At 67.1% G+C, this 461,373-nt stretch carries 428 protein-coding genes, 4 tRNA genes, 3 pseudogenes and 8 riboswitches (2 of these 443 running past the window's edge); of the genes and pseudogenes, 167 read left to right on the forward strand and 268 right to left on the reverse strand.

Features of this window, described 5'->3' with window-relative positions:
* The 7 genes in view from HF886_RS00255 to HF886_RS00285 are tightly spaced (at most 8 nt apart) and all read right to left on the reverse strand, a layout consistent with a single transcriptional unit that may run on beyond the window.
* Positions 1-442, reverse strand: the 5' portion of a protein-coding gene (locus tag HF886_RS00255; protein ID WP_169651245.1) for an enoyl-CoA hydratase family protein. The gene continues 359 nt to the left of window position 1, outside the view; 442 of the gene's 801 nt are visible here — the first part of the coding sequence; its start codon is at positions 440-442; its stop codon lies beyond the left edge, outside the window.
* A gap of 8 nt (positions 443-450) precedes the next feature.
* Positions 451-1,611: an acyl-CoA dehydrogenase family protein gene (locus tag HF886_RS00260; RefSeq protein ID WP_169619520.1), complete on the reverse strand. Its 1,161-nt coding sequence runs from the start codon at positions 1,609-1,611 to the stop codon at positions 451-453.
* Complete coding sequence (locus HF886_RS00265) at positions 1,608-3,698, reverse strand: biotin carboxylase N-terminal domain-containing protein (protein WP_169651246.1); 2,091 nt, start codon at positions 3,696-3,698, stop codon at positions 1,608-1,610. Before HF886_RS00265 ends, HF886_RS00260 begins: the two co-directional genes overlap by 4 nt.
* Before the next feature lie 7 nt (positions 3,699-3,705).
* Positions 3,706-5,304, reverse strand: a complete 1,599-nt coding sequence (locus HF886_RS00270) for a carboxyl transferase domain-containing protein (RefSeq protein ID WP_169619518.1) — start codon at positions 5,302-5,304, stop codon at positions 3,706-3,708.
* Positions 5,301-6,449 carry an acyl-CoA dehydrogenase family protein gene (locus HF886_RS00275; protein WP_169619517.1) on the reverse strand — a complete coding sequence of 383 codons (1,149 nt, stop codon included), beginning with the start codon at positions 6,447-6,449 and terminating at the stop codon, positions 5,301-5,303. The genes HF886_RS00270 and HF886_RS00275 overlap by 4 nt, the downstream gene beginning before the upstream one ends.
* A complete protein-coding gene (locus HF886_RS00280) occupies positions 6,446-8,176 on the reverse strand; it encodes an acyclic terpene utilization AtuA family protein (protein WP_296549345.1) in 1,731 nt (576 codons plus the stop codon). The genes HF886_RS00275 and HF886_RS00280 overlap by 4 nt, the downstream gene beginning before the upstream one ends.
* 5 nt (positions 8,177-8,181) lie before the next feature.
* A complete protein-coding gene (locus tag HF886_RS00285) occupies positions 8,182-8,997 on the reverse strand; it encodes a TIGR03084 family metal-binding protein (RefSeq protein WP_169651247.1) in 816 nt (271 codons plus the stop codon).
* A gap of 119 nt (positions 8,998-9,116) precedes the next feature.
* On the opposite strand from HF886_RS00285, the gene HF886_RS00290 reads away from it, so the two are divergent.
* Positions 9,117-10,010, forward strand: a complete 894-nt coding sequence (locus HF886_RS00290) for an EamA family transporter (protein WP_169651248.1) — start codon at positions 9,117-9,119, stop codon at positions 10,008-10,010.
* Between the two features lie 7 nt (positions 10,011-10,017).
* On the opposite strand, the gene HF886_RS00295 is transcribed toward HF886_RS00290, so the two are convergent.
* Positions 10,018-10,911: a LysR family transcriptional regulator gene (locus tag HF886_RS00295; protein WP_169651249.1), complete on the reverse strand. Its 894-nt coding sequence runs from the start codon at positions 10,909-10,911 to the stop codon at positions 10,018-10,020.
* A 101-nt stretch (positions 10,912-11,012) separates the two neighbouring features.
* On the opposite strand from HF886_RS00295, the gene HF886_RS00300 reads away from it, so the two are divergent.
* Positions 11,013-12,062 (forward strand): putative sulfate exporter family transporter, encoded by a 1,050-nt coding sequence (locus HF886_RS00300; RefSeq protein WP_169651250.1) that lies wholly within the window; start codon positions 11,013-11,015, stop codon positions 12,060-12,062.
* A gap of 46 nt (positions 12,063-12,108) precedes the next feature.
* On the opposite strand, the gene HF886_RS00305 is transcribed toward HF886_RS00300, so the two are convergent.
* The 5 genes from HF886_RS00305 to HF886_RS00325 all read right to left on the reverse strand — a co-directional run bounded on the left by HF886_RS00305 (position 12,109) and on the right by HF886_RS00325 (position 16,795).
* A complete protein-coding gene (locus tag HF886_RS00305) occupies positions 12,109-12,432 on the reverse strand; it encodes a DUF202 domain-containing protein (RefSeq protein ID WP_169619512.1) in 324 nt (107 codons plus the stop codon).
* A gap of 7 nt (positions 12,433-12,439) precedes the next feature.
* Positions 12,440-12,811, reverse strand: a complete 372-nt coding sequence (locus tag HF886_RS00310; RefSeq protein WP_169619511.1) for a DUF202 domain-containing protein — start codon at positions 12,809-12,811, stop codon at positions 12,440-12,442.
* Positions 12,812-12,851: 40 nt separating this feature from the next.
* Complete coding sequence (locus HF886_RS00315) at positions 12,852-13,307, reverse strand: Rieske (2Fe-2S) protein (protein ID WP_169619510.1); 456 nt, start codon at positions 13,305-13,307, stop codon at positions 12,852-12,854.
* A gap of 130 nt (positions 13,308-13,437) precedes the next feature.
* The gene (locus HF886_RS00320; RefSeq protein ID WP_169651251.1) at positions 13,438-14,964 is read right to left on the reverse strand and encodes a DHA2 family efflux MFS transporter permease subunit; all 1,527 of its coding nucleotides are present in this window, start codon (positions 14,962-14,964) and stop codon (positions 13,438-13,440) included.
* 151 nt (positions 14,965-15,115) lie between these two features.
* Positions 15,116-16,795 carry a 4Fe-4S binding protein gene (locus tag HF886_RS00325; RefSeq protein ID WP_169619622.1) on the reverse strand — a complete coding sequence of 560 codons (1,680 nt, stop codon included), beginning with the start codon at positions 16,793-16,795 and terminating at the stop codon, positions 15,116-15,118.
* Between the two features lie 172 nt (positions 16,796-16,967).
* Between HF886_RS00325 and HF886_RS00330 the strand changes: the two genes are divergently transcribed.
* Both HF886_RS00330 and HF886_RS00335 read left to right on the forward strand, forming a co-directional pair.
* Positions 16,968-17,756: an acyl-ACP thioesterase domain-containing protein gene (locus tag HF886_RS00330; RefSeq protein ID WP_169619508.1), complete on the forward strand. Its 789-nt coding sequence runs from the start codon at positions 16,968-16,970 to the stop codon at positions 17,754-17,756.
* Between the two features lie 19 nt (positions 17,757-17,775).
* Positions 17,776-18,267 (forward strand): histidine phosphatase family protein, encoded by a 492-nt coding sequence (locus HF886_RS00335; RefSeq protein WP_169619507.1) that lies wholly within the window; start codon positions 17,776-17,778, stop codon positions 18,265-18,267.
* Between the two features lie 94 nt (positions 18,268-18,361).
* On the opposite strand, the gene HF886_RS00340 is transcribed toward HF886_RS00335, so the two are convergent.
* From HF886_RS00340 to HF886_RS00465, 26 genes are all read right to left on the reverse strand, one after another.
* Positions 18,362-22,333 (reverse strand): DNA-directed RNA polymerase subunit beta', encoded by a 3,972-nt coding sequence (locus HF886_RS00340; protein WP_169619506.1) that lies wholly within the window; start codon positions 22,331-22,333, stop codon positions 18,362-18,364.
* 113 nt (positions 22,334-22,446) lie between these two features.
* Entirely contained in the window at positions 22,447-25,953 is a 3,507-nt protein-coding gene (locus tag HF886_RS00345) for a DNA-directed RNA polymerase subunit beta (RefSeq protein ID WP_346765036.1), read from the reverse strand.
* Between the two features lie 352 nt (positions 25,954-26,305).
* Complete coding sequence (locus tag HF886_RS20940) at positions 26,306-27,304, reverse strand: hypothetical protein (RefSeq protein ID WP_169651252.1); 999 nt, start codon at positions 27,302-27,304, stop codon at positions 26,306-26,308.
* 58 nt (positions 27,305-27,362) lie between these two features.
* The gene (locus HF886_RS00355; RefSeq protein ID WP_169619621.1) at positions 27,363-27,962 is read right to left on the reverse strand and encodes a hypothetical protein; all 600 of its coding nucleotides are present in this window, start codon (positions 27,960-27,962) and stop codon (positions 27,363-27,365) included.
* A 125-nt stretch (positions 27,963-28,087) separates the two neighbouring features.
* Positions 28,088-29,335, reverse strand: a complete 1,248-nt coding sequence (locus HF886_RS00360; RefSeq protein WP_169651253.1) for an MlaD family protein — start codon at positions 29,333-29,335, stop codon at positions 28,088-28,090.
* Entirely contained in the window at positions 29,332-30,672 is a 1,341-nt protein-coding gene (locus tag HF886_RS00365; RefSeq protein WP_169651254.1) for an MCE family protein, read from the reverse strand. The genes HF886_RS00360 and HF886_RS00365 overlap by 4 nt, the downstream gene beginning before the upstream one ends.
* Positions 30,669-31,925, reverse strand: coding sequence for an MCE family protein (locus tag HF886_RS00370; protein ID WP_169619501.1), 1,257 nt, complete (start codon positions 31,923-31,925; stop codon positions 30,669-30,671). The genes HF886_RS00365 and HF886_RS00370 overlap by 4 nt, the downstream gene beginning before the upstream one ends.
* Positions 31,925-32,923: an MCE family protein gene (locus tag HF886_RS00375; protein ID WP_169651255.1), complete on the reverse strand. Its 999-nt coding sequence runs from the start codon at positions 32,921-32,923 to the stop codon at positions 31,925-31,927. The genes HF886_RS00370 and HF886_RS00375 overlap by 1 nt, the downstream gene beginning before the upstream one ends.
* Entirely contained in the window at positions 32,920-33,999 is a 1,080-nt protein-coding gene (locus HF886_RS00380; protein ID WP_169651256.1) for an MCE family protein, read from the reverse strand. Before HF886_RS00380 ends, HF886_RS00375 begins: the two co-directional genes overlap by 4 nt.
* Complete coding sequence (locus HF886_RS00385; protein ID WP_169619498.1) at positions 33,996-35,366, reverse strand: MCE family protein; 1,371 nt, start codon at positions 35,364-35,366, stop codon at positions 33,996-33,998. Before HF886_RS00385 ends, HF886_RS00380 begins: the two co-directional genes overlap by 4 nt.
* Positions 35,363-36,223 carry an ABC transporter permease gene (locus HF886_RS00390; RefSeq protein WP_169619497.1) on the reverse strand — a complete coding sequence of 287 codons (861 nt, stop codon included), beginning with the start codon at positions 36,221-36,223 and terminating at the stop codon, positions 35,363-35,365. Before HF886_RS00390 ends, HF886_RS00385 begins: the two co-directional genes overlap by 4 nt.
* A 4-nt stretch (positions 36,224-36,227) precedes the next feature.
* Positions 36,228-37,019: an ABC transporter permease gene (locus tag HF886_RS00395; protein WP_169619496.1), complete on the reverse strand. Its 792-nt coding sequence runs from the start codon at positions 37,017-37,019 to the stop codon at positions 36,228-36,230.
* A gap of 8 nt (positions 37,020-37,027) precedes the next feature.
* The gene (locus HF886_RS00400) at positions 37,028-38,137 is read right to left on the reverse strand and encodes an ABC transporter ATP-binding protein (protein ID WP_169651567.1); all 1,110 of its coding nucleotides are present in this window, start codon (positions 38,135-38,137) and stop codon (positions 37,028-37,030) included.
* A 327-nt stretch (positions 38,138-38,464) separates the two neighbouring features.
* Positions 38,465-38,851, reverse strand: a complete 387-nt coding sequence (gene rplL / locus HF886_RS00405; protein ID WP_169619495.1) for a 50S ribosomal protein L7/L12 — start codon at positions 38,849-38,851, stop codon at positions 38,465-38,467.
* 111 nt (positions 38,852-38,962) lie between these two features.
* A complete protein-coding gene (gene rplJ, locus HF886_RS00410; RefSeq protein WP_169619494.1) occupies positions 38,963-39,490 on the reverse strand; it encodes a 50S ribosomal protein L10 in 528 nt (175 codons plus the stop codon).
* A 385-nt stretch (positions 39,491-39,875) separates the two neighbouring features.
* Positions 39,876-40,589 (reverse strand): 50S ribosomal protein L1, encoded by a 714-nt coding sequence (gene rplA / locus HF886_RS00415; protein ID WP_169619493.1) that lies wholly within the window; start codon positions 40,587-40,589, stop codon positions 39,876-39,878.
* A 124-nt stretch (positions 40,590-40,713) separates the two neighbouring features.
* The gene (gene rplK, locus HF886_RS00420; RefSeq protein ID WP_169619492.1) at positions 40,714-41,148 is read right to left on the reverse strand and encodes a 50S ribosomal protein L11; all 435 of its coding nucleotides are present in this window, start codon (positions 41,146-41,148) and stop codon (positions 40,714-40,716) included.
* A 63-nt stretch (positions 41,149-41,211) separates the two neighbouring features.
* Positions 41,212-42,027: a transcription termination/antitermination protein NusG gene (nusG, locus tag HF886_RS00425; RefSeq protein ID WP_169619491.1), complete on the reverse strand. Its 816-nt coding sequence runs from the start codon at positions 42,025-42,027 to the stop codon at positions 41,212-41,214.
* A 44-nt stretch (positions 42,028-42,071) separates the two neighbouring features.
* Positions 42,072-42,503: a preprotein translocase subunit SecE gene (secE, locus tag HF886_RS21315; protein ID WP_169619490.1), complete on the reverse strand. Its 432-nt coding sequence runs from the start codon at positions 42,501-42,503 to the stop codon at positions 42,072-42,074.
* A gap of 32 nt (positions 42,504-42,535) precedes the next feature.
* Positions 42,536-42,608: transfer RNA gene (locus tag HF886_RS00435), tRNA-Trp, on the reverse strand.
* Positions 42,609-42,787: 179 nt separating this feature from the next.
* The gene (gene hadB, locus HF886_RS20950; protein ID WP_169619489.1) at positions 42,788-43,213 is read right to left on the reverse strand and encodes a (3R)-hydroxyacyl-ACP dehydratase subunit HadB; all 426 of its coding nucleotides are present in this window, start codon (positions 43,211-43,213) and stop codon (positions 42,788-42,790) included.
* Positions 43,200-43,772, reverse strand: a complete 573-nt coding sequence (gene hadA, locus HF886_RS20955; RefSeq protein WP_169619488.1) for a (3R)-hydroxyacyl-ACP dehydratase subunit HadA — start codon at positions 43,770-43,772, stop codon at positions 43,200-43,202. The genes hadB and hadA overlap by 14 nt, the downstream gene beginning before the upstream one ends.
* 88 nt (positions 43,773-43,860) lie before the next feature.
* The gene (gene rpmG / locus HF886_RS00450; RefSeq protein WP_003941903.1) at positions 43,861-44,028 is read right to left on the reverse strand and encodes a 50S ribosomal protein L33; all 168 of its coding nucleotides are present in this window, start codon (positions 44,026-44,028) and stop codon (positions 43,861-43,863) included.
* Between the two features lie 57 nt (positions 44,029-44,085).
* Positions 44,086-44,161: transfer RNA gene (locus HF886_RS00455), tRNA-Met, on the reverse strand.
* Positions 44,162-44,204: 43 nt separating this feature from the next.
* Positions 44,205-44,277: transfer RNA gene (locus tag HF886_RS00460), tRNA-Thr, on the reverse strand.
* 247 nt (positions 44,278-44,524) lie between these two features.
* Positions 44,525-44,610, reverse strand: a tRNA-Tyr gene (locus HF886_RS00465).
* 146 nt (positions 44,611-44,756) lie between these two features.
* On the opposite strand from HF886_RS00465, the gene HF886_RS00470 reads away from it, so the two are divergent.
* Entirely contained in the window at positions 44,757-45,248 is a 492-nt protein-coding gene (locus tag HF886_RS00470; protein ID WP_169619487.1) for a YajQ family cyclic di-GMP-binding protein, read from the forward strand.
* A gap of 116 nt (positions 45,249-45,364) precedes the next feature.
* Here HF886_RS00470 and htpX read toward each other — a convergent pair whose 3' ends face one another.
* Entirely contained in the window at positions 45,365-46,228 is an 864-nt protein-coding gene (htpX, locus tag HF886_RS00475) for a zinc metalloprotease HtpX (protein ID WP_296551253.1), read from the reverse strand.
* Between the two features lie 108 nt (positions 46,229-46,336).
* On the reverse strand, positions 46,337-47,383 hold the full coding sequence (locus HF886_RS00480; RefSeq protein ID WP_169619485.1) for a polyprenyl synthetase family protein: 1,047 nt from the start codon (positions 47,381-47,383) through the stop codon (positions 46,337-46,339).
* A gap of 112 nt (positions 47,384-47,495) precedes the next feature.
* On the opposite strand from HF886_RS00480, the gene HF886_RS00485 reads away from it, so the two are divergent.
* Positions 47,496-48,767 carry a geranylgeranyl reductase family protein gene (locus HF886_RS00485; protein WP_169651257.1) on the forward strand — a complete coding sequence of 424 codons (1,272 nt, stop codon included), beginning with the start codon at positions 47,496-47,498 and terminating at the stop codon, positions 48,765-48,767.
* 42 nt (positions 48,768-48,809) lie between these two features.
* Here HF886_RS00485 and HF886_RS00490 read toward each other — a convergent pair whose 3' ends face one another.
* The 3 genes from HF886_RS00490 to menD are packed head-to-tail and all read right to left on the reverse strand — an operon-like array spanning position 48,810 to position 51,630.
* Positions 48,810-49,508 (reverse strand): demethylmenaquinone methyltransferase, encoded by a 699-nt coding sequence (locus HF886_RS00490; protein WP_169619483.1) that lies wholly within the window; start codon positions 49,506-49,508, stop codon positions 48,810-48,812.
* A gap of 53 nt (positions 49,509-49,561) precedes the next feature.
* Positions 49,562-50,014 (reverse strand): DUF3592 domain-containing protein, encoded by a 453-nt coding sequence (locus HF886_RS00495; protein WP_169651258.1) that lies wholly within the window; start codon positions 50,012-50,014, stop codon positions 49,562-49,564.
* A complete protein-coding gene (menD, locus tag HF886_RS00500) occupies positions 50,011-51,630 on the reverse strand; it encodes a 2-succinyl-5-enolpyruvyl-6-hydroxy-3-cyclohexene-1-carboxylic-acid synthase (protein WP_169651259.1) in 1,620 nt (539 codons plus the stop codon). The genes HF886_RS00495 and menD overlap by 4 nt, the downstream gene beginning before the upstream one ends.
* A 106-nt stretch (positions 51,631-51,736) precedes the next feature.
* Between menD and HF886_RS00505 the strand changes: the two genes are divergently transcribed.
* Together HF886_RS00505 and HF886_RS00510 are read left to right on the forward strand one after the other, a co-directional pair.
* Positions 51,737-52,327, forward strand: coding sequence for a flavin reductase family protein (locus tag HF886_RS00505; protein WP_169651260.1), 591 nt, complete (start codon positions 51,737-51,739; stop codon positions 52,325-52,327).
* A 72-nt stretch (positions 52,328-52,399) separates the two neighbouring features.
* Positions 52,400-53,263 carry a siderophore-interacting protein gene (locus HF886_RS00510; RefSeq protein ID WP_169651261.1) on the forward strand — a complete coding sequence of 288 codons (864 nt, stop codon included), beginning with the start codon at positions 52,400-52,402 and terminating at the stop codon, positions 53,261-53,263.
* Positions 53,264-53,368: 105 nt separating this feature from the next.
* Here HF886_RS00510 and HF886_RS00515 read toward each other — a convergent pair whose 3' ends face one another.
* The 3 genes from HF886_RS00515 to HF886_RS00525 form a co-directional block, all read right to left on the reverse strand.
* On the reverse strand, positions 53,369-53,809 hold the full coding sequence (locus tag HF886_RS00515; protein WP_169619619.1) for a hypothetical protein: 441 nt from the start codon (positions 53,807-53,809) through the stop codon (positions 53,369-53,371).
* 86 nt (positions 53,810-53,895) lie between these two features.
* A complete protein-coding gene (locus HF886_RS00520) occupies positions 53,896-54,879 on the reverse strand; it encodes an o-succinylbenzoate synthase (protein WP_169618854.1) in 984 nt (327 codons plus the stop codon).
* The gene (locus HF886_RS00525) at positions 54,876-55,538 is read right to left on the reverse strand and encodes a PaaI family thioesterase (protein WP_169619475.1); all 663 of its coding nucleotides are present in this window, start codon (positions 55,536-55,538) and stop codon (positions 54,876-54,878) included. The genes HF886_RS00520 and HF886_RS00525 overlap by 4 nt, the downstream gene beginning before the upstream one ends.
* A 63-nt stretch (positions 55,539-55,601) precedes the next feature.
* Here HF886_RS00525 and HF886_RS00530 point away from each other — a divergent pair, with 63 nt between their 5' ends.
* Positions 55,602-56,495: a 1,4-dihydroxy-2-naphthoyl-CoA synthase gene (locus HF886_RS00530; protein WP_169619472.1), complete on the forward strand. Its 894-nt coding sequence runs from the start codon at positions 55,602-55,604 to the stop codon at positions 56,493-56,495.
* A 59-nt stretch (positions 56,496-56,554) separates the two neighbouring features.
* Positions 56,555-57,016 (forward strand): nuclear transport factor 2 family protein, encoded by a 462-nt coding sequence (locus tag HF886_RS00535; protein WP_169619470.1) that lies wholly within the window; start codon positions 56,555-56,557, stop codon positions 57,014-57,016.
* A 72-nt stretch (positions 57,017-57,088) separates the two neighbouring features.
* Here HF886_RS00535 and HF886_RS00540 read toward each other — a convergent pair whose 3' ends face one another.
* The gene (locus HF886_RS00540) at positions 57,089-57,367 is read right to left on the reverse strand and encodes a DUF4193 domain-containing protein (RefSeq protein ID WP_169619468.1); all 279 of its coding nucleotides are present in this window, start codon (positions 57,365-57,367) and stop codon (positions 57,089-57,091) included.
* A 273-nt stretch (positions 57,368-57,640) separates the two neighbouring features.
* Between HF886_RS00540 and HF886_RS00545 the strand changes: the two genes are divergently transcribed.
* From HF886_RS00545 to HF886_RS00570, 6 genes are all read left to right on the forward strand, one after another.
* Entirely contained in the window at positions 57,641-58,057 is a 417-nt protein-coding gene (locus HF886_RS00545) for a VOC family protein (protein WP_169651262.1), read from the forward strand.
* 119 nt (positions 58,058-58,176) lie between these two features.
* Entirely contained in the window at positions 58,177-59,358 is a 1,182-nt protein-coding gene (locus tag HF886_RS00550) for an inorganic phosphate transporter (protein WP_169619464.1), read from the forward strand.
* The gene (locus tag HF886_RS00555) at positions 59,355-59,618 is read left to right on the forward strand and encodes a hypothetical protein (RefSeq protein ID WP_169619462.1); all 264 of its coding nucleotides are present in this window, start codon (positions 59,355-59,357) and stop codon (positions 59,616-59,618) included. Before HF886_RS00550 ends, HF886_RS00555 begins: the two co-directional genes overlap by 4 nt.
* A gap of 161 nt (positions 59,619-59,779) precedes the next feature.
* A complete protein-coding gene (locus HF886_RS00560) occupies positions 59,780-60,079 on the forward strand; it encodes a DUF3349 domain-containing protein (RefSeq protein ID WP_169619460.1) in 300 nt (99 codons plus the stop codon).
* 13 nt (positions 60,080-60,092) lie between these two features.
* A complete protein-coding gene (gene menE / locus HF886_RS00565) occupies positions 60,093-61,241 on the forward strand; it encodes an o-succinylbenzoate--CoA ligase (protein WP_169651263.1) in 1,149 nt (382 codons plus the stop codon).
* A 63-nt stretch (positions 61,242-61,304) separates the two neighbouring features.
* Positions 61,305-62,174, forward strand: a complete 870-nt coding sequence (locus HF886_RS00570) for a 1,4-dihydroxy-2-naphthoate polyprenyltransferase (protein ID WP_169619456.1) — start codon at positions 61,305-61,307, stop codon at positions 62,172-62,174.
* Between the two features lie 44 nt (positions 62,175-62,218).
* Here HF886_RS00570 and HF886_RS00575 read toward each other — a convergent pair whose 3' ends face one another.
* From HF886_RS00575 to HF886_RS00595, 5 genes are all read right to left on the reverse strand, one after another.
* The gene (locus HF886_RS00575) at positions 62,219-62,611 is read right to left on the reverse strand and encodes a phage holin family protein (protein WP_169619454.1); all 393 of its coding nucleotides are present in this window, start codon (positions 62,609-62,611) and stop codon (positions 62,219-62,221) included.
* 43 nt (positions 62,612-62,654) lie between these two features.
* A complete protein-coding gene (locus HF886_RS00580; RefSeq protein WP_346765265.1) occupies positions 62,655-63,233 on the reverse strand; it encodes a Clp protease N-terminal domain-containing protein in 579 nt (192 codons plus the stop codon).
* A gap of 5 nt (positions 63,234-63,238) precedes the next feature.
* Positions 63,239-63,454 carry an HTH domain-containing protein gene (locus HF886_RS00585; protein ID WP_169651265.1) on the reverse strand — a complete coding sequence of 72 codons (216 nt, stop codon included), beginning with the start codon at positions 63,452-63,454 and terminating at the stop codon, positions 63,239-63,241.
* A gap of 70 nt (positions 63,455-63,524) precedes the next feature.
* A complete protein-coding gene (locus HF886_RS00590; protein WP_169651266.1) occupies positions 63,525-64,637 on the reverse strand; it encodes a PLP-dependent cysteine synthase family protein in 1,113 nt (370 codons plus the stop codon).
* Positions 64,634-64,963 (reverse strand): DUF4229 domain-containing protein, encoded by a 330-nt coding sequence (locus tag HF886_RS00595; protein WP_169619618.1) that lies wholly within the window; start codon positions 64,961-64,963, stop codon positions 64,634-64,636. The genes HF886_RS00590 and HF886_RS00595 overlap by 4 nt, the downstream gene beginning before the upstream one ends.
* Before the next feature lie 263 nt (positions 64,964-65,226).
* Between HF886_RS00595 and HF886_RS00600 the strand changes: the two genes are divergently transcribed.
* Entirely contained in the window at positions 65,227-65,436 is a 210-nt protein-coding gene (locus HF886_RS00600; RefSeq protein ID WP_072704338.1) for a BldC family transcriptional regulator, read from the forward strand.
* A 209-nt stretch (positions 65,437-65,645) separates the two neighbouring features.
* Positions 65,646-65,855 (forward strand): hypothetical protein, encoded by a 210-nt coding sequence (locus HF886_RS00605; protein WP_169651267.1) that lies wholly within the window; start codon positions 65,646-65,648, stop codon positions 65,853-65,855.
* Positions 65,856-65,943: 88 nt separating this feature from the next.
* Here the strand turns inward: HF886_RS00605 and HF886_RS00610 are convergent, their stop codons facing one another.
* The 7 genes from HF886_RS00610 to hemL form a co-directional block, all read right to left on the reverse strand.
* Positions 65,944-66,960 (reverse strand): MinD/ParA family protein, encoded by a 1,017-nt coding sequence (locus tag HF886_RS00610; RefSeq protein WP_169651268.1) that lies wholly within the window; start codon positions 66,958-66,960, stop codon positions 65,944-65,946.
* A gap of 49 nt (positions 66,961-67,009) precedes the next feature.
* Positions 67,010-67,981 (reverse strand): c-type cytochrome biogenesis protein CcsB, encoded by a 972-nt coding sequence (gene ccsB, locus HF886_RS00615; protein WP_169651269.1) that lies wholly within the window; start codon positions 67,979-67,981, stop codon positions 67,010-67,012.
* The gene (locus HF886_RS00620) at positions 67,978-69,669 is read right to left on the reverse strand and encodes a cytochrome c biogenesis protein ResB (RefSeq protein WP_169619439.1); all 1,692 of its coding nucleotides are present in this window, start codon (positions 69,667-69,669) and stop codon (positions 67,978-67,980) included. The genes ccsB and HF886_RS00620 overlap by 4 nt, the downstream gene beginning before the upstream one ends.
* Positions 69,666-70,508, reverse strand: a complete 843-nt coding sequence (locus tag HF886_RS00625; RefSeq protein WP_169619617.1) for a cytochrome c biogenesis CcdA family protein — start codon at positions 70,506-70,508, stop codon at positions 69,666-69,668. The genes HF886_RS00620 and HF886_RS00625 overlap by 4 nt, the downstream gene beginning before the upstream one ends.
* A 27-nt stretch (positions 70,509-70,535) precedes the next feature.
* Complete coding sequence (locus HF886_RS00630; RefSeq protein ID WP_169651270.1) at positions 70,536-71,138, reverse strand: TlpA disulfide reductase family protein; 603 nt, start codon at positions 71,136-71,138, stop codon at positions 70,536-70,538.
* The gene (locus tag HF886_RS00635; RefSeq protein ID WP_169619435.1) at positions 71,135-71,785 is read right to left on the reverse strand and encodes a histidine phosphatase family protein; all 651 of its coding nucleotides are present in this window, start codon (positions 71,783-71,785) and stop codon (positions 71,135-71,137) included. The genes HF886_RS00630 and HF886_RS00635 overlap by 4 nt, the downstream gene beginning before the upstream one ends.
* A gap of 67 nt (positions 71,786-71,852) precedes the next feature.
* Entirely contained in the window at positions 71,853-73,178 is a 1,326-nt protein-coding gene (gene hemL, locus HF886_RS00640) for a glutamate-1-semialdehyde 2,1-aminomutase (RefSeq protein ID WP_169619433.1), read from the reverse strand.
* Between the two features lie 125 nt (positions 73,179-73,303).
* Between hemL and HF886_RS00645 the strand changes: the two genes are divergently transcribed.
* The gene (locus HF886_RS00645) at positions 73,304-75,250 is read left to right on the forward strand and encodes an acyl-CoA dehydrogenase (RefSeq protein ID WP_169651271.1); all 1,947 of its coding nucleotides are present in this window, start codon (positions 73,304-73,306) and stop codon (positions 75,248-75,250) included.
* Here the strand turns inward: HF886_RS00645 and HF886_RS00650 are convergent.
* The 9 genes from HF886_RS00650 to HF886_RS00690 all read right to left on the reverse strand — a co-directional run bounded on the left by HF886_RS00650 (position 75,232) and on the right by HF886_RS00690 (position 83,088).
* Positions 75,232-75,435, reverse strand: a complete 204-nt coding sequence (locus tag HF886_RS00650) for a cation transporter (RefSeq protein ID WP_169619430.1) — start codon at positions 75,433-75,435, stop codon at positions 75,232-75,234. The genes HF886_RS00645 and HF886_RS00650 overlap by 19 nt on opposite strands.
* A gap of 43 nt (positions 75,436-75,478) precedes the next feature.
* Positions 75,479-75,943, reverse strand: a complete 465-nt coding sequence (locus HF886_RS00655) for a hypothetical protein (RefSeq protein WP_169619616.1) — start codon at positions 75,941-75,943, stop codon at positions 75,479-75,481.
* 240 nt (positions 75,944-76,183) lie between these two features.
* Complete coding sequence (locus tag HF886_RS00660; RefSeq protein WP_346765035.1) at positions 76,184-76,717, reverse strand: hypothetical protein; 534 nt, start codon at positions 76,715-76,717, stop codon at positions 76,184-76,186.
* Positions 76,714-77,691: a porphobilinogen synthase gene (gene hemB / locus HF886_RS00665; protein ID WP_169651272.1), complete on the reverse strand. Its 978-nt coding sequence runs from the start codon at positions 77,689-77,691 to the stop codon at positions 76,714-76,716. Before hemB ends, HF886_RS00660 begins: the two co-directional genes overlap by 4 nt.
* Before the next feature lie 45 nt (positions 77,692-77,736).
* Positions 77,737-79,302, reverse strand: a complete 1,566-nt coding sequence (locus HF886_RS00670; RefSeq protein ID WP_169619426.1) for a bifunctional uroporphyrinogen-III C-methyltransferase/uroporphyrinogen-III synthase — start codon at positions 79,300-79,302, stop codon at positions 77,737-77,739.
* Positions 79,303-79,365: 63 nt separating this feature from the next.
* Entirely contained in the window at positions 79,366-80,376 is a 1,011-nt protein-coding gene (hemC, locus tag HF886_RS00675; RefSeq protein WP_169619424.1) for a hydroxymethylbilane synthase, read from the reverse strand.
* Entirely contained in the window at positions 80,373-81,797 is a 1,425-nt protein-coding gene (locus HF886_RS00680) for a glutamyl-tRNA reductase (protein WP_169619422.1), read from the reverse strand. Before HF886_RS00680 ends, hemC begins: the two co-directional genes overlap by 4 nt.
* Entirely contained in the window at positions 81,794-82,639 is an 846-nt protein-coding gene (locus HF886_RS00685) for a redox-sensing transcriptional repressor Rex (protein WP_169651273.1), read from the reverse strand. Before HF886_RS00685 ends, HF886_RS00680 begins: the two co-directional genes overlap by 4 nt.
* Before the next feature lie 158 nt (positions 82,640-82,797).
* The gene (locus HF886_RS00690) at positions 82,798-83,088 is read right to left on the reverse strand and encodes a glutaredoxin family protein (protein WP_169619418.1); all 291 of its coding nucleotides are present in this window, start codon (positions 83,086-83,088) and stop codon (positions 82,798-82,800) included.
* A 207-nt stretch (positions 83,089-83,295) separates the two neighbouring features.
* Between HF886_RS00690 and HF886_RS00695 the strand changes: the two genes are divergently transcribed.
* A complete protein-coding gene (locus tag HF886_RS00695) occupies positions 83,296-84,249 on the forward strand; it encodes an HAD-IB family hydrolase (protein WP_169619614.1) in 954 nt (317 codons plus the stop codon).
* 33 nt (positions 84,250-84,282) lie between these two features.
* Here HF886_RS00695 and HF886_RS00700 read toward each other — a convergent pair whose 3' ends face one another.
* From HF886_RS00700 to HF886_RS00745, 10 genes are all read right to left on the reverse strand, one after another.
* Complete coding sequence (locus HF886_RS00700; RefSeq protein ID WP_169619416.1) at positions 84,283-85,275, reverse strand: lysophospholipid acyltransferase family protein; 993 nt, start codon at positions 85,273-85,275, stop codon at positions 84,283-84,285.
* On the reverse strand, positions 85,272-86,306 hold the full coding sequence (locus HF886_RS00705) for an NAD-dependent epimerase/dehydratase family protein (protein ID WP_169619613.1): 1,035 nt from the start codon (positions 86,304-86,306) through the stop codon (positions 85,272-85,274). The genes HF886_RS00700 and HF886_RS00705 overlap by 4 nt, the downstream gene beginning before the upstream one ends.
* A 232-nt stretch (positions 86,307-86,538) precedes the next feature.
* Entirely contained in the window at positions 86,539-86,640 is a 102-nt protein-coding gene (locus HF886_RS00710; RefSeq protein WP_003402602.1) for an AURKAIP1/COX24 domain-containing protein, read from the reverse strand.
* Positions 86,641-86,838: 198 nt separating this feature from the next.
* Positions 86,839-87,078: a helix-turn-helix domain-containing protein gene (locus HF886_RS00715; protein WP_169619414.1), complete on the reverse strand. Its 240-nt coding sequence runs from the start codon at positions 87,076-87,078 to the stop codon at positions 86,839-86,841.
* A gap of 155 nt (positions 87,079-87,233) precedes the next feature.
* The gene (gene proC, locus HF886_RS00720; RefSeq protein ID WP_169651274.1) at positions 87,234-88,070 is read right to left on the reverse strand and encodes a pyrroline-5-carboxylate reductase; all 837 of its coding nucleotides are present in this window, start codon (positions 88,068-88,070) and stop codon (positions 87,234-87,236) included.
* A gap of 79 nt (positions 88,071-88,149) precedes the next feature.
* Positions 88,150-88,992, reverse strand: a complete 843-nt coding sequence (locus HF886_RS00725) for a thioesterase family protein (RefSeq protein WP_169619410.1) — start codon at positions 88,990-88,992, stop codon at positions 88,150-88,152.
* A complete protein-coding gene (locus HF886_RS00730; RefSeq protein WP_169619408.1) occupies positions 88,989-89,681 on the reverse strand; it encodes a MerR family transcriptional regulator in 693 nt (230 codons plus the stop codon). Before HF886_RS00730 ends, HF886_RS00725 begins: the two co-directional genes overlap by 4 nt.
* Positions 89,682-89,772: 91 nt before the next feature.
* A complete protein-coding gene (locus tag HF886_RS00735; protein WP_169651275.1) occupies positions 89,773-90,729 on the reverse strand; it encodes a sugar phosphate isomerase/epimerase in 957 nt (318 codons plus the stop codon).
* Between the two features lie 7 nt (positions 90,730-90,736).
* The gene (locus HF886_RS00740; RefSeq protein ID WP_169651276.1) at positions 90,737-91,987 is read right to left on the reverse strand and encodes a hypothetical protein; all 1,251 of its coding nucleotides are present in this window, start codon (positions 91,985-91,987) and stop codon (positions 90,737-90,739) included.
* Positions 91,984-92,937, reverse strand: coding sequence for a Ppx/GppA phosphatase family protein (locus tag HF886_RS00745; RefSeq protein ID WP_169619402.1), 954 nt, complete (start codon positions 92,935-92,937; stop codon positions 91,984-91,986). Before HF886_RS00745 ends, HF886_RS00740 begins: the two co-directional genes overlap by 4 nt.
* Before the next feature lie 45 nt (positions 92,938-92,982).
* On the opposite strand from HF886_RS00745, the gene HF886_RS00750 reads away from it, so the two are divergent.
* Positions 92,983-93,783 carry a hypothetical protein gene (locus tag HF886_RS00750; protein ID WP_169651568.1) on the forward strand — a complete coding sequence of 267 codons (801 nt, stop codon included), beginning with the start codon at positions 92,983-92,985 and terminating at the stop codon, positions 93,781-93,783.
* Between the two features lie 18 nt (positions 93,784-93,801).
* Here the strand turns inward: HF886_RS00750 and HF886_RS00755 are convergent, their stop codons facing one another.
* The 3 genes from HF886_RS00755 to HF886_RS00765 form a co-directional block, all read right to left on the reverse strand.
* On the reverse strand, positions 93,802-94,491 hold the full coding sequence (locus tag HF886_RS00755) for a response regulator transcription factor (RefSeq protein WP_169619400.1): 690 nt from the start codon (positions 94,489-94,491) through the stop codon (positions 93,802-93,804).
* Positions 94,492-94,549: 58 nt separating this feature from the next.
* Positions 94,550-95,728, reverse strand: coding sequence for an ATP-binding protein (locus HF886_RS00760; RefSeq protein ID WP_169651277.1), 1,179 nt, complete (start codon positions 95,726-95,728; stop codon positions 94,550-94,552).
* A gap of 153 nt (positions 95,729-95,881) precedes the next feature.
* Positions 95,882-96,631: a phosphoglyceromutase gene (locus tag HF886_RS00765; RefSeq protein WP_169619396.1), complete on the reverse strand. Its 750-nt coding sequence runs from the start codon at positions 96,629-96,631 to the stop codon at positions 95,882-95,884.
* 141 nt (positions 96,632-96,772) lie between these two features.
* Between HF886_RS00765 and HF886_RS00770 the strand changes: the two genes are divergently transcribed.
* Positions 96,773-98,578 carry an FAD-dependent oxidoreductase gene (locus HF886_RS00770; RefSeq protein WP_169651278.1) on the forward strand — a complete coding sequence of 602 codons (1,806 nt, stop codon included), beginning with the start codon at positions 96,773-96,775 and terminating at the stop codon, positions 98,576-98,578.
* Positions 98,579-98,654: 76 nt separating this feature from the next.
* Here the strand turns inward: HF886_RS00770 and HF886_RS00775 are convergent, their stop codons facing one another.
* The 6 genes and pseudogenes from HF886_RS00775 to HF886_RS00800 all read right to left on the reverse strand — a co-directional run bounded on the left by HF886_RS00775 (position 98,655) and on the right by HF886_RS00800 (position 105,136).
* Positions 98,655-100,241, reverse strand: coding sequence for a 4-coumarate--CoA ligase family protein (locus HF886_RS00775; RefSeq protein ID WP_169619392.1), 1,587 nt, complete (start codon positions 100,239-100,241; stop codon positions 98,655-98,657).
* Between the two features lie 211 nt (positions 100,242-100,452).
* Positions 100,453-100,779: pseudogene (locus HF886_RS00780) on the reverse strand (transglycosylase family protein); the annotation flags it as partial.
* Positions 100,780-101,174: 395 nt separating this feature from the next.
* A complete protein-coding gene (locus HF886_RS00785; RefSeq protein WP_169619388.1) occupies positions 101,175-101,705 on the reverse strand; it encodes a YbjN domain-containing protein in 531 nt (176 codons plus the stop codon).
* Positions 101,702-103,036 carry a D-inositol-3-phosphate glycosyltransferase gene (gene mshA, locus HF886_RS00790; protein WP_169651279.1) on the reverse strand — a complete coding sequence of 445 codons (1,335 nt, stop codon included), beginning with the start codon at positions 103,034-103,036 and terminating at the stop codon, positions 101,702-101,704. The genes HF886_RS00785 and mshA overlap by 4 nt, the downstream gene beginning before the upstream one ends.
* A gap of 82 nt (positions 103,037-103,118) precedes the next feature.
* Positions 103,119-103,949, reverse strand: coding sequence for an alpha/beta hydrolase (locus tag HF886_RS00795; RefSeq protein ID WP_169651280.1), 831 nt, complete (start codon positions 103,947-103,949; stop codon positions 103,119-103,121).
* Positions 103,950-103,954: 5 nt separating this feature from the next.
* On the reverse strand, positions 103,955-105,136 hold the full coding sequence (locus HF886_RS00800) for an MFS transporter (RefSeq protein ID WP_240954848.1): 1,182 nt from the start codon (positions 105,134-105,136) through the stop codon (positions 103,955-103,957).
* 127 nt (positions 105,137-105,263) lie between these two features.
* Here HF886_RS00800 and HF886_RS00805 point away from each other — a divergent pair, with 127 nt between their 5' ends.
* Entirely contained in the window at positions 105,264-106,037 is a 774-nt protein-coding gene (locus HF886_RS00805; RefSeq protein ID WP_169651282.1) for a PIG-L family deacetylase, read from the forward strand.
* 36 nt (positions 106,038-106,073) lie between these two features.
* Positions 106,074-107,144, forward strand: a complete 1,071-nt coding sequence (locus tag HF886_RS00810) for a tocopherol cyclase family protein (RefSeq protein ID WP_169651283.1) — start codon at positions 106,074-106,076, stop codon at positions 107,142-107,144.
* A 26-nt stretch (positions 107,145-107,170) separates the two neighbouring features.
* Here the strand turns inward: HF886_RS00810 and HF886_RS00815 are convergent, their stop codons facing one another.
* Positions 107,171-108,481: an ROK family protein gene (locus HF886_RS00815; protein ID WP_169651284.1), complete on the reverse strand. Its 1,311-nt coding sequence runs from the start codon at positions 108,479-108,481 to the stop codon at positions 107,171-107,173.
* A 345-nt stretch (positions 108,482-108,826) separates the two neighbouring features.
* Here HF886_RS00815 and HF886_RS00820 point away from each other — a divergent pair, with 345 nt between their 5' ends.
* Together HF886_RS00820 and HF886_RS00825 are read left to right on the forward strand one after the other, a co-directional pair.
* Entirely contained in the window at positions 108,827-109,564 is a 738-nt protein-coding gene (locus HF886_RS00820; RefSeq protein ID WP_169619375.1) for an N-acetyltransferase, read from the forward strand.
* 78 nt (positions 109,565-109,642) lie between these two features.
* A complete protein-coding gene (locus tag HF886_RS00825; RefSeq protein ID WP_169619372.1) occupies positions 109,643-110,392 on the forward strand; it encodes an SDR family NAD(P)-dependent oxidoreductase in 750 nt (249 codons plus the stop codon).
* A 20-nt stretch (positions 110,393-110,412) separates the two neighbouring features.
* Here HF886_RS00825 and HF886_RS00830 read toward each other — a convergent pair whose 3' ends face one another.
* Positions 110,413-111,459 (reverse strand): UDP-N-acetylmuramate dehydrogenase, encoded by a 1,047-nt coding sequence (locus HF886_RS00830; RefSeq protein ID WP_169651569.1) that lies wholly within the window; start codon positions 111,457-111,459, stop codon positions 110,413-110,415.
* A gap of 71 nt (positions 111,460-111,530) precedes the next feature.
* Between HF886_RS00830 and HF886_RS00835 the strand changes: the two genes are divergently transcribed.
* From HF886_RS00835 to HF886_RS00845, 3 genes are read left to right on the forward strand one after another with little or no spacing between them, the layout of a single operon-like run.
* Positions 111,531-112,040: a DUF2505 domain-containing protein gene (locus HF886_RS00835; RefSeq protein WP_169619370.1), complete on the forward strand. Its 510-nt coding sequence runs from the start codon at positions 111,531-111,533 to the stop codon at positions 112,038-112,040.
* Positions 112,041-112,093: 53 nt separating this feature from the next.
* Positions 112,094-112,594 (forward strand): DUF2505 domain-containing protein, encoded by a 501-nt coding sequence (locus tag HF886_RS00840; protein WP_169619368.1) that lies wholly within the window; start codon positions 112,094-112,096, stop codon positions 112,592-112,594.
* A gap of 7 nt (positions 112,595-112,601) precedes the next feature.
* The gene (locus tag HF886_RS00845) at positions 112,602-113,390 is read left to right on the forward strand and encodes a class I SAM-dependent methyltransferase (protein WP_169651285.1); all 789 of its coding nucleotides are present in this window, start codon (positions 112,602-112,604) and stop codon (positions 113,388-113,390) included.
* A gap of 16 nt (positions 113,391-113,406) precedes the next feature.
* On the opposite strand, the gene HF886_RS00850 is transcribed toward HF886_RS00845, so the two are convergent.
* Positions 113,407-114,024, reverse strand: a complete 618-nt coding sequence (locus HF886_RS00850) for a type IV toxin-antitoxin system AbiEi family antitoxin (protein ID WP_169619364.1) — start codon at positions 114,022-114,024, stop codon at positions 113,407-113,409.
* A 103-nt stretch (positions 114,025-114,127) separates the two neighbouring features.
* Between HF886_RS00850 and HF886_RS00855 the strand changes: the two genes are divergently transcribed.
* Positions 114,128-114,880, forward strand: a complete 753-nt coding sequence (locus tag HF886_RS00855; RefSeq protein WP_169651286.1) for a DUF2993 domain-containing protein — start codon at positions 114,128-114,130, stop codon at positions 114,878-114,880.
* 7 nt (positions 114,881-114,887) lie between these two features.
* Here the strand turns inward: HF886_RS00855 and deoC are convergent, their stop codons facing one another.
* A complete protein-coding gene (gene deoC / locus HF886_RS00860; RefSeq protein ID WP_169651287.1) occupies positions 114,888-115,553 on the reverse strand; it encodes a deoxyribose-phosphate aldolase in 666 nt (221 codons plus the stop codon).
* Between the two features lie 64 nt (positions 115,554-115,617).
* Here deoC and HF886_RS00865 point away from each other — a divergent pair, with 64 nt between their 5' ends.
* The 3 genes from HF886_RS00865 to purU all read left to right on the forward strand — a co-directional run bounded on the left by HF886_RS00865 (position 115,618) and on the right by purU (position 117,995).
* Positions 115,618-116,154 carry an N-acetyltransferase gene (locus HF886_RS00865; protein ID WP_169651570.1) on the forward strand — a complete coding sequence of 179 codons (537 nt, stop codon included), beginning with the start codon at positions 115,618-115,620 and terminating at the stop codon, positions 116,152-116,154.
* Positions 116,155-116,258: 104 nt separating this feature from the next.
* Complete coding sequence (locus HF886_RS00870) at positions 116,259-117,050, forward strand: class I SAM-dependent methyltransferase (protein ID WP_346765289.1); 792 nt, start codon at positions 116,259-116,261, stop codon at positions 117,048-117,050.
* A 57-nt stretch (positions 117,051-117,107) separates the two neighbouring features.
* Positions 117,108-117,995, forward strand: coding sequence for a formyltetrahydrofolate deformylase (purU, locus tag HF886_RS00875; RefSeq protein WP_169619356.1), 888 nt, complete (start codon positions 117,108-117,110; stop codon positions 117,993-117,995).
* A gap of 45 nt (positions 117,996-118,040) precedes the next feature.
* Here the strand turns inward: purU and HF886_RS00880 are convergent, their stop codons facing one another.
* The 6 genes from HF886_RS00880 to HF886_RS00905 all read right to left on the reverse strand — a co-directional run bounded on the left by HF886_RS00880 (position 118,041) and on the right by HF886_RS00905 (position 123,430).
* Positions 118,041-119,081, reverse strand: coding sequence for an alpha/beta hydrolase (locus HF886_RS00880; protein WP_169619354.1), 1,041 nt, complete (start codon positions 119,079-119,081; stop codon positions 118,041-118,043).
* 95 nt (positions 119,082-119,176) lie between these two features.
* Complete coding sequence (locus HF886_RS00885) at positions 119,177-120,124, reverse strand: diiron oxygenase (protein WP_169619352.1); 948 nt, start codon at positions 120,122-120,124, stop codon at positions 119,177-119,179.
* Positions 120,125-120,235: 111 nt separating this feature from the next.
* Positions 120,236-120,526, reverse strand: coding sequence for a DUF2516 family protein (locus tag HF886_RS00890; protein ID WP_169619351.1), 291 nt, complete (start codon positions 120,524-120,526; stop codon positions 120,236-120,238).
* A 67-nt stretch (positions 120,527-120,593) separates the two neighbouring features.
* Positions 120,594-121,523 carry a heparin-binding hemagglutinin gene (locus HF886_RS00895; RefSeq protein WP_169619349.1) on the reverse strand — a complete coding sequence of 310 codons (930 nt, stop codon included), beginning with the start codon at positions 121,521-121,523 and terminating at the stop codon, positions 120,594-120,596.
* Position 121,524: 1 nt separating this feature from the next.
* Complete coding sequence (locus HF886_RS00900; RefSeq protein WP_346765044.1) at positions 121,525-121,947, reverse strand: helix-turn-helix transcriptional regulator; 423 nt, start codon at positions 121,945-121,947, stop codon at positions 121,525-121,527.
* 229 nt (positions 121,948-122,176) lie between these two features.
* On the reverse strand, positions 122,177-123,430 hold the full coding sequence (locus tag HF886_RS00905; protein WP_206036429.1) for a DUF445 family protein: 1,254 nt from the start codon (positions 123,428-123,430) through the stop codon (positions 122,177-122,179).
* 114 nt (positions 123,431-123,544) lie between these two features.
* On the opposite strand from HF886_RS00905, the gene HF886_RS00910 reads away from it, so the two are divergent.
* From HF886_RS00910 to HF886_RS00920, 3 genes are read left to right on the forward strand one after another with little or no spacing between them, the layout of a single operon-like run.
* On the forward strand, positions 123,545-124,285 hold the full coding sequence (locus HF886_RS00910) for a TetR/AcrR family transcriptional regulator (RefSeq protein ID WP_169619345.1): 741 nt from the start codon (positions 123,545-123,547) through the stop codon (positions 124,283-124,285).
* A 57-nt stretch (positions 124,286-124,342) separates the two neighbouring features.
* Entirely contained in the window at positions 124,343-124,669 is a 327-nt protein-coding gene (locus HF886_RS00915; RefSeq protein ID WP_169619343.1) for a DUF4873 domain-containing protein, read from the forward strand.
* A 27-nt stretch (positions 124,670-124,696) separates the two neighbouring features.
* A complete protein-coding gene (locus HF886_RS00920; RefSeq protein WP_169619341.1) occupies positions 124,697-125,557 on the forward strand; it encodes a polyphosphate kinase 2 family protein in 861 nt (286 codons plus the stop codon).
* A gap of 27 nt (positions 125,558-125,584) precedes the next feature.
* Here the strand turns inward: HF886_RS00920 and HF886_RS00925 are convergent, their stop codons facing one another.
* Positions 125,585-125,806, reverse strand: coding sequence for a hypothetical protein (locus tag HF886_RS00925; RefSeq protein WP_169619340.1), 222 nt, complete (start codon positions 125,804-125,806; stop codon positions 125,585-125,587).
* Between the two features lie 213 nt (positions 125,807-126,019).
* Between HF886_RS00925 and HF886_RS00930 the strand changes: the two genes are divergently transcribed.
* The gene (locus tag HF886_RS00930) at positions 126,020-126,481 is read left to right on the forward strand and encodes a DUF6328 family protein (protein WP_169619608.1); all 462 of its coding nucleotides are present in this window, start codon (positions 126,020-126,022) and stop codon (positions 126,479-126,481) included.
* A gap of 38 nt (positions 126,482-126,519) precedes the next feature.
* On the opposite strand, the gene HF886_RS00935 is transcribed toward HF886_RS00930, so the two are convergent.
* The 3 genes from HF886_RS00935 to HF886_RS00945 all read right to left on the reverse strand — a co-directional run bounded on the left by HF886_RS00935 (position 126,520) and on the right by HF886_RS00945 (position 128,972).
* Positions 126,520-127,074 (reverse strand): dihydrofolate reductase family protein, encoded by a 555-nt coding sequence (locus tag HF886_RS00935; RefSeq protein WP_169619339.1) that lies wholly within the window; start codon positions 127,072-127,074, stop codon positions 126,520-126,522.
* Complete coding sequence (locus HF886_RS00940; RefSeq protein WP_206038456.1) at positions 127,071-128,051, reverse strand: helix-turn-helix domain-containing protein; 981 nt, start codon at positions 128,049-128,051, stop codon at positions 127,071-127,073. Before HF886_RS00940 ends, HF886_RS00935 begins: the two co-directional genes overlap by 4 nt.
* Before the next feature lie 63 nt (positions 128,052-128,114).
* Positions 128,115-128,972 (reverse strand): SDR family oxidoreductase, encoded by an 858-nt coding sequence (locus HF886_RS00945; protein WP_169651289.1) that lies wholly within the window; start codon positions 128,970-128,972, stop codon positions 128,115-128,117.
* A 75-nt stretch (positions 128,973-129,047) separates the two neighbouring features.
* Between HF886_RS00945 and HF886_RS00950 the strand changes: the two genes are divergently transcribed.
* Positions 129,048-130,088: an iron-containing redox enzyme family protein gene (locus tag HF886_RS00950; protein WP_169651290.1), complete on the forward strand. Its 1,041-nt coding sequence runs from the start codon at positions 129,048-129,050 to the stop codon at positions 130,086-130,088.
* Between the two features lie 31 nt (positions 130,089-130,119).
* Here HF886_RS00950 and HF886_RS00955 read toward each other — a convergent pair whose 3' ends face one another.
* The 5 genes from HF886_RS00955 to HF886_RS00975 all read right to left on the reverse strand — a co-directional run bounded on the left by HF886_RS00955 (position 130,120) and on the right by HF886_RS00975 (position 133,501).
* Entirely contained in the window at positions 130,120-130,389 is a 270-nt protein-coding gene (locus HF886_RS00955) for a hypothetical protein (RefSeq protein WP_169619336.1), read from the reverse strand.
* A gap of 76 nt (positions 130,390-130,465) precedes the next feature.
* Positions 130,466-131,554, reverse strand: a complete 1,089-nt coding sequence (locus tag HF886_RS00960) for an NAD-dependent epimerase/dehydratase family protein (RefSeq protein ID WP_296549639.1) — start codon at positions 131,552-131,554, stop codon at positions 130,466-130,468.
* Positions 131,555-131,573: 19 nt separating this feature from the next.
* Complete coding sequence (locus tag HF886_RS00965) at positions 131,574-132,113, reverse strand: DNA starvation/stationary phase protection protein (RefSeq protein WP_169619335.1); 540 nt, start codon at positions 132,111-132,113, stop codon at positions 131,574-131,576.
* A gap of 93 nt (positions 132,114-132,206) precedes the next feature.
* Positions 132,207-133,010 carry a cytochrome c oxidase assembly protein gene (locus tag HF886_RS00970; protein ID WP_169619334.1) on the reverse strand — a complete coding sequence of 268 codons (804 nt, stop codon included), beginning with the start codon at positions 133,008-133,010 and terminating at the stop codon, positions 132,207-132,209.
* Positions 133,007-133,501: a DUF2243 domain-containing protein gene (locus HF886_RS00975; protein ID WP_169651291.1), complete on the reverse strand. Its 495-nt coding sequence runs from the start codon at positions 133,499-133,501 to the stop codon at positions 133,007-133,009. The genes HF886_RS00970 and HF886_RS00975 overlap by 4 nt, the downstream gene beginning before the upstream one ends.
* A 190-nt stretch (positions 133,502-133,691) precedes the next feature.
* Here HF886_RS00975 and HF886_RS00980 point away from each other — a divergent pair, with 190 nt between their 5' ends.
* Entirely contained in the window at positions 133,692-133,847 is a 156-nt protein-coding gene (locus tag HF886_RS00980) for a DUF6131 family protein (RefSeq protein ID WP_169619332.1), read from the forward strand.
* A 138-nt stretch (positions 133,848-133,985) separates the two neighbouring features.
* Here the strand turns inward: HF886_RS00980 and HF886_RS00985 are convergent, their stop codons facing one another.
* From HF886_RS00985 to HF886_RS01000, 4 genes are all read right to left on the reverse strand, one after another.
* Entirely contained in the window at positions 133,986-134,141 is a 156-nt protein-coding gene (locus tag HF886_RS00985) for a CDGSH iron-sulfur domain-containing protein (RefSeq protein WP_169619605.1), read from the reverse strand.
* A gap of 85 nt (positions 134,142-134,226) precedes the next feature.
* Positions 134,227-134,904, reverse strand: a complete 678-nt coding sequence (locus tag HF886_RS00990) for a HemK2/MTQ2 family protein methyltransferase (RefSeq protein WP_346765266.1) — start codon at positions 134,902-134,904, stop codon at positions 134,227-134,229.
* Between the two features lie 194 nt (positions 134,905-135,098).
* Entirely contained in the window at positions 135,099-136,688 is a 1,590-nt protein-coding gene (locus HF886_RS00995) for an NAD(P)/FAD-dependent oxidoreductase (protein WP_169651292.1), read from the reverse strand.
* A complete protein-coding gene (locus HF886_RS01000) occupies positions 136,685-137,143 on the reverse strand; it encodes an SRPBCC family protein (RefSeq protein WP_169651293.1) in 459 nt (152 codons plus the stop codon). Before HF886_RS01000 ends, HF886_RS00995 begins: the two co-directional genes overlap by 4 nt.
* A 180-nt stretch (positions 137,144-137,323) precedes the next feature.
* On the opposite strand from HF886_RS01000, the gene HF886_RS01005 reads away from it, so the two are divergent.
* The gene (locus HF886_RS01005; RefSeq protein WP_346765267.1) at positions 137,324-138,241 is read left to right on the forward strand and encodes a PfkB family carbohydrate kinase; all 918 of its coding nucleotides are present in this window, start codon (positions 137,324-137,326) and stop codon (positions 138,239-138,241) included.
* On the forward strand, positions 138,238-139,047 hold the full coding sequence (locus tag HF886_RS01010; RefSeq protein WP_169619328.1) for a 5'/3'-nucleotidase SurE: 810 nt from the start codon (positions 138,238-138,240) through the stop codon (positions 139,045-139,047). Before HF886_RS01005 ends, HF886_RS01010 begins: the two co-directional genes overlap by 4 nt.
* Positions 139,048-139,140: 93 nt before the next feature.
* Here HF886_RS01010 and HF886_RS01015 read toward each other — a convergent pair whose 3' ends face one another.
* Complete coding sequence (locus HF886_RS01015) at positions 139,141-140,322, reverse strand: zinc-dependent alcohol dehydrogenase (protein WP_169619327.1); 1,182 nt, start codon at positions 140,320-140,322, stop codon at positions 139,141-139,143.
* A 147-nt stretch (positions 140,323-140,469) separates the two neighbouring features.
* Between HF886_RS01015 and HF886_RS01020 the strand changes: the two genes are divergently transcribed.
* The 5 genes from HF886_RS01020 (at position 140,470) to HF886_RS01040 (ending at position 145,171) form a co-directional block, all read left to right on the forward strand.
* On the forward strand, positions 140,470-142,011 hold the full coding sequence (locus HF886_RS01020; protein WP_169651295.1) for an FAD-dependent oxidoreductase: 1,542 nt from the start codon (positions 140,470-140,472) through the stop codon (positions 142,009-142,011).
* A 64-nt stretch (positions 142,012-142,075) separates the two neighbouring features.
* Positions 142,076-142,648 (forward strand): type 1 glutamine amidotransferase domain-containing protein, encoded by a 573-nt coding sequence (locus tag HF886_RS01025; RefSeq protein ID WP_169651296.1) that lies wholly within the window; start codon positions 142,076-142,078, stop codon positions 142,646-142,648.
* An 88-nt stretch (positions 142,649-142,736) separates the two neighbouring features.
* On the forward strand, positions 142,737-142,889 hold the full coding sequence (locus tag HF886_RS01030) for a hypothetical protein (protein ID WP_169619324.1): 153 nt from the start codon (positions 142,737-142,739) through the stop codon (positions 142,887-142,889).
* A gap of 54 nt (positions 142,890-142,943) precedes the next feature.
* Positions 142,944-144,362 carry a trehalose-6-phosphate synthase gene (locus HF886_RS01035; protein ID WP_169651297.1) on the forward strand — a complete coding sequence of 473 codons (1,419 nt, stop codon included), beginning with the start codon at positions 142,944-142,946 and terminating at the stop codon, positions 144,360-144,362.
* A 134-nt stretch (positions 144,363-144,496) separates the two neighbouring features.
* Positions 144,497-145,171: a PAS and ANTAR domain-containing protein gene (locus HF886_RS01040; protein ID WP_169619322.1), complete on the forward strand. Its 675-nt coding sequence runs from the start codon at positions 144,497-144,499 to the stop codon at positions 145,169-145,171.
* An 81-nt stretch (positions 145,172-145,252) separates the two neighbouring features.
* Here HF886_RS01040 and HF886_RS01045 read toward each other — a convergent pair whose 3' ends face one another.
* Entirely contained in the window at positions 145,253-145,498 is a 246-nt protein-coding gene (locus HF886_RS01045; protein WP_169619321.1) for a DUF6480 family protein, read from the reverse strand.
* 285 nt (positions 145,499-145,783) lie between these two features.
* Between HF886_RS01045 and HF886_RS01050 the strand changes: the two genes are divergently transcribed.
* On the forward strand, positions 145,784-146,143 hold the full coding sequence (locus HF886_RS01050; protein WP_169619320.1) for a hypothetical protein: 360 nt from the start codon (positions 145,784-145,786) through the stop codon (positions 146,141-146,143).
* A gap of 32 nt (positions 146,144-146,175) precedes the next feature.
* Here the strand turns inward: HF886_RS01050 and HF886_RS01055 are convergent, their stop codons facing one another.
* Complete coding sequence (locus HF886_RS01055; protein ID WP_346765032.1) at positions 146,176-146,541, reverse strand: anti-sigma factor antagonist; 366 nt, start codon at positions 146,539-146,541, stop codon at positions 146,176-146,178.
* Positions 146,542-147,016: 475 nt separating this feature from the next.
* Between HF886_RS01055 and HF886_RS01060 the strand changes: the two genes are divergently transcribed.
* The 3 genes from HF886_RS01060 to HF886_RS01070 all read left to right on the forward strand — a co-directional run bounded on the left by HF886_RS01060 (position 147,017) and on the right by HF886_RS01070 (position 148,924).
* Entirely contained in the window at positions 147,017-147,562 is a 546-nt protein-coding gene (locus tag HF886_RS01060) for a GNAT family protein (RefSeq protein WP_169619318.1), read from the forward strand.
* A gap of 151 nt (positions 147,563-147,713) precedes the next feature.
* Positions 147,714-148,145: an ATP-binding protein gene (locus tag HF886_RS01065; RefSeq protein WP_169619317.1), complete on the forward strand. Its 432-nt coding sequence runs from the start codon at positions 147,714-147,716 to the stop codon at positions 148,143-148,145.
* Positions 148,142-148,924, forward strand: a complete 783-nt coding sequence (locus tag HF886_RS01070) for a SigB/SigF/SigG family RNA polymerase sigma factor (protein ID WP_169619316.1) — start codon at positions 148,142-148,144, stop codon at positions 148,922-148,924. Before HF886_RS01065 ends, HF886_RS01070 begins: the two co-directional genes overlap by 4 nt.
* A 79-nt stretch (positions 148,925-149,003) precedes the next feature.
* Here the strand turns inward: HF886_RS01070 and metE are convergent, their stop codons facing one another.
* The 3 genes from metE to aceA form a co-directional block, all read right to left on the reverse strand.
* Positions 149,004-151,295 (reverse strand): 5-methyltetrahydropteroyltriglutamate--homocysteine S-methyltransferase, encoded by a 2,292-nt coding sequence (gene metE, locus HF886_RS01075; protein WP_169651298.1) that lies wholly within the window; start codon positions 151,293-151,295, stop codon positions 149,004-149,006.
* A 107-nt stretch (positions 151,296-151,402) separates the two neighbouring features.
* Positions 151,403-152,299: a 3-hydroxybutyryl-CoA dehydrogenase gene (locus tag HF886_RS01080; protein WP_169619314.1), complete on the reverse strand. Its 897-nt coding sequence runs from the start codon at positions 152,297-152,299 to the stop codon at positions 151,403-151,405.
* Between the two features lie 120 nt (positions 152,300-152,419).
* Complete coding sequence (aceA, locus tag HF886_RS01085) at positions 152,420-153,709, reverse strand: isocitrate lyase (protein WP_169619312.1); 1,290 nt, start codon at positions 153,707-153,709, stop codon at positions 152,420-152,422.
* A gap of 460 nt (positions 153,710-154,169) precedes the next feature.
* Here aceA and ramB point away from each other — a divergent pair, with 460 nt between their 5' ends.
* The 11 genes from ramB to atzF all read left to right on the forward strand — a co-directional run bounded on the left by ramB (position 154,170) and on the right by atzF (position 168,033).
* Positions 154,170-155,582 carry an acetate metabolism transcriptional regulator RamB gene (gene ramB / locus HF886_RS01090; protein ID WP_169619310.1) on the forward strand — a complete coding sequence of 471 codons (1,413 nt, stop codon included), beginning with the start codon at positions 154,170-154,172 and terminating at the stop codon, positions 155,580-155,582.
* Positions 155,583-155,777: 195 nt separating this feature from the next.
* Positions 155,778-157,058, forward strand: coding sequence for an urea ABC transporter substrate-binding protein (gene urtA, locus HF886_RS01095; protein ID WP_169619308.1), 1,281 nt, complete (start codon positions 155,778-155,780; stop codon positions 157,056-157,058).
* 34 nt (positions 157,059-157,092) lie between these two features.
* Complete coding sequence (gene urtB, locus HF886_RS01100) at positions 157,093-157,977, forward strand: urea ABC transporter permease subunit UrtB (RefSeq protein ID WP_169651299.1); 885 nt, start codon at positions 157,093-157,095, stop codon at positions 157,975-157,977.
* Positions 157,977-159,104, forward strand: a complete 1,128-nt coding sequence (gene urtC, locus HF886_RS01105; protein WP_169651300.1) for an urea ABC transporter permease subunit UrtC — start codon at positions 157,977-157,979, stop codon at positions 159,102-159,104. The genes urtB and urtC overlap by 1 nt, the downstream gene beginning before the upstream one ends.
* Positions 159,101-159,907, forward strand: coding sequence for an urea ABC transporter ATP-binding protein UrtD (gene urtD / locus HF886_RS01110; RefSeq protein WP_169619302.1), 807 nt, complete (start codon positions 159,101-159,103; stop codon positions 159,905-159,907). The genes urtC and urtD overlap by 4 nt, the downstream gene beginning before the upstream one ends.
* Positions 159,907-160,599 (forward strand): urea ABC transporter ATP-binding subunit UrtE, encoded by a 693-nt coding sequence (gene urtE / locus HF886_RS01115; RefSeq protein WP_169619603.1) that lies wholly within the window; start codon positions 159,907-159,909, stop codon positions 160,597-160,599. Before urtD ends, urtE begins: the two co-directional genes overlap by 1 nt.
* Entirely contained in the window at positions 160,599-161,288 is a 690-nt protein-coding gene (locus HF886_RS01120; protein ID WP_169651301.1) for a GntR family transcriptional regulator, read from the forward strand. Before urtE ends, HF886_RS01120 begins: the two co-directional genes overlap by 1 nt.
* Positions 161,289-161,307: 19 nt before the next feature.
* Positions 161,308-161,841 carry a carboxymuconolactone decarboxylase family protein gene (locus HF886_RS01125; RefSeq protein ID WP_169651302.1) on the forward strand — a complete coding sequence of 178 codons (534 nt, stop codon included), beginning with the start codon at positions 161,308-161,310 and terminating at the stop codon, positions 161,839-161,841.
* Positions 161,842-161,940: 99 nt separating this feature from the next.
* A complete protein-coding gene (locus HF886_RS01130; protein WP_169619297.1) occupies positions 161,941-162,636 on the forward strand; it encodes a GntR family transcriptional regulator in 696 nt (231 codons plus the stop codon).
* Between the two features lie 37 nt (positions 162,637-162,673).
* Complete coding sequence (uca, locus tag HF886_RS01135; RefSeq protein ID WP_169651303.1) at positions 162,674-166,282, forward strand: urea carboxylase; 3,609 nt, start codon at positions 162,674-162,676, stop codon at positions 166,280-166,282.
* Positions 166,279-168,033 (forward strand): allophanate hydrolase, encoded by a 1,755-nt coding sequence (atzF, locus tag HF886_RS01140; protein WP_169651304.1) that lies wholly within the window; start codon positions 166,279-166,281, stop codon positions 168,031-168,033. The genes uca and atzF overlap by 4 nt, the downstream gene beginning before the upstream one ends.
* A 12-nt stretch (positions 168,034-168,045) precedes the next feature.
* On the opposite strand, the gene HF886_RS01145 is transcribed toward atzF, so the two are convergent.
* From HF886_RS01145 to HF886_RS01195, 10 genes are all read right to left on the reverse strand, one after another.
* Positions 168,046-169,452, reverse strand: a complete 1,407-nt coding sequence (locus HF886_RS01145) for an acyl-CoA desaturase (protein ID WP_169651305.1) — start codon at positions 169,450-169,452, stop codon at positions 168,046-168,048.
* 40 nt (positions 169,453-169,492) lie between these two features.
* A complete protein-coding gene (locus HF886_RS01150; RefSeq protein WP_169651306.1) occupies positions 169,493-170,590 on the reverse strand; it encodes a ferredoxin reductase in 1,098 nt (365 codons plus the stop codon).
* 102 nt (positions 170,591-170,692) lie between these two features.
* Positions 170,693-171,028 (reverse strand): cupin, encoded by a 336-nt coding sequence (locus HF886_RS01155; RefSeq protein WP_169619281.1) that lies wholly within the window; start codon positions 171,026-171,028, stop codon positions 170,693-170,695.
* Between the two features lie 190 nt (positions 171,029-171,218).
* A complete protein-coding gene (gene lpdA / locus HF886_RS01165) occupies positions 171,219-172,622 on the reverse strand; it encodes a dihydrolipoyl dehydrogenase (protein ID WP_169619279.1) in 1,404 nt (467 codons plus the stop codon).
* A 79-nt stretch (positions 172,623-172,701) separates the two neighbouring features.
* A complete protein-coding gene (locus HF886_RS01170) occupies positions 172,702-173,337 on the reverse strand; it encodes a response regulator transcription factor (RefSeq protein WP_169619277.1) in 636 nt (211 codons plus the stop codon).
* Positions 173,334-174,569, reverse strand: coding sequence for a sensor histidine kinase (locus HF886_RS01175; RefSeq protein WP_346765268.1), 1,236 nt, complete (start codon positions 174,567-174,569; stop codon positions 173,334-173,336). The genes HF886_RS01170 and HF886_RS01175 overlap by 4 nt, the downstream gene beginning before the upstream one ends.
* 99 nt (positions 174,570-174,668) lie before the next feature.
* Positions 174,669-175,424: an ABC transporter permease gene (locus HF886_RS01180; protein ID WP_169619273.1), complete on the reverse strand. Its 756-nt coding sequence runs from the start codon at positions 175,422-175,424 to the stop codon at positions 174,669-174,671.
* The gene (locus HF886_RS01185; RefSeq protein WP_169619271.1) at positions 175,421-176,329 is read right to left on the reverse strand and encodes an ABC transporter ATP-binding protein; all 909 of its coding nucleotides are present in this window, start codon (positions 176,327-176,329) and stop codon (positions 175,421-175,423) included. Before HF886_RS01185 ends, HF886_RS01180 begins: the two co-directional genes overlap by 4 nt.
* 80 nt (positions 176,330-176,409) lie before the next feature.
* Positions 176,410-177,270, reverse strand: a complete 861-nt coding sequence (locus HF886_RS01190) for an SDR family oxidoreductase (protein WP_169651308.1) — start codon at positions 177,268-177,270, stop codon at positions 176,410-176,412.
* Between the two features lie 88 nt (positions 177,271-177,358).
* A complete protein-coding gene (locus tag HF886_RS01195; protein ID WP_169651309.1) occupies positions 177,359-178,696 on the reverse strand; it encodes a wax ester/triacylglycerol synthase domain-containing protein in 1,338 nt (445 codons plus the stop codon).
* A gap of 33 nt (positions 178,697-178,729) precedes the next feature.
* On the opposite strand from HF886_RS01195, the gene HF886_RS01200 reads away from it, so the two are divergent.
* Positions 178,730-180,742 carry an alpha/beta fold hydrolase gene (locus HF886_RS01200; protein ID WP_169651310.1) on the forward strand — a complete coding sequence of 671 codons (2,013 nt, stop codon included), beginning with the start codon at positions 178,730-178,732 and terminating at the stop codon, positions 180,740-180,742.
* Between the two features lies 1 nt (position 180,743).
* On the opposite strand, the gene HF886_RS01205 is transcribed toward HF886_RS01200, so the two are convergent.
* On the reverse strand, positions 180,744-181,601 hold the full coding sequence (locus HF886_RS01205) for an alpha/beta fold hydrolase (protein WP_169651311.1): 858 nt from the start codon (positions 181,599-181,601) through the stop codon (positions 180,744-180,746).
* A gap of 9 nt (positions 181,602-181,610) precedes the next feature.
* Positions 181,611-182,651 (reverse strand): patatin-like phospholipase family protein, encoded by a 1,041-nt coding sequence (locus HF886_RS01210; protein ID WP_169619261.1) that lies wholly within the window; start codon positions 182,649-182,651, stop codon positions 181,611-181,613.
* A gap of 166 nt (positions 182,652-182,817) precedes the next feature.
* Between HF886_RS01210 and HF886_RS01215 the strand changes: the two genes are divergently transcribed.
* A complete protein-coding gene (locus HF886_RS01215) occupies positions 182,818-183,138 on the forward strand; it encodes a hypothetical protein (RefSeq protein WP_169651312.1) in 321 nt (106 codons plus the stop codon).
* Positions 183,139-183,159: 21 nt separating this feature from the next.
* Here HF886_RS01215 and HF886_RS01220 read toward each other — a convergent pair whose 3' ends face one another.
* The gene (locus HF886_RS01220) at positions 183,160-184,014 is read right to left on the reverse strand and encodes a nitroreductase family protein (RefSeq protein WP_169619257.1); all 855 of its coding nucleotides are present in this window, start codon (positions 184,012-184,014) and stop codon (positions 183,160-183,162) included.
* Positions 184,015-184,195: 181 nt separating this feature from the next.
* Between HF886_RS01220 and HF886_RS01225 the strand changes: the two genes are divergently transcribed.
* Entirely contained in the window at positions 184,196-184,396 is a 201-nt protein-coding gene (locus HF886_RS01225) for a PspC domain-containing protein (protein WP_169619255.1), read from the forward strand.
* On the opposite strand, the gene HF886_RS01230 is transcribed toward HF886_RS01225, so the two are convergent.
* Positions 184,363-185,271 carry a LysR family transcriptional regulator gene (locus HF886_RS01230; RefSeq protein WP_169619253.1) on the reverse strand — a complete coding sequence of 303 codons (909 nt, stop codon included), beginning with the start codon at positions 185,269-185,271 and terminating at the stop codon, positions 184,363-184,365. The genes HF886_RS01225 and HF886_RS01230 overlap by 34 nt on opposite strands.
* Before the next feature lie 84 nt (positions 185,272-185,355).
* Between HF886_RS01230 and HF886_RS01235 the strand changes: the two genes are divergently transcribed.
* Positions 185,356-186,345, forward strand: coding sequence for a bile acid:sodium symporter family protein (locus HF886_RS01235; RefSeq protein WP_169651313.1), 990 nt, complete (start codon positions 185,356-185,358; stop codon positions 186,343-186,345).
* Between the two features lie 612 nt (positions 186,346-186,957).
* On the opposite strand, the gene HF886_RS01240 is transcribed toward HF886_RS01235, so the two are convergent.
* The 8 genes from HF886_RS01240 to HF886_RS01275 form a co-directional block, all read right to left on the reverse strand.
* Positions 186,958-187,959 carry an alpha/beta hydrolase family protein gene (locus HF886_RS01240; protein WP_169651314.1) on the reverse strand — a complete coding sequence of 334 codons (1,002 nt, stop codon included), beginning with the start codon at positions 187,957-187,959 and terminating at the stop codon, positions 186,958-186,960.
* 313 nt (positions 187,960-188,272) lie between these two features.
* Positions 188,273-189,307 (reverse strand): alpha/beta hydrolase family protein, encoded by a 1,035-nt coding sequence (locus tag HF886_RS01245; protein ID WP_240951855.1) that lies wholly within the window; start codon positions 189,305-189,307, stop codon positions 188,273-188,275.
* A gap of 338 nt (positions 189,308-189,645) precedes the next feature.
* On the reverse strand, positions 189,646-191,271 hold the full coding sequence (groL, locus tag HF886_RS01250; RefSeq protein ID WP_169619250.1) for a chaperonin GroEL: 1,626 nt from the start codon (positions 191,269-191,271) through the stop codon (positions 189,646-189,648).
* Between the two features lie 222 nt (positions 191,272-191,493).
* Positions 191,494-192,021: a DUF6764 family protein gene (locus tag HF886_RS01255; protein WP_169651315.1), complete on the reverse strand. Its 528-nt coding sequence runs from the start codon at positions 192,019-192,021 to the stop codon at positions 191,494-191,496.
* Between the two features lie 120 nt (positions 192,022-192,141).
* Positions 192,142-192,918: an HAD-IIA family hydrolase gene (locus tag HF886_RS01260; RefSeq protein WP_169651316.1), complete on the reverse strand. Its 777-nt coding sequence runs from the start codon at positions 192,916-192,918 to the stop codon at positions 192,142-192,144.
* Between the two features lie 127 nt (positions 192,919-193,045).
* Positions 193,046-194,971, reverse strand: a complete 1,926-nt coding sequence (htpG, locus tag HF886_RS01265) for a molecular chaperone HtpG (protein WP_169651317.1) — start codon at positions 194,969-194,971, stop codon at positions 193,046-193,048.
* 49 nt (positions 194,972-195,020) lie between these two features.
* Complete coding sequence (gene fmdA / locus HF886_RS01270; RefSeq protein ID WP_169651318.1) at positions 195,021-196,274, reverse strand: formamidase; 1,254 nt, start codon at positions 196,272-196,274, stop codon at positions 195,021-195,023.
* A 65-nt stretch (positions 196,275-196,339) separates the two neighbouring features.
* Entirely contained in the window at positions 196,340-196,651 is a 312-nt protein-coding gene (locus tag HF886_RS01275) for a zinc ribbon domain-containing protein (RefSeq protein WP_240954828.1), read from the reverse strand.
* Between the two features lie 157 nt (positions 196,652-196,808).
* On the opposite strand from HF886_RS01275, the gene HF886_RS01280 reads away from it, so the two are divergent.
* Entirely contained in the window at positions 196,809-198,047 is a 1,239-nt protein-coding gene (locus tag HF886_RS01280; protein ID WP_169651319.1) for an FAD-dependent oxidoreductase, read from the forward strand.
* Here HF886_RS01280 and HF886_RS01285 read toward each other — a convergent pair.
* Entirely contained in the window at positions 197,998-198,567 is a 570-nt protein-coding gene (locus tag HF886_RS01285; protein WP_169651320.1) for a PadR family transcriptional regulator, read from the reverse strand. The genes HF886_RS01280 and HF886_RS01285 overlap by 50 nt on opposite strands.
* Before the next feature lie 107 nt (positions 198,568-198,674).
* On the opposite strand from HF886_RS01285, the gene HF886_RS01290 reads away from it, so the two are divergent.
* Positions 198,675-199,169 (forward strand): DUF1707 domain-containing protein, encoded by a 495-nt coding sequence (locus HF886_RS01290; RefSeq protein WP_169619234.1) that lies wholly within the window; start codon positions 198,675-198,677, stop codon positions 199,167-199,169.
* On the opposite strand, the gene HF886_RS01295 is transcribed toward HF886_RS01290, so the two are convergent.
* Positions 199,114-199,548 carry a pyridoxamine 5'-phosphate oxidase family protein gene (locus tag HF886_RS01295; RefSeq protein ID WP_169619599.1) on the reverse strand — a complete coding sequence of 145 codons (435 nt, stop codon included), beginning with the start codon at positions 199,546-199,548 and terminating at the stop codon, positions 199,114-199,116. The two genes, HF886_RS01290 and HF886_RS01295, sit on opposite strands and share 56 nt — an antisense overlap.
* A 179-nt stretch (positions 199,549-199,727) precedes the next feature.
* Here HF886_RS01295 and HF886_RS01300 point away from each other — a divergent pair, with 179 nt between their 5' ends.
* The 12 genes from HF886_RS01300 to mnhG all read left to right on the forward strand — a co-directional run bounded on the left by HF886_RS01300 (position 199,728) and on the right by mnhG (position 215,418).
* Positions 199,728-203,207, forward strand: coding sequence for a bifunctional RecB family nuclease/DEAD/DEAH box helicase (locus tag HF886_RS01300; protein ID WP_169651575.1), 3,480 nt, complete (start codon positions 199,728-199,730; stop codon positions 203,205-203,207).
* Between the two features lie 104 nt (positions 203,208-203,311).
* Positions 203,312-203,776 carry an SRPBCC family protein gene (locus HF886_RS01305; RefSeq protein WP_169619230.1) on the forward strand — a complete coding sequence of 155 codons (465 nt, stop codon included), beginning with the start codon at positions 203,312-203,314 and terminating at the stop codon, positions 203,774-203,776.
* 123 nt (positions 203,777-203,899) lie between these two features.
* Positions 203,900-204,628 (forward strand): phosphatidylserine decarboxylase, encoded by a 729-nt coding sequence (locus HF886_RS01310; RefSeq protein WP_169619229.1) that lies wholly within the window; start codon positions 203,900-203,902, stop codon positions 204,626-204,628.
* A gap of 59 nt (positions 204,629-204,687) precedes the next feature.
* Positions 204,688-205,542 (forward strand): phosphatidylcholine/phosphatidylserine synthase, encoded by an 855-nt coding sequence (locus HF886_RS01315; protein ID WP_296550311.1) that lies wholly within the window; start codon positions 204,688-204,690, stop codon positions 205,540-205,542.
* Positions 205,543-205,562: 20 nt separating this feature from the next.
* Complete coding sequence (locus HF886_RS01320) at positions 205,563-207,752, forward strand: AAA family ATPase (RefSeq protein WP_169651321.1); 2,190 nt, start codon at positions 205,563-205,565, stop codon at positions 207,750-207,752.
* Between the two features lies 1 nt (position 207,753).
* Positions 207,754-208,935 carry a hypothetical protein gene (locus tag HF886_RS01325; RefSeq protein ID WP_169619224.1) on the forward strand — a complete coding sequence of 394 codons (1,182 nt, stop codon included), beginning with the start codon at positions 207,754-207,756 and terminating at the stop codon, positions 208,933-208,935.
* A 281-nt stretch (positions 208,936-209,216) separates the two neighbouring features.
* Positions 209,217-212,054 carry a Na+/H+ antiporter subunit A gene (locus HF886_RS01330; RefSeq protein ID WP_169651322.1) on the forward strand — a complete coding sequence of 946 codons (2,838 nt, stop codon included), beginning with the start codon at positions 209,217-209,219 and terminating at the stop codon, positions 212,052-212,054.
* Entirely contained in the window at positions 212,054-212,698 is a 645-nt protein-coding gene (locus tag HF886_RS01335) for a Na(+)/H(+) antiporter subunit C (protein ID WP_169651576.1), read from the forward strand. Before HF886_RS01330 ends, HF886_RS01335 begins: the two co-directional genes overlap by 1 nt.
* Entirely contained in the window at positions 212,695-214,284 is a 1,590-nt protein-coding gene (locus HF886_RS01340; RefSeq protein WP_169619220.1) for a Na+/H+ antiporter subunit D, read from the forward strand. Before HF886_RS01335 ends, HF886_RS01340 begins: the two co-directional genes overlap by 4 nt.
* Positions 214,284-214,829, forward strand: coding sequence for a Na+/H+ antiporter subunit E (locus HF886_RS01345; protein ID WP_169619597.1), 546 nt, complete (start codon positions 214,284-214,286; stop codon positions 214,827-214,829). The genes HF886_RS01340 and HF886_RS01345 overlap by 1 nt, the downstream gene beginning before the upstream one ends.
* The gene (locus HF886_RS01350) at positions 214,829-215,089 is read left to right on the forward strand and encodes a monovalent cation/H+ antiporter complex subunit F (protein ID WP_169619218.1); all 261 of its coding nucleotides are present in this window, start codon (positions 214,829-214,831) and stop codon (positions 215,087-215,089) included. Before HF886_RS01345 ends, HF886_RS01350 begins: the two co-directional genes overlap by 1 nt.
* The gene (gene mnhG, locus HF886_RS01355; protein WP_169651323.1) at positions 215,086-215,418 is read left to right on the forward strand and encodes a monovalent cation/H(+) antiporter subunit G; all 333 of its coding nucleotides are present in this window, start codon (positions 215,086-215,088) and stop codon (positions 215,416-215,418) included. Before HF886_RS01350 ends, mnhG begins: the two co-directional genes overlap by 4 nt.
* A gap of 13 nt (positions 215,419-215,431) precedes the next feature.
* On the opposite strand, the gene HF886_RS01360 is transcribed toward mnhG, so the two are convergent.
* The 4 genes from HF886_RS01360 to HF886_RS01375 all read right to left on the reverse strand — a co-directional run bounded on the left by HF886_RS01360 (position 215,432) and on the right by HF886_RS01375 (position 218,408).
* A complete protein-coding gene (locus HF886_RS01360) occupies positions 215,432-216,553 on the reverse strand; it encodes a glutamate--cysteine ligase (RefSeq protein WP_169619208.1) in 1,122 nt (373 codons plus the stop codon).
* Between the two features lie 91 nt (positions 216,554-216,644).
* Positions 216,645-217,301, reverse strand: a complete 657-nt coding sequence (locus tag HF886_RS01365) for a superoxide dismutase family protein (protein ID WP_169619207.1) — start codon at positions 217,299-217,301, stop codon at positions 216,645-216,647.
* Positions 217,302-217,416: 115 nt separating this feature from the next.
* Positions 217,417-218,016, reverse strand: a complete 600-nt coding sequence (locus HF886_RS01370; RefSeq protein ID WP_169651324.1) for a LytR C-terminal domain-containing protein — start codon at positions 218,014-218,016, stop codon at positions 217,417-217,419.
* A gap of 32 nt (positions 218,017-218,048) precedes the next feature.
* The gene (locus HF886_RS01375) at positions 218,049-218,408 is read right to left on the reverse strand and encodes a DUF3263 domain-containing protein (protein ID WP_169619203.1); all 360 of its coding nucleotides are present in this window, start codon (positions 218,406-218,408) and stop codon (positions 218,049-218,051) included.
* Between the two features lie 129 nt (positions 218,409-218,537).
* On the opposite strand from HF886_RS01375, the gene HF886_RS01380 reads away from it, so the two are divergent.
* The 3 genes from HF886_RS01380 to HF886_RS01390 are packed head-to-tail and all read left to right on the forward strand — an operon-like array spanning position 218,538 to position 220,960.
* Entirely contained in the window at positions 218,538-219,134 is a 597-nt protein-coding gene (locus HF886_RS01380) for a peptide deformylase (RefSeq protein ID WP_169619201.1), read from the forward strand.
* Positions 219,124-220,113, forward strand: a complete 990-nt coding sequence (locus HF886_RS01385; protein WP_169651325.1) for a GNAT family N-acetyltransferase — start codon at positions 219,124-219,126, stop codon at positions 220,111-220,113. The genes HF886_RS01380 and HF886_RS01385 overlap by 11 nt, the downstream gene beginning before the upstream one ends.
* Positions 220,114-220,147: 34 nt before the next feature.
* A complete protein-coding gene (locus tag HF886_RS01390) occupies positions 220,148-220,960 on the forward strand; it encodes an exodeoxyribonuclease III (protein WP_169651326.1) in 813 nt (270 codons plus the stop codon).
* A 78-nt stretch (positions 220,961-221,038) separates the two neighbouring features.
* Here the strand turns inward: HF886_RS01390 and HF886_RS01395 are convergent, their stop codons facing one another.
* Positions 221,039-221,401, reverse strand: coding sequence for a GNAT family N-acetyltransferase (locus tag HF886_RS01395; RefSeq protein WP_206036473.1), 363 nt, complete (start codon positions 221,399-221,401; stop codon positions 221,039-221,041).
* Between the two features lie 151 nt (positions 221,402-221,552).
* On the opposite strand from HF886_RS01395, the gene thiD reads away from it, so the two are divergent.
* Entirely contained in the window at positions 221,553-222,398 is an 846-nt protein-coding gene (gene thiD / locus HF886_RS01400; protein WP_169619195.1) for a bifunctional hydroxymethylpyrimidine kinase/phosphomethylpyrimidine kinase, read from the forward strand.
* 16 nt (positions 222,399-222,414) lie between these two features.
* Here the strand turns inward: thiD and HF886_RS01405 are convergent, their stop codons facing one another.
* From HF886_RS01405 to thiO, 6 genes are all read right to left on the reverse strand, one after another.
* Positions 222,415-223,938, reverse strand: a complete 1,524-nt coding sequence (locus HF886_RS01405) for a M20/M25/M40 family metallo-hydrolase (RefSeq protein ID WP_169651327.1) — start codon at positions 223,936-223,938, stop codon at positions 222,415-222,417.
* Between the two features lie 40 nt (positions 223,939-223,978).
* Positions 223,979-224,761, reverse strand: coding sequence for an ABC transporter permease (locus HF886_RS01410; protein WP_169619191.1), 783 nt, complete (start codon positions 224,759-224,761; stop codon positions 223,979-223,981).
* The gene (locus HF886_RS01415; RefSeq protein WP_169619189.1) at positions 224,761-225,690 is read right to left on the reverse strand and encodes an ABC transporter ATP-binding protein; all 930 of its coding nucleotides are present in this window, start codon (positions 225,688-225,690) and stop codon (positions 224,761-224,763) included. The genes HF886_RS01410 and HF886_RS01415 overlap by 1 nt, the downstream gene beginning before the upstream one ends.
* Before the next feature lie 50 nt (positions 225,691-225,740).
* Positions 225,741-226,541, reverse strand: coding sequence for a thiazole synthase (locus tag HF886_RS01420; protein WP_346765269.1), 801 nt, complete (start codon positions 226,539-226,541; stop codon positions 225,741-225,743).
* Positions 226,534-226,764 (reverse strand): sulfur carrier protein ThiS, encoded by a 231-nt coding sequence (gene thiS, locus HF886_RS01425; protein ID WP_169619187.1) that lies wholly within the window; start codon positions 226,762-226,764, stop codon positions 226,534-226,536. The genes HF886_RS01420 and thiS overlap by 8 nt, the downstream gene beginning before the upstream one ends.
* On the reverse strand, positions 226,761-227,825 hold the full coding sequence (gene thiO / locus HF886_RS01430; RefSeq protein WP_169619185.1) for a glycine oxidase ThiO: 1,065 nt from the start codon (positions 227,823-227,825) through the stop codon (positions 226,761-226,763). The genes thiS and thiO overlap by 4 nt, the downstream gene beginning before the upstream one ends.
* Positions 227,820-227,934: riboswitch (TPP riboswitch) on the reverse strand. It overlaps the preceding gene by 6 nt.
* A 28-nt stretch (positions 227,935-227,962) precedes the next feature.
* Between thiO and thiE the strand changes: the two genes are divergently transcribed.
* Positions 227,963-228,655 (forward strand): thiamine phosphate synthase, encoded by a 693-nt coding sequence (thiE, locus tag HF886_RS01435; RefSeq protein WP_169619183.1) that lies wholly within the window; start codon positions 227,963-227,965, stop codon positions 228,653-228,655.
* Positions 228,656-228,665: 10 nt separating this feature from the next.
* Here the strand turns inward: thiE and HF886_RS01440 are convergent, their stop codons facing one another.
* Entirely contained in the window at positions 228,666-229,520 is an 855-nt protein-coding gene (locus tag HF886_RS01440; RefSeq protein WP_169619181.1) for an NUDIX hydrolase, read from the reverse strand.
* A 133-nt stretch (positions 229,521-229,653) separates the two neighbouring features.
* Here HF886_RS01440 and HF886_RS01445 point away from each other — a divergent pair, with 133 nt between their 5' ends.
* The 3 genes from HF886_RS01445 to HF886_RS01455 are packed head-to-tail and all read left to right on the forward strand — an operon-like array spanning position 229,654 to position 234,267.
* The gene (locus HF886_RS01445) at positions 229,654-231,009 is read left to right on the forward strand and encodes a hypothetical protein (RefSeq protein WP_169651328.1); all 1,356 of its coding nucleotides are present in this window, start codon (positions 229,654-229,656) and stop codon (positions 231,007-231,009) included.
* On the forward strand, positions 231,006-231,977 hold the full coding sequence (locus tag HF886_RS01450; RefSeq protein WP_169651329.1) for a glutamate ABC transporter substrate-binding protein: 972 nt from the start codon (positions 231,006-231,008) through the stop codon (positions 231,975-231,977). The genes HF886_RS01445 and HF886_RS01450 overlap by 4 nt, the downstream gene beginning before the upstream one ends.
* A gap of 7 nt (positions 231,978-231,984) precedes the next feature.
* Entirely contained in the window at positions 231,985-234,267 is a 2,283-nt protein-coding gene (locus HF886_RS01455) for a serine/threonine-protein kinase (protein WP_169651330.1), read from the forward strand.
* 19 nt (positions 234,268-234,286) lie between these two features.
* Here the strand turns inward: HF886_RS01455 and HF886_RS01460 are convergent, their stop codons facing one another.
* The 10 genes from HF886_RS01460 to HF886_RS01505 all read right to left on the reverse strand — a co-directional run bounded on the left by HF886_RS01460 (position 234,287) and on the right by HF886_RS01505 (position 245,153).
* Positions 234,287-234,955: an SRPBCC family protein gene (locus tag HF886_RS01460; RefSeq protein ID WP_169651331.1), complete on the reverse strand. Its 669-nt coding sequence runs from the start codon at positions 234,953-234,955 to the stop codon at positions 234,287-234,289.
* 25 nt (positions 234,956-234,980) lie between these two features.
* Entirely contained in the window at positions 234,981-235,475 is a 495-nt protein-coding gene (locus HF886_RS01465) for a (2Fe-2S)-binding protein (RefSeq protein ID WP_169651332.1), read from the reverse strand.
* A complete protein-coding gene (locus HF886_RS01470) occupies positions 235,472-237,793 on the reverse strand; it encodes a xanthine dehydrogenase family protein molybdopterin-binding subunit (protein WP_346765270.1) in 2,322 nt (773 codons plus the stop codon). Before HF886_RS01470 ends, HF886_RS01465 begins: the two co-directional genes overlap by 4 nt.
* Positions 237,794-237,849: 56 nt before the next feature.
* Complete coding sequence (locus HF886_RS01475; RefSeq protein ID WP_169651334.1) at positions 237,850-238,701, reverse strand: FAD binding domain-containing protein; 852 nt, start codon at positions 238,699-238,701, stop codon at positions 237,850-237,852.
* Positions 238,701-240,062 carry an MFS transporter gene (locus HF886_RS01480; protein WP_346765271.1) on the reverse strand — a complete coding sequence of 454 codons (1,362 nt, stop codon included), beginning with the start codon at positions 240,060-240,062 and terminating at the stop codon, positions 238,701-238,703. The genes HF886_RS01475 and HF886_RS01480 overlap by 1 nt, the downstream gene beginning before the upstream one ends.
* A gap of 92 nt (positions 240,063-240,154) precedes the next feature.
* Positions 240,155-241,414, reverse strand: coding sequence for an FAD-dependent monooxygenase (locus HF886_RS01485; RefSeq protein WP_169651336.1), 1,260 nt, complete (start codon positions 241,412-241,414; stop codon positions 240,155-240,157).
* Between the two features lies 1 nt (position 241,415).
* Positions 241,416-242,447 carry a hypothetical protein gene (locus HF886_RS01490; RefSeq protein WP_169651337.1) on the reverse strand — a complete coding sequence of 344 codons (1,032 nt, stop codon included), beginning with the start codon at positions 242,445-242,447 and terminating at the stop codon, positions 241,416-241,418.
* Between the two features lies 1 nt (position 242,448).
* Positions 242,449-243,324 (reverse strand): carbon-nitrogen hydrolase family protein, encoded by an 876-nt coding sequence (locus HF886_RS01495; protein WP_169651338.1) that lies wholly within the window; start codon positions 243,322-243,324, stop codon positions 242,449-242,451.
* Complete coding sequence (locus HF886_RS01500; RefSeq protein WP_169651339.1) at positions 243,321-243,953, reverse strand: flavin reductase family protein; 633 nt, start codon at positions 243,951-243,953, stop codon at positions 243,321-243,323. The genes HF886_RS01495 and HF886_RS01500 overlap by 4 nt, the downstream gene beginning before the upstream one ends.
* 165 nt (positions 243,954-244,118) lie before the next feature.
* Positions 244,119-245,153: a formamidase gene (locus HF886_RS01505; RefSeq protein WP_169651340.1), complete on the reverse strand. Its 1,035-nt coding sequence runs from the start codon at positions 245,151-245,153 to the stop codon at positions 244,119-244,121.
* 132 nt (positions 245,154-245,285) lie between these two features.
* Here HF886_RS01505 and HF886_RS01510 point away from each other — a divergent pair, with 132 nt between their 5' ends.
* On the forward strand, positions 245,286-246,278 hold the full coding sequence (locus HF886_RS01510; RefSeq protein WP_169651341.1) for a substrate-binding domain-containing protein: 993 nt from the start codon (positions 245,286-245,288) through the stop codon (positions 246,276-246,278).
* A gap of 15 nt (positions 246,279-246,293) precedes the next feature.
* On the opposite strand, the gene HF886_RS01515 is transcribed toward HF886_RS01510, so the two are convergent.
* The 13 genes and pseudogenes from HF886_RS01515 to HF886_RS01575 form a co-directional block, all read right to left on the reverse strand.
* Positions 246,294-247,484, reverse strand: coding sequence for an acetate kinase (locus HF886_RS01515; RefSeq protein ID WP_169651578.1), 1,191 nt, complete (start codon positions 247,482-247,484; stop codon positions 246,294-246,296).
* Positions 247,485-247,498: 14 nt separating this feature from the next.
* A complete protein-coding gene (gene pta, locus HF886_RS01520) occupies positions 247,499-249,583 on the reverse strand; it encodes a phosphate acetyltransferase (RefSeq protein ID WP_169651342.1) in 2,085 nt (694 codons plus the stop codon).
* Between the two features lie 68 nt (positions 249,584-249,651).
* Positions 249,652-250,665 (reverse strand): glucose-6-phosphate dehydrogenase (coenzyme-F420), encoded by a 1,014-nt coding sequence (gene fgd / locus HF886_RS01525; RefSeq protein WP_169651343.1) that lies wholly within the window; start codon positions 250,663-250,665, stop codon positions 249,652-249,654.
* Positions 250,666-250,765: 100 nt separating this feature from the next.
* Complete coding sequence (locus HF886_RS01530; RefSeq protein ID WP_169651344.1) at positions 250,766-251,914, reverse strand: LLM class flavin-dependent oxidoreductase; 1,149 nt, start codon at positions 251,912-251,914, stop codon at positions 250,766-250,768.
* A complete protein-coding gene (locus HF886_RS01535; RefSeq protein ID WP_169651345.1) occupies positions 251,911-252,681 on the reverse strand; it encodes a DUF1684 domain-containing protein in 771 nt (256 codons plus the stop codon). The genes HF886_RS01530 and HF886_RS01535 overlap by 4 nt, the downstream gene beginning before the upstream one ends.
* On the reverse strand, positions 252,678-254,048 hold the full coding sequence (locus tag HF886_RS01540) for an NtaA/DmoA family FMN-dependent monooxygenase (RefSeq protein WP_169651346.1): 1,371 nt from the start codon (positions 254,046-254,048) through the stop codon (positions 252,678-252,680). The genes HF886_RS01535 and HF886_RS01540 overlap by 4 nt, the downstream gene beginning before the upstream one ends.
* A gap of 13 nt (positions 254,049-254,061) precedes the next feature.
* Entirely contained in the window at positions 254,062-255,168 is a 1,107-nt protein-coding gene (locus tag HF886_RS01545; protein ID WP_169651347.1) for an LLM class flavin-dependent oxidoreductase, read from the reverse strand.
* A pseudogene (locus HF886_RS21320) lies at positions 255,158-255,298 on the reverse strand (hypothetical protein); the annotation flags it as partial. The gene HF886_RS01545 and the pseudogene HF886_RS21320, both read right to left, overlap by 11 nt.
* A 113-nt stretch (positions 255,299-255,411) precedes the next feature.
* Positions 255,412-255,918, reverse strand: a complete 507-nt coding sequence (locus HF886_RS01555; protein WP_169651348.1) for a GNAT family N-acetyltransferase — start codon at positions 255,916-255,918, stop codon at positions 255,412-255,414.
* Positions 255,915-257,048, reverse strand: coding sequence for an FAD-dependent oxidoreductase (locus tag HF886_RS01560; RefSeq protein WP_169651349.1), 1,134 nt, complete (start codon positions 257,046-257,048; stop codon positions 255,915-255,917). Before HF886_RS01560 ends, HF886_RS01555 begins: the two co-directional genes overlap by 4 nt.
* A gap of 22 nt (positions 257,049-257,070) precedes the next feature.
* Entirely contained in the window at positions 257,071-258,039 is a 969-nt protein-coding gene (locus HF886_RS01565; RefSeq protein WP_169651350.1) for an ABC transporter substrate-binding protein, read from the reverse strand.
* Positions 258,040-258,096: 57 nt separating this feature from the next.
* On the reverse strand, positions 258,097-258,879 hold the full coding sequence (locus tag HF886_RS01570) for an amino acid ABC transporter ATP-binding protein (protein ID WP_169651351.1): 783 nt from the start codon (positions 258,877-258,879) through the stop codon (positions 258,097-258,099).
* Complete coding sequence (locus tag HF886_RS01575; protein WP_169651352.1) at positions 258,876-259,847, reverse strand: amino acid ABC transporter permease; 972 nt, start codon at positions 259,845-259,847, stop codon at positions 258,876-258,878. The genes HF886_RS01570 and HF886_RS01575 overlap by 4 nt, the downstream gene beginning before the upstream one ends.
* Before the next feature lie 40 nt (positions 259,848-259,887).
* Positions 259,888-259,981, reverse strand: a riboswitch (SAM riboswitch).
* Between the two features lie 231 nt (positions 259,982-260,212).
* Between HF886_RS01575 and HF886_RS01580 the strand changes: the two genes are divergently transcribed.
* Both HF886_RS01580 and HF886_RS01585 read left to right on the forward strand, forming a co-directional pair.
* Positions 260,213-260,785: a DUF998 domain-containing protein gene (locus HF886_RS01580; protein WP_169651353.1), complete on the forward strand. Its 573-nt coding sequence runs from the start codon at positions 260,213-260,215 to the stop codon at positions 260,783-260,785.
* 53 nt (positions 260,786-260,838) lie between these two features.
* Positions 260,839-261,612: a sulfite exporter TauE/SafE family protein gene (locus HF886_RS01585; RefSeq protein WP_169619168.1), complete on the forward strand. Its 774-nt coding sequence runs from the start codon at positions 260,839-260,841 to the stop codon at positions 261,610-261,612.
* A 22-nt stretch (positions 261,613-261,634) separates the two neighbouring features.
* Here the strand turns inward: HF886_RS01585 and cobU are convergent, their stop codons facing one another.
* The 7 genes from cobU to HF886_RS01620 all read right to left on the reverse strand — a co-directional run bounded on the left by cobU (position 261,635) and on the right by HF886_RS01620 (position 268,079).
* A complete protein-coding gene (cobU, locus tag HF886_RS01590) occupies positions 261,635-262,972 on the reverse strand; it encodes a bifunctional adenosylcobinamide kinase/adenosylcobinamide-phosphate guanylyltransferase (RefSeq protein ID WP_169619593.1) in 1,338 nt (445 codons plus the stop codon).
* Positions 262,972-263,784 (reverse strand): ABC transporter ATP-binding protein, encoded by an 813-nt coding sequence (locus HF886_RS01595; protein WP_169651354.1) that lies wholly within the window; start codon positions 263,782-263,784, stop codon positions 262,972-262,974. The genes cobU and HF886_RS01595 overlap by 1 nt, the downstream gene beginning before the upstream one ends.
* Positions 263,784-264,743 carry an iron ABC transporter permease gene (locus HF886_RS01600; RefSeq protein WP_240951912.1) on the reverse strand — a complete coding sequence of 320 codons (960 nt, stop codon included), beginning with the start codon at positions 264,741-264,743 and terminating at the stop codon, positions 263,784-263,786. Before HF886_RS01600 ends, HF886_RS01595 begins: the two co-directional genes overlap by 1 nt.
* A gap of 62 nt (positions 264,744-264,805) precedes the next feature.
* Positions 264,806-265,699: an ABC transporter substrate-binding protein gene (locus tag HF886_RS01605; RefSeq protein ID WP_169619164.1), complete on the reverse strand. Its 894-nt coding sequence runs from the start codon at positions 265,697-265,699 to the stop codon at positions 264,806-264,808.
* Between the two features lie 87 nt (positions 265,700-265,786).
* A riboswitch (cobalamin riboswitch) is annotated at positions 265,787-265,937 on the reverse strand.
* 28 nt (positions 265,938-265,965) lie between these two features.
* Positions 265,966-267,189 (reverse strand): O-succinylhomoserine sulfhydrylase, encoded by a 1,224-nt coding sequence (locus HF886_RS01610; protein ID WP_169651355.1) that lies wholly within the window; start codon positions 267,187-267,189, stop codon positions 265,966-265,968.
* Positions 267,186-267,596 (reverse strand): rhodanese-like domain-containing protein, encoded by a 411-nt coding sequence (locus tag HF886_RS01615; protein ID WP_169619159.1) that lies wholly within the window; start codon positions 267,594-267,596, stop codon positions 267,186-267,188. The genes HF886_RS01610 and HF886_RS01615 overlap by 4 nt, the downstream gene beginning before the upstream one ends.
* A 48-nt stretch (positions 267,597-267,644) precedes the next feature.
* Positions 267,645-268,079 carry a hypothetical protein gene (locus tag HF886_RS01620; protein ID WP_169651356.1) on the reverse strand — a complete coding sequence of 145 codons (435 nt, stop codon included), beginning with the start codon at positions 268,077-268,079 and terminating at the stop codon, positions 267,645-267,647.
* Between the two features lie 290 nt (positions 268,080-268,369).
* Between HF886_RS01620 and HF886_RS01625 the strand changes: the two genes are divergently transcribed.
* Both HF886_RS01625 and HF886_RS01630 read left to right on the forward strand, forming a co-directional pair.
* Entirely contained in the window at positions 268,370-269,767 is a 1,398-nt protein-coding gene (locus tag HF886_RS01625; protein WP_169651357.1) for an FAD-dependent oxidoreductase, read from the forward strand.
* A 188-nt stretch (positions 269,768-269,955) separates the two neighbouring features.
* Complete coding sequence (locus tag HF886_RS01630; protein ID WP_169619154.1) at positions 269,956-271,032, forward strand: alkene reductase; 1,077 nt, start codon at positions 269,956-269,958, stop codon at positions 271,030-271,032.
* A gap of 42 nt (positions 271,033-271,074) precedes the next feature.
* Here HF886_RS01630 and HF886_RS01635 read toward each other — a convergent pair whose 3' ends face one another.
* The 7 genes from HF886_RS01635 to purT form a co-directional block, all read right to left on the reverse strand.
* Positions 271,075-272,130, reverse strand: coding sequence for an ABC transporter substrate-binding protein (locus tag HF886_RS01635; protein ID WP_169651358.1), 1,056 nt, complete (start codon positions 272,128-272,130; stop codon positions 271,075-271,077).
* Between the two features lie 40 nt (positions 272,131-272,170).
* Entirely contained in the window at positions 272,171-272,917 is a 747-nt protein-coding gene (locus tag HF886_RS01640) for an ABC transporter permease subunit (RefSeq protein WP_169651359.1), read from the reverse strand.
* Positions 272,914-273,684, reverse strand: coding sequence for an ABC transporter permease subunit (locus HF886_RS01645; RefSeq protein ID WP_346765272.1), 771 nt, complete (start codon positions 273,682-273,684; stop codon positions 272,914-272,916). The genes HF886_RS01640 and HF886_RS01645 overlap by 4 nt, the downstream gene beginning before the upstream one ends.
* A complete protein-coding gene (locus tag HF886_RS01650; RefSeq protein ID WP_169651360.1) occupies positions 273,681-274,517 on the reverse strand; it encodes an ABC transporter ATP-binding protein in 837 nt (278 codons plus the stop codon). Before HF886_RS01650 ends, HF886_RS01645 begins: the two co-directional genes overlap by 4 nt.
* 8 nt (positions 274,518-274,525) lie before the next feature.
* Positions 274,526-275,356, reverse strand: coding sequence for a TauD/TfdA family dioxygenase (locus HF886_RS01655; protein ID WP_240954830.1), 831 nt, complete (start codon positions 275,354-275,356; stop codon positions 274,526-274,528).
* Between the two features lie 164 nt (positions 275,357-275,520).
* The gene (locus HF886_RS01660) at positions 275,521-276,003 is read right to left on the reverse strand and encodes a DUF456 domain-containing protein (RefSeq protein WP_169619144.1); all 483 of its coding nucleotides are present in this window, start codon (positions 276,001-276,003) and stop codon (positions 275,521-275,523) included.
* Positions 276,000-277,205 carry a formate-dependent phosphoribosylglycinamide formyltransferase gene (gene purT, locus HF886_RS01665; RefSeq protein WP_169619142.1) on the reverse strand — a complete coding sequence of 402 codons (1,206 nt, stop codon included), beginning with the start codon at positions 277,203-277,205 and terminating at the stop codon, positions 276,000-276,002. The genes HF886_RS01660 and purT overlap by 4 nt, the downstream gene beginning before the upstream one ends.
* 45 nt (positions 277,206-277,250) lie before the next feature.
* On the opposite strand from purT, the gene HF886_RS01670 reads away from it, so the two are divergent.
* The 3 genes from HF886_RS01670 to HF886_RS01680 all read left to right on the forward strand — a co-directional run bounded on the left by HF886_RS01670 (position 277,251) and on the right by HF886_RS01680 (position 281,861).
* Positions 277,251-280,019 carry a vitamin B12-dependent ribonucleotide reductase gene (locus HF886_RS01670; RefSeq protein ID WP_169651362.1) on the forward strand — a complete coding sequence of 923 codons (2,769 nt, stop codon included), beginning with the start codon at positions 277,251-277,253 and terminating at the stop codon, positions 280,017-280,019.
* A gap of 125 nt (positions 280,020-280,144) precedes the next feature.
* Complete coding sequence (locus HF886_RS01675) at positions 280,145-280,480, forward strand: hypothetical protein (protein ID WP_169651363.1); 336 nt, start codon at positions 280,145-280,147, stop codon at positions 280,478-280,480.
* A gap of 115 nt (positions 280,481-280,595) precedes the next feature.
* On the forward strand, positions 280,596-281,861 hold the full coding sequence (locus HF886_RS01680; protein WP_169651364.1) for an MFS transporter: 1,266 nt from the start codon (positions 280,596-280,598) through the stop codon (positions 281,859-281,861).
* A 224-nt stretch (positions 281,862-282,085) separates the two neighbouring features.
* Here the strand turns inward: HF886_RS01680 and HF886_RS01685 are convergent, their stop codons facing one another.
* Positions 282,086-282,460 (reverse strand): VOC family protein, encoded by a 375-nt coding sequence (locus HF886_RS01685; RefSeq protein ID WP_169651365.1) that lies wholly within the window; start codon positions 282,458-282,460, stop codon positions 282,086-282,088.
* 113 nt (positions 282,461-282,573) lie between these two features.
* Between HF886_RS01685 and HF886_RS01690 the strand changes: the two genes are divergently transcribed.
* A complete protein-coding gene (locus HF886_RS01690) occupies positions 282,574-282,957 on the forward strand; it encodes a nuclear transport factor 2 family protein (RefSeq protein ID WP_169619134.1) in 384 nt (127 codons plus the stop codon).
* Positions 282,958-283,051: 94 nt separating this feature from the next.
* Positions 283,052-284,149: a CaiB/BaiF CoA-transferase family protein gene (locus HF886_RS01695; RefSeq protein ID WP_169619132.1), complete on the forward strand. Its 1,098-nt coding sequence runs from the start codon at positions 283,052-283,054 to the stop codon at positions 284,147-284,149.
* Between the two features lie 64 nt (positions 284,150-284,213).
* On the opposite strand, the gene HF886_RS01700 is transcribed toward HF886_RS01695, so the two are convergent.
* A complete protein-coding gene (locus HF886_RS01700) occupies positions 284,214-285,662 on the reverse strand; it encodes a PLP-dependent aminotransferase family protein (RefSeq protein ID WP_169619130.1) in 1,449 nt (482 codons plus the stop codon).
* A 177-nt stretch (positions 285,663-285,839) separates the two neighbouring features.
* On the opposite strand from HF886_RS01700, the gene HF886_RS01705 reads away from it, so the two are divergent.
* A complete protein-coding gene (locus HF886_RS01705) occupies positions 285,840-286,358 on the forward strand; it encodes a hypothetical protein (protein ID WP_169619129.1) in 519 nt (172 codons plus the stop codon).
* Positions 286,355-286,921, forward strand: a complete 567-nt coding sequence (locus HF886_RS01710; protein WP_346765273.1) for an RES domain-containing protein — start codon at positions 286,355-286,357, stop codon at positions 286,919-286,921. Before HF886_RS01705 ends, HF886_RS01710 begins: the two co-directional genes overlap by 4 nt.
* A 172-nt stretch (positions 286,922-287,093) precedes the next feature.
* On the opposite strand, the gene HF886_RS01715 is transcribed toward HF886_RS01710, so the two are convergent.
* On the reverse strand, positions 287,094-288,383 hold the full coding sequence (locus HF886_RS01715; protein WP_169619125.1) for an adenylosuccinate synthase: 1,290 nt from the start codon (positions 288,381-288,383) through the stop codon (positions 287,094-287,096).
* A gap of 272 nt (positions 288,384-288,655) precedes the next feature.
* Between HF886_RS01715 and HF886_RS01720 the strand changes: the two genes are divergently transcribed.
* The gene (locus HF886_RS01720) at positions 288,656-289,309 is read left to right on the forward strand and encodes a hypothetical protein (protein ID WP_169619590.1); all 654 of its coding nucleotides are present in this window, start codon (positions 288,656-288,658) and stop codon (positions 289,307-289,309) included.
* A 10-nt stretch (positions 289,310-289,319) separates the two neighbouring features.
* On the opposite strand, the gene HF886_RS01725 is transcribed toward HF886_RS01720, so the two are convergent.
* The 4 genes from HF886_RS01725 to HF886_RS01740 form a co-directional block, all read right to left on the reverse strand.
* Positions 289,320-290,702 carry a DUF2252 domain-containing protein gene (locus HF886_RS01725; protein WP_346765290.1) on the reverse strand — a complete coding sequence of 461 codons (1,383 nt, stop codon included), beginning with the start codon at positions 290,700-290,702 and terminating at the stop codon, positions 289,320-289,322.
* A gap of 60 nt (positions 290,703-290,762) precedes the next feature.
* Positions 290,763-291,317, reverse strand: coding sequence for a potassium channel family protein (locus HF886_RS01730; RefSeq protein WP_296550608.1), 555 nt, complete (start codon positions 291,315-291,317; stop codon positions 290,763-290,765).
* 62 nt (positions 291,318-291,379) lie between these two features.
* Positions 291,380-292,201, reverse strand: a complete 822-nt coding sequence (locus HF886_RS01735) for a class II glutamine amidotransferase (protein ID WP_169619588.1) — start codon at positions 292,199-292,201, stop codon at positions 291,380-291,382.
* A gap of 115 nt (positions 292,202-292,316) precedes the next feature.
* Positions 292,317-292,895 carry a TerD family protein gene (locus tag HF886_RS01740; RefSeq protein WP_169651367.1) on the reverse strand — a complete coding sequence of 193 codons (579 nt, stop codon included), beginning with the start codon at positions 292,893-292,895 and terminating at the stop codon, positions 292,317-292,319.
* A 153-nt stretch (positions 292,896-293,048) separates the two neighbouring features.
* On the opposite strand from HF886_RS01740, the gene HF886_RS21325 reads away from it, so the two are divergent.
* Positions 293,049-293,705: a (2Fe-2S)-binding protein gene (locus tag HF886_RS21325; protein ID WP_346765274.1), complete on the forward strand. Its 657-nt coding sequence runs from the start codon at positions 293,049-293,051 to the stop codon at positions 293,703-293,705.
* A gap of 74 nt (positions 293,706-293,779) precedes the next feature.
* Here HF886_RS21325 and HF886_RS01750 read toward each other — a convergent pair whose 3' ends face one another.
* Positions 293,780-294,529: an IclR family transcriptional regulator C-terminal domain-containing protein gene (locus tag HF886_RS01750; protein ID WP_169619117.1), complete on the reverse strand. Its 750-nt coding sequence runs from the start codon at positions 294,527-294,529 to the stop codon at positions 293,780-293,782.
* Positions 294,526-296,043: an APC family permease gene (locus HF886_RS01755; protein WP_169651369.1), complete on the reverse strand. Its 1,518-nt coding sequence runs from the start codon at positions 296,041-296,043 to the stop codon at positions 294,526-294,528. Before HF886_RS01755 ends, HF886_RS01750 begins: the two co-directional genes overlap by 4 nt.
* A gap of 289 nt (positions 296,044-296,332) precedes the next feature.
* On the opposite strand from HF886_RS01755, the gene HF886_RS01760 reads away from it, so the two are divergent.
* The 3 genes from HF886_RS01760 to tatA are packed head-to-tail and all read left to right on the forward strand — an operon-like array spanning position 296,333 to position 298,801.
* Positions 296,333-297,910, forward strand: a complete 1,578-nt coding sequence (locus tag HF886_RS01760) for a flavin monoamine oxidase family protein (RefSeq protein ID WP_169619587.1) — start codon at positions 296,333-296,335, stop codon at positions 297,908-297,910.
* 25 nt (positions 297,911-297,935) lie between these two features.
* Positions 297,936-298,610: a Rid family hydrolase gene (locus HF886_RS01765; RefSeq protein WP_169651370.1), complete on the forward strand. Its 675-nt coding sequence runs from the start codon at positions 297,936-297,938 to the stop codon at positions 298,608-298,610.
* Positions 298,610-298,801, forward strand: a complete 192-nt coding sequence (gene tatA, locus HF886_RS01770; RefSeq protein ID WP_169651371.1) for a Sec-independent protein translocase subunit TatA — start codon at positions 298,610-298,612, stop codon at positions 298,799-298,801. The genes HF886_RS01765 and tatA overlap by 1 nt, the downstream gene beginning before the upstream one ends.
* A 39-nt stretch (positions 298,802-298,840) precedes the next feature.
* Here the strand turns inward: tatA and HF886_RS01775 are convergent, their stop codons facing one another.
* Positions 298,841-299,719 (reverse strand): SDR family oxidoreductase, encoded by an 879-nt coding sequence (locus HF886_RS01775; protein ID WP_169651582.1) that lies wholly within the window; start codon positions 299,717-299,719, stop codon positions 298,841-298,843.
* 142 nt (positions 299,720-299,861) lie between these two features.
* Here HF886_RS01775 and HF886_RS01780 point away from each other — a divergent pair, with 142 nt between their 5' ends.
* Entirely contained in the window at positions 299,862-300,053 is a 192-nt protein-coding gene (locus tag HF886_RS01780) for a hypothetical protein (RefSeq protein WP_169651372.1), read from the forward strand.
* Positions 300,054-300,106: 53 nt separating this feature from the next.
* On the opposite strand, the gene HF886_RS01785 is transcribed toward HF886_RS01780, so the two are convergent.
* The gene (locus HF886_RS01785; protein WP_169651373.1) at positions 300,107-300,910 is read right to left on the reverse strand and encodes an SDR family oxidoreductase; all 804 of its coding nucleotides are present in this window, start codon (positions 300,908-300,910) and stop codon (positions 300,107-300,109) included.
* A gap of 182 nt (positions 300,911-301,092) precedes the next feature.
* On the opposite strand from HF886_RS01785, the gene HF886_RS01790 reads away from it, so the two are divergent.
* Positions 301,093-301,968 carry a class II glutamine amidotransferase gene (locus tag HF886_RS01790; RefSeq protein ID WP_169651374.1) on the forward strand — a complete coding sequence of 292 codons (876 nt, stop codon included), beginning with the start codon at positions 301,093-301,095 and terminating at the stop codon, positions 301,966-301,968.
* Between the two features lie 38 nt (positions 301,969-302,006).
* On the opposite strand, the gene HF886_RS01795 is transcribed toward HF886_RS01790, so the two are convergent.
* Complete coding sequence (locus tag HF886_RS01795) at positions 302,007-302,465, reverse strand: MarR family transcriptional regulator (RefSeq protein WP_169619103.1); 459 nt, start codon at positions 302,463-302,465, stop codon at positions 302,007-302,009.
* Positions 302,466-302,534: 69 nt separating this feature from the next.
* On the opposite strand from HF886_RS01795, the gene HF886_RS01800 reads away from it, so the two are divergent.
* Positions 302,535-303,119 (forward strand): maleylpyruvate isomerase family mycothiol-dependent enzyme, encoded by a 585-nt coding sequence (locus HF886_RS01800; protein WP_169651375.1) that lies wholly within the window; start codon positions 302,535-302,537, stop codon positions 303,117-303,119.
* Here HF886_RS01800 and HF886_RS01805 read toward each other — a convergent pair.
* Together HF886_RS01805 and HF886_RS01810 are read right to left on the reverse strand one after the other, a co-directional pair.
* On the reverse strand, positions 303,100-303,675 hold the full coding sequence (locus tag HF886_RS01805; RefSeq protein ID WP_169619100.1) for a TetR/AcrR family transcriptional regulator: 576 nt from the start codon (positions 303,673-303,675) through the stop codon (positions 303,100-303,102). The two genes, HF886_RS01800 and HF886_RS01805, sit on opposite strands and share 20 nt — an antisense overlap.
* A 9-nt stretch (positions 303,676-303,684) precedes the next feature.
* Complete coding sequence (locus HF886_RS01810; RefSeq protein WP_169651376.1) at positions 303,685-305,151, reverse strand: MFS transporter; 1,467 nt, start codon at positions 305,149-305,151, stop codon at positions 303,685-303,687.
* Positions 305,152-305,340: 189 nt separating this feature from the next.
* Here HF886_RS01810 and HF886_RS01815 point away from each other — a divergent pair, with 189 nt between their 5' ends.
* The 7 genes from HF886_RS01815 to HF886_RS01845 all read left to right on the forward strand — a co-directional run bounded on the left by HF886_RS01815 (position 305,341) and on the right by HF886_RS01845 (position 311,520).
* Positions 305,341-305,895, forward strand: a complete 555-nt coding sequence (locus HF886_RS01815; RefSeq protein WP_169651377.1) for a hypothetical protein — start codon at positions 305,341-305,343, stop codon at positions 305,893-305,895.
* 190 nt (positions 305,896-306,085) lie between these two features.
* Positions 306,086-306,790, forward strand: coding sequence for a DUF899 family protein (locus HF886_RS01820; protein WP_169651378.1), 705 nt, complete (start codon positions 306,086-306,088; stop codon positions 306,788-306,790).
* 174 nt (positions 306,791-306,964) lie between these two features.
* Positions 306,965-307,146, forward strand: a riboswitch (cobalamin riboswitch).
* 95 nt (positions 307,147-307,241) lie between these two features.
* Positions 307,242-308,387, forward strand: coding sequence for an ABC transporter substrate-binding protein (locus tag HF886_RS01825; RefSeq protein ID WP_240954832.1), 1,146 nt, complete (start codon positions 307,242-307,244; stop codon positions 308,385-308,387).
* Positions 308,388-308,461: 74 nt separating this feature from the next.
* Positions 308,462-309,487 (forward strand): iron ABC transporter permease, encoded by a 1,026-nt coding sequence (locus tag HF886_RS01830; RefSeq protein ID WP_169619585.1) that lies wholly within the window; start codon positions 308,462-308,464, stop codon positions 309,485-309,487.
* A complete protein-coding gene (locus HF886_RS01835; RefSeq protein WP_169619090.1) occupies positions 309,484-310,323 on the forward strand; it encodes an ABC transporter ATP-binding protein in 840 nt (279 codons plus the stop codon). Before HF886_RS01830 ends, HF886_RS01835 begins: the two co-directional genes overlap by 4 nt.
* The gene (locus HF886_RS21330; protein ID WP_346765275.1) at positions 310,316-310,963 is read left to right on the forward strand and encodes a (2Fe-2S)-binding protein; all 648 of its coding nucleotides are present in this window, start codon (positions 310,316-310,318) and stop codon (positions 310,961-310,963) included. Before HF886_RS01835 ends, HF886_RS21330 begins: the two co-directional genes overlap by 8 nt.
* Positions 310,960-311,520, forward strand: coding sequence for a hypothetical protein (locus HF886_RS01845; RefSeq protein WP_169619086.1), 561 nt, complete (start codon positions 310,960-310,962; stop codon positions 311,518-311,520). The genes HF886_RS21330 and HF886_RS01845 overlap by 4 nt, the downstream gene beginning before the upstream one ends.
* Positions 311,521-311,527: 7 nt before the next feature.
* Here the strand turns inward: HF886_RS01845 and HF886_RS01850 are convergent, their stop codons facing one another.
* From HF886_RS01850 to cobN, 5 genes are all read right to left on the reverse strand, one after another.
* The gene (locus HF886_RS01850) at positions 311,528-312,325 is read right to left on the reverse strand and encodes an ABC transporter ATP-binding protein (protein WP_169651381.1); all 798 of its coding nucleotides are present in this window, start codon (positions 312,323-312,325) and stop codon (positions 311,528-311,530) included.
* On the reverse strand, positions 312,322-313,362 hold the full coding sequence (locus HF886_RS01855) for an iron chelate uptake ABC transporter family permease subunit (protein WP_169651583.1): 1,041 nt from the start codon (positions 313,360-313,362) through the stop codon (positions 312,322-312,324). The genes HF886_RS01850 and HF886_RS01855 overlap by 4 nt, the downstream gene beginning before the upstream one ends.
* Before the next feature lie 8 nt (positions 313,363-313,370).
* Positions 313,371-314,414 (reverse strand): ABC transporter substrate-binding protein, encoded by a 1,044-nt coding sequence (locus tag HF886_RS01860; RefSeq protein WP_169651584.1) that lies wholly within the window; start codon positions 314,412-314,414, stop codon positions 313,371-313,373.
* A gap of 53 nt (positions 314,415-314,467) precedes the next feature.
* A riboswitch (cobalamin riboswitch) is annotated at positions 314,468-314,655 on the reverse strand.
* A 52-nt stretch (positions 314,656-314,707) separates the two neighbouring features.
* Positions 314,708-315,511 carry a precorrin-6A synthase (deacetylating) gene (gene cobF, locus HF886_RS01865; protein ID WP_169619082.1) on the reverse strand — a complete coding sequence of 268 codons (804 nt, stop codon included), beginning with the start codon at positions 315,509-315,511 and terminating at the stop codon, positions 314,708-314,710.
* Entirely contained in the window at positions 315,508-319,128 is a 3,621-nt protein-coding gene (gene cobN, locus HF886_RS01870; protein WP_169651382.1) for a cobaltochelatase subunit CobN, read from the reverse strand. Before cobN ends, cobF begins: the two co-directional genes overlap by 4 nt.
* 52 nt (positions 319,129-319,180) lie before the next feature.
* Positions 319,181-319,385, reverse strand: a riboswitch (cobalamin riboswitch).
* Between the two features lie 27 nt (positions 319,386-319,412).
* On the opposite strand from cobN, the gene HF886_RS01875 reads away from it, so the two are divergent.
* Genes HF886_RS01875 through HF886_RS01885 form a run of 3 tightly spaced genes read left to right on the forward strand, consistent with a single transcriptional unit; the run spans position 319,413 to position 322,678 of the window.
* Positions 319,413-320,486: a cobalamin biosynthesis protein CobG gene (locus HF886_RS01875; protein WP_169619078.1), complete on the forward strand. Its 1,074-nt coding sequence runs from the start codon at positions 319,413-319,415 to the stop codon at positions 320,484-320,486.
* Between the two features lie 12 nt (positions 320,487-320,498).
* Positions 320,499-321,149: a precorrin-8X methylmutase gene (locus HF886_RS01880; protein ID WP_169651383.1), complete on the forward strand. Its 651-nt coding sequence runs from the start codon at positions 320,499-320,501 to the stop codon at positions 321,147-321,149.
* The gene (locus tag HF886_RS01885; RefSeq protein ID WP_169619074.1) at positions 321,146-322,678 is read left to right on the forward strand and encodes a precorrin-2 C(20)-methyltransferase; all 1,533 of its coding nucleotides are present in this window, start codon (positions 321,146-321,148) and stop codon (positions 322,676-322,678) included. The genes HF886_RS01880 and HF886_RS01885 overlap by 4 nt, the downstream gene beginning before the upstream one ends.
* Before the next feature lie 6 nt (positions 322,679-322,684).
* Here HF886_RS01885 and HF886_RS01890 read toward each other — a convergent pair whose 3' ends face one another.
* On the reverse strand, positions 322,685-323,440 hold the full coding sequence (locus tag HF886_RS01890) for an SAM-dependent methyltransferase (RefSeq protein WP_169651384.1): 756 nt from the start codon (positions 323,438-323,440) through the stop codon (positions 322,685-322,687).
* The gene (cbiE, locus tag HF886_RS01895; RefSeq protein ID WP_169619070.1) at positions 323,437-324,648 is read right to left on the reverse strand and encodes a precorrin-6y C5,15-methyltransferase (decarboxylating) subunit CbiE; all 1,212 of its coding nucleotides are present in this window, start codon (positions 324,646-324,648) and stop codon (positions 323,437-323,439) included. The genes HF886_RS01890 and cbiE overlap by 4 nt, the downstream gene beginning before the upstream one ends.
* A 41-nt stretch (positions 324,649-324,689) precedes the next feature.
* Positions 324,690-324,885, forward strand: a riboswitch (cobalamin riboswitch).
* A gap of 37 nt (positions 324,886-324,922) precedes the next feature.
* Between cbiE and HF886_RS01900 the strand changes: the two genes are divergently transcribed.
* Genes HF886_RS01900 through HF886_RS01915 form a run of 4 tightly spaced genes read left to right on the forward strand, consistent with a single transcriptional unit; the run spans position 324,923 to position 330,876 of the window.
* The gene (locus tag HF886_RS01900) at positions 324,923-326,926 is read left to right on the forward strand and encodes a magnesium chelatase subunit D family protein (protein ID WP_169651385.1); all 2,004 of its coding nucleotides are present in this window, start codon (positions 324,923-324,925) and stop codon (positions 326,924-326,926) included.
* Complete coding sequence (gene cobO / locus HF886_RS01905) at positions 326,926-327,540, forward strand: cob(I)yrinic acid a,c-diamide adenosyltransferase (protein WP_169619066.1); 615 nt, start codon at positions 326,926-326,928, stop codon at positions 327,538-327,540. Before HF886_RS01900 ends, cobO begins: the two co-directional genes overlap by 1 nt.
* A 10-nt stretch (positions 327,541-327,550) precedes the next feature.
* Positions 327,551-329,947, forward strand: coding sequence for a cobyrinate a,c-diamide synthase (locus tag HF886_RS21335; RefSeq protein WP_169651386.1), 2,397 nt, complete (start codon positions 327,551-327,553; stop codon positions 329,945-329,947).
* Positions 329,944-330,876 (forward strand): cobalamin biosynthesis protein, encoded by a 933-nt coding sequence (locus tag HF886_RS01915; RefSeq protein ID WP_169651387.1) that lies wholly within the window; start codon positions 329,944-329,946, stop codon positions 330,874-330,876. Before HF886_RS21335 ends, HF886_RS01915 begins: the two co-directional genes overlap by 4 nt.
* Positions 330,877-331,004: 128 nt before the next feature.
* On the opposite strand, the gene HF886_RS01920 is transcribed toward HF886_RS01915, so the two are convergent.
* From HF886_RS01920 to HF886_RS21210, 3 genes are read right to left on the reverse strand one after another with little or no spacing between them, the layout of a single operon-like run.
* Positions 331,005-331,748 (reverse strand): cobalt-precorrin-6A reductase, encoded by a 744-nt coding sequence (locus HF886_RS01920; RefSeq protein WP_169619060.1) that lies wholly within the window; start codon positions 331,746-331,748, stop codon positions 331,005-331,007.
* Positions 331,745-333,244, reverse strand: coding sequence for a cobyric acid synthase (locus HF886_RS01925; RefSeq protein ID WP_169651585.1), 1,500 nt, complete (start codon positions 333,242-333,244; stop codon positions 331,745-331,747). The genes HF886_RS01920 and HF886_RS01925 overlap by 4 nt, the downstream gene beginning before the upstream one ends.
* Positions 333,241-333,363, reverse strand: a complete 123-nt coding sequence (locus tag HF886_RS21210) for a hypothetical protein (protein WP_277351015.1) — start codon at positions 333,361-333,363, stop codon at positions 333,241-333,243. The genes HF886_RS01925 and HF886_RS21210 overlap by 4 nt, the downstream gene beginning before the upstream one ends.
* A gap of 59 nt (positions 333,364-333,422) precedes the next feature.
* Positions 333,423-333,568: riboswitch (cobalamin riboswitch) on the reverse strand.
* Positions 333,569-333,587: 19 nt separating this feature from the next.
* On the opposite strand from HF886_RS21210, the gene HF886_RS01930 reads away from it, so the two are divergent.
* Positions 333,588-334,133, forward strand: a complete 546-nt coding sequence (locus tag HF886_RS01930) for a histidine phosphatase family protein (protein ID WP_169619058.1) — start codon at positions 333,588-333,590, stop codon at positions 334,131-334,133.
* A gap of 4 nt (positions 334,134-334,137) precedes the next feature.
* On the opposite strand, the gene HF886_RS01935 is transcribed toward HF886_RS01930, so the two are convergent.
* The 3 genes from HF886_RS01935 to HF886_RS01945 all read right to left on the reverse strand — a co-directional run bounded on the left by HF886_RS01935 (position 334,138) and on the right by HF886_RS01945 (position 336,688).
* Positions 334,138-335,067 (reverse strand): cation diffusion facilitator family transporter, encoded by a 930-nt coding sequence (locus tag HF886_RS01935; RefSeq protein ID WP_169619056.1) that lies wholly within the window; start codon positions 335,065-335,067, stop codon positions 334,138-334,140.
* 75 nt (positions 335,068-335,142) lie between these two features.
* Entirely contained in the window at positions 335,143-336,285 is a 1,143-nt protein-coding gene (locus HF886_RS01940; RefSeq protein WP_169651388.1) for an FUSC family protein, read from the reverse strand.
* The gene (locus HF886_RS01945) at positions 336,272-336,688 is read right to left on the reverse strand and encodes a DUF3151 domain-containing protein (RefSeq protein ID WP_169651389.1); all 417 of its coding nucleotides are present in this window, start codon (positions 336,686-336,688) and stop codon (positions 336,272-336,274) included. Before HF886_RS01945 ends, HF886_RS01940 begins: the two co-directional genes overlap by 14 nt.
* A 77-nt stretch (positions 336,689-336,765) precedes the next feature.
* Here HF886_RS01945 and HF886_RS01950 point away from each other — a divergent pair, with 77 nt between their 5' ends.
* Positions 336,766-337,929, forward strand: coding sequence for a hypothetical protein (locus HF886_RS01950; RefSeq protein WP_169651390.1), 1,164 nt, complete (start codon positions 336,766-336,768; stop codon positions 337,927-337,929).
* 85 nt (positions 337,930-338,014) lie between these two features.
* Here HF886_RS01950 and fbaA read toward each other — a convergent pair whose 3' ends face one another.
* Positions 338,015-339,052, reverse strand: a complete 1,038-nt coding sequence (gene fbaA / locus HF886_RS01955; RefSeq protein ID WP_169619049.1) for a class II fructose-bisphosphate aldolase — start codon at positions 339,050-339,052, stop codon at positions 338,015-338,017.
* 178 nt (positions 339,053-339,230) lie between these two features.
* On the opposite strand from fbaA, the gene HF886_RS01960 reads away from it, so the two are divergent.
* Positions 339,231-339,977 carry a VTT domain-containing protein gene (locus HF886_RS01960; protein WP_169619047.1) on the forward strand — a complete coding sequence of 249 codons (747 nt, stop codon included), beginning with the start codon at positions 339,231-339,233 and terminating at the stop codon, positions 339,975-339,977.
* A 3-nt stretch (positions 339,978-339,980) separates the two neighbouring features.
* Here HF886_RS01960 and HF886_RS01965 read toward each other — a convergent pair.
* The 3 genes and pseudogenes from HF886_RS01965 to HF886_RS01975 form a co-directional block, all read right to left on the reverse strand.
* Positions 339,981-341,182: pseudogene (locus tag HF886_RS01965) on the reverse strand (glycoside hydrolase family 76 protein).
* A 115-nt stretch (positions 341,183-341,297) separates the two neighbouring features.
* A complete protein-coding gene (locus tag HF886_RS01970) occupies positions 341,298-341,981 on the reverse strand; it encodes an RNA methyltransferase (RefSeq protein ID WP_169651391.1) in 684 nt (227 codons plus the stop codon).
* A 2-nt stretch (positions 341,982-341,983) separates the two neighbouring features.
* Positions 341,984-342,595 (reverse strand): hypothetical protein, encoded by a 612-nt coding sequence (locus HF886_RS01975; RefSeq protein ID WP_296549383.1) that lies wholly within the window; start codon positions 342,593-342,595, stop codon positions 341,984-341,986.
* A 154-nt stretch (positions 342,596-342,749) separates the two neighbouring features.
* On the opposite strand from HF886_RS01975, the gene HF886_RS01980 reads away from it, so the two are divergent.
* Positions 342,750-343,196 carry a hypothetical protein gene (locus HF886_RS01980; protein ID WP_169651392.1) on the forward strand — a complete coding sequence of 149 codons (447 nt, stop codon included), beginning with the start codon at positions 342,750-342,752 and terminating at the stop codon, positions 343,194-343,196.
* A gap of 15 nt (positions 343,197-343,211) precedes the next feature.
* Here HF886_RS01980 and HF886_RS01985 read toward each other — a convergent pair whose 3' ends face one another.
* The 10 genes from HF886_RS01985 to clpB form a co-directional block, all read right to left on the reverse strand.
* Positions 343,212-343,937 carry a lysoplasmalogenase family protein gene (locus HF886_RS01985; protein ID WP_169651393.1) on the reverse strand — a complete coding sequence of 242 codons (726 nt, stop codon included), beginning with the start codon at positions 343,935-343,937 and terminating at the stop codon, positions 343,212-343,214.
* Positions 343,938-343,990: 53 nt separating this feature from the next.
* Positions 343,991-345,124 carry a galactokinase gene (gene galK, locus HF886_RS01990; RefSeq protein WP_169651394.1) on the reverse strand — a complete coding sequence of 378 codons (1,134 nt, stop codon included), beginning with the start codon at positions 345,122-345,124 and terminating at the stop codon, positions 343,991-343,993.
* The gene (gene galT, locus HF886_RS01995; RefSeq protein WP_169651395.1) at positions 345,121-346,272 is read right to left on the reverse strand and encodes a galactose-1-phosphate uridylyltransferase; all 1,152 of its coding nucleotides are present in this window, start codon (positions 346,270-346,272) and stop codon (positions 345,121-345,123) included. The genes galK and galT overlap by 4 nt, the downstream gene beginning before the upstream one ends.
* 4 nt (positions 346,273-346,276) lie before the next feature.
* Positions 346,277-346,816 carry an orotate phosphoribosyltransferase gene (pyrE, locus tag HF886_RS02000; protein ID WP_169651396.1) on the reverse strand — a complete coding sequence of 180 codons (540 nt, stop codon included), beginning with the start codon at positions 346,814-346,816 and terminating at the stop codon, positions 346,277-346,279.
* Positions 346,817-346,924: 108 nt separating this feature from the next.
* Positions 346,925-347,539 (reverse strand): LemA family protein, encoded by a 615-nt coding sequence (locus HF886_RS02005; protein ID WP_346765276.1) that lies wholly within the window; start codon positions 347,537-347,539, stop codon positions 346,925-346,927.
* A 117-nt stretch (positions 347,540-347,656) separates the two neighbouring features.
* Positions 347,657-348,442 carry an SDR family oxidoreductase gene (locus HF886_RS02010; RefSeq protein WP_169651397.1) on the reverse strand — a complete coding sequence of 262 codons (786 nt, stop codon included), beginning with the start codon at positions 348,440-348,442 and terminating at the stop codon, positions 347,657-347,659.
* Positions 348,443-348,500: 58 nt separating this feature from the next.
* Positions 348,501-349,964 carry an NAD(P)/FAD-dependent oxidoreductase gene (locus HF886_RS02015; RefSeq protein WP_346765291.1) on the reverse strand — a complete coding sequence of 488 codons (1,464 nt, stop codon included), beginning with the start codon at positions 349,962-349,964 and terminating at the stop codon, positions 348,501-348,503.
* 332 nt (positions 349,965-350,296) lie between these two features.
* Complete coding sequence (locus HF886_RS02020; protein ID WP_169619576.1) at positions 350,297-350,965, reverse strand: hypothetical protein; 669 nt, start codon at positions 350,963-350,965, stop codon at positions 350,297-350,299.
* A gap of 29 nt (positions 350,966-350,994) precedes the next feature.
* Positions 350,995-351,939: a hypothetical protein gene (locus HF886_RS02025; RefSeq protein WP_169651399.1), complete on the reverse strand. Its 945-nt coding sequence runs from the start codon at positions 351,937-351,939 to the stop codon at positions 350,995-350,997.
* A gap of 68 nt (positions 351,940-352,007) precedes the next feature.
* On the reverse strand, positions 352,008-354,563 hold the full coding sequence (gene clpB, locus HF886_RS02030) for an ATP-dependent chaperone ClpB (RefSeq protein WP_169619020.1): 2,556 nt from the start codon (positions 354,561-354,563) through the stop codon (positions 352,008-352,010).
* 224 nt (positions 354,564-354,787) lie between these two features.
* Here clpB and HF886_RS02035 point away from each other — a divergent pair, with 224 nt between their 5' ends.
* A complete protein-coding gene (locus HF886_RS02035) occupies positions 354,788-355,948 on the forward strand; it encodes an FAD-binding oxidoreductase (RefSeq protein ID WP_169651588.1) in 1,161 nt (386 codons plus the stop codon).
* A gap of 53 nt (positions 355,949-356,001) precedes the next feature.
* Here HF886_RS02035 and HF886_RS02040 read toward each other — a convergent pair whose 3' ends face one another.
* Positions 356,002-356,568 carry a hypothetical protein gene (locus HF886_RS02040; protein WP_169651400.1) on the reverse strand — a complete coding sequence of 189 codons (567 nt, stop codon included), beginning with the start codon at positions 356,566-356,568 and terminating at the stop codon, positions 356,002-356,004.
* Between the two features lie 61 nt (positions 356,569-356,629).
* The gene (locus HF886_RS02045) at positions 356,630-358,183 is read right to left on the reverse strand and encodes an AMP-binding protein (RefSeq protein WP_169651401.1); all 1,554 of its coding nucleotides are present in this window, start codon (positions 358,181-358,183) and stop codon (positions 356,630-356,632) included.
* Between the two features lie 196 nt (positions 358,184-358,379).
* Between HF886_RS02045 and HF886_RS02050 the strand changes: the two genes are divergently transcribed.
* The gene (locus tag HF886_RS02050) at positions 358,380-359,171 is read left to right on the forward strand and encodes an FAD-binding oxidoreductase (RefSeq protein WP_169651402.1); all 792 of its coding nucleotides are present in this window, start codon (positions 358,380-358,382) and stop codon (positions 359,169-359,171) included.
* 45 nt (positions 359,172-359,216) lie between these two features.
* Here the strand turns inward: HF886_RS02050 and HF886_RS02055 are convergent, their stop codons facing one another.
* The gene (locus HF886_RS02055; protein ID WP_169619013.1) at positions 359,217-360,926 is read right to left on the reverse strand and encodes a 3-ketosteroid-delta-1-dehydrogenase; all 1,710 of its coding nucleotides are present in this window, start codon (positions 360,924-360,926) and stop codon (positions 359,217-359,219) included.
* 273 nt (positions 360,927-361,199) lie between these two features.
* Between HF886_RS02055 and HF886_RS02060 the strand changes: the two genes are divergently transcribed.
* The 3 genes from HF886_RS02060 to HF886_RS02070 all read left to right on the forward strand — a co-directional run bounded on the left by HF886_RS02060 (position 361,200) and on the right by HF886_RS02070 (position 363,335).
* Positions 361,200-361,694 carry a flavin reductase family protein gene (locus tag HF886_RS02060; RefSeq protein WP_169619011.1) on the forward strand — a complete coding sequence of 165 codons (495 nt, stop codon included), beginning with the start codon at positions 361,200-361,202 and terminating at the stop codon, positions 361,692-361,694.
* Between the two features lie 91 nt (positions 361,695-361,785).
* On the forward strand, positions 361,786-362,775 hold the full coding sequence (locus HF886_RS02065; RefSeq protein WP_169651403.1) for an LLM class flavin-dependent oxidoreductase: 990 nt from the start codon (positions 361,786-361,788) through the stop codon (positions 362,773-362,775).
* A 101-nt stretch (positions 362,776-362,876) separates the two neighbouring features.
* On the forward strand, positions 362,877-363,335 hold the full coding sequence (locus HF886_RS02070; protein ID WP_169619008.1) for a hypothetical protein: 459 nt from the start codon (positions 362,877-362,879) through the stop codon (positions 363,333-363,335).
* A gap of 111 nt (positions 363,336-363,446) precedes the next feature.
* Here HF886_RS02070 and HF886_RS02075 read toward each other — a convergent pair whose 3' ends face one another.
* Genes HF886_RS02075 through dnaK form a run of 4 tightly spaced genes read right to left on the reverse strand, consistent with a single transcriptional unit; the run spans position 363,447 to position 367,570 of the window.
* Positions 363,447-363,854 carry a helix-turn-helix domain-containing protein gene (locus HF886_RS02075; RefSeq protein ID WP_169651404.1) on the reverse strand — a complete coding sequence of 136 codons (408 nt, stop codon included), beginning with the start codon at positions 363,852-363,854 and terminating at the stop codon, positions 363,447-363,449.
* Entirely contained in the window at positions 363,854-365,026 is a 1,173-nt protein-coding gene (gene dnaJ / locus HF886_RS02080; RefSeq protein WP_169619004.1) for a molecular chaperone DnaJ, read from the reverse strand. The genes HF886_RS02075 and dnaJ overlap by 1 nt, the downstream gene beginning before the upstream one ends.
* A 31-nt stretch (positions 365,027-365,057) precedes the next feature.
* Positions 365,058-365,729 carry a nucleotide exchange factor GrpE gene (grpE, locus tag HF886_RS02085; RefSeq protein WP_169619002.1) on the reverse strand — a complete coding sequence of 224 codons (672 nt, stop codon included), beginning with the start codon at positions 365,727-365,729 and terminating at the stop codon, positions 365,058-365,060.
* Positions 365,726-367,570: a molecular chaperone DnaK gene (gene dnaK, locus HF886_RS02090; RefSeq protein ID WP_169619001.1), complete on the reverse strand. Its 1,845-nt coding sequence runs from the start codon at positions 367,568-367,570 to the stop codon at positions 365,726-365,728. Before dnaK ends, grpE begins: the two co-directional genes overlap by 4 nt.
* A gap of 443 nt (positions 367,571-368,013) precedes the next feature.
* Between dnaK and HF886_RS02095 the strand changes: the two genes are divergently transcribed.
* From HF886_RS02095 to HF886_RS02105, 3 genes are all read left to right on the forward strand, one after another.
* On the forward strand, positions 368,014-369,567 hold the full coding sequence (locus tag HF886_RS02095) for a hypothetical protein (RefSeq protein WP_206038461.1): 1,554 nt from the start codon (positions 368,014-368,016) through the stop codon (positions 369,565-369,567).
* A 137-nt stretch (positions 369,568-369,704) separates the two neighbouring features.
* Positions 369,705-371,030, forward strand: a complete 1,326-nt coding sequence (locus HF886_RS02100) for a S1 family peptidase (protein ID WP_169651405.1) — start codon at positions 369,705-369,707, stop codon at positions 371,028-371,030.
* Positions 371,031-371,190: 160 nt separating this feature from the next.
* A complete protein-coding gene (locus tag HF886_RS02105) occupies positions 371,191-372,489 on the forward strand; it encodes a S1 family peptidase (RefSeq protein WP_169651406.1) in 1,299 nt (432 codons plus the stop codon).
* Positions 372,490-372,565: 76 nt separating this feature from the next.
* On the opposite strand, the gene HF886_RS02110 is transcribed toward HF886_RS02105, so the two are convergent.
* Together HF886_RS02110 and HF886_RS02115 are read right to left on the reverse strand one after the other, a co-directional pair.
* Complete coding sequence (locus HF886_RS02110) at positions 372,566-373,204, reverse strand: response regulator transcription factor (RefSeq protein ID WP_169651407.1); 639 nt, start codon at positions 373,202-373,204, stop codon at positions 372,566-372,568.
* Positions 373,201-374,391 (reverse strand): sensor histidine kinase, encoded by a 1,191-nt coding sequence (locus HF886_RS02115; protein WP_240954833.1) that lies wholly within the window; start codon positions 374,389-374,391, stop codon positions 373,201-373,203. The genes HF886_RS02110 and HF886_RS02115 overlap by 4 nt, the downstream gene beginning before the upstream one ends.
* A 225-nt stretch (positions 374,392-374,616) precedes the next feature.
* Between HF886_RS02115 and HF886_RS02120 the strand changes: the two genes are divergently transcribed.
* Both HF886_RS02120 and HF886_RS02125 read left to right on the forward strand, forming a co-directional pair.
* The gene (locus HF886_RS02120; protein WP_206038462.1) at positions 374,617-375,651 is read left to right on the forward strand and encodes an ABC transporter permease; all 1,035 of its coding nucleotides are present in this window, start codon (positions 374,617-374,619) and stop codon (positions 375,649-375,651) included.
* On the forward strand, positions 375,648-376,355 hold the full coding sequence (locus HF886_RS02125) for an ABC transporter ATP-binding protein (protein ID WP_169651410.1): 708 nt from the start codon (positions 375,648-375,650) through the stop codon (positions 376,353-376,355). The genes HF886_RS02120 and HF886_RS02125 overlap by 4 nt, the downstream gene beginning before the upstream one ends.
* Before the next feature lie 57 nt (positions 376,356-376,412).
* On the opposite strand, the gene HF886_RS02130 is transcribed toward HF886_RS02125, so the two are convergent.
* Complete coding sequence (locus tag HF886_RS02130; RefSeq protein WP_169651411.1) at positions 376,413-377,108, reverse strand: ammonium transporter; 696 nt, start codon at positions 377,106-377,108, stop codon at positions 376,413-376,415.
* A gap of 425 nt (positions 377,109-377,533) precedes the next feature.
* Here HF886_RS02130 and HF886_RS02135 point away from each other — a divergent pair, with 425 nt between their 5' ends.
* Positions 377,534-380,875, forward strand: a complete 3,342-nt coding sequence (locus HF886_RS02135) for a heterodisulfide reductase-related iron-sulfur binding cluster (protein ID WP_169651412.1) — start codon at positions 377,534-377,536, stop codon at positions 380,873-380,875.
* A gap of 103 nt (positions 380,876-380,978) precedes the next feature.
* On the opposite strand, the gene HF886_RS02140 is transcribed toward HF886_RS02135, so the two are convergent.
* The 4 genes from HF886_RS02140 to HF886_RS02155 form a co-directional block, all read right to left on the reverse strand.
* Positions 380,979-381,971: an alpha/beta hydrolase family protein gene (locus tag HF886_RS02140; protein WP_169618990.1), complete on the reverse strand. Its 993-nt coding sequence runs from the start codon at positions 381,969-381,971 to the stop codon at positions 380,979-380,981.
* A 2-nt stretch (positions 381,972-381,973) separates the two neighbouring features.
* Complete coding sequence (locus HF886_RS02145) at positions 381,974-399,691, reverse strand: non-ribosomal peptide synthetase (RefSeq protein ID WP_169651413.1); 17,718 nt, start codon at positions 399,689-399,691, stop codon at positions 381,974-381,976.
* A gap of 73 nt (positions 399,692-399,764) precedes the next feature.
* Complete coding sequence (locus HF886_RS02150) at positions 399,765-400,937, reverse strand: alkane 1-monooxygenase (RefSeq protein ID WP_169618987.1); 1,173 nt, start codon at positions 400,935-400,937, stop codon at positions 399,765-399,767.
* Between the two features lie 197 nt (positions 400,938-401,134).
* A complete protein-coding gene (locus HF886_RS02155) occupies positions 401,135-401,338 on the reverse strand; it encodes a cold-shock protein (RefSeq protein ID WP_169618985.1) in 204 nt (67 codons plus the stop codon).
* 201 nt (positions 401,339-401,539) lie between these two features.
* Here HF886_RS02155 and HF886_RS02160 point away from each other — a divergent pair, with 201 nt between their 5' ends.
* Both HF886_RS02160 and HF886_RS02165 read left to right on the forward strand, forming a co-directional pair.
* On the forward strand, positions 401,540-402,760 hold the full coding sequence (locus HF886_RS02160) for a pyridoxal phosphate-dependent aminotransferase (protein ID WP_169651590.1): 1,221 nt from the start codon (positions 401,540-401,542) through the stop codon (positions 402,758-402,760).
* Positions 402,761-403,106: 346 nt separating this feature from the next.
* Positions 403,107-404,390, forward strand: a complete 1,284-nt coding sequence (locus tag HF886_RS02165; RefSeq protein ID WP_169651414.1) for a YibE/F family protein — start codon at positions 403,107-403,109, stop codon at positions 404,388-404,390.
* A gap of 1 nt (position 404,391) precedes the next feature.
* Here the strand turns inward: HF886_RS02165 and HF886_RS02170 are convergent, their stop codons facing one another.
* Complete coding sequence (locus HF886_RS02170) at positions 404,392-405,819, reverse strand: Hsp70 family protein (protein ID WP_169651415.1); 1,428 nt, start codon at positions 405,817-405,819, stop codon at positions 404,392-404,394.
* 146 nt (positions 405,820-405,965) lie between these two features.
* Between HF886_RS02170 and HF886_RS02175 the strand changes: the two genes are divergently transcribed.
* Positions 405,966-406,481, forward strand: a complete 516-nt coding sequence (locus HF886_RS02175) for a protein tyrosine phosphatase (protein ID WP_169651416.1) — start codon at positions 405,966-405,968, stop codon at positions 406,479-406,481.
* On the opposite strand, the gene HF886_RS02180 is transcribed toward HF886_RS02175, so the two are convergent.
* Positions 406,452-408,053 (reverse strand): polysaccharide biosynthesis tyrosine autokinase, encoded by a 1,602-nt coding sequence (locus tag HF886_RS02180; RefSeq protein WP_169651417.1) that lies wholly within the window; start codon positions 408,051-408,053, stop codon positions 406,452-406,454. The two genes, HF886_RS02175 and HF886_RS02180, sit on opposite strands and share 30 nt — an antisense overlap.
* A gap of 711 nt (positions 408,054-408,764) precedes the next feature.
* Here HF886_RS02180 and HF886_RS02185 point away from each other — a divergent pair.
* Both HF886_RS02185 and HF886_RS02190 read left to right on the forward strand, forming a co-directional pair.
* Entirely contained in the window at positions 408,765-410,597 is a 1,833-nt protein-coding gene (locus HF886_RS02185; RefSeq protein WP_169651418.1) for a DUF4012 domain-containing protein, read from the forward strand.
* A 44-nt stretch (positions 410,598-410,641) separates the two neighbouring features.
* Positions 410,642-411,748, forward strand: coding sequence for a glycosyltransferase (locus tag HF886_RS02190; RefSeq protein WP_169651419.1), 1,107 nt, complete (start codon positions 410,642-410,644; stop codon positions 411,746-411,748).
* Between the two features lie 224 nt (positions 411,749-411,972).
* Here the strand turns inward: HF886_RS02190 and HF886_RS21340 are convergent, their stop codons facing one another.
* From HF886_RS21340 to nhaA, 9 genes are all read right to left on the reverse strand, one after another.
* The gene (locus HF886_RS21340) at positions 411,973-412,887 is read right to left on the reverse strand and encodes a glycosyltransferase (RefSeq protein WP_169651420.1); all 915 of its coding nucleotides are present in this window, start codon (positions 412,885-412,887) and stop codon (positions 411,973-411,975) included.
* Between the two features lie 214 nt (positions 412,888-413,101).
* Positions 413,102-414,286 carry an oligosaccharide flippase family protein gene (locus HF886_RS02200; protein WP_072703145.1) on the reverse strand — a complete coding sequence of 395 codons (1,185 nt, stop codon included), beginning with the start codon at positions 414,284-414,286 and terminating at the stop codon, positions 413,102-413,104.
* Positions 414,283-415,587, reverse strand: a complete 1,305-nt coding sequence (locus HF886_RS02205; RefSeq protein WP_072703148.1) for an O-antigen ligase family protein — start codon at positions 415,585-415,587, stop codon at positions 414,283-414,285. Before HF886_RS02205 ends, HF886_RS02200 begins: the two co-directional genes overlap by 4 nt.
* 192 nt (positions 415,588-415,779) lie before the next feature.
* Positions 415,780-416,886, reverse strand: coding sequence for a glycosyltransferase family 4 protein (locus tag HF886_RS02210; protein WP_169651421.1), 1,107 nt, complete (start codon positions 416,884-416,886; stop codon positions 415,780-415,782).
* Positions 416,883-417,944 (reverse strand): glycosyltransferase, encoded by a 1,062-nt coding sequence (locus tag HF886_RS02215; protein WP_169651422.1) that lies wholly within the window; start codon positions 417,942-417,944, stop codon positions 416,883-416,885. The genes HF886_RS02210 and HF886_RS02215 overlap by 4 nt, the downstream gene beginning before the upstream one ends.
* A 2-nt stretch (positions 417,945-417,946) precedes the next feature.
* Entirely contained in the window at positions 417,947-418,996 is a 1,050-nt protein-coding gene (locus HF886_RS21345; protein ID WP_169651423.1) for a glycosyltransferase, read from the reverse strand.
* Between the two features lie 108 nt (positions 418,997-419,104).
* The gene (locus tag HF886_RS02225; RefSeq protein ID WP_169651424.1) at positions 419,105-420,643 is read right to left on the reverse strand and encodes a sugar transferase; all 1,539 of its coding nucleotides are present in this window, start codon (positions 420,641-420,643) and stop codon (positions 419,105-419,107) included.
* 932 nt (positions 420,644-421,575) lie between these two features.
* Complete coding sequence (locus HF886_RS02230; RefSeq protein ID WP_169651425.1) at positions 421,576-422,496, reverse strand: SDR family oxidoreductase; 921 nt, start codon at positions 422,494-422,496, stop codon at positions 421,576-421,578.
* Positions 422,497-422,584: 88 nt separating this feature from the next.
* The gene (gene nhaA, locus HF886_RS02235) at positions 422,585-424,438 is read right to left on the reverse strand and encodes a Na+/H+ antiporter NhaA (protein ID WP_169651426.1); all 1,854 of its coding nucleotides are present in this window, start codon (positions 424,436-424,438) and stop codon (positions 422,585-422,587) included.
* A gap of 129 nt (positions 424,439-424,567) precedes the next feature.
* On the opposite strand from nhaA, the gene HF886_RS02240 reads away from it, so the two are divergent.
* The gene (locus HF886_RS02240) at positions 424,568-425,473 is read left to right on the forward strand and encodes an alpha/beta fold hydrolase (protein ID WP_169651427.1); all 906 of its coding nucleotides are present in this window, start codon (positions 424,568-424,570) and stop codon (positions 425,471-425,473) included.
* A gap of 30 nt (positions 425,474-425,503) precedes the next feature.
* Here HF886_RS02240 and HF886_RS02245 read toward each other — a convergent pair whose 3' ends face one another.
* Positions 425,504-426,052 carry a nuclear transport factor 2 family protein gene (locus HF886_RS02245; RefSeq protein WP_169651428.1) on the reverse strand — a complete coding sequence of 183 codons (549 nt, stop codon included), beginning with the start codon at positions 426,050-426,052 and terminating at the stop codon, positions 425,504-425,506.
* A 21-nt stretch (positions 426,053-426,073) separates the two neighbouring features.
* Complete coding sequence (locus HF886_RS02250; protein WP_169618948.1) at positions 426,074-426,559, reverse strand: nuclear transport factor 2 family protein; 486 nt, start codon at positions 426,557-426,559, stop codon at positions 426,074-426,076.
* A 237-nt stretch (positions 426,560-426,796) separates the two neighbouring features.
* Here HF886_RS02250 and HF886_RS02255 point away from each other — a divergent pair, with 237 nt between their 5' ends.
* The 4 genes from HF886_RS02255 (at position 426,797) to HF886_RS02270 (ending at position 430,596) form a co-directional block, all read left to right on the forward strand.
* Positions 426,797-427,969, forward strand: coding sequence for an acyl-CoA dehydrogenase family protein (locus HF886_RS02255; RefSeq protein WP_169618946.1), 1,173 nt, complete (start codon positions 426,797-426,799; stop codon positions 427,967-427,969).
* A gap of 30 nt (positions 427,970-427,999) precedes the next feature.
* Entirely contained in the window at positions 428,000-428,911 is a 912-nt protein-coding gene (gene bphC / locus HF886_RS02260) for a biphenyl-2,3-diol 1,2-dioxygenase (protein WP_169618944.1), read from the forward strand.
* Positions 428,912-429,065: 154 nt separating this feature from the next.
* Positions 429,066-429,731, forward strand: coding sequence for an IclR family transcriptional regulator (locus HF886_RS02265; protein WP_169651429.1), 666 nt, complete (start codon positions 429,066-429,068; stop codon positions 429,729-429,731).
* Between the two features lie 106 nt (positions 429,732-429,837).
* Positions 429,838-430,596, forward strand: coding sequence for an IclR family transcriptional regulator (locus tag HF886_RS02270; RefSeq protein WP_169618940.1), 759 nt, complete (start codon positions 429,838-429,840; stop codon positions 430,594-430,596).
* 20 nt (positions 430,597-430,616) lie between these two features.
* Here HF886_RS02270 and HF886_RS02275 read toward each other — a convergent pair whose 3' ends face one another.
* Positions 430,617-431,405, reverse strand: coding sequence for an SDR family oxidoreductase (locus tag HF886_RS02275; RefSeq protein WP_169618938.1), 789 nt, complete (start codon positions 431,403-431,405; stop codon positions 430,617-430,619).
* Between the two features lie 110 nt (positions 431,406-431,515).
* On the opposite strand from HF886_RS02275, the gene HF886_RS02280 reads away from it, so the two are divergent.
* Positions 431,516-432,103, forward strand: coding sequence for a TetR/AcrR family transcriptional regulator (locus HF886_RS02280; protein WP_169618936.1), 588 nt, complete (start codon positions 431,516-431,518; stop codon positions 432,101-432,103).
* A 35-nt stretch (positions 432,104-432,138) separates the two neighbouring features.
* Here HF886_RS02280 and HF886_RS02285 read toward each other — a convergent pair whose 3' ends face one another.
* Entirely contained in the window at positions 432,139-433,275 is a 1,137-nt protein-coding gene (locus HF886_RS02285; protein WP_169618934.1) for a Rieske 2Fe-2S domain-containing protein, read from the reverse strand.
* Positions 433,276-433,330: 55 nt separating this feature from the next.
* On the reverse strand, positions 433,331-433,609 hold the full coding sequence (locus tag HF886_RS02290; RefSeq protein ID WP_169651430.1) for a hypothetical protein: 279 nt from the start codon (positions 433,607-433,609) through the stop codon (positions 433,331-433,333).
* 174 nt (positions 433,610-433,783) lie between these two features.
* Here HF886_RS02290 and HF886_RS02295 point away from each other — a divergent pair, with 174 nt between their 5' ends.
* The gene (locus HF886_RS02295) at positions 433,784-434,566 is read left to right on the forward strand and encodes an enoyl-CoA hydratase (protein WP_169618930.1); all 783 of its coding nucleotides are present in this window, start codon (positions 433,784-433,786) and stop codon (positions 434,564-434,566) included.
* On the opposite strand, the gene HF886_RS02300 is transcribed toward HF886_RS02295, so the two are convergent.
* A complete protein-coding gene (locus HF886_RS02300; RefSeq protein ID WP_169651431.1) occupies positions 434,563-435,288 on the reverse strand; it encodes a WYL domain-containing protein in 726 nt (241 codons plus the stop codon). The genes HF886_RS02295 and HF886_RS02300 overlap by 4 nt on opposite strands.
* Positions 435,289-435,361: 73 nt before the next feature.
* Here HF886_RS02300 and HF886_RS02305 point away from each other — a divergent pair, with 73 nt between their 5' ends.
* Together HF886_RS02305 and HF886_RS02310 are read left to right on the forward strand one after the other, a co-directional pair.
* Positions 435,362-436,138 carry an alpha/beta hydrolase gene (locus HF886_RS02305; protein WP_169651432.1) on the forward strand — a complete coding sequence of 259 codons (777 nt, stop codon included), beginning with the start codon at positions 435,362-435,364 and terminating at the stop codon, positions 436,136-436,138.
* A gap of 54 nt (positions 436,139-436,192) precedes the next feature.
* The gene (locus tag HF886_RS02310) at positions 436,193-437,071 is read left to right on the forward strand and encodes an alpha/beta hydrolase (protein WP_169651433.1); all 879 of its coding nucleotides are present in this window, start codon (positions 436,193-436,195) and stop codon (positions 437,069-437,071) included.
* Positions 437,072-437,081: 10 nt separating this feature from the next.
* Here the strand turns inward: HF886_RS02310 and HF886_RS02315 are convergent, their stop codons facing one another.
* The gene (locus HF886_RS02315) at positions 437,082-439,067 is read right to left on the reverse strand and encodes an APC family permease (RefSeq protein ID WP_169651434.1); all 1,986 of its coding nucleotides are present in this window, start codon (positions 439,065-439,067) and stop codon (positions 437,082-437,084) included.
* A complete protein-coding gene (locus HF886_RS02320; RefSeq protein WP_169651435.1) occupies positions 439,054-440,121 on the reverse strand; it encodes a potassium channel protein in 1,068 nt (355 codons plus the stop codon). Before HF886_RS02320 ends, HF886_RS02315 begins: the two co-directional genes overlap by 14 nt.
* A 107-nt stretch (positions 440,122-440,228) precedes the next feature.
* On the opposite strand from HF886_RS02320, the gene HF886_RS02325 reads away from it, so the two are divergent.
* Positions 440,229-441,155, forward strand: coding sequence for a PaaI family thioesterase (locus HF886_RS02325; RefSeq protein WP_240954834.1), 927 nt, complete (start codon positions 440,229-440,231; stop codon positions 441,153-441,155).
* Here the strand turns inward: HF886_RS02325 and HF886_RS02330 are convergent.
* Entirely contained in the window at positions 441,140-441,424 is a 285-nt protein-coding gene (locus HF886_RS02330; RefSeq protein ID WP_169618918.1) for a hypothetical protein, read from the reverse strand. The two genes, HF886_RS02325 and HF886_RS02330, sit on opposite strands and share 16 nt — an antisense overlap.
* A 447-nt stretch (positions 441,425-441,871) precedes the next feature.
* Here HF886_RS02330 and HF886_RS02335 point away from each other — a divergent pair, with 447 nt between their 5' ends.
* From HF886_RS02335 to HF886_RS02370, 8 genes are all read left to right on the forward strand, one after another.
* Positions 441,872-442,546 carry a hotdog domain-containing protein gene (locus tag HF886_RS02335; RefSeq protein ID WP_169651436.1) on the forward strand — a complete coding sequence of 225 codons (675 nt, stop codon included), beginning with the start codon at positions 441,872-441,874 and terminating at the stop codon, positions 442,544-442,546.
* 338 nt (positions 442,547-442,884) lie between these two features.
* On the forward strand, positions 442,885-444,270 hold the full coding sequence (locus tag HF886_RS02340; RefSeq protein ID WP_346765278.1) for an ABC transporter substrate-binding protein: 1,386 nt from the start codon (positions 442,885-442,887) through the stop codon (positions 444,268-444,270).
* Positions 444,270-446,393 carry an ABC transporter permease gene (locus HF886_RS02345; RefSeq protein ID WP_169651438.1) on the forward strand — a complete coding sequence of 708 codons (2,124 nt, stop codon included), beginning with the start codon at positions 444,270-444,272 and terminating at the stop codon, positions 446,391-446,393. Before HF886_RS02340 ends, HF886_RS02345 begins: the two co-directional genes overlap by 1 nt.
* The gene (locus HF886_RS02350; protein ID WP_169651439.1) at positions 446,371-447,084 is read left to right on the forward strand and encodes an ABC transporter ATP-binding protein; all 714 of its coding nucleotides are present in this window, start codon (positions 446,371-446,373) and stop codon (positions 447,082-447,084) included. The genes HF886_RS02345 and HF886_RS02350 overlap by 23 nt, the downstream gene beginning before the upstream one ends.
* Complete coding sequence (locus tag HF886_RS02355) at positions 447,081-447,785, forward strand: ABC transporter ATP-binding protein (protein ID WP_169651440.1); 705 nt, start codon at positions 447,081-447,083, stop codon at positions 447,783-447,785. Before HF886_RS02350 ends, HF886_RS02355 begins: the two co-directional genes overlap by 4 nt.
* Positions 447,782-448,135 (forward strand): hypothetical protein, encoded by a 354-nt coding sequence (locus HF886_RS02360; protein WP_169651441.1) that lies wholly within the window; start codon positions 447,782-447,784, stop codon positions 448,133-448,135. Before HF886_RS02355 ends, HF886_RS02360 begins: the two co-directional genes overlap by 4 nt.
* A gap of 135 nt (positions 448,136-448,270) precedes the next feature.
* Positions 448,271-448,795, forward strand: a complete 525-nt coding sequence (locus HF886_RS02365) for a hypothetical protein (RefSeq protein ID WP_169651442.1) — start codon at positions 448,271-448,273, stop codon at positions 448,793-448,795.
* A 96-nt stretch (positions 448,796-448,891) separates the two neighbouring features.
* A complete protein-coding gene (locus HF886_RS02370) occupies positions 448,892-449,338 on the forward strand; it encodes a hypothetical protein (protein ID WP_240954835.1) in 447 nt (148 codons plus the stop codon).
* 417 nt (positions 449,339-449,755) lie between these two features.
* Here HF886_RS02370 and HF886_RS02375 read toward each other — a convergent pair whose 3' ends face one another.
* Positions 449,756-449,971, reverse strand: coding sequence for a hypothetical protein (locus HF886_RS02375; protein WP_169618904.1), 216 nt, complete (start codon positions 449,969-449,971; stop codon positions 449,756-449,758).
* A 127-nt stretch (positions 449,972-450,098) separates the two neighbouring features.
* Between HF886_RS02375 and HF886_RS02380 the strand changes: the two genes are divergently transcribed.
* From HF886_RS02380 to HF886_RS02395, 4 genes are all read left to right on the forward strand, one after another.
* Complete coding sequence (locus HF886_RS02380) at positions 450,099-450,770, forward strand: pentapeptide repeat-containing protein (RefSeq protein ID WP_169651443.1); 672 nt, start codon at positions 450,099-450,101, stop codon at positions 450,768-450,770.
* Between the two features lie 40 nt (positions 450,771-450,810).
* On the forward strand, positions 450,811-452,136 hold the full coding sequence (locus tag HF886_RS02385; RefSeq protein ID WP_346765279.1) for a glycosyltransferase 87 family protein: 1,326 nt from the start codon (positions 450,811-450,813) through the stop codon (positions 452,134-452,136).
* 98 nt (positions 452,137-452,234) lie between these two features.
* On the forward strand, positions 452,235-452,489 hold the full coding sequence (locus HF886_RS02390) for a hypothetical protein (RefSeq protein ID WP_346765280.1): 255 nt from the start codon (positions 452,235-452,237) through the stop codon (positions 452,487-452,489).
* Between the two features lie 63 nt (positions 452,490-452,552).
* Positions 452,553-453,149: a phosphoribosylanthranilate isomerase gene (locus HF886_RS02395; protein WP_169651444.1), complete on the forward strand. Its 597-nt coding sequence runs from the start codon at positions 452,553-452,555 to the stop codon at positions 453,147-453,149.
* Positions 453,150-453,170: 21 nt separating this feature from the next.
* On the opposite strand, the gene HF886_RS02400 is transcribed toward HF886_RS02395, so the two are convergent.
* Both HF886_RS02400 and HF886_RS02405 read right to left on the reverse strand, forming a co-directional pair.
* Positions 453,171-454,703 (reverse strand): sugar transferase, encoded by a 1,533-nt coding sequence (locus tag HF886_RS02400; RefSeq protein ID WP_169618898.1) that lies wholly within the window; start codon positions 454,701-454,703, stop codon positions 453,171-453,173.
* 518 nt (positions 454,704-455,221) lie between these two features.
* Positions 455,222-456,316 (reverse strand): glycosyltransferase, encoded by a 1,095-nt coding sequence (locus HF886_RS02405; RefSeq protein ID WP_240951833.1) that lies wholly within the window; start codon positions 456,314-456,316, stop codon positions 455,222-455,224.
* A gap of 181 nt (positions 456,317-456,497) precedes the next feature.
* Between HF886_RS02405 and HF886_RS02410 the strand changes: the two genes are divergently transcribed.
* The 4 genes in view from HF886_RS02410 to HF886_RS02425 are tightly spaced (at most 12 nt apart) and all read left to right on the forward strand, a layout consistent with a single transcriptional unit that may run on beyond the window.
* Positions 456,498-458,234 carry an alpha/beta hydrolase gene (locus HF886_RS02410; RefSeq protein ID WP_169651445.1) on the forward strand — a complete coding sequence of 579 codons (1,737 nt, stop codon included), beginning with the start codon at positions 456,498-456,500 and terminating at the stop codon, positions 458,232-458,234.
* Positions 458,231-459,628: an O-antigen ligase family protein gene (locus tag HF886_RS02415; RefSeq protein ID WP_169651446.1), complete on the forward strand. Its 1,398-nt coding sequence runs from the start codon at positions 458,231-458,233 to the stop codon at positions 459,626-459,628. Before HF886_RS02410 ends, HF886_RS02415 begins: the two co-directional genes overlap by 4 nt.
* The gene (locus HF886_RS02420; RefSeq protein ID WP_240954836.1) at positions 459,574-460,593 is read left to right on the forward strand and encodes a glycosyltransferase family 1 protein; all 1,020 of its coding nucleotides are present in this window, start codon (positions 459,574-459,576) and stop codon (positions 460,591-460,593) included. The genes HF886_RS02415 and HF886_RS02420 overlap by 55 nt, the downstream gene beginning before the upstream one ends.
* 12 nt (positions 460,594-460,605) lie before the next feature.
* Positions 460,606-461,373 carry the 5' portion of an oligosaccharide flippase family protein gene (locus HF886_RS02425; RefSeq protein WP_346765281.1) on the forward strand. The gene runs 924 nt beyond the window's last position, so only the first 768 of its 1,692 coding nucleotides appear in the window; it begins with the start codon at positions 460,606-460,608; its stop codon lies beyond the right edge, outside the window.

Below are 461,373 nucleotides of genomic sequence, written 5' to 3' on the forward strand. Positions count from 1 at the left end.
CCAGGCCGAGCCGGGCCTCGGTGAGTGCGAACGTCGCGCGGGACCCCGCGACGACGATGTCGCATGCTGCAACAAGACCCATTCCGCCGGCACGGACATGGCCGTCGATCACACCGACCACCGGCTTGGGCAGTTCGAGGATGCCGCGCAGCAGACCCACCATGTCGTGGGTCCGCTGCGCGGCCGCCTCGTCCGGACTCCCCGAGGACTCGCCGAGATCGGCGCCGGCACAGAAGGTTCCACCCGTATGGGTGAGAACCACCGCCCGCACGGCGGTGTCACTCGCGGCCGCATCGAGGCCGGCGCGTAGCTGGTGCACCATCGCGGACGAGATCGCGTTGCGGTTGTGCGGCGAATCGAGCGTGAGCGTCGCTGCGCCCTCCGCCACCGAGTACCGCACGACCGGGGCCGACGCGTGCCCGGCGATATCGGGGTCCGGCATCTCGCCTCCTAGTACGACCGCGGCAGCCCGAGCGAATGCTGGGACACGAAGTTGAGGATCATCTCCCGGCTCACCGGCGCGATCCGCGCGATGCGTGCCGCCCCGAGCATGGCGGACAGTCCGTACTCGCGGGTCAGGCCGGCACCACCGTGCGTCTGGATCGCCTGGTCGAGCGAGCCGATCGCCGCTTCCGCCGCGGCGTACTTGGCCATGTTCGCGGCTTCGGCAGCACCGAAATCGTCACCGTTGTCGTAGAGCACGGCGGCCTTCTGCATCATCAGTTTGGCGAGTTCGATCTCGATCTTGCGCTGCGCCAGCGGATGCGCGATGCCCTGGTGCGCACCGATCGGAGCCTTCCAGACGGTGCGTTCCTTCGCGTACCGCACCGCCGAGTCGATCGCGAAGCGGCCCATTCCCACAGCCATCGCCGCACCCATGATGCGTTCGGGGTTCAGGCCCGCGAACAACTGCATCAGTGCCGCTTCCGGCTCGCCGACCAGTGCCGTCGACGGCAGCCGCACCTGGTCGAAGAACAGGCTGAACTGGTAGTCCGGCTCGATGATGTCCATCTCCATCGGGGTCTTGACGAACCCCGGAGTATCGGTCGGCACGATGAACAGTGCGGGCCGCAGTTTGCCGGTCTTGGCGTCCTCGGTGCGGGCGACCACCAGCACCGCGTCGGCCTGGTCGACGCCCGAGATGTAGACCTTGCTGCCCGAGAGAATCCAGTCGTCCCCGTCGCGCGCCGCGACGGTGGTGATCTTGTGCGAGTTCGATCCGGCGTCGGCTTCGGTGATACCGAATGCCATGATCCTCGAGCCGTCGGCGAGACCCGGTAGCCACTCCTGCTTCTGGTCGTCGGTGCCGTACTTGGAGATGATCGTGCCGCAGATGGCGGGCGAAACCACGACCAGCAACAGACCGGCGCCCTTCGCCGACAGTTCTTCCTGCACGAGCGCCAACTCGTAGATCCCGGCACCGCCGCCGCCGTATTCCTCGGGAAGGTTGACGCCGAGGAACCCGAGCTTGGCCGCTTCGTTCCACAGTTCGGTGAGCGGCTCGTGCCGGCGCGACTTGGGCAGCACGTAGTCGACGTAGTTGTAACGCTCGGCGAGTGCGGCGACGGAGGCGCGCAGTTCCTTCTGTTCTTCGGTTTCGATGACGCTCATGAGATCTCTCCGGGGGTACGAGGGTGTTCGGACGGGGCTGGAATTGTGGATATTTCGGACGGGTCTGTGGCGGGTCGCGCGGGTGCGTCGCCGGTCGTGACGACGGCGAGGACCGATCCCATCGCCACCTGGGTGCCGATGTCGACCTCCAGGACGGTGAGGGTTCCCGCGACGGGGGCAGTGACGGTGTGTTCCATCTTCATGGCTTCGAGCCACAGCACCGGCTGTCCGGCGGTGACGGTGTCGCCCACGGCAGCGCCGAGCCGTATCACCGAGCCGGGCATCGGTGCCAGCAACGATCCGGTCGGCACCACGGCCGCAGCGTCGGTGAATCGCGGAATCGCGCGCAGGCAGACCGGGCCCAGCGACGAGTCGACGTGCACGACGTCGCCGTACCGCGCGACCTCGAACTCGCGACGGAGTCCGTCGATGTCGAGGACCACGCGGTGCGGGTCGTATGCGAGAACCCGGACGTCGTCGACGGCATCGGTCACGAGTCCGTCGCGACCGAACCGGTAGCGGATCTCGTGCTCGTCCCGGTCGCCCGCGTACGTCTTCACCTGGAACGACGACGCGAGATTACGCCACCCTCCGGGCAACGTCCTTGCGACGGTAGCAGATTCGCGATTGGCCGCTGCGTCGGCGAGGGCGGCGACGAGGGCCCCGACCCGTTCGGACCCGGCATCGGCCAGCGGCGCGGCGAGCACCGCCAGATCATGGGTATCGAAGAATGCGGTGTCGGTGTCTCCGGCGAGGAATGCGGGGTGCCTGAGCACGCGTACCAGGAGATCACGGTTCGTCCTCGGTCCGTGCAGCCGCGCATCGGCCACGGCGCGCGCGAGCATGCGTGCCGCGGCAGCCCGCGTCGGCGCCCAGGAGATCACTTTCGCGAGCATCGGGTCGTAGTGCACTCCGATATCGGAGCCGTCGACCACGCCCGCATCGACCCGAATCCCCGGTGTACGCAGCGGTGCGAACTCCTCGGTCGCGGCCGGCACGGCGAACCGGTGCAACACGCCGGACTGGGGTTGCCAGTCGTGGGCGGGGTCCTCCGCGTAGAGACGGACCTCGATCGAATGACCCGAGGGCAGAGGCGGTTCGGATGCGAGTTCCCCACCGGATGCGACATCGATCTGCAGCCCCACCAGATCCACACCGGTCGTGCATTCGGTGACCGGATGTTCGACTTGCAGGCGGGTGTTCATCTCGAGGAAGTAGAACTCTCCCGTGTCGGATCCCTGTGCGGGACCGGACGCAAGGAATTCGACGGTTCCGGCACCTTCGTACCCGATCGCCGTGGCCGCGCGCCGGGCTGCGTCGAACACTGCGTCGCGCATGCCCTCGGTCGCCTCGACCAGTGGCGACGGTGCCTCTTCGACGACCTTCTGATGGCGTCGCTGTACCGAGCATTCGCGTTCGCCGAGCGTCCATACGGTGCCGTGCCGGTCGGCGAGAATTTGCACTTCGATGTGGCGGCCGTGTTCCAGATACCGTTCGCAGAACACTGTGGGATCACCGAAGGCCGCACCCGCCTCGCGACTCGCCGCGGCGAGTTGGGCGGGCAGTTCGTCGAGCGTACGCACGACACGCATGCCCCGTCCGCCGCCTCCCGACGAGGCTTTCACGAGCACCGGCAGGTCGTCGGTGGTGACCGCGCCGGGCTCGAGTTCGGGAAGGACCGGCACGCCGGCCGCGGCCATGATCTTCTTCGCCTCGATCTTCGAACCCATCCGGGCGATCGAGTCGGGCGACGGACCGACCCAGATGAGACCCGCCTCGATCACCTGCCTCGCGAACTCGGCGTTCTCGGAGAGGAATCCGTACCCGGGATGCACAGCATCCGCACCTGCGGCGAGCGCGGCGGCGACGATCGCGTCACCGCGCAGATAGGTGTCGGACGGGCTCGTGCCGGGCAACCGGACCGCGACGTCGGCTTCGCGGACGTGGGGGCTGTGTGCGTCCGCGTCGGAATAGACCGCCACCGTGCCGAGTCCGGCACGACGGCACGTCGCGAACACTCTTCGGGCGATCTCTCCGCGGTTGGCGACCAATACGGTCGTCACGGTGGCGCCGGGGTTGTCGGTCACGGTGTCCTCACATCCGGAAGACGCCGAAGTCACCGGCGCCCTCGATCGGTCCCGATGCGGCTGCGGACAGGCAGAATCCGACCACGTCGCGAGTGTCACGCGGGTCGATGACACCGTCGTCGTAGAGCCTGCCGGACAGGAACATCGGCAGGGACTCGGCCTCGATCTGGTTCTCCACGGCGGCACGCATCGCCTCGTCCGCGGCCTCGTCGACCCCTTGGCCGCGCGCCTGCGCCGCAGCGCGCCCGACAATCGAGATGACCCCCGCGAGCTGGGCACCGCCCATCACCGCGGATTTCGCACTGGGCCAGGCGAACAGGAAACGCGGATCGAATGCGCGGCCGCACATCCCGTAGTGCCCGGCACCGTACGAGGCACCGAGGAGAACAGAGATGTGGGGGACACGAGAATTCGATACGGCGTTGATCATCATCGAGCCGTGCTTGATCATGCCGCGTTCCTCGTACTCGCGCCCCACCATGTATCCGGTCGTGTTGTGCAGGAACAACAACGGCGTGTTCGATCGATTTGCGAGCTGGATGAACTGCGCGGCCTTCTGGGATTCCTCGTTGAACAGCACGCCCCGCGCGTTGGCGAGTATGCCCACGGGATACCCGTGTATCTGTGCCCACCCCGTCACGAGTGACGATCCGTAGAGCGGCTTGAACTCGTCGAAGTCGGAATCGTCGACCACGCGTGCGATCACCTCACGGGGATCGAACGGGATCCGCAGATCGCCGGGAACGATGCCGATCAGGTCCTCCGGCCCGTAGCGGGGATCTCTCACATCAGGTTTCGGGTCCGGTCCGAGCCGCGCCCACTCGAGCCGCCGGACGATGTCGCGGCCCAGTCGGATGGCGTCTTCCTCGTCGACCGCCAGGTAGTCGGCCAGGCCGCTGACGCGGGCATGCATCTCGGCGCCACCGAGCGTCTCGTCGTCGGATTCCTCGCCGGTGGCCATCTTCACCAGTGGGGGTCCGGCGAGGAAGACCTTGGATCGTTCCTTGATCATCACGACGTGGTCGGACATGCCCGGCACGTACGCACCCCCGGCGGTGGAGTTGCCGAATACCAGCGCGATCGTGGGGATGCCCGCCGCGGACAGGCGCGTGAGGTCGCGGAACAACCGCCCGCCGGGAATGAAAACCTCCTTCTGCGTCGGCAGGTCCGCACCCCCCGACTCGACGAGGTTGATCATGGGAAGTCGATTCTGGAGCGCGATATCGTTGGCGCGCAGAGTTTTCCGCAGCGTCCAGGGGTTGCTCGTACCGCCGCGGACGGTGGGGTCGTTCGCCACGATCACGCACTGCACGCCGTGGACGACACCGATGCCGGTCACCGTACTGGCGCCGACGGGGAACTCGGTGCCCCAGGCAGCGAGCGGTGAGAGCTCGAGGAAGGGCGAGTCGGGGTCGATCAGCAGTTCGATGCGCTCACGCGGCAGCAGTTTGCCGCGCTCGTGGTGGCGGCGCACGTACTTCTCCCCGCCCCCGCCGAGTGCTTTTGTGTGCTCGGCGTCGAGTTCGGCGAGCTTGGTGCGCATCGCCTCCGCTGCCGCGCCGTACTGCGACGACGCCACGTCGAGAGTCGACTTCAGGATGCTCACGCGCCGTACCCCAGACGCTTCGCGGCGAGTTCGGTGAGGATTTCGGTGGTGCCTCCCCCGATGCCCAGAATGCGCATGTCGCGGTACTGGCGCTCGACCTCCGATTCGGCCATGTATCCGAGGCCGCCGAACAGTTGCACGGCCTGGTGTGCGACCCACTCCCCCGCCTCGACCGCGGTGTTCTTGGCGAAACACACCTCGGCGATGAGATCGGTGTCGCCCGCCACGGACCGTTCGACGACGTGCCGCGAGTACACCCGCGCGACGTCGATCCGGCGGGCCATCTCGGCAAGGGTGCGCTGCACGGCTTGACGCGTGATGAGCGCACGGCCGAAGGTCTCCCGGTCACGGCACCACGCGACGGTCAGGTCGAGGCAGCGCTGCGCGCTCGCGTACGCCTGCACTGCCAAGCCGATGCGCTCGGACACGAAAGCCTGTGCGATCTGCATGAACCCGGAGTTCTCGGCGCCGACGAGGTTGGCCACCGGAACCCGGGCGTCGACGAAGGACAACTCGGCGGTGTCGGAGGCGCGCCAGCCCATCTTGTCGAGTTTGCGGGAGACGGTGAACCCGGGGGTGTCCTTCTCGATCACCAGGAGCGACACGCCGCCGGCACCGGGACCTCCTGTGCGGACGGCGGTGACGACGAAGTCTGCGCGGCACCCGGACGTGATGTAGGTCTTCGCGCCGTTGACTACGAAATCGTCGCCGTCGCGCACTGCGGTGGTGGTGAGGTGCCCGACGTCGGACCCGCCTCCCGGTTCGGTGATCGCGAGCGAACCGATCATCTCGCCCGCGAGGGTGGGACGCACCCACCGGTCGATCTGCTCCGGGTCTCCGGCAGCGATCAGGTGCGGCAGTGCGATTCCGCACGTGAACAAGGAGGAGAACGCGCCACCGGACGCACCGGCCTCGTGGAACGCTTCGCACACGGTCACCACGTCGGCACCGTCACCACCGGACCCGCCGACGGATTCCGGGAAACCGATACCGAGCAGCCCGACGTCGGCCGCCTTCTTGTGAAGGTCGCGCGGGAGTTCGCCGTCGCGTTCCCAGTCGTCGAGATTCGGCAGGATCTCGCGGCGCACGAAACCGGCCACGGTGGCGCGCAGCGACGTGCGCTCGTCGGTTGTCCAGATGCTCACGCCGAGTCCTCCAGGAGAGTGAGTGGGATGTCCAGGTGTCGGGAGCGCAGCCATTCGGCGAGTCCTTTGGCCTGGGGATCGAATCGGGCCTGGGAGGCGACGCCGCGCCCGAGGATTCCCTCGACCACGAAGTTCACCGCCCGGAGATTCGGCAGCACGTGCCGGGTGACATCGTGCGCTGCCGTCTCGGGAAGCAGGGAGGTGAGCGCGTCGACCGTGAGGGTGTGGACGAGCCAGCGATAGGCGTCGTCGCTCCGTGCCCAGACCCCGATGTTGGCGTCACCGCCCTTGTCTCCGCTGCGCGCGCCCAGAACGGTGCCGAGCGCGGCGCGGCGCGTCGGGCCGGGCGGAAGGGGCTCGGGCAGTGGCGGTTCGGGAACGGGTTCGAGCGTCCGGGTGGTGGCGCTCGGGGAGATGTCGACGCCGCTGCCGTCCGGCAGTACCGCGATGTGCGGCACCTGCTCGGCGGCGACCAGACCTGCCGTGTAGACGCCGAAGGCGCTGCCCGTTCCCGGCGGTGCGGTGACATGGAATCCGGGGTAACTCGCAAGACCGAATTCTACTGCTGTGGACGTGAATCCGCGGCCGACAACGTCGGGGTCCGGATCGCGGACGACGCACCGGAGCACCGCGCTCGCGGTTTCCTCGGTGGTTGCGTCGGGGTGGTCGGTGCGGGCGAGGGTCCATTCGAGTTCGGCCGGGCGTGCCGGAAGGTTCGCCTCGATCTGGCGGCGCACGAGCGCGGCCTTCGCCTCGATGTCGAGTCCGGTGAGCACGAACTCCACGGTGTTGCGGAACCCCGCGAGCGCGTTGAGACAGACCTTGAGCGTGGGCGGCGGCGCCTCTCCGCGTACGCCGGAGATACGCACCCGGTCGGGCCCGCCGTCTTCGAGAACCGCGGTGTCGAGGCGGGTGGTCACGTCGGGACCGGCGTACCGGGCGCCGCCGACCTCGTAGAGCAGTTGCGCCGTCACGGTGCCCACGGTGACCGCGCCACCGGTTCCCGGATGCTTCGTGATGGTCGACGAACCGTCGGCTTCGATCTCGGCGATCGGGAAACCGGGCCGGTCGAGGTTGCCGAGTTCGGTGAAGAATGCGTAGTTGCCGCCGGTCGCCTGGGTGCCGCATTCGAGGACGTGGCCCGCGGCAACCGCACCCGCGAGCGCGTCGAAATCGCCCGGTCCCCAGCCGAAGTGGGCTGCGGCGGGGCCGACGGTGACGGACGCGTCGGTCACCCGTCCGGTGACGACGATGTCGGCGCCCGAACGAAGGCACTCCACGATGCCCCACGCGCCGAGATATGCGTTGGCGGTCAACGGCGCGGGCGTGCCGCCGAGGCCCAGTTCGTCGATCCGCGGGAGCAGATCGTCGCCCTCGACGTGAGCCACCGTGACGTCCAGGCCGAGCCGTTCGGCGATGTCACGCAACCGGGTCGCGAGTCCGGCCGGATTGAGACCGCCGGCGTTCGCGACGATGCGGACGCCGTGGTCGAGAGCAAGGCCCATGCATTCCTCGAGCTGTCGTACGAAGGTCTTCGCGTAGCCGAGATCAGGATTCTTCATCCGGTCGCGGCCGAGGATGAGCATGGTGAGCTCGGCGAGATAGTCGCCGGTGAGGTAGTCGAGTTCGCCGCCGTCGAGCATCTCGCGCATCGCGGAGACACGGTCACCGTAGAAACCCGAGCAGTTGCCGATGCGCACGGCGCGGTGACCGTCGCGCACCGGCACGGAGATCACGGAACCGCCTCGCCGGGAGCGCGACCCGGCCCGGGCGGGCCGGCGAACGCCTGCGCGAAGCCGAGCCACTCGTCGGCGTCGGAACCGGTCGCGACGAGCGCGGTGTCGTCGCGGTGGACTCGTTGCGTGACCAGCGAGCAGAAGTCGAGGGCGGGTCCGGTGACGGACTGCTGCGCATCCTCGGGGCCCCAGGTCCATTCGCTCCCGTCGGGCGCTGTGAGTGCGACGCGGAACGGTTCGGCCGGTGGCGTGGCGTCCCGAATGATGTACGCGAAGTCGCGAGTACGCACGCCGAGGTGCGCGATGTGGCGCAGCCGGGCCGTGGGTGCCCGCACGACTCCGAGAGCGTCGGCGACGTCGCCGCCGTGTGCCCAGGTCTCCATCAGTCGCGCCGTTGCCATGGACGCTGCGGACATGGGCGGTCCGTACCAGATGATCTTCGTACCCTGCGGAACCTCGGCGAGGGCGAGCGCGAGTTCGTGCCGTGCCGCTCGCCAGTCCGCGAGCAGGTCCGCGGCCGGCAACTGCGCCAGTTCCGCGGCTCCGGCGTCGACGAAGCCGAGCGGGTCGGTGAACGCTTCGAGGACCCCGGCGCGAAACGCCTCGGGATCACGGATGGCCGTGAGCGCAGCACGATCGGTCCACAGCAGATGGCCGATCTGATGCGCGATCGTCCAGCCCTTCGCGGGCGTCGCGACGGTCCACCGGTCTGCGGGCAGGTCCGCGACGAGATCGTCGAGGGCGTCCCCTTCGGCCCGAAGGTCGTCGAGCAAGGTCTGCAGATCCGCAGCGCGATTGTGCAACTCCACCATGCGACAAGGGTCACACGTACGCGCGCAGGAATCAAGCAGGCGTGATTGTTTTCTGTCGCGCGGCTGGCAGTACGGTCGGCGAGACTGAGCGCATCGACAACGACGACAGCGGAGGACGGATGGCCGACAAGGATCACGGGGGCACTGCGCTGCCCGTCGCGGCGGTGCTGGGGGCCGTGCTGTCGATGCAGTTCGGAGCCGCTTTTGCGACGACCCTGTTCGATCAGGCGGGCGCGGCGGGCACGGTGACCGTACGACTGCTCTTCGCCGCCCTGGTGTTGTGTGCGATCGCGCGCCCACCGGTCCATCGGTGGTCGCGTATCGAGTGGCAGGCAGTCCTCGCACTCGGCGCGAGTCTCGCGCTGATGAACTCGTTCTTCTACGCCGCCCTCACACGACTCCCCCTCGCCACCACCGTCACGATCGAGTTCCTCGGTCCCCTCACCGTGGCGGCCGTGCTGTCGCGGCGGGCCCGGGACGGCGTGTGGGTTCTTCTCGCGCTGGGCGGGATCGTGTGCCTCGGCGCGGGCCACGGCGACGGCCTCACCGAGGGCCTCGACCCGCTGGGCGTCGCACTGGCGCTCGTCGCGGCGGCGGGGTGGGCGGGATACATCGTGGCGGGATCACATGTCGCGACCAGGCTTGCGGGCTCGGCGCTCTCCGGCACCGCCGGGCTGGCCGGCGCCACCGCGATCGCCGCCGTGGCCGTGTTGCCGTTCGGCGTCGTCTCCGCCGGGACAGAGATGCTCTCACCCACGTTTCTCGCAGCGGGCTTCGCCGTGGCGCTGCTGTCGTCGGTGATCCCGTACAGCCTCGAGATCCGCGCCCTTCGTGACCTGTCCAAGAACGTCTTCGCCATCCTGATCGCTCTCGAACCTGCGGCGGCGGCCCTTGCCGGCGTGCTCGTGCTCGGCCAGTTCGTCGACGCTCTGTCCGCCATCGGTATCGCACTCGTCGTCGCAGCCGGGATCGGGGCTCTGCGCAACTCTCGCCCGCGCGCGCCTGTCACCTAGTTCCGCGTCAACGTGGCCGGGTGATCATCCGGACGAGTTCACCGGCCGGTCCGGCGAGCGCGCGCGGCGGGCGCCATACCGCCCGCAGAACCCGGGAAAGGTCGAGTCCCTCCACGTCCACTGCGCGCAACTTGCCGGATTCGAGGTCCTCGGCCACCGCGAGCGTACTGAGAACCGCAGGACCTGCCCCGCCGAGCACGCTCGTCCGGACCGCTGCACTGCTCCCGAGTTCGAGCAGCGGCGCGGGACGGGCGTACTCCTCCAGCGCGAGGTCGAGGGTTCGGCGGGTACCCGACCCCACCTCGCGGACGACCAGCGGAGTGGACGCCAGTTCCGCCACGGTCAGCGGTCGGCGTCTGCGCGCCCACGGGTGGTCCGGCGGCACGACCACCACGAGCCGGTCCCGCGCTACCGGCACGCTGTAGAGCCCGCGCGGCACCGACGGACCCTCGACGAAGCCCACGTCGCACTCCCCGGCGGCAGCGGCGTCGCACACCTGCACCGAGTTGTGTACGTGCAACTGGATCTGCACGTCGCTGCGGATCGCCCGGAACTCTCCGAGCCACCGTGGGATGAGGTGTTCGGCCACCGTCATGGATGCCGCGACCACGAGTTCGGGAGGATGGTCGACACGCAGCGACGCCGCCGCGTCGAGCATGCGAGCGGTGTCGGCAAGGACCTCACGGGCCCAGTGCGCGACGACGGTGCCTTCCGGAGTGAGCACCGATCCCGTGCGGCCCCGGCGGACGAGCACCGCGCCGAGTTGCTTCTCGAGCCGTCTCAGCATGCGGGTCGCGTTGGGCTGGGCGATCCCTGCCTTCCGCGCTGCTGCCCCCAGACCGCCGTGGTCGTCGATGCCGACGAGCAGGTCGAGCGCCGCCAGATCGGGCCAGTCCGTCATGCCGATACGATATGCCTACCGGACCGGGCATATCTATTCGATATGAGCACATACCGAATCGACGGCTAGTCGCGCGGAGGCGGGCGCGACACGCTGGAGACATGGTCGCCGTCCTCTCTCCGCTCCGCCCCGAGCCGCTGCTCCGGCGCATGCGTCCCGCCGTTCCCGGCCTGCTCGTGGGAGCAGCGGGCGCAGCAGTCGCGCTCGCCGCAGCCGGACTGTTCCCCGGCGCCAGCCCACTGCTGATCGCGATCGTGCTCGGAGTCGTCGTCGCCAACGTGGGGCCACACCTGGCAGTGCTCGAACCGGGACTGACGCTGGCGTCGAAACACCTCCTCCGAATCGGTGTCGCGCTACTCGGACTGCAACTGGCGATATCGGATGTCGTCGGACTCGGCTGGGGCGCAATGGGAGTCGCGGCCGCGGTGGTCGCGGCAGGCATCGGCGGCGCGCTGCTGTTCGGAAAGTGGCTCGGCGTCGGATGGACGGAGCGAATGCTCATCGCGTGCGGATTCTCGATCTGCGGTGCCGCCGCAGCCGCCGCGGTCGACGGTGTGATCGACGCTCGGAAACGCGAACTCGTCACGACCGTCGCACTCGTCGTGGTGTTCGGTACCGCCATGATCCCGCTCCTTCCCGCCCTGTCCGGCGCCCTGGGACTCGACTCGACCGAAGCGGGCATGTGGGCGGGCGCAGCGGTGCACGAGGTTGCCCAGGTGGTGGCGGCGGGAACCGCCCTCGACGCCACGGCGGCCGGCGCGGCCGCCGCCGGCGGTGCGCTCGCCGTCGCGGTCACCGTCAAACTCGCGCGCGTCGCGTTGCTGGCCCCGGTGGTCGCTGTCGTCGCCGCCGTGGCGCGGCGCAGTGGGAACGCACGGCGCGACGGGCACACTCCTCCGCTCGTACCCGCGTTTCTCGTCGCATTTCTGGTGCTCGTCGCCGTACGCGCGACCGGCCTGATCGGGCCGCAGGCACTCGATGTGGCTCACTGGGTTCAGGTCGCGCTGCTCACCATCGCGATGTTCGCACTGGGAACGGGCGTGCGGCGCGACATCATTCGCGGACTGGGATGGCGCCCGCTGGTGCTGGCCGCCGCAGCGACGGTGTGGGTTGCAGCGATCGCACTGGCCGGCGTCCTGGTGATCGCCTGAGCGCGGAAACTCCTACGTCCGCACTACGGGTTCGAATCCGCGCGCATCACCCGAGTCCGTCGACAGCGATGAGCACGGTCGTCGCTGTCGCGAGCACCACGACGGCCGCTGCGACGGCGATGTTGCGCCACCAGAGACGGCCCACGTCCCCCGCGACGAATCCGCGCACGCGGGCACGGTGACCGATCCGGGCGGAGAGCAACACGACCACCGACGGCACGAGGCACAGCAGTCCCACGGCCGCGACGACCGGACCCGGCCCAGGAACGAACCGCATGAAGAGCAGGACGACGGCACCGAGGGCGGCCCCGGTGCGCATCCAGGCGAGGCTCGTACGTTCGGGCTGGAGTCCGGGATCGTCGTGCCTCATCCGCAGGTCACACCGCGATCGCGACGGCGAGCCCGACGCCCGCCGTCGCGAGCAGACCCGCGAGCAGGAAGGACGCCCACGGCAGCGGGAGCGGACGTTGCGTGCGCATGGCGCGCTCGACGCTCAGCCAGCGGGCCACCGCCACGACCACGAGAATTGCGGAACAGACCAGCAGCGCACACGAGAACGCGGTGCGAAGGGCGGAGCCGATGACGTCACCGGCAAAAGCCTCGAGCCCCACCGCGGCGGCGATCAGGCCCAGCGCCGTCCGGATCCACGCGAGGAAGGTGCGCTCGTTGGCGAGGGTGAATCGCGGGTCGGGGTCGGTACCGACCCGCAGTGCCTTCGGGCGCCAACGCTGCTCTCCGGACGGATCCACGAGTGGGACACTATCCCGCCGGCCGGTCCGGCGGGCCGGGTCAGCCGACGACGAGATCGGTGCCGCGTGCCTCGACGGGTTGCGACTTGAGGGGACGCTTGGCCGGGCCCTGCACAACCGAGCCGTCGAGAGCGAACTTGCTGCCGTGGCATGCGCACACGATGGTGTCGCCTTCGACGGAGGTGATGTTGCAGCCCTGATGCGTGCACAAGGCGAGGAATGCGCAGAAGTCGCCTTCGGTGGGCTGGGTGAGAACCAGGCGCTTGCCTTCGATGAGCACTCCGCCTCCGACCGGTACATCCGCCACGGCCGCGACCACCTGTGCGTCGGGCCCGGGCGGCGCCGTCGTCGTCGGGGGCTGTGCCTGTGGAGGATCCCCCGCCGTATCGGTCGACGCGCCGCACGCTGCGAGCGCAGCGACGGCCGCTGCCGCTCCGGCTCCGCCGAGCAATGCGCGCCGGGGTACGGAGGTCCGGTCGGAAGAATCGAAGCTCATGCACGTGTCCGTTCGGGTCGCGGTTTCTGCTCCGACCGAGCCTATCGGGGAACGCGAACGGGGGCCGCGACCTGCGTCACGGCCCCCGCGCACGGGATTGTTCCTTACGCCACGGCGTCCGGCTGCCCGGCTAGTGCATCACGACCGGGGCCGCTGCGCCCTCTGTCTTCTCGGCACGTTTCCGGGGAAGGAAGGCTGCCGGGATCAGCGCGAAGATCATGATGATCGTCGCGATGAGGAAGGTGAACGCGAACGCCTCGGCGAGTGAACTCAGCACCGACTGCTGCATCTCGGCCGGCAGCTGGGCGAGCATCTCGGCATCCGGCTGACCGGACGACCCCTCGGGCGCACCCTGCGGTGCGATCACGCGGCTGGTGAGGATCACCGACATCGCCGCGGTGCCGATGGATCCGGCGGCCTGCTGGACGATGTTCATCAACGTCGAACCCCGCGCGATGCTGTTGTCGGTGAGAGTCTGCAGCGCGGCGGTCATGGTGGGCATCATCGTGCAGCCCATACCCATACCCATCACGAACAGGGCACCGAGGAGCAGCGGGTAGCCGGTATCCACGCCGACCTGGGTGAACACGCTCATCCCGGCGGCGATGAGAGCCAGGCCGGTCAGCACGATCTTTCCCGGCCCGATACGGTCGACCAGTTGTCCGGCGATCGGCATCGTGAGCATCGCACCGATTCCCTGTGGTGCGAGCAGGAGTCCGGCCGCCAAGGTGCTCTCGCCTCGCACCTGGAGGAAGTAGCTCGGGAACAGCAGACCGGCACCGAAGAACCCGATCGCGAACACCGACATCGTCAGGACGGCGAAGGTGAGCTGACGGTTGCGGAACAGGGTCAGGTCGATCAGCGGATGGTCGGTGCGCAACGCGTGCACGACGAACGCCGCGATGAGCGCGAGACCGGCGAGGCCGCTGACCACGACCCGGGCGGACGCGACGGTGCCGGTCTCCGGCAGCGACGAGACGCCGAACAGGAACAACGCGAGCCCGGGCGAAAGCAGCAGCATCCCCTTGAAGTCGAACGCCTCCGACGCTTTCGGTGCGTCCTTGGGCAGCACGACGACAGCGACGATCAGCGCGACGATCCCGATCGGCAGGTTGATCAGGAAGATCCAGTGCCAGGTCGCGACGTCGATGAGCCAGCCACCGAGGATCGGACCGCCGATGGGGCCGAGCAGCATCGGGATACCGAGCACCGCCATGACGCGACCCACGCGGTGCGGGCCGGCCGCACGGGTCATGATCGTCATGCCGAGCGGCATCAGCATGCCGCCGCCGAAGCCCTGGACGACGCGGAACGCGATCAGCGACGTGACATCCCACGCGACACTGCACAGCACGGAACCGGCGACGAACAAGACGAGTGCCGTCAGATACAGCCGCTTGGTGCCGAAACGGTCCGCAGCCCAGCCGGTGAGCGGGATCACGCTGGCGAGCGCGAGGGTGTAGGCCGTCATGGTCCACGCGACGGTCGCGTAGGACGCCTGGAAGTCCGACATGAATGTCGGCAGTGCCACCGACACCACCGTGACGTCGAGAATCGACATGATGGCGCCGAGCACGACGACCGAGGCGATCTTCAGTACCGCGGCATCGAGCTTGTCACTGGGTTGAGCTGGGGATTTGTCGGGCGGCGCAGTCATGCGGTTACTCCAGGGTCGGCGCAGGCGAGTACCCGCGCGGTAGGAAACGAGCGTCGCGCGAAGATCCGGTCACCAGATCGGAAGTCGGCATCGATGGCGACTGCGAAACGCCGGATGATCTTAACGACCACGTCCGCCCGGCCCAACCGATTTACCGGCGCACGGCTCCGATCAGCGGCAGCAGTCGGCGGCGCCGGCGCCCGAGTTCCGCGAGCGCCTCGCGATCGGTGATCTTCACCCGCGGACGGCCCTGGGCGATGCCCGCCTTGCGTTCGGCGGCGTCGATCGCGCGCCACCCCTCGAGGTCGACGCGCTCCGGCCGCCGCCGCGCGAGCAACTTGTGCAGCGCGCGCCGGTCACCCCGCGGCTCCCGCAGGACGCCCGCGTCGAAGTCGGCGAGCAACGCGTTCACGGTCTCGCGTGCACAGGCCTTGTTGGTGCCGATGACTCCGCTCGGACCCCGCTTGATCCACCCGGTCACGTACACGCCGTTGTCGACGCGTCCCTCCGAATGGGGCACGACGCCGCGCACCTCGTCGAACGGGATGCCCGGTACCGCGACACCCCGGTATCCGATCGACCGGAGCACCAGAGGTGCGGCTACGTCGTCGAAGTCGTCCGTCGGGCGAACAGCAACCGCACCGTCGGTGCCGGTGAGTTCGGTGCGGGCGACCCGCACACCCGTGACACGCTCGTCGCCGAGCAGTTCGTGCGGAGCGGCGAAGAAGCGGAACACGATGCGCCGGTGGCCGGGGCGGAGCGGTCGCTGCGCGTATTCGCGCGCGAGGCGAACCTTCAGGGCCGTCGCCGGATCCTCTTCGACCGCACGGGCACTGACCGGATCGAGGTCGAGGTCTGCGTCGTCGATGACGACGTCGACGCCGCGGAGATCACCGAGGGCGACGAACTCCGGGTTGCTGTACGCCGCCTGGGCGGGCCCACGCCGGCCCAGCAGCACGACCTCACGGATGTTGCTGTTCCGCAACGCCGTCAGCGCGTGGTCGGCGATATCGGTGCGGGCGAGTTCGTCGACGTCCATCGTGAGGATGCGGGCGACATCGAGCGCGACGTTTCCGTTCCCGACGATCACGGCGCGGTCACCGGAGAGGTCGAACGTGCGGTCGGCGTAGTCGGGGTGCCCGTTGTACCAGGCGACGAACTCGGTGGCGGCGTGACTTCCCGGAAGGTCCTCGCCCGGGATACCGAGCCGCCGGTCGGCGGAAGCGCCCACCGCGTAGACGACGGCGTGATGGTGGTCGAGGAGTTCGGCATGCGTCAGGTCGCGGCCGATCTCCGTGTTCAGGTGGAGCGCGAATGCGTCACGCCGGAACGACCATTCGAAGGAGTCGGTCACGCTCTTCGTTCCCGGGTGATCCGGCGCGACACCGGCACGCACCAGTCCGAAAGGCGTGGGAAGACGATCGAACATCTCCACTTCGACGTCGGAGCGCTCGAGCAGTGCCTGCGTGGCGTAACACGCCGCGGGACCGGCGCCGACGACGGCGACCCGGAGGGTCCCCTGCCCGCGGGGCGGGGCATGGGTGGGAGTGAGGGGAAGCCAGCCGTCGGGCGTCCGGTGATCTACGTAGTACTCGGCATTGATCTCGGCGAAACGCGACTGTGAGGGGTCGAGTTTGTCGTCCGGAAGGATCGCCTCGACGGGGCAGGCGTCGGCGCACGCACCGCAGTCGATGCAGACCTGCGGGTCGATGTGGAGCATCTCCGCGGTCGCGAACCCCGGCTCGTCGGGCGAGGGGTGGATGCAGTTCACGGGGCACACCGCGACACAACTCGCGTCGTTGCAGCACGTCTGAGTGATCACATAGGCCATGGCGGGGTCCTCGGAAGGGCGGGGCGGCACGACCGCCGAGTTCATGTAACAGTGCGTAACAGTTAATACGACTGTAGTCCCCGCCACACCCGGTTCGCAAGACGCGCTGCGCACGAGCCGGGTAGCTGCGAGAATCGGCCGATCGGGCATCCGACACAGGGGGACACACGCAGTGGCCATAGCGACATCCACCGACGACCCGCCCTGGGCGCGACCTCTCGCGGCACTCCCCGCCGAGGCGACGCCCTTCCGCACCGAACGCTCCGTGCGTACCGGCGATGTCGACACCTCGCAGCGTCTCCGACTCGACGGCGTCGCCCGGTACCTCCAGGACATCGGCATCGACAACCTCGAGGCCGTCGACGCCGCGCACACCGATCCCCTGTGGATCGTCCGGCGCACCGTGATCGACGTCCACCGGCCGGCGCGGTTCCCGCAGCATCTCCGGCTGCGCCGCTGGTGCGATGCTCTCTCCACCCGGTGGGCCAACGTACGAGTCCGTCTGGACGACCCGCACGACGACGAGGGCGGACCCCTCATCGACACGGCAGGATTCTGGATCGACATCGGTCCCACGACGGGTGCCCCGACCCGCATCAGTGACGGGCTCTTCGAGCACATGTCGCGATATGCGCTCGACACCCGGCTCCGGTGGCGCGCGTGGCTGCCTGCCTCACCGGAGGGCGAGATCACCGACAGTCGCGAATTCCCGCTCCGCGTCACCGATTTCGACCCGTTCGGGCACGTCAACAACGCCGTGTACTGGCACGGGGTGGAGGAACTGCTCGCGTCCCGTCCCGATCTGCAGAGCTCACCGTATCGAGCGGTGATCGAACATCTGCGACCCATCGGAACCGACGAGACCCTGGTCCTCCGCGCCGGCGACGACCGGCACGGCCTGACGCTGTGGTTCACAGTGGACGATCGCGCCCGCGCGGTCGCCCGGGTCGTTCGCCTCTGAACGCTCTACGGTGGAGCCCATGACCCGCACTCTGATCTTGCTGCGCCACGGCAAGTCCGCGTACCCGGACGACGTGGACGATCACGACCGTCCGCTGTCCCCGCGCGGTCGCCGCGAGGCGGGGCTCGCCGGGCGGTGGATCAGGGCCACAGTGCCTCCGATCGACAAGGTGCTGTGCTCGACCGCGGTCCGAACCCGCAAGACCCTCACCGAAGCGGGTATCGAAGCACCCGTCGACTACCGCGACAGCCTCTACCTCGCAGATCCCGCCACGCTGCTCGAGGAGATCCACTCGGTGCCGAAGGATGTCCGGACCCTCCTTGTCGTGGGCCACGAGCCGACACTGTCCACGACGGTCCTGAATCTCGTCACCGACCACAGCACCGACGAGGCGCAGCAGGTCACGGAGAAGTTCCCCACGTCGTCGGTCGCCGTCCTGGCGGTCCGGGGGCGCTGGGACGAACTCGAACCCGGCCGGGCCGAACTCACCGATTTCCACATCCCGCGATAAACGTCCGGACAGCGAAGAGGTCCCGCCCCCGAAGAGAAAGGGGCGGGACCTCTGTCGTTCTACTGCAGCATCACTGTCCTAGGACAGTCGGCTGCTAGCGGTAGTCGTTGGAGTAACCGTAATCGTCCAGCGGAACCGCAGCGCCGGTGTTCTGGCCGAAGCCGTCCGGCGAGTAGTACTGGTCGTCGTACGCCGGGATGGCGTAGGCGGCAGCACGTGCTTCCTCGGTGGGCTGCACCTGGATGTTCCGGTACTTGTTGATGCCTGTACCGGCCGGGATCAGCTTGCCGATGATCACGTTCTCCTTGAGACCGATGAGCTTGTCCGAGCGGCAGTTGATCGCCGCGTCGGTGAGCACACGAGTGGTCTCCTGGAACGACGCTGCCGACAGCCACGAATCGGTGGCCAGCGAGGCCTTCGTGATGCCCATGAGGACCGGACGTCCGGCAGCCGGCTCGCCGCCTTCCTGGACCACACGACGGTTCGCAGCCTCGAACTCGCTGCGCTCGACGAGCGAACCGGGCAGGAACTCCGTCGCACCCGAGTCGATGATCGTCACGCGACGCAGCATCTGGCGCACGATGACCTCGATGTGCTTGTCGTGGATCGACACACCCTGGCTCCGGTACACCTCCTGGACCTCGTGGACCAGGTGGACCTGGACCTGACGGGGACCCATCACGCGCAGCACCTCGTGCGGATCGGCAGCACCTTCGAGCAGCTGCTGGCCGACTTCCACGTGGTCGCCGTCCGCGAGGACACCCTCGGTGCCGTTGGCCTTACGGATGACGTGCAGACGCTGACGCTTGGACAGCTTGTCGTACACGACCTCCTCGCCACCGTCGTCGGGGATGATCGTGATCTTGTAGAAACGATCGTCGTCCTCGAGGCGGACACGGCCGGACACGTCGGCGATCGGAGCCTTGCCCTTGGGGACACGGGCCTCGAACAGTTCCTGGACGCGGGGCAGACCGCCGGTGATGTCCTCACCGACGCCACCCTGGTGGAACGTACGCATGGTCAGCTGCGTACCGGGCTCACCGATCGACTGTGCGGCGACGATACCGACGGCCTCGCCGATGTCGACGAGCTTGCCGGTGGCCATCGAACGGCCGTAGCACGTGGCACACACGCCGGTGCCGGTGTCGCAGGTCAGGACCGAGCGGACCTTCACCTTGCGGATACCGGCCTCGAGCAGTGCCTCGATGGCGGGGTCGCCGAGATCGGAACCACGCTCGACGACGACGTTGCCGTCCTTGTCGACCGCATCGGTGGCGAGCGTACGGGCGTACGTGCTCGTCTCGATGTGGGCATCGCGGACCAGCTTGCCGGTCTCGTTGCCCTCGGCGTCGCGCTCGGGCTCGGCGATGACCATCTCGATGCCACGCGGCGTGCCACAGTCGACCTCGCGGACGATGACGTCCTGCGACACGTCCACCAGACGACGGGTCAGGTAACCCGAGTCGGCGGTACGCAGAGCGGTATCGGCCAGACCCTTACGCGCACCGTGCGTGTTGATGAAGTACTCGGCGACGGTCAGGCCCTCACGGAAGGAGGACTTGATCGGGCGAGGAATGAACTCGCCCTTCGGGTTCGTCACCAGGCCCTTCATACCCGCCAGCGAGCGGATCTGGGTCATGTTGCCCGCAGCACCGGACTTGACGATCGTGGGGATCGGGTTGTCGTCCGGGTAGTGCGCCTCCATGGCCTGACCGACCTCTTCGGTCGCTTCCTGCCACAGCTTGACGAGCGAATCGCGACGCTCGTCCTCGGAGAGCTTTCCTCGGTCGTACTGCCGCTGGATCGCGTCGGCCTGACCCTCGTAACGCTCGAGGATGTCCTTCTTCTCCGGCGGAACGAGCACGTCCGCCATCGAGATGGTGACACCCGAACGAGTGGCCCAGTAGAAGCCCGCGTCCTTGAGCTTGTCGACGGTCTGTGCGACGACGATCATCGGGTAGCGCTCGGCGAGATCGTTGATGATCGCGGCCTGACGCTTCTTCGGCATGATGTCGTTGACGAAGCCGTAGTTGACCGGCAGGAGTTCGTTGAACAGCACACGACCGAGGGTCGTGTCCGCCGTCCATGCCTGCCCGTACTTCCAGCCCTCGGGGAACAGCTCGGACTCGAGTTCACGCGGCGGACGCTGATGCGTGAGCCGCACCTTGATCGGAGCCTGAACCGAGAGCACGCCACGGTCGACAGCCATCTGAGCCTCGGCCGGGGACGAGTACACGCCCTGCTCCGGCTGATCTTCGGCGGCCGGCTGGTACGCACCGGGAGCGTCTTCACGCAGACGGGTCAGGTGGTACAGACCGGTCACCATGTCCAGACGCGGCATGGCGAGCGGACGACCCGACGCCGGCGACAGGATGTTGTTCGAGGACAGCATCAGGATGCGGGCCTCGGCCTGCGCCTCCGCGGAGAGCGGGAGGTGCACGGCCATCTGGTCACCGTCGAAGTCGGCGTTGAAGGCCTCACACACCAGCGGGTGGAGCTGAATGGCCTTGCCCTCGACGAGCTGCGGCTCGAACGCCTGGATGCCCAGACGGTGCAGCGTGGGAGCACGGTTCAGCAGAACCGGATGCTCGCTGATGACCTCTTCGAGGACATCCCACACCTGAGCGCGCTGACGCTCGACCATGCGCTTGGCGGACTTGATGTTCTGCGCGTGGTTGAGGTCGACGAGACGCTTCATGACGAACGGCTTGAACAGCTCGAGCGCCATCAGCTTCGGCAGACCACACTGGTGCAGCTTGAGCTGAGGACCGACGACGATGACCGAACGGCCCGAGTAGTCGACGCGCTTACCGAGCAGGTTCTGACGGAAACGACCCTGCTTGCCCTTGAGCAGATCGGACAGCGACTTGAGCGGACGGTTGCCCGGGCCCGTGACAGGCCGGCCACGACGACCGTTGTCGAACAGCGCGTCCACGGACTCCTGCAGCATCCGCTTCTCGTTGTTGACGATGATCTCGGGAGCACCGAGGTCGATCAGTCGCTTGAGGCGGTTGTTGCGGTTGATCACGCGGCGGTACAGATCGTTGAGGTCGGACGTCGCGAAACGGCCACCGTCGAGCTGAACCATCGGGCGGAGCTCCGGCGGGATCACCGGAACAGCGTCGAGCACCATGCCCATGGGCGAGTTGCCGGACTGCTGGAACGCCGCGACGACCTTGAGCCGCTTGAGCGCACGCAGCTTCTTCTGGCCCTTGCCGCTGCGGATGGTCTCGCGCAGCGACTCTGCCTCGGCGTTGATGTCGAAGTTCTCGATGAGCTTCTGGATCGCCTCGGCGCCCATGGCACCGGTGAAGTACTCCCCGTAGCGATCCTGCAGCTCGCGGTAGAGCATCTCGTCGACGATGAGATCCTTCGGCTTCAGCTTCGTGAAGGTGCTCCAGATCTCGTCCAGGCGATCGAGTTCGCGCTGCGAGCGATCGCGCAGCTGACGCATCTCGCGCTCGCCGCCGTCCTTCACCTTGCGGCGGACGTCGGACTTGGCACCCTCGGCTTCGAGCTCGGCCAGGTCTGCTTCGAGCTTCTGCGCACGGGCCTCGAGGTCGGCGTCGCGCTGATCGGCGACAGCCTTCTTCTCGACCTCCATCTCGGCCTCGAGGGTCGAGAGTTCGTTGTGACGCAGGTCGTCGTCGACCGCGGTGATGACGTACGCAGCGAAGTAGATGATCTTTTCGAGATCCTTCGGAGCGAGGTCGAGCAGGTAACCGAGACGGCTCGGCACACCCTTGAAGTACCAGATGTGGGTGACGGGTGCGGCCAGTTCGATGTGGCCCATCCGCTCACGACGCACCTTGGCGCGAGTCACCTCGACGCCGCAGCGCTCACAGATGATGCCCTTGAAGCGGACGCGCTTGTACTTACCGCAGTAGCACTCCCAGTCCCGGGTGGGGCCGAAGATCTTCTCGCAGAAGAGGCCGTCCTTCTCGGGCTTGAGCGTGCGGTAGTTGATGGTCTCCGGCTTTTTGACCTCGCCGTACGACCAGTTACGGATGTCCTCGGCGGTGGCCAGGCCGATCCGGAGTTCATCGAAGAAGTTGACGTCGAGCACGTAACTTCCTTTCCCCTGTGCGGGCTTTGTTGCTGCTAGTTGTCGCTATCGCTGCCGGGGCCCGATGCGGTACGTGTCCGGTTGTCCGGTTGCGTACCGCATCGGCTCGGCTCCTAGTTCGCGAGGTCGTCGACGGTGGCCGACTCGTTGCGGGAAAGGTTGATGCCCAGGTTGGCGGCAGCCCGTTCGAGATCCTCGTCGTCGCCGTCGGCCATCGTGATGGCCGCGCCGTCGCTGGAGAGCACCTCGACGTTCAGGCACAGCGACTGGAGTTCCTTGAGGAGCACCTTGAAGGACTCCGGGATACCCGGCTCCGGGATGTTCTCGCCCTTGACGATCGCCTCGTAGACCTTCACGCGGCCCACGACGTCGTCGGACTTGATGGTGAGAAGTTCCTGGAGCGTGTACGCGGCACCGTAGGCCTGCATGGCCCAGCACTCCATCTCACCGAAGCGCTGGCCACCGAACTGGGCCTTACCGCCGAGCGGCTGCTGGGTGATCATCGAGTACGGACCGGTCGAACGAGCGTGGATCTTGTCGTCGACCAAGTGGTGCAGCTTGATGATGTACATGTAGCCGACCGACACGGGGTACGGGAACGGCTCGCCGGAACGACCGTCGAACAAGGTTGCCTTGCCGTCCGGTCCGACCATGACTTCACCGTCACGGTTCGGCAGCGTCGACGCGAGCAGACCGGTCAGTTCCTCTTCACGGGCACCGTCGAACACCGGGGTGGCGATATTGGTGTCGGGCTCCGCCGACACCATCTCCTCGGCGAGGTTCTGTGCCCACTCGGGACGGCTGCCGTCATCGGCGATCTGGATGTTCCAGCCCGCCTTGCCGATCCAGCCGAGATGCGTCTCGAGGATCTGGCCGATGTTCATACGACGCGGAACACCGTGCGTGTTGAGGATGATGTCGACCGGCGTGCCGTCGGACAGGAACGGCATGTCTTCCTGCGGAAGGATCTTGCCGATGACGCCCTTGTTGCCGTGGCGGCCGGCGAGCTTGTCGCCGTCCTGGATCTTGCGCTTCTGTGCCACGTACACGCGGACGAGCTCGTTGACGCCGGGAGGAAGATCGTCGTCGTCCTCGCGCGAGAACACGCGGACGCCGATGACCTTGCCGGTCTCGCCGTGCGGAACCTTCAGCGACGTGTCGCGAACCTCGCGCGCCTTCTCACCGAAGATCGCGCGGAGCAGGCGCTCCTCGGGGGTCAGCTCGGTCTCGCCCTTCGGCGTGACCTTGCCGACGAGGATGTCGCCGTCGCGAACTTCGGCACCGATGCGGACGATGCCGCGCTCGTCGAGGTCCGCGAGGACCTCGTCGGAGACGTTCGGGATGTCCCGGGTGATCTCTTCGGCACCGAGCTTGGTGTCGCGGGCGTCGATCTCGTGCTCCTCGATGTGGATCGAGGTGAGCACGTCCTCCTCCACGAGGCGCTGCGACAGGATGATCGCGTCCTCGTAGTTGTGGCCTTCCCACGGCATGATCGCCACGAGCAGGTTCTTGCCGAGCGCCATCTCACCGTTCTGGGTGCAGGGGCCGTCGGCGAGGACCTGGCCGGACTCCACGCGCTGACCCTCGTCCACGATCGGACGCTGGTTGGAGCAGGTGCCCTGGTTGGAGCGATCGAACTTGCGCAGACGGTACGTCTTGCGCGTTCCGTCGTCGGCCATGACGGTGATGAAGTCGGCGGAAACCTCCTCGACGACACCACCCTTCTCGGTGACGATGACGTCGCCGGCGTCGACGGCGGCACGGAGTTCCATGCCGGTACCGACGATCGGCGATTCGCTGCGCACGAGCGGGACAGCCTGACGCTGCATGTTCGCGCCCATGAGGGCACGGTTGGCATCGTCGTGCTCGAGGAACGGAATCATCGCGGTGGCGACCGAGACCATCTGCCGGGGCGACACGTCCATGTACTCGACGGTGTCGGCGGCGACGTACTCGATCTCCGCGCCCTTCTTACGGACGAGCACGCGCTCTTCGGCGAATGTTCCGTCTGCTGCGATCGGCGAGTTCGCCTGCGCGATGAGGTAACGGTCCTCTTCGTCCGCGGTCAGGTAGGCAACCTCATCGGTGACGACGCCACCCTCGACCTTGCGGTACGGGGTCTCGATGAAACCGAACGGGTTGACCCGTGCGTACACCGACAGCGAACCGATCAGGCCGATGTTCGGGCCCTCAGGGGTCTCGATGGGGCACATGCGGCCGTAGTGCGACGGGTGGACGTCGCGGACCTCGAGGCCGGCGCGCTCACGCGAAAGACCACCGGGGCCCAGAGCGGACAGACGACGCTTGTGCGTCAGGCCCGACAGCGGGTTGTTCTGGTCCATGAACTGCGACAGCTGGGAGGTTCCGAAGAACTCCTTGATCGCGGCCACGACGGGACGGATGTTGATCAGGGACTGCGGGGTGATGGCCTCGACGTCCTGAGTGGTCATCCGCTCGCGAACCACACGCTCCATGCGGGACAGGCCCACGCGGATCTGGTTCTGGATGAGCTCACCGACGGTGCGCAGGCGACGGTTACCGAAGTGGTCGATGTCGTCGACCTCGACGGGAACCTCGACGCCGCCGGGGACGGTCATCTTGTTCTCACCCGCGTGCAGACGCACGAGGTACTCGATCGTGGCGACGATGTCTTCCTCGGTGAGGGTGGACGCCTCGATCGGCTGGCCGGTGTTCAGGCCCAGCTTCTTGTTGATCTTGTAGCGACCCACGCGAGCGAGGTCGTAGCGCTTGTCCTTGAAGAAGAGGTTTTCCAGCAGGGTCTGCGCGCTCTCCTTGGTCGGCGGCTCACCCGGGCGGAGCTTGCGGTAGATATCGAGCAGCGCCTCATCGGTGCCGGCCGTGTTGTCCTTCTCGAGCGTCGACATCATGATCTCGGAGAACCCGAAACGCTCGACGATCTGCTCGGTGGACCAGCCGAGCGCCTTGAGCAGCACCGTGACGGGCTGACGGCGCTTGCGGTCGATGCGGACACCGACGGTGTCGCGCTTGTCGACGTCGAACTCGAGCCACGCACCGCGACCCGGGATGACCTTGACGCTGTGCAGGTCCTTCTCGGTGCTCTTGTCGACGGACTTGTCGAAGTACACGCCCGGAGAACGTACGAGCTGCGACACGACGACGCGCTCAGTGCCGTTGATGACGAACGTGCCCTTGTCGGTCATCATCGGGAAATCACCCATGAAGACCGTCTGGCTCTTGATTTCGCCGGTGTTGTTGTTGATGAACTCCGCCGTGACGAACAGCGGAGCGGCGTACGTCATGTCCTTGTCCTTGCACTCCTCGACAGAGGCCTTGACCTCGTCGAAGCGCGGATCGGAGAAGGAGAGAGACATCGAGCCCGAGAAGTCCTCGATGGGCGAGAGCTCGTGGAGGATCTCTTCGAGACCGCCGACGGCACTGCCGTTGAGGCGTTCGGCAGCCTTTGCGCGCCAGCGCTCGGATCCGATCAACCATTCGAAGGAATCTGTTTGTATATCGAGGAGTCCTGGGACTTCGAGAGGCTCGCGAATTTTCGCGAACGACACCCTCTTCGGGGCTCCGGGGATTCCGGCTACTGCCTTGGTCTGGCTAGAGACTGCCAAGATGCGTCCTTCCAGCACCTCACGCGGGACGCTCCAACCGGTGCGACCGCCGCTGTACCTGCTTCTTCATGTGGGGCGTTTTCGCTGGTTACAACCCGAACGAGAACTCCACCGAAGAACCGGGACGATCTCACCCTCGGGGTGAAATCCAACTCGGCAAACGAGGAGTGGACAGGAGGCAGCCAGCGCAAAGAACGAGCCTACACCAAGAAAATGCAGATGTCCACAGGGGTGCCTCAAAGAAACCTGGCAAGCGGCTGGAAGGAACGAACCGCACAGGCGTACCGATAGAGTGACCGTTCACGCGCTCCGCGTCAAGCCTTGCGCGGGACCGAGATCGTGCGAATCCTTGCCGTCACCCCGCGGGTCGTCACCGGTCCCGAATCTCCGACACCAGCCACTGCCCGTCGGTCTTCTCCATCCGCACCAGCACGGGTGCCTGCGCACTCCCCTGCGCGATACCGTCGCCGGTCGCGCTGACGTTGATGTAGGCGGCGACCTCGGCCTGTGTCTCGTCGAGCACAGATGTACCGATGTGCAGAACGTTCACCTCCGTCACAGTGCGCGTCTGGATCGCAGCCTGCTTGGTCACCTCTGCCGTCGCATCGAACTCCTCGAGGCGCTCCTGGGTCAGCAACCCACGGATCTCCGCGAAGTCCTCGTCGATGGTCTCGTAGTTGTACCCGTGCATGGCCTCGATCGCGTGCTTGGCGGCGTCGGTGACCTCGCGGGTGGCCGCGGCATCGACCCACGCCTCGTTCGACACGCTCGTCCCCGGACGGAAGGCGGCAACGACGGCCACCGCGGCGAGTACGAGCGCGACCACGCCGATCGCCAGCACAGAACGCATGCTCCGGTTTCTGTGTGCCGGCTTCGCTGCTGACGCGGTGCCGGACACGCGGGCGAGCGGCGTCACGCCGTCCGTCTTCGCGTCGTCGGTCTTCGCGTCGTCCGTCTTCCCATCGTCGGGTGTCGCGTCGTCTGATGCGGCGTCGCCAGATGTCGCGTCGGCGCGCGCGCCGGGTTCGACCGTCGACACCGCGCCGGTGTCGAAGGGCTCGGCCACAGGCGACTCCGACGCGGACTTCTCGACGACGGGCGCCTCACGGGCCGGCCCGTCTCCCGCAGACGAGTCGTGGGCAGGTGTCTCGGCAGCAGGTGTCTCCACCCCCGGTGTCTCGACCGCAGGTGTTTCGGCCGCAGGGTTCTCGGTGGCAGGGTTCTCGGTGGCAGGGTTCTCCGCGGCAGCACCCTCGTCGATGGGGCGGTCGTTCGAGGCGTCGGACGACCGCGCACGAGTGGACCCCGCGATCTTCGGGCGCCGACGCGGCGGTCCGAACTGTCCGGGATTCCGTCGCTGCGGTGGCACTACACACACTCCTTCATCGGTTCGAGCAGACTCGTGCGCGGGAAACGCTCGCCGGCTCTCACGGTCCCTCGGTCCCCTCCGGGGCGGGCTCGACCGGGGCAGGTTCGGCCGGAGCGGGTTCGGCCGGAGCGCCGTCGCCGGCTTCCGGCGGTGCCGCACCCGGGGCGGGTCCGGCCTCCATCTGCACCGAGCCGAGAGGCTCGATCGTCTCGGCCTTCCACACGCCGCCGTCCTCCCGGAGAGAGACGTTGACCGACACCTTGTTGGTCACGAAGTTCTGCGGCGTCGTGGTGCGTACCGCGAGCACCACCAGCGCCTTCGCGACATCGTCGTCGGTGTTCAGCTCGGTGAGCGTTCCGAACAGCACTTCGCCGGACATGCTCGTCCCGGTCTGGGCTACCTGATCGCGGATCTGCTGCTCGGTGGCGGCCAGATCGTTTTCGAGCGCCTCACCCGTGATGGACGACCGCATGTTCTCGATCGACGCATCGACGTTCTCCGCATCGACGCTGTTGAGGTTGATCGCCGCCTGGTACGCACCCGAGAGGGCGGCGTCCCGCGCATCGGCGACCGGCCTATCGACGAAAAGCGCCCTGCCCCAGCCGTACCCGAACCACACTGCGGCGCCGAGTGCGACCACGGCCAGCACGCTCACGATTGCCAGTGCCCACGTGCGCGACGAACTGCGGCCGGTCCGGTGCGGCTCCTTCTCCGAAGACGTCCGCTCGTCGGGGCCGACGACGGATGTTCCTGATGCACTCACTCCAACAACCTACTCACTGCTCACTTGGGGGTGACTCCGAGCAACGGCGCCAGCTGCGTCGCCACGGGGTTCAGATTCAGACGGTCCGGGTCCTTCTTCGGCGTGAAGTCCCAGGGCTGGATCGTCGCCGGATCGGCGAACACGATCCGGTTGGCGCTGCGCACACCGGTGACGCTCCCCTGCGGCACCTCGCACGACGCTTCGGTGTTGAACGGGAAGTCCTGCTGGGTGTCGTCGAAGTTCGGATCCTCGGCTCTCATCCGGGCAAGGATCTCCTGCGTTCCTTCGTACCCGATGGTGCACGACGGCGGGTTGTTCGTCTCCAGGATGATCCCCTGCTTGACCGTGCCGTCGCCGGGCGCGACGGTACCCGCACTGCCCGCGACCGCGGGCAGGAACGCAAGCAGCGGCTGCAGAGCGATCGCCTGCGGGGCGAGGGCTTCCCCGAGCGAGGCGAGATTGGTGAGATTCGCGGTGAGGCCCGGTCCGGAACCGGCGATGAGCTGCGACAGCTGGTCGCTCGCGTCGGTTCCGGTCTCGATCAACCGCCGGATATCCGGGTCGCTGTCGCGCAACTGCGCCGTGACGAGTTCCAGGTCGGAACTGAACTGCCGGATCGACGACGACTGCTCGGACTGGGTGTCGAGCACCGTCTGGCTGTCACGAATCAATGCGAGCGTCTGCGGGAGGTACTGCACCCCGGACTCACTGAGTCCCGCGAGCGAATCGACCAGCAACTGCAGGTCGCCTCCTCGCCCGTCGAGAGCGGCACCGAGTTCGGTCACGACGGTGCGCAACGGCTCGACAGGCACCGAGTTCACGAGTTCGCTCGTGCTGACGAGCAGATCTTCGACCGGTGTCGGCAGATCCTCGGCGGTGGACTCCACCACCGAGCCTTCGACGAGATACGGGCCGTCGGCGCTCGTGGGCCGGAGGTCCACGTACTGCTCGCCGATCGCCGAACGGTTCGCCACCACGGCACGCGTTGCCGCGGGAATCGAAGGGCCACCGTTGTCGAGGCGCAACTCGACGTCGATGCCGTCGGCGGTGAGGGTCATCGGTCCGACCCGGCCGACAGGCACACCCAGGTAGGTGACCTCGGCGTTCTCGAAGACACCGCCAGAGTCGGGGAACCGTGCGCTCACGGTGTACTGCCCGAAACCCAACAGGTTGTCGAGCCGCACATACCGGGCACCGACGTACAGGAGGCCGAGGACGGCGATCACCACGAACGCCACCAACTGGAACCGCACGAGACGTGATCTCACTGTCCACCCCCGAATCCGAGACCGTTCAACAATCCCTCCAGCGGGTTCGAGGGTGCGGGTGCTGCCCCTTCGTTACCGGGCGGAGCTCCCCCGGTCCCTGCCGCGGCCTCACCGAGGCCCGGGATGTCGATACCTTCCGGCAGCGACACCCCTTCCGGCAGTTCCAGCCCGAGCAGCGTCGGCAGGGGAAGTTCGGGGACCAGCGAGACGGTCGGCCAGCCGACTGCAGGACCGTTTCCGTTGTAGTACGGGTTCGAAGGATCGACGACCGGCTTCGGGTTGCCGAATTTGGGCTGCCGGTATTCCGGCTCGCCCTGACCCACGCCGAGCGCGGCCAGCGCATCACCGATCTGCAGATCCACGGCGAGGAACAGGTTCACCGAACCACCGAGCGCGATCCGTTCCACGCCGTCCGGGAAGGGCACCGTGGGAATGAACGGCAGAGCCTCGACGAGGTCGTCTCCCGACGCGGCGAGTTGCTGCAAGGTCGGGCGCAGTGCCAGCAGATCCGCGATGAGGTCTTCCTTCGACTGTTCGAGCACGCCGACACCGGCGACGCCCAGCCTGTCCAGTTGGGCGAGCAGTTCGGTCAGCTCGGGACGCTGTTGTTCGAGCACTTCCGTGGCCACGGGCAGCTCGTCGAGTACCGCGGCGATCTTGTCGTTCTGCTCGGCGACCCGCACGGTGAGCGCATCGAGTCCGTCCAGCGCACGCGTGATGTCGTTGCGTTGCTCGTCGAGTCCGGTGATGAGGGTTTCGGCCTGTTCGAGCAGGCTCCTCGTCGTGCCTTCCCTGCCGTCGAACGCGCTGGAGAGTTCCTTCACCACCGGTGCGATCTGACCGACGCCACCACCGTTGAGCAACAGCGACAGAGCACCCAGAACAGGTTCGATCTCGGTGGCGTGGCGGGTGCGATCGAGCGGAATGACGTCTCCGTCGGAGAGCCTGCCGACCGGGGGCTCGTCCTCGGGCCTGGTGAGCTGGACGAACTTCTCACCGAGCAAACTGGTCTGCTCGACGGAGGCGAACGAGTTCTGCGGCAGATCCACCGCGGAATCGAGCACGATCGCCACGTCCGCGGTCCAGCCGTCGTTCGGTGCCACCCCGATCGACTCCACGCGGCCCACGGGGACGCCGTCGACCTTCACCGTCGATTGGGGGACGAGGTCGAGGACGTCCTCGAACTGGATCGCAACCCGGATCGGCGAACTACCGACATCCGCGCCGCCGGGGAGCGGAACGCCGGAGAGTCCGCCACAGCCCGACACCGCGAGCGCGACCACACATGCGCCTGCGCCGAGAACGGTGGCCCGCGCCGACCTGACCGTGCCGCTCACCGGGTACCCCCTTGACCTTCGAGATCGAGCCGGGGTGATTCGACACCCGGCACCGTGCCCGGAACGACCTGACGCTGAATGTTCTCGCCGCTGAGAATTCCGAACGGGAGGATCAGGTCCGGGGTTTTCTGGGCCGCGGTGACCTGCCCCGCGATGACGTCGCACCGGTCGATGAGCGGTTGCATCTGCCTGCCGAGTTGCTCGAAGCGCGGGTCGCCCGGAACGAGCCGGCCCACGTCGATGAGATTGCACACCGCACCGGCAGGGTCCTGCAGGTCGGTCAGGACGAGACGCGACGCCAGAACGCCGGCTTCCGCGTCGTACGAATTGACGAGGTTGCTCACGGCGAGCGGCAGCAGGGTGAGCGAGTTCACCAGCGACTCCCGGCGCTCCGCGAGCGTGGTGGTGATCGGCACGAGGGCGTCGACGTTGTCCTTGAGTGCGGTCTGGTTGTCGCGCACGAAGGTCGCGACCTCCCCGAGCGTCACCGAGAGCTGGTTCACCGCCTGTCCGAGATTCTCGCGTTCGCCGGCGAGGAACCCCGACAGGTCCGCGAGCTGGGTGTTGAATTGGCGGACCTGCTGGTCGTTGGCGGCCAGTGCGCTGACGAAGACCTGCAGGTTCTCGATCGTGCCGAACAGATCGCCGCGCGATTCGTTGAGGGTCCGTGCGGCCGAGGACAGCTGATCGATGCTCTGTCCGAGTGCGGCACCGTTGCCCGCCAGGTTTTCTGCACCCACCTCGACGAACTCGGTCAGAGCCCCGTCGCGGTTGGCGCCTTCGGGCCCGAGAGCGCGCGACAGGTCGTCGATGCTCGCATAGAGCTGATCGACTTCCACCGGAGTGGCGGTGCGCTCCCGTTCGATCACCGCGCCGTTCTCCATCTTGTCGCCGCCGGAGTAGGCGGGAGTGAGCTGGACGTAGCGGTCGGCCACCACGGAGGGGCTGATCTGCACGGCCTGCGCGTCGGCGGGGATGTCCACACCCCGGTCGACACGGATACCGACTTTCACCACGTCGCCCTGCGGTTCGACGGAGGTCACCGTGCCGACCTCGACGCCCAGGACACGCACACCGGAACCTTGGTAGATACCGACACTGTTGTCGAAATAGGCCGTGATGTTCGTCGTTCCGGCCCGAGTCCACAGCCACCAGCCGCCTGCACCGGCCGCGACCACCACCGCCACCACGAGGGCGATGATCGCGATGCGGTTGCGACCCGAGCGGGTGTCACGGTCTTCGGAGTGCGCCATCAGTTCACTCCTTCCAGCTGGCGGACGGAATCGCGGTAGCCCGGAATCTCGGGCAGCCCCGGCGGCGTGAGGTTGACGATGACCTGGTCGAACCAGCGACCGTTACCGACGACGTTGGAGTAGACGCGAACGAACGGTTCGTACAACTCCACCGCTCGGGCGAGGTTGTCGTTGTTCTCCTGCAGGGTCTGCACGACTCCGCGTAGCTGCTGCAATGCCGGGCCGATGGATTCCTCGTTCTCCTGCACCAGACCGGACAGCTCGGTGGAGAGCCGTTTGGTTCCGTCGAGGAGCTGGGATATCGCCTGCTGACGGTTGTTCAGTTCGGCGACGAGCAAGGCGCCGTCGCTCAGAAGCCGGTTGAATTCGACGTTCCGGTCCGCGAGCACCTTCGAGACGTTGCTCGTCGCGCCGAGCAGTTTCTTCAGCTCCTGGTCGCGGCTGGCGACGGTCTCCGAAAGCCGGCTCACCCCGTCGAGCGACGCCCGGAAGTCGTCGGGAGTTTCGGAGAACGCCTCGGAAAGTGCCTCGAAACCGGTAGCGAGCTGGTCGGTATCGATCTCGCCGATAGTCGTGGCTGCCGACGAGAACGCCTCGATCACGTCGTACGGCGCGACCGTGCGTTCCATCGGGATGCGTGTGTCGGCGTTGAGGACCTCGGTGCCACGCGGGTCCAGGGCGAGATATTTCTGGCCCAGGATCGTCTTGATCTGGATCGAGGCGGACGTGTCGTTGCCGACCCACGCGTCCTGCACCTTGAAGGAGACGACGACGCGGTCGCCCTCGAGTTCGACACCGGTGACCTGGCCGACCTTGACCCCGGCAATGCGTACTTCGTTGCTGGGCTTGAGACCGGCGGCTTCGCTGAATTCGGCTTCGTAGGTGACGCCCGCTCCGATGATCGGCAGCGAACCGAGAAAGAAGGCGGACACTGTGGCCAGCAGAATTACGACGATGCCCAGGGCACCGGCTGCGGCCGGACTGCGGCGTTTACTCATCGTCCCTGCAACTCCTGCATCCCGTCCTGCGTGCATCGCTGCGCCGCATTCGTGTAGATGGGTTGGTTCACGGTGGGGAGACCCGTCGGCAGGTTCAGGTAGGGAATCGATCCGGGGCCGGCCACGATGTCGATACCGCACAGATAGAACTGGAACCACGAACCGTAGCTCGCGACCCTGCCGAGCTTTTCCAACTTGACCGGAAGGGTCTCGAGCACCTTGTCGAGATCGTCACGGTTCGCGTTGAGCGTGGCGGAGACCTGTTCGAGGGCAGTGATCGACTGCGAGATCGACGGGCGTGTCGGTTCGAGTACGTCCGAGACCGCGTCGGTCAGACCTGCGAGCGACTGGACCGCCGAACCGACCGTGTCGCGGTCGGCGGCGAGACCGCTGACCAGTGCCTGCGTGTTGACGAGCAGCGAGTCGAGTTGCCGATCGCGCTCGTCGACCGTCGCCAGGACGGTGTTGAGATTGTCGATCACGGCACCGATCACCCTGTCCTTGTCCGCGATGGTGTTGGTGAGGCTCGCGGTGCTGCGCACGAGGTCGCTGACGGTACCGGCCTCCCCTTGGAAGACCTGGATGATCTGGTACGACAACTTGTTCACGTCATCGGCGCTGAGTGTCTGGAACAGCGGCCTGAAGCCGTCGAACAGCGTGGTGAGGTTGACGGCCGGCCGGGTCCGTTCGAGCGGGATGGTCTCGCCCGCCGTCATTTTCATTCCCTGTTTGCTCTCGCCCTCGGCGAGCGCGATGTAGCGCTGACCCACCAGGTTGCGGAACCTGATCGTCGCTGTCGCACCGGCGGGGATCCAGTCGCGCTGTTCGAGCGAGAAGGTGACGCGGGCTTCGCGGTCGTTGACGATCGCGATCTTGTCCACCTGCCCGACCCGCACGCCTGCGATGCGCACGTCGTCGCCCTCGTTGAGCGACGTGACGTCGGAGAAGATCGCGTGGAACTTCGTGCCGCCGCCACCGCCGACACTGGCGATCGTGGCCGCGAGGATTCCTGTCGCGACGATCGTGACGAGGGCGAAGACGATGAGCTTGGTCAAAGGAGCGACAAGGCTTTTCATCCGATGCTCACCTCCGTCCCTCGCATCGCCGGCGCACCCAGCCGGGTGGTCCAGGTGGGTACGTCTTCCGGTGCCATACCGGCGGCCTGGCCGTAGATCACGTCGAGTGTGTCCTGCTCCGCGTTCGAACCGGTGTAGGACACCGTCGACGCCGTGTCGGGCGAGGTACCGATGATCTCGCTCACCGCGTCCGGCACACCCGAGCCCTCGGGTGCCGGGAACATCGGAATGTTCGCGGGCCCGGGATTACGCGAGGGGACCTGGTAGGACCCGTCGTTGACCGAGCCGCCCGGGTACTGCGGGAACTTCCGTCCGGGCGCGGTGACGTCGAGATAGCAGGCCGGACCACGGTCGTCGAGCAGCCGGGGTTCGTCCTGATTGGGAAGGTACCGCCCCTTGGGATTGGTGAACTGGATATTGGCGCGCACACCGGGGAACGGGTCGTCCGCCGCGAGCACTCCGGCCGCCGCGGGCAGCGCATCGGCGAAGCCTTTGAACGTGCACGGGAACGACGGGGAGTATCGGGCGAGCAGTTGCAGCGCCTCCTTCGAATCGGCCGACAGGCTGATGATCGAGTTCGCGTTCGTGTCGACGAAATCCGCGGTGACCGACGACGCGCCGGTGGCGCTCGCGAGCAGCGTCCGGATCTGGTTCTGCTGCTCGACCACCGTGCCGCCCGTGGTCCGCAGGTTGTCCAGTGCGTCGACGAGGTCCGGGGCCGCGTCCGCGTAGGTCTGGGAGAAGTCGGCGAGTCCTCGCAGGTCCTCCTGCAGCGTCGGCAGTTCGACGTTGACTTCACGGAACACCTGCTCGAGCTGGTCGACCGTACGGCCGAGTGTTTCGCCGCGTCCGCTCAGGCCCTGCGCGAGGGCGCCGAGAGTGTTCGCGAGATCCTGCGGGGGAATCGCCTGGAGCAGCGGAAGAAGCCCGTCGAGCACTTCGCTCAGTTCCGCGGTGCGCCGGCCGGTGTCCTGCATCAGCACGTCACCGGGCTGCACGGGGTCGGCCGGCTCGTCCGGGATGATCAGCGAGATGTACCGCTCGCCGAAAAGCGTCTTGGGAAGCAACTGGGCCGTGGCGTTGGACGGGATCTTGTCCACCATGTCCGGATTCAGTGCCAGATGCGCCGTGACCCGGCCTTCTTCCGCACTCGTGCCGCGGACCTCGCCCACGTTCACGCCTCGAACCTTGACGTCGGCGTTCTGGGGAAGCGCGTTTCCGATGCTGTCGGTGAGCACGTCGACTTCCACGATCTTGGTGAACGTCTTGTTGTAGACCGCCACGGCGAAATACAGGAACAAGCCCACGACGAGGAAGAACACCAGGCCGAGCACGCGCCGTCGCAGCACCGAAGTGGGTTCGCTCATCCGGCAATCCTCACCGTCGTCGTCGTGCCCCAGATCGCGAGGCTCAGGAAGAAGTCGAGCACGGCGATCGTGACGATGGCGGTGCGGACCGCCCGCCCTACCGCTACGCCGACGCCTGCCGGGCCACCGCTGGCGTGGAAGCCGTAGTAGCAGTGGATCAGAATGAGCACGAACGCGAAGACCAGCACTTTTCCGAACGAATAGAGTACGTCCGCGGGTGGCAGGAACAAGTAGAAATAGTGGTCGTACGACCCGCTGGACTGGCCGTTGAACAGAGTGCTGATCACGCGCGTCGCAAGGTATGCCGCGAGCAGGCCGATGATGTAGAGCGGGATGACCGCCACGAAACCGGCGATCATGCGCGACGTCACGAGGAACGGGACGGACGGCACGGCCATCACTTCGAGTGCATCGATCTCTTCGCTGATGCGCATCGCGCCCAGTTGGGCGGTGAAACCGCAGCCGACGGTGGCAGACAACGCGAGCGCCGCGACCACCGGTGCGAGTTCGCGGGTGTTGACGTACGCCGACAAGAAGCCTGTGAGCACCGAGGAGCCGAGCTGCTCGAGCGCCGCGAAGCCCTGGAGCCCCACCACGACGCCGGTGAATCCCGACATCATGGCGATGACGCCGATCGTGCCGCCGATGACTGCGAGCGCGCCGCTTCCGAAGGTGACCTCGGCGAGCAGCCGGAGCACTTCCTTGCGGTAGTGGGTGATGGTTCGCGGTGTCCATGCGACGGCACGCGCGTAGAAGGACATCTGTTCGCCGGCGCGATCGAGCACGTTCAGCGGAGCGCGCAGCACTTTGCGACCCCGGAGAAGGACGAGATCTCCGCGGCCTTTCGAGATTGTCATGGCGTCAAGATCCCTTCGCAGGTACAACCTGCAGATACACCATCGTCAAGATCAGGTTGGCGAAGAAGAGCAACAGGAACGTGATGACCACGGTCTGGTTCACTGCCTCCCCCACGCCCTTCGGCCCGGGGCCTGGGTGCAAGCCCTTGTAGCACGCGACCACGCCGGCGATGAGACCGAAGATCGCTGCCTTGAGTTCGGCGACGTACAGATCGGGTAGCTGGGCGAGCGCCGAGAAGGACGCGAGATACGCACCGGGTGTACCGCCCTGCAGGACGACGTTGAAGAAGTAACCACCTGCGATGCCCACGACGGAGACGAGACCGTTGAGCAGCAGCGCCACGAGCACCATGGCCAGTACGCGAGGCACGACGAGACGTTGCACCGGGTTGATACCCAGCACTTCCATCGCGTCGATCTCCTCCCGGATGGTCCGTGATCCGAGGTCGGCGGTGACCGCCGAGCCCGCTGCCCCGGCGATCAGCAGAGCTGTCACGATCGGACTGCCCTGCTGGATCACCGCGAGCACACTGGCCGCGCCGGTGAACGACTCGGCACCGAGCTGCTTGATCAGCGAACCGGTCTGGAGCGAGACGACCGCGCCGAACGGGATCGCCACGAGCGCGGTGGGCAGGATCGTCACACTGGCGATGAACCACGCCTGCTCGATGAATTCGCGGAACTGGAACGGTCGGCGGAACGTGTTCCTCACGACGTCGACGAAAAGCTCGACGATATTTCCGGCTTGGGTGAGTGCGCCGTGCGCGGGACGCAACAGCGAGCTACCAGCCCCCATCTAATCTCCTACTTCTGGCCCTCCGGCTGACCGTGCTGCTCTGGGGAGTACACGGGAATTACCTGCGTGTCCGCATCGAGATCATCGTGGTATCCCGATGCCTGACCGTGCTGTCCCGGTGCGGCCATCGGCGTGTCGTCTTCGTCGAGCGATTCGAGGATCGCGCTCTGGGCGACGGACGGAAGCGTGTGCAGGATCTGCCGCACACGGTCCTTCCGGCGCGCGACGGCCTGACGGAACGGCATACCGGGAGTGGCTTTCATCTGCGGCACGATGCCTTCGACATCCTCGACACCGCCGGCGTGGTGACCTGCGTCGACGAGCGCCTGCTCGTGAGCCATCTGCGCCTCGTCCTTCTCCTCCGACATGCCGATCGGGCCGATCATCGTGCCGTTGAGGAACTGCTTGACCACCGGCTCGTCCGAGGTCAGCAGCACCTCACGCGGACCGAACATCACCAACTGGCGGCGGAACAGCATGCCGATGTTGTCGGGCACCGTGCGAGCGAGGTTGATGTTGTGCGACACGATGAGGATAGTCGCGTCGATCTCGGCATTGATGTCGATCAGAGTCTGCGAGATGTATGTGGTCCGGACCGGGTCGAGGCCGGAGTCCGGCTCGTCGACCAGGATGATCTCGGGGTCGAGCACCAGCGCACGGGCCAGGCCCGCGCGCTTGCGCATACCGCCGGAGATCTCACCGGGCAGTTTGTCTTCCGCGCCGAGCAGACCGACCAGTTCGAGCTTGCTCATCACGATCTTGCGAACGTCGGACTCGGACTTCTTGGTGTGCTCCCGCAGGGGGAAGGCAACGTTGTCGTACAGGTTCATCGAGCCGAACAGCGCGCCGTCCTGGAACAGCACGCCGAACAGTTTGCGGATCTCGTAGAGTTCCTTGCTCGAGCACTGCAGGATGTCGGTGCCATCGATGATGATCGAGCCCTGCTCCGGGCGCAGCAGGCCGATCAGCGACTTCAGGAATACCGATTTACCCGTACCGGAAGGTCCGAGCAGCACGCTCACCTCACCGGGAGGGAGGGTCAGAGTCACGTCCTGCCAGATTCGCTGCGAGCCGAAGGACTTGGTCAGTCCCTCGACGGACACCTCGACGCCCACGATTACCTCCGCGCTCTTCGATCCCGTTCCCGATGTGGGTTGCGCCACTCTATCGCATCGACGTGGTGCCCGTGACAAGTGACCCTACTCCAAAGTAAGTAAAGGAATCACCAAGGGCCAACATAGGTGAACTTATGCCCTGACCTGCGCCGATGCCGTCCCGCACCCGAAGTGTCCGGACGCAGGGGGCCGTTCGGGGTCGGCGACGGCCCCGCAAGCCCCGAAATACCGAAAAGACCGCCCCCACGGAACACATCCGTGGGGGCGGCCTTCGGAGTAACGCCGCACGAGAGGGACGGAGACCGTCCCGCCCGCGCAAGGGAAACCGTCTTACTTGACGGAAACCTTGGCGCCGGCATCCTCGAGCTTCGCCTTGGCAGCCTCTGCAGCGTCCTTGGCAACCTTCTCCAGGATCGGCTTCGGAGCACCCTCGACGAGGTCCTTGGCTTCCTTCAGGCCCAGGCCGGAGACGATCTCGCGAACGACCTTGATGACCTGGATCTTCTTCTCGCCGGCACCTTCGAGGATGACGTCGAACTCGTCCTGCTCTTCAGCAGCCTCGGCAGCAGCGGCCGGAGCGCCGGCAGCGGCAACGGCGACCGGAGCAGCAGCGGTGACCTCGAAGGTCTCCTCGAATGCCTTCACGAACTCCGAGAGCTCGAGCAGGGTCAGTTCCTTGAACGCGTCGAGCAGCTCTTCGGTGGTGAGCTTCGCCATGATGGCGGTCCTTCCTGTAAGTCCCATGTCGCTGATCCGCGACCGGATGGGATGGTGCACGCCGGAGCGTGCGTGGATTTGTTCAGCGATACGCGGTGATGCGGATCAGCGTCAGGCTGCCTCTTCGGCTTCCTTCTTCTCCTGCAGGGCGGCCGCAAGGCGAGCCACCTGCGAAGCGGGAGCATTGAACAGACTCGCGGCCTTTGCCAAGTTGCCCTTCATCGCGCCGGCGAGCTTGGCCAACAGCACCTCGCGGGACTCGAGGTCCGCGATCTGGTTGACCTGGTCCACGGACAGCATGCCGCCGTCCATGTACCCGCCCTTGATGACGAGTGCCTTGTTGTCCTTAGCGAAGGCCTTGAGAGCCTTCGCTGCGTCCACCGGCTCGCCCTTGACGAACGCGATGGCGGTCGGACCGACGAACAGATCGTCGAGACCCTCGACGCCCGCCTCTGCGGCGGCACGCTTGACCAGGGTGTTCTTGGCGACGGAGTAGGTAGCACCCTCTCCGAGAGCGCGACGCAGCTCAGTCAGACTTCCCACCGAAAGACCACGGTATTCCGTGATCACGGCGGCCGTCGAGCTCTTGAACTGCTCGGTGATCTCCGCAACTGCGGAAACCTTCTCGGGCTTTGCCATACTTCGCCTCCTCTCAGTAACAGTCGTTTTCCCGGTGTCCCGAATGGGACGTCCCACCGGGAACCGTCGGGCCGGGAACGACAAACGCCCCGGCGCAGGGCACACGGGGCGTGAGAGAGGGATCAGAACCGCACGGAGGCGATCGTTTCGCAACTCCCCTAACCTCGTCCTCCTGCGTGGGCCGCCGGATGAATCCGGACCTTCAACCGATGCTGCAAGCAACCTCGGTGACCAACGGTCTTTGGTAGAACATGATCGGGGTGGAGATCGGCACAATGCCGAACTACCCAGCTACTGTAGCGGAACACGCCGGTAGAACGCAAAACGGCCGGCACAGGGATCCTGTGCCGGCCGTTCGGAGTGCGTACTCGCGTGAACGAGCGATCTACTCTGCAGTCTCGAGAAGGTTACGCGTGCGCTGCGGATCCACCGGGATGCCCGGTCCGGTGGTCGTAGCGATCGTGATCTTCTTGATGTAGCGGCCCTTCGCGCTCGAGGGCTTCACACGGAGCACCTCGTCGAGGGCAGCCGCGTAGTTCTCGACCAGCTTGGTGTCGCCGAAGGATGCCTTACCGATCACGAAGTGAAGGTTGGCGTTCTTGTCGACGCGGAAGTTGATCTTGCCGCCCTTGATGTCCGTGACAGCCTTCGCGACGTCCGGCGTGACCGTGCCGGTCTTCGGGTTCGGCATGAGGCCACGCGGGCCGAGGACACGCGCGATACGACCGACCTTGGCCATCTGGTCCGGCGTCGCGATCGCGGCGTCGAAGTCCAGCCAGCCACCCTGAATCCGCTCGATCAGGTCCTCTGCACCGACGACGTCGGCGCCTGCGGCCTCTGCCTCGGCAGCCTTCTCGCCGACGGCGAAGACGATGACGCGAGCGGTCTTACCCGTGCCGTGGGGCAGGTTGACCGTGCCGCGGACCATCTGATCGGCCTTGCGGGGGTCGACGCCGAGGCGCATTGCGACCTCGACCGTGCTGTCGCTGTTCTTCGAGCCTGTCTCCTGCGCGAGCTTTGCGGCTGCGAGGGGGCTGTAGAGCTTGTCGGAATCGATCTTCTCGGCGGCGGCGAGGTATGCCTTGCTGCGCTTTGCCATGTTCTTTCCTAACTTCTCACCCTGCGGTGAATGGTTCGGGAGTGGTTGCGGACCTGGCCGGCCCTCCCACGTGGTGGTGCTGCAGCCGGACGGGAACGTGTCCCTTCCGACCGGTGAGGGATTCTCAGCCCTCGACCGTGATGCCCATCGAACGCGCGGTGCCGGCGATGATCTTCGCGGCGGCCTCGACGTCGTTGGCGTTCAGGTCTTCCTGCTTGGTCTTGGCGATCTCGCGCACCTGATCCATGGTCACCGTGGCGACCTTGGTCTTGTGCGGCTCGCCGGAGCCCTTCTGCACGCCCGCTGCCTTGAGCAGCAGCTTGGCAGCCGGAGGCGTCTTCAGCTTGAAGTCGAACGAGCGGTCTTCGTAGACCGTGATCTCGACCGGCACGACGTTGCCGCGCTGCGACTCGGTCGCTGCGTTGTACGCCTTGCAGAACTCCATGATGTTGACGCCGTGCTGACCCAGCGCGGGGCCGACCGGAGGCGCCGGATTGGCCGCGCCGGCCTGGATCTGGAGCTTGATGAGCCCGGCGATCTTCTTCTTCTTGGGGGGCATCTCTATTCCTAAGTTTCTTGCTCGGTGTGGTTCTTGCGTATTGCTACTGCAAGCTTTCGTGCGTCAGATCTTCGAAACCTGCGTGAAGGACAACTCCACGGGAGTCTCACGACCGAAGATCGACACCAGGACCTTGAGCTTCTGCTGCTCGGCATTTACTTCGCTGATGGACGCGGGCAGCGTAGCGAACGGACCGTCCATCACGGTCACGGACTCCCCGACCTCGAAGTCCACCTCGATGGTGGGCTTCGACGACGCGGCGGCCGACTGCTCGCCGGCGGCCGACGTTCCGGCCGCAGGCTTCTTCTTCGCCTGCTGCGGGAGGAGGAACTTCACGACCTCCTTGATCGTCAGCGGCGACGGACGGGAGGTCGCACCGACGAAGCCGGTCACGCCGGGCGTGTTGCGCACGGCGCCCCACGACTCGTCGTTCAGCTCCATGCGAACCAGGATGTAACCGGGCAGCACCTTGCGGTTGACCAGCTTGCGCTGCCCGTTCTTGATCTCGGTGACCTCTTCCGTGGGCACCTCGACCTGGAAGATGTACTCGCCCAGATCCAGGTTCTGCACGCGGGTCTCGAGGTTGGCCTTCACCTTGTTCTCGTAACCGGCGTACGAGTGGATCACATACCAGTCACCGGCTTCGAGGCGAAGCTGCTTCTCCAGAGCCTCGGCGGGATCGATCTCGACCTCGGCTTCGGGCTCGCCACCTTCTGCAGATGCGTCGGCATCCTCACCGGCAGGGGCAAGGTCATCGACGTTCTCGGGCGTCGCGTCGGCATCGACGGCCTCGGCGGTCGCCGCGTCGTCAACGAAAACCTCGTCCGAAACGTGCTCTTCGGCCGAAGCCTCGTAGGAGTCGTTCTCGGGGGTGCTCACCGGCACTTTTCCTCTCGTCGATCAAATTTGCAGGCGCGCGAGCGCTAGCCGAACAACCAGCTGACGCCCTGCACGAACGCCAGATCCAAGCCGAAGATGAACGCCGTCATCACAGCCACGAACACCACCACGACGATCGTGTAGGTGGTCAGCTGCTTGCGATTCGGCCAGATCACCTTGCGGAGCTCGGCGATGACCTCACGGAAGTAGCGACGCAGGCGCTTGAAGATGTTCTCGGGCTTCTTGTCCCCGGAGACGTCACCGGTCGCGACGGCAGACCTGGCACGGCGCGAACCTGCCGGATCGGAATCCTTGGCGACGGAAACTCGTCCACCATCGGACGAGCGGGCGACACGCTTGCCGCTCGGCCTCGCTACCGCAGAGGAATCGTCGGGGGTTGCGCCGGTTGCCGGTCCAGCGTCGCGGGGGGTGAACCCTCCGGTGTCGCTGAGGCGCTTACCGCGCTCCTCGCTCACATCGTTCCTCTCGGTCGCTGGCAGTCCGGGGGCAGGGGCGACAGGACTTGAACCTGCAACCTGCGGTTTTGGAGACCGCTGCTCTGCCAATTGAGCTACGCCCCTTTGGTCGATCATCGGTGTCTCGAACGAGCACCTTGTCGATCGACCCGTCTGCGATCACATGACACGCGCGCTACCCCATCGGCTTTGAACGAGCACCGAAGAGCAGCGCGCTGCGCTATACGATCCCAGAAGCTTTAGTGTACTGCATTGCCCCGGGACAAACCCAATCCGCCCGGCCGTCAGGCCAAGCGAACCGTTGCCGTGGCCCGGCCGAAGATCTTACGACCTTCCGACTTCGCCACGATCGCGACCACTGCTGTCTTGCTTTCCGGGTCCAACGACTTGATCTTGCCGTTGAACTCGATTGCGGCGGCCTCATCGGCCTCCACGTATACCGGGCTGGTGAAACGAACGTTGTATTCCTTCACCGCACCGGGGTCTCCCAGCCACTCCGTGACATAGCCGGCCCCGATGCCCATGGAGAGCATGCCGTGACCGACGACGCCGCGCAAGCCGGCAAGTTCGGCGACCTTGTCGCTCCAGTGAATCGGGTTGGGATCACCCGACACACCGGCATAGTTGACGAGATTTCCGCGCGTGAGCGTCACCGTCTTGGTGGGAAGCTCGTCCCCGACCACGACGTCTTCGAAGCTACGAAGGCTCATGCATCATCACATCCTTGACCGCGTGCGCGATGTTGGCGTCGACCTCGCCGCCGGTACGGCCCACCAATGTGGTCCACGAGGTCAGCACGAGATTGTCGAACTGATCCGTGATGAGGTTCTTCGTGGTGATGATGTCGCTGCCGGCTGCCTGACGGAATTCCTCCAGGTACACGTCACAGAACAGACGATCGCCTGCCTGGATCGGCCGGTGGAACACGAGACGTTGATCGGTCTGCATGATCTGACTCAGGTCGTAACCCGTGACGACTTCCTCGAACAGCTTGCGCTGCGCGATCATGCCGACGATCGAGATGAACGTGAGCGGAGCGATCAGGCCGTCGTATCCGAGGCCTTTGGCTGCGTCCTCGTCGTGGTGCGCGGGATGTCCGTCGAGCACCGCACGGGCGTACTCACGAATCTTCTCGCGGCCGACTTCGTAGAAGTCGTCCACACGGTAATGGTGTCCGACCATGGACTTCGCATGCGCGGCGACATCGAACTGGATCCCGGCCTGTTCGGTCACGTCCACAGAGTCTTCGGATACGAGTGCGTCTGTCATACGCAAAAACCTCCGCAATTCCGCCCAGGACGCCAACAGGCGCGGTCGGTATTGCGGAGACCTTACGCGTCGACGTCGATCAGATAGGCTACTTCGACTCGCGGTGCGACTGGTGCGTACCGCAGTTCGGGCAGAACTTCTTCAGTTCGAGCCGATCGGGGTCGTTGCGACGGTTCTTCTTGGTGATGTAGTTGCGGTGCTTGCACACCTCGCAGGCCAAGGTGATCTTCGGCCGGACGTCTGTAGAGGAGGCCACGGGATGCCTTCTTTCGGTTAAATCTGATCATGATCGATCAGGTGGTTCATTCAACTCTGGTAGCGATGGCCGGACTTGAACCGGCGACACAACGATTATGAGTCGTTTGCTCTACCAACTGAGCTACACCGCCTCGGTGTCATGTGCCGCGCGGAATCAAGGCACACAATCCAGCGAGCCCCCTGACGGAATCGAACCGTCGACCTTTTCCTTACCATGGAAACGCTCTGCCGACTGAGCTAAGGGGGCGCGGCCACGTGGAGCATCTCTGCTCGCTGCGGCCTCCAAAAGATTACACACACTCGCCGTCAGCACAAAATCAGCAGGTAGTGGCACCAAAAGCGACGCTCGAGCGTCGCGCAGGACCTGCCGGCCACCGCACGCTCCGGTCGGCCCGACAGGGTTGCCGACAGCTGCCGGACCGTGTGCCGCGGCACCCCCCGGGAAACTACCCCGGAGAACACGACAGCCCCGGTTCCGAAGAACCGGGGCTGTGTGGTGGCAGGTGTAGGATTCGAACCTACGTAGGCATAAGCCGACGGATTTACAGTCCGCTCCCATTGGCCGCTCGGGCAACCTGCCGGGTGCTCTCGGGACCGTGTCCCTGATGCGTTGGAAGAATACAACGCATACCCCCCCGAAATGCAAACCGGGTGGTTACGGGCGCCGATCGACCGGATAGCGTCGGCATGACAACCCCGTACAGACCGACCGAAGTGGAGACAGACGTGGCTGATTCGTCGTTCGATGTGGTGAGCAAGGTCGACCGTCAGGAAGTGGACAACGCCCTGAACCAGGCGGCGAAGGAGATCGCGAACCGCTTCGACTTCCGCAATACCGGCGCGAGCATCGAATGGTCCGGCGAAGAAAGCATCGTGATCACCGCCGACACCGAGGACCGCGTCAAGGCGGCGCTCGACGTGTTCAAGGAGAAGCTGATCCGGCGGGACCTGTCCCTCAAGTCGCTCGAGACCGGAGAACCGACCCAGTCGGGCAAGGTCTACAAGCTCACCGGCACTCTCGTCCAAGGCATCAGCCAGGAGAATGCGAAGAAGATCACGAAGCTCATCCGTGACGAAGGCCCCAAGGGCGTGAAGGCACAGATCCAGGGCGAAGAGCTGCGTGTGAGCAGCAAGAAGCGTGACGACCTTCAGGCCATCATCGCGCTGCTCAAGAACGCCGACCTCGACGTGGCGCTGCAGTTCGTCAACTACCGCTAGAGCGACGCGGCCACACCGACACCCGTCCCGCGCTTCCCTGCGCGGGCGGTGTCGCTCCCGCGGTTTCCGGGCCCTGAGGCCTCTGCGGGCACTTCCCCGGAACTACGCGGGGTCGCCTACCGCAGGCCGGCCATGCGCTCCAGCCGCGCGATGCGCTCCTCCATCGGCGGATGGGTGGAGAACAGCCTGCTCATCTTGTCGCCGGCCCGGAACGGATTGGCGATCATCAGGTGCGACTGAGCCGCGAGTTGCGGCTCCGGCGGCAACGGTGCGGCCTGGGTGCCGCGCTCGAGCTTGCGTAGCGCCGACGCCAGCGCCAGAGGATCGCCCGTCAGCTCGGCGCCGGACTGGTCTGCCTGGTACTCACGTGAGCGCGAGACCGCCAGCCTGACCACCGACGCGGCAATGGGGCCGAGCAACGAGACGAGCAACAGCGCGATCGGATTGGCGCCGCCCTCCCGGCCGCCACCGAACGCGCCCGCGAAGAACGCGAAGTTGGCAAGGCCGGAGATGACTGCGGCCATGGCGCCGGCGACGGACGAGATCAGGATGTCGCGGTTGTAGACGTGCGACAACTCGTGACCGAGGACCGCGCGTAGTTCGCGCTCGTCGAGAATGTCGAGGATCCCGCTGGTGCAGCACACCGCGGCATTACGTGGATTCCTGCCGGTGGCGAACGCGTTGGGCGCGTTGGTGGGACTGACATACAACCGCGGCATCGGTTGATGCGCCGCCGTCGCCAGCTCACGCACGATGCGGTAGATCACCGGTGCCTGGACCTCGGTGATCGGCTGCGCGTGCATCGACCGCAACGCGAGCTTGTCGCTGTTGAAGTACGCGTACCCGTTCACACCGACCGCCAGCACCACCGAGATCACCAGGATCGTCGAGTTCTGGAACAAGGCGCCGACGAAGACGATCAGCGCCGACATTCCCACCAGTAACCCGGCCGTCTTGAGACGGTTCGCATACCCGTGCACGTCACGCTCCTCCCCCACCCCGCGTCTGTGGTTCGCACGGTGGTGGTCCATTCGCCCGATCAACGAACGGCAGAGCTTCCCGGTTCCCCCGGGACAGGTCGGAGGAGGTCAGCCCACCCGGGCGATCGTGAAGTCGACGAGGTGCCGCAGCGCCTCGTTGGCGGGACCCTGAGGCAGCGCCTCGAGCTCGGCGTGCGCCCGCCGCGCATACGTGTCGAGGGTGTGCTTGGCCGCCTCCATGCCGGGCGACCGGACGAGAAGTTCGAGGGCCTCCTCGACGTGTGCCTCGTCGTCGATCGGGCCGACGAGCAGCTCCCGCAACCGGTCCGCGTCGGGTCCGGTCTCGCGCAGCGCGTAGAGCACCGGCAACGTGTGTACGCCCTCACGAAGATCGGTTCCGGGTGTCTTGCCCGATTCGGACGTGACCGACGCGATGTCGATGATGTCGTCGACGATCTGGAAGGCGGTACCGACGGCGTCGCCGAGCCTCTCGAGCCGTGCGACGTGTTCTTCGTCGCCCCCGGAGAAGGTGCCGCCGAATCGGCCGCTCGCCGCGATCAGCGAACCGGTCTTCTCCCACACCACCCGCAGGTAGTGCTCGACCGGGTCCTGCTGCTCACGGGCACCGATGGTTTCGCGCATCTGCCCGGTGACGAGTTCGGCGAACGTCTCGGCGATGATCTGCACCGCGGACGGGCCGAGTGTGGACACCAGCCGGGACGCGTGGGCGAACAGGTAGTCGCCGGCGAGGATGGCGACGCTGTTGTTCCAGCGCACGTTCGCGCTCGGAGCGCCCCGCCGCATCGTCGCCTCGTCCATCACGTCGTCGTGGTAGAGGGTCGCGAGGTGGACGAGTTCGACCACCGTCGCTGCCGTCACGACCGACGGATCGGCGGGGTTGGGGCCGAGTTGCGCGGTCAGGATCGTGAACAGCGGCCGGAATCGCTTGCCGCCCGCCTTCGCGAGGTGCAGTGCCGCCTCCGTCAGGAAGTCTTCACCGTCCGACAACTCCTGGACGAGCAGTGCCTCGACGCTCGCGAGTCCGTCGCGCACGCTGGTCGCGAGACCCGGGTCGCCGAGTTCCACACCAGCAACGACGGTGCTCGATACCGCGTCGGCCGGACCGGCGGTCCGAGCCGCCCCCTCAGTGCTCACGATGACGTACCCATCCTCTTCTGTCGCCTCGGCCTCACGGTAGTGAACCTAGCCGCTCCACCACCACACCACCTCGTCGAGGCGAGAAAGTCGTGCCTGAGAGGATGGACACGTGGTGGGCGAAAACTCCGCGACAGAGCCGCGGCAATCCCGGTCCTGCGTTCCCGACAGTACCGATGTTCTCGTCGTCGGTGCCGGTCCCGCCGGTTCGTCGGCTGCGGCATGGGCAGCCCGCGCCGGGCACGACGTGCTGTTGGTCGACGCCGCGAGGTTCCCGCGAGACAAGACCTGCGGCGACGGGCTCACCCCGCGCGCGGTCGCGGAACTGGACCGTCTCGGCCTGGGCGACTGGTTGCGCACCCACACCGTCAACCGCGGCTTGCGCCTGGAAGGGTTCGGCGGCCGGTTCGAGTTGCCGTGGCCGGACTCCTCGTTCCCCTCGATGGGTAGCGCCGTGCCCCGCACCGAGTTGGACGACCGGATCCGCCGGGTCGCCCTCGACTCCGGTGCCCGGATGGTCGAAGGTGCCAAGGCCGTCGACGTCGAGCGTGACGGCGACCGGGTGACCTCCGTTCTCCTCCGCACCGAGGACGGTCCGCGCACCGTGTCGTGCCGGCGGCTCGTCGTCGCCGACGGCGTGCGCTCGCCGCTCGGCAAGGTCCTCGGGCGCCGCTGGCACCGCGACACCGCGTACGGCGTGGCCGCGCGCGCCTATGCGACATCGACCCGGAGCGACGATCCGTGGATCACCTCGCACCTCGAGTTGCGTGACGATGCGGGAACCCTGCAACCGGGTTACGGCTGGGTGTTCCCACTCGGAACCGGCGAGGTCAACATCGGCGTGGGCACGCTCGCCACGGCCGCGCGCCCCGCACAGGGATCGTTGCGGCCGTTGATCGACCTGTACGCGGACAAGCGTCGTGCGGAGTGGGGACTGGGCCCCGTGACCAGGGTCGCGTCGGCCCTACTTCCCATGGGTGGTGCGGTGTCCGGAGTGGCCGGCGTCAACTGGGCGCTCGTCGGCGACGCAGCCGCCTGCGTCAATCCCCTCAACGGAGAAGGCATCGACTACGGACTCGAGGGCGGGCGCCTGCTCGCAGAGATCCTCGACCGGGACGATCTGACAGGCGAGTGGCCCGCATTGCTGCGCGCGCACTACGGAGCCGCGTTCTCGACCGCACGAAGGCTCGCCGGGCTGCTCACCGTGCCGAAGTTCCTGCCGACGACCGGACCGGTCGCGATGCGATCACGGGCGATGATGAATGTCGCGGTGCGTGTGATGGGAAATCTGGTGACCGACGAGGACACCGATGTCGTGGCACGGGCGTGGCGGGCGAGCGGACGTGCGTCCATGCGCTGGGACCGCCGGCCGTTGTTCGCCTGACACACCGCGCTGTACCGATCCAGCGCACCGCGCTGTGCCGACCTAGCGCACCGCGCTGTGCAGCGCCGCGATCCCGCCCGTCAGATTCCGCCACTTCACGTCGCGCCAGCCTGCCTCTCCGATACGCACGGCGAGTTGTTCCTGCGTCGGCCATGCCCGGATCGACTCGGCCAGGTACACGTACGCGTCGGGGTTGCTGCTCACGGCGCGCGCGACCCGCGGAAGCGCACGCATCAGGTATTCCATGTAGACCGTGCGCAGCGGTTCCCGCACGGGAGTGGAGAATTCGCACACCACCAACCGCCCGCCGGGCTTGACGACCCGCGCGATCTCGCGGAGGCCGGCATCGGGATCGGCGACGTTGCGCAGGCCGAAGGAAATCGTCGCGGCGTCGAAGACGGCGTCGGCGAACGGCAACCGCATCGCGTCGCCCGCGACCATGGGTACCTGGCGGAACGCACCGGCGTTCAGCATGCCGGTGGAGAAGTCGGTGGCCACCACCCACGCTCCGGAGCGGCCGAGTTCGACCGTCGAGACGCCGGTGCCGGCCGCGAGATCGAGAACCCGCTCGCCGGGCTTCAGGTCCAGCGCGGCACGCGTCGCACGGCGCCATCCGCGGTCCTGGCCGAACGACAGAACGGTATTGGTCAGGTCGTAGCGCGCCGCGACACCGTCGAACATGGACGCGACCTCGCGCGGATCCTTGTCGAGGGACGCGCGCGATCCGTGAGTTTTTGCCACGGCCGAAACGTTACCCGGCGACGGGCCCGCGAACCCTGAGGAGGACCTCGTCGTCAGGACATCGCGCGTGCCGCGCCCTCGGCCACGGAGGGATCGGTGTCCGCGGCCTCACGGCGCCGCAGGTAGACGAGGACCGGCACCGCGATCAGCCACGTGACCACAATCACCGAACCGGTGGGGATCAGTGCCACCCGGGCATCGCGTCCGGTGACCCTCACCAGGTCGGGATCACTGCGCGCGTACTCGACGGCGATGCGCTGGCCGGTGGCAAGACCCGTCGGGTACAGCACGCCGAGTTCGGGGTTGTGTGTGACGCCGTCGGGCGTGACGAAAGCGACCGCGGACCGGAGCGACCCGGCCGACAACACCTCGGCGGTTGCGGTGCCCATGTCGCTCTCGATGGTCCGGTCGTTGCGCAGAGCACCGAGAAACAGGGCGACCGCCAATGCGGACAGCGCGATGGCGACGATGAGGACGATGCGTCGCGCGCGTTCGGTTCCGGTCACAGCTGAGCCCGCACCGCCGCATGGAGTTCACGCAGTCCCGCCCGGTCGGTGGTCACCTCGACGACCCGGATCCCCCCGGACGGCGGAGCGGTGTCGGCGAGGGCGGCCGCCAGGCCCTGCAGGTCCACACTCTCGTGCGGAACGCGGTACGCGGCGCACAACGCCCCGAGGTCCATTCCGTGCGGCGTGCCGAAGACTCGCTCGAAGACGCCTGCATACTGCGGGTCGCCCTGTTCGAGCAGTTCGAAGATGCCGCCGCCGTCGTCGTTCGCGACGACGATCGTGAGGTTGCGCGGGCGCGGCTCCGAAGGTCCGATGAGCAGTCCGGCCGCGTCGTGCAGGAACGTGAGGTCGCCGAGCAGCGCGACGGTGCGGCCGGCGGTATAGGCGAGCGCGGCGCCGACCGCCGTCGAGACCGTCCCGTCGATACCGGCGACGCCCCGGTTGGACAACACACTCACGCCGGGTTTCGGGTAACTGACCAGCGCCGCGTCGCGCACGGGGTTGGAAGCCCCGAGCAGCAACTGGTCTCCGTCGCGCATCGCGTCGGTGACGACTGCGGCGACGTGCAGTCCGGTGGCTTTCGGGTGGGAATCCAACTGCGCACGCACGGCTTTGTCGGTGTGCGCGGAAAGCTGCCGGCCCCGCTCGAGCCATGCCTCGTCCGGCTGTCCGGAGATCACCGCGCGGGTGCCGGTCGCGAGAACGTTGCCGGACACATCGGGCCAGCGCGGACCGGTGGTGAGGGCGTAGACCGCCACCGCCGGGTCTGCCAGCAGGTTCGACACGGGACGGTGCAGGGTCGGCCGGCCCGTGATGATTGCCTGCCGCGGCTTCAGATGTGGCAGCGCCATCGGGTGCAGCGGTACGCCGTGCAGCGGCGCGGTCGGTTCGGCGACGGTGGGCAGGCCCGCGAGTTCGGGCCGCAGCGCGGAGCCGTGCCCGGAGATGACGACCGTGTCCGGCGTGAGGTCGATCTCGACCGGTACGTCCAGTGTCGCGTTGGCGGTGGTGGTCCACGCTGCCCCGTCCGGACGACCTTCGGGGGCGGATCCCTTCTGGTCCGCCGCGGGAACGAGGGGTTCACGCAGCGGAATGTCGAAGTGCACGGGACCGGCGTTCCCCGACCGGGTGCCGCGCGCTGCCGCCAGCACACGGCTGACCGCCGATCGCCACGCGCTGTTCTGGTCGGCGCTCTCCGCCAATCCCAGGCTGATGGTCGCGCGGACCTGCGTACCGAACAGGCCGAGTTGCTCGACGGTCTGGTTCGCACCCGATCCGAGCAGTTCGTAGGGGCGATTGGCGCTCAGAACGACGAGCGGCACGCGCGCATAGTTCGCCTCGAGGACCGCCGGGGCAAGGTTCGCCACCGCTGTCCCGGATGTCATCACCACGGGCACGGGCCGCTTCGACGACAGGGCCAGGCCGATCGCGAGAAAGCCGGCGGTCCGTTCGTCGATGCGCATGTGCAGACGAAGCCGCCCGGCAGCATCTGCCGCCTGCAACGCGAACGCGAGCGGGGCATTGCGCGAGCCCGGGCACAGCACGACATCCCGCACCCCACCTCGAGCGAGTTCGTCGACGACTGCGGTGGCCTGGGCTGTGGACGGGTTCACGACGTCCAGGGTAGTGCGGGGCGGCAGGTGCCCGGGTTCTCCCCCGCGCCGCGCCGGGTTGCGGCAGGGCAGCGATCCGCCGCCCGGCAACCACCACAATGGGGGGATGCGCACCGTCTTCGATCCCGCCGATCTGAGTCCCGGACGTTTCTACGGGCTGCTCACCGCCACGATCGTGCCCCGTCCCATCGCGTGGGTCTCGACCGTGTCGGGCGACGGGGTCGCCAACGTGGCTCCCTACAGCTTCTTCACGGTCGCGAGCACGGCGCCACCGGTCGTGCAGTTCACGTCGGTGGGCCGCAAGGACAGTCTTCGCAACATCGAGGAGACGGGCGAATTCGTGGTGAACGTCGCGACGGTTCCGCTGATGGAGCAGGTCAACGCCTCCTCTGCGAATTTTCCGCACGAGGTCGACGAGTTCACGGAAGTCGGGCTGCAGGCGGAGCCGAGCGAGCGGGTGCGCCCTCCCCGCGTCGCGCAATCGCCCGCGTCGATCGAGTGCACGTTGCGCCGGGTGATCGAGGTGGGCGATTCGTTCGTGGTCATGGGCGATGTGGTCGCGGTGACGGTTCGGCGCGACGTGCTGGCCGAAGACGGAGCGCCGGACTTCGCGGCGCTCGCGCCCGCGAGCAGGCTGGGACGCACCGAGTGGGGATTGACGCCGCAGGTTCGGTCCCTCGAGCGCCCTACCTGCTGAGCCCTGCGTCACCGGACACCGCCCCCGCAGGTTAGGGTCGGCTCAGTAGGGGGCGGCTCCGGAAGGGTGGTCATGGCCGAACGCACCAGGGCAGCGCGCAAGGCGCCGAAGTTCGTCAAACCCGCGACACGCGAGATCGTGCGCGCTCGCGTGCTCGCCACCGCACGGATCAGTCCGACGTTCGTCCGCGTCACCATCGGCGGCGATGCGGTGTCGACCATCGGTCCGATGGGCTTCGACCACTGGTTCCGGATGTTCTTTCCCGTCCCCGGCCGGCGCGGATTCACGCTGCCCTCGGCGACGGACGACCGGTGGTGGCCCGAATACCAGGTGATCCCGGACGACGAGCGGCCCGTGCTGCGGAACTACACCTTCCGCCGGTTCCGCGCGGCCGGCGCCGGATCGTACGGCGACACGGCGGAAATCGACATCGACTTCGCGTCGCACGGAGACCTCGGACCGGCGTCGGCGTGGGCGAACACCGTCTCGGCCGGTGAAGAAATCGGTGTGCTCGACGAAGGAATCGGCTACGTCCCCGACGCGAGCGCGCACTGGCAGTTGCTCGTGGCCGACGAGAGCGCTCTGCCGGCGGTCGCGGGCATCCTCGAGTCCGTCCTCTCGGCTGATCCGGCGGCGGTCGCGGAAGTGTTCGTGGAGGTTCCACATCCGGAGGATCTCGCGGCGCAGCACCTGGCGACCGGCCCGAACGTGAGGGTCCATCCCCTCATCCGCACCGACAGAGCGGCGCGTCCGGGGGTTCTCGCCGTCGAAGCGGTGCGAGCCGCGACCCTCCCGTCGGCACGCGGTTGTGCGTTCGTCGCCGGTGAATCCGATCTCGCGACCGGGGTGCGACGTCACCTCGTGCGCGAGCGCGGCTGGGACAGGTCGGCAGTGACGTTCACGGGTTATTGGAAGTACGGCGAGCCCGTCTACTGAGGTCTCCCTCGGGAGAACCCTGCGACGAAAGCAGAACGTCGCGGTGCCGACCGGCCGGAGCCGGTGGTCACCGCGACGTTCGTCGGATCGATCCGCAGTATCGGATCAGCCCGCGTGCTTCTGGACGAGGTCGCCCAGACGGGGCAGAGCCTCGATGACGTGCTTCTTGGCCGACGGACGCAGCGAGTCGTAGACCCTCTTCACAGCGGTCTTGTCCGAGCCGGCAATCTTGTCGTCGGTCACTCCGAGCAGCGCGTCCGCGACCGCGTCACCGCGAGCAACGAGGAAGTCGGCGAACGAACCGGCACCGGCGTACTCGATCCAGAACGGCTGGAGCCGCTCGACGAAGTCGGGGAGCAGGCTCTCGATCGCGCCGGGCACGACCGACGGTCCGACCTTCTTCACTGCGGCGTAGCCGCCCTTGAGGGCGAGGCCCGATGCACCCTTCTTGTCCGACACCTCGGCATCGATCAGAGCTTCGACGTCGGCCTTGACCGCCGGGAACTTGTCGGGTCCGAGCAGAGCATCGTGCAGAGCTGCAACCACTTTCACTGCCTCCGTAAATGTGACACTTGTGACTGTTGGGACTGGGGGAACGATATACGACTCTGTAGCAGGTACATACTCGGCGTTCAGCCCAACAGGGCGCGGCACCGTCGCAGCCGGTCGAACCACCACTGGGCACGGTCCGGTGCGGCCCGAACCGCGTCGAGCATCCCGGCTTCCGGGACCACCGCTCCGACCGGAAGCACGCCGCCGGACATGCGTCGCGCGGTCGCGACGTCAGCGGTGAAGAAGCCACCGGTACCGAGTCCGCACGCGAACGGCAGCTGCGGCAACGCGCCCGCCGCGGCGAGTCCGGCGCTCATTCCGACAGCGGAATCGAGCGCGCTCGAGACGACCACCTCGACGCCGTGAGCTGCGAGTTCGTCGGCCAGGGCCAGCAGCCTGCGCACCCCGCCGAGCGGAGCAACCTTGACGACCGCGACATCGGCGCCACCGGCACGCACGACGCGCATCGGGTCCTCGGCTCTGCGGATGCTCTCGTCCGCCGCGACACGCACGTCGGGCAACCGCTTCCGGACGGCGACCAGTTCGGGCACGGTCGCGCAGGGCTGTTCCGCGTATTCGAGCGGCGCATCGACGGTGAGCGCGGTCAGCGCGGTGACGGCCTCGTCGACCGTCCAGCCGCCGTTGGCGTCCACGCGAACGCGCGGCACCAGTTCACGGACCGCCCGGACCCGAGCAAGATCCTGCGCGAGATCCTGGCCCGGTTCGGCGACTTTCACCTTCGCCGTGTCGGCGCCGGGGAACCGCGCGAGCACCTCGGGAACGCGGTCCGGATCGACGGCCGGCACTGTCGCGTTGACCGGGACCACGGACCGGACCGCCGGAGGATGACCGACCCATGCGGATTCGATCGCCGAACGGAGCCAGTGCGCGGCCTCGTCGTCTTCGTATTCCGGGAACGCCCCGAACTCACCCCAGCCGACGGGTCCGCGCACCAGCAGCACCTCACGCCGGGTGATGCCCCGGAAGCGGACCCGCATGGGCAGCGACACGACGACGGCGCTCGCGAGGAGCTCGTCGGCGGACGGCAGGGCCGGATCGATCACTGCTGGCCGGGCAGAAGCTGGATCATCAGGGCCTCGGAATCGGCGAGGAGATTGCCGTCGAGGTCGCGCAGCTCGGCCTTGCAGAATGCCTTTCGGCCCTCTACCCGGTCGACCCATCCGTCGACCACGAGTTCCGTCTCGATCGGCGTGATCTTGCGGTAGTTGACGTGGAGATATCCGGTGCGTGCGATGGGCCGTCCGTTGGCGTGGATGACCATGCCGAACAGGTCGTCGAACAGCAGCGGCAGCGTCCCGCCGTGGGCGGCACCGTTTCCTCCGAGGTGAAAACGGCGGAACATGCCGCGCTCGCGGACGCCGTCCTCGCCGAACTTCTCGATCTTCCACGGCAGCAGCAGGGCACTGCCGCGGCCGGGAAGCTCGACGTTGAAGCCGGCCGGTGACCGCCCCTCGGGAACCTCGTAGGGCTCGAGGAGGTCGATGAGCGCTTCGGTCTGTGCGATCGCCCGGTCGATCACGTCGTCCGGGGCGTGGGTCGAGACCATGAGGTCCTGCAGGCGCCGGAACGTGTCGATGAAGGTGCCGTAGTTCGGGCCCGCCTTCACCGGCTCGTAGACGGGGAAACCTCCGTGGTGCTCGTAGTCGTCGGCTACGTCGTTGCCGTCGACCTCTTCGGTACCTGCGCCGGTCTGCTCGCTCATGTGATGCACGTTATCCGGCCCACGGTCGCGTCGTACGACGGCCCGGGGCTCTAAGGTGACGACGTGACCTTCGATTCCCAGTTGTGGCGCCCGGTTCCCGGGTTCGAGAACCTCACCGACATCACCTACCACCGTCATGTCACGCAGGGCACGGTCCGTGTCGCGTTCGACAGGCCGGAGGTGCGCAACGCCTTCCGGCCGCACACCGTCGACGAGCTCTACCGCGCACTCGATCACGCGCGGATGACGTCGGATGTGGGCGTCGTGCTGCTGACCGGCAACGGCCCGAGCCCCAAGGACGGTGGATGGGCGTTCTGCTCCGGCGGGGACCAGCGCATCCGTGGGCGCAGCGGATACCAGTACGCGAGCGGCGACACCGCGGACACGGTGGACAAGGCCCGCGCGGGCCGGCTCCACATCCTCGAGGTGCAGCGCCTGATCCGGTTCATGCCCAAGGTCGTGATCGCGCTCGTCAACGGCTGGGCCGCGGGCGGTGGCCACAGCCTGCACGTGACGTGCGACCTGACCCTGGCATCGCGCGAGCACGCCCGCTTCAAGCAGACGGACGCCGACGTCGGCAGCTTCGACGGCGGCTACGGCAGCGCGTATCTCGCGAAGATGGTGGGACAGAAGTTCGCCCGCGAGATCTTCTTCCTCGGCGACACCTACTCCGCCGACGACATGCATCACATGGGCGCGGTGAACCGGGTCGTCGCGCACGACGAACTCGAAAACGTCGCGCTGGAATGGGCCGAGAAGATCAACGGCAAGTCGCCGCAGGCACAGCGCATGCTCAAGTACGCGTTCAACCTCTCCGACGACGGCCTGGTCGGCCAGCAACTGTTCGCGGGGGAGGCCACCCGCCTGGCGTACATGACGGACGAGGCCGTCGAAGGCCGGGACAGCTTCCTCGAGAAGCGGGACCCGGACTGGTCCCCGTACCCCTGGTACTACTAGATCACTCGGGCGCGGCGCAGTGCTTGCCGGGCATCCAGCGGAACGGCGATACTGTCCGAGTGGAGTCCAGGGAGCACACGGAGCTCATCGAGATGGTCCGCGCCTGGGACGAATCGATGGTCGACAACGACAGCCAGGCGATCGGCAGCTTCATGACCGACGACTGGATCATCGTCGGGCCTGACGGCAGCATCGACGGCCGCGAGCGGTTCCTGGAGCTCATAGCCTCGGGCGATCTGACGCACGACACAATGACCACTGAGGATCCCATCATCCGTGTCCTCGGGGACAGCGCGATCGTCGTGGCTCGGGGCGTCTCTGCCGGGGCGTACCGAGGCCGGCCGTTCCGCGAGCACGAGCGCTCCTCCAGCGTCTTCGTCCGCCGCGATGGGCGATGGGCGTGCGCCCTGACTCACCTGTCGAGCATCGCGCCGGAACCCTCGAGAACGACGCCGACTGAGCTCGCCCTTCGGCGAAAGCGGTTCCGAGCGGGAAGCCGCAAGGACGGCCGGACCAGGTAGCAAGACGCGAGGCGGGCACTCCCTGTTCGGGAAGTGCCCGCCTCGCGTTCGTTGCCGGGGAGCGTTACGCGGTCAAGCGCAATCGCGGCAGTACTCGCCGGAGCCGGAAGCCTTCCGGCTGTAGTGCTGGACGAGGAAGCAGCTCATGCAGGTGAACTCGTCGGACTGCTTGGGCAGGACGCGGACGGTCAGTTCCTCGCCCGACAGGTCGGCTCCGGGCAGATCCAGCGACTCGAGGATCTCGGCCTCGTCCGCGTCGGCCTTCTGGGTCGGCGTCAGCGCAAGTTCGTCCAGAGCAGTTTCGGCACCGAGGACGTCGGTGGTGCGGGGGGCGTCGTAATCGGTCTTCATGGCTGTTCTCCTGGGGTCGTCCCGGTAACGGTCGTGGCGTGCGGCTTGCTCTGCCGAGCCGTGTAGGCACTGCGCTGCACCTGCCGGACATGATGTCCCGTTTGTCGGTTCGCCAAACACGCCCCCCGCGTTACCGCCGAAAGGTGTGCCGTCGGGCACACTCCGGGCCGCGGCCGACAGTTGGTCCCGGCGGGCCGGCCGTACGATCGGCGGAGGCGGTCGCGCACGATCCCGATCGGCGAAGACGAAGCACCATCACCGGAAGGCCTCGACGTGGAGATACTGAGCAGTCGCACGATCCTGCGGCCTCGCGACTACGAGGCGGCGCTGGAGTTCTACGGCGGGAAACTCCGTCTCGCGATCGCGCGGGAGTACCCCGCCGGCACTGTCTACTTCGCCGGTCAGTCGCTGATCGAGATCGCCGCCCACGGACGCGGAGATGCGGACCAGACGTTCCAGGGTGCGCTGTGGCTCCAGGTCCGCGACGTGTACGAGTGCGAGGCCGAACTCGCCCTCGCCGGGGTGCCGATCGTGCGTGAAGCGCGGCAGGAGCCGTGGGGCCTGCACGAGTTGTGGGTCGCGGATCCGGACGGAGTCCCCATCGTGCTCGTGCAGATCCCTGACGATCATCCGCTCCGGCGCGACAGCCGGACCCCCTCAACCGGCCGGTCAAACCCCTCCGGCAAGTGATCTTCACCACACCGGGGAACCGGCGGCGCCGCTCCCTGCACGTGGAGGCTTGCAGGGTGTCCGCGTTCACCTGAGCGTCGCTGTACTTTCCCCTGTCCGCTACCCCAGAATGGGAAGACGTGACCGCAGAGTTCGTTGTCCTACTGGTAGTGGTCGTCACTGCCCTCGCATTCGATTTCACGAACGGCTTCCACGACACCGGCAACGCAATGGCCACGTCCATCGCCACCGGAGCGTTGAAGCCGAAGGCGGCCGTCGCACTGTCGGCGGTCCTCAATCTGATCGGTGCGTTCCTCTCCGTCGAAGTCGCGGCCACCGTCGCCAAAGGCGTCGTCGACCTCGGTACCGTCGGCGGTGAGGACCTTCTGCTGATCGTCTTCGCCGGCCTTGTCGGCGGCATCCTGTGGAACATCGCGACGTGGCTGTTCGGCCTTCCGTCCAGTTCCTCGCACGCCCTGTTCGGCGGCCTGGTGGGTGCGGCGCTCGCCTCCATCGGCGTCAACGGCGTGGTGTGGGACGGCGTTCTCGGCAAGGTGCTCCTGCCCGCTCTGCTCGCTCCCGTCATCGCAGCCCTCGTCGCCACCGTCGGCACGTGGTCGATGCGCCGCCTGACCCGCGACATCTCCGAAGAGCGTCGCGACCGCGGATTCCGGCTGGGTCAGATCGGCACCGCGTCGCTCCTCTCGCTGGCGCACGGCACCAACGACGCCCAGAAGACGATGGGCGTGATCTTCCTGGCCCTCGTCGCTCACGGCAGCATCACCGCGGACACCGAGATGCCGTTCTGGGTGAAGTTCGCCTGCGCGGTCGCCATCGCACTGGGCACCTACCTCGGCGGCTGGCGCATCATCCGGACCCTCGGCAAGGGCCTCGTCGAGATCGCGCCGACCCAGGGACTTGCCGCGGAGTCGTCGTCTGCGGCAATCATTCTGACCTCGAGCCACTTCGGGCTTCCACTGTCCACCACGCACGTCGCGACCGGCTCGATCCTCGGCACCGGACTCGGCACCAAGGGCGCCGAAGTGCGCTGGGGTGTCGCCGGCCGCATGGTCGTCGCATGGCTGATCACGCTTCCGAGCGCCGCGCTCGTCGGTGCACTGTGCTGGGCGCTCGCACACATGATCGGGGGCCTGGGAGGCGTCCTGTTCGTCTTCACCCTCCTGTGCGGACTGTCGCTCTTCATGTGGCTGCGGTCGCGCAAGGAGCCGGTCGATGCCTCCAACGTGACGGCAGAATGGGACGGGTCGCTGGTCCCCGCCGCAACCACCCCTGAACCCGTCGTCCAGGAAGGCCGCCCGTGAATCTGCTGACCCACACCTTGGATTCCCTGTGGCAGGTCGTGCTCGTCGGCTTGTTCCTCGGAGCCGGTCTGCCCTCGCTCTTCGCACTCGGCGTCCGCTCCCTGCACGCGGGTCGTTCGTCGAGCGAGAGCGCACTGCAGCCCCTCGGCGTCGCCGGAGCGGTCGTGTGTTTCGCTGTCGTCGCCATCGCGGTACTCTGCGGAATCCTGCTCCTGACCGCAGACTTCTTGTCGGGCACCTTCGGTATCCACGTTTTCTGACATCGCGTTTTCCCGACATCGCGTTTTCCGACACCGAGTTTCCGACATCGCGTTCCCGCATCGCAGGTTTCGGCTGGAAGGAGTGCAGTGACCTCGAACCCGGTCCTCACACATCGTGTCCGGTCCCGTGTGCTGTGCGGCCGCGTGCCGAGCAGGTCCAGATGATTCTTCCGCCGATCCTCACCTCCATCGTGGAGTGGCTCCGTGCGGGCTACCCGGACGGGGTTCCCGAGCAGGACTACGTGCCGCTTTTCGCGCTGCTGTCCCGCCGGCTGTCCGAGGAAGAGGTCGATCAGGTGGCCGGCAGGCTCGTCGACGACGGGGATCTCCCGATCGACAAGACGGACATCGCCGTTCTCATCACCAAGATCACGAACGAGATGCCGTCCGACCGCGACATCGATCGGGTGCACCGGCACCTGGGCACCGGCAACTGGGACCGGACGGACCACGACCTGTGACCGCCTCCCGCGCATGACCGCCCTGCTGACCACGCTCGCCGTCCCCTCGGGGGATGCCGTCCGCGCTCTTGTCCCGACTCTGCAACGGCTTCTCGACGGAAGCGCTCCCCCGCTGCTGCCGGTTCCCGCCGGAGACGCACGCGAGACCCGGCGGCTCACCGACGCGCTCCGGCCCGGCGATCCGATCGACGAGCGGATCGGTCTCGTGGTGGCCACGTCGGGCACGACGGGAGTGCCGAAGGGCGCTCAACTCACCGCGGCCGCATTGCGTGCGAGCGGCGAGGCGACCTACGACCGCCTCGGTGGTCCCGGCTCGTGGTTGCTGGCCCTACCCGCGCATCACATCGCGGGCATGCAGGTACTGCTCCGCAGCGTGCTGTCGGAAACCGAGCCGTCCGTCGTCGACGTCTCGCACGGGTTCGATCCGGGGCGGCTTCCCGAGGCGGTCGCGGCGATGTCCGGTCCGCGGCGCTACACCTCACTCGTTCCGACCCAGCTGATCAAGGCTCTCGACCATCCCGGTGCGCGGGCAGCCCTCGCGGAACTCGACTCGATCCTGCTCGGCGGCGCCGCCGCCCCCGCCTCGGTGCTGCGGCGTGCAGCCGACGCCGGACTGAAGGTCGTGCGGACGTACGGGATGAGTGAGACGTGCGGCGGCTGCGTGTACGACGGTGTCGCTCTCCCCGGCGTGCGGGTGCGTGTCGGTGAGGATTCGCGGGTCTGGCTCGGCGGCGCGACCCTCGCGTCCGGCTATCGCGGGCTGCCCGACCATCCCGCCTTCGCGGAGGCGGGATGGTTCCGGACGGACGACGCGGGAGTGCTCGACGGCGGAGTGCTCCGGGTGCTCGGCCGGCTCGACGAGGCCATCTCGACCGGTGGGCTCACCGTCGTGCCGCAGGTCGTCGAAGCCGTGCTGACCGAACATCCTTCGGTGCGGGAGGTTGCGGTCATCGGTCTCCCCGACGAGCGGCTCGGACAGCGGGTGACCGCGATCGTCGTCGCCGCGGACGGTGCGGTTCCCACCCTGGACGCACTGCGCGCACACACCGCGGCGTCACTCGACATCACCGCGGCGCCGCGGGAACTGCACGTCGTCGAGTCGCTGCCCGTGCGGGGTCCGGGCAAGGTCGATCGTCGCGCGCTCGTCGCCCGGTTTTCGTAGCGCCCTTCGCAGCCGCGCGACGGGGCGTGAGAACCGGCGTCGCGAAGGTGCGAAGATCGAAGCATGGCAACCGCTGGTCACTGGATCGAAGGCGCACGTCCGCGCACACTCCCCAACGCGATCGCTCCCGTCCTTGCAGGCACGGGGGCGGCCGCAGCGCTCGGTGAGGCGGTGTGGTGGAAGGCCCTCCTCGCGCTCGTCGTGGCACTCGCATTCGTGATCGGCGTCAACTTCGCGAACGACTACTCCGACGGTGTGCGCGGGACGGACGACGACCGTGTCGGCCCGGTGCGACTCGTCGGGTCGGGGCTCGTCGCCCCCGCGCTGGTCAAACGTGCGGCGTTCGTCTGCTTCGGAATCGGCGCGGTAGCCGGCATCGCACTGGCGCTGACGAGTGCATGGTGGCTGATCGTCGTCGGGGCGCTGTGCATCGCGGGCGCGTGGTTCTACACCGGCGGCCGCACCCCGTACGGCTACAACGGTCTCGGCGAAGTTGCCGTGTTCGTGTTCTTCGGTCTCGTTGCGGTGCTGGGTACGCAATTCGTGCAGGCGGGCCGCGTCGACTGGGCAGGACTCGCGTGCGCGGTGGCCGTCGGATCGTTCTCGAGCGCCGTCCTGGTGTCGAACAATCTCCGCGACATCCCGACCGATACCGTCACCGGAAAACGCACCCTCGCGGTCCGTCTGGGCGACCGCCGGACCCGAATCCTGCACCTCGTTCTCGTCACGGTGCCGTTCGTGTTGTCGGTGGCGCTCGTCGCGGCGACGCCGTGGGCGGCGGCCGGGTTGCTCGCGGCCCCGTTCGCCGTGCGCGCGAACGCGCCGGTCCGGTCCGGAGCCTCGGGGCTCGCTCTCGTTCCGGCACTGCGCGACTCGGGGCTGGCGATGCTGGTGTGGGCGGCCGCGACAGGTCTGGCACTGGCCTTCGGCTGAGTCGTCGTTCCGGGCGGCAGAACTGCCGCCCGGAACGGGCACCGTCAGTCGCGGTCGGGTACGGCCAGGCCGAGAACGAAGTTGACGAGCGAGATGATGATCGCGCCCCAGAAGGCGGACCAGAATCCGGCGATGGTCAGTCCGTAGTCGGTGAATCCGCTGAGCCATGCGGTCAGCCAGAGCATCAGCGCGTTGACGACGAGGGTGAACAGCCCGAGGGTCAGGATGACCAAGGGCAGCGACAGCATCTTCACGATCGGCTTGACCAGTGCGTTCACCGCGGTGAAGATCACCGCGAGCACGACCAGCGTGATGATCGTCCCGAGGTCGGTCTGGGACGCGCCTCCGGGTTCCGTGACACTGATGCCGGACACCAATTGAGCGGCAAGCCACAGGCCGATGGCGTTGATGATCAACCGCAGTACAAGTGAAATCATGCAGTCACTGTGGCACATCGCCTGCCACGGAGTCGCAGAGGTTTCAGGCGGCCTCGTCGAGGTGCTCGACGAGGCGTCGTCGCAGTTCGTCGCGGTGTACGTGCGCCTCGACCAGCGCGGTGGCCGACGGGTCGCCGCACCGGAGCACACCGAGCAGGAGGTGTTCGGCACGAATGACCCGTTCGTGCCGGGCGATCGCCTCTCGGAGAGACAGTTCGAGCACCTTCTTGGCCCCCCTGTCGAATGGGATGTGGCCGAACCGCCCCCACAGATTCCCGCGTCCTGCATCGCCCGTTCCAGAAGGATCGCGGTCGAGAACACCTTCGCCGAACGTCTCCTCGAGCCGCGATTTCACCGCGTCCAGGTCGATGCCGATCGCGTCGAGTGCGGCAGCGTCGTCGGCACCGAGCGCATCGCCGGGTGCCTGTGCGGCGCAGTCGTCGCGGAGACCGTCGACCGTGAGATCCGCGTCGGCGAGCAGGTCGCGCAGAGGCTCGTCCGCGCTGACGAGGACTCCGAGCAGCAGGTGCGACGGGTGAATCCGTTGAGCCTCGAGTCGTTTCGCCTCGGATTGCGCGGCGACCACCGCGGACCGGGCACTGTCTGCGAACTTTTCGAACACGACGATCACCTGCGCTTCCGGTTGTGCTTCTGGTGGACGGCCTGTCTGCTCACTTCGAGTTCGTCGGCGATGGCCTGCCAGGACCAGCCCTGATTCCTCGCGTTCTCCACCTGGACCGTCTCGAGTCGCTCGAGCAGTCGCCGGAGCGCGCGGACCGCGCGAAGGCCCACTGCCGGGTCGGGGCTCGCGGCAGATGCCGCCAGGTCGGTGGTGTCGGTCATACTGTCAATGTAGGTTGACAACTGTGGCGACGTCAATAGATGTTGACAAACTGAGACCCTCGACAGTGGGTCAGTCGGGTATGCCGGGACTCCACAGTCCGGTGGCTGCGAACTTCTCGAGCACAGCCGTCGACTCCGCCAGGTCGATCGACTCGGCCACGAGCCAGTCGTCGGAGAAGTACGTGTCGCTGTACCGCTCGCCGCCGTCGCACAGCAGCGTCACCACGCTCCCCCGGCGGCCGTCGGCGAGCATGTCCGCGACCAGCCCGAAGGCACCCCACAGATTGGTCCCCGTCGACCCGCCGACGCGCCGGCCGAGCGCCTCGCCCGCATGCCGCATCGCGGCGATCGACGCCGCGTCCGGAACCCGGATCATGCGGTCCACGACCTCCGGGACGAACGACGGTTCCACCCGCGGCCGGCCGATCCCCTCGATACGGGACGGCATTCCGGTGGTGTAGTCGGCCGAACCGCTCTCGTAGCCGCCGAAGAACGCCGAGTTCTCCGGGTCGACCACCGCGAGACGGGTCCGGTGACGGCGATACCGGATGAAGCGACCCAGCGTCGCGCTCGTTCCTCCGGTGCCGGCGCCGACCACGATCCAGTCCGGCACCGGGTGCTGCTCGAGCCGCATCTGGGAGTAGATGCTCTCGGCGATGTTGTTGTTCCCGCGCCAGTCGGTCACCCGCTCGGCGTTCGTGAACTGGTCCATGAAGCACCCACCGAGTTCGTCGGCGAGACGTCGTGCCTCGCTGTACATCTCGGACGGCCGGTCGGTGTAGTGGCAGCGGCCACCGTGCGCCTCGATCAGCGCGACCTTGGCCGGGGACGTCGTGCGCGGCACGACCGCGACGAAAGTGAGACCGAGAAGCTTCGCGAAATACGCCTCGCTGACCGCGGTGGACCCGGACGACGCCTCGACGATCGGGGTGTCCCGGGTGATCCACCCGTTGCACAGGCCGTACAGGAACAGCGACCGTGCGAGACGGTGCTTGAGACTGCCGGTGATGTGCGTCGACTCGTCCTTGAGATACAGCTGCACGCCCCATTCGGGGGGAAGAGGGTAGCGGAGCAGATGGGTGTCGGCACTCCGCTGCGCGTCCGCTTCGATCAGCCGGACGGCATTGTCGACCCAGTCACGCGGCTCGCTGCGGTCGACGACCGCGGCACCCACGTCGGTCACCGGCGGCCTTCACCGCGCAGCCGGTTCTCCAGATCTGCGCGATCGGTCCGGCGGCGCTCGTCGACGGCAGCGATGCCCTCGTTGACGCGACGGCGGAGCGTTTTGAACAGCACCAGCGAGACCGGGAGCGCGATGAGCACTGCGAACAGCGCGGCCACCAGCAGCGGGATCTCCACACCGAAGACACGCGGCACGTAGATGATCAGCAGCGCGAGCACGACGACGAGTCCGAGCCGCGCGAGGGAGTACAGCGCCACATCGCGAACGAGGGTGCCCGTGCTGCCGGAAGCACGCACGGCGCCCTTCGCGGGCGTTGTGTGTGAAATGCCCTCGGAGCGGCTATCCGAGGAGGAGTCTTGTTCCGGGGAGTCGTTCCGGCGTTCGTCGTTCACCCTTCCAGGGTAACTGTCGGCGCGGTACGGGCACGGGACACCGACCCCTGAGGCTTGGCCGCTCGTCCGTTTTGTCTATTACTTCCGCTTTACCAACGGCTGACCGTTCGAGCAACCAGGGGTTCCGGTGCAACCATGTCACTGGACAACACGATCGAATACCTCGATCAAGGCAATCCAACCGGGAGGATTTCAAGATGAGTGCACCCACTTTCAACGGCGCCAAAGAATCCCTGCTCACTCCGGGCCAGGTGGCAGCCCTGTTCCATGTGGACCCGAAGACGGTCACCCGGTGGGCTCACGCAGGTCGACTGGGGTCACTCCGGACACCAGGCGGCCACCGTCGATTCCGCGAGTCCGAAGTGCTCACGCTCCTTCGGTCCCTGACGACCGAAGCCACACGCTGATCACGCGCCGCTGAAACTCCGCAGGGCTTGCTCCGCAGCGGACCCGACCGCTGCCCGCGCCTGCGGTGAACGCACCACCACCCGGACCCGACCCGTTACCGGTCACACCCGTCCCAACGGGCACAACTCCGGGGCGCATAGACTGTGGGAACGTAGGACGCCGGCACCGGATCCCCCCGACGGTGCCGTCCACGGCTAGGAGGTGCGTAGTGCTCTACCTGTTGGCCCTCATCGGCGCGGTGACACTGGCCGTTTTGCTGTGGAAGGCATACGGGCCCAATTCCGGAAAGCCGCCCGCCCGGGTCGTCGGTCCCGACGACGACCCCGAGTTCCTCTGGAAGGTCGACCGCGAAGTACGACGCCGTCCGCCTGACGACACGGCGCGACCCGACCCGGACAGTGGCGATACCGGGAAGTGAGGTTCCCGGTCGCCGGAACACCGGACGCACCGACGATCCTGCGAGATAGACCCCACGTCACGAACAACGACGTCACGAAGACACGCATTCACGGCTTTCGGCTGCGGCCGGAACCCGTGCCCGACTCGGCGAAACCGGCCGCGACGTCCGCGGCCAGGCCCAGCAATGCCCGCCGCGTGCCTTCCTGCAACCGGCCGAGATCGATCTCCGCGCCCTCTTCCAGATGCGGATCGAACGGCAGGACGTGCACCGCGCGGCAACGCTGCGCGAAATGTCCCACGAGCCGGTCGAGATCGACCTTTCCCGAGCGCGGCCGTACCGCATTGACCACCGCGAGGGATTGCGAGACGAGATCCCGGTATCCGTGCGCCTCGAGCCAGTCGAGCGTCGCCGATGCGCTCTGCGCGCCGTCCACCGACCCCGAACTGATGACGATCAGCGTGTCCGCGTTTCCCAGGATCGAGCGCATCGCCGAATGCATGAGTCCGGTTCCGCAATCCGTGAGAACGATGCTGTAGAAACGCTCGAGCACGGCGAGAGTGCGCTCGTAATCCTCCCCGCTGAACGCTTCCGAGACCGCCGGGTCGGTGTCCGACGCGAGCACTTCGAGGCGATGCGAGTTCTGCGACATGTACTCCCGGACGTCCGCGTAGGTATCGAGCCGCTGCTCGTCACGCAGGAGAGTCCGGACCGTTGCGGTGGTCTCGGCGGCGATCTTCTGGCTGAGGGTTCCCCGGTCCGGGTTCGCGTCGACAGCGACGACCCGGTCACCGCGAAGCGCCGCGAAGGTCGACCCGAGAGTGACCGTCGTGGTCGTTTTGCCGACCCCGCCCTTGAGACTCAGCAGCGCGATCCGGGAGCACCCGTGCGACGGCGTGCGCACTCTGTCGACGAGGTCGCGACGGCGTTGCTCCCGTGCGCTGTCACCGATGGTCAGCAGGCCACCGCTCGCGTGGAACACCGCACGACGCCATCCCCGGCGCGGCGGCGAGGCCACCGGGCGAACCAGGAGCGACGCGTCGAGGTCTCGCGCGGTCGGCTGTCCGGCCCCCGGTAGCTGCGTTCCGTCCCCCTGCGTTCCGTCCCCCTGCGTTCCGTCCCCCATCGCCTACTCCCCCCGCTGTTCGCCTGCGACGGCGCGACGATAGCAGGGGTCAGTTCAGTCCGGCGTACGAGTGCAGGCCCGAGACGACCATGTTGATGATGAACAGGTTGAACAGCATCGCGACGAAGCCCGCGACGTTGATCCAGGCCGCGCGGGTGTTGCGCCAGCCCGACGTGGCGCGTGCGTGGAGGTACGCGGCGTAGATGACCCAGGTGATGAACGAGACGGTTTCCTTCGGGTCCCAGCCCCAGAACCGGCCCCACGCCGCTTCGGCCCAGATCGCGCCGAGAATGATGCCGGCGCCGAACAACGGGAAACCGATGATCGTGGTGCGGTACGCGAGCCGGTCGAGGATCTGGGCATCGGGAAGACGCTGTGCCATCGCAGCGAAGAACCCGCTCGACGCTTCGCCCTTGGGGTAACGGATGCGCAGCAGGAACAGCAGGCTCGCGACACCCGAGACGAGGAAGATGCCGCTGCCGACACTGATGATCGTGACGTGGATGGGGAGCCAGAACGACCGCAGCGCGGGCACGACGGGCGCGGCGTCTGCGTAGAGCACGGTGGCCGCGAGGAACATGAGGATGAGCACCGGAACCAGCACGTACACCCACATGATGCGGTAGGACGGCTTGCGGAGCATCACCAGGCCGAAGACGATCGCCGCGGCGCACGCCATCGCCACGAACTCGTACATGTTGCCGAGTGGGAACCGTTCCGTGGCGAATCCGCGCAACACGATGGACGCGATCTGGAGAGCGGCGACGACCACGACCAGCGCGCGCCCCATGTTGCCCAGGCGCTGCGACAGCGTCCGGCCGTTCGTCTCGGTGACCCGGCCCGGTCCGTCGGCCGGAACGCTGCTGCCCGACGCGACGAGCACCCGCTCGCGCTCGGCGACAGCGTCGGCGCGGTGCGTCGCATATTCGGCGACCAGCAGGATCAGTGCCAGTACCAGCACCGCGAACGCCGACTCGAAGGCCCAGTCGCTGTACTGCGCGAGGGTGTCGTTGAGTGTCATGCCTTTTTCTCCTGTGCCGCCGGGGCGGAGGCGATGTCGTCGTGTGAAGTGCCGACGTGCGTGGGGGACTGTCCGAGAAGTCGCTCGACCAGATGGTCGAACTCGTCGCCCCACCCGGCCTGATCGGTGCGCGCGAGCCCACCGACCTCTACTACGGTTCGTCGTTTACCGTCTGTCACTGTACCGGCCGGATACACCCGAACCCATACCCTGCGTCGTTTCACGACGAGGGAGACCAGCAGACCCGCCATCATCGTGATCGCCGCGACCAGCACCCACTGCTGTGCCGGGTCGTGCGAGACCTGCAGGTTCACGAAGTCGACGGCACCGTCGAAACGCACCTGCGTGCCGTCCGCCAGCGTCACGCTCTCCCCCGGCATGAGGTTCACGCGGTCCTGCTTGACGAGGCGGCCCTGGTTGATCAGTTCCTTGTTGAGCGAGAACAACGACTGGGGACTGCCCGTGTCGAGGCCGGCTTCACCCTTGTAGACGTCGATCGCGACCGCGGGGTCGAGCATCGCGGGAAACACCGACGACAACAGCGTCCCGTGGAAGGAGGCCGTCGGGGCGAACAGACCCTCGATCGCGATCTGGTTCTTCCGGCGCTCGTCCTGCTCGGTGAACATGTCGCCGGGCGGGTCGAATCGCATCGCGCCACTGCTGAGGAAGGTCGTCGCGTCCTCGGGCGCCCACTGCAGCGTCTCGGTGCGGGTCTCGCCGTTCGGCCAGGTGACGGTGAACGTGGGCGCGTAACCGTGTCCCTGCAGGTACACGCGGTCGCTGCCGACGCGCAGTGGGTGGTTGACCTTCAGTTGGGCGTCGCGCCAGGTGTCGGTCGCGAGGTCGTCGCCGTACTGGTACTCGATGTTCGACGTGAACATCTCGGCCTGGCCGGTGTCGAGGTAGTCGGCCGAGAAATCGTTGACGCGCAGGCACATCGGGTTCAGGCCCGTGCCGTCGAGGTTCACGCCGGCGATGAACGAGTCGAACGCCGCGGGTGACGTCGTGCAGAATTCTTCGCCGTTCGCGACCACGATGCGCTGCCCCTCGTAACCGAGCAACTTGCCGATCGCGACGGCAGCGAGCAACGCGACGAGCGAGATGTGGAAGACCAGGTTTCCCACTTCCCGCAGGTAGCCCTTCTCCGCCGAGAGGGTCAGCTCGCCGTCGTGAGCGCGAGGTCCGCCCTCCCGACGCTCGACCTTCCACCCACGCAACTGCCCGCGTACCCGGTCGAGCACCGCGTCGGGCGCGTCGTCCACGGTGGTCTCGACGTGGTGCGGCAGGCGCGCGAAGTTTCGGGGCGCGGGTACCGGCGGGGTGCGCAGCGCGCGGTAGTGCGCGACGCAGCGCGGCAGAATGCAGCCGACGAGAGAGACGAACAGCAGGACGTAGATCGCGGTGAACCAGAAGCTGCCGAACACGTCGAAGAGTTCGAGCCTGTCCATGAGCGGACCGAGGGTCGGACGGGCGCTGATGTACTCGTCGACCTTGCCCGCATTGAGACTGCGCTGCGGCAGCAGGGCGCCCGGGATCGCGGCGAGCGCGAGCAGGAACAACAGCACCAGCGCCGTGCGCATGGAGGTCAGGCCACGCCAGGTGTTGCGTACGAGAGCGAACGCCCTCCCGGCGGGGGTCTGCCGCGGCGGTCGCTGCGGGGCAGGAGCGGGCGTGTCTGTGGCGGTCATACTGGCAAGATCACTTCCGAGATGAAGGCGTCCCGAACCCAGGACACGAACAGGTCCCATGCCCCGGTGACGAGAGCGATTCCGACGACCATGAGCAGGACGCCGCCGACGATTTGCACGGTACGCGCGTGCGTACGCAACCAGCCCACGCCGCGCAGCGCTTTGGCGGAGCCGAGCGCGAGCACGATGAACGGCAGGCCGAGTCCGAGGCAGTAGGCCACGATGAGGGTCACTCCGCGCGCAGCGGTGGTGCCTTCGGTGCCGGCCGCGAGCGAGATGACGCCGGCCAGCGTGGGGCCGAGGCACGGGGTCCAGCCGAGTGCGAAGACCGCGCCCAGCAGCGGAGCACCGGCCAGGCTCGAGATGCGCCGGGGCTCGGGACGCGTATCGCGTTGCAGGGCCGGAATGAGCCCGATGAACACCAGTCCCATGACGATCGTGACGACGCCGCCGATGCGCATGAGCAGTTCTCTGTTGACGGCGAGCGCCGAGATCGCCCCGAAGACCGACGCTGTCGCGAGCACGAAGACGACGGTGAATCCCGCGACGAACAGCGCGGCCGCACCGGCGACGCGCAGACGGCCGTCGTCACGGACCTTGGTGGTGCGCGCTCCGGCCTGATCCGCGGTGACGGCCGGTGCCTCGGCGCCGACGACGCCCGCGAGATACGACAGGTATCCGGGGACGAGGGGAACAACGCACGGGGAGGCGAACGAGACGAGGCCCGCAAGCATGCACGCGCCGACGGCGAGCAGCAGCGGACCGGAGAGCGCCGTGTTCTGGAAGGTGTCGCCGACTCCGGAGGCAAGCACCGCCTCCGCAGTCCCCGACATCAGCATTCCCGCGCCTGCTGCCCCGCTCACGATCTACCCCTCGTCCGCTTCGGCTGCGACGCGTTCCACGACCGGTTGCAGGTCGCTTGCGAGCAGTTCGGTGAGGAAGACGGCGGCGACCCGGTGGTCGCGGTCGAGGACCACGGTGGTGGGCACGACCGACGTCGGATAGTTGCGTCCGAGCGCCAGGAGCGACCGCATCGACGGGTCGTAGATCGACGGGTAGCCGACCTGCTGCGACACGACGAAGTCCTGCGCCTTGTCGCGCTGGTTGTCGCGGACGTTGATGCCCAGGAACTCGACTCCCAGATCCTTGGTCTGCTCGTAGACCTCTTCGAGATCGTCGGCCTCGCTACGGCAGGGTGCACACCACTGGCCCCAGACGTTGAGCACGACGACCTGTCCCGCGAAGTCCTCGAGGGAAATCGTGGCGCCCTCGTTCATGAGGTCGTCACCGGTCAGCTCACCGAGGGTGCCGCGCTCGGAAGGCGGATCGTAGAAGATGCGGGTCTGCCCACCGGGCGACACGAAGTCGAACGTACCGCCGGTCGCGACGGCATCGTCTCCGGTCGCACACGAGGTGAGCAGCCCGGCACTCAGCAGTACCGCGCACACCACCCCGAACACTTTTCTCATGCGCCGTGCACGTTCGGGTCGGAGGCACCGGCCGGCTCGGAGTAGACGAGGTCGACCAGGGTGTCGCCTTCGTAGACGAGCGAGGTGAGCGATGCGAGGCTGCATTGACGGTGGCGCGGGTCGTGCCACAGCCGCTCGCCCTCGAGGAAGCGGCGCAGCGTCCACACCGGGAGCTGGTGGCTCACGCAGACGGCCTCGTGACCGGCTGCGGCGACGCGCGCGGCGTTGACCGCGGCGAGCATGCGGTGCGCGATCTGCAGGTACGGCTCGCCCCACGACGGGGTGAACGGGTCGCGGAGTTTCCACCAGTGCCGGGGCCGGCCCAGCGCACCGTCGCCCACCGACACCTTGAGGCCCTCGAAGTCGTTGGCGGCTTCGATCAGGTTCTCGTCTGTGCGGATGGTGAGGCCGTGCTTCTCCGCGATGGGCGCGGCGGTCTGCTGTGCACGCTCGAGCGGCGAGGCGACGACGTGCGCGATGTCGTGGTCGGCGAGGGAAGCCGCAACGGCCCGGGCTTGCGCTTCACCGGTCGCCGACAGCTGGAATCCGGGGAGGCGGCCGTACAGGATGCCGTCGGGATTGTGCACCTCACCGTGCCGGAGCACGTGCACGATGGTGCGGGTCTCGGACGGGGCGGCTTCGGTCACGTGAGTATTCCTCGGGGTGATGGGCGGAGCGAACGGATCAGGACGGGCAGGTCGTCTACGGGGCAGGTCAGGGCGCGGTCGCGGCGGCGGCTGCGCGGGCCGCGTGCGGAAGGGCATCGGCGATCCGCGAGAACGCGGCGTCGTCGAGGGCGGCGGACACGAACCAGGTCTCGAATGCACTCGGCGGCGCGTACACGCCATGGTCGAGCAACGCGTGGAAGAAGGCGGGGAAACGCCAGGTCTGGGCAGCCTTGGCCTGGTCGTAATTCGTGACCGGGTCCTCGGTGAAGAAGACGCTGAGCATGGTGCCGGCGTTCTGGATCCGGTGCGGCACGCCCTCGGCGCTCAGGGACTCGCCGAGAAGGCGGCCGAGCGTCGCGGCATTGCGGTCGAGCGCGGCGTAGACCTCGGCGTCGGCGGCGCGCAGGCTCGCGAGCCCGGCGGCGACTGCCACGGGGTTACCGGACAGGGTGCCGGCCTGGTACACCGCACCCGCGGGGGCGAGGTGCGCCATCACGTCGGCGCGACCGCCGAACGCGGCGGCGGGCAACCCGCCGCTCATCACCTTGCCGAACGTCATCAGGTCACCGGCGACCCCGTCGATGCCGTACCAGCCCGTGGCACTCGCACGGAATCCGGTCATGACCTCGTCCATGATCAGCAGCGCGCCGTGCTCACGGGTGAGCGCCTTCAGTCCCTCGTTGAATCCGGGCACCGGCGGCACCGTGCCCATGTTTCCGGCGGCAGCCTCGGTGATGACCGCGGCGATCTCGCCGGGATTCGCCTCGAACGCCGCGCGTACGGCGTCGAGGTCGTTGTAGGGCACCACCAGCGTGTCGCCCGCCTGCGCCCCGGTCACACCCGGGGAGGTGGGCAGCCCGAACGTGGCGAGCCCCGATCCGGCATCCGCGAGCAACGCGTCCACGTGACCGTGATAACAGCCGGAGAACTTCACAATCTTGGACCGTCCGGTGAATCCACGCGCAAGACGTACCGCGCTCATGGTCGCTTCGGTGCCGGAGTTGACGAGCCGTACCTGCTCGACGGGAGCAATTCGAGCGACGATTTCTTCGGCGAGTTCGACCTCGCCGTCCGTGGGCGCGCCGAACGACAGGCCCGACGTAGCGGCCGTGCGGACCGCGTCGACGACGGCGGGATGCGCGTGCCCCAGAATCATCGGACCCCAGGAACACACCAGGTCGACGTAGGTATTTCCGTCCACATCGGTGAGCGTGCATCCCGAGCCTGAAGCGATGAAGCGGGGCGTGCCGCCGACCGATCCGAACGCCCGGACCGGAGAGTTCACACCCCCGGGAGTGACCTTCGATGCCCGTCGGAAGAGTGCGGCGGATCGGGTGTCGCGGTCGGGCGCAGCATCGGGAGTCGCAGTCACGACTTCCAGTGTCCCAGTTTCGCCGGATTTGCCAAAAAAGCAGTGCGCCAAACCTGGTGTGTTTCTTCTCCCGGACGGTAGGGAAAGGCTGCCTTTTCCGGGGCGGATCACCTTATGGTCGAGCCATGCCGACCACAGCCGAACACCTCCGCACCGCACTCGACGGCGCGTGGCACGACGCCCGCCACCGCGCCCGCACCGATCTGGCCGACCCCGCGTTCGCGCCGCATTACACGCCGGACCTCGAGGAGGCCCGCGCGATCACCCTGAAGCAGATGAAGATCCTCGCGGAGCGCGGCTACGCGGCGTCCGGTTTCTCCGTCGAGTCGGGCGGGACCGGCGACCCCGGCGGGGCGGTGGCGTCGATCGAGATGCTCGCGATGTCTGATCTGTCGCTGATGGTCAAAGCCGGGGTGCAGTGGGGACTGTTCGGCGGCGCGATCGAGAACCTCGGGACCGAGCGTCACCACAAGGAGTACATCCGGCCGCTCATCGACCTCGATCTGCTCGGATGCTTCGCGATGACGGAAACCGGGCACGGCAGCGATGTCCAGGCGCTGGAGACCACCGCCACGTACGACCCGGCAACCCAGGAATTCGTCGTCCACTCGCCCACTCCGTCGTCCCGGAAGGACTACATCGGCGGTGCGGCGCAGCACGCAAAGGTCGCGGCGGTGTTCGCACAGTTGGTCACCGGCGGCGAGTCGCACGGCGTGCACTGCTTCGTCGTTCCCATCCGCGACGAGGACGGCAACGACCTGCCCGGGGTGACCACCTCGGACTGCGGTCACAAGGGCGGACTGCCCGGCGTCGACAACGGCCGGATCATGTTCGACTCGGTGCGGATCCCCCGCGAGAACCTGCTCAACAAGTACTCGGATGTCGAACCGGACGGCACGTACGTGTCCGACATCGACAATCCGAGCCGCCGGTTCTTCACGATGGTCGGCACGCTGGTGCGCGGCCGCATCACGGTCGGTGGGTCCGCGGGCGCCGCGGCGCGGGTCGCACTGACCATCGCCACGCAGTACGCGGAGAAGCGCCGGCAGTTCGACGCGCCGGGCCGCGAGGCGGAGGTGCCGATCATGGACTACCTCGTCCACCAGCGCCGTCTGCTCCCGCTCATCGCGCGGTCATATGCACTGGGATTCGCGCAGAACGAGTTGCTCAGCACCATGAACCGTCTCCAGTCCATGTCGCTGGAGGACCTCGATCCCCAGGAGCAGCGCGAACTCGAGGGTCGTGCCGCAGGCCTGAAGGTGGCCCACACCTGGCACGCGTCACGAGCCATCCAGGAGTGCCGGGAAGCGTGCGGCGGCGCGGGCTACATGGCGGAGAACCGGCTCACCGCTCTGCGCGCCGACGTGGACGTGTTCACGACGTTCGAGGGTGACAACCATGTGCTCACCCAGCTCGTGGCGAAGGAACTGCTCACCTCCTACGCCGACGAGGTGCAGGGCATGAGCCCGGTGGATTGGATGCGCTTCGCCGCGACGACGATCTCCGATGTCGTGAAGAAGCGGACCGCTGCGCAGCAGATCATCCAGACCTTCCTCGACACCCGGCAGGACAACGAGGAGGACGGCAGCCTCTTCAACCGCGGTACGCAGCTGACGATGTTCGAGGACCGCGAGCAGTATCTGATCTCGACGGCGGCGCGACGCCTCCAAGCGGCCATGAACCGCGAGGAGAACGCGTTCGACGCGTTCAACTTCGTGCAGGACCATGTGCTGCACGCCGCCGAAGCGCATATCGACCGCGTGGTGCTGGAAGCGTTCGTCGCGGCGATCGACGACTGCAAGGACGAAACGGCGTGCGGCCTGCTCTCGGAGCTGTGCGACCTCTACGCGCTCACCGTGATCGACGGCGACAAGGCCTGGTTCATGGAGCATCGGCAGCTGTCGGTGGAGCGCGCCAAGGCCGTGGGGCGCGGCATCAACGAGCGTTGCCGCACCCTGCGTCCGTATGCCCTGACGCTCGCCGAAGGTCTCGGCGTGCCGGAGTACCTGCTCGGCTCGGCGATGCTCGACCGGGAAGGCGCGGTCGCTCCGCTTCAGGGCGCGAGCGCGTAACCCGCTTCGTCGACGGCGGCGGCGACCGCAGCTCTATCCGGTTCGCTGCCGCTGTCGACGACGAGCTGTCCGGTCTCGAGGTCGGCCTTCGCGGCGGTCACTCCGTCGAGCGCGCCGACTTCTTCTTCCACGGCGGCGACGCAGTGCCCGCAGGTCATGCCCTCGACGCGGTACGTGGTCTGCATGGTGGTGTGTTCCTTTCTCGGGGGGACGCCCGCAAATATACCCCTAGGGGGTACCTGCGGCACGAACGAGTTCCTCGAGTCGCGCCCGCAGTCCGTCCGCGTCCTTCGCCCAGGCCCGGACAAGTGCGCCGCCGCGCAGGCGCAGCCCGACCGCGGTGCGGCCCCGGGGCACGCCCGAGAGTTCGCCGAGGGTGCGGGCCGATTCCCACCGATCCGGCTTCCACGGGTCGGCCGACGGCGGCAGCACCGCCTCGATGTCGTCCACCGGCAGTTCTTCGGTGCCCTGGCGCAGCACGCTCGGAGTGAGCTCGACACTCACGTGCCGCCGGGCAGCGACGACCATCGGATAGACGAATCCGGCAAGCAGGAGCGCGATCACCGGCAGCGCGATCCAGTGGACGACCGGCCCGGTCGCGATCTCGACGACGAGCCCCACCGCGCACAGCACCGGACCGTAGGCCACCGTGCGCCGGCGGCCACCCGGTTCGTGGAACAGCGGCACGGTGATATCGCCGGTGGGAGATGTGCCGCTCAAGCGGTGAGTGCTCCGGGTATCACGATCAGCAGCGTGGTCACCAGGCCGAGCACGGCGATAAGGGCGATCAGGACCAGTTCGCGACGACGCCCATAGGGCCTCGGTTCCACCTGCATGACGTCCTCGAGGTCGACGGGAACGGCCGTCTCCGGCCGTGGATGCCAGCGCTCACCGTACTATCCCCGCACGCGGATCTGAACCCGGTGACGCGCTCTAATCCTGTGGAAGCCGGAGGAAGTACCGGTTCGAGTCCTTCCGGTGCATCAGAACGATGGCACCCACCGTGAGCACCGCTTGCACGATGCCCACGAAACCGAGTATCCAGCCGAGGGTGCCGCCGCCGACCCCCACACCGAACACTGTCGGCAGGGTCGACAGGGACATGAACACCCCGAGCAGGGTCAGCAGCATTCGGGCCCAGTTCTTGCCACGCCGCAACTGCCTGACCACGAGGTACAGGACACCGATGAGTGCCAGACCGAGCGCGGCGGTGAGCCCGACCACCACCGGCACCGCGGACTCCAACTGCTCGCTCGTGACGCCCTCGAACGCCGGATCCTGGGCCATCTCGGTCATGAGATCGACCAGTTCGGTACGCCTGGCCACCATGTCGACCAGGCTCGCGACGAGTGTCACGACAGCGAGGCCGAGTACCCCACACCACAGTTGGTACGCCGTTGTGACATCCGCGGGTACGGGCCGCTCGGACGGCGCGGCGGACACCGGCGGGGGTACGGGAAAGCTCACGACAGCCGGCCCGCGACCTCTGCGGCCCAGTAGGTGAGCACGATGTCCGCACCCGCCCGCCGGATGCCGATCAACGATTCGAGGATCGCGGCGTCGCGGTCGATCCAGCCGTTCGCGGCCGCCGCGGAGATCATCGAATACTCACCCGAGATCTGGTAGGCGGCCACCGGCACCGGCGACCGGTCCGCGACTTCCCGGAGCACGTCGAGGTACGACATCGCCGGCTTGACCATGACCATGTCGGCGCCTTCGGCGAGGTCGAGATCCACCTCGTGCAGCGACTCGCGACGATTCGCCGGGTCCTGCTGGTAGGTCCGGCGATCGCCGTCGAGGGACGAGCCGACGGCCTCGCGGAACGGGCCGTAGAACGCGGACGCGTACTTCGCGGCGTAGGCGAGCTGGCCCACGTCCGTGTAGCCCGCGTCGTCGAGCGCCGCGCGGATCGCCGCGACCTGGCCGTCCATCATCCCGCTCGGCCCGAGCAGATGAGCGCCCGACTCCGCCTGGATCACGGCCATGTCGGCGTACCGCTCGAGCGTCGCGTCGTTGTCGACGACACCCGAGTCGGTGAGCACTCCGCAATGCCCGTGGTCGGTGAACTCGTCGAGGCACGTGTCGGCCATCAGCACCGTCGAGTCGCCGAGTTCGCTGCGCAGCGACCTGAGAGCGCGATTGAGGACGCCGTTCTCGTCGGTCGCACCCGAACCTCGGGCGTCCTTGTCTTCGGCGCGAGGCACGCCGAAGATCATCAGCCCGCCGACACCCGCCTCGACCGCGGCGGACGCCGCGGCGATCAGCGACTCGCCGGTGTGCTGGTACACACCCGGCATCGACGTGATCTCGCGTGGCTCCGATATTCCGTCGGCAACGAACATCGGCAACACGAGATGCCGCGGTTCGAGGGCGGTTTCGGCAACCAGCCGACGCATCGCCGGCGTACTGCGCAACCGGCGCGGACGAATCTCGGGAAACATTCGGACTACATCACCTTCCAGGAGAGACACCACGCCGTACGGGGATCAGCGGCGGGCGCGGGACTTCTTCCGCGGCGGAGGCAGCGCACCTTCGGCGCGCAAGCGGGCCGCGTGCTCGGCCAGGGCCTCGACGAGCGGTCCCACCTGAGCGGTCTCGGGCTGCACGTCCACGCGCAGGCCGAACTCGATCGCGGTCTCGGCCGTCTTCGGTCCGATGCACGCGACGATGGTGCGCGCGTGCGGCTTTCCGGCAATACCCACGAGGTTGCGGACCGTGGACGACGAGGTGAAGCACACCGCGTCGAACCCGCCGGTCTTGATCATCTCGCGGGTCGACGCCGGCGGCGGCGCCGCCCGGACGGTCCGGTAGGCCGTGACGTCGTCGATCTCCCAGCCGCGTTCACGCAGACCCTCGGCGAGTGTCTCGGTCGCGATGTCGGCCCGGGGCAACAGAACCCGGTTGACGGGATCGAACACGTCGTCGTACGGCGCGAACTCCGCGAGCAGGCCTTCGCTGGACTGCTCTCCGCTCGGAACCAGTTCGGGGATGATGCCGAACGAGCGCACCTTGTCGGCGGTGGCCTGACCGACACATGCGATCTTCACGCCCGAGAACGCACGAGCGTCGAGACCGAACGCCTCGAACTTCTCCCACACGGCGCGCACCGCGTTGGTGGAGGTGAACACCACCCACTGGTAGCGGCCGTCGACGAGACCCTTGACCGCGCGTTCCATCTGCGCCGGGCTGCGCGGCGGCTCGACCGCGATCGTCGGCACCTCCATCGGAATGGCGCCGTGGGTGACGAGACGATCGCTCATCTCCCCGGCCTGTTCCTTGGTGCGGGGCACCAGCACGGTCCAGCCGTACAGGGCGCGCGACTCCCACCACGACATCTTGTTGCGCTGAGCGACCACCTTGCCGACCGTCACGACGAGCGAGCCGACGAGTTCGGAACCCGCGTCGTTGAGCGTCGCGAGGGTCGCTTCGACGGTGCGCTGCTGACGCGTGGTGCCGCGCACCGTGATCGCAGCGGGAGTCTGGGGCGCGAGTCCGTGCTCGACGAGTGCGCTCGCGGTCTCGGCCAGATGCCCCGACGTGGCGTGCAGGACGAGCGGGCCCGGAGCCGCGGCCAGCGCGGCCCAGTCGACCTCGCCGCGCACGTCGACCTCGGTGTGACACGAGCCGAGGGCCATGCCCGCGTAGCTCGGCACCGACGATCCGGCGGGCAGGCCCGGCAGAACCTCGAAGACGACCTGCGTGCGGGCGACGGCATTGACCTCGGCGATTACCGAGTCGGTCGTGAGCGGATCGCCTGCGACCAGGCGCACGACGTCGCGTCCGGCCTTGGCTTCCGCGACGAGCGTCTTCGCCACCTCGGCGGGCTCGCCCAGGGCGGGCCGGACCTCGGCGACGGGCTCCCCCGTCTCGGGGTCGGTGCCGTGATCGGTCCCGACGAGCGCAACGACGCCCTTGTCGACATCGGGGTCGGTGAAAGCGATGGTGGCACCCGTGAGCACGTCGTGCGCGCGCACGGTGAGCAGTGCCGGATCGCCCGGTCCAGATCCCACGAACAGGATCCGTCCGGGAGTGTTCTTACGGACTCGGCTCATCGGTCATTCTCCAGTGCGGTCAAATCTGCGGTAAGGGAAAAAAGGGGGAACAACTCGGCCACGTCAATCATCCGCCGTGGCCTGTTCGGGCAGTATGCCGTCGGCGGTCATCAGGCCCCGGGCACCGAGTTCGAGCAGTTCGCGGGCCACCGCACGGCCGAGTTCCTCGGCACGCTCGGGGGCGCCGACCGCGCTCGCGCGCAGCACGTCCGAACCGTCGAGCGCGGCGGCACAGCCTCGCACCGACAGCTCCTCGAAGACGCGCCCGTCCTCGTCGATCGACTCGACGACCTCGGCGAGCGCCCCGACGGGAGCCGTGCAGCCGGCTTCCAGTTCGGCGAGCAACGACCGCTCCGCGACCACAGCGGCGCGACTGGCGGCGTCGTCGAGAGGCGCGACCAGCGCGATCGTCTCGGCATCGTCGGAGCGGCACTCCACCGCGAGAGCCCCCTGCGACGGTGCAGGCAGCATCTGTACCGGTTCGAGCGCCTCGGTGACCCGGTCGAGCCGGCCGATGCGCGACAGTCCGGCGCGCGCGATCACGATCGCGTCGAGTTCGCCGGAGTCGACCTTGCCGATGCGGGTGTCGATGTTGCCGCGCAGCGGCTCGAGCTCGAGGCCCAGTCCCAGCGCGGCGAGCTGGGCGCGACGGCGGGGCGCGGAGGTCCCGACCTTCGAGCCCCACGGCAGCTCACCGAGCACGAGACCGTCGCGGGCGACGAGCGCGTCGCGCGGATCTTCCCGCGGCGGCACTGCCGCGACGACGAGTTTCGGGTCCTGGAAGGTGGGCAGGTCCTTGTACGAGTGGACTGCGATGTCGACCTCGCCGTTGAGCAGCGCCTCACGGAGTTCGGCGGTGAACACGCCGACGCCGATCCGCTGGACGGGGCCCGGCGTGACGTCACCCTTCGTCGTGATGATGACGAGTTCCGCGGGATGCCCGGCGGCTACCAGCGCGTCGCGCACCGTTCCGGCTTGGGTGGTGGCGAGCACACTGCCGCGGGTGCCGATCCGCAAGGTGCGGCGCTGCCCGGGTGCGTCGATCCGGGTTGCCGAAGCGGCTTCGGTGCTCATGCCTTGCCGTCCTTTCGTGGGGCCTGCAGCTCAGTGGTGACCGCAGGGTCGAGTGCGGCGGACAGGTCCGTCGCCATGGTCGGGTCGGTCAGCGACCCAAGTTCTTTGGTCGGGGTGGCGACCGCGTCGACCGCGCCCGGACGCAGCTCGAACAGCTCGCGCAGAGCTTCCGCGTACTGGTCGCCGCCGGGGGTCGAGGCGAGTTGCTTCACCCGCACGGTCGGCGCGTGCAGCAGTTTGTCCACCACTCGCCGGACGGTGCGTGCGACCTCGTCACGCTGCGTGTCCTCGAGATCGGGCAGGCGTGACTCCAGACGCATCAGTTCGCCTTCGACGACCTCGGCCGCGCGCTGACGCAGTGCCGTGACCGTGGGGGTGACCTCGGCGAGCCGCTGCGCGGTGAGGTACTGCGACAGTTCCGACGCGACGATCGCGCGCGCGGCCTCCGCGTCGGAGGACGCGGCACCGGCGGCAGGATCGCGTTGCAGCGACTCCATGTCGAACACCGTCACGCCGGGCAGGCCGGCCACAGCCGGTTCCACGTCGCGCGGCAGACCGAGATCGCAGATCGCCAGGGGACGCTCGCCGCGTCCTGGCTGTGCGAGCGCACGGTGCGCGTCGGCGAGGGTGACCACCGTTCCGACTGCGCCGGTGCAGGTCACGGCGACATCGACGCGCGACAGTGCGGAGGCGAGATCGTCGAACGCAACGACGTCGGCCTCGACGCCGTTGGCACGGGCGGTCTCGGCAAGTCGCTCGGCGCGCTCACGCGTGCGGTTGGCCAGCACGATCGTGCCGACGCCGGAACGGGTGAGGTGCGCGACGGCGAGGCCGCCCATCGCACCGGCACCGATCACCGCGGCGGTGCGGCCGCGCAGCCCGTCACCTCCGAGGAATGCCGAGGCCTTGTCGAGAGCCACCGACACCACCGAGGCGCCGGCGGAATCGATCCCGGTCTCGGAGTGCACCCGCTTGCCGACACGCAGCGCCTGCTGCGCGAGTTCGTGCAGGGTCCGGCCGGCGGCCTGCTGGGCATCGGCCGACGCGTATGCCGTGCGGATCTGCCCGAGGATCTGCTGTTCGCCGACCACCATCGAGTCGAGTCCGCTGGCCACGGAGAACAGGTGCTCGGCTGCGGCTTCGCTGTACCGGACGTAGGCGTGCTTCTGGAGTTCGGCCAGGTCGAGCCCCGAATGTTCGGCAAGCAACTCACCGACCGTCGACAGGGCGCCGTGGAACGCATCGACGACCGTGTACACCTCGACCCTGTTGCAGGTCGAGACGATCATGGCCTCGGAGATGCGGCCGGACGCCATCATCTTGTCGGTGAGCTTGGGGCGGTCGGTATCTGCGACCGCCACCTTCTCGAGAATCGAGACCGGAGCACTCCGGTGCGAAATCCCGACGAGGAGAACACTCACGGCGCGATCACCGATCCGTTTCTGGTCACGGCCGGACCCAGTGGGCCCGCCTTACCTGTTTGGGTTCGCCGAGCGGAACTCTGCGTGGACACTCGCGCGAGACCGGACGCCCGGGCGCCGTCTGCGGTTCTGACGAGTTCGTCGTGGCGGGTGCTGTTGAACGACAGCACCTGCATCTCCACGGCGAGGTCGACCCGGCGCACCTCGACGTGGTCGGGCACATCCAGTTCGATCGGGGCGAAGCTCAGCACGCTCCGGACGCCCGACCGCACCAGCAGGTCGCACACGTGCTGGGCGACGTCTTCGGGAGTCGCGACGACTGCGATGGTGGCACCGAGTTCGCGGGCGTCCTCTTCGAGCGCGTCGACATGCCGGACGATCAGATCGCCGACGCGGGTTCCGACGACCGCGGGATCGGCGTCGAACAGGCCCGCCATGGTGAACCCGCGGCGATCGAACCCCGGGTACCGGGCGAGCGCACGGCCCAGGTTGCCCACTCCGACCAGCACGACGCGGTGTCCGCGGTCGAGGCCGAGAGCGTTTTCGATACGCGATTGCAGGCGCAGGACGTCGTATCCGACTCCCCGCACGCCGTTCGGTCCGAGGAACGACAGATCCTTGCGCAGTTTGGCCGAACCGACCCCGGCGGCGGACGCGAGTTCCTCGCTCGACACGATCAGAGTGCCCGCTTCGACGAGCGCTCCGAGGACCCGCAGATAGGTCGCGAGACGCGTCACAGTAGCCTGGGGGATATCCCTCACCGGGACAACGGGAGCGGCACCCCCGCCGGAGTCGGCGGTACCGCGGGCGTCCTCGCCCTGCGGTGGGTGCAACTGCGTCACGTTGTGGCTCCTCGTCCGGCCTGTGGACACACGTCTGGCCTCACGGTGATCCGGGGATTTCGTTCACCCCACGGTAACCGCTTGTGAAGCCATGCACAAAGTTGCTCGAAGGCCCCCGAATGTGCTTCTCACCTGCGTCACGGCCGACGAGGGTCCGCTCAGCGGGCCAGATCGGCACGCAGTCGCGCCTCGTCCACCTCCCAATAACTGTGCTCCCGCCCGTCCAGCAGGACGACGGGCAGACGGTCGCCGAATTCGGCACGCAATTCGGGATCCCTTGCGGCAGCTTCGTCCACATCGATGCAGGTGACCTGCAGCCCGAACTCTTCACAGAGCTGCTCGAGCTGCCGGTGCGCCGGCTCGCACGCGGCGCACCCGGCACGGACCAGAAGCGTGACGTCGTGACGGAGTGCGGACGCGTCGGGGGCGCGGAAACGATCATCGGTCATGCATCCACTCTGCGCCATCGCCCGTCGAGATGAAGGTCACACCCTCACGACCGCGTTGTTCCTCCTCGGGTGCGCATCCTCGGGTGCGCGTCGCGTACGGGCTACGCTGGGCGCGGGTCACCCGTGATCAGGGACGGGTGGGAGGGCCCGGCCGTCGCGACACCGGAGGTGCGAGTGCCAGCAGGTTCGTTTCCCTACGTGTGGGGCATGGGCGAAACATGGGCGCGGATCATCAGGCCCGGCCGGCGGCTGCTGTCCCGAAAGTTCGGCCCGAGCGAAGAAGAGGTGCGCGCCAACCTCGCGGGCGCGGCGAGTGCCGATGCCGCTCTCGCGATGCAGGAGTCACGGACCGAGCCCGAACCCGATCTCGACGCCGCACCACCGGCTCGCGATCTCACCGCGGCCGCGTTCTTCGACGTCGACAACACCATGGTGCAGGGCGCGTCGATCATCCACTTCGCGCGCGGACTGGTCGCGCGCGACTACTTCCGGAAGTCGGACCTGTTCGAGTTCGCGTGGCAGCAGGTGAAGTTCCGCGTCACCGGCAAGGAGAATGCCCACGACGTCGCCATCGGCCGCGACAAGGCGTTGTCGTTCGTGCAGGGCCGCTCCACCGAGGAACTTCGGCAACTCGGCGAAGAGATCTACGACGAGATCATCGCCGACAAGATCTGGGCCGGCACCCGCGCGCTCGCGCAGATGCACCTCGACGCAGGTCAGCAGGTCTGGCTGGTCACCGCGACACCGGTCCAGCTCGCGGATGTCATCGCGAAACGGCTCGGTCTGACCGGTGCGCTCGGCACCGTCGCGGAAGCCGAGGACGGCAGGTTCACCGGCCGGCTCGTCGGCGACATCCTGCACGGTCTCGGCAAGGCGCACGCCGTGCGTGCGCTCGCCATCGGTGAAGGCCTCAACCTCAAACGGTGCACCGCGTACTCCGACAGCCACAACGACCTGCCGATGCTGTCGGTGGTGGGTACCGCTGTGGCGATCAACCCCGACCCCGATCTCCGGCAGGTCGCGCGGACGCGGGGATGGGAGATCCGGGATTTCCGGACGGGCCGCAAAGCCGCGAAGGTCGGGGTGCCCACCGCGCTGGGCCTCGGAGCGGCCGGCGGTGCGGTCGCCGTGATGGTCGGGCGTCGCCGCGACCGCAACTGACAGTCGCACGACCGCGACGGGCCGGAGGAAGCTCTAACCGAGGAAGACGTTGCGGCGGCGCGTGAGCAGTTTGTAGAGCGTCTGCTGGATGGTTTCCCGAACGTGGTCGGTGACCTCGAACAGCACCATCGGGTCGTCGGCTGCCACTTCGTCGTACACATCGGTGTTGATCGGTGTGCCGAATTCGATGTACCACTTGGACGGCAGCGGAATGATCCCGAGCGGGCCGAGCGCCGGGAACAGCGGCGTGACGGGAAAATACGGCAGGCCCAGCAACCGCGCGAGGGACGACAGGTCTGCCAGGTTCGGGTAGATCTCCTCCGAACCCACGATCGAGCACGGCACGATCGGGGCGTGGGTCTTGAGCGCCGCCGACACGAATCCGCCGCGGCCGAACCGTTGCAGCTTGTAGCGCTCCTTGAACGGTTTCCCGAGACCCTTGTAGCCCTCCGGGAACACCGCGACCACCTGGTCCTCGCGCAGCAGCCGTTCGGCGTCGGGGTGGCACGCGAGGGTGTGGCCGGCTTTGCGTGCGACCGTCCCGACCAACGGCATGTCGAACGCGAGATCGGCGGCGAGCATCCGCAGCGGCCGTCCCGCGCGTTCCCGCACCGCGACCGAGGTCATGAGCGCGTCGAGAGGCAACGTCCCGGCGTGGTTGGCGACGACGAGCGCGCGCCCGTCGGTGGGGATGTTCTCGGCACCGCGCACCTCGACCCGGAACCACTTCTCGAACAGCGGACGCAGGACGGGCTGGACCACGTTGTCGGCGAAATGCGGGTCGAAGCCGAAATCGTCGACCTCGTAATCGCCGGTCATGCGCCGCCGCACGAATTCGGCCGTGCCGATGACCTGGGCGATGAGGGCATCGCGGAAGTCGTCGAGCAGTCCACCGGTATCGACGGACTGCTTCGCCTCGCTCTCCTTCCGCTCGGGAGGACCCGGCGTCACGGTGCGGTGCGTGCCTCCGCCCGCCGGACGACGCGAACCGGCGTGCAGCGGGATCACCTTGGCAACCTGTGTCATCGAACCTCCGTTCGCTCTCCCAGGGCGGACAGCACCATCGACTCGGCTTTGTCCACCCATTCGGTCTTCATCACCCGGGTGAGGCCGATGCCCCGCGCGAAGTCGTCGAGCGCGTCCCGCGTCGTCCATCGCGGCTCGAAGCCCAGTTCGGTACGCATGCGCGTGGTGTCGAGGCCACAACCGAAGTGGAAATAGTCGAGTTCTTCCTTCGTGAACGACTTCATCACCGAACCCATGAGCGCGTGCCCCGCGGTGCGGAACAGCGCGTAGGGCATCGGCACCGTCACGCCACCCGCCCGGCGGACGGCCTGCGACATCATGACGATGCCGTCGCCGGCGATGTTGTAGGTTCCGGACGGCCCCCTGCCGACGACGGCATGTTCGAGGGCGCCGAGGGCGTCTTCCTCGTGGAGAAGTTGCAGCCGCGCGTCGCGGCCGAGCACGCTGGGGACCAGCGGCGAGGTCAGATAGGTCGACACGGAACCGGGCAACCGGCTCCCGACGGTCGGGGCAAGTCGCAGGATCGTCGTCGCGATGTCGCTGCGGCGGCGGGCCAAGCCGCGCAGGTAGCCCTCGATTTCGATCATGTCCCGGGCGAAGGGCCCGGTGGGCCGGCGGCGGGCGCTCATCTCTTCCGTGAACTTCGCCGGGTCCTTGGCGCTCGAGCCGTAGACGACCGAGGACGACCGCAGCACGACCTTGCGCACCGACGGCGCTTTCTGGCACACGGCGAAGAGTTGCATGGCGCCGAGGATGTTCATGTCCTTCATCGCTGCGCGACTGCCGGACTTGGGAGCTTTGGCGACGGCCGACGCATGCACGACCGTGTCGACGTCCATGTTGCGGATAACTTTGCCGAGGAGCGGGTTCCGGATGTCGGCGAGGACGAATTCGGCGCGGCCCATCCGCCGGTGCATGTCTTTGGTGGGGGATTGCGTATCGACGGCGATCACGCGCTCGATTTCGGGATTCTGCGCCAGTCGTGTGACGAGGTAGCCGCCCAGGAACCTGCTCGCACCGGTGACGAGCACCACACGAGATTGTTCTGCTTCCCGCCCCTGCGAACTCACATCCACCCCTGCCTGTGACACCAGCGAGCTCTTACGCTGTCGCGGTCCTCACGGTATGCGGCCACAATACGGCGCGTTCGGCATGCGCGCATTACACCCGGGGCGATGCCGCCATCCGCGGCCCGGCGACCGGACGCGGATACAAGCGATGCCCGCCACCGTGAAGGGGGCGGGCATCGGCAAGCTCAGAGACTTACTTGCCGAGTTTGCGACGCTGCACGCGAGTGCGACGGAGCAACTTGCGGTGCTTCTTCTTGGACATGCGCTTGCGGCGCTTCTTGATCACAGAACCCATGTGGGCATCCCTCACGTTTCTTATAGCGTTCCTACGCACGCCGGTGACGTACGCCTGATGTATGTCGACGCTGGCCCTCGTTGAGTTCAGCGCCTCACGACACCGGCCGCCGGTACGACGAAAAGCAATCGTACCGGGGCGGGTACGCCTTGGTGAAACCGAGGTCCGCTCCGTGACGCGACTGCCTTCGACGATCCGTCACCCGACGTCGAAATACGATGTCTCCAGGTAGTCGTGAACCGCCTTCGCATGCACTCGGAACGAGCGTCCGACGCGCACCGCGGGTAGTTCACCACTGTGGACCAGCCTGTAGACGGTCATCTTCGACACCCGCATCAACGCCGCCACTTCGGCGACCGTCAGGAATTGGGTACCGGCGAGAACCGATTGTCCGTCTTGGGGTTGTTGCCCCTTCGACGGCGTGTTTCCTGTAGCCATTACACACCTCCGGCACGTCCGCGCCGCCGGCTTCCCCTCCGGCGGAACAGACACGCACGTGCTGTTTCGAGCTTAGCGTGACGAATGGTTCCTGTGCGACGATGACGACCGGTATTTTCCGGACTCCCGATCCGGTACACCCCATAATGAGGGGTTTACGCGGTGCCCGGCCCCGGTTCGGGCGCACTGCCGATCTGCTGCGAGCGGGCACGCGCGGCGTCGATCGCCTCGTAGAAGGCGTTGCGGACGCCCCCGCGTTCGAGTTCCCGGACAGCGGCCGCGGTGGTCCCGCCCGGTGAAGTGACCGCGGCACGCAGGTCCGCGGCGTTCTCCCCCGACTGCGCGAGCATGGCCGCCGAGCCCGTCATCGTCTGGACGACGAGTTCGGTGGCGACCGCGCGGGTGAGCCCGACCGCGACGCCCGCGTCGATCATGGCTTCGGCCACCAGGAAGAAGTAGGCGGGGCCCGAACCCGAGACAGCGGTGACGGCGTCGATCTGCGCTTCCGGCACCACCGACACGGTGCCCACCGTGGAGAGGAGTTCCCGGACGGTGTCGAGGTGCTGTGACCGAGCGTGCCGGCCCGCGGCCAGAACGCTCGCGCCCTGCCCGACGAGCATCGGCGTATTCGGCATCACCCGGACGACGGGGAAGCCCGCCGGAAGCTTCTTCTCGTAGCGCGCCGTGGTGACACCGGCAGCGAGGGAGACCAGAATCTGTTCGTTCTCGCTGTCGAGGTCGGCCGACGACAACGCCGTGACCACCGCGTCGACGTCGTTGGGTTTGACGGCCACCACCACGACGTCCGCACCCTCGGCTGCGTCGGATGTGCTGTCGGTGACGCGGATCGAGTACTCCGCGGCCAGTTCCTGTGCACGTTCCGGGTACTTCTCGGCCACGACGAGATCCTTCGTCGCGAAGCCGTTGTGCAGCAGTCCGGAGATCAGGGCCTCGCCGATCTTTCCGCCACCGATCACAGCAATTCTCGTCATAGGTGACAGCCTGCCACGACGCGCTGCCCGTCCGGTATCGCAGGTCGTGTGTCGGCAACCACCGCCTTGCGGCGCTGCCTCAGCGCGGGATCATCGCCAGCTGACGCGACTGCACGACGACTGCGCCCGTGGAGTCGACCACGGTGTGGTCTTCCTCGAACCACTTGTTGCCCAGCACGCTGCTCTCCGCCGTCACCCGCAGCCATCCGGGGGCGGGCACGCGGCGCAGGTATGCGGTGAGCTGCACGGTGGGTGCCCAGCCGAACATGCCGCGGTTCATCGTGACGGGTGCGGAGATGTCGCCCGCCATGAGTGCGAACAGCACGGCGGTGTCGATATCGGTCTCGTCGTCCGGGCGGGGGCGCGTCCACATCGACACCGACGGCTCCCCCTCCGTCCCGGACAGAAAATGTGCGGTCGAGCCGTCGATATGCAGATTCGCGAGCCCGGCGAACTTGACGATCCGACCCATCGGATGGTCGGGGGTCACGGCCACCGCGTCCGCGACCGGCTCCACGGGCAGCGAACTCGTGCGGTGCGGCACGGTGTGGAGCGGCTCGCCGCCGTCCGGGACACCGAGGGTCACGCTCGCACGGACCGCCACCCGGCCTCCCTGCGCGAGTTCGACGTCGACGACCCCGACCTGCCGGCCGTTCTTGCGCAGGGTCGTGGTGAGGTCCACCTCGCCCGGATCGGGCGCGGAGACGAACGAGGCGCTGACGGCGAGCGGTTGCACGGCCGCATCCGCACCGGCAGCGAGAATTTCCCGGCGTGCAGCGGCGGCACACACCGCGAGCATGCAGCCACCGTGCACCTTCGGCCCGATGGTCCACAGGGGGTCGATATGCGCCTGCCAGGCGTTCTGGCCCGTCGCGGTGACGGTGACGAGGTCGCGGAAAGGATGGGAATGGGCCGTGCTCACGGGTTCTCCTCGGTGTTCGACTTGCCGGTGGTTCTACTCGGGGTCTCGTGCGGGGGCACGAAGAGTCCCGCCGCAAGGTGCTGATGGGCGAGACGGCGCATCGCCGTGAGGACCGGCTCGTACAGTGCGGTGCCGAGCACCGCGGCCTCGACGGTCTCGTGCGGGGAGCCCGTGGGCAGGGCTCCGACCTCGAAACGCGCGATCTCCCGGATGTGCTCGCCGTACGCGTCGATGCGGCGCCCGGACATCGGGAGCCCGGCGGCGTCGAGCGCCGCGAGCGCGTGTTCGAGCTGCGCGACGGCCGCGAACCGGGGGTCGTAGAGCTGACCGAGATGCTCGAGCACGCGCCTGGCGCGCGGATATTCGGGATCCTCGCCACGGGTAGGGCCGCCGGTGTTTCCGGGTTCTTCGTGGACGTACGGCGGGAGCGTGGCGATCGCCTTGCCGAGCGCCTCGAACAGGTCGTCTCCCGGATGGTCCGCGAGCGCGACGATCATCTTGATCCTGTCGAGCGGAAGACCCTGGGCGGCGAGGGCGCGGACGAGACCGAGTCGCCGGACGTGCCGGTCGTCGTACTGCGCCTGCGTCGCGCTGGTCACCCGGCCGGGCATGAGCAGCCCTTCGCGCAGGTAGTACTTCACCGTGGGGAGCGGCACGCGAGCGCGCGAGGCGAGTTCGGAGATGCGCACGGATGACCCCTTTCACCCTCGGTCGATAATGGATACTACAGCTATCCAATCTCGGCAGACAGCAGTACCCGACAGCGGGTGGGATGTCGTGTCAGGCGTCGCCCTGCTGGTCGCCGGCGTCGGCGTCGTCCGACTGCGCGGGTATCCGGGCAACCTCCGTGGGGCGCGGATGCTCCGGACCCGAGGTCAGTGCGCGACGTGCCGGCCGGGCAAGGTGCCGGCGCGCGAACTCGAGGGACCGCGCGAGCATGGCCGAGCGTTCCGCCCGGGTGCGCGCACTCTGTGTGCTCACCTCGAGCACGACCTGTCCGGCGAAGTCGCTGTCCGCGAGTCGACGGCACATGTCCGCGCACGGCTGGGTGCCGTCCCCCGGGACGAGATGCTCGTCCACCGGCGATCCGCGGCCGTCCGCGAGGTGCAGGTGGGTCAGCCCGTCCCCCATCCGGTCGGCCAATGCCATCGGATCCATTCCGGCCGTCGCGGTGTGCGACAGATCGAGCGTGTAGTGCGGGAATCCGGTGTCCGTCGGATCGAGCGAAGGCCGGAAAGTGGACACCGCCCGGCCCGGTCCGCGGCGCCGGAGGCGTTCGGCTCCACGCTCACGACCGCCGAGCAGGACGTCGGCACGCATCGGGAACATGTTCTCTACCGCGACGGATACGTCACTGGTGTCCTCGAGCGCCGCGACCTGGTCCGGGAAACCGTCCGCGTATCGACGCTGCCAGCGGAACGGCGGATGGATCACCACCGTGGCCGCGCCGAGGATCTCCGCGGCCCGCACCGATCGCTCGAGCTTCGCAACCGGGTCGGCGCCCCAGACTCGCTGGGAGATGAGCAGGCACGGCGCATGCACCGCCAGGACCGGCACTCCGTACTTGCGCACCAGTCGCTCGACCGCACCGAGGTCCTGGCTGACGGGGTCGGCCCACACCATGAGTTCGACACCGTCGTATCCGAGGTCCGCCGCGAATCGGAAGGCCGCTTCCGTGTTCTCGGGGTACACGGAAGCGGTCGACAGCCCTACCCGTATGCCGTTCGCCGTCATCATCGGATCATCACCCGTTGGGCATCAAGAACAGGAGGGGTCCGAACGCAACGAACACGCCGACCGCCAGAGCGATGAGCTGGCTGGCGATGTCGTCGGTGCGGCGCAGAATCCGCACCAGCGCGACGAGACCCACGATCACCAGCAACGCCAGGCCGAATGCCACCCACGGCATCATGTCCCAGAGCTTCTCGAAACCCTTGAACAACAGTGCCCCTGCGGCGACCGCGGCAACGCTTTCGGTGATCAGCAGGGCCCATTGCTTGAGGCTGCTGCCGCCGGGCTCGTCGTCTGCACCGTCCTGTGGGGCGTCGTCCGTCCGGTCTTCCCGGGAGGTGCGGCCGCTCGTCTGCTCGTCCACGTCGGACGGGTTCGCCGGGGCGACCTTCCGGGGGGAGGCCTTTTCGGGGACGTCCTCGGTGTTCTTCCGGCGACGCTTGCCCCGTGCGGGAGTGTCGGCACCGTCGCCGGCCGCGGAGCCAGGCGCGCCCTTCCGCGCATCCCCGACCGGCTCGGCGAAGCCGTAGGTGTCGGTCGGGTCGTTCTCGTCCTCGGTGCCGGTGCCTTGCAGGTCGCTGGCGGGACCGGAGAGCAGTCGCGGCTCGGCGACGTCCCCGCCCCGCGGGGTAGGCACGGGCGCACTCTGGGTGTCCGGTGCCGAAATGCCCAGGTGTGCGCGGGCACGTCGAGGAAGTGCGGCAGGCCGGATCACTTCGGTGGGCGACTCGACCTTCGGTGCTTCCCGCACCGCGGCTGCCGACGGCGCCGAGCCGCGGGAGCCGGACGTCGCGCCTCGCGGAGCGGAGGTCGAACGGGAAGCGATGGTGGGCTTGGCTCCGAGGCCACTTTTGGGTGTTGCTGTCGGCGAGCCGAATTCGGGGCGCGCGGTCACGGTGGTCAGCTCCGTCGCCGACGGCGGTGCCGGGGTGACGAGTTCGGGGACCTCGACCTGGGGAGTGACCGGCACGACGGGCTCGACGCGCGGAGTTTCGGGAACGACGAATTCCACCCGGGGGACGGACGGCGCCACCGGCTCGACCTTCGGCACCTGTGGTGCCGCGTCGGCCGATCGTGTCCCGGCGGACGCGGAGTCGTCGGCCCGCGTGATGGGGATTTCGCCGGTCAGCTCGGCGACGGAGATTCCGCCGCTCGTGCCACGCCGACGGCGTCCACCACTGCGCGAGTTCACCTTCTGGCCGTTACGGGCCAGCAGTTCGGCAACGGAGACCTGCCCCGTGTCGTTTCTCCGATTCTCGGTCATCCGGCAGTCACCACCAGTTCGCCCCCCATGTCGGTATCGAGCTTCCGCAGAATCAGGCCTTCGCGCAATGCCCACGGGCAGATCTGCAATGTTTCCACGCCGAGTGCGCGCATGCTCGCCTCGGCGACCAGCGCTCCCGCGACGAGTTGCTGGGACCGGTCCGAGCTCACACCCTCGAGTTCGGCGCGGTCGGCCGTGGTCATCCGGGAGATGAATGCGATGAGCTGCCGGAGGCCGCTCGCGGTCAGTGTGCGCTGCACCCGCATACCCGCCGACGACGGCGCGGCCCCGGTGAGCCGCGCGAGCGTCCGGAAGGTCTTCGAGGTGCCGACGCACAGGTCGGGATCGCCGGCGTGGCGCAGGTGCTTGGTGGGCTGGACGAGTTCGGCGTCGAGCCAGTCACGGAGCGCGGCGATCCGCCGCTTGCCGGGCGGATCCTCGGGGAACCAGTCACGGGTGAGACGCCCGGCGCCCATCTGGAGCGAATACGCGACGTCCGGGTCCTCGTCCCCACCGAACGACAACTCGAGCGAACCGCCGCCGATGTCGAGGTTCAGGATGCGGCCGGCACTCCACCCGTACCAGCGCCGCACCGCGAGAAACGTCAGCCGCGCTTCTTGTTCGCCCGACAGCACGTCGAGAGAAACCCCGGCTTCGCGGCGCACGCGGTCCAGCACGTCGTCGGAGTTTCCGGCGTCGCGCACCGCCGAGGTGGCGAACGCCATGAGCTCGCCGCACCCCGAGGTCCGGGCGATGCTTGCGAATTCGGCGACCGTCTCCACCAGCCGATCGGCGCCCCGAGTGGTGATGTCGCCTGCGTCGTCCATGTTCTCCGACAACTGCAGTGTCGCCTTGGTAGAACTCATAGGTGTGGGATGGCCGCCACGATGGGCGTCCACCACAAGTAGGTGAACGGTATTGCTTCCGACGTCGAGTACCCCTAAGCGCACATCAACACGTTACTGGGTCTACCGTCGAGACCTGTGACAGCAGGTATGCCCGGCGCCCCACGCAATCTCGATCCGGCCCCGGAGGTTCCCCTCGATTTCCCGCGGGAGTGGGTCGAGTTCTACGACCCCGACAACGACGAGCACCTCATCGCAGCAGACATGACCTGGCTGCTGTCCCGGTGGACGTGCGTCTTCGGCACACCTGCCTGCCAGGGCATCATCGCCGAGCGCCCGGACGACGGGTGCTGCTCGCACGGCGCGTTCATGTCCGACGAGGACGACCGCGTCAAGCTGGAGAAGGCAGTGAAACATCTCACGCCCGACGACTGGCAGTTCATGGACAAAGGGCTCGGCAAGAAGGGCTTCCTCGAAGAGGACGAACTCGAGGACGAACCCGCGCTCCGGACTCGCCGGTACAAGGGCGCGTGCATCTTCCTCAACCGGCCCGGGTTCGAGGGCGGGGTCGGCTGCGCGTTGCACAAGATGGCCCTGCGGCGCGGTATCGAACCGCTCGAGATGAAGCCGGACGTGTGCTGGCAGCTCCCGATCCGGCGCACCCAGGACTGGATCGAGCGTCCCGACGGAACCGACGTCCTGCGGACGGTCATCACCGAGTACGACCGGCGAGGCTGGGGCGAGGGTGGGCACGACCTCGACTGGTACTGCTCCGGCTCCCCCGACGCCCACGTCGGCGAACGTCCGGTGTGGCAGTCCTATGCGCCCGAGCTCACCGAACTCCTCGGTGCGGCCGTCTACGACGAGCTGGCACGTCTGTGCCGGCGACGTCAGGGTCTGGGACTCGTCGCGGTCCACCCCGCGACGACAGCCGCGCACAACCACTCCTGACGGTGTGCGGGGTGCTCGTCACTCCTCGAGCTTGTAGCCGAGTCCGCGAACCGTGAGCAGATGCTGGGGTCGCGCAGGGTCGGCTTCGATCTTCGACCGCAGACGTTTGACGTGGACGTCGAGTGTCTTGGTGTCGCCCACGTAGTCGGCGCCCCACACGCGGTCGATGAGCTGCCCTCGGGTGAGCACTCTGCCCGAGTTCCGCAACAGGTATTCGAGGAGGTCGAATTCCTTGAGCGGCAACGATATCGGCTCGCCGTTGACCTGCACGACGTGGCGGTCGACGTCCATGCGCACCGGTCCCGCCTCGAGCACCCCGTCGGGTTGTCCACTCTCGACCTCGGCCTCGGCGCCCCGCCGCAGGACCGCTCTGATCCGGGCGATCAACTCGCGGGCCGAGTACGGCTTGGTGACGTAGTCGTCGGCTCCGAGTTCGAGACCGACGACCTTGTCGATTTCGCTGTCGCGAGCGGTCACCATGATCACCGGGACACCGGAGCGACTGCGCAATTGCTTGCACACGTCCGTGCCGCTCATGCCGGGCAGCATCAGATCCAGCAGGACGATGTCCGCCCCCGCGCGATCGAACTCCGCGAGCGCGGAGGGCCCGTCGCCCACGATCGTCGCCTCGAATCCTTCCTTGCGCAGCAGGAAGGCGAGTGGATCCGCCAGCGATTCCTCGTCCTCGACGATCAGCACACGCGTCACTGCCTGGTCCTCCGTACGTTCCGTGGGAGCCACCCGGGTCTCCGGGTCGCGTTGTCCGTCACCGGCCGACTCCGCTTTCACGGTCCGCCATCGAATTGTCGTCGACGTCCCCCTCCACGTGGGCGGGGATGAGCAGGGTGAAGGTCGATCCCGTTCCGGGCTTGCTCCACAGGGTGATCTCGCCGTTGTGGTTCGCGGCGACGTGCTTGACGATCGCGAGACCCAGACCGGTGCCGCCTGTCGCGCGCGACCGGGCCTTGTCGACGCGGAAGAATCGTTCGAACACGCGCTCCTGGTAGTCCTTCTCGATGCCGATTCCGCGGTCGGTGACCGCGATGGCGACCTTCCCGTCGCGCAGTGAACGGCTCACCGACACGGGTGAGCCCGGCGGCGAGTAGGCGATCGCGTTCGCGATGAGATTGGTCAGCGCGGTGACGAGGAGCGTCCGGTCGCCGAGCACCTCGAATCCGGAGGGCTTGTCGGTGGTGATCTCGATGTCGGCGTTCTCCGCGGTCAGACGGGTGCGCGCGAGGGACTCCTCGATGACCGTGTCGACGTCGACGACTTCGAGATCCGGGAGTTTCTCGGCGCCCTGGAGCTTGGAGAGGGCGATCAATTCGGTGACCAGGTTGCCGAGGCGGACAGCCTCGCTCTGCACCCGCCGACCGAAATGCCGGACGCTGTCCGGGTCGTCGGCAGATTCGAGCAGAGCCTCGGCCAGCAGTCCCATCGCCCCGACCGGCGTCTTCAACTCGTGGCTCACGTTGGCGACGAAGTCTCGGCGGGTTGCTTCCATACGCACGTGCTCGGAGTCGTCGTATGCGTAGAGGACGACGAACCTGGGGTCGTCGTCGAGGAGTATTCGTGCCACGCAGCGCACTGCGATGTGGTCGCGGCCGTGGGGCGTCTTGGGACCGAGGTCGAGTTCGAGAGGCTCACCCGTCTGGAGGACCCGGGTGGCGACCACCCATGCGCGATCTTCGACGAGACGGTTGCGCACGAGCCCGAGCTCTTCTGCGCGGGGGTTGAACAGGATCACGTCATGGAATTTGTCCACGACGGCGATACCGGTCGCGGACCCGTAGACCACGCGATCGAGAACATCCGCCATGGTGGGACCCGCGTCGTCGCGCTCGGCGGCGCGGCGTCGCCGGGTCGATTGCGACACCGCCAGCGCGAGAACGGCGCCGAGGACCGCGGCAACGATTGCCAGCAGGACCGCCTGCGTAACACTCACGATGAGAATCGTAGTAACACCGGCACGGCGGACGACACCGGGTCGATGACGTTCACTGCACGTCACGCCCTTTTTTGCGGGCATTGTCCGGTTGTTCATCCACCGTTTGCCGTGCCCGCACGAGACGTGTCGCGCGCGGGCACGGCGGCGGCACTACTTCTTCGCGCCCTGGTTGGCGACTGCCGCGGCGCCGGCAGCGGCAGCCTCGGGGTCGAGGTAGGTTCCGCCCGGGTTGAGGGGGCGGAGGTTCTCGTCCAGGTCGTAACGGAGCGGGATGCCGGTGGGGATGTTCAGGCCCGCGATGTCCTGATCGGAAATACCGTCGAGGTGCTTGACGAGCGCACGCAGCGAGTTGCCGTGCGCGGTGACCAGCACCGTCTTTCCGGCGAGCAGGTCCTGCGAGATCGTCGACTCCCAGTACGGGATGAACCGCTCGACGACGTCCTTCAGGCACTCGGTCAGCGGAACCTCGTCGAGATTCGCGTACCGGACATCGGTGTCCTGGCTGTACTTCGAGCCCGGCTCGATCGGCGGCGGCGGCGTGTCGTAGCTGCGGCGCCACAGCATGAACTGCTCTTCACCGAACTCGTCCTTGATCTCGGACTTGTTCTTGCCCTGCAGCGCGCCGTAGTGACGCTCGTTGAGTCGCCAGTCCCGGACGACGGGGATCCAGTGCCGGTCGGCGGCGTCGAGGGCGAAGTTCGCGGTGCTGATCGCACGGCGCAGCAGCGACGTGTAGACGATGTCGGGCAGGACACCCTGTTCCGCGAGCAGCGCGCCGGCGCGCTTGCCCTCGGCGACGCCCTTGTCGGTGAGGTGCACGTCCACCCAGCCGGTGAAGAGGTTCATCGCGTTCCATTCGCTCTCGCCGTGGCGGAGCAGAACCAGTGTTCCGATACTCATGGTCCAATCCTGACACGGTGCGACGTCGATTTCGCCCACGGGAGGGCCAATCATCGGCCATATTTGACAACGTGCGTTGCCAATGTTGTCACGGGAACGCACCGCACGGCTGTCGCCGTCGTCGCCGAACTGGGGGGTTCCATGTCCGACGCACGCCTGTCCCGTCGCTCCGTCCTCACCGCCTTGGGTGCGCTCGGCGCCGCCGCCGCGCTGCCACCCGCTGCCGGGGCCGGTCCGCCGGGGGCGGGGGCGCCCCACCCGGTGCGGAGGGCGCCCGCGGTCCATTCGACCGGCCGTCGCGTCGCGATCCTCGGCGGCGGAATGGCCGGACTCACGGCCGCCCACGAACTCGTCGAGCGCGGATTCGACGTCACCGTCTACGAGCCGACGGCACTCGGCGGCAAGGCACGCAGCATCCCGTCCCCCGGCACCGGCAGTGGCGGCCGCCTCGACTTACCGGGAGAGCACGGGTTCCGGTTCTTCCCCGGCTTCTATCAGCACATCCCGGAGACGATGCGGCGAATCCCGTTTCCCGGCAACCCGAACGGAGTGTTCGACAACCTGGTGTCGGGCCCGGCCTTCCGGATGTCGATGCCCGGAGGCCCGGACCTCACCGCACCGGCTTCGATCAGCCCGCTGCGACTCGACGTCTACGATCTCGACTCACTGCAGCAGTCGCTCGGTGCCGCGTTCTCCCTCGGCGGTGCCATCCCCCCACACGAACTCGCGGTGTTCGCACGCAAACTGGTGATGTTCCTGACCAGTTGCCTCGAACGCCGCAACGACGAGTGGGAACACCAGACGTGGTCGCAGACCCTGGAAGCAGACGGCAAGTCGCAGGGCTACCGCGACATCCTCGTCTCCGCGCTGACGCGGCAACTCGTCGCGGCCCGTCCGCAGACGGTGTCGACCCGCACGATCGGCATCATGGGCCAGGCGTTCGTCTGGAACGCGCTGGGGACCGTACCGTCTTACGGGCACCTCGACCGCCTGCTCTCTGCACCGACGAACGAAGCCTGGATCGACCCGTGGGCAGCGCTCCTGCGCGAGCGCGGGGTGAAATTCGAAATGGGCTGGCGTGCAGAGCAGTTCGACCTCGCGGGCGGCAGGGTCACCGCGGCCCGGGTTGCGCACTCCTCGGGGAATCGTGCCGTTGCCGACGCCGACTGGTTCGTCGCGGCGATGCCCGTCGAGCGCGCGGTGCCGCTGTGGTCTCCGGCCGTCCTCGACGCCGATCCCCGGCTCGAACTCATGCGCCACCTCACGACGGACTGGATGGTCGGTATCCAGTACTTCCTGCGTGCACCCACCCGGATCGCGCAGGGACACGTGGCCTATCTCGGCACCCCGTGGGCACTCACCTCGATCAGCCAGGCACAGTTCTGGCGAGGGGATTTCGCCGCGCGGTACGGCGACGGGAGCGCCCACGACTGCCTGTCCGTCGACATCTCCGACTGGGACACTCCCGGAATCCTCTACGGGAAAACCGCCAAGGAGTGCACCCCCGACGAGATCGCCCGCGAGACGTGGGTGCAGATGCAGCGCTGCCTCAACGATGTCGGCGAACCCGTGCTGCGCGACGACGACCTCGTCTCGTGGTTCCTCGATCCGGGGGTCCGCTGGAACGCCGCGAGCGGACACAACACCAACGACACGCCGTTGCTCATCAACACCGCCGGCTCGTGGAAGAACAGGCCGGACGCCCACACGGCGATTCCCAACCTGTTCCTCGCCGGCGACTACGTGCGGACGGACATCGACCTGGCCACCATGGAATCAGCGAACGAGTCCGCGCGTGCCGCCGTCTCGGCCCTGCTCGTCGCCTCGGGATCCACGGCGCAACCGCCCGCCATGCACCGCCTGCACGAACCTCCGGAACTCGAGCCGTTCCGTCGCGTCGATGCGGACCGCTTTCACGCCGGGTTGCCGCACATCCTCGCAGGGTGACGAACGTCCCCGGACAGGGCCCGGACGCAGCGACGAGGGGTCGCACGCGCGTCCGGACCCTGTCCCGTTCCGGTTCCTACGCGGACGGGACGCGCAGATCCTTACGGAGAATCTTGCCCGCGGCAGATTTCGGCACCACGTCGATGAACTGCACCTGCCGGACCTTCTTGTGCGGAGACACGCGCTCGGCGACGAACTCGATCACGTCCTGCTCCGTGAGAGACGAATCGGGCTGCCGCACAACGAACGCCTTCGGAATCTCTTCGCCCTCGTCGTCGGTGACACCGATCACGGCAGCATCCGCGATCTGCGGATGGGTCAGCAGCAACGCCTCGAGTTCGGCGGGCGGCACCTGATAGCCCTTGTACTTGATGAGTTCTTTCAGCCGATCGACGATCCTGACGGCCCCCTGCGCATCCACGGTCGCGATGTCCCCGGTGTGCAGGTACCCGTCCGCATCGAGAGTCTCGGCGGTCGCCTCGTCGTTCTTCAGGTATCCGGCCATGATGTTGGGGCCCTTGCACCACAGTTCGCCAGGCTCGGAGACTCCTTCGCCGGTGGGGTACTCGACTTCCTCACCGGTCACGGGATCGACGATCTTGCATTCCATGTTGGCGACCGCCGGCCCGACAGAATCCAGTTCGGTCTCGTTGTCCGAGAACGGGATTGCGTGCGACACCGGACTCATCTCGGACATTCCGTAACCCTGCCGGACGTTGCAGCCGAGCCGCGCCGCGACCGCACCGCCCAGCGCCTTGTCGAGCGGCGCCGCGCCGGAGAACACGGTGTGGATACTCGAGAGGTCGTACTGGTCCACCAGCGGATGCTTCGCGAGCGCCACCGCGACCGGCGGGGCGATGAACACGTAGGTGCATTTGCGGTCGGCGATGAGACCGAGGAACTCGACCAGGTCGAATTTCGGCATCGTCACCAGCGCTGCCCGATTCGACAAGGCCGCATTGAGGAGCACAGTCATGCCGTAGATATGGAAGAACGGCAGCACCGCCAGCACCCTGTCCTGCGGTCCGATCCCCATGCGCGGATTGATCTGGCACACATTGGCGACCAGGTTGCGGTGTGTCAGCATGACGCCCTTGGGGCGGCCGGTGGTGCCGGAGGAATACGGCAGCACAGCAAGATGCGTCGCCGGATCGAAGCTCACGTCGGGAGCCGCAGCGCGCTCGGCGAGCAGGTCCCTGAGCGACGGATGACCCTCTGCGCCATCGAGAACGATGAGCATGTCGTCGGGGATTCCCACAGCCTTCGCCGCTTCCGCTGCCTGCGGCAGGAGCGGCGAGACCGTCACGAGAGCCTTGGCCTCGGAGTCTTCGAGTTGCTTGACGATGTCCGCGGCGGTGTACAGCGCGTTGATCGTAGTGGCGGTGGCACCGGCACGCAGGATGCCGTGGAATACGGAGGCAAACGCCGGAACGTTGGGTGAGAGCAGGCCCACGACGTCTCCGACCGCGATACCCCGGGCGGCGAGCGCACCGGCGATCCCGTCGACCTGACCGATGAGGGTGCGATAGTCGGTCACGTCCCCGGACGGGCCGTCGATCAGCGCGGGCCGATCGAGATCGGCCTCGTCGATGGACCCGAAGAGGAAGTCGTAGACGCTGAGGTCGGGTATCTCGACGTCGGGAAAAGGGCTGCGGAAACTCATGTGTTCTCCTCCGAGCGGATCTCGAGGGCACGCAGGTGCCGTACCGTCGGGGCAACGATACCGCACGACTGTGAGAGACCTCACAGCAGAATCGTGCCCCTGATCACCGGAAGAGACCGAGCCTGAAAAAGGACGAAAAGCCCTGCACGCGAACTATTTCGCGTGCAGGGCTCGTCACAAGCTGGGTTGTGCGCTCTCGATCCGAGGATCAGAGGTACTGGCCGCAGACCGGCCATGCGCCCGGACCCTGGCCCGCGAGCACGTTCTCCGCGATCCGGATCTGCTCCTCACGAGACGCGTTGTGCGCGTAGCCCGTACCGCCGTAGGCCTCCCAGGTGCTCTGCGAGAACTGCAGACCGCCGTAGTAGCCGTTTCCGGTGTTGATCGCCCAGTTTCCGCCGCTCTCGCACTGCGCGACGGCATCCCAGTTACCGGAGGCTGCGTTCGCCGTTCCGGTACCCAAGGCGAAGGGGGTGGCGACGAGTGCTGCGGTGGCGGCAACGGTACCGAGGGTGCGCTTGATGTCGAACTTTGCCATGTGAAATGAATCCTCTCGTGGCGTTGCTCGCGAGACGGCATATGCCGGGCAATCCGGTCGGTCGGTGCCGCTCCGGTGATCGCGTGTCTCGCTCTGCCCTGAGCTTGTGAATCCGAACAACCCGCGGGGCAGAAAGCTGCGGCGGGGCCGGTGCGTAACGCCCGTTGATTTCGGGCCTACAACGACGGTAAGCGCTCATCACGGAGCGGTCACGTCGCAGTTTTCTTGCACGGACGTTCAGGAAATTCGGACACAGGAAGGTAACTTCCCAGGTCGAGCGGAAAATGCGCGGCCCGAGGAATCGGGTTCACGCCGCCGTTATGTGAGCAGCGTCACATAAAGGACCACCGCATGCCTCGCAAATCGGGCGCGGATCACGGCTCGGTGGAGTCGGTTCAGGCCTCGTTGTTGCGCGATGCGGGGTCGAAAGGAGTACCGGTCTGCTCCTCGATCAGGTGCCGGAACGGCTCCAGATTGCGCAACGGTTCACCGCGCGAGACGCGCCACTCCCACTCCCGCTTGATCGACGAGACGAAACCGAGACCCACGATGATGTTGAAGTCGTAATCCGCGGCTTCGAGGACCTGGCCGAGTACCGCGTCGAGTTCCTCGGGGGTCACGGCGTGCTCGGCGATCCGCCCGACGAGGTAGATGTCGCCCGCTTTGTCGAGCGTGTACGCCACCCCGTAGAGGCGGCGGTTCCGGCGCAGCAGATACCGGAAGACTTCTTCGAAGTTCTCGTCGGGCTTGCGGCAGACGAACGCCTCGACGCGCACACCGTGGTTGCCCGCCGACAGCAGAACCGTGGTCTTGAGTTTGTTCTCGCCCGGCAGGTCGACGACGACGTGACCACCTTCTTTCCGGGAGAACTCGATTTCCCGGTCCCGCAAGGTGGATTCGATGCGTTCGATCAACTGCTCGGTCATGCCTTGACTCCCCCGGTGCGCCGCAACTTCCACAGCCCGCGCTGCCGTCGCAGTGCGTGCTCGCTCGTCCCGAACGCCCGGTTTCGTCTCATGCCTGCCTTCCGGTAGCTGTCGATCAATCCTTCTGCCGTGTGTTCCCAGGAAAAGCCCTCGGCATGCTTCGGCGCTGCGGCCGCGAGAGTTCGCAACCGCCCGGGGTCGCTCACGAGCGACCGTAGGGCCGCCGCCCAGTCGTCGGTGCGGTGCCCGTCGACGAGCACACCGGTCTGCCCGTCGCGGACCGCGACGCCGAGTCCGCCCACGTTCGCCGCGAGCACCGGAACGCCGCATGCCTGCGCTTCGATGGCCACGAGACCGAAAGATTCCGAATAGCTCGGCACCGCAACGAGATCGGAAGCGCGATATACCTGCGCGAGGCGGTCGGCCGGCTGGGGTGGCAGAAAGGTGACACGCGAGGCGATGCCCAGTTCGGAGGCCAGCTCGATCAGCGCATCAGGACGTTCCAGCCCGGTACCGGACGGTCCGCCGACGACGAGCACCCTCAGCGGAAGATCCGGGGCGTCGGCGACGGCACGCGCGGCCGCCCGAAGAAGCACATCCGGCGCCTTGAGCGGCTGGATGCGTCCGACGAAGGTCACGACGGTCTCACGGGGATCGAGCCCGAGTTCCGCGCGCGCCGCGTCGCGGTCGCCGGGGCGGTAGCGCGACAGGTCGGCCCCCGGAGCCACCACGTCGATGCGCGACGGGTCGGCCCCGTAGATCCGCACGAGCTGGGCCGCTTCGTCGGCGGTGTTCGCGACCATGCGGTCGGCTTCGGCGACGACCTGTTGTTCGCCGATCTGGCGGGCGGCGGGCTCCGGGGTGTCGCCGGCGGCGAGCGACGCATTCTTGACCGCTGCCAGGGTGTGCGCGGTGTGGACCAGTGGCACGCCCCACCGGTCGCGCGCGAGCCAGCCCACCTGACCGGAGAGCCAGTAGTGAGAGTGGACCAGGTCGTAGTACCCCTGCGGGTGACGCGCTTCCTCGCGGAGCACTCCCGCCGCGAACGCGCACAGCTGGGTGGGCAGGTCGTGTTTGTCGAGGCCCTCGAACGGCCCCGCCGCGATGTTGCGGACCAGGACGCCGGGCGCGGCCTGCTGCACGGCAGGATCCGACGACGACGTGGCCCGGGTGAAGATCTCCACCTCGATACCGCGACGTGCGAGCTGGATCGCGGTCTGCAAGACGTATACGTTCATGCCTCCCGCGTCCCCTGTGCCGGGCTGCGCCAGCGGGGAGGTGTGAACCGAGATCACGGCCACACGTTGCGGACGGCTGGGCTGGGAGGTCACCCCTCCATACTGCCCTGCGGCGGATCGAGGCGAGCAGCGACCTCGTGCACGAGCGCCGTCGGCGCCCCTCCGGGCACTGCCGCTATCGGGACTGTGCGAACCGCGTCACCTCGTCGACGAACCGGTCCGGATCCTCGACGAACGGTCCGTGGCCGACTCCGTCCCAGATGGAGGTGGTCCCGCGCGGCACCAGCGAGACGACGTGGTGCGCGGCCGAGACGTCGACCACCGAGTCGTCCGAACCGTGGAGCACGAGCACCGGCACCTCGAGCTCCGACAGCAGGTCGTCGTTGCTCACGGTCCGGGCGAACAGTGCGGAGCGAACGCGCGGCGGGGTACTCAGACTCGCGCCGAGCAGGGCTTGCGACGTGACTCCCGTGCCTTCGGCCGCACCGGTCAGGGCGTTCCCGAACGAGCCCAGCGCGCTCACTGCGTCGCGCGGGTCCTCCGACATCGCACCGGGGATCGCGGCACGCATCGAGGGGCCGACCCGCCCGCCCTTCTCGCCGCGGCCGAGGCTCGTGACCGCGCCGACCAGGATGACGGCGGCGACGGCGGCGGAACCGTGCGCAGCGAGATAGTCGCAGATCACGAGGCCGCCGTAGGACCAGCCGAGCAGGACGGCGGGGGTGTGCTCGGACACGCCCTCCGCAGCGAACACAGCATCGACGTCTCCGGCCCAGGCCTTGCTGTCGTCGTAGCCGCGCTCGGGTGCCCCCGAGTATCCGTGGCCGCGAAGGTCCACGGCGATCACCCGGAAGTTCCGGGCGAGCGCGTCGAGGACGCCGTCCCCCCAGCATGTCGAGGACTGCGCCCAGCCGTGCAGGAGCACGAGCGGTGGCGCATCGGCGGGGCCGAACGCGCGGTACACGAGTGGGGTGCCGTCGGCGCTGACGACTTCGCGGACTGTCATGCGCGTCACTGTATCCGGGACCGCAGATGGATCCCCGTGGCGCAGGCCACAGCGATCAGACCTGCGGCGATACCGACTCCGAACCCCGCGGTGACACCGACGTGATCGATGACCTGGCCGACTGCCGCCGACCCCAGGGCCACACCGACGCCGAGGCCCGCCACGGTCCACGTGATGCTCTCCGTGAGCTGACGCGCGGGCACGATCTGCTGAGTGAGGGAGGTGGCGACGATCATGGCCGGCGAGATCGCGCAGCCGGCCATCAGATAGAGCACCGCGAGGACGGGGACCGTGCCGGCGAGCAGCAGCGGCCACAGCAGGACCGACAGTGCCGCCGTCGCGATGAGCAACTGCCGTGCCGGCGCGGAATGCGCCACCCGAGACCCGAAGACCAGGCCGCTCAGGGCCGAGCCCGTCGCGAACAGCGCGATCACGAAGGTCGCGGCGCCGGGCGCGTCCCGCTCGGCGGTGAACGCGACCGCAACGACGTCGATCACAGCGAAGACCACACCGATCGCGACCATCATCGCGATGATCGCCAGCAACGCGGGCAAGCGGAGCAGCTTGACGCCGGGCGAGTCCGAGCGGTGCCGATGCACGGGCGGTTCGGTCTTTCGCAGCCCCGCGAGGGTGAAGGTTCCGACGAGCAGCAGGATCGCGGCGAGCAGCGGGCCGGCTTCGGGAAACACCGCCACTCCGAGCCCCACCGACAGCACCGGGCCGACGATGAAACACACCTCGTCGATCACCGCTTCGAGCGCGAACGCCGTCCGGAGCCGGGCCGTACCGCCGTACAACTCGGTCCATCGTGCGCGGACCATCGCGCCGATCGTAGGCATCAGACCGGCGGGGAGCGCACACACGAACAGCAACGCGACGGGAGCCTCGAGGCGCACGCCCGCGAGCATTGCGACGATCGCCGTGGCGCTGACGACCGCGGCAGCGGGCAGTACCCGGCGTTGCCCGTGCCGGTCCACGGCCCGCGACACCAGCGGTGTGAACAACGCGTACGACAAGGCGAACACCGCGGACAACGCGCCGCCGAGTCCGTAGTTGCCTCGCAGCTGCGAGAACATGGTGACGATTCCGATTCCGACCATTGCGATCGGCAACCGCGCCACGAATCCGGCCGCGCAGAACGCCACCGATCCCGGCGCGGTGAACAACTCGCGGTACGAGCCGCCCAGCCTCTGTGACACGTGTGCTCTCGTTCTCTTCTCTGATGGGATGTCGATATGCCCGACCCTCGCCGTCCCGGGTCGCTTCCGGCCCGGGTAACCCCACGGAACAGTTATCCGTGCCAGCATTCACGGTATGGGCGTCCTCTTATGCTTTCACGCGCACCCCGACGACGAGGTGTTCACCACAGGCGGTGCGATGCGGCTGGCGGCCGACGCGGGGCACCGGGTCGTACTCGTCGTTGCCACCGACGGTGCACAAGGCGAGCACCCGGACGGGCTGCTCGCCCCGGGAGAGAGCCTCGCCTACCGACGGATCCGCGAAGTCGAACGTTCCGCCGAGGCCCTCGGAGTGTCGCGGCTGGTCACTTTCGGGTACGCGGACTCGGGGATGGCGGGCACACCGGCCAACGATGCCCCTGGCGCGTTCGCTCGCGTCGACGTCGAGGAGGCGGCTGCGCGCCTCGCAGCCGTGATCGAGGAGGAGCATGCCGACGTGGTGACGATCTACGACCCGAACGGTGGGTACGGGCACCCCGATCACATTCAGGTACACCGCGTCGGTGTGCGAGCGGAGGCACAGACCGGGCATCACGCCGTGTACGAGTCCTCCATGAACCGTGACCACCTGAAGCGGCTGTTCGCGGCGATCCCCGACATGGCGGAGGGCGCGCGGCCGCCGGACCTCGACGCATTCGGCCTGCCGGAGAGTGAACTGACCACCGCGGTCGACGTGTCCGCAGCGATCGCCGCCAAACGTGCGGCGATGCACGCACACGAGTCGCAGATCGGCGATTTCGGCCCCATGCTGGGTATGAGCGACGAAGAGTTGAGGGCCGCGTTCGGCACCGAATGGTTCCGGCTGCGGGGGGCTCCGCCCGGTCTCCACGAAACTTCGCTTCCACTCTAGAGATACGACGTGCCGTACCGACGAGAAGGAGAACCGATGGAACATCGAGGACGCCGAGCGACGCGTGAGAGCAACAACAGGTCGCTGCTCGAGCGCTATCGTGCGACCGGCGCAGATCTTCCGTTCGGCAACCCGCTCGTCGCGCACGGCGTCGCGATGGAGGGCTACTTCTGGCGGTTCACACAGCCCGACACCGGGCGGGTGATCATCGCACTGTGCGGCGTCAACCGCTCCGACGACGGGCATTGGGCAACTCTGGGTCTCGCCGCGCATCCCAACGGATTCCTGCGTACGACTACGCATCCCGAAGCAGCAGCGGACGTGGCGCAACTGGGAGCGACAGCAGGATCGGCATTCCGTGGTGACCCCGACCGTGTCCTGATGGACCTCGGTGAGGACGGTCGACTCGACGTCCGGATCGTCCCCACCCTCCCCTGGCCCCGGCGCCGATTCGGCGGGTCGAGCGTGTTCCAGACGGTTCCGGCATTGAATCAGTATTGGCATCCGTGGCTTCTCGGGGCCCGCGCCGAAGGGTACGCGGTACTCAGGGACGAGAAGTGGGACCTCGACGGCGCACAGGTCTACGGCGAAAAGAACTGGGGTAAAGGCGGTTTCCCCGAATCGTGGTGGTGGGGACAGGCGCAGGGATTCACCGATCCCGAGGCGTGTGTGGCGTTCGCCGGCGGCCAGGTGCACTCCGGCCCCCTGCGTACCGAGGTGACCGCCGTCGTCGTGGCGCTGCCGGGCGGACCGGTGGTGCGACTGGGCAATCCCGTGACCTCGCCCGTGCGGGCCACCGTCACGGACGAGACCTGGTCGCTACAGGGACGGAACCGCCGGTGGAGTATCGAGATCGAGGCGACCTCACCCATCGGATCGGCCCACGTACTCCCGGTTCCGCTGCCCGCCGAGCGGCGCAACGTACCCGGGGCGATCGAACATCTCGCGGGATCGATGAGTGTCACCGTGCGTGAGCGCGGGAAGACGGTATGGTCCGGCGAGTCTCGGCTTGCCGCACTCGAGCACGGCGGTCTCGACCGGGCCCGAGCCGAACTGGACCGGCGGGGAGCGGACTCCGCCGCCACGGACGGACCCCCCTTGCTCTGACGGGCCGTGTGCGAACCGGGTTCGGGTTACCCCGCCGCTCGTCGCATGGCGGCGAGCGGGTCGGAGTACAGCGAACTCAGCGACACCACCCCGGCTGCGTGCGCCTGCACCCGGTTTCCGAACCCCGTGATGCGGATGTCCTTGCGGGGCAGGGTCGACGACCGAGCGAATGCATCGGCGACGTGCGGCACCGCGGCCGGGTACTCGGTGAACGCCTGACCACCGAGGATCACGCGGTCCGGGTTGAACAGATCCCGGAGCATCCCGACGGTGCGCCCGAGGACGGTGGCCCGCTCGACGAGCAGATCGTGGGCGGGCGCCGACCCTGCCCGCGCGAGGCGATACACGGCCTGGACGGTCGTCTCGTCGCCGTCGCCGAGAATCCCGTCGGCGCGCGCCCGTTGTGCGACCGCGTGGTCGCTCACCGTCGCCTCGAGGCAGCCGGTGGCACCGCAGGCGCACGACGCGGACGAGCCGGTGGGCAAGTGCGATATCGACCCGGGCCCACCGGCCGGCGTGTGCACCTTGCCGTCGAAAGTGAGGGCGACGCCGGCCGTTTCCCGTGCGTAGAAGTACAGGCTCGTGCCCTTGAGGTCGGCGGCGTCGCGGTCGCGGGTCAGAAGAAGTTCCGAGGCCGCCATCGCCTCGACGTGTGCGGCGACGGACACCGGCAGACCGAACCCACCCCCGACAACCGCACCGACCCGCGCACCGGACCATCCCAGGCGAGGGTGGTCGGCGAGCCCGGTCACCGAATCGACGCGGCCTCCCAGCGCGACGCCGACCCACAGGGGCGTCCGACGGTGCCAGCGGGCCGCAAAAGCTCTGGCGCTGGCGGTGATCGACGCGAGCGCGAGGTTCTGGTCAACGGTCGGGGTCGGCACCTCGACGGCCCCGATGATGCGCCCGCGCAGATCGCTCGCGACGATGCCCGTGGTCACGGCACCGATGTGGATGCCGACGGTGAGATACCGCTCGTGATCGACCTCGACCGGCACCCGGGGGCGGCCGATCGCACCGGACTCGACGAGGTCGGCGCGTTCGCGCAGCAGGCCCGCGGCGAGGAGCGCCGAGACCTGGCGGTTGACGGTGGCGATGCTCGACCCGGTGACCTTCGCGATGATGTCGCGGGAGATCGGGCCGCGCTGGGCGGCGACCCGGAAGACCGAGGCGCCCGTACCGTCGGCGATCTTGAGATCGGGTGGAACGATCCTGACCTGCTGCGAGGTGCGAATCGTAGTGCGGCTGCGGGCCGGTGCGACGGTGCGCGAACCGCTACGTGGTGCGGACGGGCGCGGAGAGAGAAGTGCGGACGGGGAGAGAGTGGGAGCGCTCACTGCTGTTCCTTGCTGCTGGCCCCGGGCGTGATCGGCATCCGGGAAGGGCGAAAGACGAAGGTCGACGCACCGAATACCGACGACGTGTGGCCACGTCCGGTGAAGAGATCCGTGAGAACGGGATCAGGATCGGCGCGGAGTTACTTTCCGCAGCAGCGACAACAGAGTTCGCGCGCCAGAGGCAGCCGTGATCCCAACGCGGCGGTCACGTATGTGACGCGCGGAGTGGAGCTAGGGCCGACCGACATGGGCCCAAACTTATAACCAGAACGAACCTGTGTCCAGTTGCGCGGCAGGCCAGGGGGTCGGTGCCACCCTCCAGCAGCTCGAGGGCATGATGGTTTCGTGAACTTGCGCTGCGTCGTCCTGGCCGATGAACCTTCGCTGGAGGAGGCCATGTGGGCGATGCCGAGTTCGTGGCCCGAGTTCATGCTCCACGACCCGATCGGCAACGGCTACTACGCGGCGCTCGACCTGTTCGCCGAGCACGTGCTCGTCTGCTTCGACGAGACCGGCGATGTCGTCGCCAAGGCGTTCTCAGTGCCCTTCCACCTCGACGGTGGTGATCTCCCGGCCGACGGCTGGGATGGGGTGGTCCGCCGCGGCCTGGCGGGCCGGCTGCCCGGCGGCCGTGAGCCGAACGCCGTCTCCGCTGTCGAGATCGCGGTCCGGCCGGACATGCAGGGCCACGGCCTCTCCTCCCAGGTGCTGGCAGCGCTGCGCGACAACGCCCGCCGCCTCGGGTACGCCGAGCTGGTGGCACCGGTACGGCCCAGCGGCAAGACCGACCCGCACCAGCCGATGACCGAGCACGCCGCGGCCGTACGCGCCGACGGACTGCCCGCCGACCCGTGGCTACGGGTGCACGTGCGCGCCGGAGGCAGGATCGACCAAGTGGCGTCGCGCTCGATGGTGATCCCAGGGACGCTCGAGGAGTGGCGTGCCTGGACGGGCCTCGCCTTCGACCGGACCTGCCCGGTGGAGGTGCCGGGCGCGCTCACGCCCGTCTACTGCGACGTCGAGAACGGCACGGCGGTCTACGTCGAGCCGAACGTCTGGGTGCGGCACCGCACGGGTGCCTGAGCGGTCGGTTCAGGTCGTTGCCGAGGCGGCGTCCCCGTCCGGGGACCCTGCGGGGTGCACAACATTACGATCGGAGCCATGACCATCTCCCCCGATTCCCGCATCGCCGTCGTCACCGGAGCATCGTCCGGCATCGGCGAGGCCACCGCCCGCACCCTCGCCGCCCAGGGGTTCCACGTCGTGGTCGGAGCACGCCGACTCGACCGGCTCGAGCGACTCGCCGACGAAATCGGTGGCACCGCACTCGAACTGGACGTCACCGACGAGGATTCCGTCGATGCCTTCACGACCGTCATTCCCCGTGTCGACGTCCTGATCAACAACGCGGGCGGCGCGAAGGGACTCGCGACGGTCGCCGAAGCCGACGAGGACGACTGGCGCTGGATGTGGGAGACCAACGTCCTCGGCACGCTGCGGGTCACCAAGGCGCTCATCCCCAAGCTCATCGCCTCCGGCGACGGGCTCATCGTCACCATCACCTCGGTTGCGGCGCTGGAGGCGTACGACAACGGCTCGGGGTACACCACCGCGAAACACGCCCAGGCCGTACTGCACCGGACGCTGCGCGGCGAACTGCTCGGCTTGCCCGTGCGCCTGACCGAGATCGCGCCCGGCGCCGTCGAGACGGAGTTCTCCTTGGTGCGCTTCGAGGGCGACCAGGAGCGTGCCGACAAGGTGTACGAGGGGATCACCCCCCTCGTCGCTCAGGACATCGCCGAGATCATCGGCTTCGTGGCGTCACGGCCGTCGCACGTCAATCTCGATCAGATCGTCGTCAAGCCACGTGACCAGGCGAGCGCAGGACGTTTTCACCGCACCACGGAGTAGTCCGGCGGACCGAGTCCGCTTCAGATCTCACAGCCGACGGTGACGGGTTCGGGGTGCAGGCGCACTCCGAACACGTCCTCGACGCGATCCCGGATCTGCCGCGCGAGCGCCAGGAGATCCGCGGTCGTCGCGTCACCCCGATTGGTCAGTGCGAGAGTGTGTTTCGTGGACAAGCTCGCGGGCGCCTCCGGCCCGGGAAATCCCTTCGCGAATCCCGCGCGCTCGATGAGCCACGCCGCCGACAGCTTCGTGCCCCCGTCCGCGGGGTACTGCGGAATACGAACGTCCGGTCCGACGCGAGAAGCGATTGCCTCGAGCACTCCGCCGAGGCGCTCGTCCGGCACGACCGGATTGGTGAAGAACGACCCGGCACTCCACGTGTCGTGGTCGGCCGGATCGAGCACCATGCCCTTGCCGCGCCGCAACCCCAGCACGTGGTCGCGGACCTGTGCCGTGGGTCTGCGTTCACCTTGCTCCGCGCCGAGCGCGACCGAGAGTTCGCGGTACCCGAGCGGTGCACTCATCCCGTCGGCGCGCACATCGAGTTCGATTTCCAGGACGACGGCGTGGTCCGAGTGCTTGAGAATGCTCGTCCGGTAGCCGAGTCCCAGAGCGGCGGGCTCGACCCACCCGGTCTCACCCGTGCGACGGTCGAGCAGCCGCACCCGGCGCAGGAGCGACCCGACCTCCACGCCGTAGGCACCGACGTTCTGCACCGGTGTCGCACCGGCGGATCCGGGAATCCCCGACAGGCACTCGAGCCCGCCCACTCCGGCGGTCACGGCCGCCTCGACCACGGCGTCCCATACAGCCCCGGCCTCCGCGCGCACCACCGACTCGGTCACGGTGATCTCGCTGGTCGCGATGCGCACCACGACACCGTCGAAGCCGTCGTCACCGATCACCAGGTTGGAGCCGCCGGCAAGCAGCAGAACAGGCACCTTCTGCTCGTCGAGGAGGCGGATCACCTCCACCAGCACGTCGGTGGAGGTGCATTCGACGAGGTATTCTGCGGGCCCTCCGAGACGCAGCGTCGTCAGGGTGGACAGCGGTACATGTTCGGAAATCACGGCCCCCGCGTCGGCGAGCCGTGCCCTGAGTCGTGGATCGAGCACCTGCAAACGGTAGCGTGCCCCGCATGGGCAGCCCTATCGACCACTCTGTGACCTACTCGTTTTCGCCGGCAGCGGTGCACGCGGCGTTCGTCGACCCGCAGTACTGGCACACCCGATTGACGGAGGTGGGCGGGCCCGGCGCAGCAGTGGAGTCGGTCGAGACCGGCGACGGCACCATCGACCTCACGCTGCAGCAGGCCATTCCGGCCGAGCAACTGCCGAGCGTCGTGACGAGCATCCGGCCGGGCGACCTCGTGATCCACCGCCAGGAGTCGTGGGGTCCGCTCACCGGTGACCGCGCGCAGGGCACGTTCTCCGCACGGGTCGACGGCATGCCCGGACACGTGGAGGGCACCTTCACCCTCCAGGGCGACGGCAACGAGTCGATGGTCGTGATCGAGGGCCGGGTCGAGGTGAAGATCCCTTTCCTGGGCTCCAAGATCGAAGGTCTCATCGTCGACGAACTCGTCGGCCTGTTCACCGCGGAACAGACCTTCACCGCGTCGTGGCTCGAAGGCGACCGCTCTGCCTGACGGTCCGACCACGATTTCGTCGTAGCCTGGGCCGGGCGGTACCCTGACCTGCCGTGTCCCGGCGTATCGACTACTCTGCCCGCTTCCCGTATCCACCGGAGCGGGTCTACGGGGCGCTCGCCGACCGCGACCACTGGGAAGCGCGCACCCGCGAGATGCGCAAATACTCCGAGAATCACGTCGAGGAATTCACGGTTTCCGAGAGCGGCATCCACGTCGTGCTGCACCATGTCATCCCGCGTGCCGATCTTCCCGATCTTGCCCGGACCGTCATGAAAAAAGACATGGTGATCACCCGGACGGAAAGCTACGGCCCGTTCGGCGAGCGCTCTTCGGGACGCTACGAAGCGTCCGTGCCGGCCGGCCCCGGGCGGCTGACCGGCACGATGGACCTCTTCGGTCACGAGGACGGGACCACCCTGCGCACCACGTCCGAAGCAAAAGTCCATCTGCCGCTCGTCGGCGGAAAACTCGAAGACCTGATCTTGACCAATCTCGTCGAGGTGTTCGCCGTCGAAGCGGCGATCACCACCGACTGGCTCGGCCGGCAGTAGCCCGGGGGTGCGCGGACAGCGCCCGGTCGGTGTCGTCACTCGCGGCACCACCGGGATCAACAGATTGCGGCGCAGCGACCGCTGGGCGATGCACGACCCCACCGTTGTGGGCGCGCTCGCGGAGGCAGCCCATCCCCTGGTGGTCGATCTGGGTTACGGCGCGATGCCGGTCACCACGCTGGAGTTCGCGGCCCGTCTCCGGACGGTGCGCCCCGATGTGCGCATGGTGGGCCTCGAAATCGATCCCGACCGGGTGGTACCGGGGCGCGACGGGGTGGAGTTCGCGCGTGGCGGGTTCGAACTCGCGGGACTACGCCCGAACCTCGTGCGCGCATTCAACGTGCTTCGGCAGTATCCGGAAGATGCGGTGGATTCGGCCTGGGCACAGTTACGAGCCGGACTTGCCCCCGGCGGGCTGCTCATCGACGGAACCTGCGACGAACTCGGCCGCCGTTGCGCGTGGGTCCTGCTCGACGAGGACGGTCCGCTCTCGCTGACCCTGGCATGGAGTCCCTTCCATGTGTCCACGCCGTCGGATGTCGCCGAACGACTCCCGAAGGCCTTGATCCACAGGAACATCCAGGGTGAAGGCATCCACGAGTTGTTGCAGGCAGCGGATCGGGCATGGGCCACGGCCGCTCCGTACGCATCCTTCGGTCCTCGGGTTCGGTGGCGCGCGACGCTCGAGCATCTCCGCGAGCAGGGGGTGCCGGTGCAGGCGCAGCGCCGTCGCATGCGCGATTGTGTGCTGTCGGTGCCGTGGAGTGTCGTCGCCCCCGCGATGGCCCCGGTGTAAGCGAGACTGCTGCCGGTCAGCCGGCGGACAGCAATGCGAGTGCGATGCGATCGGCCACGGTGGCGGGCTCCCCTGCGACCGCGGCGTGCAGTTCGTCGGAGTCGACACGCCCGAGTGTGATCGCGTCTCCCACGAGTTCGTCGAGCACCTCCTGCGACACGCCACCGGCAGCGAGGTCCACAGCGGTCCGCGCGGGTGTCGTGACGCGGAAACATCCGACGACTTCGCAGTCCCGGTCCGACAGCACCCGATGGTGCAGCGCCAGCCGATTGCTCGGGACCGTGCGCTGATCCAGCGTGGACAGGTGCAGGAAGCGTGGCTGCAGGTGCCCCATGCCGTGCAGGTCGGCGGCGCTCTGGTGTGAGACGACCGCGGCGCCTTCGTACCAGGCACACCACCGTGCGAATTCGTCGAACTTCGTCTGCGGACTGTCGCTCATCCGAAACAGGTCGGTGTCGATCCGGATCCACAGACCCGCTTCGATGCGGGGCCGGAAGCCGTCGGTACCGATACCGTTCCCGGTAGCCTGACGCGCGGTGAAATACCCGGCCTGAGCCACGGCGAGCTGCCGCAACAGGCTGTCGGGATCGACCTGCCCGGATGCGCCGCTCTCTGAATCCGCCCACCCTGTCATGGCCGCCAGCCTACCGAACTCCTGTGGTGTAGCTCACAGATTCGGGCCAACGAGTGTGCGTGTGCTCATAGCTTCCTCAGACTTGTGCTGAACAATCTCGACCATGACGCAAAGGAACCGCACCCGACTCGTCACGATCGCCGTCGTTCTCGTCGCCGCCCTCGTCGCGGTACTCGTGGGCGCCGAGGTCTATGTCCGCAATCGCGCAACGACCTGCCTGGCTCAGTCGTTCGAGAGTGAACTCGGTACCGGTGTGGACGTGGACCTGAGCTGGAAACCTGTCCTGTTGCAGCTCGTCGACAAGCAGGTTCCGTCCGTCACCCTCGACAGCGACGACACCGCGTTCGGCCCCGCCGAGGAGATGCAGGTGCACGCGGTCGTCCGGAACGTGGACCTGCGAGAATCCGCGGAGGGTGCCGGCACCATCGGAAGCTCCAGCGCCGAGGTCACGTGGCCCACCAGCGGCATCCTCGCGACCGTGCAAGCGCAGTCGGTGGGCGGACTGGTCAGCGATGTCACCGCCGATCCCGCCGCCGGGACGCTGACGTTCGTCGTCGGCGGGGACGGTCTCGCGGAATTCACGGTGCGGCCCACCGTGACCGACGGAGCGGTCGCCGTCCAGACGGTCGACGCCTCGGTTCTCGGCTTCGGGTTGCCGACCTCGCTCGTGGACGGGATCGTGGAGATCCTGACCTCGGGGCTGCAGCAGTACCCGCTCGGGATGAAGGCGACCGCCGTGTCCGTCACCGACGCCGGCGTCGAACTCACCCTCGAGGGCGGCAGTTACGTGCTCCCGGAGAACCCGGAAGGAGCACAGCAGCAGCAGGACCAGGGTTCGTGCGGCGTGCTCGTGTGACAGGCGGTCAGTCGGGCAAGCCGTCGAGGACGGCCCGGCTCCCCGAGAGCCCCAGGCGCGTCGCGCCCGCTTCGATCATGCGGACGGCGGCGTCCGCCGTGCGGATTCCGCCGCTCGCCTTGACACCGAGACGGCCACCGACCGTCTCCGCCATCAGCCGCACGGCGTGCTCGGTGGCACCACCGGCGGGGTGGAAACCCGTCGAGGTCTTCACGAAGTTCGCCCCGGCATTCGCGGCCGCGCGGCACACCTCGACGATCGCCTCGTCCGACAACGCAGCGGATTCGATGATCACCTTGAGCACTGGATCGAACCCGATCGCCTCGCGCACGGTGAGAATGTCCGCGAGAACCGCGTTGTAGTCCCCTGCCACAGCCGCGCCGATGTCGATCACCATGTCGACCTCGCGGGCCCCTTCCTCCACCGCGAGGCGGGCTTCCGCCCCTTTGATCAGCGAGTGGTGCTTGCCCGAGGGGAAACCGGCGACGGTCGCGATCACCAGGCCCTCGGCGCGGAGCGGAAGCATCGAGGGCGACACGCACACCGCGTACACGCCGAGTTCCCGGGCTTCGTCGACGAGGGCGCGCACCGCCTGCGACGACGCCTCCGGAGCCAGCAGGGTGTGGTCGATCATCGCGGCGACCCGCGAGCGGGTGAGCGTGGTGTCGGACATGACGCCAGCTTTCCACACCGCGAAAGCGGTTGCCGGTCACGCGCGGTGCGGCCAGACTTGCGGGGTGATCATTCGCCGGGAACTGCCGTCGGACTCGGGTGCTGTGTACGAGGTTCATCGCCGGGCCTTCGCCGCCGTCACCCCGCCCGGCCTCGTCCCGGTCGAGCCCGGCCTCGTCGACACCCTCCGCACCGGGCCCCACTGGCTGCCCCCGTTCTCACTGGTGTGCGAGCACGCGACGAACGGCATCGTCGGTCACGTCTGTGCGACCCGCGGCGATGTCGGCGGGTATCCGGCCCTCGCGCTGGGGCCGATCGGGGTACTCCCCGACATGGCAAGGTTCGGGATCGGTTCGGCTCTGATGCACGCTGTGCTCGGTGCTGCCGACGCGCTCGACGAGTCGATCGTCGTGTTGCTCGGCCACCTCGACTACTACCCGCGGTTCGGGTTCGTGCCCGCGGCGGATCTCGGGATCACCCCCGACGTTCCGGAATGGGCGTCGCACCTGCAGGCGCGCCCGCTCACCGGCTACCGGCCGGAGATGACGGGCGAGTTCCGGTATCCGTCCGCGTTCTACGAACTCGGCGGGGCAGGGTCGTGAACACCGAGGAGAATCGTCCACCCGATACCGGGGCGAACCACCCGGATGGCAGCGGAGTCGCCGAGACCGCGCGCACGTTCGATGCCGCGAGCACCGACTTCGAGATACTCACGCCCACCTTGTGGGGACCGGCCGGCCAGGCGCTCGTCTTCCAGCTCGGAGTCGGTGCCGGGGACACCGTCCTCGACGCCTGTTGCGGCGCCGGCGCGTCGGCTGTTCCCGCCGCGATGGCGGTCGGGCCCACCGGGCGGGTACACGGTGTCGACCTCTCCGACGACCTGCTCGAGCGCGGCCGCCTGGTCGCCGAGACCCGCGCCCTGACCAACATCGATTTCGTGTGCGCCGACGTCACCCTGTGGGAAGCGCCCTCCGACGTACCGGAAGCCGGTTACGACGCCCTCGCGATCTCCTACGGAGTGTTCTTCCTCCCGGATATGGACGCCGCGTTCTCACGGCTCGTGGGCCTGGTTCGGCCCGGTGGACGCGTGGGGGTCACGGTATGGCGGGCGGACGCGATGAGCGACCTGCGGGACGCGGTCTTCGAGGTCGCCGCCCGGCACTCCCCCGAGTTCGCCGAGCGCGCGCCGCAATACGACCGCTCACCGCTGCGCCGCATCGACACCTCGACCGCACTCGAGACGTGGCTCGCCGCCGCCGGTACCCACTCGGTCGAGGTCCGGACGTTGTCCAACCTGATCCCGGCGACCGAGGACCTGTGCTGGGCGCTCGTCGCGGGCACCGGATGGCGGATGGCATTGTCCGGATTGGATGCGGGGCAGGTGGACTCGGTGAAGCAGGACCTGGCCGAGACGATCACCGCGCGGGGTATACACACCGTCGACGCCACTACTCTCTTCGGCACCGCGACCGTCCGGCGCCCTCCGCCGCCGATGTGAGGCCGAAGGACCCCGTCCGCGGAAAACGGATTCGGGGCACCTGAGAGAATCGGATCCATGACGCTTGCTTCCTCGACCGACAACCGCCGCTACGTCCTGACCTTGGGCTGCCCGGACACAACCGGGATCGTCGCCCGGATTTCGACCTTCCTCGCGGACGTCGGCGGTTCGATCATGGAAGCGGCGTACCACGCCGACCAGGACAGTGGCTGGTTCTTCACACGCCAGGCTGTGCGCGCCTCGTCGATCCCGTTCTCGATCGAGGAACTGCGCGCCCAATTCGCCGCGGTCGCCGAGGCCATCGGCCCGGAAACCGAATGGACACTCTCGGACACCGGCAAGCGCAAGCGTGTCGTGCTTCTCGTCAGCAAGGAAGCGCACTGTCTGCACGACATCCTGGGCAGGGTCGCGGCCGGCGAACTCGAAGCCGATGTGTGCGCGGTCATCGGGAATCATCCGGAACTCGAGTCCGTCGCGCGTCGGCACGGCATCGATTTCCATTACGTGTCGTTCCCGAAGGACCCCGCCGAGCGGGGACCGGCGTTCGAACAGGTACGCAAACTCGTCGACGCCCACGATCCGCACGCGGTGGTGCTCGCTCGCTTCATGCAGGTGCTGCCGCAGTCGCTGTGCGAGCACTGGGCGGGTCGCGCGATCAACATCCACCACAGCTTTCTTCCGTCGTTCATCGGCGCTCGCCCGTACCACCAGGCGTTCACTCGCGGCGTGAAGCTGATCGGGGCGACCTGCCACTACGTGACCGCCGAACTCGACGCCGGGCCGATCATCGAGCAGGACGTCATCCGGGTCAGCCACAGCGACAGCGTCAACGACATGGTGCGCCAGGGCCGCGACGTCGAGAAGCTCGTGCTCGCCCGCGGATTGCGCTGGCACCTCGAGGATCGAGTTCTGGTGCACGACAGCAAGACCGTGGTCTTCAGCTGATTCCGGCCGTCCCGGCGCTCGCTTCCGCCCCTCGGCGCCGGCCGCTCAGCCGACGAGCGCCTGCGCCTTCCCCACGAGATGCAGCAGTTCGTCGTTGACGCGGTCGATCGCCTCGACCGAACTCATGTGGCCCACACCGTCGAGCACGACCAGCCGCTCGAGGTTGCCTGCTTCTTCGAGTACGGCGGCGAGTCGCCGGGCATGGACGGGCGGGGTGAGGCGATCGGCGGTGCCCACGAGGACGGTGGTCGGCACCGTGAGGTTCTGCAGGCCCTCGTGGATGTCGAGTGCACTGAGTGCGTGTCCCCAGCCGCCGCGGGTGCGCGGCGGGCAGCCGAGCACGATCTGCTGGCAGAAGGCCACTTCCGCGCCACTCGCGTTCGGCGACAGCGCGATGTAGCGCAGCGCCCGGGTGGTCACGGACGATTCGACGAGCGGAACGGTCGCACCCATCACGCGCCGGGCGACCGGCACGGGCACCTTGGGAAAGCGCTGGGGTAGCGGCACGATCGCCGAATCCGCGACGAGATTGTCGGTGCCGGTGCTTGCCAGCAGTACACCGGCGACGCGACGGTCGACCTGGTCGGGATACTTCTCGGCCCACGCGATGATGCTCATGCCGCCCATGCTGTGGCCCGCGAGGATCGCTGTGCGCCCGGCCGGCACGGTGGCGTCGAGCACCGAGTTGAGGTCGTCAGCGAGCACGTCCGCTCCGAGAGGCCGTGCGCCCGCGTCGCTGTTGCCGTGGCCTCGCTGATCGTAGACAACCACCCGGTAGTTCTCCGCGAACGCGTTGATCTGCGGAGTCCAGTACGCCGCGTTGCACGTCCAGCCGTGGCAGAAGACCAGGGTCTGCGCCTCGGGATCCCCGTAGGCCAGTACATTCAGGCGTGCCCCGTCGTCGGTCTGGACCTCGATCGTGTCCGGCTCGAGGGACGGGGGCGAGAGAAGCGCGTGCGGCGAGACGTCTTCCGCGCGGACGACGGTGCGTCGCCGCCGCCGTGAGGCGGCCGCCCCTGCCGCGACTCCGACGGCGAGTGCCACTCCGGCTGCAATCGGCCACGTCGTACGGGACGGCTTCTTCACTGATCGTTCTCCTGTTGTGTTGTCGTGCGGGTGCGGTGGTGTACCGGGCGCCAGAGGGCCGGGCCTCAGAGGACTGTGTCTCAGAGGACTGTGTCTCAGAGGACGTGGGCCTTGCGCAGCAGAAGTGTCGACGGGCCGCCGACCAAGCCCACCTCGTCGAGGAACTCGATCGTGCGGCGGGTCCCGAGCCTCAGTCTGTCCTGGTAGTGGGTGTTCGCCCGCGCTGCGGCTTTCGCCTCGGCGACGTCCAGTCCTGCTGCGGCGTACACGCGGTCGTTCACCAGGCTGGTGACGACGAAGTAGGCGCTCACACCGAGATGGAGACGGATCCACGCGCGCTCGAGCCGTGTGGCACGCCCCGCTCGGCGCCGTGTCTCCTCGCGGGCGTAACGGATGTGCCGTGACTCCTCGACGACGTGGATGTGGCTGACCGTGCGGGTGAGTGGCTGAACCCGTTCGTCCCGCATGAAGTCGCGCTGCATCATGTCGAGGATTTCCTCGGCGAACAGGGTGCCACCGTAGGCGAGGGCGCCGTTGGCCACCGCTTTGAAGATGCGCCCGCCTTCCCGGATCCAGCGCTTGGGCCGGTACGAGGGCACGCCGAACCGCTGTGCCGACCGCGCGAACATCACGGAGTGCCGGCATTCGTCGGCGATCTCGGTGAGCCCGAACTGGACGTACGGCGTCGACGGGTCGCGGCGGTAGAGATCGCGTACGAGCATCTGCATGAGGATCATCTCGAACCAGATGCCCGTACCGGCGATGCTCGCCGCTTCGTGGTTGGTGAGGGTGATGCGCTGTTCCTCGGTCATGCGTTCCCACAGGTCGGTGCCGTAGAGGCTGCACCATTCGGGGGTCATGCCGTATCTGCCCTCGAGCATGGGGGCGTCCCAGTCGATCTCGAGCGCCGGATCGTAGGACAGTCGCGCGGACGACTCGAGAAGCCGCTGCGCGGTCTCCTGCCGTTCGGCGTCGTGCGTGTTGTCGCTCGTCGCGGCAGCGGCGTGGGTGTCGCGTGCTCGGTTCGTGCGGGTGAGAGTCATGGCCGACCGCCTCGTCTCGGAGATTTACCCGTTACTCGAAGTGTCATTATCTGGATCACACTTGTCAAGGCACGAGCGGTCCTGAGCGACCGGGAGCGGTGACCGAGCGGGCTACCAGCGGCGGCGCTGAACCTCTTCGACGCGCGGCCGTACATCCACGAGGTACACGCACACCGCGACGACCGCGATGATGCCGAGCAGGCCGACAGCGCCGAACAGGATCAGCACCAGCAATGCTGCGACCAGGATGCCGAGCCATACGGGCTTGGTGAGCTTGTCGACGGCGGGAAATGCTTCCTTGGGCTGGCGAACAGCATGGAAGAGCGCGAACCCGGCTCCCGCGATCGCGATGACCTGCAGTACGAGGATGATCAAACCGGCGAGAGAATCGACATTCGTCACTCCCCCAGTCTACGAGAACCGGCTCCCGCGCGGTGAGGCGCGGGAGCCGGTCGGAACGGGCCGGCCGTCAGGAGCCGCTGGACTTGCGCGGCGCGGCCTTCTTGGCGGGCGTCTTGCCTGCGGGACGAGCAGGAGCCTTGGCCGCCGGCTTCGCCGGAGCCTTCGCGGCCGGCTGTGCCGGGGCCTTCGCGGCCGGCTGCGTGGGAGCCTTCGCGGCCGGCTTTGCCGGAGCCTTCTTCGCGGGCGTCGTGGTGACGGGCGTTACCGGCTCGGGCGCCACCGCATCCTCGACCGACTCGGTGATCTCATCGGCGGTCTTGCCCACTTCGGACTTCGCCGAGTCGACGCGGTTCGCGGCGTCGGATCCGGCCTCTCGCGCCTGATCTCCGAGTTCGAGCACCCGGAGCGCGGCTTCGTCACCGGCGTCGGAGATGGCTTCGCCGACGCCTTCGCTGGTGTCGGAGATCCGGCCGGCCGCCAGACCCGCGAGCTTGGCAGCCTGTTCGCCGACCGCACGCGTCTGGCGCGCCACTGTTCCCAGCGTTTCTTCGGTGAGCTCGACGGCATCTCCGAACGCTGCCTCGGCCCGCTCGAGACCTTCTTCGACGGCGGGTTGCTTGCGGAGGCGCTCGATGGTCTGCTCGCCACGCTCCGCGAGAGCGGTGTAGAGGTCGGACGCCACCTTGAGGTACGCCTCGGCCACGCTGCGCAGCTCGTCGGCGGTGAATCGCTCTCGCAGCTCTGCGATGTCTTCGGGGAGTTCGGAGGGCAGACCCGCGAGGCGTTCCCGGAGGGACTCGACGGTCTCGGTCAGGTCGGCCGGAAGGGTGTTGAGCTTCTCGCGCGCGGTCCCGACGCGGTCGTTCACGTCGACCTGTGCGTTTTCGGCGCGCTCGCGAACCTGCGCGACGACGTCGGCCACCGCGTGCACGACGGCATCGCCTGCGCCGACGGCCGCGAAGAGTGAGGTACGGATTGCTGCGTTCGGATCGGTCATGTCAGTTCTCCTCGTCGAAGTCTGTCTGGTGCCGGATGTCGCTCCCGGCTTCTGGTGCCGTCTCGGTGAGAGCCGCCTGGTTCTCACGGCAGAACGAGTCGTAGATGTCGAACAGAACTTGCCGCTGCCGCTCGGTCAGGAGCGGATCTCCCAGAAGCGCATCCCGAAAGGCACTCTGGGGCCGGTCTTCGAGAATTCCGGCCCGCACGTAGAGCACCTCGGCCGACAACCGGAGCCCCTTCGCGATCTGCGCGAGCACTTCGGCCGAAGGCTTGCGCAAGCCACGCTCGATCTGACTCAGGTACGGGTTGCTGACGCCGGCCAGCTTCGACAGCTGCCGAAGCGAAACCTGCGCTCCTTCTCGCTGCGCCCGTATGAAGCTTCCGATGTCCTGCGCAGCAGAATTCACCACGCGTGCCGCAATATCCCCCGGCCCGGCGCTGCTTCCGTCCGCGACACCGTCGCCGGTGTCGGGGCGGTCGCTCGGGCTCCCGGTACTGCTCGGGTTTCCGGTACTGCTCGGGCTCACTGCACTGCTCGCACTCTTGCCGGTGCCCGGGCGGGGGTCGTCTCGACTGTCATCGGTGGACACGACTCTCACGGTACGCACGGGTGCTAGCTGTAGCAAGCACTCCGCTAGCAAGTGACCGGGATCACGCGAACAGCAGCTCCGAGATCGTGTAGATGGCGAGACCCGCCAAGGAACCGACCACGGTGCCGTTGATGCGGATGAACTGCAGGTCCCGGCCCACCGCGAGTTCGATCTTGCGACTCGCTTCTTCCGCGTCCCACCGCTCGACGGTCTCGCGGATCACCGAGGTGATCTCGTCGGCGTAGTTGGACGCGACGAAGCGCACCGCGTCGAGCAACCAGCCGTCGACCTTCGTGCGCAACTCGTGATCCTCCCGCAGCCGGACACCGAGAGCCATGACGTTCTCGGCAACCTTCGTGCGCAGCGTGCTGTTCGGATCGTCGACCGAATCGAGAATCATCCGCTTCGCGGTACGCCACGTAGCCCCCGCCAGCTGGGTCACTTCGTCGCGGCCCATGATCTCGGCCTTGACCTTTTCGGCTTTGGCGATCGTCGCCGGGTCGCTCTGCAGATCACGTGCGTAGTCGGCGAGGAACTTGTTGACCGCCAGGCGCACTTCGTGGTCCGGGTTGGATCGGACCTTCCATGTGAACTCCACGAGTTCACGGTGGATCCTCTCTCCGAGCAGCAGGTCGACGAACTTCGGCGACCACGACGGGGAATCCCGGCTGATGACCCGGTCGATTGTTTCCTGGCTGCCCATAGCCCACTGGTGTGCGCGTTCGGCCAGCATCTCCACCAGGGGCAGATGCCGATTTTCTTCGACGAGTTCGGAGAGCACGCGCCCGAGCGGCGGTCCCCATTCCGGTTCCGCGATCCGCTTGACGATCGTGTTGTCGATGATCTGCTGGATGTCGTCCTCGCGCAGCACACCGACCACTCCACGCAGGACCGTGGAGGTTTCCTTCGCGACGCGCTCCGCGTGCGCCGGTTCGGCCATCCATGTCCCGACACGCAGGGGAATCTGCGCCGATTCGACTTTCGCCGAGACCACCTCGGGCGCCAGGAAATTGGTGCCGACGAACGAACTCAGGCTCGCGCCGAGCTGATCCTTCTTCTTCTTGATGATCGCGGTGTGCGGGACGGGAATGCGCATCGGATGCCGGAACAGCGCGGTGACGGCGAACCAGTCGGCGAGCGCGCCGACCATCCCGGCCTCCGACGCGGCGCGCACATACCCCACCCACGGACCCGCCCCGCGGGTCTCCTGCCATCGACAGAACAGGTAGATGACGGCAGCCACGACCAGGAACCCGGTTGCGACCGTCTTCATCCGGCGGAGGTCGCGGCGTTTGACGTCATCATCGATATTCATGAACTGCACCCCTCGATTGTGCCCAAGTTCTGCCCTGCGGGCGCGAATGCGCGACGCATGACCGGTGCGGGCGAGGCGCTCACCGTAGACTGAGCCGACGATCGAACCGAACGGATGTGCCGCACAGTGTCAAGCAACCTGCCCCAGACGCCTTCGTCCTCCCGCACCACCGAGGACCTACCGACGAAGCAGGACGGCCGTAAACGCCGGTGGCACGAACACAAGATCGCCCGGCGCGAGGAGCTCGTGGACGGCACCATCAACGCCATCCGGGCGCGCGGGCACGACATCGGCATGGACGAGATCGCGACCGAGATCGGTGTCTCCAAAACCGTTCTGTACCGGTACTTCACCGACAAGAACGACCTGACGAGCGCGACGATGATGCGGTACGTCGAGACGATTCTCGCCCCGCGCATCTATGCCGCTGTCGCCGAGGATCTCGACGAATACGCACTGACCCGAGTGGCGATCTCGGCGTACGTCGAAACGGTCGGCACCGATCCCGAGGTCTACCTGTACGTCATGTCGAACAGTTCGTCTGCGAGCCGTGACGTGGTCGCCGACTCCGAACGGATGATCGCCGAACTGGTGGCGACCGTCCTCGGTGAGCGGCTTCGTCTGCTCGAAATGGACTCGGGCGGGTCGGTGCCCTGGGCGTACGGCATCGTCGGTTCGATCCAGCTCGCCACGCACTGGTGGATTTCGAACAAATCGATGACAGCCGAGGACCTGATCGACTACCTCACGATGATGGTGTGGGGCGGCATCACGGGAATTGCCGCAGTGGCGGGTTCGCCGAAGCGGTTCAAATCCCAGCCCCATCCGCTGCTGCCCGAGGATCCGGCGCGCTGAACGGACATCCCCCGAACCGCTTTACTGTTACCAAGAGTTGCACGTATAGTCCGGGGCATGTCAGAGCCTGATACCGACCACGACGACGCCGCCGGCTACCGAGGGCCCGCCGACGTCGTGGTGGCCGACGAGCGTGCGACGATCGACGTGCAACTGTCGGGCCGCTTCGATCCCCTGCTCGGCCGCCATGTGTGGCGCGGCAGGCTACGACGCCTCGCGGAGTCGCTCCCGCCCGGAACCGAACTCCGTCCCGGAACCGAGGTGACCATCACGGTGCCCGGATCCGACGGGCCGGCAGTCGCCCGCATCACCGAAACGGACCTGTGGGGCAGTCACATGGTCGACGGCATCTCCAGGCCGCCCTACGGAGACCATCCCGCCTGATGCCCCGCCGTATGGCAGGCTCGTCGCATGGGAACGAAAAACGAAGCGCCCTGGCACACTCCGGTGGTCAAGGCGTTGCGAGCAGGTCCCGGAACCCGCGTCGCCGAACTCGACACGAACAGCACACCGGGATTCGACGGTGACAAGGCCCTCGGGGAACGCCTCCTCGAGGAACGCGGCGCGGTCCTGTCCGACCTGCAAGGAAAGCTGTTCGCCAACGGACGCAGCGGAGACCCCCGGTCGGTGCTGCTGATCCTGCAGGGGATGGACACCGCAGGCAAAGGCGGCATGGTGCGCCACGTCATCGGCCACGTCGATCCCCAGGGAGTCGACCACACCGCGTTCGGAGTCCCCACCCCCGAAGAGAAGCGCCACCATTTCCTGTGGCGCATCAACAAAGCCCTTCCCCGAGGTGGCCAGCTCGGCGTGTTCGACCGGTCGCATTACGAAGACGTACTCGTCGCACGGGTGCGATCCCTCGTTCCCGAGAATGTCTGGCGCAGGCGGTACGACGAGATCAACCAGTTCGAGCGGGAGATCACCGACACCGGAACCACCATCGTGAAGGTGGCCTTGTTCGTCTCGCTCGACGAGCAGAAGAAGCGGCTCACGGAACGGCTCGAGCGACCCGACAAGTACTGGAAATACGACCCGTCGGACGTGACCGAACGAGCCGTCTGGCCGCAGTACCAAGAGGCCTACCAGGACATGCTCGACAAGACGAACACCGACCTCGCGCCGTGGTACGTCATTCCGTGCGACCGCAAGTGGTACAGCCGTATTGCCGTCACAGAGTTGCTGATCGACGCGTTCGAGCGGCTCGACCTGGACTGGCCCGAACCGACATTCGATATCGAGGTCGAGAAACGGCGACTCGCGGAGGCCTGACCGGCCACCGCGAGTTGTGATTGCACGTCAGAAGAGGTGAGGCGTGTCGAGGTGTTTCCTGCGGTCTCGCCGGACGGTTCCGGCCATCATTCCGACTGCCAGCGCCAAGGCCACGAACACCGCGACGGTGCTGGCCAGAGCCCCTGCCTCGTGGCCGCTGCCCGCGGCGAACAGCGCCAGGGCGATCATCAGTACTGCGATCAGCACCAATCCGTATCCGACCCACGCGACAAAAAGGTTGAGCTTCATGGCCGAACTCCCTCCCAGCGGGTGGTGTCATCCGTCCCCGCCGACGCTACCCGCGCGTGAGCGAGGTCACAAGGTGGCACCATACGATCGTATGTACGCTCCGCGCTCTGCGCTCCCCCCGGTCGCCCCGTGACCACCCCGGACGACACGGGTGACCCCGGTTCCAGGTTCGGTCGCGAGGCGGTAGGCCCGGACGGGCGCAACGAGACGCCCATCGAACGCCTCGACCGGAACTGGTCGAACCTCCTCCAGGAACTGCGGGTCGTGCAGACCGGCGTCCAGGTGCTCACCGGCCTGCTGCTCACCCTGCCGTTCCAGGCCCGATTCGACGACCTGTCCACATATCAGTACGGCGTCTACCTCGTGACGTTGCTCGCCTCCGTCTTCGCTACGGTGTTCCTCGTCGCGCCCGTCGTGATGCATCGCATTCTGTTTCGCCGCGGACAACTTCCGCGACTCGTTGCCACCGCGCACGTGTTCACGCTCGCCGGCATCGTCTTTCTCGGTGTTGCCCTCACCGGCGCAGTCGTCCTCGTGGTCGGAATCCTTCTCGGTGACATCGTCGCCCTCATCATCGGAGGAGTGACCACCCTGCTGTTCGTATGGGCGTGGTTGCTGTACCCGTGGCGGTTCCGCGTCCGTCCCCGGGCACACAGCCCGATCGACGGGTCCTGAGCCTCCCGTCGTCGGCGCGCCGGTTCCCGGTGAATGCGTCAGTGCGCGTCGCGCAGCACGTCGTAGCGGAGCACCGCGAACTCTCCGTTGCGATCGAGTTCTCTCAGCCGCATCTCGACATGCCGGGGCAGCAAGGGTTTACCCGCACCGATGGTCACCGGAGCAATGGAGACGATCACTTCGTCCAGCAGACCGTGCTCGGCGAACTGGCCCGCCAGATCTCCGCCACCGACCATCCACAGGTCCCGTCCACCGGCCGCGTCGGCCATCTCGGCGTAGACCTCGCGTACGTCGCTTTGCGTGAAGCGGATGTCCCCCGGCCCGTTCGGTCCGCTCGCGACCGGAAGGTCGCTTCGGTGCGTGAAAACCCAGCACGGAATGTCGTACTGCCATTTATCGATTCCCTCATGGTCGAGCACCCAGCGATAGGTCGTGGATCCCGTCACCATCGCTCCGATCCCCGCGATGAACTCCTGATACCCGGCAGGGCCTCCCTCGTCGATCTCTCGCGAAAGCAGCCAGTCGAGCGAATCATCGGCTGTCGCAAGGAAACCGTCGAGAGTACTTGCGGTGAAATAGCTCATGCGGGTCATGGCGTGGTCCTTTCCGGTCCGGGTGCGAATGCGGCAGAAGTGAAGTGCCAGTCGAGGGGATCGCCGTGGTCGACGCTGCGGCCGGCGGCTCGAAGCATGTGACGGACGAGTTGCCTCCGATGCGCCGAGAACGTGAGCACGTGTGCGACGACTCCACCGAGGACGAAGCTCTGCGGCGGCTCACAGAGTGCGTCGATCAGCCGGTCGCCCCATGCTCCGCGGCGGTCGATGTCCCGCACGGCGTCGGCCCATCTCGTCGCGACCTCGTCGAACCGGCGGAGGAGGGATTCCGGGTCGTGCCCACCACGGTCGGGTTGGTCGTCTCCCGCCATCGATGCGAGCCAGATCTCCTTGGTCCACACGAGATTCCCGAGCACGCGGCCGATCGACTCCTCCGGCCCGTCCCATTCGAGCACCACGAGTCCGGGAAAACGACAGCGCTCGTATTCCGTCTCGTCCAGTTCGCGGGCGAATTCGAGCAGCGCGCGCGTGTCGTCGAGGTCGTGATGCACGAGGTGCGCCACGACCTCCGAGCCGGAATGCCTCTCGGCGGAGACGGTCCCGTCCTCGAGCCACAGGTTCATGGGCGGGTGGAAATGCACTCCGTTCGGTGCCGTGAGCCAATGAGCACGACCGTCCTGCGACGACGTCCTCGTCGTCGCACTGGGCGGATATCCGTACGCGCGTGCATACGCGCGCCCGAACCCTTCGACGCTGCTGTAACCGGCCCCGAACGCGGCATCGGTGACACCGGCGCCGTTGGCCAGTTGCCAGGCCGCGCGTTCGAGCATCACTCTCCGCCGCAGGGCCACCGGGGACTCCCCGGTACCGACACCGAACTGGCGTGTGAAGTGCCAGGGGGACGCGTACGCCCCCTGCGCCATCTGTTCGAGGTTGACGTTGTTCTCGTCGAGCACCGCGTCGAGGAGTTCACGTAAGCGGTCGCGCCGGGGCTCGGACAGCCGGGTTTCGGACATAGGACAAGTCTGACGACCTTCGTGCGGTCGCGCTTGACCGTTCTTGCCGAATCCGGCCGACAGTCACCCGGGCAGCGTCTCACCGCCGATAGGAGCCAGCACTTCCCCGCTGTAATAGGAGGACATCGTCGCCGAGGCGAAGAAGACGTACGACGGCGCGATCTCGTCGGGTTGCGCGGCCCTGCCGTACGGTGCCTGCTGACCGAACTCGGACACCTTCTCCGCGTCCATCGTCGCGGGAATCAGCGGGGTCCACACCGGTCCCGGCGCGACACAGTTGACCCTGATCCCCCGGTCGCTCAGTGCCTGCGCGAGCGAATAGGTCAACGCGATCACGGCGCCCTTGGTCGCCGAGTAGTCGATCAGTGTCTTGTTCCCGCGCAACCCGTTGATCGAGGCGGTGTTGATGACGGCGCCGCCCCGGGGAAGGTGCGGCAGCGCCGCCTTGGTGACATGGAAGAAGCTGTCGATATTGACGGCGAAGGTCCTTCGCCACTGTTCGTCGTCGAGTTCCGCGAAGTCGTCGACCGGCTGCTGGGTACCGACATTGTTGACGACGATCTCCAGACCGCCCATGGCGGCCGCGGCCTCGGCGACAACCGTGCGGCAGTGAGCCGGGTCCGCGAGATCTCCCGGGTACAGGTGACATGCGCGTCCTTCCGCCTCCACGAGAGCAGCGGTGTGCTCGGCATCCTCCTGTTCCTCCAGGTAGGCGATCGCCACGTCGGCACCTTCCTTCGCGAAGGCCACCGCGACCGCCCGGCCGATCCCGGAATCACCACCGGTGATCAACGCTCGCCGGCCGGCGAGCAGGTCCCTGCCGCGATAGTCGCGCATCTCGTCGCGGGGGCGTTCCGCCATGTCGGTCGTATCGCCCGGATAGTCGATGGTCTGCGGTTTCCGTTCCTTGTCGTCTGCCATAGCGAGCGGTTACCCCCTGCGCCGGTGGGCACACGTACCCGTTTCCGCCGAGCCCGTCAGGGGTAACCGGCACGTATGTCTGATGTGATCCGGCCGTGTGACCTGTCCGCCGCTTCTCTGCCGACCCCGCGGGGGCCGATCTCCGCCGCCGTCGTCGAACGGCTGGCCCATCCCGCCGATGCCGCGGCCTGGCAGATCGCAGTCGGTGAGCCCGACCCGTACGGCGACGACGTGCAACTGGCCCTGACCGTGCTCTACGAGTTGCACTACCGCGGTTTCGACGGTGTCGACGCGTCGTGGGAGTGGGCGCCGGGACCCCTGGGACTGCGCGCCGACCTCGAGCGTCTGTTCCTCGCACAGTTGCGCGCCGACGTTCCGGTCGGCGACGACACGGACGCGACGTTCGACGCGCTCTACCGCGAGCCGAAGGACGCCTGGGGAGTGTCGCACGAACTGGCGGAACGCGGTACCTGGGACCAGATCCGCGAGTTCTTCGTACACCGCTCGATCTACCACCTGAAGGAAGCGGATCCGCACGCGTTCGCCATTCCTCGCCTGCGGGGACGTGCGAAAGCGGCACTCGTCGCGGTCGAGTTCGACGAATACGGCGGTGGTCGCGCCGACAGGATGCACTCCCGCCTGTACGCCGATCTGCTGAAAGCGGCCGACCTCGACGAGAGCTACCTCGGCTATCTCGACGCCGTGCCGGCCGTCACCCTCGCGACCGTCAATTTCATGTCGCTCTGCGGGCTGCACCGGGCGCACATGCCGATGCTCGTGGGGATGTTCACCGCTGCGGAGATCACCACGGCTCCGAGTGCCCGGCGGATGGCGTCGGCCCTGGAACGTCTCGGCGCAGACCCCGCGTGCGTCACGTTCTACACCGAGCACATCGAAGCGGATGCCGTGCACGAACTGGTGCTTCGGCACGACGTGGTGGGTGACATGATCGCGGCCGACCCCCGCTGCGCGAGCGACATCGTGTTCGGCGCGGAGGCGGCGGAGTTCCTCGAAGGCCGCCTCGCACACCACCTGCTGGACAACTGGTCGAAGGGTTCGACGACGCTTCGTGCGTCCCTCGACGAAATCGCTCCGGTGGACCAGCCCGTGAGCTGATCCACCGGAGCGGTCCGACGGGTACGCCGCGTCAGTCGAGGACGCCCGGCTCGTGGGTCGGGGTTCCACCCGAACCGTGGAGCCGGCGGTGACGGAAATTGATCGTGATCAACGCCGCGCCGGCCGAGAGGAGCGCCGCAGCGATGACGACGGCAACCACCGTCCAGCCGGCGAACCCGTCTCCTGCAGCGAAGAGCGCCATGGCGACGACAGCAATGCTCGCAAGAACGCACGCGTAGCCGATCCATCCCGCTACCCGGGAGCCGGTGGTCGGCGGCTCGTGCCTCGATGTGTTGGTCATAGTGGTTTGTACCCCTTCGTGCGGCCCGACAAAACTCGGGCGATCGAGAAACAAGCTCCCCCACAGTGTGATCCGGTCAAGGCGGAATCCGGCGCCCGATCGGGCCGCGCCCGACAAGCACAGCGAGAAGTTCCCGCGCGGTGCGCGCACGCAACACCGGACTGCAGGTTCCGCCCCGCGCACGCATGCCGGCGATCGTCTCCGCCCAGACGGCGGGACCGGAATGCCGCGGCGCCCAGCCGAGCACTGCGGACGCCCGCTCGCATCCGAGCATGGGAGTGGCGTATGCCAGGTCGACCCACCCGCCCTGAACCGGCTGAAGTCGCGCGTGCCAACCGGCGTCGGCCACCGCGGAGAGCAGTCGTGCGGGAACGTGGACGGTGGAGCAACCGAACGGTGCGGCGAAGTCTTCGGCGCCGACGGGCACCGGCGAGGCCAGGTTGACCGCGCCCACCGCACGACGTCGGAGTGCCGAGTCGATTGCCGCGGCCACGTCGTCGGCATGCACCGCGGGGATCGTGAGTCTCCGGTCGACGGGCAGCACCGGGACGTGGCGGGTGATCGCGGACGGCACCGCGTCCGGCAGCACGTATCGGGCGAGGCCCGACCCCGCTGCGTATTGCCCGATGAACCCCGGGCGTAACCGCAGCAGATCCGGCGCACCCGGCACACCCGACAATTCGTCGAGCACCCTTTCGGCCGCCACCTTGTCCACGCTGTAGGCACAGCCGGGTATTCCCGTCGTCGGCCAGGACTCGTCGACGGGCCGGCCGTACGATCCCGGCGAGTACGCCGCGCCGGAGGACATGTGCAGCACGTGCGGTACGCCGGCGTCCGCTGCCGCCGAATACACGGCGCGTGTTCCCTCGACTGCGGTGCGCCGCAAGTATTCTCGCCGGTGCGACGGCTGGAATCCCCAGGCAAGGTGGACGACGGCATCGGCGCCGGACATCAGCCGCCGCAGCACCCCGTACGACTCGGGCTCCGCGAGGTCGACGCGACACCAGCGCGCAGAAGAATAGGGGCCGCGCGCCGGAGGTATCCGGCGCGCGACCCCTGTGATCTCGGGAGGTTCGGGCCACTGCGCGAGACGACGCAGCAGCGCGGATCCCACATTGCCGCTGGCCCCGGTCACGATGATTTTTGCGACCGCGGCATCCGGCACGAGAGAATCCTGTCTCCGGTCAGCGGACCTTGTCGGCCGCTTCCTTCTCGGTCGAGGCGTTTCCGTGGGCCAGGGCCCCGGCAGCGTTCTCCAGGTGCGCACGCACGAACCACTGGAACTTCTCGAGCTGACCGGTGTGCCCGATAAGGACGTCTTCGGTGATCGGATCGAGTTCGCCGACTTCCTCGATGGCCTTACGGTTGTCGGTGATCACCCCGTCGTAGACGAGGTCGAGCGCGGCGAGGTGAGCCTGAGCAGTGTCGCGGCCCACCGAGTAGTCGTCCCATGTGCGGTTCTTCTCGATAGCTCCCGGCGTGCCCTTCGGCGATTCACCGAGCGTCGCGATGCGTTCTGCTACTTCGTCCGCGTATCCACGCACGAGTTCAACCTGGGGATCGATCATCTCGTGGACGCCGATGAAGTTGGGTCCGACAACGTTCCAGTGAATGTGCTTGAGAGTGAGATGCAGGTCGTTGTACGCGCTCAGGCGCTGCTGCAGGACACCGGCAACTTTCGTGCCGTTCTTGCCGCTCAAACCGGGCACCGTGTATTTCGACATGATTGCGATCCTCCAAGTGCTTTTGTTTGGGTGGCAATCGCATACCCCGGAAACGGCACTGCTCAAACCCTTCGCACGAGTAACCGCTCACTGTCAGGTCGTGCGGAGAAGGTCCGGCGCGGACATCTCGGGCCGGCGACGAGCACGTGCCGCCCACCGATGACACAGCAGCACGACCAGAGCCAGTTCGAAGGGCAATCCCCCGTAGTACATGATCTGGCTGCCCATTTCGGCCTGCTCTGCGGAGACGCCGGGAGGCGCGTCCGCGTACAGCGTCTTCGCGAGGATGTTGTGGGCGGCAATGGACACCACCAGCACTGCGGCCCGTAAGCCGAACGATGTGCGGTGAGGAGAAGGGTCCACTCCCACCAGCGAATAGGTGTACAGGTACCCGGCTGCGACGATGTGGAACTCGATCAGCCACATCACCCACGTTCCGCCGTGCATGTAGTCGAACAACCATGTCCGATAGAGAAGCCACAGCCCGCCGACGTTGAGTGTCGCCGCGACGAGCGGGTGGGTGAGCACTTCACAGGGCCGGGAGCGCAGCACCCGGGAGACGCGTCGAGCCTCGCGCAGAGGGAGCACGCGCAGCGCGAGGGTGACCGGTGCGGCGAGCACCAGCAGCAGCGGTACCGCCATGCCGGCTACCACGTGGGACACCATGTGACCCGCGAAGTCGAAGGATTCGTTGGCCGCACCGTGGCCGTGCTGCGCGCCGTGGCCCTGCGCCGGGCTGTCCGCGGATGCGGAGTTACCCCACACCGCGGCGAGCGCGAGCCAGCCCACCGTCCAACCGGCGGTGCGCGCGAGCGACCACGACTTCGCCGCCGCGGCTGCCGCCCAGTAGGCCAGCACCGCGCAGATCGCCACGCCCCAGACGACGAACGGCATCATCGCGATGCCGTCCTCACCGGCTCCTGCCGGTACGTGGACGCGATGATCGCGGCACCGCACACGAGCAGCACCGCGGCAAGGATGTTCCACGTCAGGTCGTACGGGAGAAGATCGACTTCGTATCGGATCTGGTGAAGGCCCATCAGCTTGTGCTGCACCAGGCCGTCGTACAACTGGAACGCACCCACCGCTGTCACGAAGCCGCCCACCAGGGCTCGCACCCACAACGTCCGGTCACGGATCGCCATGACCACCAGGTAGAAGCCGGCGACGGTGGCGAACCAGCTGAACGCGTGGAACAAGCCGTCCGACACCAGACCCGCCGACGTGGTGGACCGGTCGTAGAAGTGATGCCAATGGAGTATCTGGTGAAAGATCACCTCGTCGGTCATCGCGACCGCGCCCAACCCGAGGAACGCGCCCGCCAGCAGACTCCTGCCTCTTTCGGGCCGACGCTCCACCGTCGCACCCTCGACTTCGCTTTTGGTCATGACCAGGGGACTACCCCCGGTTCGGGCGGTCAATCCCTGCGGGAGACCATTGGCGCGACGCCCTCCGGTGCACCCCGCTCGGCCCGCACACAGAATTTTTTGGGGCGTGTGTTTCGATGCGGACAATCCGGGTATTCAGGACTTGGATCCGGAGCCGCTCGGCATCGGACAAGACAGCGAGGTGGACGCAATGATTGTTCTGGGCCTGATTCTTCTCGTGGTCGGATTCTTCACCGGGATCTCGATCCTGACGACACTGGGTGTCATCCTCCTGGTGATCGGCGTCATCATGGCAATCCTGGGAGCCTCCGGCAAGGCCGTCGGTGGTCGCGCCCACTGGTATTGATCCTTGGAACAGTCGAAGTCCGGACGCTACGGCGTCCGGGCTTCGGCTGTTGTGCGGTATCGGCAAGACACAAAAAGAAAGCCCGTTCGCCGGCACCCGATCACATGTTCGGGAATCCCGCGTTCGGGCTTTCTGCGGTTATCGGTCCCGGGACCGTATCGGCCGGCGATGACTGGTATCGCACAGCGGATACAACTCGCTACGCCGACATCGGCACACTGCCACGACGAACCGGTCCGATTCCGTCACGGACCCGTCCTCGGTCTCGATCCGAACCGGACCGTTCACGAGCATCGGTCCGCCTTTGACTTTGCGGACGACCGTGACGTCCTCTGCGCTACCGGTGGTCGCGTTCACCACGTGGCGGCCACCCTCGCTCTCAGTGCCTGCCTGCACGGATCACCACCACCTCTTCGGTATCGATGCCCTGTTGTGCCAGCTCCACTTCCTGGAGATAGCTCAGGCGACTCTGCAGGACCGGTCCGAACGGGATGCGTTCGCGGGCCACGACCGAGCCCGAAAGGCCGGCGGCGCGCACACGCTCGAGTGTTTCGTCTACCCCGGTGAATTCCGAGTGCACGAGCAACGCGAACCCGCGCGGAGACAAGAGCCGGGGCAAGGAGTCGCACAACGGGTCGAGCACCGATCGCCCGTCCGGACCGGCATCCCAGCGCGGATCCTCACTGCCCCGGCCGTCGTCCGGCACATAGGGCGGGTTGGAGAGAACCACGTCGAACGGACCGTGTTCCACGGCCACATCCAGACTTCCTCGAAGTACCGAGATCGGCAGCCTCCGCGACAGGGCATTTGCCCGCGCGGTGAGAACCGCCCTGCGTGAAATATCGAGCGCAGTCACCGCCCCGGCCCCCGCCCTGGCGGCTGTGATTGCGAGAAACCCACTCCCGGTACAGAAATCGAGGACTTTGGCGTCCTGTGCACCTCCGGCGTCGCGGAGCGCCCGCGCAAGAAGAAACGAATCCTCTTGGGGGCGGTACACACCGGGCAGACGCCACACTCGAGGGGAATCCGGACGGTCGAGGACTGGAGAAGTGGTCACAGCTACATCACCCCGGGGTTCGATGTGCGGAGTCGACGACTACGCACCAGCCAATGCCTGAGCCGACCGTGCGGAGAGCGCATCTTCCCGTCGACGACGCCCACAACGCGCCATCGAGCGGGTATTCGGTCATGGCCGCGAATACCCGTACCCCAGATCCGCGAAACCTGCCGTTTACGACCACGACTTCTCGGTCAGGACATCACCCGGCGCCCCAGGGCGTGCAGGCCGCGTCGCAGCGGCCCCGTCGCTCGCTGATCCTGCAGTGCGGCATCGGCGGCGTTCCAGCCGCACATTCCGTGTACGCCGCCGCCGGGGTGTGCTCCCGCACTGGCCAGATACAGCTTGCCCACCGGGGTCCGCGACCCGCCGAGTCCTGGCGCGGGACGAAGGAACAACTGCTGGTGGATCTGCGCGGTACCACCGTTGACCGCTCCACCGACCAGGTTGGCGTCAGCCGCTTCGAGATCGGCGGGACGCTGCACGGTCCGGCCCAGAATCGTGTCCCGGAATCCGGGCGCGTACGCCTCGAGCTGGGCGTCGACCCTCTCGGCGAGAAGGTCGGCGGACTCGTCGTCGGTGACGCCGCGGGGCAGGTGCGTGTACGCCCACGCACTTTCGGTCCCGGCGGGCGACCGGGTGGGATCCGTCGTCGTCATCTGCCCGAAGAGCAGGAACGGAGACTCCGGAACCACCCCTGTCGACAGATCCGCCGACCAGCGGACCATCGCGTTCGAATCGGCACCGACATGCACGGTGCCCGTCCGGGACAACGACTCCGACCGCCACGGCACAGGACTGTCGAGCGCGTAGTTCACCTTGACCACGGGCGTGTCCCATTCGAATCCCTGCAGGTCGGCACGGGCACGCTCGGTGACGGAGGAACTCGCGAGCAACTTTTCGTACAGCGCGGGCGCCGACACGTCCGCGAGTATCGCCCGGCGGACCTTCACCCGTCGTCCGCCCGCAGTACGCACCGCTACGGCGGTTCCGTCTTCGACGTCGATATCGGTGACGCGATCGCCACATCGGATCTGCACACCGGCATGTTCACCGCGGCGGACCAGAGCGTCGGTGAGGGCACCCGCACCGCCGACCGGACACGGGAAACCCACGTCCTGGGCGAGCATGGTCAAGAGGTAACCCATCACGCCGCTGCCCGGGGCGTCGGGAGGGATATCGGAGTGCATGGCATTGCCGAGCAGGAGCAGGCGGGCTGCATCTCCGCCGAACAATTCCTCGCTCAGGCGACGGACGGGAAGCGCCAGCATCCTGGCGAAGCGCAGAGATTCCGCAGGCCCGAGTGCGCGCAGCAGTGACGTCGAACCCCGAACCGGCGGGAACGGGGAAAGAAGCAGCTTCAGCAGTGAACTGCGCACCGTGTTCCACTGCTCGACGAGTGCCATCCAGGCTTCCCCGTCACCGGCGCACCGGCGCTCGAGATCGGCGGCGGTGTCTTCGGCACGGCGCGAGACCACCACCGCGTCCTCGTCCTCGGGACCGAGCGGATGACCGAACGAGTTGGGAGACCGGCTCCAGCTCAAACCGTGGGACTCGAGGTCGAGTGCGGCAAAGGCGGGCGACACCGCTCCGAGCGGATAGAACGCGCTGAACAGGTCGGTCCGGAAACCCGGATGGAGTTCGGCGCTGCGTACGGCACCGCCGGGTTGCGGTTGTTCCTCGAGCACCAGTACGTCCCAGCCGGCATCCGCGAGTGCCGCCGCTGCGGTGAGTCCGTTGGGACCGGCACCGATGACGACGGCATCGACAGTTTCGGTGCTCATCGCGCGGGCCCCGAGGGAGTCGCACGTTGCGCGAGGAGCGTCAACCGGGACAGGCACTCCCGATTCCGCGGCCATACCGCGGATTCCTGTACGAACTCGGGCAGCATGCTGGGGAGCCCGCTCACGACGTGCTCGGACATGGTGATCGTCGACCCGCCTCCGGACGCGGGTTCGATCGTCAACCTGATCTCGGCCTGGCCGAAAGCCCAGGCGCGTGCACGCAAGACGAGTTCTCGTTCGGGGGTCGCCGAGAGAACCTCGGTGCGGTCGTCGAGCAGCACGGGCCAGAGTCCGACCGAATGATGGATGCGGCTGCCGACGGCCGGCCAGGTCGCGTCGACCTTCCGAATGCGGGAGGCTCCGACGACCCACGTCGCATAGCTCCACCCGTCCGCCAGGACATCCCACACCCGGCTCGGCGAAGCAGTGGTCTCCTTGCGCGCGACTTTGGTCATCCCCGATTTCCCTCCTCGTCCGCGGTCCGTGCCGGGGGCATACCCGCGACCGCTCCGGCCCACACCGGCGCCTCGCGCGCGGGTGTGAGACGAGAAGCGGAGGGGTACCTGAGCGACATGCCCGCAGACAGAGAAGAACCCACACAGTCCGACGACGCAAGACAGGGAGCATCTGCATTCGTGTTCGCTCCCTCACCCCTGCTGACGGTCACGATCGAAAAAGCGCCGAGCGGGAGCACAGAACTGCACGTGCATCCCGGTGGACAGGGTTTCTGGATCGGCCGGATGGCATCCATCCTGGGCATGGACGTACACCTGTGCGGCCCCTTCGGCGGTGAGTCCGGCGGCATTCTCGTCGACCTCATCGGCCGCGAAGGCATCACGGTCCATCCGGTGTCTTCCGCCTCCGACAACGGCTCGTACGTCCACGACCGTCGCGGCGGCGAACGCGAAGTGGTCGTGGAGGTCGAGCCACCCACGCTCACCCGCCACGAGACGGACGACCTCTTCAGCGCCTCGCTCGGCGCAGGCATGTCCGCCGATGTTGCGATCATCGGCGGGCCGCACTGCGACGACGCCGTACCCACCGAGCTCTACACCCGCCTCTGCGCCGACCTGTCCGCCCTGAAGATCCCGGTCGTGGCAGATCTCTCGGGCCCGACCCTGACCGCCGCGCTGGAAGGCGGGGTGTCGCTGCTGAAGGTGAGCCACGAGGACCTCATCGAAGACGGCCGCGCGGCCTCGGAGGACCTCGACGACCTCATCGCCGCCATGCACTCGCTGCACAAGGAAGGTGCCGGAAGCGTCGTGATCTCACGTGCGGCCGACCCGGCGATCGCACTGCACGACGGGGTGGTCTGGGAGGTCGAGGCGCCCCCGGTGCAGTCGGTGGACCACCGTGGCGCCGGCGACTCGATGACCGCGGGCCTCGCCGTCGGCTATGCCGACGGACTCCCGTTCGAGCAAGCTCTCCGGCTCGGTGCCGCCGCCGGCGCAGTGAACGTCACGCGACGAGGACTCGCCACCGGTCAGCGGCACTCGATCGAGAAGATGACCGAGAACGTGCAGGTGCGACGGCTGGAGAAGGACCACACATGAAGGCGCTGATCGTCAACGACGACGGAATCGACAGTCCCGGGCTGGCCGCGCTGGCCCGGGTCGCCGTCGCGGCGGGCCTCGACGTGCAGGTGGCAGCACCCCACATCGAACGAAGCGGCGCCAGCGCAGCGCTGAGCGCCCTCGAGGACGACGGAAAGCTGAAGGTGTCGCGGCGGTCCATGCCGGAGCTTCCCGACGTGGACGTTCTCGCGGTCCACGCGTCCCCGGCATTGATCACGTTCGTCGCGTCGTACGGCGCCTTCGGTGACACCCCCGACCTCGTTCTATCGGGGATCAACCTCGGGCCCAACACCGGTCGCGCGATCCTTCATTCCGGAACCGTGGGCGCCGCTCTCACCGCGGCGGCTCACGGGGCCCGCGCGGTCGCGTTGTCGCTCAACGCATCCGATCCCTCGTCGTGGGAGACCGCGGAATACATCGCCGAACGTGCCGTGCGATGGTCGATGGAGCACGGGGAACCCGGCGAGGTCCTCAACGTGAACATCCCCGATGTTCCGGTCGAGGAACTGCACGGGCTGCGCGAGGCCCAGCTGGCCGAATTCGGTGCGGTTCAGGCGGAGATCTCCGACTCGGACGAGGACTACGACGATCAATACGATGACGACGACACCCGCACCGTGACCATGTCCTTCAAGGCCATCGACATCCACGGGCCGGACGACACCGACGCCGTGTTGCTCAGCCGCGGGTGGGCCACCGCGACCGTCCTGCAGATGCCGTTCGAGATGGCGGGGTCCGATCTAGGCGACCTCGGATTCTCCCGGGACGGTGTGTCCCCTTCCTGAGCCCGCGTCTCCCGGCACTCGAGCACAACACCGACGGCACCGCGCCCCACGTGGATATCCACGTGGGGCGCGGTGCCGAGTGCGGACGATCGATTACGGATGCAGGGCGATCTTGATCGCGCCGTCTTCCTTGCGCTGGAAGATCTCGTACGCGTGCGGTGCCTCCGCCAGGGACAGCCTGTGCGTCGCGAAGGTGTCCACTCCGAGCGGATCGTCGTCCGTCAGCAGCGGAAGAATCTCCGGCACCCAGTGGAGGACGTTGGCCTGACCCATGCGCAGCCGGATCTGCTTGTCGAACATCGTCATCATGGGCATGGGATCGGTCATCCCGCCGTACACGCCGCTGAGCGAGATGGTGCCGCCGCGTCGCACGATATCGATGGCCGTGTACAGCGCGTGAAGCCTGTCCACTCCTGCTTTCTCCATCAGCGGTTCCGCGATCGCCGAGGGCAGGAATCCTGTCGCCGTCTGGGCAAGCTTGGCCACCGGCGACCCGTGCGCTTCCATCCCCACCGCGTCGATCACCGAGTCGGTGCCGCGACCGTCGGTGCGGTCGCGGATGATGTCGCCGAGATCGCTGCCCGCCTCACGGAGGTCGATCGTCTCCATACCGCGGGAAGCGGCACGAGCGAGCCGTTCCGGCACCAGATCGACCGCGATCACGCGCGCACCCCGGTGCATGGCGATACGTCCTGCCATCTCGCCGATCGGCCCCAGCCCCAGCACCGCCACCGTGCCGCCGTCCGGAATGTTCGCGTATTCCACCGCCTGCCAGGCGGTGGGCAACACGTCCGAGAGGTAGGAGAAGCGGTCGTCGGCCGGCCCGTCGGGAACCTTGATGTGAGTCGAGTCGGCCAGGGGAACACGGAGATACTCCGCCTGTGCACCCGGCACGCTGCCGTACAACTTCGAGTATCCGAAAAGTGCTGCGCCACTCCCCTCTTCGCGAACCTGAGTGGTTTCACACTGCGACTGGAGCCCGTGGTCGCACATGAAGCAGCTGCCGCACGATATCTGGAACGGGATGACCACTCGGTCTCCCGGAGTCAGGCTGGTGACACCGGCGCCGACTTCTTCCACGATCCCCATCGGTTCGTGCCCGAGAATATCGCCGGGCGTCATGAAGGCGCCGAGCACCTCGTACAGGTGCAGATCCGACCCGCAGATGTTGGTGGTCGTGACTCGAATGACGGCGTCGGTCGGCTTCTCGATCTTCGCGTCGGGGACATTGTCGACGCTGACCTTTCGACGGCCTTGCCATGTCACTGCCTTCATCGGGAACTCCTCCGCTGTGGATTGCACGTGTTTTCCGGGCTACCCGGCCCCCGCCGGGGTTAACCGCGCCGATCGGGGTATCCGCCGGGCACGAGATCCCGGATCGACCGGCGCACCCGCCCGACCCCACCACGAAGGAGATCGCACGTGACGTCATTGTGGCTCGCACGAGACGCCGAGGCCGGCACCCACACCAGCGACGAGTGGACGCAGCGACGCGAGGTGTACGACACCGTCGTCGTCGGCGCGGGGCTGACAGGCGTCGTCACCGCCTTGCTGCTCGCCCGGTCCGGGCAGCGCGTCGCCATCCTCGAAGCACGTGATATCGGGGCGGTGACCACCGGCAACACCACCGCCAAGGTGAGCCTCCTCCAGGGGACCGCCCTGTCACAGATCTCGCGCCGGCATTCCCGCCCGGTCGTGCAGGCGTACGTGGACGGCAATCTCGGCGCCCAGCGGTGGATCGCCGAGTTCTGCAAGCACAACGACGTGGCAACGGAGACCGCCGACGCGTACACGTACGCCGTGAGCGGCGAGAGCGTGGGCTCGGTCGAGGCAGAACACCGCAGTTGCCGCGCGGCGGGCCTGCCGACGCGAACCGTGACCGACACCGAGTTGCCCTATCCCGTCGCCTCGGCGGTCGTGCTGCCGAATCAGATCCAGTTCGACCCCATGCCGATGCTGCGCGCTGCTGTGCGCGAACTCCGGGCGAACGACGGCGAGGTCTTCACCGGGATCCGCGCCGTGTCGGCCTCGGCGGACAGCGGCGGCTGCACGGTCGAGACCGAGTCCGGAAGCGTGCGCGGCGCGCACGTCGTACTGGCCACAGGCATGCCGATCCTGGATCGAGGCGGGTTCTTCGCGCGACTCGAACCGGAACGCTCGTACGCCTGCGCGTTCGAGGTGGCAGAGACACCGCCCAGCGGCATGTACCTGTCGGTGGACTCGCCCACCCGCTCGATCCGGACCGCCCCCGCGGCGAATCCTCGGAGCGCCTCCTCGTCCGGCAACGACCACCCTCTGCTGCTCGTCGGCGGCAACGGCCACGTGGTGGGCCGGCACAAGGGATCCACCCGTGCCGCTGTCGCGGACCTCATCGCGTGGACGCAGCGGCATTTCCCGGGAGCGAAGCCCGTCGCGCGATGGTCCGCGCAGGACTACAGCACGCTCGATTCGCTGCCGTACGTCGGTCCACTGCTCCCGACAACGGACCGCCTCTGGGTCGCGACCGGCTACGGCAAGTGGGGTATGACCAACGCGGTCACCGCCGCGCACCTGTTGAGCACCCGGATCACCGGTGAACGCGATCCCGAGATCGAGGCGTGGGCTCCCGGGTATTCGGCGTGGAGCCCGTCCCAGCTGTTCGACGTCCCGAGCGCGGTGAAGCTCAACGCGGGCGTGGGCATCAACCTCGCCCGCGGATGGTGGAACGCGGAGACCAGCTCGGACTCCTCGACCGCACCCGGCGAGGGCGAAGGACGCGTCGCGCGCGACTGCGGCCTTCCCGTCGGCATATCCACGATCGACGGCCGGACCCAGCGGGTGTCGGCGGTGTGCCCGCATCTCGGAGGGGTACTGCGATGGAACGACGAAGAGGCCTCCTGGGACTGTCCCCTGCACGGATCTCGCTTCGCCGCCGACGGCACCCGGCTCGAAGGACCGGCGACGAGTGACCTGAATCGCCGCTGACCGCGACGTTTCCTGACACACGGCCCGGGGTATCCGGGTCCGGATCGAGAAAGGCACGATAGATATGACTACAGCGGAACAAGGCCGTCTCGCGGGACGCAGGATTGCGGTCCTCGCCACCGACGGTGTCGAAGAGGTAGAGCTCGTCGAGCCATGGAAGGCCGTCGAAAAAGAAGGCGCGACACTCGAACTGTTGTCGCTCCGGACCGGCGAGATCCAGGCGATGCAGCAGGATGTGAACGAAGCCGGCAAGTACCCCGTGGACCGGGCGGTAGCCGACGCGAACGTCTCCGATTTCGACGCACTGCTGCTTCCGGGCGGCACCACCAACCCGGATCATCTGCGCCAGGATCCCGACGCTGTCGCCTTCGTGCGGGACTTCGTGCAATCGGACAAGCCCGTCGGCGTGATCTGCCACGGCCCGTGGACGTTGGTGGAAGCCGGAGTCGTGGACGGCCGCACGTTGACCTCGTATCCGAGCGTGCGCACCGACATCCGGAATGCCGGTGGAACCGTCGTCGACAAAGAGGTGGTCATCGACCGGAACCTGGTGTCCAGCCGGAACCCGGACGACCTCCCCGCATTCTGCGCAGCCGTCATCGACGTGGTCGCCGACGCGGGTTCGGGTAGCTCCTGACCGAGACGGATGACGGAGAAACCCGTCCGACAGCGCACGTGCCCAGTTGTGAGAAGTACTTGTTGTGAGAAGAAAGGACCCCTCGACGATGGTTGAGGTCCACGCACTGCCCGACCCCGCTGCGGCGACGCCCTCGCCCGCCGCGGTCGGGGCACGTTTCAGCACCGCCGAAATCAAGCGCCGCATCGACGCGATGTTCGACGAAGTGCAGGCCGTCGAAGTGGAGCGGCTGGAGGCGTGACTTCCCAGCTCACGCAGCCTGCCGCCCGCATACCGATGCGAAAGTTGAACAACGATGAGTGAGACGTCCTCCAACCGATTCGTGGTCGTGGCCAACCGGCTTCCGGTGGACCTGGAGACCCCGCCGGACGGTGGGCCAGGGGTGTGGCGTCGGAGCCCCGGCGGGCTCGTGACGGCGCTCGAGCCGGTCCTCCGTTCCGCCGACGGCGCGTGGGTCGGCTGGCCCGGCACCCCCGACGTGGACCTCGACCCGTTCGTCGAGGAGGGCTTGACCCTTCATCCGGTGCGACTGAGCGAAGCGGAAGTCACGGAGTACTACGAGGGTTTCTCCAACGAGACGCTCTGGCCGCTCTACCACGATGCGGTGATCGCGCCGACGTTCGACCGCGCCTGGTGGCGCACCTACGAGAAGGTCAACCGCCGGTTCGCCGAGGAGGCCGCTCGGGCGGCAGCGCCCGGCGCCACCGTGTGGGTTCACGACTACCAGCTTCAGCTGGTCCCCCGGATGCTTCGCGACCTGCGCCCCGATCTGAGGATCGGGTTCTTCCTGCATATCCCGTTCCCTCCCACCGAATTGTTCCTCCAGCTGCCGTGGCGGAAGGAGATCCTCGAGGGACTCATGGGTGCCGACCTTGTCGGTTTCCACCTGCCCGGCGGCGCCGAGAACTTCCTGTACCTCGCCCGACGGCTGCTCGACCTCCCGAGTTCTCCTCGTGGGACCACCGGAGGCGGCACCATCGATCTCGGGGATCGACGCGTGCGGGTCGGCGCGTATCCGATCTCGATCGATTCCGCACAGCTGCGCGACCAGTCGGTCACGGCCGCAACGAAACTGCGCGCCAAGGAGATACGTGCGGAGCTGGGCGACCCGGAGACGATTCTCCTGGGTGTCGATCGGCTCGACTACACCAAGGGGATCAGCGTTCGGCTCGAGGCATTGCGCGAGTTGCTCGTCGAGGGCACGCTCGACCCCGAAAAGGTCGTCATGGTCCAGCTCGCGACCCCCAGCCGCGAACGGCTCTCCGCGTACGCGTCCTTGCGCGACGACATCGAACGGCAGGTCGGAAACATCAACGGCGAGTTCGGGCAGCTCGGACGGCCCGTGGTGCATTACCTGCACCGGCCCGTCGATCGCGACGAACTGGTCGCGATGTACGCCGGGGCCGACGTCATGGTTGTCACCCCGTTCCGCGACGGTATGAATCTCGTCGCCAAGGAGTACGTGGCGTGTCACGGCGACGGGAGCGGAGCGCTCGTGCTGAGCGAGTTCGCGGGGGCCGCCGCAGAGTTGAGGCGTGCGCACGTGGTGAACCCGCACGATCTCGAGGACGTCAAACGTGCCGTGGTGAACGCCGTGGGAGAAGACCGGGCGAGCGCCGCGCGGCGAATGCGCTCCATGCACAAACACGTGATGGCACACGACGTCGACCGCTGGGCGAATTCGTTCCTGTCCCACCTCACCGAGGATCACTGACCGGTCCGGACAATTTGTGACGCGGGTCGCATTATCAGCTGTGACCGACGTGCCCCATAGATGCCGTTTGGTTCGCCACCGCCTCACTCGAGGCGGTGGCGACGACGCTCGGTGTGTGCCGCATAATCGGACATATGACGGACCGCAGCATCCCGGAGGAGCCCGCACTGGCCGGGCACGCCGGAGACGGTGCCACCCAGCATGTGGGTAGCTTCAGGTACTTGCTCGCAAACGACGCATGGGAATGGTCGGATGCCGTCGCGAGGATGCACGGCTACGAGCCCGGAACCGTCACGCCGACCACCGACCTGCTTCTTCAACACAAACACCCGGACGACAAAGAACACATCGCGATGCTTCTCGACGCGGTGCGTTCGGCGGGTGAACCGTTCAGTAGCCGGCACCGGATCATCGACACCGCTGGGAACGTGAAGCGTGTCGCCGTGATCGGGGACCGGCTCGTCGACGAGGACGGCACCCTGCTCGGCACCTCGGGCTTCTATCTGGACTTGTCCGATGCATTCGAGGAAGAGGTCCGCGAGGGTGTCGACCTGGCGGTGAACGCACTCGCCGAATCCCGCGCCGTGATCGAACAGGCCAAAGGCGTCCTCATGCTCGTGTACTGCATTTCGCCCCAGCACGCTTTCGAGGTGCTGGCCTGGCGGTCGCAGGAAACGAACGTCAAACTCCGGGTACTCGCCGAGCAACTCGTCGCCGACATCACTGCGGGCCCCGGGACCGAAGCGATGAGCCGGACGGAGTTCGACCACCTGCTCATGACGCTGCACGAGCGCGTCGGGAACGAATAGCGGGAGCCGCCCTCCGTACGGCTCCTTCGTCCCCGACCGCCGGCAGACAGCGCAGAGCGGCCGGACTTCAGCGCCGGGGAATCAGAGCAACACCGCGACGATGACCGCCACGAAGATCGCCACGATCACAGCGATGGAAACGAGTGCGACCCACCCACTGACGGGGAAGTGGTTTCTCGTTTCCGGTTCCGGTGCGGACAACCCGGAGGTCTGACCGGATTCGGGAGGGGTGGAACCGGGGCTGACCCCGCCGCCCTGCTCGAGATCGGGTGTCGACGCCGGATCGGGATCGGTATTGCGGTGTGGTTCGGGATCGGAGACAGTCACACATCCTCCTCGGATCGTCGCTTCGGTTCGTGATCGGCAGGGAACACCGACAGCGGGATCGCCGCCCTGCCCGACCGTTCCTCCGGAGTACCCGGGACCCGCTGTTCGAACCGCACCGACAGCATCCGGCTCGATGCGAGTGCTCTGCGCCGGGGATTACTTACCCGCGTGTGGGGTAGTCGTTGGGTAGTGCCCCACCACGGACGAACCGGCTCGGGGAGGCCGCGTCACGGCGGTGTGGCGCACTGGAACGCGATCGAAACTACCTACAACACAGGATATTCCATGACACCTGAGGTCAAGAACCCCCGGAACGACTCACGGCTCGCACGGACAGCGATGTGGTACGCCGCAGGCGTGATTGCGCTTGCCGCCGTCGTCGCGGCCGGTGTGATCGTGTGGGCAAGCCTGAATACAGGCGATACCTGCGCCGACGCGGACTTCGCGGTCTGTACCGACCCCGCGCGCGCGATCCTCGCATTCGGCCCGGTTCTGATCTTGCTCCTCGGTGGGCTGGGCGCTTTCGTGCAGACCTTCCGGGTCTGGCAGGCGGCCGGCCGGTGGCAGATTTGGCATGGCACCGGATGGGCGCTGTTTGTACTGATGGTGCTCTACGCGGGCTTTGCCGCAGGTATAGCAGTGTGATCCCGCTCGACCTCCCCCCGGAGTCGCCGGGCTCAGGACGCCCGGTCGAGCCCGAGCGTCGCGAGAGCATTGTCGAGCGACGGGTGCGCGACGACGGGGATGGTGGCCCCGAGCACGCGGAACAAGCGGTGCACGGGCCTGCTCCCTACCAGTGCCCAGTGATACCCGCCCTGCTCGCAGCGTGTCTCCAGGTGTTCGAAGACCCTGAGGCCGGCAGCACCGAAGAAGTCGACGTCGGAGAGGTCGAGGACGATGCGGGACGTTTCCAGGTGTCGGGCGGCGAAATCACGCAACGCGTGCGCATTACGGATGTCGATCTCTCCACGCACCCTGATCTGGATGACGTCGGAGCCGATCGGGAGGGCACTGAATTCTGCTCCGAACCACTGCTCGACCACGACGTCGGAGGGTGCAGGGCATACCGACCACGTAGCCGCGGTCGACCATCGATGAGGCGATGCGATTCGCTGAGAAACTGTCATGACACTTCCCAACACAGACGATGTTGTTAAGCGCGACGACAGCGGTGGCACTCCGGCTACCTACCGAAAAACCTCGCGGCCGCGTGGCGCTTCCGAGTTCCCGGCTGTGTGCTCAACCTTCCCAAACACTAGTGCAACCGGCGCCAGCTCTCAACCGCCGTCCGCTGTCCCGAGTGGCCCTGACCTCACATAGATCGGCGGTCTCGCCCCTCGATCCACGACCGGCCGACGGCGTGGCCTTCGCGCGCGGCGAGAATCTGCGCGCGGGTGTCGACCCGGGGCGCGCCGGAGCCGCTGTCGAGATGTGCAGCGCCGGAAGCCTCTTGGTGTGATCCTGACGACCGGCTTCGTGGTGTGGACCGCGTGCTCGTCACGTTGTTAGGGTCGCGGCGTGCCCTTCCGATTGCCGTTGAGGACCGACCGGTTGCGCCTGCGACTTCATCGCCCCGATGATCTCGATTGGATGGTAGCGGTCCACTCCCGGCCGGACGTCGCACGCTTTCTGCTGGACGATCCGTGGACCGAGGCTCGCGGGGCAGAGGTTCTGGACAAGCGTCTGGCGCGCACCGACCTCGACGGCGAGGAGGGGGCCGTAGCGCTGATCCTGGAGCACGACGGCGCGCCGGTCGGCGATATCTCGCTCTGGCTCACCGATCGCGAGCACCGGTCGGCCGAGATCGGCTGGGTACTCGATCCGGCCCACACCGGTCGCGGATTCGCTCGCGAGGCGGTCCGGACCGTCCTCACAACCGGGTTCGACCATGGCCGGCTGCACCGCGTCGCCGCTCAGATGGACGCTCGCAATACGCCTTCGGCTCGACTGGCAGCTGCCGTCGGGATGCGACGGGAGGCTCATTTCCGGCAGGACTTCTGGAGCAAGGGCGAGTGGACGGACAGCTTCGTGTACGCCGTACTGGCGTCGGACCCCAGGCCGTGACTCGGCGGGGGAACCCGCCGTGTAAGTGACTTTCGCTGCTCATGAGGTAGGCGGGAGGTTGAACACGGGGCGGTGTGGGTAGCCTTGCCGGGACACCTCAAGGAAACGACCCCCTGACCTGCTTCGACCCCCTCATGGAGATCAAAACCTCATGGCCAATTCCGCGTCGATCGAATCGGCACGAGACCACACCACCCCGGTAGTCGAACTGCGAGTTCAGGCCGACCCCGCCCAGCTGTCCGTACTTCGCGCGGTCGCTGCCGCAATCGCGCTGCAACACGACTTCGATCTCGATACGGTGGCCGACGTGAAACTCGCCGTGGACGAGGCCGCGACCCGTCTCATCATGGGCGCGCCGGATGGCGCGACCCTGTCGTGCAGCTTTCAACTGGTGCCCGGCCGGCTCCGTATCGCCTTGACCGCCCCCACCGCGAACGCCAACGCGGTCGGGCAACCCCGTTCGTTCGGGTGGCACGTGCTCAACTCGCTGACCGACTCCATCTCGGTGTCGTCGGAGGATCACGGGGACGGCACCCTCTCCACCATCGACATGTCCATCGCAGAAGGTAGTGCCGCTCGGTGAGCCGAAATCCAGCACGATCGAGCGACGAGTACGCCGACGTAACCGAAACCTTGAGCAAGCTCCTGACGCTGAGTCAGGACGACCCGGAACGGTCGGCGATCCGTGATGCGGTCGTCGAGCGCTGCCTGCCCCTCGCCGAGCACATCGCGCGCCGATTCGACGGGCGAGGCGAAGCGTTCGAGGACCTGCTTCAGGTCGCGCGCCTCGGCCTCGTCAATGCCGTCGACCGCTTCGACACCGAACGCGGGTCCGACTTCGTGTCGTTCGCAGTGCCGACGATCATGGGTGAGGTCCGGCGTCATTTCCGCGACACCGGATGGGCCGTGCGCGTTCCGCGCCGCATGAAGGAACTCCACCTCTCCTTGAGCAAGGCGACCTCCGAACTCTCGCAGCACCTGGGCAGGGCCCCAACAGCAGCGGAACTCGCGGCGGAACTGGGGATCGACCAAGAAGAGGTCATGCAGGGCCTGGTCGCCGGCAACGCATACCAGACCGTGTCCGTGGATCGTTCGTCCCCGTCGGGTGACGACGGCCTGACCCTGGCCGACACACTCGGTGACTACGACGCGGCGCTCGACGAGGTGGAGAACCACGAGGCACTGCGTCCACTGCTCGAGGCGCTTCCCGCCCGCGAACGCACGGTGGTTCTGCTCCGGTTCTTCGGCAACATGACCCAGACGCAGATCGCCGAGCGTGTCGGGGTGTCGCAGATGCACGTGTCTCGCCTGCTCACCAAGACGCTCGCGCAACTGCGCGAGCAACTCGGCGACAACTTCTGATCACAGATACCCCTCGACACCACACCGCCCCCGACCGGAATTCCGGTCGGGGGCGGTGCGGTGTCGGGCGAGTTGGCGACTACCCGGCGTTCGAGGACGCCCGGCGCCGGAGCCTGCGTGCCGCGGCCACGAGATTCCGCAGCGACGGCTCGAGCTGCCAGTAGTGACGCGTCTTGAGCCCACCGTCCGGGTTTGCCCACAATCGGTCGAGCTCCACGGATTCCGCTGCCTCCGAGAGCAGTTCGTCGAGCTCGTCGATGTCGGGGATCCGGGCGGACCGGGATTCGTACACACCCGGTCCGACACCGTGGGACAGTGCCCTGTCCTTGATCGCTTCGAGCACCCAGCCGATGGACCGCGTTGCCACGATGGCGGTGACGTCCGCGTCCAGCCGTTCGATCGCGTCGACCACCGACTCCTGACCCGAGTAGGTCAGGTGCGTATGGATCTGCGTCTCGGGCTTGGCGCCACCGGTCGCGAGCCGGAACGCGTCGACCGCCCAGTCCAGGTACTCGGCCCGGCCGTCCTGCCGCAGCGGAAGCAACTCGCGGATAGCGGGTTCGTCGACCTGGATGATCGCGATGCCCGCTCGCTCGAGATCTGCGATCTCGTCGCGGATCGCGAGAGCGAGCTGATCGGCCGTTTCGTGCAGAGGCTGGTCCTGCCGCACGTACGAACGAGCCAGCATGGTGACCGGGCCGGTGAGCATTCCCTTGACCGGCTTGTCCGTCAACGACTGAGCGAACGAAATCCACTCCACCGTCATCGGCTTCGGCCGCACGATGTCGCCGTACAGAACCGGCGGACGAGTACAGCGCGAACCGTAGGCCTGCACCCACCCGTAGTGGGTGGTCGCGAAACCCTCCAGCAGTTCGGCGAAGTACTGCACCATGTCGTTGCGTTCGTGCTCACCGTGCACGAGCACATCGAGTCCGATGTCCTCCTGGAGACGGATGGTGGATTCGATCGTCTCCTGGATGCGCTTGACGTACTCCTCCCACGACAGCCGTCCCTGCCCCAGCTCGTACCGAGCCTTGCGGGTGTCGTCCGTCTGCGGGAACGACCCCAGCGTCGTGGTCGGCACGGGCGGAAGATTCAGCCGTGCCTGTTGCGCAGCTCGGCGCTCCTCGTACGGTGCGCGATGGCGATGCTCGGGTGTGAGCGCGTTCATCCGGGCCCGGACGGTGTGCTTCTGCTTGAAGTGCACCGACACCGGCGGCCTCCGCCACCGTTCCTCGGCGCCGGTGGTCAGCGCCTTCGCGAGCGAGACCACCTCACCGACCTTCTGCTTCGCGAATGCGAGGCGGTCGGCCACATCGCCGGGGATGTCGTACTCGACGAGCAGGTCGTACGGAACGTGCAGCAACGAGCACGACGTCGAGACGACGAGGTCCGGCGCAATCGCCGCGATCGACTGGATGTATTCGAGAGTGCGACGCCGATCCGTCTTCCAGACGTTGCGGCCGTCGACGACACCCGCGTAGATCCGCTTCCGCTTGAGACCGGGCACAGCCGCGAACTCGTCGGCGCTCATCCTGCCGTTGACGAGATCGAGACCGATCGCCTCGACCTTCGACGACGCCAGGATGGGGAGCGCTTCACCGAACGAGCCGTACGGTCCTGTGACCAGGATGCGCGGACGGAGCGGGGCATGCGCCAGCACGTCGTATGCCCGGCGCAGCGCGGCCAGTTCGTCGTCGCTGCGATCCTCGGTGAACGACGGCTCGTCGAGCTGGACGCACGTGGCGCCGGCGCGCGCGAGCTGCTCGAACAGCTTCTCGTACTGCGGGAGCAGCGAATCGAGAAGGTCGAGGGTCCGGAAACCTTCTCGAGCGGAGGTCGGCGCGACCTTGGACAGCAGCAACAGCGACACCGGGCCGAGCACGACGGGCCGGAGTTCGATGCCGTCGGCCTTCGCCCGTTCGAACTCGTCGAGAACCGCTGCCGAATTCAGCTCGAAGACCGTGTTCTCGTCGAGTTCCGGCTGGCGGTAGTGATAGTTGCTGCCGAACCAGCGCACGAGCTCGAGGGGCGGGAAATCCTCACGCCCGCGGCACATCGTGAAGTAGAAATCGAGCGGGTCGAGTTCACCCAGCAGTGGGCGGAACCGCTCGGGGACCGCGCCGAACAACAGGGCGTTGTCGAGCACATGGTCGTAGTAGGAGAACGTGTTTCCGGGGACCTGGGTCAGGCCGGTCGCCGCGAGCTCGCGCCAGGTGTCTTCCTGGATGTCGCGAGCGACGGCGACGAGTTCGTCGCGCGTGCTCGTGCCGTGCCAGTAGGACTCGAGAGCACGCTTGAGTTCACGGCGGGGCCCGATACGCGGATACCCGAGGATGCTTGACCCGTATCCGTCGGCAGGAGTTGCCATGTCGGAGTCGACCTTTCCCTCATGCACTTCGCGCCCGTGCACCGGCAGCCGGTGCGTGAAGCACTGCTGTCGGAGCACGGGCGCCGAAGTACGGTGGTGCTGACTGGCTAGCTGGCCTTCTTGATCGCGCGGCCCTTGTCGGCGTATTCATAGAAGCCGGCGCCCGACTTCTTTCCGACGAGCCCTGCCTCGACCATCCGCTGCAGCAGCGGCGGTGCGGAGTACAGGGGCTCCTTGAACTCCTCGTACATCGAGTCGGCAATCGCCTTCACCGTGTCGAGTCCGACAAGGTCGGTCAGTGCGAGGGGGCCCATCGGGTGAGCACAGCCCAGCACCATCGTCTTGTCGATATCGTCCTTGGTTGCGAATCCGGATTCGACCATCCGGATCGCCGACAGCAGGTACGGCACGAGCAGCGCGTTCGCGATGAAGCCGGCACGATCCGACGAACGGACGACCTGCTTGCCGAGTACATCCGCAGCGAACGCCTCCGCGCGCCGAGCGACGGTGGAACCGGTCTTCAGCGTGGTGACCAGCTCGACGAGCGGGAGCACGGGCACCGGGTTGAAGAAGTGCATCCCGATGACTCGCTCGGGAGCCGCGGTCGCGATGCCGAGCTTCATGATCGGGATCGACGACGTGTTGGATGCCAGCACCGCGTGGGGATCGGTGACGATCTTGTCGAGTTCGGCGAAGATTTCACTCTTCACCTTCTCGTCCTCGACGACGGCCTCCACGACGAGCTGACGGTCGGCGAAGTCACCGAGGTCGGAGGTGAAGCGCAACCGCCATGCAGCCTGCTCCCGCTCGCGCTCGGTGATCTTGCCGGTGCTCACCCCACGGTCGAGCGACCGGAGGATGCGGGCGCGTCCGGCTGCCGCGAGTTCGCGGGTCTGCTCGAACACGAGTACGTCGACATGAGCGCGTGCGCACACCTCGGCGATACCTGCGCCCATGATGCCGGCGCCGATCACGCCGACGCGCTGAATCTTTTCGCTGGTCACGTCAGCTCCTTCTCGTTTGTGGGGTCGTGAGAGGTCGTCGCTGGATGCGCGCGCACCCCGCGGCGGGATATCGGGGACCTGAGGGATCCCGCCGCGGGGTGGACCTGGGTGGCGCTGTTCCTAGTGGAACTGGCCTTCCTCGGTGGAGCCCTTCAGGGCAGCCGTGGAGGTGTTGGGATCGACGGTGGTGGCGATCGAATCGAAGTAGCCGGCGCCGACCTCACGCTGGTGCTTGATGGCGGTGAAGCCACGCTCTGCAGCAGCCTTGAACTCGCGCTCCTGCAGGTCGACGAAGGCGGTCATGCCCTCGCGGGCGTAGCCGTGCGCCAGGTCGAACATGCCGTAGTTGAGCGAGTGGAAGCCTGCCAGCGTGATGAACTGGAACTTGAAGCCCATCGCGCCGAGCTCCTTCTGGAACTTCGCGATGGTCGCGTCGTCCAGGTGTGCCTTCCAGTTGAAGGACGGGGAGCAGTTGTAGGCGAGCAGCTGGTCCGGGAACTCGCTGCGGACTGCCTCGGCGAACTTCTTCGCAACCTCGAGGTCCGGCACGCCGGTCTCCATCCAGATGAGGTCGGAGTACGGGGCGTAGGCCTTGGCGCGAGCGATGCAGGGCTCGATGCCGTTCTTGATGCCGTAGAAGCCTTCGGCGGTACGGGTGCCGTCGAGGAACTCACGGTCGCGCTCGTCCACATCGGAGGTGATCAGCGTGGCTGCCTCCGCGTCGGTACGGGCGATGACGACCGTCGGGACGTCGGCGACGTCGGCTGCGAGGCGAGCCGAGGTCAGGGTGCGGATGTGCTGCTGGGTGGGGATGAGCACCTTGCCACCGAGGTGGCCGCACTTCTTCTCGGAAGCGAGCTGGTCCTCCCAGTGGGAACCGGCAACGCCGGCCGCGATCATGGCCTTCTGCAGCTCGTACACGTTGAGTGCGCCACCGAAGCCGGCTTCGCCGTCGGCGACGATCGGTGCCAGCCAGTTCTCGACCGAGGTGTCACCCTCGACCTTGGCGATCTCGTCGGCGCGCAGCAGTGCGTTGTTGATACGGCGCACGACCTGCGGGACCGAGTTCGCCGGGTACAGCGACTGGTCCGGGTAGGTGTGACCCGACAGGTTCGCGTCGCCGGCAACCTGCCAGCCGGACAGGTAGATGGCCTTGAGGCCGGCGCGGACCTGCTGCACAGCCTGGTTGCCGGTGAGGGCGCCCAGGGAGTTGATGTAGTCCTCGTTGTTGACGAGATCCCAGAGGATCTCGGAGCCGCGACGCGCGAGGGTGGCCTCTTCGACGACGGTGCCCTGCAGCTTCGCGACCTGCTCGGCCGTGTAGTTACGGGTAACCCCGTTCCAGCGGGGGTTGGTGTCCCAGTCCTTCTGAATTTCCTCAGCGGTCCTCGGGGTGCCGGTAGTCGACATCAAAAAGCTCCACTCTCTCGATCTGAATCCGCTATGAACGCTCAGCAGTACATACGTACGGCTTCACATCCTTTGCGTTCCTTTCGGATGTACTCCATGACAATGACACAGCCGAAAAACCCCGTCTACCTGTTGCTAATGCCAATCTTGGCTAGGTTCGAACGGGCCCTTGCAAAGGTTGCTAATAAGTGGCCCCGCCAACGACCGGGTTTTTTACCCTTTGGTTACCCGCCGGTAGGTTCCTACCTCGGCTTATGCCGGAAAAGTAATGTGGCGACGACCGGAGCCGGAGGACGCGCCACCGAGCCCGGCACTCACCACCGAACCCGCGCCTCTGTGAGCGCACTCACAGGACCGGCACCGGCCGGATCCGGCTCCCCGGCGCTCAACGGACGCCTTCTCTTAACAACCTGCGAACAACACATTGCGAAGCACCCCGACCGGGCTTTACCCTGGGCGAATGGCCAAGACCTTCGTCGGCGCCCGCTTGCGCCAGCTACGCACCGAGCGGGGACTGAGCCAGGCCGCGCTTGCCAAGACACTCGAGATCTCCGCCAGCTACCTGAACCAGATCGAACACGACGTCCGGCCTCTCACCGTGCCGGTACTCCTGCGCATCAGCGAAGTGTTCGGGGTCGACACGACGTTCTTCTCCTCCCAGGACGACACCCGGCTCATCGCAGAGATGCGTGAGGTCGCGCTCGACCAGGAGATGGGCATCGACACCGACGCCCAGGAGATCGCGGAGATGGTCGCGGCGCATCCCAACCTGGCGCGCGCCATGGTCAACATGCACCGCCGGTTCCGGAACACCACCGCGCAACTCGCCGCGGCCACCGAAGACCGCTACAGCGACGGCAGCGGCAGCGGCGCCATCACCATGCCGCACGAAGAAGTGCGCGACTACTTCTATCAGCGCCACAACTACCTGCACGATCTCGACACGGCAGCGGAGGAACTCGCCAACCGGATCCGATTCCACCGTGGCGACGTGGGCGGGGAGATCGCCAAGCGCATGCAGACCGCGCACGACGTCCAGATCGTCAAGCGCATCGACCTCGGCGAGAACATCCTCCACCGCTACGACCCGGAGACCCGGATCCTCGAGGTAGCGCCCCAGTTGTCGGGTGGCCAGCAGGTGTTCAAACTCGCCATCGAGCTGGCGTACCTCGAATGCGGAGACCTCATCGACCGCCTCGTCGACGAAGGTGCGTTCACGAGCGACGCGTCGCGCACTCTCGCCCGCTTGGGCCTGGCCAACTACTGGGCAGCCGCACTGCTCCTGCCGTACACGCAGTTCCACGAGATCTCCGAGAACTTCCGGTACGACATCGAGCGGCTCTCCGCCTTCTACGGCGTGAGCTACGAGACGATCACGCACCGCCTCTCCACACTGCAGCGGCCCAAGCTGCGTGGCGTCCCGTTCTCCTTCGTCCGGGTCGACCGCGCCGGCAACATGTCGAAACGACAGTCGGCGACCGGATTCCACTTCTCGACGAGCGGTGGCACCTGTCCGCTCTGGAACGTGTACGAGACGTTCGCCTACCCCGGCAAGATCATGACGCAGATCGCGCAGATGCCCGACGGCCGGCGCTACCTCTGGGTTGCCCGCACCGTCGAGCGCCGCGCGGCTCGCTACGGGCAGCCGTCCAAGACCTTCGCGATCGGGCTGGGCTGCGAACTGCGCCACGCCCACCGTCTCGTCTACGCCGACGGTCTCGACCTCGACGAAAGCAATCCCGGCACCCCGATCGGGTCGGGCTGCCGCGTGTGCGAGCGCGTGAACTGCCCGCAGCGGGCGTTCCCGCCCCTCGGCAAGGAGATCGACATCAACGAGCACCGCAGTTCGGTGTCTCCGTATCTCGTCCGCTGACGACGCGTCACCGACTCGCACACAGCGCTGTAAGGACGATGTAACACACTCGTCACCCGCGTCACACAACTGTGACCGGGAGATATTCTGGCGCAACAACGCCCTTCTAGTGTTTGGCCTCGCGGATACAGAGTTGTATACGCCGCCGGATACACCGGTCCTCTCCGGTCCCACCTTCGAAGGAAGGGCACCTTCATGTCAGTTGCCAGGTCCAAGTTCGCCACTCGCGCCATCGCGGCGCCTGCAGCGCTGGTCGCCGTCGGTCTCGTCCTGACCGCCTGTGGAAGCCGCGCGGGAGACACGCCCGACTCGTCGGCGGGCGCCTCCGGTGGCACGTCCTGTGTCGACACCTCGGGCGACACCATCAAGGTCGGTTCGCTGAACTCGCTCTCGGGCACGATGGCGATCTCCGAGGTCACCGTGCGTGACTCGATCGCCCTCGCCGTGGAAGAGATCAACGCGGACGGCGGCGTCCTCGGAAAGCAGATCCAGGTCGTCGCGGAAGACGGTGCGTCGGAGCCGACGGTCTTCGCCGAGAAGGCCGAGAAGCTCATCAGCTCCGATTGTGTCGCAGCGGTATTCGGAGGATGGACATCGTCCAGCCGCAAGGCGATGCTCCCGGTGTTCGAGGATCGCAACGCATTGCTGTACTACCCGGTCCAGTACGAGGGCCTCGAATCGTCGTCGAACATCTTCTACACCGGTGCGACCACCAACCAGCAGATCGTGCCGGCGCTGGACTACCTCAAGGAACAGGGCGTGAAGTCCTTGTACCTGGTGGGCAGCGACTACGTGTTCCCGCAGACCGCGAACCGGATCATCAAGGCCTACGCCGAGGCGAACGGCATCGAGATCAAGGGCGAGGACTACACCCCGCTCGGGTCGACCGACTTCTCCACCATCGTCAACAAGGTCCGCACCGCCGACGCGGACGCCGTATTCAACACGCTGAACGGCGATTCCAACGTCGCGTTCTTCCGTGAGTACACCAACGCGGGTCTCGACGCGAAGGACATGCCGGTCGTCTCGGTGTCCATCGCCGAGGAAGAGGTCGTGGGTATCGGCGCGCAGAACATCGAAGGCCAGCTCACCGCGTGGAACTACTACCAGACCGTCGAGTCCCCCGAGAACGCGTCGTTCGTCGAGGCGTACAAGGCGAAGTACGGCGCGAACAAGCCGACGTCCGACCCGATGGAAGCTGCTTACACCTCGGTCTACCTGTGGAAGAACAGCGTCGAGAAGGCCGAGTCGTTTGCGGTCGAGGACGTCGTGAAAGCTTCCGACGGAGTCTCTTTCGACGCTCCTGAAGGCACCGTGACGATCGACGGCGACAACCACCACATCACCAAGACCGCCCGTATCGGTGAAATCCGCGGCGACGGCCTGATCTACACCGTGTGGGAGTCGGACGGCGCCGTCGATCCCGATCCGTACCTCGAGTCCTACGACTGGGCTGCCGGACTCTCCGGAAACTGACGCTCACGACCGGGAAGCCGACCAGGGAGGCACCATGGATGTCCTTGTAGGACAGTTGTTCACAGGATTGAGTATCGGTTCGATCCTGCTGCTGGCGGCACTGGGCCTGTCGCTGACCTTCGGGCAGATGGGCGTGATCAACATGGCCCACGGCGAATTCATCATGGCCGGCAGCTACACCGCCTTCGTGGTCCAGCAGGTGATCTCGTCCGCGGGTGTGTCCCTGTTCGTCTCGCTGCTCGTCGGCTTCCTGGTCGGTGGGGCGATGGGTGTCCTGCTCGAGGTCACCCTCATCCGCCGCATGTACCACCGGCCCCTCGACACCCTGCTCGTCACGTTCGGTGTGGGCCTGCTGCTCCAGCAGGCCGCCCGCGACATCTTCGGCGCACCCGCCGTCAACGTCGTGGCCCCGGCCTGGCTGTCGGGCGGTGTCGAGATCCTGGGCGCGGTGGTACCGAAAACCCGCCTGTTCATCTTGGCGCTGTCGGTGATCTGCGTGATCGCACTCATCGCCTCGATGAAGTACACCCCGATGGGCCGCCGGATCCGCGCGGTCGTGCAGAACCGCGACCTCGCGGAAACCGTCGGGATCTCCTCGCGCCGCACCGATATCACCACGTTCTTCCTCGGTTCGGGCCTCGCGGGCCTTGCCGGCGTGGCGCTGACGCTGATCGGCTCGACCAGCCCGACCATCGGGCAGGCGTACCTGATCGACGCGTTCCTCGTCGTCGTCATCGGCGGCCTCGGCAGGATCGAAGGCGCCGTGCTCGCCGCCGTCGCCCTGGGTCTGCTCAATTCGTTCATCGAATACTCCACCACCGCTTCGATCGCGAAGGTGATCGTCTTCGTGATCATCGTGATCTTCCTGCAGGTCCGTCCCCAAGGCCTGTTCGCCGTCAAGACGAGGAGCCTGGTCTGATGTCTGTGACGTTCTCCCCCCGGTCCCTGACACAACCCGGACCCGTCCGCACCGCAGCAGGATTCGCGCTCGCCGCGCTCGTGTTGTTCGGCATCGCGCCGGCGTTCCTGTCCGACTTCCGGCTGGGCCTGCTCGGCAAGTTCCTGTGCTTCGCGATCGTCGCCGTCGGAATCGGGCTCGCATGGGGGCGCGGCGGCATGCTGACCCTCGGGCAGGGCGTGTTCTTCGGGCTCGGCGCATACATCATGGCAATGCATCTCAAAATTGCCGACGCACAGTTGCGTGAGGACTCCGTCCCCGACTTCATGCAGATCGCGGGAATCCGTGAGCTACCGGCATATTGGGTGCCGTTCACCTCACCGTTCGTCGCGATCCTGTCGATCCTCATCGTCCCGGCGCTCGTCGCGGCACTGCTCGGGCTCGGTGTGTTCAAGCGACGTGTGAAAGGCGCCTACTTCGCGATCCTGTCCCAGGCCCTCGCCGCCGCCTTCGCCATCCTGCTCGTCGGTCAGCAGTCCACCGGCGGTTCCAACGGCCTCAACCGGTTCCGCACCTTCTTCGGCTTCGAACTCTCCGATCCCGTCAACAAGCGGATGCTGTTCTTCATCGTGGCGGCCATCCTGCTGCTCGTCGTCGCCGCAACCCGGCAGTTGATGCAGTCCCGCTACGGTGAACTGCTCGTCGCGGTGCGCGACCAGGAGGAACGCGTCCGGTTCCTCGGCTACGACCCCGCCAACATCAAGGTGGTGGCCTACACCGTCGCCGCGTTCTTCGCCGGCATCGCCGGAGCGATGTTCGTTCCCATCGTCGGCATCATCTCCCCCGCCGACATCGGCATCGTTCCGTCCATCGCCTTCCTCATCGGCGTCGCCATCGGAGGCCGCAGCACCCTGCTCGGGCCGGTCCTCGGCGCGATCGGAGTCGCGTGGGCCCAGACCGCGCTGTCGGAGAACTTCCCCTCGGCCTGGACCTACGCTCAGGGACTGCTGTTCATCGTGGTGGTCGGCTTCTTCCCCGCCGGCCTGGCCGGACTCGCCACCGTATGGCGCCGGCGCCGCCGGTCCCGGCCCGCACCACCCGCCGACGACGTACCCGCAGCGACGACCGAATTGGAGCCGGCACGATGAACGCACCCGTCTACGGCGGCAACGCCGGCATGGCCAGCGACTACCTCGAAATCCGCGATCTGCGAGTCACCTTCGACGGCTTCCACGCCGTCGACGGAGTGAACCTCACACTCCTGCAGGGAGACCTGCGCTTCCTGATCGGACCCAACGGCGCGGGCAAGACCACCCTCGTCGACGCGGTCACGGGCCTGGTCCCCGCAACCGGTTCCATCACCAAGTCCGGAATCGAACTCGTCGGCAAGAAGACGCACAAGATCGCCCGCCTCGGCGTCGGCCGGACGTTCCAGACCGCGTCGGTGTTCGAGGAACTGTCGGTGCTCCAGAATCTCGATATCGCCGCAGGTGCCGGGCGCTCCCCGTGGCAACTACTGCGCCGACGTAAAGATGTGCTGCCCGAAATCGAGGAAGCCCTCGAGACGATCGGCTTGTCCGCCCACCGCGACACGCCGGCAGGCATCCTCGCGCACGGCCAGAAGCAGTGGCTCGAGATCGGAATGCTCCTCGTCCAGAACGCCGACGTGTTGCTGCTCGACGAACCGGTCGCGGGCATGAGCGGCGACGAACGCGAGGAAACCGGCCGGCTGCTGCGCCGTATCGGCGCGCAGCGCACCGTCGTGGTGGTCGAACACGACATGGACTTCATGCGTGCGTTCGCGACCTCCGTGACCGTGCTGGCCCGCGGCAAGGTCATCGCGGACGGCACCGTCGAAGAGGTGCAGAACGATCCGCAGGTCCAAGAGGTCTACCTCGGCACCGCAGCTGCGGTCGGTTCCGACGGCACCGACACGTTCCAGGAGGCATGATGCTCGAACTCGTCGACGTGCGAGCCGGTTACGGCCGCACCGAAGTCATCCACGGTGTCTCGGTCACCGTTCCCTCCGACGGAGTCGCCGCCGTGATGGGCCACAACGGCGCCGGCAAGACCACGCTGCTGCGCGCCGCCGTCGGCCTGCTTCCGATCTCCTCGGGCAAGATCCTGTTCGACGGGCACGACATCAGCGGGCTCCGGCCGGCAGCACGCGTGGCCCGGGGACTCGCCTACGTGCCGCAGGGCCAGCAGTCGTTCGGGCAGCTCACCTGTAGCGAAAACCTGCAGGTCGTCGCGGACGGCCGCAAGAACGGCAAGAAGCTCGTCGCCGATATGCTCGACCTGTTCCCCGCGCTCGTCCCACTGCTCGACCGTCGCGCGGGGCTGCTCTCCGGCGGCCAGCGTCAGCAACTCGCGATCGCGCGCGCTCTGATCACCGAGCCGCGCATGCTCATCCTCGACGAACCGACCGAAGGCATCCAGCCCTCGGTGGTCGCCGAGATCGAGAACACCATCGTCGAACTCAGTCGCGGCGGAAACCTCGGTGTCCTGCTCGTCGAACAGCACATCGGCTTCGCCCTCGACAACGCGCGCCACTACTACGTGCTCGAATCCGGGCGCGTGACCTCCACCGGAGAGGGTGGCGCGGACGCCGCGACAACCGTCCGCGCGGCGATGGCGATCTGATGCGTCCCGGCGTCACCCGGCGGGAGCAGGTCTACCGGGCCTTGCGCACCGACCTGATGTCGGGCGACCTCACCCCCGACGAACGCCTCAGTGAGGAACGGCTCGCCGAGCACTACGGGGTGTCGCGCACCCCGGTGCGCGAGGCGCTGGCTCGGCTCGTGTCCGACGGTCTCGTCGAACGTCGCGAGTACGGGTTGTTTCCGTATCGGCCGCGCCTCGAAGATCTCGCGGGCCTCTACGAACTCCGGATCACCCTGGAACTTCGCGGAATTCGGCGCGCGCGGGACGACGACTCCATCCGGCACGACCCCGACATTCTCGGTCCCGAACTCGACCGCTGGTACGGCATCCGCCTGAATCTTCCGGAACCCGACGCAGGATTTGTGACGCTCGACGAGCAATTCCATCTCACGATGCTGGCGGCGTCCGGAAACCGTGCGCTGTGCGACGCACTTGCCGTGGTCAATCAGAAAGTGCGGCCGGTGCGCATGTTCGACTACCTCACCCCGGACCGGATCTCCGACACGGTCGACGAGCACATCGCCGTCGCGGAACTCGTCCTGGACAACAGACTCGACGACGCGCACCGCATGCTCCTCGAGCACATCGGCACCTCCCGGACCGTTGTCGTACGGCGCTCGGAGGAAGCCCTGAACGTGGCGCGGCTTGCCCGGGCGGTCCGTGAGTGATCGTGCGACACTGGCGGGTATGACGCCCCGCATCCGGCCCGGACGTTTCAGGGAACTCGGTCCTCTCAACTGGGCCGCATGGAAAGCGCTCTCCGCGGCGGCGGGGACCACCGACGCCCATCTGTTCAGCACGCTCGGACGGACGGGCCGGTTGTTCCGGGGATGGCTGCACTATTCCGGCATGTTGATGCCCTTCGGCAGGCTCGGCCGCTTCGAGGGCGAGATGATCATCCTGCGGGTCGCGCACTTGCGGGGCAGCGCATACGAGACCGACCATCACACCCGGCTGGGCCGGCGCGCCGGCATCACCGACGACCTCCGTACGCGCATCGTCGCCGGGCCGGACGCCGAGGGCTGGAGCCCCCGTCACCGCGCGATCCTCGGCGCCGTCGACGAACTGGTCGCGACGAAAGATCTCTCGGACGAGACGTGGTCGACGCTCGCGGATCACCTCGACGATCGAAAGCTCATCGAATTCTGCTTGCTGGTCACCCAATACGACGGTCTGGCCACGACGATCGGCACTCTCCGCCTCGAACGCGACTTCGGTTAGTCACCGGCACCTGCTCACACGGTGAACGTGAGCATCCTCTAACCCGGCCGTAACACGGCGTCACAACGGTGTCATCGCAGGTCAATAGCGTATACAGCTATGTCGACAGAAACGGACACAGGGACACCGGAGCCGCTGCGACTCCAGGTCTACCGCCAGTTGCGTGACGATGTGATGAACGGGTCGGTCCGTGTCGGCGACCGTATGACGGAGCCGAAACTCGCTGCACGGTTCGGTATCTCACGCACTCCGGTACGCGAAGCACTCGCGATGCTCGTCTCCGACGGTCTGATTCGCAGAGAAGACTACGGATTCTCACCCCAGCCGCCGAGCATTCCGCGCATCCGGAATCTGTACGAACTGCGAATCACCCTGGAATTGCAGGGCATCACCCGCGCACTCGACGATCCGGCCGTGCGGCACGACCGGACGGCACTCGAATCCGAACGTACGCGGTGGCGGGCACTTGCCGACGACCCGCCCGCGCAGGAACCGGGCTTCGTCGTCGCCGACGAGGAGTTCCATGTGGCGCTGTTGGCGTCGTCCGGGAACACCGAACTCGTGTCCGCGCTCGAATCCGTCAACTCCCGGATTCGCCATGTACGGATGTACGACTTCATGGTCAACAGCCGCATCGAAACGTCGATCGCAGAGCATCTCGGCATCCTCGACGCCGTCCTCGACGACGACCTTCCTACCGCTCGCACCCTGCTCCACCGCCATATCGGCGAATCTCTCTCCGTTGTTCTCGACAGGGTGACCCGCGCGGTCACCGCGATGTCGCTGGCCGACTGACAGCGCTGCCGTCCCGCCCCTATCCGAGGAGCTCGCCTTGACCTACGCCTTCGATACCCTGCTCGTCGCCAACCGCGGCGAGATCGCCTGTCGCATCATGCGTTCGGCTCATCTGCTCGGCCTCAAGACCGTCGCCGTGTACTCCGATGCCGACGCCTCTGCCGCACACGTCGAACTCGCCGACGTGGCCGTGCGACTCGGCCCGGCCCCCGCAGCCGAGTCGTATCTGCGCGCCGATCTGGTGATCGAGGCCGCCCAGGCGACCGGCGCCGGTGCGATCCATCCGGGCTACGGATTCCTCTCCGAGAACGCCGATTTCGCTGCCGCGTGCGAGGCGGCGGGTATCGCGTTCGTCGGGCCGACTCCCGAGCAGTTACGCGTGTTCGGTGACAAACACACCGCGCGAGAGGCCGCGCGCGCCGTGGGAGTTCCGCTCGTGGCGGGCAGCGGACTACTCGGCTCGCTCGACGACGCCCTCGTCGCGGCCGAGGACATCGGGTATCCGGTCATGCTCAAAGCAGTCGGTGGCGGTGGGGGCATCGGCATGCAGGCGTGCTTCGGTCCCGACGATCTCCGCTCCGCCTACGAACGGGTGCTGCGCCTCGCGTCGGCCAATTTCTCCTCGTCCGGTGTGTTCCTCGAACGATTCGTGGCACATGCGCGACACATCGAAGTGCAGGTGTTCGGCGACGGGCACGGCCGCACTCTCAGTCTCGGCACCCGCGACTGCTCCCTGCAGCGCCGCAACCAGAAGGTCGTCGAGGAAGCACCCGCTCCGAACCTGCCCGACGAGATCGTCGAACAGTTGCTGTCGTCTTCCCGCGCGCTCGCGGACTCCGTGCACTATCGGTCTGCGGGAACGGTGGAGTTCGTCTACGACATCGACCGAGGTGAGGCATCCTTCCTCGAAATGAACACCCGGCTCCAGGTGGAACATCCTGTGACCGAAGAGGTCACAGGCGTCGACCTCGTCGAATGGATGCTCCGGCTCGCGCGCGGTGAGACCGACATGCTCGACGCGCTGCCCGACACCGGACCCGCGATCAGCGGCCACGCAGTGGAAGCGCGGGTGTACGCCGAGGACCCCGGACACGACTACCGGCCGAGCGCGGGCCTGCTCACCCAGGTGGAGTTCCCCGCACACACCCGGATCGAGACGTGGGTGGACACCGGGACCGAGGTCAGCTCGTTCTACGACCCGATGCTCGCCAAGGTGATCGTGCACGGCGAGTCCCGCCGCACCGCCTTCGCGGCATTGGCCGACGCGCTCGACGACACCCATCTCTACGGCGTCCAGACGAACCTGCCCCAGCTTCGCCGTATCTGCACTGCCCCTCCGGTTCTGGCCGCCGAGCACGCCACCTCCACCCTGGCGGGACTGCGCGCGACCGGGCACCGTATCGACGTGGTGCGGGCGGGCACGATGACCACCGTCCAGGACTTTCCCGGCCGTACCGGGTTGTGGGAGGTGGGAATCCCGCCGTCCGGGCCGATGGACGACCTGTCGTTGCGTGCGGCGAACGTGGCCGTCGGAAATCCCGAGGGCGCTCCCGGACTCGAATGCACGCTGCAGGGCCCGCGCCTCGAGTTCTCCGACGCCACGTTCGTGTGTGTCACCGGCGCCCCGGCCGAGGTGACGCTGGACGGCGAGCCGGTACCGATGTGGGAGCCGATCGAGGTTCCCGCCGGTGCGGTGCTCGACGTGGGTGCCCCCGCCAACACCGGCCTGCGCACCTACGTCGCCGTGCGCGGTGGCCTGGACGTACCGCTGTACCACGGCAGCGCGTCGACCTTCACGCTCGGCGGCTTCGGTGGCGTCACCGGGCGGGCCGTGGCCACCGGCGATGTCCTGGGCGTCGCCGACACCGCCACCGACCGCGAGCCCGCTCCCGTGCCGGCCGAGGGGCGGCCGGAGTTCACGCACACCTGGCACCTCGCGGTCACCGAAGGTCCGCAACCGGCACCCGACTACTTCACCCCCGAAGACATCAGCCAGTTCTACGACACCACCTGGACGGTGCAGAGCCACGCCAACCGGACCGGTATCCGGCTCGACGGCCCGAAACCCACCTGGTCTCGCACCGATGGTGGCGACGCCGGTCTTCACCCGTCGAACCTGCACGACAATCCGTACAGCGTCGGCGCTCTCAACGTCTCGGGTGACACCCCGATCCTGCTCGGTCCCGACGGCCCCAGCCTCGGCGGGTTCGCGTGCCCGCTCACCGTCGTGTCCGGTCACCGCTGGAAGCTGGGACAGATCCGGCCGGGTGACTCGTTGCGGTTCGTCCCGGTGACCGACGCCGGTGCGGCCGCCTTGCGCACCGCCACCGTCCGCGGAGCGGACCTTCCGCCGGTGGAACGGCAGACCACGTCCGACGGCGGCCGACTGGGCCGGACGGAGGCCGTCCTCGACCGTCCCGAGGCCGTCTATCTGCGCGGCGGCGACGACAACATCCTCGTCGAGTACGGGGACATGGTGCTCGACCTGGGGTTGCGCATGCGCGTGCACGCACTCTCCGAGGCTCTCGCAGCGACAGGTCTTCCGGGAATCGTGGACGTGACGCCCGGCGTGCGGTCGCTGCACATCCATTTCGATCCTGATGTGCTGCCGGCCTACCGCCTGCTCGGTGTGCTGCAGGATCTCGAGACCGAACTCCCCGCGACACGCGACCTCGTGGTTCCGAGTCGCACCGTGCGTCTTCCGCTCTCGTTCGACGACCCGTCGATCTCCGAGGCGATCTCCCGGTACCGGAGCGGTGTCCGCGACGAGGCGCCCTGGCTGCCGTCGAACATCGAATTCATCCGCCGCATCAACGGATTGGAGTCCGTCGACCAGGTGCGTGACGCCGTCTTCGACGCCGAGTATCTCGTCCTCGGACTCGGCGACGTGTATCTCGGTGCTCCCCTTGCGGTTCCCCTCGATCCCCGGCACCGCCTCGTGACCACCAAGTACAACCCGGCGCGCACCTGGACCCCGTCCGACGCCGTCGGTATCGGTGGCAAATATCTGTGTGTCTACGGCATGGAGTCGCCGGGCGGGTACCAGTTGGTGGGCCGGACCGTCCCCATCTGGTCCGGCTACCGGCAGACCGGGCCGTTCGAACAGGGCAAGCCGTGGCTGTTCCGCTTCTTCGACCGCATCGTCTGGGAGCCGGTGACACCGGAGCAGTTGCTCGAGTACCGGGCCGCGTCGAAGGCCGGCCGGTTCGACGCCGACGTCTCGGACGGCACGTTCGTTCTCGCCGACCATCTCCGATTCCTCGAAGACAACGCCGAGTCGATCGCAGCGTTCGACGAGAAACAATCCGTGGCGTTCGAAGTCGAGAAGCGCGCGTGGCACGCCGCCGGTGAGTTCGACCGCGTCGATGCCGAACCCGTCGAGGTGTCCGCACCCGTCGACCCCCTCGCCGGAATGCCTGCGGGCGCGACGGTCGTGGAGGCACCGATGGTCGGCAACGTCTGGCGGGTCGAGGTGACCGAAGGGGACCACGTGGCCGCCGGTACCACCGCAGTTATTCTCGAAGCGATGAAGCTCGAGATGCCCGTCCTCACCGACGCGGCGGGAACAGTTCTGAAAGTCCTCGTGGAACCCGGTAGCAAAGTGGCGCCCGGTACCCCACTCCTCGTGATCGGAGCAGCAGCATGACCGTGAGTACCGGCAGCGCAACGAACGACAGTGCGGCCCTCGCCCCGGGCAGCGCGATCACCGCTACCGAGCGAGCCCGGAATGCGTTGCGCCGCATCGAGGAAGTGGATCGGCCCGAGGTGTGGATCGCCCTCCGCGACGCCACCGGCATTCTCGCCGACGCCGCAGCGGTCGACGCACGCGTCGCCGCGGGTGAAAGCCTGCCCCTCGCGGGGCTGCTCGTGGCCGTGAAGGACAACGTGGACGTCGCGGGGATACCCACGACCTCGGGGTGCCCCGAATTCGCCTACACCCCCGAGACCACCGCCACCGGCGTCGCGCGACTCGTCGAGGCCGGTGCCGTGGTGCTCGGCAAGACGAACCTCGACCAGTTCGCGACCGGGCTGGTGGGTTCCCGCAGTCCGTACGGTGCCGTGCGGAGTGCGTGGGACCCGGAGCGCGTCTCGGGCGGATCCAGTTCGGGTTCGGCCGTCGCGGTGGGCCTGGGCATTGCCGACATCGGGATCGGCACGGACACAGCCGGATCCGGAAGGGTGCCCGCAGCGTTGAACGGCATCGTCGGCATCAAAGCCACGCTCGGTGTCATCCCGACGTACGGAGTCGTTCCTGCCTGTATCGATTACGACTGCTTGACCGTGCTCGCGCGAGACCTCGACCTCGCCACAGCCGCGGCAGCGGTGATGGCGGGCCCGGACCCTCGCGATGCACGCAGCCGGTCCTGGCCCGCCGACGTCCGACTGGCCGCGTCGTCGGCGATTCGCCTGGCCGTGCCGCGGCCGGAGGACCTCGACGCACTGTGCGACGAGTACCGCGAAGCGTTCGCCCTCACGGTGGTCGCGGCCCAGCAGCGCGGAATCGACGTCGACGAGGTGGACATCTCCCCTCTCCTCGACGCGGCAACTCTGCTCTACGACGGCGCGGTGGTCGCCGAGCGCTACGCCGCGGTGGGCGAGTTCCTCTCCGCCGCGCCGGCCGGTGCGGACCCGACGGTCGCCGAGATCGTCGCCGGGGCGAGAAAGCCTGCCGCGCACGAACTCGTCGCGGACCTCGACACCCTCACCCGCACGAAGGCTCAGGCGGTGCGTCTCCTCGACGGGTTCGACGGGCTGCTACTGCCCACGACGACCGAACATCCGACTATCGCTGCGGTACAGGCGGATCCACTCGGAATCAACCGCCGCATGGGGACGTACACGAATTTCTGCAACCTGCTGGATATGGCGGCGGTGGCGGTGCCCGGACAACCCACGGCCGCGGGCAACCCGTTCGGCGTCATGGTGGTCGTACCGGCGTTCCACGACCAGATCGCGATCGACGTCGCGGCGGCACTGACGGGCGGCACGGCTCCGCTCTTCGTGGATTCCGGCGTGGACCTCGCCGTGTTCGGAGCACACCTGCGTGGGCAACCGCTCCACTTCCAGCTCGAGAATCTCGGAGCGCGCTTCACGGAAGAGATCCGCACGTCCGATGCGTATCGCCTGATGGCACTGGACACCACACCGCCGAAGCCCGGCCTGGTGCGCCACGGTGCCGGAGCAGGGGCCTCGATCGCGGGCGAACTGTTCCGCATCTCCGAAGCGGGACTGGGCCGTTTTCTGGCGGCCCTGCCCGCCCCGATGACGCTGACGAGTGTGGAACTGTCGGACGGTCGCGCCGTCGTCGGGTTCGGGTGCACGCACGACGCAGCCGCCGACGCGGTGGACATCACCGAGTTCGGCGGCTGGGTCGCCTACCGCCAGTCGGGGCGGTAGAAGACGGACGGGTCAGCGGGGCGGCGGATCGACGGCGACGCCGCCGCCCTCGTGCTCCGGGCCTGCGGCGGGGTGGTCCGACGGCATCCGCCGACGGAAACGGGCCGCCTCGCTCGGGGCGGCTTCTCCCGTCGGATCAGCGGAACTGCGGTAGGGGCCGGGCTTCGGGCGTGCCTTGCCGCCGGGGAACGCGAGACGTGCGATGGTGCGGTGCACCATCCACCACTGCTGCCCGAACCGCCCGGTGTTGTACGGCAGGTCGTAGCGCTCACAGATGTCCTTGATCTTGGGCGCCACCTCGGAGTACCGGGTGCTCGGCATGTCGGGGAACAGGTGATGTTCCACCTGATAGCCGAGGTTGCCGCTGATGACGTGGAACAGCGGACTTCCCTCGATGTTCGCCGAACCCACGAGCTGGCGGACATACCAGCCGCCGCGCGACTCGTTCTCGACTTCCTTCTTGGAGAACGTGTACGTCTGGTCCGGGAAATGGCCGCAGAAGATGATGGCATGCGCCCACACGTTGCGGATGATGTTGGCGGTGACGTCCGCGGCCAGGGTCGACAGGAACGTCTTCTCGACGCCGGGCAGCCACCGGTCGGCGATGTCGGCGCCGGCGCCCCACCTACCGGATCGGCGTAGCCATCCGCCCACGCGGGACGTCTTCGGCTGCGGCAGCTTTCCGCGCATCGCGACCTGCGCCAGACCGAACACCGCGGCGCTGACGAGCGGCCACCCCACATAGTCCTTCACGAATTGGGCCTTCGCCTTTCCGGCGATGCCCTTGAGCTCTTCGAGTACCTGCGTGGGCGACTTCTCGCCCGCCCAGAGCGCCTCGAGATCCAGGTCGTGCAGGGCGACGCCCCATTCGAACAGCACGGTGAGCAGGGCGTTGTAGAACGGTTGGGCGAGGTAGACCGGTTGCCACCGCTGTTTCGGGTCGATCCGCATGATCTCGTATCCGAGATCCTTGTCCAGGCCCCGAATGTTGGTGTACGTGTGATGGACGTAGTTGTGCGAGTGCTTCCACGCTTCAGCCGTGGACGCGGTGTCCCAGTCCCACACGGAGGAGTGGATGTCCGGGTCGTTCATCCAGTCCCACTGGCCGTGCATGACGTTGTGTCCGATTTCCATGTTCTCGAGGATCTTCGCCATCCCGAGGCATGCCGTCCCGGCCACCCAGGCGGGCTTCGACGAGGACGCGAACAAAATGACTCTGCCGGCCACGACGAGCTGGCGCTGCGCTGCGATGACGGACTTGATGTACTTGCGGTCCTTCTCGCCGAGGCTTGCGTACACCTCGTCGTGGATCGCATCGAATTCTTCGGCCAGACGATCGAGTGTCTCTGCGCTCAGATGGCCGAGCGGGCTATCCACTTCCGGAGACGCGGGTGCGGTCGCCTCTTCGGTGTTCGTCATACGTGCCCCATTCGTCGGGAGCTGTCGCAGCCCTCGCCGCTCACACCTCTATTTCGATGTCACCCTCCACGGTGTGGATGCAGGTACGCACCGAAGCCCCGGTGGGTTCGCTCACCTCGTCGGTTCGCAGGTCCCGGAGTTGCCCGGAACGCAACGTGCCCACGCAGGTGTGGCAGATACCGATACGGCAGCCGTACGGCAACTTGAGGCCGGCGTTCTCGCCCGCGACCAGGATCGGGGTTCCCCCGTCGCACTCGACGTCCTGTTCGCTGTCGAGGAAGTGGATGGTGCCGCCCTCGCCGCTTCCCGCATTCCCCCCGATAACGGGCTGGAAACGTTCGAGGTGGAATCTTTGCGAGTCGGCCTGGTCGTTCCAATGTTCCTCGAGCACGTCGAGCAGCTCGCGCGGCCCGGAGACGAACGTTTCCCGTGCGCGCCAGTCCGGGCACACGTCGTCCAGGTCACCGGGTGTGATCCGTCCCCGCTCGCCACTGATCCAGACCTCCAGGCACAGACCCGGATGGCGGGCGTCGAGGTCGCGCAGTTCCGAGGAGAAGATCACGTCGTCGGGGGCTGACGCAGAATGCACCACCACGACGTCGCGGAGCAGGTTCCGGTGGGCGAGGCTGCGCAGCATGCTCATGATGGGCGTGATGCCGCTGCCCGCGCTGATGAACAGCAGCTGGGCAGGGACCGGATCGGGCAGGGTGAAGACACCTTCCACCTCGCCGAGGCGCACGATCTCGCCCGGGGCGATCTTCCGTACGAGGTAGGGCGACACGACCCCGCCCTCGACGACTTTCGGCGTGACGCTGATGAGTCCGTCCCGGGGGTCCGGATCGGACGTCAGGGAGTAGGCCCGCCAGTGGTAGACGCCGTCGATGATGACTCCGAGCCGGACGTACTGGCCCGGTTCGTGCCCGGGCCACTCGTACGCGGGCCGGATGAGGACCGAGGCGGTGTCCTCGCTCTCCGGCACCACCCGCTCCACCCGTCCGCGGAGCTCACGGGTGGACCAAAGTGGGTTGATCATCTCGAGGTAGTGGTCCGGTTCGAGAGGTGTGAACAGTCGCCGCACCGCGTGCAACAGCCACTTGCGAACCGGGTGTACATGGGGCCGAGCTCCGCGTTCCGCCATTTCGTCACCTTAACGCGCGGTGCCGCCGGCTCTGCGACAAACCGGACGGCTCCGCCGCGTCGTCACCCCGAAATCGCCGACATCACCGCGGGATCGTCGACATCACCGCAAGATCGTCAGCATCACTACCGAGTCGATATTCGCGTAGAGACGGTGCACGATGCCCGCGTCGACGTGAACGGCGGTGCCGGGCACCAGCGAGACGGTCTGCTCCTCGGTCCCGAAGGAAATGTCGCCGACGACCGTCTGCACCACGATGGGAAACATCGCCTGATGATCCGCCATCGTCTGCCCCGCGGTGAAGCTGATACGGATCACCGTGGCGCCCGTCCCCGACGCCAGTTTCTCGATGCGCGGGGTGTCGCCGGTCTGAGGGTTGAGGGTCGCGAGACCTTCGATGACGGTGAGCTTGCCGTCCTTACCGTTCGTTGTCGTCATGCCGCCTTCTTTCGTGCGATGACCTCGATCGCCACGAGGTTCTTCGTGTACTTCGTGAACGTGGAGCGTATCTGCAGCACCCGGGCGCGGGCATCCCTCGAAACGACGTCAGCCCGGGACGACGGTCGAGTCGCCCCGGGCTGAGCCGGTACATCCGAACGGGTCCGCCCGACCGGAAGGTTTCGAAAGATCAGAAGTTGATCATGTGCCCTGCGAGACCGTGAATGGCCTCCTGCAGCGCCTCGCTGAGCGTCGGGTGCGTGTGGACGTTGCGCGCCAGTTCGTTGACGGTCAGATCCCACTTCTGGGCGAGGGTCAGCTCGGGGAGCAGCTCCGAGACGTCGGGGCCGATGAGGTGGCCGCCGAGAAGTTCACCGTGGGTCTTGTCGGCGATGAGCTTGACGAAACCGGTGGGGTCGGCGAGTCCGTGCGCCTTGCCGTTCGCGGTGAACGGGAAGGTCGCGACCTTGACGTCGTAGCCTTCGTCCTTCGCCTGCTGCTCGGTGAGTCCGAAGGACGCGACCTGCGGCTGGCAGAACGTCGCGCGGGGCATCATCCGGTAATCGCCGAGCTCGAGGGTCTCGGCACCACCGATGGTCTCGGCAGCGACGACGGCCTGAGCCTCGGCGACGTGGGCGAGCTGGAGCTTTGCGGTGACGTCGCCGATGGCGTAGATGCCGTCGACGTTGGTGCGCATCCGTTCGTCGATGGCGATGGCGCCGCGATCGGTGAGCTCGACTCCGGTCTTCTCGAGGCCGTAGCCTTCGACGCGCGGGGCGAATCCCACCGACTGCATGACCTTGTCGACGGTCATCGTCTCGACGTTGCCGGACTTGTTGTCCTTGATCTCGACGGTGACGTCCGAGCCGTTGTCGGAGATCTTCTGGACCGCGGCACCGGTCTTGATGGTGATGCCGAGCTTCTTGTAGGCCTTGGCAATCTCCTTGGAGACGTCCGCGTCCTCGTTGGGCAGTGCCCGGTCGAGGAACTCGACGATGGTGACGTCGACCCCGTAGTTCTTCAGGACGTAGCCGAACTCCATGCCGATGGCACCGGCACCGACGATGACGATCGATCCGGGAAGGTCGCGGGTGAGGATCTGCTCCTCGTACGTGACGACGTTCTCGCTGAGTTCGGTTCCCGGCAGGAGCTTGGTGACCGAACCCGTCGCAATGATGACGTTGTCGAAGGTCACCTGCTCGGTTCCGCCCTTGCTGAGCGAAACCTCGATGGTCTTGGCGTCGACGAACGAGCCCTTACCGTCGTACTCGGTGATCTTGTTCTTCTTCATCAGGAAGTGCACGCCCTTGACGCGACCGTCGGCTACCTTGCGGCTGCGGTCGTAGGCGGCACCGAAGTCGAAGGACACGTCTCCCGACATACCGAAGGTCTTGGCCTCTTTGGTGAAGAGATGTGCCAGTTCGGCATTTCGGAGAAGTGCCTTCGAGGGGATGCAGCCGACGTTCAGGCAGACACCGCCCCAGTACTTCTGCTCGATGATGGCGGTGCTCAATCCCAGCTGTGCCGCGCGGATAGCAGCGACGTACCCACCGGGACCGGCTCCGAGGACAACGACGTCATAGTGTGAGGTCACAGCCATACAGGGTAGTCCTGCCCCATTCGGCTGTCTGCCGATGGTCCGGTTACCCACCGGTAGGTACGAAGCGGGCGCTTCAGCCCAGGATGCCGCGGTCGTACGCGGTCGCCACCGCCGCGGCGCGATCCGCCACCTCGAGCTTCCCGAAGATGTGGGTCAGATGCGTCTTGACCGTCGCCTCGCTGATGAACAGTTCCTGCGCGATCGCGCGGTTCGACGTGCCCTTCGCCACCAGGGTCAGTACCTCACGCTCCCGCGCGCTGAGCGTCCTCGATGCGGCCGGGGCGCGCACGCGCGACAGCAGTCGCGACGCCACCACCGGCGAGAGGACGGTGCGTCCCTCCGCGACAGCGCGCACCGCCGCGAACAGTTCGTCACGGGGCGTGTCCTTGAGCAGGTAGCCGATCGCTCCGGCCTCGATAGCCGAGAAAGCGTCGGCGTCGGTGTCGTATGTCGTGAGGACGAGTACGCGGCTCCGGACCTTGCGGGCGGTGAGTTCGGCGATCGCCTCGACTCCCCCGCCCCTCGGCATCCGTAGGTCCATCAGCACCACATCCGGATCCAGCGCCACAGTCACCACCACAGCCTCCGGTCCGGACGACGCCTCTCCTACGACCGCGAATTCGGTTGACGCGGCGAACATCCCACGCAGGCCGTCGCGGACGACCGGATGATCGTCGGCGATCAGCACTGTGATCGCGTCGGCGCTCATTCCGCTGCTCCCACCCGCACCAGCGGAACCCGCACCGAGACCGCCGTCCCGGCACCGCGCTCCGACTCGACAGTCACTTCGCCGGCAACGCGGGCCGCCCGGGACTGCATGCCCCTCAAGCCGAACCCGCGAACCGATCCTGCGGACGGATCGAAACCGCATCCGTCGTCTCGCACATCCACGCTCACCTCGTCCTCCATATACGAGACCGTGACACCGACACGTCCCGCCCCCGCATGCCTGCTCACGTTGGCGAGTGCCTCCTCGGTGATGCGCAGGAGCGTCGCGCCGATGTCGTCGTGCAACGGCTCGACTGTGCCGGTCACGGTGAATACGGCGGCTACCCCGGAGTCCGCCTCCCACATCTTCACCACTCGGCCCAGCACCTCGTCGAGTGTGCCGTGCTCGAGCGCCTGCGGGAGCAGATTCTGCACGGAGCGACGGGCTTCGGACAGGCTACGGCGAGCAAGTGCCGCGGCCCGCTCCACATGCCCCCCGGCCACGACCGGGTCGACGGTGTTCTGCGCCGCCTGCAATTGCGTGACGATCCCCGTGAGACCCTGCGCCAGGGTGTCGTGGATCTCGGCGGCGAGACGTCGCCGCTCGTCGTCGATGCCGGCCTCCCGCGCGCGCAGCACGAGCTGCGCGTGGAGTGCCTCGTTTTCGGAGAGAGCCTGTTCCAGACGGTGATTCGTGCGTTCGAGTTCCGCGATCGCGTCGATCCGTTCCTGCGTCAGCGTCTCCTCTCGCGCACTGATTCGGAGCATCATCATCACGATCGAGGAGTTGATGACGAACAACGCACCGAACGCGATCCACATGGTGAGGCCCGACGGCGGGAGACCCCCGCTCTGGGATCCCGCCATCGTCACCGCTGTCGAGAGCAGCCCCACTCGCATCCAACGCTCGGGGAGCAACCGCTCTGCGTCGAAGTACCCGATGAAGGCGTAAAACGCGAAAAACGGATTGAGCCAGGTCAGGACGAACGCAAGAACAGTGCGCCCGGTGAAGTACACAGCGTCCTTGTCGCGACGCCACCACCAGCGCTCCCAGCACACTGCGGCGCCAACCAGCACCAGAGCCGAAACACGTTCTGCCGGCGTCATGAGCAGGTTCGCGGAGGCCAGGGACAGGATCGTCCCGACCGCGAGCAGCACCCACGGTCCCCACCTGTAGATACGCTCCCAGTACTCGTCTGTCGGGGGCGCTGCCATCGCGGTGTCCGTCGCCACGTTGTTCAGCATGACGGGTGCCGCCGTCGTTGCCAACGGAATGTCGTCGTTGCCAACGGAATGTCACTGCCGACCGGTGTCACTGCCGCGGACCGATCTCTACTGCCAGCGAAACCAGCGTGCTGCTGCGGCCGTCAATGCCACCGCCCACAACGCCACCACCATCAGACCACCCGCACTGGGCCACTCCCCTCGGGCCGCCTGGTCGAGGATCTGCGAGGCCGCACCGAAGGGCGTCACCTCGACGATCCGCTGCAGCAGATCCGGCATGGTCTGGACCGGGAGCCACACCCCGGCACAGAACATCATCGGAAAGAAGACGATGGTGCCGATCGTCTGCGCGATCCGTGTGGTCCCCGAGACGGCGGCAATCGCAGCGCCCATGCTCAGCGCCGCCGCAAGCGTGAGGAGCACCGCCAGCGCGTAGCCCCACGGCTGCTCCGGGAATGCCACTCCGAACACACCACGGCCGACGAGCAGGGCGAGCACGACCGACCCGGCCACGGCCACGGCGTGAACCACGATCTGCGCCAGCAGAAGTGTCACCGGCCGGGCCGGGGTCACCGACAGCCGGCGCAGGATTCCGCGTTCGCGGTACGACGACAGCACAGCAGGCATCGTCTGGATACCCGCGACGATCATCGACAGCAACACCACGGTCGGAACGTAGAGATCGATCACCCGGCGTCCCCCGAGACTCGCGTCCGCCTCCCGGAAGGCAGGGATGAGGCCGAGAATCGTCAGCAGGACGACAGGGAAGGCGAGGATCCAGAACATCGCGCCGGGTTCGCGGACGAACAGGCGCGCTTCGGTGCGCACTACCGCGGTCACGGGATTCGTATCGGTCGTCGTCATGGCCGTTTCTCCGGGGTCGTGATATCGAGGAATGCGTCGTCGAGCGTGGCTTCCGTGATGCGGAGCCGTCGAGCGGAGATGCCGTCGCGGGCGAGGAGCGCGAGCACCGCATCGACCGAGTCGTCGTTGCCTTCCACGACCAGCCGGTCGTGGTCGTGACGCACTGCCAGGACTCCGGGCAATGCCGTCAGGGCGTCCGGATCGAGCGGAGCCGACGGGCGGAACGAGACGACGACCGCTGTCGAGGTGCGGGCGATGAGTTCCGAGGGCGTGCCCAGCGCCTTGATCCTGCCGGTATCGAATACCGCGACCCGGTCGCACAGCCGCTGCGCCTCTTCCATGAAATGGGTGACCAGCAGCACCGTGACCCCCGAGTCCCGGATCTCTTCGATCAGCGACCATGTCTCGCGGCGGCCACGCGGATCCAAGCCCGTGGTGAGTTCGTCCAGCACTACCACCCGCGGCGATCCGATCAGCGCGAGCGCGATGAAGAGGCGCTGTTGCTGTCCCCCCGACAACTTCGCGAACCGGGTGTCGAGCACGTGCTCGAGGCCGAGCCGTTCGGCCAGCGCCGTCCCGTCCGCGGGACGCGGGTAGAACGATGCGTAGAGGTCGAGAGCCTCCTGCACGGTCAGCTTCGGCTGGAGTTCGCTCTGCTGTAGCTGAGCCCCGAGCAGTTCCGTCAGCACGCGGCGGTCGGCGACCGGGTCGAGCCCGGCGACGCGTACGGTCCCTTCGTCCGGTGCCCGCAAGCCGGAAACGCATTCGGCCGTGGTGGTCTTCCCGGCCCCGTTGGAGCCGAGAATGCCGAATATCTCTCCTTCTCGGACATCGAAACTCACGCCGTCGACGGCGGCGCGGTCGCCGTACCGTTTGTACAGGCCTTTCACTTCTACGATGGGCATGGTCCGAGCTTGCCCGGCGGGGGCGGGCCGCCACATCGCCCGACGGTCTCAGACGGCATCAACCGATCGGGGGATGCGGGTCAGTCGCCCGAGGTGCCGGTTCTGCGAGCGAAAGAGCGCATCCGGCGCAGGTATCCGGGTATCGACCGGAACGGCACGCGAACCGGCCAGTCGTCCGGCCGGAAGTATGCCTCGGTGCCACCGTCGACAACCACCACGCTGCCGGCCATGAAGTCGGCGGCCGGGGACACCATGAACTCGACCCACTGCGCAATCTGTTCGGCGTCGCCGAATCCGCCGAGCGGAACAGGGAAGCTCTCGACCGCCCTCTTCAACGGACTGTCGAGTTGTGCGTCGAGCAGTGGTGTGGAGATCGCGCCCGGCGCGAGCACGTTGAGGCGGATGCCGGAACCCGACCATTCCGGCGTCACCGCTGTGCGGCGAACCCAGCGCGTCACCGCGATCTTGGACGCTGCGTAGGTGAACGGCGGCCCCGATTTGGCGATCCTGGTGGCCCGCGCGACGCCCTTGTCCATGTCGCCCGCGAGAAACGCCTTCACCGCGGAATTCGGTACGCCCGGCGTGGTCGTCGTGGAGTTGGAGCCGAAGACCACCACCTTGCTGTTTCCGGCCGCGGCGAGCGCCGGGCGCCAGCCCACGAGCAGATCGATCACGCCTCGCACGTTGACCTGGGCGATGAGCGGTTCCCTGCCGGGAGTGGGGCCGAGGCCGGCGGCGAGAACCGCACCGTCGAGCGTGGCTCCGGCCCGGTCGAGGGTGCCGCGGATGGCGTCGGACCGCCCCTGCGGAGTCGAGAGGTCGGCCACCACATCGGCGTCCCGGATGTCCACACCGATCACGGTGTGGCCTGCGGCGCGCAGTCTTTCCGCGCTCGCCCTGCCCATACCCGACGCTGATCCCGTTACTACGTATACGCCCATGACCGTGCTGCCCCCGCCTCGCCGATTCGATTGCTCCCCGCACGGTACATGCGCGGGACCACAGTGGCCGGTGCTATTCCACCGGCGCTCATCTCGCCGGGGAGAGCGCCGCGCCGACCTCGGCGACGGCGTCGCGCACCATCTCCTCGTACGCATCGAGATCGGGAATCACCCGACTGCCCGCGGCCACGCCGATCGTGACCGTCTCTCCGAGTCCGTAGACACCGTGGGTCAACGCCATGGCCGGCGACAGGGCCGGGAATCCGGCGCTGAACACCACCGGCCCACCGGCGAGCGCGAGGTCGGCAGAACCACGGAAGACGCTCGACACCACGGTGTTTCCCGTGACGGTGACGGGACGCGACGACCCGGACCGAACGATCCCGAACCGCGACAGGGGGGCCGGAACATGTTCGGCTGCCGCGTCGCGCTGCGCGAGCAGCGGATCGGTCACCCTCTCACGACGCGCACCCAGATCGGCAGCGATGCGGGCAGCCCGGACACCCAGGTCGGATTCGGTGACGAACAGGTCGACGCCGACATTGCGATAGTTGTTGTTCGCGGAACCCACGGTCCCGACCGCCACGGTGACCTCCGCACCCAGCCGGTCCGGCACGCTCTCGCCGCGCGTCTCGAGAAACCTGGACAGCGCCACCGAGATCGCCGTCAATGCGACGACGGTGACGGTATGTCCACCACCGCGGAAGGCAGCGGACCGGAACACCACGGCGCGGACGCTGCGCTCGGTGCCCGGATCGCAGTTGACGCCGACGAGTGGCCGCCCGGCGGCCGGTGCCGGTATCTCACCTGCCGCGGTCGCGGCGTCGAGAGCGCGTGCCGCAGCGGCCGCACGTCGACCCGACCGCGCCAAGCGAACGGCCTGCGCGGGAAACCGGGCGGCGGCACGAGCGACCATCTCCCACGCGATGGGCCCTGGCTCCGGACGCGGCGACGCTGGTGGCTCGTCCGCACCGAACAGCGCCCTGGCCAGGGCGGTGGCCCCACGGCCGTCCGCGAACGCGTGCGAGACCTGCCAGACGACCACCAGGGCCGCATCGTCACACAGGGGCGCGCCGCGCACTCCGGTGAATACGTGCAGGCGCCACGGGCTCACCCGAGCATCGAGCACCGTCGCAACGAGGTCCCCCAGTGCGTTCTGCACGTTCTCCCACGACGGATCGTCGAGCCGGTGCTCGGCGACGAGGTCGTCGCTGAAAGTTCTCGGACACCAATACGGGTAGTCCAGCTGCCGGGGAACGTCCCGGACGCGGCACAGCAACTTCCCCATGACGTCGGTACGCCTGCGCACCGCCTCGCGCACCTCGTCCACACCGGCGTCGGTGGCGAAGCAGAAGAGCAGGAACTGATCGTTCGGCATTCGATCGGAGAGCCAGTACATCTGCGCGTCCGCGGGGGTGAGCTGCACCTCGGCAGCGTAATGCCGGGTAGAAATGAAGTCATGAGCGACACCACCACCGACCCGTACCTCTGGCTCGAGGACGTCACGGGCGAGAAGCAGCTCGACTGGGTCCGCGCCCACAACGACCGCACGATCGACGCCTATACCCGCAGCACCGGTTTCGGCACACTCGAAAGCCGGATCCGCGAAGTTCTCGACACCGACGCTCGCATTCCGTATGCCCGGCGCCGCGGCGAGTACCTCTACAACTACTGGCGTGACGCCACCCATGTGCGCGGGCTGTGGCGACGCACCAAGATGGACCAGTACGTACGCGACAACCCGGAGTGGGACGTCCTGGTCGACCTCGATGCCGTGGCCGAAGAGGAAGGCGAGAACTGGGTGTGGTCGGGTGCCCAGGTCCTGCGTCCGGACCAGACGCGCGCGCTCATCAGCCTCTCGCGCGGCGGTGCCGACGCCACGGTCGTTCGCGAGTTCGACCTCGTCACGCGGCAGTTCGTCTCCGGACCGGACAGCTTCGAAGTGCCGGAGGCGAAGACCGACATCGGGTGGATCGATTCCGATACCGTCTATGTGGGAACAGATTTCGGCGAGGGATCACTGACCGACTCCGGATATCCCCGCATCGCCGCGCGCTGGCGGCGCGGAACGCCGCTGGCCGACGTGGACACGGTCTTCGAGGGCGAAGCGGGCGATGTCGCGGTGTCCGCGTGGTACGACGACACCCCCGGTTACGAGCGCAGTTTCGTCGATCGTGCTCTCGACTTCTACCGGGCCCGGCGGTTCGAACTGACGGCGACCGGCGAACTCGTCGAACTCGAAGTTCCACACGACGCGCGGGTGAGTGTGTACCGCGATCACCTGCTGATCCGTACCCGCTCCGAATGGCTGGGGCACCCCGCCGGCGCGTTGCTCGCTGCCGACTATCCCTCGTTCCTGTCGGGCTCGCGGGACCTGACGGTGTTGTTCACTCCCGACGAGCACACATCGCTCGAACAGTACGCGTGGACGCAGAACCATCTGCTCGTCGTCACGTTGCGCGATGTGCAGACCCAGATGCGGGTCCTCACCCCCGGCGCCGACGGCTGGTCGGACGAGGAATTGCCCGGGGTGCCGGACGCGACGTCGACATCGATCATCGACGTGGACCCGCTCACCGGCGACGACTTCTTCCTCAATTCGAGCGGTTTCACGATCCCGGCGACACTGCTGTCCGGCACGGTGGGTGGCCGGATCGAACCGATCAAGTCCGCGCCGTCCTTCTTCGACGCCACCGGCATTTCGGTGGTGCAGCATTTCGCGACATCCGACGACGGCACACAGATTCCGTACTTCGTGGTGGGACGCAATACCGCGAGCCCGTCACCCACCCTGCTGTACGGCTACGGCGGATTCGAGAACTCGATGGTGCCCGCCTACAGCGGAGGTATCGGCCGCGCGTGGCTCGAGAAGGGCTACACGTACGTGATCGCCAACATCCGCGGCGGCGGCGAGTACGGTCCGGGCTGGCACACCCAAGCGCTCAAGGAGAACCGGCACAAAGTCTTCGAGGACTTCGCCGCCGTTGCGAAAGACCTTGTGGCGCGGGACATCACCACGGCAGAGCAGCTCGGCGCGCAGGGAGGCAGCAACGGCGGACTCCTGATGGGCGTGATGCTCACCCGGTACCCGCAGTTGTTCGGCGCGATCGTGTGCCAGGTGCCGTTGCTCGACATGAAGCGCTACCACCTGCTGCTCGCCGGTGCTTCCTGGATGGCCGAGTACGGCGACCCCGACAAGCCCGAAGAATGGGAGTTCCTCAGCGGATACTCGCCGTACCAGAACACCGACCCGGATGCGACGTACCCGCCGATCCTCGTGACGACCTCCACTCGCGACGATCGCGTCCACCCCGGCCATGCCCGCAAGATGGTCGCCCGCCTCGAGGAGGAGGGTCACGAAGTCTGGTACTACGAGAACATCGAAGGTGGACACGGCGGTGCAGCCGACAATGCGCAGGCGGCATTCAAGTCGGCGCTGACCTTCACATTCCTGGCGGACAAACTCACGTGACCTAGCGGTCGCGTAACCACGCGGCGACCTTCGCCGCCGTGTCGGCGTTGTCGCGGATCCAGCCGTTGTGCCCGAGCTTCCGGGGGTTGTGCCACGTCGTGATGTCCGCGGCGGGCAGTTTGCCCAGCAGGTGGCGGGCCGACTCCACCGGCGTCAGCTCGTCGCCCTCGATGGTGATCGACAGGACCGGCAGGGTGAGGCGGGCAAGCCGCTCCTCGTAGTCGATGTCGGCGCCGGCCGGATCGAACCGGCCTCCGCGCGCGAGCCGCGCCCAGTCGGAAATCAGGACGCGGGACTGCCGGCCGAATCCTGCCACGTCGATCCGGTCGCCCGGCCAGAAACCCGCGACGCTCGATGTCAACGACATCGCCGCCGAGCCCAGCAGGAGTCCGGGGCGGCGGGCACCGCGGTAGTGCCGGTAATACGGGGTGCCCGCAGCGACGAGAATCAGCCCGCCGAGCCGGCCACGGATCCGCGACGCGTAGAGCACGCCGAGTTGGCCTCCCATCGAATGCCCGAGCAGATAGGGCGTCGAATCCGGAAAGCGCTCCCGCACCACCTCGAACACAGCGGGCAGATGCACGGCGACGATGTCGTGGTAGCCGTAGGTGCTCTCCGGTCCGGGCCGGGGGCGGCTGTCCCCCTGCCCCGCCAGTTCGCAGATCGCCGCATCGAACCCGTACCCGGTCAGCGCCTCGGCGAACGATTCGTAGTATCCGGCGGGAACGCCGAGTCCCGGCACGATCACGACCACTGCGCGTGACGAATCGCGACGGGATTCGTGCTCGTGGTCGGGGCCCGCGAACAACCGCACCGGTGTCGTGGTGCCGTCGGGTAACTGGATCGGTACGGTCTGCACCGGCTCAGACTAGGCCGATCCGGGCTCGTCGTTCGCCGGTTCGGGCGCGACCTCCCGCGTGGCGGGGTCCGGGATGCCGGCGTCGTCGAGCGCCGCCGCGGTGAGCGCTCTTCCCAGAGCGATCATGTCCGCGGCCCTGTGGAAATCGAGACTCCGGCACGCGGTTCGCGGGACCTCGACGAACACGTCCGGCGGATAGGCGGCGAGCTGGAACCGCGACAGGGCCGACTGCATGATGTCGAGCGACCGGTTCATCACCGCAACGCGTCCGAACTTCGGCGTCGGCGCGTCGTGCGTTCCGGTATCCGCCTCGGGGACCGTCGTGTCCGCGAACGAGTCGTCGTTGTCTACGCTGCTCGCGGAGAACCGGTTGACCACCGATCGCACGATGTCGGTTTCGAGCACCGAGGCAGCGCTACGACGGAAACGTCCCATCCATTCCTCGGCAGGCCGCGGTTCCGAACTCGCGTTCTCGGGTGAGTGCGGCCGACCGCCGTCCTCTCCGGCGAGACTGACGCCGATCGTGAGATCAGCGTGCATTCCGACGGTCGGGGCGATCGGCAACGGCGACAGTGTGCCTCCGTCGGTGAGGACCCTGCCGTTGAGCACCACGGGAGTGATGACGCCGGGAATTGCGATCGACGCTCGGATCGCCGCGTCGACGGGACCCCGCTGGAACCACACCGCGCGTCCCGCCGCGAGGTCGGTGGCAACGGCCGTGAACGGGATCGGCAGATCCTCGATCGAGACCTCTCCGAGTATGTCGCGCATCTTCGACAGGATCCGCTCGGCGTGGATGGCGCCGGGAGCCGACACCGACACGTCGAGCAGCCGCACGACATCCATCTGGGACAGGCTCAGCGCCCACTGCGTGTACGGCTCGAGTTTGCCCGCCGCGTAGACACCCCCGACCAGCGCACCCATCGAAGCGCCTGCCACGCCGACGATTTCGAGGCCGCGTTCCTCGATCACCTGGATCGCGCCGATATGCGCATACCCCCTGGCGCCCCCGCTCCCCAGCGCAAGCGCCACCCGTGTCCGTCCCGCCATGGACCCGATCGTACGCAGACCCACCCGCATCGCACCCCGGATTCCGCTCGACCCCGAGGTCGAGTTCAGGGTCGAGATGGGGGACGTGCCCGGATGTGTTCGGGTGCATGTCCGGCGCACGATAGACGTGTTCGTTTTCGCGGGTCACTCACCATCGGGAGAATTCATGCGCACCAGGGTCATTGCAGCACTCTTCGCCGGCGCGGCGGCCGTCGCTCTCGGAACAGGCACTGCCACAGCACAAACCGTTCCCGTCGTCGTCGGCATGAGCCAGCAGTCGGCGGTCGAGCTTCTCACCGAACGCAACATTCCTCATTCGATCACGAACCGGTCGGGCAATCTGTCGGGTCATTGCGTCGTCACCGAGCAACGCGACAAGGGAAACCGCGTCGAGGTCGACTACGAATACGACCACGAGGACGGGGCCTTCGAGCGCGTCGAAACCGAGGTCTGGCGCGGAATCGGACTCACCGTCGTCTGCCGTTGAGCACTGCCCACGGACGAGTCCTCACTCGAATCCGAACCCTCGCTGCAACAACGCTTGCCGCAGACCTTCCCTGTGCCCCAGCGCACCCGGTGCGGCAAAACGACCGAGGACGCGCTCGCTCCAACTGTCCGGTAAGCCCTGGCTCCGGTAGAACTGCGCAATGGCGTCCTCGTACGCGGCTACCCCTTCGTCCTCCGCATCCTGCGCGCCGGACCCGTACTGCTCTCGGTGCAGCACGACGTCCTGACCGAGCCGCGGCTTGACCTCCGGATACTCGGCCGGGTCGGGACGGCCCACCACCAGCCCGACCACGGCGAAACTGTGGTCGGGCAAGGCCAGTTCGGAAGCAAGGTCGGTCGGGTGGTCACGGAGCGCCCCGATGAATACCGTGCCGAGCCCGAGTGATTCCGCGGCGAGTGCGGCGTTCTGCGCAGCCAGGGTCGTGTCGACGATCCCGAGCACTGCCGATTCGAGATAGCCCGCGTTGACGAGCTCTCTGCCACGCCTCGTCGCCAACCGAGCCGCACGCGCCAGATCCGCGACCCACACCAGGAGAAGAGGCGCGCTGCGCACCGACTCCTGGTTGCCGGCGAGTTCCGCTATGCGGCCGAGGCGCTCACTATCGGTCACCGCGATCACACTCCACAACTGCAGGTTGCTGGAACTGGCAGCCGACGAAGCCGCCGCGACGATCGCACGGAGGTGGTCTTCGGACACCTTCTCGGGCAGGAACTTCCGTACCGACCGGTGCGCGAGCTGAACCGCAAGAACGTCGTTCCACAGTAATGGGTCGATGCGGGCGCCTACACGTTCGGCTTCATCGGCGCCGTAGCGGCGAAGCAAGGCGACGAGACGACGATCGCTGACGGTGTCCATGGTCGGGAACTCCTTTCTCGAAAACATGACGAACACCGAGTCTGCTCTTCCCGATCACGACCGGCGATACTTGGCCTCATCCTGATCCTGGGTCTCGCTCGCACCCCCGAGAGAAAGATCAGGGTAGAGATCCGGGTTCGTCCCCGATGTGCGGAAGGCTCACAACCGGCACGATCGAATCATGACATTCGAGAACAACACCCCCCGTCCCTTCGCCCGCTCCTCGTCGCAGCGCATGCTCGGTGGCGTCTGCGGAGGCCTCGCCGAATACTTCGGCCTGGACGTCAATCTCGTCCGCGCGGGCGCGGTGCTCGCAGCGTTCGTCACCGGTGGCACGGCAGTGCTTCTCTACCTCGCCCTGTGGATGCTGCTGCCGGAATGAGGGTCGGTGTCGTGGGTATCGCGCACCAGCCGGTCGGCGTTGGCCAGAATCGCTGCACGGAGCGCACGCTCCGGCTCACTGAGCACGCTTCGGCGGGCGACGAGCACGAAATCGAGATGACCGGCATCGGGTAACCGGCGGGTTGCGGACCGAACAGGAACGAGACCCGCCGGTGGGAGCCGGCTCGCATGCAGAACGACACCCAGCCCCGCCAGTGCTGCAGCGCTCAACCCGATGAGACTGTCGGCGACGCATGTCACCCGCGCTCCGTATCCGCACCGCTGGAGCACGTCGAGCGCGATCTCCCGGGTCAGCGACGGGTGGGGATAGGTGACGAGCGGTATCGGTCCCTCCGGGTCCGGCACGAAGCCGGGTGCGCCGAGGAACTCGAGCTTGTCACGGAAGATCAGTTCGCCGTGACGCTCGCCGGGCCGGCGCTTTCCGAACATGAGATCGAGATCGCCGTCCTCCAGGCTGCGGTGCAGGTTCTCACTGAGTCCGACGGTGAGTTCGAAATCCACACGCGGATGCCCCCGCCGGAACTCGGCGAGGATCGCGGGGAGTTCGTGGAGCACCAGATCGTCGGACGCGCCGAACCGCACGCGCCCACTGACGGTGGATTCGGTGAAGTAACGCTGGGCGGCGTGGTGACGCTCGAGGATCTCGCGGGCGAATCCGAGCATCGCGCTCCCGTCGGCGGTCGGCTCGACGGTGTGGGTGTCGCGCACGAACAGCCGACGACCCGCAGTCGCCTCGAGTTTGGCGACGTGCTGACTCACGGTGGATTGCCGCAGGCCCAGGCGCCGCGCCGCCGCCGTGAAACTGCGTTCGCTTTCGACGGCCAGGAAACTACGGAGGTGGACGGGATCGAACACCCCTGCATTCAATCACAATCTGTGATCACAGTGATCGCGGTAATCGGCTTCTCGAATCAGCCCACCATGGCCTAGCGTCGAACCATGCTGGCGAAGATCCCGTTTCTCAATCGACTCGACCCGTTCCTTGTCGGAATCGTGCTGACAGTTGCCGTCGCCGCGGCCCTGCCCGCACACGGCGTCGGGCTCGATGTCTTCACATGGGCATCGAAGATCGCGATCGGCCTTCTCTTCTTCCTGTACGGCGCGCGCCTGTCTACCGCCGAAGCCGTGGCGGGCCTGAGACATTGGCGGCTGCACGCGACCATTCTCGCGGTCACCTTCGTGATCTTCCCGCTCCTCGGCCTTGCTGCCAAGGTCTTCGTTCCGTGGCTGCTCACCGAGCCGCTCTATCTGGGTGTGTTGTACCTGTGCCTGCTGCCCTCGACAGTGCAGTCCTCGATCGCACTGGTCTCCGTTGCTCGCGGCAATATCCCCGGCGCGGTCGTCTCGGCATCTGCCTCGAGCCTGCTCGGAATCCTGTTCACCCCGGCACTCGTCGCAGTGACGATGAGTACGCAAGGAGTGACCTTCAGTTCCGCGGCAGTGCTGGACATCGTGCTCATGTTGCTGGTCCCCTTCGTCGCGGGCCAGGTCATGCGCCGCTGGATCGGGGGCTGGGTCACGGCACACGGCAAGCCCCTCAAGCTCGTCGACCGCGGTTCCATTCTGCTCGTCGTCTATGTCGCGTTCAGTCGCGGCATGAACGAGGGCATCTGGACCCAGTTGTCTGTTCTGCGTCTGCTTGCACTCGCCGGAGTGTGCCTACTCCTGCTGGCGATCGTGCTGGCGCTCACCTGGTACGCGCCCGCCAAACTCGGATTCTCGTACGAGGACCGGACGGCCATCCTCTTCTGCGGTTCCACCAAGTCGCTCGCCACCGGCCTGCCGATGGCCACGGTTCTGTTTCCCGGAGAGCCCATCGGACTGATCATTCTTCCCCTCATGCTGTTTCACCAGATTCAGCTGCTGGTGTGTGCAGCGATCGCCGCCCGACTCGCGAAGCAATCGGCCGAGCCGGCGCTGCAAAGCTGATCAGGCCGGAGGGAACCGGCGGTCCGGCGCTGACGAACGCGCCCACGAACGGAAGAGGCCGTGAGCCCCGAACCTCGGGACTCACGGCCTCATAATCCACTCTTTACAGCGAGCCGGTCAGCAGTACCGGCGCGATCACCAGGATCAGTTCGACGAACTGGCTGATGGCTTCGAAACCACTCGAGATGCTACCCATGTTTCCTCCAGATTCCTGCCGGAGACGTCATGCCCCCGGGCGTCGGATAGAGCGACGATCGACGGTCAGGTACAACCAGCGATCGGGTACAGCGGCGATCGGGTTATGCGGCGATCAGCTGATGAACTGCGCGGTCTGCAGGAGCAGCGAGAAGAAGAAGTTGATGATCTCGGTGATCGTTGTGCTACCCATGTGTCCTCCTGGAGACGATGAAACAGATCGGGTGCGGCACAGTAAATTTCGGATCCGAGCGGGTGCCGTGGGGCCAACCATACTGTCCGGTACTTAAAGCGTCAATGGTTTTTGTGGAGAAGTCGTGAGCGCTGATGATTCGCTAATCCGCTGCGCATCAACATAATTCGCACAGTAGATCGCGGTGCGCCCATAACAGGTGAGCGCACCCGACTGTGCAAATATCAGCGCGTCTCCATAGCCCTCGCAAGCATGGGCCACGAGTTGTGCAAGTCGTCTTCCCAGTAGCCCCAGGAATGCGTTCCGGTCGGGCGGAACTCGAAAACAGCGGGTATATCCAGCTCTTCGAGCCTGGCTGCGAGACGCCGTGTGCAGTCGTCGACCGCAGCCTCGATCACGCCGCCCATCACCACCTGGTTCAACAGCAGAGCCGGGTCGTTCCCGACCGAACGGGCGCCGAGGTGCTCATGCTTGCCCGGGAGTCCGGTAGCCGAGGAGACATAGAGGTCGATACCTCGCAACTTCTCGGCGTTGACGTACGGGTCGTTCTCGACCCATCCGGGACCGTCGAGCGGGCCCCACATGTTTTCCACATCGGCTCCTCCGCGGCTTTCGACCACGGTCCGGATATAGAGTTGCCCGAGTTCTGTACTCGTTTCGGCACATCCGCTGTAGGCGCCCACCGCCCGGTACAACGTCGGCTTCGCGATGGCGAGGCCCAACACCGACGTCCCCGACATCGACAGCCCCGCGATGGCATTCACACCCGTCGTACCGAAGGCGGCATCGATGACCGGAGGAAGCTCACGCGTGAGGAAGGTGGTCCACTTGTTGCGGCCGAGTACCGGATCGTCCCGTCGCCAGTCGGTGTAGTAGCTGAATGATCCGTCCAGCGGAGTCACGACGTTGACGTTCTTGTCGGCGAAGAATTCGTCGATGTCCGTCTGCTCGTCCCAGGTGGCCACCCCCTGCCCTCCGCCGGCCCCGTTCAGCAGATAGAGCGTGGGGGCGGCGCGACTCGTGTCGGCCGGTGTGCGCACACGAAGCGGCACGACCCGGTCCATCGCCGCGGAGTACACGTGGGCCACCACCGCGCGTTCGTTCTCGACAACGATGTGGGACAGATACGAAACATTCTGTGCGGACGCAATATTCGGCAGCGCGACGAGAACCGTCGCCGCTACCCCCACCACCGCAAGTATCCGCTGGAACAACGCCGAGATCACTCGACCCTCCCTGATGCTTCGTCGACGCACGCGGCGACGCCCGATGACCGCCTCCGAATAGTCCGGAGACGCATCAATAGATACACCACGAGAAGGAGGAATAGTGCGAAACGGACATTCCGGTGGGAGTCAGCCCAGTTTCCCAGGCGTGCACCTGGGGTCCGGCCACATCGGACCCACCCGGTCATCCGTCGACAGCGACGCCAACGACGGATTTTGTCCGCTGCCGCGAACCGCCGTATACGACGAACCGGTCATCACCATCGAAGGTGATGACCGGTTCGTCAAGTGCGCGCACCGGGTCGGTGTCGTCTCAGCTCACCTCGAGTGCGTTCGCAAGCATGGGCCACGAGTTGTGCAGATCGTCTTGCCAATAACCCCAGGAATGCGTTCCCGCCGGACGGAAGTCGAACACAGCGGGAATTTCCAGCTCCTCCAGGCGCGCAGCCAACCGGCGCGTGCAGTTGTCGACCGCCGCCTCGATCACGCCTCCGACAACCACCTGGTTCGCCAGCAGGCCCGGATCGTCGCCGACCCAGGTAGAGCCGAGACGATCATGCTCACCCGGCAGCCCGGTGGCCGAGGAGATGTAGAGATCGATGCCCCGCAACTTCTCGGCGTTGACGAAGGGATCGTTCTGGACCCAACCGGGGCCGCCGTACGGGCCCCACATGTTCTCCGCGTTCGCTTCTCCGCGACTCTCCACCACTGCCCGGACATAAAGTTGCCCGAGTTCGGTGCTCGTTTCGGCACAGCCGCTGTAGGCACCCACCGCTTTGTACAGTGTCGGCTCCGCGATCGCGAGACTCAGAACCGAAGTCCCCGACATCGACAATCCCGCGATCGCATTCGTGCCGGTCGTGCCGAATTCGGCATCGATGATCGGCGGCAGTTCACGAGTGAGGAACGTCGTCCACTTGTTCCGGCCCAGAATCGGGTCGTCCTCGAGCCAATCGGTGTAATAGGTGAACGAGCCGTCCAACGGAGTGACCACGTTGACGTTCTTGTCGGCGAAGAACTCGTCCATGTTCGTCCGCGCATCCCAGGTGGCTACCCCTTGCCCGCCACTGGCGCCGTTGAGCAGATAGAGCGTCGGACTCGGCACGCTCGTGTCCGCCGGCGTGTACACGCGCAGCGCCACTTCACGATCCATCGCTGCGGAGTACACGTGGGCCACCACGACGCGATCGCTCTTGACCTCGACGCGGGACAGATGCGAAACAGGCTCGGCGGAAGCAATGCCCGGTGCTCCGAGGAGAACCAGCACCCCTATCCCTACAGTGGCGATCGCTCGCCGGAACAACGCCGAGATCACTCGACCGACCTCCCGTGTGCTTTCGTCAGCCAAACGGCGACGCTGAGTTACCGCCCCGAATAATCGAGGGCTCTGTCAATTGATACACCATAGACCACCCAATGGGAATGGATCGGACATCGGGTTCGGCGGTGGGATTTCGGGTCTCGAAGGTCAGGGTCGCGGCCGGAAGGACGGGGCCGGGCCGTGTACGCACCCCGGGCACTCAGCGGCCGCGAGTTACGCAGGTCGTCCGCTCGGTAATCCCGGGAATGCGTTCCTGCCGAACGCATCAGGAACAACGAGGCTCCCCGGACATGCCGCGAGGCCCGAACCCATCGAGATGGGTTCGGGCCTCGCGGAGGACTACCTGGCGTATGCCGGGGGCTGGATCAGAAGTCCATGCCGCCCATGCCGCCGGTCGGATCGCCGGCCGGAGCAGAAGACTTCTCCGGCTTGTCGGCGACAACGGCCTCGGTGGTCAGGAACAGAGCCGCGATGGACGCTGCGTTCTGCAGCGCCGAGCGGGTGACCTTGACCGGGTCGTTGATGCCTGCAGCGAGCAGGTCGCCGTACTCGTTGGTCGCGGCGTTGAGGCCGTGGCCCGCGGGCAGGTTGCGAACCTTCTCGGCAACGACGCCGGGCTCGAGGCCGGCGTTGAAGGCGATCTGCTTCAGCGGTGCTTCGAGAGCAACGCGGACGATGTTCGCACCGGTCGCCTCGTCGCCCTCGAGCTTGAGCTCGTCCAGAGCCGGAGCGGCCTGCAGAAGTGCAACGCCACCGCCGGCGACGATGCCCTCTTCGACTGCTGCCTTGGCGTTACGCACGGCATCTTCGATGCGGTGCTTGCGCTCCTTGAGCTCGACCTCGGTCGCAGCGCCGGCCTTGATGACGGCGACGCCACCGGCCAGCTTGGCCAGGCGCTCCTGCAGCTTCTCGCGGTCGTAATCCGAATCCGACGCCTCGATCTCGGCGCGGATCTGGTTGACGCGACCGGCGATGGAGTCGGGATCGCCCGCACCCTCGACGATGGTGGTCTCGTCCTTGGTGACGACGACCTTGCGCGCCTGGCCGAGGAGCTCGACGCCGGCGGTCTCGAGCGAGAGGCCGACCTCTTCGCTGATGACCTCGCCACCGGTGAGGATGGCGATGTCGGCGAGCTGAGCCTTACGGCGATCGCCGAAGCCCGGAGCCTTGACGGCGACGGACTTGAAGGTGCCGCGGATCTTGTTCAGCACCAGGGTCGACAGGGCTTCGCCCTCGACATCCTCGGCGATGATCAGCAGCGGCTTGCCCGACTGGATGACCTTCTCGAGCAGCGGCAGCAGGTCCTTGACCGTGGAGATCTTGGAGCTGACGAGCAGGATGTAGGGATCCTCGAGCACTGCCTCCTGACGCTCTGCGTCAGTGGCGAAGTAGAGGGAGATGTAGCCCTTGTCGAAGCGCATGCCCTCGGTCAGCTCGAGCTGAAGGCCGAAGGTGTTCGACTCCTCGACGGTGATGACGCCTTCTTTGCCCACCTTGTCGATGGCCTCGGCGATGAGCTCACCGATCGCGGGGTCACCGGCGGAGATGCCGGCGGTAGCAGCGATCTGCTCCTTGGTCTCGACTTCCTTGGCGGTGTCGAGCAGCCGGGCCGTGACAGCCTCGACGGCCTTCTCGATGCCGCGCTTGAGGCCGAGCGGGTTCGCTCCTGCTGCAACATTGCGCAGACCCTCGCGCACCAGCGCCTGGGCGAGAACGGTGGCGGTGGTGGTGCCGTCACCCGCAACGTCGTCGGTCTTCTTGGCGACTTCCTTGACCAGCTCGGCGCCGATCTTCTCGTACGGGTCCTCGAGCTCGATCTCCTTGGCGATGGACACACCATCGTTGGTGATCGTGGGAGCGCCCCACTTCTTCTCGAGAACGACGTTGCGACCCTTGGGGCCCAACGTCACCTTGACTGCGTCGGCGAGGCTGTTGAGGCCCCGTTCGAGGCCGCGACGAGCCTCTTCGTCGAACGCGATGATCTTGGCCATTGCGAAGTGATCCTCCGGGTATGGGGGTGACACGCTTGCCGGCCGGGTTCAGTGCCCGCGACGGACGACCAGGGAGTGTCGTTATTCCCGGTCTCACCGTCCCGACCTGGCACTCACGTGTTGCGAGTGCTAAGTGCATTCTTAGCACTCGGGGGTGGTGAGTGCAAGATTACAGGCACTCACCACCCCCGTCACAGTGCAGCGGAAAAACGCGGAAGAAAGTTATCGGCGCGTAGAACCGACACCCACGGCGCACCACTGACCGGTCGCCGTGTTGACCGCGAACGACTGGGCACCCACGCAGGTCACGCCGGTCGTATCGGCGGTCGCGCCCGAGCCCCAGCCCGCGACCGACACCGTCATGGCCGGTCCCTCGGCCCACGAATGACTCAGCCCGCCGCCGAGCGCGTACGCGTAGGAGCGGCCGCCGTCGGCGGCCCCGCTGAGAGCGGTGCCGAATCCGGTTGCGTGGGACTCGGCAGCTCCCCCTCGCTCCGCGACGGACACCGCGGTGCCGCTGTCGGCAGCCGACGCGCGCGCCGTCGCGCCCGGAGCGGCGGTCGCGCCGCAGCTCGCGGCGTCCGAGACGAGGATCTGGTTTGCGGACGGCGGAGACAGACACGTCACCGGAGCGGCTGCCGCGGTCCCGGTCCCCATGAAAGCGGCCGACGCCACGCCGAGGGCGACGAGCACACCGGCGCGTGCGACACGGCGGCCGGAGAGAACGGAACGGAAGGATCGAATGGACAAAGAGCACTCCTCTGCGCTGGATTGCCTCTACAGGAGACGGTGAGGGCTGATCCCCCGGCGGTAGGGTACCGATCACACCGGACGGGCGCGAGGAACCACCTCACAGGTGGACGGGCCTCCTCAGAGGGCGTCGAGCAGTGCCGGCAGATCGGCCACCGAGTCGATCACATGGTCGGGCTCGTCCACCGAGAGATCGAGCACCGACTGGCGAAACTTCCCGGTACGTACCAGAACTCCGGTCATACCGAGTCGCTGACCGGGAACCACCTCACCCGCGAGGTCGTCACCGACCACGACGATGGAGTCGGGTTCCGCGCCCATCAGGTCCGCCGCGACGAGGAACCCGCGCATCGAGGGCTTGCCTACCGTCACCGCGGTCCGGCCGGTCAACTCCTCGAGCCCGGCGAGGTACGACCCGGTGTCGAGGCGCAACCCGTCGTCCGTCTGCCACGACATCGCCCGGTGCATCGCAACGACAGGCACTCCGCCGAGCATCAGGTCCGCGACCCTGCTCAGCGAGCGGTGGTCGTAATGACGACCTGCTCCACCCAGGACGACGACCTCGGGATCGACGTCGTCCTGCACGATGCCCTCGAGATCGTCCTCGATATCACCGTCGTTCAGTACCCAGCAGCGGCGACCCGGGTAGGTCTGCCGGACGTATTCCGCGGTGAGTCCCGCGGCCGTCACTATTTCGTCCGGATCGACCGGCATTCCCAGATCGGTGAGCGAGCGCGCGATCGCGGAGCGCGTGCGCGAAGTGGTGTTGGTGAGAAATGCCCGGGTCACGCCGTCCTCGCGCAACCGGGCCAGCACGTCGGCGGCCCCCGGCACCGGCTTCCACGAGGTGACGATCACGCCCTCGATGTCGAACAGAACTCCACCCACGTCACTCATGAACCGACCCTATCGATGACGTGGCGGGCAGAGCCAGGGGGGCGGAAGCGGACGTCGGTTCCGCACCGCCCCCCGGGCCCGATCACACCGCCCCCCGGGCCCGATCACACCGCCCCCCTGGGCCCGACTACACCGTGCGGGCGAGGCGGTCGGCGAGGAGCCGGGTGAAGCGCGCCGGGTCCTCGACCTCACCGCCTTCGGCGATCAGCGCCATCCCGTACAGCAGTTCCGCGGTCTCGGCGAGCGCGGGATCGTCGTTGCGTTCCGCGTGCGCCGTGCGAAGACCCGAGACGAGCGGATGTCCGGCGTTGAGTTCGAGGATGCGCTTGGTTCGCGGGATCGGCTGGCCCGATGCCCGGTACATGCGCTCGAGCGCCGGCGACATGCTGAAGGTGTCGCCCACGATGCAGGCGGGCGATGTCGTGAGGCGCGACGAGAGCCGCACCTCCTTGACGTGTTCGTCGAGGGTGTCCTTCATCCACGTCAGGAGGTCGCCGAACTCTTTCTCCTGCTCCTCGCGTTCGGCTTCGGCTGCCTTCTTCTCGTCGTCGGTGTCGAGATCGACCTCGCCCTTGGCGACGGAGCGGAACGGCTTGCCGTCGTACTCGGGAACCGACGTCACCCACATCTCGTCGACCGGGTCGGTCAGCAACAGCACCTCGATGCCCTTCGCCGCGAACGCCTCCATGTGCGGGGAGCTTTCGAGCAGCTGCCGGGACTCGCCGGTGATGTAGTAGATCTCGTCCTGGCCGTCCTTCATCCGTTCGACGTATCCGGCGAGCGTCGTCTGCTCGTCGTCACTCGCCGTCGAGTCGAAGGACGCGATCTCGAGAAGCGTGTCGCGGTTGTCGGTATCGGAGATCAGGCCTTCCTTGAGGACGCGGCCGAACTCGTTCCAGAAGGTCCGGTACTTCTCGGCGTCCTGCGTCGCCATGTCCTTGACCGTCGACAGGACCTTCTTCGTGAGCCGGCGGCGGATCGCGCGGATCTGCCGGTCCTGCTGCAGGATCTCGCGGGAGACGTTGAGCGAGAGGTCCTGCGCGTCGACGACACCCTTGACGAACCGCAGGTACTCGGGAACGAGATCCTCGCAGTCGTCCATGATGAAGACGCGCTTGACGTAGAGCTGGATGCCTGTCGTCCGCTCCCGGGCGAACAGGTCGAACGGTGCATGGCTCGGAATGAAGAGCAGCGCCTGGTACTCGAAGGTCCCCTCCGCGCGCATGGGAATGATCTCGAGGGGTTCGTCCCATGCGTGCGCGACGTGCTTGTAGAACTCGGTGTACTCCTCGTCGGACACCTCGTCCCGCGAGCGCGCCCACAGTGCCTTCTGCGAATTGAGCGTCTTGGTCTCGACGCCGACCTCGTCGGTACCGTCCTCACCCTTGGTGGTGCGCGTGACCTCCATACGGATCGGCCAGGCGATGAAGTCGGAGTACTTCTTGACGATCTCCTCGAGCTTCCACTGCGAGGTGTAGTCGAAGAGGTGGTCGTCGGCATCCTCCGGCTTGAGGTGGAGGGTGACGGACGTGCCCTGCGGGGCGTCGTCGACGGTCTCGATCGTGTAGGTGGATTCTCCGCTCGATTCCCACCTGGTTCCCGAGGGTTCGCCCGCCTTGCGGGTGACCAGCGTGACCTTGTCGGCGACCATGAACGAGGCGTAGAAACCGATGCCGAACTGGCCGATCAGTTCCTGGGATGCGGCGGCGTCCTTGGCTTCGCGCAACTTCTGCCGCAGTTCACCGGTGCCCGAACGCGCGAGCGTGCCGATCAGATCGACGACTTCGTCGCGCGTCATGCCGATGCCGTTGTCCCGGACCGTGAGGGTGCGGGCCTCCTTGTCGACCGCGAGTTCGATGTGCAGGTCGGACGTGTCGACCTGCAGATCCTTGTCGCGGAAGGACTCGAGCCGGAGCTTGTCCAGCGCATCGGAGGCGTTGGAGATCAACTCACGAAGGAACGTGTCCTTGTTGGAGTAGATCGAGTGGATCATCAGATCGAGCAGTTGGCGCGTTTCGGCCTGGAACTCACGCTGTTCGACGTGTGTGCTCATTCTTGTCCCCTTCGGCAGCAGAACTTTCGAACGGGATCTTAGGACGTGTTTACGCCGGTGAGCGGGGCGCCCCCGCACCGGGATCGATCCGGAACGGGCCGTCGACGCTCGGGGAGACCGGGAAGTCGAAGATCGAGGTCGGGATGTAGACGGTCGCGCACGAGTTCGGGATGTCGACGACTCCCGACAATCTGCCTTCGATGGGCGCGGCGCCGAGCAGAAGATAGGCCTGTTCCGGGGTGTAACCGAACTTGGTGAGGTAGTCGATGGCGTGCAGACACGCGCGCTGGTACGCCAGTTGCGAATCCAGGTACCGCTGTTCACCGTCGAGCGTCACCGACGTTCCGGAGAACGCCAGCCACTCCGAGAACTGCGGGTCGGTGTTGCCCGGCATGAAGATCGCGTTCTCGCTCACGCCGTAGGTCGTCATCCCGCCGGGAATGATGTCGACGCGAAGATCGATGAACCCGCCCATCTCGATGGCGCCGCAGAACGTGATCTCGCCGTCGCCCTGGGAGAAGTGCAGGTCACCGACCGACAGATTCGCGCCGTCGACGAACACGGGATAGAAGATGCGGCTGCCCTTGGTGAGGTTCTTGATGTCCTGGTTGCCGCCGTTCTCGCGCGGCGGTGCGGTACGAGCGCCCTCCCCCGCGACCCGATCGAACTCGGGGCCTGTCAGAGCACCGAGAATCGCCCCGTTCGGTTCCGGCGGAAGCGCCAGTGGCGGAACACGCTCCGGGTCGGTCGCGATGAGTGCGGCCTCGCGCGTGTTCCACGTCGAGAGCAGGTCGTGCGACGGGGCCGTGCCCATCAGTCCCGGATGCACGATGCCCGTGAAAGACACGTGCGGAATATGCCGGCTCGTTGCCGTCTGACCGGAGAAATCCCAGACCGCCTTGTACGCGTCGGGGAACTGGTCGGTGAGGAACCCGCCGCCGTTCGGCTTGGCGAAGATGCCGGTGTACCCCCAGCCCTGTCCCGCGAGCGGCCCGGAATCCTCCTGCGGGATGGGCCCGAGGTCGAGAATGTCGACGATCAGCAGATCCCCGGGTTTCGCACCTTCCACCGCGAACGGCCCGGACAACGCGTGCACGGTGTGCAGCGGAGCATTGCGGATGTCGTCGGCGCTGTCGTCGTTGTGGATCTCGCCGTCGAACCACTCGCGGCAGTGCACCCGGAACGAGTCTCCCGGCTTGACCGTCGCGACGGGCGGAATGTCGGGGTGCCACCGGTTGTGGCCGATCTTCTCCTGCTCGGTGAACTTGCGAGTGGAGTCGAGCGGGAAGATGACGTCGGGCAAGGGAACCTCCTGGAGTGAGCACCGGGGGCTGAGCGACCGGGGGTGCGAGCCGTATTCCGGCCAGGTCAGGGCCGGGGAAGCATTCGATGACGAGGATCGGTGGTGACCGGACGCGGTGGCGTGCGCGGACTACCGGGTATCGCACCCGACACCACAGCGGGTTCGGACGCGGTGCGCGCGGTGGAATCGAGCACGCGCATCGCCGCCGTGCGGCCGCGCCCGAGTCGTGGCGCGGTCACCGCGCGCAGTGACTCGGCGGCACACGCGGGGCATGCGGTGGTGGGGCGGACGTCGCTCATCGGAGCGGATACGTCGAACGGACCGCAGTCGACGCAGCGGTATTCGTAGAGCGGCATCGGCAACAACCCTTCGCGCATGGGACTGCGCCGACCGTAACCGACAATCCCCCGCGACACCGGTCTCCGGCGAAACTCGTTACCCGGCAGTAACACTCCCGTTGCTCACCGCGATTCGCGGCGCGCGCCGCCGGGGTCCATCATGGTGGCGGGGTCACTCGAACGACGGGAGTGCGTCATGGCAGTTCGTCGGGTGGTGGTTGTCGGCGCGGGCATGGTCGGGCTGTCGACGGCGTGGTTCCTCCAGGAACACGACCTCGAGGTGACGGTGCTGGACCGTACCGGCGTGGCAGCCGACGCCTCGTGGGGCAATGCCGGTTGGCTCGCCCCGGCACTGACATTGCCGCTGCCGGAACCGTCCGTGCTGAGGTACGGGCTTCGTTCGGTGCTCACGCCGTCGTCGCCGGTATACGTGCCTTTCACCACCGACCTGCGGCTTCTGCGGTTCCTCGCGGATTTCGCCCGGCACTGCACCACGCGGCGCTGGAAGCGCTCGGCGGAGATCTTCGCCCGCACCGACCGGATCGCACCCGAGGCGTACGACGTCCTCGCAGCCGGCGGCGTGGCCGAACGGACACGGCAGGCAGACCCGTTCCTCGCCGCGTTCACGAGCGAATCCGACCGCGACCACCTGATAACGGAGTTGGACCACTCACGGGCAGCAGGCGGAGAGGTCGACTTCGATCTGCTGGATGCGGACAGCCTGCACGCGCTGGCCCCGGCGCTCGGCGACCCGGTGTGCGCGGGGTTGCGCATCCGGGGGCAGCGGTTCCTCGATCCGCCCCGCTTCATGTCGGCGCTCGCCGAGTCCGTTCGCGTCCGGGGCGGAGAGGTGGTGGCGGGCTACGAGGTGACGGCGGTACGCGACTCGGGTGGCACGGTCGAGGTCGTCTCGGCGGACGGGCGGCGGGCGGGCGCCGATGCCGTCGTGCTCGCAACCGGAGCGCGGCTCGATGCGCTTGCGCGTCCGTTCGGTGTCCGCACGCGGGTGCAGGCCGGGCGCGGTTACAGCTTCACCGTTCGTCCGGAGGAGCCAGTCGACCATCCCGTCTACTTCCCTGCCCAGCGCGTGGCGTGCACGCCGCTGCACGACCGGCTCCGCATCGCCGGAATGATGGAGTTCCGCAGTCCCGACGCCCCGCTCGATCCGCGGCGGATCACGGCGATCGTCGACGCGACCCGTCCGCTCCTGCCGCGGATCGACTGGGACCGGCGGCACGAGGAGTGGGTGGGGTCGAGGCCCTGCACCGCCGACGGTCTGCCCCTGATCGGAGGCACACGTTCACCTCGGGTCTTCGTTGCGGGCGGGCACGGCATGTGGGGCGTCGCGCTGGGACCGATGACGGGCCGGATGCTGGCGAATGCGATTACCGGACATCAGGATCCGTTGTCGGCGCATTTCGATCCGCTGCGTTGACCGCTCCGCCGAGTCGCTCGTCCATGCCGCGAAGCCAGCTCAGGACCGCGCGCTCGTACGCGATGCCGAATTCCACGGTAGCGGCCGGATAGTCCGGCAGTACGTGGCTTGCCAGCAACTGTTCGTACTCGGCAAGTTGCCGTTCGTGCTCGGCCCGATAGTGGGCGAGGATCTCGACCAACCTGTGCGCCGGCAGATGCTCGGCGAAAGCCACGGTGAGCAGAAGAGGATGCCGGATGTTCTCCGGCCCGGGATCACGCTCGAGCCAGTCGGCGAACGCGCGCCGGCCGTCGTCGGTGAGAGCGTAGGGCTTGCGGGCTCGCGGTCCCGTCTCTCCCGCTTCGATCAGGCCGTCGCGTTCCATCGCCGAGAGTTCTCGATAGACCTGGCTGGTGGTGAGCGACCAGAACTTCCCGATTCGCTCCTGCGCCGTGGTGACAAGGTCCCAACCCGTTTTGGGGCCTTCGTGGAGAAACCCCAGGAGGGACGCCGCTGTGGCGTTGAGGGGACGTCCGGCCATGCGTTTTTCCTGTCGTCGAGGGGTTGACATTCCACTGTGGCATATCCACCATGGACACACCGACATTCCACAATGGAATCTCCCTCGGAATCCTCCTGGAGGACCCCATGTCCACCGAGAATCTGCGGATATCAGAACCCGAGCGCGCGCGGTACGTCGACGAACTCGTCCGTCATGTCGGCGCCGGTCGCCTGACGGTCGACGAATTCGACCGGCGAGCAGCCCGTATCTACGCGTCCGACACCGTCGCCGAAGCACGCGAACAGTTCACCGGCCTTCCGGTGAGCATGTCGCCGGAACGCCCCTCGGCGGCCGGCCGCTCCCGCCGCCGGCTTTCGGCACACCAGCGCATCGAGTGGTCCATATGGGCGAGTGTGGGCGCGATCAACGTCCTGGTCTGGGTACTCGTCTCGCTCGCCACGACCTCGCTGGTCTACCCGTGGCCGATCTGGGTGATCGGACCGTGGGGACTCGTACTCCTCACCCGAACGGTGCTCGGCATCGAGAGCCCGTCGCACGCGCACGCCCTGCGGCACGTACGCGCTCTCAGTGGCCCCGGCGGAACTTACGGAAGTCCCAGCTGGCGATCGACTCGGGGGTGACCCGGAGCCAGGCATGCCGCCCGTCGGCAACGAATTCGTCTCTGCCCGTGTATTTCCGGGCGAACGCCAGTTCGACCCCGTGAAGCGTGCCGTCCGGATCCGTTCCGCGGGGCACATCACCGACAGCCCGTACGGCGCCTCGGATCTCCACTCCCCGCAGGTCTCCGAACTCGACCCCGCCGTCGACGACGACGGCAATACGCGGATCGCGCTCGAGATCGGTCCACCGCTGGCTTCGCACCACCGAATTGAGCCAGACGAAAGTCCCGTCCCACACGAACCACAGCGGAGCCACATGCGGACTGCCGTCCTTACCGACGGTCGCGACCCGGCACGTCCTCTCTTCCGAGAGAAAGGCGTCGATCTCCTCTGCGGTCATGGCGATCGCCCGACCCCGCCGCTGCTGCCGGACCACTCCGTCTGACGTCACACGAGCCTCCCAAGAATCGTATTCTCCATTTTGGGATAGATGCTCTCACCGCAACGGCGCCGACACAACGGCAACCGTGTCGGCGGTCTCTGCGATAGTCGGTGACATCACACGGGGGAGGCGGCGCGATGTTCCTGCTCGACAACGTACTGGTCTACAGTGCCCGCGATCTCGCTGCCGCAGCCTCGTGCGAGTTCGCCGTGCTCTGCGAACTCGACGCCGTTCTCGGGCTCGCGCAGCAGGCCCCGGCTGCCGACGATCCGATGCTCGAACGCACCGCGCGACTCGGCAGTCGTCACGAACAGCGGATACTTGCCGACTTCCGTGCCGAACACGGGTCCTGCGTCGTCGAGATCCCCCGCCCCGAGTACACGACAGGTGGGCTGGCCGAGGCTGCCCATGCCACCCTCTCGGCCGTCCGCGACGGTGCCCCCGTCGTCTACCAGGGCGCGTTCTTCGACGGGCGCCTCGTCGGGTTCTGCGATTTCCTCGTCCGGGAAGGCGACGCCTACGCGGTATACGACACCAAGCTCTCCCGGCACGCCAAGGTCGAGGCGCTGCTGCAACTCGCCGCGTACGCCGATGCACTCGAGGGCAGCGGGGTGCCCGTCGCCACGCACACCCGTCTGATTCTCGGTCAAGGAATCGTGTCCTCCCACTCGTACGCCGATATCGCCCCGGTATACAAGCGTCGGCGTGCCCATCTGGAGACACTCGTCGACGAGCACCGCCGCGTCGGCGCACCCGCCCGGTGGGAAGCGGGGCACCACACTGCCTGCGGACGATGCGACACGTGCCGCTCACATCTCCGGACGCACCGCGACCTCCTGCTCGTCGCGGGGATGCGGGCCACCCAGCGCGCACGCCTGCGCACCGGCGGGGTGTCGACCATCGACGACCTCGCCGCGCGGAGCGAGCCGGTGGAAGGGTTGTCGCACCGGGCATTCGGATCGCTGCGTGCGCAAGCCAGGGCACAGCTCACGCAAGAGCGGACGGGTACCCCGTTCGCCGAGGTATTCGACGCCGCTCCTCTCGGCTCGCTTCCCGCACCCGACGACGGCGACATCTTCTTCGACTTCGAAGGCGATCCGCTGTGGTGCGAGGACGGCAACCCGGACTGGGGGCTCGAGTATCTGTTCGGAGTCGTCGAAGGCCGCGCAGGAACCCTTGCCTTCCGCCCGTTCTGGGCGCACAACCGCAGCGACGAGCGACGGGCGCTGCTCGACTTTCTCGAATACGTCGCCGAACGCCGCCGGAAACACCCGAGAATGCACGTCTACCACTACGCGGCATACGAGAAGTCTGCGTTGCTCCGACTGGCCGGGCGGCACGGAGCCGGAGAAGACGCGGTCGACCAACTCCTACGTGACGGCGTACTCGTCGACCTGTATCCCCTTGTGCGGGGGTCGATCCGGATCGGAGCATCGTCGTACAGCATCAAGAAGCTCGAACCGCTGTACATGGACGGCCGCGGAGGAGACGTGGTCGATGCCGGTGCCTCGATCGTCGCGTACGCCGACTACTGCGACCTGCGCGACGCAGGACTGTCGGATCGGGCGCAGCAGATGCTCGACTCCATTGCCGCATACAACGAGGCCGATTGCGTCTCCACGGTGAAATTGCGGAACTGGCTGCTCGACCGGGCCCGCGAACACGGCATCGCGCCGACGGGCGCTGTCCACGATGAAGCGAGGCCGGAAGCCGAACCGCGCCCGGAGGAAACGCGTCTTTTCGCCTACGCGGGCGACGCAACGACGGGCAATCGCACCCACGACCAGCAAGCGGCCGCGCTCATGGCGGCCTCGCTCGGATACCACCGCCGTGAGCGGAAACCGTTCTGGTGGGCGCATTTCGATCGGCTGGCGGCGCCGGCGGACGAATGGGCCGACACCGGCGACACCCTGATCGCGTCGTCGGTCACGCTCGACGCCGACTGGCACAAGGCCACGCCGCGACAGCGAAAATTGCGACGGCGTGTGCGTCTCGTCGGCGATTTCGATACCGGAAGCACACTGCGGCCGAAGGACAAGGTGTTCCTGCTGTACGAGTCTCCCGGCCCGGAGGGACTGCCCAGCGGAGGCGCGGGCACTCGGTCGTGGTCGAGCGCCGAGGTGGTGGAACGGACGGTCGACCCGCATTTCCACGATGTGCTCGTCGTCGAGGAACTGCTGCAGGGCGACGAGCACTCGTCGCTGCCGATGGCGGTGACGCCCGGAAGCCCGATCCCGTCGACCAGCCTCGAGGCTGCGATCGAATCGGCCGCCTCGGCAATGTGCGACCAACTGCCCACACTCCCCCGCACGGCGGCCGTGGACGTGCTGCGCCGCATCCCGCCGCGTACCCGGTCGGGGGCCGGGCTGCCCGAGGTAGAGGACGCCGATTTCGCGGCAGCGATCACCGCCGCGGTTCTCGACCTCGACGAGTCGTACCTGGCGGTGCAGGGCCCACCGGGCACCGGAAAGACCTACACCGGATCGCGGGTCGTCGCAGCGCTGGTGCGCGAACACGGATGGCGCATCGGCGTGGTCGCCCAATCGCACTCGGTGGTCGAGAACATGCTGGACGGCATCGTCGCTGCCGGCGTCCCCGGAGACCGGGTGGTGAAGGCCAAAACCAAGACCGCCGACCCGGCGTGGACCGCGGTGCCCGATGCCCGGAGTGTGGCCTCGTACCTGAACGCGAGCGAGGGTGGATGCGTCGTCGGCGGTACGGCATGGGATTTCACCAACCCGCAGTGCATCGAGCCCGGCAGTCTCGATCTGCTCGTCGTCGACGAGGCGGGACAGTTCTGCCTGGCGAACACGGTTGCGGTCGCTCGCGCCGCACAGAACCTGTTGCTCCTCGGCGACCCCCAGCAGTTGCCCCAGGTCAGCCAGGGGACACATCCTGAAGCGGTGGACGAATCCGCTCTCGGGTGGCTCGCGGAAGGACACGGCGCACTCCCCGCGGAGCGCGGTTACTTCCTGTCGCTGACATGGCGCATGCATCCGGACCTCTGCGCGCGAGTGTCCGACCTGTCGTACGACGGCAGACTGCTGTCCAAGACAGAGGTGACGTCCGCGCGGGCACTCGACGGGGTGCTGCCCGGCGTCCACACGGTCCGGGTCGACCATCGGGGCAACGCCACCTGCTCCGAGGAGGAGAGCACAGAAATCGTCGGACAGGTCGACAAGTTGCTGGGTGCTGCATGGACGGGCGACCCCGATATGCCGGCGCGTCCCCTCGACGAGGCCGACATCCTCGTCGTGGCGCCGTACAACGCGCAGGTCGCCTCCATCCGCACGGCACTGTCCGCTGCCGGTCTCGAGCGCGTCCCCGTCGGAACCGTCGACAAATTCCAAGGGCGACAAGCGGCGGTGGTCCTGGTATCGATGACCGCGTCTGCGCTCGAGGACGTTCCTCGGGGCATGTCGTTTCTGTTGTCGAGGAACAGGCTGAACGTGGCCCTGTCGCGTGGGCAGTGGTGCGCGATCGTCGTGCAATCGGGAGTTCTGACCGACTACCTTCCGACAACTCCCGACGCGCTCGCCGAACTCGGCGCATTCCTTCGCCTCACCGGCGGTTGCGATGACCCGGCTACGCCGCCACGCCCGGAGGCGCGCCGGTGACCCGCGACACAATGTCCGCTACGATCGACGCACATCTGTAACCGGAAGTATCAGATATCGGCGCCGGTAGACCGGAACCGAACCGACGAGCACAGGAGTCCCCCGTGTCCCAGACCCTCGAAGCCACCGTCGACATCGCCGCATCACCCGAGCGTGTATGGAGTGTGATCTCCGACCTGAAGCGCATGGGCGAGTGGAGCCCGCAGTGCCGAAAAATGATCATTCGGGGTGGCACCGTCGCGCGCGGCACCAAAACGATCAACATCAACAAGAAGGGCCTGCTCGTGTGGCCCACCACCTCGAAGGTCATCGCCTTCGAACCCGGACGCGAACTGCGGTTCCGCATCAACGAGAACCGGTCGATCTGGTCGTTCACCCTGGAGCCCACGGCGACCGGAACGCGGATCGTGCAGCGTCGCGAAGCACCGCAGGGCACCAGCAAGGTGTCGCAGACCCTCATCAAATACGTTCTGGGGGGCAGCGAACCGTTCGACGACGACATGATCCAGGGAATGAACGCGACCCTCGCACGCATCAAGAACGAGGTCGAAGCCGGAGCCACCGTCTGACGCTTCGGCTCCGCGCATCCCCGACGTCGCTCACGTACCCTGTGGTAGCCCAAGGCCTTGCGGCCGGGTAGCCCGCGGCCCCCGGCCGTGGCGACACACCGAACGCGACACATAAGAGGAGCCGTGGCACGTAAGCCGTCCCCCGCCGGAGAACCCCCCACCAGCGGTATAGCCCACGTCGTCGATCTGGTCCGGCACGTGATTCCGCCGCTCCACCCCGGAGGCGTCCCGTTCGTCGCCGCGCCCCTGGCGGTAGCCGCTCTCGGCCGCCGCCACAAGTGGGTGCGGCGCGCCGGCCTGGCGTCTGCGGCTGCCACAGCCACCTTTTTCCGGCATCCGCATCGGGTACCGCCGAACCGGGTCGGCGTCGTCGTGGCTCCCGCCGACGGCGAGGTCGCGCTCGTCGATACCGCAGCGCCTCCCGCCGAACTCGGCCTCGGCACAGAGCCCCGCCCGCGGGTGAGCATCTTCCTGTCGGTGCTGGACGTGCACGTACAGCGCAGCCCCGTCGGCGGCACCGTACGAAAGGTCGTGCACACGCCGGGCAAGTTCCTCTCCGCCGACCTCGCCGATGCGAGCGAAGTGAACGAGCGCAACAGCATGCTGCTCGAAACACGGGACGGGTGCGAGGTCGCGGTCGTGCAGATCGCCGGCCTGCTCGCCCGCCGGATCGTGTGCGACGCACAGATCGGCGACACCCTTCCGATCGGCGACACGTACGGCCTCATCCGCTTCGGGTCGCGCGTCGATACCTACTTCCCGCCCGGGAGCACACTGCTCGTCGAGCGCGGCCAGCGCACAATCGGCGCCGAGACGGTGATCGCGCAGTTGCCGACTACGCCGCTGTCGTGAATCCTCCCGGTCCGGCAGTCCGCCCGGCCCCGGTTCGGAAGACCCGTAACCGGCCGCAGGTGGTCCGCCTACTCCCCAGTGTCATCACGATTCTCGCGTTGTCGGCGGGTCTGTCGGCGGTGAAGTTCGCACTCGACGGACAACTCGGCACCGCCATCGGACTTGTCGGCGCTGCCGCCGTCCTCGATTCGCTGGACGGCCGCATCGCGCGCATGCTCGATGCGACCAGCAAGATCGGCGCCGAACTCGATTCGTTGTCCGACGCCATCGCCTTCGGTGTCGCGCCCGCACTCGTCCTGTACGTGACGCTGCTCGACGGCAGCGCGTTCGGCTGGATCGTCGCGTTGCTGTACGCAGTGAGCATCGTGCTGCGACTGGCCCGATTCAACACACTGCTCGAAGACGACAGCGTGCCGGCGTACGCGCGCGAGTACTTCGTGGGCGTGCCGTCCCCTGCGGGCGCGCTCGTCGCGCTCGCTCCGGTCGCCGCCTACATCCAGTGGGGTGACGGCTGGTGGTCGTCGATGCCGCTCGTCGCGGTGTGGACCTTGATATCGGCGGCCCTGATCGTCAGCCGGGTACCCACCCTCGCGATGAAGTCCGCATCGGTGCCCGCGCGGCTGGCCGTGCTGCTCCTCGCCCTCGTCGCCGTCGCGGCTGCTGCGCTCGTCACCTACCCGTTCGTCCTGATGATCGTGCTCGTGGGCGTCTACCTGCTGCACATCCCCTTCGCCATCCGATCCAAGCGTTGGGTCGCGGCGCGGCCCGAGACATGGGACATCAAACCGGCGGAACGACGCGCGATCCGTGCCCGAACCCGTGCCGCTCGGCCACACCGCGCGGGCGCCCGCCGGGTGACCACGACAGCACGGTCGGCGACGCGCCTGGGCCTGCGTCGTCCCCGCGGGGAGTGAGCACGTTCTAGGCTCGGCGCGTGACCTCTCCACAACTCGCGCTGACCGTCCGACTCAACACCTCCGCGGCCGACGCGCGCCGCGGCGTCGTCCGCCTCCACGCGGAGGCTCTCGCCGCTCTGGGGATCCGGGAATGGGACGCGATCGCGCTGGTGGGGGCACGGCGCACCGCCGCGGTCGCGGGCCTCGCGCCACCCGGGACACCCACCGGCACGATCCTGCTCGACGACGTGACGCTGTCGAACACCGGACTCCGTGAGGACGCCACGGTCGTCGTCGAATCCGTCACCGTGTACGGCGCCCGCACCGTGACGGTCACCGGATCTGCACTCGCGCGACAGTCGATTTCCGACGCCACGTTGCGACAGGCCCTGCTCGGCAAGGTCCTCACCGTCGGTGACGCGGTCTCCCTGCTCCCCCGTGACCTCGGTCCGGGAACGAGCAGTGCCGACACGACGCGGACGCTGTCCCGAACGTTCGGGGTGGCGTGGACGTCGGAACTGCTCACCGTGACCACGGTCGATCCTCAGGGTCCGGTGAGCGTGCAGCCCAACAGCGCGGTCACGTGGCGAAGTGGCGCCGGAACCGGTGGGGGCACCGCTCCCGTCGTCGTCCACGACGCGGGGATCACCCGCACTCCCGACCCGGCCCCCGCTCCTCCGCCGCCTCCGGTGGAAGACCTCGTCGGCGTACAGCCGCAGGTCGCCAAGCTCAGCGAATGGCTCACCCTCGCGCTCGACGAACCCGAACTGCTCCGGACGCTCGGTGCGTCGCCGCACCTGGGCGTACTGGTGACCGGCCCCGCCGGCGTCGGCAAAGCGACGTTCGTGCGCTCGGTCCTCGCGAGCAGGCGGGTCTTCGAACTCGACGGTCCCGGCATCGGCGCGCTCGCGGCCGACGAGCGCCTGCGCCGCGTCGCCGCCGCCGCACAGGACGTCCGCAGTGGTGGCGTCCTGCTGGTCACCGATGCCGATGCGCTTCTTCCCTCCGACGCCGAGCCCGTCGCCACGCTGATCCTGGAGGAACTCCGGCGCGCGGTGGACACCCCCGGTGTCGCACTCGTCGTCACGACCGCCCATCCCGACGACCTCGACGCCCGGGTCCGCGCGCCCGAAATCTGCGATCGTGAGCTGTCGCTGCCACTACCCGACGGCACCACGCGACGCGCGTTGCTCGAGGTGCTGCTGCGCACGGTTCCGTCGGCAGACCTCGACCTGCCGGCAGTCGCCGGCCGTACCCCGGGTTTCGTCGTCGCGGACCTCGCCGCACTGTGCCGCGAGGCCGCACTCCGCGCGGCCTCCCGCGCGAGCCGCGCCGCGGACGAGCCGAAACTCACCCAGGACGACCTGATCGGTGCCCTCGAGGTCATCCGCCCGCTGTCGCGATCGGGAACCGAGGAGCTCGCGATCGGCAGCGTCAGCCTCGACGACGTCGGTGACATGGTCGAAACCAAGCAGGCACTGACGGAAGCCGTGCTGTGGCCGTTGCAGCATCCCGATTCGTTCGCCCGGCTCGGGGTCGATCCGCCGCGAGGTGTGCTGCTCTACGGGCCGCCCGGCTGTGGGAAGACCTACCTGGTCCGGGCACTCGCCGGCACCGGACAGCTGAGTGTGCACGCGGTCAAGGGCGCCGAGCTGATGGACAAGTGGGTCGGTGCGTCGGAGAAGGCCGTGCGCGAACTCTTCCAGCGTGCCCGCAACTCCGCCCCGGCGCTCGTGTTCCTCGACGAGGTCGACGCACTCGCACCGCGGCGCGGGCAGAGTTCGGATTCGGGTGTCGTGGATCGGGTCGTCGCGGCACTGCTGACCGAGCTCGACGGCGTGGAACCGCTCCGGGACGTCGTCGTGGTGGCCGCGACGAACCGTCCGGATCTCATCGATCCGGCACTGCTGCGTCCCGGCAGGCTCGAACGGCTGGTGTTCGTACCGCCGCCCGACGCCGAGGCCCGCGCCGCCATCCTCGAAACGGCCGGCCGGTCCGTCCCGCTGGCCGACGACGTGAACCTTGGGGACCTCGCCCGGCAACTCGACGGGTATTCGGCGGCGGATTGTTCCGCACTGTTGCGTGAGGCCGCGCTCGCCGCGATGCGCCGCAACGTGGATGCCGCGGTGGTGACCTCCGAGGACATGGCCGTGGCGCGCGACAAGGTGCGTCCGTCACTCGACCCGGTGCAGGTCGAGCACCTGCGCACGTACGCCGAGGGTCGCTGACGTGTCTCCCGCCTCGACGGCCGTGCGGCTCGCCGATCCGGTGTCCACGCTCGCCGCGGTCGCTGCTGCGGCGGCGGCCGTCATGGTGCTCGCCGTCGGTGACTCCGTCCTGCCCGCGGGTACGAGCAACGACTACACGCCGGTGATCACCGCGGTGCTCGCGGCGCTGGCCGCGACCGGGCTGCAGCGTTCGGGTTCGCGGCGGACCGCGTGGGCGATCGGGGCGGGTGCCGTTCTGGTGCTCGGCTCGGTGCGGTACATCGTTCCGGTCGACGCATCGTCCGAGACGCTCGCCGTCGTGGGATTCGTGGCGGCCGCGACCACCGGTGTGCTGCTCGGCTCGGCGGCCGCCGGGGCGTGGGGTTCGGCGAGCGGCCAGTGGGCGCTCGTCGCCGGGGCCTGGTCGGCTTTTCTCACGGCAGCGGCCGTGGGTGCGGTGGTGCCGGTCGCGGTGATGCGCTGGACTGTGCCGCAGTGGCTGCTGGTGCTCGCACTCGTCACGCTGGTCGGCGCCGCGATTACCGCCCGGCCCGGGATGCGCGTGCAACGGCTGGACCCACGGGTGTCCGTCATCGCGGTCGTGGCCGCCGGTGTCCTCACGCTCGGCTACCGGCTTCTCGGTGATCTCGTCACGTCGCAGGCGGCCGAAACCGCCGTGCGGATGTGGCTCGTCGTGGTTGTGGCCCTCCTTGCGATCGTGATCGCAGCCGAGATCACCGCCCGCCTCCTCCCGCCGGGCAACGACCGGTTCGTGCTCGCCGCCACCGGGGCGGTCGCTGCGGGATATCCGATCGTTGTCGAACTGTGGGCGGGCGCATCTCGGTGGGTTCTCCTGGTCACGGTCGGTGCCGTACTCGTGGGGGTTCGTCTCGCCCGGTACTTCCCCAGCCCACTCGCCGGATTCGCGGTCGCGATGGTCGTGTCCGTGGCCGCGGTCTGGTTTCCCGAAGAGATCGGCGAGGGAATTCCGCTCGTGGTGCGTGCCGCGCTCGTCGCCGCCGGGACCGCTCTCGCCCTCGCCGCGTCACTGCCGGGATCGGCATCGATCGCGGCGCTGGGGCTCGCGCTCCCCGTGCCGGCCGCGGCAGTGATCGGAGCGGTGTGGGTGTTGCCGGCCGACCCACGGTGGATCGTGCTCGCGCTCGCCGCGACCGTCGGCGCGTGTGCGTGGCAGGTGCGGTAGCCCGATCGGCCTATCGGGTGCCCGGGCGACTCTCCAATTCGATGACAGGTACATCCAATTCGGCGAACCGCGCAGGCACGTGATGCGAAGGGCGTTTCCACCCGATTCGCAAGCGTGCGAAGCCAACCGTTAAGATGGACTCATTCCGTTTCGCCTACTAGAGGCAGAACGAACGCATGTCGGGGCGTCCCGCGTTTCGGCATTGTGCCGTATTTCTTGACAAACGTGTTACGCCGCACAGTCAGACACCGCCGCCTGGCTCGACCCCGACGGAGTGCCTTTTGCTCGCCATACTCTTCGCTCACGCGGTTGCCGCTCTGCTGGCGCCGTCTCTGGTCAGAGTCATGGGGAGAAACGCCTTCCTGCCGCTGGCACTCGTGCCGCTGGGCAGCCTGGGCTGGGTCATCGCGAACTGGGGAACCGAGCAGCGGGTGCAGATCCCGTGGGCGACCTCGCTGTCGATGGATATCGACCTCCGGTTCGATGCGCTCGCCTCGATCATGTGCCTGCTGGTGCTCGGCATCGGATCGCTGATCCTGCTCTACTGCTCCCGCTACTTCGACGACGACGAACCTCGGCTCGGGCTGTTCGCCGCGGAGATGGTCGCCTTCGCCGGAGTGATGTTCGGCCTGGTCGTCAGCGACAACATGCTGCTGCTCTACACCTTCTGGGAACTGACGACCGTGTTGTCGTTCCTGCTGGTCGGCCACTACGCGGAGCGAGCATCGAGCCGCCGTGCGGCGACGCAGGCGCTCCTGGTCACGACCGCCGGCGGTCTCGCAATGCTCGTCGGCATCATCATCCTCGGGCAGATGGTGGGCAGCTACAACCTGTCGGCGGTCGTGGAGGCTGCTCCGCACGGTTGGCTGGCGGGGGTTGCCATCGTGCTCGTCCTCATCGGCGCGCTGTCGAAGTCGGCCGTGGTCCCCCTGCACTTCTGGCTGCCCGGCGCGATGGCGGCACCCACCCCGGTGTCCGGTTACCTGCATGCCGCCGCCATGGTCAAGGCCGGCATCTACCTCGTCGCAAGGCTGGCGCCCGGATTCGCGGACAGCGCCGCATGGCGACCGATCGTCATCGGACTCGGTCTCGCCTCGATGATCCTCGCCGGCTGGCGAGCGTTCCGGGCCTTCGACCTCAAACTGATCCTCGCGTTCGGCACGGTCAGTCAGCTCGGCTTCCTCACCGCACTCGTCGGGATCGGCAGTCGTGAAGCGGCACTGGCCGGGCTCACCATGGTGATTGCGCACGCGATGTTCAAGGCATGCCTGTTCATGGTCGTGGGCGTCATCGACCACTCGACGGGCACCCGCGACATCCGCAAGCTCGCCCACCTCGGCAAGGCGACGCCGCTGCTCGCCGGAGTCGCGGTACTGGCCGCTGCCAGCATGGCCGGGCTACCACCGCTCATCGGCTTCGTCGCGAAGGAAGCTGCGCTCGAGGGCGCACTCGTCGCCGACGTCCTGCCCGAGTGGGCGAGGGTGGCCACCACCGCCGGCATCGTGGTCGGTTCGATCCTCACGCTCGCCTACAGCATCCGGTTCATCTGGGGCGCGTTCGGCCGCAAGCAACTCAAGCGCCCGAGTCCGGCGGTGCAGAACGTGCACGCCCCCGGGTGGCTGCTGATGTCGGCGCCCACCGCGCTTGCCGTCGCCGGTCTCGCCGCCGGGTTCGGCGCGTCGTGGATCGACGGGCTGGTCACCCCCTACGCCGACACGCTCCCGTCCGGGCTCTCGAAGACCTACCATCTCGCGCTGTGGCACGGGCCGACGTTGCCGCTGGGTCTCACGGCAGTGGTGATCGCGGGCGGTACGGCACTGTTCCTCGCGCACCGCACCATCGCGCGACTCAAGTTCGAGCATCCGCCCCTCGGCAACGCCGACCGGATGTACGACGCGACGCTGCGCGGCATGGACCTGTTGTCGCTGCGGCTCACCGGCTTCCTCCAGCGGGGTTCGCTGCCGCTCACCCAGGCGACGATCCTCGTCACGCTCACGTTGCTCCCGACCATTCTCATGTTCGTGTTCGGGGTGGGCACCATGCCGGAGACGCGCCTCTGGGACACCCCGTGGGAGCTGGCGGTCGGCGTGATCGTCGCCGGTGCCGCGATCACCGCAACCGTGCTGCGCAACCGCCTCGGCGGCGTTCTGGTCGTCGGCGTCACCGGCTACGGCCTCGGTCTGCTCTTCGCGATGCACGGAGCGCCCGACCTCGCCTTGACGCAGTTCCTCGTCGAGACCGTCACCCTCGTGATGTTCGTGTTGGTGCTGCGGAAGCTGCCTCCCGAGTCCGACCCGGCAACCGATGCCCAGAGCAGGCTGCCGCGGGCACTGCTCGGCATCGCCGTCGGCCTGGTCGTGACGGGTATCGGTGTCTACGCGGTCGCCGCGCGCAGCGCCGACCCCATCTCGTTGCTGCTTCCCGACGCCGCGTACAACATGGGCGACGGCAAGAACGTCGTCAATGTGCTCCTCGTCGACATCCGTGCCTGGGACACCCTCGGTGAGATCTCGGTGCTGCTGGTCGCCGCGACGGGCGTCGCCAGCCTGGTGTTCCGAACCCGCCGCTTCGGCACCGCACCCCGCGTGTCGGATGCGCCCGCCGCGCAGCTCGATGCGGCATCGGCGAACAACGACACGACGTGGCTGCTGGGCGGTGACCTCATCGATCCGCGATACCGGTCGCTGGTCCTCGAGGTCACGACCCGTCTGGTGTTTCCCACCATGATGGTGCTGTCGGTGTACTTCTACTTCTCCGGGCACAACGCCCCCGGTGGCGGTTTCGCCGGCGGGCTCGTCGCAGGCTTGGCGCTCGTGCTGCGTTACCTGGCCGGAGGACGCTACGAGCTCGGAGAGGCGGTTCCCATCGACGCCGGAAAGATCCTCGGTCTCGGTCTCACCCTCGCCGCCGGCACGGCCCTGGTGTCCGTGCTGCTCGGCGCCCCGGCGCTGTCGTCGGCGACCCTGCAGTTCACCCTGCCGGTGCTCGGCGACATCAAGATCGTGACCGCCCTGTTCTTCGATCTCGGCGTGTACCTGATCGTCGTCGGACTGATCCTCGACGTGCTGCGCAGTCTCGGCGCGCGACTCGACGCCGAGGTCGTGGGGGCAAAGCGATGATGACCGCGAACCTCACCCTGATGGGCGTCGTCGGCGTGTTCGCCGCGTGCGGTGTCTACATGCTCCTCGAACGCAGCATCATCAAGATGCTGCTGGGGCTGCTCCTCATCGGCAACGCCATCAATCTGCTGATCCTCACGCTCTCCGGCCCGTCGGGCAAAGCCCCGATCGTCGGCACGGAGAGCGACTTGCACGAGGACATGGCCGACCCGCTGGCCCAGGCGATGATCCTGACGTCCATCGTGATCACGATGGGTATCGCGGCGTTCGTGCTGGCCCTGACGTACCGGTCGTACACGTTCCGTGCTCGCGACGAGATCGAGAACGACCCCGAAGACACCTTGGTGTCGCGGCGGCGCAGTCCGGCGGAAGCGCCGGTGCGCGACCGCTCCGACGACCCGCTCACCGGCGAGCCCAGCAAAAGCGGCGACGCCTTCGACGCCGAAGGCAACCCGATTCCCCTCGAGGCACTCACCAACATCGAGGACCTCGAGGTGTACGAAGACCTGCACGACGGCGATTTCGACGACCCCACCGACTCCGCGTACGACCCGATCCACAACGGTGCGGAACCGCACACCAGCGGTTCGGGCGAGGACAGCGACCGGCACGACGACACGCACGGAGAGGGTGACCGCCGATGATATTGACCTCGGCCGCCCTCATCCCGCTGCCCGTCCTCATCCCGCTGCTCGCAGCCGCCGTCACCCTGATCCTCGGCCGCCGGCCGCGTGCCCAGCGCGGAATCACCGTGTTCGCGTTGGTCGCGACGCTCGTCGTCGCGGTTGCGCTGCTGTACTTCGCCGACCGTGACGGCATCGAAGTGATGCAGGTCGGCGGGTGGGAAGCGCCCATCGGTATCTCCCTGGTGGTCGACCGTCTCGCCGCGCTGATGCTCGTCGTGTCGGCGATCGTCTTGCTGTCGGTGATGCTCTTCGCGGTCGGGCAGGGCATCCACGACGGCGACGAACAACAGCCGGTCTCCATCTTCCTGCCGACCTACCTCGCTCTCACCGCGGGCGTGAACATCGCGTTCCTCGCCGGTGACCTCTTCAATCTGTTCGTCGGATTCGAGGTACTTCTCGCGGCATCGTTTGTGCTGTTGACCATCGGGGCGAGCGCCGACCGCGTCCGGGCCGGTGTCTCGTACGTGATGGTGTCGATGGTGTCGTCGATGGTGTTCCTCGCCGGCATGGGGTTCGCCTACGCCGCGACGGGCACCTTGAACCTCGCCCAGATGGCGGTCCGGATGGACGACGTGCCCGAAGGCACCCGTGCGGCGATCTTCGGCGTCCTGCTCGTCGCGTTCGGCATCAAGGCGGCGGTGTTCCCGTTGTCGTCGTGGCTTCCCGACTCGTACCCCACCGCTCCCGCACCCGTCACCGCCGTGTTCGCCGGGCTGCTCACGAAAGTGGGTGTCTACGCGATCATCCGTGCCCACACCCTGCTGTTCCCCGGGGGTGAACTCGACGGGGTGCTGATGGTTGCGGGCCTGCTGACGATGGTCGTCGGCATTCTCGGCGCGATCGCCCAGAACGACATCAAACGTCTGCTGTCGTTCACCCTGGTCAGCCACATCGGCTACATGGTGTTCGGTATCGCGCTGTCTTCCGAGACGGGCCTGGCCGGCGCGGTGTTCTACGTGGGCCACCACATTCTCGTGCAGACGACCCTGTTCCTCGTCGTCGGCCTGATCGAGCGGCAGGCCGGTTCGGCATCGCTGCGCCGCCTCGGCGGGCTCGCCCTCGCCAGCCCGCTGCTCGCAGTGTTGTTCCTGATCCCGGCGCTCAATCTCGGCGGCATCCCGCCGTTCTCCGGATTCATCGGCAAGGTCGCGTTGCTGCAGGCCGGCGCCGAGGACGGCTCGGTTCTCGCGTGGCTGCTCGTCGGCGGCAGCGTGCTGACCAGTCTTCTCACCTTGTACGTCGTGGCGCGGATCTGGACGAAGGCGTTCTGGCGGGCCCGCGCCGACGCTCCCGAGGGCGAACTCGCCGACATCGGTCCCTCCGCGCTCATCGACGAATCCGAAACGGACATCCTTCTCGAGGAGCGCGAGGACGTGGGCAAGATGCCCCGCGCGATGCTCGTGCCGACCATCTGGCTCGTGACGATCGGCGTGTCGCTGACGGTGTTCGCGGGTCCGCTTCTCGACATCAGCCACCGCGCCGCCGAGAACCTGCTGGACCGCTCGGTGTACATCGAAGCCGTGCTGGGAGGTGACGGACGATGATGAAACGCGCCAACGTCGTCAGGCTGTTCGTGCTCGGCTGGATGACCTTCGTGTGGGTGCTGCTGTGGGGCACCTTCAGTATCGCCAACATCCTCGGCGGACTGGTCGTGTCGATCATCGTCATGGTGCTGCTACCGCTCCCGCGCGTTCCCGTCGAGGGCAGAGTGCACCTGTTGTCGGCAGTCCGGCTGGGCATGTACATCTTCATCGAATCGATGCGCTCGACGGTGTCCGTGGGCTGGCTCGCGATCCGTCCGGCGCCACCTCCGGTGACCGGTGTCCTGCGCTGCCGTCTGACCATCAAGTCCGACCTGGTGCTCACACTGTGGACGGACATCATGAACAACATCCCCGGCACGATGGTTCTCGAGATCGACCAGGTGCGCCGCATCGTGTACGTCCACGTCCTGGACGTGAGCACCGACCGCGCGGTGTCGGACTTCTACCGTTCGGCACGACTGATCGAACGCCTCCTGATCAGGACGTTCGAGCGCGATTCCGAATGGCAGCCGAGCCCCTGGCGAAGCGGAACGGAGAGTATCTGATGACCGTGCTGCTGGTGATCTCCGGCGTGCTCTTGTTCGTGTCGGCGGTCCTGATCTGTTACCGGGCCTTCGGCGGCCCCAATTCGCTCGACCGGTTGGTCGGTGTCGACGCCCTGCTGGCGATCGCGATCTGCGGGCTCGCCGTCTGGGCGGTCTACAGTCGCGACACCACCGTCGCGCCCGCGATCGTCGCGCTGGCGCTCGTCGGATTCATCGGGTCGGTATCCATCGCCCGCTTCCGGGTGCGTGACGAACAATGAGCACAGTTCTCGACCTGATCGGCCACATCCTGATTCTCATCGGGGCAGTCGTCTCGTTCACCGCGGCGATCGGGGTGGTGCGCTTCCGCGACACCCTCTCGCGGATGCACCCCGCGACGAAGCCGCAGGTGATCGGGCTCCTCTTCGTGCTCGGCGGGGCGATGCTGATCCTGCGCGGGTCGGTGGATATCTGGATGATGGCGCTCGCCGGCATGTTCATGGTGCTTACCGCACCGGTGATCGCGCACCGGGTGGGACGCATCGCCTACCGGGAACAGCTCGGCCGGGACGGACTGCTCGAAGAGGAGTTCCCCGGCGACGGAACCTGACCGGCGGGGGCGTTCAGGCCCGTAGTTCGTCGACCAGCGAGTCCACCACGGCCACGAGATCGCCTCCCGTAGCCTCCGCGAGACGTCGCTGCCGTTGATACGACGCTCCGCGCACCGGGATGTCGGCGACCCGCGCCAGTTCGTCGGCGCACCCGAGCCGGGCAGCGGTCGGTGTGATCTGCTCGAGCAGGTCGTGCAGGTCGTCGGTGACGAGGCGTTCGTGACATTCGGGGTCCAGGATCACCTCGGCCTCCAGCCCGTACCGCGCCGCGCGCCACTTGTTCTCCTTGACGTGCCACGGCTGCAGGATCGGAAGGTCTTCACCGCGCTCGAGACACTCGTCGAAGTAGACGACGAGCGAGTGGACGAACGCGACGAGTGCCGCCAGTTCGGCGCGGTTGGTGATGCCGTCGAAGACCCGCACTTCGATCGTGCCCCATTTGGGGGCGGGCCGGATGTCCCAGTGCATCCCACCGGGAGTGTTGATGACCCCGGATTTGAGTTGATCCTCGATGAAGCGTTCGTACTGCGCCCAGTCGGAGAAGTGGTAGGGCAGACCGGCGGTGGGCAACTGCTGGAACATCAGTGCCCGGTTGCTGGCGTAACCGGTGTCGTATCCCGCCCAGATCGGCGACGACGCCGACAACGCGAGCATGTGCGGATACTTCACGAGCAGGGCGTTGAGGATCGGAATGACCTTGTGCGGCGACGACACGCCGACATGGACGTGCACCCCCCAGATCAGCATCTGCCGGCCCCACCAGCGGGTGCGATCGATCATTTCGTCGTAGTGCGGGGCGCTCGTGACGATCTGGTCCGTCCACTGCGCGAACGGGTGGGTGCCCGCGCACATCAGATCGACACCGTGCGGGTCCGCGGCGCGGCGCAACAGCGACAGCGATTCGGAGAGGTCGTCGACCGCTTCGCCCACCGTGTCGTGGACGTCGGTGACGAGTTCGACCGTATTCCGCAGGAACTCCTTCGTCAGACGCGGTGTCTCACCTGCGATCCTGCCGACGGAGTCGAACACGTCCGCTGCACTGTTCGACAGATCGCGGGTGGTCTTGTCGACCAGGGCGATCTCCCACTCCACGCCTACTGTCGGACGGGGAGAACCCGGAAACTCGACTGCCACGATTCGATCCAACCACAAGGGCCCCGCGAACCGATCATGCCCGCGAGGCCCTGTGAGTGGAATTACCGCGTGTGCGGTCTCCGGGGAAACGTCACTCGATTACGCCGCACGCTTGGCGGGCGCCGAGGTTGTCCTCGTGCACGACCACCGAGGTACCTTCTTCACCCTGCAGATCCTCGAGGGTGAACGCGTTCGTGGTCACGGTCGTGGTGGCCGTTCCGTCTTCGTGGACGACGACCGACACCAGGTCACCGCTCTCCGGGACGGAGGTGCTGCCTTCGACCTGCAGGTGCGGGCCGGCGGACAGGAATGCTCCCGGTGCGCCACCCGTGGGAGCGACCGACTCGGGTTCGCACTTGCCGACCGCGTGGACGTGGACACCGTGGTAGCCGGGCGCAAGTCCCTCCACGTCGATCGTGACCTGCACGCCGCCGTCCTGTTCGGCGAAGGACACGGTGCCTGCATCAGCGCCGTCGACCGCCTTCAGGCCGGCGGTGAGAGTGGCCGCACCTGCGGCGCCGCCGCCCTGCGCGCTGCCGGCCTGCGCTCCGCCTGCTCCGGATTCGCTGCCGTGGGAGTCCCCGTGGGAGTCGCCGGGGGCAGCGGAACCGGTCCACACCGGCGGTGTCGTACCCGGCACGTCGGTCGGTTCCTCGTTGTTCGAGCATGCGGTCAGGCCGACGGCAGCGATCGCGACAATCGGGGCCAGAGCACGCCAAGACATGCGACGGGTGGAACTGGAGACCATCAAACCGCTCCTTCGAAGTGCCGAAAAGTAAACCGATCATAGCCGGGACCCCGCGCGCCGCTCCTGCCCTGCTACCGGAAAGCCCGATCGGTCGCGTGCGGCACCGTCGGTCCGTCTACGACGCAGCGACGATGACGATCACGCCTGGGGCTTCGTCGGCAAGTCCCGGAAGGCGAGGTTGCGCGGAGACGCCGAGCGCGTCGGCGACCTCGAGCGCGGTTTCCTCCTCGCCGGGTGTCGTCCCGTAGTACACGGTGGTCATACCGACGGTGCCGTTGCTGTAGTTGCCCGTGTCCTCGATCGTGAAGCCTTCGTCCTCGAGCAGACTTGCCGTCTGGGCGGCGAGGCCGGCGACGTTGCTGTTGTTGAGGACGCGGACGGGCGCCGGAGTTGCGGGCGCTTCCGCCGCCGACGATTCGGGGGTGGTGGCGGCCGGGGCAGCCGACGTCGCAGCGGGTGGCTGCGCTGCGTTGGGTGCCGCCGATGCCGCGCCGCCGAACGCACTCGCGGCCGACGCCGACGGAGCGGCCTCGGAGGGTTCGCTGCTCGCGGTGGTGGTCGCCTCGTCGTCGGAGCCGCCGAGTGACGCCATCCCGATCCCGGCGAACAGAATTGCGAGGGAGATCAACACCATCGCGAAGGCCCGGAGGGGTGGCCCCGACGACGAGGGTGCTCGGTTGGGTTTCTCGGCGGTTCTGCTCACGCGTTCGACCATAGTTGGCCGACGGTTCACGCGCTGACGCTCGGCTAACGCGTCGTTTCGAATCCGAGGCGTCGTGCGGCGCGTGCCTTCTGGCGGCTCGCCCGGAGCCGACGGAGCCGTTTGACCAGCATGGGATCGGCGGCAAGAGCTTCCGGCCGGTCGACGAGCGCGTTGAGCACTTGGTAATAGCGGGTCGCGGAGAGGCCGAACAGTTCCTTGATGGCTTCTTCCTTGGCGCCGGCGTACTTCCACCACTGCCGCTCGAAAGCCAGAATGTCGTGGTCGCGCCGGCTCAGGCCGTCGTCTCCGATTGCATTCGGATCAGCCGCGCCGGCGATCTCGTCGTCACTGCGCTGGGGCTCTGCACCGGACCGGCCCCCATCGTGCGCTGCTGCGCCGTCCATGTCACTCCTCGAAGCCCGGATCACTCGGGCGACAATTACACCTGTGTGTTTCCGACCGTAATTCAACCACGCGGTTCCGACACGTACCGGCCCGACGAGCACCTCGGACGCGCACTATCCTGTTCCACCATGGCCATTCTTCCGATCGTCATCGTCGGCGACCCCGTCCTGCACAACCCGACCGAACCGGTGACGGAATCCCCCGCCGAGCTCGCTCAGTTGATCGCCGACATGTACGAGACGATGGATGCCGCGAACGGGGTCGGGCTCGCCGCCAACCAGGTCGGCGTCGCCAAGCGCCTGTTCGTCTACGACTGCCCCGACCGGGACGAATCCGGGCACGTCGCGCGCCGCCGGGGAGTTGTCGTCAACCCGGTACTCGAGACGTCCGAGATCCCCGAGACGATGCCGGACCCGGAGGACGACCTCGAAGGGTGCCTGTCCGTGCCCGGCGAGAACTTCCCGACCGGCCGCGCCGAGTGGGCGAAGGTCACCGGAACGGACGCCGACGGCAACCCCGTCGAGATCGAGGGCCACGGCTTCTTCGCGCGCATGCTGCAACACGAGGTCGGCCACCTCGACGGGTACCTCTACGTCGACGTGCTGATCGGCCGCAACGCGCGCGCAGCCAAGAAGACCATCAAGCGTGCCGGATGGGGAACTCCCGGTCTGACGTGGATGCCCGGAACGGTCGAGGACCCGTTCGGGCACGACGATGACGACTGACGAACCTGCCGTACCCGCAGTACCGCTCGGCAGCCGTGTGGTGCTGCGCTATCGCCTCCCCGCGGGATACAGCCATCCCATGACCGATGTGATCGGCGAACTCGTCTCGATGGAACCGGTCGTGGCGGTGCGCACCGCGGACAAGCGACTTGTGCAGGTCTCGCCGAGCGCCGTGGTGGCCGTGAAGCAGATCGCCGCACGACCGATCCGGACCTCCGAGATCCGGTCGCTCGAACATGCCGCCGCAGCCGGATGGCCAGGCCTGGAGCAAGCGTGGATCGACGGCTGGTTCCTGCGGGCGGGCGGCGGTTTCACCGGCCGCGCCAACTCGGCGACCCCGATCGGGGCTCCCGGCACCGTCGCGGACCCTGCCGATCCCGAGGTGCGGGCACGCCTGCGCGACTGGTTCGCCGCGCGTGGCCTTCCGCTGCGTCTCCTCCTCCCCGACCGGCTGGCCCGGATTCCGCAGGGCTGGCCCACCGGCGACAGAGTGGTCGTGATGGGTGCGGATCTCGAGAACGTGCCGCTGCCGGAGGGGCCGGTACCCGTCGCGGTCGCCGGGGAACCGGACGAGGAATGGTTGTCGCTGTACCGGAACGGCACGGTTCCCCCGGTCGGGCAGGCCGTGCTCGGCGCCGTCGCCGCCGGAACCCTCGGATTCGGCCGGATCGGAGCGCCCGGGCAACCGCCACTCGCCATCGGGCGGGCCGCGGTGACCCATGCCCCGGACGGTCGCCGCTGGGTGGGACTCTCCGCGGTGGAGGTCGCCCCCGAGCACCGGCGCCGCGGCCTCGGGACCCTGCTGTGCGGGTCGCTGCTCGCCTGGGCCCGCGACGCCGGAGCCACCCATGCCTATCTGCAGGTCCACGACGAGAACGTGGCCGCGCGCACGATGTACCGGGAACTCGGGTTCGTCGACCATCACCACTACACGTACGCGACCGAACCGCCGGCTCCGTCGTCCGCCGATCGCGCGTAACCGTCGCGTCGTACCCCTGCCCTAGAGTGTGGGCGTGCGATTGGCAACGTGGAATGTGAACTCGGTCCGGGCCCGGACCGACCGGATCGTCGACTGGATGCAGCGGACAGGCACCGATGTGCTCGCCATGCAGGAGACGAAGTGCAAGGACGAGCAGTTCCCGACGGAGCGGTTCGAAGAACTGGGCTACGAGGTCGCGCACGTCGGGTTGAGCCAATGGAACGGCGTCGCCATCGTTTCCCGTGTCGGCCTGGAGGACGTGCAGGTCGGTTTCGAAGACCAGCCCGGCTTCTCCAAGGATCCCGAGATCTCTCCCGCGCTCGAAGCCCGCGCGATCGGCGCGACGTGCGGCGGTGTGCGGGTGTGGAGCCTGTACGTGCCCAACGGCCGCGACCTCAACGATCCGCACTACGCCTACAAACTCGACTGGCTGGCGAAGCTGCGGGCCGACGCGCAGGCGTGGCTCTCCGCCGATCCCGATCAGCAGATCGCCCTCGTCGGCGACTGGAATGTCGCACCCACCGACGACGACGTCTGGGACCCCGCATTCTTCGAAGGCAAGACGCACACCTCGCAGCCCGAGCGCGACGCCTTCCATGCGTTCGCCGACGCCGGGTTCACCGACGTGGTGCGCCCGCATGCGCCGGGCCCCGGGGTGTACACGTACTGGGATTACACGCAGTTGCGGTTCCCCAAGAAGCAGGGCATGCGGATCGACTTCGTGCTCGGTTCTCCCGCGTTTGCCGCACGGGTCACGGGCGCCGAGATCGACCGCAACGAGCGCAAGGGCAAGGGCGCGAGCGACCACGCTCCGGTCATCGTCGATCTGGCGGACGAACCCGCGTAGCGAAGGTTGGTGTCCCGGAGTTCGGCGTCTCGGAGTTCCGTGGCAGGGAGCCGGGCTGTGAGTCCGGCTGCGAGGAGGTCAGGCACCCCGCCTGCGCGCGACCGGACCGGGCGAGACCACGACGTTCTCGTAACCGCCGTGTGAGTCGAGGTAGCGCTGGACATAGGTGCAGATCGGCCGGACCCGCCAGCCGCGTTTCCGTGCGATATCGAGGGAGCCGCCCACCAGGACGGCCGCGAGTCCGCGGTGACCGAAGTCTTCCACGATCACGGTGTGCATGAAGTCCACGATCGGATCGCAGGGCCCGGGCACTCCGGACGGGCAGTTGGTGTCGTAGTAGCCGAGTATGCCGACGAGATCTCCGTTGAGCCGCAGTTCGAAGCGGTTCTGGTCGGCGTTGTCGGACACATCGGCGCTCGGCGTACTGGTGTCCAAGAGCATCTCCAAGCGATGTTTTCCTGATCGAACTGTGACCTGGAACACTATAGAACACGTTCCTGCAAGAACCTCCGGGCTCCCATTCTTTCGTGACGGGCCCGCCGTGGAGCCGCTGCCGAGGGTGAGCCCCCACAGCCTCGGTAGGGTGAGCGCCGTGGAACTTCTGCCCTTGTCAGCTGCCGGTGAAACGCCGGTTCGCGCCCTCACCATCGCCGGCACCGACTCCGGCGGCGGCGCCGGCATCCAAGCCGACACCCGGACCATGGCGATGTGCGGTGTGCACGCGTGCGTCGCGGTCGCCGCGGTCACGGTGCAGAACTCGGTGGGAGTAGAGGGGTTCCACGAGATTCCTGCCGAGACCGTCGCCGCACAGGTTCGGTGCGTCGTCGACGACATCGGCATCTCGGCTGCCAAGACCGGAATGCTCCCGTCCACCTCGATCATCGAAGCCGTCGCCGCAGTGTGCACCGAGATGGGCATCGGCCGCGATCTGCCGGTACCGCTCGTCGTCGACCCGGTATGCGCATCGATGCACGGCGACCCGCTGGTCCATGCCGATGCACTCGACGCGATCCGTTCGGTGTTGATCCCGCGGGCCACCGTCGTCACCCCGAATCTGGACGAGATCCGTCTCATCACGGGCATCGACGTGGTGGACGACCCGTCGGCGCGGCGCGCGGCCGAGGCCCTGCACGCGCTCGGTGCGCAATGGGCCATCGTCAAGGGCGGGCATCTGCGCACGTCGTCGTCGAGCACCGATTTGTTGTTCGACGGGGATCGGTTCCTCGAATTCACCACCCCCCGGATCGACACGGGCAACGATCACGGCGGCGGCGACACCCTGGCCGCCGCGATCGCCTCGGCTCTCGCACACGGCCGGTCGGTGCCCGACGCGGTGGCGTTCGCGAAGGAGTGGATCACCAAGTGCCTCGAATGGTCGTACGACCTGGGGCGCGGACACGGACCGGTCAACCCGTTGTGGCGGCTACAGGAGAAGTGACCGCAGCCGGTGCCGGTTACTCGGTGAACGCCTCGCGTGCCTGCACTCGTGCGTCGCCGACGGGCACCCCGTCCGGCCCATCCACCGACAACGCGTAGAACGCCGTGCCGTACCCGACGGCCGCCGCGGCTGCGGCGAGCGCGTCGCGGTCCACGTTCGCGACGTCGTCCTCGGCGGTGTGGTAGTTCGGGTCGAATGCCTTACCGCCGGTACCGCCCCACAGCTCCGCCTGTTCGGCGGTCTTCACATCGTCTGCACCGCTGAACACCCCACCGGCGGGAATGCCGACGGCGACGAACGGTCCGTAATCGGACCTGCCGTCGAAATCGGTGCCCGACACGGTGATGCCGCGCTCCGCGAAGAATTGTGCGAACGTCCGCTCGATCCCCGCCGATCCCTCCGGCCCGGGACCTTCCCCTTCGCCGTCGGAGTCGTCTCCGTCGAAGACGAGGTACCCGGGGTTCGGGGAGCCGAGCATGTCGAAGTTGAGATACAGCGCGATGTCGCGGCGTTCGTCGTCGGACAATCCGTCGATATAACGAGCGGATCCGACGAGCCCGGCTTCTTCCGCTCCCCAGAATGCGAAGCGCACCTTGTTGGCAACATCCGGTTCCGCGCCGAGTTGCAGTGCGGTTTCGAGCACGGAGGCGACTCCCGTGCCGTTGTCGTTGATGCCGGGCCCCTCCGGGACGCTGTCGAGATGTGCGCCGACGACCACCACATTGTCGGCCGCGCCGGTGGAGGTCTCGGCGATCACGTTGCACGAACGCTGCCTCTCGGTCGTGGTGTCGAGAGTCAGATTCACCGAGGATGCCCCTGCGACCGTGTCGGCGTCCTGCCGGGCGAGTCCTCCGACAGGTATCCGGGGTTTCTCGTCTTCGGCGAGTCCCGCATCGGACAGCGGCCCGTCCTCGTTGTTGACGACCAGCACTGCGGCCGCTCCCCGATCCGCGGCGACCTGCTCCTTCACCGAGAACGTGCACGCACCGCGGTCGACGAGTACCGCCGATCCGGAGACGTCGAGGCCGTCGTAGTCGGTGGGCTCACAGCCCGGCGTCTCGTCGGCCGGAATCCGCACGGGGCGCACGGTGAGTCCGTCCGGCCCGGTCGAGGGCGAGAAGCCCAGCGCGCGCACGCCCACGGGGGTGCCGTCGATGTCGAGGGTCTCGGTCTCCACGTCGAACCCGGTCACGTCGAATTCCGGTGTCTGCACCTCGAACCCGGCGTCGCGCAACCGGCCGGCGACGTAGTCGACACTCGCGTCGTATCCGGGGGTGCCGAGCGCGCGGTTGCCGTCGTTCTCGCCGGCGATGCGTTCGAGTTCGCTCAGATGTGCGGTGACCGCCTCGATCTGCACCCGGTCGGCGATCGCGTACGGGTCGAGCGACGGCGGTGCCTGCCCGCTGGGGGAATCGACGCTGCCGGAACCCCCGCTGCCGGAACCACCGCCCTCGGTACTGTCGTCGGCCGCACATCCCGCGACCGACAGGACCGCTACCGCGATCGACAACCCCGCCCGTCCCCACCGTCCGCGCGCCATGGGCAGAGCGTAATCGACCGGTGGGGTCCGCGCGTGGTGCTCAGGCGTCCCGCTTGTTCACCACGACCAGTGACACAGCGAACACCACAGCCGTGAAAACCGCAAAATACACGAGGGAACCCCATGCACCCCAGTGGAATTCGATGCCCTGCTCCATGCTGAGGAAGTTGTTGGCGTTGGCGAAGGGCAGGAACGGTTGGATTTCACGTCCGACCGATCCGAACAATCCGAACAGCGACTCGATGAGCAGTGGCCACAGCAGCAGCAGCGCGATCGTCCCGGCGGACTGGCGCAGCAGCGTACCGACACCGATCGCGAGCACCACACAGAGGAACGCGTAGAGCGGAATTCCGTAGATCGCCCGCCACGCCGGCTCGCCGCTGAGTACGAGATCTCGTCCGGCATCCGGTCCCGCCAGCATCTTCGCGAGAAGGAACGACGCGAGACCGAGCACGCCGGTGAGAATCGCGCCGAGCACACCGATGAGCGCGGCCTTGACCGTCAGGAGGAGCGTCCGGTTGGGCGTGGCCTGGAAGGTCGTGCGGATGACGCCGAACCGGTATTCGCTGGTGACCGACAGTGCTGCCAGGATCATCAGCACCAACACGCCGAATCCCGTGACACCGCTGACGGCGACATCGACGGTGGGATAGAACTGCATCACTTCGTCGTCCGCGGTGAGCGAACTGCGCGCGACCGAACCGAGAACCGCGGCCAGGCCCAGCCCGAGCGCGACGATCACCACCGTGCACCACAACGGCGACTGCACCGAGGTGAGTTTGATCCGTTCGGCCCGCAGCGTGTCGAGCACGGTCCCCGCCATCACAGTCCGCCTTTCATGACGTCGTCGGTTCCGGTGCCGTGGAATTCCACGTGGCCCCCGGTGAGTTTCATGAATGCGTCTTCGAGCGACGCGTTACGGCTGGACAGTTCGTGCAGCACGAGTGATCGCGACGCGGCGAGTTCACCGACCTCGGCAATGCCCACGTTCGGCACCAGCAGCGCCCCGTCCTCTTCGCGGACGGTGTACCCCCGCTCGGTGAGGGCGCTGCGCAGCTCGCCGGCAGAAGGACTGCGCACCACGACGACCGATTCGGAGGCCCGGTCCACGAAGTCCTTCACCGACGTGTCGGCGATCAGGCGTCCCCGCCCGATGACGATCAGATGGTCGGCGGTCTGTGCCATCTCCGACAGCAGGTGGCTCGACACCAGCACGGTGCGACCCTCTGCCGCAAGGGCGTGCATGAAGCGGCGGATCCACATGATGCCCTCCGGGTCGAGCCCGTTGACGGGCTCGTCGAAGAGCAGCACCTGCGGGTCGCCGAGCAGCGCCCCGGCGAGACCGAGCCGCTGCGACATGCCGAGAGAGAACCCACCGGCGCGCTTCCCGGCGACTTCGGTGAGACCGACCTGGCGCAGCACCTCGTCCACGCGGGAGGCCGGCAGGCCGTTGGACGCCGCGAGCCACCGAAGGTGCGCACGCGCCGTCCTGTTGGGGTGCACCCACTTCGCGTCGAGGAGCGCTCCCACCGTCTGGAGCGGCCGTGTCAGGCTGCGATACGGCTTGCCTCCGATGAGCGCGCTGCCCGAGGTCGGGCGGTCCAGGCCCAGGATCATGCGCATCGTCGTCGACTTCCCGGCGCCGTTGGGGCCGAGAAACCCGGTGACGATGCCGGGGCGGACCGTGAACGTCACATCGTCGACCGCGGTCGTGGACCCGAAGGTCTTGGTCAGTCCGGTCACTTCGATCATGGGCCATACTCTGCACGATCGGGACCGCGCGCGCAGCTACCGCACCGTCATCAGGGTTCGAGAGGCGACGACGCCTGCGCCCAGAACCGTTTCGGAATCCGTCCGGCATGGCGTGCGCGGAATCCCGCTTCGACCGCGTGCCGCATCGCCGAGGCCATCAACGCGGGTTCTTTCGCGCGCGTGACCGCGGTTGCGAGCAGCACTGCGTCGCAACCGAGTTCCATTGCGAGCGCGGCGTCGGATGCGGTGCCGATTCCGGCGTCCAGGATCACCGGCACCCCGGCCGCCTCGACGATCATCTCGATGTGATGCGGGTTCGCAATGCCCAGGCCCGTCCCGATGGGCGAGCCGAGCGGCATGACCACGGCACAGCCGACGTCCTCGAGCCGGCGCGCGAGCACGGGGTCGTCCGTCGTGTACGGCAGGACCACGAACCCGTCGTCGACCAATTGCTCGGCAGCCGCGACCAGTTCGATCGCGTCGGGGAGCAGTGTCCGCTCGTCGGCGATGACTTCGAGTTTGACCCAGTCGGTCTCGAGCGCCTCACGTCCGAGTTGCGCGGTGAGCACGGCTTCCTTCGCGCCACGGCAACCGGCGGTGTTCGGCAGCAGCGCGATCCCCAGCCGGCGCACCAGATCGAGGACACCGGTGCCCGATGTCGGATCGACACGGCGCATCGCGACGGTCGTCAGTTCGGTTCCGGACGCGACCAGCGCGTCTTCCAGCGCAGCGAGACTCGCCGCTCCGCCCGTTCCGGTGATCAGCCGGGACCCGAAGGTGCGACCGGCGATGGTCAACGGCGGCAGGTCCGCGGCCGGGTCGCCGGAAGGGCCGTCGAGGAATTCAGCCACCCTGGACCGCCGTGAGAATCTCGATCTGTGCGCCCGCGGCGACCCGCTCGCTCCAGCGGCTGCGGGGGAACACCACGCCGTCGACTGCGACGGCGAGGCCCTTCTCGGGCAGCCCCATGCCTGCCAGCAGTTCCGACATCGTCGGTGCCACCGCGAAGTCTTTGTCCTCACCGTTGACGGTGACGCCCACCTGAGTTCGGTTCGACCCGGTTCCGTTGGTCATTGCGCTACCACTTCCGTAAATCGTTGAGGGGAAGCATGCTTCACCTCGGACAAGGGATCTTCGGACAATTCTGCGAGCACCGCGTCGACGGTCAGGGGTGTGAGCAGCACGCCGTTGCGGCCGTGTCCCGTCGCGGCGATCACGCGTTCCGACAACCGCCCGATGAGCGGAAGGTTGTCCGGTGTCATGGGGCGCAGTCCCGCGCTCGCCTCGTGGAGTTCGTACTCGCCGATCGCCGGCAGCAGTGCCTCCGCATCGGCGATCAGGTCGCGCACCCCCGCGACGGTCACCTGCGTATCCGCCGCCTCGTACTGGGTGGCACCGACCACGAGACCGTCACGGCGGGGTACCAGGTAGGCGGGTCTGCCGTGGACGTTGCCCCGGATGGTGCGCTCCGGAAGCGGCGTCGCTCCGGGGCGCATCCGCAACCGCAGGATCTCGCCCTTGACGGGCCGTACCGGCAGGGCCGGCCACAACCGGGAGGAGGCGGAACCGGCCGCGAGCACCACGCGATCGGCGGCGAGGTCGGCGAGGTCGGCGACCGGCGCCTCGGAGAATCGGACACCGGCATCGACAGCGGCACGACGCAGGGCGACGACGAGCGCCCGGTTGTCCACGGACAATTCCGCCGACGCGAGCAAACCGAGACGGATGCGAGGCCCGAGGGACGGTTCGAGGTCTCGCACCTCCGCACGGGAGAGCACCCGCATCTCGTGGCCCTGCGCCTGAACCCACTCGGCGACCGTGCGCAGGTCCGCGGCGTCTGCGGCGTCGAGAGCCACCGTCATCGACGCGGTGGAGGTCACCAGGTCGATGCCGGTCCCGGACCGGAGGAGTGCCGCGAACTCGGGCCAGCGCTGCAGCGACGCGGCACCGAGTTCGAGGACGTGGCCTTCGCCGGGCCACCCTTCGGACAACGGGGCGAGCATTCCGCCTGCCACCCAGGACGCACCCGAACCGGGATCCGGATCGTGGACGGTGACGACATACCCCGAGCGGGCCGCGCGCCACGCGATCGACAGACCGATCACTCCGCCACCCACGACTGCCACTGTTGTCATCGGTCCACCTCACTCCCTGCGCCGGCATGATCCGGTTCAGGTCATAACGGTCGGGGCCGGCAGGCCCCCTCTCAGCCCCGTGTACCTCGGGACTCCCGTGTCGTATCTCGTCTACCCGAGAGGTTACCGTCTTGACCGTGACCACCTACCGCGGCAACCATCCCGACCCCCGTGGGCGTCTCGCGACCGCCCGGCTGTACCTGTGCACCGACGCGCGCCGCGACACCGGCGACCTCGCCCGTTTCATCGACGAGGCGCTGACCGGCGGTGTCGACATCGTTCAGCTGCGCGACAAGGGTTCGGCGGGTGAGAAGAAGTACGGCCGGCTCGAGGCGCGTGACGAACTCGCAGCCCTGTCCATCCTGGCCGACGCATGCGCGCGCCACGGTGCGTTGCTGGCGGTCAACGACCGAGCCGACATCGCCCTTGCCGCGGGTGCCGACATCCTCCACCTCGGCCAGGGCGACCTGCCGGTCGAGCATGCGCGAAGCATCCTCGGCGACGACATCGTGATCGGCCGGTCGACCGGCACCCGCGGGCAGGCGTCGCTCGCCGACATCGAAGAGGGAGTCGACTATTTCGCGTCGGGTCCGGTGTGGGACACCCCGACCAAACCGGGTCGTCCGGCAGCGGGTCTGAGCGTGCTGCGAGAGGTCCACAAGTCGCATCCGCGCAGGCCGTGGTTCGCGATCGGCGGGATCGATCTCGAGCGGCTGCCTCAGGTCCTCGACGCGGGCGCCACCCGGATCGCCGTCGTGCGGGCCATCACCGAAGCCGCCGATCCGCGCGCCGCCGCCGCAGCGCTGAAAGCCGCGCTGCCCACACCGTGAACGGCGCGCTCTAGAGCCACGCCAGGACAGCGGACGGGGGCAGTGTCACCGCGTTGCCGGGAAGCCGGTCACGAAGTCCGCGGTCGGCGGTGACCACGACCGTGACCCCCGGGTCGACCGCGGTCGCAGTACTTGCCGCGAGGCGGGCCAGTTCGTCGTCTCCGCTCCCCTCCGCGGTGTGCACGGGAATGCGGGCGTCGTCCGTCGCCGCACCGCGGGCAGCTCCTTCGAGGACCGCCTCGACCTGCGGCACCCACCCGAACAGGCCGTCCGGAAGCTCGACGGTCCGGGGAAGGACGGCGGCGAGATTCGCGAGCAGAGCACTCGTCGCGCCCGGACGATCCCGCCACCAGCCCGTCGGCCCGGTCGAGCCGAGGACATTCGCGGTGTCGAGCAGCATCCGTACCGGGCGGGTGCGCAGGGCGGGCCACGCCTCCGCGAAACCCGCGTGCAACGGCATCTCGCCGACCTGCTCTTCGGGCACCCAGCGGAGTTCGGTGCTCTCACCGTTGAGCGTGGTGTCGAGCGGAGCAGCAGCGTCGGCGACGACCGTGGTGTAGGTCCACCCGCCCACCGACCCGGAGGTGACCCGCACGGCACGCACGGCGAGTGCCGTCACCTCGATCCCGGCCTCCTCGTGCGCTTCGCGGACCGCCGCGTCGACGGTGCTTTCGTGCGAGTCGCGAGCGCCGCCGGGCAGTGCCCACGTTCCGCCCTGATGACTCCACGCCGCCCGGTGCTGCAGGAGAACAGCGGGAGTCCCGTCCGGAAGCGGCGCGCGCAGGAGCAATCCGGCGGCACCGTGCCGTCCCCACCGCTTGTCACCGTCCGGCCCGACGGCCCAGCCGTCCCCGTCACCGCGCATCCTGTCCGCTCCCTGGTCCCAGCCGTCACGGAAGTGCTCGGGCGAGGAGATCCCGTGTCCGTGGTCGGCACATTCTTTCGCGTGCTGCTTATATGCTCCACAAAACCGGCAACCTGAGAAGGGGGGTTATGCGGTGGATATTCGCCTGACCCCTACTGTTCTACCGGTCGAGAACCACAACCAGCGTACCGAGGATCCCAAAAACCCGGTTGTACGCGCTGCCCGCCGACGCGGCAGCACGTTGCAGTCCACTCCCGTGCTCTTCGCGGTCCTCGCGGGTGTGCTCGCCGTCCTGCTCGTCGCGTCGTGCGTGGTGACGGTGCAACTCGTGGGCGCACGGCAGGACACGCACGGCCGGCTCCTCGCGACGACCGAACCGCTCGCGAACGCTTCCCAAAACCTGTACAGCGCGCTGTCCGTCGCGGACGCCGCCGCGGTGACAGGGTTCATCTCCGGGGGCATCGAGCCCGCCGAGGTTCGGGAGCGTTATCTCGACGCCCTCGCCGAGGCCTCCGACCATCTCGTGATCGCCGCGGCCGGTCTCACCGCGGACCAGGCCCACAGCACCCGCAACCTCACCGAGATCGGACGCATGCTGCCCGTCTACACCGGGCTGATCGAGACCGCGCGCGCCAATTCGCGCGTCGGCAATCCCGTCGCCTCCGCCTACCTCGGGGAAGCGTCGTACATGATGCAGTCCGTGTTGCTTCCCGCGGCGCAGGAACTGCAGTCGGAAGGGATCTCCGCGGTCGAGGCCACGCAGCGTGCCGCGGTGCGGCCACCATGGCCGGCGATCGGACTGCTGCTCGTCACCGTCGCCGCGCTCGTCGCGGTTCACATGCTGGTCAGCCGCAAAACCCGCCGCACGTTCAATCTCGGTCTGCTGGTGGCCATCGCCGCGGCCGGGTCGCTGCTCGCCTGGCTTCTCGTCGCGGGACTGGTGTCCTCCGACGCCACCGAACGCGCCCTCGAACAGGGCGCCGAACCATTGGCGGTCCTCACGGAGAGCAGAATCCTCGCCCAGCAGTCACGCACCGCCGAAACGCTGCTGCTGGCGCAACGCCACTCCACCGGCGCGTACGACGGAACGTACGGCGAGCGGATCACCCGCCTCGGGGAACTTCTCGAACGGTACGGCGGCGCCGACCCCACCGAAGCCGGGGCCGAAGCGGTACAGCGTGCGCAGGCAGCCCGCGACGCGTGGATCAATTCTCATGCGCGCACGACGGACGCTCTCGAACGCGGCGACTACGAGGCCGCCGTCGTCCTGGTGATCGGACCCGGCCCGGACGAATCCACCGCACAGTTCACAACACTCGACGGTGCCCTCTCGACCGCCATCGCAGAATCACGTACCGAACTACGCGACAACGAGTCCCGTGCCTCCCGCACATTGTCGGGGCTCGTTCCGGCCGCCGTGATCCTCGTCGTCATCGCGCTCACGGGAAGCGGCATCGGACTGTGGCGACGGATCAGGGAGTACCAATGAGATCGCGCCGCACCTCCGCCTTCGCCGCTGCACTGTGTGCCACTGCTGCTCTCATATCCTCTTGCGGCACACAGCCTTCCCCTGGTCCATCCGTCGTCGAGACCGCCGAGAGAACCTTCCCGCTTCCGGAAGGCGCCAGGATCGCCGACCCGTCCGGGCCGACATCCGCCTCACCGGAATGCGGTGACCCCACCGCGAGCCTGCGCCCGAACGGCGCCGACTCCGGACCGACCCTCGACGCGATCCGCGCCCGGGGCCGCCTGATCGTCGGACTCGACGCCGGGAGCAATCTGCTGAGTTATCGCGACCCCACCACCGGTGACATCACCGGCTTCGATGTCGACATCGCTCGTGAAATCGCCCGTGATCTCCTCGGCAGTCCCGAATCGGTCGATTTCCGGATTCTCAGTTCCGCCGAGCGCGAGGAGGCGCTGCAGACTTCGACGGTGGACATCGTGGCGAAGACGATGAGCATCACGTGCGCGCGTCGCGAACTCGTGGACTTTTCCACAACCTATCTGCGCGCCGAGCAACGTGTGCTCGTGGTCAGAAATTCCGGGATCCGCAACGTCTCCGACCTCGTGGGGCGACGCGTGTGCATCGTCGACGGCACCACTTCGCTCGAGCGGATGCGCGAGGTACAGCCGTCCGCGTCGATTCTGACGGTCCCGTCCTGGGCGGACTGCCTGGTGGTGCTCCAGCAACGGCAGGTCGACGCCGTGAGCACCGACGACACGATCCTGGCGGGCTTCGCCGCCCAGGACCCGTACGTCGAAGTCGTCGGGGACTCGCTGCGCACGGAACCGTACGGAATCGGGATCACCCGGGGCAACGACGACCTGGTTCGGTTCGTCAACCGCACACTGGAACGTATCCGCTCGGACGGCACCTGGACCGCACTCTACGACAGGTACCTTTCGGTACTGGGGCCCGCGCCGGAGCCACCGGCACCCACGTACGTGGATTGAGGAAGTGATGTCCGCCAACCGCACGCCCGACGACGCAGACTCCGCTTCCACGAGCGCGCAGAGCGAGACCGCGCCGGGGCAGGGAACGCAGCGGGCCCCGCTCCCGGCCACGGGTCCGTCCGAGCGTTCGATTCCCTCTCAGCGTTCCTCGAGCCGGCGTACCCGGCCGCGCGGAACGGGCCGTCGCCGCATCGCAGGACTGGTCGACGTCCCGGTCGCTGCGCCACAGGACCCGATGCACGCCGTGCTGCGCACACCGCATGTCGCGGAGGGGAAACGGTTCTGCTGGAAGTGCGGCGAACCGGTCGGGCGCAGCACACCGTCCGGCCCGGGACCGACAGCGGGCACCTGCCCGCGGTGCGGGTCACCCTACTCCTTCACCCCTGTCCTGCAGCGCGGAGATCTCGTGGCGGGCCAGTACGAGATCCAAGGGTGCCTCGCGCACGGCGCGCTCGGCTGGATCTACCTCGCTGTGGACCGCAACGTCAGCGATCGGTGGGTTGTCCTCAAGGGTCTGCTGCACTCGGGTGATGCGGAGGCGCAAGCCGTCGCGGTCGCCGAGCAGCAATTCCTCGCGGAAGTCAGCCACCCGAGCATCGTGCGCATCTACAACTTCGTCGAGCACCCACTCCCCGACGGCACGCCGATGGGTTACATCGTCATGGAGTACGTCGGCGGGCACACGCTGAGGGAAGTCCTCGACACGTACTCGAAGCCACAACGGATGCCGGTCGAGCAGGCCATCGCCTACATGCTGGAAGTTCTTCCGGCGCTGCAATATCTGCACGAGATCGGTCTCGTCTACAACGACCTCAAACCCGAGAACATCATGGTGACCGACGAGCAACTCGAACTGATCGACCTCGGCGCCGTGACAGGCATCGAGGACTACGGGTACCTGTACGGCACCCCCGGATATCAAGCTCCCGAAATCGTGCGGACGGGTCCCACCGTCGCCAGCGACATCTACACCGTAGGCCGCACGCTCGCGGTACTCACCTTGGAAATGCCCTCGGAGAAGGGCCGGTACCTCGACGGACTGCCCACACCGGCAAAGGCTCCGTTGCTCGCCGAATTCGACTCGTTCCACCGCCTGCTCCTGCGCGCGACGAACGCGGATCCAGCCCTGCGGTTCTCGTCGGCCGACGAGGTTGCCGGCCAGCTCACCGGAGTGCTCCGCGAAATCCTGTCGCAACAGACCCGCACCGAACATCCCGGGTTCTCCACGATGTTCAGCCCGCAACGCACGACCTTCGGCACCGACGAGGATGTGGCTCGCACCGACGCGCTCGCCGACGGAGTCGATCGTACGGTGGTGCTCTCCCCTCGCGCCGTCACAGCGGCGCTGCCCGTGCCGCTGCTCGACCCCGCGGATCCGAGTGCCGCCCTTCTCACCGCAGCCGTGCACAGCGAACCCCAGCAGACCCTCGACTCGTTGCGGCACGCCCGAGACAACGGACTCGAGCGCGTGTCCGGAACCACCGACGCCGCGTTCTCCCGCGAGATCACTCTCGCCGAAGTGCGGGCCAATCTGGATCTGGGGCGCGGCGAACAAGCCATCGAGATCCTCACCCGGCTCGAACGGGAGACCGGCGCCGATTGGCGTATCGACTGGTACGCCGGTAACGCTGCCCTGCTACAAGAAGACTACGAAGGCGCATTCGCCCGCTTCGATCGGGTGCTGCAGGCATTGCCGGGTGAACTCGCACCCAAACTCGCGCTCGCCGCCACCGCGGAACTGACGCTCGAACACTGGGAGAGCGATGATCCCGCGTCCTGGCGTGCCTTCTGCGAGAACTTCTACCGCACGGTGTGGCGCACCGATCACAGCGTGGTCAGTGCCGCCTTCGGCCTCGCCCGCCAACTCGCGGGCAGCGGCAGGACCGGCGACGCGGTCGACGTCCTCGACCAGGTTCCCCACACGTCACGACACCACAACGTCGCGAGCATGACCGCAGCGCTGATCTTGCTGCGTCACGGCAACATCGACGAGCTGACCGATGCCGACCTCTTCGACGCCGCGAAGCGTGTGTCGTCGTTGCCCGCCGACGAGGGCCGCGCCCTGCAGATGCGTGCCCTGGTTCTCGGCACCGCCCTCGAATGGATCCGGGCCGGGCGATCCCCCCGGCGTGACCACGGCCGGATCCTCGACAGCCGGTTCACGGAGAACGGTCTGCGCCGCGGCACCGAAGCCGCCCTTCGCGAACTCGCCCGCAAGTGCCCCGAGCGCGCGCACCGCTACGTCCTGGTCGATCTCGCGAACGCCATCCGTCCCCGCAGCCTGATCTGACAGCGGTGACGGCGGGTGCCTACCGCCGGCGGAAGGCACGCGTGACGAGCCAACCTTCCACCATGCCTGCAAGAAAGACTGCGGTCACGAGCCCGTATTTGCGAGCCGGTGCAGGAATCATGGCCAGCGCATCGAATTCTCCCGCTACCGATCCACCTCCCGGAGCAGCGAACTGCTGTGGCGCACCAGTGGAATGGGATGTGTGTGTAACCGGCACGGACGCAGCCGCCGGCACCGCTTGGCCACCGGCCAGCATCGCGCCGAGGTTGACAGCGAACTGTTGCAGCACCTTGTTCGACACGGCCACGATCGCGCCCTTGCCGAACGAGACGATCTTGCCGCTGATCACCAGGTCGGTAACGAGTGTGAGCCGCGATCCGTTGCCGACCTGTTCTACGGTGATCGCTACCTCTGCCTCCGCGTCACCATTGCCGTGCGAGTCGGCACCCTTGGCCGCGAGCTTCAGCGTCCTTGCATCCCGGTCGATCTCGAGGAAACGAATGGTACCGGAGTAAGACGCACTGATCGGCCCGACCCTGACCTTGACTCCTCCGAGGAACGTGTCACCGTCCTTACCGGTGATCGCTGCGCCGGGTACACACGTCGCCACCTTTTCGACGTCATCGTTGATCAAACGAAATACGTCGTCGGCTGCCGCATCGATGTCGAGTGAATTGGTCAATAACACAGCATTTCTCCGTTCGGGTCTGACGTCAGGGCTTCAGGCAACCGGCGCAGCGACGCTGCTCGGCACAGGCATCGATCGCCTCGACGATGGTTTGATATCCGGTGCAACGGCAGTAGTTCGACGCGACCACCTCGCGGATTTCGTCCTTGGTGGCGTCCGGATTCTCGGCGAGATAGCCCTCGGCGAGCATCAGAAAGCCCGGTGTACAGAACCCGCACTGCAAACCGTGGTGGTCGGCGAACGCCTGTTGCAGGTCGGTCAGTATCCCGTCGCTGCCCAGCGACTCCACTGTGCGGACCTCGGAATTCTCTACCTGCGCAGCGAAGGTGAGGCACGCGCGGGCGGGCTTGCCGTCGATCAGGACTGTGCACGCGCCGCATACACCGTGCTCACATCCCACGTGCGTACCGGTCAGCCGCAGATCGTGTCTCAGCACGTCCACCAGCGTGCGGCGCGGTTCAGTGATCACCTCGTGATGCACACCGTTGACGGTCAATTCGAGCAGTTGCTTGCTGGTCATGCGATTCCCTTCGCCAAAGCGTGCTGAACGGCTACAGGTGTGATGGGCGTGTTGTTCAGTTCCACACCCGTGCTCCGCAAGCCGTCATTGACGGCATTGAGGACTGCGGCAGGTGCACCGATCGTCCCTCCCTCACCGGCACCCTTGGCACCGGATTCGGTGAACAGACAGGGGGTTTCGAGATGGTGGATCCCGACCTCCGGTATCTCACAGGCTGTCGGTACCTTGTAGTCGATAAAGCTCGCGCACAACGGGTTCCCGTTGTCGTCGTACGAGACCTGCTCGAACAACGCACCCGCTATGCCCTGGGCGATCCCGCCACGGCACTGTCCTTCGACGACTTTCGGGTTGATGGCGACCCCGCAGTCCTCCACGCAGAAGTACCTGAGAATCTCCACTTTTCCGGTGCCCTCGTGCAGTTCCACCACGACACCGTGCGTCGCGTTGGAGAACGTTCCGTCGTTGAACACGTCGAAACTTGCAGTTGCGGACAATCCGGGATCGACGCCTTTGGGCAGCAACTGCGCGCGGAGATAGGCCACGTCCGCGATCTCCCGATAACTGACGAACTTCGAGTGGTCGTCGATCTGCCGGACGCGACCGGGGGCGAGTTCCACATTATCGCTGCGGGTCTCCAGCAGGTGCGCCGCGATGTCGCACAGTTTCCGGCCGAGTTTATCTGCCGCGACGGACACGGCGCTCCCGCCGATCGTGATCGAGCGCGAAGCGAACGAGCCGAACCCGTAGGTGATCCGGTCGGTATCGCCTTGCACGATCTTGACCTGCTCTACCTGGACACGGAGACGATCTGCGACGATCTGCGCCATCGTGGTCTCGTGACTCTGGCCATGGTTCATCGTGCCCGTGGTGGCTGACACTGTCCCGGAGACATCCATGCGGACCTCCGAGATGTCGAATCCGGGCACGACTTTCATCTTCCGTGCTGCGAATGCCGTGCTTCCATAACCAGTACGTTCACTGAAACACGAGTAGCCGATCCCGACGTGCCGGCCTTCCGCTTCCGCGCGTTCCCTGAACTCGTACCAGCCTTCGTCGCGAAGGACTTTCTCACACTCGTCGAGCGCCTCCAGGTAGGAGCCGGGGTCGTAGGTCACGTTGTTGATCCCCGTGTACGGGAACGCCGTGATCACGTTGCGACGCCTGATCTCCACCGCGTCGAGACCCAACTCCCGGGCAGCTCTCTCGAACAGCCGCTCCATGACCATCACATACTGGGGCCGGCTCACTCCGCGGTACGGCGCAGTGGGGGTCTTGTTGCTGAAGATCGACCGTCCCCGGACGCGGTAGGCAGGCACCTGGTACACACCGGGCATTTCGGCTGCGGCCATCAGCGGTTCGATGCCGGCGGTGAACGGGTAGCAGGAGTACGCACCCATGTCACAGATGACGTCGGCGTCGAGCCCGAGAATGTGCCCCTCCGCATCGAACGCCGCCCGCACGTCGTACTGCTGTTCACGCGCCAGGAACGACGCGGTCAGGGCGTCCTTGCGGTCCTCGATCCACTTCACAGGGCGCCGAAGTTTCAATGCCGCTGCTGCCACAGCGATTTCCTCGCGCCCCACCACACATTTCTGTCCGAAGCCCCCTCCCATGTCCGGAACGATCACGCGGACCTGCTGCTCCTGGAGGCCGAGACAGTGAGCTGTGACGGTGCGTACCTGGTGAGGTATCTGGGTGCAGATGTAGATGATCAACTGTTCGTCGCGATCATCCCAATGGGCGATGCATCCCCTGGTTTCGAGGGGAAGGGCGTTCTGCCTACCGGTACGTGACTGCACCGATACGACCGTGTGCGCGGCATCGAAGATCTCGTCGATGCCCTCGGTGGCGAACATCTGCACGTCGACGACCGTGTTGTTCACTGCTTCGTCGTGGACCAACGGAACGCCGGCCGAGAGGGCTTGGTCCGCGGACGTGATCGCGGTGACGGTCTCGTATGCCACGCGGGCTGCTTCGAGTCCGTCCTCGACCGTATAGGCGTCGTCGGCGACGACCAGAGCCAGAGGTTCACCGACGTACCGCACCCGGTCGCTGCTCAGAATCGGCATGTCGGTGGGAACGAACTCCTCGAGCGGCCGACTCAGCTCGGCCCGGATCGGTTTCAATGCGAGATCGGACGCGGTGAACACTGCACGCACACCGTCGACGTCGAGGACATCCGACACGTCGAGCGCGGTCACCGAACCCGCAGCCACCGTGCTGCGGACGAACTGGGCGTGCAGCAGGCCGGGCATGGAGATGTCGTCCACGAACCGGCCGCGGCCGGTGAGCAACCGCGGGTCTTCTCGACGTGCCACGGATCTTCCTACGAACTTCCCCGGGGTGCCCTCCCCATGGCTGGGTGCAACAGTCGTCATGACGAAACTCCTTGGGAGACCCGTGCGTCTCCGCACGCTCGGGCCACCAGCGTGCGGACGAGGGTGCGGCGATAATCGGCGGTGTACGCGCCGTCGTCCTCGAGTTCGAGCGCGTCGGCGGCGGCCTCGGCGCAGTCGTCGAACGTGCCGCCGGCGGCCAGTACCCGTTCGGCCTCGGGTGATCGCACCGGCGTGGCCCCGACACCACCCAGTGCGACCCTCCCGCCCACGACCTCGACCCCGCGGAGATCCAGCGAAACGGCGGCTGCGACGATCGCGAAGTCGCCCTGCCGTTCCGCGAACTCCGTTACCGCGGCGTGGGGAGCCGCGTGCGGGAAGACGATCTCGACGATCATCTCGTCGAATGCCAATTCGGTGGAATAGAAACCGAAGAAGAACGAGCCCGCATCGATCGACCTCCGTCCGCGCACGCTTTCGACGACGATCACGGCGTCGAGAAGCACTGCGAGAAGGCACCATTCCGCCGTCGCGTCGGCGTGCGCGATACTCCCGCCCACCGTGCCCCGCGTCCGGATCGGGTAGTGGCCGACCCATCGCATCGCTTCGCCGAGCACAGCGAAGTCCGCATCGAGGCCGCCCGACTCCACTTCGAGATGGGTGGTGAGCGCTCCGATGTGGAGCCCGTCGTCTTCCCTGCGAACGTAACGCAGCGCGTGAAGTGCACCGACGTCGACGAGGTGAGCCGGGCGGGCGAGACGGAAGTTCATCATGGCGACCAGTGACTGACCGCCCGCGATGATCTTCGCGTCCTCACCCAGATCGGAAAGCAACCGGAGTGCGCCCTGTACGTCGCGTGCGCGGTGATAGTCGAATCGTGCGGGCTTCATCAGACCCGGACCTCTCCCCCGACAGCGTCGGGGGTTCCGCCGTCGATCGTGGAATCGTCTACGAGCGTGTCGAGTTCGCGGTTCTTTGTCTCGGGTGCGAAGTACGACATCCAGAGCACGGCGAACACGACGAATGCGGTGACGATGCCGAAGGTCAGCGGCAGGCCGAGGATCGGCCACATCACCGATCCGAACAGCAACGGTGCGAAACCGGTAGCGACACGGCTGACGGACGAGGCGTAGCCGAAGCCGGATGCGCGGATCGTCGTCGGATACAGCTCGGAGACGTAGCAGTACAGCACGGGAATCGTGAGCTGGATGACGAATCCGAAGATGCCGAGCCAGATCAGGGCGACGGACTGCACGTCCAGCATCATCGCGAACAGCACCAGCGCGGCACCGGCGACAGGTCCGGACAACCCGATGACCCATTTACGTCCGAACACCTCGACCAAAAGCGCGGAGGTGAGCACGCCGACGATTCCGACGCCGGTCATCAGTGTCGTGCCGGCGAAGGCCGCAAACTCCCCGTAGCCTTCGGCCCGCAGGATCGAGGGCATCCAACTGAGCGCGGCATAGTAGAGCAGCATGATCGAGACGAACAACATCCATGCGGTGGCCGTGATGCCGGGGCTGTAGGTCCACACGGACTTGAGCTGCGTCCAGCCGGCCCTCAGGCCGCCGGGACCGCGCGATTCGGTTTCCGGAACGATGACGTACTCGACCACCGGCGCACCGGTTCGCTCGACCATGTCGTCGATGACTGCACGAGCCTCGGCCTCGCGGCCGACCTTGGCGAGATAGATCGGTGACTCCGGAATGCCGCGTCGTACCCAGAAGAGCAGCAGTGCGGGCAGAACCATGAACAGCAACATGTATCGCCAGCGCACGTCGCCGTCGATCGGCACGAGGAGCGTAGCGACCACGCCGCACACGGTGGCGCCGATGGGCCACCACACGTCCATAGCCGAGAGGACCTTGCCGCGAATCTTTCGGGGCGAGAACTCGCTGACCAGTGCGTAGTCGACGGGGATACAACCACCGAGGCCGAAGCCGGCGAGGAAGCGGAGCAGAATGAAGACTTCGAAGTTCGGCGAGAAAGCGCCGAGCACCGAGAACAGCGCGAAGATCAGCAGCGTCAGGGAGAAGGCACGCTTGCGGCCCATCCGGTCGGCGAGAGTGCCCCACACCACGGCACCGACCGCCATGCCCACCAGGTTTCCGGTGGCGACCAGGCCCCGCTCGGCGGTGGTCAGATCCCAGTAGGTGCCGAGCAGCGGCGTCAAGAACCCGTTCAGTGCGACATCCCAGGCATCGAACATGTACCCGAGACCGCCGATGATGAAGATTTTCCCTTGCACTCCCCACTTCCAGGGGAGTTCCTGTACTACTTGGTCACCAGTTTTCATCGCAACCCTCCGGCGCGGATATGAGTGCGCTGCATCCGATTTCGCTATCGGACGAACGCGTAGTGGAATTTCTCGTCGTCGCTGTCGTCGAGCGGTGTGCCGCTCCAGAGCCAGTCGTACGAGATATCGGATTCCCCAGAGAACGACGCCAGTGTCGCGTCCCGCAGCTGTTGCTCGGGTCCGTCGGGTAGGTGATAGAAGGTCTTGTTCTGCAGGCTTGCATCCTGCACCATGCGAGCGTGCCGCGCGCGACGAGATACGTAGCGCGCCAACGCTTCATCGATTCCGGCGACGGTTACCCTGCCGAGTTCTTCCGCGAGGACTGCGGCGTCCTCCATGGCTTGCGAGGCGCCCTGGGCCTGGTAGGGCAGCATGGCATGGCACGCGTCGCCCAGGAGGGCGACCCGGCCTTCGACCCATCTCGGATCGGGCCTGCGGTAGTACAGGGCCTGGCACAGCACGTTCTCGTCGGCCTTGGCCATCATCGCGAGCGCGCGGTCGTCCCAGCCGGGGAAGGCCGCCATCAGCTCTTCGGGCCCCACCAGCCTGGGTCCTCCGTCGCGCACCTCGTCGGTGCACGGGACGAGAGCGACGATGTTGAGGTACTCCCCGTCCCTGATCATGTAGTGGACGAGGTGACGGTCGGGGCCGTACCAGATCGTGCTCTGGTAACGGTCCACGAGCCAGCGGGTTGCGGGATCTTTGACGATGCGGTCTCCGGGAACCAGTGCACGGAAGGCCATTTCGCCCGAGAAGACCAGCGTGTCCGGTAGGCCGATGACATCGCGCACGGTCGAGCGGATGCCGTCCGCGCCGATGACCACATCGGCCTCGTATCGTCCGCCGTTCGACGTGACTGCCACCGGGCGCGAGGGATTCGTGCGGTCGACGTCGACCACCTGTGCGTCGGTCACGAACTCCACGATGGGACCGGGGCCCTCGGGATCGAGGCACTTGACATGGATCGCCGAATGCAAATCCGCTCGATGGTAGTGCCAGTACGGCGCGTTGAACTTCTCCTTGCAGTACTCACCGAGCGAGGTGAGCGCGACAACTTTGCCGTTCTCCCATCGGCGTCGCACCTGATCCATGGGCTCGGTCTTGATGGCCTCGAGTTGGCGTCGCATTCCGAGGCCGATGAGAATCCGGCTCGCGTTCGGGGCGGTCTGGATTCCCGCGCCGACTTCGCCCAGTTCGGCCGCCGCTTCCAGGACGGTGACCTGCAGGCCCCGATGACGCAGCGCGAGTGCCGCCGTGAGTCCGCCGAGCCCTCCGCCTGCGATCACTACTTGGATGGGTGCCATGTCAGTTCTCCACCAATCGGCCTTCGGTGACGACATCGATGCCGTCGATGGACACGGTGCACGAGCGCATTCCGATGTCGAGATGCGCGTAGGAGTCACGCCCGAGAACTGGGTGAGGTCCGGTCGACCAGAGGAAGCTCCCGGCGAACGCCCGGGCATCCATGCCCATGATGTCGTCCTTGCCGTACATCGCTGCGGCGAACCAGTCGCCCGACTTCATCAGTCCCCAGCCCATGTGCGAGAGGTACCGGGCCCATTTGTCGTTGGAGTCGGCGAAGAACATGTTCAGCAATGTTGCTTCCGCTCCGCCGGTCACCTCGTCGATGTGGCCGTTCGTCACGGTCAGAGTCGTGGGCTCGCGAACGTATTCCTTGAAGGGCAACAGAATGTCGCCTTCGGACAGGACGATCCGGCCGTTGGAGATCTCGGGCCAGCACAGCACCATGGTGCTGGGCCAGTGATCCCATCGTCCCTTGTCGTCCGCGAAGCCGACCTGGAACTCGGGCTGCGAATTGCGCAGTTCCACTGTGAGATCGGTGCCGGCCTCGTTGGTGATGCGCATGATCGATCCCTGCCGGACCAGATCGACGCCCGCTTGTACGCGCTCCTTGTCGCCTTCCTGGGGCATATTGCGGATCAGCACGTCCGGTGCGTCGCAGACGAAGATGATGCGGGTGCCCGACGCAAGGATCTCCTGCTGGATGGGTGCGTGGATGAACCCCTCGCTCGTGAGGTCGACGACGAGATCGGCTGCCTTGAGCAGGTTCTGCGTCGCCACGCTGTTCATCACGGAGACCAGGCCGGGGCCGGCACCGGTGTGGGTGCTGGGCATCGGCGCGGCGCTACCACCCGGAACGGTCGCCGACAGCACCTGAGCGCCGAGACTCTGGGCGGCACCGAATGCGGCGGCAACATAGTCGCCGCGACTGGCCGGTTCCGCCAGGATCACCACTTGTTCCCCGGGCCGGACCTTGCACAGTTCGAGCTGGCGCGTGAACGCGCGCAGCAGATCGGCTGATCTCAGATCGAACATCTCAGTTCCTCTCCAGTGTCTTCTCGGTGGTGCTCGTGTGCTCGGTTATTCCGCCGAGACGTAGCAGGTCCTGCAGGTACGGGACTTCCCGGCGGGCTTCGGAAAGCGAATTGCGGGCGACGACTGCCGCGACGGCACCGACGCTCTCGTCCAACTCGGCGATGGTGCGGCCGCGCGGGCCGACGATGACGCTGTGCCCCGCGAACCGGGGGCCACCGCCCGTGCGGCCGGTGAGACCGGCCGCGGCGACGACGACACCGTTCTCCAGCGCCCGCGATCGCGTCAGCAGCTTCCACACGTGCAGGCGGGGATGACCGAACGCCGAGGGGACTGCGATGATGTCGGCTCCGCGGCGCGCCAGATCCCGCACCGTTTCGGGAAATCCTGCTTCGTAGCAGATGACCACGCCGATTGTTCCGAACGGTGTGGGCACGAGGAGTCCGCTCTGCGCACCCGGGGTGAACACCGAATTTTCCTGCCCCCAGAGGAATCGCTTGTGCCCGAGGGCGAGCAGTCCGTCCGGACCGACCACGAGGGAACTGTCCGTGACGGTTCCTTCCGGGGTGCGGTGCGGGAGCGCGGTAACGAGGACGGTGCCTGTTTGAGCGGCGAGGTCGGCCAGTGCGTCGGACGTCCTGCCGGGCACCTCTTCGGCGATGGACCGGATGTCGCCCTCGAGGTCGTACCCGGTGGCGAAGAACTCCGGGAGAACGATGATGTCCGAGCCCTCGGCGGCGAGGCGGCGAACGGTTTCGGCCACCATGTCGATGTTGCGTTGCCACTGACCGGAGCGCGATTCCGTCTGCACCACTGCGATATTGATGGTATCCACGTCGGAGGGCGCTTCGGGTGCGTCCAGCTTGCCCGCCGCGGTCACTGCGCGACCCTGTTCATGCTCGTTGTGTAGAACGGCCCGGCGAGACGGCCGAGAAAGGGGTGTTCCAGGGTATCCACGTGCAGGCTCTCCGACAGTAGACCCGGCCGGGACGTGACGGTCGTGACGGTCCCGAGTACGAGGGTGTCGGTGCCGAGGTCTATTTCGCGGAGCAGTTCGCACTCCAGCGAGATGAGCGATTCGAGTACCGATGGTGCCGAAACGGAGTGTGACGGGATCGGTGTCGCGCCCGAGAGGGTGAACTCGTCGACGTCCGGTTCGACGGTGGCGAACGATGCGGTGACGGCTTCCACTGTGTCGGCGGCGGGGATGTTGACGACGAAATTGCCGGTCTCGCGGACGTTGACCAGGGTGTCCTTCGGCTCGCCCGGTGACCCGATGCGTTCGCCGATGGAGATCACCAGGGTCGCGGGGTTTCGTGAGGCGACGGTGAAGAAGCTGAACGGTGCGAGATTCCGAGTCCCGTCGGCGGAGACGGTAGAGACCCACGCGATCGGCCGGGGTTGCACCGCGCACGACAGCAACTTGTACACGTCGCCTTCGGTCATGGCACCGATGTCGTAGCGGGCCCGATCCGCGACCGATGCGCGGTCACCGCTCTGGGATGTCATACGTGAAGCCTCTCCGTCGAGATGCGCAATTGGTTGTGCAACCGATTGCGTCAGTCGAAAGATAGATGCAGCCCGGACTAATTGTCGAGGCTTCATCCCAGAATCCGGAAGCTTTCACATTGCCGTTACGTGCGCGTCACATTCCGCGCCCGGACGCCCGGCCCTTCACCGAATGCCGAATCCGATCCGGGCGGTGTCCACGCCGGATCCCGCCGGGCGGGGCGGCCCGTAACCTTCGCTCGTTCCGTCGACGATCTGCACGGCGTCTTCCCACGGGACCCGATAGCGGCCGGCCACGAGGTCACTCATGTAGGTGTAAGGGCAATCCGTCGCCCCGCCTGCGAGAGCGGTGTATCCACGGTGGCCCAGCTGGTAGATGTTGTTCTCCACGCCCCACTCCCGTCGTGCAGCATCCGCCCGCGCAGGCTCGATGGTCGCGGTGACGACACGGTCGGGAGTGGAGTCACCGCGCTCGACGATCGTTCCCTCGAAGTCGCAGACCATCGCCTCACCCATCGAGGGGATGCCGTTACCGTCGTGTCCCGCGAGACACACCGACGCGGTGTACGCAAGGTTCTGGAAGGCATTGGCTTCGTTGGTGATCCGCCAGGACTGCTTCAGAGGGAACTTGTACCCCGCGGTCCGCAGCAAGACGTTGGCTCCTCGGTAACTCGCCTCGCGCGCAACCTCGGGAAACATACCGTCGTGACAGATCAGCAGCGACAGCACCGAACCCTTCGGTCCCCGGCACACCGGCACACCGATGTCGCCGGGCTCCCACGGCTCCTTCGGGGTCCACGGATGCAGTTTTCGCACGTAAAGCGCGATTTCACCGTCGCTGTCGACGATGATCCCCGAGTTGAACGGCGCGCCGTTCGGATTGCTCTCCATCACGCTGAAGCATCCCCATACCGCGGCCTCCTTGCAGGCGAGGCGCAACCGCTCGACCTGGGGACCGTCCAGGTCGCACATGAGTTCGTCCCGGGCCCATCCGGATTTCCGGAGGCCGTGCAGCGAGTACTCGGGAAACACGACGAGGTCGAGGGCGGAGAACCCTTCCTTGGCGTCGCGCAGTGCCGCGACCACCCGATCGGTGGCTGCGTCGACGTCGGCCATTGTTTCGACCAGCGGAACCTGCTGCTGCACCAGGCCCAAAGTCAGGGAAGATGGGGACGGATTGAGGCCTCCGAGACCGGTCATGTGTACTCCTTTGCCGGCGCAACGTGTTGCGCAATCGATTGCACGCGGTGCTAGCTTAGGGGCCGAGCAAGATCACGGCAGCACTGGCGATCGGCGGAGGGAACGACCGTGGTGAAAAGGACGTCGGGAAACGTGACGTTGAAAACGGTCGCCGAAGCTGCGGGCGTACACGTTTCGACGGTTTCTCGTGCGTTGCGGCGCGTGGCAGCAGGTCCCGGGTCCGCGACCGAAAGCGACCTCCGATTGTCCCGTCTCGCTCAGGAGCTGGGGTACGTACCCAACCCCAACGCAGCAAGCCTGACGACGAAGAAGTCGACGGCGTTCGGTGTCCTCGTCCCTCACCTCACCGACATCGTCCTCTCCGCCATGTACGACGCGATCGAAGACACCGCCAACCGGGCAGGGTACGAAACCTTCGTCGCGAACACCCATGACGATGCTGCCCGGCAACGCCGACGGATCGATCTGCTCCTCGGACGCAACGTCGACGGCCTCATCTTCGGAGACGCTCGGCTCGACAGCGCAAACCTGGACGAACTCTCCCGGCGCGGAGTGGCTTTCGTTCTCGTCAGCCGAAGATATCCCGGAGCGCTGTCGGCGACGTGTGACGACCACCTCGGCGGCCGTCTCGTCGGGGAGCACCTCGCCCGCCTCGGTCATACCCGGGTAGGGATCATCTCCGGACCGAGGTGGGCCAGCACAGGCATCGATCGACTGGAAGGTTGTATTGCGGCACTGAACGATGCCGGAATCGACGTGCCGGCCCCCTACGTGCGCGAAGAGGGATTCGATCCTGCTGCGGGAAGGCGCGGAGCCGAAGCGTTGCTCTCGTTACCCGAGCCACCGACCGCGATCTTCGCCGCGAACGACTTCAGCGCGATCGGCGTGCTCGGAGTCCTGCGGGAGCGCTCGCTCCACCCGGGACAGGACATCGCAGTCGTCGGCTACAACGACATCTCCATCTGCAGCGAACTGACCGTACCTCTCACGACAGTGCACAGTCCCCATCGGGAGATCGGCATGCGCGCGGCCGAGATGCTGCTCGCAGTCACCCACGGATTACCGGCGTCGTCGGTTGCATTGACTCCTCGGCTCGTCGTTCGGCAATCCACCGTCCCCGCCTAGCCGGTGTACCGGCCGCTACGCGAATTCCGCAGCGGCGCGGGCGATCGCGAGTTCCTCGTTCGTGGGGATGACCAAGACCTCGACCTCCGACTCGTCTGCGGAGATCCGCCGCTCCCCCTTACCGGGGGCTGCGTTGCGTTCGAGGTCGACGACGATGCCGAGCCGTTCCAGGCCCGCGAGCGCGTCACGCCGGACATCGACATTGTTCTCGCCTACGCCGGCGGTGAAGATGATCTGATCGGCGCCACCCAACTCGAAGACGTACGCACCGATGTACTTCCGCAACCGGTGCACATAGACGTCGTACGCGATCTTCGCGTCTTCGTCGCCTTCGTCGATGAGGTTCAACAGCGCGCGGAAGTCGTTGACACCGGAGAGACCGCGGAGTCCGGAGCGCCGGTTGAGCAGGTCGTCGATCGCGTCGACCTTCATTCCCGCGACCCGATTGAGGTGCATGACGACGCCGGCGTCGATATCGCCCGTTCGCGTACCCATGACGAGGCCCTCGAGAGGAGTCAGCCCCATCGACGTATCGATGGGACGGCCACCTTCGATGGCCGACGCGGATGCGCCGTTGCCGAGATGCAGCACGATCTGGTTCAGTTCGGCCTGGTCGCGACCGGTGAACGCTGCCGCGCGCTGTGAGACGTATTCGTGCGACGTCCCGTGGAATCCGTATCTCCGGATGTCGTGCTCGCGAGCGATGTTTCGCTCGAGTGCGTACGTTGCGGCTGCCGCGGGCAGCGCGTGGAAGAACGCGGTGTCGAAGACCGCGACGTGCGGGATGTCGGGCAGTTCCTCGCGCGCGACCTCCATCCCGATGGCGTTCGCCGGATTGTGCAGGGGCGCGAGGATGGACAACTCGGCCACGGCCTTCACCACGTCGTCGTCGACGAGGGCAGGTTCGTGGAACACTGTGCCGCCGTGAACAACCCGATGCCCGACGGCTGCGATACCGGCTTCCTGCAGCGGCCTGCCCAGCGTCTCGAGCATGTCCAGCACCGTGCGTAAGCCGGCCCGATGGTCGCGGATCTCGCCCACCCGCTCCTCGGTTCCGGTGGTGTGGTGGAAGATGATCCGCCCCTCCGGCTCGCCGATGCGCTCGATGAGTCCGTGCGCTACAGCTTCACCGCTTTCGGGGTGAATGAGCTGGAACTTGATCGACGACGAACCCGAATTGAGTACCAATACGGTCCCCTCGGTCAACGAGGTGGATGTGCTCACGATTCTTCTCCCTGCGCCTGAATTGCCGTGATCGCGATGGTGTTGACGATGTCCTGGACCAACGCCCCGCGCGACAGATCGTTGACCGGCTTGTTCAGCCCCTGCAGCACCGGCCCGATCGCGACGGCTCCGGCACTGCGTTGCACCGCCTTGTAGGTGTTGTTGCCGGTATTGAGGTCGGGGAAGATGAACACCGTGGCTCGCCCGGCTACCTCCGAATCGGGAAGCTTCGCGCTCGCGACGGTCGGTTCGATCGCCGCGTCGTACTGGATCGGCCCTTCCACCGCGAGGTCCGGGCGGCGCTCCCGGACGAGGGCCGTGGCGGTGCGCACCTTGTCGACATCCGCGCCCGAACCCGATTCTCCGGTCGAATACGACAGCATTGCGATACGTGGTTCGATTCCGAATTTCGCCGCCGTCGCCGACGACGAGATGGCGATGTCCGCAAGCTGGTCGGCGGTGGGCGCGGGTACGACCGCACAGTCGCCGTACGCGAGGACCCGGTCGGACAGGCACATCAGGAAGATGCTCGACACCGTCGACACTCCGGGCTCGGTCTTGATGATCTCGAACGACGGGCGGATGGTGTGCGCGGTGGTGTGCGCGGCGCCGGACACCATTCCGTGGGCCAGTCCGAAATGCACCATCATCGTTCCGAAATACGAGACGTCCCGCATGATTTCGGTCGCGCGGTCGAGAGTCATGCCCTTGTGCTGACGAAGCTTGTGGTACTCCTCGGCGAAGCGTTCGCCGAGTTCGGATGTGCGCGGATCGATAATCTGTGCACCGGAAATGTCCACTCCGAGCTGGGCAGCGCGCTGCCGGACCGCGGGCTCGTCACCGAGAATCGTGAGATCCGCGATGTGCCGTTGCAGTACCCGCCCCGCAGCCCGCAGGATGCGGTCGTCCTCGCCTTCGGGAAGCACGATGTGCCGTGGTGCACTGCGGGCACGGTCGATGAGCTGATACTCGAACATCTGCGGAGTGGTGACCGACAGCCGGGGCAGCCGCAACCGTTCCAGCAGCGCGGCAGTGTCGACGTGCTGTTCGACGAGAGCGAGCGCGGTGTCGATCTTGCGCTGCGCGCCGAGCGCCATGCGTCCTCGGGTGCGGTCCGCTGCCGAAGCGGTATCGAAGGTTCCGAGGTCGGTGGTGAGGATCGGCAGATTCGAGCCGAGACCGGACAGGAGCTGGGCGATGGCGGGGTGCGGAAGCAGTCCGCCGTTCATGATGATGCCCGACAGCGTCGGAAAGCCATCTGCCGCATTGGCGTTGACGAGCGTCAGGATGACGTCCGAGCGGTCCGCCGGTGCGATGACGACGACACCCTCAGTGATGCGTTCGAGAATGCGTTCGGCGGTCATGCCGCCGACCATGATGCGTAGTGCTTCCCGCTGCAGCAGGTCGGGGTCGCCGCTGTAGAGCTTGCCGCCGATCGCGGTCTGCAGTTCGGCGACGGTCGGTGCGTTGAGAATCGGCACTTCCGGCAGGGTCCATACCGGTTCCTTCCGGCCGCCGAGTGCGGCAGCGACCTCCTCGAGCGCCTCGGGTGGACACCGGTTCACGACGATGGCGCTCAGGTGCGCGTGGTGGAACGCCAGTTCGCTCGCGCACAGGTCGGCGAGGTGGGCGATCTCCTCGGGGGTGCGGCGCGCGCCGCGGAGCACCAACAGCACGGGCGCGTCGAGGTTGGCGGCGATGCGTGCGTTGTAGGCGAGTTCGCTGGGGTTGGCGATTTCGGTGAAGTCGCTGCCGACAACCACCACGGCGTCGCACCGGTCGGCGACGGCGTGGTACTTGGTCACGATGTCGCCGAGCGCCGCCTCGGGGTCGGCGTGCACTTCGTCGTAGGTCACGCCGACGCAGTCGTCGTAGCTGAGATCCGCGGTGGTGCGCTCGAGCAGCAGTTCCAGGATGTGGTCGGTGTCGCTGTCGGATCGAGCGATGGGCCGGAAGACGCCGACACGGGCGGTGGAAGCACACAACGTCTGCAGCAAGCCCAGGGCCACCGTCGACTTCCCGGTGTCGCCTTCCGGGGCTGCGATGTAGATGCTCGATACGGAATCTTCAGCAGCACTCATGGTTGCCACCCTAGTGCGGGGTGTCCCCGGAGAGAGGACACCCCGCGTCTACTCGCGTGGGAAACCGGTCAGGCGAGTGCGCGCAACCGCGGCGCCAAATCCCGCTCGAACAACTCCAAAAACCGCTTCTGATCATGACCCGGCGCATGAAACACCAGATGATTCAACCCCGCATCCACATACGCCCGCACCAACTCCACCGCCTCATCCGGATCCGACGCCACAATCCACCGCTTCGCGACCTGCTCGATCGGCAACGCATCCGCCGCCGCCTCCATCTCCATCGGATCATCGATGCTGTGCTTCTGCTCCGGCGTCAACGACAACGGCGCCCAGAACCGCGTGTTCTCCAACGCCAACTCCGGATCGGTGTCGTACGAAATCTTGATCTCGATCATCTTGTCGATCCCCGCGACATCACGCCCGGCCTTCGCCGCACCCTCCGCCACCGCCGGCAACAACTTCTCCGTATACAACTCCATGCCCTTACCCGACGTACAGATGAACCCATCCCCCGCCCGGCCCGCATACCGCGCGACCACCGGACCACCCGCCGCGACATACACCGGAACCCCACCCTCGGGCACGTCGTAGATCGACGCCCCCTTCGTCGAATAGAACTCCCCCTCGAAATCCACCCGATCTCCCAGCCACAACTGCCGCATCAACGCCACCGACTCACGAAGACGCGCGAACCGCTCCTTGAACTCCGGCCACTGCCCGGCATACCCGGTGGCGATCTCGTTGAGTGCTTCACCGGTCCCCACACCCAGAAACACCCGCCCCGGATACAGACACCCCATCGTCGCGAACGCCTGCGCGATCACCGCCGGGTTGTACCGGAACGTCGGAGTCAGCACCGACGTCCCCAACTGCAACCGCTCGGTCCGCTCGCCCACCGCGGTCATCCACGCCAGCGAGAACGGGGCATGCCCACCGTTGTGCCGCCACGGCTGGAAATGATCCGACACCGTCGCCGAATCCATCCCGTGCGCCTCGGCGAGCACCCCGAGTTCGACCAGCTCACGCGGCCCGAACTGCTCCGCCGACGCCTTGTATCCCAGCTTCAGTTCCTGTGCCACCGAAATCCTCCGACCGTCGTAGTGCAACTTCCCCCGAGTATGCCCCTCTGGTCGAGACCGGTGTGGCGCCCGAAACTCCCCCGTGGAAACCGGATGCCGGTCAAGCGGCGCGCAATTTCCGCAACCCCCATTCGCGCGCCAGCAGTTCGTACGAGCGCAACCGGTCCTCGTGCTTGTGCGTCACCGACGTCACCACCAGTTCGTCGGCGCCGGTCACCCGCCGCAACGAGTCGAGGCGATCGGCGACCACATCCGGCGACCCGACGAACTGGGTGATCAGCCGATCGTCGACGACAGCGCGTTGGTCGTCGGTCAGGGGCGGCGCACTGGTGGGATCGGGATACGGCACGGCGCCGTGCCCGCTCCGGATGCTGTGGGTCCAGTGCCCGTAGGTCGAGGCCAGCTCCCGAGCGGTCGCGTCGTCTTCGGCGACGACCGCATCGGCGGACACCACGACGTACGGTTCCGACAGAACCGCCGAAGGCTGGAACGCTGCCCGGTATGCGTCGACCGCGTCGACCGTGGTGCCCGGACTCACGTGGTAGTTGGCTCCGAACGGCAGCCCGAGCCGGCCCGCCAGGTCCGCCGACGGCCCCGCACTCGAACCGAAGAGCCACACTTGAAGGTCGGCGTTCTCGCCGGGGGTGGCGTGCAGGTCCGTTCCGTCCGGTGCGGTGAACGTGCCCTGGAGGAACGCGAGGATGTCGCCGACCTGGCTGTCGAATTCCGGAGCCTGCGCTCCCGGTTGCTGCAGTACCCCGAAGCTCGCGGCCAGTCGCGACGAGGACAGCAGTGCCGCAGGCGAGAAGGGCGGCGGGATGACGAGTCCGTCCCGGACTTCGACCGGACGGGACACCGGTTCGGGTGCTGCGGACGCAGCGGCGGCGAGCGCTTCGGCCCGTCGCTGTCCCGACCTGCCCAGTCCCAGATCGATCCGTCCCGGATACAGAGCGTCGAGCGTCCCGAACGCCTCGACGATCCCGACGGCGGTGTTGTGGCCGAGTTGCACGGCGGCAGCCCCGACCCGGATCGTCTCTGTCGCAGCAGCTATGGCGCCGATCAGCACGACCGGCGACGACGACGCGACAGCCACGAAGTGATGCTCGGCGACCCAGTACCGACGGTAGCCCCATGCCTCCGCGTGACGCGCCAGATCGATGCTGTTGCGCAGCGCCTGCGCAGCGGTCGACCCTTCACTGACCGGAGAGAGGTCGAGGATGGACAGGGGCACCGGGTTCGGCGCGCTCATGCCGGTGCCCCGCCGGTACGCGGGTTTCGCTCACCTGCGTCGACTGCGAACGGCAGACGGTTCTCCGGAGGCGCGATCGGGCACGTGGCCGCGTCGGTGAAAGCGCACGGTAGGTTCGCGGCTCGCGTGAAATCCAGTACGACGCTTCCGTTCCCAGTTCGTTCTGCACGGAGAGTCCTCGCAGCCGGATAGGTGGTGACGCCACTGGTGGCGTCGGTGAACAGGATCTGCAGCGGCCCTTCGGCGTCACCGAAGGCGACGAGTTCGTGTTCGGCACCGTCGTGGCGGAAACGGACGACGCCGGCCGCACGGTGGTGGTGTTCGAGTCCGTCGACGACCGCGCCGGTGGTGACGACGCGCTCGTCGGTGAACGGGGTGAACCGTCCTGTCAGTCGCCACGCCGGATCCGGGTGGTACGCCGGGATGTGCGTGAACGACGAGAGGGCGGGAGCCTCGCGGTCGTGGATGCGGATACCGAATCGTCCGGTGCGCTGGATGACCTCGACGAAACCTCGATCGAACTCCACTTCCGCGCCGGGAGCACCTTCGGCGGGTTCGAGCCGTGTGATCTCCCCGTCGAGATCCCGGACCACGGTCGTGCCGGCGACGTGCCAGCGTCCCGGCACCTCCTCGAATCGTGTGGGGGTGCTGTCGAGCCAGTGCAAGGCGGTCAGGCTCAACCAGCCGAGGGGCCGACGGAGGCTTTCGTTGCGCTCGGTGTGCCACTGTTGCCAGTCGGCGACGAACCGGTCGAGTGTCGTGGTCACGATGCACGGACTCCTTCTGCGACGGTGTGCGGGTCGGCCACTCCGAGGTGGCCGCGCAAGGTGGTGGTTTCGTAGTCGGCACGGAAACTGCCGCGCTCTTGGAGAAGTGGCACGACCCGGTCGACGAAGTCGTCCAGTCCTCCGGGTGTCAGGTGCGGGACGAGGATGAAGCCGTCGCTCGCGTCGGTCTGCACATAGAGATCGATCTCGTCGGCGACCTGCTGCGGCGTCCCGACGAACTGCTGGCGTGCGGTGGTCTCGATGACGAGTTCACGGATGCTCAGGTTCTCGGCGTCCGCCTTCGCCTTCCAGGCCCGCGCGACTGCGAGCGGGTCCTTGGCGTGACGCACCCGGCCACGGGTGATGGTGACGTTGTCTTCCGGGTCCACATCGGGCAGCGGGCCGTCGGGGTCGTAGGACGAGAGGTCCTTGCCCCAGATCTGTTCGAGGAACGCCAGGGCGGTCTGCGGACCGACCTGTTGCAGCCGGATGTGCCGGGCGCGTTCCTGCGCGTCTTCGGGCGAGTCTCCGAGTACGAATGTCGCGGCGGGGAGAATCTTCAGGTCGTCGTGGGTCCTGCCGTACTTGGCGAGCCGGCTCTTGACGTCCGTGTAGAACGCGCGCCCTTCCTCGAGGGTGCCGTGTCGGCTGAAGATGGCGTCGGCCCGGGCGGCACCGAATTCGCGGCCCTCGTCGGAGTCCCCGGCCTGCAGCAGTACGGGATGACCCTGCGGGCTGCGCGGAACCTCGAAGCGTCCGGTGATGTCGAACTGGGTGGAATGGATCTCGGCGGGCGTGATCGCCTCGTCGGATGCGAATACTCCACCGGCGCGGTCGATCACCGGGCTCCGGTCACTCCAGCTGTCCCAGAGTGTGCGGACCGCGTCGACCACCTCGTGCGCCCGGACGTATCGCTGAGAGTGATCGAGGTATCCGCCCCGCCGGAAGTTCTCACCCGTGAACGCGTCGGAGGATGTCACGAGATTCCACGCGGCCCGACCGGCGGAGAGGTGATCGAGAGTGGCGAACTGCTTGGCCAGTTCGTACGGCTCGTTGAACGTGGTGTTGATCGTGCCGGCCAGACCCAGGTGGGTGGTGGCGCCGGCCAGCGCCTCGAGCACGGTGAGCGTGTCCGGTCTGCCCACGACGTCGAGGTCGTGGATGCGGCCGCGGTGTTCCCGCAATCGCAATCCTTCGGCGAGGAAGAAGAAGTCGAACTTTCCGCGTTCGGCAGTGCGAGCGAGATCCAGGAACGACGCGAAGTCGATCTGGCTCTTCGAGGCAGGGTCGGCCCAGACGGTCGTGTTGTTGACGCCCGGAAAGTGCGCCCCGAGGTGTACCTGTTTGCGGATCGTGTTGCGGGACACTGGTGTCAGCCCTTCAGTGAGTGGGAGCGAAGCGGTTGGCGGGTCGGACGAGGCCGAGTCGGTCGCGCAGTGTGCCCGCGGCGGGTTCGACGGTCGGCCGCAGCACGGGCAGCACGTCGTCGACGAGGTGATGCACGGTGGACACCAGTGCGAGAGGCCGGAGAACGACGCCGTCCACACCGTGCACCAGCTCGAGCAGGTCCACGAAGCCGGCCGACGTTCCGCGATGGAACACGGTGCCGGGCCGGTATTCCGCACCGGTCCAGCGCTCGAGCTGAGCGAGGTCTGCCGCAGCGTCGTCCTCGCTCGCGGCGAGCAGCAGATCCACGTCGAGAAGGATGTGGACGCGACGGCCGTCCGCGGCGGCGCGCACGCGGTCTGCGAGATCTGCCGCCGCTCGCAGGTCCGCCGCGAGAATCCGTACGAGATCGGCTCGCGCAGCGGCGAAGTCGAAGGAGTGCTCGTCGGTGATCGTGACCGCGACGAGCGGCTGGCCCTGGGGGGACCGCGGCGTGATCGACGGACCTTTGACCGAGAAGTATTCACCCTCGAAATCGATGTAGTGCAGCTTGTCGCGGTCGATGAACCGGCCCGTCTCCACATCCCGTATCTCGGCGTCGTCCTCCCAGCTGTCCCACAGTCGGGAAGCGACCTCGGCGGCCTCGTGGGCTTCCGCCCACAGCGAGCCGTCGTGCTGGGCCTCTTTGCGCCCGAACAGCCGTGCCGGAGTGCCACCCCGGGTCACCGCGACCTCCCATCCCGCGCGGCCGAGTGTGGTGTGGTCGATCGTCTGGATCGCCTTGGCCACGTGGAACGGTTCGGTATGGGTCACGGTCGCGGTGGGGATCAGTCCGATCCGGGACGTAGCGGTGGACAGCCGTGCAGCAACACCGACCGCTTCGAGGCGACCCCGCACGGTGTTCTCGGCGGAGGTGACTCCGAAGTCGTCGGGAAGGAAGGCGAAGTCGACACCCGCCTTGTCGGCACTCCCGACGAGGTCGCTCCAGTACCGCGAGGTGAACAGATCCTCGGCGCGCGAATCATCGCGTCGCCACGACGCGGGATGGAGACCGGTGCCCGCGAATTCGACGGCGAGCAGCAATTCCGAACTATCGGGCATGACGAACCTTCCCTGGGATGGCGTCGAGCAACGTCTTGGTGTACTCGTGCCGTGGGTTGTCGAAAATATCGGTGGTGGTGCCGTATTCGACGACATCGCCGGAACGCATCACCTCGACGGTGTCGCTGATGCTGTTCGTCCAGCACCGCCGTCTCCACACCTCGCGAAGTCGTTCTGCCGGACCGAGCATGTCTCCGGTCACGGGGTCGGGTTGGTGGGTGATCAAGCTCAGCAACAGGAATCTCACGCGGACTCCACCTTTCGGGTCAAGAATTTCTCGAACGGGTGTGGGCCGATCTCCTCGGCGGGGCGGGCCGCGTCGTACAGGGCGGTGTATCCCGCGGCGAGATAGAGACCTACGGCTTCGGGTTGGCGCCACCCCGTCGTGAGATAGATCCGGGCGTACCCGCGCAGCAGCGCTTCGGTTTCCAGTTCTGCGAGGACGATGCGGGCGAGCCCCCGGCGGCGGTGCCGCCGGGAGGTCCAGATGCGTTTGAGTTCTGCCGTGTGCTCGTTGTACCTGCGAAATGCTCCCCCCGCGACCGGTTCTCCGTCCTCGACGACTACCAGCAATGCCCCGTCCGGCGGAGCGAACTCCTCGGCCGGGTGCGTAGTCAACGCCTCGACCTGTTCTTCGAGCGGGCGTTCGTATCGAGTGCTGTATTCCACCGCGAGTTCGGCCAGCAGCGGGGCGGCGAGAGGGTCGTCCTGCGCGACCGCGTGTATCTGCAGGCAGCGGATATCGCTCATCGGGCCACCACACCCACGCGTGCACCGACACGGAACACATCCGGTGAGACGGCGGTTCCGTCGACGAGTCCGGTCACCAGTTCTCCGACTGCGGGTGCGAACTTGAATCCGTGTCCGGAAAACCCTGCGGCGACGGTGACATCGCCGAACCGGTCGATGACGAAGTTGCTGTCGGGTGTCGTGGTGTACAGGCAGGTGTCGGCGACGACGGTGCCGGGGTCGACTCCTGGGAGCCAGGTCACCGCATACTCGACGAGTCGCCGGACTCCGTCCGGATCGGCCGCGAAGGTACGGGTCTCGGGGTCCACTTCAGGCCCGGTACCGTGTTCGCCGATCTTTATTCCGTCGTCCGACCCGAGGCCGTAGATCCCTTCGGTCGCGAGGCCCGCACCCGGATGGTGGACGAAACTGGGCCATTCAACGGGAGCAACAGGAGAAAAATGGGCCGGTTGTTCCTGGGTGGTGCGCAATCGGGGAAGATCCGGGATCGGTGCGATCCCTCCCTCGGCAAGGAGTTGCGACGACCACGCTCCGGCGGCGATCACGACGTGGCCCGTCCGGACCACGCCGATGTCGGTGATCACTTCGACGCAGCCGGCAGTACGGTGCAGTTCCCTCACCGTGGTGCCGAACCGGACGTCGGCGCCCTCGAGCGCGGCCGCCCGATGGAGAGCCATGACTGAACGGTCCGCGTGCAGCCTGCCGGCAGCGGGATGATGCACCACCGTGTTGTCGAATCGGATTCCGGGCCAGCGTTTCCCGGCTGCGGCGGGCTCGAGGACTTCGACATCGATTCCCCGCGCGTCCAGTACCCGAGCGCGGGACAGGACCGTGGCCGGGAAGCCGTGGTCGACCGCGCCGGTAAGGGTGAGCAACTCGTACCCTGTCGCCTCCTCGAGTTGCCGCCACAGGGGCAATGCCGAGGCGGCGAACGCGGTGTAGAACTCCCCGCCGTACGCCTGCCGGTAGATGCGTGAACTTCCGTGCGACGCGCCTCGCCGGTGGCCCTGCTCGAACTGCTCGAGCAGGACGACCGAGCGGCCTCGGGCAGCGAGACGCCACGCGGCACTCGATCCGATGACACCGCCACCGATCACCACTGCGTCGACCCGTGAACTCGCGCGACTCATGTTCTCTCCTTGGGGTTCCGAGTCAGGACGCGGTCTTGGGCAGCCCCGGAGGGTTGATCCGTGAGTCGGACAAGGCCTCGCTGGTGATACCCCATCGCTCGAGGACCCGCGTGTACGTCCCGTTGTCGATGATGTGGTCGAGAGCCTCGTTGATCGCCTGGATCAGCCCGTTGTCCTTCTTCGTCAGTACCGCGATCTCGCCCTGCAGGTCCGCGCCCGCGCCGGAGAATGTCCCTGCCACTTCGGTTTCGCCCGTTTGCAGAGCATGAAAAGCGGAGGTGGGGTTGGGGCCGACGTATGCGTCGATGCGACCGGAGCCGAGTGCGAGGTAGTAGTCGACCGCGTTCTGGTAGTAGAGGATTTCGGCCGGTGCGAGACCTGCCGCGATGTTCTGCTCGTTCCACTCGACGAGCAACGCTTCCTGGTTGGTACCCGAACCGACTCCGATCGTCAGCCCGGCGATGTCCTTCGCGCCGCTGAAGGTGATGCCGCTGTCCTTCTTCACCTCGACAGCGAGGCTGTCGAGGCGGTAGGTCGCGAAGTCGTACTTCTCCTTGCGTTCCTCCGTCACGGTGACGTTGGAGATGAACACATCGGCCTCCCCGGAGTCGACGCGTACGAAGTTCTGCGCCCAGTCGGCGGCGGTCAACTCGATTTCGAGGTCGAGGACGTCCCCGATCAGGTAGGCGAAGTCGGTCTCGGAACCGATGATCGTGGTGTCGTCGTCGGCATAGAAGCGCAATGGTGGAGCGGTGCCGGCGGCGCCGGTCACGATGAGGGTGCCGCGGTCGCGGATCGCCTGCGGAACCTTCGCGGCGATCTCGTCGACCTTGTCGGTTGTGATGCGGTTCTGGTCCGCGGTGAGGTTGTAGCCGGCAGCGGTCGCGGCATCGGCCCGATCGGGGCCCGAACTGCAGGCGGCTGTGCCCAGCACTGCGGCAGCGGTGACGGCGGATGCGAGCAATCTGACACGGCGGGTCGAGGTGAACATTCTTACCTTCCAGGGGTTATCAGAAGTCGGATGAGTGCGGAGCGATGGTCGAGTTGCTCAGAGGACCTTCGACAGGAATGCCTGTGTGCGTTCGTGCCCGGGCCGATCGAGGATGTCCCCGGGAGGCCCCTGCTCGACGATCACGCCGCCATCCATGAACACGACCGTGTCGGCAACCTCCCGTGCGAAGCCGATTTCGTGGGTCACGATCACCAGAGTGGTTCCAGCGCGTGCAAGGTCCCGGATCACTTCGAGCACTTCACCGACCAGTTCGGGGTCGAGTGCGGACGTGGGTTCGTCGAACAGGATGACGGCGGGCCGGAGTGCGAGAGCACGGGCGATCGCCACGCGTTGTTGCTGGCCTCCGGACAGTTGCTTGGGGAAATCGTGGATCTTGTCCCCTACGCCGACCCGAGCGAGCAGTTCGCGCGCGTCTGCCTCCACCTCAGCGCGGTCACGGCGCTGTGCGGACAGCGGTGCCTCGACCACGTTTTCGAGCACGGTCAGGTGCGGGAAAAGGTTGAAACTCTGGAACACGAATCCGATCCTCGACCGCTGGCGCAGGATGTCGCGGGTACGCAGTTCGTGGAGTTTGTTGCCGCGGCGCCGGTAGCCCATGAGTTCACCGTCGATGCGGACGGTGCCGCGGTCCACCTTCTCGAGATGGTTCAACGTCCGCAGCAGCGTGGACTTGCCGGAGCCCGACGGGCCCAGGATCACCGTGACGTCTCCTCGACGGACCTGCAGGTCCACGCCCTCGAGCACGGGGAGTGTTCCGAACGATTTGTATACACCTCGCACGTCGACGACATAGGGGACGTGCTCGTCGCCGGAAGTCATCGGGTCGCTCCCCGGGGTGCGCCGACACCGTTGTCGCGGATCTCCCGGTACTTCGCGGTGGCCTTCTGCCACGGTGTGAGGGGCAGCGCTCGGGCGGAGCCCCGCGCATAGTGCCGCTCCACGTAGTACTGCACGATCGAGAGGAACGTCGTCAAGATGATGTACCAGACGGTCGCGACCATGAGCAGCGGAACGACGCGCCCATTGCGGCCGAAAACGACCTGGACTTGGTAGAACAGTTCGGCGATCGCCATCGTCGAGACGATCGACGTGCCCTTGAACAGGCTGATCACCTCGTTGGCCGCGTTGGGCAGGATCGAACGCATCGCCTGCGGCAGAACAATTCTGAAGAACTGCCGCCCGCGCGGGATACCGAGAGCGTTGGCGGCTTCGACCTGACCGGGGTCCACCGAAATGATGCCGGCACGAATGATTTCCGCAGAGTATGCGGCCTGGTGCAGCGCCAGGCCCAGGACCGCGGCCGTGAATCCGGATATCACGCCCGTGACGTTGAACGAGAAGAAGCCCGGTCCGAAGGGAATTCCGACAGACAAGGTTCGATACAGGTACGCGATGTTGAACCAGAAGAGCAGTTGGACGATCAACGGTATCGACCGGAACGCCCAGATATAGGTCCACGAGACAACTTGAAGCACTGGGTTGTTCGACAATCGTCCCACCGCGAGGAGAGCACCGAGCGCGAACCCCAGAATCGTCCCCCAGAGGGTGAGCTTGATCGTCATCCACAGCGCGGCGAGCACGGATGCCGCGGTGAAGTACTGGGCGAAAGTCGGCCAATCCCAGCCCGGGTTGGTCGCGAGGCCGTGCGCGAACTGCGCAACAACGATCAGTACTGCGGCACTGGTGGCCCAACGCCACGGGTGGCGGGTGGGAGCGACGACGAGATTCGAGTCGTCCAGATGCTCGTGGACCGGGATGGTCGTGCGGAACTCGGCCGGCGCGCTCACGCCGACCCACTGCGGGCAGGAGACGTCATGGTGGATCTACCTTCCATCGGTCCCGGCGGTAGCACCCGCACCCGATGTCGGGAGGGTTGCTGCGACGTCATGGAGCCGGGTCTCTCGGTCGCTCTGGATGGGACTGCGCGGAACAGAAGAATCGGGCACACACGTGGACTGCGATGAACTGTGGACCATGAGATCGCTGCGCACACCCATTCGAATCGACCTGATTCCAAGCCTCGCGGAACATTCCAATCCGCCGCCGCGGAAGCCACTGGTGCGCAACGATGGAGCACGTGGGCAGCGTCGAACGAGTAACGATCACCGCGTCCGGGCCGAGCCGCGCGTATCGCGGGGCACCCTGGTGGGCAGTGGCTTCGGCCGTGCTCGCCCCCGTTGCACTGACCGCGGGCTGGGTGGTCGCGGGCACGGTACAACCCCCGGAGTACAGCGCTGTGCGGCAGAGCCTGAGCGCGCTCGCCGGGCACGGTGGAGCCGAACGCTGGATCATGACGACATCGCTGTTCGTGCTCGGCGCGTGCCATGTGATCACTGCGCTCGGACTGAGTGCCTTGCGTCCCGCCGCACGACTGGTCCTCGGCGGCGCGGGGATCTCCGGGATCGCTCTCGCGGCACTTCCGCAACCGGCGAACGGGTCTGCCACGTCGCACGTGGTCAGTGTCGTCATCGGCTCGATCCTGATCGCGACATTCCCCGCGTTCGTCGGGTCTCGCAGCCGTCCGCAGTCGTTCGCATTGAGCGTCCGCGGATCGGCGATCGCGACCGCGGTGTTCGTGGCCCTGACCGTGGCGTTCCTGATCTCGGCGCAGGGCGGGCAGTATTTCGGGCTGGTCGAGCGGGTGGGCTTGACGCCCGAGACGATATGGCCCCTTGTCGTCGTCCTCGCCTTGCGGCGTAGTGCGCGCCAGGATGCAGGCACCTAGAGCGACCGGAAGCCGCCTCGACCCTGTCCCGGGGTCTCCGTAGACTCCGAGCAGTGACGCCGCTGGAGTTGTTTCTCGTTGCCCTCGCCGGACTCGGCGCCGGTGCGATCAACTCGCTGGTCGGCTCCGGAACCCTCATCACCTTCCCGACCCTCGTTGCGTTCGGCGTGCCGCCCGTCACCGCGACGATGTCGAACGCGATCGGACTCGTCGCGGGCGGTGTGTCGGGAACGTGGGGTTATCGGCGCGAGTTACGCGGCCAGTGGCCGACGTTGCGATGGCAGATCCCCGCGTCGGTCAGCGGCGCGCTGATCGGGTCGTGGCTTCTGCTGCATCTGCCGGAGACGGTGTTCGAGACCGTCGTTCCGGTCCTGCTGGTCCTGGCACTCGTCCTCGTCGTGCTGCAACCGCAGATCCAGAAGTGGGTACTGCGGCGAACCGACGCCGACCCGGAAGCCCGGATCGGTCCGGTGCGGATGAGTCTGCTCGTGGCGGGCACTTTCGCTGTCGGCATCTACGGCGGATACTTCACCGCCGCGCAGGGAATTCTGCTGATGGGCTTGTTCGGCGCTCTGCTCACCGAACACATCCAACGGCAGAACGCCGCGAAGAATCTGCTCTCGCTGCTCGTCAACATCGTCGCGGCCACCGCATACATTCTCGTGGCGTTCGAGCGCATCGACTGGACGGTGGTCGTATTGATCGCCGTGGGTTCGCTGATCGGCGGAGACCTCGGTGCCCGGTACGGTCGGCGTATGTCCCCCACCGTGTTACGGGCGGTCATCGTCGCAGTGGGGCTCATCGGCCTGTACCGGTTGCTCGCCTGAGGCACAGGCCCGGTCGCGGGGATCAGCGCAACGTCAGCGGTATCCCGGCCACGACGAGCGTGACACTGTCCGAGACTGCCGCCACCGCGGCATTGAGACGCCCGAGAGTGTCGCGGAACAGCCGTCCCGAGGCACTGGCCGGGACCACACCACTGCCCACCTCGTTGCTCACGGCGACCACCGGCACCCGGCATCGCCGCCACGCGTCGAGGAGTTCGGCGATGTCGGCGTCGACCGCCCCCATGTCGCCGCCGTTCCATACGTCGTGCAGATCCATTCGTGCGGTGAGCCAGGTGCCGAGGCAGTCGACCAACAGCGGATCGGTAGCCGCGCGCAGCACGCCGCTCACATCGGATGTCTCCACCGTCGACCACGATTCGGGCCGCCGCTCGCGATGCAGGGCAACCCGTTGCGCCCATTCCTCGTCGCCTGCGCGGGTCCCGCCGGTCGCGACGTAGGTGACGGCGGCGTGCGAAGCGAACAGTTCTTCCGCGTGCCGTGACTTTCCGGAGCGCACGCCCCCGAGCACCAGGGTCCGGTGCGGCGGCGCGGTGGCGTCCCCCACGCGCACCTCCTCGCCGTCGATACCGGGCCTGGCCCCATACTCCCGCAACCGCTTGCGCAGGGCGGTGATCGGCGGGTTGTGGTGGCCGAGGTGCACCGCCACCACGTCCGTCGCGTCGGTCACGGCATCGCACCTGCGCAGAGCCGCGACGGTGTCCCGGAATTCGGGCAGTCCGTGGTGCCCTTGCCCCAACTCCGATCGGTCACCGAATGTTTCTTCGAGGAAGACGGCATCGAACCGCGCACCGCGCACCGCGTCGAACCAGCCGTCCGGGAGCGGGCCGGTGTCGCACGCCCACAGGATGCGGGAACCGTCCGGACCGGTGACGTCGTAGAGCACCGCATCACCGTCGCGGAACACGTGATGTCGTGCGGGAAGAACCCGCACCGCATACCCGCCGACGGTGAGCGCGTCGCCCGCCCGGACCGGTACGAAACGCACCGGATCGTCCGGGCCCGCCCACTGCCGGCACGTGTCGACCGCGTCCGCCGGTCCCACGACCTCGAGCACGTGACCCGCATCGACCCACGAGCGGAACAACAGTGCCTGCGGCCCGAGGTGGTCGGTGTGCGCGTGGGTGAGCAGGATGTGACGCACACCCGCCAAGGTCCTGCCGAAACGTACTGCGGCGCGGGGAGCTTCGGGTCCGCAGTCGAGCATGAGCACGTCGTCGATGAGCGCGGCCGTTTGGCCGCGGATCTCACCGCGGCGTGCGGCATCCGTGCAGGACTCGCAGGCACAGAAAGGATTCGGCCAGCCGTCCGCGGCACCGGTGCCCAGCAGCAGTACGTCCATCATGCGTCCTTCCACGGATCACGAAGCGGGAGAACGGCGCGGCCGGCCGGACGGTCGAGGACCTCGACCCGCGCCCCGTAGACCTGGCCGATCCGGTCGACCGTGAGCACCTCGGCGGGCGGCCCGTCGGCGACGACCCGGCCGCGGTCGAGAAGGACGAGCCTGTCACCGTACTGCGCCGCCGAGGTCAGATCGTGCATGGCGGCGATCACCGTCAGCTCGCCTTCGGTGCGCATGGAGTCCACGAGTTCGAGTACCTGCTGTTGGTGCCCGATGTCGAGCGCGCTGGTGGGTTCGTCGAGCAGCAGCACCTGTGGTTCCTGTGCCAGTGCGCGAGCGAGGACCACGCGCTGGAGTTCACCCCCGGACAGATCCGTCGCGAATCGGCGTGTGAACGGCTCGAGTTCGAGGCGCTCGATGACCCGGTCCACCACCGCGCGGTCGTGTCCCGTTTCCGAGCCGAACCGTGCGATGTGCGGTGTGCGGCCGAGCCGGACGAGTTCTTCGACGGTGACACCCTCGGGAACCACGGGGCGCTGGGGCATCAGCGCGACCGCGCGCGCCGTTGCGCGCCGGCCGCCCCGGCCGGGCGTCACGGACGCCACCCGCACGTGCCCCGTCGAGGGAACGAGTCCCGCGAGAACGTGCAACAACGTGGTCTTACCGGACCCGTTGGGTCCGACGAGCGACACCCACGCGCCGGTCGCCACGGTGAGATCGACGTCGTGGAGCACGTCCACGCCGCCGCGTGCAGCCCCGACACCGCGGCACGTGACGGCGGTGGACGCGAGCGATTCGAGATCGGCGGGCATCATGCACCTCGGCTTCGTCTGAGTACGACGAGGAAGAACGGCGCACCGATCGCGGCGGTGACCACCCCGATGGGCAGCTCCGACGGCGACATGACGCTGCGGGCGAGCACATCGGCGAGGACGAGGAACGTCGCCCCGACCATCAGCGACAACGGCAGCAGCATGCGGTGACCGGGGCCGACGAGCAACCGGACCGCGTGCGGCACCACGATGCCGACGAACCCGATCAGTCCGCTCGCCGACACCACGGCGGCGGTGCCGAGTGTCGCGACGCAGACCAACAACAGCCGGACACGAGCCGGATGAATCCCGAGGCTGGCGGCCTCGACGTCGCCGACCGCCATGACGTCGAGGGTGCGCCGGTGCAGCGCGATGACGGCGACCGCGACCACCACGTACGGCAGGACGACGACGACATCGGACCACCCGTCGGTGGACAACCGCCCGAGCATCCAGGAGTACACCTGACGCAAGGTGTCGTCGTGCAGTTGCATGAAGAACGTCTGGATGGCATTCGCGAACGCCGCGACCGCCACGCCCGCGAGGATGATGACGACTTCGGAACGCACCCCGCCGACCGAGCGGCCGAGGGCATACGTCGCACCGACCGCCAGCAGGCCGCCGGCGAACGCTGCGATCGGAACCCCGGCAAACCCTGCGGCGCCTCCGACCACGATCGCGAGTGTCGCGCCGAGGCCCGCCCCGCTCGACACCCCGAGCAGGTAGGGGTCGGCCAGGGGATTGCGGAAGACGCCCTGGTACGCCGCTCCGGCGACGGCGAGCATGGCTCCGACGAGAACCCCCAGCACCACGCGCGGCATGCGGATGTTCCAGAGGATCGCCTGTTGCCGCGTCGAGAGCCCGGAATCGACGTCGACGAACGGCAACCGGTCGGCGATGTCGAGAAGGACCGCCTGTGGCGTGAGTCCCGCCGGACCGACGAGGATGCTCACCAGCATGGCGGCGAGGAGAACGACCGCCGCGCCACCCAGCACGAGGGCGCGACGACGCGGGGTCGTGATCAAGACGCGGGCTGGGCCGCTGGGATCCCGGTGACGATCCGGGCGACATCCCGCATCAAGTCCACGACGCGCGGCCCCCAGCGGCTGGCGATGTCCTCGTCGAGGACGTAGACGTGCCCGTCACGGACCGCCGTGAGCTCGCCCCATCCTGCTCGCTCCGCCACATTCTCGGGCGTGACGCCGCAGCACTGGCCGTCGGCGAGGAAGACGATGTCGGGGTTCTCTTCGAGGATGAACTCGGCCGACAGTTGCGGATACCCGTTGCCGCCGGTCGCGATCGAGGTGAGACCGAGCATGGAAAAGATCTCGCCGATGTAGGTGTCGTCCGTGACGGAGTAGTAGGTGTTGTCGAGTTCGTGGTAATAGCGAAGCGGGACTTGACGTTCGGGCAGTCCGGCGAGGATCTCGTCGACCTCGCTCCTCATCTGCGCGACCAGTTCGGCCGCGTCTGCGACGTGCCCGGTGGCCGCACCGACCTGCTCGAGCTGGGCGTAGGTGTCGTCGAGGGTCAGCGCCGCGGGCAGAATCAAGGTCTCGACGCCGGCCTGCTCGAGTCCGGCGACGAGATCCGCGGTGTCCGCGTTGGCGACCACCAGATCGGGTTCGTAACCGAGGATCGCCTCGACGTTCGGGGTGTACCCGGACAGATCGGTGACCGGTACGCCGGCCGGATGGTCGGATTGGTCGTCGACGGCGATCACCTGGTCGCCGGCGCCGACGGCGTACAGCATTTCGGTACTGACGGGACTCAGGGACACGATCGCCTGGGGACTTCCGGCTCCGGCGGTGTCGTGGTTGTCATGGTTGGCGGCGTCGTCGGCGCCGCACGCCGTGGCCAGCAGAGCGCACGCGGTGATTCCGGCAGCGAGCAGCCGGTGGGATACGAGGGGCACAGCCATCCTCCGTAACTCGGAGGACGAAAACAGTACGGCTGCAACATCGTCAGTTGCGGCACGAGACCGTCCTTCGTCCGAGGACCAGTACGTGCCCGCTGCGCCGGCTGACCTGGCTTCCCCGGCACGATCGCCGGAGTTCACAGTTGCGGGGACAGCGCCGGATTTTCACCGGCTTCACCGTAACGCTGCGGGTGCCCTGCCCGACTGGCAGAGCACCCGCAGCGTAACCCACAGCGTTTCCGGGCCGGAAGAGTGCTCTCGGGTCAGGAGAGCGCCTGCTCGAGGTCTTCGAGCAGATCCTCGGGGTCTTCGAGTCCCACCGAGAGGCGCACGACCCCGTCGGACAGGCCGATCGCGGCGCGCCCCTCCGGGCCCATCGCCCGGTGGGTGGTGGTCGCGGGGTGGGTGATGAGGGACTTGGAATCGCCGAGGTTGTTCGAGATGTCCACGATGCGCAGCTTGTTGAGCAGCTCGAACGCGCGCTTCTTGCCGTCGCCCTCGGGAGCGTCGAGCTCGAACGTGAGGATCGTGCCACCGCCACTCATCTGCGACCGCGCGAGGTCGTGCTGCGGATGCGACTCCAGGTACGGGTACTTGACCCAGCGCACCTTGTCCTGCGTCTCGAGGAACTGGCCCAGGCGCAGCGCCGAATCGACCGCGGCGCGCACCCGGACCGGCATCGTTTCCAGGCCTTTGAGCAGCGTCCACGCATTGAACGGGCTCAGCGCCGGACCGGTGTGACGAATGAGCTTCTGCACGGGTCCGTCGATGTAGTCCGCGGGTCCGAGGATGGCACCGCCGAGCACTCTGCCCTGGCCGTCGATGTGCTTGGTGCCCGAGTAGACCACGATGTCGGCACCGAGATCGATGCTGCGTTGCAGGAGAGGAGTGGCGAATACGTTGTCCAGCACCACTTTTGCCCCGGCAGCGTGCGCCATCTCGGAGACGGCCCGCACGTCGACGAGGGTCTGCATCGGGTTCGAGGGAGTCTCGAAGAACACCGCGGTCGTGGGGACGGACAATGCCTGTTCCCATTGATCGAGGTCTTCGCCGTCGACGAACACCGTCTCCACACCCCATCGGGGCAGGATCTCGTTGCACACGACGAAGCAGGATCCGAAAAGGCTGCGGGCGGCGACGAGCCGATCCCCCTTGCCCAGAAGAGCCGCGAGTGCGGTGAAGACGGCGGACATGCCCGACGCCGTGGCGTAGGCGCCTTCGGCACCGTCGAGCAGTCGTAGCCGCTCCTCGAACATCTTCACGGTCGGATTGCCGTACCGCGAGTACACGAAGTGGTCGACCTCGCCGGTGAACGCCGCTTCGGCGGCCTCCGCCGATTCGTACACGAATCCGGAGTTGAGGTAGAGCGCCTCGGACGTCTCCTCGAACCCCGAACGCAGGGTGCCACCCCGCACGCCCAGCGTGGCAGGACGCACGTTGTCGGGAAGCCGGCGCTCGAATGCGCCGCCCTTGGGGATGGAGCTCACGATTGCCTCCACGGCAGGCCCACTGCCCGCCAGCCCTGAGCTCCGCGATGCCCGTCGGCGTCGAGCGCTCCCTCGAATCCGTCGAGGATGTTGTACGCGGGGGTCACGCCCGCCGCGGTAGCCGCCTCGGCGGCACCTATCGAGCGTTGCCCCGAGCGACACAGGAATATCACCGGACCGCCGGAGACGCCGGCTTTCGCCAGGTCGTCCACGAACGTTCGGTTCGGGGCACCGTCGGGATAGCGAACCCATTCGACGAAGACGGTTCGGCGGCCGATGGGCGAGGTCTCGGGGACCCCGACGTACTTCCACTCGGCGTCGGTACGAACATCGACGAGCACGGCATCCGGGTTTTCCCGCAGGAGCTCCCAAGCTTCCTGCGGCGTTATATCACCTGCGTAGCTCACCACGACATGTTTTCACAGGTCACGGCGTGGCGCGCAAGCGGGAGGCTGTCAGAACTCGCAGACCCGCCACACCGAGTCGACCTGGACGACCTGCCAGGTCTCGATCCGGGACTCACCGTCGACGGTCGCGCGGACGTCGACCGTCGCGCGGTCACCTTCCACGGCGACGTCCTGGGTCGCCTGCAACTCCACAGTGCCCTCGACGTCGGAGAGCGGCGCCTCCGCCTCCGGCAGCTCTTCACAGCGCAGACGCGCGAGAATGTCCCGGTCGTTCTCGTTGTGAGCCCTGACGTAGTCCGCCACCGTGCGATTGATCCGTTCGTCCACGCTCAGCTCGTCCTGCGCGGGCGAGAGCAGTTGCGCACCCATCACGGCCAGAATGAGCAGCACGACAACCAGCAGTGCCCCCATGAACGGCCAGGGTGTACCGCTGGCGGGTTCGTCGGCCGAGGGATCGGGATCGGGTGCTTGACGCTGTGCCATATGGGCGATCCTATCCCCGACCAGGTCGGAGCCGGTCACGGCGCATTTGCCGAATAAACCCTCTCGAGGTAGGAATTGTGACGTGGCCACTACTCAGCTCGTTCGACGCCTCGCCGTCGACCTGTGTCGCATGAGTGCCCACATGTGTTGTCGCTGAAGCGATTCTCTCGACGGTTCTCTCATTCTTCTCACACCGTCCTTCCCCGCGCCCTGCGCCCCGCCCGCTGAGGGCAGCCTTAATTTAAGCTGGGTATGTCCGTCCGCTCACCGAAGAGGTAGTTGATCCCCTGATGACCGATCAGACTCGTCCCCTTCGCGTCGCGATCGTCGGTGCCGGTCCCGCCGGTATCTACGCCGCCGATGCGCTCATGAAGTCCGACACCGCGCAGGATCCGGGAGTCAGCATCGACCTGTTCGAACGGATGCCTGCACCGTTCGGTCTGATCCGCTACGGAGTCGCGCCGGACCACCCGCGCATCAAGGGCATCGTCACGGCCCTGCACAAGGTGCTCGACAAGCCGAACATCCGGCTTCTCGGCAACCTCGACTACGGGACCGACTTCACGCTCGACGACCTGAACCGCTTCTACGACGCGGTGATCTTCTCGACCGGTGCCAACGCCGACCGCGCGCTGAACATCCCCGGCATCGACCTCGACGGCAGTTACGGCGCCGCCGACTTCGTGTCCTGGTACGACGGCCACCCGGACGTGCCGCGCGAGTGGCCGCTCGAGGCCGAGAAGGTCGCCGTCCTCGGCGTCGGAAACGTCGCGCTCGACGTTGCGCGTGTGCTCGCCAAGACGGGCGACGAACTGCTGCCGACCGAGATCCCGCCGAACGTCTACGAGGGCCTCAAGAACAACAAGGCCGTCGAGGTGCACGTCTTCGGGCGTCGCGGTCCGGCCCAGGCCAAGTTCACGCCCCTCGAACTGCGCGAACTCGATCACTCCCCGACCATCGAAGTGATCGTGGACCCGGAGGACATCGACTACGACCAGGGCTCCGAGCAGGCGCGCCGCGCGTCCAAGCAGGTCGACATGGTCGCCAACACGCTGCAGGACTGGGCGATCCGCGACGTGGGCAACCGTCCGCACAAGTTGTTCCTCCACTTCTTCGAGTCTCCGCACGAGATCCTCGGGGAGGACGGCAAGGTCGTGGGCCTGCGTACCGAGCGCACCGAACTCGACGGCACCGGCAACGTTCGCGGGACCGGCAAGTACCGCGATTGGGACGTCCAGGCCGTCTACCGCGCCGTCGGTTACCTGTCGCAGAACATCGCTCAGCTGCCGTTCGACGAGCAGGCGGGCACCGTGCCCAACGAAGCCGGTCGCGTCCTCGGCGACGAGTCCGTCGAGGGCCCGGAGCGGTTCATGCCGCACACCTACGTCACCGGCTGGATCAAGCGCGGCCCCGTCGGCCTGATCGGCCACACGAAGGGCGACGCGAACGAGACGGTCGCGAACCTGCTCGAGGATCGCTCGGCGGGCCGCCTGAACTCTCCCGAGGAGCCGTCCGAGGATGCCGTCGTGCAGTTCCTCGAAGGCAAGCAGCTGCCGTACACCACGTGGCAGGGCTGGTACCGGCTCGATGCGCACGAGCGCAGCCTCGGCGAAGCCGAAGGCCGTGAGCGCGTCAAGGTCGTCGAACGCGAGGACATGTTCCGCGCGTCGGAGCCGCACAAGGCCTGATCACCGGCCCATCTCCGCCCGGTGGACGCCTCGCGTCCCCCGGGCGGAGCCGTCTCTGCGCTGTCCTGCGGGGATGCGCACACGGAGCGACGGGACGACACCGAGGGGACCTCGGGTCCTGCGGTGACACTTTTCATAGCGGGCACCACATCGGGAATCCCGGCCCCGGAGATCCTGTTGCGCCACGAATGGATCTGTTCACACCAGTCACACTCGGCGACCTCCAACTCGGCAACCGCATCGTCATGGCTCCCCTGACCCGCCTGCGCGGCGGACCGGACGGGATTCCCGGCGACCTGATCGCCGAGCACTATCGGCAGCGGGCCGGCGTCGGCCTGATCATCGCCGAGGGAACCTACGTCAACTTCGAGTCGCAGGCGTTCGTCGGACAGCCGGGAATCGCCACCGACGAGCAGGCCGAGGGCTGGCGCCGGGTCGCGGACGCCGTACACGGACGCGGCGGCCGCATCGTGCTGCAGTTGATGCACGGCGGACGAGTGACCCACCCGGATGTGAACGGCGGACGGCGCGTCGTCGCCCCGAGCGCCGTCGCGATCGACGGTGAGGTGCACACCGCCAAGGGCAAGCAGCCGTACCCGGTACCGCACGCGCTCACGACCGACGAGGTGGCCGCTGCTGTCGCCGACATCGTCGCCGCAGCCCGGCGCTCGATCGACGCGGGGCTGGACGGTGTGGAGATCCACAGTGCCAACGGCTACCTGCTGCACGAGTTCCTGTCGCCGGCCTCGAACCGGCGCACCGACGAGTACGGCGGCTCGGTGGAGAACCGGATCCGTCTCGTCGTCGAGGCGGTCACGGCCGTGGCGGACGCCGTCGGTGCGGGCCGGGTCGGACTGCGTATCTCCCCCGAACACAACATCCAGGACGCGCTCGAGACCGACCGCGAAGATGTGCGCGCTGTCTACGGCGCCCTCGTCGACCGGTTGCGTCCCGTCGGCCTGGCGTATCTGTCGGTCCTGCACCAGGAACCTGCCGGTGAACTGGTGCAGGAACTGCGTGCACGCTTCGGTGGGAAGGTGATCGCCAACAGCGGCTTCGCGTCCCCGACCACGCGTGAGGAAGCCGTTCGCCTCATCGAAGAAGCCCATGCCGACGCGGTGGCCGTCGGTCGCGCGGTGCTCGCCAACCCCGATCTCGTCGAACGGTGGCGGGGCGAACACCGCGAGAACGACTTGCGCCCGGAACTGTTCTACGGACCAGGCGCCGAGGGATATACGGATTACCCTCGCCTGCAAGAGGTGTGACCCCGGCGTCGTCGTGACCTTCCGGCGGAGGCACACTACGTCTCACCGAGGCGAACGTGCCTCCGCCAGCACACCGAGGTCGACGAAGGAGGCCGGCGCGGGCAGGTTCTCGTACCCGCCCGATGCCAGCGCTTGCCACATGGGCCCCTCCATTGCGGCGACGTCCATCGCGAACAGGCCGCTCGGGCTTTCGATCAGGGGAACCTGGAGTTCCGCCTGCCGGGTCTGCTGCGCCATCTCCAGTCCGAGGTCGACGCCGTACTTGTCCACCGCCAATGCCGCTGCGGCGTGCGGGTCGGCAAGGTAGTCGTCCCAGCCGCGCATCGTGGCACGCATGAACCGCACCAGCCTGTCGCGATTCTCCGCAAGGGCGGTGCGGTCCACGAACACGACATCGGCGTATTGCGCCGAACCGAGATCGGCGAACGTGACCACCTCGTAGCCGTCGCCTCGTCGCAAGCCGTATTGCTGTTCGAGTGTGATCGGCTGGTTGGTGACGAAGCAGGTGTAGCAGTCGCCCTGGCCCTCGACGAGCGGGCTCGGATCGAAGCCGACCGGAGTGAAGTCGTAGACCGGGTCGAGACCCGCGCCGACGAGCACCGCGTCGAGGGTGGTCTGCATGCCTTCCTGACCGAGGATGCGCGCGCTCGCGAGTTCGCGCGGGGTGCGGATCGGTCGTGCGGACAACGACAGCAGTCCGGCAGGTGAGACCTGGAACTGGGCGCCGAGCGCCACGAAATCGTTGCCCTGCCCGATCGCGGTGTACAGGTCGGGTGCGCCGGCCGCGATACCGATGTCCGCCGATCCCGCGGCGACCGCCTGCATCGGCGTGGGGGCGTTCGGGCCACCGCCCTGGAATTCGACGGTGAGTCCTTCCTCGGCGTAATAACCTTTGTCCTCGGCGACGTAGTACCCACCGAACTCGGTGTTGAGGATCCAGCCGAAAGCGACCCGGAGCGTGTCGGACTCCGCACCGGATTCGCCGGAACCACACGCACCGAGAGTGCCGACCGCGGCGATTCCCAGAGCCCCGGCCGCGGTTCCCCGCAGAAAAGTGCGCCGGCTCAGGCTCGGACCGGTGAAGGGGCGTGCGGGCATGGAGCCTCCTGGTGATGATCGGTGAGAAAGCAGTGGTTGGTCAGGTCAAGCGCGCGGCGGCACGATCCGCGACCGCACGTGCCGCGAAGAAAAGGCCGGTGGACACAGCGGTCGCGACCACCGCCACACCCCAGGCCTGCTGGTTCTGGCTGTAGGTGATCGAGGTGGAGAACATCTTTCCGAGGCCCCCGGCGCCCATGAGGTACTGGCCGAGCAGGACGGCCAGGACCGCGGTGGGGGCGCTGACCCGCAGAGCGACGAGGAACCCGGGCAGGGCATGGGGCAGCAGAAGTCTCCTCAGCCGCACTCCCCTGCCCGCTCCGAGCACCGTGTAGACGTCTCCGAGTGACGCAGGCGGGGCGGCGAGCCGGGCGCCGACGAAAACGAACGCGGGCAGGAAACAGATGATGGCGGTGACCACGAACACCGTGGTCTGCCCGTACCCGAGCACCCGCGCGAGCACCGGGATCATCGCCACGACGGGAACGGAGTTGAGCAGCAACGCCATCGGGGTCAGCACTCCCGCGACGATCCGGGAGGACCATACGAGCACCGCGCACACGCCGCCGGCCGTCAAGCCCGCGGCCAGTCCGCCCAGCGACAGCGCGAGGGTCGGAACGAGCGCGGTCACGTACTCGTGTCGCTCGCGGACGATCGCGACGAGAACATCCTGGGGGTACGGCATGACGATCTGGTTGAAGTCGTTGACGGCGACCACCGCCCACCACCCGCCGAGCAGCGCGAGCAGCACCCAGTACCGCGTGACGGCGCCGCGCACGACAGTCATGAGAATCTCCGATGCACGGGCACGGCGAGCAGACGGACCAGCAGGTACGCGGTCAGGGACAGCACCACGCATCCGGCGGCGGCGGACCACAGCAGCGGGATCTGATAGTTGTTCATCGCGCTGACCAGCAGCACACCGAGCCCCTTCGGGGCGCCGAACCACTCCCCGAGAACAGCCCCGAGGACGGCCGAAGTCACCGCGAGGCCCGCCGCGTCCGTGACGAGCGGCACCGTGTGCGGGAGTTGCAGGAAACGAAGACGCGACCAACGCGACGATCCGAGCGCCGTATGCACGTCGGACTGCGCCGCCGGTGCCGACGCCAGCCCCGCCGACGTGGCAACGAAGACGGCGAAGCCCGCGCCCATCGCTGCGACGACGGTCGGAGCGGTCGTGCGCCCGACCGTGGTCACCAGCAGGGGCGCGATCGCGATGAGAGGTATCGCGTGCACGATCGTCGCCAGCCGGTCGAGTCCCGGTGCGGTCCATCGGGCCACGACGGTGACGCATGCGAGCGCTCCGCCCACGACGGTGCCCAGCGCGAATCCCCACAGCGCCGAGGTGGCGGTCGCACCGAATGCCCGTGTCAAGGTGGCCTGCACGGCGTCGTTGCCGGCGACGTACGTGACGACCTCCGTCAGCGGGGGCCAGTTCTTCCCGAACACCTGCGCCCTGCCGACGACCTCGAACATCGCGAGCAGCAGGGCGGCACCGAGGATGTTCGACGCGAAATGCGGGATGGTGACGGGTCGCGGAAGAACCGCGGTCACGTCGCGGGCCCGTCGAGCAAGCCGGTGAGCCGGTCGACGATGCTGTGGAATCTCGGGTCGCGGGTGATCTCCGCCGATCGCGGCCGGGGCAGCGCCACGTTCTCGATGTGCCGTACCCGGCCCGGCCGGCCGGTGAGCACGACGATCCGGTCCGCGAGCAGCACTGCCTCGTCGACGTCGTGTGTCACCAGCACGGTCGTCGACCCCGCGTCGGACCAGATCCGGGCGAGTTCGAAGTTCATGCGCCGGCGGGTCACCGCATCGAGCGCGCCGAAGGGTTCGTCGAGCAGCAGAACGTCCGGTTCGAGTGCGAGCGCCCGCGCGATGGCCACACGCTGCCGCATGCCACCGGACAGTTGTCGCGGTCGTGCTTTCTCGAAGCCCGACAACCCCACGAGTTCGACGAGTTCTTCGACGCGACCGGAGTCGACCGTCCGCCCGGCGATGCGGAAGGGCAGCGCGATGTTGTGCCACACATCCGACCACGGCATCAGGGCGTGTTCCTGGAACGCGACGCCGAGCCGACGTGAGGCCACCAGGTCGGCGGGTCCGCCTCCCTCGATGCGGACCGTTCCCGCCGTGGGTTCCTCGAGGCCCGCGAGCAGGCGCAGCACGGTGGACTTGCCACAACCGGACGGGCCGAGAAGCGCGACGAACTCGCCACGAGCGACGGTCAGATCGAACGAGTCGACGGCGGTCAGTTCGCCGCGTCGGCGGCCGAGCGGATACGCCTTCGCGACACCCTTCATGTCGATGGCCGGAACGTGCTCCTCGCCGGCGGGTCCGGTCGCGGCGCCTGCGGCGGGCGCTCCCCGGGACAGGACGGTATTCATCGCGCGGCTCAGCCGGTCAGTCCGGTGAGGTCCGGCTCGACGATGTCGAGTTGCTGCACGGGCACGGCGACCGCATCGGTCGTCCACCCCCAGATCGAGTACAGCTCGCGCGCCGGATCGGTGTATCCGTCGCGGCCGTGGAGCAGCCGGTAGTTGTCGACACAGATCATCTCGCCGGCTTCCGCCCGGAACATCGGCCCGGTGTCCCGCACATGCAGCACCGTGTCGTTCCAGCGCGCGAGCATGTCGGCGTCGGCGGGACGAGTCGAGCCCGGGACCGGCGCGAGGTAGGGGTGGTACCGCGCCTGTACGCGCCCGCTGGGCACGACCCGCACGATAGGCGCGTACGTACTCTGCGCGAAGTTCGGTTCCGAATGATCGATGTCGACGGTCCGGCAGAACTCCGCGAGGTCGGCGGTCGCGGGATCGGCGGCGAGTAGTTCGGTGAGCTTCCACGCGTCGACGAGGAACGAGTCACCGCCGGATTCGGCGGGCCGCTTGCACCACAGGAACAGGTGGTCCGGCGCGTAGTCCCCGAACGCGAATCCGTCGTTGTGTGCGGTCATCCGTTCGCCCGGTTTTCCGAACGAGCGCTTTCGTCCTCGCTCGTCGACGGGCTGAGCGTCGACGACGGCAGCTTCCCGCTGATGGTTGCGCATACTCGCCTCGAACTGCCGACCGAGCCGGATGCGCTTGTCTCCCAGCACTTCCGCCGCAAAAGCCAGGGCATCTTCCTCGGTGTGCAGTCCGCGGGCAACCGCGGCACCGCGGGAGGAGATGGCTGCGCGTGCCTCCTGCGGGGTGTCTATCCGCTCGGGAACCACACTGGCTTCTGTCAATCGTGACGTGAACATCCCACCTCCGGGTGGCAGCGAGTGACGGCCGGTGGTTCGACGCTGAACCGATCGTTGGGGACGACGTTAGGCCGCTGCGCATTTCAACGGCGTAACCATTCGGATCGGGCGGGTAAACAACGACGGCGCTGCCGGCCGGTCGACCGGAGCTACCAGAACACCACCGCACCGAGCCACGCGCCGGCCGCGATCAGGGCGCCGAACAGTTCCACCAGGATCGACAGGCCCGCCGCCTTGGTAGCGGCCACCGTGGACCGCCACGCTCCCGCATGTGTGCGATGGCGCTGGATCTCCGAGACGTACATGCCGAGAAGGAATCCGAGCACGAGGCCGATCACGGGCACGACGAAGAACCCGACGATCCCGACCAGACCACCGATGATCAGCGACCGGTTCGGCACACCCGCCTGCTGGAGTCGCTTTCCGGGCCAGGTGTATTTCACGATCGCGGTGACCACGAGGGCCAGTGCGGCGATTGCGAACACCGTCCATGCCACCGCGCCCCCGGTGACCACCGACCACACCGCGATCGCTCCGAAGATGAGCAGCGTGCCCGGCAGGATCGGGAGCACGATACCGAGCAGCCCGACACAGATGACGAGGCCGACGAGGACCTCCGCGCCGGTGCTCACAGTGCGATCGGGTGCACGCGTGACGCGGCATCGGTCGCGCGGGCACGGGCGGTCGCGACGTCCGTCGCGGTCGACACGGCCACACCCATCCGGCGGCGACGGTACGACTCGGGCTTGCCGAACAGGCGCAGGTCGGTTTCGGGGACGCGCAGAGCGTCGGCCACACCGTCGAAGGCGATCCCGGGGGCGTCGACCCCTCCGTAGATCACGGCGGATGCGCCGGGGGTGATCATGGCCGTGTCGACCGGCAACCCGAGGATCGCGCGTGCGTGTAGCTCGAATTCCGAGTAGCGCTGGGTGCGCAGGGTGACCAGGCCCGTGTCGTGCGGGCGCGGGCTGACCTCGGAAAAGTACACGTCATCACCCTTGACGAACAGTTCCACGCCGAACACGCCGCGACCACCGAGCGCACCCGTGACCGCACCGGCGACCTCCCGGGCGCGGGCGAGCGCGGTGGGGCTCATCGGTTGCGGCTGCCAGGATTCGACGTAGTCACCGTCTTGCTGCAGATGCCCGATCGGATCGCAGAAGTACGTCTCGACCTCGCCCGACTCGCCGATGGCGCGCACGGTGAGCTGAGTGATCTCGTAATCGAAGTCGACGAAGCCCTCCACGATGACGGTGCCGTGGTTGATGCGGCCCCCGGCCAGTGCGTGATCCCACGCGGCGGACAGGTCGGCGGCGGAACGCACCGTCGACTGGCCCTTCCCCGACGAGGACATCACGGGTTTGACGACGCACGGAAAACCGACCTGCTCGGCGGCGGCGCGGACCTCGTCGAGCGACTGCGCGAACCGGTAGGGAGAGGTGGGCAGACCCAGATCCTCGGCCGCGAGGCGGCGAATCCCCTCGCGGTTCATGGTGAGCTGCGTGGCGCGGGCGGTGGGGATGACCTCGGCGAGCCCGCGTTCTTCGACCACGGCCAGCGCGTCGGTGGCGATGGCTTCGATCTCCGGCACGACCAGATGCGGACGCTCTGCCTCGATGATCGCCAGGAGCGCGTCGGGGTCTCCCATGTCGACGGTATGAGCACGATGCGCAACCTGATGACCTGGGGCGTTGGAGTAGCGATCGACGGCGATGACCTCCACGCCGAGTCGCTGCAGGGCGATGATCACCTCCTTGCCGAGTTCGCCGGAGCCGAGCAGAAGAACACGGGTGGCAGTCGGAGACAGCGGAGTACCGAGACGCGGTGAGACCATGGTGGGACTATATGTGGCATCGATCGCCGTCCCTGGAGGAAAGCGATGTGCAGTGCAGTGCCTCACAGCAGCGCCCGGCAGTCGCCTGCCGGCTCTCCCACCGACGCGCGCGCCGATACCCGGTTCTTCACGCGGGCCGGCGTCGATCCGGCCGACGAAGTGGACTGGCAGCGCCGCGACGCGCGCATCGTCCACCACGGCACCGGCAAGGTGGTGTTCGAGCAGACCGGAGTCGAGTTTCCGGCTTTCTGGTCGCAGAACGCCACCGACATCGTCACGCAGAAGTATTTCCGGGGACAGATCGGCACCGACCAGCGTGAACACTCGTTGCGCGACGTCGTGGCCCGGATCGTCGACACCGTCACGGCGTGGGGTAGGGCCGACGGGCACCTCGACGATCCGGAGGCGTTCGCGGCGGAACTGACGTTCCTGTTGCTCCACCAGCGGGCGTCGTTCAACAGCCCCGTGTGGTTCAACATCGGTGTGCCGGACAAACCGCAGCAGGCGAGCGCGTGTTTCATCCTCTCGGTCGACGACAGCATCGATTCGATTCTGGAGTGGTACCGGCAGGAAGCGCTGATCTTCAAGGGCGGGTCGGGCGCGGGGGTGAATCTGTCGCACATCCGGTCGTCCGCCGAACCTCTCACCGGCGGAGGCAGGGCGTCGGGACCGGTGAGCTTCATGCGCGGCGCCGACGCCTCCGCGGGCACCATCAGGTCGGGCGGAAAAACCCGGCGAGCCGCGAAGATGGTGATCCTCGACGTGAGCCATCCCGATATCGAGGAATTCATCGACTGCAAGGCGATCGAGGAGCGCAAGGCACGGGTCCTCGCCGAGGCGGGGTTCGACATGAGTCTCGACGGCGCCGACACCTATTCGGTCCAGTATCAGAACGCCAACAACTCTGTGCGGGTGACCGACGAGTTCATGCGCGCCGTGGTCGACGACGCCGAGTGGCCGCTGCGTGCGGTCCGCACCGGCGAGGTGGTGCGGACCGTCCGCGCCCGCGACCTCCTGCAACGCATCGCCGCCGCGACCTGGGAATGCGCCGACCCGGGGATGCAGTACGACTCGACCATCAACGCCTGGCACACCGCGCCGGCGACGGGCCGGATCAATGCCTCGAACCCGTGCTCGGAGTACATGCACCTCGACGATTCGGCCTGCAACCTCGCGAGCCTCAATCTGCTGACCTTCCTTCGCGAGGACGGTGTGTTCGACGTCGACGGATTCCGGCACGCCGTCGCGGTGATGCTCACCGCGCAGGAGATCCTCGTGGGCCGCGCCGACTACCCCACCGACAGGATCGGGGAGACGTCACGGCGCTTCCGGCAACTGGGGCTCGGATACGCGAACCTCGGTGCGCTGCTGATGGCCTCGGGTATCCCCTACGACAGCGATGCGGGCCGTGCGTGGGCCGCATCCGTCACCGCGCTGATGACGGGAGCCGCCTACGAGGTCTCCGCGCAGCTCGCGCAGCGCCTCGGACCGTTCGACGGTTTCGCCGAGAATCGCGAGCCGATGCTCGGGGTGCTCGCCAAACACCGTGGCGCGCTCGACGACATCGACGCCGACCTCGCGGCACCGGAGGTTCTCACCGCGGCCCGCGAGTCGTGGGACCGTGCGGTGGCCGACGGCGCCGCACACGGTGTGCGCAACAGCCAGGTCTCGGTGCTCGCCCCGACCGGCACGATCGGTTTGGCGATGGATTGCGACACCACCGGAATCGAACCGGACCTCGCGCTCGTCAAGACGAAGAAGCTCGTCGGTGGAGGGTCGCTCTCCATCGTCAATCGCACTGTGCCGCGGGCACTGTCACGCCTCGGATACGATCCGGCGCGGGTCGCGGACATCGTGGCCTATCTCGATCTCGAGCACACCCTGGAGGGCGCGCCGCACGTGCGTGACGAACACCGGCCGGTGTTCGCGACGTCCATGGGCGACAACGTGATCGCGCCGCGCGGCCATGTCGGGATGATGGCGGCGGTACAACCGTTCCTGTCGGGGGCGATTTCGAAGACGGTCAATCTTCCGGAATCCGCGACGGTGGAAGACATCTCCGACCTGTACGTCGACGCGTGGCGGCTCGGCCTCAAGGCGCTCGCGGTCTACCGCGACAACTGCAAACTCGGTCAGCCGCTGTCGGCGACCTCCCGGTCGGGGCGCCGTGACGGGGCCGCCACGCCGCTCCCGGCGCCTCGCCGGGAACGGATGCCGCGCACCCGGCGTTCGCGCACGTTCGAATTCCGCGTGGCCGATTGCAAGGGGTTCGTCACCGTGGGCGAGTACGGCGACGGCAGACCCGGCGAGATGTTCCTGCGGGTGTCGAAGCAGGGCTCCACTCTCGCCGGAATCATGGACGCGTTCTCGATGTCGGTCAGTTACGGCCTGCAGTACGGGGTTCCGCTGCGGACGTTCGTGCGGGCGTTCACGAGCACCCGCTTCGAGCCGGCCGGGATCACGGACGATCCCGACCTGCGGATCGCCACGTCTATCCTCGATTACATCTTCCGGCGGCTCGCGGTGGACTACCTCGATCTCGACGAACGCACCGAACTCGGGATCCTGACGAGCGCGGAGCGCACCGTCCCGGACACCCCGACCCTCACGTCGTACACGGGCACAACCACAGCGGCCACGACGGCCGCGATCACGACGGATACTCCCGACACTCCTCCGGCACCCGGCGGCCTCAATGCACCCTCTCCGGGGAATCCGGATGCGCCGTACTGCATGCAATGCGGAGTGCGGATGCAACGTGCCGGATCGTGCCACGCCTGCCCGTCGTGCGGGAGCACCAGCGGTTGCAGTTGACGGCTGCCCCATACTGACGCGATGACCCTGGGCGCGGCCAGGCGGACGTGCTGACCTCCAACGGATCCAGACTCGAACATCTACTCTTGCTGCCTTCCTGCGGAAGACCAAATCGACAAGACCTCGTGGCACCCCGATTCCGAGCAATCAACGTCCCGATCGACGCAGACCCCCTAGAAGTTGCGGTCTTCCAGCCGAACAGCGAGGCTGCATCCGAGCGGTGGTACCGGTTGCTCGCGAAGCAGCAGTACAACGCGATCAGCGCGAACTCGGAGGAGTACTCCATGACGATGGACGTCTCCTTCGACGACAGGCAGTCCCGCAGAGTCAAGCTCCGGAAGGTCAACGCGAAGAAGCGAAACCCGCATCCTGACGTCGAGCCGATCGTCGGCATCGACGGACTCCAGTGGCGGGCACACCCCATCCTGTGGAGCGGCCCGAGACTCCAGCAGTCCTCTTGACCGATGGCCCCGACGGCCAGCCGGTCAAGGTCGCAGTTCGCAAGAAGGTGGCGGCCGGAGCGCACCTCCCGACCATCTCAGGCGTGGACACGAAGGAAAGGGCACTCCGGAAGGCATGACCAGCCCGCTCCGTAATCGAGACTTCCGATACCTCTGGCTAGCACTCTCATCCTCGCTGCTCGCAGCGGGCGTGTGGGTCATCGCGTTACCCCTGTTTACACTCCACCTCGGATACGGCCCGGCTACCGTCGGCATCGTCGTCGGCTGTGGACTCATCGGCACTCTGGCGAGCCTGCTCTTCGGCGGCGCCCTTCTCGACAGGCACCCCAAACGGACGATTCTCGCCTGGTCAGCCTTCATCCCCGGGACTGTGCTCCTGGCCATCTGCCTATGGGCAGAGGCCGCCACCATCCCGTGGTACGCCTTGGCCGCAACAGCGGCGATCGTCGGCGCCTGCGACGGCGTATACGGGCCGGCAAACGAATCCCTCGTGCCAGAAATCGTCGAAAAGGAGCGCCTCCACGTCGGCAACAGCCTCCAAGCCTTAGTGGAGTCCCTGCTGCTGAAAGCCTTCGGACCAGCGATCGGAGGCGCGACAATCGCTCTGGCCGGCCCCGCCCCTGCTCTCGCAGTCGTGGGCGTCTTGTTCCTGGTCACGGCGGCGTTCTCTCGACAAATCGTGCCGGCCTACGAACCGCCCGCACCCGACCGGTCGGCCGGCTGGGCATCGGTGTTTCAGGACATCGGCGACGGCTTCCGGTACGTGGCCCAGACAAAATGGATATGGACGGCAGTGCTGTGGTCCGCACTAGCGCTCCTTCTGCAGGCAGGCCCACGATCCGTCGCACTACCCGTCGTATTCGGTGAGGGATCAGCAGGGGCATACGCCCTCATCATGGTCGGCTACGGAATCGCCAGCGCCGTAGGGTCACTGGTCTCGTCGTTCGCGATCCGCCCCGACAACCGATTCGGAACCCTCTTCGCCGCGTGGAGCCTCGGGTCCCTTCCCCTCATCGCCATCGCCTTCCACCCGACAGTCGCAGTGGCGGCGGTCGCGATGGTCCTCGTCGGCCTCTTCAACGCCTACGGAAACGTCCTCTGGCAAACCCTGATGCAACAAGGCGTGCCCGACGACCTGCGGGGAAGAGTGACCAGTGTCGATTGGTTCGGCAGCATCTCTCTCATGCCCATCTCCACAGTGGTGACAGGGCTGTTCATCGACCACGGAATCGTCAGGCTCCTCTTCCTCCTCGCGGGCACCGTCCCCGTGGTTCTCGCCTTCATCGCGTACGCCATCATCGCCAAGGACAGCTCCGCGAACTCCGATCGAACATCCACCGATCCAGCAGAGAACCCGCCGTTGGATCGCACTTCCGGATGAACCGCTGCTTCGCAGCAGGGATGGCGAAGTCGGAGAACCACCTTGCGCACCCGTACGTCGACATCGCGCCCAGTTCGCCGATCCGGTGCGCGGCACGGGAGCGGCGATGGTCGCCCTGATCGTCGGCGAGATCGGCGGATTCACGGTGCTGCTCGCCGGATTCGTACGGGGTGCTTTCCTCGCCGGGTGAGCCCCGGGCGCCGAGCGGACCGGGCGCGCGCCGGTCAGGACTGCATGAGCGAGAGCACGTTTCCGTGCGGATCACGGAACCAGGCGACCCGTACGCCGTCCGGCGCGGTCCACGCATCGTGCTCGTCTTGATCCATCCTGTTGTAGCGCGTGAAGTCGACGCCCTTGTCTCGGAGTCGGTCGACGGTGGCATCGAGGTCGGGTACCCGCCAGCCCAGCGCGGTGTAGCCCGTCTCCTCCCGCGACTGCACGAGCGTGATCCGCACGGGCGCTCCGCCGCCCCCGTCGATCACCAGCACGAACGCATCGCGACCGAGCTTCCTGAATTCCAGGGTGTCGACGTAGAACATCTCCGAGACGTCGAGGTCCGTGCTCGGTACGAAGCTCACAAGTTGTCCTGTGATCAGCATGTCTTCCACTGTGCCCGGCACCTCCCGTCCGGGCGGCCGATTCGGCGGATTCGCCTCCCGGGTCGGGCCGGGGAACGATGCCGACCTCCGGGCCGGAACGCTAGGCTTCGATCATGAGCACCTCCGAGATCGCTACCGTTCTGGCCTGGCACGAGGCCGTCAACAGCAACGACATCGACACGCTCCTCGAGTTGTCGAGCGACGACATCGTCCTTCCCACCGACGACGACGACGCCGATCAGGGCCTCGACGAACTGCGCGAATGGGCAACGAACTCCGGCGTCACTCTCGAGCCCGGACGGATGTTCGTCCACGAGGGCATCGTGGTCGTCGAAGAACGGTCGACGTGGGGTGCGGAAGCCACGGGCGCGCCGCTCGACGAGGCGATCGCCTTCCGGGTGGTCGACGACAAAGTCGTGATGGTGGTGCGGCACAACAGTCTCGCGGACGCATTCGAGGCGACCGGACTGACCGAGGCCGACCTGTACCAAGCGTGAGCCGCAGCACCGTGACCACGCTCATATTCCCGAGCGATCGCTAAGGTACTGTCCCGGTCGGAGAGTTCCTACGCATCGGAGTGAGGTTCGACGAGTGTCCGCTGAAGCTGTTGAGAAGAAGGGCCCGCTCGCGGGTATCCGCGTCGTGGAGTTCAAGGGACTCGGCCCCGGACCGCATGCGGCAACCCTGCTCGCCGACCTCGGCGCGGACGTCGTCATCGTGCAGCGTCCCGGCGAGATCCCGCCCGCGGGCCACCGCGACCCGATCCAGCGCAACCGTCGCGTCGTCGAGGCGAACCTCAAGGACCCGGCGGACATCGAGAAGGTGCTTGCACTGCTCGAGCGCGCCGACGTGCTGATCGAGGGCTTCCGTCCGGGCGTCACCGAACGTCTCGGCCTCGGACCGGACGTGGTGCTCGAGCGCAATCCCCGGATCGTGTACGGCCGCATGACCGGCTGGGGACAGGACGGTCCTCTCGCCAACGCCGCCGGCCACGACATCAACTACATCTCGCTGACCGGTGTGCTCCACGCGATCGGCCGCGAGGGCGAGCGGCCCGTCCCGCCGCTCAACATGGTCGGCGACTTCGGCGGCGGTTCGATGTTCCTCGTTTTCGGCATTCTCGCGGCGCTGGTCGAACGTCAGACATCCGGTCGCGGCCAGGTCGTCGACACGGCGATGGTCGACGGTGCCCTCGCCCTGTCGCACATGATGTGGTCGTTCCGCGGCAACGGCCTGTGGTCCGACGAGCGCGGTGTGAACATGCTCGACACCGGTGCACACTTCTACGAGGTGTACGAGACCTCGGACGGCAAGTACATGGCCGTCGGTGCGATCGAACCGCAGTTCTACGCGCTCCTGCTGAAGGGTCTCGAACTCGATCCGGCCGATCTGCCGCATCAGCTCGACAAGTCCTCGTGGCCGGAGATGAAGAAGGTGTTCGCGGAGAAGTTCCTCAGCAGGACCCGCGACGAGTGGTCCGAGGTGTTCCTCGGTACCGATGCGTGCGTGACGCCGGTCCTCACTTTCGCGGAGGCGCCGCAGAACGCGCATCTCGCCGCACGGGGATCGCTGATCGAGGTCGACGGTGTCGTCCAGCACGCGCCCGCCCCGCGCTTCTCGCGTACGCCGTCGGGTGAGCCCGCAGCGCCGGCCGGCGAGGCGACCGATATCGACACGCTCTGGGTCTGACTCTTTCAGAGCTCGACCGCTGCCCCGACGGATCTTCCGGCGGGGCAGCGGCTTTCGTGGTCTCTCAGACGACGATCCTGGTCTCGTCTATGGGCGATCCCGCGGTGACGGCGCTGTAGGCCGCGGCGACCGAGGCGATTCCACGCCGCAGGGTGTCAGGCTGCTGGGTGTAGGGCAGCCGCACGAATCGTTCGAACGCACCCTGCACTCCGAATCTGGGACCGGCGGCGAGGAGCACCCCGTGGCTCGGTCCTGTCGCGGCGAGGGCCGTCGAGACCGGTTCGGGCATCCTCGCCCACAACGACATGCCGCCCTGCCCGAGGGTGTATCTCCACGCCGGTAACCGGTCCGCGAGCGCAGCGACGAGTGCGGCGCGGCGCTCCCGCAACACGCGGCGGCGGGCATCGAGCAGATCCTCGACGTCCGACAGCAGGTGCGCGGCGGCAAGTTGTTCCATGACCGGCGTGCCGAGGTCCACTGCCATACGCGCTCCGGTGAGACGCACGATCAGGTCCCGGTCGGCACGGATCCACCCCACTCGCAGCCCGCCCCACAACGACTTGCCGGTCGACCCGACGGTGACGACCTGCCCTCCGAACGAGGTCGCGGCGACGGGCGGCGGTGGCGAGGCGTCCAGCCACAAGTCCACCATCGTCTCGTCCACGACGAGCGTCACCCGCGCGTCACGCATGATGCGGGTCAGTTCTGCTCGCCCGTCCGCGTCGAGACACAGCCCGGTCGGATTGTGGAAGTCCGGCACCAGGAACGCGGTGCGCGCGCCGGTCTGGCGGGCGGCACCGGCAAGTCCGTCGAGATCCCAGCCGCCGGCGGGTCCGTCTTCCGGTCGCACCGGGACCGGCACCGGACGGGTGCCGTGACGACGGATCGCTTCGAGCGCATTCGGATAGGTGGGGTGGTCGACGATCACCCGGTCGCCGGGGTCGGTGAGAACGCCGAGCAGCAATCGCATCGCGTGCTGCGCACCGGAAGTCACCATGATCTGATCGGGCGTGGTGGGCAGCCCACGATCCCGGTACCGGCGTGCGATCACGTCACGGAGCGCCATGACGCCCACGGGTTCCATGCCGTGGGAGCCCAGATACGCGGACATCGATCCCAGTGCCGCGCTGTACGCCGCTTCGATGGCGGCCGCCGGGGCCGCGAGCGACGCGTTGCGGAGGTCGATCGCCTCACCGAGCACCGGCACCGACGCCGGGACCGTGGTTCGTTCGGCAGGCATCGCCACCGTGCTGCGCGCTCCCTGCCGACTGCGGAGGTACCCCGCATCGCGCAGCGCGGTGTACGCGGCGGTGACAGTGGTGCGGCTCAGCGACAGGGCCGACGCGAGTTCGCGTTCGCTGGGCAGCGCCACCCCGAGCGGTACCCGACCGTCGTGCACGAGGAGGCGGATGCCGTCGGCCAGCGCACGGTATGCCGGCCTGCGGTCCCCGGCGTCCTGCCAGTTGCCCAGATCCCGGACAAGCGAACCGGCCCCTATCGCACGCGTGATCACCGGTCCAGTATCGCCGAAAGTGGACCGATCGAGTCAGGCCAGTCGGTGAGGCAGGCCCGCAGGAGACGAACCTCAGCGACTGGGGTGGAATGAGAACACCCATCTTCCGTTCGTTGACACGGTTGACGCAGAAGATGACGCTGGGGTTGACACGGTTGACGACCAGGAGGCTTTCGCATGGTTACCCTCGCCGAGCAACAACGTGAGCTCATGGACGAGCTCACCCGCCGCGTCCAGGACACTTTCGACCGCGCACGCGAAGCCCACGTCTCCCCCGCTGCCTTTGCAGACGTCAAGTCGATCGCTCGCGCGATGACTGCAGCACTTCCCCACGTCTACGACCAGCTCATCGGCCCGTTTTACGACACCGCGGGGCTGACACAGTGGTGGGGTGTGAGCCGCCAAGCCGTCAACAAGGCTGTAGCCACGGGCAGTGTGATCGCCTGCCAACTCGACGGCGGCGGGTGGGTCTACCCCACCTGGCAGTTCACCGACACAGGAACGGTGCACCCACACCTGCTCACTCTGTGGAGGACCCTGCGCGACGCTGCCGACCCGTGGACCTGCGCAGTCTGGCTTCGCAGCCCCCAGCCCGAGCTCGATGACCGCACTGCAGCCGACTGGATCGTCGACGGTCATCCCCTGGACGCGGCACTGGAGCTGGCCCGCGCCGACGCGCAGCGGTGGGCCGCGTGAGCAGTCGTGACACTGTCGCTCTGGGGCCGCCGACCCGGCCGCTGCGCAACTTCCCCGCCTGCGAACTCACCGTGGGGCAGCCGCTGCACCGCGGGCACCGCGCCGGGAACGGCCCTTGGTGGTTCTCCTCCGACGGCGGCGGCCGCTTCGATCTGACCCCGCCACGCGGTACCTGCTACCTCGCGTACGACGAGCTCACCGCGATCCGGGAGACCGTCGGCCAGGCGCTGGCGGCAACCGGGATCATCAGCGACGAATTCGCCGCCGAACGCCAGCTCTCCACCCTGACCGTGCCACACAACCATCGGCTCGCCGACACCTGCGCGGACACGGCGGCGGACTTCGGTTCAACCACGGAACTTGTCACCATGACCCCATACGCGGTGCCTCAGGAGTGGGCGGCGAAGTTCGCCGCCACCACCTTCGCCGGGCTGCAGTATCAAACCCGGGTTCACCACCGGGCCGAACCCCAACGCGGTCAGCCTGTTCGGGAACGCGGGAGAGGCCGACTGGCCGACCGATCCGAGTCCCGACCCGTTCGTGGCCGCTGCGCGACGGTATGACTTCACGGTTGCCAGCCCGCCGCGGTCGGTGCGCATCGTCGCGCCACCGACGACCTGATCCTGTTCCGCACCACATGGTGGCCGCTGCACACCGACGCTTGCGAGCCGCACGTCCGCCGAGGGACCGTCGAGGCTCAGCCGCGCAACCGGTTTCAGTGCGGCGCGGCCTGTGTCAGCGAATGACGTCGCGGCGCACGATCGTCTCGTCGCGGCCGGGACCGACACCGATGCACGAGATGAACGCTCCGGAAAGCTCTTCGAGACGCAGCACGTAATCCTGAGCGTTCTTCGGAAGCTCTTCGAAGGTGCGGGCGTGGGAGATGTCCTCCCACCATCCGGGCATCTCTTCGTAGATCGGCTTGGCGTGGTGGACGTCGGTCTGCGTCATCGGCATCTCGTCGACACGGACCCCGTCGACGTCGTAGCCGACGCAGATCGGCACGGTGTCGAGCCCGGACAGCACGTCGAGCTTGGTGAGGAAGTAGTCGGTGATGCCGTTCACGCGGGTGGCGTAACGGGCGATCACGGCGTCGAACCACCCGGTGCGGCGCGCGCGACCGGTGGTCACACCCACCTCGCCGCCCTTCTTCGCCAGGTACTCACCGTGGTGGTCGAACAGTTCGGTCGGGAACGGGCCCGAACCGACACGCGTGGTGTACGCCTTGAGGATGCCGAGCACCGTCGTGATCTTCGTCGGTCCGATGCCCGATCCGACTGCCGCGCCACCCGCGGTGGGGTTGGACGACGTCACGTACGGATAGGTGCCGTGGTCCACGTCGAGCAACGTGCCCTGCGAGCCCTCGAGCAGAACCGTCTCACCGCGGTCGAGTGCCTTGTTGAGCTCGAGGCGGGTGTCGGTGATGCGGTGCTTGAATCCCTCGGCCTGGGTGAGGACTTCTTCGACGACCTGCTCGGGATCGAGCGCCTTGCGGTTGTAGATCTTGACGAGCACCTGGTTCTTGAACTCGAGCGCCGCCTCGACCTTCTGAGTGAAGATCTTCTCGTCGAGAACATCGGCGACGCGCACCCCGACGCGGGCCAGTTTGTCCTGGTAGCAGGGGCCGATTCCGCGGCCGGTGGTGCCGATCTTGCTCTTGCCGAGGAAGCGCTCGGTGACTTTGTCGATCGCCACGTGGTACGGCATGATCAGGTGCGCGTCGGCCGAGAGCAGCAGGCGGGACGTATCGACGTCGCGCTCTTCGAGGCCGGCGAGTTCGGTGAGCAGCACGCCCGGATCCACGACGACACCGTTGCCGATGACGTTGGTGACGCCCGGGGTCAGGATGCCCGAGGGGATCAGGTGCAGAGCGAACTTGTCGCCGTTGGGCAGCACCACGGTGTGCCCGGCGTTGTTTCCGCCCTGGTAGCGCACGACCCACTGCAGACGTCCGCCGAACAGGTCCGTAGCTTTGCCCTTGCCCTCGTCGCCCCATTGGGCTCCGATCAGGACGATTGCCGGCATGTCGCGCTCTCCTCAGACAGGTGTTACGTGCGGGCGGTCTCGCCTGCAGGGTCCTGCCCTGGAACCGGACAGCAGCCGGGACCACAGTGTAGTCCACCCTGCCACGGCCTCCGGCTCCGGCACCGGTATCGGCACGATCCGGGTGGCAGCTGCAGGAGGACTCGCGGCACCGCCGCGCGTCCCACCCCCGCCCGGCGCCTTCCGATTAGAGTGAACCGAAGCCTGCAACCGTACGAACCCGACATTCGCGAGGAGTTCTGTTGACCCCGGTAGTGTTCAGATGTGGCGAGGTACCCCTGCCGCTGACTCTCACCCCGGAGACGACGCTGTCCGCTCCCGCGCTTCCGGAGAAGGACGATTTCGAGGATGTCCTCGCCCAAGCGGACTCGGTGGACAACCCCCGGCTGATCGTCGTCGGAGACGATGCCGCATTCGCCGCGACATTGACCCGGCTGATGCGCCTCGATCGGCTCGACGACATCGAACTCGCGTACGTACCCGAGTCGCGCACTCCGGCCACCGAGGCATACGGCCTGCGCAGCGGCTCGAAAGCGGCCACCATCGCATTGCGCGGTGAGGCGAAGCCGATTCCGCTGATCCGGGACGACGCCGGCATCGCGCTCGTCGGCCGGGCGCTCGTGTGTGGCGACGAGTCCGGTCTCGTCGGGGAGGCCTACGTCGACGACACCCGCCTGTTCTCCGGCACGGTGCCCGGTATCCGGGTCGAGCCCACACCGGCGATGCCGGGACTGCGCGCCGCAATCGACCGGCCGCGCTGGTTCGGCGGTTACAAGTGGCTGACGGGACGGGCGATGCAACTGGGTTCGCCCGCCGCGACCGTCACCCGCGACGGGGTCGCGAATCCCCGCCCGCTCAAACGCTCCACCTTTTACCGGCACGACAAGAACTGGCTCCTGGTGCGCTGAGCCGTCGCGCTCACATACCGGTGCGCGCGGCGATTCGACCCGAGTCGATCGCGGCGACCAGCTCCTGGTGATCGCGGACGTTCCTCTCCGCATAGGTCTTCGCGAACCCCGCAATCGCTTCGTCGAATTCGTTGCCCGATCCCAGATAGGACGCCATCGCGATGCGGTCTCCCCCGCGCGCGTGGCCGTACGCGAGGACGCGGGCGCACAGCCGTCCGTACAGCTCCATACCTCTCGGCGTCATCGCCTCCACCACCGCGGACCCCTTGCCGTCGCGCAACTGCCGGACGTAGAAGTCACGCCGGACACCGTCGACTCCGGGACCCTGCTGCCATCCGAGAAAGATGTCACTCGCGGCCTGCATGAGCCGTTGGCCGTGCACCACCCGCTCACCTTCGTTCTCGTACTGCGGCCCGTCGACGTACCCGGCAAGTACGGACCGCTGCGCTTCCTTGGCCTGCAGCACCAGCGGATCGTCGTCCCTCCCCCGCATCAGGACGATCCATGCCCGGGTGCCCACGCTGCCGACACCGACGACTTTCCGCGCGGCCTGGACGAATTCGAACTGCGCGAGCAGGGTGCGGCGATCGGATTGGAGTGTGGAGGCGTATTCGCGCAGTCGCCGATGCAGTTCGTCGTAGAGCTGCGTGGCATCGGCATCGGCGAACACTTCTTCGATCGGCACGATCAGAGGTGGCCGGCTGGTGATCGTGCGGCGCCCGTCCACGACGGAGGTCAGTTTTCCGGCCGCGTGCACGCTGTCGCTGTGTACCGACTTCTCGAGCAACTTCCGAACACGTTTTTTCATGGACGAATCGAGTTCGTCGCGGAGTTCGACCAGTTCGGTGGTCGGCTGGATCCGCGAGTACCAGACCGCGAGGTTCCCCCGCTCGGCCTGCTCGAGCATCGTTTCCCGATACTCGGACGCGCAGGCAGTGGTGATGCGCCGCCGCTGCCTCCGGGTGAAGTCGTTGTCCTTCGCTGCGATCGCGAGACTGGCCGCGAGTCGTTTGACATCCCATTCGAACGGCCCGGGGTAGGTCTCGTCGAAGTCGTTGACGTCGAACGCCAATTTCCGTTCGGGCGTGGCGAAGATGCCGAAATTGGACAGGTGCGCGTCGCCGCAGAGTTGGGTGATCAGCCCGCTCGACGGGGTCCGCGACAGATCGTCCGCCATGACGAGCGCGGCACCGCGGTAGAACGCGAACGGCGACGACGCCATGCGACCGTGCCGGATGGGGACCAACTGGGGCACCCTGGTCTCGGCTTGCGCCAAGAGCAGATCGATCGGGGAACGGCCGGGATCGGCGCCGCATTCGGCGAGCGAGTCGAGGGGCGTCGAGCGTCGTGCGTGCTTCCCCTTGGCTCTCCGTGCTCGGGGATCGAGAGACACCTGGGTGTGCGTCGGAATGTCGGGTTCGGCCACGATTTCCATTCCTTTCGGGTGGCGGTCCTACCCACCCGGGGAAGTGCCGGGAGGGTTCTGACGCTGCTGCCGACGCCACTGCACCACGCCGGTCAGCACGCGGATCCCGACGGCAAGGAACACCAGATTGGCGACGATCTGGAGGGATACGACCGCTCTCGTCGAATCGGTGGTGGCCACGATGTCGCCGAATCCGACCGTGGCGAACACGGTGAGACAGAAATAGAGTGCGTCGACCCGCGAGAGCACCTCACTGAATCCCTGCGCGTTCGCAGCGGACAGCAGGTAGTAGAACGCGGCGTAACCGACCAGGTACAACGCAACAGTGGCAGCGGCCGCTTCGACGGCCTGCACCGCCGGGTAGTGCGACGCCAGTACCTTCTTGACCTGCCAGACCGCCACCGTACCCACCGCGAGAACCCCCACGACCAGGAGGAACACCGCCCCCAGGTCTCCGATACCGTCGAGCGGTGCGAGGAAGTAGACGGTCAGCAGCACAACGGCTGTCAGCAACGGCCGCACACCGGCCGACCACAACAACCTGCGGGTGGACCGGCCTCCGGTCGGTAGCGGGCCGCTCACGCGCCGCCTCCGACCCCGGTGTCACGGGTTGCCGACGCGGACACGATGTCGCCCCGCGCTGTCTACGTCGCACCCAGTGGAACGAACGGAACGATGTCGTCGCGGCCTTCGCGGACGATCGCCGCGGAACCTTCGGGCATTTCGTTCCATGCACCCGGCAAGTCCCGTATAGGTTCGGACACAACCAATCTCGCCGTCATACCGAAACGCTGGAGTGCCTCGACCTCCGGATGCAGCGAGCGCAATCGCGAGATCTCGGTGGAGTAGAACAGCGAACGTGTTTTTCCTTCGCTCGAGTAGCGGAACGCCCACACCGTGACGCCGTCCGTGGTGGCGGCGCTCATCTGCACCGGAGCGTCGATGCCGTATTGCCGGGCGAGGTGCTCGACCAGGCCCACTGCCCGCCCCACCGCGCCGAGGGGGTCTTCCCGGAGGCCGAACGTCAAGGCCAGAAAGAAGAGCACTTCCGAGTCGGTGGACCCTTCGATGTACGGGTAGAGATCCGGTTCGATGGCGAACACCAGATCCCGTTTCATCCGCTCGAATCCTTCGATGCATCCGTTGTGCATCCACAGCCAGTTCTCGTGCCGGAAGGGGTGGCTGTTGCTCCGCTGGACGGCGCTCCCGGTCGACGCCCGGATATGGGCGAACAGCAGGTGGGTGCTCACCTGCGACGCGACTTCACGAAGATTCTCGTCGTTCCACGCCGGATCGATGCCCTTGAACACCGCGGGCGTTTCGCCCAGGCCGTACCAGCCGACACCGAAACCGTCACCGTTGGTGGTTGTGGCGCCGAGATGCGAGTGCAGGCTCTGATCGATCAGCGAATGCTCCGGCTTGAACAACAAATCCTCGGCGAGAATCGGATCGCCGGAGTAGGCCATCCATCTACACATCACACCAGTGTCGCACCGGGAGTCCGCCTGTACGAGGTGATCGCGGCAGATCGGGCGGCGGCGCCGCGGGCCAGGTCACGAGCCCGCGGCGCGCGCCTTCGGATCAGCCGATGCTGACACCGTAGTCGCGGGCGATTCCCGCGAGGCCGGACGCGTAGCCCTGGCCGATCGCGCGGAACTTCCATTCGGTGCCGCGCCGGTACAGTTCACCGAAGACCATCGCGGTCTCCGACGACGCGTCCTCGCTCAGGTCGTAGCGCGCGAGTTCGCGATCGTCGGAGCGGTCGACCACGCGGATGAACGCGTTGCGCACCTGACCGAACGACTGCCCGCGCGCGTCGGCGTCGTGAATCGATACCGGGAAGACGATGGACTGCACCTCGGCGGGCACTGCGACGAGGTCGACGTTGATCGACTCGTCGTCACCCTCTCCCTCGCCGGTCAGGTTGTCGCCGGTGTGCTCGACCGATCCGTCGGGCGAACGCAGGTTGTTGTAGAAGACGAAGTGTTGGTCCGAGAGCACCTTGCCGTTCGCACCCGTGACGAGAGCGCTGGCGTCGAGGTCGAAATCGGCGCCGGTCGTAGCCCGGACGTCCCAGCCGAGACCGACCGTCACCGCAGTGAGGTTCGGAGCCTCCTTCGACAACGAGACATTTCCGCCCTTGTCCAAACTCACACCCATGCCGGTCCTTTCGATCGGTTGTCGTGAGACCCACGATAGTCGGCCCGCCGAAGCGGGCGATTCGGCGTGCTCGCGCCGTGCTACGTTGCCGACGTCGCACGACGGCACGAGCGAGCCGGGCGGATGGAGAAGACGAACGAGAGCAGGAGTGCCGTGGCCCAGGAGAATGCGACATCGGGCGCGACCGGGGTGCTCGAACGGATCGCGGCACTCAGTCCCTTCTTCGCGGTCGGGACCGGAGAAGTGCCCGGCGGCCGATGGCAACCCACCATCGCACTGCGTGAGCGCACGACCCGTGACCACCTCGTGACCGCTACGGCCGAGCAGATGAGCACCGACGAGATGCGGGTGGCCGCTTCGACGGTGTTCTTCGCTTACGCCGCACGCGTGTGGTCGATCGCGATCGGGTCCGTCACTCTCTCCGGGCGTTGTATCGGCCTCGACCCGGACCAGCTGCTGTGGCGGTCCGACGGTGGCACCCTCCTGTTGCACGTGGCCGAGCCGCGGTTCGGTGACTCCGTTGCCGTCGAGGTGCTCGACCGGCAACTCGAGCCGATCATCGAGGCGTGGCGCGATGTGGTGGCACCCGGGCTGATGTGGGGTAACGCGGCCTCGGCTCTGATCGGTGCAGGACGAATGATCGGCGACGCTGCACTGCCGCAGCTCGATGCGCTTCTGGACGACCCCCGGTTGATCGGCAGCATCGACCGAGCGACAGGAAGGCGTCGTAGCTGCTGCCTGTTCTACCGCACCGCCAACGGAGGCGTGTGCGGCGATTGCCCCTTTCCCACCCCGCCCGCTGGTCCGTGAATCCGTCGTTCTGACAAGCATTTCCGCTCGGTACGCCCGCACGGTTCGTGTGCCGGATCGGACGGAAACCTCGGTTACGAGACCGAAGTCGACCCGCGTAGGACAGAAGCGTAGGAGCGCAAGAGATCCCGGATCTCCGGATCGTTCACGCTGAGCCGTCCGGTGCGCCCGATGGCGGTCAGCGCTCCGGTGAGCCGATGGTCGTTAGTGCGCACCGGGACCGCGAGCGCTGACCGGCCGATGCGGCTCTCGTCGACCTCGGACGCGGCATCTTCGTCACGTACACGTTCCAGTTCCGCCCTCAGTTCGGCTGGTTCGGTCTTGGTGCATTCGGTGATCCGGCGGAGCGGGCCGGGCCCGATCAGTTCGGGCCGCTGAACGAGCAGCAGTTTTCCGATCGCCGACGCGTGCAGGTGCGTCGTCCAGGTCGACTCGCCGGACAGTTCGTGGTCGGGGTCTCGGTCGACGAGGCGGACCCGGCCACCCGTGTAGGACACCAGGTAGACGCCGTACCGGAGCTGTGCCCGCAACTCCTCGAGGACAGGACCCGGATCGATGTCCACATGGGGCGCCGGTGCGGCGGCAGCGAGTTCGCGGGTACGCCGCCCGAGCGCGAAACCCGACAGGTCTTCGACCCGAACAAGGTAACCGTCTGCCACGAGGAGATTGAGCAGACGGTAGGCAGTCGCGGGCGGGATCGCTGTCAGCGCCGCGACGTCACGAGCCGATGCGCCGGCACCCAGGGTTGCAACGGCTTCGAGGAGGGCGAGCGCACGCTGAACGGCCCGGGGTTCGTGCCCACCCTGCCCGGCCCGGACGCTCACCGCCGTACCGCGTTCGGATGATCGGATCCGACGAGGGCGACGCGGCCGCGGCCGGTCTCGGCGAAGGCGCCGGCCCCGGGAAGCACATCCTTCGATTCGGGGCTGTCGAACACGCCGATGTCGGCGAGGGTCGCCGGTCGCGTTCGTCGCAGGTGCCGGTACCACAGGACCGGAACCGCGAGCACGACGAGCAACGCCGTCAGAGCGCCGAACCGGCCGTCCAGCGCGTGGCCGATCACGATGTACCCGGTGACCACCCCACCGAGAGTCGCAGCGACGCGACATGTCCAGGTGATTGCCGGCGTCGACTCCTGGATACGAGCGAGGAACACCACCGCCGCGACCGCGACCAGGACGTACGCGAACAGAAGAACGACGCGCAGCGTGACACCGGCCCAGTCGGGCACCTCACCCCGGACCGCGAGGACCGTCGCACCGATCGCGAGACAGGACACCGCGGAGACGAGCGCAACCCAGGGTGTGCGGAGTCTCCGGTGTACCGAGCCCAGCCCAGCCGGCAGAACGCCTTCGACCCCCATCGAATACAGCAGCCTGGACGCGGCGTTGGAGGACGCCATCGCCGACGCGAGCCACGAGCAGGCCATCCCGAGGTGCAGCAAGGCCACCACCACCGGACTGACTCCTGTCGAGGTGCCGTACAGATAAGCCCCCACGAGGGTGTCGGCGTGGCCGCTCCACGCGGCCCAACCGGCGAATACGAACAGCGCTCCACACAGTGCCGGTGTGGCGATCACGGTGCGGGTTACGGTGATCATCGGACGGCGCGCCTCGGGCGCGACGAACGTCGCGCTCTCGAATCCTGCGAGGGCGAAGAGCGCGGACAGAACTACAGGAAGCAGAAGACCGGTCCCGGCTCCCGGAAAAGGCTGCACCGGCACCGATTCCGCACCGGGCATCACCATCAGGCCGACGATGAAAATCAAGGAACAGGATTCGATCACAAGGATCGCCAGCGCCGCGAACCGGACACCACGCAACAACGCCGCAAGGATCGCCGCGGCGATCAGGAGATACACCACGGCGGTCGCCGGCCCCCGGATGCCGATGCCGCACTGTGCGGCGATCGCGATCACCGCGTGCCCTCCGTGGTACAGCGTCAGCGCACCGCTCCCGAGATACTTCACCGCCATCGCGATGCCCGTCGTCAGAGCCGCACGTGGGCCCAGACCTTTTGCGACGAACGCGTACAGCCCGCCCGAAGCAACCATGCGGCGGGTGAACAGCGCTGTGCAACAAGCAATCAGAGTGACCAGCACAGTTGCAGCCACCACGGCGATCAGACCGGACATCAGCGCGTGGTGGGTGAGCATCGCGGCGGGCAGCAGGACCATCGATGCCGCCGGGGCGGTCGTCGCGACCGATTGAGCGAGCACCTCCCATCCCGACAGTTGCCTGCGCCCCAAAGCTCGCAGTGGCGACACTGCCGGGCGTTCCGGTTCCCGGTGCGCGAACGACCGTGCGATCGCATCGGCCAGCGCAGACGTTTCGGTCATGATGCCTCCCCACCCGCCGGCGTGCTCGTGCCGGCCGCGCAGACCGTACGCGCATCGTGTTACCCCACGGTTTCTTCGGCAAGTCGTATGAGGTCTTCCGAGTGAGAGGGATTGCTCGCGACGTTTCTCACTCGCCGCTGCCGAACCGTTTCTTCGCCGTATCCGGCGGGAAGCACACCGCCTCCACGATTGCTCCGAACGACGGCGCGGGCACAGGACGTCCGCGGCCTGGAGCAGACGTCGTGAGCGCGATGGGAGCCATGAAGTGAGTGTCACCAGAAGATCATTCATGCGGGGCCTCGGCATGACCGGAGGCGTCGGACTCGCCTACGGGGCGATGTCGACCATAGGTCTCGCCCCCGCGGCAGCCACCTCACCGAACAGGTTCCAGCCTCCCGCGATGGGCGACCTCATCGGCAAGGCCCCGGGAAAGCAGTCGGTCGTCGTGCTCGGCGGCGGTCCCGCAGGTCTGTGCGCTGCGTACGAACTCCGTAAGGGCGGCTACGACGTCACGGTACTCGAGGCTCGCACCCGGCCGGGCGGACGCGTCTACTCGGTGCGCGGCGGCACCACGGAAACCGAGATCGGCGGAGACACTCAGACCTGCACCTTCGCCGACGGCCATTACTACAACCTCGGGGCCACCCGCATCCCGCAGAGCCACATCACCCTCGATTACTGCCACGAACTCGGCGTCGAGGTCCAACCGTTCGGCAATCAGAATGCGAACACGCTCGTCCATTACAGTAGTGACACCGCTATCTCGGGACAGTCGGTCCAGTACCGCGCCGCGAAGGCGGACACCTACGGCTACATGTCCGAACTCCTCCACAAAGCCGCGTCGAGGGGTGCGCTCGACGACGTCCTCTCCCCCGACGACAAGGAGGCGTTGTCGGAGTTCCTCAGCGACTTCGGTGACCTCTCCAGCGACGGCCGTTACCTCGGCTCCACCCGACGCGGCTACTCGGGCGAACCCGGTGCCGGCCTGAACTTCGGCACCGAGACCGAACCGTTCCCGATGAGCGACGTCATCCGGTCCGGCCTCGGCCGCAACTTCAGCTTCGAGTTCGGCTACGACCAGGCGACGACGATGATGACCCCCGTCGGCGGTATGGACCGGATCTACTACGCCTTGCGGGACAAGATCGGTACCGACCGGATCCACTTCGGTGCCGAAGTGACCTCGATGAAGAACGTTCCCGACGGCGTCGCCGTGACCTACACGCAGGACGGCGCACGGAAGTCGATCACCGCCGACTACTGCATCTGCACCGTTCCGCCGAATCTGGTCGGCCGTTTCGACAACAACTTGCCCGCGGAAGTACTCAAAGCGCTGTCCGCCGCCGTTCCCGCCTCGGCCGGCAAGCTCGGCATCGAATACACCCGGCGCTGGTGGGAAACGGAAGACCGCATCTACGGCGGCGCTTCGAACACGGACAAGGACATCACCCAGATCATGTTCCCGTACGACCACTACGGCTCGGACCGAGGAGTCGTCGTCGGGTACTACACCAGCGGACGGCGGCACCTCGCGTTCGAATCCCTCACTCACAAGCAGCGTCTGGACAAAGCCGTGGCAGAGGGCATGTCGATCCACGGCGAGAAATACGGCCGGGACATCGCCTCGTCCTTCTCGGGTAGCTGGCGTCGCATGAAGTACTCGGAAGGCGCCTGGACGAACTGGAAGGGCGCCGGTGACTCGCACGGGGGTGCCGCCACCCCCGAGTACGAACTGTTGCTCGAACCCGTTGACCGCATCTACTTCGCAGGGGACCACCTCTCCAACGCAATCGCCTGGCAGCACGGCGCCTTCACCTCTGCCCGCGATGTCGTCACGGCGCTGCACCAGCGCGTCGCCGCAGCCTGACCACCTTCGATCTCCAGGAGCACTCATGAAGCGCACCACCCTCCGCGCCGCGGCGTTGGCCGCGAGCCTGGCCACCACCACCGCCATCCTGACTTCCTGCTCGTCCGACGACGACCCCGGCGCGCCACCCAGCGAGACGACTGCCGTGGCGCAGGCGGTTCTCGAGCCCGGCGAGGCGAACCCGATGATCGCGCAGGGCGTGACGATCAGTTCCGGTGCGAGGGTATACAAATCCAGCGGTCTGGGGCCGACTGCGGCGAATACGGCAGCACCTCAGGGCACCCCGGAGTCGTACATCGACTCACAGTTCGCCGACGGTGAGCTGCCCGACGGTGTCACCGTAACCGAAGCCCAAGGGATCAACGTCCTCAAGAACATTCGCGCGAACCTCGAAGCGCAGGGACTGACTCTTGCCGATGTCACCACCATGCGGGTGTTCCTCGACAACGCGCCCGGCACCGACAGAGCGGACTACGCCGGCTGGAACCGCGCCTATCGTCAGTTCTTCGCGAACACGAATCTCGACACCGGGGACACCGAACTGGTGCCCCTGGGAACCGCAGAGCCGGCCGCACCGCTCGAACGCAATGCCGCACGGCCCACGCGGTTTGCGCTGGAGGTCGGCAGCCTTCCCGTTCCGGGGTGGCTCGTCGAGGTCGAGGTCGACGCGGTGTACCCGGCGGACGGGGTGGCGGGCTGATGGGCGCGATGAGCCCGGCTCATTGGGCGGTCGTCGCGGTGGTCCTGCTCGTTCTGTTCGGATCGAAGAAGCTCCCCGAAGCTGCGCGAGGGCTGGGGAGATCACTTCGGATCCTGAAGTCCGAGGTCGGCGAGATGCACGCCGACGATTCTCGGCCGGCATCGACCGACACTTCGAGCATCACGGGATAGGCAGCAGGTACCCCGGCCACACCCCGGGGTACCTGCTCGTCAGGTGAACGGCACCCCGCCGGTGACCGCGATGGTCTCCCCGGTGATGTAACTCGAGTCCTGCGAGGCGAGGAACACGTACGCGGGAGCGAGTTCCGCCGGCTGTCCGGGACGGCCGAGTGGCACATCCTTACCGAACTGCTCGTACGCGTCCTTGGGCATGGTCGCAGGGATCAACGGCGTCCAGATAGGGCCGGGTGCAACAGCATTGACACGAATACCCTTACTCGCGACGTCTGCGGCAAGTCCTTTCGTGAAGTCGACGATGCCGGCCTTCGTGGTGGCGTAGTCGAGCAGACCAGGTGAGGGGTTCACCGCCTGGATCGAGGTGGTGTTGACGATCGTCGATCCCGGCTCCATCCGGGCCACTGCGAATTTCGACAACCAGAACAGGGCATAGAGATTCGTCTTCATGACGCGATCGAACCGGTCCGTGGTCATGTCGGCGATCCCACCGGGTACCAGGTGCTGGTAGGCAGCGTTGTTAACCAGGATGTCGATCCCACCGAACTCCGAAACGGTCGTGGCGACGAGGTGTCGGCAGAAGTCTTCTTCCCGGACGTCCCCGGGCACGAGCACGGCGCTCCGTCCCGCCGCTTCGACGAGTTCGGCAGTCCGCCTGCCGTCCTCGCCCTCTTCCGGGAGATGGCAGAGGACGACGTCTGCTCCTTCCCGCGCGAAGGCGAGCGCCACGGCGCGCCCGATACCGGAATCACCACCGGTGATCAGTGCACGCCGGTCGAGAAGTTTTCCGGAGCCCCGATACGTCAGTTCGCCGTGGTCCGGAGCGGTGACGAGTTCGCCGGTCGCGCCGGGGTAGGCGATCTCGGGTTGTTGCTCCAACGGGGGAACAGGGTGTTGCTCTCCGGGGTGTTGCATCCGGTTCTGGGCCTCGTCGGACACGGTTGCCTCCCTCGGTCGTCGGCCTGTGTTTCCCGGTACCCCGCCGGGAGGTCTTCCACACCGGCGGTTGAGCGCCACCGATATGGGTATCCCGACCGGAACGTCGCAACGGAGGAGCATGTCAGTGGCCGACCACAAAGACCCCGAAACCACGTCGACCGAACACGGGAGCGAGGATGCGGCTCCCGATGTCGTGTCCGACCCCGCGCGCTCCACCGAGGGCGAGTCCACCGAGTGGACCACCGAAGGTGGTGCTACGCCTGCGGGTCCGGCCACCGAGACGGAGAACTCCGAGGAGGAGAATTCGTAAGCGCGGGACTCGCCGACCGCCGTCGGCCCGGTGCCTCACGGGTCGCCATCGGCTCAGCGATCGACGAGCGACCCCATTTTCTTCGCCACCATGTCGATCGTGCGGCGCGGCATGATCCGCGAGAGCAGGTCGATCATCGAGGCGTCCTTGCCGATACACATACGGAACGTGCCCTTTTCGATCGCGTTCGCGATGCGCAGCGCCGCCTCGGCGGACGAGGTGATCTTCGCAGCGCCCGCATCGGTGTCGCGGCCCGGAATGGACGCCCCCGAATTCTCGGCGATGCCGGTGCGGATCGCGCCGGGGAAGACGAGCGTCACGGCGACGTTCGTGGTGCGGAGTTCCGCATACAGCCCTTCGGTCAGAAGCTTCACTGCGGCCTTGCTGGCGCCGTACACGGACTGACCCGGCACCGGTGCGAGACCGCCCATGCTGGAGACGTTGAGCAGACTGGCCTCCGGACGCTTCGTGAGTTCGGGAAGAAACGCCTTGCACATATGCACGACGCCCCAGTAGTTGACATCCATCACCTTCGACATCTCGTCGTACGACAGTTCGGCGAACGGCACGAAATGCTGGATGATCCCGGCGACGTTCGCGATGCCGTCCACCTGTCCGTGAGCGGCAACGACCTCGCCGACGAGCGCCTCGACGGCGCTGCGATCCGACACGTCCACCGTGTGGGTTGTCAGCCGGTCACCGGCGGCGGGCGCCAGTGCCCGCGTACCGTCGAGCGCCTCACTGCGAAGGTCGACGGCTGCGACCCGCGCTCCGCGTACGAGAAGCTCGAGGACGACGTCGCGCCCGATTCCGTTGCCGCCGCCGGTGACGACGAATACCTTGTCGCGTATACGCATTTGCTCCCTTTCGTTTTCCTCACGGTAGCCCCGATCGGGAAGTCTCGTCGTCCGCGCGAGGGCGGTCCGGGCAGATCGCCCATCCCGGGCACAACCCGGTTTCGGGTGTGGAACCGGTGCGGAGCGCCCTCGGGCGTGGTCATACTGGTGATGACCCGGCCTCGATCGAGAGGACGACGGCAATGTGCCGATTGTTCGGGATGTCCGCAGCCCCCCATCGAGTGCACGCCACGTTCTGGCTCCTCGACGCCGAAGACAGCCTCGCCGAGCAGAGTCGGCGAATGCCCGACGGAACCGGTTTGGGGACCTTCTCTGCCGACGGCACTCCGCTGCTCGAGAAGCAACCGATCGCGGCATACGAGGACCGTCGGTTCGCGCTCGAAGCCAGGGAGCGGGAGTCCCGGACCTTCGTCGCCCACGTCCGGTACGCGACCACGGGAGGCACCGTCCTCGCGAACACCCATCCGTTCGAACAGAACGGCAGGTTGTTCGCCCACAACGGGGTGATCGAAGACCTTCCGCTGCTGGAAGCCGAACTCGGCGACTACCGCACTCTCGTGCACGGCGATACGGATTCGGAGCGATTCTTCGCGCTGATCACCCGCCACATCGACGAGCAGGGCGGTGATGTCGGTGCCGGAATCGCGGCGGCCGTCGGATGGGTCGCCGACCGGCTGAGAATACTGTCGCTGAACTTCGTGCTCGTGACCGCCGAGGAGTTGTGGGCGTTCCGTTACCCGGACACCCACGACCTCATGGTCCTGCAGCGGCGTTCCGGCGGGCCGAGCGGAGGCCGTCATCTCGAGCACGCGAGTGCCGCCGGAACGGTGCGTGCTCGCTCGGGCGATCTGTCCAGCCGGCCGGCCGTTGTGGTGGCCACGGAGCGGATGGACGAGGACCCGGACTGGGAGTCGCTGGCGTCGGGAGAACTTCTTCATGTCGGACCTCGTCACGAGGTGTCACGAACGATGATCGCGGAGCACGAACCGCGTCACCGGTTGACGCTCGAGGATCTCACGGGCCGCGCCAGGGCCGCCCAGGCTCCCAGCGCACCGTGACGGTGCCGTCACCGCGATTCGTCTCGCCGACCGGTGCGTCACCGATTTCGGAGGTCGGTGATCTCGCGGAGATCCGTCAGGATCTCGCGCAGTTGCGCCGTTCGGCGTGCACCGAGGTGGACGGCCCATTCCGCCTCGACGTCGGCCACGACACGCGCGGCGGCCTCGACGGCGCGGCGTCCCCGCTCGGTGATCTGTACGAGTTTTGCGCGGGCATCTCGCGGATCGGGCGCCCTCATGACATAACCCGCCCGTTCGAGTCCGTCTACGAGAAAGCCGGCGGTCTGCTTCGTGATCTGCGCGGCGACCGCAAGATCGGTGATCCTCGAGCCTTCCGGGTGCAGTCGCTGGAACACTCGCGCCTGAGCAAGCGACAGATCGTCGAAGCCGTCCTCCCGAAGGACTTCGAGGACGCGATTCTCGAGCGCCCGGTACGGAATGAACAGCAGCAGACCTAGATTGACGCCGGGTGCTCTTACGGCTGTTTCTTCGTTCATCGAATCCCTTGACGCATCGTTCCGGCAGACGCACAATAGTACGAGAATCTTACCAATTCGAGGTGTGCCATGGACGCCGAACAATATTGGACAATCATCGCCGCCGAACGCCGCGCCACCGCGGATCTCCTCGCGACTCTCACCGAAGAACAATGGCGTACACCGTCACTCGCTGAGGGGTGGCTCGTCCGGGACGTCGCAGCACATCTGGCACTGGCATCGCAGCCACCCTCCGTGCCGGCACTCCTCCGCGACCTGTTGCGCGCGTGGGGCAGTTTCGACCGGATGAACCACGACACGGCCGTGCGCTACGCCGAGACACGCAGAAATTCCCAGCTCGCCGACGAGTTGCACGACAACGCCGAGTCGCGTCGGCTCCCCGCACCGACCAACTACAAGAACACCCTCGTCGACGTACTCGTACACGAACAGGACATCGCGAGACCACTCGGAATCGACCGCCCGATGCCGCTCGATGCGGCGCGTGCCGGTGCCGACCACGTCTGGTCGATGGGTTTTCCGTACCGTGCGCAGCGAAAACTTCGGGGCTACAGGCTCGTTGCCACCGACGTCGATTGGGCTGCCGGCGCGGGCGAAGAGGTGCGCGAGCCCATCTCGCTACTGTTGCTGCACCTCACCGGCCGGAATCTATGACTTGCTGGATGAGTCCGCCGTAGGTCTCGATGAGTTCCTCGTTCCCGACGTCATCCGCTGTGAGCACCTCGAAGGTGCGCAGCCCACCGGCGAGTCCGAGCAGGAGCGTCACGATGATCCGCGAACGCACCAAGCCTTCCGACTGCTCACCGATCGTTGCCGCGATCCGCGGCACGACACGCGTCACCATCTTCTGCCGGGCGATCTCCGGGTCGGGTGCCTCTTGAACGAGAAATGGTGCCATGGCCCAGAATTCGTAGTCTCCCGTGTCTCGTCGCTCGACGAGGGCACGCACCATCCGGCAACCGATCGACTCGTCCGGGCGCTCGATATCGGCTAGACCCGGCGCGTCGGGCGCAGCGGCCTGGAACAGTTGGGCCTTGCTGCCGGTCAGTTTCATCACGAGGGCGGGCGATACGCCCGCAGCCTCGGCGACATCTCTGATCGTGGTTCCGCTGAAACCACGTTCGGCGAACAACGTTCTGGCGGCATCGAGGATGATCTCGCGGGTGCTCGGTTCACCCACGTCGGCACCCGGCCCGAGGAACTCCGGCATGCGCGGGCGTCATGATCCGGCCGGTGCCGTCACCGCGGTCGTCGTCGCCGGGCCCACCGGGGAAGGCTGCGCGGGTCGCTGTTTCGGAAGGAACATGGCAGCCAGCGTAGCCAAGAACGTGGCGGCGCCCGCGATCGCGAACATCGCGACGATGGCCCCGTGCGCGGGGAACGCGCGTCCCCCCAGTTCGACCGTCAACCCGGTCAGGAGCGCGGCGACGACCGCGCTCATGCTCGACGCTCCGATCGTGCGGAGCAGACTGTTGAGCCCGTTGGCGGCGGCCGTCTCTGTGAGCGGAACGGCTGCCATGATCAACGCGGGCATCGTCGCGTAGGCCATCGCGTTGCCGATGCTGACGAAAACGGCACCGACGATGATGAGGACGACGGTGTCGTCGAACGCGATGCGGAACGCGTAGGACGCCGTCATGACGAGTGTCGCGGTGATGAGGGTGGCACGCCCGCCGAACCGAGAGGCCACTCGTGCCGACAGCGGCGAGAAGAGCAGCATGGCGATACCTCCCGGCACCATGCACAGCCCGGCCGCTGCCGCACTGAGCCCGAACCCGAAGCCGGTGATCTCGGGGAGCTGCAGTTGCTGGGTAGTCGAAAGAGTGTTCGCGTAAGCGGCGAATCCGACGAACAGCCCAGCGATGTTGGTCAGCAGCACCGTCCTGCGCATGGACACGCGGAGGTCGACCATCGGTGCGGGGACCCGCAATTCGTACGGCACCCAGACGGCGAGGACGAGGACGGCAACGACCAGGCTCGCGACGGTCTGCGGGCTCGACCAACCCCACGCGGGCCCTTTCGAGATTCCGAGGAGCAGCGCAGTCAGCGCGGCGGACAGCAGCAGCGCTCCGACGATGTCGAATCGCCCCCGGGTGCCGGTGGCGCTTGCCGGGACGACGAGCAGAATCCCCAGCAGGAGCAGACATCCGGCGGCTGCAGAGACCCAGAAAACCGACGACCAGCCGAAACTGTCGTAGAGCACACCTGCGGTGGGCAGGCCCAGCGCGCCCCCGATCCCCATCGTGGCGCTAGTGAGCGCCACGGCGCCGGCGACTTTCTCCCGCGGGAGCACATCACGGAGCACAGCCATCGCCACCGGGATGAGCGCGGACGAGAATCCCTGCAGGGCACGGCCGATCAGGACTGCGAGAAAGGTTCCGCCGAGCGCTGCGATCAATGATCCGACGACCATCATCGACAGCGCCAGCACCATCATTCGGCGCTTGCCGAACATGTCGGCCAGCCGAGAGACGATCGGTGTGGCCACAGCTCCGGTCAGCAAGGTGATGGTGACCAGCCAGGTGGCGTCCCCGGCGGACACGTCGAGAAGCTCTGGGAAGTCCGGCAACAACGGAATGACCAGCGTGGTCTGTAATGCGGCAACCAGTCCTGCCAGGCTCAGCAGCGCGGTGATCGTGCCGCTCGAGGCGGGCTGTCTGCGTGCCTCGTTTTCCGCACTTCGCATTCCGTTCTCCTCCCTCCGGGGTGAACGTTGTTCACCCCGCAAGAGTGAACGGTGTTCACCCCTCGCATGTCAACTCGGGAGCACTGACAACCCAGGATCCGAACGCCCGATAGCGGCGCCCGTCACAACAACGGAGTAATACTGTAATCACAGCAAATCTGCACGTCGATGCGTCCGAGGAGGACGATCATGCGACATCACCACATGAATTCACCCGGCTTCGGGCGACCAGGCGGCTGGCAGCAGGCACATGTGCCCGACGCGGGGGACGCCACCGAATGGTTCGCCGGACGACTGCCCGACGACTGGTTCACCGGTCCCGCCACCGTCGAGGTCGACCGCGAGGAGATCACCGTGATCGGGGAACTTCCCGCACCCGACGACACATCGGCCGCTGCCGTAGACGGCCGCATCTCCCGCTTCCGCGAAAGCACCCGCCCCGACCGAATGCGTATCGCCGACGAAGCCGAGGCCCGCTACGGGCGCAAGGTCGCCTGGGGAGTCACGGTCGGTGAACGCCACGTCCTGTTCACCCACCTCGCAGTCCCGGTGATGACGCGGCTGAGGCAGCCCGAACGGAAGGTACTGGACACGCTCGTCGACGCGGGCGTCGCCCGGTCTCGCGCCGACGCTCTGAAGTGGGCGGTCCGGCTCGCCGGGCAGCACTCGGAGGAGTGGCTCACCGAACTGCGTGAGGCGATGAAAAAGGTCGACGATCTCCGATCCGAGGGTCCTCAGATCTGACGATCCACTCGCTACATCACGCGACGACGCGACGACGCGACGACGCGACGACGCGACGACGCGACGAGCGAGACAAGCGGATTCGCTATGTCCGTTAACCATCCATCGGCCGAGGCGAAACGAGCGCGATGACTTCCGGGTGGCTGCCGGGTCACAACTGCAGACCAGATCCATCGACCTCGGAGGCATCATGACCCAGCAAACCTCGAGCGCCCTACCCCCGGTCGTCGACCGGCAGACCTGGCAGACCGCGCTGGACGACTTACGCAGACGCGAAAAGGCCGCCACCCGCGAACTCGACGCCATCGCCGCGCAGCGGCGCAGACTCCCGATGGTCGAACTGCCCGACTACACACTGATCGGACCGGACGGTCCGATCCGGCTGGCCGACGTGTTCGACGGCCGCTCACAACTGATCGTCTACAACCACATGTGGTCCGACGGCGAGGAATGGCAGTGCGGTGGCTGCACCGGCCTCACCTCGCAGTGGACCCGGCTGGGCATCCTCGACAACTACGACGCCGGCTTCGTCATCGTCACCAACGGGCCCATCGGCGAAGCTCTGGCATACAAGGCGAAGACCGGCAACATGATGGACTGGTACTCGTCTTCGGAGAGTTCGTTCGGAGCGGACGTCGACGCACCGCCCGGGGGTGGCTTCGCGGTCAACGTGTTCCTCCGCGACGGAGACACGGTCTACCGCACCTGGCACACCACCGGCCGCGGCACCGAACAGCTCAGCTACACCTTCCCCTTGGTCGACATCCTGCCGTGGGGACGCCAGGAAGAATGGCAGGATTCTCCCGAGGGCTGGCCGCAATCGCCCACCTACTCGGGATGGCTCGACTCCCCCGACATCGCCCGCCTCTACGGTCCGAACGGCGACATCCGATGACATCCGGGTAGAGACGTGGGGGTCGTCGCGCGTTCGAGGCCGTGCGACGAGAGAGCGACCTGAGCCCGAACCGGTGATCTCGGAGAGTTGCAACCGAGATTCCGAGGAGCAGTGCGGTCAGCGCCGTGAGTTCCGATAGTCGGCGGGCGCAGGCCCACATTTTCGTAGTCGCAAGGTGTGTTAAATTGCCGACGTCATTACGACGACGAACGAGGAAGCCGGTGTGAGTCCGGCGCGGTCCCGCCACTGTAATCGGGGAGCAGACCTCCATTTCGGCCGCGATCCGTCAGGGTCGTAAGGCGGAGGCGAGCGACGATCCGAGAGCCAGGAGACTCCCGTTGTCGTACCTCACTGTCCGGGGCGGATTTCCCCGAGAGAGGGCGTCTTCGCCATGCGCTCACGCGCGGTTTTCCCTGGAGTTCTCCTCACTGTTGCCGTAGTGGGCCTGACCATGAGCGGGTGTTCGTCCGCCACCGGCAGCTCGATCGGCGCCGATACCGGCGCCGACGCGGGGTGCATCACGGACTTCGATGCAACGGTCGACTACTTCCCGGCCAAGTCGGAGATCACCGACGCGGAGAACTTCTCGCTCACCTACGAGAACAGCTACCAGATCCTCACCGTCGTCGAACCGTTCTCCGGCGCCGAACCCGAGTCGTACGTGCTGGTCAAGTGCGGTGCGCCTGCTCCGGAGCTCTCGGGTGAGCTGGCCGACGCGCAGCAGATCACGGTGCCCATCACGAGCCTGTACTCGGCGTCGACCACCCATCTGCCCCTCGTGACGGAACTCGGAGTCCTCGACACTCTCACCGGCGTCTCCAGCGGCTCTTTCGTCTCCGACGCCGCCGCGCGCGATCGCATCGCCTCCGGGGACGTCGTCGAGTACGCAGCGGGCGGCACCGTCGACACCGAGGCCGTGGTCCTGGCCGCACCTGATGTCCTGATGACCGGCGGTTCGGACGACCCCGCGTACACGCAGTTGCGGGAGTCCGGCATCGGCGTGGTCGCGAACGCCGAGTGGCTCGAGGCCACACCGCTGGGCCGCGCCGAATGGATCAAAGTCATGGCGGCGCTGACCGGCACCGAAGAGCGGGCCGCCGAGGTGTACGGCGACATCCGTACGCGTTACCTCGATGTGGCGGAGAAGGCCGCCGCCGCGGACCCCGCTCCGGTACTTCTCGGCGGGATGTCCCAGGGCACTTGGTACATGTCCTCGGGCGGCAGTTTCATGGGCAAGTTCTTCGGCGATGCCGGTGCACAGTGGCCGTGGGACGACGTCACCACCACGGGATCCCTGCCCCTCGACTTCGAGTCGGTGATTGCCCAGGCCTCGGACGCGCCGACGTGGCTGGTCGTCAACAGCTGGACCTCCATCGCCGATGCCCTGGCCGACGACGAGCGCTACGGAAGTCTCGCCGCGATCGGGACGGGCGAGGTATGGAACGCGAACAAGGCCACGAACGAGACCGGCGGTAACGACTTCTACGAACGCGGTGTGCTCCGCCCCGACCTGATCCTGTCCGATCTGGTGGCAATCCTGCACCCCGAAATCCTGCCGGATCACGAGTTCACGTTCTACCGGCAACTGCCGGCGTGACAACCACGCTCGACCCGGCACCCCGGACGCAGGACGGCGTCACGTCGCCTCCTCTTCGCACCGGGCGCGTCGCGGTGGCGCTCGCTGCGTTGGCCGCGGCGCTCGCCCTCGCCGTCGTGTTGTCGGTGACCCTGGGGTCGGTGACCGTGCCCATCGGCGAGACCCTTCGTATCCTCACGGGCCAGGACGCGTCCGATCCCCGATGGGGCACAGTGGTCCGCGATTTGCGCCTGCCCCGCACGATCACCGCGATCGTGGTGGGTGCCGCGTTGGGCATCGCGGGCCTGCAGATGCAGACGCTGTTCCGCAATGCGCTCGCCGACCCCTACATCCTCGGTGCCAGTTCCGGCGCGAGTCTCGGCGTCGCGCTCGTCGTGGTGGCCGGCGGTGGAGGTGCGAGCGGGTTCACCGCGAATCTCGCCGGACTCGGGCGGGCCGGCGTGGTCATCGCCGCCGCACTCGGGGCCGCAGCGGTGCTCATGCTGATCATGCTGTTGTCGCGGTGGGTGCGTTCGGCGGTCACGCTCCTCCTGATCGGGGTCATGCTCGGTTCGGCGACCACCGCGGTGGTCTCGGTCCTGCTCGTCTATGCCGATCCCCAACGCAGCCAACAGTTCCTCGTGTGGGGTCTGGGCAGTTTCACCGCGACCACGTGGTCCGATCTGGCGTTGCTGGTCCCGATCGTCCTGACCGGAATCGCCGCCGCGCTTCTCACGGTGCGTGCCCTCAACGCGTTGCTGCTCGGCGAGGGGTACGCCCGCTCCATGGGTATCGACATCCGCGCCGTGCGCCTGACGACGGTCGTCTCGGCAGCACTGCTCGCCGGTGCCACCACCGCGTTCTGCGGGCCGATCGGATTCCTCGGACTCATCGTCCCGCATCTGGCCCGCATGGCATTCGGAACTTCCGACCACCGCGTCCTGCTGCCCGGCGTCGCCCTACTGGGCGCGGTGGTCGCACTCGTCTGCGGGCTGGTGAGCCAGATGCCCGGCACGGACACGGTGTTCCCACTCAATGCCGTTACCGCCCTGGTCGGTGCGCCGGTCGTCATCACCGTCCTCGTGCGCAGCCGTCGCGGGGCGTTGGGATCCGCGCTGTGACCCGAACCGACGTATCCACGGCCGATCCCAACGGCATCGAATTACGTGATGTGACAATTGGTTACAACCGCCGGTGCGCTCTTCGCCGACGGAGTGTCACCACCGTCGCGACCGGTCTCGACGCTGTCGCGCGACGCGGCGAACTCACCGCTCTGGTGGGCCCCAACGGGGCCGGTAAATCCACGCTCCTTCGTACGCTGTGCGGACTGCAACCGGTGCTGCACGGACAGGTCCTGATCGACGGCGACGACCTGTCGTCGGTCCGGCCCGCCGACCTCGCCACCCGCATCTCGGTGGTGCTCACCGAGCGCATCGACCCCGGCCTACTCACCGTGCGGGAACTCGTCGCACTCGGTCGCACCCCACATCTGCCCGCGAGCGCCCGGCTCTCCCCCGAGGACCGGGCCGTGGTGGATTGGGCACTCGACGCCGTCGGGGCGACACACCTGGCCGCACGACAGTTCACCGAACTGTCCGACGGCCAGCGGCAACGGTCCCTCACCGCCCGCGCACTCGCGCAACAACCGTCGCTGCTCGTCCTCGACGAGCCGACGTCGTTCCTCGATGTACCGTCCCGGGTCGAACTCGTCGACGTTCTGGGCCGCCTCGCCCGGGAGCAGAACCTTGCCGTGATCATGTCCACCCACGAACTCGAACTCGCGTTGCGAGTGTCGGACCGGATGTGGTTGCTCGACGCCGATCGGACGCTGACGTGCGACACCCCGGCGGCCCTCGCGGAATCCGGACGGATCGGGGCGGCATTCGACCGCGGACGCATGCGATTCGATCCGCAGACACTGGTCTTCGATCTCACGGGGGATGACAGCCGTGCCTGACCCAACAGAAGTGCTCGAGGAAATCGCCACGCAGAGTCCGTATTTCGCGGTCGGCACCGGACCGGCGCCCGGCCCCTGGCAGCCCACGACCGCCCTGCGCGAGTGCGCAATACGGGACGCGCTCGTGTCCACGACGGCCGACCGGATGGTTACGAGCGAGCCGCGGGTCGCCGCCTCGACCGTGTTCTTCGGGTACGCCGCGAGGATGTGGTCCGTCGCGCTCGGATCGGTGACGACGTCGGGTCGATGCATCCGGCTCGATCCGGGGATGTTGCTGTGGCGGACGGACGGCGGCATGCAGTTGCACCTCGCCGATCCACGCTTCGGTGGTTCCGTCGCGGCCGAGGTCCTCGATGCCCAACTCGAACCGCTCATCGAGGCGTGGGCGGATGTCGTGGCCCCGGGCCTCATGTGGGGCAATACCGCGTCGGCGTTGATCGGCGCGGGTCGCGTGCTCGGGCCCGCGGCAACGCCGTACGTCGAAGCCCTGCTGGGCGACCCGCGGCTCCGCACCGCACTCGATCGGTCCACGCATCGTCGTCGCAGCTGCTGCTTGTTCTATCGCACCCCGAACGGCGGCGTGTGCGGCGACTGTCCTTTTCCCACCCCTCCTGCCATGTCCTCGAAGGAGAGATCGTGACGTCCACTTTCAGCCCTGAGATCCTCGAAACCGAAGACGGCGGACGCGAGCAGCGTTGGGCGCTGCCCGTCGACGAGGACAGCCTTCTCCGCCTGATCCGGATGCTGTTCGACGAGTATTGGAACGACATGTGGTTCGGTCTCCTCATCGAAGGTTCGGCGCTCGAGGTTGCGGCTCCCAATGCGCCGAAAAAGATTTCGATGTACGACGGGTACGCGACGGTCGACTTCGGGCGGTGGCATTTTCATCTGTGCATCGGTGAGCACACCGCGAGCGGACCGGAACTCGGCCGTATCCGTCGTTGCAGCCGCGCCGAGCTTTATCGCCGGATCGGCGCGGACGACACCGTCTCGTCGTGGGGCCTGCGCCTGTTCAACGGTCGCGACGAGCAGATGATGACCGTCATGCTTCCCACGCCGTTCCTCACCAACACTCAGCGCCTCACGGACGAACCCGTGTGGGAGCACCTCGAGGCGTGGGATCGGATTCGGGCCGAGCTCCTCGGACTCGAACCCGATCCCCGCGACCGCAGCGGCCAAGGTTTCCGTCACTCCTGATCGACGGTCACCCCTGCCCGGCGAACTCCCGGTCACGGACACGGTGATACCGGATCACCGGCGTGCCTCCGTCGTCGACGACGGAGGCACGCACCCCGTATACGTGCTCGATCATGTCGGACGTCAGTGCCTCGATAGGTGGGCCCTGGGCGACGATCCGTCCCTTCGAGAGAACGACGACCCGGTCACAGAACATCGCCGCGAGGTTGAGATCGTGCAGTGCGACGTAACTGGTCACCGGCAATGCCACCACCCGTTCCAGGATGTCGAGCTGATGCTGGACGTCGAGGTGATTGGTCGGTTCGTCGAGCAGGAGTTCCTGCGGATCCTGGGCGAGCGCCCGCGCGATCTGGGCGCGCTGGCGTTCTCCGCCCGACATGGCCCGCCACAGGCGGTCGGCGTGCTCGGACATACCGGTGGCCACGAGCGCCCGTTCTATCGCGGCGTCGCCTCCGTCGTCGCGGCCGAAGACGTCCGCGTGTGGAACTCGGCCCAGCCGAACCACATCCCGGACCCTGATGTCGACCTCGGTGTGCGAGTGCTGTCCCACCATCGCGACCCGCCTGGCCAGGACGCGGCGGCCGAGCGACCGGATGTCGGCACCATCGAGCGTCACAGTGCCCGCGTCCGGACGGTCGACGCCGGCAAGCAGACGCAGGAGTGACGACTTGCCGGAACCGTTGGGGCCGAGCAGCCCGATTGTCTCGCCGGGCCGCGGGTCGATCGTCACGTCGTCGACTACGAGGTTGCCGCCCCGGCTCCACCTCAGCGATGTTGCCGCCAGTGTCTCTGTTTTCCTCGTCACTGCGTGCTCCTCATTCGGAAGAGAATCAGGGCGAAGGCGGGCACACCGATCAGCGCGGTGACCACGCCGACCGGAACCTCCTGCGGGGCGAAGACCGTGCGTGCCACCGCGTCGACCCACACCATGAACACCGCCCCCACCACTGCGGCGACCGGTACGAGACGACTGTGCCTGGGGCCGATCAGGAATCGTGCGGCGTGGGGTAGTACGAGGCCCACGAACCCGATGGCACCGGCCGCGCTGACCAGTACCGCGGTGATGAGTGCCGTCACCACCAGGAACATCAGACGGGTACGACCCACCGCGATTCCGAGCGTCGCGGCGGTGGACGATCCGAAGGTGAAGGCATCGAGCGCGGAGGCCTTCAGCAGGCACACCGCGATCCCCAGTGCGCACACACTGCCGCACAGGATCACGTCGCTCCAGGTTGCGCCCGCGAGCGAGCCGAGCAACCAGAACAGCACGCCGCGGGTGCGTTCCGCGTCGGCCGACGAGATGACGATGAAAGAGGTGAGCGCGGAGAACAATTGGGTACCCGCGACACCGGCGAGGACCACACGGGAGGTTCCGCCGCCCGCGCCGGACGCGAGCAGCAGCACCAGCCCGAACGACACCAGTGCGCCGAGAAATGCTCCACCGGACAACGAGATCGCACCGCCTCCGATGCCGAGGACCGCGATCATCACGGCGCCGGTGGAGGCACCGGACGAGATACCCAGCACGAACGGGTCGGCGAGCGGATTTCGCAGCAGCGACTGCATGATCACGCCGCACACGGCCAGGCCGGCCCCGCACACCGCCGCGAGCAACGTTCGAGGTAGCCGCAGTTCCCAGACGATGCCCTCCCGGATTGCACTCACCGTCGACCCACTCATACCCAGCTTGTCGAAGATCACCGAATAGACGTCCCCGACAGAGAGATTCGCGGGCCCTATGGTGACGGTGACGGCGATCGACAGAGCAAGCGCCACCACTCCCACGGTGATCACAGCGACAACCGGGACCCGGTCGCCCCTGACGGGCAACCGGGTCTTCATCTCGGCCGTCACCGGTTGCCGAGGTTCCATTCCCGCACTGCGGCGGCGACCTTCTCGATCCCGTCGACCGTGCGGATGGACGGGTTCATGTCGGCGCCGTTGACCACGATGTAACGCTTGTTCTGCACCGCGGACAGTCGCTGTGTGACCGGATTCGACTCGAGGAACGCGATCTTGCTGTCGAGGGCGTCACCGTCGATGCTGCGGCGACTCAGATCCCCGAGCACCAGTGCGGTCGGGTCCCGGTCCAGGACCGACTCCCAGCTGACCTGCGGCCACTCGTTGGTCGTGTCGTCGAAGACGTTCTTCGCCCCGACGGAGTTCGTGATGATGCCCGACGAGCCACAGCAGCCCGCCACATAGGGCGTGTTGATATCGGCGAACCAGAACGCCAGCGAGACCTCCGACGCATCGACCTCACCAGCAGCGTTCTCGTATCGCTGCTCGAGTTCCGCGACGAACTCCTCGCCGCGATCCCGCACGTCGAAAATAGCTGCGAGCTCGCGGATCTCCTTGTAGACGGAGTCCATCGTGAGCGGTTCGGTGCGGTTGCCGTCGGCGTTGACACTCTCGTCGTTCTTGCCTTCACAATCGGTGGGCGACAGGTACGACGGCACCCCGAGCCGGTCGAACTGATCCCGGTCCGCGACACCGCCCTCGCCCAGCGTGCCGCCGAACGATGCCGACACGAAGTCGGGTTCGGTCTCGAGGACCACTTCGAACGACGGTTTGTTGTCGGCGAGACGCGGGACGGTCTCGTTCGCGGCTGCGAGGTTGTCGCGCACCGGGTCCGTCCACGTCGCGGTGCCGACCATCCGATCGGCGAGTCCGAGCGACAACAGGATCTCCGTGGAGCCCTGGTTGAGCGAGACTGCCCGTTGCGGGGGCGCATCGATCGTGACGGAATAACCGCAATTGTCGATGGTCAGTGGATAGTTCGTCGCGGACGACGAGACGTCGACGTCCTGTTCGGCGCCGGTCGCGGCGTCGTTCGTCGAACAGCCTGCGACCGCGAGGGTCGCGGCGACGACTGCGATGCCTGTGCGCAGCATCGGGTGCCGCCCCTGCCGGGCGGTGAATATCGAGTTGTTCATGTCCATCCTCGTGGTGTCACTTCGGTCGGCGCAGGTGTCCTGGCTCCCGGATCGACGCTCTCCCCCGGCCTTCCAACCGTGATGGGTCGTGGCCGTACGAGTGGGGGATCGCTCCTCGGTGACAGTTGCGGGACAGCCCCGGATTCGCACCGGTGTTCCCTACGTCGTATCGAAGCGTACAAGACCGTCGCGAACATGGACATAGCAGCGGGTGGGCGGACAGGCTCACGTCAGGCGGGACGGTGGTGGAGTCACGCCCTGGACCGACGTGGTGAACGGTCACCGGGGGCGCGGCGAAGCAGATACGTATCCATTACCCAGCCTCGCGCGACCTTCGCCCGTGCCCGCGCCTTCTCGATCTCGGGAAGTACGTCGGAGAGGCGTCCGGCCACGAGTTCTTCGTCGGTCGTTCCCAGCTGTGCGCCCCACCAGATATCCCACACGCCGGGTAATTCCGAGCACGCGAGCTGCCCGTCGAGCATGACCACGATGTTCTCCGCTCCTCCGGCCACCTCCTCGGCGAGCCGCCGGCCCGTCGTGATGGTGATCGGGCCTCCGATCACGTTGAGCACCAGCCTGTGCCGTGCCGCGAGCATTTGCACACTGCTGACTCCCGGGATCACGTCGTAGTCGATGTCGAGCAGTCCACGAGTGCGAATGCGTTCGACGACACGGATAGTGCTGTCGTACAGGCTCGGATCTCCCCACACGAGGAGCCCGACGGTCTCGCCGTCGAGAACCTGTTCGAGGAGAGCGATCTCGTAGGCTTCGGCGCGTGCGGCGTGCCAGTCGCGCACCTCGGCGCCGTATGCCTCGGGGGTCCGGTCGCGTGGCGGATCGGGCACCGCGATGACGCGGTAGTCCCCCGTGCTGTGACGCCGGCAGATCTCTTGCCGCACAGCGACGAGATCACCGGTACCGGCACGTCCGGCTTCGGCTTCCTTGTCGGCGACGAGGAACACGTCGACGCTGTTCAACGCGTGCACGGCGGCCACGGTCAGGTCGTCGGGGCCACCCGGGCCGATACCGATGAGCCGCAGCCGCCGAACCGTCACCCGCGGTCCTCGAGATCGCCTTCTGCGTCGAGGTAGGCCTGCTGCAGCGCCTGCACGGTGTCGGGATCCGGCTCGGCCCACAGACCACGGTCGGCGGCCTCGGTGAGTCGCTCGACGATCCCGCGCAACGCCCACGGGTTCGCCTCGCGGAGGAATTGCTGATTCTCGGGATCGAGAGCGTATGTCTGCGCGAGGGTTTCGTACATCCAGTCCTGCACGACACCGGCCGTGGCGTCGTACCCGAAGAGGTAGTCGACGGTCGCGGCGAGTTCGAAGGCGCCCTTGTAACCGTGGCGGCGCATCGCCGTGATCCAGCGCGGATTGACCACGCGGGCACGGAACACTCTCGCGGTCTCCTCGGCGAGCGACCGGGTGCGCACCGCGTCGGGGGTGGTGGAGTCTCCGATGTAAGCCTTCGGGTCGTTGCCGGTGAGTGCGCGTACCGTCGCGACCATGCCCCCGTGATACTGGAAGTAGTCGTCGGAGTCGGCGATGTCGTGTTCGCGGGTGTCGGTGTTCTTCGCCGCCACCGCGATACGTCGATAGTTGGCGCGCATGTCCTCGGCGGCGGGTACGCCGTGCAGGCCGCGACCGTAGGCGAAGCCACCCCACGCGGTATACACCTCGGCGAGATCCGCATCGGTGCGCCAGTTCCCGGAGTCGATGAGTTGCAGGATCCCCGCACCGTACGACCCGGGCTTGGAACCGAAGATCCGCCGCACCGCGCGGTCCGCGTCCCCGTGTTCGGCCTCGTCCCGCTGCGCGTGAGCGCGAACGTAGTTCCGGTCGGCGGGTTCGTCGAGTGCCGCAACCATGCGGACCGCGTCGTCGAGCATTCCGATGACATGCGGAAACGCGTCGCGGAAGAAGCCGGAGATGCGGACGGTGACGTCGATGCGTGGCCGGCCGAGCTCCTCGAGCGGCACTACGGTCAGCTCTCGGACCCGGCGCGATTCGGGGTCCCATTCGGGACGCACGCCGATCAGCGCGAGGACCTCGGCCACGTCGTCCCCCGCGGTGCGCATCGCGGACGTTCCCCACACCGAGAGCCCCACCGACCGCGGATACTCGCCGACATCGGCCAGGTATCGCTCGATCAGGGCATTCGCGAGGGCCACGCCGGTGTCGTAGGCGAGTCGGCTCGGGACCGCCTTGGGATCGACGGTGTAGAAGTTGCGGCCGGTGGGCAGCACGTTGACCAGGCCCCGCAACGGCGATCCGGAGGGCCCGGCGGGGATGTAGCCGCCGTCGAGAGCATGCAGCACCGCATCGAGTTCGTCGGTGGTCCGCGCCAGGCGGGGCACCACTTGCTCAGCAGCGAACTCCAGCACTCGTGCGACCTCATGGTCGGCACGCCCGAGTACGGATTCGACTGTGGCTGCGCCAGATCCGCAAGTCCAGCCGCAGTCTTCCATTGCACGGACAAGCGCACGGGCCTGGGACTCGACCGCGTCGACCTCGGTGAGCGGCGCGTCGGGCTTCAAACCCAATGCGGTGCGAAGCCCGGGCACCGCGTGCGATTTCCCTCCCCACACCTGGGCTGCACGCAGGATGGACAGCACCAGGTTCACGCGCGCGTCCCCCTCGGGGGCACCACCGAGCACGTGCAGGCCGTCGCGGATCTGCGCATCCTTCACCTCGCACAGCCAGCCGTCGACGTGCAGCAGGAAGTCGTCGAACTCCGCGTCGTGCGGGCGATCGTCCAGGCCGAGGTCGTGGTCGAGTTTCGCGGCCTGGATCAACGTCCAGATCTGCGCGCGGATCGCCGGGAGCTTGGCCGGGTCCATCGCCGCGATGTTCGAGTACTCGTCGAGCAACTGCTCCAAACGCGCGATCTCGCCGTAGGATTCGGCGCGCGCCATCGGCGGAATCAAGTGATCGATGATCGTCGCGTGCGCGCGCCGCTTGGCCTGCGCGCCCTCGCCCGGATCGTTGACGAGGAACGGGTAGATGAGCGGCATGTTGCCGATCGCGGCGTCCGTCGCACACGACGCGGACAGGCCCGCGTTCTTGCCGGGCAGCCACTCCATCGAGCCGTGCTTACCGAGATGCACGACTGCGTCGGCGCGGAAACCGTTCTCCACCCACCGGTACGCGGCGAGATAGTGGTGTGACGGCGCCATATCGGGATCGTGATAGATCGCGACGGGGTTCTCACCGAAACCGCGGGGCGGCTGGATCATCAGCACCACATTGCCGGCCTGCAACGTCGCGAGGATTACGGACTTGTCGTCGCCGTCACCGTCGACGAACAAGGAGCCGGGGGCCTCGCCCCAGGTTTCCGTCATCGCATCGGTCAGTTCCGCGGGCAGATTCTTCGTCCACTCGCGGTACTGAGCGGTGGTGACGCGCACAGGGTTACCGGACAAGTGCTCCGCGGTGAGCCATTCCTCGTCTTGTCCCCCCGCATCGATGAGCGCGTGGATCAGGGCGTTTCCGGCTTCTGCGTCGTCGTCGAGATCCATGCCCGGAAAGCCGTCGCCCAGGTCGTAACCCTGTTCACGCATGGTCCGCAGGAGCCGGATCGCCGATACCGGGGTGTCCAGGCCCACGGCGTTGCCGACCCGGGAGTGTTTCGTCGGATATGCCGACAGCATGAGGGCGATCCGGCGCTGCTGTGGCGGGACACGCCGTAACCGGGCATGTGCCACCGCGATACCCGCGACCCTACGGCAACGTTCGGGGTCGGTGACATAACGCGGCAGTCCGTCGGCATCGAGTTCCTTGAACGAGAACGGCACCGTGATGATGCGCCCGTCGAATTCGGGAACTGCGATCTGAGTGGCCGAATCCAGCGGGGACACACCGTCGTCGGAGTCGGCCCAGCTGTCGCGGCTCCAAGTCAGGCACAGCGCCTGGAGGATCGGGATGTCGAGTGCGGCCAGCGCCGCTACGTCCCACGCCTCGTCCTCGCCACCGGCGCTCACTGTCGCGGGTTTGGTGCCACCCGCGGCGAGGACCGTGACGACCAGGGCATCGAGGGTGCCGAGTTCGCGCAGAAGATCATCCGGGGCACCGCGCAACGACGCACAGTGGATTGCGACGCCGCGCGCCTTGCCGGTCGCGTCGATCGCATCGGCGAGATCGTGTGCGAATTGGACGTTTCCGCTGGTGTGGTGCGCGCGGTAGAACAACACGCCGACTCGCGGGAGCGCCGCGTCAGGGGTTGCGGGACGGTCGAGAATGCCCCATTCGGGCAGCTCGAGCGGGGGTTCGAAACCTTCACCGCCGAGAAGCACCGTGTCGGACAGGAACGCGTGCAGTTGAGCGAGGTTCGCCGGACCGCCGTAGGCGAGATAGCGGTGGGCCTCTGCGGCGGTACCGATCGGCACCGTCGACCAACCCATCAGCTCCGCGTCGGGGGTCTGCTCGCCACCGAGGACGATGACGGGAACCCCGTGGGCGAGAACCAGGTCCAGTCCCGCCTGCCAGGAGCGGGCAGATCCGAGGATTCGGACGATCACCAGGTCTGTTCCGGCCAGCAGCGCAGGCAGCGCTCGGGGATCCCCGCCGGTCAGGTCGAGCCGGGACGGGTTGCCTACCACCCAATCGACGCCGCTCGAACGCGCCGACAGCAGGTCGGTGTCCGACGTCGACAACAGCGCGAGCCGCGTCACAACGCAACCCCAAGCAGCACAACAGAAGCCATGTTCAGTCTCCAAAACCCTCGTGGACCTCGCGTGCCGTGGCCGGTCTCCTGGCTGACGGATCGACGCTGCTCGGCCGACCTTCCCGGAGCTGGCTCCAGTGGTCTCCGCACCGGCGGACCGGTACGGACGAGGGCGAACAACTACCCGCTCACAGTGGCGAGGGCCGCGTCGGTTTTTCACCGACTTCCCGAGCACCACGGCAAACCGAGAGTAGCGCACGGTTTTCTCCGCGTGTGCAACCATGTGCGCTCATGGCCGACCTTCCTCCCGAAACCTTCGCACCGGATCGGTGCCCCGGGGTGCTGCGTCCGCATCTCGCAGCCGACGGTGCGCTGGTGCGACTGCGTTCGCCGGGCGGCCGGGTGCCGGACGGTGGTGTGCACCGGTTGTCGGCCGCGGCCGGGCAGTTCGCGGACGGCGACCTTCACCTCACCTCGCGCGGAAACGTGCAGATCAGAGGCATTTCTATCGACGAAAACGGGGCCGTTCCGGAAGGACTCGTGCAGGCGGTCTCCGGTGCCGGGTTCCTGCCGTCGGCGTCCCACGAACGCGTGCGGAACATCGTCGCGTCGCCGCTGTCCGGACGGTTCGGCGGGCTCGCCGACATCCGGCCGCTCATCGGTGCGCTCGACGAGGCACTGTGCCGGGAACCTGCGCTCACCGACCTGCCCGGCAGGTTCCTGTTCGGCCTCGACGACGGCCGCGGCGATGTTGCGGCGCTACGGTGCGACCTCGCCGCGGTCGCGGTCGATGCCCGCAGCGCACGGCTCACCGTCGGAGATCTGTCCGGTCCGACCCTGCCGCTGCCGGACGTCGTCGACGCCATGATCGAGACGGCACTGCGGTTCGTCGAGGTACGGGCGACGCGGTGGCACGTGCGGCAACTTCCCGGGGCCGGACGCGAAATCGGCGGCGGTTCAACCGCTCCCCCGGCACCGCCTGCCGCGATGCCGTACGGCGTCCTCGGTACCGCGGTGTCGGTGCTTGTTCCGCTGGGGATACTCACCCCGCCGATGGTCGCCGCGCTGCCGGCCCGAGGCGTGATCGTCACACCGTGGCGTGGACTCGTCCTCCCCGGTGACAGCGATCCGGCCGACCTGGCCGCCGTCGGGTTCGTGCTCGACGACGATTCGCCGTGGAGACGGGTCACCGCGTGCACGGGGGCACCCGGGTGTAACCTCGCCGGTGGAAACACCCGAGCACTCGCACACCGCGTCGCTGCGTCACCCCTCCCGGATCGCGCTGTGCATGTCGTCGGCTGCGAACGCTCTTGCGGCGCACCGCACTCCCCTCACTCCCTCGTCTTCGCCTGCAGTCCGACGTAACAGGAGCCAGCCGTGATCGAATCCCCACCACCCCGTCGGTACGAGTACGAAACCGACGGTGCCGAGATCTACGTACGCTCGTTCGCGACGATCCGGGCCGAGTCCGATCTCGCCGCGATTCCCGCGGACGCGGAGAAGGTCGCGGTACGGATGATCCACGCGAGTGGGCAGACCGATCTCGCCCGAGATCTGGTGATCCATCCCGATCTGGTCTCGGCAGCCCGTCGGGCACTCGACGCCGGGGCGCCTGTTCTCACCGACGCGAACATGGTTGCCTCCGGTGTCACCCGCACCCGCCTGCCCGCCGACAACGAGGTGCTGTGCCTGTTGCGTGATCCGCGGGTTCCGGGTCTCGCCGAACGCTGGGGTACCACTCGGTCTGCGGCGGCGGTGTCACTGTGGGCCGACCGGCTCGACGGCGCCGTCGTCGCGATCGGCAACGCTCCCACCGCCCTCTTCCACCTGCTGGAGATGCTCGATGCCGGCGCGCCCCGACCCGCCGCAATCGTCGGGGTGCCGGTCGGTTTCATCGGTGCCGCCGAATCCAAGGACGCGCTGATCGAACACGGTCTGCAGATCCCGCACCTGGTGGTTCGGGGACGACGCGGCGGCTCGGCGATGGCATCGTCCGCACTCAACGCACTGGCTCAGGAAGCGGAATGACCTCTACAGCGGACACTCCCGGAAGAATCTTCGGCGTAGGCCTGGGCCCCGGCGATCCCGAACTCATCACCCGCAAGGCTGCGCGACTGATCGGCGACGCCGACGTGGTCGCCTACTACTCGGGAACACACGGCCGGTCGATTGCGCGTGCGATTGCGGCCGACCTCATCCCGGACGGTGCGCTCGAGGAACGTCTGGTGTACCCGGTGACGACCGGCACCGTCGACCACCCGGGCGGATACGACGGCGCGATCGCCGACTTCTACGACGAGTCGGCGGCCCGATTGGCCGTGCACCTCGATGCGGGCCGGACCGTGGTGGTGCTGTGCGAGGGCGACCCGTTGTTCTACGGCTCCTACATGTACCTCCACGATCGACTCGCGACCCGCTACGACGCCGAGGTGGTGCCGGGAGTGACATCGTTCTCCGCAGCGGCGGCCGCGGCGGCGGAACCGCTGGTGCGACGTACCGATGTCCTGACGATTCTGCCGGGAACGCTGCCGGAACCGGAACTGGCACGTCGGCTCGCCGACACCGACGGCGCCGTGATCATGAAGCTGGGCCGCACCTTTCCCGCAGTCCGCAACGCGCTCGCGCAGTCGGGTCGGCTCGCCGACGCCGTATACGTCGAGCGCGCGTCGATGGACGGTCAGCGGATCGCACCTGTTACCGATGTCGATCCGGCCGACGTGCCGTACTTCTCGGTGATCCTGGCACCCGGCGACCGGGCGCCCCGAAACGTCGGCATCGCGGACCGGTCCCGTCCGGCAATCGACACGAGACCGGAACCTGTGTGCGCCCACGAGGTTCTGGTGATCGGTTTGGGTCCCGCCGGCGAGAAGTGGCTGACACCGGAAGCGTCCGATGCGCTCGCGTCCGTGGACCACGTCGTCGGATACGGGCCGTACGTGGACCGGGTACCGGTTCGTGCAGGCCTGCAACGGCATTCGACCGGAAACACTGTGGAGATCGATCGCGCCCGGTTCGCTCTCGATCTCGCGCTGGCCGGAGAGAAGGTTGCCGTGGTCTCCGGTGGCGACGCCGGGATCTTCGGCATGGCGTCGGCAGTGTTCGAGGCCGCTCGCGACGACAAATACGACTCCGTACCGATCCGGGTACTTCCCGGTGTATCCGCGGTGCAGGCGGTCGCGGCCCGCGCCGGTGCACCGATCGGAGCGGATTTCGCGGTGATGAGCCTGTCCGACCGGCTCAAGCCGTGGGAGGTGATCGAACGCCGTCTGGTCGCTGTCGCCGAAGCCGACCTCGTGCTGGGTATATACAACCCGGCGTCTCGCTCACGCACGACGCAGGTCGCCGACGCCAAGGCCGTACTGCTGCGGCACCGCCCGGGCGACACTGTCGTCGTGGTGGGACGCGACGTGGGCCGCTCGGGAGAATCGCTCGATGTCACCACGCTCGAGAAGCTCGATCCGGCGAGCATCGACATGAAGTGCCTGCTCATCATCGGTGCTGCGGGAACCACGGTGACGGCAGCCGGGGCGGTGTGGACCGCACGATCGGTTCGGTGACGACCGCTACACGTGGCGAGGGCGCGCCGGGTCGTAGAGATGCGAGCACGCCACGTCGGACTGCTCCCGGACACCGAGCGCCCTACCCACGAGAATCACCGCGGTGTGCTTCAACCCGGCCTGCTCGACCCGGTCCGCGATGTCCGCGAGCGTGCCGCGGAGCACCAACTCGTCGGGGCGTGACGCGAAGGCCACGACAGCAGCCGGGCAGTCGGTTCCGTACTCCGCACTCAGCTCCTCCGCGAGAACCCGCACCCTGGTGATCGCCAGGTGCAGAACCAGACTGGCGCGCAGACCCGCGACACGGGCGAGGGTCTCGGTGTCGGGCATCGCGGTCGACCGCGCCTGCGTACGGGTGAGCACGACGGTCTGCGCCAGTTCCGGCACCGTGAGTTCAACACCGAGGGTGGCCGCTGCCGCCGCATACGCGGGCACGCCCGGAGTGACGTCCCACGGCACTCCGGCCGCGTCGAGCCGCCGGGTCTGCTCGGTGAGCGCCGAGTACAGCGACGGGTCGCCCGAACACAACCGCACCGCGTCGAGGCCGCGGCGGTGTGCATCGACGAGATGCTCGGTGATTCGATCGAGGTCCAGGTGCTGGGTGTCCACGAGTTCGGCATCGTCGGCGCAGTGCGCGAGGATCTCGTCGTCGAGGTAGGTACCCGCGTACAACACCACCGGCGCGTGCCGCAGCAGCTCGGCCGCACGCAGCGTCAGCAGGTCGGCCGCACCGGGCCCGGATCCTACGAAATGGACGGTCATTTACCACCTTTCACAATGGACCACTGCACCACCGGGCGCAGTGCTTGCCACCCGGTGAATGTTCCTATAGGCGCGGCCTGTTCGACCGACAACCGGGTCAGCTCACCGCCGTACGTCTTCCACCACTCCACGAGCACGGCCTCCGTCTCGAGGGTCACGGAGTGAGCCACGAGACGACCACCCTCGCGCAGCGCATTCCAGCACGCGTCGAGCACTCCGGCTCGACTACCACCGCCACCGACGAAGATCGCGTCCGGCGTCTCGAGTCCCGACAACGCCTCCGGTGCCCCACCGAGCAGTACACGCACCGAGGTCGGTACCCCGAGCCGGGAGGCGTTGCGCTCGACCGTCTTCGCGCGGGAGGGGTTCCGCTCGAGCGCGATCGTCCGGCAACTCGGATCGGTGCGCGCCCATTCGATTCCCACCGATCCGGCACCGGCTCCGACGTCCCACAACAACTGTCCGGGTTTCGGCGCGAGCGCGCAGACCGCTGCGACCCGGATGGGTCGTTTGCTGAGCTGACCGTCGTGTTCGAAACACTCGTCGGGAAGCCCAGGGATCGTCGAGTTGCCCTCGGCTCCCGCACATTCGATGCACAGAAGACTCAGATCACCGCCCGGCACACCGACGAACTCCCGCGCCGTGCCCGCCCGGCGCGACTCGTCGGCCTCGCTACCGAGATTCGACAGGATCGTCACCCGTGCGGCACCGAATCCTTCGTCGACGAGCAGTCGCGCAACCACATCGAGGCTCGATGCATCCGAGGTCAGCACGATCAGCCGTCGATCACGAGACAGGTACCGGCGCAACGTGTCGACGTTCCGGCCGACGAGAGTGACGGTCTCGCAATCCTCCGCAACCCATCCCATCCGGGCACGGGCCAGTGCGACCGACGACACCGCCGGAATCACGTGCACCGCGTCGCGGCCGAGCCTCCGGATCAACGTCGATCCGATTCCGGACACCAGCGGATCACCCGACGCGAGCGCAACGATCGACCGCCCGGCATAGCGGGCGAGCACGTCGTCGAGACCCGCGAGCAGCGGGGACGGCCACGGCTCGCGGATCGCGCCGGAGACCGGCACCGACGCAAGATGCCGACGTCCGCCGAGCAGGACGTCGGCGCCCAGAACGTGTGCCCGCGCGGCCGGCACGACGCCGGCCCAGCCGTCGGCGCCGATTCCGACCACGGTGATCGAAGAACCCATGGCGGTGAACCATAGTGCAGGGCGGTGTGGATACACTCGGCCACGGCAAGACAATCGAAGGTGCCCCTCACGGGGATAATCGGGAAGCCGGTGAGAATCCGGCACAGGCCCGCTGCGGTGACCCGGGAGTCGTCGATCATGCGCGTACGCGCAGCCACTGGACCATCGGTCCGGGAAGGCGATCGCACGATGTCCGACCGGGAAGTCCGAATACCGGCCTTCGATTCAGCTGCCGAAGAGTACGTCCCAGCGGGAGCCTGTGGAGGGTCGAGTAGTGCACGTGTATCCGTTCAGCGCCGTCGTCGGTTCAGACGATCTGGCGCTCGCCCTGACGCTGTGCGCAGTGTCGCCGGAGATCGGCGGCGTGCTCGTGCGCGGCGAGAAGGGCACCGCGAAATCGACGATGGTCCGGGCGCAGGCCGCACTGTTGCCGCCGGTAGGCGAGGTCGAGGGCTGCCGCTTCGCGTGTGATCCCCGGTCGGTCGACCCAGCCTGCCCCGACGGACCGCACCCGACGGACGCGCCCGTACGGCGTCGTCCGGCGCGCCTCGTCGAACTGCCGGTGGGCGCCACCGAGGACCGGGTGACCGGTTCGCTGCACCTGCAGAAAGCGTTGTCGGCGGGCACTGCGGAATACGAACCCGGCCTCCTCGCGCTCGCGCATCGCGGCGTGCTGTACGTCGACGAAGTGAACCTCCTGCACGACCATCTCGTCGATCTGCTGCTCGATGCCGCTGCGATGGGGCGTTCCACAGTCGAACGCGACGGGGTGTCCGTCACCCATGCCGCACGATTCGTGCTGGTCGGCACCATGAATCCCGAGGAAGGCGAACTGCGACCGCAGCTACTGGACCGGTTCGGCCTGACGGTCGACGTGGCGGCGCCACGTGATCCGCAGTTGCGTGCCGAGATCATCCGCCGTCGCCTGTCATTCGACGCCGACCCCGCCGCATTCACCGCGCAGTGGGCCGATGCCGAAGCCGCGCTTTCCGAGCGCATCGTCGATGCGCGCCACAGGATGCCGCAGGTTCAGCTCGGTGATGCTGCGCTGGTCGCGATCGCGGAGGTGTGCGCTGCGTTCGACGTCGACGGCATGCGTGCCGATCTGGTGACCGCGAAAACTGCCGTGGCGCACGCAGCCTGGGAAGGCCGCAGTGAGGTGACCCGCGAGGACATCGCGGTCGCGGCGAAACTCGCGCTGCCGCACCGCCGCCGCCGCACTCCCTTCGACTCGCCGGGGATGGACGAGGATCTGCTCGACGAACTACTCGGCAACACCGCGCCCGACGAAGATCCCGACGGCGGTCCCGACGATGGCGGACCCGACGGTCGCGGACCCGACGGTCGCGGACCCGACGGTGGCGGCGCACCCGATCCGTCCGGTCCGGCGGGCGGCGACGCGGATACTGCATCCTCCGAAGCAGATTCCGCGGCCCCCGAGACGAAGTCGGAGCGGAAGTCCGCCCCCGCACCCACCGCGGTGTCCGCCCCCGGCGATCCGTACCGCACCCGGCTGTTCACCGCGAACGGCACCGGGCGCGGCGCGCCGGGCCGGCGTTCACGGGCACGCACCACCACCGGGCGCACGGTCGGTGAGCATCGCGGCGATTCCGGCCCGATCCATCTCCCCGCGACTATCCGCGCGAATGCCCGCTCCCGTTCGGGCGGGCAGGAAGCCGGGCCGGGCGGGCTTCGGGAACTGCGACGCAAGGTGATCGAGGGTCGCGAGGCAAACCTGGTGCTCCTGTGCGTCGACGCCTCCGGGTCGATGGCCGCGAAACAGCGTATGACCCAGGTGAAGACCGCGATCCTGTCGTTGCTGCTCGACGCGTACCGCCGCCGCGACACCGTCGGCCTGGTCACCTTCCGGGGGTCCGCCGCGAGTCTCGCTCTCCCTCCCACGAGTTCGGTGGACGTGGCCGCCGCACGCCTTCGCGACCTTCCCGCCGGCGGACGCACACCGCTCGCGGAGGGGTTGATCGAATCCGCCGAGACCGTTCGGCGGCACCGGTTGCGCGACCCGGATCGGCGCGCGTTGCTCGTCGTCGTCACCGACGGTCGCGCCACGTCCGGCGAGAATGCCGTGAACAGGTCCCTCGCGGCGGCAGAGGTGATTGCAGCACAGAGAATCTCCGCGGTAGTCGTCGACTCCGAAACGGGCCGGTTCCGCATGGGACTGGCGGGGCGGCTCGCCGAGCGACTCGGAGCCGAATACGTGCATGTCGGCGATGTGCACGCCGACGCACTCACCGGAATCGTTCGAGGAAGGGCCGCCTGATGCCGAAGGGACAACCCGACATCGTGCCCGACGACGGGCTCACCACCCGCCAACGGCGCAACCGTCCACTGCTCATGGTCAACACCGGTGACGGCAAAGGGAAGTCGACGGCTGCATTCGGGCTTGCCCTGCGCGGCTGGAACCAGGGCTGGTCGGTCGCGGTGTTCCAGTTCGTCAAGTCCGCCAAGTGGCGACTCGGTGAGCAGACCGCGTTCGAAACCCTCGGCGAATTGCACACCGAGCGTGGCACGGGCGGTCCGATCGAATGGCACAAGATGGGCTCGGGCTGGTCGTGGTCGCGCAAGGAGGGCAGCGACGAGGACCATGCCGCCGATGCACTCGCAGGGTGGCGCGAGATCCAGCGACGTCTGGCCGCGGAGCAGCACGGATTGTATGTGCTCGACGAGTTCACCTATCCGATCAACTGGGGTTGGATCGACCTCGACGAGGTCGTCGATACCCTCTCCCACCGCACCGGGCACCAGCACGTCATGATCACGGGACGTCGCGCCGACCCGAAACTGCTCGACATCGCCGACCTCGTCACGGAGATGACGAAGATCAAGCACCCCATGGACGCGGGCCAGAAGGGCCAGCGGGGAATCGAGTGGTGAGAGCAAACCAGTGGTAGCCCTTCCCCGCCTCGTCGTCGCCGCGCCGGCCTCCGGGCACGGTAAGACCACCGTGTCCGCAGGGCTGATGGCCGCCCTGCGGCGCACCGGAATGGTGGTCTCGGGACACAAGATCGGCCCCGACTACATCGACCCCGGCTACCACGCACTGGCGACGGGACGTCCCGGCCGCAACCTCGATCCGCATCTCGTCGGCGAAGATCTCGTGGCACCGCTGCTCCTGCACGGTGCTGCAGGCGCCGACATCGCGGTGGTCGAGGGCGTCATGGGGTTGTACGACGGAATGCTCGGCACCGACGGTTTCGCGTCGACCTCACACGTCGCGTCGTTGCTGACCGCGCCGGTGATCCTCGTCGTCGACGTGTCGCACGCATCGCGGTCGATCGCGGCGATCGTGCACGGCATGGCGTCGTACGACCGCGGGACCCGCATCGCGGGGGTGATCTTGAACAAGGCCGGCTCCCAGCGTCATTCGGACGAGGTGATCGCGGCGCTGGAGCCCACCGGCATCCCGGTGCTCGGGGTACTGCACCGCGACGACGGAATCTCGGCTCCCTCCCGGCACCTGGGCCTGATACCCGCCGACGAGCGCGCGGAGGCGGCCGGGCAACTCGATCGGCTCGCCGACCGGATCGCGGAACACATCGACCTTGCCGAACTCGTACGGATCGCGCGGACGGCACCGGATGTGCACGGCCGGTCGTGGGAGCCCGGCGAGTCGGTGTCCCGCGGCACGTCGGTGTCCCACGGCGAGGCCGGTCCGGTCGTCGCGATTGCGGGGGGCCGCGCCTTCACCTTCCGCTACACCGAAACCGAAGAACTGCTGCGGGCCGCCGGATGCCGCACCGTCACCTTCGATCCCTTGCGCGACGAGAAGCTTCCGGACGGCACCACCGGAATCTATCTGGGTGGCGGATTCCCGGAGGTCCACGCCGCGGATCTCTCCGCGAATGCGCCTCTGCGTGACCATCTCCGGTCTGCGATCACCGCCGGTGTACCGACCGTCGCCGAATGCGCCGGTCTGCTGTACTTGTGCCGCGACGTCGACGGCGCCGAGATGGTCGGTGCGCTCGATGCGTCCGCGCGGATGACCTCCCGACTGACCCTGGGCTACCGCACCGCGATCGCCACGACCGACAGCCTGCTGGCCACCGCCGGCACCCGCGTCACCGGACACGAGTTCCATCGCACCGTCGTCGAGCCCGGCACTGCCCCCGGCTGGTTGCTCAACGGGCGGCCCGACGGTGTCGCGACTGCCACGCTGCACGCCTCCTACCTGCACACCCACTGGGCGGGTCACCCGCAACTCGCGCAGCGGTTCGCCGAGGCTGCCCGCGTCGCGACACCTGTGCCGGCACCGCCGCCGCGACCCCGCCTGCGCGCCCCCGACCTGCACCACCACGGCGATCGCGAAGCAACCCCGGGACTTGTCGACCTCGCCGTCAACGTCTCGACACGGCCTCGTCCCGCGTGGCTGGACGAGGCACTGCGCGCGTCCCTCGAGGATCTGGACCGCTACCCGGACCCGGGGGCCGCCCGGTCCGCGCTCGCCGACCGGCACGGCCGAACCATCGACGAGGTACTGCCCACCGCGGGTGGTGCCGAAGCCTTCACTCTCATCGCACGTGCACGGACATGGCGTGCCCCGGTGGTCGTGCATCCGCAGTTCACCGAGCCGGAGGCGGCACTCGCCGCGGCCGGGCACGACGTGCGGCGGGTGATCCTGCGCGCCGGTGACGGCTTCGTCCTCGATCCCCGTGCCGTGCCCGACGATGCGGATCTCGTCGTGGTCGGCAATCCCACGAACCCGACGTCGGTACTGCACCCCGCCGGGACGCTGCGGGCACTGCTCCGGCCGGGACGTGTCGTGGTGGTCGACGAAGCTTTCATGGACGCTGTTGCCGGAGAGGCAGAGTCGCTTGTGGGCGAGCGGGATTCCGGTTTGCTGGTGATCCGTTCGCTGACGAAAACCTGGGCGATTCCCGGCATCCGGGCGGGGTATGTCGTCGGAGCCTCCGACGTGATCGCGGATCTCGCGGCGCAGCAACCTCCGTGGTCGGTGTCGACCCCTGCCGCGGCGGCGATGATCGCGTGCGCGTCGGCACGCGCCACGTCGGAGGCCGAGACGATCGCGCGGGAGGTCGCCGCCGACCGAGCCGCACTCGTCGAGGCGCTGGGCGACGCGGGCCTGACGGTGTCCGGCGCTCCCGCCGGGCCGTTCGTGCTGGTACCCGTGCCCACCGATACTCGGGAGCAGTTGCGCGCGAGGGGCTTCGCCGTGCGTCGCGGCGACACATTCCCCGGGCTCGGCGAGCAGTGGGTGCGGATCGCCGTACGCGACCGCGCCACCACCGCCGCACTGCTCGATGCGTGGAGATCGATCCGATGAGGGCAGCAGGGCTGGTGCTGGGGTACCTCGCCGACCAGGTTTTCGGTGATCCGCGGCGGTGGCATCCCGTGAGCGGGTTCGGAAAAGTCGCGCGGTCGGTCGAACGCACAATGTATGCCGACAACCGCAGCGCCGGAGTCGCATTCACGATGGTGCTCGTCGGCTCCACCGGGCTACTGGGCTGGACGGCCGACCGGGTGACCCGCTCGCGCCCTCTGCTCAACACCGCGGTCGTCGCCGTCGCCACATGGGTGGTGCTCGGGGGCCGATCCCTCGGTGCCGAGGCGGGCGCCCTGGACGACCAGTTGAGCCGCGGCGACCTCGCCGCGGCACGGGTGCAGGTCACGCATCTCGTCGGCCGCGACCCCTCCCAGCTCGACGCTGACGACATCGCCCGCGCGACAATCGAATCCGTCGCCGAGAACACCTCGGACGCCGTCGTGGCACCGCTCGTGTGGGGAGCGGTTCTCGGTCCGGCCGGGCTGCTCGGCTATCGCGCCGCGAATACGCTGGACGCCCGGGTCGGGCACCGCACTCCCCGCCTGGAACGATTCGGGTGGGCATCGGCGCGGTTCGACGATGTACTCAACCTCGTCCCGGCTCGGCTGACCGCACTGCTGGCCGCGGCGCTGGGCGGGCGTCCCGTCGCGGCACTCCGAGCATGGCGGCGCGACGCGCACAAGCATCCGAGTCCGAACGCGGGTCCCGTCGAGGCGGCTTTTGCCGGGGCGCTCGGAATCACGCTCGGGGGAGCGAACGTCTATCACGGGGTCGTCGAGGATCGCGGGACCCTGGGCGACGGCCCGGCACCCGCCCCGGCGGATATCGCGAGAACCGCGCGTCTCGCAGCACGGGTAGGTGCGGGAGCACTCGTCTCGACCGTTGCACCGGCCGTCGCCGTGCGGGTCGCGGTGCGCAGACGTCGTTGACGGTCGCGGCCGGAACTCGTCCCACGGGACGTTCCGGGCAGCGGCATTGCGCAGCGGTGCACGCCACGGCAACAGGCCCACGCACCCGACGCGAGCCACGCCGCGGAAGGGAAGAAAAGTCCGGGAACTCAGATCCGAGAGACCGGCGGTTCGAGGACCCAAGCGACCGCGTCGCCCACGGTCGCCACGGTGCGCACGCCGGGCGGCCCCACGGGCCGGTTCACCATGATCACCCGCACGCCGAGGTCAGCAGCTGCGTCGAGCTTCGCTCGCGTGAGATCGCCCCCGGAATCCTTGGTGACCAGCGTATCCACGTCGTATTCCCGCATCAGCGTGCGTTCACTGTCGAAGGTGTACGGGCCGCGAGCGTGCACCACTGTCCAGTCGGGAGGGAACTCGCCGTCGAGCGGGTCGACGATCCGCACCACCACCCGGTGCTTCCCGAGCGGTTCGACGAAACGATCGAGCGTCTGACGGCCCGTAGTCAGAAAGACACCGGATCCACCGGCCGCGACTCGAGCGGCCTCGTCGTGGCAGGCCACCCGGATCCATCCACCGGTGTCGTCGGTCCATCCAGGACGCTGCAAGCGCACCAACGGGATTCTCGCGGCGCGGCAGGCTTCGGCCGCGTTGGCGCTGATACCCTCCGCGAAAGGATGGGTCGCGTCGACGACCGCGTCGACACCGTGGGTGCGCAGGTACGCTTCGAGCCCGGAGGCCCCGCCGAACCCGCCGATACGCACTGCTCCGGCAGGCAGGCGTGGGTTGCGCACTCGCCCGGCGAGCGAGGACACGACATCGACTCCGTTGTCGCACAACAGCTGTGCGAGTGCACGGGCCTCGCCGGTGCCACCGAGGACAAGCACCGTCATGCCAATGCTCCCGTCAAGGTCGGCAGCGTGGGGCGGTCCCTCATCATCGAGAGCAGCCCATCGACGTCGATGTGCTCGTCGATCATGTCGGCGAGGACGTCGAGCCGCGCCTCGCGTTGTGCGGCGAAATTCACTGCGCCCGTGTGCACCTCGCGGCCTGCCGCGGCGGCAACCTCGTGTAACCACGCCGCGCGCAGTGCGTCGCCCTCCAGGGTGCCGTGCCACATGGTGCCGAACACGTTGCCTCGCCGGGCACCACCGAGGAACTCGTCGTCGCCACCGGCACAGATGCGTCCGTGATGGATCTCGTAGCCCGTCGCCTCTGCTCCGAGCGCCGAGCCGGCCGGTAGCCGCAGCACTTTACGGCGGCCGAATTCCGTTCTCACAGCGAGTAGTCCGAGCCCTCGGGCCCGCGCACCCGGCGTTCCTTCGATGCCGTGGGGGTCGACGATGTCATGGCCGAGCATCTGGAATCCCCCACAGATGCCCAGAACCGAGCCGCCCCGCTGTGCATGGTCGACGATGGCCCTGTCGAGGCCACGCGCACGGAGCCAGGCAAGGTCTGCGAGTGTCGCGCGAGTACCGGGCACGATCACGACATCCGCGCCCGCGAGCGTGCGCGGATCGTCGACGAACCGCACTCGTACATCCGGTTCGAGGCACAAGGCGTCGACATCGGTGAAATTACTGATGCGCGGCAACATCACGACAGCGATGGTGAGCGCACCGTCGCCGGGGTGGCTCGGACGCGATGTCAATGCGAGGGAATCCTCGGAGTCCAGCCACAGATCGCGCTGCCACGGCAGCACCCCGAGCACCGGCCGTCCGGTCAGCGCCGACAACGAGTCCAGGCCCGGTTTCAGCAGAGCGGCATCGCCGCGGAACTTGTTGATCACGAAGCCGCGTACCAGCTGCTGATCGGCGGCATCGAGGAGCGCGAGCGTGCCGTACATCGACGCGAAGACCCCACCGCGGTCGATGTCACCGACGAGAATCGTCGGAAGTGAGCCGTGTTGCGCCAGACCCATATTGACGTAATCGTGCGCACGGAGATTGATCTCGGCGGCACTGCCCGCACCCTCGCACACGACCACGTCGAACCTGGCGCGGAGGTCGTCCAGTGCCGAGAATGCCGCGTCGGCGAGGTGCTGACGGCCACCCGCGAATTCACCAGCTTCGAGAGTTCCCGCCGGTTGTCCCAGCACCACTACGTGGCTGCGACGGTCGCTGCCGGGTTTGAGGAGTACCGGATTCATGGCCGGTTCCGGAGTCACGCGGGCGGCGATCGCCTGAACCCATTGCGCACGGCCGATTTCGACACCCGCACCGGTGTCGGGGTCGATCGTGACCATGGAGTTGTTGGACATGTTCTGCGCCTTGTACGGCGCGACCGTCAGACCGCGCCGCGATAGTGCGCGACAGATCCCGGCGGTGACCACCGACTTTCCGGCGTCCGAGGTCGTCCCGGCAACCAGCAGACCGCACGCCGTGCTCACCACGCCGTGACCACGAGGCGGCGCGGCGCGCGCTCGGTCAGGAACGTGAAAGCCCGTCCGAGTGCCGTCCGGAACGTGACCACGATGATCGCGGCGACCGCACGAGAACGCGAGTTCAACCTGTCACCCGGGCATGGGTAAGAACAACCACGGCAACCTCCTGGGATTTCGCGTCCCATCCGAAAGCCATGCGCCGAGGGAGTTTTCTGGCTTCCGAAAGAGGTAATGCTCTCGGTTACAGTGGCGCGACCGCTCCGGTATCCCACCGGATTGCCTACACCTCGGCACATGCGTACCGGGGTACCTTGGCATCACCGACACATCCTGTCAAGAGTGCGCGAGAATGGCTCTCGTGCCCCGCCTGTTTCTGATCTCCCATGCGTCCACCGAGGCGCAACGCGTCGTTGCCTTTCCCAGCGACGAGCCCGTCTCCGACCGAGGACGACGGGAACTGACGAGGGCAACTGCGCCGGTCACCGACCGCGCACTCACTGCGCCGGAACTACGGACAATCGAAACGGCGGCAGCACTGGGCCTGTCCGCAGCCGTGGAACCACTACTACGCGACCTGGATTTCGGGCGGTGGACCGGCAGGACGATGGAAGAGGTCCCCGAATCGGGTCTCGCTGTATGGCTCGGCGATCCGGAATCCGCCCCGCACGGAGGAGAGTCCATCCACGACCTGATCGTGCGTGCGGGCACCTGGCTCACGTCACTGATGGATTCGCCGGAACGCATCGTCGCGGTGACGCACGCCGCTGTGGTGCGGGCAGCGACGCTGTGCGCGCTCGGTGCGCCCGCGTCGGCGTTCTGGCGCGTCGATGTCCGTCCCCTCGCTGTAACCCGCCTCGACGGGAGGGACGGTCGCTGGAACCTGCGGTTGGGATGAATCGCTACCAGGTCACGTCCTGCTCGCAACGCCGGCCGTCGACCGTTCCCTCGACCTGCACGGTCGCGTGCTCGAGGCCGTGCGACGACAAGGTGGTGCGCGCCGAATCGAGGATCCACTGGGGATCGTGGTCGCTCACGAGGTGCACAGTCGCGACGTCCATGCCGGTGGTCAGCGTCCACACATGCAGGTCGTGTACTCCGCACACCCCCGGCAGCGCCGCGAGATCCAGGCGCAGCGCCTCGACATCGAGGTGGGCGGGCGAGGCCTGGGTGAGGATCCGCAGCGATGCCGCCGCGAGACGCAACGCGCGAGGGATCACCCACAGGGAAATCAGGACGCCGACGACGACGTCGGCGAGGGTCCACCCGAACACGAGTACCAGACCTCCCGCGACGAGAACGCCGACGCTGCCGACCGTATCGGCGAGCACCTCCGTGTAGGCGCCGCGCACGGCGAGGCTGTCCTCGACATCGGTGCGCAGCATCGCCATCACGACGAGGTTCGCGATGAGACCTGCCAGCGCGGTGAGGATCATCGGCAGTCCCGGCACTTCGGGCGAGTCGCCGATACGGCCGATCGCCTCGTAGAAGACCCAGCCCGCAACGCCGAGCAGCAGGACGGCGTTGACCATCGCGGTGAGTACCTCGGCACGGTGCCACCCGAAGGTGCGGGCCGCAGCGGCGCTCCCCCGGCGCGCGAGCACCAGCGCGACCAGCCCCATCGCGACACCGACGACGTCGGTGAGCATGTGCCCCGCATCGGCGAGCAGTGCGAGCGACCCGATCCACAGTCCGACACCGGCCTCGAGCACGAGGAAGGCCAGCAGGATGCCGAGTGCGATCGCCATCCGCTTGATGATCGTCGGAGACGGCCCTGCGCTGCCGCCGTGTCCGTGGCCTACGCCGTGTGAATGTCCGTGACCGGAGCCCATGGCCCTCCTTCCGGGGTCCCGGCCATCGTATGCATGAATGCGCATGTATTCAACGGCTAGGTCCACCGGGGTGAGTCAGGACTCCGGTTCGTAGGCGGGCCGCTCGACAGTAGGAGGCAACGTCGCGATCGCCGAGATGCGTTTGAGCCCGGCTACCTGCAACAAGTCGACGAGCAACGAGCGCATCTGCGCGAAGACCACCGTCGCCGACACACCCGCTCCCTCGACGAGGTCGGGGCTCATCCTCTTCGCCACACGGCGCAGCACTCTCGCGGCCGCGGCTTGGTCGGGCTGGTCCCCCGGCTCTGCGAGAACCATCTCGCGGAGCACGTCGACCGCGTCTGCCAGTTGGTCGAACTGCGAGACCAGCCGGGGATCGAGGATCTCGTCGTCGCGCACGAGGGTGAGCGACCGCCGGGCGAGCACCCGAACGTTGCGCATCGCATGGTCGATCGGGTCTGCCGCGGCCGTCAGCACCGCGAGGCGCTTCCGGCTGTTCCAATACAACGGCGAAATCCGGCTGATTTCCCGGCCACCCTTGATATGCGTCCGCATCGCATCGATGGCCTGCTGGGTCGCGCGGGCCTGTCGAAGCGCCTCCTCGATCGGCTTCGGATTGTTTTCGACCAGTCCGGCTTCTACTTTGCGCAGAACATCCGCGGCGGTCCCGAGAATCTCGGCGGCGTTGCGACGCGCGCGGCGCACCGGGTGGGTGGGGACCAGTGCAACTACCGCGATCCCCACCAGACCCCCCACGAGCGCGTCGACCATTCGATCGAACCCACCCGCTTCACCGGGCGGGAGGAGCGTCGCGACCAGCACGGCCGAGTTACCCGCCTGGATCGCAAAGATCGGGCCGCTGTTGAGCGCGACCGCCGTGGCCATCGCCATGGCGACGACCAGCGCGATCTGCCACGGTCCGGATCCGATCAGCGAGACGATCAGGTCACCGACACCGATCCCCACGGTGACACCGCACACCAACTCGACGCTGCGGCGCAGCCGTGCGCCGAGAGACAGGCCGAGTGACACCACCGCCGCGATCGGCGCAAAGAAGGGTGTCCCGTGATGGATGACGTCCTTGGCCACCCACCACGCGAGACCCGCGGCGAGAGCGCACTGCACGATCGGCAGCGCGGAAGACCGCAGGCGTTGGCCGGACGACTTCAGGCGCTCCCGCGCACCGGCGCGAGAGGGGAAGCGCCTACTCGACGCCAAGTGCTTCCGCCGCGCGGGGATCGCAGTCCTCGAGAAGATCGAGGCAGCGTGCGTGCTCGTCCGTCTCGCCGATCGCTTTCGCGGCCGTGGCGAGAGCAGCGACGCACCGCAGGAAGCCGCGGTTCTGTTCGTGGCTGTAGGGAACGGGACCGTAACCCTTCCACCCGTTCCGGCGGAGTTGGTCGAGACCACGGTGGTAACCGGTGCGGGCGTACGCGTAGGCGGCAATGGTGTCGCCGCGTTCGTGTGCGGCTTCCGCCAGATATGCCCATGCGATCGAGGCAGTGGGGTGCTCGGCCGCGACCTTCGCCGGGTCCTCACCGTTGAGCAGCGCCGACTCCGCCTCGTCGTCGCCGGGAAGGAGGGTGGGCTGGGGTCCGAGAAGATCACCGAATGACGTCATGGGCCCATTCTGCCCGTCTCACCTCCGCGGTCGATAGGCTGCCCGGGAAACCCATCCGTCGAACGAGGTGCAGGCGCGTGCCCGATCCGAACAACGAAGACCCCACCGACCAGAAACCGACCGACAAGCCGACGTCCACCGACGCCGGATCCGCGACCACGCACGACAATTCCTCGACGCGTCGCGGCGACACCGCCGACGGACCAGCCGAGCCCGGTACGACCCCCGAAGCCGAGACCGCCGAGGTCCCCACGTCCGAGAAGGCAGGGGCGGACGACACAGCAGCGGCAGCGGCAGACGACACGGCAGCGGCGGACGAGCCGACGGTCCCCGAAAAGCCCACGCCGGCCGAGAAGCCGTCGGCCGTCGAGGAAACCCCGCCCGTCGACAAAGCCCCCGCCGAGGAAACCCCGGTTGTCGAGGAAACCCCGGCCGCCGAGCAGACGCCTTCGACCGAACACGCGCCTCCCGCGGAGCAAGAGCCTCCCGTCGAGGAAACCCCGCCCGCCGAGCACAAGGTGACCGTCGAAGACCCGCCGACCGAGCGATTCTCCCAGGTTGTACCGGAAGGCGACCGCGCGCCGGGAGCCGGCGACGTCGAGAAACCCTCGCGGCCGGCACCGGATCCCGCGCCGGCTCCCGACGCGGCGGATGCCCCGACGGTGCAGATCCCGGTCACCGCGCACGTTCCGAAGCCGCCTCCGGCGCGCATTCCGCCCCGAAGCGCTCAGCCACAGCCTGTGCGTCCCGAACCGGCACCGGTCGAACTGCAGCCCTCCCCGACGCGGATTCCTCCGTCCGGGGACAACGACCGCAGGCGCAGGAGGATCGCTGCCGGCATCGGGGTGATCGTTCTCGTGGCGGTGGTGGCAGCCGTCGCGCTCGCCGTCTTCCTGCAGAACCGTTCGGACAACAGTCCCGAGAGCCGTATCCGGGCGAGCATCGGTACGTTCGTGCAGGGCCTTGCCGACGGGGATCTCGAGACGCTGCGCGCGTCCACCTGCGGGTCGCTCGCCGACTTCTATTCGTCGGTCGATCCGGTGGAGTTCGACAGCATCCACGACCTCGCGGTGCAGGAGGGCTCGATCCCGGTGGTGACGAGCGTCGACCGCATCCAGATCACGGACAGCACAGCCATCGCCCAGGTCACCGCGCACACGACGCGCAGCCCGGCGGATGTCACCGACCGCACCTTCGATCTCGCGCTCGTCGGCGACGAGTGGAAGGTCTGCAGCGAGTAATCCCGGGTACAACGCGAACGGGGCGCCGACAGAGTGTCGGCGCCCCGTTCGCGTTGCACCGGATGGTGCGAACCGGTATTCGCGACTACTTCGCGGACACCGAACGTCCGGCGGACCGCAGGTCGTTGCACGCCTCGATGACACGCTCCGTCATCGATGCCTCGGCCTTCTTCAGGTAGCTACGCGGGTCGTAGACCTTCTTGTTGCCGACCTCGCCGTCGATCTTCAGAACGCCGTCGTAGTTCGAGAACATGTGGCCGGCGATCGGACGGGTGAACGCGTACTGCGTGTCGGTGTCCACGTTCATCTTCACCACGCCGTAGCCGAGGGCTTCGTCGATTTCCGACTTCAGCGAACCGGAACCGCCGTGGAACACCAGGTCGAACGGCTTAGAGCCCTCGGGGAGACCCAGCTTCGACGTGGCAACAGCCTGGCCCTCGGCCAGGACAGCCGGCTTGAGCTTGACGTTGCCGGGCTTGTAGACCCCGTGCACGTTGCCGAAGGTCGCGGCAAGAAGGTAGTGGCCCTTGTCGCCCGCGCCCAGCGCATCGACGGTCTTCTCGAAATCCTCGACGGTCGTGTAGAGCTTGTCGTTGATGGCGTTCTCGACGCCGTCCTCTTCACCACCGACCACGCCGATCTCGATTTCCAGGATGATCTTCGCTGCGGCGGCGTCGGCCAGGAGCTGCTGCGCGATCTCCAGGTTCTCGTCGATCGGGATGGCCGAGCCGTCCCACATGTGCGACTGGAACAGCGGGTTCTTGCCGGCGTCGACGCGCTCCTTCGAGATCGCGATCAGCGGACGGACATAGCTGTCGAGCTTGTCCTTCGGGCAGTGATCGGTGTGGAGCGCGATGGTGACGTCGTACTTGTCGGCAACGACGTGAGCGAACTCGGCGAGTGCCACGGCACCCGTCACCATGTCCTTGACGCCCAGGCCCGAGCCGAACTCGGCGCCACCGGTGGAGAACTGGATGATGCCGTCGCTACCGGCGTCCGCGAAGCCCTTGATCGCGGCGTTGATGGTTTCGGACGAGGTGCAGTTGATCGCCGGGAACGCAAAGGAATGCTCCTTGGCGCGCGCAAGCATCTCGGCGTAGATCTCGGGAGTCGCGATAGGCACAGCGGCTGTCCTCCAGTGAGAAGTCGATCGGCACCCCGCCTGGGTGTGGCAGGTGCCCTTGTTGTCCTTGCAGTATGTCAACTGACACGCCCGGTTCATACCCGGGCCGGGTTCCGCCCGATCCCGGCCGACGTGTTGCGATTCGGGCCGCCACTCCCGCAGCGGTACCCTGGCGAACGTGACTTTGGTAGAAGCCTCGGAATCTGTGACCAATCTGGCCCTGTTGCCCGGGTTTCTGGACCCCGTCAACCTCCTGAATTCGTTCGGCACCTGGATGCTCATCGGCCTGCTGGTCGTGGTGTTCATCGAGTCGGGTCTGCTGTTCCCGCTCCTCCCCGGCGACTCCCTGTTGTTCACCGCGGGTCTGATCGCGGCGGCGAAGTCCGCGGAGGTGGAGCCCTTCGCGCCGCTGTGGGTGCTGATGGTGACGATTCCGATCGCAGCGGTCCTCGGCGACCAGGTCGGGTACCTCATCGGCACCAAGGGCGGCGCCAAGCTGTTCAAGAGCGACGACGCGAAGCTCTTCAAGAAGAGCTATCTCGACGAGTCGCACCGCTTCTTCCTGCGGCACGGCCCGGCGATGATCTTCCTGGCACGCTTCGTGCCGATCGTGCGCACCTACGCGCCGCTCGTCGCCGGTGCCGCGAAGATGCCGTACCGGGTGTTCATCACCTACAACGTCATCGGCGGCATCGTGTGGGGCGCGGGCGTGACCCTGCTGGGTTACCTGCTCGGCCAGATCACGTTCATCGCCGACAACGTCGACTACATCTTCCTGCTGATCGTGTTCGTGTCGGTGCTGCCGATCCTCAACGAGGTCGTCAAGCGCTTCCTCGCGTCGCGTCGCAGTCCCGCTGCCGCCGCCGCGGTCGACGATTCCGAGCCGGCCACGATGCCCATCCCGCGCACCACCCCGGGCAAGTAACCCTCAGAGACCGAGAAAGGTGGTTTCCGTCCCCGAGCACCGGGGACGGAAACCACCTTTCGTGTCTGTGCGGTCGGGATCTACGAACCCGCGGGCTTCGACGCCCGCTCGGCGGCGACGGCATGGGCGGCCTCCATCAGCATCCAGCCACCGAGTTGCACCGACAGATCGCGCTCGGCGACCGCCGACCCGCGCACCGAGCCGTGGGAGAACTGCGCGATGGCCGCACCGAATCCGGGAAGACGGGCCTGCCGCGTCCAGTCTTCGCCGAAGAGCGGGAGTTCCTCGACCTGCAACCGGTTCTCCCACGCGGCCTCGGCCGACGCCAGCACGATCCGCGCCGCGGTGTTGCGAGCGCGCACATCGTCGTTGTCGTGCACGGGCAGCGTCGTCGCGACCATCGCGAGGTACCGGGTGAGAATCCCGTTGAACAGTCCGCCGTCGCCTCCCCCGCCCCCCGCGACCACGCTCCGTTCGGTGAGGTTGTCGTCGACCGCCTCGACGAGACGATGCACGCGTTCCCGGTGCCTGGCGTCACCGAGTTGCACGGCAAGTTCGGTCTCGAGGCCGAGAGTGGCGCCCTGGCAGTAGCTGTACACCGCGCGCTCGTGCACGCCGTTACGGATGCCGTCGAGGACGAGGCCGGTCTCGGGATCCACGAGCGTCTCGTCGATCCAGTCCGCCATTTCCTGAGCACGCCACACCTTGCCGGCGCGAGCGAGCAGGAGCGCCGCGGGAGCATTCGCCGGAGCGTTGAAGAAGTCGTCACGACGGCGCCACGGGATGCCGCCGCCCTGCTCGGGAGCCCACGCGCCGGACAACTCCCCGACCAGCGTCGTGATCGCCGAGCGGTGGTCGACGTACACGTGACGCTGGGCTCGCTCGAGCGAGAGGCCGAGCCAGGCCATGTCGTCGAAGTAGTTGTTGGTCCAGCCCGACAGGTTGCGAATGCGGTGGGCACGGGTGAGCCGGACGACACGACGCCGTCGACGCGGCGTGGCGTCGCGTTCGGCGGCGTCGACAGCCAGGTCGATCAGGTGCGCCTGCCACCAGTAGTGCCACGTTCCGAAGAGCCGTTCACGACGTGCGGCGGGCCATCCGACCACGCCCAGCGCCGTTCCCGGCAGTGCCCACAGCCTGCGTACGTGGCGTGACATCACAGCAGTCTCCGCAGCGTCTGCACGCTCCGACCACTGCTCGGGCACAACGTTCATCATCCTCATCCCACACTGCCTGCATAGCCCCCGCAACGGCACCGCGAGGTGCCCGACTCTTCATCCGCGTTCGGGCCGTCGGTGTTACCTCACCGTGGTGAGATCGCTACCACGCGTCGGCGAGATCGGCGTGCTGCCGGATCCATGCGTGCATCGCGATCCCGGCAGCGACTCCGGCGTTCACCGAGCGAGTCGAACCGAACTGGGCGATGGACACCGTCATCGATGCCACGTCGCGGGCACGCTCGGTGACGCCGGGCCCTTCCTGCCCGAACAGCAGAAGACAGTTCCGGGGCAACTCGACCGTCTCGAGGGGAACCGACCCGGGGGTGTTGTCCACCGCGACGATCGTGAGGTCCTGGGCTGCCGCCCAGTGAAGCAACGTATCGACATCGGGATGATGCATCAGGTGCTGGTAGCGGTCGGTCACCATCGCCCCGCGGCGGTTCCAGCGACGTCGTCCGACGATGTGCACGGTGTTCACCGCGAACGCGTTGGCCGTGCGTACCACGGTGCCGATGTTGGCGTCGTGCCCGAAGTTCTCGATGGCGACGTGCAGAGGGTGCCGGCGCCGATCGATGTCCGCGACGATCGCCTCGCGCGTCCAGTAGCGGTAGGCGTCGACGACGTTGCGCCGGTCGCCGTGCGCGAGCAGTTCGGGGTCGTACCGCGGGTCGGTGGGCGGCTCGGTCCCGTATTCGTCGATCCACGGTCCGACACCGTGCGGATGCTCTCCCCATTCGGTCGGTCCGGGGAGCTCTTCGGCCGGGGCGTGCTCGTCGGTCGACATCGTCAGAACGTTTCGTTCGAGCTGGACGCGACGGTGAAGCCGTGCCCGGTGGTGTCGTTCGTGCACGTCACGTCGACAGCCGTGGTGCTACACGTGTAACCCAGTTCCGACAGCGTGGACCCGGGCGGCAGTGCCGGGCTCGCGCCTTCCGGCGACAGGTAGACGGGACCGCCCGAGCACACGAACTCGCCGGGACCGGTGTCCTGGACCCGGATGCCGTGTCCCCAGTTGACGACGCAGCTCTCCGGGCGCGGGGGCACGGGGTCGGTGACGCCCTCGCAACCGGCCTCGGTGCGGCTCGGCAGCCGGACGATGCCGCACTGGAAGGTTCCGTCCGGGCTCGCGAAGTAGTACGACTCGTTGCGCTCGTACTCCACGTCGACGAGCGTGGTGGTGGGCGCGCTCGGAGTGGGTTCCGGCGGCGTAGTGGTCTCCGGCAACTCCGAGGTGGTGGTCGGCGCTGCGACCTGCTCGGTCGTCGTGGCAGGCGGAGCCGCCGACGACACCGTCGCGGACGTTTCGGCAGGGGGCTCGTCGGCGGTGGACGAACCACATCCGGCAACGACCAGTGCGGCGCACCCGGCCACCGCAATGGAGAACAACCGACTTCTCACGTAACACCCTCCCGACGATGTGCGGGCCTCACTCTAGCGATCCGGGACGGGCAGCCGGCCACCCGCCGTGCGCGCCTGATTTTCGCCGGGCGCATCGCCGGAACCGTGACCGCGGCCCCGGCTCCCGGGTTTACCCTTGGACGCGGAGGGAGACATGCACCACCACCGTCGCATCGTGTGCACCGTCGCGTTCGTCACGACGGCGTACCTCATCGTGTTCTCCCTGTGGCTGAACCTGTTCCTCCCGAAGTCCGAACCGGGGACGGTGGGATTCCAGATCATGTTCCTCGTGTGCCTGTACGGCACCGTGCTGGGGCTGGCGATGGTGTTCAGTGGTCGCTCGTCCAAGGTTCAGCGCCGGATCGAAAGGGAAGGGTTCGAAGGCTGGGCGACCGTCCGGTCCGCGAAGCCCGTCCGTGTCACGCGCGGCGGCCAGCTCACCGAACTCGACCTCGATCTGACCGTGCCGGGTTCCGAGCCCTACCACGGGAAAGTCTTCTACGAGGTCTCACACAAGCACCTGCCGCGCTACACCCCCGGTCAGATCGTCACCATCTTCGTCGACCCCGAGGACCGCGACCGCATCCTGCTGTTTCCCTGACTCCGGCCGCGCGCACTAAGCGGAAGTTCGGCGCGCGAGCGCGAGCATTCCCTCGACGAGCAACACCTGAGCGGCCACGTACGTCACCAGCACGACGCCCTCTGCAGCGGTCCGTGCCCGCTCGCCCGACAGCACCGTGCGACGCAGCACGATCGTCCCGTCGGACACCGTGAAGACCAGTCCGCCCAGCCCGAGCCAGCTGCGGCGGTCGGAACCCGGCACCGGTAGCCCCGCCCGCCGCGGCGCCCCCGGAGCCAGAGACGGATCGCCGGCGAGGGTCGCGGTGGTGCCGAGTACCGCGCCGTAACCGGTCAGCGGTACAGCGACCCCGCGGCTGCGGGTGCCCAGCAGTCCTGCGGCACCGGTCAAGGCACCCGCCCGCTGCAACGCGACGCTCTTGGTCACCCGGGCACCGTGCCGTGCGAGCACCGTCGAGTACGCCGCCTGCATCACCGCGAACGAGCCCGCACCACGCAGGATCCGGCGATCCTCATCGGAGCGGATCATGAACACGTCGCCGAGGGTTGCGGCGGCCAGACCCGTGAGCAGCAACGCGGTGTCGACACGCTCGGTGTCGCGGGCACGCCGCAGCACGCGCACCGCGAGGGCCGGTCCGATCAGCGGTTTCGCGACGCGTTGCAGGCTTTCCCGGTCGAGTACCGCGCCGGCGACGGTGACGGCGGTCGCCGCCGCGAGAACCACGTGCTCTGCGCCCCACGGGCGGCGACTGAACCAACTCATGGGCGGCACAGTACCTGCCGGCGACTGCTCGTCCGTGTCGCGTCCCGCGTGCCTCAGCGGCAGCGGTGTGCGGCGCCGGCCGGTGCGGCCCGCAGGAAACCCGGGGCGGGGAACCCGTGTCGGGCCGCGGCCTCGGTGACCGCCGCTTCGATCGCCGCGACGCGCGTGAGTTCACACAGCACGATCGCCGACCCGCCGAATCCTCCACCGACCATCCGCGCTCCCAGTGCGCCTGCGCGTCGCGCGGCCTCGACCGTGGTGTCGAGTTCGAGGCAACTGACCTCGAAGTCGTCGCGCAACGACCGGTGCGACGCATCGAGCACAGCTCCGAGATCCTGGACCCGCCCGGCCCGCAGAACGTCGGCGGCGCCGCGTACCCGGCCGATCTCCGTGACGACATGCCGGGCACGCCGGCGCAGTACCGGGTCCTCGAGTCCGTCGACGGAGGGAGCGTCACGCAAGGCGCTTCCCAGCATCCGTGCGGCGTCGTCCACGGCCCGGCGACGATCGCCGTACTGCCCGTCGACGAGACGGTGCGCGGTGCGGGTGTCGACGACGAGAATCGTCATCCCTTGCGCCTCGGGATCGAACGGAACATGTTCGACGGTGCCGTCCGCGCAGTCCAGCAGCAAGGCATGGCCCGCGCGTCCACGCAGCGCGATCTGCTGGTCCATCCCGCCTGTCGGCGCTCCGGCATAGTCGTTCTCCGCGACCACGCACGCGCGGGCAAGCCGGTCGCGGCCCGCGTCGTCGGTGGGCAGCCCGAAGAGCTCGGCGGCCGCCAGCGCCACTGAGGCCTCGAGAGCCGCGGACGACGACAACCCCGCGCCCACAGGCACATTCGACGCGATCGCGATGTCGAGTCCCTCGCATCCCGGCGGGTCGAGTGCGTACACGACACCCACCACATATGCGGCCCATCCCGCCACCCGCGTGCTCCCGTGCAGCGGCGCCAGGTCGACCTCGACCCGATCGAACCCCGCGCTGACCATGCGTACCCGGCCGTCGGTGCGGCGGCGTACCGCAGCCGCGGTGATCTGCGGCAGCGCGATGGGAAGGCACAGCCCACCCGCGTAATCGACATGCTCGCCGATGATGTTGACCCGGCCCGGCGCGCACCACACGCCGTCCGGTTCACCTCCGAACGACTCGGTGAATGCGCGTGCCGCGTCGTCGCACACCGTCACGTGCCCACCTCCCGCAGTCGGGCCGCGATGCGCTCCGGCGTCGTGTCGCTGATCCACGCCCCCATCGCAGACTCCGACCCCGCCAGGTACTTGAGCTTGTCGGCGGCGCGGCGCACCGAGAAGATCTGGCAGAACAGCCGGCCGTGTTCACGGTCGTCACCGATCGGTGCCTGGTGCCACGCGGCGATATACGGAACGCGGTCGACACCGTCGAAGAAGCGGTCGACGCGACCGAGCATGTCGCGCAGCAGCACCGCGAGTTCGTCGCGTTCGGTCTCGTCGAGCGCGGTGAGGTCCGGGACGTCGCGGTGCGGCGCGAGGTGCACTTCGATCGGCCAGCGCGCCGCGGCAGGCACATACGCGGTCCATGCGGTGCCCGACCACACCACGCGCGTACCCACACGACGTTCGGCGTCGAGCACGTCGCGCTGCAACGACCGCCCCGTTCGCGCGCGGTGTTCCCGGGCACGCGCGACGAGCGTTGTGGTGCGGGGTGGCAGGAAGGGGTAGGCGTAGATCTGGCCGTGTGGGTGCTGGAGTGTCACACCGATTTCGGCGCCGCGGTTCTCGAAACAGAACACCTGCCGCACTCCCGATAGGGCCGACAGGGTGGCAGTCCGCGCAGCGAGCACATCGACGACGGTGCGGGCGCGCTCGGCGTCCAGGCCGGCGAAGGTGGCGTCGTGGTCGGCGGTGAACGCCACGACCTCGCAGCGCCCACCCGCGGGCCGGCGCGACCACAGTCGGTCGGCACCGTCTGCATCGGTGCCGTCTGCATCGGCGCCGGACGATTCGGTGCCCGGCAGTTCGCTGTCGGCTCCGAGCGCGGGGAAACGGTTTTCGAACACGACGACGTCGTAGTCGTCTGCGGGGATCTCGGTGGCCGTTCCGGGCCTGCTCGGGCACAGCGGGCATTCGGCGACCGCCGGAAGAAAGGTGCGGTCCATGCGATGAGCGGCGAAGGTGACCCACTCGCCGGTGAGCGGGTCGCGGCGCAACTCCGACGTCGCCGCGACCGCCGGAAGCACTCGCCTGTCCCGGGTTTCGCGGGTCGCGGCCCCGGATACGAACGGCTCGGTGTCGTCGAAGTAGATCAGCTCGCGGCCGTCCGCGAGCCGCGTCACGGTCTGCCGGACCCGCGCCGCCACGGGGTTACCCGTCGGCCAGACCCAGGTCGGCGAGTCCGAGCAGCGACCGGTACTCGACGCCCTCGGCGGCGATGACCTGGTCGGCGCCGGTCGCACGATCGACAACGGTCGCGACGCCCACTACCACCGCGCCGGCGTCGCGCAGAGCCTTGACCGCCGTGAGCGGGGAGTTACCGGTGGTGGTGGTGTCTTCCACGACGAGGACGCGCTTTCCGGTCACATCCGGTCCTTCGATCTGACGCTGCATCCCGTGTGCCTTTGCGGCCTTACGGACCACGAACGCGTCGATGGGGCGCCCCGGGGCGTGCATGACGGCCATCGCGACGGGGTCGGCGCCCATGGTCAGCCCACCGACGGCGTCGAAGTCCCAGTCGGCGACGAGTTCACGCAGCAGCGTGCCGATCAGCGGAGCCGCGCGGTGATGGAGAGTCGCGCGACGCAGATCGACGTAGTAATCGGCTTCCTTGCCGGACGACAACGTCACCCGGCCGTGCACCACCGCCAGCTCACGTACCAGTGCTGCCAGTTCGTCACGGTCACTCATTCGCGTTCCTCATCGTCGTCTCGCGCGGCCGTTCGTCGCGTCCGCGTCTGCGCGGCCGCCCGGTTGGCAGCGCTGCGTCGGCAACGAGCCTAGTCGCCCGCCCGGCGGTCAGGCGGCGACGGGATCGGAACCGGTGCCGGGCTTCGTTGCGAGCACTCCGGCCTCGACGGCCGAGCCGTCGGTTTCCGGAGCCGCGACCGGAGCGGGTGCTTCGAAGAGCGGGACGGGACCGACGGCCCCGATCTTGGCGTAGATCGACGTGGGGAACCGGCCGACCGCGTCGTTCAAGGTGGTGCCGATGTCGTTGAAGACGCGCACGGCGCCGGTGATGCGTTGCTCCCGCACGTCCAGTTCGCGGGCGACGCGCACGAACGGCCAGTGGGTGACGCCGTCGAGACCGCCGAGCAGGTCGTGCAGCGCCGCAGACAGCGTGTTCTCGGCGGCGGCACGCTCGGCGAGCCCGAGACGCTGGTCGCGCATCTCGATGGCGAGCGAACGGGCACCGACGACGGGCCGGAGCAGTGCGCGGTCGACGCCCGCTCCTGCCGACGCGGCGATGAGGGTGGGGATGAGGTCGTAGCGGTCGTCGAGTTCGTCGCGGAGCAGACGCAGGCTGTCGCGATAACGGGCGAACAGCGTGCGGAGGCGCTGCACACCTGCGCGTATCCAGAGCAGCAGTGCTGCCACAGAAGCCACAACAATCACCAGAGCCACAGAGGTCACGTCGAGGAATGTACCGACGTGGGTGGGTGGTGCGACAGAGGGATCCCGCGTGTCATCCCCCGCGTGTCCGTACCGTGATCTTCCCGGGTCTGTTTCCGCCCGGCGGGAGTACGCCGGTTACGTCCGCCCGCGGCCGTTGCCCAGACGCGCGGCGATCTTGCGCACCAGGTTCTGCGGCACGAGTCGCCCGGCGGTGGCGAGGACCTTGTACTGGATGCCCGGGATGCTCCGCACCTTGCCGGATTCGAGGTCGGCGAGCGACGTGCGCACCACCTTGTCCACGTCCAGCCACAGCACACCCGGGGTGGACGACATGTCGATCCCCGCGCGCTGATGGAACTCGGTACGCACGAACCCGGGGCACAGCGCCTGTGCCCGTACGCCCGTGCCGAGGAGTCCCCCGGCGAGCCCTTCGGTGAACGAGACGACGTACGCCTTGCTCCCCGAATAGGTGGACCCGCGCCCGGGCACCAGGCCCGCGACACTCGCGACGTTGATGACGTCGCCCCTGCCCGCGGCGATCATGGGCGGCAACGCCGCACGCGTGAGCTGGACGACCGCGGTGACGTTCACGTCGAGTTGCGCCTGCAGCAACTGAGGATCGGCGGTCCAGAATTCGCCCGTGGTTCCGAAGCCGGCGTTGTTGACCAGCATGTCGACTCCGCGGGCGAGTCGCTCCGCTACCGCAGCGCGCCCCTCCGTCGTCGCGAGGTCGGCAGGCAGCACTTCCGAGGACGCGCCGGAGGTGCGCTGCAGTTCGGCAGCGAGGTCGTCGAGAGCGGACCGGTTACGGGCGACGAGGACGAGGTCGTATCCACGTTCGGCGAGGGTCCTCGCGAATCCTGCACCGATTCCCGAGGTGGGGCCGGTCACGAGCGCGACGGGACGCGAAGCTGAAGTCATGGCCGCCACAGTAGCGGCGAGCGCAAGAATGAGCGCGCCGCCAGACCGCGGGGATCGATCACCCGACGAGATCCTGCGAGTGTTCGACCGAACCGAAGACCATCGAGTCCTCGACCCTACTGATCCGGTGGTCGATGGCGTCGCGGTAGTAATTGTGACGGACCCGCCAATGCCCTCGAGTTCCCGACTTCGGCAGCGCGTCCGGCGAGCGTTCCACGTATCCGGCCTCGAGGTCCCACAGTGGTTGCGCGGTCATCGGCTCGGCACCCAGGTGGGGATAGGCATGGGTGTAGCCGTTCTCACGCATGTATCTGATGAGGTTCGCGACCGAACGCGCGGTCATATCCACGCGCAGTGTCCACGAGGCGTTGGTGTAGCCGACCGACCACGCGATATTGGGGACGTCCTCGAGCAGGTGGCTCTTGAAAACGAAACGGTCGTGCGGTTTCAGCTCGTCGCCGTCGACCACCAGTCGCGTCCCGCCGAAGCCGAGCAGTTGCAGGCCGGTTGCGGTCACGATGATGTCGGCGTCGAGGTGCCGGCCGGAGGTCAGTCGCACGCCGGTCTCGTCGAAGCGTTCGATGTGGTCGGTGACCATCTCGATGGAGCCGTCCGTGATGCCGTTGAACAGGTCGGCGTCGGGAACCATGCACATGCGCTGGTCCCACGGGTTGTAGCTCGGGTTGAAGTGCACGTCGACCGGATAGTCCTCGGGCAGGTTGGCCGCCACGTTCGCGCGGATCATCTTGCGGCCCAGTTTCGGGAAACGGTGCGTGAGGTGCACGATCGCCGCGGTCTGCGTCGCATAACGCCACCGGATCACCCGGTGCGCCGCCGCGGCCGGCAGGAGCTTCCGGACAACGGGCACGAGGTATTGCTTCTGCTTGGCCGAGAAGATGTAGGAGGGCGAGCGCTGCAGCATCGTCACGTGCGCCGCCTGGTCGGTGAGGTTGGGAATCAGACTCACCGCGGTCGCGCCGCTGCCGATCACGACGATGCGCTTGCCCCGGTAGTCGAGGTCCTCCGGCCAGTGCTGTGGATGCACGATCGGACCCGTGAAGTCTTCTGTCCCGGCGAACCTCGGGGTGTACGGCTGGTCGTAGTCGTAGTAGCCGGTCGCGAAGACGACGAACCGGCACCGGTAGGTCTCGTGACACTTCTCGGCACCCTCACCGACCTCGACGCCCAACGTCCAGGTGTCGGTGCCCGAGTCCCAGTCGGCGGTCAGCACGTGGTGCTCGAAGCGGATGTGGTCGGCGATGCCGAACTTGCGAGCGGTCTGCTCGATGTAGTCCCTGATGTCGGCACCTTCGGCCAGTGCGCCCGGCTTCGCCCACGGCTCGAACGGATAACTGAGCGAGTAGATGTCACTGTCGGACCGCACGCCTGGATAACGGAACAGATCCCAGGTCCCGCCGACGCGCTGCCTGCGCTCGAGGACCAGGTAGTCGCAGCCGGGATTGTGCTCGAGGATCCGGTAGGCGCAGTCGATGCCCGACAGTCCCGCCCCGATGATGATCACGTCGTGGAGGGGGCCGTCGGTTGCCGGTGAGCCGGCCGGCGCTGCGGCCGTGTCGGCGCTCGCGGTCGTGTTCGGGGTGTCATCCGTGGGGGAACTGTCGGTCACGTGGACCTCCTGATCGAGACGCCCCCCGGTGCTGTCATCATGCAACATTCGTCACCGGATGTGAGCTGAATCGCGTCCCGCTGTGTCCCCGAACCCTGTGTGTCCCCGCACCCTGGCGAGCCGTCGATCGTCCCAGCGCACCAAGGCCCTGGTCTGGCCGGTACGGCACGAGTCAGTGCTGCACAGATGCGGCGTGTCGTCGCGGCGGCACCGGCTGCCGAGAGATGTCAGCGATGGGTGGACGGGCGGCCCGGGTCGTGCTCGCTGCGCGCAGGCTCCCCGGATTCCGACGGTCCGGCAGGGGGCGGAAGCACGTGCAGAATCCCCGACAACCGGGCGACGGTCTCGATGGCCGAGTCCCATTCGCGTCCGGTGCTGCCCACGGGAATGGATCCCAGGGTCCACTCGCCTTCGCTCCACAGCATCTGCACGTGGTCGGGGATGGACTGCGTGAACGAGACCATGCGCTGGTCGCACACGCGCCGCGCGATCTCCAGATCGGTGGCGAACACGATGCGGGGTCCGATCGAACCGAGCAGGTTCATGTCCGCGTCTTTCGGGGGCGGCGTCGACTTCAGCCGCAGATCGATGTCGACGTCCGAACCCACCTTGCGGCGCACCGCGATGATCGTCGCGGTTTCTTCGATGTCGAACAAGGTGAAGTTCTCGCCGCGCCGGACGCCGCGCACCACATCGATGGCGCCGAGGTATTCCTGCTTGGCGAGCGCGGCACGGTGCCAGTGCGACGGCAACTGGTCGTCCGAGGAGCTGTACTTGTAGCCCTGCGCCCGTGCCCAGATTTCGCGTACGCGCCCGGACTGCTCGCGCCGGGTCCGGTCGACGTAGAGCAGCGCGAGCGCACCGAGCAGCGCGACCGCGGCGAGAGCAAACCACATGAACGTCATCGACACGAAAGCCTAGCGTGTCAGCGACCCGGACCGTCGAACGACGGTATCGACGCGCTGACGACGGTGTCGGCGGTCATCCGGCCGGATTCGACGGGCGTGCCGGTCGCGATCACGGCCGAGCCGACCACCAGCGCGGACGGGTCGTCTCCCGAGAGCGTGATGATCTCGGTGTCCGGAGTGAGCAGCACCGTGACGAGTGATCCGCCGATGCCACTGATCGTGATGCTCCCACCGTCGTTCGCGGTGACCGTACCGACCACTGCGCCGGAGTCACCGATGATCTCACCGAGACCACCGGGAAGCTCGTCGAGCGGTTGTGAAGGCGTCGCGTCCGGAGACGGGCCCGGCGATACCGGCGCGGTAGGCGCGGGAGTGGTGAACGGGCGGGTGCCGGTGGCCGAATCGGACGTCTCGCTACGGCTGAGGAGGAACCCCGCGGTGCCGCCGAGCACGATGAGGACCGCAGCAGCGAGGAGCAGGAGCGCCCAGCGCGGGCCCCGGGGTGACTTCGGCGGTTCCGCGGGTGCGTACGGACCGTCGGGAGGCGACACGTTCGGCGGGTAGCCGCCGGGCGGCTGGTGCTGAGGTTGCGCGAACGCCTGCGTCGGCTGGTACGGCTGCGAGGGTGGGTAACCCTGCACCGGCGGATAGCTCTGCGTCGGCTGGTATCCCTGCATCGGCGGATAACCCTGTGTCGGCTGGTAGGCCTGTGCGGTCTCGGCATACGGACCGGGTTCCGGATACACGAGGGTCGGGTTGGTGACAGGCGTCCCGTACGCGGCGGTGGGATCGTCGGTGTGCAGCACACGGGTGTCGTCGTGTGCTGCATTCTCGGGCGCCCGGTCCTGCTGCGACTCGTCGTGCGGCGCAGCATCTTGCGACTCGGGGGCTGCGCCGTTTTGCGACTCGTCGAGTGCGTAGGCCCGCTCCTGCGGCGTGCGCGGATCATGCGGCTGTGTCATAACCCCTCCCACAGTAGGCGTGCGCGTTTCCGGTAGCGAGTGCTACCGGAAACGCGCACGCGGGTGGGTCAGCTACCGATCACGAGGTGGTCGCCGTCCTCGCTGACGCCCACCGGGACCGTGTCGCCGTCCCGGATCTCTCCGGCCAGCAGTTTCTTGGCGAGCTGGTCGCCGATCGCCTGCTGGATGAGCCGGCGCAGCGGACGGGCACCGTACTGCGGGTCGTATCCGCGCACCGCCAGCCACAGCCGCGCGCTGGATTTGACGTCGAGCGTGAGCCGCCGTGCCTGGAGCCGGTCGGCCAGCTGTGCGAGCTGGATGTCGACGATCTGCGCGAGCTGCTCCTCCGAGAGCGGATCGAACACGACCACGTCGTCGAGCCGGTTGATGAATTCGGGCTTGAACGCCGACCGCACCGCCGCCATCACGTGTTCCTTGTCGCCCCCGGCGCCCAGGTTGGACGTGAGGATCAGGATCGTGTTGCGGAAGTCGACGGTGCGTCCCTGCCCGTCGGTGAGCCGACCGTCGTCGAGCACCTGGAGCAGCGTGTCGAACACGTCCGGGTGAGCCTTCTCGACCTCGTCGAACAGCACCACCGAGTAGGGGCGACGGCGCACGGCTTCGGTGAGCTGGCCGCCCGACTCGTAGCCGACGTACCCCGGAGGCGCACCGACCAGACGCGCGACCGAGTGCTTCTCGCTGTACTCCGACATGTCGATGCGCACCATGGCGCGCTCGTCGTCGAACAGGAAATCGGCGAGTGCCTTGGCCAGCTCGGTCTTACCGACACCGGTCGGGCCGAGGAACAGGAACGATCCGGTCGGACGGTTCGGGTCGGAGACACCGGCGCGGGCACGACGCACCGCATCGGATACCGACTGCACCGCCCGGTCCTGTCCCACGACACGCTTGCCGAGTTCGTCCTCCATCCGGAGGAGCTTCGCGGTCTCGCCCTCGAGCATGCGTCCGGCGGGGATACCGGTCCATGCGGCGACGACATCGGCGACGTCGTCGGGCCCGACTTCCTCCTTGAGCATCACGTCGTCACCGGTTGCGGTCCCCGACGCGGCAGCGGCTGCCTCGAGCTGCTTCTCCAGTTCGGGGATGCGGCCGTACCGCAGTTCGGCAACCTTGCCCAGGTCGCCGTCGCGCTCTGCCCGTTCCTCCTCGCCGCGCAGCGCTTCGAGCTGCTCCTTGACCTGGCGTACGGAGTCGATCGCGGTCTTCTCGTTCTGCCAGCGCGTCGTGAGCTGGTTCAGCCGTTCCCGTTCGTCCGCGAGTTCGGCGCGCAGCTTTTCGAGGCGGTCCTTGGAGGCGGCGTCGGTTTCCTTCTCCAGCGCCATCTCCTCGATCTCGAGGCGACGGACGATCCGTTCGACCGTGTCGATCTCCTCGGGACGCGAGTCGATCTCCATGCGCAGGCGCGACGCTGCCTCGTCGACGAGGTCGATGGCCTTGTCGGGAAGGAACCGCGAGGTGATGTACCGGTCCGAGAGCGTCGCCGCGGCAACGAGAGCAGAGTCGGTGATGCGCACACCGTGGTGCACTTCGTACCGCTCCTTGAGGCCACGCAGGATGCCGACGGTGTCTTCGACGCTCGGCTCCCCCACGAAGACCTGCTGGAAGCGCCGCTCGAGGGCGGCGTCCTTCTCGATGTACTTGCGGTACTCCTCGAGGGTGGTCGCACCGACGAGGCGGAGTTCACCACGCGCGAGCATCGGCTTGATCATGTTGCCCGCGTCCATCGCGGACTCACCGGTCGCACCGGCACCGACGATGGTGTGCAGTTCGTCGATGAAGGTGATGATCTCACCGGCGGAGTCCTTGATCTCGTCGAGAACGGCCTTGAGACGCTCTTCGAACTCGCCGCGGTACTTCGCGCCGGCCACCATCGCGCCGAGGTCCAGGGCGACGACGGTCTTGCCGCGCAGCGATTCGGGCACGTCGCCCGCGACGACGCGCTGGGCGAGCCCTTCGACGATCGCGGTCTTGCCGACGCCGGGTTCACCGATGAGCACCGGGTTGTTCTTGGTGCGGCGCGAGAGCACCTGCACCACGCGGCGAATCTCGTTGTCGCGGCCGATGACCGGGTCGAGCTTTCCCTCGCGAGCACGTGCCGTGAGGTCGGTCGAGTACTTCTCGAGTGCCTGGTAGGTGGCTTCCGGGTCCGCGTTGGTCACCCGGCGGTTTCCGCGCACGGCTGTGAAGGCATCCCGCAGGGCCGTGGGCGTCGCGCCCTGACCAACGAGAAGCTTGGCCACGTCGGAGTCACCACTGGCGAGACCGACGAGAACGTGCTCCGTGGAGACGAATTCGTCGGTGAGCTCGGTCGCGAGCTTCTGCGCCGCGGAGAGCGCTGCGATCGCTTCCCGGCCGAGCTGGGGCGTGGTGGTAGCCCCGGTGGTCTGCGGTAGTGCACCGACGAGTCGTTCGGCTTCGCTCCGCACTGCGGCGGGGTTCACGCCCACCGCTTCGAGGAGCGGAGCGGCGATGCCGTCGGGCTGGTCGAGCAGGGCCACCAGAAGGTGTGCCGGCCGGATGTCCGGGTTGCCCGCGGTGGACGCCGCCTGGAGAGCGGCCGTCAATGCGGCCTGAGTCTTGGTCGTCGGGTTGAACGAATCCACCGCACGCCCCTTTCACTTCGAAAACTGCTGATTCCTACACCTGCGGACCGGTGTCCGAGAGGTTCGCTATGCACAACGGATACAAGATTGAGTTTGTTCCACTCAAGTTTCTTGCGGCTGTGATTCACACCATAGCCACAGATCGGGGTGCACGGTGTAGCCGACCGCCCCGTGACCGACTACAGTGGCGGCGTCCAGCAGGCGCAGTACGTGGGAGGATGGCGTTGGAGACTTTCGCCATCGCGCGAGTGCAATTGAGCTTCGCGTCGATCGCGGCGACCCCCACCGGCCCCGAACGATTCGCGTCGGCGTTCTACACCACCCTCTGGTCCGAATCGACCGGCATTCGCGAACTGTTCCCGGCGGGCATGGAGAGCATGCGGCATCGGTTCACGACCGCCATCGGATGGGTCGTCAACCGGCTGACCGACTTCGGCGCCGTCGAAGCCTTCCTCGGACAGCTTGCACGCGACCACCGAAAGTACGGCGTCAAGCCGGAACACTTCCGCTCGGCGGGCTACGCGCTGCTCTTCGCGATCCGTGAATGCACCCCGATCATCCTGTGGACCGCCACTCTGGAACGGACCTGGGCCGAGGTGATCGGCCGGCTCGTGGAAACGATGGCCGTCGCAGCGGCCACCGACGATCTGCCCGCGGTCTGGGGCGCGACGGTCGTCGGCCACGAGCGGGTCCTTCCCGACGTGGCGATCATCCGCCTCGAGACCGACACACCGATCCCGCACTACGCCGGGCAGTACATGAGTGTGCAGATCCCCCAGCGACCCCACATGTGGCGCTACCTGTCGGCCGCTATTCCACCGAACCCGCACGGACAGGTCGAATTCCACGTGCGGCGCGTCTCCTCCGGCTGGGTCAGCCCCGCGCTCGTCAACGAGGTGCGCGTCGGTGACCGCTGGCTGATCGGACCGCCGCTCGGTGGCCTGCGCGTCGATCGCGACAGCGGCCAGGACGTGCTCATGATCGCGTCGGGCACCGGCCTGGCACCGCTCCGCGCGCAGATCATGGAGATGGCGATGCGCGGCACCAATCCGCGAGTGCACCTGTTCTACGGCGGCAAGTACCCGTGCGACCTCTACGACCTCGAGACGCTGTGGCAGATCGCGATGACCAACCCGTGGCTCACGGTGGTTCCCGTCGTGGAGGAGAGGGAGAACCCTTGGTGGCACCCGGTTCCCGTACGGGAAACGCCCAAGGGCCTCCACCGCACGATGTACGGCAAGCTCGGGAAGGTCGTCGGGCAGTTCGGATCGTGGGCCGACCGCCAGATTCAGATCTCCGGCTCACCGTCGATGATCCGGACCACCATCTACGCGCTGTCCGCGGCGGGCACACCCCGCCAGAACATCAGCTTCGATCCGCTGTAACCACCGCGTCTGTCACCGCTGCGTCCGCAAGCTCCGCGTCCGGATGCACCGCGTCAGGCGCGTTGCGCGGCAACCGCACGGGCGAACTCCGGATGCGCCTGTGACACCACGAGTTCCGAACCGCAGTCCGCGATAGTCACACCGAGCGCCGCCCGGCGCGGTTCGATGACGCGCAGTGCTACATAGATGGGCAGGAACGACAGCCCGAACACGCTGAGCAGCGCGAACCCGTACACCTTCGGCGCGCCCTGCACGAGCGCGAACACCAACGCCAGGAAGACGATCCCGAGGACCGTACAGGTTGCGGCGGCGGCGATCTGCCAGCGCACGCGGACGGAGACGCACCGCGCGCACGTCGGCCACTCCACGGCGGCGACCTGCACGGTGTACGCGGCTTCGAGGGCCGAGCCGATACGACCGGCTTTCTCCTGGGGGCGCACCACATCGGACGAGACGGTGACACGCACGCGGTCGACCTCGGGTTCGCCGTGCCGGGCACAGATCGGCGGCACCGGCTCGACCGGCCTCATCGCCCCGCTACCCCGCGTATTCACCGTCCCTGTCCCCGGATACTCGACGGCCAATCGCACCTCGACCCGCTGGGGTCCCCCGTTTGCCATGCGACGGAGTATGTCAGGCAGCGATCGAGCAGGGAAGCCGGCCGTTCCGACGCCCACCGATCTATCGGTACGACGCGCGCAACGTCTTCTTGTCGAGCTTTCCGAGGGGCGTGAGCGGCAGCGAATCGAGGAAGTCCACGGACTTGGGAGCGTGCACGGATCCCTTGGCCGCGCGGACCTTCTCGATCAGTTCTTCCGCGGTCACGCTCTGGCCGTCACGCAGCATGACGCATGCCTTGACCGCCTCACCCCACTTCTGGTCGGGCACACCGACGACCGCCACCGAGGCGACGGCGGGGTGGGACGAGATCGCGTCCTCGATCTCCCGGGGGAACACGTTGAAGCCGCCGGTGACGATCATGTCCTTCTTGCGGTCGACGATGGTGAGGAAGCCGTGCTTGTCGGCACGCGCGACATCGCCCGTGTGCAGCCACCCACCGCGCAGCGCTTCTGCCGTCTCGTCGGGCTTCTTCCAGTACCCCTTCATGACGAGCGGGCCGCGCACGCAGATCTCGCCGAGTTCCCCTTGTGGCACTTCGCGGAGGTCGTCGTCGAGCAGGCGTACGTCGAGCCACGGCACCGGACGTCCGCACGAGGCGAGTCGTTCCGGATCGTCGGCGAGGTGTTCCTCTTTGCGCAGCACCGAGATCGTCATGCCGCACTCGGACTGCCCGTAGAACTGGAAGAACACCTGCCCGAGGCGCTCGATCCCTTCCTGGAGCCGGGCGGGTGACATCGCCGAGGCGCCGTAGAAGAGCGTGTCGAGGCTCGACAGGTCGCGCGCGTCGAAGTCGGGGTGGTCGAGCAGCAGATAGATCATCGTGGGTACGAGCATCGTGGCGTTGATGCGGTGCTTCTCGATGGTCTCGAGGACGAGGCCGGGTTCGAAGTACGGCAGCACGTAGAGGCAGCCGCCGCGCAGCAGCGTCGGCACGAAGAACGCGGCGCCGGCGTGGGACAGCGGGGTGCAGATCAGAAAGCGCGGCTGGTCGGGCCACTGCCACTCCGCCATCTGGATCTGGTTGAGCGCCGCGCCGGACCGGAACGACCCCATCACGCCCTTCGGCTTGCCGGTGGTTCCCCCGGTGTAGACCATCGACGACGTGTCCTCGGCCGACACCGGAGCTGCCACGAGACGTTGCTCGGTGAACTGATCGGCGAGCGCGAGGATGTCCGTGCCCACAGCCGACGGACCGAGGGAGAACAGATTCTTCAAGGTGGGGATCTGGGCTTGCAGCTCGGCGGCCCGCTCCTCGAAGTGATCCGGATCGAAGATGAGGGTCTCGATCTCGGCATCGGAGGTGATGTACAGGTGATCGGCGAGCGAACCCATCGGATTGAGCGCACTGTTGCGGCATCCGGCGACCATGGTCGCACCCATCGAGATGAGGACTTCCGGCCGGTTCTTCGACAGCATCGCGACCGATGACCCTTGGCCGATTCCCACGGACCCGAGGGCTTGCTGGAACCTGCTGATGGCACCGCGCATCTCGGCGCCGGTAAGGACGACGTCGCCGAGGTACAGCGCCGGACGGTCCGCGCTGCGGTCGAGCGCCGTGATGAGCAGGTCCGGCGTGAAGACGGGCCGGTGCAGGTCCGCGTACTCCTCGATCATGTCGTCCTTCCGGTCGGTGTCGTGGTCCGGGGGTGTGACGGCCCGCGGTACGGGCTCCCGATGTGGTCGGCATCACCCGGTTCCCGCCACGATAACCGCTGCACCGACAAAACTGAAACACGTTCCACTCTGTCGGGGTGCGTGTTCCTCGCCTAGAGTCTGTGCAACACCGCGCCACACCACCCGGGGGTCACGTATGCAGTCGGCTACGCCGTCATCGACCGACACCGACATCGCGGTCTCCGCGACCGTGGTCGAGCACCACCGCCTGCGAAGCGATCTGGCCGTCGTGCGGCTCGAATGCAACAGCGACATCGTTCCGTTCCGTGCCGGCCAGTACGTCGACGTGACGGTGCCGCAGCGTCCGAACCTGCCGCGCCGCCTGTCGCCCGCACTCCCCCCGTCGATGGACGGCAAGCTCGAATTCCACGTCCGCACCGTGCCGGGCGGATGGGTCAGCAAAACGATCGTCGAGTCGACCAGCCCGGGTGACGTGTGGACGATCGGCAATCCCCGCGGAGGTGACCTCCACGTCGACGACACCGGACGCATCGTGGTGATGATCGCCGGCGGTACCGGCCTGGCCCCGCTGCGCGCGTTGCTCCTCGACGTCGCGCGGCGACCACAGCCGCCCCGCACCTTCCTCTTCGTCGGTGCCCGCACGCCCCGGGACCTCTACGCGGCGGACATGCTGGCCCTGCTCGGGGAAGCACTGCCCTGGCTGACGATCGTGCCGGTGACCGAGTCGCTGTACGACCCGCCGATCCAGGATCCGTTCTACGACCGGATCGCCTCGCATGTCGGCGATTTCGGCATCGACCCCGACGAGATTCTCGAGGGCACGCTCGGCGACATCGTCACGTCGTACGGGGCGTTCGGTGATCACCAGGTGCTGGTCTGTGGCTCCGCAGCGATGGTGCGTTCCACCGTGCAGCGACTGCTCGAGACGGGTACCCCGCTCGAGAACATCCGCTACGACTCGTACTGAGTCCCCGGCGGCCACGCCGCCGGGGACTCAGGGCTCGACCGCGCTCTACTTCGCGGCGGCTGTTCCCGCTGCGTCGCGAGCAGCGATGTATCCGAACACCAGTCCCTGGCCGATGGTCGCGCCGGCGCCGGGGTAGCGGTGCCCGAACGCGTTGGCCGCGGTGTTGCCGACCGCGTAGAGCCCGCCGATGACGCTGCCGTCCTCGCGGAGCACCCGCGCCCGCTCGTCGGCCCGCACGCCACCGCACGTGCCGAGATCGCTCAGGGTCATCTTCACGGCGTAGAACGGACCGTGCGTCAGCGGCCGCATGTTCGGGTTGGGCCGGACCGTGGGATCACCGTAGTACCGGTCGTAGGCGCTGCCGCCACGGCCGAACTCGGAATCCGTTCCGGCTGCGGCATCCTCGTTGAACGCGCCGAAGGTCTCGGAGAAGGTGTCCACGGGCACTCCCATCGACGCCGCGAGTTCTTCGGCGGTCGAGGCACGGTGGGCGATGCCCGCCTCGTACCAGGACTCCGGGAGCGGCTGGCGCGGGAAGACGCCGGCTGCGAACACGTAGCTGTTGCGGTACTTCTGGTCGAAGACGATCCACATCGACTCGACCGGGTCGCCGGCGTGTTCGCGCGCCAGCACCAGTTGCCCGAACGACATGTAGTCCGACGACTCGTTGGTGAAGCGGCGTCCGGTCTGATCGACGATGAACGAACCCGGCAGCGACCGCTCGGCGAGCATGACCATCGGCGGCTTGCCCGGACGGGTCGGTGCGACAGCGGGGAACCACCATGCCTGATCCATCAGATCGAGACCGGCACCGACCTCCTGGGCCGCCTTGATCGCGTCGCCCGTGTTGCTCTCCGCGCCGAGGCTCTCGTGGTCGAGCAGACGCTCGGACTGGAACTTGCGGCGCATCGCCATGTCGTGGTCGAAGCCGCCCGCGGCGAGCACGACTCCGCGGCGCGCGGTCACGGTCACCTCCCGGCCGTTCTGCTCGAGGACGGCACCGGTGACCCGGTCGCCGTCGGTGACCAGACGCACGAGCGAGGTGTCGGTCCAGACCGGCACACCGGCTTTCAGCACACCCGCGAACAGTCCCGCAGCGATCGCCTGACCACCGGCGACGTATTCCCGCTTGACGGCGAGCCCGGCGACGCCCTGCGCCAGTCGCTTGAAGATGCGCGGGAAGCCCTTGTGCGGCACGCGCAGCATGAGGTTCATCCACTTGTAGTCGGCGCCCGTCGTGGGCATGGGCAGTCCCGCTTCCATCAGGCCCGGGCGCAGCCGCCCACGTTCCTCACCGAGCACCGACAGGTCGAGCGGCTTGCATTCACAACTGCGTCCCACTGCGGAGCCACCGGGCAACTCGGGGTGGTAATCGGAATAGCCCTCCGCCCAGAACAGCTTCATCGGCGTCGTGCGCCGGAGCATGTCGACCGTCGCCACACCGTTGTCGACGAAGGCCTCGCCGCGCTCGGCCGGTGCCGTGCCGTCCACCACGGACCGGACGTAGGTGTGACCGCGCTCGACGGTGTCACCCGACCCCGCCTCGGTCAGAATCGGATTGGCCGGAACCCAGAACGCACCGCCGGAACGGGCGGTCGATCCACCGACATGAGGAGATTTCTCCACGATCAACGCCGACAAGCCGAGTTCGTGCGCGGCGAGTGCAGCCGCCATGCCCGTACCCGAACCGATGACGAGCAGGTCGACCTCGGTGTCATGGGCAGGGGTCACAGGCGGAACGGGAGTCGACGCCATGGAAATGCTCCTTCATTCGGGGACGAGACGATAGTGATCGGCAGCACACGGTAGGCCCCCGCCGACGCTAGGGCACGTACCCGGAGGGCATCGGCGGCGTCCCGTCCAGCGGGAAGATCGTTGAACTGTGTGGATCTCCCGTTGGATGGGAAGCCGTCGCCGTATGGACGAGGACCCCGCTAGCGTCCCGGGGGGACACCACCGCACTCCCCCGGACACCCGCCGTCCCGACATGACGGACACTGGAGAGCAACAGGACGGAAAGGAACATCGATGACGGCGGAACACACCGTGCTCGACCCGAGGACGATGCGCAACGTGATGGGCAACTTCTGCACGGGAGTCACAGTCATCACCGCGCTCGACGGCGACGCGCCGCTCGGCTTCGCGTGCCAGTCGTTCACCTCGGTGTCGCTGGACCCGCCGCTGGTCTCCTTCTGCCCCGCTCGCACGTCCACGACGTGGCCGCGCATCCGCGAGATCGGCACTCTCGCCATCAACGTCCTCGCGGAGAGCCAGCGCACGTTGTGCGCGGCGTTCGCCGTCAGCGGTGGCAACAAGTTCCGCGGCGTCGACTGGGTGCCCGGCGACAACGGTGCCCCTGCCCTCGACGGCGCGCTCGCCCGCGTGGAGGCGACCGTGGAAACGGAGCACGACGCCGGCGACCATACGATCGTGGTGGCACGCGTCACCGGCCTGACAGCGCTGCCGTCCAACGGCCCGTTGCTGTTCTACCGCGGCACCTATGGGCACTTCGACCGGCTGTGACGGCCGCTTCCCGGAATAGCGGGCGGCTACCCCGGGTTGCACCCAGGGTGTGCCCAGCTGCCGGTGGCGGGCCCCGGACGAAGGATTCTCGGTGACTGTTCCTCTCTCCATCCTCGATTTGGCCCATATCGGCGAGGGTGAAACCGCTCGCGACAGTTTCGACGCCAGCGTGAAGATGGCACAGCTCGCCGAACGGTGGGGTTACCGCCGGATCTGGTACGCCGAGCACCACAACATGCCGACCATCGCGTCGTCTGCGACGAGCGTGCTGATCGCGCACGTCGCGGCGCACACGTCGTCGATCCGGCTCGGCGCCGGCGGCATCATGCTCCCGAATCATTCGCCGCTCACGATCGCCGAGCAGTTCGGCACGCTCGCGACGCTGCATCCCGGCCGCATCGATCTGGGGCTGGGCCGGGCACCGGGTAGCGACCAGAAGACGATGCGGGCGCTGCGACGCGACCCGTCGTCGGCCGACAGCTTCCCCCAGGACGTCCTCGAACTCCAGGGGTATCTGAAGGGTGTCTCGCGCATCCCGGGCGTCGACGCGGTTCCGGGTAAGGGCACCGATATGCCGCTGTACATTCTGGGGTCGTCGCTCTTCGGCGCGAAACTTGCTGCCCTGCTGGGTCTTCCCTACGCGTTCGCGTCGCATTTCGCGCCGCAGGCTCTCGAGGAGGCAGTCACGCTGTACCGCCGCGAGTACCAGCCGTCCGAGCAGCACCCGGAGCCGTACGTCATCGCCGGTGTAGGTGTCATTGCCGCGGATACCGCCGACGAAGCGGCAGCGATGTTCGAAGCCACCAAGCGTTCACGCGTCGTGCAGATGGTCGGGCGAGGGCGCACGTTCACCGAGGAGGAGATCGATCTGCTCCTCGACTCCCCCGCCGGCTACCAGGTCCTCACGATGCTGAAGAACACCGCGGTGGGCACCCCGGCCGAGGTGCGCGACTACCTCGACCGCTTTACCGAGCGCGCGCAGGCCGACGAACTGATCGTCGTGTCGTCGGCTCCCGGACGCGACGCGTGGTTGCGGTCGCTGGAACTCGTCGCCCAGGTCAGCGATCTCGTCCCGGCCTGACAGCAGGTCCCGGACGGCTCTTACCCTTGCTCCGTACTCGTGGGTACACTTTGCCGGCCGTCCCGAACCGGCGGCCTCGACTCGTCGACCGCAGGAGCACCATGAAGTACCGCACCCGCGTATGTGCCGCCGTCGCCCTGACTGCGGCGGCCACCCTCACTGCTCCCGCAGCGGCGAGCAGCGAGACCCTTCCCGCAGACGCGCCGACCATCACGCTGACGGTCACCAACGACACCGACGCGCCCATGGTGCTCGGCGCGGCGACCATTCCCTACGGGCAGTGGGTGAACGAACCGGCGACCATCGTCCCCGCGCACACAACGGAAGTCGTGACTGCGGGAAGTGCCGATCGACGCGGATTCGGCATGCAGGTCACCTACACGATGCCGGGCGAGGCCACCGCCGTGCTCATGGCCAGTAACCACGGCACGGGGATCGCCAATGCCGACGGCACGCGGATCGACGGCGCCAACAGGCATGCGTACACCGCTGCCGCGCAGGTCGATGCCGGCTTTCCGTTCATGAACGTTACGTACACGATCGGTCGGGGCAGTTCCTGACACCGCGGTTCCCGACACCGCTGCTACCGGGCGGCGCACGCCCCTGAAAAGCGAAACTGAAAAGCGAAACCCCCGCGCCCTGTCGGACGTGGGGGTTTGTACTGTTGTGCGTCAGGATTCGCGCGCGTGCCTCGGCTTCCACACGACCAACGCGTTGGTGCGCGGCACGGGCACCAGATCTCGCCGTGCGGAGCGCAGCTGCGCGACCTCGGTGGACAGTTCCGTGACCCGCTGCTGCAGTGCCTCGACGTGGTTGGTCAACTCGATGATCCGTTTGATCCCGGCGAGGTTGACACCTTCGTCCTGGGAAAGCCGCTGCACCTCACGGAGCAGTTCGACGTCGCGCGGCGAATAACGCCGTCCGCCACCGCTGGTGCGGTGCGGGGTAACCAGTCCCAGCCGGTCGTAGTTACGCAGTGTCTGGGCGTGCATCCCGGCGAGTTCTGCGGCGACCGAGATGACATAGACACGCGCATCGGGATCCGGCGGGAGATTCCGGGGAGTTCCCGTATCGCTCATCACGCACCTGCCCATCCTTCACGCGGGTCGAATCCGCCTGCCTCTTCGGCACGAAGATAATCGCGCAGCGCTTCCGTCGCCTGTTCGTCGAGCTTCTGCGGGATGGCAACCTTGACGGTCACGAGCAGATCTCCCGCACCGCCCCCGCGCTTGGGGACGCCGCGGCCCCGCACCCGCAGAACCCGGCCGTCGGCCGTGCCCGCCGGGATCTTGAGACCGACCCGGCCGTCGAGCGTGGGAACCGACACGGTGCTGCCGAGCACGAGTTCTCCGTAGCTGACCGGCAATACGAGTGTCAGGTTGTCGCCGTCCCGGCCGAACACGCGGTCGGGCCGGACGTGCACGACGACGAAGAGGTCGCCCGACGGCGCACCCCGCAGGCCGGCCTCGCCTTGCCCGGCGAGGCGGATGCGCGAACCGTCCTTGATGCCCGGAGGTACGCGCACGGTGATGGTGCGGGTGCGCTCCTGGACGCCGCTGCCGCGGCAGTCACGGCACGGGCTGTCGATGATCGAGCCCGAACCGCGGCATTCGTCGCACGGCTCGGAGAATCCGAAGGCGCCCTGGTTGCGGGAGACGATCCCGCTTCCGTTGCACTGCGGGCACACCCGCGGGCTGGTGCCCGGCTCGGCGCCGCTGCCGTGGCAGGTGGTGCACGGCGCGGGACTGGTCAGACGCAACGGAACGGTGACGCCTTGCACGGCGTCACGGAAGTCGAGGGTCGTCTCGGTCTCGATGTCGCCGCCGCGGCGTGGCCGCGACCGGTTCGCACCGCCCCCGGGTGTCGCACCGCGGTTGAAGAGCCCTCCGAAGAGGTCGCCCAATCCACCGTCGCCGGCCCCGCCGCCCCCGAAGAGGTCACCGAGGTCGAATGTGGTGCTGCCCCCGGAGAATCCGCCTCCGCTGGGCTGGAAGCCGCCGCCGAAACCTCCGGACGCGAACATCCGGCGGGTCTCGTCGTATTCCTTGCGCTTGGCCGGGTCGGACAGGACGGCGTTCGCCTCGCTGACCGACTTGAACCGCTCCTCGGCCGCGGCATCGCCGGGGTTGGCATCGGGATGCAGATCCCGAGCCAACTTGCGGTAGGCCTTCTTGATGTCTTCTTGCGAAGCGTCGGACGAGACGCCCAGGTCCTTGTAGAAGTCCTTTTCGATCCACTCCCGCTGGCTCACCGGGCGTCTCCTCCTCTCGCTCTTGTTGTTCTTACTCTGTGCCGGCGCTGTCGGACGGCGATTGCTCCGGCGTGTCCGCCGGATCGCCGTCGGTGACAGTCACCATCGCATGCCGCAGAATCCGGTCGCCGACGCGGTAACCCTTGCGCAGGATCGTGCCCAGCACCGGGTTGCTGCCGTCGCCTTCCATCTGGACCGCTTCGTGCAGTTCCGGATCGAACACGTCGCCCTCGTCGCCGAAGCCGACGAGGCCGAGTCCGGTCAGAATGCGGGTGAGCTTGTCGCTCACCGCCTTCAGCGGTCCGGATTCGAGGTCGCCGTGGGCACGGGCCCGATCCAGATCGTCGACGACGTCGAGGAACTGCGCCACCACCGAGGCCTTCGCGGACTCGCCGATGGCGGCCTTCTCGCGTTCGGCCCGGCGACGGTAGTTGGTGTACTCCGCGGAGACGCGCTGCAGATCCGCGGTACGTTCCGCGAGTTCCGCTTCGGTGGAGACGATCTCCTCGACGCGGACCTCCTCGCCGTCCTCGTTCTCGACGACGCCCTCGTTCACGGTGCCCTCGTTTTCTACGGTGCCCTCGGCAGGGGCACCGGTGCCCTCACTCGACTCGGCCGCGTCCCGTACCTCGAAGGTCTCGGGATCGATGCGACGCTTGTCGGTGACGGTCACCGGTTCCTGCTCGGGCTTACCCGACGTCACTTCTTCTCCGAATCGGTCGGCTCGTCGACGACCTCGGCGTCGACGACATCGTCTGCGCCTGCCGCAGCACCGTCGCCGGCAGCTGCGCCGTCGGCTCCGCCCTGCGACTCGTAGATGGCCTGGCCGAGAGCCTGCGACTCGGTCGCGAGCTTCTCGACGGCGGACTTCACCGCGGCGATGTCGCTACCGGCCAGAGCGTCCTTGGCATCCTTGACGGCTGCCTCGACCTTCTCCTTGACGTCGGCCGGCACCTTGTCCTCGTTGTCCTTGATGAACTTCTCGGTCTGGTGCACGAGCGACTCGGCCTGGTTGCGGACCTCGGCCTCTTCGCGACGGGCGCGGTCTTCCTCGGCGTGCGCCTCGGCGTCCTTCACCATCCGGTCGATCTCCTCCTGGGACAGGCCGGAGCCTTCCTGGATCTTGATCGTGTTCTCCTTGCCGGTGCCCTTGTCGCGGGCGGTGACGTGCACGATGCCGTTGGCGTCGATGTCGAAGGTGACCTCGATCTGCGGGACGCCGCGCGGAGCCGGGGCGATACCGCCGAGCTCGAACGAGCCGAGCAGCTTGTTGTGCGCCGCGATCTCACGCTCGCCCTGGAACACCTGGATCTGCACGGACGGCTGGTTGTCGTCGGCCGTGGTGAAGGTCTCCGAACGCTTCGTCGGAATCGTGGTGTTGCGCTCGATGAGCTTGGTCATCACGCCACCCTTGGTCTCGATACCGAGGGACAGCGGGGTGACGTCGAGCAGCAGCACGTCCTTGACCTCGCCCTTGAGGACGCCGGCCTGCAGTGCCGCACCCACGGCGACGACCTCGTCGGGGTTGACGCCCTTGTTGGGCTCCTGACCACCGGTGAGTTCGCGCACGAGATCGGTGACGGCGGGCATACGGGTCGAGCCACCGACGAGGACCACGTGGTCGATGTCGCCGACCGAGATCCCTGCGTCCTTGACGACCTGCTGGAACGGAGCGCGGGTGCGCTCGAGGAGGTCGCCGGTGATCTTCTGGAACTCGGAGCGGGAGAGCTGCTCGTCGAGGAACAGCGGGTTCTTGTCCGCGTCGACCGTGATGTAGGGCAGGTTGATCGACGTCGACTGCGAGCTCGACAGCTCGATCTTCGCCTTCTCTGCAGCCTCACGCAGACGCTGCAGGGCCATCTTGTCCTTGGTCAGGTCGACGCCGTGCTGTGCCTTGAACTTGTCGACGAGCCAGTTGACGATGCGTTCGTCCCAGTCGTCGCCGCCGAGGTGGTTGTCACCGGAGGTCGCGCGGACCTCGACGACACCGTCACCGATTTCGAGAAGCGAGACGTCGAACGTGCCGCCACCGAGGTCGAAGACCAGGATGGTCTGTTCCTTGCTGCCCTTGTCGAGGCCGTATGCGAGGGCCGCAGCGGTGGGCTCGTTGACGATGCGCAGGACGTTGAGGCCGGCGATGGTGCCGGCTTCCTTCGTCGCCTGACGCTGCGCGTCGTTGAAGTAGGCCGGAACGGTGATCACGGCGTCGGTGATGTCCTCGCCCAGGTATGCCTCAGCGTCTCGCTTGAGCTTCATCAGCGTGCGGGCGCTGATCTCCTGGGGGGTGTACTTCTTGCCGTCGATGTCGACGTTCCAGTCGGACCCGATGTGCCGCTTGACGGAACGGATGGTGCGGTCGACGTTGGTGACCGCCTGGTTCTTGGCAGGCTGACCCACCAGAACCTCGCCGTTCTTCGCGAAAGCGACGACGGACGGGGTGGTGCGTGAACCTTCGGAGTTGGCGACCACAACGGGCTCGCCGCCCTCCAGAACGGAAACGACCGAGTTGGTGGTTCCGAGGTCGATACCGACCGCACGAGCCATGATTTCCTCCAAAATGTTTCACCGCGACGCGAGTCGCACCGCGGAACGTTCAGTTCCCCAACCTGAGCCTGTTCGACTCAACTTGGCTTCGCCAAATCGAGACTGCACCCTTTCGGACGCTTCAGTCAAGTGGAGTTGAGCCTTGGTAGCTCAAGTTGTCTGATACATGCAACCGAAGATCTGGCCGGATCGTTCCCGGATGTGATGGTCTTCACATTCGTCCGACGGAGTCCAAGTCGGCGCCGCGCTCCGTCCGCCGGGGCCCGAATACTCTCCTGAAGCGGCGGCCCGACGGGTCCACCTGGTGGTTTCGAGATTCACCTATCGTTATGTCCGCATACGCCTGTACATTTCCGCGGAGACTGTGCAGCATCACGTCGCCCGGATCCGGCGCGGCCGGTCCCCGTTGCACAAGCTCCGACCAGATTTGGGGGAATTCCGGCATGTCCGTAGGCGTAGGCCTGAGGGTGGGCAACTCCGTGTCGTCGGTTGCGGTCACCTCGTCGTCGCCCGGACGACCCGACCCGTCACCCATCGAACGGCGCACAGCAGTACACCTGCACTCCGATGGCACCGCGACGCTCGGCGACCACGACTTCTTCGACGGAACCACCAGTTCGTTCACCGAGTTCGTCAGCAGCATCGGCCGATCCGGCGGCGTCCGCGCCAACGACGGCTCCCTCTCCCGCGCCGAAGACCTCGTGGCAACGGCCATGGAATGCCTTCTCGCCGACGCGGCCCGCCTCATCGGCGACCAGCCGTACACCGCGGTCGCGACCCATCCCACCGAGTGGCCGCCGTCGACCGTCGCCGTCCTGCGCAACGCACTCGACTACGTGGGATTGCGGTACGTGTCGCTCATCTCGGACGCCGAGGCAGCCGCCGCGTGGTACGAGTCGCAGGTCGCCCACCAGACCGGCCGGCTCATCGCCGTCCACCACATCGATCCGCTGGGCTCGACGGTCACCCTGGTCCGCTCCGGTGTCGCGGCAGGTAAGTCGTTCCGCTTTGCCGAAGAGGACGCGCCGTCCGTGACAGCGCAGCTGTCCGCCGCCCTCGGGGCGTTCGGATGGCTCGTCAGCAATCTCGACGCCATCGTCGTCACCGTCGACGAAGCCATCGATCCCACCGCAGCCCAGCTGGTTGCCCAGTCCTTCAAGACCGGCCTGGGAGTGCGGAGCGCACTCGCACCCGAGCCGCACCAGACGATGGTGCGCGGCGCGGCGCTCGCTGCCGCTGCGGGGTCGGTGGATCTGCTGGGCTCGACCCAGATTCTGCCCGTCGCGCGTCTCACCGGGCCCAAGCGCAGCGAACTCGACACCGAGACCACCACCGTCATCGCCAAGATCACGGCCACTCCGCCTCCCGAAACGACCGGAACGGTCAGGGCCAGCTCGCCGGCGCCGGAACCGGCAGACGAGTCCGAGACCAAGCGCCGGTCCTCACTGTTCACCGTCGGCGCTGCGGCAGCGGCGATCGCTCTGCTCGTCGGTGTGGGCGCGTGGGTGTTCACGATGCGCGACTCCTCGACGGCGACCGCCAATACATCACCGATGGAGACGACGGTCGCGCCGTTCGGCGACACCACGCGGACACCGTCCCCCACGAAACCGCCTGGCGGCACCCCGACGACAACCACGGCAGAGTCGTCCACGGAGTCCGACACCTCCGCGGCGGTCGCTCCCGCGGTCGCGCCGGCGGGCGGCGCACCGGCCTGGACCGATCCGAGCACCACCGGCGACGCAGCGACCTCGTCGTCGAATACCGGGTCGTCGAGCGCGGGGCCGTCGAGCAACACGACGACGAGCACGGGATGGTCGCGCCGTAATCCGCCGTCGAGCGGAGGCGGAGGCGGAGGCGGCAACGACTCGGGTGAGACAACGTCGACGACGTCGCCCTCGACGCCCACCGAGACCACACCGACCGTTAATCCGGAGCCGGATGAGCCCGTGGAGCCCACTCCTACCACGGAGGAAAGCGGCTCTTCCGGCGGCTGATTCCGTACGTGATCTAGGGCACATTTTTTGCACTGACGTTTGTGCCGTAGGCTGTCCCGCGGGTCGGTACCGCAAGTACCGCGCTCGTGTACATAATTGCAGTTCAGACCGCTGATCCACCATGTAGAAGGGCCCTCATGCGTCTCTTGCCGGCGTCGCGCGCCGCTCGTTCCACCGCCCGCCGTGTCGCCGTCGCAGCGGCGTCGGCCGTGTTGCTGGTGGGACCGCTGACCACCGCCGCCCACGCGAGCCCGGCAGAGCAGCTCCCGGTTCCCGATCTGCCCGCCGAACTGGTGGATGCGATCACCCGGGATCTGGGCATCTCACCGGAGGAATACCTCGATCGGGCCGCCCGCGCGCAGGCGCTGGGCGACTACGCCCGTTCGTTCCGGGCCGAGAGCCCGGACGACTACGCGGGTGCGTGGCTCGGCGAAGACGGGCAGCCCGTCGTCGCGGTGACCAATCGGGATGCGGCAGAGAAGGCACAGAAGGACGGCTACCGCGCCACGGTCGCCCCCCTGTCCGCCGACGGCCTCGAGCAGGCCCTCGCGGAGCTGAACCGGTGGGTGTCGGCACTTCCGCGCGAGGTGTCGTCCCAGGTGAATTCGACGTCCATCGACGTCCTCAACAACCAGCTCGTGGTCGACGTCCTGAATTCGCCGGTCGGACGCGCCCTGAATCTCCCGTCGCTCATCGCGAACGTGCAGGTACAGCTGAGCCCCGGCCTTCCCCCCAACGATCCGGCTCCGCTCGGAGGCGACACCTACCTCACCGCCGACGGCGACGTGCGGACCACGCCGCTCGAGCGGATCGGTATCTGCTCGTTCGGATTCAGCGGTGTCGACGCGAACGGCGACCCGGTCAACCTCACCGCCGGCCACTGCGACGCCGTCGCCCGTGAGCAGGGTGGCTCCACGGTCTACCTGCCCAACCGGGAAGACATCGACGCCAGCACCAAGATCGGCACGTTCACCCAGTCCACGGTGGGCACGGACAGCACGCTCGACTACGGGGTCATCTCCCTCGACGAGGCCGGCGTCGCCGCGGGTCTGAACCGCCCGGTCGTGCGCGGTGGCAACGGCTCCACGCTGACCATCACCGGCACCGCAGTTCCGGTCGTCGGCGCGCCCGTCTGCAAGTCGGGGCAGTCCTCCTCGTTCACCTGCGGTGTCGTCGCCGCCGAGCGTGTCGAGACCCAGCTCGTGTACAACTCCGGGTTCTCCAGCACCATCCGGGGCTTCGCCACGACGGCCTGCACCTTGTCCGGCGACAGCGGCGGATCCATCGTCACGGGCACGCTCGCTCTGGGCGTGATCAGCGGCTCCAACAGCGCGGGCGCACCGAACTGCGTCGAAGCGAACCTCGTCCTCGCGCCCAACGGAGGCACCTCCAGCCTGGGTATTTCCATCCGCGACATCGAGAACGCCACCGGCAGCACGGTGCGCACGATCAACGCTGCGTAGCCTCACCGGGGCTGTTCACAGGAGCAACACCCGACACACCGGTCACTCACAACCCGCTGTGAGTCACACCTGTTACCCCTTAGGATCGACCAATGCCGGTCCTCACGGGTCAGCTACCTTTGCGCGCTCGAGCCGCGGAGGGACAACGAGAAAGGTTTTCATGCGCCGCTCCTTCGCACGTCAGGCAGCCGTCATCGGCTCAGCCGCCGTGTTGCTCCTCGGCACCGCAGCCACCGTCGCTCAGGCCGAGCCTGCGCCCGCCCCGACGACCGCACTGCCGGCCGAACTGGTGGAAGCGTTGCAGCGAGACCTCCAGATCAGTCCCGACCGTTTCCTCAACGACGCCGAGCGCAGTCAGGAACTGGCCCGCTTCGCCGACAAGGCGCGCGAGCAGTTCGAGAGCGTGTTCGCCGGTGTCTGGCTCGACGAGCAGGGCACACCCATCGTCGGTCTTGCCGACGGTGAGCAGTTCGACGAGGCCCGCACGGCCGCCGAGGACTCCGGTTTCGTCGTCGAGAAGACGGAGAACAGCGAGAACGCACTCGAAGCCCGGTTGAACGAGCTCAACGACTGGCTCGACACTCAGCCGCCTGCGATCGCCGACGTCATTCGCGGCATCGCGATCGACGTGGTGAACAACGACGTCGTGGTTCGCGCCGAGAACGTCGCCGGACTCGAACTGCCGCCGTTCCTCGACGGCGTGCGTGTTCTCTTCGCTCCGACCGAGCTGACGCCCGAGTCCACTCCGGAATTCGAGTTCACCGCTGGAATCGCGGCGCCCGACGCCCTGCTCGGCGGAGACGCCTACGCGGCTCTCGGTGCCGGCGCAGGCCTTCGCTGCTCCCTCGGGTTCAACGCCGAGGACGGTTCGGGCAGCCCCGTCAACATCACCGCCGGTCACTGCGATCCGAACCGTTCACAGGCCGGAACGCGGTGGGCGTCCGAGGTGTACCAGCTTCTGGGCGACACGCTCGGCCAGCGTCTCGGAACGTTCGAGAAGACCAGCCTCGACAACAACGACTACGGCATCATCCGGCCGGCAGCCGATGCCGCAGGCAGGTTCGAGAACAACGGCGTGCGTGTTCCCAACGCCGCGCCCCTGCCGATCACCGGCACCGCCGATCCGATCGTCGGAACGCCCGTGTGCAAGTCGGGCCTGCGGACCGGCTACAGCTGCGGCATCGTGACGTCGTCGCAGCAGAACGTCGCGATCGGCGAGCGCGTGCTCAGCAACGGTTTCTCCACGAACCTGTGCGCACTGCAGGGTGACAGCGGCGGAACGCTCGTCACGGGCACCCTGGCACTCGGCATCTCCAGCGCCTCGAACGTCGGCCAGTACGGCCTGTGCGAGGTCGCCGGATTCGTCAGCAGCCTGCTGGGCGAGACGCCCGAGTTGTTCGCGACACCGATCAACGCAGTTCTGGCCGAGAACCCGGGCCTGAAGATCCGCACCTGGTAAACACTCGATCTCGAGAAGAGGCCCTCCTTCCGTTCGGAAGGAGGGTCTTTTTCTGTGCCTGGCGCCATCGACGCCGTCAACGACGGATGTATCCGAGTTCGGTAGCCGACGCCACCGCAGCCGTGCGCGAATCGACCCCCAGCTTGGTATAGATACGCGCGAGATGGGATTTCACCGTGCCCTCGGTGAGGTGCAGTCGCTGCGCGATGCGGTGGTTCGACAGCCCCTCCGCGACCAGCCCGAGAACCTCGACCTCCCGGCCGGTCAACGACGTGCCTGGAGCGCGAAGACGATGGACGAGCCGATCCGCCACTGCCGGAGCGAGAGTCGTGCGACCGGACGCCGCGGTACGGATCGCGGCCGCCAACTCCTCCGGAGGCGCGTCCTTGAGCAAGTAGCCGGTGGCACCGGCCTCGATCGCCGGCAGTGTGTCGGCGTCGGTGCCATAAGTGGTGACGATTACGACGTGCGGAGCCCCGGGACGGGAAGTGATGGCGGCCGTCGCGGCAGCACCCGACATCTGCCCACGCCCGAACTGCAGATCCATCATGACCACGTCGATGTCGGGTGCGGTCGCCCGGGCCACCGCGTCCTCGGCAGTCGTCGCCTCGGCGACGACCTCGATTCCCGGCTCCGTCTCGAGAACTGCACGCAAACCCGCCCGGACGACCGGGTGATCGTCGGCGAGCAGTACACGGATCGGGTCGGCGCTCACAGATGCCTCTCGGAAGACGATTCGGAGGGAAGCGGAAGTACGGCGGTGATCGAGGTCCCCTCGCCTTCAGTGGATCGCACGGTGAACGTACCTCCCAGATCGTCCACGCGGGCGCGCATCGCCGCCAGCCCGAAACCGCTCTCGGGCGCAGGTTCGGGCACCGACCCCGGATCGAAGCCCACCCCGTCGTCGGTGATGTCCACCGCTACGCGGTCGTCCCCGAAGTCGAGGGTCACATCGACACCTGTTGCCCGAGAGTGACGGGTCGTGTTCGCGAGCGCCGATTGAGCCACCCGGAGCAACGCGACTTCGTACTCGGGCGGAAGGCCGGCCGGAGCACCACGGAGGTGGAAGCGGGCGTCGATGTGATGCCTGTCGGTCGTTGTTGCGCACAGTCGCTCCAGCGCGCCCGCCGGCGTGGTGCCGTCCAGAGCCGGAGGAGCGAGCGCAGCCACGAAACGTCGCGCTTCTCCGAGGTTGTCCACAGCGACCGAGCGCGCGCGGCCGACATAGCCGGCGGCGACGTCCACCCGTTCGGGCAGAGCCCGCTCGGCGGCACGCAGCAGAAGCTGGATACTCGAAAGCCCCTGTGCGAGGGTGTCGTGGATCTCGCGTGCGAGTCGTTCTCGTTCTTCGAGAACCCCGGCACTGTGCTGGGCGGCGGCGAGATCCGCACGTGTGGCGGTGAGTTCGTCGATGAGCATCCGGCGTTGCTCGCTTTCCCGGTACAACGCCTGGTAGCTCCACACCACTGCCACCGCCACCGCGGCACCCAGCGACGGCCCGATGGCGACGGCCGGGCTGAAGGCACCCTGATGAATCGAGAAGCCGACGACGGCCGCCGCGGTGGTGAGCAGTACCGCAACGAGCCCGCTGCGCCGGGGCAGCAGGTGCAGCTGCACGAAATAGAGAGGGAACGCCAGCCAGACTGCCTCCGGCGAGACCGTCAGAAGCACCAGCCACACCGTCCCCACCGCGGAGAGCCATACGACGGCTCCGGCGTAGGACCGGCCGACAGCGGGCAGCAGGGGTCCGAGACCGTAGGTCACCGCTGCTAGCACCGCCACGGCGGCGACGAGTACCGCGTCGGGTGCCGAATCCGCGAATGCTCGAACTACGGCGAGTGCGAGCAACCCGACGACGAGCAGATGGAGGCACCACGCCAGGAGCCGGACTGTAGGGGTCAACGTATTCACTGTCAGTCGAGCGTACGGGCGCGCAGCGGGCTGCACATCCACCGAAAGATACAACCGGGCGCGCCTCCTTCGGCCTGCGAAGTCCTCTCTCCTGCCGGATGTCCTTCCGGTCTCCCACGGCAAGAGTGGAGGGCACACCGTTTCCCACGAGAAAGCAGCCGCACCGTGTTCGTTGCCTGGAGAGACCTGAGATTCGCCAAGGGCAGATTCGCTCTGATGGGATCCGTCGTCGTACTGATCACTCTGCTGGTCGGATTGCTGTCCGGCCTCACCGCCGGTCTCGGCCGCCAGAACACCAGCGCCATCACGGCCCTGCCTGCCGACCACATCGTCTTCGATACCCCCGCGAACGGACAGGGCTTGTCGTATGCCGAGTCGGTGGTCACCGCAAGCCAGTGGCGACGAGTGGCCGCCACCGAAGGGGTGAGCAGCGCCGAACCGGTAGGAATCTCCACGACCAAGGCGGCGGCCGGGGAATCGGGTCTCACCGTGTCCGCATTCGGTGTCCGGCCCGGTTCGCCCCTCGTTCCGGGCGGCGCCCCCGACGGCGAGGACACCGCGGTGTTGACAACTCCGGTCGCCGACAGCCTCGGGGTGGCGCCGGGCGACGCGATCACCGTGGCCGGACGCGATCTGAAGGTCGGTGCGGTGCACGGCGACGAATCCTTCGGTCACCTTCCGGTGATCTGGATCGACCTGGGCACGTGGAGACACATCGCACCCCCCGGCGGCACCGGCCCGGAGCGGACCGCCACGTTCGTCGCGCTCCGCACCACTGCCAACTTCGACGCCGTCGCCACCGACCGTCTCGCGGGAACCACGACGGTTTCGAAGAGCGCATCGCTGTCCGCTATCGGTTCCTACGCGTCGGAGAACGGCTCGCTCCAGTTGATGCGAGGATTCCTCTTCGCCATCTCCGCGCTCGTCATCGGCGCCTTCTTCACCGTCTGGACGATCCAGCGAAGCGGCGACATCGCCGTGCTCGAAGCCCTGGGTGCCTCCACCGGCCGGCTCGTCCGAGATGCCCTTGGGCAAGCCCTCGTCGTGCTCACCGCTGGTACCGCCCTCGGCACTGCGCTGGCGGCCGCTGCCGGTGCGGCGCTCTCCGGGTCAGTTCCGTTCGCACTGACGCCGGCCACCCTCCTGGTACCGGTGGCGGTGATGATCGCCCTCGGCTCCCTCGGCGCAGCGATCGCTGTTCGCCGCATCACCTCCGTCGACCCCCTCACCGCTCTGGGAAGTGCCCGATGAGTCTGATCCTGACCGATATCTCCCTCACCTACGCCGACGGCGACGACCGTGTGCTCGCCCTGGACGACGTCACGCTCGACGTGCCCGCCGGCACCGTCACCGCCGTGGTCGGCCCGTCCGGCTCCGGTAAATCGAGCCTGCTCGCCGTGGCCGCCACCCTGATCGCTCCTGACTCCGGAACGGTCGTGATCGACGGTGTCGCCACATCCGGCCTGTCTCGCGCTCGTCTCGCGGAACTGCGTCAGCACACCATCGGGATCGTCTTCCAGCAGTCCAACCTCGTACCGTCGCTCACGGCTGTCGAGCAACTTCAGGTGATGGCCTGGATCGACGGGCGCTCGACCCGCGAAGCGAGGTCCCGCGCGATGTCGTTGCTCGAATCGGTCGGTATGGCGGATCACGCCGACCGCAGGCCGCACGCGTTGTCCGGCGGCCAGCGGCAACGGGTCAACATCGCGCGCGCCCTGATGAACGAGCCGAATGTGCTTCTGGTCGACGAACCGACCAGCGCCCTCGATCAGGAGCGCGGCGAGGAGATCGTCGAACTGATCACCCGTTTGTCACGGGAACGGCACACCGCCACAGTTCTCGTCACGCACGACCGCTCGCTCCTCGGCGCCGCGGACCGAGTCGCCGAAGTCCACGACGGACGGCTGGTGACGATCCCCTCGCCGCCGCTTCTCACGCCGTCTCTCCCGCAATGACAGAGAACGGCCCCGTCACCGATGAGGTGACGGGGCCGTTGCCCTACGTGCAGAGTGCTACTTCGCCCACTCGGTGGTGCCGGGAGCCGCGAGGAGCGTCTCGACGACTGCGATGCCGGCGAAGACTGCTGTCGGACCGCCTGCGACGAAGGCTCCGATGGTGCCGCCGACGCCTGCGCCGCCCGCGCACCCGAGGATGGTGCCTGCACCCGGAATGATGCTCCCGGGGATGGCTCCGACAACACACCCGATGATGGCGCCTGTGACGGTGCCGATCGCGGTCGCCATGCCCAGCTGCGACACGAAATTCTGCTGGGCCTTGAGGTTCTCGTCGGGCGACGCAACGTCCGACAGCTTCAGGCCGACAGGCGTGATCCCCATCGCGACCTTGTCTTCGGGCTCGACCGGCGTCGCCTTCGCCGGGTCGATGACCGGCGTGAGGGTCAGCGTCTTGCCGTCTTCGCTGATTTCACGCTCGAACGGAAGCTGGAGATCGCCCAGCTGGACGGCGAGAGGCAGGCTGATGACGGCGTTTCCGTCGTTGTCCTGCAGTTCGACCTGCGTGCCGTCACCGGAGATGGCGAACGAGCCCGCGTCGATCACGGTCACGACCGAGTCGCCCTCGGGCCGGACCTCGTAGTTGATCTTGTCTTCGGCCGACGGGGCGGCCGGAGCTGCGTAGGAAGTGCCGGCCGTGATCCCCATAGCGGCGGCTGTCATCGTCGCGACGATGGCAAGCTTCTTGAGCTTCATGTGATTCCGTTCTGTGACATGGCGCACGCCCGAGGGACGCCCCCATTTTCCCTGTTCGCGTGGCACATCCAGACCCCCCGACGATGAACCCACTGTCCGGATGCCACGTCCGGGGCGAATCATAACCGACGTCACACCCCATTTGTTATATGAGTTGTTTCGCCCGTGACCCGGTCGGAGTCGACTTGCCCCGAGGGCTGTCGCGGCAAGAAAGGCGCGCAGTTAGGGGAGCCTGGCTAGATGAGGTGGAAGGTTTGACCACTAACGTGGCCGGGCACACACATCCCCGCTGCACGAACGTTGTTACCGGCTAGTAACCTGGCTCTGTTTCTCCACCAAGTTACCGGCCAGTAACTTAGCCTGCGTTACGATGCGGTGGTTTATACCAGGCGGCCCGGTGCTGCCCCCGACACGAAAGGCCACGTATGAATGCCCTGACGATCACGTTGGGCACGATCGGCGTGCTGCTCAGCCTCGTGTGTTGGTTCGCGTTCATCAGCGGCGCGTGGACGATGGTCAAGACCATCCGGGTCGGCCAACCGGCCCCGGACCGGTGGCGCCCGTTCTTCCCGCGCTTCAAGCAGATGCTCGTCGAGTTCATCGCGCACACGAAGATGACCAAGTTCCGTACCGTCGGCTGGGCGCACTGGCTGGTCATGGTCGGTTTCATGCTCGGTGCCATCGTCTGGTTCGAGGCCTACGGCCAGACGTTCGACCCGAACTTCCACTGGCCGATCATCGGCGACACGGCCGTCTACCACTTCATCGACGAGATCCTGGGCATCGGCACCGTGATCGGCATTCTGACGCTGATCACCATCCGCCAGCTCAACCACCCGCGTCAGCCCGGCCGGTTGTCGCGCTTCAGCGGCTCCAACTTCAAGGCCGCGTACTTCGTCGAGGCCGTCGTGCTCCTCGAGGGCCTCGGCATGATTCTGGTGAAGGCCGGCAAGATCGCGACCTACGGCGGTGGCCATATGAGCACCGACTTCTTCACGATGCAGGTCGCGCGGATCCTTCCCGAGAGCCCCGAACTGGTCTCGGTCTTCGCATTCGTCAAGCTGATGTCCGGCATGGTGTGGCTCTACATCGTCGGCCGCAACATCACGTGGGGTGTCGCATGGCACCGCTTCTCGGCCTTCCTCAACATCTACTTCAAGCGTGAGGACGACGGCGGCGTCGCCCTCGGTGCCGCGAAGCCGATGATGTCGGGTGGCAAGCCTATCGACATGGAGGAAGCAGACCCGGACAAGGACACCTTCGGTGCCGGACGGATCGAGGACTTCACATGGAAGGGCTGGCTCGACTTCACCACGTGCACCGAGTGCGGTCGCTGCCAATCGCAGTGCCCCGCCTGGAACACCGGTAAGCCGCTGTCGCCGAAGCTTCTGATCACGTCGCTGCGCGACCACGGCAACGCCAAGGCGCCGTACCTGCTGGCCGGTGGCCGCAAGGACATCGGCGGCGACGAGGTCGGGCTCGTGGACGCCGAGGGCAACGCCGACGAAGCTGCGCTCGCCAAGATTCCGGCGGGGGCACGCACGGAAGCGGAGCGCAAGCTCGTCGGTGACACCGAGGCGATGGTCGAGGCGGGCGAACTCGCGCCGATCATCGACACCGAAACGCTGTGGAGCTGCACCAACTGTGGTGCGTGCGTGGAGCAGTGCCCCGTGGACATCGAGCACGTCGACCACATCATCGACATGCGCCGCTACCAGGTACTCATCGAGTCGGACTTCCCGTCCGAACTCGCGGGTCTGTTCAAGAACCTCGAGAACAAGGGCAACCCCTGGGGCCAGAACGCCAAGGACCGTCTCAACTGGATCAACGAGATGGAGTTCGACATCCCGGTCTTCGGCCAGGATGCGGATAGCTTCGAGGGCTACGACTACCTGTTCTGGGTCGGTTGCGCCGGTGCCTACGAAGACCGCGCGAAGAAGACCACGAAGGCTGTCGCCGAGTTGCTCGCGACCGCCGGCGTGAAGTTCATGGTGCTCGGTGCCGACGAGACCTGCAGCGGTGACTCCGCTCGTCGCGCGGGCAACGAGTTCCTGTTCCAGCAGTTGGCGCAGCAGAACATCGAGACCCTCAACGGGGTGTTCGACGGCGTCGAGCAGAGCAAGCGCAAGATCGTCGTCACCTGTGCGCACTGCTTCAACACTCTGAACAACGAGTACCCGCAGGTCGGCGGCTCCTACGAGGTGGTTCACCACACGCAGCTGCTCAACCGGCTGGTCCGTGCGAAGAAGCTCGTGCAGGTGGCGCCCGTCAGCCAGGACGTCACGTACCACGATCCGTGCTTCCTCGGCCGGCACAACAAGGTGTACAACGCACCGCGTGAGCTGATGGAAGCCTCGGGCGCGAAGCTCGTCGAGATGCCGCGTCACGGCGAACGCTCGATGTGCTGTGGTGCCGGTGGTGCCCGCATGTGGATGGAAGAGCGCATCGGTAAGCGCATCAACATCGACCGCGTCGACGAGGCACTCAGCACGAACCCGGCGAAGATCGCGACGGGCTGCCCCTTCTGCCGCGTCATGCTCACCGACGGTGTCACCGCGCGGCAGGAAGAAGGCAAGGGCGAGGGTGTCGAGGTCATCGACGTCGCGCAGCTCATGCTCGAGTCCATCTCGCGCGTCGAGGCCGCGAAGCTCAGCGACAACCTGAAGGTCGTCCAACAGCCGAAGACTGCGGTCGAGGCCGAAGAGACCGCCGAAGAGGTCGAGAAAGAGCGCGTCGAGGAGGTCGAGGCGGCAGCCGCGGCACCTGCGGCTCCTAAGACCACCGGTGCTCCGAAGGCCGGCGGTCTGCAGATGAAGGGCGGTCTGAAGGGACCGGGCGCCAAGAAGACGGCGGCTCCCGCAGCAGCGGCCCCCGCGGCCGAGGCACCGGCGGCCGAGGCACCGGCTTCGGAAGCATCCGCAGCGCCGAAGGCCAAGCCGGGCGGACTGCAGATGAAGGGCGGCCTCAAGGGACCCGGAGCCAAGAAGGCAGCGGCTCCCGCAGCCACCGCGAAGACCGACGCCCCGGCAGCAGATGCTCCCGCGGCCGAGACAACGTCCGCGGATGCCCCCGCGATCCCGAAGGCCAAGCCCGGCGGACTGCAGATGAAGGGCGGCCTCAAGGGACCCGGAGCCAAGAAGGCAGCAGCACCGGCCGCACCCAAGGCAGACGCTGCACCGACAGCTCCCGCCGCGGACGCACCGGCAGCAGCAGCCGCACCGGCAACTGAGGCCACTGCGGCTCCCAAGGCGAAGCCCGGCGGACTGCAGATGAAGGGCGGCCTCAAGGCTCCCGGAGCCAAGAAGGCAGCAGCACCGGCCGCACCCGAGGCAGACGCTGCACCGGAGGCCCCCTCAGCCGAAACGCCCGCACCCGAGACGCCCGCGGCTCCTGCAGCCGAGGAGCCGAAGGTTGCGCCAGCTGAGGAGCCGAAGGGTACGGCAATCCCGAAGGCGAAGCCGGGGGGATTGCAGCTCAAGAGTGGACTGAAGGGCCCGGGCGCGAAGAAAGCGGCGCCGGCACCCGAGACCACCTCTGAGCCGGCTGCGGAATCTGCTCCCGAGCCGACTGTCGACTCCGAGCCGGAGACGACCGAGCCGGTAACGGAGTCGGCGGCTACGGAGCCGGAGACGACGCCCGAAGCGCCGGAGTCGGAGACGACGCCCGAGGCGCCGAAGGCACCCGCTGCCGACGCACCGGCCCCGCCGAAGGCGAAGCCGGGCGGACTGCAGATCAAGGGCGGCATCAAGCCCCCCGGTCGCAGGTAAGCAGCCCTGAAGTAAACGCTCGCGGCCCTGGTGGACACACCACCAGGGCCGCGAGCTTTTTCGTTGAGGGCGGGATCAGCCGGTCTCGGCGTCCCGCGTCGTGTCAGTTCCCGAGCTCGAGTGACGCCGCCAATTGCGGCCACGAACGGTGGAGTTCGTCCTCCCAGTAACCCCATGAGTGCGTGCCGTTCTCACGGAAGTGGAAGGTGGCGGGGATATCGAGTTCTTCCAGCCGCTCGGCCAGCCGTTGGGTACAGACGTTCGTTGCCGCCTCGATCACCCCCCCGATCACGACCTGCTCGTGCAGCGGCGGTGCCTGAGGGGTGCGTGGCAGTGCCGGGTTCTCGTGCGGTCCGGGCAACCCGTTTCCGTTCGAGATGTAGAGAGAGAGCCCCCGCAGCCCTTCGGCGTTGACCGTCGGGTCGTGCCGGGCCCACTCGTCGCCGTCGTACGGACCCCACATGTTGCGAGCGTCGGTCTCGCCCATCACTTCGACGACGGTCCGGAGATACGCCTGGCCCACAGGATCGCTGGTTTGGGCACAGCCGCTGTACGAGGCGACTCCTCGGTACAGTCCCGGCGCCTGGATCGCGAGGTCGAGCACCGACGTGCCTGCCATCGACAGTCCCGCGATTGCATTGACACCCGTGGTACCGAGTGCGCGGTCGACCGCCGGGGGAAGCTCCTGGGTCAGAAACGTCTCCCACTTCGCGATACCCACGACCGGATCGTCACGCATCCAATCCGTGTAGTAGGTGAACATGCCCTGTGCGGGAATCACGACGTTCACGTTCTTGTCCGCGAGGAAGTCGAGGATCTTCGTCTGATTGAGCCAGTTCGCGCCGTCTTCGCCACCGCCGGCCCCGTTCAGCAGGTACAGCGTCGGGCGCGGCACGCTGGTGTCGGCCGGGCGGATCAGCTGGAACGGGATCTCCCGGCCCATCGACTCCGAGTAGACGTGCATGTCGTAGCGGTTTCCTTCGACCTGCTCGACCCGCACCTCTTCCCCGCCGGGCAAGGCGGTGGCGGGTGCCCCCGCCAGGATGAGCGCCGAAGCCGCAATGACGCAGGCGCTACTTCGCCGCAGAACGTTCATGTTCATCTTGCTTGTTCGCCCTGTCGGTCGTGGTCGGATGGAGTTGCGAAGACAGTACGCAGGCGAGGCCCCAGCACGGCAAGTGCCTCGGTCGAAGTCATGCGCCAGTGGGTGACCGGCACTGAATGGTCATGGATTCGCCCGCTCACGGCATCGGCCCAGCCTGCCGCCCCGCGGCTGTCGTCCTCGGCTGCGGTGAAATACACGACGTCACCGTCGAACCGTCCGGGCCGGTGACCGGCCGCCAGGACAACGTTGTGCCGGGCCGCGTCCATCAGCTGCCGCACGAGACGTTCGGTGTCCTCGGCCGGAGTGCCGGTGACGTCGGCGACCACCCGGACGATCCCGGCGAGATCCGCCGGTCCGTCACCGTCTCCGACAACGCCGAGTCCTGCGAGCAGGTCGCTCATCGGCATTTCCGGCTCCTCGGACGCGTCGGTGTCGGTGTCGGTGTCCGCGAAACTGTCGAGCATCACCAGTGTTTCCACTGCGCTGCCGGCGGCCTGGAGGTGCACCGCCATGGCGTGCGCGATGACACCTCCCAGCGACCATCCGAGCAGCCGGTACGGGCCCTCCGGCTGGATCCGGCGTATCTCGTCGACGTAGAGCGCCGCCAGGTCGTCGAGGGATTCAGGCCGGTCCTCGAGCGGGGTCTGCACTCCGTACACGGGTACGGACGGGTCGATCTCCTGCGCGAGAGCGGTGTAGCACCACGACAATCCGACGATCGGATGCACGCAGAACACCGGGGGACGGTCGCCCTCCGCACGGATCGGGAGCAGCGTTCCGAACTCCGGACCGGACTCCCCGCCCTCGGCGATCTTCCGAGCCAGCGCTTCCACCGTCGAATGCGAGAACAACGACGGCAACGGGACCGCGACGCCCAGCGCGTCGCGCAACTGCGCGACGAGCCTGGTCGCGACCAGGGAAGTGCCACCGAGCGCGAAGAAGTCGTCGTCCGCCCCCACCTGTGCGACACCGAGAATATCGGAGAAGGCGTCGGCCACAGCACGTTCGGTGTCGCCCGACGGGCGCCGGAACTCGCGTGCCCAAACCTCGGGCTGTCGCAGCGCTTTCCGATCGACCTTCCCGTTGGGTGTCGTCGGCAGCGCATCGAGCACGACGAACTGCGCCGGCACCATGTACGACGGCAGCACCCGGCCCAGTGTCTCCCGCAGTCGCTGCGTATCGAGTTCACCGGTGGGCACGACGTAACCGACGAGTTGTTCCGGCCACGCCACCACTACCCCGGCCGCAACATCCTCGTGTGCGCGCAGCACCGAGTCGATTTCCCCGAGTTCGATCCGCTGGCCCCGCAGCTTGACCTGCATGTCGTTGCGGCCTACGTATTCGAGTTCGTGATGTGCGTTCCACCGCACCAGATCTCCCGTGCGGTACATCCTCGTCCCCGCACCGTCGAACGGGTTCGCCACGAACCTGTCGGCCGTCAGGTGTGCGCGTCCCGCATAGCCGCGGGCCAACTGGACACCCGAGAGATAAAGCTCGCCCACGACTCCCACCGGCACGGGATGCAGACGTGTGTCGAGCACCAGGGCACCGGTGTTCCGAACGGGTGTACCGATGGGGACGCGCCCACCGCCGGAATCGGGATCGCTTCGGCGGTGCGTGGCCTGCATCGTCGTTTCGGTCGGGCCGTACAGGTTGTGCACCCCGCACCCGAGCATCTTCCGCGCGCGGTCGGCCGTCGCACCCGACAGGGCCTCACCGCCGGCGAATACCAGCCGCAACGACGGAGTGGGCTCCTCCAGCACGTCGAGCACCGCGTCGAGCACGACCGGCACGAACTGCGCCACGGAGACCCCGAAATCCACCAGCGCACGCGCGAGGTACTGCGGGTCGCGGTGACCGTCCGGTGCCGCGACGACCATCCGCGCTCCACTGTGCAAGGGCCAGAACAGCTCCCACACCGATGCGTCGAACGTCAGCGGAGTCTTGAGCAGAACGGTGTCGGCAGCATCGGCGCCGAACTCCTCCTGCAACCAGTCCAGCTGGTTCACAGCCGACGCATGCGAGACCGCCACACCCTTCGGGCGCCCCGTCGAGCCCGACGTGAACAGCACGTACGCCGTGTTGTCCGGGCGCAGTGGACCCCGTCGCTCGGCATCCGAGATCGGCCCGTCCGGTACACCGCTCGCATCGAATGTGCCGATATCGAACACCGTCCGATCCGTGCCCAGGTGGTGGCGCGAATCCGACAACACCAGTATCGGATCGGCGATCTCGAACACGTGGGAGATCCGCTCGGCCGGTTGCCCGGGGTCGACGGGCACGTAGGCACCACCGGCGGCGACCACCGCGTGGACCGCGATCACCGCGTCGATCGATCGCTCCATCGCGATGGCAACGTTCGTCTCCGGGCCCACACCCAGCGAAATAAGATGCCGGGCAAGCGTGTTGACTCTCGAAGCGAATCCCGCGTAGGAGTACGAAGTGCCTTCGACGGCGACGGCGACGGCGAGCGGCGTCGCCGCGGCCTGCGCGGCCGACCGATCCGGCAGGGTGGCGCCGGCCGGGTCGGTGCGCACCGCGGGGAGGCCCATCTCGTGTAGGGCCGCACGCTCCCGCGGCGCGAGCCATTCCAGATCGCCGACGGGAGTTTCGGGATCGCGCACTGCTGCGGTGAGGGTGCGGACGAACCGGTCGGCGAATCCCGCGACGGTGGAAGCGTCGAAGAGGTCCGTGGCGTAGGTCCACGTCAGGTGGATACCGTCCGGAGTGCCGCCCTCCGAGAATGCTTCGTGCGCGGTGACCTGGAGATCGACCATCGCCTGGTTCAGATCGGCCTCGACGGGTTCGATGCGGACGCCACCGAGACGGAAATCGACGGGCTGCATGTTCTGCAGTGTCAGCATCACCTGGAAGAGCGGGTTACGCGCCTGCGAACGGGCCGGTGCGAGAACCTCGACGAGGCGCTCGAACGGCACGTCGGCGTGCGCGAACGCCTGCAGATCCGTTTCCCGCACCGAGCGGAGCAGGTCCGCGAACGACCGGCCCGGGTCGATGTCGGTACGCAGGACCAGCGTGTTGACGAACATCCCGATCAGATCGTCGAGTTCGGCTTCACCACGACCGGCAATCGGCGTACCGAGCGCGATGTCGGAGGTGCCGCTGAGCCGGGCGAGAGCGGACGCCAGGGCGCTGTGCAGCACCATGAAGAGCGTGGCGTGGTGTGTCCGCGCGAGCCCGAGCAGACCTCGGTGGAGCGACGCGTCGAGACCGACCGTGTGCGACGCACCCCGATGGGACGCCACCTGGGGACGCGGCCGATCCCAGGGCAATTCGAGCTGGTCCGGCAGCGACGCCAAAGCCTCGCTCCAGTACGAGATCTGCTTCGACACCACGCTGTCCGGGTCGTCCTCGGAGCCGAGGATCTGCCGCTGCCAGAGGGTGTAGTCCGCGTACTGCACCGGCAGCGGAGCCCACGTGGGCGGCTGACCTCCGACGCGCGACGCGTACGCCGTCATCACATCCCGGGTGAGCGGTCCCATCGAGAATCCGTCACCCGCGATGTGGTGCACCACGAAGACCAGGATGTATTCCTCCGGCCCGGCGCGGAACACCCGCACTCGTACCGGCACCTCCGCCGTCACGTCGAACCCCGCCGAGATCAATTCTCCGACGACGGCGAACACGTCGTCCGGATCGACCGGAACAGGCGTCGGATCGGCGTCCACCTCGGACAACGGCACGACCCGCTGGATACCCGCGCCGTCGGCCTCCGGGTACACGGTGCGCAGGATGTCGTGCCGCAGCAGCAGGTCCTCGACCGCTGCCTTCAGTGCTGCGTGGTCCAGGTCGCCCGACAACCGGAGCGCGACCGGGATGTTGTAGGTCGCGGCGCCGGGGTCGAACCGGTTGAGGAACCACATCCGCTGCTGCGCGAGCGACAGCGGAATGCGAGCGGGACGCTCCTGCACGACCAGCGCCGGGAGCGCTACCCGTCCCATGTACTCCTGCGCTGCCGCGGCGAGCGCACCCACCGTGGGCTGTTCGAACAGGACGCGGAGGGGGATGTCCGCTCCGAGTTCCGACCCGATCCGCGACATGACCCGCGTGGCGATCAGGGAGTTGCCGCCGAGGGCGAAGAAGTCGTCGTCGAGCCCGACCCGGTCGGCGCCGAGCAGTTCGGCGTAGACCGAGGCGACGGTCTGCTGGACCGCGTTTTCCGGTGCGCGGAATGCTCGCGTCTCGAAAGCCGGGACCGGCAGCGCTTTCCGGTCGAGTTTGCCGTTCGCGGTGATCGGCAGTGTGTCGAGCACGAGGATCTGCGCGGGCACCATGTAGGACGGCAGTTCGTCGGCGATCCGGTTGCGGAGCAGGTGCGTGTCGGCGGTATTGCCTTCGGTGGGGACGACGTAGCCGATGAGCCGGTCGCCGGTGCGGGCGTCGTTGTGCACCAGCACGACAGCCTGCGCGACCTCGTCGGTGCGGGTGAGGACGGCTTCGATTTCACCGAGTTCGATGCGCAGGCCCCGCACCTGCACCTGGGCGTCGCGGCGGCCGACGAAGTCGAGCTCGCCAACGGCCGTACGCCGCACCAGGTCTCCGGTGCGGTACATGAGCCCACCGGTGTAGGGGTTGGCGACGAAGCGGGACGCGGTCAGCTCGGGCCGGCGGTGGTAGCCGCGGGCCAGTCCGGCACCGGACAGGTACAACTCGCCGACGACACCGTCGGGCACGGGGTGCAGGCGGTCGTCGAGGACGACGGCCCCCGCACCGCGGATCGGCGCGCCGATGGTGATGACGTCGCCCGCACTCAGCGGCGCGGTCTCCGTGATGATGATGGTGGTTTCGGTGGGGCCGTAGCAGTTGACGAACCGGCACACGGAGCCGAACTTGGCAACCAGTTCGGGAGGGCACACGTCGCCGCCGACCATGACCGCTTCGAGGTCGGGCAGGTCGTCGGGTGTGACGGTACCGAGCGCGGCGGGCGCGGTGAGGATGTGCGTAACACGTTCTCGCCGCAGCAGATCCGACAGTTCGGCGCCACCGACGATCTCCGGCGGCGCGACGATCATCGTGGCACCGACGGAGAACGCGGCGATCTGCTCGAACACCGAGGCGTCGAAGCTCGACGACGAGAACCGGAGCATCCTCGACGCGGAGCTCAGACCGAGTCCGGGGCGGTGTTCGCCGGTGAAGGCCGCCAGCCCGCGGTGCGTGACGACGACACCCTTCGGGGTGCCGGTCGATCCGGACGTGTAGATCATGTAGGCGGCGGACCCGGCCGCGGTCGTCCGCCGGATCGGCGCGTCGGAGTACCCGGCGGCGTCGTCGACGCGGAGCCACGAGATGTCGGTCGACGGTGCGTCACCGTGTGTGAGCCCGAGAAGCGCACCGGAATCCGACAGCAGGTACGTGATGCGCGCGGCGGGCAGCGCGGGGTCGACCGGTACGAACGCCGCACCGGTCTTGGCCACGGCCCATAGTGCGATGATCGCGTCGACCGACCGCGGGAACGACAGCGCCACGAACGTTTCCGGCGTTGCGCCGTGCTCGGCGAGCATGCGGGCGAGACGGTTGGACGCACGATCCAGCTCGGTGTACGTCAGGTGCCTGGCCCCGTCGGTGGCCGCGATGCCGTCCGGGTTCGCGGCGACACCCCCCGCGAAGATCTCCGGCAGCACGCGTACCGGCACATCCGCGGGCACGGCGTGCCGGAGCGCACGGGCGGCATCGGCGTCCTCCATGAGCGGCACCTCGCCCACCGGCACGGCGGGGTTCTCGGTCACGGCGTCCAGCAGGCGCAGCCATCGCCGCGTCAAGGATTCCGCGGTACCGGCATCGAACAGGTCGGTCGCGTAGGTCAGCGACCCGGCGAGGCCGCCGTCGTCGTCGCGGAGGGTGAATTCGAGGTCCACCTTCGCGACATCGATACCCGGCTCGACGGGTTCGATCTCGAGGCCGGGTAGTTCGAGGACACCCGTGCCCTGGTTCTGGAGCGACAGTGTCACCTGGAACAGCGGCGCGTGGCTTTGCGAGCGGACAGGGTCGACGGCGTCGACGATCTGCTCGAACGGCACGTCGGCGTGCCCGAACGCGGCGAGGTCGGCGTCGCGGGTCTGCTCGAGGGTCCGATCGAAGCCGGCGGCCGGGTCGAACCGGGTGCGCAGCACGAGGGTGTTGACGAACATGCCGACGACGTCGTCGAGCGCTGCCTCCCCGCGACCGGCGACGGGGGTGCCGACGCTGACGTCGTCGGTGTTGCCGAGCCGCGCGAGCAGCACGGACAGGGCGGCGTGGAGTGCCATGAAGCGCGTGGCGCCGTGTGCCCGGGCGAGGGCGTCGAGTGCGTCCACGGTGTCTGCACCGATGCCGAAGTCGGTGCGTGCGCCGCGTTGCGAGGCGACCGCCGGGCGGGGCCGGTCGGCGGGCACCTCGAGCACGGCCGGGACGTCGTCGAGTGCCTCGGTCCAGTAGGCGAGCTGACGCGCTGCAAGCGATCCGGCGTCGGCGGGGTCGCCCAGCACGGCGCGCTGCCACACCGCGAAATCGGCGTACTGCACAGCGAGCGGCGCCCACTGCGGAGCGGCGCCGGCGAGCCGGGCGCTGTAGGCGACGAGGATGTCGCGGGCCAGCGGCACGGTGGAGGCGCCGTCGGCGGCGATGTGGTGCACGACCACCACGAGCACGTGCTCGTCGGCTGAAGCCTGGAGCAGGGCGCCGCGAATCGGGACCTCGGTCGTGACGTCGAATCCGCGCGAGAGCACGGCGAGGATCTCGTCACGCTCGGTATCGGCGGTGAGCGGGCGCGGCGTCAGGTTCACCGGGGCGTCGTCGAGGACCACCTGGTGTGGACCGTCGGCGTCGGGGAAGACCGTCCGCAGGGTCTCGTGCCGCTGCACGACGTCGTGCACCGCGGCGCGCAGCGCGTCGTGGTCGAGTCGGCCGCGCAGTCGCACGGCGACGGGGACGTTGTAGACCGGCGACGTGGGATCGAACCGGTTGATCAGCCACATCCGCTGCTGCGCCGGCGAGAGCGGAATGCGGTCGGGGCGGGGCCCGGCGACGAGCGGCGGGCGCGTGCCCGGCCCACTGTCACCGACGACGGCCGCCAGTGCGGCCACGGTCGGGTTCTCGAACACCGCGCGCACCCCGAGCGACGCGTCGAGTCGCGCAACCACACGGGTCGCCGAGAGGGAGTTACCGCCGAGGGCGAAGAAGTCGTCGTGCGCACCTGCCTGCTCGAGACCGAGCACGTCGGCGTACACCGCCGCGACCCGCCTTTCGGCGTCGGTACGCGGTGCGACGAACTGTGCGGCGGCGAAGACGGGTTCGGGCAGTGCCCGCAGATCGACCTTGCCCGCACCGGTGAGGGGGAAGGCGTCGACGACGGTGATCGCCGAGGGCACCATGTAGTCGGGCAGGGCGCGGGCAGCGTGAGCGGTCACCTCGGCGGCGACGATCGCGTGACCGGGTGCCGGCACCACGTAGGCCACCACGGCGCCGGTTGCGGCGTGGGGCACGCTCACCGCAGCGTCGACGGACGGATGCCCGGACAGGACGGCGTCGATTTCGGACAGTTCGATTCGATGGCCGCGAACCTTCACCTGGAAGTCGTTGCGTCCCAGGTATTCCAGTGTCCCGTCCGCGGTCTTCCGGACGCGGTCGCCCGTTCGGTACATGAGTCCGCCACCGACGGGGTCGGCGACGAACCGCGTTGCGGTGAGCTCGGCGCGATCGTGGTAACCCCGCGCGAGCCCCGCACCGGATACGTACAGTTCGCCGGGCACTCCCGTGGGCGCCGGTTGCAGCCGGTCGTCGAGAACCATCGCGGACGTGCCGAGCACGGCACGGCCGATGCGCACCGGTTCTCCCGGCGTCATCGGACCGAAATGCGTTGCCATGATGGTCGACTCGGTGGGACCGTAGGCGTTGAACATCGCCCGGCCCGGCGCCCATCGTGCCACCAGCGACGGTTCGCATGCCTCACCGCCGACGACGACCACCCGGACGTGCGGCAGCGTCTCGGGATCGAGTGTCGCCAGTGCCGCGGGCGTGAGGAAGAGGTGGGTCACGCCGGTGTCGGTGAGCACCGTCCCGAGTTCGGTGCCCCCGTAGATGCCGGTGGGGACGAGCACGAGGGTCGCTCCCCCACCGACCGCCATCAGCAGTTCGAGCAGCGACGCGTCGAAGCTGGGTGACGCGAATGCCGCGACGCGGTCACCGGGCCGCACGCCGTAGTGGCCTTGCTGCTCGGCGACGAATGCGGCGAGGCCGCGGTGGGTGACGACCACGCCTTTGGGCACGCCTGTGGAACCGGAGGTGTAGATCAGGTAGGCGGGGTGGTCGGGGTGCGGTTCGCGCGCAGGGACGGGCCGGTCGTCGCCGGTCTGCGCGGCAGCGTCGAGCCACCGCACCTCGTCGGGCAGGGCCTTGCGGTGTGCGTCGGTGGTGAGACCGAGGCGCACACCCGAGTCGGTGAGCATGTGCTCGATGCGAGCCGCCGGATAGGTCGGATCGACGGGCAGGAATGCGGCGCCGGTTCGGGCGACCGCCCAGACTGCGAGTACCGATTCCACCGAACGTTCCACGGCGACGGCAACGACCGTCTCGGGGCCTGCGCCGGCCCCGATCAGCGCGTGTGCGAGCGCTGAGGAGCGGCGGTCGAGTTCGCCGTAGGTGACGATGCGCGTCCCGGAGACGAGCGCGGGTGCGTCGGGATCGGCGGCAGCCTCGGCAAGTAGCTGCGGGAGCGTGCGTACGCCGACGGATTCGGGGCGGCGCAGCAGTTCGTCGTGCTCGGCGTGCGAGAGCAGGTCGAGGGAGCCGACGGAGGCATCCGGAGCTGCCACGGCCGACTCCAGCACCCGCACGTAGCGCTCGACCATCATTGCGGCGGTGGTGTCGTCGAACAGGTCGCGGGCGAAGGTCAGCGTGACGGTCGCGTGCCGCTCGTGCTCGGTAACGGCGAATTCGAGGTCGAACTTGGCGATCCCGAAATCGACTGGCAGCACCTCGATATCGAGACCGGGCAGCGTCACCGCACCCGGCTGCGGCACGTCGAGCGCGAGCACCGTCTGGAACAGCGGTTGGTGCGACGTCGAGCGCGCCGGGGCGAGTGCCTCGACGAGTTGCTCGAACGGGAGATCGGCGTGTGAGTACGCGGCAAGGTCGGTGTCGCGCACCGCGGTCAGGGCCGCTGCGAACGAGAACGAGGCATCGAACCGGGTGCGCAACGGGAGGGTGTTGACGAACATGCCCACCACGTCGTCGAGGTCACGATGGCCGCGACCGGCGACGGGCGTGCCGACGGTGACGTCGTAGGTCCCGCCGGTTCGGGAGAGCAGTACCGCAAGGGCGGTGTGCAGCACCATGAACAGCGATGCGTCGTGCGCCCTCGCCAGTTCTGCCGCGCGGCCATATACCGGTGCGGGCACGTCGACGGTGACCGTGCCGCCCCGGAACGAAGGGACCGCCGGTCGACGACGGTCGGCGCGCAGGTCCAAGACCTCAGGGGCATCGGCCAGGGCGTCCCGCCAGAAGGCGAGTTGACGGGCCGCCACCGAGTCGGGGTCGTCGGTGCTGCCGAGAAGTCCTTGCTGCCAGAGTGCGTAGTCGGCGTACCCGACCGGCAACGGCTCCCACGCCGGGACGCTGCCGGCGCTGCGTGCACCGTAGGCGGCGACCAGATCGCGGGCGAGCGCTTGCATCGACCAGCCGTCGATCGCGATGTGATGCACGACCAGAACGAGGACGTGCCGGTCGGCGTCTTCGCGGACGATATTCAGCGCGAGGGGAATCTCACGGGTGACGTCGAAACCGCGGGCGACGACCTCGAGGAGCCATTCGTCGAGCGTCCCGTGCAGGGCGTCGGCGTCGAGTGTGAGTGCATCGATCACCTCGGCGGCCGGCAGGATCTCCTGCCGGGGACCGTCGCCGGTATCCGGGTAGCGGGTGCGCAGCGTCTCGTGCCGGTCCACGATGTCGGTGACCGCGGCGCGCAGCGCGTCGATGTCGAGCGTGCCGGTCAGGCGTAGCGCGACCGCCACGTTGTAGGCACCCGAGGCCGGGTCGAAGCGGTTGACGAACCACATGCGCGCCTGCGCCGGTGAGAGCGGGATGTGTTCTGGGCGCGGCCCCGCGACGAGCGGCGGACCCGTCTGCCGGTCTTGTTGTCCGTCGATGAGACCGGACAGTCCGGCCACCGTGGCGTTGTCGAACAGATCGCGGATCTGCAGGCGGGTGTCGAAGGTGTCGTCGAGGCGGGCGAGCAGCCTGGTCGCGGTCAGCGAGTTACCGCCGAGATCGAAGAAGTTCGCCGTCGCACCGAGGCCGTCGCGTCCGAGCACGTCGGCCACGATCGCCGCGACTGTCTCCTCGGTTGCGGTGGCCGGGGCGACGTACTCGGTGCCGGAGCCGAATTCCGGTGCGGGTAGGGCTTTGCGGTCGAGTTTGCCGTTGGAGGTCACCGGGAGCGCGTCGAGCACCATCGCGACGGTGGGAACCATGTGCCGCGGGAGGCGCGCTGCGGCGTGCGCGAGGACGGCCTCGCTGTCCACGGCGCCGACCACGTACGCGACCAGGTGTTCCCCGGCTGCGTGGTCGCGATGCAGTGCGACCACGGCCTGAGCGACGGCGTCGTGGTCGAGTAGCGCGGACTCGATCTCTCCGAGTTCGATGCGCTGACCCCGGAGCTTCACCTGGAAGTCGCTGCGGCCCACGTACTCGAGGACGCCGTCGGCGCGCCACCGGACCACGTCGCCGGTGCGGTAGAGACGTGCTGGGCCGGACGGGTCGGCGACGAATCGCGCTGCCGTCAGGCCGGGTGCCGCGTGGTATCCGCGAGCGAGTTGCACTCCCCCGAGGTACAGCTCGCCCTCGACGCCCACCGGGACCGGACGGAGGCGCGAGTCCAGCACGCGCACAGTCGTGTTCCAGACAGGTGCTCCGATGGGCACCGGGTTCTCCCCGGCCACCGTCGGATGAGCGGTGACGTCGACCGCGGCTTCCGTCGGCCCGTACAGGTTGTGGAGGGGCACGCCGAGGCTCTCGGCGAACCGTGCGACGGTGGTGGCGGGTAGCGCCTCCCCACTGGTGAACACCTGCCGCATGCTGCCGCAGCGGCCGAGGTCGGCGCCGGCGAGGAAGACGTCGAGCATCGACGGCACGAAATGCAGTGTGGTGACGCCGTATTCGTCGATCACGCGAGAGAGGTAGCGCGGGTCGCGGTGCCCGTCCGGGCTCGCGAGCACCACCGAGGCACCGGTGAGCAACGGCCAGAACAGCTCCCACACCGACACATCGAATGTCGCGGGAGTCTTCTGCAGCACCACATCGTCGGCCGTAAGCGGATAGGTGTCCTGCATCCACAGCAGGCGGTTGACGATGCTGCGGTGCGAGATGGCGACACCCTTGGGGCGTCCGGTGGACCCGGAGGTGAACAGCACGTAGGCCAGGTCGTCGGGGTGGAGCGGCGCACGGCGGTCGAGATCGGTGAGCGGAGCGTCGGAGAACCCGGCCGTGTCCGGCAGAGCGCTGAGCACCCGGGCGGGGGCAGCCGTATCGAGTACGTGTGCGGTGCGCGACGCGGGTTGTTCGGGGTCGATCGGCACGTAGGCGGCGCCGGCGGTGACGACGGCGTGGATCGCGGTGAACTGGTCGAGCGACCGCGGCATCGCGACGCCCACCAGGTCGCCGGGGCCGATGCCGTCGGCGACGAGGGCACGGGCGAGGCGGTTGACCCGCGACGCGAATTCCGAATACGGCAGTGCGGGAGCGCCCTCGACGAGGACGGCCCGCGTGTCGGGAGTCCGCTGCGCTTTCTGCGCAAGAAGGTCCACGAGCGTGGTGGGTGGCAGATCCCGATCCGGGCCGCGTTCGAATCCGGCGACGGTGTCTCGTTCGCCGGGCAGGAAGACGTCGACGTCCCCGACGTGCGTGTCGGGCCCGGTCGCCGCGGTCTCGAGTACTCCGACGAGGCGCCTCGCGATGCGGTCCACGGTGGCGCGGTCGAACAGGTCGGTGCGGTAGCGCACGCTCAGGCGCAACCTCGGTTCGAGGATCGCCATGACGGTGAGCGGGTAGTGCGTGGCGTCGCGGGCATCGATACCCGTGACGCGCATGCCGGCGAAGTCGGTGGTCTCGTCGAAACCGGCGCGGTCGACGGGGTACGACTCGAAGACGGTGAGGGTGTCGAACAGGGTGCCGGCACCGATGTTCTGCTGGATGCTGCCCAGACCCACGTGGTGATGGTCGAGCATCGACACCTGCGCGTCCTGCACGCTGCGCAGCACGTCGGCGACGGTGTCCCCGGGCTCGAACTCGACGCGCACCGGCACCGTGTTGATGAACAGGCCCAGCATGTTCTCCACACCGGGCAGTTCTGCGGGGCGGCCGGACACGGTCGCGCCGAAGACCACATCCGAACGCGTGAGCATCCGTTCCAGGACGAGCGCCCACGCGACCTGCACGACCGTGTTGACGGTGGTCCCGGTCTCACGCGACTGCTCGGTGAGCGCGGTGAGCAACTCGTCGGGCAGATCGACGTCGATCTCGCCGGGGTTGTCCTCGAAGGACGTCTCGGCGTTCGGCGCGACGAGCGTCGGCTCGGTAACGCCGGCGAGCAACTCGCTCCACGCCTGGAGCGACCGGTCCGTGTCCTGCTCGCGCCACCATCGGAGATAGTCCCGGTACGGCGCGGGCTCGGGCAGCGCGTCCCGGGATATGTAGTGGGTGAGGATCTCTCGCACGAGAAGGGGCATCGACCACCCGTCGAGCACGAGGTGGTGGTTGGTCAGTACGAGCGTCGCGCGGTCGTCGGCGGTGCGGACGAGTACTGCCCGCAGCAGGGGCGGCCGGGCGGGGTCGAAGGGTGTTCCGCGCTCGGAGTCGAGTATCTCGGCGGCTCCACCCGCACCGGCCCGCACCTCGCGCCACGGCACGGCGACGCGATCGAGCACGAGTTGCACCGGGTCCCCGTTCTCGTCGTGGACGAACGCGGTGCGCAGGCCGGCGTGCCGGGCGACGACCGCGTCGACGGCGCTGCGCAGCCGGTCGCTGTCCACGGCACCGGCCAGTTCGAGGGTCAGTTGCGCGACGTAGACGTCGAGCGAGCCGGCGGCGAGCCGGGCGTGGAACAGCAACCCTGCCTGGAGCGGTGGGAGGGGCCAGATGTCGCGCACGGCCGGGTACTCGGCTTCCCACTGCTCGATCTGGCGCTGGCCCACGGCGACGAGCGGAACGTCGGACGGGGTCAGGCCACCCGCGTCGGGACGATCGAGGTGCGCGGCGAGACCGGTGAGGGCGCTGCGCCACAGTTCGGCCAGTTCGGCGACGTCCTCGGAGGAGACCAGGCGCGGCACGTACGCGAACGACGCGGTGAGGTGTGGTCCGTCGGGACCGTCGACGACCATGGCGTTGATGTCGATCGCCGCTGCGGCGGCGAGCCCGGAGGTCCGGTTCGGATCGAGATCGAGGTCGTCGGGTACCCAGCCGATCTCGCGGATCTCGTCGGGGATGTGACCCGAGGTGAGCCGGCCGAGGTAGTTGAACGAGAGCTGGGATGCGGGCAGATCCGCGAGCACCGTTCCGGTCTCGTCGTCGAGGTACCGCAGGATGCCGTAGCCGATACCGTGGTTCGGCACGGCGGCAAGCTGTTCCTTCACCGCTTTGACCGCGGCGGCCGCTGCGGATCCGCCGGCCAGGGCGTCGTCGAGGTCGCCGGTGACGGCGAGACGCACCGGGTAGGCACTGGTGAACCAGCCGACGGTGCGCGCAAGGTCTGCCGGGTCCGGCGTATCGAGATCGCGCCCGTGGCCTTCGAGGGTCAGCAGCAGCGAGCGCTCGGCACCGTCGTCCCAGCGTGCGGCCGCCAGCGCGAGGGCGGTGAGCAACCCGTCGGCGGCGCCGCTGCCGTAGAGCGCGGGCAGCCGGGTCAGGACGGCGTCGGTGACCGCCGGGTCGAGTGCGACGTCGATGCGCCGGGTGGCGGCGAGGGTGTCGACGTCCGGGTCGAGGGTGCCGATCCCGCGCAACGGACGGGCCCCGGTCAGCGTGCGCTGCCAGTAGACGAGTTCGTCGGCGAACGCGCCGTCGCGAGCGGCGTCGTGCAGGGCGTGCGCCCAGCGGCGGAAGGACGTACCGATCGGCGGGAGAACAGGCTCCTGGGCCGCCGCGACCTGCATCCAGGCCTGTCCGAGGTCGGGGAGCAGCACCCGCCAGGACACCCCGTCGACGACGAGGTGGTGCGCGACGAGCAGGAGTTTGCCCTGTGTATCGGCCGCGTCCACGTCGAACCACACGGCCTGCAGCGTCACACCCGCGGCAGGATCGAGCGCCGCTGCGGCACTGTCGCATCGGGACGCGATCAGATCCTCGATGTCGTCGAGGTCCGCGACGGGAACGCGCGTGACGAGGGTTCCGGGCTCGGCGGCGCCGGCACGGACCTCCCAGGTGTCGCCGCGCATCACCGAGCGCAGCATGTCGTGGCGGTCGAGCACGGCACCGAGTGCTGCGGACAGGTGTTCGGCGGTGAGGCCGGCGGGGGTGGTGACGAGTACCGCCTGCGCGAACGTGGAGTAGTCGCCGCGCCGGAGCATGTCGTGCACGATGGGCGTCAGCGGAATCTCGCCGGCACCGCCACCGGGCAGTTCTGCCATGACCGTGGTCGCCGACACCGCGGTGGCGACACGAGCCAGCGCGGCAATCGTCTTGTGCTCGAAAATCTGCCGTGCCGTGATGTGCAGCCCGACATCCTTGGCGCGGGCGGCGAACTGCATCGCCACGATGCTGTCGGCGCCGAGCGCGAACAGCGAATCGTCGACACCGACCCGTTCGACGTCGAGGAGCCCCACCGCGAGTTCGGCGAGTGCAATCTCCGAATCTGTCCGGGGCGCGCGGAATTCGGCCGACTCGAACCGTGGTGCCGGTAGGGCGGCGCGGTCGAGCTTGCCCGCGGGCGTCACCGGAATGTGGTCCAGTTCCATCAGCGCGGCGGGAATCATGTGCGACGGCAGCATCCGGCCGACGCCCTCGAGGAGCGTCGCTGCGTCGAAGAGGTGGTCCGATTCCATCCGCACGTACGAGATCGGCACGCTCGAGTGCCCGGTGTCGTGGACGACGGACGCCGCGTAGTCGACACCCGGTTGTTCGAGCAGTGCCGTGTCGATTTCACCGAGTTCGATGCGGAATCCGCGGATCTTCACCTGGAAGTCGGAGCGGCCCAGGAATTCGAGTTCGTGGTCGACGGTCCAGCGCACGTCGTCACCGGTGCGATAGAGGCGGCCACCGGGCTCGAACGGGTTGGCGACGAACCGGTCGGCGGTCTGTCCGGGCCGGGAGTGGTATCCCCGGGCCAGCGCAGGGCCCCCGAGATACAGCTCACCCACGAATCCCACTGGGACGGGCCGCAATCTGCGGTCGAGGACCACGGCTTCGACACCGTCGAGCGGCCGCCCGATGGTGATCCGGTCACCCGAGTGCAGCGGGCTCCCCGCGGTGACCACGATGGTGGTTTCGGTCGGCCCGTAGCTGTTGGTGAACCGGCTGACGGCACCGAAACGCTCGACGAGGTCGGGGGTGCAGACGTCACCGCCCACCACGACGGCGTCGAGAGCGTCGAGTCCGGTGGGGTCGACGGTGGTGAGCACGGTCGGCGCCGACACGATGTGGGTGACACGGCTGCTGCGCAACAGATCGGCGAGATCCTGCCCGCCGAGGATGTGCGGCGGGGCGACCACCATCGCCGCGCCGGCGCTGAACGCCTGCAGCATCTCGAAGATCGATGCGTCGAAACTCGCCGACGAGAAACGCAACATCCTCGATTCGCGAGTGAGGCCGAGTTCCGGCCGAGCGTCGGCGTCGAACGCGGCGAGCCCGGAGTGGGTGACCACCACGCCCTTCGGTGTGCCGGTCGAACCGGAGGTGTAGATCATGTAGGCGGGATGCTCGGGCCTGGCCGCGACGACCGGCGGCGCATCCACAGCCGGATGCGCGTCGTCCGCGGCGAGCCAGCGCGGACCCGTGGGCAGGTGGGGTATCCGGTCCCGCGTGCTGATGCCGAGTCGCGCACCGGAGTCCCGGATCATGTACGCGAGACGTTCCGCGGGCAGCGCCGGATCGATCGGCACGAACGCGGCGCCGGTCTTCGCCACTGCCCAGAGGGCGACCAGCGCTTCGACACTGCGTTCCATGCTCAGCACGACGAAAGTTTCGGGAACGGCGCCGGCGTCGGCGAGTACCCGGGCGAGCCGATCGGAGCGCTCGTCGAGGGCGCGGTAGGTCAGCGTCCGGTCGCCGTCGAGGACGGCGATGCCGTCGCGGTTGCGCCGCACCCCTTGCGCGAGAAGGTCCGGCAGCATCCGGACGGGGCGCGGCGGGCGGCCGCGGAACGGGACGAGCGTGTCCCGCTCGTCCTCGTGGAGCACGTCGAGCGCGCCCACGGTGCCGTCGCATTCCGCGAAGTCGGCAAGGAACTCGATGAATCGGCTGTGGTGGGAGCGTAATTCGTCGATGGAGTACAGGTTCGGGTTGGCTTCGAGGTCGATGTGCGCCGGATCGCCGGGTTTGCTCGGGTAGATGTTGAGCGAGAGGTCTTCGACCGGTCCCGTGCTGACCACGTGGAGACGGCCGACGAGATCGCCGAGACGGATCTCCGTTCCGAACATCATGATGTTGACGGCGGGACCGAAGAAGCCGCGATCGGCTCCGCCCCTCCCGGTGTCGCGCCGCATGTCCTCGTGCCGGTACCGCTGATGACGCAGCGCTCCGGTGAGTTCGAGTTGCACGCGGGACGTGATGTCGGGAGCGGTGTCCGCGGGGTCCACGCCCACTCGGATCGGCACGACGTTGGAGACCATGCCCCCGGATCGTCGCAACTTGACGGTCGTGCGTGCCGAGACCGGCAGGCTGAGCACGATGTCGGATTCACCTGTGACCCGGGCGAGGAACGCAGCGAAGGCAGCGATGACCACGCTCGTGAAGGTGGCCTGCTCGTCACGGGCGATGACCCGTTCGATGGACGCCGCCACCTCGTCGGGCAGCGGCGCGCTGTAGCGGACCGGATTGGGGCCGACCGGCGCCGCCCGGCCGGAGAGGCCGATCGGGTGCGGCAGGTCGCGGACCCGCGCGGCCCAGTACTCCCGATCGGTCTCGAACCGGCCCGATTCGCGGTAGCGGTTCTCGTCGTCGACGATCTCGTGGAGCGCGCTGACGGGGAACGACGCGGGTTCGCGGCCCTCCTTGACGGCGGTGTACCGCTCGGCGATCCGGTTGACGAAGGTTGTGGCGCCGAATCCGTCCAGCGCGACGTGGTGGATCCGGGTGTAGACGAAGTACCGGGCCTCGGCGATGCGCAGAATCGCGCACACGATGAGCCGGTCCTCGAGCATGTCCAGCGGGGTGCGGTACTCGGCCCGCATCCACGCGATCGCAGCGGCCTCGGGATCGGGGCGCTCACGCAGGTCGAGGACGGTGGCCCGATCGTTGAGATCGGGATCGATCACCTGGTAGGGCTGCCCGTCGTGCTCGAACAACCGGAGCATTCCGGTGCCGATTTCGCGACCGGTGGCCGCACCGGCGTCCGCGAACGCCTCGACGTCGAGATCACCGTGGACGTCGATGTACTGGGCAATGGTGAGCGGAATGTCGCCGAGCAGATGCTGGGCGAACCAGATCCCGCGCTGCGCCGTCGAGAGTGGGAAGCCCACCTGAGGCTCGTCGTCGACGAGCACCGGTCCACGCGCATACTGCTGTTCCACTCGGCTCCCGACGCTGGTGAAAAAGATTCCGGATCGTTATTCGGACAAGATCGTTCCGTAATATAGCTTCGCGTCAGTCCGAGAATCTGGCAAGGAGCAAATCTCGCTTCGGGGGGTGGATGTTGATGCGTGACAAATCCCGGCCGTAATGCTCCAGCAACCGCTGATCCATGATCCGTCGCCAGAGCGGCGGGACCAGGGACAACACGATCAGGACCGCGTATCCGGCGGGAAGCTGAGGCGCGTCGGGCATGGAGCGCAGCGTCTGGTAGCGGCGCAGCGGGTTCGCGTGATGGTCGCTGTGCCGCTGGAGGTTGTAGAGGAAGACGTTCGAGCAGACATGATTGCTGTTCCAGCTGTGCTCCGGAGCGACCCGTTCGTACCCGCCGCCGGGACGGCTCCGCCGCAGCAACCCGTAGTGCTCGATGTAGTTCGCGCCTTCGAGAAACATGATGGCAAGGGCTGCCTGCACTACCAGCCACGGTGCGATCGACCAGCCGAACACCGCGATGAGCGCCGCGTACAGCACTGTGCTCATGAGCCAGGCACTGAGCACGTTGTTATGCCGCACATTCCACCACGAGAGGCCACGTCGCTTCAGCCGCGCGTTCTCGTACCGCACCGCCGAACCGAGACTGCCGAACACCGAACGCGGCAGGAATCGCCAGTACCCTTCACCGAAGCGTGCGGTCGCAGGATCCTCCGGTGTGGCAACCCTGATGTGGTGCCCGTGATTGTGCTCGACGTAGAAGTGGCCGTAGAAAGATTGGGCGAGCGCCACTTTCGCAAGGTTTCTTTCGATCGACGTGCGCTTGTGCCCGAGCTCGTGCGCTGCGTTGATGCCGACTCCGCCGACGATGCCCAGGGTCGCGGCCAGGGCGAACTTTTCGGCGCCGCCCATGGGCTGCGACACCCAGAGCCAGCAGCCGAAGACGAACCCGGCGTACTGCAGCGGCAGGTAGAGGTACGTGCAGTACCGGTAGTACCGGTCGTTCTCGAGGGGTTTCATCACCTCGTCGGGCGGGTTGCCGGTGTCGACCTTGGCAAGCGCATCGATCAGCGGGCAGATCACCGCGATGATGATGGCGCCGGTCGCCCAGAACACCCCGAGGTGGAAGTGCTGCACCAGAACGTAGGCGAGAAACGGGCTCAACGGGATCGCCAGTCCGTACAACCAGAGGTAGCGCTTCGGATCCCGCCATCGCGCACCCGAGCTTGCGCGCTCGGTGTCGCCCCCCACGCTCATTCCCACCTCACACCGGTTCCGTCTCCGACGGCTTATCGAATCCCCACCGACCACAACGCGACTCGCACGCCGGATCGGCTACACAGTATCCATGGGGCCAGATGTGCGGTGAGACCCGGATCGGCACCGGGAGCAGACACGGCGACGGCGCCGCACCCTGAGATGCGACGCCGCCGCTCGGTCAGCAGAGATGCGCTTCAGATAGCGCGCACACCCTGGGCCTGCGGGCCCTTCTGACCCTGGCCGATCTCGAACTCGACGCGTGCTCCCTCGTCGAGCGACTTGAATCCCGAGCCCTGGATCTCGGAGTAATGAACGAAAACGTCCGCGCCCCCACCGTCCTGCTCGATGAATCCGAAGCCCTTTTCTGCGTTGAACCACTTGACAGTGCCCTGCGCCATACCACTTGCTCCTAATCTTCCCGTACGTCACCCCGACGTACGGCCTTGCTGGAATCCCAATCATCGCACTTATCCGGACATTCGTCGCGGTGGATCCCGCCTTAATTCCGCGTGTCGGGAAAATGCGGATGAAATCGGTTTGCGGGACGGTGGCACCATAGAGGCGTGACTAACGAGGAACAGGGCCAGCTTCACCACCGCATGAGCCGCCGTCTGGAGCAGTCGTCCAAGCTCCAGAACGTGCTGTACGAGATCCGCGGACCGGTGCACGCGCATGCGGCACGGCTCGAAGCGGAGGGCAATCGCATCCTCAAGCTCAACATCGGCAACCCCGCACCCTTCGGGTTCGAGGCGCCGGACACGATCGTGCAGGACATGATCGGGTCGCTTCCGTATGCCCAGGGGTACTCGGAGTCCAAGGGCATCGCGCCGGCCCGGCGCGCGATCGTCACCCGCTACGAGCTGGTCCCGGGCTTCCCCAAGTTCGACATCAACGACGTCTACCTCGGCAACGGCGTGTCCGAACTCATCACCATGACGATGCAGGCGCTGCTCGACGACGGCGACGAAGTGCTCATCCCCGCACCGGACTACCCGCTGTGGACTGCGATGACATCGCTCGGCGGCGGCACACCCGTCCACTACCTGTGCGACGAGACCAACGGCTGGAATCCCGACATCGAGGACATCGAGTCGAAGATCACCGAGCGCACCAAGGCGATCGTGGTGATCAACCCGAACAACCCCACCGGCGCGGTGTACTCCCGCGAGGTGCTCGAGCAGATCGTGCGACTGGCACGCAAGCACCAGCTGCTGCTTCTCGCCGACGAGATCTACGACAAGATCCTCTACGACGACGCCAAGCACGTCTCCCTGGCGACGCTCGCCCCCGACCTGCTGTGCATCACGTACAACGGGCTGTCGAAGGCGTACCGCGTCGCCGGCTACCGGTCGGGCTGGATGGTCATCACCGGCCCGAAGGACCACGCCGCCGGATTCCTCGAGGGCATCGATCTGCTCGCATCCACTCGCCTGTGCCCGAACGTTCCGGCCCAGCACGCCATCCAGGTGGCCCTGGGTGGCTACCAGAGCATCGACGACCTGGTGCTGCCCGGCGGGCGCCTGCTCGAGCAGCGGGACGTCGCGTGGGAGCGCCTGAACGCGATTCCGGGCGTGAGCTGCGTCAAGCCGCGCGGCGCGCTGTACGCGTTCCCCCGGCTCGACCCCGAGGTGTACGACATCCACGACGACGAGCAACTGGTCCAGGATCTGTTGTTGCAGGAGCGCATCCTGGTCACACAGGGCACGGGCTTCAACTGGCCCGCCCCGGACCACTTCCGCATCGTCACGCTGCCGTGGGCCCGGGACCTCTCCGTTGCGATCGAGCGGATCGGCAACTTCCTCTCGAGCTACAAGCAGTAGCGGCACGCCCGCGAAAGCGATCGTTGCGGAACGGTGACGCAGGGGCGCTAGAGGCGAAAGTCCCTGTTCGGTGCCCTCGGAGTCTGTTCGGACCTGGACGGTCCGTCCGATTCGTGAGGAGCGCCACAGAATCGCGGGCCCCGCGGACCCCCAAAAGCAAGTAGCTTGGATTTCGGCACTCAGTGCCGGGCTCCCTGACCGACGCCATCCCCCCTGTGCGAGGTCAGGTGACGGTGGCGGGGACACCCCCCTGCTCCCCGCCACCCCCAGCCCACTGTCTTCGGTTCACTCCTCGTGGTCGGCCACCGCCTGCGCGTGTCGCGCGGCGGGTGGTTAGCCTGTGGCCGTGAGTCACGGACACGGACACGGCCACTTCGACGGACCTGCACCACTGGGCCCGCTCGCCGCGAAGATCGTCATCGGATTGCTGGTGGCCATCGGCGCCGTCGTCCTCCTCGGAACGGTGCTGCTCTGGCCGAGCAGTCAATCCATCGACGTTCCGGCCCCGTTCCAGACCACCGGCGGTGACGCAGTGGTCACCGAAGCCGGAACAGTGGTGGAGCAAGGTCCCGGCGCGTGCGGTAGCCCGTCGTCCGGGCGCGTGTTCCCCGGCGACCCGCTGCCCCCGCCCGTGGGCGGGGCCTACGAGTGCGAGCGCAGCATCATCGCGATCGAGTCCGGTCCCAACGCCGGCGCCTTCACCTTGCTCGAGGTGGTCCCTGGTCCCGGGCAGCCCGAATTTAGCACCGGCGACGACATCCGGATCGTCCGCCAGACCGACCCCACAGGTGCCACCCAGTACTCGTTCTACGACTTCGCGCGCGGCCTGCCACTGACCCTGATCATCGCGGCGTTCGCGATCGTCATCGTCGCCGTCGCCCGCTGGCGCGGCCTGCGGGCGCTCATCGGCCTCGGCGTCGCCTTCGCGGTGCTCGTGATGTTCATGCTCCCGGCCCTCCTCGACGGAAAACCGGCCGTACCAGTCGCACTGGTCGGCGGGGCACTGATCCTCTACGCCGTGCTGTATCTCGCCCACGGGGTCAATCTCCGGACCAGTTCGGCGTTGCTCGGCACCCTCGCGTCGATGGCCCTCGCCGCATTGCTCTCGTACGTCGCGATCCGGATGACCCATCTGACGGGTCTGTCCGAAGAACAGAACACCGACGTCCAGATGTACATCGGCACCGTGTCGATCAGCGGCCTGCTGCTGGCAGGCTTCATCATCGGCTCGCTCGGTGTGCTCAACGACGTCACGATCACGCAGGCCTCGTCGGCGTTCGAACTGGCATCCCTGGATCCACGCGCGTCGCGCCGGGAGATCTTCGCGTCCGCGATGCGGGTCGGCCGCGACCACATCGCCAGCACCGTCTACACGCTCGTGCTCGCCTACGCGGGTGGTGCGCTGCCGCTGCTGCTGCTCTTCTCCGTCGCGGGCCGGTCGATCTCCGACGTGGTCACCGGCGACGCGGTGGCCGTCGAGATCGTGCGCGCATGCGTGGGCGGTATCGCGCTGGCGCTGTCGGTTCCCCTCACCACAGCGATCGCCGCCGTGCTGTCCCGGGCCGGAAGCCCGCCGGTCGCGCCGGGCCGGCACTCCCGCCCCAACGGGGGCGGGCAGCCGGGCCGGTAGGTCACAGACCGGGTACGCGGAGTTCCGGTAGCCGGGGCAGTTCGATCGTCGGGAGCGGCGGCAACGTCGGTACCGGAATGTTCAGGCCCGGGACCTGCGGTTCCGGAGTCGGTTCCGGCGACGGAGGCGGCGGTACCGGTCGCGGCTCGTAGGTGGTCGTGGGCGACTCGGTGGTGGTCGTGGGAGTGACCGTCGACGGTGACACAGCGGGCGCGGGCCGTGGCCGCGTCGACGACGTCGTGGGCTGATCGAACGACTGCGTAGGACTCGTCCCGCGGCCGTCCGCGGGCGCTCCGAACACGGAGTTCCCCGCGCTCAAGGCGATACCGATCACCGCGACGACAGCCAGCGCCGACCCGGCCAGTCCGGCACCGGAGATCTGCTTGCCGCTGACCGAAGGTCCCCTCCACGACAGCGCGGACCACCACGGCTTCGCGTCGTCGTCGGTCTTCTCCGCAGGCTTCTCCGGCGGCGGCGAGGACACCGCCGCCTTGACCACCGGAATGCGGTCGGTGTCTTCGCTGACCGGCGCGGGACGCGGAGGCACGATTCGGGTGAGCGGACTGATCGGTTGCGACGACGGCGGCCGCGCAGCGACGATCGCACCGCCCTTGGCCAGGACGAGTTCGGGTTCGTGAGGCACGACCAGCGGCAGCTTCAGCCACGAGCGCAGCACTTCCTGGACCAGCGGCACGTGCGCGCCGCCCCCGAGCAGCACCACGGCCTCGGGATTGCGGTTCGAGCGGGCGATGACGTTGTGCACGAACTGCGCGGACGACTCGACGCACTGCGAGATCAGCGGGTCGAAGGTGTCGCGCGACAGGAACACCACACCGGCCGCTCCGGGAACCGCCACGGTATCGCTCTCGGAGAGCTTCTCTTTCGCCTGCCGGCACTGCGCCGACAATTCGTTGTCGGTGCTCGGGTCGTCGGGACGCCACACGCCGTTGGTATCGAGCGCATGTTCGCGGATGGCTTTGTCGAAGACGCGGCCACCGATCGAGTCGGTCCGTTCGGCGAGGACCTGGCCGGCGCGCAGGTCGACCACGGTGACCGTCAGGCCCGCGTCGCCGAGGTCGTAGAAGACCGCCGTGTTGCTGCCCAGCTCGCCGGTCGCCTGCAGATAGGTCAAGGCCGCTTCGGGCTCGGACACGAGCGTGAAGCGGTCGAGCTTCTCGGCGGACAGTGCGGCACGCAGGCGTTCGGCCTGTGCCTGATCGCGGTAGACGAGCCCGACCGTCTCGATCGGATCGCCGGCCACGCCTGCCTGGAACAGCACGCCGAGCGTGCTCGCCGCGAGTCGCGCCGGGTCGTCCTTTCCGGTCTCCACGACCTGGAATTGAAAACCCGCAGAGGGTGCGGTCCGATCCACCGGACGCACGATCCGGACGGCGCTTTCCCCCACGGTTACACCGAGAACCGAACTCATGAGCCGCCTTCGACAGTTGGTCGCGCCAGCGGCGTTGTCTCTCCCCGGCGCCTTTCGAATCGCTCCGATGCTACCCAATGCCGGATACGACGCCAGGGCCGGTTCGTGGGACAGCCCCTCGCGGCGGCGTCCCCTACGATCGGCGGATGCGGATTCTCTTCGTGTGCACCGGAAACATCTGTCGCTCGCCCACCGCCGAACGGTTGACCACAGCATTTGCCGCCGAGTCGGGGCGGGACGACCTCGACGCCCACAGTGCGGGCACCAGGGCCGTGGTGGGACACGGCATGGAGCCCACCGCCGCGCTCGTGTTGCAGCAACTCGGGGGTGACCCGGAAGGATTCGTCGCGAGACGGCTGACTCCGGAAATCGCAGAGGACGCCGACCTCGTCCTCACGATGAGCGAACAGCATCGGGGCGACGTGATCACGCTCGCACCGCGGATGATGCGCGTGACGTTCACGCTGCCGGAAGCCGCGCGCGTGCAGCAGGCTTCGGGCGCCGCGTCCGTCGCAGAACTGGCAGAGGCCCGGGCACAGTTTCCTGCGTCCGGGCCGGAAGACATCGTCGACCCGATCGGTCGCGACGAGGAGACATTCGTCGCGGTCGGATCGGAGATCGCCGACCTTCTGCTACCCCTGCTCGCCCGAATCCGGAGCTGAACCGGTGGCGGGGCGCGGTGGCGTGTGGACCGCAGGCCACGACTCCAGCGGTTGATGGTTTTCCTCGGAGTGGCGGCCCGCAGGCGCGACCGGCCCGGTCAGCTTTCTGCCGTTGCCCAGTGCGTGTCGAGGCGGGGCCGGCGGATCGATGGCCGGGCCGGGGACCGCCGGATTTTCGACAGCCTGCTTGGGTGCCGCCCCTGCGGCGTGCGTCCTCTCGGCGTCGTAGTAGTACCGGTACTCGTACGACGCGCCGCGTCCCTTCGTCGGAACCATGGTGAGAATCGTTCCGAGGAGTGTCGCGTCGACCGCTTTCAGATTGCCGATCGCACGGCCGAACTGGTCGCGGGTGGTCTTCCCGTACCGCGCGATGAGCAGAGCACCGTCGGCGATGCGTGTGAGAATCGCCGCGTCGGTGACGGGCAGCAACGGCGGCGCGTCGATGACGACGTAGTCGAATCGGGACCGGAGATCGGTGACGACCTCCTCGGTCTGTGCCGATCCGAGCAACTCCGACGGGTTCGGCGGCAACGCACCGGCGGCAAGCACCCACAGCGAGTCGAAGCGTGTCGACTGCAGCACGGCGTCGAGCGACGCCTGGTGCGCCAGAACCGTCGACAGCCCGGCATCGCCCAAGACACCGAGATACTTCGACACCCGAGGCCGGCGGAGGTCGGCCTCGACGAGCACGACCGGCTTGCCCGCTTCCGCCAGTACGAGGGCGGTGTTGATGGCCGTTGTCGTCTTGCCTTCGGTCGGGACCGAACTGGTGAAGACCAGTACGCGGGGAGGGTTGTCCACCTCGAGGAACTGCAGGTTGGTGCGCAGTTCCCGGTATGCCTCGGCGTCACCGCTGTTCGAGTCGGCGAACGTGATGGCCGGCTCTTCGTGCCGCGCTTTCTCCATCGGAATGACGCCCACGACGCCCGTACCGGCGATCTCCTCGATGGTGTTGCGGTCCTTGACGGTGTTGTCGAGCCGGTCGCGCAGCACAGCGAGCGCGATGCCGAGCAACAGTCCCACCGCGAGACCGAGCGCGACATTGCGGCTGGTCTTCGGGACGACCGGCGTCGACGGGGTGGCGGCGTACTGCTCGACGACGACCCTCGCGGTGGGTTCGCCACCCGATTCGGGTGTTTCGAGTTCACGCGCCATGACCACGAATTCGTCCGACAGCGCGTTCGCGAGATCGCGAGCCCGCTCGGGCGATTCGTCGGTCAACGCGGTGTCGATGAGGACGGTGTCCGGTGTGGACGACGCCGTGACGCGGGCGGCGAGTTCGCCCGGCGTCATATCCGTGATGCCGAGTTCGTCGAGTGCCCGCTGGGCGAGGGTGGTACCGGCCAGCAATTCTGTGTAGGACGCCACGCGCTGCTGCGAGAACAGGTTGCCCTGGTAGATCTCCTGGACCGACGCGCCCGACGTCGTCGACACGAACAGTCGTGTCTTCGCTTCGTACTGCGGCGTCGTGAGCAGTGACACGGTGAGTGCGGCGAGCACCGCCACGATGGTCACCACCGCGATGATCTTCCAGCGCGCCTGAAGAATTCGCACGTAGTCGTGAACTTCCATCAGGCGGTCTCCCTCGTTGCGGTGACAGCGCGCGGGCGCCTTATCGGCGACGTAGAGGTTTCCGAGATCGGCTGCAGCACCGAATAATTCGATGTCGCCGTCATAGCGCTAGCACAGGCGGTACGGGCACTCCGGCTCCGCACGGCGGACCCCCTCGAGACAGTGAGCGGCAACATCGCGGAACACATCCGGAGGTCCCTGTTGCGCCAGGTCGCGACCTGGTCCGGTCGCCTGCACCTCGTACAGGGGGCGCGCGCCGAGATAGGGTGCGAGCCCGGCGTGCATCCACGACAGGCCGCTCACGGGGCGCACACAGAGGACCGGTGGGGGTCGAGCCGCTCGAGAACTGCTTCGACATCCTGCGGTGCCCTGTGGCCCGCGGGCGAACGAGTACACCGCGCAATTCCGCGTCGTGCGCCGAAATGAACAGAATGTACGAATTCAATTCCTTGCGCATACCAGAGACCCCGCCGGCTCGAGGACAGCGGAAACGTTGCACCGCACTCCGTCACCTGCCCGATATGACAGATCCGATGTCGCCGAGCGAGTTACACCATGATCATCCCCGCTCGAACTGCCCGGATCACCCGACTCTCATGTCTCGATCGATATCCGAAGTGTACTTACGGATAACGATCGGTACCACGTGAATGAACGGCCGATAGAAAGTCCGGTTATCGTCAGTATCGGAACCAGTGAAGGGGTTCGAATGTGAACGATGCTACCCGTGAGCCGGAATCGGCCGATCCGGGTCGGCGCAGAGTTCGCCACCGCCCGTCCGACGAGGAAATCGGTGCTCGACACAAAAAGCGTCGGCGAGTCCGGATCGGTGGCGGCGCGGCGCTTCTCGTCGCCGTCGGCTTCGCCGGCTGGCTGGGATACGAGGGGCTGCAGGCGAGATCGGACCTCGAGACGGCCCAGGACTTCGCGATGCAGGCCAAAGACGCACTGCTGTCTGGAGATACCCAGAAGGCATCACGAGCAGCCGACGACGCCGATCGATATGCGCAAAACGCCCAGAATTCCGTCGATTCAGTTCCCTGGCGACTTTCTTCCGCTGTTCCGCTCATAGGAGATCCGCTCGACTCCACCCGTCAGATGACCGCGATCGTGAGCGGCCTGACGCAGGACGTTCTGCTGCCGGCGGTGGACGCGGGCAGTGCGGTGGCACCCGATCAGTTGATTCTCGACGGCGCCCGGATCAACCTCACGGCACTGCGTGACGCCGCACCCGTCCTCGAAACCACCGCGGCCACGATCACCGATCTCGACGCGCAGGCCCAGGCGGTCGACAGCACCTACGTCGGGCCGATCGAGGACGCGCGCGTGCAACTCCAGGACCAAGTGTCCGAATTGTCTGGGCTGCTGAACAATACGGCTACCGCCGCAAACATCGCGCCGGCAATGCTCGGCGCGGATGGGCCACGGAGTTACTTCGTCGGCTTCCAGACCAATGCCGAGGCCCGAGGCACGGGTGGTCTGCTGGGTGGCTTCGGAGTAGCAAGAGCGGTCGACGGTGCCGTCAGCCTCGCTGACGTCACGAGCAACCGCGAGTTCCGATTCGACTACGCACCCATCGATCTCGGACCTGAATTCCAACAAGCATACGGTGGCAGCCGCCCCACGCAAGACTTCCGTAACAGCAACATCAGCAGTCATTTCCCTTACGCCGGACAGATCTGGCAGTCGATGTGGCAGCAGGAAACCGGCGAAAAGGTCGACGGCGCAATCGCCACCGACCCCGTCGCGCTGAGTTACGTCCTCGATGCGGTGGGCGACGTGACCTTGCCGGACGGGGAGACGATCACAGCAGACAATGTCGTGGAGTTGACGGAGTCGACCGCGTACACGCGGTTCGGTGACGATCAGGCTGCGCGTAAGAACTATCTGGAGACTGTCGCGCAGACAGTTGTGCAGAAACTGGCCGGCAGCATTTCGCGTCCCCAGGCACTTCTCGAAGCACTCGGTCGCGCCGCAGTAGAGGGACGTCTCGCCGTCTGGAGTTCAGTACCGGAAGAACAGGAAGTGCTGGCGACATTTCCCCTCGGACAGGTGGTTCCCGACGATCCCGCCCCCTACGCCGGCGTGGTGATCAACAACCTCGGGGGCAACAAACTCGACTACTACCTGGAGCGAGAGATCCTGTATACCGCCGGACCGTGCGAAGGCGAGACCCGCGATTCGTCCGTCACGGTGCGCCTCACCAACACCCTCCCCGCAGGTGACTACACCGATTACGTCGCGGGAATGTTCGACAATCCGGTCGGCGCACCCGTGGGCACCAACCTTTCGGATGTGGGATTACTTGCTACGCAGGGTGCCACGCTGAAAAAGGTGACCGTCGACGGCACCCCGGCCTTCGGATTCGGAGGCAAGGAACGCGGGCACCCGAAGTTCAGCGTGCAGGTGCCGGTGCGCTCCGGGGAAACGGTCGAAGTTGTCTATGAACTCGCTGAGCCGGTCGCTCCCGGCGAACCGCGTGTACCGCTACAGCCGTTGGTCGATCGGCCAGACGTCAAGGTCCATGCGCCACCTTGCAATTGAGGTCGATTGCACCTCTCGCGAACCTGCGGAGATGGGAGAGCATCATGAAGAAGTCAGTCGTCATCATCGGTACCCGCGGGTACCCCAGCTATTACGGCGGGTTCGAGACTCTGGTCAGGAACCTCGCGCCTTTCCTTTCCGCGAAGGGCTGGGAGGTGACGGTTTACGGCCGTGAAGGTGCGACCAACGACCATGACTCCGGGCGTGATCCGGCTGTCAGGGCCGTAAACACCAGGGGCATCGATTCGAAGTCGCTCAGCACGCTCTCGTACGGACTCACTTCCAGCATCCACGCAGCGGTTACCCGTCCCGACGTCGCACTGGTCATGAACGTGGCAAACGGATATTGGCTTCCGATTCTCAAGGCGCGCCGCATCCCCACCGTAGTGAACGTCGACGGCATCGAATGGGACCGTGCGAAGTGGGGTAAGAAGGCAAGAACCGCGTTCAAGCTGGGTGCCCACCTCACCGCGAAGTTCGGCGACCGGATCGTCGTCGACTCACACGAGATCGAAAGGCGCTGGTGGGAGGACTTCCACCGCAGCGGGGACTTCATCCCCTATGGAGGCTCCGACCCGGGACCATTGCAATCGGTCGACGGTCTCACCCCGGGAGGATACGCGTTGATGGTGGCGCGGTTTGTGGAAGAAAACACGGTCGACGCGTTCTTCGAAGCTGCGGAGGACATCTCCACGGATTGGGAAGTGGTGATCGTCGGGTCATCGGGTTACGGAGGGGAACTCGATCTACGAGCAGAGCGGCTGTCGAAAAACTCTTCCCGAATCCACTGGACGGGACATATAAGCGACGACCAGAGGTTGTTCTCGCTGTGGCAGAACGCAGGAGCATACTTTCACGGACACAGCGTCGGCGGAACCAACCCGGCGTTGGTGCAGGCGATGGCTTGTGGCGCTCCGATCGTCGCACGGGACACTGTATTCAACCGTGAGGTGCTGGGTGAATCCGGACAATTCGTTTCGCCCACACCGAGCGCGATCACCGCCTCGATTCGCTCGCTGCTCGGTGACACCGACCGGCAGGCCGAGTTGCGCAGAAGTGCGCGAGACCGCCAGGCAGCGGAGTACACATGGGACATCGTGTGTAAGGCATATGAGACATCACTCCTCGATGCCTTGTTCTCGACGTTGTAGGGGCGCCGCGTGTCCGGTTCCGGAGATTCCCGACTTCTGGGAGTAACACAGCACCCACCAACCCGGCCACGACAATCAAAAAGACTGCCAGGTTAATTCGGGTTGACTACCACCTAATTCTGAAGGACCTCTTGATTGTCCACACGTTCCAGTCACCGATCGATAACGAATCACGACGCCAGCGTTCAACCAACGATCTCGACCACGAACCCTGACGGCGGAAATCATGCCGACACCTCCGCAACTATCCCAAGCATCCTCGATGAACGCGCTTGTACGCTGAAGGAAGACAGATCAAGGTCTTCGTTACTCACAACTGACCCGAGCCCTTGGAATGCGTCAGACCATGCCGAACGCTCAACAACGAGGATCTGTTCACCCGCAGCATTGGCCATCCGTCCAAGATGTACCGCGGGCGTGACAACCACCTTCACACCACAAGCCAAGTAATCGACCAGCTTCATCAGCGACGAAGATTTCACATACTCCGACTCCCTGAACGGTATCATCCCGACAGCGGAGGCCTTGAGAATGCGCAGGACATCTTCGTAATCGACGTTCCCAAGCTTATGCAGGTTCGGTGCATCACCGATCTCGCATAGCCGAGGTCCGCCGCCCGCTACGATGAACAACCAATCCGGGTTGGACTTGACAGTGTTGTTCAACAGATCGAAATCGATTCTTTCATTTATCCCTCCAGCATAGACAGCTACTCGGGTTCGGTGCCCACCCGGGTCTATCGAAGCGATCCGCTCGAGGTCCACGCCGTTTTCAGCACAGTAAGTAAACACACCGAACATTTCGAACTCGTCACGTAACGCTGGCGAAACCACGAACGTGGCGTCGGCCGCATCAGCGGTCCGCAATACATATTTCAGGTGCTGCCGACTACGCCGATCATGGCGGCGGTTTGCACTCGGATCCCAGTGCCTGTCGATTACGTCGAAAATCCGAAAACGCCAGGTTTCGAGTGACACAATCTCGGGGAAGAACCACCAGTAGGCAAGGAGTCCAGGGTTCACAATGTCATATCTCCTGATCATCGCACGCACAACATGTAGCAGATAAATTGATACAACTTTTCGCCACCATGTCGGGAAGGCAAGCGGAACAAAATCGAACAACCGTGGAAGCGTCACCACATGGAGATTTCGGTCGATCGTACAATATGTCGAGCGCCAGTTCCTGAACGAGACCGCAGTACGAAGTAGGTCTCTCGGATCCCGGCGCGGCCTCTGCGTTGAACGACACAGGTACCATACGTCGAGCGTCTTGGAGAGTTCGCGGGTCATTTGAAGTGAGGTTTGGTTGGCTTTCGATTCGAATGGAATGCCCCCCAACACAATTATCGATTCACCCGGATACATTCGACCTTCCTTTCCTCGATACCCGCAGAGCACACAAAAGCGCAAGAAAGAGCGACTCCGATATCAAGAGGGAGATCGCGGATGAAGTTGCGCCCCCACGAGCCAGCGCAATAAGAGAAACAATCTGCACGATCAGCGCCACGACGTAGAACGTCGTGGTCCGACCATACGCGCCCTCGGCAACGAGCGACGTAAGAACTACAGTCGCCCCATAAGCCAGCGGAATTTGAAGTGACAAAACCATGAGCGCCGGGGCGGACGCCCCCGCCTCGCCCCCGTAAACGAACTCCAAGATCGACTCTCCGGAGATGAACACGACCAAGGGCACGAAGATGGAAGCGCCTACCGTTACTAGAAATACACGAAGAATGCTGTATTCGTGCCGGACGAACAACGGCAACAAGACCGTCTGCAAGATATTTGCGGGGATGAGCAGCAACATCTGGATTCGCAGGGCCGTCGACAAGATGACAAATTCTGATTCAGCGAGTAAATACGATCCCCCGATCGTAAGGCAGGAAGCATAGGCGTGCACAACCAGAGCCTGAACGATCAACCACCTCGACGCATACATCCAATCGGGGCGGATTTTCGGGGTCAGCGAAGTAAAGTACAAGCGAAGCGAACCGTGCGACAGCCACACTATTGCCAAGAATGCCGCCAGAGAACCAGCTGAATACGCAAAGGCAGCGAACAGCGTTGGTGTAACAGAGAGGATTGCGATCCCAAGACCAGCTGTGACCACCGCCGAAGTCACTCGCCCCAGAGCGAGCGCTGACATGTTACCGCGCGCTTGGAGCAGATAAGTCGGCGCTGCAGCCGCGCCGAGCGGCGCCAGGACCAATGCCAGTGTCATACCGACGCCGGCGTTCATGCAAGATATCGGGACGACGATCGCGAGACCGATCATGGCGAGGACCAACTGGACCGAAGAGGTTTCGCGTACAACCACCCGCACCCGATCGCCCGCGGCGATACGCCGGACCGCGTGTGCAGTCAAACCCGCGTCTCCGACCACAGTGGCGTACATCAGAAGGGACTGCGCAACGCTCAGGTGCGCGAGTTCCGTCAGCCCGACCCGCCTCGCGAAATACGCTGTGAAGGCAAAGAGAGCGAGTTTACTTACTGCTTCCCCGAAACCCAGCGCGAAACTACCTCGCAGTATCCTCACGTCGCGGCCTTACGACCCGGATTGTTGTTTCCGGGTTTCCTCCTCGAATCGCCGCGCCCGCCGTTCGCCGCTGCAAGCCCGACCAACATCCAGGTCTCCAAAAGCCACAGGACACTCGTACCTATCGATATGGTCGTGTATGCGACCAATATCGCCGTGGCGACGCCGAAACCGATGGCCCTGCCGGCGCGCCTCCACACCGCAAACACAACCATCGAAACAACCAGCAGGGTGATTATTCCCCCGTCGTACAACAGCTGCAAAGGCAGATTACCGAGATACGACGGACGCATCATATCCGGCACGGTCGGATCGAGGTGTCGCTGTCCGAACGAGTTGAATCCCGACCCGAAAACAAAGTTCTCCGTCGATGACGAGATATCGCTCCACGCAACCTTCCAACTGGTGTAACGAACAATCTCGGTCCCGCCGGAGAAATCCAGCCCGGTAGCGAATTTTGCGAGCCCGGGATCATATCTGGTCGCAAGCGACAACCCGATCCAGCATACGACGCCCACGAATGCAGCAGAAGCAATGATCCTACCTCGCGTGAAACCGAGAATCGCCAGGGCTAGGACAAACGCCAGAAGCGCACCGCGCGTGTGCGTTGCGAGAATGGCAACAGGAGCAAGGAAGAGCATCGCAATGCGCAGACGAGAACTGAATTGGCGGAGCGGATCAGCTATGCAGATAACAGACCAGATACACACCAGGCCACCGAGAATATTCGCCTCGATGCTGAGCACATATACTGCGTAGCCGCCATACGCCGGATCGAATTGCGCACCGATGCTGTAGCCGGAAATATTCGACAGACCGTACAGAAGTATCGCAGTCAGCGCGACAGCAAAGTTCACCCACACTGCCGATCGGACGATGAGTCCGATGAAATCAGGGTTGACGGATATCCAGAATGCAGCCGTAGCGCACACCGCCATCCAGGCGAGGGTCGAAATCGATTTACCGACGTCTACCGAATGGAGTATCGAGACAACCGCGAGGTACGCGATCCAAAGGTATACGACAAGAAATAGATTGAGCTGGAACCTGGGGATTTTTCGTCGTTGTACGATATCGCCGAGTATCGAAATGAGAGCGGCTGCTCCGACTACGATCTCAGGACGCACGCTCGTCGGGCCGATCTCAGCGACCGGACGGGTGACGAACATTGCGAGGACGAGGCCGATCGCAAGGTACCGCCGGTTCGCCGCGAGGAATACGACCAGCAGACCACCGCCGACCATGAGGACGGCCCCGAGACCCGTGAAAGCCGCGGCCGCCCCACCACCGATTGCGACCACAACGACGCCCGAAATGGTGGGGATGTTCTCGGGGCGACCTCGCCGTACTGGAAGCGCGCGCGCAATTCGGGAGGTCGTAGACTTCCGATCCGCTCGAGGTTCCACCAGATCACCTATTGCTCGCCGATGCGACCCGGGCGGAGACGGCGAACAGTGATCCCGCCCGTCCGATGGAGTGACTTCGCTGCTTGTTCATCCGCCTCCCGCCTTCGTCCGCCCACTGGTAGCCGACTCCGCTGACGCGATGACGTCACAGACGACACACTCGCGAACCTCCCTCGAAAACTTCTTCAGAACCGATTCCCGAGGCGGCAAGTCTTGCCACCGTCCGCGGTTCACAAGCGCGGTTCGGATGAACGCCGCGAGGCCCTCTACGGAGGGCATTTCAAGAACGGACATTGCCCCTACGAGCGGCAGGACCTCGGCAGCACCGCCCTCCAGGTGCCCCAAAGTATGAATCCCTGACGCCCATGCTTCGAGCGGCACCAACCCGAAAGACTCTGGGCGCGTGGGGAAACAAGCCACAGCGTCGACGACTCCCTCAAGACTCTGCACGCCGTCGACCTCCCCGACGTACGTGATGCGCCGGTCGGTTGCCGCCTCATCGATTATCGCTGCCAAGTGATGTTCCTGGCCGGGGAACGGTCCACCCGCGAGAACGAGGGTCATCTCCATATCGCGAAGTGCAGGACGCCGAAGGGCGCGGACAACCTCCAGATGTCCCTTGCGCCCATTCGTGCGTCCGACAACTGCGATCGCGGGTCTGCAACCGGTAGTTTTCGCCGAGAGCGAGTTGACCGAGTCCGGGGAGAAAATCGGATAGGTAACAGATATTCTGTCCGCTGATATACCGCCCTTCGACATCCACGCCTTGGCAGCCTCGCTGCACGCTGTGATCGGGAAGCTTCCGGCACGCAACAGCCAAAGCAATACGACGCCTACCGCCCCTCCTTGAATCTCGTGGACCGATACGTAGAAGCTCTGCCTCCGAAGCACCAGGAGTGGGATATAACTTGCCAATGCGAGTGTCCAGACGACTACGAGATCTGCTCCGCGTATTACCGCCGGCATCCGCGGATTCCCAATTGTTTTCAGCGACTGGGCACGACGGAGTACTTGGAGTTCACGATCAACGACAACGTGTGCACCGAGCGTCGTAAGCTTCTCCGTCAGAGGGCCTTTCATCGGTAGCACAACCGCTACATCCCACGCGTTCGAGAGAAAAATCGATACCTCGTCCAACAGCACTCTGCTCGCGCCGTATATGTCGTTGCTACCGTGCAGGAAAGTCACCTTCATGATCCGACTTCCTTCACCAATAGGCGCCATCGGTCTCGGAATTGTTCTGGCCCCGTAGAAACCCCTGCCCGCTCGATCGATCTCGCACGTGAGGATTCCCATGCCGGCCCGTCGCAGATACTGATCATGGACTCGAGCAGTCTTGCCTCGTCAGCAGCGTAGTCACACCCGGAAGCGGGATCCCCGCCCATTACCTCGGCTAGAGCGCCCCGGGCAGTATGTACAACCGGTAATCCGTGGGATGCGGCCTCCAGAGCGGGGAGGCAGAAACCCTCGTCGAGAGACGCCACTATCAGACAGAACGCGTTGTCGTACAGATCAGATAGGTGTCGGCTGCTGATTCCCCTGACGACCTCGATCCATTCATGCTCCGGATCCGCACGGCCGATCGCGCGTTGCACGGCGGACTCTGCGTTGCCCGGCCGCGCAACCAGTGTCAAACCGAAGTCGATGCCGCTGATACGGCGTGCTGTCGACACGGTATTGACAGCGATATCCAGCCTTTTATGCCGGTCGGTGGACGCCACCGCGAGTACGGTCGGCTTTCGCATGCGTTCTTCGTAGCCGGGAAGGTTCGCGTTCGGCCGGATAGGTTGCGTCGGCCAGGGTATAACGACGACGCTGGTTCCCGGCCATCGTGCGAGTATCCGGTTCTCACTGTGCTCAGACGGCGTGACCACTACGCGGGCGGCACGAACCGAGATGCCGAAGGCCATCCTCGCGTACACGTTGTAACCCCGGTCGAAAAGTGCCGGGTGATCCAGAACCATCGTGTCGTGCATGATGACGATCGAGGGAAGATGTCGCGCGCCCAACCCCGTGTTGGCGCAGTGCACGATGCAAGAAGCATCGACTTTACTTGCAGTCCTCGGAGTGTGGACGAAGTCCCACCTGAGCATTCCCGCCAATCGCCCGACCCTGGACTTCGGTTCTCTGCCGATTGTCATCCGGTACACATCGGTGCCGCCATCGGCGAGTGCACGGGCCACCTGTGTAGCCCCAATGCTCGAACCGCTGACCCCTCGTGCGCCGATGAAGTCGTTCAGAACCACGATCATCGTCATCCCCCCGAAGCCAGTCGGTAGGAGCGTGCAAGCGCTTCGGCAAGAGTGCGGTCGGACAATTTCCCTGCCTGAACGAGAGCGAGTCTACGATATTTACTGAGGCGATCTCGGTCTTCGACAAGGTTCACGACCTTGTCGGCAAAATGGCAAACAGCATCGCGGGGCATCGAACCGAGTAGATCCTGTTCCGCCCACGGTATGGGGTCGTCCACCAAGAATTCTTCGAGTCCGATCATCTCCTCCACTGACGTGTTCCGGAACGCCAGGACGGGGCAACCGCATGCCATAGCCTCGATAGGAGGCAAACCCTGACCCTCGTAGGCACTGGGATAAATGAAACAAATCGACGCGGAATACAAGTCGCGGAGCCCCGCGTCGCTCAACTCTCCGACTACCGTGCAATCCGGGAACTCGTGTGCCCTTATTCCCCGACCGGCGATTCTGACCTGGATCTCCGATTTTCTGAGTTGTTTCGCGATCTGCTGAATCCAGTGATAGCGCTTCCTGTCATCCCGGGACCTCTGGTCGACGAGTGCACAGGCATAAGCAACCGGACTGTCAGCCCGCCCGCTCGGACCACGACGAAATGCCGCACTCACCGGGATCGGAGCCGTCACAATCTTCTCCGGCGCGACGCCCAACCTGTCTGCGATGCGACTCGCCGTATAAATCGAGTTTGCAACGACGACATCGCATCTCGTAGCTTGGGAGTGGTAGAAGTCGGTCTTCACGCCCCGCTTCGTATATCCGTAGAGGTCCAAGGGAATTATGTCCTGTATCGAACACACCCACGGACGCGTCTTGATCAGTGGAAGATGCGTCACGGTCGTCGAGTGGAACAACGAGACCTTCCTCAACTGCCCCAAGGTAAGCACGTGATCCAGCAAAGAGTTCGCCGGCACTCGATAGTGAGATGTGGAGACCGGAACGACCTCCACACCGCGTATCCCTTGCGCCGCCGCTCTTATTTCCACGGTATATCTTCCAAGGCCGCGGTCACTACCGGGTTGCACGAGTGCGCCGACATCAAGCCCGATTCGCGTCACGATGGCAGTACCCCCTCCCGTTTGCACGGCTGATGCACTGGTACTTCGCCCTCGGTCACGACCGACTCATTCGCCACTTCACCCTCGCCCGGCTTTCGCTGCCCCCTCTCAGTACGCACCTTCGCTCACCAGCACAGCCTTGACCGTCTTTCCGATGATCAGTACATCGTTGACCATCGACCAGTTCTCGACATACGAGAGATCCAGCCGCACTGCCTCATCCCACGACAGGGACGACCGCCCGCTGACCTGCCACAGTCCCGTCAGTCCCGGCCGCACCAGCAGTCGTCGGCGGACTCGGCCGTCGTACCCTTCCACCTCACGACGCAGCGGTGGGCGCGGCCCGACGACGCTCATTTCGCCGCGCACCACGTTGATGAACTGAGGCAACTCATCGACGCTGAAGCGTCGAATAATCCGCCCCACGCGCGTCACCCTCGGGTCGTCGCGCATCTTGAACAGAAGTCCGGATCCTTCGCTCCGATCGAGCAACGCCGGGATCTGTTCGTCGGCGTCGATCACCATCGAGCGGAACTTGATCATCGCGAACGGTAGTCCATCCATCCCGATGCGCTCGGCTCTGTAGAACACCGGGCCCTTGTCGTCGAGCCGGATCGCCAGCGCTACCAACGCGAACACCGGACTCAGCACGACCAGCACGGCCGACGAAAACGCGAGATCGAACAACCGCTTCCCGCTGCGCTTGGCACCGTGGTACCGCGGCTTCTCCACATGGATCAGCGGCAGGCCGGCAACAGGGCGCATTTCCAGGCGCGGCCCGGCGACGTCCACTACCCCGGTGGCAACGACAAGATCGGCTTCGAGCGGTTCGAGCATCCATACGAGGTCTTGAATGCCTTCGTGCCCGAGAGTTTCGGTGGCAGTCACGGCCACGGTGTCGGCACCGGAGATCTTCAGCGCCTCGACCACCGACGATTCGTCGCCGTAGATGGGGATACAGCGTCCGCCGACATCGATATCCTCCCCGGGCACCCCTGAGTACCGGGGGACGCACACGCCGACGACATGGTACCCGTCGGTTTTCTTGCGCTCGAATGTCTGCGCCATGTGCCGAACGGCACGGGCACCCCCGACGACCAGCACGCGCGTGCTGAACTGACCCGACCGACGTTTGCGCCAAACAGCCTTACGCCACAACCATCGACTGAGCAGTAGGGTCATCAAGCCCGCCGGCAGTGCGATCGCCAGATACCCGCGGGCAAGCTCCATCCGGAAGACGAGCGCCAAAATGGCGACGATGCCGAACAACCGGAGGGTGCTTGCGATGACGCGCTGGTACTCGTCGAAGCCGGAACCCACGACTCGCCGGGACCGCGTGCGGAAACCGGCGAGAACGATGATCCAGGCAGCTGCCAACGCGACGGAGACCAGTGTGTAGTCGAGGGCGTGGACGGTATCCACAGTCAGCAAGCTGTCGTGGCCGAATCGGACCACGTGCGCCGAAACGACCGCGAGAACCACGATCACGGCGTCGGTCCAGAACAGCCGGCGCACGTATGCGCGTTGCCAGCTCCGCCGTTCTGCCGATGAACCGCCTCTGGGATCGCCGGTGCGCACCTGTTCGCGACGTACCGCGCGCCGATCGAGAGTAGCTGCGGACCGTCGCTTTTCGGGTACCGCGGTCATCGTGCCTTCGTCCTCATACGTGTCTCCTCCCCGAGACAACCGTCGACCCCGAACTCGGGTCCGAGACAACCATCGGCCGGGAACGAGTCAGGCAAACCACCCCGAATGCCCATGCGAAACGCCGTAGACCATCCACTACTGCTCCGTGTCGCTGGGGTAACTATAACGTCACTTGCAGCTCGTAGCATCTGAGAGCAGTTTGATTCCCGGCCTTGCTATTGCCCATTCTTCGCTAATGGTGCGGATTGCGATCTTGCATCTGCGACCACCCAGCCACACAGGTAACACACACGGCCACAGCGGTACTGAATCCCCGCATGTGCGGTGAAACTACGCGAAGACCCCCGCAGCCGTCTGTGTTGCGGAGTCGAGAGGGTTTTCGCGGGCAATTTCCGAATTTGTCCGATGGGCTTCGACAGATTGCCCTCACCCGGCGTCTGTGTCTCGGCGTAAGCGCTTCTGAACGAACGGGAGATCGGGTTGGTGCCGGTAAAGGCTCAGACAGAGGAGAGCTCGTCATCCGGAGCTCATCGGGGGGTGCGTAACTGCCCCGAAGATCGGGATACGAATCGTCCGTTACCGACAAATCGCGATGTTCGGGCGTATGTAATCTGAACGGATGAACTTCGTCCGCAATGCCCTGGAGGAGCGTAACGAGAAGAACGAGGCGCTGGATACACGGTGTGTCGCAAGTGAATCCCGGGGGGTTCGGGAGCGGCCGGTCTCGGGGAGGAGACTCGGATGGGGGCGGGGCGTCGGTCGAGGCCCTTCGGGGCTCACGACGCCGGTCTTGGTTGTCGGTGACGCCCGGGGCGGTGCGCCACATGACACAGGCCTCCGACCGCCGACGCGGTACACGTCCAGGCCGTAGGCGTGTACCGCGTCGCCTCGGTGCGCCCGCGACCATGTCGACGGGCAACTCGAGGAAGTGGCTACGGGGACGGCATCCCACCGTTGACGTGGATCGTCGATCCCACCACGTAACTCGATTCGGGCGACGCCAGGAACACATACGCCGGCGCCAGTTCGGTGGGCTGCCCCGCGCGCCCCAGGGGTGTGTTCTGCCCGAACTCGGGAAGTTCCTCTTTCGGCTGTCCATCGGAAGGTTGCAGCGGTGTCCAGATCGGACCCGGCGCGACGGCGTTGACGCGGATACCCTTGCCGGCGAGCTGGTGTGCCAGGCCCTTCGTGAAGTTGTTGATCGCCGCCTTGGTGGAGGCATAATCCATCAGCGTCGGCGACGGCATGTACGCGACGATCGACGTGGTGTTGATGATGGTGCTCCCGGCCTCCAGATGCGCGAGCGCGGCGCGAGTGGTCCGGAACATCGCGAGGATATTCGTTTCGAACGTCTCCTCGAGTTGCTCGTCGGGCAGCTCTTCGAGACCGGTCGTCGCGATCTGCTTGCCCGCGTTGTTGACGAGGATGTCGAGTCCGCCGAGATGTTCGGCCGCGTCATCCACCACGCTGCGGCAGAAACGAGCGTCCGTCATGTCGCCACCCAGCGTCACCGCCTTCCGGCCGCTCTCCGAGATGATGCGGGCGACGTTCTCCGCGTCGGATTTTTCCTCGGGCAGATGTGAGATCGCGACGTCGGCGCCCTCGCGCGCGAACGCGATCGCCACAGCCGCACCGATTCCGGAATCACCGCCGGTCACGAGCGCTTTGCGCCCTTTCAGGCGACCGGTGCCGCGGTACGAGAACTCGCCGATGTCGGCTCGTGGCTCGAGCTCGGATTCGTGTCCCGGTTCCGGCTGATGTTGCTCCGGGGGCGTGATCGACGGGTAGCGAGTCACGGGGTCCTGGAAGCGGAGTTGATCGGTCCGCGTTGTGTGGGCGTCCTCTTCAGCCATCAGTACCTTCCTGAGCTATTCGGATGCTGGTCCGCACGTCGGCTTCCCTCTGTATGCGCACCCAAACCTCGCGCGCGTGCGGAGTCGGTCAGACTTCGCGCGCTTCTTCGAGTCTGCTGATCAAGGTCGCCGCGTCGAACGGCCCGGTGTGCAAGGGAAGACCCGTGCCGGTGGCTCCGAGGTAGAACGTGGGTGTCCCGGACAGGTTGCTGGTCGCGGCGTCGAGATCGTCGTCGTCGACTCGGTGCCGGTAGCGGTCCAACCGCAGATCCTCGTCGAATCGGTCCATGTCGAGGCCCAGTCGCTCGGCGTAGTCGTAGATCTCCTCTTCGGACAGGGCGTCGCTGTGGGCGAAGAGGAGGTCGTGCATCTCCCAGAACTTGCCCTGCGCCGCGGCCGCCTCGGAGGCCTCGGCTGCGAAACGCGCGTGCGGATGCACCGCATCGAGCGGGAAGTGCCGGAAGACGTACCGGAGGTCGTCACCGAAGTGTGTGCGTACTTCCTGGATGCCCCCGGTGGCCCTGGTGCAGAACGGGCACTCGAAATCGGCGTACTCCACAAGCGTGAGCGGTGCGTTGTCCGGTCCCCTCACGTGATCTCGGCCCGGATCGACCGGACGCAACAGCACAAGTCCGGTGACCCCGTCGGTGGGGCGGCGGTGATCTGCCAAACGGAACAGCGCCCAGCCCGATCCGGTCGCGAGCACGGCTGCGACGAGTACACCGAGGCGCGCATCGTTGGCCGCCTCGGGCGATTCGAACGCCAGGTCCACGATGAACAGGGAGATGGTGAATCCGATGCCCGCAAGTGCTGCGCCACCGCTGACCTGAGCGAGAGTCAAGCCCGGCGGCAGGCTTCCGGGCCGCAGACGGGAGAACACTGCGGTGGCTGCGGTGATCCCGACCAGCTTGCCCACCACCAGACCGAGAACGACACCCCACGTGATCGGTGAGACGATCGCGTCGCCGATCGTCTCGCCGGTGATCACCACACCGGCGTTCGCGAGAGCGAAGATCGGCACCACGAGAAAGGCTGTATACGGCTGATAGAACCGGAGCAACCGCTCGTTGACGGACACCGCGCGGAGAACACCGAGTTGCGCCGCGCGCGCATAGTCGGGATTGGGTGATTGGCGGAATGCCCGCGTGAGCTGACCCGCCCGTTCCACCTCGGCGCGCCGCGGCGGATAGATGGGAAGGATCAGCGCGATCAGTACACCGGCAAGGGTGGGATGCACGCCCGACTCGTAGAAGGCCACCCACGTTGCGGCCGCGACGAGGAAGTAGGCGACGCCGCGCCACACTTCGAGCCGGCGGAACTGCATGATCAACAGCAAACCCGCGAAGCCGAGCAGCAGGTACCCGAGTCTCAGCTGCTCGGTGTAGAAGAACCCGATGATGGCGAGCGCACCGATGTCGTCGGCCACCGCGAGCGCGAGGATGAACACCCGCAACCGGGCCGGGCACCGTGGTCCGACGAGCGCGAGCGCGCCCAGCACGAACGCCGTGTCGGTGGAGACCACCACGCCCCACGCACCCGCAGCCTCCCCGCTGGGGTTGAGCAACAGGTAGAGCACGGCAGGCAACGCGAGACCGGCAACGGCGGCTACCAGTGGGACAGCGGCCCGTGTGCGATCGGTGAGCTCTCCGATGGTGAGTTCCCGCTTCACTTCCAGACCGACGACGAAGAAGAACAAGGTCATCAGGCCGTCGTTCACCCAGTCCTTCAAGTCGAGGGTGATGGCGTAATCCCCGATCCGGATGCTCAGCGGGGTGTGCCAGAACGCCTCGTAGGAATCTCCCAGGTTTGCCCAGACAAGCGCCACGACCGTGGCGGCGAGCAGGAATCCCGCCGCCAGCGTGTCGTCGTCGGTGCCGTCACGGATGCCGGCGAGCAGCCTGGACACCCGACGAAGATTCGTGGGATTCTCGTCGACCGTCATCTGCCCTCACTTCGAAGTCCGTTCCGAGTCTCCCGCGGAACACTCCAACGCCCCCTCGAAAGCGTAAAGACGACGGCGCGACATGGCAGGGTACGAAACAGACACCGGTAGCGAGCGATAAGGATGCCCATGACCGACCGGACCGAGCGCGCAGCAGTCGGCGACCTCGAATTGGCCTACGAGACGTTCGGCGACGCGGACGCCCCTCCCCTTGTACTCATCATGGGTCTCGCCACCCAGATGCTCGCGTGGGAGGACGAATTCTGCGGACTGCTGGCCGGGCACGGTTTCCACGTGATCCGCTTCGACAACCGCGACATCGGATTGTCGAGTCACCTCGACGAGGCCGGAGTTCCCGACCTGGGTGCGCTGCTGGGTGGACAGAGCACGCCCGCACCGCCGTACACGCTGGTGGACATGGCCGAGGACACGGCGGGGTTGCTCGACGCGCTCGGTGTCGAGTCCGCGCACATCGTCGGTGCGTCGATGGGGGGCATGATCGCCCAGCAACTCGCGATCGATCACCCCGGACGGGTGCGGAGCCTGACATCGATCATGTCCACTCCGTCGCGGGAGGTGGGACGGACGCGACCGGAGGCGACAGCGGCCCTGTTCCTTCCGCAGCCGACCGACCCGGACAGCGCCGCCGAACGGTCTCTTCAGGTGTACCGGGTGATCGGTTCGCCCGGATACCCACTCGACGAGTCGCGTGTCGCCGACGTCGGGCGGCGCTCGTTCCTCCGGGGTCACGACGCCGCCGGTGTGGCGCGCCAGTTCGCCGCGATCCTGGTCTCTCCCGACCGCACTCCGGGACTACGCGACCTGACGATCCCGACCTTGGTGATCCACGGCGAAGACGATCCGCTCGTCGAGGTGGACGGCGGAATCGCGACTGCCGACGCCGTTCCGGGAGCCCGCCTGGTGGTGGTTCCGGGCATGGGCCACAACCTGCCCCCGCAAGTGTGGCCACAGGTCACCGGCGAAATCGTCGGCCATGCACGGGCGGCAGAGAAGGGCTCCGCTGCTCGCGCGTGACGACGGTGCGCCGCGGGAATGCCGAAAGGCTCAGAGCGGCTTCAGGAACGAGAAGAATTCCGGCGTGTGCACCTGGCGGAGACGGGTGAGCTTGCGGTACGAGATCAGCCATACGCCATCGACTTTGGTGTAACGCTCGTGGTAGTGACCCCACCCGTGCAGCGATTCTTCGGTGCCGGCGTTGTCCCACCACAACCGGTCTTCCATCGCCCAGATACCGCGGGCGGTGGTGTCGGATTCCAGCACGATCTCGGGGCAGTGCCCGTGATGCGCGGAGGTCACCTTCACCGGGCCGTCGAGCAGGTTGCTGATGGCACGCGTCAGTGCCGTACGCCCCACCACACGGCCCGATTCACCGTCGGTGCTGGGGCGTTTGTCGCCGGGCAGGCCCTGCCACGTTTCGCTGACGACATCCTCGGTGTGCAAGGTGGGGTAGTACTCCCACTGCTTGTTGTCCATCACACGGAGCCGGGCGGCGAAGACCCGCTCGATCTCCCGGATGGCGAGAAGCTGCTCTGCGGCACCGAGGGTAACCCCTGCTGATTCCGAAGCGAGGTTTTGTGATTCGCTCTGCGACAAGATATATCCTCCGGTCGGGCGTCAGCGGGATGCTCGCGCGAGCAACTCGCGTGCTGCGGCGCTACCGTCGAGCAGCCGGGCGGTGCGGCGCGTGATCTTCCAGGTTCCGTCGATGCGCGCCAGTTCGAAGCGGTTGGCCGTGACGCGCCAGACGCGGAAGGAATCGGCATCGAGGTTGCGGCGCAGCAACAGTGAATGACAGGTCGCGACGGCCGTGTCGCCGTCGACCCGGATGTGGACGGGATCGAGAAGGTGGCCGCAGCCCTCGTTGATGTAGTCCTGGTGGGGACGGGTGCGGACCATCTCGGTAATCGCGTCGCGGCCCTCCATCACCCGGATGTCGATGTCGTAGACGGCATCTTCGGCCCACAATTCACCGACGGCGTCGGCGTCACCGGCGTCGACAGCGGGCCCGTACGCCGACAGCACCTCCTGGATCGCTGCCTTGTCCTCGAGTGCCTGGACACGCTCGAGCAGGGAAGCCACCAGAGCTGCGGTGTCGGTCATCTTGCTCCTTCGGACGGTGCGGGCACGGACGGCCGGTGCGTTGTCCTCGTTGTACCGCGACCCCGCAGGTCGCGCAGTTGCTGTCCCGTTCAACGGAAACATCGATGCGGGTGGGTGTGGTCCCTGCCACTGTTCGGGGTAGCGCATCGGCACACTGTGTGCGCCGGTCCCCACCCCTCATCGGGACACCACCCCACCGCTCGGCTTCCACAGCCGATACCCAGGAAGAGTCACGCCATGGGCCACGTTTTGGACAGAATCATGCAGCACGCGGACGAGATCCGCGCCGAAGGCGTCGAGGGCGACAAGCTCATGCGCCTGACCGACACGACCGCGAAGCACCTGCGCGAGTCCGGCATCATCCGCACGTTCCAGCCCAAGGAGTACGGCGGATTCGAAGGTCACCCCCGTGAGGCCGCCGAGACCGTGATGGCGCTCGGCGCGCTGGACGGCGCGACGGGCTGGGTCGCCGGCATCGTGGGTGTCCACCCGTGGGAGCTCGCATTCTTCGATCCGAAGGCCCAGGAGGAGATCTGGGGTGCCGACAACGACATGTGGATGGCGTCGCCGTATGCGCCCATGGGTGTCGCGGTGCCGGTCGACGGCGGTTACATCCTCAACGGGCGCTGGGCATTCTCGTCCGGCACGGATCACTGCGGATGGATCATGATCGGAGCGGCGGTCGGAGACAAGGACGGCAACCGCACCGACAAGGTCCTCCATGTCGTGCTTCCCCGCTCCGATTACGAGATCGACCAGGACAGCTGGAACGTCATCGGCCTGCGCGGCACGGGCTCGAAGGACCTGATCATCAAGGACGCCTTCATCCCCGAGCACCGCACCCTCGACGCGGAGATCGTGCTCAGCGGCAACGGCTGGCGTCACGCCGGGCGCGACGAGCCGCTGTACAAGTTCCCGTTCTCCTACATCTTCCCGCTCGGCATCACGTCGTCGCTCATCGGCATGACCGAAGGCGCGCTCGCCTGCTACATCGCGGCCCAGAAGGAGCGGGTCCAGGTCACCGGCGTCCCGATCAAGGAAGACCCCTACGTTCTCTTCGCGATCAGCGAGGCCGCATCCGAGATCTCCGCCTCGCGACTGGCTCTGCTCGAGACCGTCGACCGCTTCTGGGACAAGACCGACCGCGGTGAAGAGATCAGCTTCGAGGAGCGGGCAATCGGCCGGCGCACCCAGATCTCGGCGGCGTGGCGTGCAGTGCGTGCGATGGACGAGGTCTTCGCCCGCGCCGGCGGTGCGGCCGTCCACTTGAAGACGCCGATGCAGCGTTTCTGGCGCGACGCGCACGTCGGCTTGACCCACGCCATTCACGTGCCCGGCATGATCTACCACTCGGCCGCCCTCACCCAGCTCGGCGGCGAGCCGCAGGGCGCATACCGCGCAATGATCTGATCCACCTACTACTTTCGAGGAACAACTGACATGACAGAGTTACGGGGTCTCGGTTACCTCAGGATTCAGACACAGGACGTGCCGCGCTGGCGCGAACTGCTGCTCGACGGCCTCGGTATGGCCGAGGGTTCCGGTCCCGAGCAGGACGGGTTCTACGCACGCGTCGACGAGCGTCGCTCCCGCATCCAGGTGCTGCCCGGCGATTCGGACAAGGCACTGGCCGTGGGCTGGGAAGTACGCGACGAGTTCGCACTCGAGCGTGTGCGTGAAGCGGTCGAGAAGTCCGGCCGGACGGTGGAGGTGCTCTCCCACAAGGAGGCCACCTACATCGACGCGGAAGGTGCCATCGCGTTCGAGGATCCGTCCGGTACGCGCCTCGAGGTGTTCTTCGGCCCGGTTCTCGACCACAGCCCCGTGGTCACCCGATTCGCGGGACGCTGGGTCACCGGACGCCACGGCCTCGGTCACGTGGTGCTGCCCTCGGCGAACTTCGCCGAGACGTACGAGTTCTACACGCAGGTACTCGGATTCCTGCCGCGCGGTTCGATCCGGCTCGACGAGGACGGCCTCGTCCGCGTGCGCTTCCTCGGCATCAACGAGCGCCACCACAGCCTCGCGCTGTGCCCGGCGCCGCCGAACGAAGAGCCCGGGCTCGTGCACCTGATGACCGAGGTCGACACCCTCGACGCAGTGGGTCAGGCCCTCGATCGGGTCAACCGCATGGACTTCTCGATCTCCTCGACGCTGGGCCGCCACACCAACGACAAGATGATCTCGTTCTACGTCCGCGCACCGGGCGGATGGGATCTCGAGTTCGGTACCGAAGGCATGCTGGTCGACGAACGGTTCTACACGTCCGAGGAGATCACCGCCGACGCGTACTGGGGCCACGACCAAACCGGCTCCGAGCCGCTGAAGGCGTTCGCACCGCCCGCCGGATAGCGCGGGTCAACGTACCCCGCAAGCACACTCGCTCAGAAGCGCCGCGACATCCGTCGCGCCGCTTCTGTGCATCCGATCGCCTCCGCGTTACAGTCGTACCCATCCATTGATCAACCGATCAACACGCTCCGCATTCCGTTCCGAGGAGGGCGTTGTGCCCGACGTATCCGACAGTCCCCAGTCCGTCCTGGGACGAGTCACTCTTCTGCTCGAACCGTTCCGCACCGCCGAGGGCCTGACCCTCACCGAGTTGGCCCAGCGCACAGGGTTTCCGCGCTCGACGACCCACCGGATGCTGCTGCAACTGGTGAAGGCCGGCTGGATCAGCCGCACCGGCACCACGTACCGCCTCGGCCCCAAGATGATCGAACTCGGCGCCCAGGCCCGCGAACGCGATCGGATCTACAAAGCCGCTCTACCCGCGATGTACGACCTTCAGACCCAGACCGGCCTCGCGGTCCACTTGGCCGTCCTGGACGGCGACAGCCTGCTCTATCTGGAGAAGATCGGCGGGCGCTGGGCCACCGAAATACCGTCCCACGTCGGCCAACGTCGCCCGACGCACGAGACGGCGGCGGGCATCGCCCTGCTGCGCCACCGGGACGGCGCACCATCGGACCACATCCACTCCGAATGCTTCCTGTACTCCGAGGGCGTGGTTCGCGGCGGGAATCCGGTCCGCTGCGTGGCCGCGGCCTTCGATGCGGGCTGCGGGGAGATTGCCGCACTGTCGCTGGCCGGCCCTCAGGGGCGCATTCCCGAGGGTGCGAGCCGGTTGGTGCGTAGCGCCGCCGACGCGGTGTCGGCACTCCTGACCTGAAGAAACCTCTTCACGAGAACATGCTGCCCTGCTACTGTCTTCTTCGGTTGATTGATCGATCGATCAATACCGGTGGGCCGGCGTGCCCTATCGATATGGAGGTTTCGTGAGGAACTGTGACGGCTTCCCCGCGGCTGTCGTCGACCGCGTCGCCGGACTGCTCGATGCGTTCCAGACCAACAACAAACTCACCCTGTCCGAATTATCTTCTCGGACAGGGCTACCGAGGTCGTCGGCACATCGGCTCCTCACCCAGTTGATGGAGTTCGGCTGGGTTCGGCGAGAGGGCCACTCGTATGCTCTCGGCCGCACCGTCTTCGAATGGGGCGCACTCGCGCAGCACCACGACGGACTGCACCGCGCCGCACACCCGGTTCTCCACGAACTGCACGCCGTGACGGGACTGGTGGTCCACCTCGCAGTCCTCGACGGCAGCGAAGTGCGCTACCTGGACAAGGTAGGCCGGGAATCGGTACCCGTCCCGTCGCGCATCGGGGGACGTCAACCGGCTTTCCGGACTGCCTTGGGTAAGGCACTCATCGCGCACACCCGGTTCGACCCCGCCGGGACGTCCACCGCGGAGCAACTCGCTCCGCCGGTGGGTATCGACGCAGCACGGCTGCGCAACGAGATCGCGTGGATCCGGGAGCGGCATGTGGCCCACGAGCGCGGCGAATCGATTCCCGGAATCGCGTGCGTCGCAGCACCGATCGGCGACGGGCGCACCTACATAGGTGCCGTGTCCGTCACCGGTGCCGCCGACAAGGTGGACGCCGTCCACCTCACGACGCCGGTTCGAGTGGCTGCCCGCACGATCTGGCGCAGCCTCTCCCGGACCACCACCCCACAACGCCGCGTGGGGTGAATGCGAGGCACACCGCGCCGTTACCGCACCAGCGCTTGCCCTCCGTCGACAGGCAGCGAGTGACCGGTGATGTATCGCGCGGCGTCGCTGCACAGAAACACCACCGCCGGGCCGATGTCGGTTTCCGGGTCGCCGAGCCGGCCGAGGGGCACGGTGTCGAGGTACCCCGCGGCGGCGTCGGGATCAGCGCGGGCCCACTCTTCCATCGGCTGCGAATTCGCGAGCGGCAGAATCGCGTTGACGCGGATACCGTCGCCGGCCCATTCGCACGCCGCGGTGCGGGTCAGTACCCGGACGGCTTCTTTCGCCGCGGCGTATCCGCCGGTGCCCGAAGGGTTCCACCGGATTCCGGCCGCCGACCCGAGGTTGACGACGGCCCCGTGCCCGCGCAGGTAGGGGTGGCACGTGCGCATCATCCGCCACGTCGCCGTAGGACCCGACTCCATGCACTCCCGGTATGTCGCTTCGTCCAGGTCGAGCAGTGGCCCGGGCGCCGGGGTCTGGGCATTGTTGACCAGCACGGTGATTCCGCCGAAACGTTCGGCGACAGCCGGAACGAGCCGCGCGACCGCCTCGGCGTCGGTCACGTCGCACACGTAGGGCTGCGCCACACCGCCCCGGCGGGTGATGTCGTCGGCGACCGATTCGAGTGTTCGTGCCGTGCGCCCGACCACGGCGACCTGCGCACCGGCGGCAGCGAGTGCAAGGGCGATGCCGCGGCCGATGCCCTGCCCGGCACCCGTGACGAGAGCTGTTTCGCCGGCCAGAACCGTGTTCGGGACCGGTGCGACCGTCTGCGAGGTTGTCATACATACTCCTGGTGAGCGTGAGGGATGGGACCTCATTGATCGTTTGATCAATGAGGTCTGGCACAATGGCCTGCCGAGGTACGCCGGTGCCCGACGGCAGGAGGCTCGAAGTGGATCCACACGAACGCAAAAGGCAGATCCTCGACCGGTCGGCCGAGATCTTCTCCCGGAAAGGTGTCACGGCGACCACGATTCGCGAGATCGGCGACGCTGTCGGTGTGTACTCCGGGGCGCTCTACCACTACTTCCCGTCGAAGGAAGCGATCGTCACCGAACTCATCCGTGAGTATCTGGAAGACCTCACGGCGCGCTGCGCCGAGGTGACGGAGCGCAACCTGCCCCCCGTCGAACGACTCGAAGCACTCGCCGAGATCGCACTGGCGACCAGCGAGCAGTACCACGGGGCGACGTCCATCTGGCGACGCGAAGGCGAGTACATGCGCGAACGCGTCGTCGAAGCCGACATGGTCGAGACGGCCGACGCCATGCAAGTCGCGTGGCGCGAGGCGATCGCCGACGGCGTCGCCGACGGCACGTTCCGTTCGGATATCGACCCGGAAGTGTTCCGGGAACTGCTCTACGACGCCGTCTGGCACGCGTCGCGCTGGTTCCGGTCCGGTCCCGACGCGACGACAGCCGATCTGGCGCGCACCGTGATCTCGGTATTCGTCGACGGCCTGCGACGTCGACACAACTGAGCCGTCCCACCCGGCGGGTGGGACGGCTCCGGCTGTTACTCCCCTGTGGCGGAGAGGTTCTCCTCGACTTCCTTGTGCCACGACTCGAGGGCACGACTCGTGTCGACCTCGAACTCGAAGCGCTGGGTCATCTCGGGAGTGACCTCCTCGACATCGACGTAGAACTGGCTGTACCAGCGCCGCAACTGATACACCGGGCCGTCTTCTTCGGTCAGGAGCGGGTTCTCGATACGCGTCTTGTGCTTCCAGATCTCGATGTCCTGCTGGAACTGCTCTTCGAGACCGTCGGTGAACAGCGTCGCCATCTCCGACATCTGCTCGTCGGTCATACCGTCGATCTTCTTGACGATCGTGCCGAACTGCAGGACGAAGGAGTTCGACGTCACCGGGTAGTGGCAGTTGATGAGCTTGGACTCGATGGTCTTACCTTCGGACACGGTGTAGATCGTGTCCAGCATGAAGGACGGACCGTAGTAGAAGGCGTCCGAGATCGTCTGTGCCTCGGGAAGATCCATCTGGACGCCGGTCTTGATGTCGTCGCGCCCGTACGAACGCATGTGCTGGCCGGCGATGTGGCCGTCGAAGACGTTCTTGAAGTACTCGGGCATCTGGAAGTGCACGTAGAAGAAGTGCGCCATGTCGACCACGTTGTCGACGATCTCACGGCAGTGCGAGCCCTCCACGTGGATCGTCGTCCAGGTCCAGTCGGACCACTGCCCGTCCTCGTAGCCTTCGATCTCGGGGATCGCGAGTTCCGGCGTCGGCTCGGTGCCCTGCGGGCAGTTCCACACGAAGAGCACGCCGTTGCGCTCCATCGTCGTCCACTTCTTGGTGCGCGCCACCTTCGGGGTGCGGCGCGCGTAAGGCACTGCCTCGCAGCGGCCTTCACCGTTCCAGCGCCAGTCGTGGAACGGGCAGGCGATGGTGTCGCCCTTGATCTCGCCGCGCGCGAGATTGCCGCCCATGTGCCGGCAGTACGAGTCCAGCACGTGAAGTGTTCCGGAGGTGTCGGCGAAGACCACCAGGTCGGTGCCGAACACCTTGACCTGGTGCGGCTTTCCGTCGCGGAACGACTTGGCGAGGCCGATACAGTGCCATCCTCGCGCGAATCGGGTGGGGTTGGTGCCGGTGTCGATATTGCGGATCTCGATACGATCCTGCTGGACGGTCATTCTGGTCTCCAAGAGGTGTACGGGCGGAGCGAGCGGAATCTGACAGACACGGTGGTCACCGGGCTGCGGTGACGGTGTCCTCGGAAGCGAGGGGCCGGACGGACGGTTCGACCCTCGTGGTCGCGCGGAGCTTTCCCTCCGACACCGCCTCGTCGACCGTGCAATCCAATGCTGCACACCGCATGACGTATGCGGCGGGATCGAGATCACGAGCTGCCGCGATTTCGTGGCAGGCCGCGCGGGCGGAGTCGGTCCACTGGATGCTCGTATGAGCGGGGCTGTATTTCGCGACGTGTACGCGGGCCGCACAGGCGCGACAGTCGAGCGACTGCATCAAGGCGTTTCCCTTCCTCGGATACCGCGAGAGTAGGAAGGCAGCTGTGGCGGCGGCCACATCGATTCAGCCCAGTGGAACGCCACGCCGGGCAGGACGTCATCGGTGACGGGACGACCCGGCGATCGTTACGCTCCGCAGGCCAGCCGAACTCGTCTCCGCGAAGGAACGAACATGACCGAGCCGATCCTGCTCACCGCACAACACGGGTCCACCCGTGTGCTCACGTTCCACCGCCCGCAACAGCGCAACGCACTGAGCTCCGCCCTCATCGAGGTACTGCGCACGGAACTCGCGGCGGCGGACGCCGACGAGGCGACCGACGTCGTCGTCCTGACCGGCACCGACCCCGCGTTCTGTGCGGGACTGGATCTGCGCGAACTCGGCGGCTCCGGCGGCAACCTGGGCCGCCTGTCGGACGACGGCATCCCCGTCGGCCATCCGTGGCGACCACTGTCGAAACCCGTGATCGGCGCGATCAACGGTGCCGCCATCACCGGCGGGCTCGAGATGGCACTGGCGTGCGATTTCCTCATTGCCTCCGAACGCGCACGGTTCGCCGACACTCACGCGCGCGTCGGGGTGCTTCCCGGCTGGGGACTGACCTCCCGGCTTCCCGCCGCCGTGGGCGGCGCGTTCGCACGTCGCATGAGCCTCTCGGGAGACTTCGTCGACGCCGAGACAGCTCTGCGAGTCGGATTGGTGACCGAGGTGGTGGAGCACGACCGGCTTCTCGGCGCCGCTCTGGATCTGGCCGCGACCATCGCGGGCAACGACCGGGTGGGCGTGCGGACACTGCTCGCGTCGTACCGCCGAGCGGAGGAGCATGTCGCCTCTCCGGCACTGCAGGTGGAGAACGAGACGTCGCGGCAGTGGATGGAGAACTTCACGCCGGAACGTGTTGCCGAGCGCCGCGACGATGTCATCGGACGCGGGCGCGCCCAGAACGCTCCCTAGCTGTTCGCTCCGGAACCCTCGGTCGTCTCGCCTCGTCCGTTCACGGGCCTGGCTGTCGCTGGGGGAACGCCGATCTCGTCGAGGTGATGGCCGCTGCAGGCGATCCTGGTTGCAGCAGCGTGCTCGATACGGGACACCAGGAACCACCGCATGGCGCTGCGCAGCCTGCACCACCCGATCAGGTACCACTGGCCGTTCGTGGAGGCGAACATGACCGGCTCGACATCCCGGGTGGTCGTGTCGCCGTCACGCGCGGTGTAGCGGATACGCACCACCCGTTGCTCGGCCATCGCTTCCTCGAGCGCCGACTTGACCGCGCGAAGAGGAGGTGGAGGCGAGTTGACCCAGACGCGACCGGCCAGCGCATCGGCCTTCGTCCGGGTCTGCGGATCGAGTACGTCCATGATCTTCCGAACGCCCGCCGCGGCGAGATCGGCGTAGGGGGCATCGGGTGCGGCAGAGACTGCCGCGAGGAGCGCGACGGCCTGCACGGGGGTGAGGCTGACCGGGGGCAGGGTGCCTCGGGCGACCAGCCCGTAGCCGCCGCCGGGGCCCGGGCGCGACCAGATCGGCGCGCCGCTGTTCTCGAGTGCGGTGAGGTCTCTCTTGACCGTCCGCACGGATACGCCGAACTCCTGTGCCAGTCGGTCGGCAGTGCATCCACGCGGTCCGCTGCGTCGCAGCATCTCGGACAGAGCGTGGAGTCGCTCCGCCCTCTTCACGTCCTACCCCGGCAGAAAATCATGTCAAAAATGGTGACACACCGTTGTCCTGCCGGCGCGAGAGCATCGTGGTGTGACGAACAACGCGAGTAGCCCGACCATCATCCTGATCGCCGGCCATTGGCTGGGGTCCTGGGCATGGGACGAGGTGCTGGAACATCTGAACGCCGACGGCCTGCGATCCATCCCGATGACGCTTCCCGGCCTCGATGAGTGGGACGCCGACAGGGCGTCCAGGACGCTCGACGACCAGGCGGTCGCGATCGAACAGACCATGATCCGGGCTGGGGCTTCCGAGGCGCAGCCGGTGGTGATCGTGGCGCACAGCGGAGCCAACGCGCCGGTAAGCCTGGTGCTCGATCGGCATCCTGAGCTTGTCCGCCGAGTGGTGTGGGTCGACAGTGGGCCGGTCGCGTCCGGCAGTGTGTTCGCCCCGGATGTGCCCGCGGGTCCGGACGAATTTCCCCTGCCCCCCTTCGCCTCGCTCGGGGAGCAGGCCAGCCTCGAGGGCCTGACCGCCGAGGTTCTCGAACGCTTTCGGGCCAAGGCCGTTCCGGAACCCGGTCCGGTGTTACGCGGGCTGGTGACGCTCACCAACGATGCGCGTCGGGCGGTCCCGACCACTCTGGTGTGCTGTTCGATCCCGAGCGCGCAGGTAATGAAGTTGGCCGACGCGGGTCATCCCATGTTCGCCGAGGTGTCGAAGCTCGCCCACGTCGATGTCGTCGACCTTCCGACCGGGCATTGGCCCATGTGGAGCCGCCCCGGCGATCTCGCGCATATCCTCGCCGCAGCAGCGACTTCCCCGGCAGGCGACCACACAGCACAGCGGAACCGGACACGTCGATGAGTTTCCGGGCGGCACCGAGTCGACACGGGTACATCCGGATCGAAGGAGCCTCCCATGACCCAGCCCGACACCCGCACGCTCGATGTCCCCGGAGCATCGCTCGTCTACGACGTGCGACCCGCGTCCGGCGAGCAGCGGTTTCCCACCCTGATCCTCGCCGCATCGCCGATGGATGCCGGTGCGTTCGGCACCTTGGCCTCGTACTTCCCCGACCGGACGGTGGTGACCTACGACCCGCGCGGCACCGGGCGTGGCGTGCGCACCGACACCACCGTCGACTCGACGCCGCGGCTGCACGCCGACGATCTGGTTGCGCTGATCGACGCGCTGGGAACCGGACCGGTCGACCTGTTCGCGACCAGCGGTGGCGCAGTGAACGCGCTGGAACTGGTCTCGGGCAACCCCGAACTCGTGCGCACCCTCGTGGCACACGAACCCCCGATTGCGGGCATCCTCCCCGACCGCGACGGGCTGGTGGCGGCGTGCGCCGACATCCACGACACCTACCTGCGCAGCGGGATGGGGCCGGCGATGGCGAAGTTCATCACGCTGGTCGGGTGGAAAGGTGAACTGTCGGACGCCTACTTCGAGGCGCCCGCCCCTGATCCGTCCGCCTTCGGTCTCCCCACCGAGGACGACGGCACGCGTGACGACCCGCTGGTAGGTCAGAACATCCTCTCGTGCACGGGCTACGAACCGGATTTCGATGTTCTTTCCGCCGCGTCCACCCGGATCGTCCCCGCAGCCGGGCGCGAGTCCGCCGAGGAGATGGCAGGGCGGGGTGGGGCAGCCCTCGCGGCACGACTCGGAACGGAGGTGACGTGGTTCCCCGGAAACCACGGTGGGTTCCTCGGCGACGAGTACGGAAGGCCCGGTGAGCCCGAGGGGTTCGCCGCCGTGCTCAGAGAGGTACTGCAGCCTGCTCGGGTGTAGGCGCTTTGCGTCAGTTGCGGTCGTCGGACAGGCGGGACGACGACCGCAACTGCCACGGCACGCTGGTGACCATGACACCGGGCTGGAACAGCAACCGGCTCTTGAGCCGCAGCGCACTCTGGTTGTGCAGCAACTGTTCCCACCAATACCCCATGACGTATTCGGGAACGAAGACGGTGACCACTTCCCGCGGTGAATCGCCTCGGCGTCGCTTGACGTAATCGAGTACGGGCCGGGTGATCTCCCGGTACGGCGAGTCGATGACCTTCAGCGGCACATCGATGTCGCTCTCCTCCCAGGCGTGGACGAGCCGGCGGGTTTCCTCGTCGTCGACGTTGACGGTCACCGCTTCGAGCGTGTCCGGGTTCGTCGCGCGGGCGTAGGCGAGCGCGCGGAGGGTGGGCCGATGAAGTTGCGACACCAGCACGATCGAATGAGTTCGGCTGGGAAGCACGCCGTCCCACTGACCGCGCTCGAGTTCCACCGCGACCCGCGCGTAGTGGCGGTGGATCGCACGCATCACGAGGAACACGGCCACCATCGCGACGATGGCGATCCATGCGCCGGCCACGAACTTGGTGACCAGCACGATCACGAGCACGGTCGCGGTCATCGCGAGACCCACCGAGTTCACGATCCGGGAACGGTGCATGTGGCGTCGTTCCTGTGGATCGGTTTCGGTGGCCAGATGCCGGGTCCAGTGCTTGATCATGCCCATCTGACTGAGCGTGAACGAGACGAACACTCCGACGATGTAGAGCTGGACGAGCTTGGTGACCTCGGCGTCGAATGCCCACACCAAAGCTATGGCCGCGGCGGCGAGCAGGACGATGCCGTTACTGAACGCGAGCCGGTCCCCGCGGGTGCGCAGCTGACTCGGAAGGTGTCGGTCCTGCGCGAGCACCGACGCCAGCACGGGGAACCCGTTGAACGCGGTGTTGGCGGCGAGCACCAGAATCAGTGCCGTGACTCCGGTGACGAGGTAGAAACCGATCGGGAGCCCCGAGAACACCGTCTCGGCGATCTGGGCGACCATCGTCTTCTGCCGGTAGCCTTCCGGTGTTCCGGTGAGCTGGGTCGCGGGGTCCTCCGCGATCACCACACCCAGCCGCTCCGCGAGCACGATCATGCCCATGAACAACGTGATCGCGATCGCACCCAACATCAGCAATGTCGTCGCAGCGTTGCGGGACTTCGGTTTCCGGAACGCGGGGACCCCGTTGCTGATCGCCTCCACACCCGTCAGTGCCGCGCACCCGGACGAGAATGCCCGCGCGATCAGGAACACGAACGCAAGGCCTGCGAGGTGCGACTGCTCCGCATGCAATTCGAAGTTCGACGAGGGCGCGCGCAGGTCGGTGTGGAGGACGAAGATCCGGATCAGGCCCCACAGGACCATCGCGCCGAGACACACGATGAACGCGTAGGCAGGTATCGCGAACGCCACGCCGGCTTCCCGCAGTCCTCGCAGGTTGACGGCGGTGAGGATCACGATGGCAGCCGTCGCGAACAGCACCTTGTGATGGTCGATGAAGGGAACGGCCGAACCGATGTTCTGTGCGGCGGACGAGATCGAGACCGCAACGGTGAGCACGTAGTCGACGATCAGCGCGCTTCCCACCGTCAGGCCGGCCGTGACCCCGAGGTTCTTCGTGGCAACCTCGTAGTCGCCGCCCCCGGAGGGATAGGCGTGCACGTTCTGCCGGTAACTGGTGACCACCACGGCCATCACGACCGCGACCGCGATGCCGATCCACGACGAGAACGCGTAGGCAGACAACCCAGCGATGGACAGGACGAGAAAGATCTCTTCCGGCGCGTACGCGACCGAGGACAATGCGTCGGAGGCGAAGACCGGCAACGCAATCCGCTTGGGCAACAACGTGTGACCGAGGGCGTCGCTGCGCAGCGGCTGTCCCAGGAGTACCCGCTTGGCGGTGCCGGAGGGTGCGGCGTGGAGGTTCGCGACGCTCCGCGCGTGGTCAGCCGGAGACATGACGCAGATACAACAGGCGGTCGCCGCCGCGAAGGACGTCGACGTCGGCCGTGCCGACCCGCAGCAGCCGCCCGTCGCGTTCGATGCCGACGACGAGGTCGGTCAGGCTACGAGGTGACACTCCCGCTTCCTCGGGCGTGATGTTCCGTTCGGCCATGGCGAATCCCTCTTCGGGTGTGAGCAGGTCGTCGATCATCTCCACCACGTTGGGGGTGGTTCTGGCGACGCCGAGCAGCCGGCCGGCGGTTTCGGCCGAGACGACCACGGTGTCGGCGCCCGACTGCCGCAGGAGGTGGGTGTTCTCCACCTCGCGGGCCGCCACGACGATGCGCGCGGCGCCGGACAGTTGCCGGGCTGTGAGGGTGATCAGGACGGCGGTGTCGTCGCGGTCGGTCGCGATGACAACAGCCGACGCTCGCTGGACTCCCGCCAGGCGCAGCACATCCGAGCGACTCGCCGTGCCCTGGACCGTCACCAGGCCCTGTCGGCCGGCAGCATCGATCACAGAACGGGCAACGTCCACCACCACGATTTCCGACAACCCGATCCCGTCGCTGATCATCGCGTCGACGGCTGTGCGCCCCTTGGTGCCGTAACCGACCACGACGTAGTGGTTGCGCACGCGCCGCCGCCACCGCTGGATGCGATGGACCTGACGGGAGTTCTCCGTCAGGGCCGCCAGGGTGGTGCCGACCAGGATGATGAGGAAGAGGATGCGCAGTGGTGTGATCACCAGTGCGTTGAGTGCGCGCGCACCGGGGGTGACAGGCGAGATGTCGCCGTAGCCGGTGGTCGACAGCGACACACTGGCGTAGTAGATGCAGTCCATCAACGAGAGAGGATTGCCCTGGGTGTCCCGGAAACCGCTCCGCCCGATGTACACCACCACGACCGCCACCGTGAGCACCACGATCGCATAGGCGATCCGGCGCGCGATTTCCCACGTCGGGCTCACGAAGACGTGGGGTACGCGCACGGTACCGACCAATGTGAACGCCGGTCGCTCGGGTGTTCGTCCCGATCGGCTCGGCCGAGCACGCAGGCTTCCGGCCACTCCGGCTCCCGTCATGTCACTCGCGCGGGGATGCAGAATTGCAGAGTACGCCCGTCCACGGACGGCGCAATAGCGTTCGACGGGGAGATGGTGGCAATATGATTCTCATGAATGAGAATGGAATTTCTAGCGACGGTTCGTCACTGCTGGTGATGAGTCAGCACGCCTTCTCGTCCGACTTCGGCCTGCTCTCACGGCTCGTCACGAAAGAACGCGCGGTGATGCGTTCGGTCCTGACCGACAAACTGCGCTCCGATGCGGGCTCGGCATCGCTCGGAGTGCTGACGACGCTGGTCGACATCGTCACCTCGAGTCCGGCGCTTGCCGCCTGCGGGCAGGACTGGGTCGCCACCCAGGACCTCACCCTCCACGCCACCGGCCCGCTGACGGAAGGTCCCGTCGTCATCGACGCACAGCTCGTGCGCATCGGCAAGAAGATGATCCACGTGTCGGCAGACGTGTACGACGCACGCGGCACAACCGATCTCGACGAGCTCATCGCCGCGCTCGATACCGGCGGTGAGGGCGGTCCGGTGCTCGCGGCCCGCGCGCTGGTCACGTTCGCGCGCTTGCCGCGCGCCGCCGCGCCGAGGGCGGACGAATACACGCCGGGCGAATGGGTCGGTGTGGACCGTGAGTACCCGGTCGTGCCGGTCGACGGGACGATCTACTCCCGACTCGGCATGCGCATCGTCGACCCGGACGAAGGGGTTCTCGAGCTCGACCGAACGCCCTTCGTGGCCAACATGATCGGCACCATCCAGGGCGGTGCGCAAGCCCTCCTCGCAGAGTCGGCCGCACACGCGATGCGGCCCGATCTGGTGGCGACCGACATTCAGATGCACTTCCTGTCCCAGGTGCGCGTCGGTCCGGCACGGTCGTACGGCACGGTGGTCCGCGACGGGGCCGACCATTCGGTGATCAGCGTCCGTCTCGTCGATGCCGGCGCAGACGACCAGCTGCTCGCCCTGACCACGGTGACCCTGCAGCGTCCGCCGGCGAGGGCGGCCGACTCGGCTCAGCCCGAACTGTGAGTGGCCGCGAAGACGATGAACACCACGAACAGCGCACCCGTTCCGAGCACCGTGCCCACGACGGTCTCGACGTAGTTCGTCGCGAGGCCCTTCTCGATCCTCAGAAGTCCGATCCAACCGCAGACCACGGCGAGCAGGCCGGCGGGGATGGACACGAAGTCGCCGACGACAGGAACGAACGCAGTCAGCGCGGCAACGATGCCGGCGATCAGCGCAGTGTTTCCCAGTCCGTTGCGATCGCGGAACTCGGTGGGCGGTGTCGCCGACATGCCTACTCCCAAGAGTTCGGCGGATGGGTATCGGTACATCCTGCACCCTCGACGGGGGTCTGTCTCGGAGGACGACGCCCGTGCTCGACGTGGGGCGCCGTCCTCTTTCGGCACTCGACCGACCGGTGAGGGTCGCACACACGCCGTTTCTCCGCCGCCGAGTCCTCGATTCACCCCCGGGTCACCTGCATTTCGCCGGCGGCGTGCCCGAAGGATGTATAGCGTGTTTCGGAGTTGCTTCTGGCAACACGCCGCACGCGCCTCCTCCCCTCCGGCGCTGCGGTCGGCCCCGTCGGCCCCTCCCCTCGAATTCGCCGACGGGGTCGCCGCCGCTCCAGGCACGCCGGACCGGCACCTCCGTCCCGTACGTCGGCACCGGCGTTTGACCCGCGGGCACGGACACGGTCGACTAGCGGTGGCCCCTCACACGAACCCGGAGACCCCGCGATGACCGATGCTCTCGACGCTGCCGCCCGCCTTTTCGTCAACGACGGGCTTTCCGAAGACGAAATCGCTCGTCAGGCCGCGTTGTACGGTCCGCTCGCCGACGATGTCCGCGCACTGATCCCGCTTGCCGTGCAGAGCCGAGCCGATGACGACGACGTGCGACGGGCCCGGGAGCACCTGGCAGCCGCGAGGGAGTTGCTCGGGCGCCGGAAGGAGGACCACCCCTTCGGTACCCGGTTCAACGACGCCGGCAACTTCCGGGTGTGGGGCAACGCCGCCATGGGACTGCGGAACGCGATCGCGCCACTGCCCCGCATCAACCAGGATCCCGACGGTCGCGTGTGGGCCGACTTCCATCTGCATGTCGGCTTCGAAGGGCCCGCGGGACATACACACGGCGGAGTCTCGGCGCTGATCCTGGACCAGCTGCTCGGTGACGCGGCCCGGGTGGGCGGCTCACCCGGAATGACGGGCACGCTCACGCTGCGCTATCGCAGACCCACCCCTCTCGGCGATCTGCACGGGGAAGCAAAACTCGACCGGATCGAGGGGCGTAAGGGATTCGTCACCGGACACATCGCGGGGCCGCACGGGATCTGCGTCGAAGCGAAGGGCATCTTCATCAGGCCCAACTGGCCTGACGGCAACGGCCGCGACCGGCACCGCGCGGGATAACAGCACGCCGCGCCGCGTGCCGGCCGTCGAGACCGCCGGTCGTGCCGGGAGCGACACGGCCGTGCGCCGTATTCACCCATCCTGGGCGTGACCGGGCCGAACAGTTCCGTAATACCTGTTCCGTGACGATCGTTGCTTCCGGGACAGAACGACCCTTACCACGTCGCACGACGCGTGTCTCGTCGAGCACGGAAAAATCTTTTGTCTGATTCTCCAAAAGCGAGAAGTCGGTTCCCCTCCTGTGCAAGCATCATGCCCGACACCGGCGAAGTGGGGGCTTCGGACGCCGGGTCACCCGTTCACAGCGCTGGCCGAACGGCCCGGTGAAGGAGGCAGACGTGAAAGCACAACGGACGCTCGTCGCACTGGCGGCGATCGCCGTGCTCGCCGCAGGATGCAGCGGGCGCAGCGAAAGTGGTGGGTCCGAAGACGACGAATCGCGCGGCGGTACCGCGCAATCCGCTTCGGGCGACTTCGGCGACCTCAGCGGTCTCTGCGGGCCGGGCGACGCCACGACTGCGACCGCGCAGGGCGTGACCGCCGACGAGATCCGAGTCGGCGTCCTGTCCGATGTCGGCTTCACCAAGAACCCCGAATTCGTCGATGCCGCACATGTGTTCACCTCATGGTGCAACGCCGCCGGCGGCATCAACGGCCGCACGCTCGTAGCCGAAACGCGCGACGCGAAACTGATGGAAGTCCGGCAACGGATGATCGAAGCCTGCCGCGAGGACTTCGCCCTCGTCGGCGGCGGCGCTGCGCTCGACGGTCTCGGCGTCAAGGAACGGTTGTCGTGCCTGCTGCCCAGCTACCCCGCCCAGGTCTCGCAGACGCAGGCAGTGGGCGCCGATCTCGAGATCAGCGCCTCCCCCAGCCGGGTTCCGGGCTACGACCCCTACTACGGCTTCCGCGAATGGCTCATCACCGAGAAGTACCCGGAGTCCGCGGGTTCGGTGGGAATCATCAACGGTGATTCGCCTGTCACCCGCGACCTCGGGCAACAAGCCGTCGACAGCATCACCGCAGCAGGTGGCACCCTCACCTACAACGACCTCTACCCCGCGATGGGCGTCGCCGACTGGACCCCCTATGCACAGTCCATCAAGAGCAAAAACGTTCGCGGACTGGTCTTCTACGGTGACTTCAAGCAACTCGCCAAGCTCGAAGAAGTGCTCACGGGGATGAACTACAAGCTCGACTGGATCGACGCCAACAACAACGCATACAACGATTCGTTCATCGAACTTCTCGGGAAGTCGGCCGAATTCCAGAACAACTACGTCGATCTGGGCGGCAGCGCTCCCTTGAGCAGCGCCGACGACGAGCCCGCCGTCCAGCAGGTCCTCGACATGTACGCCGAATACGCGCCGGATGCCGAGATCACCTTCCCGGCGCTACGGGCGATGTCCGCGTGGGCGCTGTTCGCGAAAGCCGCGACGAGTTGCGGCGACGACCTCACCCGCTCCTGCGTCTACGAGGCTGCGCTGCAGGAAGACTCATGGACCGGCGGCGGCCTCCACGCCGCCGGCGACCTCACGAATCCTGTTCCCCCGCAACCGTGTTTCAACGTCGAGGCAGCCACACCCGACGGTTGGGTCACGGCCGACTTCGGAGCCGACAACGGGCTCTACCGATGCAACACCCCGCCGTTCGCGTACCCCGGTGACTACGGCGTGCCGATGACACTCGCCGACGTCGGCAAGAGCATGGGCGACATCCAGTAATGGAACAGTTCGTCACCTTCGGGATCGTCGGCCTCAGCACCGCTGCGATCTACGCGATCATCAGCAGCGGGCTGGTGGTGACCTACACGACCACCGGGGTGTTCAACTTCGCGCACGGCGCCACCGGAATGATGGCCGCGTTCGCGTACTGGCAACTCAGCATCGGCTGGGGCTGGCCGGTATGGCTGTCGGTGATCACGGTGCTGTTCGTGCTGGCACCGGCGTTCGGGCTACTGGTCGAGCACCTGATGCGGCCCGTACAGCGTCTCGGGGAAGCCGAGAGGCTCGTCATGACAATCGCGATGCTCAGCGGCCTGATCGCCGTCGCCCGGTGGATCTGGGATCCCAACAAGTCCCGTTCGCTCCCGACGTTCTTCGCCGAGAAGGACTCCTTCCACATCGGCGCGGCCACGGTCTCCTGGCATCAGGCCCTGACGATGGTCGTCGCGGTCGCAGTGGCGCTCGGGCTCCGGTTGCTGATGTTCAACACCCGCACGGGCGCGGAAATGCGGGCGACGGTGGACGACCGGGCCCTCGTCGGGCTCACCGGCGCCGACCCGGTGCGCGCCAACCGCGTCGCCTGGATCCTGGGCACCACCTTGGCAGCCCTCGGCGGGATCCTCATCGCGCCGATGGTGGCGCTCGATGCCACCCAGTTGTCGCTGTTGATCGTCAGTGCTTATGCCGCAGCGATATTCGGGCGGCTGAAGAGCTTGCCGATGACCTTCGTCGGCGCGATCGTGATCGGCTGCATGGAGGCCTACCTTGCCGGTTATCTGCCGCAGAACGAGTACCTCCCGGGGTTGCGGCTGGCCGCACCCGCGATCGTGTTGCTGCTCGCGCTGCTGCTTTTCCCGCACGGAAGGTTGCGCGGGCGAGACCGTCACCTGAGCCCGGTTCCCTTGCCGTCGGTGCGCGGAACGTTCGCGTTCGCGGGCGTCATCGTGGCGTTCGGGCTCCTCCTCGCCACCGTGCTCGGCGCGGGCGATCTCGTCACCTACGGACAGATCTTCGCCTTCGGTGTCATCGCGCTGTCGTTCGTCCCGCTCGTCGGGTACGCCGGCCAGATCTCGCTGTGCCAGCTCAGCATGGCCGGCATCGGTGCGATCGCGTGCGCACACCTCGGCGGCGACGGACAGTGGTGGGCGCTGATCGCAGCGGTGGTGGTCGCGGGCGTCGCAGGAGCCGTCGTCGCGGTACCCGCCCTCCGGCTGTCGGGGGTGTACCTGGCACTGGGCACGGCCGCGATCGCCGTCGTGCTCGACCGGTGGATCTTCTCGCTGCCGTCGTTCGAACTCTTCGGCATCGACATCGCGCTGTTCGACCAGGGGTCGGTAGAACTCGTCGGCCCGTCCCTGTTCGGGATGCAGGTCGACACCCCCGCCGAACTGACGGTGTTCTCGGCGGTCTGCCTCGCGCTGGTCACCGCGGGCATCGCGGCACTGCGCCGGGGCAGGCTCGGCAGGCGCTTGATCGCTTTGCGCGACAGCGAAGCCGCATACGCAACGCTCGGCGGCAGCCTGCTTCTGACGAAGATCGTCGTCTTCGCGATTTCCGCGGGGATCGCCGGTCTCGGCGGTGCACTGTACGGGATGCAACTGCAATCCGTCGCGGCCGACCAGTTCAATTTCGTTGCCGGACTGTCGATCTTCCTCATCGCGGTCGTAGGCGGCCTCGGGGTGGTGGGTAACGGACTGTTCACCGGGTCGATGCTCGCCGGACCGTTCAACGCGATCGTGGCACTGTGGCCCGCCGCGCAGAACCTCGTTCAGGTCGCACCGGCCGCCGCGGGTCTCGCGTACGGGTCCGGCGCGGTGGACGACGGTGTGGTCCCGTCGCTGCGGCGGCGCTGGGAACCGGTTTTCCACGATGCACTCGTGATCGCGGCCGTCGTCACCTGGGTGGTGTTGCTCTGGCTACTGCGACTGATCGACGTGATCAACGGATACGTGCTGATCGCCGGGATCGTCGCCGGAGCGCTGGCCGCACGGAGCTGGGCTGCCGCCCGCCACAGGCCGGTTCCGCACTCCGAGGAGATCCCCGTGGAGTGGTGGGGCGTGAAACGTCCCTGGACTGCGGAAGACGAGGAGGTGCTCGATCGTGCCGTCACAACTCGCAGTTGACGACATCTCGGTCGCGTTCGGCGGCCACCGCGCGCTCGACGGGGTCGCGCTGACCGCGGAATGCGGAGAGGTGACCGGACTGATCGGCCCCAACGGTGCGGGCAAGAGCACTCTGTTCGACGTGGTCTCCGGACTCCGGAAACCCCTCTCTGGCACCGTGTCCCTCAACGGCCGGGACGTGACACGCGCCGGTCCGGCTCGCCGCGCACGACACGGGCTCGCCCGTACATTTCAACGGCTCGAACTGTTCGGCCGGCTCAGCGTGCGCGACAACCTGCGCGTAGCAGCAGAATTGGGACCCGAGCGACGACACGCTGGGCGCGTCGCCGACGAGATACTCGCCCGACTGGGTATCGAACATCTCGCCGACACCACCGCCGACTCACTGTCCACCGGCATGGGACGCCTCGTCGAGGTGGCGCGGGCACTTGCGGTGCGTCCGTCCCTCATCCTCCTCGACGAGCCGGCTGCAGGCCAGGACGTGCAGGAGACCGAACTGTTCGCCGCGCTCCTGCGCGCGCTCGCCGCCGACGGGACCGCCGTCCTGCTGGTCGAGCACGACATGGAACTCGTCATGAGCGTGTGCGACACGGTGTACGTGCTCGATCTCGGGAAGATCATCGCGTCCGGGCCACCGGGTGTCATCCGCAGCGACGAGACCGTGCTCGCAGCCTATCTGGGGAAGTCATGAGCGCCATACTCGAAATGCGCGGTGTCCGAGCCGCATACGACGCCATCACCGTTCTTCACGGAATCGACCTGCAGGTCGCTGCGGGTCGGGTGGTGGCGTTGCTCGGCCCCAACGGAGCCGGCAAGACCACCACCCTGCGGGTCGCGGCCGGCGTTCATCCCGTCTCGTCCGGGCAGCTACTACTCGGCGGCCGTGACGCCACGGGAGTCGCGCCCCGGGATCTGGCACGGGCGGGAGTGTGCCTCATCCCCGAAGGCCGAGGGGTGTTCCCCAACATGTCGGTTCGGGACAACCTCCTGATGATGACCTTCGCCGGTCGTCCACGAGCCGAGGTCGAGGAGATCGCGTTCTCGCGCTTTCCCATTCTGGCCGAGCGAGCGGCGCAGACCGCGGGAACACTGTCCGGCGGCGAACAGCAGATGCTGGCGCTCGCCCGCGGTCTCGCCACCGACCCCGCCGTGCTCCTGCTCGACGAGCTGTCCATGGGGCTGGCACCGATGATCGTTGCCCAGCTCTACGACCACGTCTCGGAGATCGCCCGGAGCGGAGTGGCCGTGCTCGTCGTCGAGCAGTTCGCCGACGCGGTACTCGATTTCGCCGACCACGCCGCGGTGCTGGTCCGCGGGCGGATCCAGCAACAGGGACATCCGGAAGACCTACGCACCGAACTCGCATCCCTCTACCTAGGAAGTGCGCCATGACCTCGACCGAAGACCGCGCCGACAGGTTCACCCGCGAACTCGCCCAACTGAAGATCCCGGATCCGGCGGCCGGGCGACACGACCTCTGGCTGCGCCTCGGCCTCATCCTGATGGTGGCAGGTCCCGTGCTCGGCGTGGCGTCGTACTTCCTGTCGCACAACACCTCCGACGCTCTCGTGCAACGCGACGCGATCGTGCTGGCGATCGTCGGCGTTGCGGTGGCCGTGGTGGGCTCCGCTGTGTTCCTGCGGTACTCGCTCACCGGCTTTCTCCGGTTCTGGATGGCCCGCCAAGCCTTCGATCTGGCGGTTCTCTCCGACGGTCTGCCCCACCGGGACGGATCGTCCTAGACGACACGGTTCGCCGTAACGACTCGAGGTCGCGACCGCGTCTTCGTCACGACCACGACCACATCTCCGGTAGCGGGATTCCACTGCCGGTCGAACAGGGTGACGGAAAACGTCCGGCACCCGGAGAGGACTCATATGCGCGTCTCGATCACCCGTCGTGCGCTCGCCGTCTGCGGTTCGATGGCCGTCGCCGCCGCAGTCGTCACAGGCTGCAGCGATTCCAGCGAAGACACGTCCGGCGACGACACCTCCACCACGTCCAGCGTCGCCACCACTACCACTGCAACTGCGGAAGCAGCCTCGGCCGACACTGCCACCACGGAGGCGGTGACCGCGTCCTATGTCACCTTCTTCGACGGGACGACCCCGGCGGCCACGCGCGCCGGCGTGGTGGAGAACGGCGAGAACTTCCTTCCCGCCCTCGAGGGCATGGCCACCGACCCCCAGGCCTCCGCGACGGCAGCAACCGTCGAGGGTGTGACGGTCGCGGATGACGGCACCGCCACGGTCTCGTGGACGTTGCTCATGAACGGTGCCCCCGTACTTCCCGATCAGTCCGGCGAGGCGATCGAGGAGGATGGCACGTGGAAGGTCAGTGCCGCGACGTTCTGCGCGCTGCTGGCCATCCAGGGAGACGGCAGCGCCGTACCGGGCTGCTGACGCAGCGAATCACCGTCGCTGCCCGGACGACTCGGCGGTCGGCGCCATTCCGGTTGCTGCCGGCATGGCACCGACACGCCGTCGTTGCATCGGCAGATGCCCTCCCCAGTACAGTGGGGCACCGCCGCCGGCAACGAGAGGGAGCCCATGCAGCACGCCCTGTTCTACTCGCTCGTCGCCATGTGCTCGCTGTTCGCGGCATCGACATGGTGCCTGGCGAGGCCGCACGCCCTCTCGAGCCTTGCCGCTGCCGTAGCCGCCGCACTCTGGTTCCTCATGAACGGAATGCTGGAAGGCCGGGTGCTGTACTCCGTCACCCCCGACCACGGGCTCACCGAAGCGGACCTGCTTTCCGCGGCGGCACTCGGCATTTCGGCCTGGGGGTTCCGGGCGACCGCCAGCAACCGGCGCAGACGCGACCGCCGGGCACGACCGGCGCCCCGCAGTATCCACGTCGACGAGACACGCGCGATGCCCCGGCAGATCCTGCCCGGGCAGCACGACGTGAGCGTACCCACGCGCGGACCTCGGAATCAGCACTAGGCGCGGCTGCCGACCCTGCGATCCACATCCCCGCAACCGATTTGGGTATCGGTTTCGTCTCGATGCTGGACCGGGTGCGCGCACCTGACCTAAACTCCCCGACGGCCACATTCAGGTGGCCGTGTCTCCAGAAGTCCTCCCCGACACACATGGAGATACAGCGCAGGGCCCCGCCGGCTCCTCCCCCTCATTTCGCTGGCGGGGCTTCCCTGCTCACATCACTCCTGGGTTCACAGCTACTCCGACGGGCACTCGACCGCCCCGCCGGGTTCCGCAGCGACGGCGTCCGGCGTGACCCGTAGCAATACCGCACCCGCTCCCGCGGTTGCGATACCCCTCGCGCTACAACTGCCTACTTCACTTCCTCCCGCGCCCACGATAAATCTCTTTGTCCACGCTTGTGTCAGGATTCACTGATCACCGCTCGTCGAATGCACGCGCACGACAGCGGTCCCCGAGCGGCGGGCTGTAGACCACGGCGTCGCACACGCGGCACGCATGTGTCCGGTGCATCACGCCGCAGTCGCATACCTGCGATCCCACCAGCGTCCGGTTCGGTCCCAGCCGGTGCCCGTTGGGGCAGCGCGCGGGAGCAGGTTCGGCCCAGCCGGACGGGATTCGATACAGCTTCACCGTTCGATCATATGTTCGAATGCATGAGCTGTTCGACCCCTCCGGCGAGGAAAGGATCAGATCGCGGTCGCGGGGTCGCGCGGAGGGTCCGGATCTGCGCGGCACCCGTACGGGCGACACTGGTCGCATGACCACTCGCGCCTCCCGGACCACCACCAAGCCCCCGAAGATCGACGGACGTCGGCCGGTCGAACTCGACGACGGGGACGCCCGCGACCTGGCGGCGCACACCACCGTCGAGCGAATGCGGTATTCGGACGTCGACCTGTCCGGACTCGATCTCGCGGGTGTGACGCTGTCCGAGTGCGAGCTCGCCGGGGTGTCCGTCGACGGCACGGACTTCACGAGCGCACGAATGGTCGACACCCGCATCGAGCGGATGCACGCACCGAAGTTCTCCGCTTCCCGCAGCACCCTGCACAACGTGCGGATCGTCGGCAGCCGGATCGGCGCGCTCGACCTGTACGACTCCGGACTGCGCTCGGTGGTGGTGACCGATTCGAAGATCAGCCTGATCAACCTGCGCGCAGGGAACCTGCGTGACGTGCTGTTCCGGGGATGCATCATCGACGAACTCGACCTCGCCGAAGCGAACCTCACGCGGGTGGCGTTCGAAGACAGCCGAATCGGCGACCTCGATGTGAACCGCGCCACTCTCGCGCACGTCGACTTCCGCGGCGCGGAGATCGGAGTGATCAGAAATCTGGACGGATTGAGGGGATCTACCATCAGCGGCCATCAGGCCGTTGCACTCGCAGGCCTGTTCGCCGCACACCTCGGAATCCGGATCGACAGCTGAGGTTGCCCGAAGATCGAGGAAAGATCAGTAAAGTCATCGAGTGCGACATTTATGGCTGAAGCGAGACGACGACCGTCCATCGACCGAACTCTCCCTCGACCTCCGCACACACACCACCGCGATCGCGGTGATCTTCGGTCTCTCGATCGCCGCGACGATCGCCTTTCTGGTCGGTAACGACTACATCGACCTGCTGGTCTACCGCATGGGCGCACACGTGCTGCTCGACGGCGGAGACCTCTACGGTGCGATCCCTCCGGTCGTCGACGACTTCGGACTGCCGTTCACCTACCCCCCGCTCTCCGCGATCCTCTTCGTACCGCTCGCACTGATCCCCGTCACACTCTCCAAGTTCGTGTTCACCGCGGTGTCCGTCGCAGCACTCGTGGTGACAGTGCGCATGGTGCTCGGACGGGTGCGTCCCGACCTGGAGAACCGCACATCCTGGGTCGTCACAGCGGTCACCGTCGCCGTCGCACTCCAACTCGAACCCGTCCGCGAAACCATCAGCTTCGGCCAGATCAACTTGGTGCTCATGGCCTTGGTGGCCGTCGACGTACTCGCCTCCAAACCCAAATGGCCCCGGGGTGTGCTGATCGGTCTTGCCGCCGCCATCAAGCTGACACCCGCGGGTTTCCTGCTGTTGTTCCTGCTCGCGCGCGATTGGCGGACCAGCGCACGCATCGTCGTCTCCGCACTCGGTTTCTCTGCGGCGGCGTTCGTCCTCCTGCCCGAGGCGTCCACGCGGTACTGGTTGCACACGCTTCCGGACACCGGGCGAATCGGCTCGGCGTACTACGCGGCCAACGAATCCTTCAAGGCCGTCGTCTCGCGGTTCGCTCCGCCCGACCCGCTCGAGTCGGCGCTGTGGCTCGGTGCCGTCGCCGTCATGCTGGTTGTCGCGGTCGTCGCAATCCGCCTCGCTCTCTCGCGGGGAGACCTCGTGACGGCGCTGCTCGCCACTGCGACTGCGGTGCTTCTCGCCTCGCCGGTCTCGTGGTCGCACCACTGGGTCTGGGTCGCTCCGGCACTGATGGTGCTGACACTCGAGGTGCTGCGTGCACCCAGCCGGCGCAACGTCGCCGTTGCTGTCGCCATCGGTGCGGTCTTCCTCATCGGGCCGCACCACCTGCTGCCGGCGGGCGACGGACGCGAACTCGAGTGGGCGCTGCCGCAACACCTGGTAGGCGGCGCGTACGTGATGATCGGCGTCGGCTTCCTGATCCGGCTCGCACAGCTGCGTCAGGACACAGTGCGTCAGGACACCGCGTCCGGTGCCGAACTCGGGCGTCTTCCGGGCGCAGCTTCCGACCCGGCCCCACGGGTGGGAACGCTCTCCCCACCCGACGACACACCAGGCGTGTGACGCAGATCTCACGTTTTCCGGCACCGAAATGGGTACCTGACGGTGGGAAGTTGCGTCCGCACCGCGCGGGACGCGCAGAAGGAGAAAGGTGCAGACCTGTGCGCCAGAAGGCAGATCTTCGGATGGTCACCCCGATGCAGGACATCGCCACGCAGGACGTCGCAACACGCGGCACCGAGCATTTCGGTGCCCAGCGCTGGTCGTTCCGATGCGAGCGATGTGACCACTCCTACCGGACTGTCGCACACACCTACACCGTCGCCGCTCTCGCAGCCCGCGCCAACGGCTGGGTCGTGGACCCCACCGCGCTGTGCCCCGGGTGCGCCAGCGTCGCCCTCTCCCTCGCCGCATAGCGGGTCGAAAAGCCTCCCTGCCGTACCCATATCCTCGTAGGGAATGAGGACGGAAGGCAGGCGATGACGTTCATCAAGATGTGCGGGCTTCGAGACGAGGCCACGGTCGACCTGGCCGTCGAACTGGGTGTCGACGCGGTGGGCTTCGTCTTCGCCGACAGTCCGCGCCGGGTGTCTGCCGAAGAGGCGACGCGACTGCGGTCGCGGGTGCCCGACGGAACACTCGCGGTGGGGGTCTACGTGAAGATGGCTCTCGACGAGATCGTCGCGACAGCCCGTGCGGCCGGCCTCGACCACGTCCAGGTGCACGACTTGCGTTCCGCGGACGATGTCCGGGTGCTCCACGAAGCGGGACTGACCGTCATCCGTGCGGTGAACAAGAGCGGCGCCGCGTCGGTGTCCGAGGATTTGGGCGCCGATCTGCTGCTCGTCGACGGTGCGGTTGCGGGCGCCGGGGTCACGTGGGACTGGCAGGATCGCAGCGCTGTCCCCGACGGGCGCTGGATCCTCGCCGGCGGCTTGACCCCGGACAATGTGGCGCGAGCGGTCGCCACGTCGGGAGCCTGGGGCGTCGACGTCTCGAGCGGCATCGAGTCCGGTCGCGGGATCAAGAGTCCGGAGTTGATGACGGCGTTCGCACACGCGGTGCGAGGAGCCTGAGCCGGCAGGCCGAAACGCGCCTCAGTAGGCACCGTCGCTCGCGAGGACAGCGCGCACCGTCTTCGCGACGATCAGCAGATCCTGCACCATCGACCAGTTCGCCACATAGAACAGGTCGAGCCGAACACGGTCGGCCTCCGAGAGATTCGACCGTCCCGACACCTGCCACAGCCCGGTCATGCCCGGGCGCACCAGCATTCGGCGGTCGACGAAGCGCGGAATCTCCCGGCCTTCCCCCACCGTGAGGGGGCGCGGACCGACCAGACTCATATCGCGCGTCAGAACGTTGAACAACTGCGGCAGTTCGTCGATGCTGGTTCGGCGAATGAATCGTCCGACCGGGGTGATCCGCGGGTCGGACGACGACTTGTAGAACACCGAGCGACTGCTGTCCGTTTCGCGTCGCATCTCATCGATCATCGTGTCCGCGTCCGTCACCATGGACCGGAACTTCCACATGCGGAAGGTCGCTCCGTTCAGCCCGACGCGTTCCTGGCGATAAAAGACGGGCCCCCGATCCTGAACTTTGATCAGAGCCGCGACACACAGCATGACGGGTGCGAAGGCGAGGAGAGCGAGAGTCGCGCTCACGAGGTCGAAGACGGTCTTGGCCATCCGGTTGGACCCGCGGTACTGGGGTTCCTCGACGTGGACGAGAGGGAGACCGCCCACCGGGTACATCGACAGCCGGGGTGACGCGATCTCGGTGACACCCGGCGCGACCACAAGGTCCACCCGGTACGGCTCGAGGTCCCACGCGAGGTCTGCGAGATCGGAATTGCCCCACTGCGCATTCGTGGCCACCGCCACGGTGTCTGCGCCCGTGAGCTTGACGGCGTGCAGCACATCCTTCTCGCCACCGAGGACCGGAATGTCGAGCCCGCCCGCGGTGAGCGTCCGGATCTGCTCACCGGTGTATCCCGGGGTGCACACTCCCACCACCCGGTAACCGGAATCGGCGTCACGAGTGAAGGATTCGACCATCGCCTTGACCGCCTGGTCACCGCCGATCACGAGTACCGAGGTGCGGAACTCGCCGCGTTCACGCCTGCGGCCGATCTCCCGGCGCCACCGATGCCGCCCGAGGAGAAGGCCGGCCAGCCCGAGGGGCAGGGCGACTCCGAGATAGATGCGGACCGCGTCGAGGTCGATCACGAACGACTCGATCAGGAACGACAGGATCGCGATGAATCCGAAACACTGGAGCGTCGCCCTGGTGACCAGACGGTATTCCTCTTCGCCCCTGCCGATTACCGTGGGTTTGCGGGTGCGAGCCAGCGACAACGCGGCGAGCCAGCAGCCGGCAACGGCGACCGCCAGCAGCATCGAGTTCGGAACACCGGCCTCCGGAACTTCACCGAAAGCGAACCGAACCCACTGTGCAAGTGCAAGAACCGCACACACGACTGCGGCGTCGGTCAGGCACAACAGCCGGGTATGGATGGTCTGCCATTGCCTGCGGGTGCCGTGCCTCTCGGTGGATTCCCGCGTCGTGTCCGGGCTCGGGGCGGGTAGGGCGCGCAGTCTTCGCGCTCGCCCGGCTTCGATGCTCATTTACGCCCCATGCTTCGGCTTACCCCTCGCCCCCCGACCGTGTGACGGCTCGGTCGGTCCCGACCGTTTCGCCCTGCCCGACTGCTATGACCGTTATGCCGCTATTACCGTTTTCCTGCCGAGAAGTGTTTCAGTGCTCTAGGTCACACCGGAACGGAAGCCTGTCCGTGCGAGAATGTCCGGCCGCGGGGTGACAGCACCGTCCGGAAGCGTGCGATCCGTTGAGTGCACGTGCGGCGTGTTTCGGCCCTCGTAACCGCGGCGACACCCGGTTCCGTCCGTAGAACGGCCGGCGACCCTACAGCCGTTCCGGTGCCAGGGGCGCAGAGGATTCGGGCGACGCCAACATCCGGAGCGGGTCCACAAGAAGGCCAACCGTCGTACCGAAGTGCATGCCGAACCCCCACTTGTCCCCCATCGAACAGGCCCGCGACCCGCGTGGAACCTACCTCAGGGCACGAAGCGAGACAAGATCGACTCAGCGAGGGCGGGAGCCGTCGTACGTCACCGTTTCCGGCTCACGAGGAGACCCAGTTCCGGATGTCCGCACGGAATCTCTCCGACGACAACTCCGCCACCGAATTCCGGCCCCGTCGGGGAACCGTGTCGACGGCCGCGATGCACTCCGCGAGCGACTCCACGGAATCGTCCCGAAAGTGCAAGCCGTCCACCCCTTCCACCACGGTCTCCCCAGCTCCGCCGAGTTCGTTGACGATCACCCGCGCGCCGGCAGCGCGCGCTTCGACCGGCATGATCCCGAAGTCCTCGATCGCGGGAAAGACGTAGACATGCGCGCGCTGATACAGGGCGTACAGCATCTCGTCCGACGGACGCGCAAGCACACGCACGGGCACACGGGCCTCGTCGGCCAGCTTCCGCAGCCGCGCTTCCTCCGGACCCGACCCCGCGACGACGACGGGCAGACCCGCGAGATCAGCGGCACGGATGACCCAGTCCAGCCGCTTGTACGGAACGAACCTCGACGCCCCGAGGACGAACGTGTCCGGAAGGCTCTCGAGGAGCGCCGATTCCGGCTCCGAGAGTTCCGCACTCCACTCCGGGACCGACGAGATCCGTGTCGTGTCGACCGGAGGAAAGATCACGCGGGCCTCCACGCCCCAGGCCCGTTCCACCCGGCGTCGAACGAAATCGCTGTTCGCAGCGAACTGTGCCCCTTCTGCCGCCCGCCGGCGGTCGAGACGCCGGAGCGGCGGCGATGCCAGTTTGACCGCCGTCGACGCACCTCGATCGTCGAGTTCGGGGTTCCACAGGTAGCGGGCGGGGGTGTGCACGTAGACGAACTTGCGGAAGTCGCGTGCGGCACCGCGGAACGACACGTGGTGGGCGAAGCAATGCGAACTGACCAGCGCGAAGTCGTAGTCCCCGGTCCTCCGCCGCCACACGTAGGGCATCGCGGGGAGCGCGAGCGCCTTGTGGCGCCGCAGGGGGGTGCGCGCAAGTCCGCTCTCGCGCACCGTCCGCGTCGGGTAACGCTCGGCGTCGTCCCACAAACAGAGGACGTCGGCATCGGGATAGCACCGCACGAACTCGTCGAGCACCTTCTCCGAACCGCCGTCACGTGCGATCCACTCGTGCACGAGCACTCCCGGCATGACCATCCCTCCGAACGCCCGAGCAGTAGGGCACGGTAGTTTATGGCACAGGTTGCGCACCGGTACCGCCGGGTGTCGACGGCCCGATTCGAATGTGTCGTAGCAACAACCCGATTCAAGAGGTGGCGCGTGGTGCGCCGTCCGCCGCCTTGGGTCACCCGCATGATCTGGAGGTTCGAACGTGGGCGTGCAGCACTCGTCGTGGTTCGGGCCCGCCGACGCACCACTCCTCGCGCACATTCACGTTCCCGACGACGGCCGGTCCCGCGGCGCCGTGGTGCTCTGTCCACCGCTGGGCAAGGAACACCTCGACACCTACCGCGGCATGAAAGCACTCGCCGAGCAGCTCGCGGACCGCGGCCTGACGTCGGTGCGGTTCGACTATTCCGGTGCCGGTGACTCGTCGGGCGACCAGGATTCCCCTGACGCGGTAGCGGCCTGGCAGCGCAGCGTCGTTGCGGCGACCGCGCTCGCGCGCGCATGCGGAGCAGCGCACATCACCGTGGTCGGTCTGCGCGCCGGAGCACTTCTCGCGGCCACCGCGCTTCCCGGCTGCGGACCGGTCGACGCCGTGGTGCTGTGGGATCCCCTCCTTTCCGGCCGCAGCGCCCTGCGCGAACAACGCGCCCTGTACCGGGTAACCCAGGGCACCGACGATCCGGCCGATCCCCGCATCTCGATAATCGGCGGGGCCCTCTCCCCTGACGCCGCGCACGCGCTGAGCACGCTGCGCATCGACGCGAGTGTGTTCACCGGCATCAGGACCATGCTCGCGACGCGCCCCGCGGCGCGCGACACCCCGGCACTGTCCGCGCTCGCCGACGCGCTGGTGTGCGACGAACTGCCCCTCGTCGACCACGAGGCGTTCACCGCCCCCGCAGCTCTGTACGCCGACATCCCGTTCGGCGGTATCCGGGAGATCGCCGACTGGATCGCCGGAGGGTCGCCCACCGACACCCACGAAGTGGTGCTGTCGCTCCGGCATCGCGCGGCGGTGGCCACCACGACCGACGGCTCTCCCGTCTACGAATCGGTGGAATCGCTCGGACCCAATGCGCTGTTCGCGGTGCGGACCCATGCGGTCGAATCGGCGGGCAGCGACGATCACCGACCCACCGTGCTGTTCTTCGGGACCGCCTACGAGCACCGCATCGGCCCGAGCCGGCTCTGGGTGGAACTCGCCCGCAGCCTGGCCGCGCACGGCGTCTCCTCCGTCCGTTTCGACCGCACCGGGGTCGGAGACACCGGAACCGTGGACGCCGGCCGGCCCGCGTCGCTCTACTCCGAGGTGTCCGACCGGGACGCGATCGACGCCGCCACTGCGCTGGGGACCGAACCGGGCGACCTGATCGTGACGGGACTGTGCTCCGGTGCGTGGTACTCCTCGTACGTCGCTCTCCGGTTACGCACCCGCGCAGTGGTCCTGGTGAACATGATCCTGTGGTCCACCCACCGGCGTAAGTCTCTGCGTGAACAGCTTCGCCCGCCGGTACCTGCTGCACCCGGCGGCGGAGATCGCGAGCCGGGACCCGCCTCGGTTCCGTTGCGCGCGCGCATCAAACCGTTCGCACAGAAGCATTTGCCTTACCCCGCATGGCGATTGCTGGGCCGGCTCGGCGTCACCCAGGTCCCCGAGGTGATCCTCGAAGCGCTGCGCCGCGCAGGTGTCGATGTCACCGTCGTGCTCTCCGCACAGGACTACGCGTCGTTCCGCTACCAGCGGGGCGACGAAGGACTGCGGCGAGTCGAGCGACGAGGATTCACGGGACGCATCCGCGCCGGTGTGACCGGGGACCACGGCGCGTACCAGCGTGACGGGCGCGAGTTCCTTCGCGCCGAGATCACCGCGGCCGTGCTCTCGTCGTTCGGCCGGACCGACCCGGTACGCGAACCCGTTGCCGAGCCGGGCGTGTCATGACGGCCTTGCTCGTCCTGGCGCTGCCGTGCGCGGCCGCACTGGGTTTTGCTCTCTATCGGCGGCCGCAGCGTGGACTGCTTCTCATCGCCGCGCTCACACCTCTGCACGGGTTGCTCGTGATCGTGCCCGGCGGTTCGGCGCTGTCCCCCTGGAAAGAGGGGGTCCTCCTGCTGACCCTGGCGGCGACCTTCGTCAGCCCTTACCGCAGACGCACTCCCGCGCCGGCGTTTCCGTGGTGGCCGGCAGTGGCGGCATGGGTGGTCCTGGGTGTCGTGTCGGCGATACTCGTGTCGGGACCGGGAGCCGTTACCCCGCTGAAGATCACCTTCTTCTATCTCATCATTCCCGTGATCCTGTGGCGCGCACCGTTCGACGCCCGCGACCGCGACACCTTCGTCACGATCCTGATGGGCATGGGGGTGTTCACAGCGGTCGTCGGATTGGCGCAGCAGGTGATCGGTGGTGAGCGTCTCGCGGCACTCGGATACCGCTGGGACGACCATCTCCGCACCACAGGCGGGATCCTCCGTAGCTTCAGCACCTTCACGACCCCGTTCGCATTCGGGTTGTTCGTGATGATCAGCCTCGTCGTCGGCGGCGCGATCGCCCTCGCCGATCCCACCCGGCTCCGCAACCGGTTGTTTCTCTGCGCGACACCGATCATGCTGCTGGGCATGGGCGTGACGATCGTTCGTGCCAGTTATATCGGTCTTGCGGTCGCACTGCTGTGGCTCGCTGTCCACCGCCACCGCGCGCTGCTGCTGGGATTCGGTGCCGCCGCCCTCGCCGCGCCGATCGCTCTCCTCGTCGTACCGGGCTCGTTGCTTGCTCCGCTCTTGTCGTCGTCGAGCCTCGGTGAACGCGGCGACGGGTGGTCGGAGACCCTTGCCTCGCTGTGGGTGCATCCGTTCGGTCAGGGACTGGGCGCAACCGGTTCCGCCGCCGCCAAGGCCGCTTCCGAAACCAACCCCATGCTCTCGGAAATGTCGTTGCAGGCTGCGGTGACCTTCGGATTCATGCCGTACCAACCCGACAACTACTACATCAAACTCGCCGTCGAACTCGGACCGATCGGAGTGTGGTTGTTCGTCCTCGTTCTGGTCTGCGCCGCCGTGTCGACCCTTCGCGCCTCGCGGATCATGCGCGGCCAGGACGCCGCGCTCGCGCTCGGTGTGAGTGCGTCGGTGGTGGCGGTGGCGGTCGCGTCCACCGTGTCGACCTATCTGGAGATCTTCCCGCTCGACGTCTACTTCTGGTTACTCTTAGGGATCGTGGGATGTGCGCTCACACAGCATCGTTCGCAGCTTCATCGACCGGATACCGAATCGGGTTCGGAGCCATGGCGCTCCGCCCTGCCGGCAGCGGAGTCCAGACCTACGCCCGTGAACTGCTGAGGGCGCTGCCCGCGCTTCTCCCCGGGACCGAGTTGTGCGCGACAGTTCAGCGCGACGCGGTGGCAGAGTTGCCACCACAGGTCTCTGCCTCGCGGCGCCCCGTGGCACGCGGTGTGCGCCGCGCCGTGTGGAACGCGGTGCCCCTCCCCTCCACAGACCTGTTCCACAGCCTCGACGTCGATCTCCCTCTCGGTCAGCGCAGCCTGACGGTGTCGACGTTTCACGATCTGGCCGTCTTCGACGCACCGTGGGCGTTCAGCCGGTTCCGGGCGACAGGGGAACGCCGGTTGCTGCGCGACGCGATGCGCCGGGCCGATGTCCTCGTGGCCGTCTCCGAGTTCACCGCCGAACGCATCCACGCGTTGTCGGGCCGCGATGCCGTTGTCACCCCACTGGCGCCGGCCCCGTGGGCCACGCCCCCGTCGCCCGGCCAGGTTGCCGAGGTGCGCGCCCGCTACGGACTGCCCGACCGCTTCGTACTGCAGGTCGGCACCGTCGAACCGCGCAAGTCCGTCGCGCTGGTGGCCGAAGCGTGCCGGAACCTCGACGTGCCGTTCGTCCTCGCGGGCGCCGGTTCGACCGGACGCGACGCACCGTCCGGGGCCCACGGACTCGGTTATGTCGCCACCGCGGACCTGCCTGCCCTCTACGCTGCCGCGAGTGTCGTCGCATACGCCTCGCGCTACGAGGGCTTCGGTCTCCCACCCCTCGAAGCGATGGCGTGCGGCGGTGCTGTCGTCTCGAGTGCCGTCGGCGCATTGCCGGATTTCGCCGACGACGGGGCACTGCTCGTCACCGAACACACCGTGCCGGCATGGACGGCGGCGTTGCGCGCCACTCTCCTCGACCTCGACACCGCCCAGGCACTGAGGCGACGCGCCCCGGAGGTCGCCTCGACCCTCACGTGGACTCGGACGGCGGAACTCACCGTCGGCGCCTACCGCACCGCCGGCCTCCGACTGTGAAGGTGACTCCCGGTGGGTAGGCATTCACGTCCGGACGACGTGGACGACGACGAGAGCACCCACATTCCCGCCGACCTCGCTCCCTCGGGTCGCCACGCGAAGATCTGGGATTCCCCGTCACTGTCGGGCTACGCGCATCCCTCGATGACCAACACGGGGCAACTGCACATCGACCTCGTCGCCGAAACCGTCCTGATGGAACGGATCGTCGCCAAGGTCCACGAAGACCGCGACGGCACCCTGCACGAACCGCGACAGCCGCAACTGGACGGACGCGCGGCGCGGCGCAATACCGTGGCGATGCTCGGGAGCCGTCTGGCCATCGCGTCGATGGGCTGGGCCGGATCGATGATTTTGGCACGGGTGCTCGCCCCCGACGACTTCGGCAAGTTCTCGTTCGTGTTCGGTTTGCTCGGAGTGCTGTCGGTGGTCACGGATCTGGGCGTGGGCCGCGTCGTGCTCGCCAAACTCGTCGAATGCAATCCGTGGGAGGTCTCCTACGTCACGACGGCATTCATCGCGCTGCGCGGGGTGCTCGGCTTCATCGGCTACGCCCTCGCGGTGGGATACGTGGTGCTGCTGGGCTATTCGTCGGACGTGGTGTGGGCAACGGTCGTGGCAGGGCTGGTCGTGGTGGTGGCGACCCCCAGCAACGCCTTGTCGGTGATGTACCAGAGCCGTCTGCGTATGGCGTCGGTGGCCGCGGCCGAAACACTCGGCCAGCTCGCGCAATTGGTCTGCACCATTGCGGCCGTCCTGTGGCATCCGGTCCTGCTGGTG

It is taken from the genome of Rhodococcus sp. 105337, assembly GCF_012844225.1.
GTDB lineage: Bacteria > Actinomycetota > Actinomycetes > Mycobacteriales > Mycobacteriaceae > Rhodococcus.

Excerpts from the sequence above, each read along its gene's own strand:
- HF886_RS00260 (WP_169619520.1), bottom strand. The coding sequence starts at position 1,611 with ATGAGCGTCATCGAAACCGAAGAACAGAAGGAACTGCGCGCCTCCGTC.
- HF886_RS00285 (WP_169651247.1), bottom strand. The coding sequence starts at position 8,997 with ATGGTGGAGTTGCACAATCGCGCTGCGGATCTGCAGACCTTGCTCGAC.
- HF886_RS00290 (WP_169651248.1), top strand. The coding sequence starts at position 9,117 with ATGGCCGACAAGGATCACGGGGGCACTGCGCTGCCCGTCGCGGCGGTG.
- HF886_RS00295 (WP_169651249.1), bottom strand. The coding sequence starts at position 10,911 with ATGACGGACTGGCCCGATCTGGCGGCGCTCGACCTGCTCGTCGGCATC.
- HF886_RS00300 (WP_169651250.1), top strand. The coding sequence starts at position 11,013 with ATGGTCGCCGTCCTCTCTCCGCTCCGCCCCGAGCCGCTGCTCCGGCGC.
- HF886_RS00305 (WP_169619512.1), bottom strand. The coding sequence starts at position 12,432 with ATGAGGCACGACGATCCCGGACTCCAGCCCGAACGTACGAGCCTCGCC.
- HF886_RS00315 (WP_169619510.1), bottom strand. The coding sequence starts at position 13,307 with ATGAGCTTCGATTCTTCCGACCGGACCTCCGTACCCCGGCGCGCATTG.
- HF886_RS00320 (WP_169651251.1), bottom strand. The coding sequence starts at position 14,964 with ATGACTGCGCCGCCCGACAAATCCCCAGCTCAACCCAGTGACAAGCTC.
- HF886_RS00325 (WP_169619622.1), bottom strand. The coding sequence starts at position 16,795 with ATGGCCTATGTGATCACTCAGACGTGCTGCAACGACGCGAGTTGTGTC.
- HF886_RS00335 (WP_169619507.1), top strand. The coding sequence starts at position 17,776 with ATGACCCGCACTCTGATCTTGCTGCGCCACGGCAAGTCCGCGTACCCG.
- HF886_RS00370 (WP_169619501.1), bottom strand. The coding sequence starts at position 31,925 with ATGGCGCACTCCGAAGACCGTGACACCCGCTCGGGTCGCAACCGCATC.
- HF886_RS00375 (WP_169651255.1), bottom strand. The coding sequence starts at position 32,923 with ATGAGTAAACGCCGCAGTCCGGCCGCAGCCGGTGCCCTGGGCATCGTC.
- HF886_RS00380 (WP_169651256.1), bottom strand. The coding sequence starts at position 33,999 with ATGAAAAGCCTTGTCGCTCCTTTGACCAAGCTCATCGTCTTCGCCCTC.
- HF886_RS00385 (WP_169619498.1), bottom strand. The coding sequence starts at position 35,366 with ATGAGCGAACCCACTTCGGTGCTGCGACGGCGCGTGCTCGGCCTGGTG.
- HF886_RS00390 (WP_169619497.1), bottom strand. The coding sequence starts at position 36,223 with ATGACAATCTCGAAAGGCCGCGGAGATCTCGTCCTTCTCCGGGGTCGC.
- HF886_RS00395 (WP_169619496.1), bottom strand. The coding sequence starts at position 37,019 with ATGGGGGCTGGTAGCTCGCTGTTGCGTCCCGCGCACGGCGCACTCACC.
- rplL (WP_169619495.1), bottom strand. The coding sequence starts at position 38,851 with ATGGCGAAGCTCACCACCGAAGAGCTGCTCGACGCGTTCAAGGAACTG.
- rplJ (WP_169619494.1), bottom strand. The coding sequence starts at position 39,490 with ATGGCAAAGCCCGAGAAGGTTTCCGCAGTTGCGGAGATCACCGAGCAG.
- rplA (WP_169619493.1), bottom strand. The coding sequence starts at position 40,589 with ATGGCAAAGCGCAGCAAGGCATACCTCGCCGCCGCCGAGAAGATCGAT.
- rplK (WP_169619492.1), bottom strand. The coding sequence starts at position 41,148 with ATGCCCCCCAAGAAGAAGAAGATCGCCGGGCTCATCAAGCTCCAGATC.
- hadB (WP_169619489.1), bottom strand. The coding sequence starts at position 43,213 with ATGAGCCTTCGTAGCTTCGAAGACGTCGTGGTCGGGGACGAGCTTCCC.
- hadA (WP_169619488.1), bottom strand. The coding sequence starts at position 43,772 with ATGACAGACGCACTCGTATCCGAAGACTCTGTGGACGTGACCGAACAG.
- HF886_RS00505 (WP_169651260.1), top strand. The coding sequence starts at position 51,737 with ATGCGCACCGTCTTCGATCCCGCCGATCTGAGTCCCGGACGTTTCTAC.
- HF886_RS00510 (WP_169651261.1), top strand. The coding sequence starts at position 52,400 with ATGGCCGAACGCACCAGGGCAGCGCGCAAGGCGCCGAAGTTCGTCAAA.
- HF886_RS00525 (WP_169619475.1), bottom strand. The coding sequence starts at position 55,538 with ATGAGCGAGCAGACCGGCGCAGGTACCGAAGAGGTCGACGGCAACGAC.
- HF886_RS00540 (WP_169619468.1), bottom strand. The coding sequence starts at position 57,367 with ATGAAGACCGATTACGACGCCCCCCGCACCACCGACGTCCTCGGTGCC.
- HF886_RS00560 (WP_169619460.1), top strand. The coding sequence starts at position 59,780 with ATGATTCTTCCGCCGATCCTCACCTCCATCGTGGAGTGGCTCCGTGCG.
- menE (WP_169651263.1), top strand. The coding sequence starts at position 60,093 with ATGACCGCCCTGCTGACCACGCTCGCCGTCCCCTCGGGGGATGCCGTC.
- HF886_RS00570 (WP_169619456.1), top strand. The coding sequence starts at position 61,305 with ATGGCAACCGCTGGTCACTGGATCGAAGGCGCACGTCCGCGCACACTC.
- HF886_RS00575 (WP_169619454.1), bottom strand. The coding sequence starts at position 62,611 with ATGATTTCACTTGTACTGCGGTTGATCATCAACGCCATCGGCCTGTGG.
- HF886_RS00585 (WP_169651265.1), bottom strand. The coding sequence starts at position 63,454 with ATGACCGACACCACCGACCTGGCGGCATCTGCCGCGAGCCCCGACCCG.
- HF886_RS00600 (WP_072704338.1), top strand. The coding sequence starts at position 65,227 with ATGAGTGCACCCACTTTCAACGGCGCCAAAGAATCCCTGCTCACTCCG.
- HF886_RS00610 (WP_169651268.1), bottom strand. The coding sequence starts at position 66,960 with ATGGGGGACGGAACGCAGGGGGACGGAACGCAGGGGGACGGAACGCAG.
- ccsB (WP_169651269.1), bottom strand. The coding sequence starts at position 67,981 with ATGACACTCAACGACACCCTCGCGCAGTACAGCGACTGGGCCTTCGAG.
- HF886_RS00620 (WP_169619439.1), bottom strand. The coding sequence starts at position 69,669 with ATGACCGCCACAGACACGCCCGCTCCTGCCCCGCAGCGACCGCCGCGG.
- HF886_RS00625 (WP_169619617.1), bottom strand. The coding sequence starts at position 70,508 with ATGCTGATGTCGGGGACTGCGGAGGCGGTGCTTGCCTCCGGAGTCGGC.
- HF886_RS00630 (WP_169651270.1), bottom strand. The coding sequence starts at position 71,138 with ATGAGAAAAGTGTTCGGGGTGGTGTGCGCGGTACTGCTGAGTGCCGGG.
- HF886_RS00645 (WP_169651271.1), top strand. The coding sequence starts at position 73,304 with ATGCCGACCACAGCCGAACACCTCCGCACCGCACTCGACGGCGCGTGG.
- HF886_RS00650 (WP_169619430.1), bottom strand. The coding sequence starts at position 75,435 with ATGCAGACCACGTACCGCGTCGAGGGCATGACCTGCGGGCACTGCGTC.
- hemB (WP_169651272.1), bottom strand. The coding sequence starts at position 77,691 with ATGTTTCCCGAGATTCGTCCGCGCCGGTTGCGCAGTACGCCGGCGATG.
- HF886_RS00670 (WP_169619426.1), bottom strand. The coding sequence starts at position 79,302 with ATGAGCCGAGTCCGTAAGAACACTCCCGGACGGATCCTGTTCGTGGGA.
- hemC (WP_169619424.1), bottom strand. The coding sequence starts at position 80,376 with ATGAGCACCGAAGCCGCTTCGGCAACCCGGATCGACGCACCCGGGCAG.
- HF886_RS00690 (WP_169619418.1), bottom strand. The coding sequence starts at position 83,088 with ATGACCGATGATCGTTTCCGCGCCCCCGACGCGTCCGCACTCCGTCAC.
- HF886_RS00695 (WP_169619614.1), top strand. The coding sequence starts at position 83,296 with ATGGGCGAAACATGGGCGCGGATCATCAGGCCCGGCCGGCGGCTGCTG.
- HF886_RS00700 (WP_169619416.1), bottom strand. The coding sequence starts at position 85,275 with ATGACACAGGTTGCCAAGGTGATCCCGCTGCACGCCGGTTCGCGTCGT.
- HF886_RS00710 (WP_003402602.1), bottom strand. The coding sequence starts at position 86,640 with ATGGGTTCTGTGATCAAGAAGCGCCGCAAGCGCATGTCCAAGAAGAAG.
- HF886_RS00715 (WP_169619414.1), bottom strand. The coding sequence starts at position 87,078 with ATGGCTACAGGAAACACGCCGTCGAAGGGGCAACAACCCCAAGACGGA.
- proC (WP_169651274.1), bottom strand. The coding sequence starts at position 88,070 with ATGACGAGAATTGCTGTGATCGGTGGCGGAAAGATCGGCGAGGCCCTG.
- HF886_RS00735 (WP_169651275.1), bottom strand. The coding sequence starts at position 90,729 with ATGATGACGGCGAACGGCATACGGGTAGGGCTGTCGACCGCTTCCGTG.
- HF886_RS00740 (WP_169651276.1), bottom strand. The coding sequence starts at position 91,987 with ATGACCGAGAATCGGAGAAACGACACGGGGCAGGTCTCCGTTGCCGAA.
- HF886_RS00750 (WP_169651568.1), top strand. The coding sequence starts at position 92,983 with ATGCCCGGCGCCCCACGCAATCTCGATCCGGCCCCGGAGGTTCCCCTC.
- HF886_RS00765 (WP_169619396.1), bottom strand. The coding sequence starts at position 96,631 with ATGAGTATCGGAACACTGGTTCTGCTCCGCCACGGCGAGAGCGAATGG.
- HF886_RS00770 (WP_169651278.1), top strand. The coding sequence starts at position 96,773 with ATGTCCGACGCACGCCTGTCCCGTCGCTCCGTCCTCACCGCCTTGGGT.
- HF886_RS00775 (WP_169619392.1), bottom strand. The coding sequence starts at position 100,241 with ATGAGTTTCCGCAGCCCTTTTCCCGACGTCGAGATACCCGACCTCAGC.
- HF886_RS00785 (WP_169619388.1), bottom strand. The coding sequence starts at position 101,705 with ATGACCGAGCAGTTGATCGAACGCATCGAATCCACCTTGCGGGACCGG.
- HF886_RS00795 (WP_169651280.1), bottom strand. The coding sequence starts at position 103,949 with ATGACAGTCCGCGAAGTCGTCAGCGCCGACGGCACCCCACTCGTGTAC.
- HF886_RS00805 (WP_169651282.1), top strand. The coding sequence starts at position 105,264 with ATGGGCGTCCTCTTATGCTTTCACGCGCACCCCGACGACGAGGTGTTC.
- HF886_RS00810 (WP_169651283.1), top strand. The coding sequence starts at position 106,074 with ATGGAACATCGAGGACGCCGAGCGACGCGTGAGAGCAACAACAGGTCG.
- HF886_RS00825 (WP_169619372.1), top strand. The coding sequence starts at position 109,643 with ATGACCATCTCCCCCGATTCCCGCATCGCCGTCGTCACCGGAGCATCG.
- HF886_RS00835 (WP_169619370.1), top strand. The coding sequence starts at position 111,531 with ATGGGCAGCCCTATCGACCACTCTGTGACCTACTCGTTTTCGCCGGCA.
- HF886_RS00850 (WP_169619364.1), bottom strand. The coding sequence starts at position 114,024 with ATGACAGGGTGGGCGGATTCAGAGAGCGGCGCATCCGGGCAGGTCGAT.
- HF886_RS00855 (WP_169651286.1), top strand. The coding sequence starts at position 114,128 with ATGACGCAAAGGAACCGCACCCGACTCGTCACGATCGCCGTCGTTCTC.
- deoC (WP_169651287.1), bottom strand. The coding sequence starts at position 115,553 with ATGTCCGACACCACGCTCACCCGCTCGCGGGTCGCCGCGATGATCGAC.
- purU (WP_169619356.1), top strand. The coding sequence starts at position 117,108 with ATGACGCTTGCTTCCTCGACCGACAACCGCCGCTACGTCCTGACCTTG.
- HF886_RS00885 (WP_169619352.1), bottom strand. The coding sequence starts at position 120,124 with ATGACTCTCACCCGCACGAACCGAGCACGCGACACCCACGCCGCTGCC.
- HF886_RS00895 (WP_169619349.1), bottom strand. The coding sequence starts at position 121,523 with ATGACCGATCCGAACGCAGCAATCCGTACCTCACTCTTCGCGGCCGTC.
- HF886_RS00905 (WP_206036429.1), bottom strand. The coding sequence starts at position 123,430 with ATGAATATCGATGATGACGTCAAACGCCGCGACCTCCGCCGGATGAAG.
- HF886_RS00910 (WP_169619345.1), top strand. The coding sequence starts at position 123,545 with ATGTGCCGCACAGTGTCAAGCAACCTGCCCCAGACGCCTTCGTCCTCC.
- HF886_RS00915 (WP_169619343.1), top strand. The coding sequence starts at position 124,343 with ATGTCAGAGCCTGATACCGACCACGACGACGCCGCCGGCTACCGAGGG.
- HF886_RS00920 (WP_169619341.1), top strand. The coding sequence starts at position 124,697 with ATGGGAACGAAAAACGAAGCGCCCTGGCACACTCCGGTGGTCAAGGCG.
- HF886_RS00925 (WP_169619340.1), bottom strand. The coding sequence starts at position 125,806 with ATGAAGCTCAACCTTTTTGTCGCGTGGGTCGGATACGGATTGGTGCTG.
- HF886_RS00935 (WP_169619339.1), bottom strand. The coding sequence starts at position 127,074 with ATGACCCGCATGAGCTATTTCACCGCAAGTACTCTCGACGGTTTCCTT.
- HF886_RS00940 (WP_206038456.1), bottom strand. The coding sequence starts at position 128,051 with ATGTCCGAAACCCGGCTGTCCGAGCCCCGGCGCGACCGCTTACGTGAA.
- HF886_RS00945 (WP_169651289.1), bottom strand. The coding sequence starts at position 128,972 with ATGGCAGACGACAAGGAACGGAAACCGCAGACCATCGACTATCCGGGC.
- HF886_RS00950 (WP_169651290.1), top strand. The coding sequence starts at position 129,048 with ATGTCTGATGTGATCCGGCCGTGTGACCTGTCCGCCGCTTCTCTGCCG.
- HF886_RS00955 (WP_169619336.1), bottom strand. The coding sequence starts at position 130,389 with ATGACCAACACATCGAGGCACGAGCCGCCGACCACCGGCTCCCGGGTA.
- HF886_RS00965 (WP_169619335.1), bottom strand. The coding sequence starts at position 132,113 with ATGTCGAAATACACGGTGCCCGGTTTGAGCGGCAAGAACGGCACGAAA.
- HF886_RS00970 (WP_169619334.1), bottom strand. The coding sequence starts at position 133,010 with ATGATGCCGTTCGTCGTCTGGGGCGTGGCGATCTGCGCGGTGCTGGCC.
- HF886_RS00975 (WP_169651291.1), bottom strand. The coding sequence starts at position 133,501 with ATGACCAAAAGCGAAGTCGAGGGTGCGACGGTGGAGCGTCGGCCCGAA.
- HF886_RS00980 (WP_169619332.1), top strand. The coding sequence starts at position 133,692 with ATGATTGTTCTGGGCCTGATTCTTCTCGTGGTCGGATTCTTCACCGGG.
- HF886_RS00985 (WP_169619605.1), bottom strand. The coding sequence starts at position 134,141 with ATGCTCGTGAACGGTCCGGTTCGGATCGAGACCGAGGACGGGTCCGTG.
- HF886_RS00995 (WP_169651292.1), bottom strand. The coding sequence starts at position 136,688 with ATGAGCACCGAAACTGTCGATGCCGTCGTCATCGGTGCCGGTCCCAAC.
- HF886_RS01000 (WP_169651293.1), bottom strand. The coding sequence starts at position 137,143 with ATGACCAAAGTCGCGCGCAAGGAGACCACTGCTTCGCCGAGCCGGGTG.
- HF886_RS01010 (WP_169619328.1), top strand. The coding sequence starts at position 138,238 with ATGAAGGCGCTGATCGTCAACGACGACGGAATCGACAGTCCCGGGCTG.
- HF886_RS01015 (WP_169619327.1), bottom strand. The coding sequence starts at position 140,322 with ATGAAGGCAGTGACATGGCAAGGCCGTCGAAAGGTCAGCGTCGACAAT.
- HF886_RS01025 (WP_169651296.1), top strand. The coding sequence starts at position 142,076 with ATGACTACAGCGGAACAAGGCCGTCTCGCGGGACGCAGGATTGCGGTC.
- HF886_RS01030 (WP_169619324.1), top strand. The coding sequence starts at position 142,737 with ATGGTTGAGGTCCACGCACTGCCCGACCCCGCTGCGGCGACGCCCTCG.
- HF886_RS01035 (WP_169651297.1), top strand. The coding sequence starts at position 142,944 with ATGAGTGAGACGTCCTCCAACCGATTCGTGGTCGTGGCCAACCGGCTT.
- HF886_RS01040 (WP_169619322.1), top strand. The coding sequence starts at position 144,497 with ATGACGGACCGCAGCATCCCGGAGGAGCCCGCACTGGCCGGGCACGCC.
- HF886_RS01050 (WP_169619320.1), top strand. The coding sequence starts at position 145,784 with ATGACACCTGAGGTCAAGAACCCCCGGAACGACTCACGGCTCGCACGG.
- HF886_RS01065 (WP_169619317.1), top strand. The coding sequence starts at position 147,714 with ATGGCCAATTCCGCGTCGATCGAATCGGCACGAGACCACACCACCCCG.
- metE (WP_169651298.1), bottom strand. The coding sequence starts at position 151,295 with ATGGCAACTCCTGCCGACGGATACGGGTCAAGCATCCTCGGGTATCCG.
- aceA (WP_169619312.1), bottom strand. The coding sequence starts at position 153,709 with ATGTCGACTACCGGCACCCCGAGGACCGCTGAGGAAATTCAGAAGGAC.
- ramB (WP_169619310.1), top strand. The coding sequence starts at position 154,170 with ATGGCCAAGACCTTCGTCGGCGCCCGCTTGCGCCAGCTACGCACCGAG.
- urtA (WP_169619308.1), top strand. The coding sequence starts at position 155,778 with ATGTCAGTTGCCAGGTCCAAGTTCGCCACTCGCGCCATCGCGGCGCCT.
- urtB (WP_169651299.1), top strand. The coding sequence starts at position 157,093 with ATGGATGTCCTTGTAGGACAGTTGTTCACAGGATTGAGTATCGGTTCG.
- urtC (WP_169651300.1), top strand. The coding sequence starts at position 157,977 with ATGTCTGTGACGTTCTCCCCCCGGTCCCTGACACAACCCGGACCCGTC.
- urtD (WP_169619302.1), top strand. The coding sequence starts at position 159,101 with ATGAACGCACCCGTCTACGGCGGCAACGCCGGCATGGCCAGCGACTAC.
- urtE (WP_169619603.1), top strand. The coding sequence starts at position 159,907 with ATGCTCGAACTCGTCGACGTGCGAGCCGGTTACGGCCGCACCGAAGTC.
- HF886_RS01120 (WP_169651301.1), top strand. The coding sequence starts at position 160,599 with ATGCGTCCCGGCGTCACCCGGCGGGAGCAGGTCTACCGGGCCTTGCGC.
- HF886_RS01125 (WP_169651302.1), top strand. The coding sequence starts at position 161,308 with ATGACGCCCCGCATCCGGCCCGGACGTTTCAGGGAACTCGGTCCTCTC.
- HF886_RS01130 (WP_169619297.1), top strand. The coding sequence starts at position 161,941 with ATGTCGACAGAAACGGACACAGGGACACCGGAGCCGCTGCGACTCCAG.
- atzF (WP_169651304.1), top strand. The coding sequence starts at position 166,279 with ATGACCGTGAGTACCGGCAGCGCAACGAACGACAGTGCGGCCCTCGCC.
- HF886_RS01145 (WP_169651305.1), bottom strand. The coding sequence starts at position 169,452 with ATGACGAACACCGAAGAGGCGACCGCACCCGCGTCTCCGGAAGTGGAT.
- HF886_RS01150 (WP_169651306.1), bottom strand. The coding sequence starts at position 170,590 with ATGGCGGAACGCGGAGCTCGGCCCCATGTACACCCGGTTCGCAAGTGG.
- HF886_RS01155 (WP_169619281.1), bottom strand. The coding sequence starts at position 171,028 with ATGACGACAACGAACGGTAAGGACGGCAAGCTCACCGTCATCGAAGGT.
- HF886_RS01170 (WP_169619277.1), bottom strand. The coding sequence starts at position 173,337 with ATGAGCGCCGACGCGATCACAGTGCTGATCGCCGACGATCATCCGGTC.
- HF886_RS01180 (WP_169619273.1), bottom strand. The coding sequence starts at position 175,424 with ATGACGACGACCGATACGAATCCCGTGACCGCGGTAGTGCGCACCGAA.
- HF886_RS01185 (WP_169619271.1), bottom strand. The coding sequence starts at position 176,329 with ATGCCCATCGTAGAAGTGAAAGGCCTGTACAAACGGTACGGCGACCGC.
- HF886_RS01190 (WP_169651308.1), bottom strand. The coding sequence starts at position 177,270 with ATGGGCGTATACGTAGTAACGGGATCAGCGTCGGGTATGGGCAGGGCG.
- HF886_RS01200 (WP_169651310.1), top strand. The coding sequence starts at position 178,730 with ATGAGCGACACCACCACCGACCCGTACCTCTGGCTCGAGGACGTCACG.
- HF886_RS01210 (WP_169619261.1), bottom strand. The coding sequence starts at position 182,651 with ATGGCGGGACGGACACGGGTGGCGCTTGCGCTGGGGAGCGGGGGCGCC.
- HF886_RS01215 (WP_169651312.1), top strand. The coding sequence starts at position 182,818 with ATGCGCACCAGGGTCATTGCAGCACTCTTCGCCGGCGCGGCGGCCGTC.
- HF886_RS01220 (WP_169619257.1), bottom strand. The coding sequence starts at position 184,014 with ATGGACACCGTCAGCGATCGTCGTCTCGTCGCCTTGCTTCGCCGCTAC.
- HF886_RS01225 (WP_169619255.1), top strand. The coding sequence starts at position 184,196 with ATGACATTCGAGAACAACACCCCCCGTCCCTTCGCCCGCTCCTCGTCG.
- HF886_RS01235 (WP_169651313.1), top strand. The coding sequence starts at position 185,356 with ATGCTGGCGAAGATCCCGTTTCTCAATCGACTCGACCCGTTCCTTGTC.
- groL (WP_169619250.1), bottom strand. The coding sequence starts at position 191,271 with ATGGCCAAGATCATCGCGTTCGACGAAGAGGCTCGTCGCGGCCTCGAA.
- HF886_RS01260 (WP_169651316.1), bottom strand. The coding sequence starts at position 192,918 with ATGAGTGACGTGGGTGGAGTTCTGTTCGACATCGAGGGCGTGATCGTC.
- htpG (WP_169651317.1), bottom strand. The coding sequence starts at position 194,971 with ATGAGCACACACGTCGAACAGCGTGAGTTCCAGGCCGAAACGCGCCAA.
- HF886_RS01275 (WP_240954828.1), bottom strand. The coding sequence starts at position 196,651 with ATGCGCGAAGGGTTGTTGCCGATGCCGCTCTACGAATACCGCTGCGTC.
- HF886_RS01280 (WP_169651319.1), top strand. The coding sequence starts at position 196,809 with ATGGCAGTTCGTCGGGTGGTGGTTGTCGGCGCGGGCATGGTCGGGCTG.
- HF886_RS01285 (WP_169651320.1), bottom strand. The coding sequence starts at position 198,567 with ATGGCCGGACGTCCCCTCAACGCCACAGCGGCGTCCCTCCTGGGGTTT.
- HF886_RS01290 (WP_169619234.1), top strand. The coding sequence starts at position 198,675 with ATGTCCACCGAGAATCTGCGGATATCAGAACCCGAGCGCGCGCGGTAC.
- HF886_RS01295 (WP_169619599.1), bottom strand. The coding sequence starts at position 199,548 with ATGACCGCAGAGGAGATCGACGCCTTTCTCTCGGAAGAGAGGACGTGC.
- HF886_RS01300 (WP_169651575.1), top strand. The coding sequence starts at position 199,728 with ATGTTCCTGCTCGACAACGTACTGGTCTACAGTGCCCGCGATCTCGCT.
- HF886_RS01335 (WP_169651576.1), top strand. The coding sequence starts at position 212,054 with ATGACCGCGAACCTCACCCTGATGGGCGTCGTCGGCGTGTTCGCCGCG.
- HF886_RS01340 (WP_169619220.1), top strand. The coding sequence starts at position 212,695 with ATGATATTGACCTCGGCCGCCCTCATCCCGCTGCCCGTCCTCATCCCG.
- HF886_RS01345 (WP_169619597.1), top strand. The coding sequence starts at position 214,284 with ATGAAACGCGCCAACGTCGTCAGGCTGTTCGTGCTCGGCTGGATGACC.
- HF886_RS01350 (WP_169619218.1), top strand. The coding sequence starts at position 214,829 with ATGACCGTGCTGCTGGTGATCTCCGGCGTGCTCTTGTTCGTGTCGGCG.
- mnhG (WP_169651323.1), top strand. The coding sequence starts at position 215,086 with ATGAGCACAGTTCTCGACCTGATCGGCCACATCCTGATTCTCATCGGG.
- HF886_RS01365 (WP_169619207.1), bottom strand. The coding sequence starts at position 217,301 with ATGGTCTCCAGTTCCACCCGTCGCATGTCTTGGCGTGCTCTGGCCCCG.
- HF886_RS01370 (WP_169651324.1), bottom strand. The coding sequence starts at position 218,016 with ATGGTCGAACGCGTGAGCAGAACCGCCGAGAAACCCAACCGAGCACCC.
- HF886_RS01375 (WP_169619203.1), bottom strand. The coding sequence starts at position 218,408 with ATGGACGGCGCAGCAGCGCACGATGGGGGCCGGTCCGGTGCAGAGCCC.
- HF886_RS01380 (WP_169619201.1), top strand. The coding sequence starts at position 218,538 with ATGGCCATTCTTCCGATCGTCATCGTCGGCGACCCCGTCCTGCACAAC.
- HF886_RS01385 (WP_169651325.1), top strand. The coding sequence starts at position 219,124 with ATGACGACTGACGAACCTGCCGTACCCGCAGTACCGCTCGGCAGCCGT.
- HF886_RS01395 (WP_206036473.1), bottom strand. The coding sequence starts at position 221,401 with ATGCTCTTGGACACCAGTACGCCGAGCGCCGATGTGTCCGACAACGCC.
- HF886_RS01405 (WP_169651327.1), bottom strand. The coding sequence starts at position 223,938 with ATGGCGCGCGGACGGTGGGGACGGGCGGGGTTGTCGATCGCGGTAGCG.
- HF886_RS01410 (WP_169619191.1), bottom strand. The coding sequence starts at position 224,761 with ATGGCGGGGACCGTGCTCGACACGCTGCGGGCCGAACGGATCAAACTC.
- HF886_RS01415 (WP_169619189.1), bottom strand. The coding sequence starts at position 225,690 with ATGATCGAAGTGACCGGACTGACCAAGACCTTCGGGTCCACGACCGCG.
- thiS (WP_169619187.1), bottom strand. The coding sequence starts at position 226,764 with ATGACCAACGGAACCGGGTCGAACCGAACTCAGGTGGGCGTCACCGTC.
- thiO (WP_169619185.1), bottom strand. The coding sequence starts at position 227,825 with ATGACAACAGTGGCAGTCGTGGGTGGCGGAGTGATCGGTCTGTCGATC.
- HF886_RS01440 (WP_169619181.1), bottom strand. The coding sequence starts at position 229,520 with ATGCGCGGTGACGGGGACGGCTGGGCCGTCGGGCCGGACGGTGACAAG.
- HF886_RS01450 (WP_169651329.1), top strand. The coding sequence starts at position 231,006 with ATGAGATCGCGCCGCACCTCCGCCTTCGCCGCTGCACTGTGTGCCACT.
- HF886_RS01455 (WP_169651330.1), top strand. The coding sequence starts at position 231,985 with ATGTCCGCCAACCGCACGCCCGACGACGCAGACTCCGCTTCCACGAGC.
- HF886_RS01465 (WP_169651332.1), bottom strand. The coding sequence starts at position 235,475 with ATGACCAGCAAGCAACTGCTCGAATTGACCGTCAACGGTGTGCATCAC.
- HF886_RS01475 (WP_169651334.1), bottom strand. The coding sequence starts at position 238,701 with ATGAAGCCCGCACGATTCGACTATCACCGCGCACGCGACGTACAGGGC.
- HF886_RS01485 (WP_169651336.1), bottom strand. The coding sequence starts at position 241,414 with ATGGCACCCATCCAAGTAGTGATCGCAGGCGGAGGGCTCGGCGGACTC.
- HF886_RS01490 (WP_169651337.1), bottom strand. The coding sequence starts at position 242,447 with ATGTTCGATCTGAGATCAGCCGATCTGCTGCGCGCGTTCACGCGCCAG.
- HF886_RS01500 (WP_169651339.1), bottom strand. The coding sequence starts at position 243,953 with ATGACATCCCAGAGCGGTGACCGCGCATCGGTCGCGGATCGGGCCCGC.
- HF886_RS01505 (WP_169651340.1), bottom strand. The coding sequence starts at position 245,153 with ATGACCGGTCTCGGAGGCCTCAATCCGTCCCCATCTTCCCTGACTTTG.
- pta (WP_169651342.1), bottom strand. The coding sequence starts at position 249,583 with ATGAGTGCTGCTGAAGATTCCGTATCGAGCATCTACATCGCAGCCCCG.
- HF886_RS01530 (WP_169651344.1), bottom strand. The coding sequence starts at position 251,914 with ATGAGCGCGCCGAACCCGGTGCCCCTGTCCATCCTCGACCTCTCTCCG.
- HF886_RS01545 (WP_169651347.1), bottom strand. The coding sequence starts at position 255,168 with ATGCCCGATAGTTCGGAATTGCTGCTCGCCGTCGAATTCGCGGGCACC.
- HF886_RS01555 (WP_169651348.1), bottom strand. The coding sequence starts at position 255,918 with ATGAGCGATATCCGCTGCCTGCAGATACACGCGGTCGCGCAGGACGAC.
- HF886_RS01560 (WP_169651349.1), bottom strand. The coding sequence starts at position 257,048 with ATGAGTCGCGCGAGTTCACGGGTCGACGCAGTGGTGATCGGTGGCGGT.
- HF886_RS01565 (WP_169651350.1), bottom strand. The coding sequence starts at position 258,039 with ATGTTCACCTCGACCCGCCGTGTCAGATTGCTCGCATCCGCCGTCACC.
- HF886_RS01570 (WP_169651351.1), bottom strand. The coding sequence starts at position 258,879 with ATGACTTCCGGCGACGAGCACGTCCCCTATGTCGTCGACGTGCGAGGT.
- cobU (WP_169619593.1), bottom strand. The coding sequence starts at position 262,972 with ATGGACGTACTGCTGCTGGGCACCGGTGCCGCGGACGGCTGGCCGAAT.
- HF886_RS01595 (WP_169651354.1), bottom strand. The coding sequence starts at position 263,784 with ATGCCCGCCGATCTCGAATCGCTCGCGTCCACCGCCGTCACGTGCCGC.
- HF886_RS01600 (WP_240951912.1), bottom strand. The coding sequence starts at position 264,743 with ATGCTGGTGAGCATCCTCGTCGGTCCGGCGGGACTCACGCCACAGGCG.
- HF886_RS01620 (WP_169651356.1), bottom strand. The coding sequence starts at position 268,079 with ATGGCACAGCGTCAAGCACCCGATCCCGATCCCTCGGCCGACGAACCC.
- HF886_RS01625 (WP_169651357.1), top strand. The coding sequence starts at position 268,370 with ATGACCGATCAGACTCGTCCCCTTCGCGTCGCGATCGTCGGTGCCGGT.
- HF886_RS01630 (WP_169619154.1), top strand. The coding sequence starts at position 269,956 with ATGGATCTGTTCACACCAGTCACACTCGGCGACCTCCAACTCGGCAAC.
- HF886_RS01635 (WP_169651358.1), bottom strand. The coding sequence starts at position 272,130 with ATGCCCGCACGCCCCTTCACCGGTCCGAGCCTGAGCCGGCGCACTTTT.
- HF886_RS01640 (WP_169651359.1), bottom strand. The coding sequence starts at position 272,917 with ATGACTGTCGTGCGCGGCGCCGTCACGCGGTACTGGGTGCTGCTCGCG.
- HF886_RS01650 (WP_169651360.1), bottom strand. The coding sequence starts at position 274,517 with ATGAATACCGTCCTGTCCCGGGGAGCGCCCGCCGCAGGCGCCGCGACC.
- purT (WP_169619142.1), bottom strand. The coding sequence starts at position 277,205 with ATGGTCTCACCGCGTCTCGGTACTCCGCTGTCTCCGACTGCCACCCGT.
- HF886_RS01670 (WP_169651362.1), top strand. The coding sequence starts at position 277,251 with ATGTGCAGTGCAGTGCCTCACAGCAGCGCCCGGCAGTCGCCTGCCGGC.
- HF886_RS01680 (WP_169651364.1), top strand. The coding sequence starts at position 280,596 with ATGACCAGCCCGCTCCGTAATCGAGACTTCCGATACCTCTGGCTAGCA.
- HF886_RS01685 (WP_169651365.1), bottom strand. The coding sequence starts at position 282,460 with ATGCTGATCACAGGACAACTTGTGAGCTTCGTACCGAGCACGGACCTC.
- HF886_RS01690 (WP_169619134.1), top strand. The coding sequence starts at position 282,574 with ATGAGCACCTCCGAGATCGCTACCGTTCTGGCCTGGCACGAGGCCGTC.
- HF886_RS01705 (WP_169619129.1), top strand. The coding sequence starts at position 285,840 with ATGGTTACCCTCGCCGAGCAACAACGTGAGCTCATGGACGAGCTCACC.
- HF886_RS01715 (WP_169619125.1), bottom strand. The coding sequence starts at position 288,383 with ATGCCGGCAATCGTCCTGATCGGAGCCCAATGGGGCGACGAGGGCAAG.
- HF886_RS01735 (WP_169619588.1), bottom strand. The coding sequence starts at position 292,201 with ATGGCCTACTCCGGCGATCCGATTCTCGCCGAGGATTTGTTGTTCAAG.
- HF886_RS01740 (WP_169651367.1), bottom strand. The coding sequence starts at position 292,895 with ATGGGTGTGAGTTTGGACAAGGGCGGAAATGTCTCGTTGTCGAAGGAG.
- HF886_RS01755 (WP_169651369.1), bottom strand. The coding sequence starts at position 296,043 with ATGACCGAAACGTCTGCGCTGGCCGATGCGATCGCACGGTCGTTCGCG.
- HF886_RS01760 (WP_169619587.1), top strand. The coding sequence starts at position 296,333 with ATGCGGGGCCTCGGCATGACCGGAGGCGTCGGACTCGCCTACGGGGCG.
- HF886_RS01765 (WP_169651370.1), top strand. The coding sequence starts at position 297,936 with ATGAAGCGCACCACCCTCCGCGCCGCGGCGTTGGCCGCGAGCCTGGCC.
- tatA (WP_169651371.1), top strand. The coding sequence starts at position 298,610 with ATGGGCGCGATGAGCCCGGCTCATTGGGCGGTCGTCGCGGTGGTCCTG.
- HF886_RS01775 (WP_169651582.1), bottom strand. The coding sequence starts at position 299,719 with ATGCAACACCCCGGAGAGCAACACCCTGTTCCCCCGTTGGAGCAACAA.
- HF886_RS01780 (WP_169651372.1), top strand. The coding sequence starts at position 299,862 with ATGTCAGTGGCCGACCACAAAGACCCCGAAACCACGTCGACCGAACAC.
- HF886_RS01785 (WP_169651373.1), bottom strand. The coding sequence starts at position 300,910 with ATGCGTATACGCGACAAGGTATTCGTCGTCACCGGCGGCGGCAACGGA.
- HF886_RS01790 (WP_169651374.1), top strand. The coding sequence starts at position 301,093 with ATGTGCCGATTGTTCGGGATGTCCGCAGCCCCCCATCGAGTGCACGCC.
- HF886_RS01795 (WP_169619103.1), bottom strand. The coding sequence starts at position 302,465 with ATGAACGAAGAAACAGCCGTAAGAGCACCCGGCGTCAATCTAGGTCTG.
- HF886_RS01800 (WP_169651375.1), top strand. The coding sequence starts at position 302,535 with ATGGACGCCGAACAATATTGGACAATCATCGCCGCCGAACGCCGCGCC.
- HF886_RS01805 (WP_169619100.1), bottom strand. The coding sequence starts at position 303,675 with ATGCCGGAGTTCCTCGGGCCGGGTGCCGACGTGGGTGAACCGAGCACC.
- HF886_RS01810 (WP_169651376.1), bottom strand. The coding sequence starts at position 305,151 with ATGCGAAGTGCGGAAAACGAGGCACGCAGACAGCCCGCCTCGAGCGGC.
- HF886_RS01815 (WP_169651377.1), top strand. The coding sequence starts at position 305,341 with ATGCGACATCACCACATGAATTCACCCGGCTTCGGGCGACCAGGCGGC.
- HF886_RS01820 (WP_169651378.1), top strand. The coding sequence starts at position 306,086 with ATGACCCAGCAAACCTCGAGCGCCCTACCCCCGGTCGTCGACCGGCAG.
- HF886_RS01825 (WP_240954832.1), top strand. The coding sequence starts at position 307,242 with ATGAGCGGGTGTTCGTCCGCCACCGGCAGCTCGATCGGCGCCGATACC.
- HF886_RS01855 (WP_169651583.1), bottom strand. The coding sequence starts at position 313,362 with ATGAAGACCCGGTTGCCCGTCAGGGGCGACCGGGTCCCGGTTGTCGCT.
- HF886_RS01860 (WP_169651584.1), bottom strand. The coding sequence starts at position 314,414 with ATGCTGCGCACAGGCATCGCAGTCGTCGCCGCGACCCTCGCGGTCGCA.
- HF886_RS01875 (WP_169619078.1), top strand. The coding sequence starts at position 319,413 with ATGGCCGACCTTCCTCCCGAAACCTTCGCACCGGATCGGTGCCCCGGG.
- HF886_RS01885 (WP_169619074.1), top strand. The coding sequence starts at position 321,146 with ATGACCTCTACAGCGGACACTCCCGGAAGAATCTTCGGCGTAGGCCTG.
- HF886_RS01890 (WP_169651384.1), bottom strand. The coding sequence starts at position 323,440 with ATGACCGTCCATTTCGTAGGATCCGGGCCCGGTGCGGCCGACCTGCTG.
- cbiE (WP_169619070.1), bottom strand. The coding sequence starts at position 324,648 with ATGGGTTCTTCGATCACCGTGGTCGGAATCGGCGCCGACGGCTGGGCC.
- cobO (WP_169619066.1), top strand. The coding sequence starts at position 326,926 with ATGCCGAAGGGACAACCCGACATCGTGCCCGACGACGGGCTCACCACC.
- HF886_RS01915 (WP_169651387.1), top strand. The coding sequence starts at position 329,944 with ATGAGGGCAGCAGGGCTGGTGCTGGGGTACCTCGCCGACCAGGTTTTC.
- HF886_RS01920 (WP_169619060.1), bottom strand. The coding sequence starts at position 331,748 with ATGACGGTGCTTGTCCTCGGTGGCACCGGCGAGGCCCGTGCACTCGCA.
- HF886_RS01930 (WP_169619058.1), top strand. The coding sequence starts at position 333,588 with ATGGCTCTCGTGCCCCGCCTGTTTCTGATCTCCCATGCGTCCACCGAG.
- HF886_RS01935 (WP_169619056.1), bottom strand. The coding sequence starts at position 335,067 with ATGGGCTCCGGTCACGGACATTCACACGGCGTAGGCCACGGACACGGC.
- HF886_RS01945 (WP_169651389.1), bottom strand. The coding sequence starts at position 336,688 with ATGACGTCATTCGGTGATCTTCTCGGACCCCAGCCCACCCTCCTTCCC.
- HF886_RS01970 (WP_169651391.1), bottom strand. The coding sequence starts at position 341,981 with ATGTCGACCGACGAGCACGCCCCGGCCGAAGAGCTCCCCGGACCGACC.
- HF886_RS01980 (WP_169651392.1), top strand. The coding sequence starts at position 342,750 with ATGCACCACCACCGTCGCATCGTGTGCACCGTCGCGTTCGTCACGACG.
- HF886_RS01985 (WP_169651393.1), bottom strand. The coding sequence starts at position 343,937 with ATGAGTTGGTTCAGTCGCCGCCCGTGGGGCGCAGAGCACGTGGTTCTC.
- pyrE (WP_169651396.1), bottom strand. The coding sequence starts at position 346,816 with ATGAGTGACCGTGACGAACTGGCAGCACTGGTACGTGAGCTGGCGGTG.
- HF886_RS02010 (WP_169651397.1), bottom strand. The coding sequence starts at position 348,442 with ATGACTTCAGCTTCGCGTCCCGTCGCGCTCGTGACCGGCCCCACCTCG.
- HF886_RS02020 (WP_169619576.1), bottom strand. The coding sequence starts at position 350,965 with ATGTGGTTTGCTCTCGCCGCGGTCGCGCTGCTCGGTGCGCTCGCGCTG.
- HF886_RS02025 (WP_169651399.1), bottom strand. The coding sequence starts at position 351,939 with ATGACACAGCCGCATGATCCGCGCACGCCGCAGGAGCGGGCCTACGCA.
- HF886_RS02040 (WP_169651400.1), bottom strand. The coding sequence starts at position 356,568 with ATGGCAAACGGGGGACCCCAGCGGGTCGAGGTGCGATTGGCCGTCGAG.
- HF886_RS02045 (WP_169651401.1), bottom strand. The coding sequence starts at position 358,183 with ATGATCGAGGAGTACGCGGACCTGCACCGGCCCGTCTTCACGCCGGAC.
- HF886_RS02050 (WP_169651402.1), top strand. The coding sequence starts at position 358,380 with ATGCAGTCGGCTACGCCGTCATCGACCGACACCGACATCGCGGTCTCC.
- HF886_RS02055 (WP_169619013.1), bottom strand. The coding sequence starts at position 360,926 with ATGGCGTCGACTCCCGTTCCGCCTGTGACCCCTGCCCATGACACCGAG.
- HF886_RS02060 (WP_169619011.1), top strand. The coding sequence starts at position 361,200 with ATGACGGCGGAACACACCGTGCTCGACCCGAGGACGATGCGCAACGTG.
- HF886_RS02070 (WP_169619008.1), top strand. The coding sequence starts at position 362,877 with ATGAAGTACCGCACCCGCGTATGTGCCGCCGTCGCCCTGACTGCGGCG.
- HF886_RS02075 (WP_169651404.1), bottom strand. The coding sequence starts at position 363,854 with ATGAGCGATACGGGAACTCCCCGGAATCTCCCGCCGGATCCCGATGCG.
- dnaK (WP_169619001.1), bottom strand. The coding sequence starts at position 367,570 with ATGGCTCGTGCGGTCGGTATCGACCTCGGAACCACCAACTCGGTCGTT.
- HF886_RS02095 (WP_206038461.1), top strand. The coding sequence starts at position 368,014 with ATGTCCGTAGGCGTAGGCCTGAGGGTGGGCAACTCCGTGTCGTCGGTT.
- HF886_RS02100 (WP_169651405.1), top strand. The coding sequence starts at position 369,705 with ATGCGTCTCTTGCCGGCGTCGCGCGCCGCTCGTTCCACCGCCCGCCGT.
- HF886_RS02105 (WP_169651406.1), top strand. The coding sequence starts at position 371,191 with ATGCGCCGCTCCTTCGCACGTCAGGCAGCCGTCATCGGCTCAGCCGCC.
- HF886_RS02120 (WP_206038462.1), top strand. The coding sequence starts at position 374,617 with ATGGGATCCGTCGTCGTACTGATCACTCTGCTGGTCGGATTGCTGTCC.
- HF886_RS02125 (WP_169651410.1), top strand. The coding sequence starts at position 375,648 with ATGAGTCTGATCCTGACCGATATCTCCCTCACCTACGCCGACGGCGAC.
- HF886_RS02130 (WP_169651411.1), bottom strand. The coding sequence starts at position 377,108 with ATGAAGCTCAAGAAGCTTGCCATCGTCGCGACGATGACAGCCGCCGCT.
- HF886_RS02135 (WP_169651412.1), top strand. The coding sequence starts at position 377,534 with ATGAATGCCCTGACGATCACGTTGGGCACGATCGGCGTGCTGCTCAGC.
- HF886_RS02140 (WP_169618990.1), bottom strand. The coding sequence starts at position 381,971 with ATGAACGTTCTGCGGCGAAGTAGCGCCTGCGTCATTGCGGCTTCGGCG.
- HF886_RS02150 (WP_169618987.1), bottom strand. The coding sequence starts at position 400,937 with ATGAGCGTGGGGGGCGACACCGAGCGCGCAAGCTCGGGTGCGCGATGG.
- HF886_RS02155 (WP_169618985.1), bottom strand. The coding sequence starts at position 401,338 with ATGGCGCAGGGCACTGTCAAGTGGTTCAACGCAGAAAAGGGCTTCGGA.
- HF886_RS02160 (WP_169651590.1), top strand. The coding sequence starts at position 401,540 with ATGAGCCGCCGTCTGGAGCAGTCGTCCAAGCTCCAGAACGTGCTGTAC.
- HF886_RS02170 (WP_169651415.1), bottom strand. The coding sequence starts at position 405,819 with ATGAGTTCGGTTCTCGGTGTAACCGTGGGGGAAAGCGCCGTCCGGATC.
- HF886_RS02175 (WP_169651416.1), top strand. The coding sequence starts at position 405,966 with ATGCGGATTCTCTTCGTGTGCACCGGAAACATCTGTCGCTCGCCCACC.
- HF886_RS02180 (WP_169651417.1), bottom strand. The coding sequence starts at position 408,053 with ATGGAAGTTCACGACTACGTGCGAATTCTTCAGGCGCGCTGGAAGATC.
- HF886_RS02190 (WP_169651419.1), top strand. The coding sequence starts at position 410,642 with ATGAAGAAGTCAGTCGTCATCATCGGTACCCGCGGGTACCCCAGCTAT.
- HF886_RS02210 (WP_169651421.1), bottom strand. The coding sequence starts at position 416,886 with ATGAAGGTGACTTTCCTGCACGGTAGCAACGACATATACGGCGCGAGC.
- HF886_RS02215 (WP_169651422.1), bottom strand. The coding sequence starts at position 417,944 with ATGATCGTGGTTCTGAACGACTTCATCGGCGCACGAGGGGTCAGCGGT.
- HF886_RS02225 (WP_169651424.1), bottom strand. The coding sequence starts at position 420,643 with ATGACCGCGGTACCCGAAAAGCGACGGTCCGCAGCTACTCTCGATCGG.
- HF886_RS02230 (WP_169651425.1), bottom strand. The coding sequence starts at position 422,496 with ATGGCTGAAGAGGACGCCCACACAACGCGGACCGATCAACTCCGCTTC.
- nhaA (WP_169651426.1), bottom strand. The coding sequence starts at position 424,438 with ATGACGGTCGACGAGAATCCCACGAATCTTCGTCGGGTGTCCAGGCTG.
- HF886_RS02240 (WP_169651427.1), top strand. The coding sequence starts at position 424,568 with ATGACCGACCGGACCGAGCGCGCAGCAGTCGGCGACCTCGAATTGGCC.
- HF886_RS02250 (WP_169618948.1), bottom strand. The coding sequence starts at position 426,559 with ATGACCGACACCGCAGCTCTGGTGGCTTCCCTGCTCGAGCGTGTCCAG.
- HF886_RS02255 (WP_169618946.1), top strand. The coding sequence starts at position 426,797 with ATGGGCCACGTTTTGGACAGAATCATGCAGCACGCGGACGAGATCCGC.
- bphC (WP_169618944.1), top strand. The coding sequence starts at position 428,000 with ATGACAGAGTTACGGGGTCTCGGTTACCTCAGGATTCAGACACAGGAC.
- HF886_RS02275 (WP_169618938.1), bottom strand. The coding sequence starts at position 431,405 with ATGACAACCTCGCAGACGGTCGCACCGGTCCCGAACACGGTTCTGGCC.
- HF886_RS02285 (WP_169618934.1), bottom strand. The coding sequence starts at position 433,275 with ATGACCGTCCAGCAGGATCGTATCGAGATCCGCAATATCGACACCGGC.
- HF886_RS02290 (WP_169651430.1), bottom strand. The coding sequence starts at position 433,609 with ATGCAGTCGCTCGACTGTCGCGCCTGTGCGGCCCGCGTACACGTCGCG.
- HF886_RS02295 (WP_169618930.1), top strand. The coding sequence starts at position 433,784 with ATGACCGAGCCGATCCTGCTCACCGCACAACACGGGTCCACCCGTGTG.
- HF886_RS02310 (WP_169651433.1), top strand. The coding sequence starts at position 436,193 with ATGACCCAGCCCGACACCCGCACGCTCGATGTCCCCGGAGCATCGCTC.
- HF886_RS02315 (WP_169651434.1), bottom strand. The coding sequence starts at position 439,067 with ATGTCTCCGGCTGACCACGCGCGGAGCGTCGCGAACCTCCACGCCGCA.
- HF886_RS02325 (WP_240954834.1), top strand. The coding sequence starts at position 440,229 with ATGAATGAGAATGGAATTTCTAGCGACGGTTCGTCACTGCTGGTGATG.
- HF886_RS02330 (WP_169618918.1), bottom strand. The coding sequence starts at position 441,424 with ATGTCGGCGACACCGCCCACCGAGTTCCGCGATCGCAACGGACTGGGA.
- HF886_RS02335 (WP_169651436.1), top strand. The coding sequence starts at position 441,872 with ATGACCGATGCTCTCGACGCTGCCGCCCGCCTTTTCGTCAACGACGGG.
- HF886_RS02345 (WP_169651438.1), top strand. The coding sequence starts at position 444,270 with ATGGAACAGTTCGTCACCTTCGGGATCGTCGGCCTCAGCACCGCTGCG.
- HF886_RS02355 (WP_169651440.1), top strand. The coding sequence starts at position 447,081 with ATGAGCGCCATACTCGAAATGCGCGGTGTCCGAGCCGCATACGACGCC.
- HF886_RS02360 (WP_169651441.1), top strand. The coding sequence starts at position 447,782 with ATGACCTCGACCGAAGACCGCGCCGACAGGTTCACCCGCGAACTCGCC.
- HF886_RS02365 (WP_169651442.1), top strand. The coding sequence starts at position 448,271 with ATGCGCGTCTCGATCACCCGTCGTGCGCTCGCCGTCTGCGGTTCGATG.
- HF886_RS02370 (WP_240954835.1), top strand. The coding sequence starts at position 448,892 with ATGCCCTCCCCAGTACAGTGGGGCACCGCCGCCGGCAACGAGAGGGAG.
- HF886_RS02380 (WP_169651443.1), top strand. The coding sequence starts at position 450,099 with ATGACCACTCGCGCCTCCCGGACCACCACCAAGCCCCCGAAGATCGAC.
- HF886_RS02395 (WP_169651444.1), top strand. The coding sequence starts at position 452,553 with ATGACGTTCATCAAGATGTGCGGGCTTCGAGACGAGGCCACGGTCGAC.
- HF886_RS02400 (WP_169618898.1), bottom strand. The coding sequence starts at position 454,703 with ATGAGCATCGAAGCCGGGCGAGCGCGAAGACTGCGCGCCCTACCCGCC.
- HF886_RS02405 (WP_240951833.1), bottom strand. The coding sequence starts at position 456,316 with ATGCCGGGAGTGCTCGTGCACGAGTGGATCGCACGTGACGGCGGTTCG.
- HF886_RS02415 (WP_169651446.1), top strand. The coding sequence starts at position 458,231 with ATGACGGCCTTGCTCGTCCTGGCGCTGCCGTGCGCGGCCGCACTGGGT.
- HF886_RS02420 (WP_240954836.1), top strand. The coding sequence starts at position 459,574 with ATGGCGCTCCGCCCTGCCGGCAGCGGAGTCCAGACCTACGCCCGTGAA.